The 461,373-nt window shown below is 53.8% G+C and carries 416 protein-coding genes, 5 tRNA genes and 1 other annotated feature (2 of these 422 running past the window's edge); of the genes, 202 read left to right on the top strand and 219 right to left on the bottom strand.

Going from position 1 to position 461,373, the window contains the following annotated elements; genetic code table 11:
* From M2407_RS04455 to M2407_RS04415, 9 genes are all read left to right on the top strand, one after another.
* Positions 1–958, top strand: the 3' portion of a protein-coding gene (locus M2407_RS04455; RefSeq protein WP_259216820.1) for an NACHT domain-containing NTPase. 914 nt of this gene lie to the left of the window's left edge; the window shows 958 of its 1,872 coding nt (coding positions 915–1,872); the start codon falls outside the window, past its left edge; its stop codon occupies positions 956–958.
* A 442-nt stretch (positions 959–1,400) separates the two neighbouring features.
* Positions 1,401–2,573, top strand: a complete 1,173-nt coding sequence (locus M2407_RS04450) for a phage tail sheath protein (RefSeq protein ID WP_259216819.1) — start codon at positions 1,401–1,403, stop codon at positions 2,571–2,573.
* 10 nt (positions 2,574–2,583) lie between these two features.
* Positions 2,584–3,099 carry a phage major tail tube protein gene (locus tag M2407_RS04445; RefSeq protein WP_006322489.1) on the top strand — a complete coding sequence of 172 codons (516 nt, stop codon included), beginning with the start codon at positions 2,584–2,586 and terminating at the stop codon, positions 3,097–3,099.
* Between the two features lie 77 nt (positions 3,100–3,176).
* Entirely contained in the window at positions 3,177–3,530 is a 354-nt protein-coding gene (locus tag M2407_RS04440) for a phage tail assembly protein (protein WP_259216818.1), read from the top strand.
* Positions 3,531–3,541: 11 nt separating this feature from the next.
* Positions 3,542–3,664 carry a GpE family phage tail protein gene (locus M2407_RS04435; RefSeq protein ID WP_075205621.1) on the top strand — a complete coding sequence of 41 codons (123 nt, stop codon included), beginning with the start codon at positions 3,542–3,544 and terminating at the stop codon, positions 3,662–3,664.
* The gene (locus M2407_RS04430) at positions 3,657–6,578 is read left to right on the top strand and encodes a phage tail tape measure protein (RefSeq protein WP_259216817.1); all 2,922 of its coding nucleotides are present in this window, start codon (positions 3,657–3,659) and stop codon (positions 6,576–6,578) included. The genes M2407_RS04435 and M2407_RS04430 overlap by 8 nt, the downstream gene beginning before the upstream one ends.
* A gap of 11 nt (positions 6,579–6,589) precedes the next feature.
* Positions 6,590–7,054: a phage tail protein gene (locus tag M2407_RS04425; protein WP_259216816.1), complete on the top strand. Its 465-nt coding sequence runs from the start codon at positions 6,590–6,592 to the stop codon at positions 7,052–7,054.
* Complete coding sequence (locus M2407_RS04420) at positions 7,051–8,142, top strand: phage late control D family protein (protein WP_259216815.1); 1,092 nt, start codon at positions 7,051–7,053, stop codon at positions 8,140–8,142. Before M2407_RS04425 ends, M2407_RS04420 begins: the two co-directional genes overlap by 4 nt.
* Positions 8,143–8,215: 73 nt before the next feature.
* Positions 8,216–8,437 carry an ogr/Delta-like zinc finger family protein gene (locus M2407_RS04415; RefSeq protein ID WP_259216814.1) on the top strand — a complete coding sequence of 74 codons (222 nt, stop codon included), beginning with the start codon at positions 8,216–8,218 and terminating at the stop codon, positions 8,435–8,437.
* Positions 8,438–8,591: 154 nt separating this feature from the next.
* Here M2407_RS04415 and ptsG read toward each other — a convergent pair whose 3' ends face one another.
* The 14 genes from ptsG to yceD form a co-directional block, all read right to left on the bottom strand.
* Positions 8,592–10,025, bottom strand: coding sequence for a PTS glucose transporter subunit IIBC (gene ptsG / locus M2407_RS04410; protein WP_020826345.1), 1,434 nt, complete (start codon positions 10,023–10,025; stop codon positions 8,592–8,594).
* A 338-nt stretch (positions 10,026–10,363) separates the two neighbouring features.
* Positions 10,364–11,140 (bottom strand): metal-dependent hydrolase, encoded by a 777-nt coding sequence (locus tag M2407_RS04405; RefSeq protein WP_020826344.1) that lies wholly within the window; start codon positions 11,138–11,140, stop codon positions 10,364–10,366.
* A gap of 14 nt (positions 11,141–11,154) precedes the next feature.
* Positions 11,155–12,162, bottom strand: a complete 1,008-nt coding sequence (gene holB, locus M2407_RS04400; protein ID WP_142815513.1) for a DNA polymerase III subunit delta' — start codon at positions 12,160–12,162, stop codon at positions 11,155–11,157.
* Positions 12,162–12,797 carry a dTMP kinase gene (tmk, locus tag M2407_RS04395; protein ID WP_130015538.1) on the bottom strand — a complete coding sequence of 212 codons (636 nt, stop codon included), beginning with the start codon at positions 12,795–12,797 and terminating at the stop codon, positions 12,162–12,164. The genes holB and tmk overlap by 1 nt, the downstream gene beginning before the upstream one ends.
* Entirely contained in the window at positions 12,787–13,812 is a 1,026-nt protein-coding gene (mltG, locus tag M2407_RS04390) for an endolytic transglycosylase MltG (RefSeq protein ID WP_259216811.1), read from the bottom strand. The genes tmk and mltG overlap by 11 nt, the downstream gene beginning before the upstream one ends.
* Before the next feature lie 13 nt (positions 13,813–13,825).
* Positions 13,826–14,623 carry an aminodeoxychorismate lyase gene (gene pabC / locus M2407_RS04385; protein ID WP_259216810.1) on the bottom strand — a complete coding sequence of 266 codons (798 nt, stop codon included), beginning with the start codon at positions 14,621–14,623 and terminating at the stop codon, positions 13,826–13,828.
* Between the two features lie 171 nt (positions 14,624–14,794).
* The gene (gene fabF / locus M2407_RS04380) at positions 14,795–16,036 is read right to left on the bottom strand and encodes a beta-ketoacyl-ACP synthase II (protein WP_041414447.1); all 1,242 of its coding nucleotides are present in this window, start codon (positions 16,034–16,036) and stop codon (positions 14,795–14,797) included.
* 82 nt (positions 16,037–16,118) lie between these two features.
* The gene (acpP, locus tag M2407_RS04375) at positions 16,119–16,355 is read right to left on the bottom strand and encodes an acyl carrier protein (RefSeq protein WP_004719003.1); all 237 of its coding nucleotides are present in this window, start codon (positions 16,353–16,355) and stop codon (positions 16,119–16,121) included.
* A gap of 154 nt (positions 16,356–16,509) precedes the next feature.
* On the bottom strand, positions 16,510–17,244 hold the full coding sequence (gene fabG / locus M2407_RS04370; protein ID WP_020826338.1) for a 3-oxoacyl-ACP reductase FabG: 735 nt from the start codon (positions 17,242–17,244) through the stop codon (positions 16,510–16,512).
* Between the two features lie 11 nt (positions 17,245–17,255).
* Positions 17,256–18,185, bottom strand: a complete 930-nt coding sequence (gene fabD / locus M2407_RS04365) for an ACP S-malonyltransferase (RefSeq protein WP_187962702.1) — start codon at positions 18,183–18,185, stop codon at positions 17,256–17,258.
* 16 nt (positions 18,186–18,201) lie between these two features.
* Positions 18,202–19,155, bottom strand: coding sequence for a beta-ketoacyl-ACP synthase III (locus tag M2407_RS04360; RefSeq protein ID WP_041414443.1), 954 nt, complete (start codon positions 19,153–19,155; stop codon positions 18,202–18,204).
* Between the two features lie 6 nt (positions 19,156–19,161).
* The gene (gene plsX, locus M2407_RS04355; protein ID WP_071827011.1) at positions 19,162–20,196 is read right to left on the bottom strand and encodes a phosphate acyltransferase PlsX; all 1,035 of its coding nucleotides are present in this window, start codon (positions 20,194–20,196) and stop codon (positions 19,162–19,164) included.
* An 11-nt stretch (positions 20,197–20,207) separates the two neighbouring features.
* Complete coding sequence (gene rpmF, locus M2407_RS04350) at positions 20,208–20,375, bottom strand: 50S ribosomal protein L32 (protein ID WP_004943042.1); 168 nt, start codon at positions 20,373–20,375, stop codon at positions 20,208–20,210.
* A 16-nt stretch (positions 20,376–20,391) separates the two neighbouring features.
* Positions 20,392–20,913 carry a 23S rRNA accumulation protein YceD gene (yceD, locus tag M2407_RS04345; protein WP_020826334.1) on the bottom strand — a complete coding sequence of 174 codons (522 nt, stop codon included), beginning with the start codon at positions 20,911–20,913 and terminating at the stop codon, positions 20,392–20,394.
* Positions 20,914–21,054: 141 nt separating this feature from the next.
* Between yceD and M2407_RS04340 the strand changes: the two genes are divergently transcribed.
* Positions 21,055–21,636, top strand: coding sequence for a nucleoside triphosphate pyrophosphatase (locus tag M2407_RS04340; RefSeq protein WP_259216808.1), 582 nt, complete (start codon positions 21,055–21,057; stop codon positions 21,634–21,636).
* 11 nt (positions 21,637–21,647) lie between these two features.
* Here M2407_RS04340 and rluC read toward each other — a convergent pair whose 3' ends face one another.
* Entirely contained in the window at positions 21,648–22,610 is a 963-nt protein-coding gene (rluC, locus tag M2407_RS04335; RefSeq protein WP_020826332.1) for a 23S rRNA pseudouridine(955/2504/2580) synthase RluC, read from the bottom strand.
* Between the two features lie 552 nt (positions 22,611–23,162).
* Here rluC and rne point away from each other — a divergent pair.
* Complete coding sequence (rne, locus tag M2407_RS04330) at positions 23,163–26,579, top strand: ribonuclease E (protein ID WP_259216807.1); 3,417 nt, start codon at positions 23,163–23,165, stop codon at positions 26,577–26,579.
* 60 nt (positions 26,580–26,639) lie between these two features.
* Here rne and M2407_RS04325 read toward each other — a convergent pair whose 3' ends face one another.
* On the bottom strand, positions 26,640–26,927 hold the full coding sequence (locus M2407_RS04325) for a putative quinol monooxygenase (RefSeq protein WP_020826330.1): 288 nt from the start codon (positions 26,925–26,927) through the stop codon (positions 26,640–26,642).
* A 225-nt stretch (positions 26,928–27,152) separates the two neighbouring features.
* Between M2407_RS04325 and pyrC the strand changes: the two genes are divergently transcribed.
* The 8 genes from pyrC to M2407_RS04285 all read left to right on the top strand — a co-directional run bounded on the left by pyrC (position 27,153) and on the right by M2407_RS04285 (position 32,732).
* Positions 27,153–28,199 (top strand): dihydroorotase, encoded by a 1,047-nt coding sequence (gene pyrC, locus M2407_RS04320; RefSeq protein WP_176983845.1) that lies wholly within the window; start codon positions 27,153–27,155, stop codon positions 28,197–28,199.
* A gap of 80 nt (positions 28,200–28,279) precedes the next feature.
* Positions 28,280–28,519: a DNA damage-inducible protein I gene (dinI, locus tag M2407_RS04315; RefSeq protein WP_020826328.1), complete on the top strand. Its 240-nt coding sequence runs from the start codon at positions 28,280–28,282 to the stop codon at positions 28,517–28,519.
* Positions 28,520–28,656: 137 nt separating this feature from the next.
* Complete coding sequence (locus M2407_RS04310; RefSeq protein ID WP_130015534.1) at positions 28,657–28,935, top strand: hypothetical protein; 279 nt, start codon at positions 28,657–28,659, stop codon at positions 28,933–28,935.
* Positions 28,936–29,134: 199 nt separating this feature from the next.
* Positions 29,135–29,389, top strand: a complete 255-nt coding sequence (gene bssS / locus M2407_RS04305) for a biofilm formation regulator BssS (RefSeq protein ID WP_020826326.1) — start codon at positions 29,135–29,137, stop codon at positions 29,387–29,389.
* 143 nt (positions 29,390–29,532) lie between these two features.
* On the top strand, positions 29,533–30,648 hold the full coding sequence (gene solA / locus M2407_RS04300; RefSeq protein WP_020826325.1) for an N-methyl-L-tryptophan oxidase: 1,116 nt from the start codon (positions 29,533–29,535) through the stop codon (positions 30,646–30,648).
* Between the two features lie 225 nt (positions 30,649–30,873).
* On the top strand, positions 30,874–31,500 hold the full coding sequence (locus M2407_RS04295; protein WP_259216805.1) for a LuxR C-terminal-related transcriptional regulator: 627 nt from the start codon (positions 30,874–30,876) through the stop codon (positions 31,498–31,500).
* A 133-nt stretch (positions 31,501–31,633) separates the two neighbouring features.
* Entirely contained in the window at positions 31,634–31,750 is a 117-nt protein-coding gene (locus tag M2407_RS04290) for a DUF2770 family protein (protein WP_012006315.1), read from the top strand.
* Positions 31,725–32,732, top strand: a complete 1,008-nt coding sequence (locus M2407_RS04285) for a zinc-dependent alcohol dehydrogenase family protein (RefSeq protein ID WP_259216804.1) — start codon at positions 31,725–31,727, stop codon at positions 32,730–32,732. Before M2407_RS04290 ends, M2407_RS04285 begins: the two co-directional genes overlap by 26 nt.
* On the opposite strand, the gene M2407_RS04280 is transcribed toward M2407_RS04285, so the two are convergent.
* The gene (locus M2407_RS04280; protein WP_259216803.1) at positions 32,719–33,771 is read right to left on the bottom strand and encodes an AI-2E family transporter; all 1,053 of its coding nucleotides are present in this window, start codon (positions 33,769–33,771) and stop codon (positions 32,719–32,721) included. The genes M2407_RS04285 and M2407_RS04280 overlap by 14 nt on opposite strands.
* Before the next feature lie 426 nt (positions 33,772–34,197).
* Between M2407_RS04280 and M2407_RS04275 the strand changes: the two genes are divergently transcribed.
* Entirely contained in the window at positions 34,198–34,752 is a 555-nt protein-coding gene (locus tag M2407_RS04275) for a cytochrome b (protein ID WP_046373919.1), read from the top strand.
* A gap of 23 nt (positions 34,753–34,775) precedes the next feature.
* A complete protein-coding gene (locus M2407_RS04270; protein ID WP_020826320.1) occupies positions 34,776–35,354 on the top strand; it encodes a YceI family protein in 579 nt (192 codons plus the stop codon).
* A 38-nt stretch (positions 35,355–35,392) separates the two neighbouring features.
* On the opposite strand, the gene M2407_RS04265 is transcribed toward M2407_RS04270, so the two are convergent.
* Positions 35,393–36,463, bottom strand: coding sequence for a rhodanese-related sulfurtransferase (locus M2407_RS04265; protein ID WP_259216800.1), 1,071 nt, complete (start codon positions 36,461–36,463; stop codon positions 35,393–35,395).
* 207 nt (positions 36,464–36,670) lie between these two features.
* On the opposite strand from M2407_RS04265, the gene M2407_RS04260 reads away from it, so the two are divergent.
* A complete protein-coding gene (locus tag M2407_RS04260) occupies positions 36,671–37,768 on the top strand; it encodes an NADH:flavin oxidoreductase/NADH oxidase (RefSeq protein WP_201895397.1) in 1,098 nt (365 codons plus the stop codon).
* Between the two features lie 18 nt (positions 37,769–37,786).
* Here the strand turns inward: M2407_RS04260 and M2407_RS04255 are convergent, their stop codons facing one another.
* Complete coding sequence (locus M2407_RS04255; protein WP_122078576.1) at positions 37,787–37,948, bottom strand: histidine kinase; 162 nt, start codon at positions 37,946–37,948, stop codon at positions 37,787–37,789.
* A gap of 274 nt (positions 37,949–38,222) precedes the next feature.
* On the opposite strand from M2407_RS04255, the gene M2407_RS04250 reads away from it, so the two are divergent.
* The 4 genes from M2407_RS04250 to M2407_RS04235 all read left to right on the top strand — a co-directional run bounded on the left by M2407_RS04250 (position 38,223) and on the right by M2407_RS04235 (position 43,144).
* Complete coding sequence (locus tag M2407_RS04250) at positions 38,223–39,143, top strand: Kdo(2)-lipid IV(A) acyltransferase (protein ID WP_044549768.1); 921 nt, start codon at positions 38,223–38,225, stop codon at positions 39,141–39,143.
* A 251-nt stretch (positions 39,144–39,394) separates the two neighbouring features.
* Positions 39,395–39,679 carry a YciI family protein gene (locus M2407_RS04245; protein ID WP_020826315.1) on the top strand — a complete coding sequence of 95 codons (285 nt, stop codon included), beginning with the start codon at positions 39,395–39,397 and terminating at the stop codon, positions 39,677–39,679.
* A gap of 199 nt (positions 39,680–39,878) precedes the next feature.
* A complete protein-coding gene (gene mdtG, locus M2407_RS04240) occupies positions 39,879–41,117 on the top strand; it encodes a multidrug efflux MFS transporter MdtG (RefSeq protein ID WP_046373921.1) in 1,239 nt (412 codons plus the stop codon).
* 473 nt (positions 41,118–41,590) lie between these two features.
* Entirely contained in the window at positions 41,591–43,144 is a 1,554-nt protein-coding gene (locus M2407_RS04235; protein ID WP_128864208.1) for a peptide MFS transporter, read from the top strand.
* Between the two features lie 49 nt (positions 43,145–43,193).
* Here the strand turns inward: M2407_RS04235 and M2407_RS04230 are convergent, their stop codons facing one another.
* Genes M2407_RS04230 through M2407_RS04215 form a run of 4 tightly spaced genes read right to left on the bottom strand, consistent with a single transcriptional unit; the run spans position 43,194 to position 44,758 of the window.
* Entirely contained in the window at positions 43,194–43,592 is a 399-nt protein-coding gene (locus M2407_RS04230) for a VOC family protein (protein WP_122078570.1), read from the bottom strand.
* A complete protein-coding gene (locus tag M2407_RS04225) occupies positions 43,592–44,011 on the bottom strand; it encodes a YeeE/YedE family protein (RefSeq protein WP_259217311.1) in 420 nt (139 codons plus the stop codon). Before M2407_RS04225 ends, M2407_RS04230 begins: the two co-directional genes overlap by 1 nt.
* Before the next feature lie 4 nt (positions 44,012–44,015).
* Positions 44,016–44,450 carry a YeeE/YedE family protein gene (locus tag M2407_RS04220; protein ID WP_128864207.1) on the bottom strand — a complete coding sequence of 145 codons (435 nt, stop codon included), beginning with the start codon at positions 44,448–44,450 and terminating at the stop codon, positions 44,016–44,018.
* Positions 44,447–44,758: a helix-turn-helix transcriptional regulator gene (locus M2407_RS04215; RefSeq protein WP_128864206.1), complete on the bottom strand. Its 312-nt coding sequence runs from the start codon at positions 44,756–44,758 to the stop codon at positions 44,447–44,449. Before M2407_RS04215 ends, M2407_RS04220 begins: the two co-directional genes overlap by 4 nt.
* A gap of 140 nt (positions 44,759–44,898) precedes the next feature.
* Here M2407_RS04215 and M2407_RS04210 point away from each other — a divergent pair, with 140 nt between their 5' ends.
* Entirely contained in the window at positions 44,899–45,660 is a 762-nt protein-coding gene (locus M2407_RS04210; protein WP_046373925.1) for a helix-turn-helix transcriptional regulator, read from the top strand.
* Here the strand turns inward: M2407_RS04210 and leuA are convergent.
* Positions 45,645–47,315 carry a 2-isopropylmalate synthase gene (leuA, locus tag M2407_RS04205; protein WP_048762066.1) on the bottom strand — a complete coding sequence of 557 codons (1,671 nt, stop codon included), beginning with the start codon at positions 47,313–47,315 and terminating at the stop codon, positions 45,645–45,647. The two genes, M2407_RS04210 and leuA, sit on opposite strands and share 16 nt — an antisense overlap.
* A 206-nt stretch (positions 47,316–47,521) precedes the next feature.
* Between leuA and M2407_RS04200 the strand changes: the two genes are divergently transcribed.
* Both M2407_RS04200 and M2407_RS04195 read left to right on the top strand, forming a co-directional pair.
* Positions 47,522–47,899 (top strand): MysB family protein, encoded by a 378-nt coding sequence (locus tag M2407_RS04200; RefSeq protein WP_020826306.1) that lies wholly within the window; start codon positions 47,522–47,524, stop codon positions 47,897–47,899.
* Positions 47,900–47,961: 62 nt separating this feature from the next.
* Positions 47,962–48,510 carry a GNAT family N-acetyltransferase gene (locus M2407_RS04195; RefSeq protein WP_115059163.1) on the top strand — a complete coding sequence of 183 codons (549 nt, stop codon included), beginning with the start codon at positions 47,962–47,964 and terminating at the stop codon, positions 48,508–48,510.
* Between the two features lies 1 nt (position 48,511).
* Here M2407_RS04195 and M2407_RS04190 read toward each other — a convergent pair whose 3' ends face one another.
* From M2407_RS04190 to M2407_RS04180, 3 genes are all read right to left on the bottom strand, one after another.
* A complete protein-coding gene (locus M2407_RS04190) occupies positions 48,512–48,757 on the bottom strand; it encodes a YceK/YidQ family lipoprotein (protein ID WP_104410961.1) in 246 nt (81 codons plus the stop codon).
* 163 nt (positions 48,758–48,920) lie between these two features.
* A complete protein-coding gene (mdoH, locus tag M2407_RS04185) occupies positions 48,921–51,482 on the bottom strand; it encodes a glucans biosynthesis glucosyltransferase MdoH (RefSeq protein ID WP_217331025.1) in 2,562 nt (853 codons plus the stop codon).
* Positions 51,475–53,043, bottom strand: coding sequence for a glucan biosynthesis protein G (locus tag M2407_RS04180; RefSeq protein ID WP_020826302.1), 1,569 nt, complete (start codon positions 53,041–53,043; stop codon positions 51,475–51,477). Before M2407_RS04180 ends, mdoH begins: the two co-directional genes overlap by 8 nt.
* A 258-nt stretch (positions 53,044–53,301) precedes the next feature.
* Between M2407_RS04180 and mdoC the strand changes: the two genes are divergently transcribed.
* From mdoC to M2407_RS04160, 4 genes are all read left to right on the top strand, one after another.
* The gene (gene mdoC, locus M2407_RS04175) at positions 53,302–54,432 is read left to right on the top strand and encodes a glucans biosynthesis protein MdoC (protein WP_020826301.1); all 1,131 of its coding nucleotides are present in this window, start codon (positions 53,302–53,304) and stop codon (positions 54,430–54,432) included.
* 327 nt (positions 54,433–54,759) lie between these two features.
* Positions 54,760–54,987 (top strand): hypothetical protein, encoded by a 228-nt coding sequence (locus M2407_RS04170; protein WP_020826300.1) that lies wholly within the window; start codon positions 54,760–54,762, stop codon positions 54,985–54,987.
* Positions 54,988–55,288: 301 nt separating this feature from the next.
* Entirely contained in the window at positions 55,289–57,010 is a 1,722-nt protein-coding gene (locus M2407_RS04165) for a potassium/proton antiporter (protein WP_128864202.1), read from the top strand.
* Positions 57,011–57,284: 274 nt separating this feature from the next.
* The gene (locus M2407_RS04160; protein ID WP_255417459.1) at positions 57,285–57,410 is read left to right on the top strand and encodes a hypothetical protein; all 126 of its coding nucleotides are present in this window, start codon (positions 57,285–57,287) and stop codon (positions 57,408–57,410) included.
* Positions 57,411–57,637: 227 nt separating this feature from the next.
* Here M2407_RS04160 and M2407_RS04155 read toward each other — a convergent pair whose 3' ends face one another.
* From M2407_RS04155 to M2407_RS04140, 4 genes are all read right to left on the bottom strand, one after another.
* The gene (locus tag M2407_RS04155; protein WP_012006291.1) at positions 57,638–57,769 is read right to left on the bottom strand and encodes a hypothetical protein; all 132 of its coding nucleotides are present in this window, start codon (positions 57,767–57,769) and stop codon (positions 57,638–57,640) included.
* A gap of 68 nt (positions 57,770–57,837) precedes the next feature.
* Positions 57,838–58,341 carry a YlaC family protein gene (locus M2407_RS04150; protein ID WP_142815520.1) on the bottom strand — a complete coding sequence of 168 codons (504 nt, stop codon included), beginning with the start codon at positions 58,339–58,341 and terminating at the stop codon, positions 57,838–57,840.
* Positions 58,342–58,470: 129 nt separating this feature from the next.
* Entirely contained in the window at positions 58,471–58,770 is a 300-nt protein-coding gene (locus M2407_RS04145) for a hypothetical protein (RefSeq protein ID WP_128864201.1), read from the bottom strand.
* Positions 58,771–58,951: 181 nt separating this feature from the next.
* Positions 58,952–59,046 (bottom strand) — tRNA-OTHER (locus M2407_RS04140).
* Between the two features lie 253 nt (positions 59,047–59,299).
* Here M2407_RS04140 and M2407_RS04135 point away from each other — a divergent pair.
* The 5 genes from M2407_RS04135 to M2407_RS04115 all read left to right on the top strand — a co-directional run bounded on the left by M2407_RS04135 (position 59,300) and on the right by M2407_RS04115 (position 66,094).
* Positions 59,300–60,484, top strand: coding sequence for an efflux RND transporter periplasmic adaptor subunit (locus tag M2407_RS04135; protein WP_128864200.1), 1,185 nt, complete (start codon positions 59,300–59,302; stop codon positions 60,482–60,484).
* The gene (locus M2407_RS04130) at positions 60,481–62,421 is read left to right on the top strand and encodes a MacB family efflux pump subunit (RefSeq protein WP_259216795.1); all 1,941 of its coding nucleotides are present in this window, start codon (positions 60,481–60,483) and stop codon (positions 62,419–62,421) included. Before M2407_RS04135 ends, M2407_RS04130 begins: the two co-directional genes overlap by 4 nt.
* A gap of 3 nt (positions 62,422–62,424) precedes the next feature.
* Positions 62,425–63,789, top strand: a complete 1,365-nt coding sequence (locus tag M2407_RS04125; protein ID WP_259216792.1) for a TolC family protein — start codon at positions 62,425–62,427, stop codon at positions 63,787–63,789.
* Positions 63,790–64,196: 407 nt separating this feature from the next.
* Positions 64,197–65,699 carry a glycine betaine/L-proline transporter ProP gene (proP, locus tag M2407_RS04120; protein ID WP_020826248.1) on the top strand — a complete coding sequence of 501 codons (1,503 nt, stop codon included), beginning with the start codon at positions 64,197–64,199 and terminating at the stop codon, positions 65,697–65,699.
* Between the two features lie 260 nt (positions 65,700–65,959).
* Entirely contained in the window at positions 65,960–66,094 is a 135-nt protein-coding gene (locus tag M2407_RS04115) for a hypothetical protein (protein WP_020826247.1), read from the top strand.
* Between the two features lie 66 nt (positions 66,095–66,160).
* Here M2407_RS04115 and eptB read toward each other — a convergent pair whose 3' ends face one another.
* From eptB to M2407_RS04090, 5 genes are all read right to left on the bottom strand, one after another.
* Positions 66,161–67,813, bottom strand: coding sequence for a kdo(2)-lipid A phosphoethanolamine 7''-transferase (eptB, locus tag M2407_RS04110; RefSeq protein WP_259216790.1), 1,653 nt, complete (start codon positions 67,811–67,813; stop codon positions 66,161–66,163).
* A gap of 232 nt (positions 67,814–68,045) precedes the next feature.
* Positions 68,046–69,407, bottom strand: a complete 1,362-nt coding sequence (gene celB / locus M2407_RS04105; protein ID WP_130015523.1) for a PTS cellobiose transporter subunit IIC — start codon at positions 69,405–69,407, stop codon at positions 68,046–68,048.
* A 54-nt stretch (positions 69,408–69,461) separates the two neighbouring features.
* Positions 69,462–70,763, bottom strand: a complete 1,302-nt coding sequence (locus M2407_RS04100; protein WP_217331022.1) for a 6-phospho-beta-glucosidase — start codon at positions 70,761–70,763, stop codon at positions 69,462–69,464.
* Positions 70,756–71,082 (bottom strand): PTS lactose/cellobiose transporter subunit IIA, encoded by a 327-nt coding sequence (locus tag M2407_RS04095; RefSeq protein ID WP_115059177.1) that lies wholly within the window; start codon positions 71,080–71,082, stop codon positions 70,756–70,758. Before M2407_RS04095 ends, M2407_RS04100 begins: the two co-directional genes overlap by 8 nt.
* 109 nt (positions 71,083–71,191) lie before the next feature.
* A complete protein-coding gene (locus M2407_RS04090; protein WP_020826242.1) occupies positions 71,192–71,497 on the bottom strand; it encodes a PTS sugar transporter subunit IIB in 306 nt (101 codons plus the stop codon).
* A gap of 402 nt (positions 71,498–71,899) precedes the next feature.
* Between M2407_RS04090 and M2407_RS04085 the strand changes: the two genes are divergently transcribed.
* A complete protein-coding gene (locus M2407_RS04085) occupies positions 71,900–73,042 on the top strand; it encodes a MurR/RpiR family transcriptional regulator (protein WP_198639803.1) in 1,143 nt (380 codons plus the stop codon).
* Positions 73,043–73,287: 245 nt separating this feature from the next.
* Entirely contained in the window at positions 73,288–73,518 is a 231-nt protein-coding gene (locus M2407_RS04080; protein WP_020826240.1) for a biofilm development regulator YmgB/AriR family protein, read from the top strand.
* Positions 73,519–74,126: 608 nt separating this feature from the next.
* Here M2407_RS04080 and M2407_RS04075 read toward each other — a convergent pair.
* The 6 genes from M2407_RS04075 to uvrY form a co-directional block, all read right to left on the bottom strand.
* Positions 74,127–74,212: transfer RNA gene (locus M2407_RS04075), tRNA-Leu, on the bottom strand.
* 10 nt (positions 74,213–74,222) lie between these two features.
* Positions 74,223–74,296: transfer RNA gene (locus M2407_RS04070), tRNA-Cys, on the bottom strand.
* Between the two features lie 58 nt (positions 74,297–74,354).
* Positions 74,355–74,430 (bottom strand) — tRNA-Gly (locus M2407_RS04065).
* Positions 74,431–74,575: 145 nt separating this feature from the next.
* Entirely contained in the window at positions 74,576–75,124 is a 549-nt protein-coding gene (pgsA, locus tag M2407_RS04060; RefSeq protein ID WP_020826238.1) for a CDP-diacylglycerol--glycerol-3-phosphate 3-phosphatidyltransferase, read from the bottom strand.
* A gap of 58 nt (positions 75,125–75,182) precedes the next feature.
* Complete coding sequence (gene uvrC, locus M2407_RS04055; protein WP_187962638.1) at positions 75,183–77,015, bottom strand: excinuclease ABC subunit UvrC; 1,833 nt, start codon at positions 77,013–77,015, stop codon at positions 75,183–75,185.
* Positions 77,008–77,664: a UvrY/SirA/GacA family response regulator transcription factor gene (gene uvrY, locus M2407_RS04050; protein ID WP_041414407.1), complete on the bottom strand. Its 657-nt coding sequence runs from the start codon at positions 77,662–77,664 to the stop codon at positions 77,008–77,010. The genes uvrC and uvrY overlap by 8 nt, the downstream gene beginning before the upstream one ends.
* 778 nt (positions 77,665–78,442) lie before the next feature.
* Between uvrY and M2407_RS04045 the strand changes: the two genes are divergently transcribed.
* Positions 78,443–78,667: a DUF2594 family protein gene (locus M2407_RS04045; protein ID WP_020826235.1), complete on the top strand. Its 225-nt coding sequence runs from the start codon at positions 78,443–78,445 to the stop codon at positions 78,665–78,667.
* 110 nt (positions 78,668–78,777) lie between these two features.
* Positions 78,778–79,119 carry a GlpM family protein gene (locus M2407_RS04040; protein WP_044549716.1) on the top strand — a complete coding sequence of 114 codons (342 nt, stop codon included), beginning with the start codon at positions 78,778–78,780 and terminating at the stop codon, positions 79,117–79,119.
* A gap of 14 nt (positions 79,120–79,133) precedes the next feature.
* Here the strand turns inward: M2407_RS04040 and M2407_RS04035 are convergent, their stop codons facing one another.
* Together M2407_RS04035 and M2407_RS04030 are read right to left on the bottom strand one after the other, a co-directional pair.
* Positions 79,134–79,565 carry a hypothetical protein gene (locus M2407_RS04035; RefSeq protein WP_046373938.1) on the bottom strand — a complete coding sequence of 144 codons (432 nt, stop codon included), beginning with the start codon at positions 79,563–79,565 and terminating at the stop codon, positions 79,134–79,136.
* A gap of 230 nt (positions 79,566–79,795) precedes the next feature.
* Positions 79,796–80,110, bottom strand: coding sequence for a hypothetical protein (locus M2407_RS04030; protein WP_071844565.1), 315 nt, complete (start codon positions 80,108–80,110; stop codon positions 79,796–79,798).
* Positions 80,111–80,572: 462 nt separating this feature from the next.
* Between M2407_RS04030 and M2407_RS04025 the strand changes: the two genes are divergently transcribed.
* Positions 80,573–80,929 (top strand): hypothetical protein, encoded by a 357-nt coding sequence (locus M2407_RS04025; protein ID WP_020826230.1) that lies wholly within the window; start codon positions 80,573–80,575, stop codon positions 80,927–80,929.
* A 253-nt stretch (positions 80,930–81,182) separates the two neighbouring features.
* Here the strand turns inward: M2407_RS04025 and M2407_RS04020 are convergent, their stop codons facing one another.
* Genes M2407_RS04020 through M2407_RS04005 form a run of 4 tightly spaced genes read right to left on the bottom strand, consistent with a single transcriptional unit; the run spans position 81,183 to position 84,766 of the window.
* Positions 81,183–82,445, bottom strand: coding sequence for an FAD/NAD(P)-binding oxidoreductase (locus M2407_RS04020; protein WP_142815527.1), 1,263 nt, complete (start codon positions 82,443–82,445; stop codon positions 81,183–81,185).
* Entirely contained in the window at positions 82,438–82,698 is a 261-nt protein-coding gene (locus M2407_RS04015; protein WP_046373940.1) for a 2Fe-2S iron-sulfur cluster-binding protein, read from the bottom strand. Before M2407_RS04015 ends, M2407_RS04020 begins: the two co-directional genes overlap by 8 nt.
* Positions 82,695–83,819: an FAD-binding oxidoreductase gene (locus M2407_RS04010; protein ID WP_259216786.1), complete on the bottom strand. Its 1,125-nt coding sequence runs from the start codon at positions 83,817–83,819 to the stop codon at positions 82,695–82,697. Before M2407_RS04010 ends, M2407_RS04015 begins: the two co-directional genes overlap by 4 nt.
* Entirely contained in the window at positions 83,819–84,766 is a 948-nt protein-coding gene (locus M2407_RS04005; RefSeq protein WP_259216785.1) for a 4-hydroxyproline epimerase, read from the bottom strand. Before M2407_RS04005 ends, M2407_RS04010 begins: the two co-directional genes overlap by 1 nt.
* Positions 84,767–85,154: 388 nt before the next feature.
* On the opposite strand from M2407_RS04005, the gene M2407_RS04000 reads away from it, so the two are divergent.
* From M2407_RS04000 to M2407_RS03980, 5 genes are all read left to right on the top strand, one after another.
* On the top strand, positions 85,155–86,000 hold the full coding sequence (locus M2407_RS04000) for an AraC family transcriptional regulator (protein WP_020826224.1): 846 nt from the start codon (positions 85,155–85,157) through the stop codon (positions 85,998–86,000).
* A gap of 207 nt (positions 86,001–86,207) precedes the next feature.
* Positions 86,208–87,128 (top strand): dihydrodipicolinate synthase family protein, encoded by a 921-nt coding sequence (locus tag M2407_RS03995; RefSeq protein ID WP_020826223.1) that lies wholly within the window; start codon positions 86,208–86,210, stop codon positions 87,126–87,128.
* Between the two features lie 57 nt (positions 87,129–87,185).
* A complete protein-coding gene (locus M2407_RS03990) occupies positions 87,186–88,796 on the top strand; it encodes an aldehyde dehydrogenase (NADP(+)) (RefSeq protein WP_197820513.1) in 1,611 nt (536 codons plus the stop codon).
* A 44-nt stretch (positions 88,797–88,840) separates the two neighbouring features.
* Complete coding sequence (locus M2407_RS03985) at positions 88,841–90,406, top strand: APC family permease (protein ID WP_122078409.1); 1,566 nt, start codon at positions 88,841–88,843, stop codon at positions 90,404–90,406.
* A gap of 18 nt (positions 90,407–90,424) precedes the next feature.
* Positions 90,425–91,438 (top strand): Ldh family oxidoreductase, encoded by a 1,014-nt coding sequence (locus M2407_RS03980; RefSeq protein WP_198639811.1) that lies wholly within the window; start codon positions 90,425–90,427, stop codon positions 91,436–91,438.
* A 55-nt stretch (positions 91,439–91,493) separates the two neighbouring features.
* On the opposite strand, the gene M2407_RS03975 is transcribed toward M2407_RS03980, so the two are convergent.
* Positions 91,494–91,922: a universal stress protein gene (locus tag M2407_RS03975; RefSeq protein ID WP_020826219.1), complete on the bottom strand. Its 429-nt coding sequence runs from the start codon at positions 91,920–91,922 to the stop codon at positions 91,494–91,496.
* Positions 91,923–92,099: 177 nt separating this feature from the next.
* On the bottom strand, positions 92,100–92,816 hold the full coding sequence (locus M2407_RS03970; RefSeq protein ID WP_020826218.1) for an autoinducer binding domain-containing protein: 717 nt from the start codon (positions 92,814–92,816) through the stop codon (positions 92,100–92,102).
* A gap of 345 nt (positions 92,817–93,161) precedes the next feature.
* On the opposite strand from M2407_RS03970, the gene M2407_RS03965 reads away from it, so the two are divergent.
* Genes M2407_RS03965 through M2407_RS03945 form a run of 5 tightly spaced genes read left to right on the top strand, consistent with a single transcriptional unit; the run spans position 93,162 to position 99,020 of the window.
* The gene (locus M2407_RS03965; RefSeq protein ID WP_142815531.1) at positions 93,162–94,691 is read left to right on the top strand and encodes a 3-hydroxyacyl-CoA dehydrogenase NAD-binding domain-containing protein; all 1,530 of its coding nucleotides are present in this window, start codon (positions 93,162–93,164) and stop codon (positions 94,689–94,691) included.
* 9 nt (positions 94,692–94,700) lie between these two features.
* On the top strand, positions 94,701–95,912 hold the full coding sequence (locus M2407_RS03960; protein ID WP_259216783.1) for an acetyl-CoA C-acyltransferase: 1,212 nt from the start codon (positions 94,701–94,703) through the stop codon (positions 95,910–95,912).
* 15 nt (positions 95,913–95,927) lie between these two features.
* Positions 95,928–97,139 carry a 5-aminolevulinate synthase gene (hemA, locus tag M2407_RS03955; protein WP_122078401.1) on the top strand — a complete coding sequence of 404 codons (1,212 nt, stop codon included), beginning with the start codon at positions 95,928–95,930 and terminating at the stop codon, positions 97,137–97,139.
* The gene (locus M2407_RS03950) at positions 97,136–98,308 is read left to right on the top strand and encodes an MFS transporter (protein WP_048762016.1); all 1,173 of its coding nucleotides are present in this window, start codon (positions 97,136–97,138) and stop codon (positions 98,306–98,308) included. Before hemA ends, M2407_RS03950 begins: the two co-directional genes overlap by 4 nt.
* Complete coding sequence (locus M2407_RS03945) at positions 98,301–99,020, top strand: enoyl-CoA hydratase-related protein (RefSeq protein ID WP_259216782.1); 720 nt, start codon at positions 98,301–98,303, stop codon at positions 99,018–99,020. Before M2407_RS03950 ends, M2407_RS03945 begins: the two co-directional genes overlap by 8 nt.
* A 105-nt stretch (positions 99,021–99,125) precedes the next feature.
* On the opposite strand, the gene M2407_RS03940 is transcribed toward M2407_RS03945, so the two are convergent.
* Entirely contained in the window at positions 99,126–99,425 is a 300-nt protein-coding gene (locus tag M2407_RS03940; protein WP_046373950.1) for a putative quinol monooxygenase, read from the bottom strand.
* A gap of 480 nt (positions 99,426–99,905) precedes the next feature.
* On the opposite strand from M2407_RS03940, the gene M2407_RS03935 reads away from it, so the two are divergent.
* Together M2407_RS03935 and M2407_RS03930 are read left to right on the top strand one after the other, a co-directional pair.
* A complete protein-coding gene (locus M2407_RS03935; protein WP_310445438.1) occupies positions 99,906–101,144 on the top strand; it encodes an MFS transporter in 1,239 nt (412 codons plus the stop codon).
* An 81-nt stretch (positions 101,145–101,225) separates the two neighbouring features.
* Complete coding sequence (locus M2407_RS03930) at positions 101,226–101,720, top strand: DedA family protein (RefSeq protein WP_122078397.1); 495 nt, start codon at positions 101,226–101,228, stop codon at positions 101,718–101,720.
* A 13-nt stretch (positions 101,721–101,733) separates the two neighbouring features.
* Here the strand turns inward: M2407_RS03930 and tolA are convergent, their stop codons facing one another.
* The gene (tolA, locus tag M2407_RS03925; protein WP_259216779.1) at positions 101,734–102,177 is read right to left on the bottom strand and encodes a cell envelope integrity protein TolA; all 444 of its coding nucleotides are present in this window, start codon (positions 102,175–102,177) and stop codon (positions 101,734–101,736) included.
* A 90-nt stretch (positions 102,178–102,267) separates the two neighbouring features.
* A complete protein-coding gene (locus M2407_RS03920; RefSeq protein WP_259216778.1) occupies positions 102,268–102,468 on the bottom strand; it encodes a hypothetical protein in 201 nt (66 codons plus the stop codon).
* A gap of 149 nt (positions 102,469–102,617) precedes the next feature.
* Between M2407_RS03920 and M2407_RS03915 the strand changes: the two genes are divergently transcribed.
* From M2407_RS03915 to cycA, 3 genes are all read left to right on the top strand, one after another.
* Complete coding sequence (locus M2407_RS03915; RefSeq protein ID WP_122078391.1) at positions 102,618–103,442, top strand: endonuclease; 825 nt, start codon at positions 102,618–102,620, stop codon at positions 103,440–103,442.
* A gap of 516 nt (positions 103,443–103,958) precedes the next feature.
* Positions 103,959–105,494 carry a CDP-glycerol glycerophosphotransferase family protein gene (locus M2407_RS03910; RefSeq protein WP_259216777.1) on the top strand — a complete coding sequence of 512 codons (1,536 nt, stop codon included), beginning with the start codon at positions 103,959–103,961 and terminating at the stop codon, positions 105,492–105,494.
* Positions 105,495–106,846: 1,352 nt separating this feature from the next.
* Positions 106,847–108,247: a D-serine/D-alanine/glycine transporter gene (cycA, locus tag M2407_RS03905; RefSeq protein WP_259216776.1), complete on the top strand. Its 1,401-nt coding sequence runs from the start codon at positions 106,847–106,849 to the stop codon at positions 108,245–108,247.
* Between the two features lie 51 nt (positions 108,248–108,298).
* On the opposite strand, the gene rutR is transcribed toward cycA, so the two are convergent.
* Positions 108,299–108,973: an HTH-type transcriptional regulator RutR gene (gene rutR, locus M2407_RS03900; protein WP_259216775.1), complete on the bottom strand. Its 675-nt coding sequence runs from the start codon at positions 108,971–108,973 to the stop codon at positions 108,299–108,301.
* Positions 108,974–109,232: 259 nt separating this feature from the next.
* Between rutR and rutA the strand changes: the two genes are divergently transcribed.
* From rutA to rutG, 6 genes are all read left to right on the top strand, one after another.
* Complete coding sequence (gene rutA, locus M2407_RS03895; RefSeq protein WP_116690786.1) at positions 109,233–110,333, top strand: pyrimidine utilization protein A; 1,101 nt, start codon at positions 109,233–109,235, stop codon at positions 110,331–110,333.
* On the top strand, positions 110,333–111,079 hold the full coding sequence (rutB, locus tag M2407_RS03890; RefSeq protein WP_020826203.1) for a pyrimidine utilization protein B: 747 nt from the start codon (positions 110,333–110,335) through the stop codon (positions 111,077–111,079). The genes rutA and rutB overlap by 1 nt, the downstream gene beginning before the upstream one ends.
* Positions 111,080–111,125: 46 nt before the next feature.
* Positions 111,126–111,512, top strand: a complete 387-nt coding sequence (gene rutC, locus M2407_RS03885; RefSeq protein WP_020826202.1) for a pyrimidine utilization protein C — start codon at positions 111,126–111,128, stop codon at positions 111,510–111,512.
* Between the two features lie 17 nt (positions 111,513–111,529).
* Complete coding sequence (rutD, locus tag M2407_RS03880) at positions 111,530–112,333, top strand: pyrimidine utilization protein D (protein WP_115059216.1); 804 nt, start codon at positions 111,530–111,532, stop codon at positions 112,331–112,333.
* A 14-nt stretch (positions 112,334–112,347) separates the two neighbouring features.
* A complete protein-coding gene (gene rutF, locus M2407_RS03875; RefSeq protein WP_020826200.1) occupies positions 112,348–112,875 on the top strand; it encodes an NADH-dependent FMN reductase RutF in 528 nt (175 codons plus the stop codon).
* Between the two features lie 66 nt (positions 112,876–112,941).
* Entirely contained in the window at positions 112,942–114,261 is a 1,320-nt protein-coding gene (gene rutG, locus M2407_RS03870; protein ID WP_130015507.1) for a pyrimidine utilization transport protein G, read from the top strand.
* 24 nt (positions 114,262–114,285) lie between these two features.
* On the opposite strand, the gene M2407_RS03865 is transcribed toward rutG, so the two are convergent.
* Complete coding sequence (locus M2407_RS03865; RefSeq protein WP_046373961.1) at positions 114,286–115,200, bottom strand: DMT family transporter; 915 nt, start codon at positions 115,198–115,200, stop codon at positions 114,286–114,288.
* Between the two features lie 67 nt (positions 115,201–115,267).
* Between M2407_RS03865 and M2407_RS03860 the strand changes: the two genes are divergently transcribed.
* Both M2407_RS03860 and M2407_RS03855 read left to right on the top strand, forming a co-directional pair.
* Positions 115,268–115,843, top strand: coding sequence for a helix-turn-helix domain-containing protein (locus M2407_RS03860; RefSeq protein WP_020826197.1), 576 nt, complete (start codon positions 115,268–115,270; stop codon positions 115,841–115,843).
* A 119-nt stretch (positions 115,844–115,962) separates the two neighbouring features.
* A complete protein-coding gene (locus M2407_RS03855; RefSeq protein ID WP_020826196.1) occupies positions 115,963–116,433 on the top strand; it encodes a helix-turn-helix domain-containing protein in 471 nt (156 codons plus the stop codon).
* Here the strand turns inward: M2407_RS03855 and M2407_RS03850 are convergent.
* Positions 116,417–117,340, bottom strand: coding sequence for a LysR family transcriptional regulator (locus M2407_RS03850; protein ID WP_130015506.1), 924 nt, complete (start codon positions 117,338–117,340; stop codon positions 116,417–116,419). The genes M2407_RS03855 and M2407_RS03850 overlap by 17 nt on opposite strands.
* 68 nt (positions 117,341–117,408) lie before the next feature.
* Between M2407_RS03850 and M2407_RS03845 the strand changes: the two genes are divergently transcribed.
* From M2407_RS03845 to M2407_RS03810, 8 genes are all read left to right on the top strand, one after another.
* Positions 117,409–118,026 (top strand): LysE family transporter, encoded by a 618-nt coding sequence (locus M2407_RS03845; RefSeq protein ID WP_259216774.1) that lies wholly within the window; start codon positions 117,409–117,411, stop codon positions 118,024–118,026.
* Between the two features lie 77 nt (positions 118,027–118,103).
* Complete coding sequence (gene wrbA / locus M2407_RS03840) at positions 118,104–118,703, top strand: NAD(P)H:quinone oxidoreductase (protein WP_259216773.1); 600 nt, start codon at positions 118,104–118,106, stop codon at positions 118,701–118,703.
* Between the two features lie 229 nt (positions 118,704–118,932).
* On the top strand, positions 118,933–119,244 hold the full coding sequence (locus tag M2407_RS03835) for a hypothetical protein (protein WP_020826192.1): 312 nt from the start codon (positions 118,933–118,935) through the stop codon (positions 119,242–119,244).
* Positions 119,245–119,383: 139 nt separating this feature from the next.
* Complete coding sequence (locus M2407_RS03830; RefSeq protein ID WP_020826191.1) at positions 119,384–120,844, top strand: TrkH family potassium uptake protein; 1,461 nt, start codon at positions 119,384–119,386, stop codon at positions 120,842–120,844.
* Positions 120,845–121,009: 165 nt separating this feature from the next.
* Entirely contained in the window at positions 121,010–121,807 is a 798-nt protein-coding gene (locus M2407_RS03825; protein ID WP_020826190.1) for a DNA/RNA non-specific endonuclease, read from the top strand.
* A gap of 409 nt (positions 121,808–122,216) precedes the next feature.
* Entirely contained in the window at positions 122,217–122,777 is a 561-nt protein-coding gene (locus tag M2407_RS03820) for a sorbitol dehydrogenase family protein (protein ID WP_048761961.1), read from the top strand.
* 15 nt (positions 122,778–122,792) lie between these two features.
* Complete coding sequence (locus M2407_RS03815; protein ID WP_046373969.1) at positions 122,793–124,448, top strand: GMC family oxidoreductase; 1,656 nt, start codon at positions 122,793–122,795, stop codon at positions 124,446–124,448.
* Positions 124,445–125,854 carry a cytochrome c gene (locus M2407_RS03810; protein ID WP_259216769.1) on the top strand — a complete coding sequence of 470 codons (1,410 nt, stop codon included), beginning with the start codon at positions 124,445–124,447 and terminating at the stop codon, positions 125,852–125,854. The genes M2407_RS03815 and M2407_RS03810 overlap by 4 nt, the downstream gene beginning before the upstream one ends.
* Before the next feature lie 96 nt (positions 125,855–125,950).
* On the opposite strand, the gene M2407_RS03805 is transcribed toward M2407_RS03810, so the two are convergent.
* Positions 125,951–126,166, bottom strand: coding sequence for a hypothetical protein (locus tag M2407_RS03805; RefSeq protein ID WP_020826186.1), 216 nt, complete (start codon positions 126,164–126,166; stop codon positions 125,951–125,953).
* A gap of 477 nt (positions 126,167–126,643) precedes the next feature.
* Here M2407_RS03805 and M2407_RS03800 point away from each other — a divergent pair, with 477 nt between their 5' ends.
* Complete coding sequence (locus tag M2407_RS03800; protein WP_259216768.1) at positions 126,644–128,638, top strand: choline BCCT transporter BetT; 1,995 nt, start codon at positions 126,644–126,646, stop codon at positions 128,636–128,638.
* A gap of 124 nt (positions 128,639–128,762) precedes the next feature.
* On the opposite strand, the gene M2407_RS03795 is transcribed toward M2407_RS03800, so the two are convergent.
* Positions 128,763–128,850: transfer RNA gene (locus M2407_RS03795), tRNA-Ser, on the bottom strand.
* A gap of 229 nt (positions 128,851–129,079) precedes the next feature.
* On the opposite strand from M2407_RS03795, the gene yccA reads away from it, so the two are divergent.
* Together yccA and tusE are read left to right on the top strand one after the other, a co-directional pair.
* The gene (yccA, locus tag M2407_RS03790) at positions 129,080–129,739 is read left to right on the top strand and encodes an FtsH protease modulator YccA (RefSeq protein WP_004942825.1); all 660 of its coding nucleotides are present in this window, start codon (positions 129,080–129,082) and stop codon (positions 129,737–129,739) included.
* 111 nt (positions 129,740–129,850) lie between these two features.
* Positions 129,851–130,180 (top strand): sulfurtransferase TusE, encoded by a 330-nt coding sequence (gene tusE / locus M2407_RS03785; RefSeq protein ID WP_020826184.1) that lies wholly within the window; start codon positions 129,851–129,853, stop codon positions 130,178–130,180.
* Between the two features lie 4 nt (positions 130,181–130,184).
* On the opposite strand, the gene yccX is transcribed toward tusE, so the two are convergent.
* Positions 130,185–130,463 carry an acylphosphatase gene (gene yccX, locus M2407_RS03780; protein WP_020826183.1) on the bottom strand — a complete coding sequence of 93 codons (279 nt, stop codon included), beginning with the start codon at positions 130,461–130,463 and terminating at the stop codon, positions 130,185–130,187.
* A 92-nt stretch (positions 130,464–130,555) separates the two neighbouring features.
* Here yccX and rlmI point away from each other — a divergent pair, with 92 nt between their 5' ends.
* The gene (gene rlmI, locus M2407_RS03775) at positions 130,556–131,746 is read left to right on the top strand and encodes a 23S rRNA (cytosine(1962)-C(5))-methyltransferase RlmI (protein WP_044549619.1); all 1,191 of its coding nucleotides are present in this window, start codon (positions 130,556–130,558) and stop codon (positions 131,744–131,746) included.
* Positions 131,747–131,807: 61 nt separating this feature from the next.
* Complete coding sequence (gene hspQ / locus M2407_RS03770) at positions 131,808–132,125, top strand: heat shock protein HspQ (protein ID WP_020826181.1); 318 nt, start codon at positions 131,808–131,810, stop codon at positions 132,123–132,125.
* A 66-nt stretch (positions 132,126–132,191) separates the two neighbouring features.
* Here the strand turns inward: hspQ and M2407_RS03765 are convergent, their stop codons facing one another.
* Positions 132,192–132,605: a CoA-binding protein gene (locus tag M2407_RS03765; protein ID WP_046373973.1), complete on the bottom strand. Its 414-nt coding sequence runs from the start codon at positions 132,603–132,605 to the stop codon at positions 132,192–132,194.
* A gap of 260 nt (positions 132,606–132,865) precedes the next feature.
* Between M2407_RS03765 and M2407_RS03760 the strand changes: the two genes are divergently transcribed.
* Positions 132,866–133,537, top strand: a complete 672-nt coding sequence (locus M2407_RS03760) for a DUF2057 family protein (RefSeq protein ID WP_122078283.1) — start codon at positions 132,866–132,868, stop codon at positions 133,535–133,537.
* 120 nt (positions 133,538–133,657) lie between these two features.
* Positions 133,658–134,116 (top strand): methylglyoxal synthase, encoded by a 459-nt coding sequence (locus tag M2407_RS03755; protein ID WP_020826178.1) that lies wholly within the window; start codon positions 133,658–133,660, stop codon positions 134,114–134,116.
* Positions 134,117–134,149: 33 nt separating this feature from the next.
* Here the strand turns inward: M2407_RS03755 and helD are convergent, their stop codons facing one another.
* Positions 134,150–136,204, bottom strand: a complete 2,055-nt coding sequence (gene helD, locus M2407_RS03750) for a DNA helicase IV (protein ID WP_259216766.1) — start codon at positions 136,202–136,204, stop codon at positions 134,150–134,152.
* 166 nt (positions 136,205–136,370) lie between these two features.
* On the opposite strand from helD, the gene M2407_RS03745 reads away from it, so the two are divergent.
* On the top strand, positions 136,371–136,823 hold the full coding sequence (locus tag M2407_RS03745) for a YccF domain-containing protein (protein WP_020826176.1): 453 nt from the start codon (positions 136,371–136,373) through the stop codon (positions 136,821–136,823).
* A gap of 26 nt (positions 136,824–136,849) precedes the next feature.
* Complete coding sequence (gene yccS / locus M2407_RS03740; RefSeq protein ID WP_259216765.1) at positions 136,850–138,985, top strand: YccS family putative transporter; 2,136 nt, start codon at positions 136,850–136,852, stop codon at positions 138,983–138,985.
* On the opposite strand, the gene M2407_RS03735 is transcribed toward yccS, so the two are convergent.
* Entirely contained in the window at positions 138,986–139,645 is a 660-nt protein-coding gene (locus tag M2407_RS03735; RefSeq protein ID WP_122078274.1) for a TfoX/Sxy family DNA transformation protein, read from the bottom strand. It lies immediately after the preceding gene.
* Positions 139,646–139,877: 232 nt separating this feature from the next.
* Between M2407_RS03735 and sulA the strand changes: the two genes are divergently transcribed.
* On the top strand, positions 139,878–140,384 hold the full coding sequence (gene sulA, locus M2407_RS03730) for an SOS-induced cell division inhibitor SulA (protein ID WP_044549608.1): 507 nt from the start codon (positions 139,878–139,880) through the stop codon (positions 140,382–140,384).
* Between the two features lie 358 nt (positions 140,385–140,742).
* Positions 140,743–141,819, top strand: a complete 1,077-nt coding sequence (gene ompA / locus M2407_RS03725) for a porin OmpA (RefSeq protein WP_020826172.1) — start codon at positions 140,743–140,745, stop codon at positions 141,817–141,819.
* A gap of 102 nt (positions 141,820–141,921) precedes the next feature.
* Here the strand turns inward: ompA and matP are convergent, their stop codons facing one another.
* Positions 141,922–142,380 (bottom strand): macrodomain Ter protein MatP, encoded by a 459-nt coding sequence (gene matP / locus M2407_RS03720; RefSeq protein WP_122080598.1) that lies wholly within the window; start codon positions 142,378–142,380, stop codon positions 141,922–141,924.
* 209 nt (positions 142,381–142,589) lie between these two features.
* Here matP and M2407_RS03715 point away from each other — a divergent pair, with 209 nt between their 5' ends.
* The 4 genes from M2407_RS03715 (at position 142,590) to fabF (M2407_RS03700) (ending at position 146,850) form a co-directional block, all read left to right on the top strand.
* A complete protein-coding gene (locus M2407_RS03715) occupies positions 142,590–144,341 on the top strand; it encodes a Lon protease family protein (protein WP_259216764.1) in 1,752 nt (583 codons plus the stop codon).
* Positions 144,342–144,409: 68 nt separating this feature from the next.
* Positions 144,410–144,928, top strand: coding sequence for a bifunctional 3-hydroxydecanoyl-ACP dehydratase/trans-2-decenoyl-ACP isomerase (fabA, locus tag M2407_RS03710; protein WP_012006178.1), 519 nt, complete (start codon positions 144,410–144,412; stop codon positions 144,926–144,928).
* A gap of 129 nt (positions 144,929–145,057) precedes the next feature.
* A complete protein-coding gene (locus tag M2407_RS03705; RefSeq protein ID WP_048761943.1) occupies positions 145,058–145,585 on the top strand; it encodes a helix-turn-helix domain-containing protein in 528 nt (175 codons plus the stop codon).
* The gene (fabF, locus tag M2407_RS03700; protein ID WP_259216762.1) at positions 145,582–146,850 is read left to right on the top strand and encodes a beta-ketoacyl-ACP synthase II; all 1,269 of its coding nucleotides are present in this window, start codon (positions 145,582–145,584) and stop codon (positions 146,848–146,850) included. Before M2407_RS03705 ends, fabF (M2407_RS03700) begins: the two co-directional genes overlap by 4 nt.
* Positions 146,851–146,920: 70 nt before the next feature.
* On the opposite strand, the gene rmf is transcribed toward fabF (M2407_RS03700), so the two are convergent.
* The 6 genes from rmf to rlmKL form a co-directional block, all read right to left on the bottom strand.
* Positions 146,921–147,091 (bottom strand): ribosome modulation factor, encoded by a 171-nt coding sequence (gene rmf, locus M2407_RS03695; protein ID WP_071827009.1) that lies wholly within the window; start codon positions 147,089–147,091, stop codon positions 146,921–146,923.
* Between the two features lie 271 nt (positions 147,092–147,362).
* A complete protein-coding gene (gene pqiC / locus M2407_RS03690) occupies positions 147,363–147,920 on the bottom strand; it encodes a membrane integrity-associated transporter subunit PqiC (protein WP_044549599.1) in 558 nt (185 codons plus the stop codon).
* A complete protein-coding gene (gene pqiB, locus M2407_RS03685; protein ID WP_020826166.1) occupies positions 147,917–149,560 on the bottom strand; it encodes an intermembrane transport protein PqiB in 1,644 nt (547 codons plus the stop codon). The genes pqiC and pqiB overlap by 4 nt, the downstream gene beginning before the upstream one ends.
* Positions 149,547–150,863 (bottom strand): membrane integrity-associated transporter subunit PqiA, encoded by a 1,317-nt coding sequence (gene pqiA, locus M2407_RS03680; RefSeq protein ID WP_020826165.1) that lies wholly within the window; start codon positions 150,861–150,863, stop codon positions 149,547–149,549. The genes pqiB and pqiA overlap by 14 nt, the downstream gene beginning before the upstream one ends.
* A gap of 74 nt (positions 150,864–150,937) precedes the next feature.
* Positions 150,938–152,842: an ABC transporter ATP-binding protein gene (locus M2407_RS03675; protein ID WP_046373980.1), complete on the bottom strand. Its 1,905-nt coding sequence runs from the start codon at positions 152,840–152,842 to the stop codon at positions 150,938–150,940.
* Positions 152,843–152,847: 5 nt separating this feature from the next.
* The gene (gene rlmKL / locus M2407_RS03670; protein WP_104410963.1) at positions 152,848–154,968 is read right to left on the bottom strand and encodes a bifunctional 23S rRNA (guanine(2069)-N(7))-methyltransferase RlmK/23S rRNA (guanine(2445)-N(2))-methyltransferase RlmL; all 2,121 of its coding nucleotides are present in this window, start codon (positions 154,966–154,968) and stop codon (positions 152,848–152,850) included.
* 103 nt (positions 154,969–155,071) lie between these two features.
* On the opposite strand from rlmKL, the gene M2407_RS03665 reads away from it, so the two are divergent.
* Entirely contained in the window at positions 155,072–156,175 is a 1,104-nt protein-coding gene (locus M2407_RS03665) for a YcbX family protein (protein ID WP_198639825.1), read from the top strand.
* A gap of 6 nt (positions 156,176–156,181) precedes the next feature.
* Here M2407_RS03665 and M2407_RS03660 read toward each other — a convergent pair whose 3' ends face one another.
* Positions 156,182–156,730, bottom strand: a complete 549-nt coding sequence (locus tag M2407_RS03660) for a cell division protein ZapC (RefSeq protein WP_020826161.1) — start codon at positions 156,728–156,730, stop codon at positions 156,182–156,184.
* Positions 156,731–156,905: 175 nt separating this feature from the next.
* A complete protein-coding gene (gene pyrD, locus M2407_RS03655; RefSeq protein ID WP_020826160.1) occupies positions 156,906–157,916 on the bottom strand; it encodes a quinone-dependent dihydroorotate dehydrogenase in 1,011 nt (336 codons plus the stop codon).
* Between the two features lie 259 nt (positions 157,917–158,175).
* Here pyrD and ssuE point away from each other — a divergent pair, with 259 nt between their 5' ends.
* From ssuE to ssuB, 5 genes are read left to right on the top strand one after another with little or no spacing between them, the layout of a single operon-like run.
* Positions 158,176–158,754 (top strand): NADPH-dependent FMN reductase, encoded by a 579-nt coding sequence (gene ssuE, locus M2407_RS03650; RefSeq protein ID WP_128864126.1) that lies wholly within the window; start codon positions 158,176–158,178, stop codon positions 158,752–158,754.
* 26 nt (positions 158,755–158,780) lie between these two features.
* Complete coding sequence (locus M2407_RS03645) at positions 158,781–159,746, top strand: sulfonate ABC transporter substrate-binding protein (protein WP_020826158.1); 966 nt, start codon at positions 158,781–158,783, stop codon at positions 159,744–159,746.
* Positions 159,747–159,762: 16 nt separating this feature from the next.
* A complete protein-coding gene (gene ssuD, locus M2407_RS03640; protein ID WP_020826157.1) occupies positions 159,763–160,911 on the top strand; it encodes an FMNH2-dependent alkanesulfonate monooxygenase in 1,149 nt (382 codons plus the stop codon).
* Positions 160,912–160,922: 11 nt separating this feature from the next.
* The gene (ssuC, locus tag M2407_RS03635; RefSeq protein ID WP_020826156.1) at positions 160,923–161,717 is read left to right on the top strand and encodes an aliphatic sulfonate ABC transporter permease SsuC; all 795 of its coding nucleotides are present in this window, start codon (positions 160,923–160,925) and stop codon (positions 161,715–161,717) included.
* Positions 161,714–162,490 (top strand): aliphatic sulfonates ABC transporter ATP-binding protein, encoded by a 777-nt coding sequence (gene ssuB, locus M2407_RS03630; RefSeq protein WP_020826155.1) that lies wholly within the window; start codon positions 161,714–161,716, stop codon positions 162,488–162,490. The genes ssuC and ssuB overlap by 4 nt, the downstream gene beginning before the upstream one ends.
* Positions 162,491–162,521: 31 nt before the next feature.
* Here ssuB and pepN read toward each other — a convergent pair whose 3' ends face one another.
* Entirely contained in the window at positions 162,522–165,137 is a 2,616-nt protein-coding gene (pepN, locus tag M2407_RS03625) for an aminopeptidase N (RefSeq protein ID WP_259216758.1), read from the bottom strand.
* Between the two features lie 447 nt (positions 165,138–165,584).
* On the opposite strand from pepN, the gene M2407_RS03620 reads away from it, so the two are divergent.
* From M2407_RS03620 to M2407_RS03600, 5 genes are all read left to right on the top strand, one after another.
* Positions 165,585–167,285, top strand: coding sequence for a GGDEF domain-containing protein (locus M2407_RS03620; RefSeq protein ID WP_128864124.1), 1,701 nt, complete (start codon positions 165,585–165,587; stop codon positions 167,283–167,285).
* A gap of 255 nt (positions 167,286–167,540) precedes the next feature.
* Entirely contained in the window at positions 167,541–168,746 is a 1,206-nt protein-coding gene (gene pncB / locus M2407_RS03615) for a nicotinate phosphoribosyltransferase (RefSeq protein WP_020826152.1), read from the top strand.
* Between the two features lie 226 nt (positions 168,747–168,972).
* Positions 168,973–170,373: an asparagine--tRNA ligase gene (gene asnS, locus M2407_RS03610; RefSeq protein ID WP_020826151.1), complete on the top strand. Its 1,401-nt coding sequence runs from the start codon at positions 168,973–168,975 to the stop codon at positions 170,371–170,373.
* A 303-nt stretch (positions 170,374–170,676) separates the two neighbouring features.
* Positions 170,677–171,801, top strand: a complete 1,125-nt coding sequence (ompC, locus tag M2407_RS03605) for a porin OmpC (protein WP_044549566.1) — start codon at positions 170,677–170,679, stop codon at positions 171,799–171,801.
* A 245-nt stretch (positions 171,802–172,046) separates the two neighbouring features.
* Complete coding sequence (locus M2407_RS03600) at positions 172,047–173,237, top strand: amino acid aminotransferase (RefSeq protein ID WP_259216754.1); 1,191 nt, start codon at positions 172,047–172,049, stop codon at positions 173,235–173,237.
* Positions 173,238–173,307: 70 nt separating this feature from the next.
* Here the strand turns inward: M2407_RS03600 and M2407_RS03595 are convergent, their stop codons facing one another.
* From M2407_RS03595 to cmoM, 7 genes are all read right to left on the bottom strand, one after another.
* Positions 173,308–173,955 carry an MBL fold metallo-hydrolase gene (locus M2407_RS03595; protein ID WP_048761915.1) on the bottom strand — a complete coding sequence of 216 codons (648 nt, stop codon included), beginning with the start codon at positions 173,953–173,955 and terminating at the stop codon, positions 173,308–173,310.
* A 66-nt stretch (positions 173,956–174,021) separates the two neighbouring features.
* Positions 174,022–174,570 (bottom strand): YcbK family protein, encoded by a 549-nt coding sequence (locus M2407_RS03590; RefSeq protein ID WP_020826147.1) that lies wholly within the window; start codon positions 174,568–174,570, stop codon positions 174,022–174,024.
* A 181-nt stretch (positions 174,571–174,751) separates the two neighbouring features.
* A complete protein-coding gene (ldtD, locus tag M2407_RS03585; RefSeq protein ID WP_142815550.1) occupies positions 174,752–176,593 on the bottom strand; it encodes a L,D-transpeptidase in 1,842 nt (613 codons plus the stop codon).
* A 222-nt stretch (positions 176,594–176,815) separates the two neighbouring features.
* Positions 176,816–181,267 carry a chromosome partition protein MukB gene (gene mukB, locus M2407_RS03580; RefSeq protein WP_020826145.1) on the bottom strand — a complete coding sequence of 1,484 codons (4,452 nt, stop codon included), beginning with the start codon at positions 181,265–181,267 and terminating at the stop codon, positions 176,816–176,818.
* Positions 181,264–181,992: a chromosome partition protein MukE gene (mukE, locus tag M2407_RS03575; RefSeq protein ID WP_041414390.1), complete on the bottom strand. Its 729-nt coding sequence runs from the start codon at positions 181,990–181,992 to the stop codon at positions 181,264–181,266. Before mukE ends, mukB begins: the two co-directional genes overlap by 4 nt.
* Positions 181,973–183,295, bottom strand: a complete 1,323-nt coding sequence (gene mukF / locus M2407_RS03570; protein WP_020826143.1) for a chromosome partition protein MukF — start codon at positions 183,293–183,295, stop codon at positions 181,973–181,975. The genes mukE and mukF overlap by 20 nt, the downstream gene beginning before the upstream one ends.
* Positions 183,292–184,077 carry a tRNA uridine 5-oxyacetic acid(34) methyltransferase CmoM gene (gene cmoM, locus M2407_RS03565; RefSeq protein ID WP_020826142.1) on the bottom strand — a complete coding sequence of 262 codons (786 nt, stop codon included), beginning with the start codon at positions 184,075–184,077 and terminating at the stop codon, positions 183,292–183,294. Before cmoM ends, mukF begins: the two co-directional genes overlap by 4 nt.
* A 151-nt stretch (positions 184,078–184,228) precedes the next feature.
* On the opposite strand from cmoM, the gene elyC reads away from it, so the two are divergent.
* Positions 184,229–185,002 (top strand): envelope biogenesis factor ElyC, encoded by a 774-nt coding sequence (gene elyC / locus M2407_RS03560; RefSeq protein ID WP_046373991.1) that lies wholly within the window; start codon positions 184,229–184,231, stop codon positions 185,000–185,002.
* A gap of 6 nt (positions 185,003–185,008) precedes the next feature.
* Here elyC and M2407_RS03555 read toward each other — a convergent pair whose 3' ends face one another.
* The 7 genes from M2407_RS03555 to M2407_RS03525 form a co-directional block, all read right to left on the bottom strand.
* Positions 185,009–185,905 carry a YcbJ family phosphotransferase gene (locus M2407_RS03555; protein ID WP_130015492.1) on the bottom strand — a complete coding sequence of 299 codons (897 nt, stop codon included), beginning with the start codon at positions 185,903–185,905 and terminating at the stop codon, positions 185,009–185,011.
* 149 nt (positions 185,906–186,054) lie between these two features.
* The gene (kdsB, locus tag M2407_RS03550; protein ID WP_259216753.1) at positions 186,055–186,804 is read right to left on the bottom strand and encodes a 3-deoxy-manno-octulosonate cytidylyltransferase; all 750 of its coding nucleotides are present in this window, start codon (positions 186,802–186,804) and stop codon (positions 186,055–186,057) included.
* A complete protein-coding gene (locus tag M2407_RS03545; protein WP_006320791.1) occupies positions 186,801–186,983 on the bottom strand; it encodes a Trm112 family protein in 183 nt (60 codons plus the stop codon). Before M2407_RS03545 ends, kdsB begins: the two co-directional genes overlap by 4 nt.
* A 96-nt stretch (positions 186,984–187,079) precedes the next feature.
* The gene (locus tag M2407_RS03540; protein ID WP_259216752.1) at positions 187,080–187,301 is read right to left on the bottom strand and encodes a hypothetical protein; all 222 of its coding nucleotides are present in this window, start codon (positions 187,299–187,301) and stop codon (positions 187,080–187,082) included.
* Positions 187,274–188,500, bottom strand: coding sequence for a winged helix-turn-helix domain-containing protein (locus M2407_RS03535; RefSeq protein ID WP_259216751.1), 1,227 nt, complete (start codon positions 188,498–188,500; stop codon positions 187,274–187,276). The genes M2407_RS03540 and M2407_RS03535 overlap by 28 nt, the downstream gene beginning before the upstream one ends.
* A gap of 109 nt (positions 188,501–188,609) precedes the next feature.
* Positions 188,610–188,831 carry a cold-shock protein gene (locus tag M2407_RS03530; RefSeq protein ID WP_006320799.1) on the bottom strand — a complete coding sequence of 74 codons (222 nt, stop codon included), beginning with the start codon at positions 188,829–188,831 and terminating at the stop codon, positions 188,610–188,612.
* Between the two features lie 221 nt (positions 188,832–189,052).
* On the bottom strand, positions 189,053–189,262 hold the full coding sequence (locus M2407_RS03525) for a cold shock domain-containing protein (protein ID WP_259216750.1): 210 nt from the start codon (positions 189,260–189,262) through the stop codon (positions 189,053–189,055).
* Positions 189,263–189,789: 527 nt separating this feature from the next.
* On the opposite strand from M2407_RS03525, the gene M2407_RS03520 reads away from it, so the two are divergent.
* The gene (locus M2407_RS03520; RefSeq protein ID WP_020826135.1) at positions 189,790–191,196 is read left to right on the top strand and encodes a VOC family protein; all 1,407 of its coding nucleotides are present in this window, start codon (positions 189,790–189,792) and stop codon (positions 191,194–191,196) included.
* Between the two features lies 1 nt (position 191,197).
* On the opposite strand, the gene lpxK is transcribed toward M2407_RS03520, so the two are convergent.
* From lpxK to ansB, 9 genes are all read right to left on the bottom strand, one after another.
* Entirely contained in the window at positions 191,198–192,178 is a 981-nt protein-coding gene (gene lpxK, locus M2407_RS03515; RefSeq protein WP_128864119.1) for a tetraacyldisaccharide 4'-kinase, read from the bottom strand.
* Positions 192,178–193,926, bottom strand: a complete 1,749-nt coding sequence (gene msbA / locus M2407_RS03510) for a lipid A ABC transporter ATP-binding protein/permease MsbA (RefSeq protein ID WP_128864118.1) — start codon at positions 193,924–193,926, stop codon at positions 192,178–192,180. Before msbA ends, lpxK begins: the two co-directional genes overlap by 1 nt.
* A gap of 35 nt (positions 193,927–193,961) precedes the next feature.
* Positions 193,962–196,262: a ComEC family protein gene (locus M2407_RS03505; protein ID WP_409049647.1), complete on the bottom strand. Its 2,301-nt coding sequence runs from the start codon at positions 196,260–196,262 to the stop codon at positions 193,962–193,964.
* A 251-nt stretch (positions 196,263–196,513) separates the two neighbouring features.
* The gene (ihfB, locus tag M2407_RS03500) at positions 196,514–196,798 is read right to left on the bottom strand and encodes an integration host factor subunit beta (RefSeq protein ID WP_004942652.1); all 285 of its coding nucleotides are present in this window, start codon (positions 196,796–196,798) and stop codon (positions 196,514–196,516) included.
* A gap of 63 nt (positions 196,799–196,861) precedes the next feature.
* The gene (rpsA, locus tag M2407_RS03495; protein WP_020826130.1) at positions 196,862–198,535 is read right to left on the bottom strand and encodes a 30S ribosomal protein S1; all 1,674 of its coding nucleotides are present in this window, start codon (positions 198,533–198,535) and stop codon (positions 196,862–196,864) included.
* 181 nt (positions 198,536–198,716) lie between these two features.
* Positions 198,717–199,406 (bottom strand): (d)CMP kinase, encoded by a 690-nt coding sequence (cmk, locus tag M2407_RS03490; protein ID WP_020826129.1) that lies wholly within the window; start codon positions 199,404–199,406, stop codon positions 198,717–198,719.
* Positions 199,407–199,683: 277 nt separating this feature from the next.
* On the bottom strand, positions 199,684–200,970 hold the full coding sequence (gene aroA, locus M2407_RS03485; protein ID WP_128864116.1) for a 3-phosphoshikimate 1-carboxyvinyltransferase: 1,287 nt from the start codon (positions 200,968–200,970) through the stop codon (positions 199,684–199,686).
* Positions 200,971–201,083: 113 nt separating this feature from the next.
* A complete protein-coding gene (serC, locus tag M2407_RS03480; protein ID WP_044549527.1) occupies positions 201,084–202,169 on the bottom strand; it encodes a 3-phosphoserine/phosphohydroxythreonine transaminase in 1,086 nt (361 codons plus the stop codon).
* 282 nt (positions 202,170–202,451) lie between these two features.
* Positions 202,452–203,498 carry an L-asparaginase 2 gene (ansB, locus tag M2407_RS03475; protein WP_020826125.1) on the bottom strand — a complete coding sequence of 349 codons (1,047 nt, stop codon included), beginning with the start codon at positions 203,496–203,498 and terminating at the stop codon, positions 202,452–202,454.
* A gap of 148 nt (positions 203,499–203,646) precedes the next feature.
* Between ansB and ycaO the strand changes: the two genes are divergently transcribed.
* The 4 genes from ycaO to pflA all read left to right on the top strand — a co-directional run bounded on the left by ycaO (position 203,647) and on the right by pflA (position 210,105).
* Positions 203,647–205,410, top strand: a complete 1,764-nt coding sequence (ycaO, locus tag M2407_RS03470; RefSeq protein ID WP_128864115.1) for a 30S ribosomal protein S12 methylthiotransferase accessory factor YcaO — start codon at positions 203,647–203,649, stop codon at positions 205,408–205,410.
* Positions 205,411–205,862: 452 nt separating this feature from the next.
* A complete protein-coding gene (focA, locus tag M2407_RS03465; RefSeq protein ID WP_020826123.1) occupies positions 205,863–206,723 on the top strand; it encodes a formate transporter FocA in 861 nt (286 codons plus the stop codon).
* Positions 206,724–206,777: 54 nt separating this feature from the next.
* On the top strand, positions 206,778–209,060 hold the full coding sequence (gene pflB, locus M2407_RS03460) for a formate C-acetyltransferase (RefSeq protein WP_020826122.1): 2,283 nt from the start codon (positions 206,778–206,780) through the stop codon (positions 209,058–209,060).
* A gap of 304 nt (positions 209,061–209,364) precedes the next feature.
* Complete coding sequence (gene pflA / locus M2407_RS03455) at positions 209,365–210,105, top strand: pyruvate formate lyase 1-activating protein (RefSeq protein ID WP_020826121.1); 741 nt, start codon at positions 209,365–209,367, stop codon at positions 210,103–210,105.
* Positions 210,106–210,158: 53 nt separating this feature from the next.
* Here the strand turns inward: pflA and M2407_RS03450 are convergent, their stop codons facing one another.
* The 10 genes from M2407_RS03450 to lrp form a co-directional block, all read right to left on the bottom strand.
* The gene (locus M2407_RS03450; RefSeq protein WP_122078121.1) at positions 210,159–211,304 is read right to left on the bottom strand and encodes an MFS transporter; all 1,146 of its coding nucleotides are present in this window, start codon (positions 211,302–211,304) and stop codon (positions 210,159–210,161) included.
* Between the two features lie 173 nt (positions 211,305–211,477).
* On the bottom strand, positions 211,478–212,095 hold the full coding sequence (gene dmsD / locus M2407_RS03445; RefSeq protein ID WP_259216746.1) for a Tat proofreading chaperone DmsD: 618 nt from the start codon (positions 212,093–212,095) through the stop codon (positions 211,478–211,480).
* 52 nt (positions 212,096–212,147) lie between these two features.
* Positions 212,148–213,008, bottom strand: coding sequence for a dimethyl sulfoxide reductase anchor subunit family protein (locus M2407_RS03440; protein ID WP_259216744.1), 861 nt, complete (start codon positions 213,006–213,008; stop codon positions 212,148–212,150).
* A 1-nt stretch (position 213,009) separates the two neighbouring features.
* Positions 213,010–213,627, bottom strand: a complete 618-nt coding sequence (locus M2407_RS03435) for a DMSO/selenate family reductase complex B subunit (protein WP_259216743.1) — start codon at positions 213,625–213,627, stop codon at positions 213,010–213,012.
* 137 nt (positions 213,628–213,764) lie between these two features.
* On the bottom strand, positions 213,765–216,218 hold the full coding sequence (gene ynfE / locus M2407_RS03430) for a selenate/tellurate reductase subunit YnfE (protein ID WP_198639828.1): 2,454 nt from the start codon (positions 216,216–216,218) through the stop codon (positions 213,765–213,767).
* 270 nt (positions 216,219–216,488) lie between these two features.
* Positions 216,489–217,781, bottom strand: a complete 1,293-nt coding sequence (serS, locus tag M2407_RS03425) for a serine--tRNA ligase (RefSeq protein ID WP_020826116.1) — start codon at positions 217,779–217,781, stop codon at positions 216,489–216,491.
* Positions 217,782–217,890: 109 nt separating this feature from the next.
* Positions 217,891–219,234 carry a replication-associated recombination protein A gene (locus M2407_RS03420; RefSeq protein WP_046374002.1) on the bottom strand — a complete coding sequence of 448 codons (1,344 nt, stop codon included), beginning with the start codon at positions 219,232–219,234 and terminating at the stop codon, positions 217,891–217,893.
* Between the two features lie 7 nt (positions 219,235–219,241).
* Positions 219,242–219,853 carry an outer membrane lipoprotein chaperone LolA gene (gene lolA, locus M2407_RS03415; protein ID WP_020826114.1) on the bottom strand — a complete coding sequence of 204 codons (612 nt, stop codon included), beginning with the start codon at positions 219,851–219,853 and terminating at the stop codon, positions 219,242–219,244.
* 197 nt (positions 219,854–220,050) lie between these two features.
* On the bottom strand, positions 220,051–223,626 hold the full coding sequence (locus tag M2407_RS03410; protein ID WP_122078108.1) for a DNA translocase FtsK 4TM domain-containing protein: 3,576 nt from the start codon (positions 223,624–223,626) through the stop codon (positions 220,051–220,053).
* A gap of 120 nt (positions 223,627–223,746) precedes the next feature.
* Positions 223,747–224,241 carry a leucine-responsive transcriptional regulator Lrp gene (gene lrp, locus M2407_RS03405; RefSeq protein ID WP_004928318.1) on the bottom strand — a complete coding sequence of 165 codons (495 nt, stop codon included), beginning with the start codon at positions 224,239–224,241 and terminating at the stop codon, positions 223,747–223,749.
* A 660-nt stretch (positions 224,242–224,901) separates the two neighbouring features.
* On the opposite strand from lrp, the gene trxB reads away from it, so the two are divergent.
* From trxB to infA, 7 genes are all read left to right on the top strand, one after another.
* Positions 224,902–225,873, top strand: coding sequence for a thioredoxin-disulfide reductase (trxB, locus tag M2407_RS03400; RefSeq protein ID WP_259216741.1), 972 nt, complete (start codon positions 224,902–224,904; stop codon positions 225,871–225,873).
* 80 nt (positions 225,874–225,953) lie between these two features.
* Positions 225,954–226,841: a LysR family transcriptional regulator gene (locus M2407_RS03395; RefSeq protein WP_259216740.1), complete on the top strand. Its 888-nt coding sequence runs from the start codon at positions 225,954–225,956 to the stop codon at positions 226,839–226,841.
* Positions 226,842–226,938: 97 nt separating this feature from the next.
* Entirely contained in the window at positions 226,939–227,556 is a 618-nt protein-coding gene (gstA, locus tag M2407_RS03390; RefSeq protein ID WP_187962600.1) for a glutathione transferase GstA, read from the top strand.
* Positions 227,557–227,732: 176 nt separating this feature from the next.
* Complete coding sequence (gene cydD / locus M2407_RS03385; protein ID WP_259216739.1) at positions 227,733–229,499, top strand: heme ABC transporter permease/ATP-binding protein CydD; 1,767 nt, start codon at positions 227,733–227,735, stop codon at positions 229,497–229,499.
* 2 nt (positions 229,500–229,501) lie between these two features.
* The gene (gene cydC, locus M2407_RS03380) at positions 229,502–231,238 is read left to right on the top strand and encodes a heme ABC transporter ATP-binding protein/permease CydC (protein WP_128864110.1); all 1,737 of its coding nucleotides are present in this window, start codon (positions 229,502–229,504) and stop codon (positions 231,236–231,238) included.
* A 30-nt stretch (positions 231,239–231,268) separates the two neighbouring features.
* Positions 231,269–231,994 carry a leucyl/phenylalanyl-tRNA--protein transferase gene (gene aat, locus M2407_RS03375; protein WP_046374008.1) on the top strand — a complete coding sequence of 242 codons (726 nt, stop codon included), beginning with the start codon at positions 231,269–231,271 and terminating at the stop codon, positions 231,992–231,994.
* Positions 231,995–232,100: 106 nt separating this feature from the next.
* Positions 232,101–232,319 carry a translation initiation factor IF-1 gene (infA, locus tag M2407_RS03370; protein WP_002211347.1) on the top strand — a complete coding sequence of 73 codons (219 nt, stop codon included), beginning with the start codon at positions 232,101–232,103 and terminating at the stop codon, positions 232,317–232,319.
* Between the two features lie 202 nt (positions 232,320–232,521).
* On the opposite strand, the gene clpA is transcribed toward infA, so the two are convergent.
* Complete coding sequence (gene clpA / locus M2407_RS03365) at positions 232,522–234,801, bottom strand: ATP-dependent Clp protease ATP-binding subunit ClpA (protein WP_020826106.1); 2,280 nt, start codon at positions 234,799–234,801, stop codon at positions 232,522–232,524.
* 27 nt (positions 234,802–234,828) lie between these two features.
* Positions 234,829–235,149, bottom strand: coding sequence for an ATP-dependent Clp protease adapter ClpS (gene clpS / locus M2407_RS03360; protein WP_020826105.1), 321 nt, complete (start codon positions 235,147–235,149; stop codon positions 234,829–234,831).
* A 359-nt stretch (positions 235,150–235,508) separates the two neighbouring features.
* On the opposite strand from clpS, the gene cspD reads away from it, so the two are divergent.
* Positions 235,509–235,730: a cold shock-like protein CspD gene (gene cspD / locus M2407_RS03355; protein WP_004942590.1), complete on the top strand. Its 222-nt coding sequence runs from the start codon at positions 235,509–235,511 to the stop codon at positions 235,728–235,730.
* A 79-nt stretch (positions 235,731–235,809) separates the two neighbouring features.
* On the opposite strand, the gene macB is transcribed toward cspD, so the two are convergent.
* Both macB and macA read right to left on the bottom strand, forming a co-directional pair.
* Positions 235,810–237,756, bottom strand: a complete 1,947-nt coding sequence (macB, locus tag M2407_RS03350) for a macrolide ABC transporter ATP-binding protein/permease MacB (RefSeq protein ID WP_130015481.1) — start codon at positions 237,754–237,756, stop codon at positions 235,810–235,812.
* On the bottom strand, positions 237,756–238,871 hold the full coding sequence (macA, locus tag M2407_RS03345; protein WP_232807774.1) for a macrolide transporter subunit MacA: 1,116 nt from the start codon (positions 238,869–238,871) through the stop codon (positions 237,756–237,758). Before macA ends, macB begins: the two co-directional genes overlap by 1 nt.
* Positions 238,872–239,063: 192 nt before the next feature.
* Between macA and M2407_RS03340 the strand changes: the two genes are divergently transcribed.
* Positions 239,064–240,032 (top strand): VirK/YbjX family protein, encoded by a 969-nt coding sequence (locus M2407_RS03340; RefSeq protein ID WP_217331000.1) that lies wholly within the window; start codon positions 239,064–239,066, stop codon positions 240,030–240,032.
* Here the strand turns inward: M2407_RS03340 and M2407_RS03335 are convergent.
* Positions 240,029–241,693 (bottom strand): ATP-dependent endonuclease, encoded by a 1,665-nt coding sequence (locus tag M2407_RS03335; RefSeq protein WP_020826101.1) that lies wholly within the window; start codon positions 241,691–241,693, stop codon positions 240,029–240,031. The two genes, M2407_RS03340 and M2407_RS03335, sit on opposite strands and share 4 nt — an antisense overlap.
* Before the next feature lie 192 nt (positions 241,694–241,885).
* On the opposite strand from M2407_RS03335, the gene M2407_RS03330 reads away from it, so the two are divergent.
* From M2407_RS03330 to ltaE, 5 genes are all read left to right on the top strand, one after another.
* A complete protein-coding gene (locus M2407_RS03330; RefSeq protein ID WP_130015479.1) occupies positions 241,886–242,782 on the top strand; it encodes a lysine exporter LysO family protein in 897 nt (298 codons plus the stop codon).
* A gap of 174 nt (positions 242,783–242,956) precedes the next feature.
* Positions 242,957–244,606: a hydroxylamine reductase gene (gene hcp / locus M2407_RS03325; protein ID WP_259216736.1), complete on the top strand. Its 1,650-nt coding sequence runs from the start codon at positions 242,957–242,959 to the stop codon at positions 244,604–244,606.
* A gap of 51 nt (positions 244,607–244,657) precedes the next feature.
* Positions 244,658–245,662 (top strand): NADH oxidoreductase, encoded by a 1,005-nt coding sequence (hcr, locus tag M2407_RS03320; RefSeq protein WP_130015477.1) that lies wholly within the window; start codon positions 244,658–244,660, stop codon positions 245,660–245,662.
* A 180-nt stretch (positions 245,663–245,842) separates the two neighbouring features.
* Entirely contained in the window at positions 245,843–247,564 is a 1,722-nt protein-coding gene (gene poxB / locus M2407_RS03315; RefSeq protein WP_020826097.1) for a ubiquinone-dependent pyruvate dehydrogenase, read from the top strand.
* Positions 247,565–247,736: 172 nt separating this feature from the next.
* The gene (ltaE, locus tag M2407_RS03310) at positions 247,737–248,753 is read left to right on the top strand and encodes a low-specificity L-threonine aldolase (RefSeq protein ID WP_130015476.1); all 1,017 of its coding nucleotides are present in this window, start codon (positions 247,737–247,739) and stop codon (positions 248,751–248,753) included.
* 36 nt (positions 248,754–248,789) lie between these two features.
* Here ltaE and M2407_RS03305 read toward each other — a convergent pair whose 3' ends face one another.
* The gene (locus M2407_RS03305) at positions 248,790–249,137 is read right to left on the bottom strand and encodes a DUF1294 domain-containing protein (RefSeq protein ID WP_048761815.1); all 348 of its coding nucleotides are present in this window, start codon (positions 249,135–249,137) and stop codon (positions 248,790–248,792) included.
* A gap of 145 nt (positions 249,138–249,282) precedes the next feature.
* Here M2407_RS03305 and M2407_RS03300 point away from each other — a divergent pair, with 145 nt between their 5' ends.
* Together M2407_RS03300 and M2407_RS03295 are read left to right on the top strand one after the other, a co-directional pair.
* The gene (locus tag M2407_RS03300; protein ID WP_020826094.1) at positions 249,283–250,722 is read left to right on the top strand and encodes a DUF2867 domain-containing protein; all 1,440 of its coding nucleotides are present in this window, start codon (positions 249,283–249,285) and stop codon (positions 250,720–250,722) included.
* 157 nt (positions 250,723–250,879) lie between these two features.
* Positions 250,880–251,890 carry an NAD(P)-dependent oxidoreductase gene (locus M2407_RS03295; protein ID WP_020826093.1) on the top strand — a complete coding sequence of 337 codons (1,011 nt, stop codon included), beginning with the start codon at positions 250,880–250,882 and terminating at the stop codon, positions 251,888–251,890.
* Here the strand turns inward: M2407_RS03295 and M2407_RS03290 are convergent, their stop codons facing one another.
* Positions 251,891–252,727, bottom strand: coding sequence for an N-acetylmuramoyl-L-alanine amidase (locus tag M2407_RS03290; protein ID WP_259216733.1), 837 nt, complete (start codon positions 252,725–252,727; stop codon positions 251,891–251,893).
* 189 nt (positions 252,728–252,916) lie between these two features.
* Here M2407_RS03290 and M2407_RS03285 point away from each other — a divergent pair, with 189 nt between their 5' ends.
* The gene (locus tag M2407_RS03285) at positions 252,917–254,434 is read left to right on the top strand and encodes a DUF3300 domain-containing protein (protein ID WP_201895546.1); all 1,518 of its coding nucleotides are present in this window, start codon (positions 252,917–252,919) and stop codon (positions 254,432–254,434) included.
* Between the two features lie 38 nt (positions 254,435–254,472).
* Here M2407_RS03285 and M2407_RS03280 read toward each other — a convergent pair whose 3' ends face one another.
* A complete protein-coding gene (locus tag M2407_RS03280) occupies positions 254,473–254,796 on the bottom strand; it encodes a heavy metal-binding domain-containing protein (protein WP_020826090.1) in 324 nt (107 codons plus the stop codon).
* Between the two features lie 161 nt (positions 254,797–254,957).
* On the opposite strand from M2407_RS03280, the gene M2407_RS03275 reads away from it, so the two are divergent.
* From M2407_RS03275 to artJ (M2407_RS03250), 6 genes are all read left to right on the top strand, one after another.
* Positions 254,958–255,506, top strand: coding sequence for a lipoprotein (locus M2407_RS03275; protein WP_020826089.1), 549 nt, complete (start codon positions 254,958–254,960; stop codon positions 255,504–255,506).
* A 263-nt stretch (positions 255,507–255,769) separates the two neighbouring features.
* A complete protein-coding gene (gene artP, locus M2407_RS03270; RefSeq protein ID WP_259216731.1) occupies positions 255,770–256,498 on the top strand; it encodes an arginine ABC transporter ATP-binding protein ArtP in 729 nt (242 codons plus the stop codon).
* Between the two features lie 33 nt (positions 256,499–256,531).
* On the top strand, positions 256,532–257,263 hold the full coding sequence (artJ, locus tag M2407_RS03265; protein ID WP_020826087.1) for an arginine ABC transporter substrate-binding protein: 732 nt from the start codon (positions 256,532–256,534) through the stop codon (positions 257,261–257,263).
* Between the two features lie 9 nt (positions 257,264–257,272).
* Positions 257,273–257,989 (top strand): arginine ABC transporter permease ArtQ, encoded by a 717-nt coding sequence (gene artQ, locus M2407_RS03260; protein ID WP_041414381.1) that lies wholly within the window; start codon positions 257,273–257,275, stop codon positions 257,987–257,989.
* Positions 257,989–258,657 (top strand): arginine ABC transporter permease ArtM, encoded by a 669-nt coding sequence (artM, locus tag M2407_RS03255; RefSeq protein ID WP_129940212.1) that lies wholly within the window; start codon positions 257,989–257,991, stop codon positions 258,655–258,657. Before artQ ends, artM begins: the two co-directional genes overlap by 1 nt.
* Positions 258,658–258,864: 207 nt before the next feature.
* Positions 258,865–259,599 (top strand): arginine ABC transporter substrate-binding protein, encoded by a 735-nt coding sequence (gene artJ / locus M2407_RS03250; RefSeq protein ID WP_116690833.1) that lies wholly within the window; start codon positions 258,865–258,867, stop codon positions 259,597–259,599.
* Between the two features lie 64 nt (positions 259,600–259,663).
* Here the strand turns inward: artJ (M2407_RS03250) and rlmC are convergent, their stop codons facing one another.
* The 9 genes from rlmC to M2407_RS03205 all read right to left on the bottom strand — a co-directional run bounded on the left by rlmC (position 259,664) and on the right by M2407_RS03205 (position 268,089).
* Positions 259,664–260,791: a 23S rRNA (uracil(747)-C(5))-methyltransferase RlmC gene (gene rlmC, locus M2407_RS03245; RefSeq protein ID WP_130015472.1), complete on the bottom strand. Its 1,128-nt coding sequence runs from the start codon at positions 260,789–260,791 to the stop codon at positions 259,664–259,666.
* A gap of 68 nt (positions 260,792–260,859) precedes the next feature.
* Positions 260,860–261,339 carry a YbjO family protein gene (locus M2407_RS03240; protein WP_259216730.1) on the bottom strand — a complete coding sequence of 160 codons (480 nt, stop codon included), beginning with the start codon at positions 261,337–261,339 and terminating at the stop codon, positions 260,860–260,862.
* A gap of 222 nt (positions 261,340–261,561) precedes the next feature.
* Positions 261,562–262,407 (bottom strand): putrescine ABC transporter permease PotI, encoded by an 846-nt coding sequence (potI, locus tag M2407_RS03235; RefSeq protein ID WP_020826081.1) that lies wholly within the window; start codon positions 262,405–262,407, stop codon positions 261,562–261,564.
* Positions 262,404–263,369 (bottom strand): putrescine ABC transporter permease PotH, encoded by a 966-nt coding sequence (gene potH / locus M2407_RS03230; RefSeq protein ID WP_020826080.1) that lies wholly within the window; start codon positions 263,367–263,369, stop codon positions 262,404–262,406. Before potH ends, potI begins: the two co-directional genes overlap by 4 nt.
* Positions 263,370–263,394: 25 nt before the next feature.
* The gene (potG, locus tag M2407_RS03225; protein ID WP_020826079.1) at positions 263,395–264,528 is read right to left on the bottom strand and encodes a putrescine ABC transporter ATP-binding subunit PotG; all 1,134 of its coding nucleotides are present in this window, start codon (positions 264,526–264,528) and stop codon (positions 263,395–263,397) included.
* A gap of 137 nt (positions 264,529–264,665) precedes the next feature.
* Positions 264,666–265,775 (bottom strand): spermidine/putrescine ABC transporter substrate-binding protein PotF, encoded by a 1,110-nt coding sequence (gene potF / locus M2407_RS03220; RefSeq protein ID WP_020826078.1) that lies wholly within the window; start codon positions 265,773–265,775, stop codon positions 264,666–264,668.
* 408 nt (positions 265,776–266,183) lie between these two features.
* Entirely contained in the window at positions 266,184–266,663 is a 480-nt protein-coding gene (locus M2407_RS03215) for a YbjN domain-containing protein (protein WP_020826077.1), read from the bottom strand.
* Between the two features lie 161 nt (positions 266,664–266,824).
* A complete protein-coding gene (rimK, locus tag M2407_RS03210) occupies positions 266,825–267,727 on the bottom strand; it encodes a 30S ribosomal protein S6--L-glutamate ligase (protein WP_259216728.1) in 903 nt (300 codons plus the stop codon).
* A gap of 56 nt (positions 267,728–267,783) precedes the next feature.
* Positions 267,784–268,089, bottom strand: a complete 306-nt coding sequence (locus M2407_RS03205; protein WP_020826075.1) for a YbjC family protein — start codon at positions 268,087–268,089, stop codon at positions 267,784–267,786.
* Positions 268,090–268,331: 242 nt separating this feature from the next.
* Here M2407_RS03205 and M2407_RS03200 point away from each other — a divergent pair, with 242 nt between their 5' ends.
* Positions 268,332–268,595: a GrxA family glutaredoxin gene (locus M2407_RS03200; RefSeq protein WP_012006074.1), complete on the top strand. Its 264-nt coding sequence runs from the start codon at positions 268,332–268,334 to the stop codon at positions 268,593–268,595.
* Positions 268,596–268,638: 43 nt separating this feature from the next.
* Here the strand turns inward: M2407_RS03200 and M2407_RS03195 are convergent, their stop codons facing one another.
* Positions 268,639–269,028: an inner membrane protein YbjM gene (locus M2407_RS03195; protein WP_048761796.1), complete on the bottom strand. Its 390-nt coding sequence runs from the start codon at positions 269,026–269,028 to the stop codon at positions 268,639–268,641.
* Between the two features lie 427 nt (positions 269,029–269,455).
* Here M2407_RS03195 and M2407_RS03190 point away from each other — a divergent pair, with 427 nt between their 5' ends.
* A complete protein-coding gene (locus M2407_RS03190; RefSeq protein ID WP_041414378.1) occupies positions 269,456–271,144 on the top strand; it encodes an aspartate:alanine antiporter in 1,689 nt (562 codons plus the stop codon).
* 283 nt (positions 271,145–271,427) lie between these two features.
* Here M2407_RS03190 and M2407_RS03185 read toward each other — a convergent pair whose 3' ends face one another.
* The 3 genes from M2407_RS03185 to M2407_RS03175 form a co-directional block, all read right to left on the bottom strand.
* Positions 271,428–272,396, bottom strand: a complete 969-nt coding sequence (locus M2407_RS03185) for a threonine/serine dehydratase (RefSeq protein ID WP_259216727.1) — start codon at positions 272,394–272,396, stop codon at positions 271,428–271,430.
* Between the two features lie 204 nt (positions 272,397–272,600).
* Positions 272,601–273,113 (bottom strand): serine protease inhibitor ecotin, encoded by a 513-nt coding sequence (eco, locus tag M2407_RS03180; protein ID WP_020826071.1) that lies wholly within the window; start codon positions 273,111–273,113, stop codon positions 272,601–272,603.
* 140 nt (positions 273,114–273,253) lie between these two features.
* Positions 273,254–274,102 (bottom strand): 5'-methylthioadenosine/S-adenosylhomocysteine nucleosidase, encoded by an 849-nt coding sequence (locus tag M2407_RS03175; protein WP_259216725.1) that lies wholly within the window; start codon positions 274,100–274,102, stop codon positions 273,254–273,256.
* Between the two features lie 160 nt (positions 274,103–274,262).
* Here M2407_RS03175 and M2407_RS03170 point away from each other — a divergent pair, with 160 nt between their 5' ends.
* Together M2407_RS03170 and ybjG are read left to right on the top strand one after the other, a co-directional pair.
* Positions 274,263–274,997 (top strand): phosphatase PAP2 family protein, encoded by a 735-nt coding sequence (locus M2407_RS03170; protein WP_217330995.1) that lies wholly within the window; start codon positions 274,263–274,265, stop codon positions 274,995–274,997.
* Positions 274,998–275,002: 5 nt separating this feature from the next.
* On the top strand, positions 275,003–275,608 hold the full coding sequence (gene ybjG / locus M2407_RS03165; RefSeq protein ID WP_041415284.1) for an undecaprenyl-diphosphate phosphatase: 606 nt from the start codon (positions 275,003–275,005) through the stop codon (positions 275,606–275,608).
* A gap of 34 nt (positions 275,609–275,642) precedes the next feature.
* Here ybjG and M2407_RS03160 read toward each other — a convergent pair whose 3' ends face one another.
* Positions 275,643–276,482: a hypothetical protein gene (locus tag M2407_RS03160; RefSeq protein WP_198639836.1), complete on the bottom strand. Its 840-nt coding sequence runs from the start codon at positions 276,480–276,482 to the stop codon at positions 275,643–275,645.
* 219 nt (positions 276,483–276,701) lie between these two features.
* Here M2407_RS03160 and deoC point away from each other — a divergent pair, with 219 nt between their 5' ends.
* From deoC to M2407_RS03140, 4 genes are all read left to right on the top strand, one after another.
* Positions 276,702–277,382 carry a deoxyribose-phosphate aldolase gene (gene deoC, locus M2407_RS03155; protein WP_020826066.1) on the top strand — a complete coding sequence of 227 codons (681 nt, stop codon included), beginning with the start codon at positions 276,702–276,704 and terminating at the stop codon, positions 277,380–277,382.
* A 141-nt stretch (positions 277,383–277,523) separates the two neighbouring features.
* Positions 277,524–278,288 (top strand): DNA-binding transcriptional repressor DeoR, encoded by a 765-nt coding sequence (deoR, locus tag M2407_RS03150; RefSeq protein WP_046374028.1) that lies wholly within the window; start codon positions 277,524–277,526, stop codon positions 278,286–278,288.
* Between the two features lie 968 nt (positions 278,289–279,256).
* Entirely contained in the window at positions 279,257–280,552 is a 1,296-nt protein-coding gene (locus M2407_RS03145; RefSeq protein ID WP_020826064.1) for an HAAAP family serine/threonine permease, read from the top strand.
* A 90-nt stretch (positions 280,553–280,642) separates the two neighbouring features.
* Positions 280,643–282,010 (top strand): L-serine ammonia-lyase, encoded by a 1,368-nt coding sequence (locus M2407_RS03140; RefSeq protein WP_020826063.1) that lies wholly within the window; start codon positions 280,643–280,645, stop codon positions 282,008–282,010.
* A 68-nt stretch (positions 282,011–282,078) separates the two neighbouring features.
* Here the strand turns inward: M2407_RS03140 and M2407_RS03135 are convergent, their stop codons facing one another.
* Entirely contained in the window at positions 282,079–283,284 is a 1,206-nt protein-coding gene (locus M2407_RS03135; protein ID WP_020826062.1) for a serine hydrolase, read from the bottom strand.
* Between the two features lie 464 nt (positions 283,285–283,748).
* Here M2407_RS03135 and M2407_RS03130 point away from each other — a divergent pair, with 464 nt between their 5' ends.
* Together M2407_RS03130 and M2407_RS03125 are read left to right on the top strand one after the other, a co-directional pair.
* Positions 283,749–285,116: a cystathionine beta-synthase gene (locus M2407_RS03130; protein ID WP_122077983.1), complete on the top strand. Its 1,368-nt coding sequence runs from the start codon at positions 283,749–283,751 to the stop codon at positions 285,114–285,116.
* A 14-nt stretch (positions 285,117–285,130) separates the two neighbouring features.
* On the top strand, positions 285,131–286,276 hold the full coding sequence (locus M2407_RS03125) for a PLP-dependent aspartate aminotransferase family protein (RefSeq protein WP_046374031.1): 1,146 nt from the start codon (positions 285,131–285,133) through the stop codon (positions 286,274–286,276).
* A 69-nt stretch (positions 286,277–286,345) separates the two neighbouring features.
* Here the strand turns inward: M2407_RS03125 and M2407_RS03120 are convergent, their stop codons facing one another.
* Positions 286,346–287,365, bottom strand: coding sequence for an isopenicillin N synthase family oxygenase (locus tag M2407_RS03120; RefSeq protein ID WP_217331441.1), 1,020 nt, complete (start codon positions 287,363–287,365; stop codon positions 286,346–286,348).
* 294 nt (positions 287,366–287,659) lie between these two features.
* Here M2407_RS03120 and M2407_RS03115 point away from each other — a divergent pair, with 294 nt between their 5' ends.
* A complete protein-coding gene (locus tag M2407_RS03115; RefSeq protein WP_048761769.1) occupies positions 287,660–288,316 on the top strand; it encodes an HAD family phosphatase in 657 nt (218 codons plus the stop codon).
* Positions 288,317–288,422: 106 nt separating this feature from the next.
* Positions 288,423–289,043 (top strand): glutathione S-transferase family protein, encoded by a 621-nt coding sequence (locus M2407_RS03110; protein ID WP_020826056.1) that lies wholly within the window; start codon positions 288,423–288,425, stop codon positions 289,041–289,043.
* Here the strand turns inward: M2407_RS03110 and M2407_RS03105 are convergent.
* The gene (locus M2407_RS03105; protein ID WP_217330991.1) at positions 289,035–290,180 is read right to left on the bottom strand and encodes a PQQ-dependent sugar dehydrogenase; all 1,146 of its coding nucleotides are present in this window, start codon (positions 290,178–290,180) and stop codon (positions 289,035–289,037) included. The two genes, M2407_RS03110 and M2407_RS03105, sit on opposite strands and share 9 nt — an antisense overlap.
* 131 nt (positions 290,181–290,311) lie before the next feature.
* On the opposite strand from M2407_RS03105, the gene M2407_RS03100 reads away from it, so the two are divergent.
* Entirely contained in the window at positions 290,312–290,731 is a 420-nt protein-coding gene (locus M2407_RS03100; protein ID WP_115059333.1) for an N-acetyltransferase, read from the top strand.
* Positions 290,732–290,742: 11 nt separating this feature from the next.
* Positions 290,743–291,723, top strand: a complete 981-nt coding sequence (gene corA / locus M2407_RS03095) for a magnesium/cobalt transporter CorA (RefSeq protein ID WP_122077970.1) — start codon at positions 290,743–290,745, stop codon at positions 291,721–291,723.
* Between the two features lie 39 nt (positions 291,724–291,762).
* On the opposite strand, the gene M2407_RS03090 is transcribed toward corA, so the two are convergent.
* On the bottom strand, positions 291,763–293,145 hold the full coding sequence (locus M2407_RS03090) for a sodium:solute symporter (RefSeq protein WP_201895553.1): 1,383 nt from the start codon (positions 293,143–293,145) through the stop codon (positions 291,763–291,765).
* A 73-nt stretch (positions 293,146–293,218) separates the two neighbouring features.
* Complete coding sequence (gene speB / locus M2407_RS03085) at positions 293,219–294,151, bottom strand: agmatinase (protein ID WP_259216722.1); 933 nt, start codon at positions 294,149–294,151, stop codon at positions 293,219–293,221.
* Between the two features lie 246 nt (positions 294,152–294,397).
* On the opposite strand from speB, the gene M2407_RS03080 reads away from it, so the two are divergent.
* Entirely contained in the window at positions 294,398–295,339 is a 942-nt protein-coding gene (locus M2407_RS03080; RefSeq protein WP_020826050.1) for a LysR family transcriptional regulator, read from the top strand.
* Here the strand turns inward: M2407_RS03080 and M2407_RS03075 are convergent.
* Positions 295,332–296,156, bottom strand: a complete 825-nt coding sequence (locus M2407_RS03075) for an SDR family oxidoreductase (protein WP_020826049.1) — start codon at positions 296,154–296,156, stop codon at positions 295,332–295,334. The two genes, M2407_RS03080 and M2407_RS03075, sit on opposite strands and share 8 nt — an antisense overlap.
* Positions 296,157–296,385: 229 nt before the next feature.
* Between M2407_RS03075 and hisL the strand changes: the two genes are divergently transcribed.
* The 9 genes from hisL (at position 296,386) to hisIE (ending at position 303,791) form a co-directional block, all read left to right on the top strand.
* The gene (gene hisL / locus M2407_RS03070; protein ID WP_101495319.1) at positions 296,386–296,433 is read left to right on the top strand and encodes a his operon leader peptide; all 48 of its coding nucleotides are present in this window, start codon (positions 296,386–296,388) and stop codon (positions 296,431–296,433) included.
* Positions 296,409–296,535, top strand: a sequence feature (His leader region). It overlaps the preceding gene by 25 nt.
* A gap of 196 nt (positions 296,536–296,731) precedes the next feature.
* The gene (gene hisG / locus M2407_RS03065; RefSeq protein ID WP_041414374.1) at positions 296,732–297,631 is read left to right on the top strand and encodes an ATP phosphoribosyltransferase; all 900 of its coding nucleotides are present in this window, start codon (positions 296,732–296,734) and stop codon (positions 297,629–297,631) included.
* Positions 297,632–297,635: 4 nt separating this feature from the next.
* Positions 297,636–298,943: a histidinol dehydrogenase gene (hisD, locus tag M2407_RS03060; RefSeq protein WP_217330990.1), complete on the top strand. Its 1,308-nt coding sequence runs from the start codon at positions 297,636–297,638 to the stop codon at positions 298,941–298,943.
* Positions 298,940–300,028: a histidinol-phosphate transaminase gene (gene hisC / locus M2407_RS03055; RefSeq protein ID WP_187962584.1), complete on the top strand. Its 1,089-nt coding sequence runs from the start codon at positions 298,940–298,942 to the stop codon at positions 300,026–300,028. Before hisD ends, hisC begins: the two co-directional genes overlap by 4 nt.
* The gene (gene hisB, locus M2407_RS03050; protein WP_129940200.1) at positions 300,025–301,092 is read left to right on the top strand and encodes a bifunctional histidinol-phosphatase/imidazoleglycerol-phosphate dehydratase HisB; all 1,068 of its coding nucleotides are present in this window, start codon (positions 300,025–300,027) and stop codon (positions 301,090–301,092) included. The genes hisC and hisB overlap by 4 nt, the downstream gene beginning before the upstream one ends.
* Positions 301,092–301,682 carry an imidazole glycerol phosphate synthase subunit HisH gene (gene hisH, locus M2407_RS03045; protein WP_046374040.1) on the top strand — a complete coding sequence of 197 codons (591 nt, stop codon included), beginning with the start codon at positions 301,092–301,094 and terminating at the stop codon, positions 301,680–301,682. Before hisB ends, hisH begins: the two co-directional genes overlap by 1 nt.
* Positions 301,683–301,687: 5 nt before the next feature.
* A complete protein-coding gene (gene hisA / locus M2407_RS03040; protein WP_020826043.1) occupies positions 301,688–302,425 on the top strand; it encodes a 1-(5-phosphoribosyl)-5-[(5-phosphoribosylamino)methylideneamino]imidazole-4-carboxamide isomerase in 738 nt (245 codons plus the stop codon).
* Positions 302,407–303,183: an imidazole glycerol phosphate synthase subunit HisF gene (gene hisF, locus M2407_RS03035; protein ID WP_046374042.1), complete on the top strand. Its 777-nt coding sequence runs from the start codon at positions 302,407–302,409 to the stop codon at positions 303,181–303,183. The genes hisA and hisF overlap by 19 nt, the downstream gene beginning before the upstream one ends.
* Positions 303,177–303,791 carry a bifunctional phosphoribosyl-AMP cyclohydrolase/phosphoribosyl-ATP diphosphatase HisIE gene (gene hisIE / locus M2407_RS03030; RefSeq protein ID WP_128864052.1) on the top strand — a complete coding sequence of 205 codons (615 nt, stop codon included), beginning with the start codon at positions 303,177–303,179 and terminating at the stop codon, positions 303,789–303,791. Before hisF ends, hisIE begins: the two co-directional genes overlap by 7 nt.
* 106 nt (positions 303,792–303,897) lie before the next feature.
* Here the strand turns inward: hisIE and M2407_RS03025 are convergent, their stop codons facing one another.
* The 18 genes from M2407_RS03025 to M2407_RS02940 form a co-directional block, all read right to left on the bottom strand.
* Positions 303,898–305,841, bottom strand: a complete 1,944-nt coding sequence (locus tag M2407_RS03025; protein ID WP_259216719.1) for an HAD-IA family hydrolase — start codon at positions 305,839–305,841, stop codon at positions 303,898–303,900.
* A gap of 28 nt (positions 305,842–305,869) precedes the next feature.
* Positions 305,870–306,715: a glycosyltransferase family A protein gene (locus M2407_RS03020; RefSeq protein ID WP_122077953.1), complete on the bottom strand. Its 846-nt coding sequence runs from the start codon at positions 306,713–306,715 to the stop codon at positions 305,870–305,872.
* A 174-nt stretch (positions 306,716–306,889) separates the two neighbouring features.
* Entirely contained in the window at positions 306,890–308,296 is a 1,407-nt protein-coding gene (gene gndA / locus M2407_RS03015) for an NADP-dependent phosphogluconate dehydrogenase (RefSeq protein ID WP_020826040.1), read from the bottom strand.
* Positions 308,297–308,433: 137 nt separating this feature from the next.
* Positions 308,434–309,624, bottom strand: a complete 1,191-nt coding sequence (locus M2407_RS03010) for a polysaccharide pyruvyl transferase family protein (protein ID WP_259216717.1) — start codon at positions 309,622–309,624, stop codon at positions 308,434–308,436.
* A gap of 16 nt (positions 309,625–309,640) precedes the next feature.
* Complete coding sequence (locus M2407_RS03005) at positions 309,641–310,783, bottom strand: glycosyltransferase family 4 protein (protein WP_122077945.1); 1,143 nt, start codon at positions 310,781–310,783, stop codon at positions 309,641–309,643.
* 14 nt (positions 310,784–310,797) lie between these two features.
* Complete coding sequence (locus M2407_RS03000) at positions 310,798–311,694, bottom strand: glycosyltransferase (RefSeq protein ID WP_259216716.1); 897 nt, start codon at positions 311,692–311,694, stop codon at positions 310,798–310,800.
* Complete coding sequence (gene glf, locus M2407_RS02995) at positions 311,691–312,845, bottom strand: UDP-galactopyranose mutase (RefSeq protein WP_122080595.1); 1,155 nt, start codon at positions 312,843–312,845, stop codon at positions 311,691–311,693. The genes M2407_RS03000 and glf overlap by 4 nt, the downstream gene beginning before the upstream one ends.
* A gap of 7 nt (positions 312,846–312,852) precedes the next feature.
* On the bottom strand, positions 312,853–314,751 hold the full coding sequence (locus M2407_RS02990; RefSeq protein WP_259216715.1) for a DUF4422 domain-containing protein: 1,899 nt from the start codon (positions 314,749–314,751) through the stop codon (positions 312,853–312,855).
* Between the two features lie 31 nt (positions 314,752–314,782).
* Positions 314,783–315,523: an ABC transporter ATP-binding protein gene (locus M2407_RS02985; RefSeq protein WP_122077940.1), complete on the bottom strand. Its 741-nt coding sequence runs from the start codon at positions 315,521–315,523 to the stop codon at positions 314,783–314,785.
* Positions 315,523–316,290, bottom strand: coding sequence for an ABC transporter permease (locus M2407_RS02980; protein WP_122077938.1), 768 nt, complete (start codon positions 316,288–316,290; stop codon positions 315,523–315,525). The genes M2407_RS02985 and M2407_RS02980 overlap by 1 nt, the downstream gene beginning before the upstream one ends.
* 343 nt (positions 316,291–316,633) lie before the next feature.
* Complete coding sequence (galU, locus tag M2407_RS02975) at positions 316,634–317,521, bottom strand: UTP--glucose-1-phosphate uridylyltransferase GalU (RefSeq protein ID WP_128864335.1); 888 nt, start codon at positions 317,519–317,521, stop codon at positions 316,634–316,636.
* A gap of 482 nt (positions 317,522–318,003) precedes the next feature.
* Entirely contained in the window at positions 318,004–319,026 is a 1,023-nt protein-coding gene (gene galE / locus M2407_RS02970; protein ID WP_259216714.1) for a UDP-glucose 4-epimerase GalE, read from the bottom strand.
* A gap of 281 nt (positions 319,027–319,307) precedes the next feature.
* Positions 319,308–320,675: a phosphomannomutase CpsG gene (gene cpsG, locus M2407_RS02965; protein ID WP_259216713.1), complete on the bottom strand. Its 1,368-nt coding sequence runs from the start codon at positions 320,673–320,675 to the stop codon at positions 319,308–319,310.
* Positions 320,676–320,690: 15 nt separating this feature from the next.
* Positions 320,691–322,115 carry a mannose-1-phosphate guanylyltransferase/mannose-6-phosphate isomerase gene (locus M2407_RS02960; protein WP_128864046.1) on the bottom strand — a complete coding sequence of 475 codons (1,425 nt, stop codon included), beginning with the start codon at positions 322,113–322,115 and terminating at the stop codon, positions 320,691–320,693.
* A 305-nt stretch (positions 322,116–322,420) separates the two neighbouring features.
* The gene (locus M2407_RS02955) at positions 322,421–323,800 is read right to left on the bottom strand and encodes a TolC family outer membrane protein (protein ID WP_044549370.1); all 1,380 of its coding nucleotides are present in this window, start codon (positions 323,798–323,800) and stop codon (positions 322,421–322,423) included.
* A gap of 2 nt (positions 323,801–323,802) precedes the next feature.
* Positions 323,803–325,134 carry an HlyD family type I secretion periplasmic adaptor subunit gene (locus tag M2407_RS02950; protein WP_020826026.1) on the bottom strand — a complete coding sequence of 444 codons (1,332 nt, stop codon included), beginning with the start codon at positions 325,132–325,134 and terminating at the stop codon, positions 323,803–323,805.
* Between the two features lie 54 nt (positions 325,135–325,188).
* Positions 325,189–326,955 carry a type I secretion system permease/ATPase gene (locus M2407_RS02945; protein ID WP_259216712.1) on the bottom strand — a complete coding sequence of 589 codons (1,767 nt, stop codon included), beginning with the start codon at positions 326,953–326,955 and terminating at the stop codon, positions 325,189–325,191.
* A 385-nt stretch (positions 326,956–327,340) separates the two neighbouring features.
* The gene (locus M2407_RS02940) at positions 327,341–330,349 is read right to left on the bottom strand and encodes a DUF4214 domain-containing protein (protein ID WP_128864045.1); all 3,009 of its coding nucleotides are present in this window, start codon (positions 330,347–330,349) and stop codon (positions 327,341–327,343) included.
* 407 nt (positions 330,350–330,756) lie between these two features.
* On the opposite strand from M2407_RS02940, the gene M2407_RS02935 reads away from it, so the two are divergent.
* Entirely contained in the window at positions 330,757–332,037 is a 1,281-nt protein-coding gene (locus tag M2407_RS02935; RefSeq protein ID WP_048823785.1) for a cellulase family glycosylhydrolase, read from the top strand.
* Between the two features lie 99 nt (positions 332,038–332,136).
* Here M2407_RS02935 and wbaP read toward each other — a convergent pair whose 3' ends face one another.
* From wbaP to galU (M2407_RS02865), 14 genes are all read right to left on the bottom strand, one after another.
* Positions 332,137–333,570 carry an undecaprenyl-phosphate galactose phosphotransferase WbaP gene (gene wbaP, locus M2407_RS02930; protein WP_044552857.1) on the bottom strand — a complete coding sequence of 478 codons (1,434 nt, stop codon included), beginning with the start codon at positions 333,568–333,570 and terminating at the stop codon, positions 332,137–332,139.
* Between the two features lie 172 nt (positions 333,571–333,742).
* On the bottom strand, positions 333,743–334,822 hold the full coding sequence (locus tag M2407_RS02925; RefSeq protein ID WP_128864044.1) for a glycosyltransferase: 1,080 nt from the start codon (positions 334,820–334,822) through the stop codon (positions 333,743–333,745).
* 6 nt (positions 334,823–334,828) lie between these two features.
* Positions 334,829–335,899, bottom strand: coding sequence for a glycosyltransferase family 1 protein (locus tag M2407_RS02920; protein ID WP_259216711.1), 1,071 nt, complete (start codon positions 335,897–335,899; stop codon positions 334,829–334,831).
* A gap of 28 nt (positions 335,900–335,927) precedes the next feature.
* On the bottom strand, positions 335,928–337,256 hold the full coding sequence (locus M2407_RS02915) for a hypothetical protein (protein WP_259216710.1): 1,329 nt from the start codon (positions 337,254–337,256) through the stop codon (positions 335,928–335,930).
* Between the two features lie 21 nt (positions 337,257–337,277).
* Positions 337,278–338,450, bottom strand: a complete 1,173-nt coding sequence (locus M2407_RS02910) for an acyltransferase (protein ID WP_259216709.1) — start codon at positions 338,448–338,450, stop codon at positions 337,278–337,280.
* Positions 338,451–338,537: 87 nt separating this feature from the next.
* Positions 338,538–339,596, bottom strand: a complete 1,059-nt coding sequence (locus M2407_RS02905; protein ID WP_240504838.1) for a glycosyltransferase — start codon at positions 339,594–339,596, stop codon at positions 338,538–338,540.
* Positions 339,597–339,615: 19 nt separating this feature from the next.
* On the bottom strand, positions 339,616–340,830 hold the full coding sequence (locus M2407_RS02900; protein ID WP_259216708.1) for a glycosyltransferase: 1,215 nt from the start codon (positions 340,828–340,830) through the stop codon (positions 339,616–339,618).
* Positions 340,796–341,872, bottom strand: a complete 1,077-nt coding sequence (locus M2407_RS02895) for a polysaccharide pyruvyl transferase family protein (protein ID WP_259216707.1) — start codon at positions 341,870–341,872, stop codon at positions 340,796–340,798. The genes M2407_RS02900 and M2407_RS02895 overlap by 35 nt, the downstream gene beginning before the upstream one ends.
* Before the next feature lie 35 nt (positions 341,873–341,907).
* Positions 341,908–343,353 (bottom strand): lipopolysaccharide biosynthesis protein, encoded by a 1,446-nt coding sequence (locus M2407_RS02890; RefSeq protein ID WP_044549356.1) that lies wholly within the window; start codon positions 343,351–343,353, stop codon positions 341,908–341,910.
* A 77-nt stretch (positions 343,354–343,430) separates the two neighbouring features.
* Entirely contained in the window at positions 343,431–345,608 is a 2,178-nt protein-coding gene (gene wzc, locus M2407_RS02885; RefSeq protein WP_259216706.1) for a tyrosine-protein kinase Wzc, read from the bottom strand.
* 12 nt (positions 345,609–345,620) lie between these two features.
* Positions 345,621–346,055: a protein tyrosine phosphatase gene (locus M2407_RS02880; RefSeq protein ID WP_128864039.1), complete on the bottom strand. Its 435-nt coding sequence runs from the start codon at positions 346,053–346,055 to the stop codon at positions 345,621–345,623.
* 8 nt (positions 346,056–346,063) lie between these two features.
* Positions 346,064–347,200 (bottom strand): polysaccharide export protein, encoded by a 1,137-nt coding sequence (locus tag M2407_RS02875; protein WP_044549349.1) that lies wholly within the window; start codon positions 347,198–347,200, stop codon positions 346,064–346,066.
* Between the two features lie 450 nt (positions 347,201–347,650).
* Positions 347,651–348,544: a sugar phosphate nucleotidyltransferase gene (locus tag M2407_RS02870; protein WP_259216705.1), complete on the bottom strand. Its 894-nt coding sequence runs from the start codon at positions 348,542–348,544 to the stop codon at positions 347,651–347,653.
* A gap of 44 nt (positions 348,545–348,588) precedes the next feature.
* Positions 348,589–349,488: a UTP--glucose-1-phosphate uridylyltransferase GalU gene (galU, locus tag M2407_RS02865; RefSeq protein ID WP_259216703.1), complete on the bottom strand. Its 900-nt coding sequence runs from the start codon at positions 349,486–349,488 to the stop codon at positions 348,589–348,591.
* 681 nt (positions 349,489–350,169) lie between these two features.
* On the opposite strand from galU (M2407_RS02865), the gene M2407_RS02860 reads away from it, so the two are divergent.
* Positions 350,170–351,756, top strand: a complete 1,587-nt coding sequence (locus M2407_RS02860; RefSeq protein WP_198640149.1) for a TerC family protein — start codon at positions 350,170–350,172, stop codon at positions 351,754–351,756.
* Between the two features lie 28 nt (positions 351,757–351,784).
* On the opposite strand, the gene dcuC is transcribed toward M2407_RS02860, so the two are convergent.
* The 4 genes from dcuC to udk form a co-directional block, all read right to left on the bottom strand.
* Positions 351,785–353,143: an anaerobic C4-dicarboxylate transporter DcuC gene (gene dcuC / locus M2407_RS02855; protein WP_128864036.1), complete on the bottom strand. Its 1,359-nt coding sequence runs from the start codon at positions 353,141–353,143 to the stop codon at positions 351,785–351,787.
* 193 nt (positions 353,144–353,336) lie between these two features.
* The gene (asmA, locus tag M2407_RS02850; protein ID WP_259216702.1) at positions 353,337–355,172 is read right to left on the bottom strand and encodes an outer membrane assembly protein AsmA; all 1,836 of its coding nucleotides are present in this window, start codon (positions 355,170–355,172) and stop codon (positions 353,337–353,339) included.
* A 44-nt stretch (positions 355,173–355,216) separates the two neighbouring features.
* Positions 355,217–355,798, bottom strand: a complete 582-nt coding sequence (dcd, locus tag M2407_RS02845; RefSeq protein ID WP_012006010.1) for a dCTP deaminase — start codon at positions 355,796–355,798, stop codon at positions 355,217–355,219.
* Between the two features lie 125 nt (positions 355,799–355,923).
* Complete coding sequence (gene udk / locus M2407_RS02840) at positions 355,924–356,565, bottom strand: uridine kinase (RefSeq protein ID WP_020826003.1); 642 nt, start codon at positions 356,563–356,565, stop codon at positions 355,924–355,926.
* A gap of 243 nt (positions 356,566–356,808) precedes the next feature.
* Between udk and M2407_RS02835 the strand changes: the two genes are divergently transcribed.
* The gene (locus tag M2407_RS02835; RefSeq protein ID WP_217330983.1) at positions 356,809–357,438 is read left to right on the top strand and encodes a phosphatase PAP2 family protein; all 630 of its coding nucleotides are present in this window, start codon (positions 356,809–356,811) and stop codon (positions 357,436–357,438) included.
* Between the two features lie 48 nt (positions 357,439–357,486).
* Here the strand turns inward: M2407_RS02835 and apbC are convergent, their stop codons facing one another.
* Positions 357,487–358,599, bottom strand: coding sequence for an iron-sulfur cluster carrier protein ApbC (apbC, locus tag M2407_RS02830; RefSeq protein WP_259216701.1), 1,113 nt, complete (start codon positions 358,597–358,599; stop codon positions 357,487–357,489).
* Between the two features lie 160 nt (positions 358,600–358,759).
* Here apbC and metG point away from each other — a divergent pair, with 160 nt between their 5' ends.
* From metG to sanA, 7 genes are all read left to right on the top strand, one after another.
* The gene (gene metG, locus M2407_RS02825; RefSeq protein WP_020826000.1) at positions 358,760–360,787 is read left to right on the top strand and encodes a methionine--tRNA ligase; all 2,028 of its coding nucleotides are present in this window, start codon (positions 358,760–358,762) and stop codon (positions 360,785–360,787) included.
* Between the two features lie 219 nt (positions 360,788–361,006).
* Positions 361,007–362,230: an MFS transporter gene (locus M2407_RS02820; protein ID WP_259216700.1), complete on the top strand. Its 1,224-nt coding sequence runs from the start codon at positions 361,007–361,009 to the stop codon at positions 362,228–362,230.
* 136 nt (positions 362,231–362,366) lie between these two features.
* Positions 362,367–362,774: a CidA/LrgA family protein gene (locus M2407_RS02815; protein ID WP_259216698.1), complete on the top strand. Its 408-nt coding sequence runs from the start codon at positions 362,367–362,369 to the stop codon at positions 362,772–362,774.
* On the top strand, positions 362,771–363,466 hold the full coding sequence (locus M2407_RS02810; protein WP_020825997.1) for a CidB/LrgB family autolysis modulator: 696 nt from the start codon (positions 362,771–362,773) through the stop codon (positions 363,464–363,466). The genes M2407_RS02815 and M2407_RS02810 overlap by 4 nt, the downstream gene beginning before the upstream one ends.
* Positions 363,467–363,601: 135 nt before the next feature.
* Entirely contained in the window at positions 363,602–364,486 is an 885-nt protein-coding gene (gene cdd, locus M2407_RS02805) for a cytidine deaminase (RefSeq protein WP_048761681.1), read from the top strand.
* 222 nt (positions 364,487–364,708) lie between these two features.
* Entirely contained in the window at positions 364,709–366,406 is a 1,698-nt protein-coding gene (locus M2407_RS02800) for an NAD-dependent malic enzyme (RefSeq protein ID WP_020825995.1), read from the top strand.
* Positions 366,407–366,574: 168 nt separating this feature from the next.
* Positions 366,575–367,312 (top strand): outer membrane permeability protein SanA, encoded by a 738-nt coding sequence (sanA, locus tag M2407_RS02795; protein WP_020825994.1) that lies wholly within the window; start codon positions 366,575–366,577, stop codon positions 367,310–367,312.
* 66 nt (positions 367,313–367,378) lie between these two features.
* Here sanA and mglC read toward each other — a convergent pair whose 3' ends face one another.
* From mglC to M2407_RS02760, 7 genes are all read right to left on the bottom strand, one after another.
* The gene (gene mglC, locus M2407_RS02790; RefSeq protein ID WP_012005998.1) at positions 367,379–368,389 is read right to left on the bottom strand and encodes a galactose/methyl galactoside ABC transporter permease MglC; all 1,011 of its coding nucleotides are present in this window, start codon (positions 368,387–368,389) and stop codon (positions 367,379–367,381) included.
* A gap of 11 nt (positions 368,390–368,400) precedes the next feature.
* Positions 368,401–369,909, bottom strand: coding sequence for a galactose/methyl galactoside ABC transporter ATP-binding protein MglA (gene mglA / locus M2407_RS02785; RefSeq protein ID WP_020825993.1), 1,509 nt, complete (start codon positions 369,907–369,909; stop codon positions 368,401–368,403).
* A 164-nt stretch (positions 369,910–370,073) separates the two neighbouring features.
* The gene (gene mglB / locus M2407_RS02780) at positions 370,074–371,066 is read right to left on the bottom strand and encodes a galactose/glucose ABC transporter substrate-binding protein MglB (protein WP_259216697.1); all 993 of its coding nucleotides are present in this window, start codon (positions 371,064–371,066) and stop codon (positions 370,074–370,076) included.
* Positions 371,067–371,320: 254 nt separating this feature from the next.
* The gene (gene galS / locus M2407_RS02775; RefSeq protein WP_048761671.1) at positions 371,321–372,358 is read right to left on the bottom strand and encodes an HTH-type transcriptional regulator GalS; all 1,038 of its coding nucleotides are present in this window, start codon (positions 372,356–372,358) and stop codon (positions 371,321–371,323) included.
* A 129-nt stretch (positions 372,359–372,487) separates the two neighbouring features.
* On the bottom strand, positions 372,488–373,669 hold the full coding sequence (gene yeiB / locus M2407_RS02770) for a DUF418 domain-containing protein YeiB (RefSeq protein WP_269813955.1): 1,182 nt from the start codon (positions 373,667–373,669) through the stop codon (positions 372,488–372,490).
* 68 nt (positions 373,670–373,737) lie between these two features.
* Entirely contained in the window at positions 373,738–374,406 is a 669-nt protein-coding gene (folE, locus tag M2407_RS02765) for a GTP cyclohydrolase I FolE (RefSeq protein ID WP_041414357.1), read from the bottom strand.
* 247 nt (positions 374,407–374,653) lie between these two features.
* Positions 374,654–375,811, bottom strand: a complete 1,158-nt coding sequence (locus M2407_RS02760; protein ID WP_259216695.1) for an MFS transporter — start codon at positions 375,809–375,811, stop codon at positions 374,654–374,656.
* Between the two features lie 107 nt (positions 375,812–375,918).
* Here M2407_RS02760 and ptrR point away from each other — a divergent pair, with 107 nt between their 5' ends.
* From ptrR to fghA, 3 genes are read left to right on the top strand one after another with little or no spacing between them, the layout of a single operon-like run.
* Positions 375,919–376,836 carry a putrescine utilization regulator PtrR gene (ptrR, locus tag M2407_RS02755; RefSeq protein WP_046374078.1) on the top strand — a complete coding sequence of 306 codons (918 nt, stop codon included), beginning with the start codon at positions 375,919–375,921 and terminating at the stop codon, positions 376,834–376,836.
* Positions 376,837–376,864: 28 nt separating this feature from the next.
* The gene (locus tag M2407_RS02750) at positions 376,865–377,992 is read left to right on the top strand and encodes an S-(hydroxymethyl)glutathione dehydrogenase/class III alcohol dehydrogenase (RefSeq protein ID WP_020825986.1); all 1,128 of its coding nucleotides are present in this window, start codon (positions 376,865–376,867) and stop codon (positions 377,990–377,992) included.
* A 14-nt stretch (positions 377,993–378,006) separates the two neighbouring features.
* Positions 378,007–378,849: an S-formylglutathione hydrolase gene (gene fghA, locus M2407_RS02745; protein ID WP_020825985.1), complete on the top strand. Its 843-nt coding sequence runs from the start codon at positions 378,007–378,009 to the stop codon at positions 378,847–378,849.
* A gap of 61 nt (positions 378,850–378,910) precedes the next feature.
* Here the strand turns inward: fghA and M2407_RS02740 are convergent, their stop codons facing one another.
* From M2407_RS02740 to M2407_RS02700, 9 genes are all read right to left on the bottom strand, one after another.
* Positions 378,911–379,102 carry a hypothetical protein gene (locus M2407_RS02740; protein ID WP_128864031.1) on the bottom strand — a complete coding sequence of 64 codons (192 nt, stop codon included), beginning with the start codon at positions 379,100–379,102 and terminating at the stop codon, positions 378,911–378,913.
* A gap of 26 nt (positions 379,103–379,128) precedes the next feature.
* Positions 379,129–379,473 carry a hypothetical protein gene (locus tag M2407_RS02735; protein WP_259216693.1) on the bottom strand — a complete coding sequence of 115 codons (345 nt, stop codon included), beginning with the start codon at positions 379,471–379,473 and terminating at the stop codon, positions 379,129–379,131.
* 262 nt (positions 379,474–379,735) lie between these two features.
* Positions 379,736–379,963, bottom strand: a complete 228-nt coding sequence (locus M2407_RS02730) for a hypothetical protein (protein WP_259216692.1) — start codon at positions 379,961–379,963, stop codon at positions 379,736–379,738.
* A 27-nt stretch (positions 379,964–379,990) separates the two neighbouring features.
* Positions 379,991–380,899: a glutathione ABC transporter permease GsiD gene (gene gsiD / locus M2407_RS02725; RefSeq protein WP_020825982.1), complete on the bottom strand. Its 909-nt coding sequence runs from the start codon at positions 380,897–380,899 to the stop codon at positions 379,991–379,993.
* Positions 380,900–380,908: 9 nt separating this feature from the next.
* Complete coding sequence (gene gsiC / locus M2407_RS02720; protein ID WP_046374081.1) at positions 380,909–381,829, bottom strand: glutathione ABC transporter permease GsiC; 921 nt, start codon at positions 381,827–381,829, stop codon at positions 380,909–380,911.
* 50 nt (positions 381,830–381,879) lie between these two features.
* Complete coding sequence (gene gsiB / locus M2407_RS02715; RefSeq protein ID WP_020825980.1) at positions 381,880–383,418, bottom strand: glutathione ABC transporter substrate-binding protein GsiB; 1,539 nt, start codon at positions 383,416–383,418, stop codon at positions 381,880–381,882.
* A gap of 23 nt (positions 383,419–383,441) precedes the next feature.
* The gene (locus tag M2407_RS02710; protein ID WP_259216691.1) at positions 383,442–385,319 is read right to left on the bottom strand and encodes a dipeptide ABC transporter ATP-binding protein; all 1,878 of its coding nucleotides are present in this window, start codon (positions 385,317–385,319) and stop codon (positions 383,442–383,444) included.
* Positions 385,320–385,338: 19 nt separating this feature from the next.
* Positions 385,339–386,295 carry an isoaspartyl peptidase/L-asparaginase family protein gene (locus M2407_RS02705; protein ID WP_020825978.1) on the bottom strand — a complete coding sequence of 319 codons (957 nt, stop codon included), beginning with the start codon at positions 386,293–386,295 and terminating at the stop codon, positions 385,339–385,341.
* 409 nt (positions 386,296–386,704) lie between these two features.
* On the bottom strand, positions 386,705–387,241 hold the full coding sequence (locus M2407_RS02700) for a DUF924 family protein (RefSeq protein ID WP_128864029.1): 537 nt from the start codon (positions 387,239–387,241) through the stop codon (positions 386,705–386,707).
* A 92-nt stretch (positions 387,242–387,333) separates the two neighbouring features.
* Between M2407_RS02700 and moeA the strand changes: the two genes are divergently transcribed.
* Both moeA and moeB read left to right on the top strand, forming a co-directional pair.
* The gene (gene moeA, locus M2407_RS02695) at positions 387,334–388,572 is read left to right on the top strand and encodes a molybdopterin molybdotransferase MoeA (RefSeq protein WP_259216690.1); all 1,239 of its coding nucleotides are present in this window, start codon (positions 387,334–387,336) and stop codon (positions 388,570–388,572) included.
* A gap of 2 nt (positions 388,573–388,574) precedes the next feature.
* Positions 388,575–389,330, top strand: a complete 756-nt coding sequence (moeB, locus tag M2407_RS02690; RefSeq protein ID WP_020825975.1) for a molybdopterin-synthase adenylyltransferase MoeB — start codon at positions 388,575–388,577, stop codon at positions 389,328–389,330.
* A gap of 261 nt (positions 389,331–389,591) precedes the next feature.
* Here the strand turns inward: moeB and M2407_RS02685 are convergent, their stop codons facing one another.
* The 3 genes from M2407_RS02685 to cynR form a co-directional block, all read right to left on the bottom strand.
* Positions 389,592–391,184, bottom strand: a complete 1,593-nt coding sequence (locus M2407_RS02685) for an ABC-F family ATPase (RefSeq protein ID WP_071827008.1) — start codon at positions 391,182–391,184, stop codon at positions 389,592–389,594.
* Between the two features lie 159 nt (positions 391,185–391,343).
* Positions 391,344–391,760: an MchS3 family protein gene (gene mchS3, locus M2407_RS02680; RefSeq protein WP_128864025.1), complete on the bottom strand. Its 417-nt coding sequence runs from the start codon at positions 391,758–391,760 to the stop codon at positions 391,344–391,346.
* An 82-nt stretch (positions 391,761–391,842) separates the two neighbouring features.
* Complete coding sequence (cynR, locus tag M2407_RS02675) at positions 391,843–392,745, bottom strand: transcriptional regulator CynR (RefSeq protein ID WP_128864024.1); 903 nt, start codon at positions 392,743–392,745, stop codon at positions 391,843–391,845.
* A 114-nt stretch (positions 392,746–392,859) separates the two neighbouring features.
* Here cynR and M2407_RS02670 point away from each other — a divergent pair, with 114 nt between their 5' ends.
* Both M2407_RS02670 and cynS read left to right on the top strand, forming a co-directional pair.
* Positions 392,860–393,513, top strand: a complete 654-nt coding sequence (locus M2407_RS02670) for a carbonic anhydrase (RefSeq protein WP_046374088.1) — start codon at positions 392,860–392,862, stop codon at positions 393,511–393,513.
* A gap of 18 nt (positions 393,514–393,531) precedes the next feature.
* Positions 393,532–394,002: a cyanase gene (gene cynS / locus M2407_RS02665; protein WP_046374089.1), complete on the top strand. Its 471-nt coding sequence runs from the start codon at positions 393,532–393,534 to the stop codon at positions 394,000–394,002.
* Positions 394,003–394,073: 71 nt separating this feature from the next.
* Here cynS and M2407_RS02660 read toward each other — a convergent pair whose 3' ends face one another.
* Positions 394,074–394,568 carry an ATP-binding protein gene (locus M2407_RS02660; RefSeq protein ID WP_259216686.1) on the bottom strand — a complete coding sequence of 165 codons (495 nt, stop codon included), beginning with the start codon at positions 394,566–394,568 and terminating at the stop codon, positions 394,074–394,076.
* 224 nt (positions 394,569–394,792) lie between these two features.
* On the bottom strand, positions 394,793–395,140 hold the full coding sequence (locus tag M2407_RS02655; protein WP_020825969.1) for an antibiotic biosynthesis monooxygenase: 348 nt from the start codon (positions 395,138–395,140) through the stop codon (positions 394,793–394,795).
* A 97-nt stretch (positions 395,141–395,237) separates the two neighbouring features.
* On the opposite strand from M2407_RS02655, the gene M2407_RS02650 reads away from it, so the two are divergent.
* The 6 genes from M2407_RS02650 to M2407_RS02625 all read left to right on the top strand — a co-directional run bounded on the left by M2407_RS02650 (position 395,238) and on the right by M2407_RS02625 (position 401,837).
* Positions 395,238–395,921, top strand: a complete 684-nt coding sequence (locus tag M2407_RS02650) for a helix-turn-helix transcriptional regulator (RefSeq protein WP_128864021.1) — start codon at positions 395,238–395,240, stop codon at positions 395,919–395,921.
* 63 nt (positions 395,922–395,984) lie between these two features.
* A complete protein-coding gene (locus M2407_RS02645) occupies positions 395,985–396,692 on the top strand; it encodes a glutathione S-transferase N-terminal domain-containing protein (protein WP_259216685.1) in 708 nt (235 codons plus the stop codon).
* Between the two features lie 267 nt (positions 396,693–396,959).
* Positions 396,960–398,387 (top strand): alkaline phosphatase, encoded by a 1,428-nt coding sequence (gene phoA, locus M2407_RS02640; RefSeq protein ID WP_201895572.1) that lies wholly within the window; start codon positions 396,960–396,962, stop codon positions 398,385–398,387.
* A gap of 188 nt (positions 398,388–398,575) precedes the next feature.
* Positions 398,576–399,148 (top strand): GNAT family N-acetyltransferase, encoded by a 573-nt coding sequence (locus tag M2407_RS02635; protein WP_259216683.1) that lies wholly within the window; start codon positions 398,576–398,578, stop codon positions 399,146–399,148.
* 447 nt (positions 399,149–399,595) lie between these two features.
* Entirely contained in the window at positions 399,596–401,173 is a 1,578-nt protein-coding gene (locus tag M2407_RS02630) for a malate:quinone oxidoreductase (protein WP_020825962.1), read from the top strand.
* A 205-nt stretch (positions 401,174–401,378) separates the two neighbouring features.
* On the top strand, positions 401,379–401,837 hold the full coding sequence (locus M2407_RS02625; RefSeq protein WP_044549267.1) for a helix-turn-helix domain-containing protein: 459 nt from the start codon (positions 401,379–401,381) through the stop codon (positions 401,835–401,837).
* Positions 401,838–401,898: 61 nt separating this feature from the next.
* Here the strand turns inward: M2407_RS02625 and M2407_RS02620 are convergent, their stop codons facing one another.
* The 4 genes from M2407_RS02620 to M2407_RS02605 form a co-directional block, all read right to left on the bottom strand.
* On the bottom strand, positions 401,899–402,942 hold the full coding sequence (locus M2407_RS02620) for a fimbrial protein (protein WP_259216681.1): 1,044 nt from the start codon (positions 402,940–402,942) through the stop codon (positions 401,899–401,901).
* Positions 402,943–402,953: 11 nt separating this feature from the next.
* A complete protein-coding gene (locus M2407_RS02615; protein WP_020825959.1) occupies positions 402,954–405,569 on the bottom strand; it encodes a fimbria/pilus outer membrane usher protein in 2,616 nt (871 codons plus the stop codon).
* Positions 405,570–405,597: 28 nt separating this feature from the next.
* Positions 405,598–406,281, bottom strand: coding sequence for a molecular chaperone (locus M2407_RS02610; protein ID WP_020825958.1), 684 nt, complete (start codon positions 406,279–406,281; stop codon positions 405,598–405,600).
* Between the two features lie 71 nt (positions 406,282–406,352).
* Entirely contained in the window at positions 406,353–406,880 is a 528-nt protein-coding gene (locus tag M2407_RS02605) for a fimbrial protein (protein WP_012005952.1), read from the bottom strand.
* Positions 406,881–407,396: 516 nt separating this feature from the next.
* Here M2407_RS02605 and M2407_RS02600 point away from each other — a divergent pair.
* The 3 genes from M2407_RS02600 to M2407_RS02590 all read left to right on the top strand — a co-directional run bounded on the left by M2407_RS02600 (position 407,397) and on the right by M2407_RS02590 (position 410,532).
* Entirely contained in the window at positions 407,397–408,113 is a 717-nt protein-coding gene (locus tag M2407_RS02600) for an EAL domain-containing protein (RefSeq protein ID WP_217330978.1), read from the top strand.
* A 22-nt stretch (positions 408,114–408,135) separates the two neighbouring features.
* Complete coding sequence (locus tag M2407_RS02595) at positions 408,136–408,726, top strand: LuxR family transcriptional regulator (RefSeq protein WP_020825955.1); 591 nt, start codon at positions 408,136–408,138, stop codon at positions 408,724–408,726.
* 183 nt (positions 408,727–408,909) lie between these two features.
* Positions 408,910–410,532: an FMN-binding glutamate synthase family protein gene (locus tag M2407_RS02590; RefSeq protein WP_020825954.1), complete on the top strand. Its 1,623-nt coding sequence runs from the start codon at positions 408,910–408,912 to the stop codon at positions 410,530–410,532.
* 130 nt (positions 410,533–410,662) lie between these two features.
* Here the strand turns inward: M2407_RS02590 and betA are convergent, their stop codons facing one another.
* The 3 genes from betA to betI all read right to left on the bottom strand — a co-directional run bounded on the left by betA (position 410,663) and on the right by betI (position 414,639).
* On the bottom strand, positions 410,663–412,330 hold the full coding sequence (gene betA, locus M2407_RS02585; RefSeq protein WP_142815639.1) for a choline dehydrogenase: 1,668 nt from the start codon (positions 412,328–412,330) through the stop codon (positions 410,663–410,665).
* 219 nt (positions 412,331–412,549) lie between these two features.
* Positions 412,550–414,022 (bottom strand): betaine-aldehyde dehydrogenase, encoded by a 1,473-nt coding sequence (gene betB / locus M2407_RS02580; RefSeq protein ID WP_259216679.1) that lies wholly within the window; start codon positions 414,020–414,022, stop codon positions 412,550–412,552.
* A gap of 20 nt (positions 414,023–414,042) precedes the next feature.
* Positions 414,043–414,639 (bottom strand): transcriptional regulator BetI, encoded by a 597-nt coding sequence (gene betI, locus M2407_RS02575; protein WP_259216678.1) that lies wholly within the window; start codon positions 414,637–414,639, stop codon positions 414,043–414,045.
* Positions 414,640–415,052: 413 nt separating this feature from the next.
* On the opposite strand from betI, the gene M2407_RS02570 reads away from it, so the two are divergent.
* Positions 415,053–417,092 (top strand): choline transporter, encoded by a 2,040-nt coding sequence (locus M2407_RS02570; RefSeq protein ID WP_020825950.1) that lies wholly within the window; start codon positions 415,053–415,055, stop codon positions 417,090–417,092.
* Positions 417,093–417,139: 47 nt separating this feature from the next.
* On the opposite strand, the gene M2407_RS02565 is transcribed toward M2407_RS02570, so the two are convergent.
* From M2407_RS02565 to M2407_RS02550, 4 genes are all read right to left on the bottom strand, one after another.
* Positions 417,140–417,610: a YkgB family protein gene (locus tag M2407_RS02565; RefSeq protein ID WP_259216677.1), complete on the bottom strand. Its 471-nt coding sequence runs from the start codon at positions 417,608–417,610 to the stop codon at positions 417,140–417,142.
* A gap of 70 nt (positions 417,611–417,680) precedes the next feature.
* The gene (locus M2407_RS02560; protein WP_142815641.1) at positions 417,681–418,001 is read right to left on the bottom strand and encodes a pentapeptide MXKDX repeat protein; all 321 of its coding nucleotides are present in this window, start codon (positions 417,999–418,001) and stop codon (positions 417,681–417,683) included.
* A 58-nt stretch (positions 418,002–418,059) separates the two neighbouring features.
* Positions 418,060–418,848 carry a molybdopterin-dependent oxidoreductase gene (locus M2407_RS02555; protein ID WP_020825947.1) on the bottom strand — a complete coding sequence of 263 codons (789 nt, stop codon included), beginning with the start codon at positions 418,846–418,848 and terminating at the stop codon, positions 418,060–418,062.
* Between the two features lie 10 nt (positions 418,849–418,858).
* Positions 418,859–419,470, bottom strand: a complete 612-nt coding sequence (locus M2407_RS02550; RefSeq protein ID WP_259216676.1) for a cytochrome b/b6 domain-containing protein — start codon at positions 419,468–419,470, stop codon at positions 418,859–418,861.
* A 150-nt stretch (positions 419,471–419,620) separates the two neighbouring features.
* On the opposite strand from M2407_RS02550, the gene M2407_RS02545 reads away from it, so the two are divergent.
* Positions 419,621–420,334, top strand: coding sequence for a response regulator transcription factor (locus M2407_RS02545; RefSeq protein WP_020825945.1), 714 nt, complete (start codon positions 419,621–419,623; stop codon positions 420,332–420,334).
* A gap of 3 nt (positions 420,335–420,337) precedes the next feature.
* Positions 420,338–421,804 (top strand): HAMP domain-containing sensor histidine kinase, encoded by a 1,467-nt coding sequence (locus tag M2407_RS02540; protein ID WP_115059432.1) that lies wholly within the window; start codon positions 420,338–420,340, stop codon positions 421,802–421,804.
* A 7-nt stretch (positions 421,805–421,811) separates the two neighbouring features.
* On the opposite strand, the gene M2407_RS02535 is transcribed toward M2407_RS02540, so the two are convergent.
* The 9 genes from M2407_RS02535 to M2407_RS02495 all read right to left on the bottom strand — a co-directional run bounded on the left by M2407_RS02535 (position 421,812) and on the right by M2407_RS02495 (position 432,815).
* Positions 421,812–422,519, bottom strand: a complete 708-nt coding sequence (locus tag M2407_RS02535; RefSeq protein WP_048761595.1) for a fimbria/pilus periplasmic chaperone — start codon at positions 422,517–422,519, stop codon at positions 421,812–421,814.
* Complete coding sequence (locus M2407_RS02530; protein ID WP_115059434.1) at positions 422,488–424,122, bottom strand: hypothetical protein; 1,635 nt, start codon at positions 424,120–424,122, stop codon at positions 422,488–422,490. Before M2407_RS02530 ends, M2407_RS02535 begins: the two co-directional genes overlap by 32 nt.
* Positions 424,112–426,637, bottom strand: a complete 2,526-nt coding sequence (locus tag M2407_RS02525) for a CS1-pili formation C-terminal domain-containing protein (RefSeq protein WP_273854815.1) — start codon at positions 426,635–426,637, stop codon at positions 424,112–424,114. The genes M2407_RS02530 and M2407_RS02525 overlap by 11 nt, the downstream gene beginning before the upstream one ends.
* A gap of 79 nt (positions 426,638–426,716) precedes the next feature.
* Complete coding sequence (locus tag M2407_RS02520; protein WP_259216675.1) at positions 426,717–427,385, bottom strand: hypothetical protein; 669 nt, start codon at positions 427,383–427,385, stop codon at positions 426,717–426,719.
* Positions 427,386–427,464: 79 nt separating this feature from the next.
* Complete coding sequence (locus M2407_RS02515) at positions 427,465–428,052, bottom strand: common pilus major fimbrillin subunit EcpA (RefSeq protein WP_020825939.1); 588 nt, start codon at positions 428,050–428,052, stop codon at positions 427,465–427,467.
* Between the two features lie 464 nt (positions 428,053–428,516).
* Positions 428,517–429,146 carry a LuxR C-terminal-related transcriptional regulator gene (locus M2407_RS02510; RefSeq protein WP_116690886.1) on the bottom strand — a complete coding sequence of 210 codons (630 nt, stop codon included), beginning with the start codon at positions 429,144–429,146 and terminating at the stop codon, positions 428,517–428,519.
* Between the two features lie 205 nt (positions 429,147–429,351).
* Positions 429,352–430,191 (bottom strand): winged helix-turn-helix domain-containing protein, encoded by an 840-nt coding sequence (locus tag M2407_RS02505; protein WP_142815646.1) that lies wholly within the window; start codon positions 430,189–430,191, stop codon positions 429,352–429,354.
* Positions 430,192–430,722: 531 nt separating this feature from the next.
* On the bottom strand, positions 430,723–432,147 hold the full coding sequence (locus M2407_RS02500) for a heavy metal sensor histidine kinase (RefSeq protein ID WP_259216674.1): 1,425 nt from the start codon (positions 432,145–432,147) through the stop codon (positions 430,723–430,725).
* Entirely contained in the window at positions 432,144–432,815 is a 672-nt protein-coding gene (locus M2407_RS02495; RefSeq protein WP_259216673.1) for a heavy metal response regulator transcription factor, read from the bottom strand. The genes M2407_RS02500 and M2407_RS02495 overlap by 4 nt, the downstream gene beginning before the upstream one ends.
* 140 nt (positions 432,816–432,955) lie before the next feature.
* Between M2407_RS02495 and M2407_RS02490 the strand changes: the two genes are divergently transcribed.
* From M2407_RS02490 to M2407_RS02480, 3 genes are read left to right on the top strand one after another with little or no spacing between them, the layout of a single operon-like run.
* On the top strand, positions 432,956–433,582 hold the full coding sequence (locus M2407_RS02490; RefSeq protein ID WP_116690887.1) for a hypothetical protein: 627 nt from the start codon (positions 432,956–432,958) through the stop codon (positions 433,580–433,582).
* A 14-nt stretch (positions 433,583–433,596) separates the two neighbouring features.
* Positions 433,597–434,205 (top strand): cytochrome b/b6 domain-containing protein, encoded by a 609-nt coding sequence (locus M2407_RS02485; RefSeq protein WP_259216672.1) that lies wholly within the window; start codon positions 433,597–433,599, stop codon positions 434,203–434,205.
* Positions 434,195–434,962, top strand: a complete 768-nt coding sequence (locus M2407_RS02480; RefSeq protein ID WP_020825932.1) for a molybdopterin-dependent oxidoreductase — start codon at positions 434,195–434,197, stop codon at positions 434,960–434,962. Before M2407_RS02485 ends, M2407_RS02480 begins: the two co-directional genes overlap by 11 nt.
* A gap of 76 nt (positions 434,963–435,038) precedes the next feature.
* On the opposite strand, the gene ygbI is transcribed toward M2407_RS02480, so the two are convergent.
* Positions 435,039–435,809, bottom strand: coding sequence for a DNA-binding transcriptional repressor YgbI (ygbI, locus tag M2407_RS02475; protein ID WP_116690890.1), 771 nt, complete (start codon positions 435,807–435,809; stop codon positions 435,039–435,041).
* A 285-nt stretch (positions 435,810–436,094) separates the two neighbouring features.
* Between ygbI and ltnD the strand changes: the two genes are divergently transcribed.
* The 6 genes from ltnD to M2407_RS02445 all read left to right on the top strand — a co-directional run bounded on the left by ltnD (position 436,095) and on the right by M2407_RS02445 (position 441,740).
* On the top strand, positions 436,095–437,009 hold the full coding sequence (gene ltnD / locus M2407_RS02470) for an L-threonate dehydrogenase (RefSeq protein ID WP_041414346.1): 915 nt from the start codon (positions 436,095–436,097) through the stop codon (positions 437,007–437,009).
* Positions 437,009–438,271 (top strand): 3-oxo-tetronate kinase, encoded by a 1,263-nt coding sequence (gene otnK / locus M2407_RS02465; RefSeq protein ID WP_273854770.1) that lies wholly within the window; start codon positions 437,009–437,011, stop codon positions 438,269–438,271. Before ltnD ends, otnK begins: the two co-directional genes overlap by 1 nt.
* Positions 438,268–438,900: an aldolase gene (locus tag M2407_RS02460; RefSeq protein ID WP_122077830.1), complete on the top strand. Its 633-nt coding sequence runs from the start codon at positions 438,268–438,270 to the stop codon at positions 438,898–438,900. The genes otnK and M2407_RS02460 overlap by 4 nt, the downstream gene beginning before the upstream one ends.
* 3 nt (positions 438,901–438,903) lie before the next feature.
* Complete coding sequence (locus tag M2407_RS02455) at positions 438,904–439,680, top strand: HPr family phosphocarrier protein (RefSeq protein ID WP_259216670.1); 777 nt, start codon at positions 438,904–438,906, stop codon at positions 439,678–439,680.
* A 105-nt stretch (positions 439,681–439,785) separates the two neighbouring features.
* Positions 439,786–441,156 carry a GntP family transporter gene (locus tag M2407_RS02450; protein WP_122077826.1) on the top strand — a complete coding sequence of 457 codons (1,371 nt, stop codon included), beginning with the start codon at positions 439,786–439,788 and terminating at the stop codon, positions 441,154–441,156.
* Between the two features lie 53 nt (positions 441,157–441,209).
* A complete protein-coding gene (locus tag M2407_RS02445) occupies positions 441,210–441,740 on the top strand; it encodes a GNAT family N-acetyltransferase (protein WP_020825925.1) in 531 nt (176 codons plus the stop codon).
* Here M2407_RS02445 and M2407_RS02440 read toward each other — a convergent pair.
* The gene (locus tag M2407_RS02440; RefSeq protein WP_128864010.1) at positions 441,735–442,622 is read right to left on the bottom strand and encodes a LysR family transcriptional regulator; all 888 of its coding nucleotides are present in this window, start codon (positions 442,620–442,622) and stop codon (positions 441,735–441,737) included. The two genes, M2407_RS02445 and M2407_RS02440, sit on opposite strands and share 6 nt — an antisense overlap.
* A gap of 94 nt (positions 442,623–442,716) precedes the next feature.
* Between M2407_RS02440 and M2407_RS02435 the strand changes: the two genes are divergently transcribed.
* Positions 442,717–443,700: a nitrilase family protein gene (locus tag M2407_RS02435; RefSeq protein WP_020825923.1), complete on the top strand. Its 984-nt coding sequence runs from the start codon at positions 442,717–442,719 to the stop codon at positions 443,698–443,700.
* A gap of 101 nt (positions 443,701–443,801) precedes the next feature.
* Here the strand turns inward: M2407_RS02435 and ompX are convergent, their stop codons facing one another.
* Complete coding sequence (ompX, locus tag M2407_RS02430; RefSeq protein ID WP_020825922.1) at positions 443,802–444,320, bottom strand: outer membrane protein OmpX; 519 nt, start codon at positions 444,318–444,320, stop codon at positions 443,802–443,804.
* 396 nt (positions 444,321–444,716) lie between these two features.
* Between ompX and rhtA the strand changes: the two genes are divergently transcribed.
* Positions 444,717–445,604, top strand: coding sequence for a threonine/homoserine exporter RhtA (rhtA, locus tag M2407_RS02425; RefSeq protein ID WP_142815651.1), 888 nt, complete (start codon positions 444,717–444,719; stop codon positions 445,602–445,604).
* Positions 445,605–445,749: 145 nt separating this feature from the next.
* The gene (nanQ, locus tag M2407_RS02420; protein WP_128864009.1) at positions 445,750–446,217 is read left to right on the top strand and encodes an N-acetylneuraminate anomerase; all 468 of its coding nucleotides are present in this window, start codon (positions 445,750–445,752) and stop codon (positions 446,215–446,217) included.
* Positions 446,218–446,278: 61 nt separating this feature from the next.
* Here nanQ and M2407_RS02415 read toward each other — a convergent pair whose 3' ends face one another.
* Positions 446,279–446,818 (bottom strand): adenylate kinase, encoded by a 540-nt coding sequence (locus tag M2407_RS02415; RefSeq protein ID WP_122077820.1) that lies wholly within the window; start codon positions 446,816–446,818, stop codon positions 446,279–446,281.
* Positions 446,819–447,211: 393 nt separating this feature from the next.
* Here M2407_RS02415 and dps point away from each other — a divergent pair, with 393 nt between their 5' ends.
* From dps to ybiO, 6 genes are all read left to right on the top strand, one after another.
* Complete coding sequence (dps, locus tag M2407_RS02410; RefSeq protein ID WP_259216669.1) at positions 447,212–447,715, top strand: DNA starvation/stationary phase protection protein Dps; 504 nt, start codon at positions 447,212–447,214, stop codon at positions 447,713–447,715.
* A gap of 170 nt (positions 447,716–447,885) precedes the next feature.
* Positions 447,886–448,152 carry a DksA/TraR family C4-type zinc finger protein gene (locus tag M2407_RS02405; RefSeq protein WP_020825917.1) on the top strand — a complete coding sequence of 89 codons (267 nt, stop codon included), beginning with the start codon at positions 447,886–447,888 and terminating at the stop codon, positions 448,150–448,152.
* A gap of 359 nt (positions 448,153–448,511) precedes the next feature.
* Complete coding sequence (gene glnH / locus M2407_RS02400) at positions 448,512–449,255, top strand: glutamine ABC transporter substrate-binding protein GlnH (RefSeq protein WP_046374121.1); 744 nt, start codon at positions 448,512–448,514, stop codon at positions 449,253–449,255.
* A gap of 105 nt (positions 449,256–449,360) precedes the next feature.
* Entirely contained in the window at positions 449,361–450,020 is a 660-nt protein-coding gene (gene glnP / locus M2407_RS02395; protein WP_020825914.1) for a glutamine ABC transporter permease GlnP, read from the top strand.
* The gene (gene glnQ, locus M2407_RS02390; RefSeq protein ID WP_020825913.1) at positions 450,017–450,739 is read left to right on the top strand and encodes a glutamine ABC transporter ATP-binding protein GlnQ; all 723 of its coding nucleotides are present in this window, start codon (positions 450,017–450,019) and stop codon (positions 450,737–450,739) included. Before glnP ends, glnQ begins: the two co-directional genes overlap by 4 nt.
* A gap of 159 nt (positions 450,740–450,898) precedes the next feature.
* A complete protein-coding gene (gene ybiO, locus M2407_RS02385) occupies positions 450,899–453,118 on the top strand; it encodes a mechanosensitive channel protein (RefSeq protein WP_259216668.1) in 2,220 nt (739 codons plus the stop codon).
* 40 nt (positions 453,119–453,158) lie between these two features.
* Here the strand turns inward: ybiO and M2407_RS02380 are convergent, their stop codons facing one another.
* The 3 genes from M2407_RS02380 to rlmF all read right to left on the bottom strand — a co-directional run bounded on the left by M2407_RS02380 (position 453,159) and on the right by rlmF (position 458,980).
* On the bottom strand, positions 453,159–454,463 hold the full coding sequence (locus tag M2407_RS02380; protein WP_259216667.1) for a PAS domain-containing methyl-accepting chemotaxis protein: 1,305 nt from the start codon (positions 454,461–454,463) through the stop codon (positions 453,159–453,161).
* A gap of 322 nt (positions 454,464–454,785) precedes the next feature.
* Positions 454,786–457,794, bottom strand: a complete 3,009-nt coding sequence (locus M2407_RS02375; RefSeq protein WP_259216666.1) for a DUF4214 domain-containing protein — start codon at positions 457,792–457,794, stop codon at positions 454,786–454,788.
* 220 nt (positions 457,795–458,014) lie between these two features.
* The gene (gene rlmF, locus M2407_RS02370; protein WP_259216665.1) at positions 458,015–458,980 is read right to left on the bottom strand and encodes a 23S rRNA (adenine(1618)-N(6))-methyltransferase RlmF; all 966 of its coding nucleotides are present in this window, start codon (positions 458,978–458,980) and stop codon (positions 458,015–458,017) included.
* 119 nt (positions 458,981–459,099) lie between these two features.
* Here rlmF and M2407_RS02365 point away from each other — a divergent pair, with 119 nt between their 5' ends.
* Together M2407_RS02365 and bhsA are read left to right on the top strand one after the other, a co-directional pair.
* On the top strand, positions 459,100–459,738 hold the full coding sequence (locus M2407_RS02365; protein WP_122077806.1) for a flavin reductase family protein: 639 nt from the start codon (positions 459,100–459,102) through the stop codon (positions 459,736–459,738).
* A 164-nt stretch (positions 459,739–459,902) separates the two neighbouring features.
* Positions 459,903–460,163, top strand: coding sequence for a multiple stress resistance protein BhsA (gene bhsA, locus M2407_RS02360; RefSeq protein WP_020825899.1), 261 nt, complete (start codon positions 459,903–459,905; stop codon positions 460,161–460,163).
* Positions 460,164–460,225: 62 nt separating this feature from the next.
* Here the strand turns inward: bhsA and M2407_RS02355 are convergent, their stop codons facing one another.
* A protein-coding gene (locus M2407_RS02355; protein WP_259216664.1) for a M3 family metallopeptidase crosses the window boundary here: on the bottom strand, positions 460,226–461,373 show its 3' portion. 709 nt of this gene lie beyond the right edge of the window; 1,148 of the gene's 1,857 nt are visible here — the last part of the coding sequence; its start codon lies beyond the right edge, outside the window; the stop codon is at positions 460,226–460,228.

Raw genomic sequence — 461,373 nt, 5'->3', positions numbered from 1 at the left:
TCTATATCTTAAGCATGATAGGATGAAATCTTGGGCTCGTGAACGTAAATCAACACTTAACACAGATGATTCACTATGGTGTTTTTCTGCCTTGTGCTATTTTTCGATGAAAGATGAAGTTTTTGAATTCGATACAATATCGCTTACAAAATATGCAAGGAAAGCCCTCAACGCTGCGAATATTAATACAAAAGAATGCGAGCTTTTTGTAGATGATATCATCAATATTACTTGTTTGATTCAGCAAGATGGTTTAGATCGGTATGTCTTCCTCCATAAATCAGTACAGGAATACCATGCCGCTTATACTATAAGTAATCTTCCAAAAGAAATAAAGATACAATTTTACGATTCGATTACAGAAAACTTATCATCAAATGACAAGTTCGATAACGTGCTAACTTTTTTACATTACATAGATAAAGATGCATTCCAAGAGCATATCTCTATAAAATACTTCGAAAAGTTAGGGTTAGCTGCCATTGCAAACGATGATATAAATGATGTTTGCAATTTTTTAATTAATAAAGTCGAAAAATTGAACATATATGCTGAAATCACCGAAAATGAACAAGTGTCATGGCAAGAGTTTGACATAATTTCTTCAGCTGTTGGGCTTGACGTCTTGCATCTTATGAAGGGTGGGCAGCGACTTTTTGATGATGTTCTAGATGATTCTATATTAGATACGGCAAATAACGAATTTCATATTTCCGAACTCGAAAAGTATGATTATTCCTTTGTTGCTAACCCACTAACGAAAAAAACTTCCGTAACGAGATTTAGAGTTAATATTGCCAACTTCATGATTGTAAATAATTTACTTTTAGATGCTGCAGAAATATTAAAAAAAATTTCCTTTGACTACTATCATTGCGTTTACATCCCATTAATCAAGGAAAAGAAAGAAAAGACAAAAGCATTATACAAAGAGTTTGAAATAAAGCGAGAGATCTGAAATAAATCATACTCTTGAATTTTGAAGCAGGACTATTTGATACAATCAATTAGCCCTGCCTCTAGTTTAAATAAAAATACACTCTCATTAAATCCTACCTTTTTTTCTTGTAAGTATCCCCGTAATCGTACAATTCACATTTATAGCGGCCACCTTCCATTGGTAAGTACAGATTAGTTTTGGCAACATCCGCTCAGGCACAAAGCTGCCTGTCAGATTGGATTTGGCTCTGTGATGTAGCTGCGTCAGTTCAAGTCTGAGCTCATGCACGCAAGCCTCGCACGGGGCTTTCATTTTTCGTTAAACGCAGTCATTGTTATGCATTCCCTCCACTTAAGCGCCCATCGCGCACCTTGTGCCATCCCTCACACAAAGCCCACCACATGCATTAACCGCCTGCCGCAGACACCATAGGGGAACACCGTTACAGGAGATCCACCTAATGGCTCAAGACTACCACCACGGCGTGCGCGTGCAGGAAATCAACGAAGGCACCCGCAGCATCACCACCGTCAGCACGGCTATTGTTGGGCTGGTCTGTACCGGTGATGACGCCGACGCAAAAACATTCCCGTTAAACACGCCCGTATTACTTACCGACATATTGACCGCCAGCGGTAAAGCCGGCGAATCAGGCACATTGGCCCGTTCCCTGGACGCCATCGGCGATCAGACAAAGCCCGTTATCATCGTTGTGCGTGTCGCCCAGGGTGAAACCGAAGCGGAAACCACCACCAATATCATCGGCGGCGTGACCACCGAAGGCAAAAAAACCGGCATGAAAGCCCTGTTGGCCGCGCAAAGCCAGCTTGGTGTAAAACCCCGCATTCTGGGTGTGCCTGGTCATGATAATGAGGCTGTAGCCTCTGAATTACTGGCTATCGCGCAAAGCCTGCGCGGCTTCGCTTACCTGAGCGCCTACGGCTGTAAAACCGTAGCAGAAGCCATCGACTACCGTAAAAATTTCAGCCAGCGTGAAGCTATGCTGATTTGGCCGGACTTCCTGAGCTGGGATAGCGTGACCAACGTATCGGCAACCGCCTACGCGACTGCCCGCGCATTGGGGCTGCGCGCCAAGATTGATGAGCAAACCGGCTGGCACAAAACCCTGTCAAACGTCGGCGTCAATGGCGTGACCGGCATCAACGCTGACGTGTATTGGGATTTGCAGGATACGGCCACCGACGCCAATCTGCTTAACCAAAACGACGTCACCACGTTGATCCGCAAAGATGGATTCCGTTTCTGGGGCTCCCGCACCTGCTCAGATGATCCGCTATTCCAGTTTGAAAACTACACCCGCACCGCGCAGGTGTTGGCTGACACCATGGCCGAAGCGCAAATGTGGGCCGTTGATCAGCCGATGCACCCTTCCCTGGCCAAAGACATTATCGAAGGCATCAAGGCCAAATTCCGTGAGCTGAAATCCGGCGGCTACATTATCGACGGCGACTGCTGGATGGATGATGCCGCCAACGATAAAGACACGTTGAAAGCAGGCAAGCTGCTCCTGGACTACAACTACACGCCAGTGCCGCCGCTTGAAAATCTGCTGCTGCGCCAGCGTATCACCGACCAATATCTGATGAATTTTCCTCAGAACGTGAACAGCTAAGGGGGACGCGATGGCCTTACCACGCAAACTGAAATTCCTGAACTTGTTCAACGACGCCAACAACTATCAGGGCGTCGTTGAAGAAATCACCCTACCGAAGCTGACGCGAAAGCTTGAACAGTATCGCGGCGGCGGCATGAACGGCAGCGCCGGTGTTGATCTGGGGATCGATGATGGCGCACTGGATGCTGAAATCACCCTCGGCGGCATTGAGGCCCAGCTTTATAAACAGTGGGGGATCGCCAAGGTTGATGGCGTACTGCTGCGTTTTGTAGGCTCTTTCCAGCGCGATGACACCGGTGAGATTGTCGCCGTAGAAGTGGTCATGCGTGGTCGTTTTTCTGAGTTCGATTTTGGCAACTACAAGCAGGGTGACAACACGCAAACCAAACTCAGCGCCAAGAATACCTATTACAAGCTGACGATGGACGGCGCTGTCCTGCTTGAAATCGACGTGGTGAACATGATCGAAATCGTGGATGGCGTCGACCGCCTGGCAGAACATCGCCGCGCTATCGGCTTGTAACTGCCCTGCCCACTTGCACAGGTGTTTTCGTGGCCCCGGCCTGGGGCCGGTAAACCAGACAAAATGAAGGTTAAACAATGAAAAACGATAAATCTGTAAACGTTGAAGTCAATGATGGCCAGGGCGATGCCGTTACTGATTTGCTGAACAAACCGGTGATCCTGGACATTCCAGTCCTGCGCGGCACCACGCAGATCACCGAAGTGACCGTGAACAAACCAAACGCCGGTGCGTTACGTGGCACCCGTTTGCAGGAGCTGATTGAAACTGACGTCAATTCACTGATTACCGTCCTGCCACGTATAACCTTCCCTGCCCTGACGGCTAACGAAGTCGCCAGCCTGGATCCGGCAGACCTGTATCAGTTGTCCCAAGCGCTGGCACTTTTTTTCTTACCGAGTTCGGTCAGAGCCGATTTCCTAAACAGCTAACCGTTGAAGATCTGACGGCAGACATTGCCGCCGTCTTCCACTGGCCGCCAACCGTGACCGACCTGATGCCGCTGGCCGAGCTGTTGGAATGGCGGCACAAAGCCATTATCCGCAGCGGGGCAAGTGATGAGTGACAAAAACCTCCGGTTGCAGGTTTTACTGAGTGCGGTCGATAAAATCACCCGCCCGTTCAAATCCATGCAGGCCAGCAATAAAGCGCTGGCCGCGTCTGTTAAAGCTACAAAAGACCAGTTAAAACAGCTTGATACCCAAGCCGGGAAAATTGACGGTTTCCGCAAGACAAAAACCCAGGTTGCTGCCGCCGCGCAAGCGCTAAGCACAGCCCGTGAAAAAGCGCGCGATCTGGCTGTAGCATTGAAATCCACAGACGGCCCGACCGCCAAGCAGGCCCGCCAATTTCAGAAGGCCAGGGAAGAAGCGGCCAAACTGCAACAGAAACTCGCGGATTTACGGCTTTCACTGCAAAACCAGCGTACCGCCCTGCAAAACAGCGGCGTGGCAACAAATCGATTGGGCGAGGCTCAGCGTTCTCTGCGGTCAAACATCACCGGGGTAACGGGCGCATTAGCTGCACAGCAAAAACGGCTAGACCAACAGGCCCAGCAACAAAAGCGGCTGAATGCCGCACGCCACCAGTTTGATGAAAGCAATCAGCGCAAAGTGATGGCCGCAGGGGTGGGCTATACGTCAATGGCCACCGGGCGCGCCATGGGCCGTGGACTGGTTGACGCCCTGCATGTGGGCTATGACTTCGATGCGATGATGAGTAAAACCCAGGCAGTGACGCGCATCCCAACCAAAGCCGATCCGCAAATGCAGTCATTACGGCACCAGGCGCGAACCCTGCCGCTATCGTCAAAATTCACCGATCTCCAGGTGGCTGAGGGGCAATATTTCCTTGGCAGAACGGGCTATTCACCCCAGCAAGTTTTAAAGGCGATGCCGGGGATGTTGAATCTGGCCGCTGCCGGCGACATTGACCTTGGCACCACTGCCGATATTGCGTCAAATATCCAAACCGCCATGGGGATCCCTGCGGAAAAGATGGACAGGGTGGCCGACGTGCTAACCGCCCTGTTTACCCGTAATAACGTTGATATTCCCATGCTGGGCGAATCACTGAAATATTCCGCCGGTGTGGGCCGCGAGTACGGGCAAAGCCTGGAAACCGTATCCGCTGCCACGGCCATTATGGGTAATGCCGGTATTCAGGGGAGCCAGGCGGGTACAGCGATGCGTGCCATTCTAAGCCGTATCGGTAACAGCGCCACGGTTAAAAAGCTGGGCGTAACAACCAAAGATAGAGACGGCAACATGCGTGATTTGGTCGATATTCTAAAAGATATCGACAAAAAAACGTCAAAAATGGGGAACGTCGATCGCGGCAAGATTTTTAAAGACATTGCCGGCATGTACGCGGTCACCGGATTTGGTGAACTGATGCGGGCGGTGTCAGACGGCAAGCTGCAACAGATGCGCGGCGCACCAGGTGAATACGACGGGGAGGCCCGGCGAGTTTCCAATACCATGCTGGATAACATGAAAGGCGACATGACGATGTTACATGCCGCCCTGGAAAATATCAGCGTCGAATTATTTGAGAAAAATGACGCCTGGCTGCGCAAAACGGCAAAAGGCATCAGCAACTTTTTACATGGCGTTGCTGAGTTCCTGAAAGCGCATCCGAAAGTCAGCGCCGCCCTCGTCAAGATTGGTGCGGCGGCGGCCATTTCAACCACCGTTTTTGGCACGCTGGCCATCGCCGTTGTCGGTCTGTTGGGGCCGTTCGCCCTGCTCCGATTTAGCACACGCATGTTGGGGATCCGCCTGCTGCCCAACCTGTCACTCAGCATGCTGAAATTTGCCAGCACCACCCCGATCACCACCAGGCAGGTTGGTAGTTTCAGCCGTTCACTGCTGGAAGCGGGAAAGAATGCACTGACCTTTTCTAAACAGCACCTTGGCAGCGCCGGACGCGCCGTCGCGTCTTTCGCATCATCACCGCTACAGACTGTAACCAAAGGGATTAAGGGCATTGGCCGCGTGTTTACCTGGCTGGCTACATCCCCGTTGCGCTTTTTGCGTTTTGCCCTGGGCGGCTTGGGAAGCATGTTCGGTATTTTGGTTAGCCCGCTTGGGTTGATTGCTGCTGCGGTCGTCGGCGCGGGCCTGCTGATTTATAAATATTGGAAACCCATCAAAGCATTCCTGGGCGGCGTGGTTGACGGTTTCAAAGCTGCGGCGGCCCCCATCAAAGACGCCTTTGCGCCGTTGATGCCGGTATTCACCTGGATTGGTGACAAGATTAAGGCCCTGTGGGGCTGGTTTACCGATCTGCTAACCCCGGTGAAGTCGACAAAAGACAACCTGGACAGTGCCGCATCGGCGGGGAAAAAGTTCGGCGAGTTTCTGGCATCAGGCATTGAATTAGCGCTTACACCGCTAAAGCTACTCACAGATTCAATTAAGTGGGTTTTAGACAAGCTAGATGAAGTTAAAGCCAAATCGGATAAAACCCGTCTATTAGCACAGACGAACCCCGGCGTTGCCGATGCGGCCCGCCGGGCCGGTGTGGTCATGACGCCAGGCCCGCAAGGCAATTCATCGGCAGCAATACGCAATAGGTATACCGGCGAGCACGACAGCGGCGGCAGGATCCCGCTGGGGAAATTTGGCGTAGTGGGCGAGTATGGCCCAGAAATTGTCAACGGGCCGGCGAATGTCACCAGTCGCAAGAATACCGCCGCCATGGCGGCAGTAGCCGCGTTATTTATGGGTGGCCCTGCTACCGCTGCGGACGCCCCCTTGCATCCCTACAGCCTGCCGGGGAGCCAATACCCGCGCGGGACTACTTCATCGCATCACCAGGGCGGTGATACCTACATCGACATTCACGCCCCTATTCAGATTGTCGCTCAGGCCCACCACAACCCGCAGGACATTGCGCGGGAAGTTGCTCGGCAACTGGATGCACGGGAACGGCAGGCAAGATCCAGGGCGAACAGCAATTTTAACGATATCGAGTGAGGACGATCATTATGATGATGGCATTAGGCATGTTCGTGTTCATGCTGCAAACCGTTCCATACCAGGAGTTTCAACACCAGATGGCCTGGCGGCATCCGACCAATAGCCGCATCGGGCTTCGCCCACAAAGCCAATTCTTGGGGCCGGATGATGAAACCATCACGCTAAGCGGCGTTTTACTGCCGGCATTAACCGGGGGCCGGGTTTCCCTGATGGCTATCCAATTAATGGCTGAAACCGGCAAGGCCTGGTCATTGATTGAGGGGAGCGGTGCAATACATGGCATGTTCGTGATCGAGAGCCTGAGTCGCACCAAAACTGTATTCTTTGCGGATGGCTCCGCCCGTCGTATTGAGTTCACGATCACACTCAAGCGCACGGATGAAGGACTAAAAGACATGTTCGGCGATTTGTCTCAGCAATTTGAAGACCTGGCCGAGCAGGTTTCCAATACCGTCGGTGGGTTCCTGTCATGAGCCTGATCGATACGTTAGACAAACTCGGCGGCGACAATACCCCGGCGTACTCACTTAGCATTGATGGCGTTGATATCACCGGGAAGGTGAAAGAAAAATTAATCAACCTGACACTAACGGATAACCGGGGCTTTGAAGCTGACCAGATCAACATTGAGCTTGACGATAGCGAAGGCAATTTGAAGCTGCCACGCCGTGGCGTCAGCCTGGCTGTTGCACTTGGTTGGAAAGATACCGGGGTGATCGATAAAGGGACGTTTGTCGTTGATGAAATTGGCCATGCTGGCGCACCTGACGTATTGACCATAACAGCCCGTAGTGCGGATTTTCGGCAAACATTGAACGTGAAGCGTGATGCCTCTTATCATAAAAAAACCATAGGAGACATTGTCAAAACCATTGCCGGCCGCAATAAGCTGGCGGCGGTCATCAATAAGAATGTGGCAGACATTCAGATCGGACATATCGACCAGACTACCGAATCGGACGGGAGTTTTATCACCCGGCTGGCAAAAGAGAATGGCGCAGTGGCAGCAATAAAAAATGGCAATCTGCTGTTTTTTAAACAGGGCCAAAATATGACCGCCGGGGGAAAGCAGATTCCGGCAATCCTCATTAATCGTCAGTCAGGTGATAGCCATCAATTCACGTTAACCGATCGGGGAGCTTATACCGGCGTTGTGGCCAACTGGCTGAATACCCGCACGGCAAAAAGCGAACAGGTTAAGGTTAAACGCCGTCGGGTAAAGAAACCTGCGGTTGTCGATGAGAAACAGGGGGAATACCTGATCGGCAGTGATGAAAATGTGTTGGTACTGCGTCACACCTACGCATCAAAATATAATGCACAACGAGCAACAAAGGCTAATTGGGAACGTATTCAACGTGGTGTTGCAACCTTCTCTGTTCAGCTTGCGCACGGACGCGCAGACATTTACCCGGAAGCACCGGTCACAGTTTCAGGTTTCAAAAAAGAGATCGATGAGGCCAACTGGACGTTGGTTAAAGTGACCCACTCACTGAATAACAGCGGTTTTACTACCGCCCTCGATTTGGAGGTCAAGATTGACGATCTGGAAATGGAATGATGCAAAACAGCAATAATTGTGCATAATTATTAGCAATACTGACCATAGTCAGGGCATCTCGGAGAATCCCCCCATGATGCATTGCCCGCTTTGCGGCCAGGCCGCACACACCCGATCATCAAGCTATATCACCACAACCACCAAAGAACGTTACAACCAGTGCACCAACATCAATTGTGGGGGCACATTCGTGAGTCATGAAACCTTTACCCGCATGATTTCCCAACCGCAAACCGTGGATCCTGTTCAGCCTCACCCCAAAAGCAGCGGACAAACCTCACTGATCTTCGGCTAATTAGGCTGCCCGCAGATGTGGGCAGTTGTACGGACTCGCTTATCATGCGGTCCTAATGTGGACACTGAAAATAAAAAACACTTATAAATCAATATAAAAACAAATAAAAAAGGGAGGCTTTCGCCTCCCTTAAAACTCCCCTGCCTGACCTGAATTAATGGTTACGGATGTACTCGTCCATATCCGTTTTCAGGTTGTCAGATTTGGTGCCAAAGATAGCCTGAACACCCGAGCCTGCGACGACAACGCCGGCAGCACCCAGTTTTTTCAAGCCAGCCTGGTCAACCTTGCTCACGTCCGCCACGCTAACGCGCAGTCGGGTGATACAGGCATCCAGGTTGGTGATGTTCTCTTTACCACCGAAAGCCTGAACCAGTGCTGCAGACATTTCAGAACCGCCCTGGGCAACCTGCTCAGAAGCCGTGTCTTCGCGACCTGGTGTTTTCAGATCCAGTTTGGCAATCAGCACGCGGAAGATGGTGTAGTACACCAGACCGTAGATGATACCGACCACTGGGAACAGCCAGATTTTGCTGCTGTTACCGCTCAGTACGATAAAGTCGATCAGACCGTGCGAGAAGCTGGTGCCGTCACGCATCCCCAACAGGATACAGATCGGGAACGCCAGGCCAGCCAGAATGGCGTGGATTGCGTACAGGATCGGCGCAACGAACATGAAGGAGAACTCGATCGGTTCGGTGATACCGGTCAGGAACGAGGTCAGCGCAGCGGAGATCATGATACCGCCGACTTTTGCGCGGTTTTCCGGCTTGGCCGAGTGCCAGATGGCAATCGCAGCAGCAGGCAGACCGTACATTTTGAACAGGAAGCCACCGGACAGTTTACCCGCAGTTGGGTCACCCGCCATATAACGTGGGATGTCGCCGTGGAATACCTGGCCCGCCGCGTTGGTGTATTCACCAATCTGCATCTGGAAAGGTACGTTCCAGATGTGGTGCAGACCAAACGGCACCAGCGCACGTTCAACCACGCCGTAGATACCAAATGCCACTACCGGGTTCTGATACGCAGCCCACTGTGAGAAGGTCTGGATAGCCGTACCGATAGGAGGCCAGATGAAGGACAGCACTACGCCCAGAACGATTGCCGCCAGGCCGGAGATAATCGGCACAAAGCGCTTACCGGCAAAGAAGCCCAGGTATTCCGGCAATTGAATGCGGAAGAAGCGGTTAAACATATAGGCCGCGATGGAGCCGGAGATAATCCCCCCGAGCACACCGGTATCCGCCAGGTGTTTGGCCGCGATCTCTTCAGCCGGCAGGTGCAGCACCAAAGGCGCTACTACCGCCATGGTTTTCACCATGATGCCGTAAGCCACTACTGCGGCTAACGCGGAGACACCGTCGTTATTGGTGAAGCCCAGGGCAACACCGATGGCGAAGATCAGCGGCATGTTGGCGAAAACGGAACCGCCGGCTTCCGCCATCACGTGGGAGACTACCGCAGGTAGCCAGCTAAAGTTGGCGGAACCGACGCCCAGCAGGATACCTGCGATAGGCAATACGGACACCGGCAGCATTAGCGACTTACCTACTTTTTGCAGGTTTGCAAATGCGTTCTTGAACATAGTTGAGTGTGCTCCTGAGTAATAGTGCTTTGCTACTTTCCGCGATTCTTCGCGTTGCAAGGGGGGGAGAAAAAACCCCTGCAATTCAGGGTGTCTGAGCACCCCTTGAATTTTTACGCAGAGTAAAATAAATAGGCTGCGCAATGTTTGATGGCAGTCACGTTTCAATGAACAAAACCGGGTATTTTTCTTAAATCGCCTATTTTTTGTCAAAAAAGAGGAAAAAACGCCCGCACCTCGCCCTAAAACGGGTGGGAACATTACCCGTTTCGGCGATTAATTACGAGCTTAAAAAAAATTCCAGAATCGATGACTACAGCTATAGCCTAGGCCAAAGATCAGAGTTCGATGTGAAATAACCGTGAAAAGTTGGCGGTGGTGGCTTCGGCCAGCGTTTCCAGGCTCACGCCCTTCAATACTGCCATGTATTCAGCCACATCGCGCACGTAGGCAGGTTGGTTTTCTTTGCCGCGGTGCGGCACCGGAGCCAGATACGGCGAGTCGGTTTCCACCAGAATGCGGTCCAGCGGCACATAACGCGCCACATCACGCAGCTGCTCGGCATTGCGGAAGGTCAGGATGCCGGAAAAGGAAATGTAGAACCCCAAGTCCAACAGGGCTTCGGCCGTGGCGCGATCTTCGGTGAAGCAATGCAGTACGCCGCCACAGTCCTGGGCATTTTCTTCCCGCAAGATCGCCAGCGTGTCTTCACGCGCATCACGGGTATGCACAATCACCGGTTTGTTCAGATCGCGACCGATGCGGATATGCTCACGAAACGAGGCTTGCTGCAGTTCAAGATTGTCTTTTTGATAGAAATAATCAAGACCGGTTTCCCCCAGTGCCACCACCTGCTCTGCCGCCGCTAAACGGCGCAGTTCGGCATAGTCGTAGCCGCCTTCCAGATTGAGCGGATGCACACCGCAGGAGAAAGCCACATCGTCGCGTTGGCCAATCAACTGCGTCATAGCCTGATAGCCCGGCAAGGTGGTAGCGACCGCCAGCACGTAACCGACATCGCGCGCCTTGGCTTTGGCCAGTGCGTCATCCACGTTTTGGTGCAGGGTTTGGTAATCCAGGCCATCGAGGTGGCAATGAGAATCTACTAACAACATAATATTTAACTCTTTTACAGCGAATGAGGGTGAGAATAGCCGGTAGCGCCGAGCATCTGCTCCCAGCCAAGTAACTGTTCTGTCAGCAGCAGTTCACGGTTAACGCCGACCACGCTGAGCAACTGGTGGCGGCAATTAAGCCATTGTTGCACCACTTGCTGCAGCGAGTTGCTGCTCAAACGGCTGGCCAGTTGGTGCACCAAGGGTTGCTGATCCTGGTTGAGGGCAAAACTCGCCGCCCCCTGCTGCCATTTCATGGCGTCGACCAGCAACGCGCATAACCAGTGTAGCCGCTCGGCGACGTCTTCGTGATTCAACACCGGCAGCAAGGACAGCATGTCATGCTGCGACAAAGCGGCGCTCAGGGCGGCACACAGTGCGCTACGCTGCTGCCAACGTTCCGGCTGCAACAACTGCTCGGCGGCCAGAGGAGCGCCATCATGCAGACGCAATGCGGTCAGCAGATCGACCTGATTACCCGACGTCTGTCGGTTTAACCACTGCAGGCTGAGCTGTTCGTCCGGGCTGGCGAGGTGCCAGTACAAACAGCGGCTGCGCAACGTCGCCAACAGGCGGGAAGGCTCACGGCAGCTCAGCAGGAAATAGGTTTTTTCCGGCGGCTCTTCCAATGTTTTCAACAACGCATTGGCGGCCGCCTCGGTCAGCAGCTCCGCCTGCGGCAACCAGATCACCTTGGCTCCGCCCTGCTGGGCATGGGAGTAAAGGATCTCAATCACCTGACGAATGGGCTCCACGCCCAGACTGCTTTTGCCCTTTTCCGGCGTCAGCACATGATAATCCGGGTGATTGCCCGCCAGCATTAACCGGCAGCTATGACATTCACCGCAGCTTTTCTCTCCGTTACGGCGCTGGCAAATCAGCCAACGGCTTAGCCCGTAGGCCAGCGCTTCTTCGCCATTGCCCGCCGCCGCGTGCAGCAGCAAGGCATGATGACCGCGATCGGCAGCATATTGCCCGACCAACTGCCGGTAAGGGGTATTCAGCCACGGGTACCAGTTCATTACGCGCCTTCCTGCTGCAGCCATTGGCTGACGCTGTGACGAATCGCTGCCGTCACCTGCTCCAGCGATTGGGCCGCGTCAACGGTGACAATGGACTCGTCCTGCGCCGCCAGTTCCAGATAGCGCGCGCGGGTGCGTTCAAAGAACGGCAGCGCCTCTTGTTCGATGCGATCCAATTCGCCGCGTGCGCGGGCACGTTGCAGCCCCACTAACGGCGGCAAATCCAGATACAGCGTCAGGTCCGGGTAAAAATCGCCCAGCACGGTGTCACGCAGCGAGGCCATCAGTTGCTGATCGACTCCGCGACCGCCGCCCTGATAGGCCTGCGAAGACAAATCGTGACGATCGCCAACCACCCAGGCACCACGCGCCAACGCCGGTTTGATCACCGTTTCCACCAATTGCACGCGGGCTGCATACAGCATCAGCACCTCGGCTTTGATGGTCGGCAACTCACCGTCCACGCCGCGCTTGAACAGGTCGCGCAGCTTTTCTGCCAACGGCGTGCCACCGGGTTCACGGGTAAAGACAATATCGTTGATGCCGTGCTGGCGCAGTACGTCAACCACGGTATCGCGAGCGGTAGTTTTGCCCGCGCCCTCGAGCCCTTCGATAACCACAAATTTACTTTTCATTCTTTTCCTTCAACGCCTGGCGATAGGCGCGCACCGCCTGATTATGGCTGGCCAGGTTAGTGGTAAATTGATGCCCGCCTTTGCCGTCGGCAACAAAGTACAGATAAGGGGTTTTCGCCGGATTGGCGGCGGCGGCCAGCGAAGCCTTGCCAGGCATGGCAATCGGCGTTGGCGGCAGGCCGTTGATCACATAGGTGTTGTACGCCGTCGGCGTTTCCAAATCTTTGCGGGTGATATCGCCATTATAACTATCGCCCATGCCGTAAATCACCGTTGGGTCGGTCTGCAAACGCATGCCAATGCGCAGGCGGTTAATAAAGACGGAAGCCACCTTGGTGCGTTCTTCCGGCACGGCGGTCTCTTTCTCAATGATCGAGGCCATGGTCAGCAGCTCTTCGGGCGTTTTGTATGGCAGGCTGGTGTCGCGACCTTGCCAGGCATCTTCCAGCGCCTTGGTCATTCGCAAATGAGCTCGCTTTAACAACGCAATGTCGCTCATGCCCGCCGTGTACAGGTAGGTATCGGGGTACAGGCGCCCTTCAGGATGAGTCCCCTCCGGCAAGCCCAACGCCACGGCAATTTCCGTTTCGCTTTTGCCCGCCAGCGTATGTTTGAGGTATTTGGACTGTTGCAGCACCGTCAGCCAGTCACGCAGGCGAGAGCCTTCGATAAAGCGCGCGCTGAACTGGGCTTCTTTGCCGCTGGCCAGCAGTTTGAGCATCTCGCGCACCGTCATGCCAGGCGTAAAGCGATAGGTACCGGCCTTAAACTCAGCCAGCTGCGGCTCCACACGCAACAGCCACGGGAACCACATGCCGTTGCGGATCAGCTTGTCACGAACCAGCAGCCCTTCCAGCGCTACCCGCCCGGTACCCGCCGGCAGTTTAAAAATGGCTTCCTGCTGGATCGCCAGAGGCGTATCCGCGAAGCGTTCAACCTTCTGATATCCCCACAACAGCAGGCCCAATACCAGAACAACAATAATAGAAACGAACTTCAGCTTTCTTTTCTTCATCAATCAGCCATCGTTAACAGTGTGGGCGCAAAAAATCATAGAGTTGGCGCGAAGAGTAATGCCAGGATTGCGCGATGTTCACCGGCAGCAATGGCATTAGCGCATTGCTCACCAGCACTTCTTCGGCGTCGGCCAGCGTCTCCAGTGGCTCACTGACGTAATGTAATGAGTACCGGCTGCCCGCGAGCAGCTCAATCACCCGGCGCCGCATCAGTCCAGCCACGCCCGCCTGGCTCAGATCCGGCGTGAAGACCGCTTTTCCCTTTCGCCAGAACAAATTAGCCGCACAGCATTCCACCAGCATACCGGCAGTGTCAAGCACCAGCGCCTCGTCGGCGGCCGTCTGGTCAAGATGCGCGCGGATCAACACCTGCTCCAAACGATTCAGGTGTTTCAACCCCGCCAGCAGCGGATGACGAGCCAGCGTTACCGGGCTAAGCGCCAGGCTGATGCCCTGCTCGCGCCATTGCAAATAGTGCATCGGGTAGGCGCTGCGAGAAACAATCCGCGTAGGATGCTCACATCCTTTTGGACTGTAACCTCGCCCACCGCTGCCGCGCGTCAGTATCGCTTTGACCACGCCCTGCGGGATAGATTCTGCCGCGCGCATCATTTCATATTCCAACGCATCCCAGTCACAGGCAGGCAGCATCAGCCGCTGTGCCGACTGCTGCAGACGTTCGATATGCCAGGGCAGCAGATCAATCTTGCCCTCAACCACTCGTGCGGTAGTGAAACAGCCGTCGCCAAACTGCAAGCCGCGATCGCTTGGCGCCAGCGCATCGTGTTGCTGCCCGTTTATCCAGTACATAGACTTCCCCTGACCGCTTTGGTTTCCACTACAGAATAACAGGCGCCGACGCCATTAGCAGCAGTTGGCCGCTCGACAAAAGCATCGCCTAGCCGGGCCCCGGCGGGTCAGCGCCATAAAAAAAGCCCGGTTTAAAAAACCGGGCTTTTTACCGTCCGCCAGCAGAGGTTATTACACCTTGCGGAAGATCAGAGAACCGTTGGTGCCGCCGAAACCGAAGGAGTTACACAGCGTGTACTGCATATCGCTTACCTGGCGTGCTTCGTGCGGAACGAAGTCCAGATCGCAACCTTCATCCGGGTTATCCAGGTTGATGGTTGGCGGAACGGCCTGGTCACGCAATGCCAGTACGGTGAAGATCGACTCAATTGCACCCGCCGCACCCAACAGGTGGCCGGTCATCGATTTGGTCGAGCTGACCATCACGCGCTGCGCATCGCTGCCAAATACCGACTTCACCGCCTGCGTTTCGGCTTTGTCGCCGGCCGGCGTTGAGGTGCCGTGCGCATTGATATAGCCGATTTGTGACGTGGTCACACCGGCATCTAGCAACGCATTTTCCATCGCCAGCGCAGCGCCCGCACCGTTTTCCGGTGGAGACGTCATGTGATAAGCATCACTGCTCATCCCAAAGCCAACAACTTCAGCATAAATCTTGGCGCCGCGTTTTTTGGCGTGCTCGTACTCTTCCAGCACCATCATGCCGGCACCGTCACCCAGAACAAAACCATCACGGTCCTTGTCCCAAGGGCGGCTGGCTGCCTGCGGATCTTCGTTGCGGGTCGACAACGCGCGTGCTGCGCCAAAGCCGCCGACGCCCAACGGGGTACTGGCTTTTTCTGCCCCACCGGCCAGCATGACGTCAGCATCATTGTAAGCAATGATACGCGCGGCGTGGCCGATGTTGTGCACACCTGAGGTACAGGCGGTGGCGATCGAAATGCTCGGGCCACGCATGCCGTACATGATAGTCAGGTGGCCTGCAATCATGTTTACTATGGTTGACGGCACAAAGAACGGACTGATTTTCCGTGGGCCACCGTTAACCAGTGAACTGTGGTTCTCTTCAATCAAACCCAGGCCGCCAATACCGGAGCCGATAGCGGCGCCAATGCGGCTGGCGTTAGCCTCGGTGATATCCAGTTGTGCGTCCTGCATGGCTTGCATGCCGGCTGCGATACCGTACTGGATGAAGGCGTCCATCTTGCGCGCATCTTTGCGGGAGATGAAATCTTCTGAATTAAAATTCTTTACCAGGCCTGCAAACTTGGTCGCATAGGCAGAGGTATCGAAATGGTCGATCAGGCTGATGCCACTCTGACCGGCAAGAAGAGCGTTCCATGTGGACTCTACCGTATTGCCGACAGGAGACAACATGCCCAGTCCGGTCACAACTACTCGACGCTTAGACACGTTTGTCCTCCAAGGAGGGAAAAATATGACACTAGGGATAGAAAAAACTTAGGCGGTCGAGTGACCGCCTAGATATGTTCTCTTACTGCTGGCTGGCGTTGATGAAATCAATAGCTGCCTGAACAGTAGTGATTTTCTCAGCTTCTTCGTCTGGAATCTCGGTGTCGAACTCTTCTTCCAGAGCCATTACCAGCTCAACGGTGTCAAGAGAATCAGCACCCAGATCTTCAACGAAAGAAGCGTTATTTAAAACTTCTTCCTGTTTAACACCCAACTGCTCAACAATGATTTTCTTAACGCGTTCTTCGATAGTGCTCATACTCTTAAATTTCCTATCAAAACTCGCTTTCGCGATGGTTTTCGTAGTGTATAAAATGTTGAAAAAGATGCAACTAAATCCCGGCTGGTCAAACCACGATTTTACGCTATTTTGCGGTTTTTACCCCAAATAACGCAAATAGTTTTCGCATTTTTTAAATCATGTACATGCCGCCATTGACATGTAACGTTTCACCGGTGATGTAGCCAGCCTCATCAGAGGCTAAAAATGCAACAGCGCTGGCGATTTCTTTAGCATCCCCCAGCCGATTGGCTGGAACTGATGACAAAATGCCTGCGCGTTGATCATCTGTCAACGCCCGTGTCATGTCCGTCTCAATAAAGCCAGGTGCCACGACGTTGACCGTAATGCCACGCGAAGCAACTTCACGTGCCAAAGACTTACTAAAGCCAATCAGACCGGCTTTAGCCGCCGCGTAATTAGCCTGCCCTGCGTTCCCCATGGTACCGACAACGGAACCGATGGTGATGATCCGGCCAAACCGCTTTTTCATCATAGCTCGCATTACCGCTTTTGACAGACGGAATACGGAAGTCAGATTGGTGTTCAGGATATCCTGCCACTCGTCGTCCTTCATACGCATCAGGAGGTTATCACGCGTAATGCCGGCATTATTCACTAAAATGTCGATTTCGCCAAATTCAGCACGAATAGATGCCAGAACGCTGTCGATAGATTGAGCATCGACCACGTTCAATGCAAACCCTTTGCCGTTCGCGCCCAGGTAGCTGCTGATAGCTTCAGCGCCGCTTTCACTGGTGGCGGTGCCGATCACTTTAGCGCCGCGTGCCACAAACGTTTCTGCAATAGCCCGGCCAATACCCCGGCTCGCGCCGGTGACCAGAACAACTTTACCTTCGAAGCTCATTGTTTTCCTCTTTATTGTTCAAGCGCCGCTGTCAGGCTGGCAGCGTCATTCACCGCCGCCGCCGTCAGGGTATCAACAATACGTTTAGTCAGACCGGTCAGAACCTTGCCCGGACCAACCTCTAGCAGCGACGTAACGCCCTGTGCTGCCATAAACTCAACGCTCTCGGTCCAACGTACCGGGCTGTACAACTGACGCACCAGGGCGCTGCGGATCGCTTCTGGATCGCTTTCAGCACGCACGTCGACGTTATTTACCACCGGCACCTGCGGAGCGCTGAAGGTGATGTCCTGCAACGCCACGGCCAGTTTGTCTGCAGCCGGCTTCATCAGTGCACAGTGCGAAGGCACGCTCACCGGCAACGGCAGCGCACGCTTGGCGCCAGCCGCTTTACAGGCTGAGCCTGCACGTTCAACCGCCTCTTTATTGCCGGCGATCACCACCTGGCCCGGGGAATTGAAGTTCACCGGCGAAACAACCTGCCCTTGGGCAGACTCTTCACAAGCCTTGGCGATAGCCGCGTTGTCCAGACCAATGATGGCGGACATCGCGCCAGTACCTTCCGGCACCGCTTCCTGCATCAGTTTGCCGCGCAGCTCAACCAGGCGGATTGCCGCCTGGAAATCCAGCACGCCCGCACAAACCAGCGCCGAGTATTCACCCAGGCTGTGGCCGGCCATGATGGCTGGCATTTTGCCGCCCTGCTGCTGCCAAACGCGGAAAATCGCCACTGAGGCGGCCAGCAATGCCGGCTGCGTTTGCCAGGTTTTGTTCAGTTCTTCCGCCGGCCCTTGCTGCACCAGTTGCCACAGGTCGTAACCCAGAACAGAAGAGGCTTCGCTGAAAGTCGCTTCAACGATCGGATATTGAGCGGCCAAATCGGCCAGCATGCCCAGGGACTGTGAGCCCTGGCCTGGGAAAACAAAAGCAAATTGCGTCATTTTTTCTTCCTGTTAATCAGAAACGAACCAGCGCCGAGCCCCAGGTAAAGCCGCCGCCGAAGGCTTCCAGCAGCACCAGTTGCCCGCGCTGGATCCGCCCATCGCGCACCGCTTCATCGAGCGCTGCGGGGACCGAGGCGGCAGAGGTGTTACCGTGACGATCAAGCGTCACCACCACTTTATCCATCCCCATACCCAGTTTTTTTGCCGTTGCGCTGATAATGCGCAGGTTGGCCTGGTGCGGCACCAGCCAATCCAGCTGGCTGCGGTCCAGATCATTGGCCTGCAGCGTTTCGTCAACGATGTGAGCCAGTTCGGTAACCGCAACCTTGAAGACTTCATTGCCTGCCATGGTGACATAGGCTGGCTTTTCCTGATCCTGACGATCCTTGAATGGCAACGTCAGCAGGCCGCCGTAGGTGCCGTCCGCATGCAGGTGAGTCGACAGAATGCCCGGCTCTTCAGAAGCGCCCAGCACCACTGCGCCAGCGCCATCACCAAACAGGATGATGGTACCGCGATCGTCAGGATCCAGCGTGCGAGAAAGCACGTCTGCACCAATCACCAGTGCACGCTTCACCGCGCCGTTCTTAACGTACTGATCGGCAACGCTCAACGCGTAGGTGAAACCGGCGCAGGCTGCAGCCAGATCGAAAGCCGCACAATCTTTAATCCCGAGCATCTGCTGCACTTGGCAGGCAGAACTTGGGAATGCGTGGCTCGAAGTGGTGGTCGCCACAACGATCAGCCCGATATCTTCTTTAGCCACACCTGCCATTTCCAGCGCTTTTTCAGCAGCATGGAAGCCCATCGTCGCCACGGTTTCATCAGCGGCGGCAATGCGGCGTTCACGGATACCGGTGCGAGTGACGATCCACTCGTCAGAGGTATCCACCATTTTTTCAAGGTCAGCGTTGGTGCGCACTTGTACGGGTAAATAACTCCCCGTACCGAGAATCTTTGTATACATGTACGATCAGTCACTCTTAGGTAATACAGCTTCAAGGCGCGCAGCAATCCTGTCAGGGACTTGCCGCTGCACCGCCTGCACAGCCTGTTCGATTGCAACTGCAAACGCGTGCGGGTTCGCAGCGCCGTGGCTCTTGATTACGGTGCTGCGCAATCCTAACAGACATGCGCCATTATACTGGTCGGGGTTCAGGTGGCCGAACCGCTTTACCACCCGTTTTTGCAACCAACGGCCCAACAATTTTAACCACCACGCCTGCTTGCCACCGTCTCCGGATGATTTCAGCAGCGATAAAAATACTCTTACCACCCCTTCCATGGTTTTCAGGGTGACGTTACCCACAAAGCCGTCGCAGACCATCACATCGGTTTTCCCGGTGAGAAGATCGTTGCCTTCCAGGTAACCAATATAGTTGATTGCCGGAGTATTTTTTAGCACGGCGGCCGCTTCGCGGATATTATCCAGACCTTTGGTTTCTTCTTCACCAATATTCAGCAGCGCCACGCGTGGTTGCGCAATCCCCACCACCTCTTCGGCCATCACCGCGCCCATCACCGCAAACTGCACCAGCATGGTGCTGTCGCATTCGACGTTGGCGCCCAGATCCAGCACCACGGTTTTACCGCCCAGCTGATTCGGGATCACCGTCATCAGCGCCGGACGTTCAATACCGTCCAACGGCTTAATCAGCATCTTCGCCAACCCCATCAGCGCACCGGTATTACCCGCGCTGACACAGCCCTGTGCATCACCGTTTTTGGTCAGTTCCAGCGCAATGCGCATGGAAGTGCCACGGCTGGCACGAATCGCTTGTGAGGGTTTGGCGTCGCCGGCAATCACAGATTCAGCGGGCACGACTTGCAAACGTTCCAGAAGAACCGGATCGGCTTTGGCAAGTAAAGGAGAGAGGGTGTCGGGATTGCCGACCAGCAGAAGATGAAGCTGTAAATTAGAGGCCAGTGCCTGCAATGAAGCAGGCACTGTGACGCAGGGACCGAAGTCCCCGCCCATTGCATCTAACGCCAGGGTTAGACGAGTCAAGGTACCGCTACTTAGCCGATAACCTTGCGACCGCGGTAGAAACCGTCGGCAGTGATGTGGTGACGACGATGAGTTTCACCAGAAGTCGCATCAACAGACAAAGTGGTGGTGGTCAGAGCATCGTGTGAACGACGCATGCCACGTTTGGAACGGGTTGGTTTATTTTGTTGTACGGCCATGGACCTTACTCCTTAATTACTTACGCTTTAAACTGGCTAATACGGCAAATGGGTTTGGTTTCTCCGCCTCTGGAGGCAGTTTGCCAAAGACCATGTCCGCTTCGGACACTTCACAGTGTTCAGATTCATGTACCGGGACGACAGGCAGTGAAAGAATAATTTCGTCTTCAATCATTGCCAGCAGATCAACTTCGCCAAACTCATCGACTTCGATCGGCTCGTACGCCCCCGGTAATGCCTCAGCCTGCTCATCATTGACGACCGGGCTAAAACAATATGTTGTGTGAACATGGTGTTCGAACGGGACTCCGCAGCGTTGGCACATCAGCATTACCTGGACGTCCGCATGCCCTGTTATCACCGCGAGGCGCTGGTTATCAATATCGAAAGATAACGAGACCTCAACATCACTGTCCACACTGACCACAGAGGCAGCAACACGTGTAACCTGCTCAGGCGCATAGGAACCAACATAGTCCAGGCGTTTCTGAGCGGTACGTACCGCATCAATGGTCAAGGGTAATTTTACCTTTTGCATAGGGCGCGCATATTAACTTTGTAACGACTTAGAGTCAAAGAAAAAGGCCGTAAAACGGCACCTTTCACCAATATTCGCTTCCTCAGCGGCGGACAGTTTAAAATGACCTCTCCATTTACGCTATGGTTTACGAAAAAAATTATGCAGAGACTACTCCTCGCCTCCACCTCGACCTACCGCAAGATGCTGTTGGAAAAACTGCATCTGCCTTTTACCTGTGACGCGCCGCAGGTCGATGAAACCCCATTGGCCGGGGAAACCGCCGAAGCGCTGGTCTTACGGCTGGCGACGGCGAAAGCCCAGGCATTGGCCATCGCCTATCCTGACCATTTGATTATCGGTTCCGACCAGGTCTGCGTGATCGACGGTAAAATAACCGGGAAACCGCATACCGAAGAGAACGCCTGCGCGCAATTGCGCCAGGCCAGCGGCCAAAGGGTGACGTTTTATACCGGTCTGGCGCTGTACAACAGCCGCAGCCATCACCTGCAGGCGCTTTGCGAGCCCTTCCATGTGCATTTCCGTGCGCTGAGCGACGCAGAAATCAGCGCTTATGTGCGCCTTGAACAGCCGCTCAACTGTGCGGGCAGTTTTAAAAGTGAAGGTCTGGGTATTGCGTTGTTCGAAAAACTGGAGGGGCGAGATCCGAATGGGTTGATCGGTCTGCCGCTGATAGCCCTGCTGGAGATGCTGCGGGCTGAAGGCATCAACCCGCTGGTATAAAATACTTTTACTTACTGGCCTTTGGCCTGCTTGCGCAATACCTGCAGGCAGTGGCGCAACTCCTGGTCCATCGGCGCTTCGATACGCATCGTTTCGCCAGTGCCCGGATGTTCGAACCGCAGTGCCGCGGCATGCAAGAACAGGCGTTTTAGCCCGGTACCGGCCAACTGGCGATCGAATTCACGATCGCCATAGCGGTCATCGAAGGCTATCGGGTGCCCTGCGTGCAAGGTGTGAACGCGGATCTGGTGGGTGCGCCCGGTAATCGGGCTCGCCTTGACCAGCGTGGCATGCTCAAAACGTTCCTCTACCTTGAAGCGGGTTTCCGACGGTTTGCCTTCGCTATTGACGCGCACGATACGTTCGCCGCTTTGCAGAATGTTTTTCAGCAACGGTGCCTGCACGGCCTTGCAATGCGACTGCCATTGGCCGCGCACCAGCGCCAGATAATCCTTCTGCATGCCTTTCAGCCGCAATTGCTCATGCAGCGAGCGCAGTGCAGAACGTTTTTTCGCCACCAGCAACACGCCGGAAGTATCGCGATCCAGCCGGTGCACCAGCTCCAGGAAACGGGCTTCCGGGCGCAGCGCGCGCAGGCCCTCAATCACGCCAAAGCTCAGGCCGCTGCCACCGTGCACCGCGGTGCCCGAAGGCTTGTTCAGCAGCAGCAAATGATCGTCTTCATACAAAATGCAATCGGCCAGTGCCGCCACTTTGTCCAGCTTGGCGGAAACCGGCGCGTCTTCACGTTCGGCAACGCGGACCGGCGGTACTCGCACCACGTCACCAGCCGCCAGCTTGTATTCAGCCTTGATGCGTCCTTTATTAACCCGTACCTCGCCTTTGCGTACGATGCGGTAAATCATGCTCTTCGGCACGCCTTTCAGGCGAGCAAGCAGAAAGTTGTCGATTCGCTGACCGGCTTCGTCGTCAGAAATCGTGATTAATTGTACTGCAGGAATGTTCGTTTTCATGGAGCGGGATTCTAAATAGAGCGCGTAAATAGCGCCACTTCTTTTTCTGTGCTTAACTGTCTCTCTGACTGCAGGAGAAACCCTGACGGACAATAAGGCAGCAAGCCGGTTTGAACGTTTGCGATTTCTTCCGCAGTTAAGGAAAAGTCACCTTGCTATAACAGTATCAGCAGTGGAATAATGCGTTTACTTTCCACGTTGATTCTCGTTAAACAGGGAAAACGGTGGAATTATAAAATTTGTCTGATGGCGCAAAAACGCAGCAATGGCGTAAGACGTAATGTGAAATCAAACAATTAGCGGGCTGCGGGTTGCAGCTTGGCCGGCAAATGGAATCAGATCTGTCGACGTAAATCAGAGGCTATTCCCCTAGTAAAAGTGCTGTTTTTCACAAAGAAATACAGGCTTACCGAGATAATGCGCCCCTATGCAGGCGACAACCGTGAGGTTGACGGCTTTGCGAGAAGACACGGGGTTTTCGGTTTTAATCCGGCCATGAGGTTATTTTGCCCGCAGCTTTGTCGATAATGTAAAAATAACGAGTAAGTTAAGATGAAAAGAATGTTGATTAACGCAACTCAGCAGGAAGAGTTGCGTGTTGCCCTCGTAGATGGACAGCGGCTGTATGATTTGGATATTGAAAGTCCGGGTCATGAACAGAAAAAAGCGAATATTTACAAAGGCAAAATCACTCGTATAGAACCAAGTCTTGAAGCAGCGTTCGTAGATTACGGCGCCGAACGACATGGTTTCCTCCCTCTTAAAGAAATCGCTCGCGAATACTTCCCAAGTAACTACTCCTCCCATGGTCGCCCGAACATCAAAGATGTGCTGCGCGAAGGCCAGGAAGTGATCGTTCAGGTTGATAAAGAAGAACGTGGCAACAAAGGCGCCGCCTTGACCACCTTCATCAGCCTGGCCGGCAGTTATTTGGTTCTGATGCCGAACAACCCACGTGCCGGTGGTATTTCACGCCGCATCGAAGGTGACGACCGCACTGAATTGAAAGAAGCGCTTTCTTCTCTGCAACTCCCGGATGGCATGGGCCTGATTGTTCGTACCGCAGGCGTTGGCAAATCGGCCGATGCATTGCAGTGGGATCTCTCTTTCCGCCTGAAGCACTGGGAAGCGATTAAAAAAGCCGCTGAAGGCCGCGCTGCGCCCTTCCTGATCCATCAGGAAAGCAACGTCATCGTACGTGCATTCCGCGACTATCTGCGCCCGGACATCGGCGAAATCCTGATCGACAATCCAAAAGTTCTCGATCTGGCCAAAGAGCACATCGCTGCCCTGGGCCGTCCGGATTTCAGCAGCAAAATCAAACTGTACAGCGGTGAAATCCCTCTGTTCAGCCACTACCAAATCGAATCTCAAATCGAATCCGCCTTCCAGCGTGAAGTTCGCCTGCCTTCCGGCGGTTCGATCGTTATCGACTCTACCGAAGCGCTGACCGCTATCGACATCAACTCCGCGCGTGCAACCCGCGGCGGCGATATCGAAGAAACCGCGTTCAACACCAACCTGGAAGCGGCAGACGAGATCGCTCGCCAGCTGCGCCTGCGTGACCTCGGCGGTCTGATCGTTATCGACTTTATCGATATGACCCCGGTTCGCCACCAGCGTGAAGTTGAAAACCGCCTGCGCGATGCCGTGCGTCAAGACCGTGCGCGTATCCAAATCGGCCGCATTTCCCGTTTCGGTCTGCTTGAGATGTCGCGTCAGCGCCTCAGCCCGTCACTGGGTGAATCCAGCCATCACGTTTGCCCGCGCTGTAACGGCACCGGCACCATCCGTGATAACGAATCTCTGGCGCTGTCCATCCTTCGTTTGATCGAAGAAGAAGCGCTGAAAGAAAACACCAAAGAAGTTCACGCTATCGTGCCAGTTCAGGTGGCTTCTTACCTGCTGAACGAAAAACGTGAATCGGTGAGCGCGATCGAAAAACGTCAGGGTGGCGTGAAAGCGATCATCGTGCCAAATGATCAGATGCAAACCCCACACTACTCTGTGCTGCGCGTACGTAAGGGTGAAGAAACACCAACCCTGAGCTACCTGTTGCCGAAACTGCACGAAGAAGAGATGGCTCAGCCGTTGGAAGATGCGCCGATGGAGCGCAAACGCCCGGAACAGCCGGCTCTGGCCTCGTTCTCGCTGGCCGCCGATGCACCACCACCGGCTGAAGAAGCCGTTGCTACTCAGCCCGCCGTTGCGGCAACAGCAACCAAACAAGCTGCACCAGCCGCTGCCAAACCTGGCCTGTTGGGCCGTCTGTTTGGTGGTCTGAAAGCGCTGTTTGCCGGTGAAGAACAGCCGGTTGTCGAAGCCAAACCTGTGGTTGAAGCGCCTAAGACCGAAAGCAACGGTGAAAACCGTCGCCAGGATCGTCGTGGTCAACGTCGTCAGGGTACCGGTCGTAAAGACCGTGGTGAGCGCGGTGAACGAAGCGATCGTCCAGAACGTGGTGAACGCAAAGAGCGCGGTGAAGGCCGTGATAACCGCGATCGTGATAATCGTGAGCCGCGTGAAAATCGCGAACCGCGCGATAACCGCGAAGGCCGTGAAACACGTGAAGTGCGTGACGAGCAGCGCCGCAACCGTCGCAATGCGCAGCAAACCACTGCCACGGTTACCGATGAGCCGCAGTCTGAAGAAGCCGCCAAGGCACAGCGCGAAGAGCAGCAACAGCGCCGTGAGCAGCGTGCCGAGCGTCAACGCCGTCGTCAGGAAGAAAAGCGTCAGGCTCAGCAAGAAGTGGCCGCACTGGAAAGTACAGAAGCTGCCACTGCCACCACCGCCAGCGATGAAGATCACGAAGAACGTCAGATGCAGAATATGCAGCGTCGTCAACGTCGTCCTCTGTCGCAGAAGGTTCGTGTGCTGTCCGCGGAAGAAGAGCTGCATCGCGCAGCGGAAGAGCTGCTGGCACCTAAAACGCCGGTAGCGAAAGCTCAGGACGCAAAACCTGCTCAGGCCGAAGACAGCGTTAAACTGCTGCCGGAAACCGTTGAAGCGCAGGCCGAAGACGATGCACAGGGTGACAACCGCGCTAATGGCGAAAACGGCATGCCACGCCGCTCACGTCGTTCACCGCGCCACCTGCGCGTTAGCGGTCAGCGTCGTCGTCGTTACCGTGACGAGCGTTACCCAACTCAGTCGCCAATGCCACTGGCGGGGGCTTTTGCCTCACCAGAAATGGCGTCAGGCAAGGTCTGGGTGAGTTACCCTGTCACACAAGCTGCGCAAGTGGTTGAAGAGGCTGAAGTTCAGGCTGAAGCTAGCCAAATCGCTGCCGACAACGTCATGGCGCCAGAAGCCGTCAGCGTGGCCGCTCCGGTGGTTGCCGTGGTCGCAGAGCAGGAAATCGCCCCGGTTAACCAGCAGGAAGCTGTGGCAGATGCGGTTGAAGCAGTTGTTGAAGAAGCCCAACCGGTTGTTGAAACCGCCGAGCCAATCATCGCTGCTCAGGCTGAAGACACTCCGGTAGCAGCTGAAACACCAGCGGTTGAAGCAGCCGCTGCGGTCGAAAAAGCCCCAGCCGTTGAAGCGGCACCAGCGGTTGAAACTGCTCCTGAGGTTGAAGAAACCCCAGTAGCAGAGGCAACACCAGTCTTGGTGGTGGAAGAAACGGCAACAGTGGCAGAAGTCGTCACCGAGCCGGCTGCCGAGCCTGCTGAACCTGTCGTTGAAACTGCCCCGGTTCAGGAAACTGTAGCTCCGGCCGTTGTTGAAAAACCAGCGCCGGCAGTGCAACAGCAACCCGCACCGGTACAGGCTGGTACGCTGTACAAGCATATCGCTACGGCGCCAATGACCAAGGCCCCTGCTCCGGACTATGTGCCTGAGCAGCAGCAGCACAGCGATTGGCAGCGTCCTTCCTTCGCCTTCGAAGGTAAAGGCTCAGCCGGTGGCCATGCGGCGGTAAATCAAGCTACCGCACCGGCAACCAAACCGCAGCCGGTTAACGAATAAGGTAATCTGCTTCGATAAAAAAACCCGCCTGATGGCGGGTTTTTTATTGCCGAAATAAACTCAGGCAATTTTTTTCAATTGTTTGATATCCAGCAAATCCAGCTTGCCGTCAATGCTGGCGACAAACCGCTTAAAATGCTCGGTGGCGTTGTGTTTCTCCAGCGCCTCCGCGCTTGCCCAGCGTTCAAAGAACACGAAAGTTCCTGGCTTCTCGAGATCGCGGTGCAGGTCATATTGCAGGTTGCCCAATTCCTGGCGGCTTGGATCGATAATCTCATGCACCGCATCGCTGACGGCCGAAACAAACTCGGGTTTAGCCTGCAGGGTGGCAATAACTCGCACTTCCATTTTATTCTCCCATTCCAATGTGATTAATGTTGATAACCCGAAAGTTTTGGCTCGGGGATCATTAGAATCCTTGTCACTATGCACCCGATAACCAATTGATTTCAACTTGCCGTGAACAAACAGATGCATCGCAGGCACTTTCCGCTTATCCTTATGCCCCGGCGTGAATAAGCCCCATTATTCGCTTTTACTTAGACCCGAATCTAACCGCCGGAGCCTTGTAACATGACCGCACAGCCTCAAGCCCTGAAAATCCGCCGCCCTGACGACTGGCATATCCATTTGCGTGACGACGATATGCTGAAAACGGTTTTGCCCTATACCAGTCAGGTATTTGGCCGGGCGATTGTGATGCCCAACCTGGCTCCGCCAATTACTACCGTAGAAGCCGCCCGAGCGTATCGCGATCGCATTCTGGCAGCAGTCCCTCAGGGGCACAACTTTACCCCGCTGATGACCTGCTACCTGACTAATTCACTGGCCGCGGCAGAACTGGTTAATGGGTTTGAGCAAGGCGTTTTCACTGCGGCTAAGCTCTACCCTGCCAATGCCACGACCAACTCCAGCCATGGCGTCAGCGATGTAAAGGCCATCTACCCGCTGTTTGAGCAAATGCAAAAAATCGGCATGCCACTGCTGATTCACGGTGAAGTGACCGATGCCGCCGTCGATATTTTCGATCGCGAGGCTCGCTTTATTGAACAGGTTATGGAGCCGATTCGTCGCCAGTTCCCGGAGTTGAAAATTGTCTTCGAGCACATCACTACTAAAGAAGCGGCGCAGTACGTGCAAGAAGGCAATCGATTCCTTGGCGCGACTATCACCCCGCAGCATCTGATGTTTAACCGTAACCACATGCTGGTGGGTGGCATTCGTCCGCACCTGTTCTGCCTGCCGATCCTCAAGCGTAATATTCACCAGGATGCGCTGCGCAAAGCCGTTGCCAGCGGTTCGGATCGTTTCTTCCTCGGTACCGACTCCGCCCCTCATGCCAAACACCGTAAGGAATCGAGCTGCGGTTGTGCAGGCGTATTCAACGCGCCTAACGCTATTCCGGCCTATGCCAGCGTGTTCGAGGAACTGGGCGCATTAGAGCACCTGGAAGCTTTCTGTTCCCTGAACGGGCCAGGCTTCTATGGTCTGCCGGTCAATGCCGACTTCATCGAACTGCAGCGCGTGCCAACCACTCAAGCAGAAGAGATCGCCATGGGCAGCGAAACGGTGGTGCCCTTCCTTGCCGGAGAGACGCTGAAGTGGTCAGTGAAAGCATAATCTTCTTTTTTTAACGCAGCCTATTGCCCCCACGCACGGTTAACTGTATAAATATCCAGTAAATCGCTTCGGGGGCAATTATGCGTGTTGAAGTCACTATAGATAAAACCAAACCGCTACCGGCAGGCGCCATTGAAGCGCTGACCGGCGAGCTGGGCAAACGGGTAAACCGCCAATTTCCAGATGCTGTGGTTCAGGTGCGTTATGCCGGTTCCAACGGGCTCTCAGTACTGGGCGGCCTGAAAACAGATAAAGACCTGATCGAGGAAATTCTCCAGGAAACCTGGGAAAGTGCCGACGATTGGTTTAGCGCAGAATAATACTGCAAGGTAGTTTTTTGCCGGGGGTCGCTCTCCGGCTTTTTTGTATTTGAAGCCTGGCAACGCGCGGTTAAATTTCTGCTGGAAGAAAAGCCTTATCTGGTCTGTACTGAATGCTTTAACAGGAGATCTTTGACATGGCCCCGGACAAGGTTAAAACCGAAGAAACGATGACCTTTGGCGAACTGCTGGCGCTGATTGCCGATCAAAAACGCCGGCTGAGCGTACTTGAAGTGGCATTTTCCTACCTGGCCTTTGGTTTGGATGACAAAGCCAATCAACTATTGATTCACAGCCTGAAGCTGGAGTCGCAGAATCAAAATCGTGATGCGGAAACGCAGAATCACTTTGCCCATCTGGCCGCAGAACTGGAAAAACGGTTACATGCCGCCCCGCCCCCTCCTACTATTGAATGACGGCGACGTCCCCATGCTGTATGTATTCTCATGGCGTGCTGCAGAATAATCACTCAAATAAATATTTATTTTACAAAATAAGCAGGGAAAAGCTCCACCCGCGAAATCAGATGCGTATACTGTAAAGGCCCACATGATGATGGGCCGCATTGATCCTCGTTAGTCACTCACGGTAGTTACTACTCAATAAGGGGTCTTTATGGACAGAAATGATGAAGTAATTCAGACGCACCCGCTTGTTGGTTGGGATATCAGTACTGTCGACGTTTATGACGCCATGATGATACGCCTTCATTACCTGTCTTCACTAGACCAGACGCCCGAAGACGCCCAAGTAGACAGAACGCTTTGGCTCACCACAGATGTCGCACGTCAATTAATCAATATCTTAGAAGCCGGCATCGCCAAGATTGAAGCAACGGATTACCAGGACCTTGATCGTAGAAAACACTAATTCACCGCACCAAAAAACCTAAGGCGCCAGCGATTTTCTCTGGCGCCTTTTTCTTTGCCGACAGGCAGCGCAACGGGTGCATTGCGGCGCTCAACCTTTTATCATAACGAAATAAGAAACGTATAACAGAGAGGTTACGGCACGTGGAATATGACTTAATTGTTGTGGGCAGCGGTTCGGTAGGTGCGGCGGCAGGCTACTATGCGACTCGAGCCGGCTTGAAAGTGTTAATGATAGACAGCGCCATGCCTCCACACCGTAACGGCAGCCACCACGGTGACACCCGCATCATCCGCCATGCCTATGGCGAAGGCGAAAAATATGTCCCGCTCATTCTCCGCGCCCAGGCCTTATGGAATGCGTTGATAAAACAAACCGGCGAAGAACTGTTTCAGGACTGCGGCGTACTGAATATGGGTCCAGAGCCGTCTGAATTCATCCACAACGCGCAAAACAGCGCGAAGAAATTCCGCCTTAACACACAATTTCTGAGCGCAGAACAGATTAACCAACGCTGGCCGGAATTCAATGCACCGGAAGGTTACGTCGGCGTGTTTGAACCTGATGCCGGGTTCCTGCGTTCTGAAAAGGCGGTTGCCAGCCTGATCAAGCTTGCCAAAGAAGCCGGTTGCAGCCAGCTGTTCAATTGTCCGGTCACGGGGGTGCAACCTGTCGAGGGCGGTGTCGAAGTGGTCACCTCCGAAGGTCGCTTTCAGGGCCGTAAGGCCGTGGTCACCACCGGTACCTGGGTCAAGGCTTTGCTGCCGCAATTGCCGATTTCGCCGCTGCGCAAAGTATTTTCCTGGCATCAGGCCGACGGCCGCTACAGCATAAACAACCGTTTCCCGGCGTTCACCGTCGAAGCGCAAGACGGCAGCCATTATTACGGCTTCCCTGCCGATAACGACGGGCTGAAAATCGGCAAGCACGATGGCGGGCAACCGATGGAAACGCCGGATCAGCGCAAGCCCTTTGGCAGTTTCACCAGTGACGGAACCGAGGTATTCCACTTCCTTCGTCAATTCTTGCCGGGTGTAGGGGTATGTTTACACGGTGAAGCATGCAGCTATGATATGAGTCCGGATGAAGATTTCATTATTGATACCCTGCCGGACTGCGATCGCTTGATGGTTATCAGCGGCCTGAGCGGCCACGGCTTCAAATTTGCCAGCGTGCTAGGCGAGATTGCCGCCCTGTTTGCCGAGGACAAAACCTTACCGATAGATATCTCTGCCTTTACGCTCAAACGCTTTAAATAACCCTCCTCAATGGACACAACCGCCCCCGTCAACACGTTCGGAGGCGGTTATGCCCCGCAGTTACACGCTGAATTTAGCGTATCAATTTGAAATATAGTGGGAATAATATTTCAACGGAAATTTCTGGCGCAAGTATCCGGATTTCCGAATTGATCCCCCGTGGTGTAAGTTCTATTTTACAGCTGATATGCCCCTGGTAATTTCTCGCTCAACAAGGACGTCACCATGAAACTGCTTGTCGTGGACGAATGCTGCTTCACCCGGGTCGGTATCGATAACTATTTTACGGACAATGTTTTCAGCCAGGTAAAATGTTGCCACAGCCTGGAACAAGCAACTCCGCTGCTGGATCACTACCGCCCAAGCCATATCCTGGTCAACCTTACCAAACACTGTCGTTACAGTGAGGATGATGCTCAATTGCAGGCTTTTATCGAGGCCACCCCATCCGCGCTGTTGTTTATTTATCTGGACACGCCGTACCCATACAGCGAAACACCGATGCGCATCGCTGACCACGCTTTCCTGTTCAACAAAGCCACATTACCCGTCACCCTGCGCATGATGCGGGAAAAGCCGGTCTCACTGATGGATTGCAGCGTGGAACACTCTCTGTTCAGCCCGCAGGAGCTGACGGTGATGAAACACTGGATGGCGGAAATGCCCAATTACCGCATCGCAAAAAAGCTGCAAATCAGCTCGCACACCGTTTATGTGCACAAACGCCACATCACAGAGAAAATCAACGCCCGTAATCGGCTAGAATTTTATTCGCTGTATAACGTGCTGCGCTATTTTTATCCGCCGAGCGTTCCCGTCAGCGCTATGTCACCTTCGTTGATCGCGGTATAACCGAAGCCTGCTGCAAAGCAGGCTGTTTTCACACGAAGATTCACCCCGATACCCGACTTTACCTTCTCGGCAGTATTAACGCTGGCTGCAAAAATACTATAATCAGCCCGTCCTTATCTTTTGGCTGCTGAGAATGCTAAACAAAATACTGTCGGCGATCGTCAACAACGTCCGCGAACATCTGGTGCTGTATATCTGCCTGTGGCTGGTGCTGTTGGCGCTGGATGTCTATTTCTTCTTTATGCCTTAACCCCATGCAGCAGACTTTTCCCCGTTTGCGCTTTAGCCGATTCGGTTCACCGGAACAGGTGATTGCCCTTGAAGATGCCGTCATTCCTGCACTGCAGCCCAATCAACTACTACTGCAGATGCGCTACGCACCAATAAATCCATCCGATTTGATTCCCATCTATGGTCAGTATGCACACCGTACTCTCCTGCCTCAGGTTCCTGGCTACGAAGGGGTTGGGGTCGCGGTTGATCCTCGCGGTCAACCTACCGACAGACGCGCGCTCACCGTCATGGGCAATGGCAGTTGGCAAAGCTTTGTCACGATCGATAGCGCCAAAGCCATTTGGGTACCGGACGACATCGACGACGCCACTGCGGCACAAATCTACATTAATCCACTGACCTGCTGGGTATTACTGACACAATGGTTGCAGCTAAACGCGGGGGACATCCTGATGATTAACGGCGGCGGTTCGGCGATCGGCCTGCTGTTTTGCCAGTTGGCGGCTTTGCGCGGTATCAGATTGGTGGTTGTGGTGCGTAATCCCACCCACCGCCAGGCGCTGCTGAATGCCGGTGCCTGGCGGGTTGTAGAAGGACAATTACTGCAACAATATCGTTTGCAACAGCTCACGGGCCATGCGGCGCGTGCCGCGATCGACTGCGTCGGCGGTGAAGATGGCTTGCATCTGGCACTTTCGGTCAGCGTGACCGGCGATTTTGTCGCCCTGGGGTTGCTCGGCAACCGGCAGGTGGACTGGCAGTATATTTCTCGCCAACTCCGGCTTCGCACTTCCCTGTTTCACCTGCGCAAATGGAACACACAGGCAACTGCGGTGCAGTGGCAGGCGGCATTCCAACAGCTGTTCAATCTGGTGAGACGCGGCCAATTGGTGTTGCAAAGTCCGGCGGCTATTTATCCGTTGCGGCATTATAAACTGGCACTGCAACACGCCGCCGACAGCAAAACCCAGGGGAAAGTCTTCTTTACTCCGGAGTAACCGGTTTGCCTGGCTGACCATCGCCGAGAATAACCGCCAATTTATGTCCCCCTTCGGTGGTCTCCAGGGCAATGCGGGTAATAATGGTCAGCGGCACCGACAGTAACATCCCTACCGGCCCCATCAGCCAGCCCCAGAAGATCAACGACAGGAAAACCACCAGCGTCGATAACCCAAGTCCTCGCCCCATGACGCGCGGCTCCAGCATATTGCCAATCACCAGATTGATCGCGATAAAACCTGCGACTACCACCAGCGCATCACCAAAGCCGTTAAACAGCAACGCCTGGATCAGTGGCGGAACCGCGGCGATCACCGAGCCGATGTTGGGAATATAATTCAGCAAAAACGCCAGCAGCCCCCAAATAAAGGCAAAGCGCACGTCGACCGCAGCCAAAAATCCCCAGACGATGACGCCGGTTGCCAGACTGATCGCCGTTTTGATCACCAGATAGCGCGTGACGCCGTCTAACGCACGCCGAATATTGGCGATGCCTTCGCTAGGTTTATCCAGCGCCTGCTGCAGTTTGTAAGGCAACAGCTGCACTTCAAACAGCATAAATACCACGGTCATCAGTAGCAGGAAAATATTGGTCATGGCCCCCGAGAAACGGCTTAACAGGCGGGTGATCAAATTCATCGCCGAGCTGGGGTCAACATACTGCAGCATCGCTTCGGGGGATATGGTGATGTTGAGGCGATCGGCGTAATGCTGCAGCTCACTCAGTTTTTCCATCATCATGCCGCGGTACTGGGGGAGCGAACGGGCAAATTCGTTCAGCGATGCGCCCAATATGCCGATGAACAACATCAACGCCACCACGACCAGCACCACCAGTAAAGTCACACCGAGCACGCGCGGTATACGCCAGCGTTCTAGCTGCGTTACCAGCGGATTCAGTACCATAGCGAGAAACACCGCCAGTAAGAATGGCACCACGATATCCGCAGCCGCTTTGACGCCGGCGAGAATAATGACCAACATTGCCAGCAAGATAGCCAGACGCAGGCTTCGATCGGTCAACAGGGTTCGGCCCATGACATTTCCTTTGTGTTAATGGTGTGACCCTGCGGGCCATCCGATGTGTCTTATGTTAGCAAACTCTGTTGTCCTGCCGCAGAGGTATTGCTGTATGAATAAACGTCCCGCTTTTGCAGTACATTGACTGGAAATAATCGACAAACTTGACTAGCGATTTATTCGCCAGAACAATCCACGCTATTTACGTAAAATGACAAAAGCTGACAATAATAAATAAAACCATTATTTTTCAATCAATAACAATCCAACAATACACAATCACAATTATTACCTTCAACGATTTCACTGATTAACCTGACGCTATCTCAGCCAAATTCACTGATTAATATTTTAAAGAAGTAACATAGTTAAATTTATTATTGATTTTATGTTTCTTAAAGTTTAATTATTGCAGCCAGAAAATGTTGAAAGTAGGGAAACACCATGCTTTGGAAAAATACCGCCAACCGCTTTGGTCATATTTCAGTGTTGATCCACTGGTTGGTTGCGCTGACGGTGTACGGCATGTTCGCCCTGGGCCTATGGATGGTCACGTTGGGCTATTACGATGTCTGGTATCACCAGGCACCGGAAATTCATAAAAGTATCGGCACGCTGCTGTTCATCGTGATGGTGGTCCGGGTGATCTGGCGTTTTGTTTCGCCGCCGCCCAAACCGCTGGCCAGCTACGGTCGTTTTACGCGCGTCAGTGCGATTCTGGCCCATCTGGCGCTGTATGTGGTGCTGTTCAGTATCCTGATTAGCGGCTATCTGATTTCGACCGCCGACGGTCAACCAATCAGCGTATTCGGCTGGTTCGATATCCCCGCGACCGCCACAGGCATGGCGGAGCAGGCCGATACCGCCGGTACCATTCATCTTTACCTGGCTTGGGCCGTCGTGGTGCTGTCAGTACTGCACGCTCTGGCTGCGCTTAAACATCACTTCGTTGATCGTGATGTTACTTTGAAACGGATGCTGGGTAGCAGCGCCGATTAACCTTTGGACTTATGGAGATTGCTATGTTGAAGAAAACCGTACTGGGCTTGACCGCAGGTGCCCTGCTGCTGAGCGCTGGTTCCGCGCTGGCTGCCGACTACAAAATTGACAAACAGGGCCAGCACGCCTTTATCGAATTCCGCATCCAGCACCTGGGCTACAGCTGGCTGTACGGCACCTTTAAGGACTTTGACGGCGGCTTCACCTTCGACGAAAAAGATCCGTCCAAGGACAAGGTTAGCGTCACCATCAACACCGCCAGCGTCGACACCAACCACGCTGAGCGTGACAAGCACCTGCGCAGCGCAGAATTCCTGAACGTCGAAAAGAACAAACAAGCCAAGTTTGAATCCACCGAAGTGAAAAAGAACGGCGAAGGTTATGCGGTTGTCGGTAATCTGACGCTGAACGGCGTGACCAAGCCGGTAACGCTGGACGCTAAACTGATCGGTCAAGGCAATGACCCTTGGGGCGGCTACCGTGCCGGCTTCGAAGCCAACGGTAAAATCAAGCTGAAAGACTTCGGCATCACTACCGATCTCGGCCCGGCGTCTCAAGACGTTGAACTGATTATTTCCGTGGAAGGCGTTCGCGCGAAGTAATGCAAAAGCGCGGCAAAACTGCCGCGCTTCTTTCAGGCTCAGTTGGCTGAGCCTTTATCTTCTTCCGGTGCCGGAATATGCATCGTGGTCTGCAATAACCCTTTCGACTTATTGAAAATCTTGATGCCATTCTCACGGCCGGCGCGGCGTGCACGCTGCTCTTCACGCGGCAGCTTCAGCTCTTCGCGGCAGATCTCGCTGCAGCAACCTTCAAATTTGGCGGCACAGCTCGGGCACTGAATAAACAGCAGGTGACAGCCGTCATTCTTGCAGTTGGTATGGGTATCGCAGGGTGCACCACACTGGTGGCAATTGGCGATCACATCGTCAGAAATCCGCTCGCCCATGCGCTCGTCAAACACAAAGTTTTTGCCGACGAACTTCAGCGGTAACCCCTGCTCTTTCGCCTTGCGCGCGTACTCAATAATGCCGCCTTCCACGTGATAGACGTTTTTGAAGCCGTTATGCAGCATATACGCACTGGCTTTTTCACAGCGAATACCGCCGGTGCAATACATGACAATATTTTTGTCTTTATTGTCCTGCAGCATCTCGACCGCCATCGGCAACTGGTCGCGGAAAGTATCTGAAGGCACTTCGATGGCGTTCTCGAAGTGGCCGACTTCATATTCGTAGTGGTTACGCATATCGACAAACAGCGTATCCGGATCGTCAATCATCTGGTTTACGCGATCGGCCTGTAAATACTTACCGACATTCGCTGGGTTGAAGCTTTCATCATCGATGCCATCGGCGACGATGCGATCGCGCACCTTCAGGCGCAACACCCAGAAGGATTTGCCGTCGTCTTCCAGTGCGATATTCAGACGCACCTGATCCAGAGCCGGATGCGAGGCAAACAACGCGGCTTTAAACGCTTCGAACTTGTTCTGCGGTACGCTGATTTGCGCGTTGATGCCCTCTTTCGCCACATAAATGCGGCCAAACACCTTCAGCTTGTCGAACTGAACGTAGAGGTTGTCGCGAAACGCTTTGGGATCGTCGAGGGTGAAGTATTTATAAAAAGAAACTGTGGTGCGCGGCTCGGTTTCCGCCAGCATGCGCGCCTTCAGTTCCTCGTTAGAAATTCGGTTATGTAACACTGGCATGGTGTACTTTCCTGTCTTTCGGAGGTGACTGATTTTGATGCGCGCCAGCCGCCGGCCCACGCGCGGCGCACATAATACCCGAAAATGTAGCTCAAAACAGCATTAACGCACCGGTGATAACAAAGGCTGGAAGCTTGACGTCGCTCACAAATCTCGATAAGCCTTAAGGGAGCTTATCCCATTTTTACCACGGACCTGGAGGACGTCATGAGTCAGCTATTTACCCCGATTACGCTGGGGAAACTGAGTTTGCCCAACCGTATAGTTATCGCACCGATGTGCCAATACTCCGCCGATAACGGCAAGGCCACCGAATGGCATACGATGCATCTCGGTCATCTGGCATTGTCCGGCGCAGGCCTGTTGATTGTCGAGGCCACGTCGGTCGCCCCCGAAGGACGCATCACCCCCAACGATCTCGGCCTGTGGGACGACGCGACGGAACAGGCGCTTGCAGAAGTGGTACAAGCGGTAAGAAAACACGCCACTTTGCCACTGGGCATTCAGCTCGGCCACGCCGGGCGCAAAGCATCCTGTGCCGTTCCCTGGGCCGGTGGGGGCCAACTGAACAGGGCAGACGGCGGCTGGCAGACGCTGTCCGCCTCGGACATCCCCTTCACCCAGCATGATGCCTCTCCGGCAGCAATGAGCCTGGAACAAATTGAACAATTGAAAGCGCAGTTCGTTACTGCGGCGAAACGCGCCGATCGTCTGGGTTTTGAACTGATTGAACTGCATGGCGCACACGGTTATCTGCTACACCAGTTCCTGTCACCGCTGTCTAACCAACGTAACGACCAGTACGGCGGTTCATTGCAAAACCGCATGCGTCTGCTGCTGGAGATTTACAATGAAGTGCGCGCCGTATTCCCGGCACCAAAAGCGGTTGGCGTGCGTATTTCCGCTAGCGACTGGGTCGAGGGCGGCTGGGATGAACAGCAGTCGGTAGCCTTGGCAAAAGCACTGAAGGAGCTGGGTTGCGACTACATCCATGTTTCCAGCGGTGGCCTTTCGCCATTGCAGAAAATCCCGGTGGGGCCGAATTACCAGGTGCCGTTCGCCGAGACCATCAAGCGGGAAAGCGGGCTGCCGACCATTGCCGTGGGGTTAATCACCGAGCCGGAACAGGCGGAAGCGATTGTCGCCACCGGGCAGGCGGATATGGTGGCGCTGGCGCGCGGTATCCTTTACAACCCACGTTGGCCATGGCACGCCGCCGCCAAATTGGGCGAGAAGGTCAGCGCGCCACCGCAATATTGGCGTTCTGAACCGCACGTATTGAAAGGGTTGTTCAAAAACGACTGATGATTCTGGGGTAGATGCTCAGCCTCTGCCCCGACATTCGGTAAAACCGGAAATCACGATACCTGCCAGCAATGCGACACCTGCCACCAGCAGTAACGGATTTAACTGCAGGTGTGCGCCAACGCTGCCCAACAGTGCTCCTGAGACTAATAAACCCGCACTTAACCATGAAGCCAACATACATCCCCCTAAAAATTTGGGCAAAATTATACGCCGCCCACGACTGCCAACCTTATCCTTTTGAGCGCATCAGCCCAATTAATCGCCAAATCATGTCCATTCATCACTAAAAATTATGTTTTAATGCGGTGTTTTTTCACGTTGCGTGATAAAAGTGCCACAATACTCGGTTATAAACGGCAGAAAATGGATAGACGGCCAAATCTCTTCTGGATGTCAGCCATACTATCACTCTGTTATTATCATTAAATGACTGCTTCTAAGCTGAGAACACATGACTCAAGTTCCCTCTTTTAATCGTTCTTTACTGCATCCGCGTTATTGGCTTACCTGGTTCGGTATCGGTTTGCTCTACTTATTGGTCTTGCTGCCTTATCCGATTATTTATCGTCTTGGCACTCGACTTGGCCGTTTTTCCATGCGTTTTCTCAAGCGCCGCGTGGCGATTGCCCAACGTAACCTGGTGTTGTGCTTCCCGGATATGCCACAGGCCGAGCGCGATGCGCTGGTGGTACAGAATTTTGAATCCGTCGGCATGGGGCTGTTTGAAACCGGCATGGCGTGGTTTTGGCCGAACTGGCGTATCGAGCGTTGGTTCAAAGTCAGCGGACTGGAGCATATCCAAAAAGCGCGCGACAACCATCAGGGCGTTTTGTTGATCGGTCTGCACTTTCTGACGCTGGAACTGGGCGCCCGCATCTTTGGCATTCACAATCCGGGCATCGGCGTTTATCGGCCGCACGACAACAAGCTGATGGACTGGCTGCAAACCTGGGGCCGCATGCGCTCCAACAAATCCATGCTGGACCGCAAAGACGTGAAAGGCATGATCCGGGCTCTGAAACAGGGTGATATTATCTGGTACGCTCCGGACCACGACTACGGCCCGCGCAGCAGCGTGTTCGCCCCGTTGTTCGCCGTTGAAAAAGCCGCCACCACCACCGGCAGCTACGTGCTGGTACGAATGGGCAAACCGGCCATTATTCCCTTTACCCCACGCCGCTTGCCGGACGCTAAAGGGTATGAGCTGATTATGCAGCCGGCGGTGGAAAACTTCCCGCTGGATAATGAGCTCGAGGCCGCTGCGTTTATGAATAAAGTGGTCGAAAAAGAGATCCTGATGGCACCGGATCAATACATGTGGCTACACCGTCGCTTCAAGACCCGCCCAGAAGGCGAGCCTTCACTCTACTGACTTCTGACCCGCCGTTTGGCGGGTTAGTTTAATGACAAACACCCGAAAAACGTGGTTTTCGGATGTTTGGGGTAAAGCTGAAGACATAATCCTTCGTTTTTACCAGCAAACAAAACATAACGTTTAAGTACACAGAACTTTATCAACATCCTGACCCGCCGTTTGGCGGGTTAGTTTTTTATGCCGCAGATCTTGAGAAACGACGGCAACGGTGGGATGGTAAAGCCTTCGTCGTTCATCCTGGAGCCGTTATGTACATCGTTAGCCTGACCTACCATCGCCCGATAGAAGAAGTCGACAGCCACCTCGAGGGGCACATCGCCTGGTTGAAAAAATACTTCCAGGACGGCACCTTTATCGCCTCCGGTCGCAAAAACCCGCGCACTGGCGGTGTGATCCTGGTGAAAGGGATAGATCGTTCACAGCTGGATACCATCGTGGCGCAAGATCCCTTCAATGCCGTGGCTCACTATGAGATAACCGACGTAGCCCTCTCGACAACCTCCAGCGGTTTTGAACTGCTCGCCGGGCTTTAAGTAAGCTTTTTTCCGCGCGCACAGCGCGGAATACTGTCTATATTCAATTTTTAAAACTTTATTTCATTTTCAGAATATCCCCTGCCACATCGATTGATGCCGCCTATAATTAAGCGCATACTTACCAGGCTAACTTTTTTGCTTTGCCCCATTGCCTGTGCACACGCGCAAAGCGCTCCTCCTTTTGCAGCAGGAATTTATGGCTTCGGCACCAGAACCCATCAACTGGAAACGCAACCTTTTCGTCACCTGGCTGGGGTGCTTCCTGACCGGTGCCGCGTTCAGCCTGATCATGCCCTTCCTGCCACTCTATGTAGAAACCCTCGGTGTTACCGGTCACGAAGCCTTGAACATGTGGTCCGGTCTGGTATTCAGCATCACCTTCCTGTTTTCAGCAATTGCTTCCCCTTTCTGGGGCGGTCTGGCCGACCGCCGCGGGCGTAAGTTGATGCTGTTGCGATCGGCGCTGGGCATGTCGATTGTGATGCTTTTAATGGGTATGGCGCAGAATATCTGGCAGTTCTTGGCGTTGCGCGCGGTGTTGGGCCTGCTCGGCGGTTTTATTCCCAACGCCAACGCGCTGATTGCCACCCAGGTACCGCGCAATCGCAGCGGCTGGGCGCTGGGCACCCTGTCCACCGGCGGCGTCAGCGGGGCATTGATTGGCCCGTTGATCGGCGGTTTACTGGCCGACCAGTACGGCCTGCGACCGGTGTTCTACATCACCGCCGGCGTGCTGTTGGCCTGCTTTGTTTTAACGCTGCTGTACGTTAAAGAACAATTCACCCCGGTACAGAAGAAAGACATGCTGCATGCTCGCCAGGTTTTCGCGGCACTGAAAAGCCCCAAGCTTATCCTCAGCCTGTTTGTGACCACCATGATTATTCAGATTGCCACAGGATCCATTGCGCCGATTCTGACGCTGTACGTGCGCGATTTGGCCGGCAATATCCATAACCTGGCCTTCGTCAGCGGCCTGATCGCTTCTGTCCCCGGCGTCGCCGCGCTGATGAGCGCACCGCGGTTAGGCAAGCTGGGCGACCGGATAGGTCCGGAGCGCATTCTGGTGTTTATGCTAATCGTATCGGTGCTGTTGCTGATCCCCATGGCCTTTGTGCAAACCCCATGGCAGCTCGGCGTGTTGCGCTTCCTGCTTGGCGCCGCCGATGGCGCACTGCTGCCGGCCGTACAAACACTGTTGATTTATAACTGCACCAATCAGGTGGCCGGCCGGATCTTTAGCTATAACCAGTCATTCCGGGATATAGGCAACGTCAGCGGCCCGCTGATGGGCGCAGCGGTTTCTGCCAGTTACGGCTTCCGGGCGGTGTTCTGCGTGACCGCAATGGTGGTGCTGTTCAATGCAATTTATTCCTGGTGGTGTTTGCAACGACGCCCGACGCGAATGCGTGAAGACACCCTGCAAGAAGAGCAATAGCCGTATTTATCACCAGTTCTGTGCTCAAACAGAGCCGAGTCCCTGTTTACCTTACTTTTAGTATTGATACCCTCTGCGCCTCTCCACGCTATTCCCATAAGAATAATCTCAATGTAATTCCATGTTTTTGAACAGATAATTAACTTTTAGCGCAATAAACCAGCTGTCAATAACAATCCCGCCTTAACCAACATAAAAACCAGGAAAGTAGATGTTTGTCGACTTTTCATCTAAAAAATGGGATACAGGGACTAGACAAAACCATCATCCAGTTATCAAATGGTTAAATAATATCACGCCAGTTGTAAATCATTGGCCAAGTGAAAAAAGGCTAACGCGCTTTCCACGGTTAACGGGCGCTGCAGCAACGGTTTTGTCGGGTAATCCACATTGGGTGGATCACCTTCCTTAAATACACATACATACCACAGTATAAGCTGCATCATTGCAGCGCATTTTATTGGGAAGACGTTATGCAATCCTCTGTTAATAAACAAGAAAGCCGGACCTTCTTCGGCCATCCTTATCCGCTCGGATCCCTGTTCTTTACCGAAATGTGGGAGCGGTTCTCGTTTTACGGCATTCGCCCATTACTGATCCTGTTCATGGCCGCCACCGTTTACGACGGCGGTATGGGGTTGGCACGTGAAAACGCCTCGGCGATTGTCGGCATTTTCGCCGGCAGCATGTACCTGGCTGCCCTGCCGGGCGGCTGGTTGGCGGATAACTGGCTTGGCCAGCAAAAAGCGGTGTGGTACGGCTCGATTCTGATCGCGCTGGGCCACCTGTCGATCGCCCTGTCTGCAGTCATGGGCAATAACCTGTTCTTCATCGGCCTGATGTTTATCGTGCTGGGATCTGGCCTGTTCAAGACCTGTATCTCGGTGATGGTCGGCACGCTGTATAAGAAAGGCGACAACCGCCGCGACGGTGGCTTCTCGCTGTTTTATATGGGTATCAACATGGGCTCGTTCATCGCCCCACTGATCTCCGGTTGGTTGATCCGTTCCCACGGTTGGCACTGGGGCTTCGGCATCGGCGGGATCGGGATGTTGGTGGCACTGGTGATCTTCCGCGTCTTTGCGGTACCGGCGATGAAACGCTATGACAGCGAAGTCGGCCTGGACTCCACCTGGAACAGCCCGGTCGCCAAGAAAAACGGTGTCGGTCGCTGGCTCCTGGCGTTAGCCGTCGGCGTGGCGGTGATTATCACCCTGATTGCCCAAGGCATCATCGTGATTAACCCGGTAGCGGTAGCCAGCATGCTGGTTTACGTGATTGCCGCCTCGGTGACCCTGTACTTTATTTATCTGTTCGTGTTTGCCGGCCTGAGCCGCAAAGAGCGTGCCCGCCTGCTGGTCTGCTTTATCCTGCTGGTGTCAGCCGCCTTCTTCTGGTCCGCATTCGAACAGAAACCGACCTCGTTCAACCTGTTCGCTAACGACTACACCAACCGTATGATCGGCGATTTCGAGATCCCGGCGGTGTGGTTCCAGTCAATCAACGCCCTGTTTATTATCCTGCTGGCACCGGTATTTAGCTGGGCATGGCCTGCACTGGCACGTAACAAGGTACGCCTGAGCAGCATCACCAAGTTCGTTATCGGTATTCTGTTCGCCGCAGCAGGCTTTGGCCTGATGATGCTGGCCGCGCAGAACGTGCTGAGCAACGGCGGTGCCGGTGTGTCGCCGATGTGGCTGGTGGGCAGTATCCTGATGCTGACGCTGGGCGAACTCTGCCTTAGCCCAATCGGGTTGGCGACCATGACTCTGCTGGCCCCGGAAAGAATGCGCGGCCAGATGATGGGCCTGTGGTTCTGTGCCAGCGCGCTGGGTAACCTAGCTGCCGGCCTGATCGGTGGCCATGTTAAGGCCGACCAACTGGAAATGCTGCCTAACCTGTTCGCACGCTGCTCGATTGCGCTGCTGATTTGTGCCGCGGTATTGACCCTGTTGATCGTCCCTATCCGTCGCATGATGGAAAATACTCAGGGTAAAAGCGCGCAGAAACCGGCGACCAACGCCTGATAGCCTTTTCGCTTGACCCTTTCAGCCAGCGCCCGGTGCGCTGGCTTTTTTATTGCCCCCACACCTGCTGTTGCAACACTACCCGGTAACCGTCCGGATCTTCAAACGTCTGCCCATGGGAATCCCAGTAGGGATTGTAGGCCGCAACGCGCCGAAAACCGGCGGTCAGCATGCGTTTGCATCCTGTAACCCACTCCTGTTCATCCGGCAGATAAAACACCAGCAGATGATCCTGCGTCGGCGCCTGCCCCACCTCCACTCCCCGATGATGAGTAAACTCAAGGTGATAACCCCGTTGCGGGTGCCCGACCATTACGCCATCAAAACCCTGATGATCGCGGAACTCACCCAGCCGTTCGAAGCCCAAGCCCTGGCAGTACAGGGTCGCAATCTCCTGTAACCTGTCGGTCGGGCGGGCAATGCGCAACACCGCGTTAGCTATCGGCATTATTTTCTCCAAAACAGAATAACTTCATACAACGCCACTCCTGCCAGCATTGCCGCAACGAACTGCCAGCTGGCTGACGAGCCCGCACCAGCCAGCACCCAGGCCGGGCCGGGACAGATGCCCGCCATTCCCCACCCGATGCCAAACAGCGCGCTGCCTGCCAATAAGCGGCGGTCGATGCGGCGGGAAGATGGGAGTTGTACTGTTTCACCCAACAAGGTACGTGGTCGGCGGCGAACCCAAAAGAACGCCGGTGCCGCCACCGCAATCGCTCCCACCATCACCAGGGCCAGTGACGGATCCCAGTGGCCGGTGACATCGAGAAAAGCCAGCACCTTGGCGGGATTGGCCATTCCGGCGACGATCAGACCAAGGCCAAAGATGGCGCCACTCAGTAAGGCAAACACGGATCGGTACATCACGTTAAACTCCCCCCCACTGGCGGACGGCCCATACCGTAATAAACCCCAACAGCATAAATACCGCCGTGGCCACTAACGAACGCGGAGACAATCTCGCCACGCCGCAAACACCGTGACCGCTGGTACAACCGCCGCCCAGGCGAGTACCCAGCCCGACCAATATCCCGGCGGCGATCAGCCATAAACTGCTGCCGTTAACCGGCATGTCCGGTAAAGGCCTGGCGATACGATACAGCCAGGGCGAAATCAGCAACCCGACAAGAAATGCGGCCCGCCAGCCTTTCTCTTTACCCTGCGGCGTCAGCAAGCCACCGGTAATGCCACTGATGCCGGCGACGCGGCCGTTAAACAGCAACAACAGCGCCACCGCACTGCCGATTATCCCCCCGCCGACCAGCGCGGACAGCGGGGTAAAATGCAACCAGTCGACGGTCATGGCCTCTCCTCCCGTGCCGGGCAAAAGAGTTGATATAAAGTATTAAGCAGCGCCAACGCCTTCCGATCGCAAACGGCATAGTAGATTTGTTTACCGTCGCGCCGCGTTGATACCAGCCCTTCCTGACGCAATACCCCAAGCTGTTGCGAAAGCGTCGGCTGGCGGATCTCCAGCGCCTGTGACAACTCCCCCACCGACATCTCGCCCTGGCTGAGTTGGCACAGCAGCAGTAAACGATCTTCATTGCCCAGCGCCCGCAGCAATGCCCCGGCCTGCGTTGCCGCCTGCCGCATACTGTCGATATCCATCTTCCCTCCAAACAATTTACTAAATTATATATTGTTTATTTATAGACTATAACGCCTCACCGTACCAGAGGCTGGTATGAAAGGTATCGGCGTGGCATGCTGCCATTATGATTTTCCGTGGACCGGGGATGCCCCAAGAAATGCTGCTTTTTCATGATGCTGTGCCCGCGAACCGCTCGATTGTGCCGGTCGCCAAAGATTATCAGCACGGCGAGTTCGAACCGCTCCATTACCACGACTGTGCACAGTTGATTCATAGCCTGAGCGGCGTAGTGCAGGTGAATACTCGTCTGGGCAGTTGGGTGGTCCCCCCTGGGCGTGGCGTTTGGCTGCCTGCGCGCGTAGAACACAGTCTGCAGATCACCGGCAAAGTGGCGGCAAGAGCGCTGTTAGTCGATCCGCTGGCACGAGCCGACCTGCCGGCAAGCTGCGAAGTGGTGCAAATATCCCCGTTGCTGCGTGAGCTGATTATCTGTGCGATGGACATTACGGCGGATTATCCGGCGGGAGGTCGTGAAGAGCGAATTATGGAGCTGATCCTGGATGAATTGCGTGTGCTGCCAATCCTGCCGCTGAATTTGCCCGAACCGCGCAGCGATGCCCTATTAAGATTGTGCCGGCATATTCAGCAATCGCTGGCACACCCCTGGGAGTTAGAACAGGCCGCCGGTTACATCAACGTCAGCGGCCGCACGCTGTCACGACGTTTTCAACGAGAAACCGGGCTGCGTTTTGGCGACTGGGTGCGCCGCGCCCGTTTGCTGGCGGCATTGAATGCCCTGGCCGCCGGGCATTCGGTGCTGGAAGTGGCGCTGGACTTGGGCTATGACAGCCCCAGTGCTTTCAGCGCCATGTTCCGCCGCCAGCTGGGCGTTGCGCCCAGCACTTATTTCGCTAAATAACGCGCAGCCACGTTGAACAACGCCTGCAGGGAAGCGCTGGCAGAATCGACGTCGATGCCGACCCCGTAAGCCGCCTCACCGTGCGCCAGCGTACAGCGAATATAGGCCACGGCACGGCTTTGGCTCTGATGCCCCAGCGTGTGTTCATGGTAGTCCTCTATCGCCAAATTCAAGCCAAAGCGCTGGCGCAGCGCATCCACCGCGCTGGACAACAAACCGTTCCCTACCCCCAGCAGCCGTTGCTGTTGCCCTTCGAACAACACCCTGGCACTGAAACTATAAGCCTCGATGCTGTGGCTTTCGGTCTGATAGCTCAGCAACTGCAGCCGCGGTTGTTCCACCAATCCATAGCTGATTCTAAACAGCCGCCACAGCTCGGCGGTGGTCATCTCTTTGCCGCTGCCGTCGGTCGCCTGCTGCACCACCTTGCTGAAATCAATTTGCAATCCACGCGGCAACGACAGCCCATGGTTCTGCTCCAGCAACCAGGCAGCGCCGCTTTTGCCCGACTGGCTGTTAACCCGGATCACCGCCTCATAGCTGCAGCCGACGTCCGCCGGATCGAGCGGTAAATAAGGCACCTGCCACAGACCGTCCTGCCTCTGCTGTTGGGCGGCAAAGCCTTTTTTAATCGCATCCTGATGAGAGCCGGAAAAGGCGGTGAACACCAACTCACCGGCGTAAGGATGGCGCGGATGAACCGGCAGTTGGTTACACTGCTCAACCACCTCCACCACTTGCTTCAGTTGGCTGAAATCCAGCCCCGGCGCAACGCCCTGGGTATACAGGTTGAGCGCCAGCGTCACCAGATCGACATTGCCGGTGCGTTCACCGTTGCCGAACAGACAACCTTCGACCCGATCGGCACCGGCCAGCATTGCCAGCTCGGCGCAGGCCACTCCGGTGCCACGATCGTTATGCGGATGCACGCTGATGGTCACCCGGTTGCGCTGACTGAAACGCCGGCAGAACCACTCAATCTGGTCGGCGTAGACGTTCGGCGTACTGACCTCCACCGTGGCCGGCAGGTTGATGATCATCGGCCGCCCCGGCCCAGGCTGCCAGACATCGGCAACGGCCTCACAGATTTCCAGCGCAAACTCCAGCTCGGTAAAGCAGAAAGTCTCCGGTGAATATTCGAAGGTCCATGCCGTTTCCGGCTGCTGCTCGCACTGCTGCCGAATGCGCAGCGCGCCGTTAACCGCCAGCGCTACCGTTGCCGCCTTGTCCTGTTTGAAGACGATTTCACGAAACATCGGTGCGGTAGCGTTATACAGGTGCACGATGGCGCGTGGTGCACCACGCAACGCGTCGAAGGTACGGTCGATCAAATCGTCTCGCGATTGGGTCAGCACCTGAATACTGACGTCATCCGGGATCAACTGCTCATCAATCAGCGAGCGGACAAAATCGAAGTCCGTTTGCGAGGCAGAAGGAAACGCCACCTCAATCTCTTTGAACCCGCACGCCAGGAGCATCTGGTAGAACTGGTGTTTGCGGGCGTTATCCATAGGTTCCGCCAGCGCCTGATTGCCGTCACGCAGATCGCTGGAGCACCAGCGCGGTGCCTGCTGCAAAGTGCGGCCCGGCCACTGGCGATCCGGCAAGGTCACGGGCGGGAACGGACGGTATTTGATTGAAGGGTCGGTTAACATGGCACTCTCCTGGCGGTAATAAGCAATGCCCTATTATTTCCTGCCGTGATCCCTCCTGCTCCCGCTTAGCGGACAACTATCGTCGCGAAACGGACAACAAAAAAATTTGCATCCTGCGCCAGTGCGGCAACAATTACTTCTGACGTTTGTCATGGCGCTTCGGCGCACCCAGCCCTGAGCAATGCTTACCCTGACTGGAGAAAAATATGAGCCTGTATGCAACCCTGGAAGAAGCCGTTGAAGCGGCGCGCGAGGAGTTTATCGAGTCTGCCGAAGGCGGTAACGACGACGAACCGCCGGTGCCGCAACAGTTCAATCTGCAAAAATACGTGATGCTGGATGGTGATATCATGTGGCAGGCCGAATTCTTTGAACAAGAAGGCGAATCGGTCGAATGCCTGACGTTACGCAGCGGCGCTGCCGCTCAGGCTATTTTCGACGGGGATTATGACGAAGTCGAAATCAGCGCCGAATGGATTGAGGAAAATACGCTGCACGAGTGGGAAGAAGGAGACTTCCAGCTCGATCCGCCGTTGGATACCGAAGAGGGCCAAACAGCCGCCGACGAGTGGGATGAGCGTTGAATGATCACGGGCGGGAGCAGACAATCCCCCGCCCTTCACCCTATGATTTTCTGAGAGGCTGCATGATTATCCGCCAGGCGCGTCCCGAAGATTTCCCCGCGATTTTGCAACTGCAAACACAAAACACCCCGGCAAACTTGAGCGACAGCCAAAAACGCCAGGGATTTATCGTCTCGCGCATGAATGAAGCGCAGCTCACAAGCATTAACCAGGGGCTGGGTATTCTGGTGGCGGTCGAAGGTGAAGCCCTGGCCGGATTTGTCTGCCTGATGCCGACGAATGCGCAACCGCACCCGCCGGTGGTGGATGCGATGCTGGACACGCTGGCCGGCCAATCATTCAAGGGACGGCCACTGAGTGAGCAGCGGGTGTTTCTGTATGGTCCGGTGTGCCTTGACAGCGCCTGGCGTGGCAAAGGCGTGCTGAAGCAGCTCTACGCCGCCGTCAAGGCGCGTACCCGCAAGGAGTTCGACGTTGGCGCGCTCTTTATTGACGACAGTAACCCGCATTCGTTGGCGGCCCATGTACAGGGCTTGCAGATGACGGCGCTGGCTCCGTTCCGCTGTGGTGATCAGGGTTACCAACTGGTGGTATTTGCCACCGGGGATTAGCTTATTCGTAGGGGCCGTGTTGGGCGTCAAACGGCAGCATAAAGGTATCTACCACCATCGACAGCGGCACATCAATGACCGTGATATACCGCCAGGGGCTATCGCGCAGATCCCACTGAACGCCCGGATAATATTGATGGCCGTGCCCGGCCCCCGGCACTGTGCGACTGATAATACTGCCGCAGCCGGTTAACGCCGTGACTCCTGCCACCAGCAATACCAGACGAAGAAGAGAAGAGAGATTCACCAAAATGATTTTTGCCCCGGGTTTGTTTTGTGGGGCCACAACGCCCGGCGCGAATTTTAACACAGTTTTTCACGTGAGTTTGTCGGCGTTGCGTAAGCCAAATACCAAAAAAAAACGGGGAACACGCTATGCGTATTCCCCGTACAGGTCACCCGATCAGCCTTTAACGCTGACCCATCGGATGAGCCCGCTCATTGTGCGGCAGTTGCTGATAAAACTCGCGCCAGGCGGCGCCCTGCGGCAGTAGCCAAACCCGCTGATGCAAACGCGACAGCGCGACAGGATCGCTCAGCAGCTCAAGACGTTTGCCTTTCACCAGCTTCTCCGGCCCCAGCTCCAACGCCTCGTTCACTCGCTCTTCACGATTACGCTCGATGGCACCGCGCAGATGGTGACGCGCAGTAGCCAGCGCCGTCGCCAATGCGTTGAATGACGGATTGACCACCGCGTGCATAAAGCCATTGCTCAGTGCGCGTTCACGGTTAAGTTGCAAATATTCTTCCGTTGCCACCAGTTCGCGAGGAGGAGAGTACTCTTCCGGGATCAGGAACAGTTTGGCGCGCTTGCTCTTGATACCTAACGTCGCACGGCTCGACAAGACCGAAACGAACGGCGACAGGATCAGCGAGAAGACGATTGGCGACAGCCACCACAGGAAGCGCAGATCCAGCCAGGCCATACCGCCAGCCCAGACCAGACCGAGCAGCATCTGTGAACCGTGGCGTTTAAAGGCTTCGCCCCAAGGGGTGTCATCATCGTCACGCTGTGGCGAGTTCCATACCACTTCCCAACCCAGGAAGGCACTGACCACGAATACCGTGTGGAACAGCATGCGCACCGGCGCCAGCAGCACCGAGAACAGCATTTCCATCAGCATCGACAGGAACAGGCGTATACCGCCGCCGTACTCCTTAGCACCCTTCGCCCAGATCAGCACAATGCTCAACAGTTTAGGCAAGAACAGCAGCACCAGCGTGGTAGAGAACAGCGCTATCGCCAGTTCAGGACGCCACTGCGGCCACACCGGGAACAGCTGGCGCGGTTGCAGGAAGTACTGCGGCTCCATCAGGGTATGCACCACCTGCAGTGCGGTAGACAGCGCCAGGAACATAAACCACAGCGGTGCCGACAGGTAGGACATCACACCGGTCAGGAACACCGCACGGTGTACCGGGTGCATGCCCTTGACCAGGAACAGGCGGAAGTTCATCAGGTTACCGTGGCACCAGCGACGGTCACGCTTCAACTCATCCAGCAGGTTCGGCGGCAGTTCTTCATAGCTGCCCGGCAGATCGTAAGCAATCCACACGCCCCAACCGGCACGGCGCATCAACGCGGCTTCCACAAAGTCATGTGACAAGATGGAGCCGGCAAAAGAGCCTTCGCCAGGCAGTGGTGCCAGCGCACAGTGTTCGATAAACGGCTTCACGCGGATAATGGCGTTATGGCCCCAATAGTGCGATTCACCCAACTGCCAGAAATGCAGACCGGCAGTAAACAGCGGCCCGTAAACCCGGGTGGCAAACTGCTGCACGCGGGCATACAGCGTATCCATGCCTGATGCTTTCGGCGCAGACTGAATGATACCGGCGTTCGGGTTGGCTTCCATCAGGCGCACCAGACCGGTGAGACACTCACCGCTCATCACGCTGTCGGCATCCAGGATCACCATGTAGCTGTATTCGCCACCCCAGCGACGGCAGAAGTCGTCGATGTTGCCGCTTTTGCGTTTCACGCGGCGACGGCGACGGCGATAGAAGATACGGCCATGGCCATCTACGTCGCGGCACAGTTCCATCCAGGCTTTCTGTTCCGCCATGCAGATATCCGGGTCGTAGCTGTCGCTCAGCACGTAGATATCGAAATGCTCGAGCTGGCCGGTGGCCGCGACGGACTCATAGGTCGCGCGCAGGCCAGCGAACACGCGTTCGACGTCTTCGTTACAGATTGGCATGATCAACGCGGTGCGATGCGCCGGGTCGATCGGCTCATCGCCTTTGATGGTGGAAGAAATACTGTATTTGTCTTTGCCGATCAGTAACTGCAGGAAGCCCATCAGCGCAGTCCAGAAACCGGCCGAGACCCAACAGAACAGGATCGCGAACAGGATCAAAATGCCGGTTTGCAACACATAAGGCAGCAGTTGCAGCACCGACTGCATCAGATCCTGATCCCACATGGCCATCGGGTCGATCAGCGCCCAGCCCTGATACGGCAGAATCGTTTTCATGTACCAGGTGGCGATGCCGGTCTGCACCAGCATCAGCACCAACAGCACATAACGACGCATCGAGCCGACCACGCGCCAGCGGTTTTCCGCCGCGGCTTCCTCTTTGGAGGCGTGACGGTTGTGTGGCGTGCGTCCCAGCAGAGAATCCCAGAAGCGCGCTACCGGGTTGGTTCGCCAGGCTTCCGGGAACATGCTGGTGCGTTTGATTGGCGGCGTAGCCTTGAGAATGCTGCGCCCTTCCACGTCGGTATCGAAATCTTTGTCGCTAACCGCATCCGGCCAGGCGTCTTCGATTCGTGTTTTGACCGAGGCCAGCGTGACGTCATCGGCAGACAGCGTATTGACGTTGGCATCATCAGCGCCCATCTTGCGATGCAGCGCCTCAAAAGCCTGGGCGTCATCCGCCCCCGGCTGTGGTTTAAGCGCCTCTGACCGCTCAGCGGTCAGAGGCATTGCCGCAAGATAATCCTGGGCAAGTTGAGTAGGCTTATTCATTGGCAGGTAGCTGATAGCTCCAGGTTTCCGACAGGGTCTTATCACCATTGACCAGCGCTGCGCGCATTTCTACCGGCTTCTTGTCGTCTTTCACTTTCAGACGCAGCGTCAGGCGCCAGCCTTTGGTCACTGGATTATAGCGGACATTGTTTTCTACCATTTCACCGTTGTCACCGATGCTCACCTGAGAGGCAACCGGCGTAGCGCCGTCCAAGCCTTTCAGTACCGGGCCAACGAAGTCAACCAGGAATGCCACGCTGCCGTCTGGCTCGCGGATCAGGTTGGACTGCTTCACGTCACCGGTTGAACGCATGGTCTGGCTGACGTAGGCAATGTCCTGCGAATGCAGTTTGTCTTCGTCACGGGTGAAATGCAGGCGATAGCTCAACGCCAGCGGAGTTTTGGCGTCCGGCAGAACGTCTGGCGTCCAGAAAGCAACGATGTTGTCATTGGTTTCATCCGCTGTCGGGATCTCCACCAGCTCAACCTTGCCCTTGCCCCAGTCGCCGCGTGGCTCGATCCAAGCGCTTGGGCGCAGATCGTAGCGATCGTCCAGATCTTCGTAATCCTTGAAGTTACGGCCACGCTGTAGCAGACCGAAACCTTTCGGGTTTTCGACCTGGTAAGTGCTGACGGACAGATGCTTCGGATTATTCAACGGACGCCAGATCCACTCGCCGTTACCGGCATGGATAGACAGACCGTTGGAGTCATGCAGCGCCGGACGGTAGTTCAGGGTTGGCGACGGCTGGCTCGGCCCGAACAGGTACATGCTGGTCAACGGTGCCATGCCCAGTTTGCCGACTTTGTCGCGCAGGAACACTTTGGACTCAACGTCCACGGTGGTGTCGCGGCCCGGATAAACCACAAAACGGTAAGCCCCGGTAGCACGCGGTGAATCCAGCAGCGCGTAAATCACCAGATGCTTGTCGCCCTGCTTCGGACGTTCAACCCAGAATTCGCGGAAACGCGGGAATTCTTCGCCGGATGGCAACGCAGTATCAATCGCCAGGCCACGTGCGGAAAGCCCGTAAACCTGCCCTTTACCTACCACGCGGAAGTAGCTCGCGCCCAGCAGGCTCATAATTTCGTCGTTCTTATCCGCACTGTTGATCGGATAAATCACCTTGAAACCGGCAAAACCGAGGTTTTTTACCGACTCCGGATCGTGTTTTACCGAACCGAAGTTGAAGTAGTCCGGGCTGTACTTGATCTGTTTTACGCTGGTCGCGGTGACTTCATTGATTTTCACCGGCGTATCGAAGTACATCCCCTGATGATAAAACTCAAGCTTGAAAGGGGTTTTCAGTTTGCTCCAATAGGCTTTATCGTGATTGAACTGAATCTGCTGATAGTCCGCGAATTTCATCTCACGGAATTGAGAAGGAAGGTTGCTCTTCGGGGCTTCGAAGCCTTTTCCTGCCAGATCCTGCGCCTGCTTGGCCACATCATCTATAGAAAAAGCCCATGCCGGCGAAGTAAACAGCGTGAACAATACGGTCGCACCTAACCAACGTACGCTCGCGGCGCGTGGTTTTTTGGATAATATATTAACTAGCACATCCCCCCCTATTCGTGTGCTCAAATCATTTAAATCCATATTAATGGATTATTCAGCTTTCCGACAACATGATAAATGGATGGTTCATGTTTATGGCTCATAGTTTAAGCAGCTGACTAAACACCAGCGTAGCAAGCCGCGCATCAAGACGCTATGGAAAAATGTGAAACGGTATAGTAGGGTTTGTGATTCGATTTAACCATTGCCGACTTATTAAGCGTGTTAATGACCACTCGATAAAATCACCAGCGGTAACCTATGACTAAAGGCAGCAACCAACGCGAGTTTTTCCTCGATTCGATCCGGGCTTATTTGATGTTGCTCGGCATCCCTTTTCATCTTTCTCTGATTTATTCCAGCCATACCTGGGCGGTGAACAGCGCCAGCCCCTCCTTCTCGCTGACGGTGCTGAACGACTTCATCCATGCTTTCCGCATGCAGGTGTTCTTCGTGATTTCCGGCTACTTCTCTTACATGCTCTATGAGCGCTACGAGCGCCACCAGTGGCTGAAGGTCAGGCTTGAGCGAGTGGCGATCCCCCTGCTGAGTTCGATTCCGTTAATAACGGTGCCGCAGTTTTTCATGCTGAAATACTTCACGGACAAATTAAACGGTTGGGAAAATTTTTCGCTCTATCAGAAAATAAATGTAACAGTTTGGGAGCTGGTTTCTCACCTGTGGTTTTTATTAACCCTGTCATTGCTGACCACCCTATGTTTTTATCTGTTCAAAAAAATCAAGGCACTTAAAAATAATACCGTTCCCTACCCGATAAATAAAATGACCGGATTAGGAAACATCTCACTGCTCTTTCTTATTTATGCTTTATGCTATTCGGCCGCGCACCGTATTATTTTAATTTTTGCGCCAGCTTTACTCTCCAATGGTCTGTTCAATTTTGTGGTGATGGAGACGATGTTCTACCTGCCGTTCTTCATCCTGGGCGCCTATGCCTTTAAGTACGTGTGGCTGAAAGAGATTTTCCTCAAACCGTCCCTCGGCGCGCTGCTGGGTTCGCTGTTGCTGTTCATTGCCTATATGTTAAATCAGAAGTTTCTGGCTCACAGCAGCTATATGTTTGAGCTGGAAGTGCTGATCAAAACCCTGTTGGGGATCCTGATGGCCAACGTGATTTTCTCATTCGGACATAATCTGCTGAACTATCACTCACCGCGTATCACTTATCTGGTGAATGCATCGCTGTTTATATATCTGGTGCACCATCCGCTAACCCTGATATATGGCGCTTTTGTGACGCCACATATCAACAATAACCTGCTGGGTTTTCTGGCCGGATTGGTGTTTGTCTTCTCTTGCGCCTTCCTGTTATATGAACTGCACAAGCGTATCCCGCTGTTCCGTTTTCTGTTCTCTGGTAAACCGCAATAATCCTACTGCCCGGCAGCCGTTTCGGCTTGCCGGGTAGCTCACTGTCATCGCTTCGTCTACCAGTACCTTTATCATTTACCTTCGCACCGGCAACGCGCCTGGTGATTCAAGCACTGAGCACAGATTGCTCACCCCTATGGCGAAAGTTAAGGCAAAGTTATGCTGGAGCATATTGCCGCGAGTTGTTATAACGGCAATGCATAAGTGGAAATCCACATCCCTGCCTTACGGTAGCGATTGGGCTCAATGAACCCTAAGGGACGGCCTTGTCACCATCGCGACAAGGCTTGCAGCATCTCCCTTCCGTCACGACAGAGAGGATTTTTAATGACTGATAAAGACACTTCGGCTCAGGAAGCCGTACCAGAGAACGCCACCCTACTGAAAATTCTTGGCCGGTTGCTTTCCGCACTGGATTCGTCGATCAGCGGCAAGGATCGCAGCATTCTGGTCGCCGAACTTTCCAGCCTTAACCTTGACGGTATTTCAGAGTCAGAAAGAAAACTGGCTGCCGAGCTGATCAGACGGGCCCTGCAGTCACTCGACCATTTATAACGCCTCGCCTGCAAACCATTAAGCCTCCTGGAGGGGGTTTAATGGTTTTTCCTTCTCCAGGCACGGCAACACCCACCATTTATTGCCTAAGCACGATCACAGCAAGCTGATAAATATAGATAAAAGAAAGAAGTTCACCGGTTTCTCCCCGCTTCCATATGGTTCTCCGCTTAAATGACAATAAAGGTCAAACTGTTTTATGAATCAGGCTTGGCGTTTTACCTGAAAAACAGGCTATCATCAGGGAGTATCTGCGCTAGCGCGCAACGCCCTTCCCCCCAGCCTGCAGGAGAACGTCATTTTGGATGCCAGCACCATTAACAGTTTGTTCATCATCGGTGCCGTGTTGGTGGGAGCAAGTATTCTTCTCAGTTCATTTTCGTCACGCCTGGGTATTCCTATTCTGGTGATCTTCCTGGCCATTGGCATGTTGGCGGGGGTCGATGGTCCGGGCGGTATCGTTTTCAGCAACTATCCGGTGGCCTATCTGGTCAGTAACCTGGCGCTGGCGGTGATCCTGCTGGACGGCGGGATGCGTACCCGAGTCAGCTCATTCCGCGTCGCGCTATGGCCGGCACTTTCGCTGGCAACTATCGGCGTGGTGATCACCGCCGGGCTGACCGGGCTGGCCGCCGCCTGGCTGTTCAACCTCGATCTGCTGCAGGGCATGCTGATTGGCGCCATTATCGGCTCCACCGACGCCGCGGCAGTCTTCTCGTTATTAGGCGGCAAAGGACTGAACGAACGCGTCAGCGCCACGCTGGAAATCGAATCCGGCAGCAACGATCCCATGGCGGTGTTCCTTACCATTACGCTGATTGCGATGATCTCCGCAGGCGAAACCACGCTGAGCTGGATGTTCCCTCTCCATCTGCTGCAGCAGTTCGGCATGGGGGTTGTCTTTGGTCTTGGCGGCGGTTGGCTGCTGCTGACGTTAATCAACCACATTAAACTGGCAGAAGGGCTGTATCCACTGCTGGCCGTCAGCGGCGGCATTCTGATTTTTGCCCTGACCACCGCACTGGACGGCAGCGGCATTCTGGCGGTATACCTGTGCGGCCTGATGCTGGGTAATCGCCCGATCCGCAACCGGCACGGCATCGTGCAAACCTTCGACGGCCTGGCATGGCTGAGCCAGATCGGCATGTTCTTGGTGCTGGGATTATTGCTGAATCCGCATGAGCTGCTGCCGATCGCCATCCCTGCCCTACTGCTTTCGCTGTGGATGATCTTATTTGCCCGACCGCTGTCGGTATTTATCGGGCTGTTGCCGTTCCGCAGTTTTACCTTACGCGAACGCAGCTTTATCTCCTGGGTCGGCCTGCGCGGGGCCGTACCGGTGATTCTGGCCGTCTTCCCGATGATGGCCGGCCTGCCCAATGCTCAGTTGTTCTTCAACGTGGCTTTCTTTGTGGTGTTGGTTTCCCTGTTGCTGCAGGGCACCACCCTGTCGTTCGCCGCGAAGAAAGCCAAGGTGATCGTTCCGCCGGCGCTGGCGCCGATTTCACGGGTTGGGCTGGATGTTCATCCTGAAAACCAGTGGGAGCAGTTTGTTTATCAGCTGTCGTCCGAAAACTGGTGCGTCGGTGCCGCGCTGCGTGAGCTGAAAATGCCACCGGGTACGCGCATTGCGGCATTGTTCCGAGGCAAAGAGCTGTTGCACCCCAGCGGCAGCACACGACTACGCGAAGATGACATTCTGTGCGTTATCGGTCACGAGCACGACCTGCCGGTACTGGGTAAGTTATTTAGCCAGGCGCCGGTGGTTACGCTGGATGAACGCTTCTTCGGTGATTTTATCCTGCAGTCGGACGCGCGCCTGAGCGATATTTCACAGGTTTATGGCCTGAATCTGCACGAAGGCGTGGATGAACAGCAAACGCTCGGCCAATTCGTCATTCAACTGATTGGCGGCGAACCGGTAGTGGGCGATCAGATCGAATGGGATGGCCTGACCTGGACCATCGCCGAAATGGATGGCAATGCGATCAGTAAAGTCGGCGTAAGAATTGTTACTGACTGATCCCTCCGCATAACCGGTCTGCTGCGCGGCCATGCCCGCAGCGGACCTTTCAAACAGACGGAACTTATAAGCCTGGGAAGGTTCTTAACCTCTGGAATAACCCAAACCGGGCATTCAGCTCCGGCGTTTTAACCTTTACTCTGGGAACATCGCATCGCGGTGATGGGTATCGATTTGAACAGTAAAATTCGATTTCTATCGGCCATGTTGGGGCTCGCACTGACTGTTATAGTGCTGGACCTGGGCGTCGCCGATTTGGTCCATAGACTCTTAATTGGATAACGTTAACGTGGCACAGCAGCAAGAAAAAGACATTCTGGGAAAGATACTGGTTACCGTCTCCGCACTCTGCGTGATTATTGTGGCGGTATTGCTGATATGGGGATTTGTACTGGATTAATCCCCAGCCAGGCGCAGTAACATAGCAACACTACAACTACCGTTTTGTTACAAAACACCGAAATCACTTACCGGCCATTGCGCGTAAGCTAGACGCAGAGAGTTATAAAAATAATCCCTCATACGACTTAAGTGTTGGCCCGCCTGAAACGGGCTTTTTTTTTGCCCGCAACCCCAAATTTGGAGCATAAAAAAACCGCCGAAGCGGTTCTTTAAAGGCGATGGCGATCAGATTTTACAGCCTTCGCAGTCCGCCTCGTCCTCAAGGATCTCGGGGAGTTCTTTCACTTTCTGCGCCGCTTTTTCTTCTGCTTGCGCCAATTCGGCATCGATATCAAAATCGAAAATATCATCACTCATCGTAACTTCCTCAGGCTTATCTGACTTCAATGCGTGAGTATAATCGACAACCGCGCGAGCGGAAACCCTCAGTTAAGCACGGCCACCTGCGGCTGTTCATCCTGCGACTTCTTTGAGTACGCCAGATCGTAGACGTCGTAGAAATCGATCTCGCCTTTATTGGCGATGATTTCCTGCATGCGATTTTTCGTCGCGGCACCGATCGTCGGTTCATCCAGCAATGCCTTCACCGACTGCGGCGACAGCGCCCGGGTGAAATACCACTCGCCGTTATAACAAACGCGCAGATCCAGCACGCCAATATCTTCAAAGCGATAGACCGGTTTGATTTCAATCAACAGCATGGCGAACATGAACAGAACGAAGGCGGTGAAAGCCAAAAACGCGATGAAGCCCATGTAAGGAACCTGATACATCACGGCGATCACGGCAAAATAACCGGCAAACATGGCGAGACACAGATAGCGGTGATCGCGCGCAAATTCGCTATTGAAGCGCAACTTGCCGTCACGTCCTTCCTGTCGATTGATCCGTTCGATTTCTTTTACCAAGATGCTTTTAATCGCGTCCATAGCTACAACCTTATGCCTTGGGGGGACATTATTGCTATCAATAATCATTCCTCAAACTAACACAGGTACAGTTTGCCCAGGTAGATCAGTTATGCAATTTAATATCGGTAACTGTTATACCCTCTGCGGCTAGCGCTGCAGCGAGTTTTTGCCTTGCGCAAACATAAACATCCGCTGGGCGATATCGTCGGCCTGTTTGATTTTTTGCTTTTGCGGTTCGTTACAGCGCTGAATAGCGCGCGCATAAGCCAGTTCATGCGCCTGATCGATCATCGCAATAATCTTGTCGCGCTCCTGTTGAGCCAGGTTGCCCAGCATGGTGGTGATAATTGCCTGATAGGCGTTGGAGGCGGCGGTAAGCGACTTCTCTCTGGCTTCGAGCGCCACCACACGTTGCAATAACTCCTGCAGTTGATCGGACTCAGACATGGCGATCTCCTGTTGCCGGGCAGCGAACCTGCCTGATTAGAGTCTAGCAAAGATCGATTGCAACAGAGGAAGATTAAGAAAAGAACCGGTTAGGGTAAAGCACACCCGAAAATCCCAACAAGGAGCCGATAGTGCAAATCAACCCGGGTGCGCTTTATGATAACGGGTCCGTAAAGGAAGCTGGCGCGCTATGCAGGACTCGAACCCGCGTCTATCAATTTTGTAGCCAAAAAAGCATCATAAAACCAACCACTCTGCCAACTGAGTTAATAGCGCATTCCTTTGCTTCGGGGCGTTATTATCCATATTAATGCTATGGATTCAACACAAGTAACTATGAACAACTGAATTTTAAGAGAAATCTTGTTTTTTTCGCCTATTCCTCCCTCAGCCGCCAATTACTTTCATTCCGCGATAGTTAATCAGTGGCACTTTTCCCTCGCCGTCTGCGGCATGTTTATTGTTAGTTAAAGCGCTGGATGCCACTATAGCGGCTTCTGGGATCAACGTTGCTGTTACGGATAACATTATGAAAGTCACTCCGCGCCGTTTGGCGTTTACTCTGGTCGGCGTCCTGCTGGTCATTACTGCCGTCGTTACACTGATCTCACTGCGAAGCCCCTCACCGGCCCCCTATGTCACGGCGCCGGTTCGGCTTGGCGATATCGAAAACGCGGTATTGGCCACCGGTAAGCTGGATGCTTTCGAACGGGTCAACGTCGGCGCTCAAGTTTCAGGCCAGGTGAAGTCCCTGAAGGTCAAACTTGGCGACCGGGTGACCAAAGGCCAGCCGATTGCCGACATCGACGACCTGCCACAACGTAACGATCTGCGTAATGCCGAAGCGGCGCTGAACGTGGCAAAAGCGGATTTACAGGCCAAACAGGCGCTGTTGAAGCAGGCGGAGTCCCGTTTTAAACGCCAGAAACGCATGTTGAAAGACGAAGCCGGCTCGCGCGAGGATTTTGAAGCGGCCGAGGCCACGCTTGCCGCTACCCGCGCCGAACTGATTGCGCTGAATGCACGTATTGTGCAGGCGCAAATTGAGGTGGACAAGAAGAAGGTCGATCTGAGCTACACCCGCATCCTGGCACCGATGGACGGCATTGTCATTGCCGTCATTACCCAGCAAGGCCAAACGGTAAACGCCAATCAGAGCGCCCCTACCATCGTCAAACTGGCGCAGTTGGATGTGATGACCATCAAGGCGCAGATTTCCGAAGCCGACATTACCCGCGTTACCCAAGGGCAAAAAGCCTACTTCACCATTTTCTCCGAACCGGACAAAAAGTACGATGCCACGCTGCGCACCGTCGAATTGGCGCCTGAGTCCATCATGAAAGACGATTCGCTCAGCGGCGGCGGTTCCGCCTCAGGCTCCGGCAGCGCCAACGCTTCGGTGTATTACAACGCGCTGCTCGACGTGCCCAATCCGCAAAACCGGCTGCGCATTGCCATGACGGCTCAGGTTTCATTGCTACTAGGTGAGGCAAAAAACACGCTGTTGGTTCCGATTCAGGCAGTGCATAAAAACGCGGACAAAAAACAGCAGGTACAAGTGCTGACCGGGGATAACCGGGTGGAAATACGTGAGGTGACAACCGGTATTACCAATAACGTCGATATACAAATCCTCTCTGGATTAAAGGTGGGTGAACACGTAGTGCTGGTGCAAGAAAGCGCCAAGCCGGGCGAAGAAGGCCTGTTACTGTGAACACCATTATTGAACTGAAAGGGATTGGCCGCACCTATACCAACAGCAGCGAGCCGTTAACCGTACTGAAAAACATCAACCTCAAGATCGCCGCCGGTGAGTTGGTTGCCATTATCGGTGCCTCAGGCTCGGGCAAATCAACGCTGATGAACATCATCGGTTGTCTGGACGTGCCTGATCAGGGGAATTATCACATCGGCGGGCATAACGCCGCGCACCTGTCGCCGGACGAGTTGGCCAGGCTTCGTCGGGAACACATAGGTTTTATCTTCCAGCGTTATCATCTGATGCCGGACATCAGCGCGTTGGGCAATGTCGAGATCCCGGCGATCTACGCCAACAGTAAACGCGACCAACGTCGCCTGCGCGCGGCACAATTGTTGGCGCGCCTGGGGTTGGAGGGCCGTGAGCATCACAAGCCCGGTCAACTGTCCGGCGGCCAACAGCAACGCGTCAGCATTGCTCGTTCGTTAATCAACGGCGGTGAAATCATCCTTGCGGACGAACCGACCGGCGCGTTGGACTCCAAATCCGGGCAGGAAGTGCTGGAGATCCTCAGCGAACTGAACCAGCGTGGTCACACGGTGGTGATCGTCACCCACGACATGAAAGTCGCCCAGCACGCGCAGCGTATTATCGAACTGCAGGATGGCGAGATCGTCGCCGACAGCGGGTGTCAATCGCCGGTGCCTCCCCCGGTGATGAAAAAGAGCCCGCCAGTTGCACAAGGCTATTGGCAAAGCTTGCTCGACCGCACCCGGGAGTCACTGCAGATGGCGCTGAAAGCGATGAACGCCCACCGCTTGCGCACAGCGCTGACTATGACCGGCATCATTTTCGGCATCGCCGCCGTGGTTACGGTGGTCGCCCTGGGCGAAGGTGCAAAACAGCGCACGCTGGAGAGCATTAAAGATCTGGGCACTAACGTCGTCAGCATTTATCCCGGGCGTGATTTCTTTGACGACAGCATCGACAGCATCCGCACCCTGGTACCGGCGGACGCCGACGCGCTGGCCAGCCAGAGCTTTGTCGACAGCGTCAGCCCTGAAGTCAGCGCCTCAGAGAACATTCGCTTTCGCAGCAAATCGGCCAACGCATCGATCAGCGGCGTGGGCCGCGATAACCTGCGCGTTAGCGGCCTCAAGCTGATACAGGGTCGAAACTTCCTCGATGACCGCAATGCGCTGCAGGAAGTGATCATTGACGAAAACGCGCGGCAGGCTTTGTTCGGCGATTTCGGCGTTGAGCCTCTGGGCCAGATCGTGTTCCTCGATGCGGTACCGGCCCGGGTGGTCGGCATAGTCCAAAGTAACCAGGATTCGGCCCCCAACCGCATCAGAGTATGGATGCCCTACTCCACCGTGATGTATCGCATGGTGGGCAAATCGACGCTGAGCAGCATTAATGTCCGGTTGAAAGAGGACGTCTCCAACGAAGCCGCCGTCGCCGCGATTAAACAGTTGCTGACTCAACGTCATGGCGTGAAGGATTTTATGCTGTTCAATCTCGACAAATACCGAAAATCGATTGAACACACCTCGATGACGCTGACCTTGCTGATCCTGATGGTCGCCTCGATCTCCCTGATTATTGGCAGCCTGGGCGTGATGAATATCATGCTGGTGTCAGTGACCGAACGCACGCACGAAATCGGCGTGCGCATGGCCGTCGGTGCCCGGCGTAGCGATATCATGCAGCAATTTATGATAGAAGCCGTGCTGGTTTGCCTGATCGGCGGTGTATTGGGCATATTGCTGTCATTCGCCGCTGGTTCGCTGTTTACCCTGTTAGCGGGGGGCATGCTCACCGCCATCTATTCCTGGCAGGCCGCCGCCGTGGCCTTCTGCTGCTCCACCCTGATTGGCATGATCTTCGGTTATCTCCCTGCCCGCAAAGCGGCGCGGATGGATCCGGTCATTTCTCTGGCCAGCGAGTAACTTATGAAAACCTTATCCCCTCTCGCGTTATGCCTCGCGGCCTTGCTCAGTACCGGCTGCGGGAATGCGCTGAAAAGCGAGTATCAGTCTCCAAAGGTGCAGTATCCGGCCGACTGGCAGCAAAACGCCGAAGCCGACACGTCAGAACCATTCAACTGGCGTGATTTCCGCGATCCCCAGTTGGACCGATGGCTGCAGCAGGTGATGGCGGCCAATAACGATTTGGCCGCCGCCGCACTGCGCGTCTACCGTGCCCAACTGGCGGCGCAGCGGGCTGATATCGGCACCGCGCCAAGTGTGAACGCAACGCTCAACAGCGGAGCCAATACCGCCCTTTCCGACTCCTCGCCTTGGAACAAAAGCAGCAGCGCCAATCTCGGCGTCAACTATGAGGTCGATCTGTGGGGCAAACTGGCGCGGCAACGTGACGCCGCGGAATGGGCCAGCCAGGCCACGCAACAGGATTTGCAAAGTGCGCGTCTGGCTTTGCTCGCCAGCGCCAGCAAGAATTACTGGCGTATCGGCTTTATCAATCAGCGAATCCGCGTCAGTCAGCAAAGCATCGACTATTCCCAACAAACCCTGGGGCTGGTCAAGGCACGCTACCGCGCGGGCAGCGTCTCTTCATTGGACGTGGTGGATGCCGAACAGAACCTGATTAATCAGCAAAGCAGCCATCTGACACTGCTGCGTGAGCGTCAACAGGCGCTGAACGAACAGACGGTACTGCTGGGTGCGCCGCCGGGAAACACGTTGGTTGAGCCCGAGAGCCTGCCGACCGGTCCATTGCCGCAAATCAATGCCGGCATCCCGGCCAGCGTGCTGCGCCATCGCCCGGATATCAGTGCCAAAGAGTGGCGACTGCGTGAAACTCTGGCTAACGTGGACATCAAACGCACCCAGTACTACCCGGCCTTCAGCCTGACGGGCTCATTAGGTGCCAGCAGCACCGCATTGCTGGAGTTTTTGCGTAATCCGCTGGCAACGGTAGGTGCCGGACTGTCGCTGCCGTTCCTCGAATGGCGGCAAATGGACGTCGATATCAAAATCGCCCGCAGCGACTATGAACTGCAGGTGCTGGAATTCAAGCAGGCGCTGTATAAAGCCATGGCCGACATTGATGATGCCCTGTCGTTACGTACGCAACTGATGGCACAGGAGAAACACCTGCAAGCGGCATTGGCGCTGGCGCGTAAATCTGAACGATTGAATGAAAGCCGCTACCGGCAAGGCTCGGTGCCGATCAATTTCTGGCTGGATGCGCAAAATCGCCGTCGGTTGGCGGAGCTAGCCGTGGATGAAAACCGGTTCGCTCAATACCAAAACCTGGCGCAACTCTATCTGGAGTTTGGTGGATCTGCGCAGTAAGGCTGAGCCTGGCGATCGCGCCAGGCTTTTTCATCTGGAATGCATTAATTTTGCCCGTTTTTACTGCAGTTCTTTCTATACTTGTTTCATCCCTTCCCAGACAAAAAACCACCATTATGAACAATAATTAATCTATTTATGCGCTAAATCGGTGCAAATTGATAAGATAAACTGCTAAATTTGATCGCCGCAAGATATAACGCTAAGCTATAGATGCAAAATAATTAGTCACCTAAATGACATATTCCCGGTGAAAATTGACTTATTACGTGACTCGCATCACACAAAAAAGGCAGTGGCGAATCTGGCAACATCGCAATAAGATTAGCCACGCTGATAACTGGGCAGAAGAAGTGAACGAGGATTGCGAATTCACGTACGACTAAAATTGATTAAGGGATGATTATATGAAGTTAAGAAAAAAACGACATAAACCGATGCATATTAATGACATCACCATCATCGATGACAGCAAGCTGAAAAAAGCCATTACCGCGGCCGCATTAGGTAACGCAATGGAATGGTTTGACTTCGGTGTATATGGCTTTGTAGCCTACGCCCTTGGGCAAGTCTTTTTCCCTGGCGCCACCCCTGGCGTACAGATGATTGCCGCACTGGCGACCTTTTCCGTTCCCTTCCTGGTACGTCCATTAGGCGGTATCTTCTTTGGCGCGATGGGCGATAAATTCGGTCGCCAGAAAGTACTCTCCATCACCATTATTATCATGGCGGTCAGTACCTTCTGTATCGGCCTGATCCCTTCCTATGCCTCTATCGGCATCTGGGCACCGGTTCTGCTGTTGCTGGCCAAATTGGCACAGGGCTTCTCGGTAGGTGGCGAATACTCCGGCGCGGCTATCTTCGTAGCCGAATATTCACCGGACAGAAAACGCGGCTTTATGGGCAGCTGGCTTGATTTTGGCTCCATTGCCGGTTTCGTCCTGGGTGCTGGCGTGGTGGTACTGATCTCCAGCATTGTCGGTGAAACCAACTTCCTCGACTGGGGCTGGCGTATTCCGTTCTTTATCGCAGCGCCTTTGGGTCTGATCGGTTTGTACCTGCGCCATGCGCTGGAAGAAACACCGGCCTTCCAGCAGCACGTGGAAAAGATGGAGAAAGACGACCGCAACGCCATCGAAAACCCGCCGAAGACCTCTTTCAAAGAGATCGCGGCCAAGCACTGGAGAAGCCTGCTGGTCTGCGTCGGTATCGTGATTTCAACCAACGTGACCTATTACATGTTGCTGACTTACATGCCGAGCTACCTGTCGCATAACCTGCACTACTCGGAAGATCACGGCGTACTGATCATTATCGCCATCATGATCGGTATGTTGTTCGTGCAGCCGGTCATAGGCCTGGCCAGTGACCGCATCGGCCGTAAGCCGTTTATTATCGGCGGCAGCGTCGGTCTGTTGGCTCTGTCTATCCCCTGCTTTATTCTGATCAACAGTAACGTGATTGGTCTGATCTTCGTCGGTCTGTTGGTGCTGGCGGTGCTGCTGAACTCCTTCACCGGTGTGATGGCCTCCACCCTGCCGGCGATGTTCCCGACGCATATTCGTTACAGCGCGTTGGCGATTTCATTCAACATCTCGGTACTGGTTGCCGGTGCGACGCCGACGGTAGCCGCCTGGCTGGTCGAAGCGACCGGGAACCTGTATATGCCGGCTTATTATCTGATGGTCGTCGCCGTCATCGGTCTGATCACCGGCCTGTACATGAAAGAAACCGCCAATAAACCGCTGCGCGGTGCCACCCCGGCGGCTTCGGATCGTTCGGAAGCCAAAGAGCTGCTGCAAGAAAACTACGACAACATCGAACAGAAAGTCGAAGACATCAATGAGCAGATTGCCGAGTTGGAAAAGAAAAAACAGACGTTGATCGACCAGCATCCAAAACTGGACTAAACAGCGTTCTAACGACAAGCCACCTTCGGGTGGCTTTTTTATTGCCGTAATCCGGTCAACGTCCGAACGTAAATTTGCACAACCTTCCTTCTGCGCCCCATGCGCGACCGCCGTTTTTCACCGGCAGTAATCATCGGGGTATAAGCGGCCACAGTGCGATTTCGGCAAACCGGATTTTGGCACTATTAGCCTGATATTTTATCCCGGCGAGGTTTGATGCTAGGCTTGAAATCAAGTTAACCCATTGAAGAAGATAGCCAATGAGTAGAATGGATATGCCGATCGTTATTGCCGTAGCCATCATGATTGCGATATGGATAGGCGCGTTATTTAACATTGGCGATATCACGCACGCCCTGGCGCGGATCTTCCACTGGATTGAGAGTCTTCGTTAACGGGCTTTCCGCCAGCTTAATGCATAAAAAAACCGCCTTTCGGCGGTTAGTCATACGGCTGGCAACTCAGTTGACCTGGCACCAGTTACGCTGCTTCACAATCCCGCCGTCCGGCGAGGTATAGCCGATACACCCCAGCACGCTGTCGAACAGCTTTTCATGAAACACCGGCGTTTTTGCCTTTTGCAGCGCCTTTAACTGATTAAATGCCGCCTGGTGATCGGGCTGACTGAGAAACTTGTCGGATGCCCAGACCATAATTGGCACGGTACGCTGTTCTTTCGGCGCGTGATCGCGCGGCGTGCCGTGGAAATGCATATTTTCCGAGATCGACTCACCGTGATCAGAGGCGTAAAACACGATAGCGTTACGGTTGCGCAACTGATTGAACACCTGCTCAAGAACATAGTCGGTGTACAACAGGCTGTTGTCGTAAGAGTTGATCATCGATTCCGTTGAACACGTATCGTCAATACCCTGGCATTCCGGCTGATAGCGAGCAAAAGCCCGCGGATAGCGTTCGGTGTACATATAGTGTGAGCCTTTGGTATGCAAAATCACCAAGTGTTTTCCCTGAGGATGGCGGTCCAGCGAATCCTGCAGTTCATCGATCAACGCAATATCATCCACGGGTTTACCGGCATTGCGTTTTTCCGCCTGAATGCTTTCTCGAAGAGCATAGCTGTCCGCCTGGGTCTTATTATAAAACCAGGCTTCGCTTTGCATAGAGAATAGCTCGGAGGAAAACCCCTGCTTCTTCAGCACCGAGAAGACGTTCATTTCCTTCAGTGTGCGCTGCGGCTCTTCCGATGCCCCGCCTTCTCTGACGAACATGCAACGCAGAGAGAGCTTGGTTGACGTATCGCAAGAATAGCCTTGCAGCACCGCCAGGTTGGCTTCCTTATCTAGATTCGGCGTATTGTCGCGCTGGTAACCGTAAACCCCCATATGATCGCGTCTGGCACTTTCACCAATCACGAATACCACATAAAGATCATTCACGTCTTTTGGCGGCTGGTAGGTGAAATGCGCCGCCGGATCAAACAGATTCCGGCTGTCCTCCGCCTGGCTGTAGGAACTGTAAGTCAGCAGCCCCAGGGCCGAAAGCCAGTTAGACGGTGAATAGCTGCCGGCAACGACCCCGCCATAGCTGGCCATCATCTGATTATTTTCACGGTCGTGTTGATCCTGCACCTGGCCCATCAACTGAAGCGGTAGCCAGCAGAACAGGCCAGAGGCCAGCATAATCCCGCCTTTTTTGACCAATGCCAGCTGATTGCCGCGTTTGAATGCGGCTTCGTGCATCGGGGCCAGCCAAATCAACAGCAGCGGCAACAGGCTCACCAGCACCATCCATACGCCAAAATGCCAGCCTACCGACTCTTTGGATAAATCAACGTCGGTGGTCATCACCGCCGCCAGAATGCCGTAGCCGATATCGACGTGGAACAACACCATGTAATAGCTGGCAGCAACCGAGCTCAGGACCAGCAGCGTGGCCAAAACACGAAACAACCGGCGCCCCAAAAAGGAGATAAGCAGCGTGATAAAGCATACGAGGCAAAAGGCCGCGACAATTTCAATGCCAATCGACAACAGGTTATCGTTATGAAGCTGTTGATAACGACGATAAAAAATAGGGATATTGAGTAATATACCGAGATAGAAAGCGATAAAAAAAGAGACCTGCAACTGGGTCCAACGTCGGAACTTCTGCATTATTGATACCATTCCTGCCAATGTGAGTTCATAGCCATCTGCCAGATACAGGTTGTTGTGAGAGTTTCTCTCCCCCTGCTACTGGGTGGTTATCTGACAGGTAATTTAGGCGGGCGTTGCCAGCGCGGAGAAAAATAACGTTGTTATGATGTAACAATTCGTGTGCAAAACGGCTTTTATCCTTCCTGCGGTAGCGGTTAGGTGCGCTGCCGCAGGAAGATGGTTTATCCCGCTATGGCGTCAGGGATTGTTCACCAACCGCAGCGCTGGGTGCCGATGCCGCGGCCTGATTTTCTTCGCGGTACTTCTGCTTATCCCAGGCACGGAAGAACGGGTAGTAAATTGCCATTGAAATCAGCAGATTGACCACCTGGATCACCGTTCCCGAAATATGGCCACCGGTCGCCAGATAGCCGCTAATGAAAATCGGCGTGGTAAACGGTAAGGCTATACCAACCGGCGGCGTCACCAAACCGGTTGCCATCGCACTGTAGGTCACGATCACCAGCACCACTGGTGTCAGGATAAACGGCAGGAAGAAGTAGGGGTTCATCACCAACGGGATGCCAAACACCATGGGCTCACTGATATTAAACAGGCAACCCGGCGCGGCGATTTTCCCCAACTGCTTCATCTGCGCGCTACGGCTGCGCACCAGCATGAAGATCACCAACCCCAACAGGGCACCGGTTCCGCCGGGTGCTATCCATAAATCGTAAAATTGCTGGGTAATAATGTGCGGGATAGGCTGGTTGTTCTGAAACGCCACCAGGTTTTCCGACATATTCGCCAACCACACCGGCTGAATGAACACCAATACGATGGCATCACCGTGCAGCCCCAACGTCCACAACAGGCCAATCAGGATCACTGAGAAAATCATTCCCGGCAGCGTTCCGCCCACGTGATGCATCGGGATACCAATCAGCGTAGCGATCATGGTGTTGATATCGCCAAACGGCGTGGCTTCGACGATCAGGCGCAGCAGAAGGATCACTGCCAGTACGCAAAATCCCGGAATCAACGCCAGGAAGGATTTCGCCACCGCTGGCGGCACCCCTTCAGGCATATTGATCACCAGATTGCGGTTATGCACGAACCGGTAGATTTCCGTCGACAACAGCGCCACCACGATTGCCACAAACAATCCCTGGCTGCCGATAAAGTTCATCGGCAGCACGCCTTTGACAATCTGCTCCGCGGCACCTTTCACCGGGGCAAAAAGGGTGTGTTGAGGAATGGTCATGATAAACGCCACTAACGAAACCGCACCGGTACTGAGCGGGTCCATACCACGGTATTTTTCCGCCAGCCGGTAGGCAATGCCAAAGCTGGAGATAATCGCCATGATGTCGTAGGTCGCTTTGACCGGATACAACAGCTTGTCGCGCCAGGCCGCACCGAATACCTCCCCCATCAGGTTGGCATAGCTCGGGATCGGCAAGTAGGCGAAGATCAGGAAAAATGACCCGATCAACATAAACGGCATATTGAGAATTATGCCGTCGCGTACCGATAAAATGTGTTTTTGCCCGGCGATTTTTAACGCCGCCGGCAATACGTAACGTTCCAGAATGCTATTTAAACCCGCCATCATTCCCCCTGCCCGGCCCAGCCGGCATCGTGATTATTATTATGGAATATCGACTTAGTTGAACTGCGGCAAATAGGCTTGATTCAGGTTCAGCACCTCATCCAGCAAAGGTTCTGCGATACCGACGCCGCCAATCAGCGGATTCACCACCAGCGCCAACAGTGCACTGTGACGATCGCCATGCACTGCGGCCTCAATGGTCAAACGTTCGAAATCTTTCACCTGCTGAGTCAGCCCGTTCATGGCCAGCGGCAGCGGCCCGAAGCTCAGCGGGTGAGCGCCCTGTGCGTCGATCACGCAGTTGGTTTCAATCACTGCGTCATCCGGCAGGCCCTGAATCGCACCATTATTGCGGGTGTTCACCACCAGCACCTTGCCGCTGTTATTGTGAATGGCACGGATCAGCTCGACCGCCACTTCTGAATAGAAAGCACCGCCACGGAAGCTCAACTGCTCGGGTTTTTTATCCAGCGTTGGGTCGGCGTACAGTGCAAATAGCTCTGCCTCTACCTTCATCACCTGTTCAGCACGGGTTCCCTGGGCCGCAGCGGCTTCAAGCTCTTCTTCCAGCATGCCGGCGGTTTGGTAGAAATAGCGATGATATGGGCAAGGGATCGCACCCAGCGCCTGCAAAAACGCCGGCGGCCAAGGCAGATCCTTGATGTTGTTCATCGACAGCGTTTCGCCATTGCTCAGCATCTCCAACACCTGGGCGGTCACATCCCTGCCGCTTTGCGTTACCTGATGTACCCACACCATATGGTTCAGTCCAGCAAAACGGAGATCGACCTGATCATGAGGTGCCTTCAGCATGTCGGCGATCATGTGGTGCATGGTGATCGGTACGTTGCACAAGCCGATAATCTTCGCCTTGCTGTAACGGGAGACCGCTTCGGTGACAATACCGGCCGGATTGGTAAAATTGATGATCCAGGCGTCCGGCGCTACCGCTTCTACGGTACGCGCCACCTCCAGCATGACAGGAATGGTGCGCAATGCCTTGGCGAAACCGCCGACACCGGTGGTCTCTTGACCCAGGCGCTGGTATTTCAAACCCAGGCGTTCATCGGCAGCACGGGCGGCCAGTTGCCCGACCCGCAGTTGAGTCAGTACAAAGCTGGCACCGCGAATGGCCGGTTCCAGCTCGAAATGTACCGACACCACCACCTGCTCCAGCCCGTTGCGCTTGAGCATTCTTTTGGTCAGTTCGGCAATGATGCCCACTTTCTCGCGGCCGGACTCTACATCTACCAACGCCAGTTCGATTAACGGGACGTCCTGATAGTGGGCGATCAGCCCCTCGACCAACTCCGGCGTGTAGCTGCTGCCCCCGCCAATTACGGTTATCTTAGTCATTGCTTTGCCCCTGCGGTAAACGGCGATAAAGCTCGATCATGTCGGTGGCCAGATCTTGAATCAGCATGGCATTCATCAAATGATCCTGCGCATGCACCAGAATCAGACTGACCGGTATTTTCCCAACTCCCTCATCCATGCCAATCAGCTCCGTCTGCATGCCGTGCGCCCTCCCGATGCCGGCCTTCGCCTCTTCCAACTTAACCTCTGCGGCTGCGAACTGACCGCGACGTGCCAGTTGCAGCGCCGAAAGCAGCGAACTGCGAGCGCTGCCGGCATGAACCAGCAACTCCATAACGCTAGTTTCCAAATCCACCATCACCTCCCCGGCCTTATTTCAGGCGCAGCGATCCCGCCGAGAGTCATGAAATAACCCGCGGTCGATGAATAAATAAAGGATAAATGGGGCCAAGCCCCTCAGAGTGTTATCAGGCTAACAAGCCCAGCGCCTTATCCAGCACCTTGTCTCCACGCATAGTGCCGTAATCCATCATGTCGATCACCGCAACAGTTTTCCCCAAGGGCGCAGCAAGTTCGGAAAGACGTGCGTGTTCATATTTCACCTGCGGCCCCAGCAGTACAATGTCCGCACGCTCGACGATGCGCTCGAAATCCGCCACCGGCACGGCTTCAATCACGATATCCAGCGCCCGTTTTTGCGCCTCAGCTTTCATTTTTTGTACCAGCATGCTGGTCGACATGCCTGCTGCGCAACATAAGACGATGGTTTGCATTTTTAGTATCCCGGTTGTTAGCCACTTGGCGATGCAAATATAAAACAGTTCCGTAACACGCTTGTAAATACCTTGATTCCATACGATTTGATTATGACTTTTGGCTAATCGTTTAAAAACAATGCATTAAAGAATTTTCGTCGTGAAAATTTTTTTCAACACTGTGATCGGCGATCTAATTTTTCATAACCACAAAATTTAAAACCTGTCTTTAACGTTTAAAAACAAAGTGATAAATCACTGACCGATAAACAATGCGAAGAGCATCTCGTTTCAAATCTGTCCTGATTGAAAATTATTTTCATTAGCTTATTCTTCTGGTTATCGCTTTATGCCGTGTGAAAAACAGGCTAATTTGAAGCACAGATCGCCGGTTGGCATTACAGAAGGGACACTGCAGTCATGGATCTCGTTTACCACATTCAGTTTCGCCAGGATCCGTTCAGCCGCCAGGAAGCAAAAGTTGCCCGAGCCATACTGGACAACCCGGGGTTTACATCAACAGCAACCATTGAGCAATTGGCAGAGCGAGCAGGTGTCAGCACTGAGATCGTCGCTCATTTTGCCCAATCCCTTGGCTGTCAGGATCTTAACGACTTTATCGCGCTAATGCGCTCCCCGTCGACGGCAACACCCCCTCCTACAGAGGTAGCCCAACCCGTGCTCGGCGGCATGGATATCGCCTTTGCCTCCGCGGCCGGCATCGGCAAACTGCCTGGCGTCAGCTCCACCACCCTCAGCCGTTTTGCTAAATCCATCGGTTGTGAAGATATTGGCGACATCGTCTATCAGATCCGCGCACGACAAAATCAGTTCAGTCAGCAGGAGGCCAAAGTCGCACAGACCATTTTGGACGATATTGCCTTCGCCTCCTCCGCCACCATCGAATTGCTGGCCAGCCAAGCGGGGGTCAGCCCGGCCACCATTACCCGATTTGCCAAAACCATTGGCTGCGACGATATTCGCGATCTGCGCATGAAACTGGCTCAGGCCAGCGTGAGCGGCTCACGCTATTTGACCGCCCAAGCCACGCCTAATGGCCCACCGCGGCTGTGGCTACAGCGCGTCAACGACGTGGAAACCACCTTGCATCAACAGCTGCAGCAAGTAGAACATGCAGCGCTGATCGATGCTTGCCAGCAGTTGAGCCAATCCAAGAGCGTGCATATTTTTGGCGTAAACAGCATGGCGCTTTATGCCAATGAGCTGCAACAGCGCCTGGTGGGCCTGGGTTACCCTGCATTTATCTGCCAGGACGCGGCGCTGATGCGCATGACGGCCTCCACGCTCAGCACGCAACAGTGCGTGATCCTGCTGTCTATGAGTGGGGAAAACAGCGATTTGCTGAACGCGGCCAAACTGGCCGGCGCGACCGGTGCTTATCGCATCGCCCTAACCCCTGCGGGCACTACGCTGGCCGGGCTGGCGGATAAGGTGTTGCCGCTCAGCGGCGGCAGTACGGCACGCTATGGACTGATGCTGACTCTCGACCTGCTGCTGGCGCAGTTATTGCCCGAAAGCCTGGGGTCACAGACAGAAGATTGAGTCTCTGCCACAGCGCCGTTTGCCGGGCCTTCAACGGTAAATATCACCGCTGCGGCGCTGGCCTGAGGTTTTTCCTAATTAGCGGTTTGGGTTACAACTGCCTATTGATGGGAATATTCTTACTACGTTATCGTTAACATTCCACTTAGATATCACCCTAAGTGAAATTTGCACGACTTTATTTTTTTAATGGCTTCTCTGCCAGCTTCGGCTGGCACTTTAAATTTCACCAGCGGTAAAATTCTATGATCGATTACTCCCTTTACGGTCTCCACGATAGAGATATTGAGACATACCGTGAACAAATATACAGCCTGCTCGGCAAAGGCGTTATTCAGGTGCTTTCCGCGAACAAACCCATCAGCAAGCAAAACATTCTCGCCTATCTCATCGCTGAAATCGAAAGACAACCCGACGAGTACTGTCAGAAACTGCACAGAGCGGCAATTGAGGTTATTGGGATCAACGCTCGCTAAGGAGAAACATGCGCAAATCGGATCTGTGCGCGATCATTTCCATCGCCGTCGTCATGGCCGTGATGTGGGTGGCAAACTGCAGTGCGGATAGGCTTCCGCTACTGGGAAGTGGAGGCTAGGTTCTAACGCCCGTAACAGGCAGTATCCGGCGATCGGCACAACGATCAAACAGCCGGATATGGCTTGATTAGCTTGCCAGCCATAGTTTTAGGCTGGCCGCAGGGTTTAGGCCGACAAAAAGCCGATAATGCGAGCTAACGGCATTCGCCGGTAATCGCATTTTTCCCTTGTGGGCAAACATCGGAGCTTTGCGGGATCACGCCCAGAATCGATCCAAAAGACCCTGAACAGCCAGATAGCATGACAATCGCCAATAAAAATAATCCCCCTTTCATCCAACACTCCTTATCTATTGCACTCTCTGGTTATAGATCACTTCTTACCAAGCGTCTTGAAAAATGGTCCTTGCCCGACAACAAGATAACAGTGATAGCAGAAGAATATTATGATGTGATATGACGAAATGGAATTTCAGGCACAAAAAAACCGCCTTCCGGCGGTCACGACATTACTACTTATTGCTTTGATTATTCTGGAATTTATTTTCCTGGTACCCGGGGCGGGACTTGAACCCGCACAGCCATAAGCCGAGGGATTTTAAATCCCTTGTGTCTACCGATTTCACCACCCGGGCTCGGGAAAATTGGAGGCGCGTTCCGGAGTCGAACCGGACTAGACGGATTTGCAATCCGCTACATAACCGCTTTGTTAACGCGCCTAAATTCTTGTTTGCCTTTATCAGGCTAAAGCTCGTGAAACACCAGCTTCATCAAATTTGGAGCGGGAAACGAGACTCGAACTCGCGACCCCGACCTTGGCAAGGTCGTGCTCTACCAACTGAGCTATTCCCGCATTAATCAGAACTTACTGATTTTTTTGCTATCTTTCGGCAAATCACTGCTGCCGTCTGATGCGATGCATTCTACTTACCTGACGTAATGAGTCAATAAAATTGTTGTCTCATTACGTTCGTTTGACGATTTTTGCATCGCTTTGATCAGGGTTCCAGCAAATCTTTCCGCGCAGCGTTCAAATATTGGAACATTGACCAGAAAGTCAGCACCGCCGCGATGTACAGCAAACCAAAAGACACATACTCGACGGTGCGATCGGGACGCCACAGCAACCCGACCAGCGACATCATTTGCGCCATGGTTTTGACTTTGCCAATCCAGGACACCGCCACGCTGCTGCGCTTGCCGATCTCCGCCATCCACTCACGCAGCGACGAGATGATAATTTCACGGGCAATCATGGTTGCCGCAGGCAGGGTAATCCACCAGGTGTGATAGTGTTCCGCCACCAGCACCAGCGCTACCGCCACCATCACTTTGTCCGCCACCGGGTCAAGGAACGCCCCGAAACGGGTCGTTTGCTTCCAGCGACGGGCCAGGAAACCGTCAAACCAGTCGGTTATGGCAGCAAACACAAAGATGACGGCGCAAACCATCGGAGCCCAAGTGAACGGCAGGTAAAATGCCAGAACAAAGAATGGGATCAGAACTACGCGAAACAGAGTAAGCCAAGTCGGTATATTCAATTGCATAATGCTACGGTAACTATCTGGCTGGAGTGGGAATTAAGAGTATGTTGCTACATTGCCCTCAGTGTTTCAATGCATTGTAGATCTTTTCTGCCAATGCTTGTGAAATACCCGGCACTTTTGCAATTTCCTCAACGCTGGCGTTCAATAATGGTTGAAGTCCGCCCATATACTTCAACAGCACCTGTCGCCGTTTTGGCCCAACGCCGTCGATCAATTCCAACGCGCTGGTGTTTCTTACTTTTGCCCTTCTCTGCCGATGCCCGGTGATCGCATGGTTATGCGAATCATCGCGGATATGCTGGATCACATGCAGCGCCGGTGAATCCGACGGCAAGGCAATACCCTCGCCTTCCGGTACAAAGAACAGCGTTTCCAACCCGGCTTTGCGGTCGGCCCCTTTGGCGATGCCAATCAGCAAGGGTTTGTTTTTATCCCAGGTCACGTTCAGCGAGTTAAATACGTCAATCGCCATACCTAGCTGCCCCTTGCCGCCGTCGATAAAAATAACGTCGGGGATTTTTTTCTCTTCCAGGGCTTTGCCATAGCGGCGCTTCAACACCTGCGCCATCGCGGCATAATCATCCCCTGGCGTTATGCCGGTGATATTATAGCGCCGATATTCCGAACGTAGCGGACCATTCGAGTCAAATACCACACAGGAAGCCACGGTTTGCTCCCCCATGGTGTGGCTGATGTCGAAACATTCCATGCGGTTAATTTCGGCAAGGTTGAGCACCTTCGCCAATTCGGCCAACCTCTGATGGATAGTCGACTGCTGTGAAAGCTTGGTGGTTAGCGCCGTCGCCGCGTTGGTACGAGCCAATTTAAGGTAGCGTGCGCGATCCCCTCGCGGTTTGCTCTGAATCTGAATTTTTCGCCCGGCAAGTTCTGAAAGCGACTCAGCCAGCAGCTCTTTCTCCGGCAGAGTAAAGTCCAATAGAATTTCCGCCGGCAAGGTGCGCATCTGGCTGCCCTGTAAATAGAACTGGCCGACAAAGGTTTGCACCACTTCGCTCATGTCGGTGCCGCCCGGTACTTTCGGGAAGTAACTGCGGCTACCCAATACCTTACCCTGACGGATAAACAGCACGTGCAGGCAAGCCATACCGGATTCGAAAGCCACGCCGATGACGTCCAGATCGTCGCTGTTGCCGGAAACGAACTGACGTTCGGTCACCCTTCGCACCGCCTGGATCTGGTCGCGAATGCGTGCCGCTTCTTCAAAGTTCAGTGTCTTGCTGGCGTTTTCCATCCTTTCGATCAACTGGTGTAATACCTGCTGATCTTTACCGGACAGGAACAGGCGCACGTAATCCACCTGCTGCCGGTACTCTTCCTCACTCACCAATCCGGCGACGCAAGGCCCCAGGCAACGCCCAATCTGATATTGCAGGCAGGGACGCGAACGGTTGCGATACACGCTGTTCTCGCACTGGCGTATCGGGAACAATTTCTGCAGCAGCGCCAGCGTTTCACGCACGGCATAAGAATTGGGGAACGGCCCGAAATATTCCCCTTTGGCGTGTTTAGCGCCGCGATGAACCGCCAGGCGTGGGTGGCTGTCCGCGCTGAGGAAGATCAACGGGTAAGATTTATCGTCTCGCAAAAGAACATTATATCGCGGTTGGTATAACTTTATGTAGTTATGTTCCAGTAGTAGCGCTTCTGTTTCGGTATGAGTAACAGTTACGTCTATTTGAGCGATATTTTTAACCAACGTCTCCGTTTTCCTGCTGCCAACCTGTTGGCGGAAGTAACTGGCGAGGCGTTTTTTCAGGTCTTTGGCTTTACCGACGTAGATAACCGTGCCAGTAGCGTCATACATACGGTAGACGCCAGGCTGGCTGGTTACGGTGCTGAGAAATGCTTTGGCATCAAAACGGTCACTCACTGCTTAACAACGTCTCCGCATTGAACAATCCGTGTCGGATAGCCAGGTGTGTCAGTTCGACATCACCGCTGATATTCAGCTTGCTGAACATACGGTAACGGTAACTGTTCACCGTTTTCGGGCTGAGACTCAACTGTTCCGAGATCTCATTAACTTTTTTGCCTTTGGTGATCATCAGCATAATCTGCAGCTCGCGCTCAGACAGGCAGCTGAACGGGGTTTCCGTCTGCGGCTCCAACTGGCTCAATGCCATCTGTTGTGCGATATCGGACGCGATATAACGCTGCCCGGCCTGCACCGTACGAATGGCATTCACCACATCCTGCGGTGCCGCACCTTTGCTCAGATAACCCGCGGCTCCGGCCTGCATCACTTTTGCCGGCAAGGGATTTTCAGTGTGAATAGTCAGCATGATGACTTTAACGTCGGGCGCATAGCGTACAATTTTGCGCGTGGCTTCCAGCCCGCCAATACCCGGCATGTTCATATCCATAAGAACGATATCTACAGCATTGCCACGGCACCATTTCACGGCGTCTTCACCGCACTGGGCCTCCCCGACAACTTTTATACCTTTGATATCTTCAAGAATGCGTCGTATCCCTGCGCGCACCAGTTCGTGGTCATCAACAAGAAGAACGCTAATCAAGGAAAAATCTCCAAAAAGAAGGGAGTAACGCAATCAGCCTCTGTTATAGCCTGAGATATTACTTGTTTTTTAGCCAAGAATGAACACAGATTAATACTTACTTCCGATTAACTTTGCGCAGTGGGCCTGATTTTCGAATTTTAGTCACTCAGGCTGCCCGATAAAACCCTTGTCTGCAGATAAAAAGCCGTCGATGTAAATATTACCCTGAGTGAACCGGGCCCCATGATACTGCGATAATCCAGAAGCGAAGGTAAAATCAGTGTAAGAAATCGCAACACGGATAATATTAACACCAATGCAACAAGATTGTAATCCATTGAAATAAAACAATATGACAGATTGCTTTTTATCTTCCCTCGCAAGAGTCATTGCGTAAAGAAATTACTCACCCCAGACGTCAGCTCGCAGCCAGGGTTGATGATTTAAATAACCCTAACAAGTTAACAATAACCCGACGGACAAATACTTATTAACTCGAAAAAAATAACTTGGCTATTATTCCCCGGCGGCTCCGCTACCAAACTACCAACACTCCATTCAATAATCACTAGTGACTATGCACTATAAAGTGGAAGTTGATAAAACCACGATCGATGCCGCATTAGCCGCACCGACACGGATATCGCGCTATCGGTGCAGATGGATATCTGCATGCTATGCTATACTCCGCGCCCAGTTAAATACGCATCTGCACGTCTGATTGAATGAAATCGGTGCGGGTGTGCACCACAAAGCACATTGTTTCAGGCTTCGGCCTCAAAAATCAGGAGAGAAAATGAGCAACGTTGACTTCACTACGTCTGCAAACCCGGAAACGCTGGCAACGGAAGTCGCCTGCCTTAAAGCCACGCTAACGCTGATCCTGAAATCGATCGGCCAGGCCGACGCCGGGAAAGTCATTATCAACATGGAACGCTTTATCGCACAGATTGAAGATCCCACCCAGGCCGAGATCTTTAAAAACAGCATTCAGCAGATTAAGCACGCCTACCGCCAATAAGCTATCCCCTTCCGGCCTGCCGTAACCGCGGGCCCGTTTTCCCCCTGCCCCTGTGATTGATCACCCTGACACTTTCAGGCAATGTGTTTTTATTTACGTCAGAGAAACCTATGGGCATCGTGGTAAAAGCACTGATTGGCGCACTGGTGGTGGTACTCATTGGCCTGCTTGCCAAAAGTCGCAGCTACTATATCGCCGGTCTGGTACCGTTGTTCCCTACCTTCGCACTGATTGCCCATTACATCGTCGGCAGCGAACGCTCAATCGAAGCGTTGAGAACCACGCTGATATTCGGCATGTGGGCCGTTTTACCCTATCTGGTGTATCTGATCTCGCTGTATTTCTTTATCAACAGCATGAGATTGTCTTGGGCGCTGGCCGCTGCGGTATTATGTTGGATCGCGGCGGCCTGGCTTTTGATTACCCTGTGGGGATGGTGGCAGGGGCGTTGACTGCCCCGCCAGAATTACGGCCTGCCGGCCTGCAGAACAAATCCGCGTTGCATATCTCCTGCCACGCGGAAATAGCGACTTTCACCGGCACGCAACGTCATCGGTAGCCGGCCGCTGGTATCGCGCCAGATACACAGACTGTTTTCGATCATATCCTGCCCAATGCTGATTTCATTATTGCCGACCGGAACCCGGAACTCAGCCTTTTCTTTCGCCGCCAGCGACGCAGCAAACTCCCCGTTGATATAAACCCCGGTTCGGCAACTGCCTGCCAACATTCCGCTGTCACGTACTACCACCAGGGTCGCATAAGGCGTCTGCGGCATATTTTGATAAAGCAACAGTCGGCTAGGAGGCGGTAATTCGGCCTGCTGCAGCGGAACGGACTGCGTAGCGCAGCCAGACAACAGCAAGGTAGTAACAAATAACGCGGCGTAATGCTTCATCCTGAGCTCCTGGGAAAAACCAGTCTTTATAGTAGCAACAGAATAGGCTGCGGCTGTAGCGCTGGGGTAACATCAATACAAAAATAAGATAATTTCCAGTGATCTGAAGAACATCGGGAGCACAACGGATCGGTCCTCGCCAACCGCGATGTTTGTTAGACAACGCGGTCGATAGCATAAGAAAATTCCGTAGTTAGTATATTGAAATGAATAAGATTTTTATAATTCCCTTAAAGCTTGACCATACGTTTTTGAATGTCTTCGCGAAAGGCGTCACCCACAAAATTAAAACCATCCTCAGTCACATAAACGCGTGAGTAACCATTATCTGATAACGTCGTCACCATGTAACCCGCGCTTATCATCTCTGCTGAAGGCGCATTCATCAGCGTGAGAAAACCGCGTCCCCGGCACCATTGATAAAAACGAGTACGACCGTAACCCAATGAATCCCCAACATCGGAAAGGTTTCTTAACCTGTCACAATCTTCTGATAATGAAGGTAAATCAGCACTGTCTTTAGGTACTTCAGATTTATTCGCCAAAATAAAACTCCCTTTAACGTCTTCATCATCATGACAATCACTTCTCGATCCTGAATCTAAAAAATTTGCGCATGAATTGCAATCGTATTACCGGCAAATTTAATAATAGTTTTAATTTCGATAATTTATAAAAAGCAATAAAAAAGTCCCTATTCTAATTCACGGTTCTTCAAATACCTTTGTGTAACCAATAATAAGAATTAATCTTTAGGTAAATATCTTAAAAAATCACTTCCCATATATATCCAATAAAAGTTAGCAGGTACATTATAACAAGCGGGACTATTTCATGATTGGGAATAACGTTCTTAGCCCTGCACTGTCGGTATTACATCAACCTCGCCTAAACAATAACTATTATCATTTCCAATTTTAACATCAGTTTATTACACTCATGCCCTATCTCGCTTAGGAAGATTCTTAGCGTGTGAATACAGGACGAAAGGAAGAGTTAGGGATACCATGAAGACGTTTAGCTTTTTGATTATTTTGCCATTAATGACATTAACCGCCTGCACCCAGTGGGAGAAACCCGGTGCCGGCAATGCCACCCGCGACATGGAATATGCTGAATGCAAAGCTCGCGGTTACGAACGTTTCCCTCCCGATGTGGTGAGAGATTTTGAGTTTAGCTACGAAAACCAATACCAAAGCTGTAAGAAAGACAAAAAAGACTGCCCGGCAGGTTACCGCTACGAAAAACAGCCCTCGTTCAAGACAGTGCAGAACGATCGTAACGAAGATGCTCGCTCGGCGACCATAGAAGCCTGCATGTATGGTAAAGGCTGGCATGAGAAAACCTATTACTGGCCACAGTGAAGGTAATACCAACGGCGCGGTCGGCACACTGCCCCACGCGCCCGTAAGGATCACTCATCATCACCGTGCGGCATGCCGGTCCTGGGTTTAGGTTTACCCCCTTGCGGCTTTTTATCTTTTGCGGCCGATAGCGCCCGGCTAATCAACCACAACAAAAGCGGTATTAACAGCAGGCACAGCCCCAGCGTAATCAGTGCATTCGTCATCCGTTTTCCGCCCGATTTTTCCGGTCATCTGCCTGAGTGTAGCAGGCTTATTCGTCAGCCTCGATGTCGTTCAATCGGGCCAAGGTTTCGACCCTTACCGGCGTCAATGGTATCCGCGGTGCCGGTAGCGGCCAGCCAAGCAAATGACGCGCCGCCGTCGCGCAAATCTTCCCCTGACAAGCCCCCATGCCACAGCGGCTGCTCAGCTTGGCCGCCGTCCAGTCAGGAAAGCCGTTTAGCTGGCCTAAGGAAACATCTTCACAACGGCACACCAAAGTTTGCGGTTCTGCCAACGCTTTCAGCGCGGGATTCAAGGCAAAAGTCTGTGCCACAGCATCGGCGAATCGCCTCCATTTATCACGTTGCCGCATCAATCCCTTCGCCCGTTGTTGATTGCCGGTGGCGACATACCCGGCAATGGCTCCTTCCGTCAGCGCCAGTTCGCTGCCCCCTATTCCGGTACATTCACCGGCGGCATAAATTTTCGGCTGGCTGGTTTGCTGGTTCTCGTCCACGGCAACGGCGTCATCACGAAGGCGGCAGCCCAGCAGCATCGCCAATTCGACGTTCGCCACCAGGCCAAAACCGCAGGCCAAGCGTTCGCAGGCCAGCGTCGTCACGCGAGTGCCCGTCTGCAGCCGTATCGCCGTCAGCCGTTGCTCACCTATTGCCTCCAGCACAAAGCTGTCAGGACGATAATGGCGGTTGAACAGGGTAAATGACTGGCGTAATTTGACTGGCCAACGCCACAACCCGCCAGCAAATGCCGTCAGGCGCATGGCTGACGCCTGTTCTGCCACCCTCACCACTTCTCCCCCTGCTTTGATCACGCTGTCGGCCACCGCCATCAGTAACGGGCCACTGCCGGCAATCGCCACCCGCTCCCCTTTGATCGGCATTCCCTGTTTAATCTGCGCCTGCAACCCACCGGCACCGGTGACGCCAGGCAACGTCCAACCGGGAAACGGCAATAGCAACTCACGTGCGCCACAGCACAAGATCAATGTTTGATAGTCCACCACTCCGCTGCCAGTCGCAGCTTCGTAGAGGATTTTCTGCGGCCCACAACAAGCGATGATTTTCACCCCGTTCAGCAGGGTCACGTTGCTCAGCGCTTCCACCGCCCGCCGATACTGCTGCGCCAGCGCCGGTAGCGCCACGTTGGGTCCGTCACGCCAGATCTGCCCGCCCGGGCGCAGGTTATCATCAAGCACCAGCACCGACTGGTCACTTTCTGCCGCCGCCCGGGCCGCCGCAAGCCCGGCCGGGCCCGCACCGATAACCAACACATCGCACACGAGGTCACTCATTCTCCGTCCTCTCAATCTGCATTCCCGGCTGGCAGAGGGTCTGACACGCCAGCCGCCGCAGGCCATTTACGGTCACGCGGCACTCCTGGCAAACCCCCATGCCACAAAACGGCGTGCGCACTTGCCCGCTGACCGAAACGCGACAACTGTCCTCGCCACTCAGACTGAACGCCGCCGCCACGCTAACCCCTTCCGGAACCCAGAGGCTTTCACCGTTAAGGATCACATTCAGTTGATTCTGTTTTTGACTCATATCGCTAACACCTGCGTACTGAACATGCGCGCAGCCAGATAAGGCGTGTCGTCAATCGCCGGGCGATGATGATGGATCTGGGCGGAAATCAGCTCAGCACTGCCCAAAGCGGTGGTGACGCCTAACCCTTCGTGCCCTAGCGCCAGCCACAGCCAACGGTGTTGCGGATGCGGGCCCAACAGCGGCAAACCGTCGGCGGAGGCGGCACGCTGGCCGGTCCAACAGCGAATGACGTTCATCTGTGCCAGCGTAGGCAGAAAAGCGTTGGCGCGCGCCAACATTGCGGCCAGCAACGGAAAATCGATGTCATTGCCTGGGGCGTCAAACTGGCGAGATGAGCCGATCAACAACTGGCCCGTTGGGCGCGCCTGAACGTTAAACGCCACCGAAGTACCGTCGTTGGCATGGGCGCTGGCGCCATACCCCAATTCAACCAACTGATGATGGATCCTGTGCGGATAGCGATCGGTAATCGCCAACTGCCCTTTTTTGGCCCGCAGTATGGGCTGTTCCAGCAGCCTGTTGGCCTGCAGACCGCAGGCCAGCACCACTGCCGGTGCCGTGAGACGCTCACCACTCGCCAGCACGATGGCCCGTTCTTCCAACGCGTAAGCCTCCCCGATAATGACTCTGATTGCCGCTCCGGCGTCGTTCACGAGCCAGCGGGCCACGTTAGGTGCATAGACGATGCCATCGCCCGGCACTCGCAGCCCGCCCGCCAAACCGGGGCGTAGCATAGGTTCCAGGCCTGCCACCTGTGCGACACTTTGTATTTCGCTGGCCACGCCATACTCCGCCATACGTTGGCACTTGGCTTCGGCAATCGCCATTTCATCGTCCCGCTCTGCCAGCCACAGCGTACCGCAACCACGCCAGGCGCAGTTTTCCGGCAGTCGTTCCACCAGGCTGCGCCACAGCTGCAGTGAGTAGGCGCTTAAGGCCAGCTCGGCAGGGTTGTCGTCCATACACACCAGGTGCCCCATGCCTGCGGCGGTCGCACCGGCGCGCTGATTATCCACCAGCAGCACCTGCAGCCCTTGTTGCGCCAGGCGCCAGGCGCAGGCGGCACCAATAATGCCGGCCCCCACCACGATCGCTTCAGCACGCCTGTCGGCAGCCATCAGCGGATACCCCAAACGAAAGGATCGCGCTCATCCAACAGCAGTTGGCTGTCAGCGCACACATAGGCTTGCCCACGGATAAACGGCGTTACGCGATCGCCGTTGCGTTGGTAATACCCGCTGAACTGGCTGCCGATCACGCTCGCCTGGCGCCAGATCTCACCCGGTTGCAGTTTGCCGTCGGCCGCCAGACAGGCCAGTTTGGCGCTGGTGCCGGTCCCGCAGGGTGAGCGGTCATAGGCTTTACCCGGGCAAAGCACGAAGTTACGGCTGTCCACCTGCGGATCGGCGGCAAACAGTTCGATATGATCGATAACCCCACCGTCTTCGCCATAAATCCCCGCAGACTCCAGTGCCACCCGCACCGCCCAACAAAAAGCGGTGAGCGCGTCCAGGTTTTGCGTATCGATCGCCAGGTGATGTTCACCGATAAGGAAAAACCAATTCCCGCCCCAGGCAATGTCACCCACCACCGGGCCATAGCCGCTCACCTCCACCCTTACCTGGCGGCGGTAGCGATAGGCCGGTACGTTTTCCACCGTCACGCTGCCATCCTCATGTAGCCTGGCATTTACCGTGCCGACAGGCGTTTCAATCAGGTGATCTCCCACGCCAATTCGCCCCAAATAGGCCAATGAGGCCACCAGACCAATGGTGCCGTGGCCGCACATGCCCAAATAGCCGGCGTTGTTGAAGAAAATCACCCCGGCAGCGGCCTGCGGCGAACAGGGCTGGCAGAGCAAAGCCCCGACCAGGACATCATTGCCGCGCGGCTCCAGAATGATGGCGCTGCGCCAATCATCATAATCTTGGGCAAATCGGGCTTTGCGCTCCGCCATACTGCCGCTACCCAAATCGGGAAACCCTTCGATGATCAACCGGGTAGGTTCACCGGCAGTATGGGAATCGATCGCCCGCAGCGCGGTGAAATGCGAAGAATGTGCCATCGGAGCCTCCTGAGTTAATGAAATGTTACCGTTGGCGTTAGACTGACCGAATATGTCAGCGGCGGCTTGATACATTTCGGCTCGGCACATGCAGAAATCAGCACAATCCTTAATTGGATATCCGGTTAACGCCGAACAGAGAAAAGCGATGAGCCATAAGAATGAGTTATTTATCAAATCGTTACTTTTATGTTATTTCCAGGATTGTGCGAAGGAGGCCATTTTTTTCTGCGTGGAATGTGTCACGGAGGGAAAAAGTTTGCGGTGATCCGCATAATTGACGGCTGCGCTTGAAAAGTTACAAGAAAGTTAATATTGATGAGGCGCGTCAACATGGCCGGCCCGGCCACTCCAGATTCTGTGCCATTCAGCGGGAAAAGGTATTGCCATGCGATTAACTCAACGCCACCAGGTTATCACTGACACCAGGCCCGCTTTCGATGAACAGGAAGATGACGTTTTCGCCGTTGAGCAACTGTCCCGCTGGTGCGACGGCCTGGCACAGCAACGGCCGAATACTCTGCGCGACCTGCTTAATTCCCTGGCGTTGATCGCCCCGCTGTTCAATGCCATGCCCAACGTGGTGTTCTTCATCAAAGACGTGCAAGCCCGTTATCTGTTCGCCAATCTGACGCTGGCCAAACGCTGTGGGTTTAAAACCGTCGCGCCGCTGCTGGGCAAAACCTCGGCGGACGTTTTCCCCGCCCAGCTCGGATCGGGGTATACCGAGCAGGATCTCCGCGTGCTGCGTCACGGGGAGCTGATCCAGGATCAGCTGGAAATGCACTTGTATAACGGACGTGAGACCGGTTGGTGCCTGACGCAAAAGCTGGCGCTGTACGATGCGCAGGGCAAAATCATCGGCATGGCCGGCATTTCGCACGATCTGCAGGAAGCCAAGGCCAATCACCCAGCCTATCAGCGGCTGGCGGCCATCGATGTCTACATTCGCCAGCATTACGCCCGGCCGATCGCACTTGAGGAACTGACGACGCTCACTGCACTTTCCGTGGCGCAGATTGAACGTTACTGCAAACGCATTTTTCATCTCACGCCGCGCCAGATGATCCACAAGGTGCGGCTGGAAAAAGCCACCGAACTGCTGGCCGGCGATATGCCGATTACCGACATCGCCTTGCAGTGCGGCTACACCGATCACAGCGCATTCAGCCGTCAATTCAAAGCCATGACCGGTTCAACGCCGCGCGACTTCCGCACCACCATAACCCTTTAATACACTGATTTATATTAGTAAAAAAATCGCTATGGTGCCTTGTGCATCAGGTTCCTTCTCGTCTGAAACCCCGCCTCACTGTGCCAATTTCGTCATGGCATTCGGCGAAAACCGTCAAGCCCCTGCGAACAATACAGGTCAATCTGTGATTGGATTTCACCAATAATTCACCATTGATTAACAAACTTGGACAACAGGAAAAACACTATGAGCCATAAAGCCATTAGCTGGAGCGGCGTATTCCCGGCGGTCAGCACCCAGTTCCGCAGCGATTTTTCTCTGGATCTCGACGCCACCCACACGGTGATCAAAAACCTGGTCAAAGACGGCGTTTCGGGCCTGGTGGTGTGTGGCACCGTGGGTGAGAACACCTCGCTGACCGTTCAGGAAAAACTGTCGGTGATTGAAGTGGCACGCGACGCAGCTCAGGGTCAGGTCCCGGTGATTGCCGGTATCGCCGAGTTCACCACCGCCTTTGCGCGCAATATGGCGCGCGAAGCCCAGAAGGTCGGCGTCGACGGCATTATGGTAATGCCGGCGTTAGTCTATTCAGCCAAACCCCATGAAACCGCAACGCATTTTCGCAGCGTCGCTACCGCCACCGATCTGCCGATCATGGTCTACAACAACCCGCCGATTTATAAAAACGACGTGACGCCGGACATCCTGACGTCACTGGTCGATTGCGAGAATATCGTCTGCTTCAAGGATTCCTCTGGCGACACCCGTCGCTTTATCGATCTGCGCAACGAAGTGGGCGATCGCTTTGTGCTGTTCGCCGGGTTGGATGACGTGGTGCTGGAAAGCATCGCCGTCGGCGCCGAAGGCTGGATCTCCGGCATGTCTAACGCCTTCCCGCGTGAAGGCGAAACCTTGTTCCGTCTGGCGAAGCAAAAACGCTTCGAGGAAGCGCTGGCGCTGTACAGCTGGTTTATGCCGCTGCTGCATTTGGATGCGCGTCCCGATCTGGTGCAGTGCATCAAGCTATGTGAAGAGTTGGTGGGTCGCGGCAGCGCTATTACCCGTCCGCCACGTCTGGCATTGCAGGGCGATACCCTGGCCGAGGTCACCGCAGTGGTCAAAAAAGCGCTGGCCAACCGCCCTGCGCTGCCGGATGTCGGCCTCTGATCGCCTCCCACGCCCGGCGGCCTGCCGGGCTCTGTCACTGACCCAACGGGGGAACCCATGTCCAACGCCCATACCATCAGCGGCCAACAGTTTATCGGCGGTCAACGCCGTGCCAGCGGCGAGGCCCAGCTTGTCAGCCTGCGCGCCGACAACGGCCTGCCGACCGGCCACGTTTTTTTCTCGGCCAGTCACGAAGAAGCCGCCGCCGCCGCCGATGCCGCCGCACAAGCATTCACGGCCTATTCTCAGCTCAGCGCCGAGCGTCGAGCCGACTTTCTTGAGGCCATTGCCGACCAATTAGACGCTCTGGATGAGGATTTCTTCGGCTTCGCCATGCAGGAAACCGCCCTGCCATTAGCCCGACTGAGCGGCGAACGGGCCAGAACCAGCGGCCAAATGCGACTGTTTGCCACCCTGCTGCGCCGTGGGGATGTGCATGGCGTGCGCATAGACAGCGCATTGCCTCAACGAACGCCGGTGCCCCGCCCGGATCTGCGGCAGTATCGCACCGCCCTCGGGCCAGTGGCGGTGTTTGGTGCCAGCAATTTCCCATTGGCATTCTCCACCGCAGGCGGAGACACCGCGGCCGCGTTGGCCGCAGGCTGTCCGGTGGTGTTCAAGGCGCACAGCGGCCATATGATCACCGCAGAACTGACCGCGCTGGCCATCGAACGGGCAAGAGAACAACAGCAGATCCCGGCCGGAGTTTTCAACATGATTTACGGGGACCACATTGGCGCGGAACTGGTGCAGCATCCGGCCATTCAGGCGGTGGGTTTCACCGGATCGCTACGGGGCGGGCGGGCCTTGTTCGATTTGGCCCAGCGGCGCGCCCAACCGATCCCGGTATTTGCCGAGATGTCGAGCATCAACCCGCTGATCATTATGCCGCAGGCTTTAGCCCGCCGTGGGCAGCAGATCGCCCGCGAGCTGGTCGCATCCTTCACCCTCGGCTGCGGCCAGTTCTGCACCAAGCCTGGGCTGATCATCGGGCAACGCGGCGAAGCATTCAGCGAATTTGTGCGCGAACTGTCCGCACAGGTCAACGCCGCGCCTGCGCAAGCCATGCTCAATGCCGGCACGCTGGCCAATTACCGCCGCGGATTGGCTGCTCTTGATGAGCAAAACGGCATCCGTCACCTGGCCGGTCATCGCGAAGAGCGCCCGCATTTAGCAACGGCACAGCTCTATCAGGCCGATTTCGATTTGCTGCTCAGCGGAAACCCGCTGCTGCAAGAGGAAGTGTTTGGCCCGGCAGCCATTCTGGTGGAAGTGGAAGATCGTCGACAGCTGACCGCCGCACTGGACAGCCTGCAGGGGCAACTGACCGCCACGCTGCTGACAGAAAACGAGGATCTGGCCGACGCAGAACCGCTGGCCCAACGGCTGGCCCAAAAAGCGGGGCGGGTATTGTTTAACGGTTATCCGACCGGGGTAGAAGTCTGCGATGCCATGGTGCATGGCGGCCCTTATCCGGCCACCAGCGACGCACGCGGTACGTCGGTGGGTACGCTGGCTATTGAACGTTTTCTGCGCCCGGTCTGCCTGCAGAATTACCCCCCTGCGTTGCTGCCCCCGCAGCTGCAAGACAGCAATCCACTGGGCCTGCTGCGGCTGGTTAACGGGATTTACACCCGTGAATCTCTCCGCTCACCAGCCAACGACTAACCAAATCGCATCTGTCTGCCACCTAATAACAAAAGGGTCATTCCATGACAACCCAAGGCAAATTCAAGAAGCAGCTTACGCTCACCGATCTGACGTTTATCGGCCTGGGCGCAATCTTTGGTTCCGGCTGGCTGTTCGCCGCCAGCCACGTCTCTTCCATTGCCGGCCCGGCCGGTATTTACTCCTGGCTGATCGGCGGCCTGGCGGTGTTGCTGCTCGGCATTGTCTATTGTGAGCTGGGCGCAGCGCTGCCGCGCGCCGGCGGTATTATCCGCTATCCGGTGTTTTCCCACGGTGAACTGATGGGCTATCTGCTGGGCTTTATCACCCTGATAGCGTTCTCCAGCCTGATCTCCATTGAGATCGTGGCCGCCCGTCAGTACGCCGCCGCCTGGTTTCCTTTTTTGAGCCAACCGGGCTCCGGCGATCCAACGCTGATCGGCTGGCTGGTCCAACTGTTGCTGCTGTGTTTTTTCTTCGCGCTGAACTACTACAGCGTCAAGACCTTTGCCAAATCCAACAACCTGATCAGCGTGATTAAATTTGTGGTGCCGCTGTTGGTGATCGTCGTGTTGTTCAGTTTCTTCAAACCCGAAAACCTGCACAGCCAGGGGTTTGCCCCCTTTGGCTCCGCCGGCGTCGAAGCCGCCATATCCGCCGGGGGGATTATTTTCGCCTACCTGGGCCTGACGCCGATTATCTCGGTTGCCAGCGAGGTGCAAAACCCGCAGCGCACCATTCCTATCGCGCTGATCCTGTCGGTGGTGTTGTCCACGCTCATTTACGTGCTGCTGCAGGTGGCTTTCCTCGGCAGTATTCCCAGCGAGATGCTGAGCGGCGGCTGGGCCGGGATCAGCCAGCAATTTTCGCTGCCCTACCGTGATATCGCCATCACCCTGGGCATGGGCTGGCTGGCTTTTCTGGTGGTGAGCGATGCGATTATCTCACCGAGCGGCACCGGCAACATTTATATGAACGCCACACCACGCGTGGTATACGGTTGGGCGCGCGCCGGCACCTTCTTTAAAATATTCACTCGCGTCGACGGCGAGTCCGGCATTCCGCGTCCTGCTCTCTGGCTGACTTTCGCCTTGTCGATTTTCTGGACGCTGCCCTTCCCTTCATGGGAGAAGCTGATCGGCGTGGTTTCCGCCGCGCTGGTCCTGAGTTACGCGATTGCGCCCGTCACCGCCGCCGGCCTGCGCCGCAATGCCCCTGAGCTGCCGCGACCATTTTTCGTGCGCGGCTTCTGCGTGCTCGGTCCGGTGTCATTTATCATCTCGGCGCTGATCGTCTACTGGTCCGGTTGGAATACCGTCTCCTGGCTGCTCGGCCTGCAAATCCTGATGTTTGTGGTCTATATCCTGTTCAAAAATAAGGTGCCGACCCACGCCGTCAGCCTCAAGCAGCAGATTTGGTCCTCGCTGTGGCTGATCGCCTTCTATGCGCTGATTATCATCGCTTCTTATCTCGGCAGTTTTGGCGGCATCAACGCTATCGGTCACCCATGGGACACCATCACCGTCGCAGTCATTGCGCTGGCGATCTACTACTGGGGCGCCTATACCTGTTTACCTCGGGCGAATTTTGCCGGTGATGAAGAAGAGTAAATCCAGAGGAGATATCTGATGACGCAAACCCAGAGGCTGACGTTGGAGCAAGCCTATGAGCTGGCGCTGAAGGCATTGCGCAGTAACGGATTCAGCGCCGAACACGCCGATGCCGTCGCCCAAAATGTGACGGCCGGTGAACGCGACGGCTGCGCTTCGCACGGTTTGTACCGAGTGCTTGGCTGCGTGCGTTCGCTATTGGCGGGCAAAGTTTCCGCCGATGCCCGTCCGACGCTGCTTGATCAGGCCCCGGCGATCTTGCGGGTCGACGCCCACGATGCTTTTTCGCTGCTGGCCTATCGCACGGCGCTGCCGGTTTTTGTCGAAAAGGTACGCACCAACGGCATTGCCGCGCTGGCCATTAACCACTGTGTGCATTACTCGGCATTATGGGCCGATATCGAACCTTTAACCGATCAAGGCCTGGTGGCGTTGGCCTGCACGCCCAGCCATGCCTGGGTTACGCCAGCAGGGGGAAGCCGGCCGTTGTTCGGTACCAACCCTATCGCCTTCGGCTGGCCGCGGCCGCAGCGGCCCCCCTTTATTTTTGATATGGCCACCAGCGCCGCCGCACGCGGCGAGATTGAACTGCATCGTCGTGCCGGTACCCCGTTGCCGCCAGGCTGGGGCATAGATCAACAGGGGAAACCCTCTACCGATGCCCAAAGCGTGTTGCAAGGTGCGATGCTGACCTTTGGCGGTCATAAAGGCTCGGCGCTGGCGGCGATGGTTGAACTGCTTGCCGGGCCGTTGATTGGCGATATGACCAGTAAGGAATCGCTGGCCTACGATCGCCAGACCGGCTCCTCCCCTTACGGCGGCGAGCTGATCATCGCCATGGATCCCGATCGTTTTCTGGGGCCGGATAAAGTGGCGCATTTGGCCAGGGCGGAAGCCTTGTTTGCTGATATGAGCGAGCAAGGGGCGCGCATTCCGGGAGAACGGCGCTTTCAACAACGGCAATACAGCGAACAGCACGGCGTCACCATCCCGCAGGCGTTGTATGAGGAGATTGCGGCTCTCTGTCGCTAACGTTTAATAATGAGGCAGGCCCACAGCGTTAAACTGCGGGCCTGATTTGAAAGGATTACCGGACAACCATCACCGAAATATTGGCATGGCGAACAATGGCCGCCGCATTGGAACCCAGCAGATAGGTTTTCACGCTCGGTCGGCGCGAGCCGATGATGATCAGATCGGCTTCGATTTCCTCCGCCAGTTCCAGTACCTGATCGCGCGGCGAACCGAAGCTGACGGTGTAATCCAGCCGCTCCAGCGGAAGGTCGATTTCCGCCATGATCTGCTTGAGCTTATCCACCGCCTTCACTTCCGCCTTGTTCTCAAACTCTTTGATGCCGAACGAGTAAGCGGTAACGAATGCCGAGGCGTCCGGCAGCGCATGGAAAAAGTGCACTTTGGCACCGGACATTTTCGCCAGGTACACCACATGCTCCAGCGCATGCTCGGTCAACAGATCTTCTTCAATATCGATCGGCACTAATATGGTCTTATACATATCACATCCCTTCTATGTAACCGTGGTGCCCACAGGGTACTGCCGGGGAGGATAAGGGTGAACCGCTTTGTCGCGCTTTTGTGATCGGCGGTAAATACTGAGTGGGATATTTCCTTATTTAACAAAATATAAACACAACCCGTCTAACGGCTAGCCGAATAATTATTTCAAAGGCGGCTAAATCAGCTGTAAATACACCGCTTTTGCGGTAGCGGCGGTTTTATTGGCCACCGACAGTTTTTTAATCGAGTTACCGATGTGGAAATTTACGGTGCGCTCACTCAAGCCCATTAACAGCGCCGTTTCTTCCGAGGTTTTGCCTTCGCTGCACCAGCGTAAAATATCTTTCTCACGCAGCGTCAGCACATCCTTTATTGCCTCGTCGTTTACCGATATTAATGCTTCGCGCAGCGTTTTGTGGGCGGTCTGCGCCAGCCACAGAAAGAAAGTTTCGTTACGTGCCCCGGCCTGCGGGGACTGAGTGGGGATACTCTTACCGGCAAAAGTGAGGATGCCCAACCGGCCGTAGCAATCCTTGACGGACTGCGACCAGCCTTCACGAATGCCGTACTGCGCCATGCGCCACCACAGCTCCGGTTTATCCCGGTAGAACGGCTCGTCCCAATAGAATTGCAGCGTAGAGTGATGGGCCTGCTCGATCATCGGATCCTGCAGATAGATCCGCAATTTGCGATAGTCCTCAAGATATTGCGCAGGATAATTACCCTCTATCAGCATCTTGGGCCGGCTGGCCGGGTAGCAGGAAAAGACCGTATAAGAGAAGTACTCGAAGCCCAGCGCCTGAGCGCAAGGTGCCAGACGGTTTAAAAAAAGGTCGCGGTCAGACAGGCTGCCAAGCAGATCATCCATCAAAGGCTGAAAGTGAGTGTCCATAACACGGGTTCTCCAGAGCACAGCGCCGCAATCATTAAGTGAGGTTAACTATAGTGGAGGGCTCAGGGCGACAACAGCCGTTTCATATAATAAAAAATACCATGGCTATAACAAAAACAGCTATTCCCCTGCCATTATTAATAAATAACGACTTTATATTGCACCGGCGCTAAGAATTTCGCGAATAACATAAAGCCTATTTATTGTAAACCTGTCACTTCTACCGTTAGACAGTCACTTCGCCGCCAATTACCTTCGCCATAGGCACCTGGTGCTTTTTAAATTCAAATAAAATATAAGCATTTGCGAATTTTGCAAAGCAGAAGAATACTCACGGGGATTTTTATGGCAGAGAATAATACGGTAATAAATTCGGTCGCCGTGATTGGCGCCGGAACCATGGGCAGAGGTATTGCCTATCTTTTGGCACTGAACGGCATACGAACCCTGCTTTATAATCGCAGCGCTCATTCTTTGAATCAGGCACGTGATTATATTGTCGGTGACCTGAATAAAAAAATCGATAACGGAAAAATAAGCCAACAGAAAAAAGGCGAGATCTTGGCCAACCTGGTTTTCTCGCCTGTTTTCGACGCTATCGCCGACAGTGACCTAGTGATTGAAACCATTGCGGAACATGAACCCACCAAGCATGAGATCCTCGCGGCCATTGCCGCCACGGTAAAAAAAGAGGCGATTATCGCCACCAATACCTCTTCGCTGTCGCTGAATAAACTGGCCGCGGGCATAGAAAATAACTCGCGCTTTATCGGCCTGCATTTCTTCAACCCGGCACCGCTGATGAAGCTGATCGAAATTATCCCGTCCTATTTTACCGCCCGGGTCACAACCTTACGCTGCCAGCAGTTGGTCACGGCGATAGGCAAACAGTTTGTGGTCTGCAAAGCCACGCCGGGTTTTATCGTCAATCGCATGGCGCGGCCTTTTTATCTGGAAGGTTTTCGCCTGCTGGAAGAAAACGTGGCGCTGGCACCGCAAATCGACCGTGCGCTCAAGGCCGGAGGCCACTTTCGCATGGGGCCTTTGGAACTGACTGATTTTATCGGTCAGGACATTAATTATCAGGTCAGCAGCCAGATTTGGCAGGACATGCAGTATGACCCCCGCTACACCCCCGGCCATTTGCAACGTTCGCTGGTGGATGCCGGGCTGTTGGGGAAGAAAAACGGCCGCTCCTTTTTTTCTCCCTCGGCTGACACAGCCCCCCCACCGGCTGCCGGCGGCGGTACGCTGAGCTCGCTGCATTTTTTTGGCGAACATCCGCTGTTCGATCTGCTGCAACAGCATGCCCTCGCGACCTGGGCGCCCCTCCCAATAACACGTCAGCCGGAACACCCGGTGCTGGGACGGTTTATCCAGGTGAATGACAGTCTGGCAGTCAAAATCACCGATGGGCGAACGGCCAATCAGCTTGCCGACTTAGCGGGCCTCGATACCTTCGTGATCGACGTTGCACTGAACTACGCCAACACCGCTTTTCTGGTGGCGGCCCACAGCCAACAGGCTACCGAGACGAATAAAGCGCTGTTCCTCACGCTGCTGCAAGCGGTGATCCCGCAGGTGGAGTTTGTTAAAGATTCCCCAGGCCTGATCGTCGCGCGGGTTCTGAGCAGCCTGATCAATGAGTCGGTGATCATGGTGGAGAGCGGGGTTTGTAGCCGAGAAGACATCGATATCGCCGCCGTGGCCGGCGTCAACTATGCCGACGGTATTTTTGCCTGGCTGGCTCAGCTCGGGCAGAAAAACGTGAAATCGACGCTGGATAATATGGCGCAACTGCTGCATTCCGCCCGCTATTACCCGCATTACTCGTTGCTGCACACCACAAGGCCCGAGCTGGCCGTCGCGCCCTAAGGAAAAATGATGACGATTAAAGACGATGGGGTCTATTTGATTGACGGTACGCGCACGGCGATCGGCGCCTACGGCGGTAGTCTGGCATTAACCCGCCCGGACGATATGGCGGCCTCGATTATTCGGGCGTTGCTGCAACGACACCCGGAAAGCGAGGCGGATGTCGATGAGGTGGTGCTGGGCTGTGCCAATCAGGCCGGTGAAGACAACCGTAACGTTGCGCGCATGGCGGCGTTGTTGTCCGGTCTGGATCAGGGAGTACCGGCGATTACCCTTAACCGGCTGTGCGCCTCCGGGCTGGACGCCGTGATTTATGCCGGCGCAAAAATCAAAAGCGGCCTTAGCGATCTGGTGTTGGCCGGCGGTGTCGAAAGCATGAGCCGCGCGCCCTATGTGATGAGCAAAGGCGAAATGCCATTCGATAAGGGGATCAAACTGTTCGACACCACGCTGGGCTGGCGCTTTGTCAACCCTCAGCTGGCGCAACGCTATGGCAGCGAACCGTTGGGCATCACGGCCGAAAACGTCGCGCAGCAATACCGCATATCCCGCGAGGATCAGGATAATTTTGCCCTGGCGTCGCAGCAAAAGGCCTGGCGGGCTATCGAAAATGGCCGATTGGCCAGGGAGATCACCGCGCTGGATGTTCAGGTCGATCGCAAAAGCCGCCAATCCTTCGCGCAGGACGAGTTCCCGCGCCAGACTACGCTGCAAAAACTGCAGGCGCTGAAGCCGGCCTTCACCCCCGAAGGCTCGGTCACCGCCGGGAATGCCTCAGGTATCAATGACGGTGCCGCCGTGCTGTTGCTGGCCAGCGGTCGCTATGTCAAGCGCAAGTCACTCCAGCCGCTGGCGGAAATTGGCGACAGCGCCAGCGCCGGCGTTGCCCCCGCGTTGATGGGCATTGGGCCGATCGCCGCGACCGAGCGTCTGTTAACACGTACCGGTTTTACGCTGAATGATTTCGACGTCATTGAAATTAATGAGGCATTTGCCGCGCAGGTGTTGGCGACGCTGCAAAGTTGGCGCATCGACTTCGACGATACGCGAGTCAATCCGAACGGTGGTGCCATCGCCCTCGGGCATCCGCTGGGCATGTCCGGCGCGCGTCTGGTGCTTTCCAGCGCGCTGGAGCTGCATACCCGGCAATTAAGCAATGCGCTGGTGACGATGTGTGTCGGTGTCGGCCAGGGTGTTTCATTGGTGATTAAAGCCCTCTAATGTAAGGAATTCCGTATGAGCGTATTGAACATTCTTGAAGAAAAACTGGCCGAAACCAAAAAACAGGGCCGGTTCCGCGAGTTCCTCAACCTGGAACGCAGCGTGCTGGATAAACCCTGGGCCACCAGCCACGGGCAACAGGGTGAGCGCCGTCTGAACGTCTGGTGCTCCAATGACTATCTGGCGATGAGCCATCACCCCAAGGTGATTCTGGCCACCACCGAGGCGGTAAACCGTGTCGGGCTGGGTACCTGCGGGGCACGCAGTATTTCCGGCACTTCGATCTACCACAGCGAGTTGGAAAGCTTGCTGGCCAAAGCCTACGGCAAGGAGTCCGCGCTGTTGTTCACCACCGGCTTTGGGGCCAATGACGCCACGCTCTCGACGCTGTGCGACGCCATTCCCAATCTGATCGTCTTTTCTGATGAGCTGAACCATGCTTCGATGATTTACGGCATTCGCTACAGCAAGGCGGAGAAGAAAATCTTTCGCCACAATGACGTTGCGCACCTGGCCGAGCTGCTGCAGGAAGCCGATCCGCAACGTCCCAAGCTGATCGCCTTCGAGTCGCTCTATTCGATGGACGGCGACTTTGCCCCGCTGGCACAGATTGTCGCGCTGGCGGAGAAACATCAGGCGCTGACCTATCTGGACGAAATCCACTCCGCCGGCGTTTACGGCCAGCGGGGCTTGGGTTATGCCGAGCAATTGGGCCTGCTGGACAAGATCACCATTATTCAGGGGGGCTTTGGTAAGTCCTACGGCGCTGCCGGTGGCTATATCGCCGCACCGCGCGCGGTGGTAGAAGCCGTACGCAGCTGGGCACCGGCGTTCGTCTTCAGCACCTCCTCCCCCGCGCCGGTGGTGGCGGCGGCGCTGGCCAGCTTCAAATACAACCTGGAACATGACAACCAACGCAAACATCTGCTGGCGATAATCGATCACCTGAAATCCGGCCTGCGCGCCGCCGGTATTCCTCTGGTCTCGGAGGACAGCCATATTCTGCCGGTGCTGGTCGGCGATCCACACCGCAACAAGCACATCAGCAAACAACTGCTCGATGAGTACGATATTTACGTGCAACCGGTCAATGCCCCGACGGTGCCGGTCGGCAGCGAACGTTTGCGGGTTACGCCGACCTCGGCCCATACTCATGAGGACGTGGAATATTTCCTGGCGGCGCTGAGCAAAATCTGGGCCGCCAATGCGTTACGGAGAGCGGGATGAAGTTGACGGACTACAACGGCCATTTTCTTACGCTGTGTCTGATGGCGACCGGCACCTTTGCCATCGGTACCGATGCGTTTATCGTCGCCGGCATACTTGACGAGATTTCCGGCACCTTTGCCGTCAGCCCTGCGCAAGCGGGGCAGTTAATCTCGGTCTTCGCCCTGGCCTATATGGTGTTCGCTCCGCTGACCGCCTGGCTGCTGGGCAACCTCAACCGCAAACATATCTTGCAGCTGGCTCTGGTGTTGTTTATCGCCGGTAATCTGGTTTGCGCCTATGCCGACAGCTTTTTGCAAATCTCCGCGGGCCGCGTACTGGCGGCGCTGGGGGCGGCTTGCTACACGCCGCAGGCCGCCGCCGCCGCAGTCGGGCTGGTGGCGGAAAAACGCCGCGGGCTGGCGATATCGATTGTGTATGGCGGCATGACGCTGGCTATCGCGCTGGGCATTCCCTTTGGCACCTTCCTGGCCAAGCTGATCGGCTGGCGGGAGATCTTCCTGCTGATCGCCCTGTTAGGTGCCGTTGCGCTGCTGGGGCTTTCGCTGGCGCTGAACGCCATCGCCGCGCCGGGGAAACATTCGCTGAAAGAACGGTTGGCCCCACTGCGACAAAAGGCAGTGCTGACCACGCTGCTGATCACCTTCTTCGCCGTCTGCTCCGAACACATTGTTTACAGCTATGTGAGCGTATTGCTGAAGAATACTCAGTTGGGCCCGGAGGCGATTTTGCCCATCGCGTTACTGGTGTTCGGCATCGGGGCCGTCATCGGCAATTTCGTTTCCGGTTTATTGACCGATACCTTCGGCAGTAAATTTGTCCTGCTGTTTTCCGTGTCGATTCAAACCCTTTCATTGTTCCTGCTGGCCTTTTACGTCACCTCACCCTGGTGGGTGCTGGCAATATTTCTGGTATGGGGGATTACCGGCTGGATGTATCTGGTGCCTATTCAGCACCACTTGCTGTCGCTGTCCAAACGTTTTGGCGCGCTGACCGTGTCGCTGAACAGCTCGGTACTGTATGCCGGCATTGCGGCAGGCGGCATGCTCGGCGGCCTGACGCTGTATACCTTGCCTGCTTATTACCTGCCGCTGTTTTCGTTGCCGTTGGGCGCCATCGCCCTGCTGCTGACGCTGCTGTTCTTCCAGGGAGAAAAAAGCCATGACTGACCTGCCACCACCGGTGCTGTATGAACAACAGGACGGCATCGCCGTGATTACCCTGAACCGGCCGGAAAAAAAGAACGCCATCAATTTGGCGATGGCTCGCCTGATCCAACGCTACCTGCAACAGGCCGAGCAGGATGAAAAGGTTCGGGTGATCCTGTTGACCGGTCAGCCACAGGTGTTCTCGGCCGGGATGGACGTCAAAGCCTTTCAGCAGGGCGAACTTCCGGTGATCGATCCGAATGGCTTTGCCGGCCTGGTGCATGCGCGACTCACCAAGGTGATTATCGCCGCCGTGGAGGGTATCGCCTTCGGCGGAGGGTTCGAGATAGCGCTGGCCTGTGACCTGATCGTCGCCGGGCGGGATACGCAATTCAGTTTCCCGGAGACCGGGCTGGGGCTGATTGCGGCACAAGGCGGATGTTCGCGCCTGCCGGCGCGCATCTCCCCCTATATCGCCCTCGACTGGTTACTGACCGGTCGCGTCATAGGCGTGGAGGAAGCCTGGCGGCACGGTGTTATTTCACGGATCAGCGAGGGAAGCGCTCTGGAAGAGGCACGGCTGATCGCCGGGCAAATCGCCCAGAAGCACCCGCTGGCTACCCAGGCGGTAAAAGCCATCGTTCGTCATGGGATGACGCAACATGAGGCCCCCAGCTTTGATTACCAACAAAGCTGGGTAGATCAGGTGCGGTTGGCAGCAAAAGTCTTTTAAGAGCATTCTGAGGGAATGGCAATCATTCGCAGTCTAATTTTTAATCACTACAAGACCGCAATTGAGAAGCCATTGACCCCGCTCTGCGGGGATTTTTTTGCCTGGTTAACCCTCGTCTGAGGGAAAAGGCTGCATAAACAAAAAGGTACAAGGCTTGCTCTGGTGCTGATTGATTAAAGGCACCAGGCGCTTGAAATGCTCGGTTTGGCAATGCGTGTCCAACGCTGCCCGATCGGGCCACTCCTCGACGAAAATAAAATGCCCCGGATCCTGATGGTCAATCAACAACTCATAGGAGAGGCACAGCGCCTCCTGACGGGTTTTCTCTACCAATTCGCGATACAGCGGCAACACCGTTTCAATACGGTCGTGCTTGATAAAATCTTCAGCAATCACCTTTAGCATGGCGTCTTTTCTCTTTCAGTTTATCTGTCATGGGTGGCCACTCTACCCTCGAAGACCAGACTTTGCCTTCATTAATCGTGGTGATAATTCAAAGCTTGTCATTCAGTGATTACGCGCACAGATATTCATCAGCAGGCTTGAATCACGACCAGCCATGTGTGAATTTCAGGTTAACCAATTGTCAATTTTTGGTTTCTACCAACAGATTTTCCGTGGCTGCACAGGCCAGGATAGCGTTCATTGCTGCTTTTTTTTGCCCACAAAGGCCTGACCATTAGTCCTTTAGACCTTTGAGTGAAAACTGAAAACCGACGGTGAATGTTCCGCAGTGGCAATAGGTGCAGGCAAGCTGCCGGCGTTACACCGCCGGCCCCAGTCATTCAACCTGTTTGAGAGGGTAGCCCCGTGAGTAATACGACCAACACCAGTTCCGCGCTCAATTCAGCAATTAAAAAAACGTGGCGCAGATTAATCCCCCTGATGTTCTCTCTGTATTTCGTCGCCTTTATCGATCGGGTAAACGTAGGCTTTGCCAAGGAGGCAATGTCGGTGGATATTGGCCTGTCGCAAACCGCCTTCGCATTGGGTGCAGGGATTTTCTTCGCGGCTTACGCCATCTTCGGCATTCCAGCCAACCTGATGATGAACAAACTAGGGGCAAAAGTCTGGCTTAGCGCCACCACGGCAGTGTGGGGGGCCTTGTCCGCCTGCACCGGTTTCGTCAGCAACGAATATCAATTTATCGCCTTGCGCTTCCTGTTGGGGTTGGCCGAGGCTGGCTTCTACCCGGGTATCCTGTTGCTGGCTTCCCTTTATTTTCCCAATAAGGTTCGAGCCTCCGTGATAGGTATCTTTGTCCTCGGGGTTCCCGCGGCCTTGACCCTTGGCTCGCCCATTTCTGGCGCGTTGCTCGAAATGCACGGCGTGCTGGGGCAGCCAGGTTGGTTCTGGATGTTTGTTCTGGAAGGTTTACCGGCCGTCGTGTTGGGGATCTTCGCCTATTTCTATCTTGACGACAGCCCGGCCAAGGCGCGATTTCTTAACCCGGAAGAGAAGCAGGCGTTGGTGGCACAGTTGGCCCTGGAGCAAACAAATACCGAGGCCAGCAGCGTGAAAGAGGCGTTGAAAAATTCCAAGGTTTGGCACCTGGCGTTTATTTACGGCACCATTCAGGTCGGCGTGTATGGCCTGTTGTTTTTCCTGCCCTCGCAGGTGGCCTCGCTGATGGGCACCAATATCGGGTTTAAGGCATCGCTGGTAGCGGCAATTCCCTGGGCCGTTTCTGCATTTGGGGTCTATTACATCCCGCGTTATGCCGACCGCAAAACCGCCCGCCGCTTGCCCATCGCCATCGGCTGCATGGTGATTGCCGCACTGGGATTGGTTGTTTCGTCCTATGCCGGGCCGACTGTTGCCATTATTGCGTTGTGCTTTTGCGCCGTCAGCTTCCTGGCGGTGCAGCCGATATTCTGGACCTTACCGGCGCAGATACTTTCAGGCCCGGCGCTGGCGGCCGGCATCGGTTTTTGCACCACGCTGGGCGCACTGTTCAGTTTCCTGGCGCCGCTAATCCGTACCGAGGCAGAACTGCGCTTCGATAGCCCGCATGCCGGCCTGATCGTACTGGCAATTTTCTCTTTGCTGTGCGCCGCGCTGATTTTTGCACTCAAAGGGTGGGCTACGCAGAGCACCGAGCGTCAGGCTCAGGTGAGTGGGTAAGCCTGGGCTGAAGCCCATTCGATTTAGCTTATATTGAAGCGGTGAATGAGACACTGACCCTACATTTTCTGGGGGTCATCCATGGAGACATTAACCGCTATTATCACCAAATACGGCCCGGAGCCCGGTCTCCTGTTGCTGCTTATTTTTCTGTTTGCATTGGGCAAGTCAGTCATTTTCATTTCTTCGGTTCTGCCGCCCGCATCGGTGACGTTGATGTTAGGCATTGTCGCCGGCAAGCCGGTGCTGGCCGATGCTCATGTCTGGGCGGCGATAACCCTGGGTGCCCTGCTCGGCTCCGTTTTGTCTTTCCATTGCGGCGCATGGCTTCAAAAGCGCCAAAGCGGGAACTGGCTGCCGGTCAGATACCGTGGCGCATTGAACAAGGCGCAATCCGCGTTACAGAACAACGGGATCCCGTTGCTGTTTGTATCGCGCTTTCTGGCCGTGATGCGCTATACCGTGCCATTGGTTGCCGGCATGATTGCCCTGCCGCGCAAGCAGGTCTATTGCGCCAGTGCGCTGTCTGCCGGGGTGTGGGCCGTGGCTCTGATGTCTGTCGGTCAGCTGTTTTAATGGCCGCTCTCGATTATTGAGGACGGAATTCCAACGCGGCATTCTTAACCACAGCGTAAACCGCCGGTGTCGGGGGTTTGGGAAAGCTGGCATTTGCGGTTGCCACTACAGCCGCACGGCAAAGTGCGGGATCACCGCCTTCAGCCCGGACATCTAACAGCATGCCATCCGGAGCCAACTTGAGTCGTAATGAGCATTCCTTGCCGGCGTAGACGCTGTCATATTGAAAATGACGTTGAATAGCCGCTGCGATCTGCGAGATATATCGGTTGATCTCTCGCCCAGGTGCTGGCGCCGTTTTACCTTCCAATCCTGCGAAAAGGTCATCGACTTCGCCTCCAGATACCTCAGGTTTAGCCGCAGTGCCCGTCCCCGAGCAGCCTGCTAACAACAGCGTTGCGATAACGAGCAATACTGCCGACAGGCGAGTTTCCGATCCTGAATTAACTTTTCTCATGATTCCCTTCCTTTTAAAACCGCCCTATCCGCTGTTGACGGGGGCCTGTTCAGAATGCAAAAAGCCCACGCAAGTGGGCTTTATCGTAAATCAGTTCTGCCGGGTTACGCGCTTCATTTCTCGCTCGCCCGGCGATTGTGTTTTGACGGATAAAGGCGCGACGAACGCTTTCCACTCTTTGCCACCGGCCTGGTCTGCAGAGGCCTTGTTACGCGACTCGTAGTCGTCCTGTTGCCCCGCACAGCCTGACAGTACCATCACACCCAGAGCCATTATTAGCGCTTTACGCATCTCTATCTCCCTATAGAAAAAATTTTCGCAAATGATAACAAATCTCAACTCTTAGCGTTAGCTGAAAGCCGGCTGTGAATTATAATAAGAAAATATTATCATTGGCGTGATGCCCCACTTCCCTATAAGCAGTGAGTTTCTGATAGCCCATGTATCAATACCCTGAACATCTGACCGGTGAGGTCGCCAACCTGCCGCAGAGATGCGGGGTTTATTTTTTTCACGGCGACAACGGCACCTATCCCCTCTACATAGGCAAGAGCGTCAACATCCGCCGCCGCGTTCAGTCTCATCTACGCAATCCGCGCGAAGCTCGGTTGCTTGCCGCCACCCGCCGCATAACCTGCATCGAAACCGTGGGGGAGATTGGTGCGCTGCTGCTTGAATCCTCCCTGGTGAAACAGCAAAGCCCGCTCTACAACAAGCGGCTGCGTAAAATCCGCCGGCTATGCGCGCTGCAGGTACAGGACTCCCAAACGCGAATCGTATACAGCGATGCGCTAGACTTTTCCCGGACGCCTAACTTGTACGGCCTGTTTCTGCGGCGTGCGGCGGCCGTCGATTTTCTGATCGACATTGCCGATCGGGAGCAGCTCTGTCTGACGTACCTGGATATTGAAAAAGGACGCCCCGGACAACCCTGCTTTCGCCATCAATTAGGCAAATGCGCGGGAGTATGCTGCGGCAAAGAGACCCCGCAAGCGCACCAGAGCAGGCTGCTTGGTGCCCTGGAGCAGGCCCAGGTGCGGCACTGGCCATTCCCCGGCAGGATCGCCATTGAGGAACGACAAGGGCCACTTAAAGCTTTTCATGTCATCAGCAACTGGTTCTACCTCGGTACGGCACCGTCGCTGGATGCAGCCGAAAAACTCAGTTTCCCGGCCGATGAGTTCGACCGAGACTGTTACCGTATTCTTTGTCGGCGGTTATTCCATGAAAGCCGTGAGCACATTCACTTGATTGATACGCCCTGACCCCTGCGTAAGCGGGTTCAACCCGTCACAATTTCACTATCAATATCGATTTTGCAGGGAATGGGTGGTAAGAGATCGAGGTAAATAATGAGGGAAAACTAAACGTGTACTACATTATTCAACTGAACATTCACGCTAAATTGAGGCGTTTTTTAAGAAACACGGCTCAAAATCGGCCTGACTACTGGCGCTAATGCCAGCCCCTTGCCTTCACGAGGTAATCATGAATACAGCATCTGCTGTAATGCTGAACTGTCTGCCGACAAGCTGCTTTATGCCACGTCATTGGCTCACTTTGTATTCCACTGCCCAAGCTAAAAAGAGACGCACCTAAGTTATCAGCGGGCTCCTCCGCAGATAAGGAAGATATTTCTACGATATATTTTAAAACTAATAATTGATTATGGACATGCATTAATATTTACGCTTACATTTACATTTTTTCCGTATTTTTATTGCTGAATTTATGCTAATTTTGCAAGCTTTTGGATAGTGATATTATGGAAAGGATGAATAATGAATAAAATAGCGACCTATCTACTGGCTCCTTTTTTTAAAAGGTTTGACGCGGCTCTCCATCACAGCAACGATATGATAGTGGATTTAGATGAGAAAATTCACACTTTAAAAAATGATATACTTGGCGAAAACAAAAAAAACAGAGAACTGCTTTCACAGTTGCTTGATGAAGCAAAAAATTCAAGTAATGAGTCAAAAAACACCGCAGATAACTTAAACAAAACAAATGAATTATTAATTGGGTTATCAGAAAAACTAGAAAGCGCGATCCCAGAGAATAATCATTCATTACTTGAAATGAAAGATAACATCAACAAAAAAATACTACACATTAATAAAACTTTAAATATAATATCAAAAAAACAAAATCATAGAAATAAAACGCCAACTGTTTTATTTTTAATTCACAACATGAATACATGGTATTCTGTAGCGAACATATACTATGCCTTGTCTGCTGATCCAGATCTAAATGTGATAATAGCCAGCATTCCTCGTTCATTTCCTGGGGTCGATGGCTATACCGGAGAAACCGAAACAAGTAACTCGTTAGCGAAAATTGGCGTTAACCACATGAGAGTAAGCACCAGTAATGACAAAGATATAGCTACAATACTAACGACGCTAGCCCCCGACGTTATCTTTAGACAATCACCATGGGATAATGATATCCCTGATGGATTTAGCGCCGAAAAAATAAATTTCGCAAAAATATGCTATATTCCTTACTATGCTATAAATATAGTAAAAAACATGTCGTCAGGTACTGATTTTGATTTTCAATCAAACCAAGCGCTTCACAATAACAGTTGGAGAATTTATTGTGATACCGAGTATGCGTATCAAGAGCTGTGCCGAAACTCGCTCCTAAAAGGGATTAACGCAAGATATTTCGGTCACCCAAAACTAGACTTCATTCACACACAAATGATTGAATACTCTAAAGAAAAAACAAATCATAAAGAAGTAAATATTCTTTGGGCCCCACATCATAGTATTGATGATGGATGGCTATCTTTTGGGACGTTCGATGTTAACTATTTTGACTTTTTAACATTTGCAGAAGAAAACCCAAAAATAAACATTATGTTGAGGCCCCATCCCGCGCTTTTTGACTATATGAAAGCAAAATCAGAAGAGACAAAAAACAAGGTTGAAGAATTCATTGCTCGCTGGAATTCATTAGACAATACTAGCATTGACTACAATCATGATTACATAGACTCATTCAAATGGTCTGATATTATGGTAACTGATGGCATATCATTCTTGGTTGAGTATCCACTCTTCCATAAGCCAATTATTTTTCTGGAAAACAAAAATCACGCTGAATTTAATGAAATCGGTATAATTGCTGTTAATTGCAGTCATATCGCCAAGGATTTTATCGACGTTAAAAATATAGTTAATAAATTTGAAAGTGGAACTTTAGAAAAAAAACAAACTGCCATCGACAGCCTGGAGGAAATAACCCTTCCGAATAAAGGCAATGTGCATAATCTGATTGCAACAGATATAAAAACGAATTTGTAAAAAATCAACCTTTGTCGCGCCCATAGTTAGGGCGCGTAATTAGCAAGAGGGCGATGGGTATACGACTATTTCTAATGTCGCCATTTTCATTACCCTATTTTCTTGTAGTAAATTACCTTTTCCCTCACCTCAATACCAATATCTCATCAGAAATTCGTTCAGCTTTAAATTAAATATTTAGCAAAAAAACAATTATCCTTTTACATTAAAAATATATTCGCACATATTAAATTATCGAAAATTCCACTATCAAATTTTTTTATTAGGAATAGGCATGTAGTTTTTACACATCATGAAAACTTCGCGAAAATCACCAGACCCTTTTCCTACTCCATACGGTGAGATCCCAGAGCTTCCCCGGTACCTCTATTCGGCCACTGGGTAGCAAAATGCCCAAGAGCGTCAAAGGAAATGATTGTGGCACCACCTTGATCATCTAGCCGACTCCTTGTTAAGACTTGCTATCCATGTATCCATTGGATGCCGTACTCGCCACAGGCAGTAGAGTCATCCCGCAAAAGCCAGGGACGACCTCCATTCCTCCGTTCCTTCCTGGGCAACATCCCGAAATATGAGGCGCCGCCATCTTCCTCCAAGCATCGATACGTACTATGACTAGGGTCCTACCATCACGATTATTACGGTTATCATTGGTACAAACGGTAGTGTCTATACTAAGAATTTCTGTTTTTATGACTACTGACACACATGGGCAGCGGATTAATTCAAGCAAGAGTCCCATTATCAATTTTGCGAGAAATCGACGGGATGACGCTGAAAAAAATAGGCGGGGACGGACCCAGTTTGCGCCAGATCACTCAACTGAACATTCACGCTAAATTGATACGTATTTTGCGAAGCGCGTCTCAAATCTGCGCGTTTGAGAAAAACCGAAAAATAAAAATCCTCGCTAACCGCATGATTTGTTGGCAGGTCGTACAGGCTTCGAACCTGTGCCCCATTGCTTAAGAGTCAACTGCTCTACCGACGGAGCTCATCACCCAACGGCGTAAATTATTCTCCCTTGCCCCCTCGACATCAAACGCTTACACCCATTAGTTTTTCTCATGCGATATTTTCAAGACCCTGTTATATCAACAAGATAAGTCAGATCAGGGCTGTTAATCTGCTACGACGAGGAGTAATCTTCCGCCCCCAAGACGTCCGATTTGCCTCCTCGGTGTAAAGAACAATCGACTTTTATCCCTCGCATAAATGTTGTAAACATGTTGCACAAAGGTGGCGTTATTGCACTACCTTACTAAAGCCGGGCCAACCGGATAATCGTATAAAAAAGAGCCACTTCAGAGCTCGCTATTTCACTCATGACAGGTAAAACAGGACATCATCAGATGGTAGATCACTCTAAAATAGCCACAGACGCCGCGCCTGCGTCAGAAGATCATCTACGGCGAAACCTAACTAACCGACATATTCAACTGATCGCCATCGGTGGCGCTATCGGTACGGGTCTGTTTATGGGTTCCGGCAAAACCATCAGTCTGGCCGGCCCCTCCATCATCTTCGTGTACATGATCATCGGCTTTATGCTGTTCTTCGTGATGCGCGCGATGGGCGAGCTGCTGCTCTCCAATCTGGAATACAAATCTTTCAGTGATTTCGCCGCCGACCTGCTCGGCCCCTGGGCCGGTTTCTTTACCGGCTGGACCTACTGGTTTTGCTGGGTGGTCACAGGCATTGCCGACGTGGTGGCGATCACCGCCTATGCCCAGTTCTGGTTCCCGGGATTGTCGCAATGGATCGCCTCGTTGCTGTGCGTCTTGCTGTTGCTGGGCCTTAACCTGGCGACGGTGAAGATGTTTGGCGAAATGGAGTTCTGGTTTGCGATGATCAAAATCGTTGCCATTGTCGGGCTGATCGTCGCCGGGCTGGTCATGATCGCCATGCAGTTCCAGTCGCCTACCGGTACCGTCGCGTCGTTCTCACACCTGTGGAATGACGGTGGCATGTTCCCGAAAGGCATCAGCGGTTTCTTCGCCGGTTTCCAGATTGCGGTGTTCGCCTTTGTCGGTATCGAACTGGTTGGTACCACCGCGGCTGAAACCAAAGATCCGGAAAAAGTGCTGCCCCGCGCCATCAACTCCATTCCGATCCGCATCATCATGTTCTACGTGTTCGCCCTGATCGTTATCATGTCGGTCACGCCATGGAGTTCTGTGGTTGCCGACAAGAGCCCGTTCGTGGAACTGTTCGTGCTGATTGGCCTGCCGGCGGCAGCCAGCGTGATTAACTTTGTGGTGCTGACCTCCGCCGCCTCTTCCGCCAACAGCGGGGTGTTTTCCACCAGCCGCATGCTGTTCGGTCTGGCGCAGGAAGGCGATGCGCCCAAGTCGTTCGCCAATCTGTCCAAGCGGGCAGTGCCGGCTAACGGGCTGACCTTCTCCTGTATCTGCCTGCTGGGCGGTGTGGTGTTGATTTACCTGATCCCGAACGTCATGACCGTGTTCACGCTGGTGACCACCGCCTCGGCGATCCTGTTCATGTTTGTCTGGACCATCATCCTGTGTTCGTACCTGGTTTATCGCAAGAAGCGTCCGGCACTGCACCAGAAATCGATTTACAAGATGCCGGCCGGCAAACTGATGTGCTGGGTCTGTATGGCATTCTTCGTGTTTGTGTTGGTGCTGCTGACGCTGCGCGATGACACCCGCCAGGCGCTGATCGTCACGCCGTTATGGTTTGTGATCCTGGGTCTGTCTTACGTATTCCTGCGTAAGAAGAAAGCCGCCTAACGCCACAGGGGGATAGTTCGCTATCCCCCTGAATATCCCCTCTTTTGGCGCCTAGCGCGGCCGTATTCCGTCGATAATCACCCTCTGCACGTTCTCTACCGTCTGCTGAAAAAACGCCTCATCTTCTAACGTTTTACCGGTTACCGCTTCTATCTGGACCCAAAAATCGGCGTAGTGCTGAGTGGTCGCCCACAGCATAAAAATCAGGTGATACGGCTCTGTCGGCGCGATATGACCTTCGTCAATCCAACGCTCGATCATGGCGGACTTCTCGTCCACCAGCATCTTCAACCCACCCTGCAACTCCTGTTTCAGCAACGGCGCTCCCTGGATCATCTCCAGGCAAAACAGCCGTGAAGCCTGCGGATGATGGCGCGAAACCTCAAGCTTCAGCCGTATATATTCACGAATGGCCTGCAACGGCTCCTGATCGGCGCGCAGCGCTTTCAGCGGCGCCAGCCAAACATCGAGAATGCCTTTCAGCACCGCTACGTAGAGTTCTTCTTTGGAGGGGAAGTAGTACAACAGGTTGGTTTTGGAAACGTCGGCGCGCTCCGCCACCTGATCCAGACTGGTGCCGTGAATACCGTACAGCGAGAAGAACTCCAGCGCCGCATCCATGATGGTACTGCGTTTTGCAGCTACCGCACGCGAGCGGCGCGTGGGCGGTTTAACGGCTTGTGGCTTCACTGCGGCTCCTTGGCACAATCTGACTCCGGCCAGCATAGCAAAGCCCTGGTATGAAACCCACGCTTTTACCTACCCCTTCCGGGGGATCTTTTGCACCTTTAATGAGCATGCGCGCCTGTTTTTTGTGCAGATAATTTTGACCAAATGGTCTGTTTTGGACCATCCACTCAATAACTGGGCGCCAAATAAACCATAAAAATTTGATAAATAAACAATTTTAAAACATGGCATCGGGTTTGCTTTGGTTCAGGCAAGCAGCCTGAGATTGTCCCCTTCACTGACCCGAGGTATTCAAATGAAAATTGGCGTATTTATTCCGATCGGCAACAACGGCTGGCTGATTTCCAGCAATGCCCCACAGTACAAACCAACGTTTGAACTCAATAAAACCATCGTGCAGAAGGCCGAGCACTACAACTTTGATTTCGCCCTGTCGATGATCAAACTGCGCGGCTTCGGCGGCAAAACCGAATTCTGGGATCATAACCTGGAGTCCTTCACCCTGATGGCCGGGCTGGCTGCCGTAACCTCACGCATCAAGATCTACGCCACCGCCGCCACCCTTACCATGCCGCCGGCCATCGTCGCGCGTATGGCTTCCACCATTGATTCTATTTCCGGTGGGCGCTTTGGCCTGAACGTGGTGACCGGCTGGCAAAAACCGGAGTACGAGCAGATGGGCATGTGGCCGGGTGACGAGTACTTTGGTCGTCGCTACGACTATCTGGCGGAATACGTCAGGGTGCTGCGCGATCTGTGGGGCACCGGAAAATCCGATTTCAAGGGCGAGTTTTTCCAGATGGACGACTGTCGCGTCAGCCCGCAACCCCAAGCGGACATCAAGGTGATTTGCGCTGGTCAAAGCGATGCGGGCATGGCTTTCTCGGCCAAATACGCCGACTACAACTTCTGCTTCGGCAAAGGCGTCAACACCCCCACCGCTTTCGCACCGACGGCTGCCCGGTTGAAAACTGCCGCCGACGCCGAAGGCCGCAGCGTGGCCTGCTACGTGCTGTTTATGATCATTGCGGATGAAACCGACGAGGCTGCCCGCGCCAAATGGGAAAGCTATAAAGCCGGGGCCGATACCGAAGCCCTGGCCTGGCTCACCGAGCAGAGCGGCAAAGACACTAAATCCGGCGCCGACACCAATGTGCGCCAAATGGCCGACCCCACTTCCGCCGTCAACATCAACATGGGCACGCTGGTCGGCTCCTACGCCAACGTGGCGCGAATGATGGATGAAATCGCCACCGTACCCGGCACCGAAGGCGTGCTGCTGACTTTCGACGACTTCGTGCAAGGCGTAGAAGACTTCGGCGAACGCATTCAACCCCTGATGAAAAGCCGGGCAGACGTTTGCCCACAAACTGCAGCAAGCCGTGAGGTGGCATGATGAAAATTGTTGAAACCCAACCGGTGGTACGCCGCCAGTCACCGCAAGGCGGAGCGACGGTCACCCTGCCCGCCCGTCCTGAGGCCATCGCCTTTGCGCCGCAGGAAACCGCATTAATCGTGGTCGATATGCAAAATGCCTACGCCTCGCAGGGGGGATATTTGGATCTGGCCGGGTTCGACGTTTCGACCACCGCGCCGGTGATCGCCAACATCAAGCGTGCCATCACTGCCGCGCGCGCCGCGGGCATTAAGGTGATTTTTTTCCAGAACGGCTGGGACAATCAGTACGTCGAAGCCGGCGGCGAAGGCTCGCCTAACTGGCACAAGTCCAACGCGCTGAAAACCATGCGCCAGCGCCCGGAACTGATGGGCAAGCTGCTGGCCAAAGGCGATTGGGACTACGACCTGGTGGATGAACTGCAACCACAGCCGGGCGATATCGTGCTGCCGAAACCGCGCTACAGCGGCTTTTTCAACACCCAGCTCGACAGCCTGCTGCGCTCTTACGGCATTCACCATCTGGTGTTTACCGGCATCGCCACCAACGTTTGTGTGGAATCCACGCTGCGCGACGGCTTTTTCCTCGAGTATTTCGGCATTGTGCTGGCCGACGCCACCCACCAGGCCGGCCCGGCGTTCGCCCAACAGGCGGCGCTGTACAACATCGAAACCTTTTTCGGCTGGGTGTCGGACGTCGACAGTTTCTGTGACGTTCTCGCCGCTCCGCTTAGCCAGACGGCATGAATGTTGCCTGTTTAACCCCAAAAAAACCTTCACCAGGAGCGCGACAATGCCAAAAACAGTGATCACTCCACCGGGCAGCGGCAAACCGCTGGCTCCCTTTGTTCCGGGCACCCTGGCCGACGGCGTGGTGTATGTCTCGGGTACGCTGGCCTTCGATAAAGACAATAACGTCGTCCACGTCGGTGACGCCGCGGCACAAACACGCCACGTGCTGGAGACCATCAAAAGGGTGATCGAAACCGCCGGTGGAAGCATGGACGACGTGACCTTTAACTCGATCTTTCTCACCGACTGGCAAAACTATGCTGCCATCAATCAGGTATATGCCGAGTATTTTCCCGGCGATAAACCGGCCCGCTACTGCATTCAGTGCGGGCTGGTGAAGCCGGACGCATTGATTGAAATCGCCACAGTGGCCCATATCGGCCGCTGAGCCATTGAGGATCGAGCATGTACTTTGAGATTTTGGGAAAAGATACGCCACTGGCGCCGACGCTGGTGCTGTCCGCAGGCCTCGGTGGCTCGGGTAGCTTCTGGCAACCGCAGATTGACGCGCTAACCCGGCATTTCCGGGTGGTCATTTACGATCACTATGGCACCGGCCGCAGCAAAGGCGTGGTACCGGACGGCTATAGCATGGCCGATATGGCGGATGAAGTAGCGCAACTGCTGCGTTCGTTCAGTATCGAACGCTGTTATTTCGTCGGCCACGCACTGGGCGGCATGATTGGCCTGCAACTGGCGCTCACCCAGCCGCAGTTGCTGGAAAAACTGGTGGTGGTCAACGGCTGGCCGGCGCTGGACAGCCAGACCCGGCGCTGCTTCCACGTCCGACAGGATCTGCTGCTTAACAGCGGCGTTGAAGCCTATGTGCGCGCCCAGCCGCTGTTTCTGTTCCCCGCCGACTGGCTATCGCAGCACGAAGCCTTGCTAGGTGAAGAGTTGCAGCACCAAACCGCGCATTTTCAGGGCACAGAAAACCTGCTGCGCCGCCTGAATGCATTGATCAATACCGATTTCCGCCCTCACCTGGCGGACATCACCACACCAACCCTGGCCTTGTGCGCTCGCGACGATCTGCTGGTGCCCTATCTCTGTTCGCATCAGTTGGCGGAAAGCCTGCCCAACGGCGAGCTGGCGCAGATGACCTACGGCGGCCACGCGATGAGCGTGACCGACAGCGAAACTTTCAACCGCACCCTGCTGGACTGGCTATTGAAAACGCCGAACGCCAGCAGCAGCCTCGCCCTCTAGCCCGGAGATACCTTATGCAAAGCCAAACAGGGTTTGCCGATGCACCGCTGCAACCAGCGTACGTAGAAAAACAAGACTTCCGCGATGCCATGGCCCGCCTGGGATCGGCGGTGAATATCATTACCACCGACGGTCCCGCAGGCCGCGCCGGTTTTACCGCCTCTGCGGTATGCAGCGTCACCGACACGCCCCCCACGTTGCTGGTGTGCCTGAACCGCTCGGCGTCGGTGTATGCGGTGTTCAAGCAAAACCAAACGCTGTGCGTCAATACGCTGGCGGCAGAGCACGAATCGCTGTCGAATCTGTTCGGCGGCAAAACGCCGATGGACATGCGATTCTCCGCCGCTCGCTGGTCTACGCTGGTGACCGGCGCCCCCATTTTGCACGGCGCGCTGGCTTCTTTCGATTGCCAAATCAGCCAGATTGTCAGCGTCGGCACCCACGACATTCTGTTCTGTCAGGCGGTGGCATTGGCGCGTAATGACCACAGCCACGGCCTGGCCTATTTTGACCGGCGTTATCACTCGCTGTTGAAACAATGATCGGCGCGTAGCCGCAACGCTCGCATCTGTAACCCTAACCTGCACCTCAATATTTTGGAGATGACGATGGCGAATACCTGGTTTCCCCAATGGCGGCTGAAGCAAGGCAATCTGGACGGTGCGGTTGTTGCGCCCGATGAACGGCTGCCAGTGACCCAGACGTTGGTGATGGGTTTGCAGCATGCGGTGGCGATGTTTGGTGCTACGGTGCTGATGCCTTTGCTGATGGGCTTTGACGCCAATCTGGCCATTCTGATGTCCGGTATCGGCACGCTGCTGTTTTTTCTGGTGGTCGGCGGTCGGGTACCGAGCTATCTCGGCTCGAGCGCGGCATTTGTCGGGCTGGTCATCACCCTGACCGGTTACAGCGGCCAGGGCGCCAACCCCAATATTGCCCTGGCGCTCGGTGGCATCATCGCCTGCGGGCTGGTGTATCTGCTGATCGGTTTCGTGGTGATGAGCGTTGGCACCCGTTGGATAGAGCGGCTGATGCCGCCGGTAGTGACAGGGGCGGTGGTCATGGCTATCGGCCTCAACCTGGCGCCCATTGCGGTGCGCAGCGTTTCAGCCTCCCATTTTGACAGTTGGATGGCGGTGGTCACTATCTTGTGTATCGGTTCGGTGGCGGTTTTTACCCGCGGGCTTATGCAGCGGTTGCTGATCCTGGTTGGCCTGATCGCCGCCTATTTGATTTACGTCGTGGCGACCAACGGTTTCGGCCTCGGCAAACCGGTAGATTACAGCGCACTGAGCCAGGCCCCTTGGTTCGGTCTGCCGCAATTCACCGCCCCGGTATTTAACCTGCATGCCATGCTGCTGATTGCCCCGGTGGCGATCATTTTGGTGGCGGAAAACCTCGGGCATGTGAAAGCGGTAGCGGGCATGACCGGCCGGGATCTTGACCCTTATATCGGTCGCGCCTTCGTCGGCGACGGGTTGGCGACAATGCTTTCCGGCTCGGTCGGGGGCACCGGAGTGACGACCTATGCCGAAAATATCGGGGTGATGGCGGTCACCAAAATCTACTCCACGCTGGTGTTTGTCGCCGCCGCAGCGGTAGCGATTGTGCTGGGGTTTTCACCCAAGTTCGGTGCATTGATCCACACTATTCCCGGGCCGGTGCTGGGTGGTGCTTCGATCGTGGTGTTCGGCTTGATTGCCGTCGCCGGCGCGCGCATCTGGGTGCAGAACAAGGTTGATCTGGGGGATAACGGCAACCTGATTATGGTGGCGGTAACGCTGGTGTTGGGTGCAGGGGACTTTGCGTTAACCCTCGGCAACTTCACCATGGGGGGCATTGGCACCGCCACTTTCGGTGCCATTATCCTCAATGCGCTATTGCGCAACCGTAAAATCTTGCCACTGGCGGACAGCGCTACCCGTTAGCACCGCGGCCCGGCTTGCCGGGCCTTATTCAACCAACGCCGCCTTTGCTTTACGTCGAATACGCATTTCGCTGACCAGCACGCCCAATACGATCAGCGCACAGCCCAATAGCGCTACGCCCGGCAAACGCTCGCCTGCAATGCGCCCCACCAGCCCGGCCCACACCGGCTCGCCGGCATAAATGACCGTGGCACGGGTCGGCGAAACGCTTCGTTGCGCCCAGTTCATCGTCACTTGAATGATGGCGCTGGCCAGCCCCAGACCGACTGCGCTGTAGAGCAGGTAATTGCTGTAAGGCGGTACCGACTCGCCGGTCGGTACCATCATCAGAAACGCAGCCAGCGAGGCCGTTGCCAATTGCACCACCGTCACCCGCTTAACGTTAACCTTGCCCGCATAGGCACCAATCAAAATGATCTCGGCAGCCATGCCCAGCGTGCCAATCAACGTCAGGATCTCGCCGATGCTAAGCGCCATATCGGCACTGCTTGGCGCGGCCAAGAGCATCAGGCCACTGAAGGCCAATAACACGCCGACCCAGGCCATAACGCCGGGGAAACGCCCGAGCACCAACCACTGCAATAACGGCACCATCGGCACATACATGGCGGTGATGAACGCCGACTGACTGCTGCTGATGGTTTGCAGCCCCACGGTTTGCAGGCCGTAACCGAACATGATGGCGATACCGATAAACACGCCCGCTTTCAGCTCATACCAGGTCAATCCGCGTAAGCTGCGCAGGGAGAATAACGTCAGCACCAGCGTAGCCGCAGCGAAGCGCAAACCCACGAAGAAGAACGGCCCGCTGACCTGCATCGCAAGATGGACCGCCAGAAAGGTTCCGCCCCAGATCATGGTGATGAAAATCAGCACCGCTTCCTGCCGCTTTATCGTGGGAATGAAAGTGAAAATAGAGGATTTTTTTACTGCAGACACCGGCTTGCCCTTCCTGCTGGGTGCAATATAATGCACAGATCCTGCCAGTATGAGGTAAAGCCCTGGGATGAGCAATACGGTGAACAGCGGTAAACATGAAGCGCCCAAGGTGTTGCAATACCTGAGCAGCAACCTGCGTGGCTATCGCCAGCAGGCGGGGCTAAGCCAGGTGATGCTGGCGGAAAAATCCGGCGTCAGCCGCCGCATGCTGGCCGGCATCGAGGCCGGTGACCGCAACGTCAGCCTGGCGGTGTTGGACAAATTGGCCGAAGCATTAAATATCGCCTTCACCGATCTGATCCAGGCTCCCGAAGCGCGCGGCAGCCATTTGGTCGGCGAATTGGCATGGCAAGGCGTACAGCCGGCAAGTCAGGCTTTGTTTGCCGCCAGCGTGCCTGCTCGTCAGCGGGTTGAGCTTTGGGAATGGACGCTGATGCCCGGCGAGCACTACGATTCTGTGCCGGATGCCGAAGGCTGGAGTGAAATAATCTACGTGATTACCGGCAGCCTGACGCTGGTGCTGGAACAGCAAACCCTGACGCTGGACGCCGGCCAAACCCAGGTGTTCAACAGCGATCAGCACTATGCCTACGCCAACCGCACCGATTTTCCGCTGCGCTTTATCCGTAACGTCACCTTCTAACCCGCATACTCAGCGGGTTGTCACCTGGCTGTCGTACAGATGTCATGCGCCTGTCGTGGCGGTCAACGGCCTCAACTCCTACACTTGGCCTCAATGAAGGTTCATTTTTGGAGCGTGCAATGCAAACTTACCGCATCCGGCAATTACGGCTGGAAAAAGGCTGGTCTCAGGAACAATTGGCCAGCATTGCCGGGCTTAGCACCCGTACCGTTCAGCGCCTTGAAAATGGCGAGCAGGCCAGCCTGGAAACCCTGACCGCGATAGCTGCGGCGCTGGAGTTACAGATTGGCGATCTCAACCAGCCGCCGCAACAGGAAAACAGCGACAGCAGCCAGGCCGAGCAGGCGATTCGCCGACAGGTGGAGGAAGAAGGCAGGCTGCTGCGCATGATAGTGAGGTTCGCATTTATCGCAGTGCTGTTGTTCGCCATTAACTGGTTTACTCATCCGCAATATCTGTGGTCGCTTTGGGCCATGGCCGGCATGAGTATCGCGGTGATTATGCGCGCGACGCGCACCCTGCTGTTACGCGACTTCTTCAGCCGTTGGCAACGCCAGCGCCTGGAGCAAAAGCTCAAGCGTCTGCACTGAGTTTCAGCCAGTCAGCTAGCCGGGCCAGCGCGCTGCCCGGCCTGATTTCTTGCGGTGTCAGCAGACAATAACCGCTACCGTCCGACGTAAAACCAAAGGGGGCGCTCAGTAGCCCACCGGCCACATCATCCCGCACCTGCTGCCAAGGGCCAATAGCGACGCCTATCCCCGCCACCGCCGCCTGCAAGCTGAAGTAAAAGTGATCGAAACGCTGCTCTGGACAGCCTTCCAGCGACACACTCTGCTGCTGAGCCCAATGCCGCCAGGCATCAGGCCGGGTGGCCGAATGTAACAGCACCGCATCGCGGCTCAACTGCGGCTGACCGGCGTGGAGAGCGATAAAACGCGGCAGCATTTCAGGCTTGCATACCGGCCCGACTTGCTCGTTGAACAGCCACTGGCTGTGCAGCTTATCGCCCCAGTCAAAATCGTTGCGCCGTAGGGCGGCGCTGATGCCGTCGTGAAACGAAAATGGCCCGCCGCCCGCGACCAACTGCAGATGGATGTCCGGATGCGCCAACTGAAACGCAGGCAGGCGGGGTATCAGCCAACGCATCAATAGCGTCGGCTCACAGGACAATACCAGCGGTGCGTCCTGTGCCTGCTGCCGCAGTTGTTGCGCAGTCTGCTCCAGGATGCCGAATGCCTGCTGCGACGCCTGAAACAACGTCCGCCCGGCGGCCGTCAGATACACCCGCCGATGACGACGTTCAAACAACGCAATACCCAGCTCATCCTCCAGCGCCCTGACCGCACGACTCACCGCCCCGTGCGTCAGGTTTAAACTGTTCGCCGCCTGGGTGAAACTTTCCAGCCTGGCCGCCGCTTCAAAGCATCGCAATCCGCCCAATGACAGTGGCCGGCTTATTTTGCGTGAGTTTTTCTCACCGAAATCGTCAGTTTTCATCGTTTGTCACCGTTGGCTATTCCCTTTATAAATCAGCCACTCTTTTCTGATTCATCTACAGGATTACTATGACCGAACTCATCGCTGTCGTCACCATCACTTTACTTGCCGTCATTAGCCCAGGGCCTGATTTCGCCATGGTGTCGCGCAACAGCCTGTTGCTTTCCCGTCGTGCCGGCGTGGTGACCGCTTGCGGCATTGGCGCCGGGGTGTTGATCCACGTGAGCTACACCCTGATCGGCGTCGGCGTGGTGATCCAGCAATCGCTGTGGCTATTCACCCTGTTGAAGATGATTGGCGCTGCCTACCTGATTTACCTGGGTGTCAGCATGCTGCGTAATGCCGGTGCTGCCAGGGTTTCTGGCGGCACGCCCCCCACCGCTGCCAGCGATTTCGCCGCGCTGAAAACCGGCTTTTTAACCAATGCGCTGAACCCGAAAACCACCATTTTTGTCGTCAGCCTGTTTATGCAGGTGGTTAATCCACAGACATCGTTGGCGGTGCAAATCGGCTACGGCTTGTTTATCGCCCTGGCCCATATCCTGTGGTTCAGCGCCGTTGCGCTGCTGTTTTCCGCGCCGGGCATCAATGCGCGACTGCTGCGCCTGCGCAAAGGCATAGACAGGGTATTCGGTGGCCTGCTGATTGCCTTCGGGGCGCTGCTGGCGATAGCCGGGATGAGATAAGGCCACAAGGCCAAGTTCCGCATTCACTCCTATGCTTAGGAAGCATCTCTTTCATCCACCACAGCGGAGAACGGAACATGGCGAAAATTTTGGTGCTGTATTACTCAATGTACGGACATATTGAAACCCTGGCGAACGCGGTAGCGGAAGGCGCACGCAAGGTCAGTGGCGTAGAAGTTACCCTGAAACGCGTGCCGGAAACCATGCCGGCAGAAGCCTTTGCCAAAGCCGGCGGCAAGCAAGATCAACAGGCTCCTGTCGCCAGCCCGCAGGAACTGGCCGATTACGACGGCATCATCTTCGGTACCCCAACCCGCTTTGGCAACATGGCGGGCCAAATGCGGACCTTCCTCGATCAAACCGGCGGGCTCTGGGCTTCCGGCGCGCTGTACGGCAAGGTAGGCAGCGTATTTTCTTCCACCGGTACCGGCGGTGGCCAGGAGCACACCATCAGCTCCACCTGGACCACGCTGGCGCACCACGGTTTCATTATTGTGCCTATCGGTTACGGAGCACCCGAGCTGTTTGACGTATCACAAATCCGCGGCGGCACCCCTTACGGAGCAACCACCATTGCCGGTGGCGACGGTTCGCGCCAGCCCAGTGCGGAAGAGCTGGCCATTGCCCGCTTCCAGGGCGAACACGTAGCGAAAATCACCGCCAAGCTGAAAAGTTAAGCTATCACCTGCCCGATGGGGCCGCGGATTCCTGCGGCCCCATCTTGTTGCCAACCCCCGGCAAGGTTAAAATGCCGCTCAGCCTGCCATTCACTACCTGAACGTCACGGTCGAAATTCGTTCTGCCCGCCAATCACCGGCCTTTGCCCTGATGACGGGCGTTCTGTTTTTGCGCATAGCGAAGGGAAATAAGTCAGTGTCTAAAGATTTTGATGAACTAATAAGAGACATGGATCTTATTATTGAAAATGTAGACAGTTTCAAGGCTATGGCCCCGCGCGCACCCGAGCCCCCCGCAGCACCGCCTGCGGTTCATCACTACGATTCGTTCTGCGAGAATGTGGCGCTGAAAGTGGTGTTGAAGGTGCTGCTCTCGTCGGTGGATAAGATCGTCAAGGTACAGATTGCCAATAAGGTCGAGCAGGAAATTGCTCAAATAGAACAGCAGGTGGTACGTGCCGGCGGTGGGCCGGTGTCCCCCGAGGATCTGGCGCAAATGACGCAATACGTGCGTCGCACCGTAAACACCCTGTTGGAATAATCGCCATTGCGATTAAAAAACGTGCCAACCCTTTCAGGCGATATGAATTTTTACGTTATTTTTATATCGCCTGCCTTATTCTTTCAGGCTTAAAGAATAAATTGACTCATTGCCGTCAGGCAACTCGGGCGCAAGTATTATGGTCAAGAATAAGCAGATATTGGTCGTTATTCATCTTTGCAGTTTTTTAGTTTTCCTTTACAGCCTGTCAATGATCCCGCCCCTGCTGGTGGCGCTGCTCTATAAAGAAAAAAGTGTTTTCTCCTTTTTCTATACCCTGGTGATTGCCGGATCGCTCGGTGGGTTAGGCTGGTTCAGCACCCGTCAGGCCAAAGTACAATTGCGTACCCAGGACGGTTTTCTGATTATCGTCATGTTTTGGCTGCTGTTTTCGATGATCAGCGCCCTGCCGTTGTGGCTGGATGACACGCTGAACGTCAGCCTGACGGACGCGATGTTCGAAGGCGTGTCCGGCATCACCACCACCGGCGCTTCGGTACTTAACGATGTCTCGGGCATACCTAAATCCTTTCTCTACTACCGTTCCCAGCTCAACTTTATCGGCGGCCTCGGCGTCATTGTGTTAGCCGTGGCCGTGCTGCCGCTGCTGGGTATCGGTGGCGCCAAGCTTTATCAGTCGGAAATGCCCGGACCATTCAAAGAAGAACGACTGACGCCACGGCTGGCCGATACCTCGAAAAACCTGTGGCTGATCTATCTCGGTCTGGGGCTGGCCTGTACGGTGGCTTTCCGCATTGCCGGCATGCCGTGGTTCGATGCCCTTTGCCATGGGATTTCCACCGTATCGCTCGGGGGATTTTCCACCCGCAACGAGAGTCTGGGCTATTACGACAGCTCGGCGGTCGAAATGGTCGGCGGTATTTTCTCCATTCTGGCGGCGGTAAACTTCACCCTGTATTTCGTTGCCGTAGGCCGCCGCAGCCTGAAACCATTGTATAAAAACCCGGAGCTGCGCTTCTTCCTGCTGGTGCTGTCGATTATCGTGGCGATTGTTTGCCTCGAGCTTTACCGTTCCGGCATGTACGGCGCCAAGGACTCCTTCGTGCATGGCTTCTTTCTCACCAGTTCGATGATGACCGATAACGGTTTGGCCACCGCCGACTATGCCAAAATGCCCTCTCACACCATTATGTTGTTATTGGCGGCGAGCTTTTTCGGTGGCTGCGTGGGCTCCACCTGCGGCGGCATCAAGGCGCTGCGTTTTCTGATCATGTACAAACAAAGCCGGCATGAGATCAACCAGTTGGTGCATCCCAATGCCGTTTACACCATCAAGGTCGGCAACGCGCCGATTCACGATCGGGTGTTACGGTCGGTCTGGAGCTTTTTCTTTCTGTACGTTTTTTTCAGCTGCTTCTTCATCTGGCTGCTGAACCTGATGGGCTATGATCTGGTGACCTCTTTCGCCACCGTGGCCGCCTGCATCAATAACATGGGGTTGGGCTTCGGCGAAACTGCCGCGGGGTTTGGTACGCTTAGCGATGCGGCGAAATGGTTGATGTGCGCGGCGATGCTGCTCGGCCGCCTTGAGATCTACCCCATGCTGATATTGTGCTCGCGTGCCTTTTGGCGTTTTTAAGGCTTTGTAGCCCGCCATTTACAGGCTGTTTTAATCCACCTTGCTGTACCAATGCTGACACATTCGTAACGTGAATGTGTTGCATTGTTGTATTCGTTTCACTGCGATAAGTTAAAAACACTGTAAATACATACAGTATTATTGTAACTTATTGAGGATATGAATATGCGTTTTAACAAGATGTTAGCTCTGGTAACCGTCCTGTTTACCGCCCAGGCTTCCGCCGAGGCATTGGAATCTATCGACAACTGCGCGGTCGGTTGCCCCACCGGTGGCAGCAGTAACGTGTCCATCGTCCGCCATGCTTATACGCTGAACAACAACAGCACCACCAAGTTCGCCAACTGGGTGGCTTATCACATCACCAAAGACACGCCGGCCAGCGGGAAAACCCGTAACTGGAAGACCGATCCGGCACTGAACCCGGCAGATACATTGGTACCGGCAGATTACACCGGTGCCAACGCGGCACTGAAAGTTGACCGCGGGCATCAGGCGCCGCTGGCCTCACTGGCGGGCGTCTCTGACTGGGAATCACTGAACTACCTTTCCAATATCACCCCGCAGATGGCCGATCTTAACCAGGGCTCCTGGGCACGGCTGGAAGATCAGGAACGCAAGCTGATTGACCGGGCGGACATCAGTTCGGTGTATACCGTGACTGGCCCACTGTACGAACGCAATATGGGAAAATTGCCGGGCACCCAGAAAGCGCACACCATTCCCAGCGCTTACTGGAAGGTCATCTTTATCAATAACAGCCCGGAAGTGAACCACTATGCGGCGTTTCTGTTTGACCAAAACACCCCGAAAAATGCCGATTTCTGCCAATATCGCGTCACGGTGAATGAAATCGAGAAACGCACCGGGCTGATTATTTGGGCTGGTCTGCCCGACGACGTACAGGCTTCGCTGAAAGCCAAACCGGGCGTGCTGCCAGAACTGATGGGTTGCAAGAGCTAAAATAATGACCAATAACCCGCTACGGCGGGTTTTTATTGGTCAATATAATGACGGCGTCTGTGATTTAAATATAAACATTACTTATTAATACCCCGTTTTAAACCCGTCCTAATAGCGGAAATAATGTTATTTACCGTCATTAATTATCTTTAAATACCCGCCACGGCACCGTTCACTCTCCCGCCAAGCGGCCACACCTCGGGTCTTTTTTATTCTTTCTGTGCTTTTTTATCAGGGCGTTTGAGCAAGTTTATTGCCGAAAAGTTATCGGCAAGTTAATATCCCGCCAAATTATTAGATACAGAACCGTAAACAATGCATTTATCCCATTGTTGATTATTTTTTATCTCTCTTTACCCCTTCTCTTTTGCCTGCTTTGGCAATAACACCTGTTTTGTGAGAAAAACACATGGAAAATTTGTTATCAGACGATGGTGAGTTACCGACCAAAAATGGAACCGGTTTCAGTCGACGGGAAGTGCTGCTGGGGCTGGCCTCAACCCTGCTGGCAACGTCATTGCTCAGTTACCCGTTCCTCAGCCTGGCAGAACAACATACCGCGGCGGCCAACCCGCTGCAGTTTGCTCGTTTCTTCAAAATATCCCAGACATTGAGCGAACATGAGGACATCGATCAGGGAATGTCGGCGCGTATTTTTACAGCCTTACATAATCAGAATGATCAGTTCGCCACGCAGGTTGAGCAGCTTGGTGGGCTGTTACAGTCGGGTCAAAGCGCAAAACAGCTGCAACAACTAGCCATTCAGGCCGGCTTGCAGGCCCTGGTGACCGCCATTATCACCGCCTGGTATACCGGCACCGTCGGCCACGGCCAAACGGCTGAGCTGATTGCCTATAAAGACGCGTTGATGTACCGCCCCGCCAGCGACGCACTGATCGTTCCCACCTACTGCGGCAATGGCCCGTTGTGGTGGACCGCTCCCCCTCCAGCGGTCAACGCTTCCCTGTGATCTGAGAGTCTTCTGATGAAAAAACCTGAATTTACTGCCGATGGCAACGCCTCGGCCGATATCGTGATCGTGGGCTCCGGCATTGTGGGCGGCATGATGGCCGATCAATTAGTCAGCCAGGGTTATTCTGTGCTGGTGCTGGAAGCAGGCCTGCGTATTGAACGCGCCCAGGCCGTAGAAAACTGGCGCAATATGCCTTTTGATAACCGCGCCGGCTCCGATTATCAAGGGTTGTACCCGCAATCAGAGTTTGCCACCGCTCCGCTCTATTTTCCTGAAAACAACTATGTCGCCCTGAGCGGCCCGAGCGCAGGCAGCTTCAAGCAAGGGTATCTGCGTACCGTCGGCGGCACCACCTGGCACTGGGCCGCGTCCTGCTGGCGCCACCTGCCCAGCGATTTCCAAATGAAAACCCTGTACGGCGTTGGCCGCGACTGGCCGATTTCCTATGATGAACTTGAGCCGTACTATTGCCGGGCCGAAGAGGAAATTGGCGTGGCGGGCCCTAACGATCCGCAGCAGCAGTCGCCGGTTGAACGCAGCAAACCCTACCCGATGGATATGGTGCCCTGGGCGCATGGCGATATTCGTTTTGCCGAAGTGGTTAACCCGCACGGCTACCGTTCAGTCCCGATCCCACAGGGGCGCAGTACCCACCCGTGGAAGGGCCGTCCAACCTGCTGCGGCAACAACAACTGTCAGCCCATTTGCCCCATCGGCGCCATGTACAACGGCATTCATCATGTTGAACGTGCTGAAATGAAAGGTGCGGTGGTGCTGGCGGAAGCGGTGGTCTACAAGATAGATACCGATGAACAAAATCGGGTCACTGCGGTGCATTGGCTTGACAACAAAAAGCAGTCTCACCAGGCCACGGCCAAGGCTTTCGCACTGGCCTGTAACGGCATAGAAACGCCGCGCCTGCTGCTGATGGCGGCCAACGATCGCAACCCGAACGGCATCGCCAACGCTTCCGACCAGGTCGGTCGCAACATGATGGATCACTCCGGTTTTCACTGTACTTTCCTGGCGAAAGAGCCGCTGTGGCTCGGGCGTGGCCCGGCGCAGAGCAGTTGCCTGGTCGGCCCACGTGACGGTGAGTTCCGCAAAGACTACTCGGCCAATAAGATGATCCTCAACAACATCAACCGGGTCGTGCCTGCCACCCAGAAGGCGCTGGAACAAGGCTTGGTCGGTAAAGAATTGGATGCCGAAATACGCCGCCGCGCCGCTTACGGCGTCGATTTATCCATCAGCCTGGAACCGTTACCAGACCCCAATAACCGCCTGACGCTGAGTAAAACCCGCAAGGATGCCCACGGTTTGCCTTGCCCGGACATCCACTACGATGTCGGCGATTACGTGCGTAAAGGCGCAGAGGCCGCACATAAGCAATTGGAACATATCGGCCAACTGTTCGACGCCGAAGAGTTCAACATCACCACCAGCCTGAATGCCAATAACCACATCATGGGCGGCACCATCATGGGCGATAACCCAGCAGACTCGGTGGTCGATGGCAACTGCCGCACCCATGACCATGCCAACCTTTGGTTGCCGGGCGGCGGCGCAATTCCTTCCGCCAGCGTGGTGAACAGCACCTTGACTATGGCGGCTCTGGGCATCAAGGCCGCCGATGACATTGCGCGGGCACTGGCGGTGAAACCATGAAAAAACAGGCGAAATTGACGCTATTATCCCTGCTGTTGCTCGGCGGCAGCGCCGTGCAGGCGGCGGATAACGGAGAGTTAAGCGGTGCGGCGTTGATTAAAAAAGGCGAACAGATTGCTATCTCCTCAGACTGCCAGGCCTGCCATACCAAACCCGAAGGCGGTACTCCCTTTGCCGGCGGATATGGTATCAGTTCCCCCATGGGCGTGATTTACGCAACCAACATCACCCCATCAAACGCGGAGGGCATTGGCAGTTATAGCGAAGAGCAGTTTGCTCGTGCCGTCAGGGACGGGATCCGTGCCGATGGTACCCACCTCTATCCCGCCATGCCCTATACCTCTTATACCAGGTTGAGCGATGAGGACATCAAGGCGCTGTATGCCTACTTTATGCACGGCGTGAAGCCGGTCGATCAGAAAAATACGCTGACCGACCTGCCCTTCCCGTTCAACCTGCGCTTTAGCATGGCCGCCTGGAATCTGCTGTTTCTCAAAGACGGCCGATTTGCACCCGATGCGGCCAAAAGCGAGCAATGGAACCGGGGGGCTTATCTGGTTAACGGGCCTGGGCACTGCGACACCTGCCATACCCCGCGCAACCTGCTGATGGCTGAAGACAGCAGTCAGGCTCTTGCGGGTGGCATGGTCGGCAGCTGGTACGCTCCCAATATCACGTCAGACCCGATCAGCGGTATCGGCGGCTGGAGCAACCAGCAACTGGTGCAGTACCTGAAAACCGGTCGGGTGGTCGGCAAAAACCAGGCCGCCGGTGGCATGGCGGAAGCCATCGAAAACAGCCTGCAATATTTTTCCGATGACGATCTGGCGGCTATTGCCGTTTACCTGAAAAGCACCGCGCCTGTCAGAGATGCCAAGGATAGCCAGCCGGCCGACAGTTACGGCAAGCCGTTGAACGTTGAGCCTCAGCTGCGCGGGTTGCAGCCTGCCAATGCCAACAACACCGTTACCGACGGCGCAGCGTTATTCAGCGGCAACTGCGCCAGTTGCCACCAACCGGACGGCAGCGGCAGCAAAAACCAGGCTTATCCTTCGCTGTTCAATAATACCGCCACCGGTTCAAGCAATCCGGCCAACCTGATCTCGGCCATACTGTTCGGGGTCGAGCGAAAGGTGGGCGATCAGCACGTGCTGATGCCGAACTTTGGCCCGCTGTCGTACGTCAATCCGTTGAACGACCAGCAGATCGCCGCTATCAGCAATTATGTGCTGCAGCAGTACGGCAATCCCGCAGTGAAGGTCAGCGCTGCGGACGTGACCGTATTGCGCCTGGGTGGCCCGGTGCCGCTGCTGGCGATGCTGCAGCCTTATATGGCCCCGGCAATCGGCATTGCTGTGGTGGCGTTGATCTTTATGGCATGGCTGTTGGGGAGAAAACGGCGCTGAATTGATGACTGCAGGCTGGGGAGCTATCCCCGGCTTGCAGGCATTGCCGCATTTCCACAGGGATAGTTCGCAGACCGAATCTGAAAAGAACGGGGGTTATTGCGTTTGATTTTCCACACGGGTAATACCGTGTTTCTTCATCACTTCTTCCATGGTCAGATTGTCATCATCCGGCGTTTCGTCAATCACAACATCCTGCGGGCGGACATAAGGCTTGGTTGCGCGTTTGAACATCCACCACCAAACGAACACCAGAAAGGCACCGGACTTCAGAAAGATCATGGTCCATAACGCTATTTGATACCAGCTCATCTTTATCTCCATGAAAACGTTAAACGCGAGCGAATGGATCTATTTTAACCCTTGGCTTGATCGGATCAATAGTAAACGGCAGATCCCTCCGGGTTCAGGCCACTGTTATAGGGATTTCTATCATGATCTGCTCTACCTGCCGCTAAAACCCCCTTGAACTACCTCAGAAACCCTGCCCGCAGCCTGATCCTGTTTTTGCCCGCATTTTGTCATAGTGAAAGCCATGCAAGATCCTCTGCACCGGTTTTTCCCTGCAAAAAGAGTGAATTACCCTTTCTCATCGCAATGTTTTTATATAGCTAAAACGTCTAACCAAACCACTTAAAACAGCCTTTTTGACCATAAAAATGTAAATTGCCCCGATTTTTCTATATACTCGCGGAGTTTAATTTCTTGGGCAGCCTGTTTGCCCCTCTTTTTATGGAGTTGTTTTAACGGACTATCCCATTCCCTAACGGACTAGCAAGAAGGTATTCTATGAGCCAAAACGACACTGAAATTGTGGCACGTCGTAGCCATATCAATCCTCCGGTATTTTTTATATCTGCCGCTTTAATCATCGTCCTGGTGGCCTTTGCCGCCTTCTATCCTGAGTTAGCCGATCGTAAGTTCAAGGTGCTGCAACAGGGTATTTTCACTAACGCCAGCTGGTTTTACATTCTGGCGGTTGCCCTGATCCTGCTGAGCGTGACCTATCTGGGTTTATCGCGTTACGGCAATATCAAGCTCGGGCCGGATCACGCCCAGCCGGACTTCAGCTATGTTTCCTGGTTTGCCATGCTGTTTTCTGCCGGTATGGGCATTGGTCTGATGTTCTTTGGCGTTGCCGAACCGGTGATGCACTACCTTTCTCCCCCGACCGGGACACCGGAAACAGTGGAAGCGGCTAAACAGGCCATGCGCCTAACCTTCTTCCACTGGGGCCTGCATGCCTGGGCGATTTATGCCATCGTGGCGCTGATCCTGGCGTTCTTCAGCTACCGTCATGGCCTGCCCTTGACGCTGCGTTCCGCGCTTTATCCCATCATCGGCGATCGCATATACGGGCCAATTGGCCACGCAGTCGATATTTTTGCGGTAATAGGTACCGTATTCGGCGTCGCGACCTCCCTGGGCTACGGCGTGTTGCAGGTTAACGCCGGGCTTAATCACCTGTTCGGCTTGCCGATCAATGCAACGGTGCAGGTGGTGCTGATCGTGGTGATCACCGGGCTGGCAACGTTGTCGGTGGTTTCCGGGTTGGATAAGGGCATCCGCATTCTTTCCGAACTGAACCTCGGCCTGGCGGTGCTGCTGCTGGTCCTGGTGGGTACGCTCGGCCCGACCGTGCTGTTGCTGAAATCCTTTGTTGAAAATACCGGCGGCTATCTTTCCGATATCGTCAATAAAACCTTTAACCTTTACGCTTACGAGCCGAAATCCAGCAACTGGCTGGGAGGCTGGACACTGCTGTATTGGGGCTGGTGGCTATCCTGGTCACCGTTCGTCGGCATGTTTATCGCCCGCGTTTCACGCGGACGTACCATCCGTGAATTCGTTACCGGCGTGTTGTTCGTTCCGGCGGGCTTTACGTTGCTGTGGATGACGGTTTTCGGCAACAGCGCCATTAATTTGATCATGAACGAAGGGGCGCGCGATCTGGCCAATACGGTGCAAAACGACGTAGCCCTGGCGTTGTTCAACTTCCTGGAGCACTTCCCGTTCTCTAATATTCTGTCGTTTATCGCCATGGCGATGGTCGTGGTGTTCTTCGTCACGTCGGCAGACTCTGGGGCAATGGTGGTTGATACGCTGGCTTCGGGCGGTTCGGATCAAACACCCATATGGCAGCGGATCTTTTGGGCTTCCCTGATGGGTCTGGTGGCGATTGCGTTGTTGATTGCCGGCGGTTTAAGCGCATTGCAAACCGTTACTATTGCCAGCGCCCTGCCGTTTTCGATGATCCTGCTGGTCTCAATCTACGGGTTGTTAAAAGCCTTACGTATCGACGCCTACAAACGCGACAGCCAGATGATGACCACGATTGCGCCGACCGCCGCGCGCAACCCGATCTCATGGCAGCGGCGTTTGCGTAATATTGCCTATTTCCCGAAACGTTCTCAGGTAAAACGCTTTGTCGGTGAAGTGGTTCAACCGGCGATGGCGCTGGTGGAAGCCGAACTGGCCAAGCAAAATACCACCTCCTCGATTGACGATTCGCAAGACGATCGCATCCGTTTCGAAGTCGATTTAGGGGAAGATCTGAACTTTGTCTATGAAGTGCGCCTGCGCGCTTACATTCAACCGGCCTTTGCTCTGGCGGGGTTGAAAGATGAGGAACGCGACGAGGAACATAAATACTATCGCGGTGAGGTTCATCTGAAGGAAGGGGGCCAGGATTACGATGTGATGGGCTGGACGCAAGAACAGATCATTCACGATATTCTCGACCAGTACGAGAAGCACCTGCACTTCCTGCATTTGGTGCGTTAGCGGTTGCTTTGCCAGACAAACCGTCCCAGCCGGGGCGGTTTTTTTATGGGTCCACGACGGCGATTGCCGTTTTTTAAACCCAATAAAAAAACCCCGCGCTCAGAGAGCACGGGGTCATAATTTATGGCGGAGGAGCAGAGATTCGAACTCTGGAACGGTTTCCCGTCGACGGTTTTCAAGACCGTTGCCTTCAGCCACTCGGCCACCCCTCCGCAACGAGGCGAACTATAAACAGAGCTGATCCGCTTGTAAAGCCCAAGGCCGTTCAACCGAACGAAAAACCAGCACCTCACGCTTGAGCGTTGAAGAAACCGCCAACTCCGGCTCAAGGTTGCAGCAATGATAACTAAGGGTAAAGATTGGTAAACAAACTTTAATCAAACGCTTGCGCTGCCTATCATCGTCACTAATTTTGTGATGACCTGACTAAGAGAGATCATTATGGACCGTATTGTCGTCTCATCCTCCTCGCGCGACTCATTGCTGAGTACGCATAAGGTTCTGCGTAACACCTATTTTCTGCTTTCACTGACGCTGGCCTTCTCGGCGCTCACCGCAACCGCCAGCACCATGCTGGGGCTGCCGGCACCGGGCCTGCTGCTGATGCTGGTCGGCTTCTACGGGCTGATGTTCCTGACCCACAAGCTGGCTAACAGCCCTGCGGGGATCCTGGCGGCATTCGCCCTGACCGGTTTTATGGGTTATGCCCTGGGCCCCATCCTCAGTTCATTTATTAATACCGGAGCCGGCGACCTGATCATGCTGGCGCTGGGAGGCACCGCAGTGGTGTTCTTCTGCTGTTCAGCCTACGTGCTGACCACCCGCAAGGATATGTCGTTCCTGTCCGGAATGATGATGGCCGGTTTTGTAGTACTGCTGGTGGCGGTGATCGCCAATCTGTTCCTGCAGATCCCGGCCCTGCACCTGGCGATTAGCGCACTGTTTATCCTGTTCTCCGCCGGCGCCATCCTGTGGGAAACCAGCAACATTATTCACGGCGGCGAGACTAACTACATTCGCGCCACCGTCAGCCTGTACGTATCGTTGTACAACATGTTCATCAGCCTGTTGAGCATTCTGGGCTTCGCGCGCAGCAACTGATTCGGCGTCTGAGTCATACCCAAAGCCCCGCTCCGGCGGGGCTTTATTTTTTGCGGCGGTAAAAGTTTGCTAAACTGGCGGCCGTTCTGAATTACCCGTTACCGAGGCAGTATGTTGGAGTATCAAGGTCAGGTTATTGAAACTGACGCACAGGGTTACCTGAAAAACAGCGCCGACTGGCACGAGGCCCTGGCGCCGCTGCTGGCCGAGCAGGAAGAAATCACGCTAACCGAGGCGCATTGGGAAGTGGTGCGCTTCGTGCGCGGCTTTTACCTGGAATTTAATACCTCACCGGCGATCCGCATGCTGGTCAAAGCTATGGCGCAGAAGTACGGAGAGGAGAAAGGCAACAGCCGCTACCTCTATCGCCTGTTCCCCAAAGGCCCGGCCAAACAGGCAACAAAAATCGCCGGTTTGCCGAAGCCGGTAAAATGCATCTGAGACGCTAATAGCGAATGCTGAAGCCTTGATAATCTGCCGTACCGCGCGGTTCCACCAGCACGCGATCGACACGTGCGCTACGCGGACCGCCGCTTTTCAGCCATTCCACCAGTTTATCCACCTGCGGTTGCTCGCCGCAGGCCACCACCTCGACGCTGCCGTCATCAAGATTGCGCGCATATCCGCTTAATCCCAACGCCGTCGCCTGGTGCTGGGTGTTGTAGCGAAACCCTACCCCTTGCACCACGCCATAGACATACGCAGCAATACAAACTTGTGTCATAATCGGCCCCTTATCGAATTTCGTTTATGGCATTTTCTGTGCGTACGCACGGCAATGTCACTCTTTTTACCTAGCTGGCAGCATTCTTAATTATGACCGTACGCCTGTTTCTCGCCAAAGGACGTGAAAAGTCCTTACTCCGTCGCCACCCATGGGTCTTCTCCGGTGCCGTTCAACGTATTGAAGGTAAAGCCCTGTCCGGCGAAACCATCGATATTCACGACGCGCAGGGAAAATGGCTGGCGCGCGGCGCCTACTCGCCTGAATCGCAAATCCGTGCCCGTGTCTGGACTTTCCAGCAGGATGAAGACGTTAACATCGAATTCTTCATCCGCCGTTTACAGCAGGCACAAAGCTGGCGTGATTGGGTTGCGAAGCGCGACGGGTTGGACGGATACCGTCTGATCGCCGGTGAATCCGACGGCATGCCGGGCATCACCATCGATCGCTTCCAGAATTTCCTGGTGTTGCAATTGCTGTCTGCCGGCGCCGAGTATCAGCGTGCTGCGCTGATTACCGCCTTGCAGCATTGCTACCCGGAATGCGCCATTTACGATCGCTCAGACGTCGCGGTGCGTAAGAAAGAAGGCCTGCCGTTGGCGCAAGGACCGGTATTAGGTGACCTGCCCCCTGCTCTGTTGCCAATCACCGAGCATGGCATGAAGCTGCTGGTGGACATTCAGCAGGGCCATAAGACCGGTTTTTACCTCGACCAGCGCGACAGCCGCCTGGCTGCCCGTAACTATTCCGCCGGCCGCCGCGTGCTTAACTGCTTCTCTTATACCGGCGCATTCGCGGTATCTGCATTGATGGGCGGTTGCTCACAGGTGATCAGCGTAGATACATCGCAAGCGGCGTTGGATATCGCCAAACAGAACGTTGAACTGAACCGGTTGGATCTGAGCAAGGCCGAGTTTGTGCGCGATGACGTGTTCCAACTGCTGCGCAACTACCGCACGCAGGGTGAAAAATTCGATCTGATCATTATGGATCCGCCGAAGTTCGTCGAGAATAAAAACCAGCTGGCCAGTGCCTGCCGCGGCTATAAAGATATCAACATGTTAGCGCTTCAGTTGTTGAATCCAGGCGGTATTTTGCTGAGCTTCTCCTGCTCCGGTCTGATGCCTACCGATTTGTTCCAGAAAATTTTGGCCGATGCCGCTGTAGATGCCGGGCGTGATGTACAATTTATAGAGCAGTATCGTCAGGCTGCCGATCACCCGGTAATTGCGACTTACCCTGAAGGGCTGTATTTGAAAGGGTTTGCGTGTCGGGTGATGTAACTTGAAATACGCTGTTTTGCCCTCATATAGAGAGCAAGGCACTGTTTCTCAGGAGGTCATCATGATTGCCAGCAAATTCGGTATCGGACAACAGGTTCGGCATAAGCTGCTGGGGTACTTGGGGGTGGTAATTGATATCGACCCTGAATACTCTATGGAACAGCCTAAAGCTGATGAAATAGCGGCGAATACCGATCTACGTTTCGCCCCTTGGTACCACGTGGTGATGGAGGACGAAGAAGGCCAACCGGTGCATACCTATCTGGCGGAAGCACAGCTGGATGGCGAAGCCCAGGATGCCCATCCTGAACAACCTTCACTGGACGAGTTGGCGGAATCTATCCGTCACCAGCTCCAAGCCCCGCGCCTGCGCAACTGATCGGCCAGGCCTGAGAAACACCCAATAAGGGCCTGGCATTTGTCAGGCCTTTTCTTTTACCGGCTTTCAGCGCTCCAGACCCAGGCGAGGAAGCTCGATTTTAGGACAACGGTCCATTACCACCTTCAATCCTGCCTCACGCGCCAACGCCTCGGCCTGTTCATTAATAACGCCAATTTGCAGCCATAACGCTTTGGCACCAATCGCAATCGCCTCTTGCGCTACGCCATACGCCGCCTCCGAATTACGGAACACATCAACCATGTCCACCGGGTGCGGAATATCTTTCAGCGTGGCATAGGCCTGCTGGCCAAGCAACGTTTGCCCTGACAGCTTGGGGCTGACCGGCGTTACCTGATATCCCTGTGACAGCAAATAAGCCATGACACCAAAGCTGGGCCGGGATGGATTATCACTGGCACCCACCAGCGCAATGGTTTTCACCTGCTTGAGCAGGTCGGCAATCTCGTGGTCTTGCATCTTCAGCTCCAATCATCAACGGGCGACTTCCCTATTTCGAGTGTACTCTATCGGCTTTAAATCGGCTAAACGCAACCATGCGGAAACTCCCGGCCACTTTTGCGGTCTGATGCTGTCACTGCCAGCATATCCGGTTCAAATAAATGTCCAAATGAAAATAAATGTGTACATTTGTAAACTAAACCGTAATGTTGAAAAACTTTGACACAATCTATGGCGTATTCAACACTAATAGCGATGCCACTTATAAGGAGATAACCATGAAATTTGGTCTGATGGTTGCGGGGCTGCTCAGCATCAGTATCAGCATGCCTGCCGTGGCTACGACCCTGAAACTCTCCCCGGACATCGATCTGCTGGTGGTCGACGGCAAGAAAATGACAGGAGCGTTGTTAAAAGGTGCCGACAGCCTGGAGCTGGATGGCGGGCAACATCAGTTGCTGTTTAAAGTGGCCAAGTCTGTACGTTCAGGACAGCACGAACAAACTGCCTATACCTCCCCTCCGCTGATCGCGACCTTCAGTACGCAGAATGTCAGCTCCGTTGCCATTGAGCTGCCGCGTATTGAAAATGTACGTGATGGCCAAAGATTCGATAAAACGCTCAACTATCAAGTGATTGATAAGAACGGTAACGCGCTGGCGATGAAACACGACGTGCTGCATGCCGATGGCGCCACGCTCAGCGTCGATTTGGAAAAAGTCATGGCGGACTACAACAGTCAAAACCGCCCGGCCTCGGTGCCGGCTTTCACCCAGGTGCGCGCGACTACGCCTTCCTCTCCGCTCGCCAGTGCCGCTCTGAACTCCCCCACGGTCACTTTGAAGGGTGAAAACGTTTCCGAACAGATGCTGCAATACTGGTTCCAGCAGGCGGACAAAGAGACGCAAAAGCGTTTCCTCCATTGGGCGAATAAACAGCCCGTGCGTTAAGATTACCGGCGCCTTTATTTAAAGGCGCGCTTTCTTCGCATTTTCAGGTGTAAACGCTAGGCAGTGAAAAACAGTTTCAGTAATCTGTCGCACATCCCCTGATTAGCGAAGGACATCGAGATGGAATTTACTACCCGCACTATCGCCGCGCGTAAACACATTGCGCTGGTGGCACACGATCACCGCAAACAAGCCCTGCTTGCCTGGGTTGAAGAAAACAAATCCGTCCTTGAGCATCATCAACTGTACGCCACCGGCACTACCGGTAACCTGATCCAGCGTGCCAGCGGCATTCCGGTGCAAAGCATGTTAAGCGGCCCGATGGGAGGCGATCAGCAGGTCGGCGCGCTGATTGCCGAAGGCAAAATAGATATGCTGATCTTCTTCTGGGATCCCCTCAATGCGGTTCCCCACGATCCGGATGTGAAAGCGCTGCTGCGTCTGGCGACGGTATGGAACATTCCCGTCGCCACCAACCGCTCAACGGCGGATTTCCTGATCGATTCTTCACTCTTCAAACGTGAAGTGGAAATTGCCATTCCTGATTATCAGCGCTATTTGCAGGATCGCCTGAAGTAACGCTCGCGGCCTGGTTTCCGCCAGGCCTTAATTTTAAGGCTTCTTCTGAGCAGGAACGCCGAGATCCTGCAGTTGTTCAACGAAGACCGACGGACGTTCACGATCCTGCAGTAACCAGACCTGGTGCTTGGCGCGAGTCAGCGCTACATACAGCAGTCGCCGCTCTTCGGCATCCGGGAAATCTTCCGGCTGCGGCAACAAAACATCCTCCAATACCGACTCACGCGCGACCGCCGGAAAACCGTCGCTGCCTTGGTGCAAACCGGCGATGATCACGTACTCCGCCTGCTGCCCTTTACTGGCGTGAATGGTCATAAACTCGAGGGTCAGTTTTGGCCAACGGGTCGCCGCTTTTGCCAGCGCCTGCGGTTTCAAATGGTGATAGCGTGCCAGCACCAGAATTCGCTCATCCGGCTTGGCATAACCGCTCAGCTTGTCCAACAGATTTTCAAGTTGCTCATTCGGTAATAAAATCACCGATTTCTTATTGCCCTTGCTCAGGCTGTTCAACGGTTTTTTCAACTGATGTGGGTTCTGTTGCACAAAACGGTTCGCGATCTCGCCGATACGATCATTGAAACGGTAAGTGGTATCGAGCGCACACTGGGCACCTTCGCCAAAGTTCTCGGCAAAGGCGGTGGTCAACGTCAGCTCGGCCCCGCTGAAGCGGTAAATGGCCTGCCAGTCGTCACCTACCGCAAACAGGCAGGTTTGTTTATTTTGTTTACGCAACGCTGCCAGTAATTGCGCACGCTGGGGTGAAATGTCCTGGAACTCGTCCACCAGGATGTGTTTCCACGGGCTGACGAACCGACCTTTCTCCAAGATATTGACCGCCTGGTGGATCAGGCCTGAGAAGTCCACCGCCCCTTCCTCTTTCAACGCCCCTTTCCAGGCCTTGAGCAAAGGGGCCATTAAGCGAATGCGTTTTGAGAACAGGTCACGGATTTCTTCATCCGCCTGTTCGATCATTTCTGCCTGGCTACCGCCGTGCATGCGCATCAGGCCCAACCAGCGTTCGAGTCTGCCGGCCAACCGCTCCGCCAGGCGCTTGTCCTGCCAAAAATCGCCTTCGGGCACTTCCCATTCCAACTCTTCAATCAACCATTGGCGCCAGCCTTTAGCCTGGGCTTTTTTCTCTGCGCACTGCTGCTGCCAATGAGTAATCAGCAAAGCCCTCCGGGCCTTGCTGTCGGTTTCCAGCTTACTGATCGCCGGCACCTTGCGGTTGCCCTGTTGGATAATCTGTAGTGCCAGTGCATGGAAGGTTTTGGCCTGGATAGCCACGCCGCCCAGCCGTTCCTGAATGCGTTCGTTCATCTCTTCCGCCGCCTGGCGACCGAATGCCAGCAGCAGTATTTGCCCGGGTTCGGCCTCCTGACGGCGCAATAGCCAGCCCGCGCGCGCCACCAATACCGAGGTTTTTCCGCTGCCTGCTCCGGCCAATACCAATACCGAGTCTTCACCGTTAACTACGGCGCGACTTTGCGAGTCGTTCAGCGGTGAGCTTTCTATGCTCTGGAAGAAATCCTGGTGCGTCTCCAGCATCCGTTCGGTCCACTGCCGGTTACGCTGCTCCACGCTGTGCAACCCGTGCTGCAGCCATTGGCGGCAGATTTGATAATCTTCCCGACAGTTGTCAAATTCCTCCAGCCGTGCAACCGGCATGGGCAAAGCACCGAAAGACTGGCGAATCTGTTGCTGCAACTTGCCCAGTTCGGATTTCTTAAACCACTTATCCTGCTGCTCAATTCGCTGAATATGTTCGACCTGTTGCTGCAAAACGCCGGCGCTGACCTCGCTCATCTCAGCGCTCCACTGCTGCCAGGCCTGCTGGAGGTAATGATAGAAACGCTGAGTTTCCTGCCATTCAGTCCCGTGCAGGCGCACCACTTTTTCATCCGGCAGCTCAAACTCCAGCTCGCCCCAGACGATGCCGCGCTTGCATCTAACCTGAATCAACTGATTGAAAGGAATAAGGTATTCATGCTTTTCACCGCTCACCTCGACCCCGGCGTGCAGCAACCGCACGCGGTTATAAGGATGCTGAGCCAGGTGTTTCCCCAGCGATGTCGCTTTAAGTTCCATATCTTCGCGCCATGACTATGTTGAGATTAAATAACGGATATCTGCCAGTTTACCTGCGATAAGCAGTGGCACTCTAGCGCTAAAAAAAGGGTAGAATAGATTTTGCGTTTTGATAGCAAACGCAACCGCATCGCGGTTTGGCCATCATTAGAGCAGAATGACGACTATGCGTACTGTACTGAATATTCTTAATTTTGTGTTGGGCGGTTTTGTCACTACCCTGGGCTGGCTGATCGCCACGGTATTTAGCGTGCTGTTGATCATCACCCTGCCACTGACTCGCTCCTGCTGGGAGATCACCAAGCTGTCGTTACTGCCGTTCGGTAATGAAGCTATTCACGTTAATGAGCTTTACCCGGAAAAAAGTAATGCGCTGCTTTCCGCTAGCGGCTCGCTGCTGAATATTGTCTGGCTGATCCTGTTCGGCTGGTGGCTCTGCCTGTCGCATATCGCTGCCGGTATTGTGCAGTGCGTAACTATTATTGGCATTCCGGTGGGCATTGCCAATTTCAAAATCGCCGCCATTGCCCTGTGGCCGGTTGGACGTCGCGTGGTCTCAGTAGAAATGGCGCAACAGGCCAGAACTGAAAATGCCCGTCGTCAGTATCAGCAGCGTTAATTTTTTCTCCGCCCGAGGAGTTTTTTGTGCTCTCTTTTGCACCAGCAATACGCCGTTATGCCTACAACAGCAACCTGCTTTATGACCTGCGTATTTTTATTGCGCTGGCCGGCGCAGCCGCCGTCCCCTGGTGGCTCGGTATTCCGAAACTCACTATTCCCCTGACTCTGGGGGTGGTGGCGGCGGCGTTGACCGATTTGGACGACCGCCTGACCGGCAGACTACGCAACTTGCTGATTACGCTGGTGTGTTTCTTTGTTGCCTCCGCCTCCATTGAACTGCTGTTTCCCTACCCCTGGCTGTTCGCGCTTGGCCTGACGACCTCCACCTGCGGCTTTATTCTGTTAGGTGCTCTGGGGCAACGTTACGCCACCATTGCATTTGGTGCCTTGTTGATTGCGGTTTACACCATGCTCGGCACTTCGATGTATGACGCCTGGTATCAACAGCCTATGCTGCTGATCATTGGTGCTCTGTGGTACAACCTGCTGACGCTGATAGGTCATCTGATCTTCCCTATCCGTCCTCTACAGGAAAATCTGGCGCGTTGTTACGACCAGTTGGCGAATTATCTGGACGCCAAAGCCAACCTGTTTGATCCCGACGCCGAACAGGATGCAGACCTGCCCTGGATGGACGTTGCCATGGCCAACAGCACGCTGGTGACTATCCTCAACCAAACCAAGGCTTCATTGCTGACGCGGTTAAAAGGCGATCGCGGCCAACGAGGCACCCGCCGCACACTGCATTACTACTTCGTTGCGCAGGACATCCATGAACGCGCCAGCTCCGCGCACGTTCAATACCAGGCGCTAAGCCGACAATTCCGTCATAGCGATATCCTGTTCCGCTTTCAGCGCTTGCTCAGCATGCAGGCTCGTGCCTGCCAGCAGTTGGCCCAGTCGATTTTGATGCGGCAAAAGTATCAGCATAACGTTCGCTTCGAACCGGCCTTTGCCCGCATTGATGAAGCTTTGGCTCGCGTTACCCTGACCCCGGAAAATCGCGAGTTGACCAAGGCGCTGTCGCACCTGTTGAAAAATTTGCGCGCGATTGACGCACAGCTGGCAAATATTGAATCCGAACAGGCATTGGCCAACGGCCAGGTGGAAGAGAACAGCCTGTCGGATGACCGGCTCACCGGCTGGAGCGATATTCGCTTGCGCATCAGCCGCCATCTGACGCCGCAATCGGCCTTGTTCCGCCATGCCATTCGCATGTCTGTGGTGCTGTGTATTGGTTATGCCTTTATTCAATTTACTGGGATGCAGCATGGCTATTGGATCCTGTTAACCAGCCTGTTTGTCTGCCAACCCAACTACAACGCCACTCGCCGCAGGCTGGCATTGAGGATAATCGGCACACTGGCAGGTATTCTTGTCGGGCTGCCAATCCTCTATTTTGTGCCCTCGGTGGAAGGCCAACTCGTGCTGATTGTGATTAGCGGCGTTTTGTTTTTTGCTTTTCGCACCGTGCAGTACGCACATGCCACCATGTTTATCACCCTGTTGGTATTGCTGTGCTTTAACCTGCTGGGCGAAGGTTTCGAAGTCGCCGCGCCGCGCGTTTACGACACGCTGCTGGGTTGCGCCATCGCTTGGGCCGCAGTCAGCTTTATCTGGCCTGACTGGAAGTTCCGGCAATTACCCACGGTGGTCAGTAAGACGCTGAACGCCAACTGCCGTTATCTGGATGCCATTTTGGTGCAATACCATCAGGGAAAAGACAACGGCCTGTCCTACCGTATCGCTCGGCGGGATGCGCACAACAGTGACGCGGAGCTGGCATCGGTGATTTCAAATATGTCTGCCGATCCCAAAGCCAATAAAGACGTTCAGGATGCGGCCTTCCGTCTGCTGTGTTTGAACCACACCTTATTGAGTTATATCTCGGCGTTGGGGGCACACCGTGAACGCCTGAATAATCCTGCGACCCTGGATCTGCTGAATGATGCTGTCTGTTATGTCGATGGCGCCCTGCATCAAGAAGAGCAGGACAGTGGGCGCATCACTCAGGCGTTGGAAAGCCTGGCTGAACGAATTCAACACGCGGCGCCGGAACCGGAAAGCAAAGATCAATTGGTGTTGCAGCAGATTGGGCTGGTGATTGAGCTCTTGCCGGAACTCACGATGCTGAATGCGCAAATAGGTAAATCGGTATAATCATTCAGGGCCTTTCATAAGGCCCTGGACTCTTGGGTTATGGCCGTGGCTAAGCAACATCATGGTGCGGTCAAACCAGTGCGTCAGCTCGCTGCGTAATTCCGAAGGCAAAGCGGCGTGATGATAGCCGGCGATGGCCCCGCCTAATGAAAGCAGCACCCGCAACCCCAAATTTTTTTGCTGCTGCAGTAGCCGAAGATAACTGCGCTTGGCCCCGTTTAACCGCAAATCATAAACATTACGAATACCGGCTCGCCACAGCAAACGTTCCATATTGATGTCGATATTCGGTAAGGTTTTTAACCGACTCTGGTTGTCCGCTTTAATCTCTTGCTCCCGACGCGCTTCGCGAATGGCCTGCCAGGCTAACCCAACCAGTTCATCCCTATCACGCCACAAGGTCTCATCTACCCAGTAATAGCGCATAGTGATAGGCACACCGCGTTTGGAGTAAACCATATTGACCATACCGCGTGAGCGAAAGACCGATTCCAGCCCCTCCGTAGCGCGAAGATAAAGCTCTCCTTCAGCGATAACCGCGAACATGATGCCGTCGGCCAGTACCCCGTAGCCCCCGAACTGCGAGCGAGTAGTGATAGTGCCCAATGCGCAAAAACAGGCCTTGGCCTGTGCGATCCTTCCCGTTGATTTCCCTTTCATAACGTCCTCCTGGTGTGGGTTAGCGTTCTATCATTTCCCGTATCAATGAAATAAAACTAACGTGAACAAGTAATTAGAAAAATACGCACTATCCATGGGCATGCCAATCACAAAACTCTGCCGTATAAAAAATGATCGCAATTATGCGAGGTGCTACGAAGATTTGGGTTGATCTTACTGACAACTGGATGTACTGTATAAATATACAGTGACACTACGGGCGGGATACTTTATGCGTACTCAATCACTCTACAAAACCCATTTCAGCCACACCTCTTTTGCGGTGAACAATGCTGCAGAAAACACAGATGCCGGCAACAAAAATGGCCTTATCAGTGAACTTGTTTACAACGAGCATCAGCCCGCAGTGGCGCAATTGTTGCTGCCTTTGCTACAGCAGTTGGGCATGCAGTCGCGCTGGTTGTTATGGCTGACTCCACAGCAAAAGCTGAGTAAAAGGTGGCTACAGCAGTCCGGCCTGCCGGTTGGGAAAGTGGTGCAGCTGAGCCAAATCAGTCCGCTGGACACGGTCGAAGCGATGGAAAAAGCGTTACTGACGGGAAATTACAGTGTCGTACTCGGCTGGTTACCCGATCTTACGGAAGAAGATCGTCTAAAATTAAGACGCGCGGCAGAATTAGGTAACGCTTATGGGTTCATTATGCGTCCTCAACGTGACATAAACCCGATTCACGGACAGTGTTCCACCCTAAAAATTCACTCTTCTTTGTATCATTAAGTAAATTTAGGATTTTTCCCATCATTTTCATCGTTCTTCAAGGGAACCTTTATGGGATCAGGGGAAAAGCGAGTGCGGCTGCGGTTCCGCGGCCCAAAACGAAGGCTGAATTGCTCGTTTTTTTGCCGGTTAATGTTAGTAAATATGTACGATTCCGCGTTTTTTTTTAGAGCTTTATCACATCACACTTGTAACTTTCGCGCCACGTTGTAGACTTTACATCGCCAAGGTTGCTCTATAACGCCAGATAAACTGGCCGAGTAACAAACGAGGGCTCAAACCTTGGCGAAGGAATTTAACCAAGGGCTTAAAACAGCTTTAAAGCTCATTGCCTATTTGGATGATAACGAGGCGCAAAATGAAAAAGACAGCTATCGCATTAGCAGTGGCACTGGCTGGTTTCGCTACCGTAGCGCAAGCCGCCCCAAAAGATAATACCTGGTACACCGGTGCTAAACTGGGCTGGTCCCAGTACCATGACACTGGTTTCTACGGCAACGGTTACCAGAATGGTATCGGCAATGGTCCGACCCATAAAGATCAACTGGGTGCTGGCGCGTTCCTGGGTTACCAGGCGAACCAATACCTGGGCTTCGAGCTGGGCTATGACTGGCTTGGCCGTATGCCTTACAAAGGCAGCGTGAACAACGGTGCTTTCAAAGCACAGGGCGTTCAACTGGCAGCTAAACTGAGCTACCCAATCATCGACGATCTGGACATCTACACTCGTCTGGGTGGTATGGTATGGCGTGCTGATTCCAAAGCTAACTACGGCAATGGCACTCGTCTGAGCGACCACGACACTGGCGTTTCTCCGCTGGCTGCAGTGGGTGTTGAGTACGCACTGACCAAAAACTGGGCTACTCGCCTGGACTACCAATTCGTTAGCAACATCGGTGATGCAGGTACTGTCGGCGCACGTCCAGACAACACCATGCTGAGCCTGGGTGTTTCTTACCGTTTCGGTCAGGATGATGTTGTTGCTCCAGCACCAGCTCCGGCTCCAGCTCCAGTTGTTGAAACCAAGCGTTTCACTCTGAAGTCTGACGTGCTGTTCAACTTCAACAAATCCACTCTGAAAGCAGAAGGCCAACAGGCTCTGGACCAGCTGTACACTCAGCTGAGCTCCATGGATCCTAAAGATGGTTCTGTTGTAGTTCTGGGTTACACCGACGCCGTTGGTTCTGACCAGTACAACCAGAAACTGTCTGAAAAACGCGCTCAAAGCGTTGTTGACTACCTGGTATCTAAAGGTATTCCTTCAGACAAAATCTCTGCACGTGGTATGGGCGAAGCTGATTCCGTCACTGGTAACACCTGTGGCTACAAAGCTGGTCGTGCTACCAAAGCACAGATCGATTGCCTGGCACCAGATCGTCGCGTAGAGATCGAAGTTAAAGGTATCAAAGACGTTGTAACTCAGCCACAAGGCTAAGCTACCACTCTTAGTAAAAAACCCCGCTATGCGGGGTTTTTTTTCGCTCAAAATCAGCGGAACTGGCTACGTGCCCCCTTTCAAGGAATCACGGAACGGGACTTACTGTTCGTCTTTACCGAGAATGGCTTTTAAATCCTGTTTCAGCGATGACATCTGACTGGCATACTTCTCTTTACGTTCCGCATCTTCAATCAGCTGGACCACGGTTTCTGACAAAGTCACGCCGCGGCGACGAGCCAGGCCGGCCAAACGCTGCCAAACCAAAAACTCCAGATCGATAGATTTTTTACGCGTATGTTGGTGTTCTGCGTTAAAATGACGTTTACGCCGTGCGCGGATCGTCTGCTTCATCCGGTTATCCAGTTCCGGATTCATATGGTGGCTAATCCACGTCAGCACTTTTACCGGCTCATTTTCCAGCTTCAGCAGCTCTTCAATGGCTTCCTGAGCAAGGCTGTTTTCAATGTGGCGGGTAATAGCTTCCCCTTCCCGATGCTTCTTCACCAGGTACTTCCATTTCCAACCGCTCTCCAGATTTTCCAGTTGCTGATATTTCATCATGAGCTCTTCAGTGACCGCGTAACTTTAATTAAGCATAACAGCTTTGCGCCGAATTTCCCCGGCAATTACCCCTCTTTTAGACTGTTTTTTGCACAGTCATCGCGCGATGTCAAACTCCCTGACACCAACTACGACTCTGCATGTATCAAGCTGTCGTTATTCTTGTATAATCGCCCTTTCCCTTTTTGACGATTGCATCTAACACTTTGACCAATAACCGACTTGAATGGCAATCACTGTTGCCGGACGTTACGCCTTATCAAGCGATATTTGATACCGCCGCGCAGTTGGCGCCCGTGTCCTTTGCTTCCATTCAGCCTCGGCTGGAAAATGCACTGACGCTGTTTTGCCATCCACAGTCGCCACCGCGTTTCATGCTGTTGAAAGCGCAGGAAACGCGTGAGTATCTGGCATTGATAGCCCAGGCAGTTGAGCAACTGCAACCGCAGAATACCGCGTTTAAGGGCAGTCACTATGTGATCCAAGGCAGCAAAGTCAGCGTTGAACCCGCAAGCCAGGGTGATGAAGCCTTTGCGGCCGGTGGCGCCTGTGTGTTTCAGGAGTGGATTGAGCCGGAGCAGCTGTTTGGCTGCGTCAGGATCCACAACAATGAAATCAGCTTGCAACCCGGTCTGGTACATAAAGCCAACGGTGGCGTGCTGATCCTGTCGGCACGTTCCCTGCTGGCTCAGCCGTTACTGTGGCTGCGCTTGAAGCAAATGATCACCCAGCGCCAATTCCATTGGGTTTCCCCGGATGAAACGCGACCGCTGCCGATTGCCATTCCCCCGATGCCGTTGGAATTACGGCTAATCGTTGTGGGCGATCGCCACGGCCTGGCCGATTTCCATGATATCGAGCCGGAGCTGAGCGAGCAGGCGGTCTACGGCGAATACGAAGAAGATCTGCAACTCACCGAAATCGATGACATGGTGCAATGGTGTGGCTACGTCAATGCCCTTATCGACGAGAAGCAGCTACCACCGCTGGCCGCCGATGCCTGGTATCCGTTAATGGTTCAAGCCGTGCGTCACAGCGGCGATCAGGGCAATCTGCCGCTCTCCCCGCAGTGGATCAGCCAACAACTTTCTGAAGCGGCGCTGTATGCCGAGGAAGAGAGCATCACCGCCAAAGCATTCGAAGCCGCATTGAATGCCCGCGAGTGGCGTGAAAGCTACCTCGCAGAGCGGATGCAGGATGAAATTGAGCTGGGCCAAATCCTGATTGAAACCGAGGGGGAAGTCGTCGGCCAGATCAACGGCCTGTCGGTGTTGGAATATCCTGGCCACCCACGCAGCTTTGGCGAACCATCTCGCATCAGCTGTGTGGTGCATCTTGGCGATGGTGAATTTACCGACGTCGAGCGCAAAGCCGAACTTGGCGGTAATCTGCATGCTAAAGGCATGATGATTATGCAGGCGTTCCTGATTTCCGAACTGGAACTGGACCAGCCGCTGCCCTTCTCGGCTTCAATCGTGTTTGAGCAATCTTACGGCGAAGTGGATGGCGACAGCGCCTCACTGGCCGAGTTATGTGCGCTTATCAGTGCACTCTCGTCGCAGCCAATTACCCAGCAGATTGCGGTAACCGGCTCCGTCGACCAATTCGGCAATGTTCAGCCTATTGGCGGCGTCAACGAGAAGATCGAAGGCTTTTTCGAAGTTTGCCAACGTCGCGGTTTGACAGGCAAGCAGGGCATCATCATGCCCGCTACCAACGTGCGCCACCTGTGTCTACGCCAGGACGTAGTCGATGCGGTGCGCGAGGGGCAATTCCATCTGTGGGCCGTCGACAGCGCCGCAGAGGCCTTGCCATTACTCACCGGTTATCCTTACTCTGATGAACAGCAACCTAATCTGTTGGCTGCGATTCAGGAACGGATTGCACAGGTGAATCCGCAGGAACGCCGGCGCTGGCCGTGGCCACTTCGTTGGCTCAACTGGTTCAACCACGGCTGATCGGACTTGTTCAGCGTACACGTGTAAGCTAATCTGCGCCCTTCATTAAAATAAGGTTTACTGAGAACATGGTAGAAAAACGCGACTCCTATACGAAAGAAGACCTCGAAGCATCCGGCCGTGGCGAGCTGTTTGGCGCCGGCGGCCCGCCGTTGCCGGCAGGTAACATGTTGATGATGGACCGCGTGGTCAAGATGACCGAAGACGGTGGTACCCACAACAAAGGCTATGTGGAAGCGGAACTGGATATCAATCCTGACCTGTGGTTCTTCGGTTGCCACTTTATCGGCGATCCAGTGATGCCAGGCTGCCTGGGTCTGGATGCCATGTGGCAGTTGGTAGGCTTCTACCTCGGCTGGCTGGGTGGCGAAGGCAAAGGTCGTGCGCTGGGCGTGGGTGAAGTTAAATTCACCGGCCAGGTATTGCCGACCGCGAAGAAAGTCACCTACCGCATCAACTTCAAACGCGTGATCATCCGTAAGCTAATTATGGGTGTGGCAGATGGTGAAGTTCTGGTCGACGGCCAGGTGATTTACACCGCCAGCGATCTTAAAGTGGGCCTGTTCAAGGACACTGCTGCGTTCTAATCGCAGTCACGGCGGCCCTTCCCGGTCGCCGTTTTATTTCCCCGCCGCTATTATGCCCTGTGCTTTAAAACTCAGGTTCATGGCGGCTAAATAGTAACTACAATTATTGTAGTTACCAGGAGGTATGCCATGCAGAAAACCCGTTTTGACAACATGCCATGCCCAGTAGCCCGCTCACTGGACCGCGTGGGAGAATGGTGGAGCATCCTGATACTTCGCGATGCGTTCCATGGCCTATCGCGGTTTGATGAATTCCAGCAAAGCCTGGGGCTTTCGCCCACCATATTGACCCGCCGCCTGAGATACCTGGTGGAAAGCGGTATCCTGCATAAGCAGCGATATCAAACCCGGCCAGTACGGTATGAGTATCTGCTCACCGAACGCGGTAAAGATTTCTTCCCAGTGCTCGCGGCCCTGTTCCATTGGGGAAATACCCATCTGGCCGATGACGGCATTAGCGCGGAATTGGTCGACCGCCGTACCGGGCAGCCAATACGCGTAGAACTGATCGACAGCATTACCCGGCAGCCTATCGCGCTGCATAATATTACCTTAGCGCCAGGGCCGGCAGCGACCGACGGTATGCGCCAACGCGCGGCCCTGATGCAGCAGAACCTTTCTGCATTCCCCCCCGAATCATCCAAGGAGTCACTATGAACAGTCGTCGTATAGTCATTACCGGCATGGGCGCCGTTTCGCCACTGGGATGCGGCGTAGAGGCTATCTGGCAGCGTCTGCTGGATGGCCAGTCCGGTATTCGTCCGCTACCGGAAGAGATCGTTGCCGACCTGCAGGTTAAAATCGGCGGGCAGGTGCCTTCACTGGAGCAGGATGCCGAGGCAGGTTTTGATCCCGACAGCTCCGTAGCGCCAAAAGACCAAAAGAAAATGGACCGCTTTATTCTGCTGGCGATGGCGGCGGCCGATGAGGCCATTCGTCAGGCAGGCTGGACAGCGGATACGGAAGATAAGCAGGAGCGCACCGCAACCGTGATTGCCTCCGGTATCGGTGGCTTTCCGGCGATTGCTCACGCGGTGCGTACCACCGACAGCCGGGGTGCCAAACGCCTTTCGCCATTTACCATTCCTTCGTTCCTGGTCAATCTGGCGGCCGGTCATGTGTCGATTAAACACCAGTTCAAGGGCCCGATCGGCGCCCCCGTTACCGCTTGTGCAGCAGGCGTACAGGCTATTGGTGACGCGGTACGCATGATTCGTAACGATGAGGCCGATATCGCGCTGTGTGGCGGTACAGAAGCCGCAATCGACACCGTCAGCCTCGGGGGCTTTGCCGCAGCGCGCGCCATGTCCACAACGTCACCTGAAGAGGCAGAAAAAGCCTCCCGGCCATTCGACAGTGCCCGCAACGGTTTTGTCATGGGGGAAGGTGCCGGCATGTTGGTTATTGAAACGCTGGAACATGCGCTGGCGCGTGGTGCCACACCACTGGCAGAAATTGTCGGCTACGGTACCAGTGCCGATGCCTACCACATGACCTCCGGTGCTGAAGACGGTGACGGCGCCTATCGCGCAATGAAAATTGCGCTGAAACAGGCCGGTGTCACACCGGAGCAAATTCAGCACCTGAATGCCCACGCGACCTCAACACCCGTCGGTGATTTGGGTGAGATCAACGCCATTAAACACCTGTTCGGTACCGGGGGCAGCATAGCCATCACGTCGACCAAATCTGCTACGGGACATTTACTCGGGGCTGCAGGCGGGCTGGAAACCATATTTACGGCGCTGGCACTGCGCGATCAGATCGCACCAGCCACGCTGAATCTGGATAATCCAGACCCGGCGGCCGAGGGATTGCATTTGGTGGCCAATAAAGCGCAACCAATGACCATCAACTACGCGCTGTCGAACGGCTTTGGCTTTGGCGGCGTGAATGCGAGTATCTTGCTGAAACGCTGGTAGGAATAAGACGGTTTAAACAAAAACCTCCGCCCGGAGCGGAGGTTATTCCTTTTTTTTGACAGAGAGCCGCTTAAGCGGTCACAGCCCTGTCTTCCATGGCTTCTCGCCAACCTCCCAGCCATTGAGACCGGGCGTCCACAGATGATTGGTAGGGACAATATTCCCTAGAACGCCCTAAGATACCTGCCTGATAACCTCGTGAATGCGCCCTTTCCAGACGATCGCGTTTCTGTCTCTTCATGCCTCGTTTCCCTCATATTTGGTCTGGTGGAAAGAAAACAATGGCTGCTTTTTGTGCAGCCACGTATAAGCAATAGCGCTAAATGAAGGGAAGATCAATGCGCAAAATTCACGCCAATGTCATATTTGTGAGCTACACACGCAGAATTGGCTAAGTGGCTGATATGCCGAGGAAGAGGTTAACTGATTGAAATAAAATAAAAATCCCTCCCGACGAAAAGTTTTAATATTTTTCATCGGAAGGGATTAGACCTTTTTAGTCCAAATTATGACTAAAAACGACCGGCCTGCGAGGCGATGGACTGCGCCTCTTGCTGCCAGCCTTGCGCCAGGGTACGGACTAACGCATCGTAACCATCCTCGCCCTGTTTCAGCTCCAGGCTGAATGGCCGTTTAGTCAGCTTGCCTTGATGACTCAGCACCCATTCGCCACGAATAATCGCCTTGCCATCAAAACGACCATGGAAACCGCTGACCGTCACGTTCAACACATCCTGATCGCTGCTCATCGGCTGGGAGGAGACCACCCAGCCCGGCAATGCGCTGCTCAGGTTAGTGACCAGCGTTTGCTGCAACTGCTGGTCGAGCGGGCTGGCCCACAGGTTATTCTGAGCAATAACGTACTGCACATCATTGGTTTGATAAACCACGCCGTTCTGCGCCAGATAATCCGCCACGGTGACGTGTTCCAACCACAGTTGGCGAGAAGTCTCACCGCCGCTCACCTGTGTCGGCGCACCCAGCGCCGGCAGTTGGTAGTAGGTTTTCTGTGGTGTGCTGCTACAGGCGCTGAGTACCAGCGCCAGGGCTACAGGAATCCATTTCATCATTTATTGGCCTTCTTCGGCTGAGGATCGTTACTGCCCGCGGCTTCAAATACCAGCGCGTTGCTCTTTTCGTTCAGGGTGCGCAGCACTGGCTGCAACTCACGCAGCACCTGATCGAGACGTTGCATATCGCCGACCATCTTGTTGTAGGCCGGTGAACCTGGCTGGAAGCCTTTCATGCTGCGATTCAGCTCCTGCAGCGTTTTCTGCATATCCTGCGGCAGTGCCTTCATCTCTTTACTGGCGATGATGTCGTTCAACGATTTCATGGTCTGTTGCGTCGACTTCATGGTTTTCTGACTTTCCGCCAGGGTCTTGGTCGCTTCGTTGATCATCGGATTCAATGGCATCGCGTTGATCTTATCCAAGGTCTGCATCAGTTTCTGTTGGATCTGCGCCAGACCGCCGCTGGTGGTCGGCATCAACGGATAGCCAAACAGCTCACGCGGCCCTTTCCACGGTTTCTCCTGCGGATAGAAATCCAGATCGATATACAGTGAACCGGTTAACAGGTTGGCAGATTTCAGCGCAGCACGCATACCGCGAGATTCAGCATCTTTCAGATGGCCTTCAATATCGAAATTGCCGCCCAACTGTTTTTGGAAACGATCGGGTTCGATGCGGATCAGCACCGGGATCCGGTAGTCGTTATCCAGACGCTGCATCATACCTTCTTTATAGAATGGTACTTGCGCCACGGTCCCCAAACGGATACCGCGGAACTCAACTGGCGCACCCGGCTGCAGGCCACGGATCGAGTCGGAGAAGAACATCAGGTAATCTTTGTGTACGGTGTACAACGAATCCTGGATGCTGCGTTGGTTATCGAACAGCTGATATTCGGTTTTCTCTTTTACCTGCTCACCGCGATCCCAACCGTCCGGCACGTCAAAGCTGACGCCACCGCTGAACAGCGTAGCCAGGGATCCCATTTCTACCCGCATCCCCTGCGCGGACATGTCGAAGGCCACGCCGCTGTCTTTCCAGAAGCGAACGTTGCTGGTCACCAGTTGGTCGTAAGGAGCGGAGACGAACAGCTGATAACGCATGGCGCGCATTTTCGGATCAAAATAGCTGGTCTCTACCGAGCCAACGCGGTAGCCACGGAACAATACCGGATCGCCGGCATTCAACTGACCCGATTTCTCACTGTCCAGTATGATGCGCAAACCTTTGGCGTCCGGAGAAGCCAACGGTGGTGCATCCAGCAGTTGGTAATCGTTTTTCTCTTTACCTTTTTTGCCCGGCTGCAGCTCGATGTAAGCACCAGACAGCAACGTACCCAGACCGGAAATGCCTTCACGGCCAATCTGCGGTTTCACCACCCAGAAGGCGGTATCCTCGCGCAGCAATTTCTCCATGCCGGAGTTTAACCGAGCCTGCACCACCACCTTGCTCAGGTCATCGCTCAGGGTCACGGTTTCCACTACACCGACGTCAACGCTACGGCTGGTGATTTTGGTTTTACCCGCCTCCAAACCTTCAGCGGTTGTGGTGACCAGCGTCACCTGAGGCCCCTGGTGGCTGAAATGGTAAAACAGGATCCAGGCGCCGATCAGCGCAGTGACGATGGGGATAATCCACACCGGCGACCAGCGCTTGATCTTTTCAACGTCCGCGACGCTATGATTATTTTCCGTCACCTTGCGGCTCCTTTTTTATTGTTTCATTTACGCGATCCCAGGTCAGCCGGGGGTCAAACGTCATGGCAGCAAACATAGTGAGGATCACCACCATGGCGAACAGCAGTGCACCAGTAGCAGGATAAATACTCATCAATTGTCCCATCCGTACCAATGCCGAAAGCACGGCAATCACAAACACGTCGATCATTGACCAGCGGCCAACGAATTCAACCACTTCATAAATCAGGTGCATCCGTTCGCTATCAGCCCGGGGTTTATGCCTGCCGTTAGCATCCCAGCACAACCAGCCAATCGCCAACATTTTCAACGACGGCACCATGATGCTGGCGATGAAGATCACCATCGCCACCGGATAAGATCCCTCGCCCCACAGCAGGATCACCCCGGCCATGATGGTAGAGGTGATTTTGTTGCCCAGGGCTTCGGTAACCATAATAGGCAGCAGATTAGCCGGAATATACAGCATGATAGAGGTGACAAGCAGTGCCAATGTCCATTGCAAACTGTGGCGGCGACGGACATAACCTTTGGTGTGGCAGCGTGGGCAACGGGTCATCTCGGCCGGCAGAATCGCCGTACAGCATTGGCAAGAGCGCAGGCCCTGGCGCAACCCGATGTGCCCAACCTGCATTGGACGATCGAGCCGCGGTGCAGGTTCAATGTCATTCCATAACCAGCGGCGATCGACACATTGGAAGGCGCGCACCTGCAGCAGGCAGAACAGGCAATAAGGCACAAAGCTGCTGCCGATACCGATATCGCCATAGGCCATCAGCTTGACGAAACTGACCAACACCCCTGCGAGGAAAATCTCCACCATGCACCAGGTTTTAAACTGGAACAGCATCTTGGCCATCCACTCTTTCAGGCCAAGGGGGATACGCACTCGGGCACACAGCACAATGATCGCCACCATGCAGAATGCAGGGATCAACTGTACGAACACCATAAACAACGTGGCCATGCTGGCGTAGTCTTCCGCCACCATCACCTGCGGGATCTGGATCAGTTTGATTTCGTTACCGAGGCCGGCAACGCGCATATTGATAAACGGGAAAATATTCGCCAGCAGCAGCATGAACAATGCGCTGAGTGCATAGCCGATTGGCCGCTTGCGCGGTTCCTGCCAGCGGGAGCTGAGGGTCGTTTTACAACGCGGGCATACCGCTTTTGAACCATATGCCAGCGGCGGCAAGGCCACCAACATGTCGCATTGTGGACACAGCATCAGATTGTCCTGTTGCTGTTTTGCGTGTGTTGCATGACTGTGCTGCTCGTGATTCTCGTGGGAACACACCATAATCCTCCTTAACAACGTCGCTCACCGGTACGGCAATACCGTCCGCAGCAGCGCGCGGACGGTATTCTCAACGGTTAGCCGTTTTTCATCGCTTCCAACTCTTCCCAACGGGCGAAGGCTTCTTCCAACGCTCCTTCGGCGGCGGCCAGCGCCGTCAACACCTGTTGTGTTTCGCTGTGAGGGCGCGTGAAGAAATCAGCATCGCTCATTTGCGCCTGCAGTGCTTCAATTTCCGCTTCCAGCTGTTCAAGGCGTTGCGGCAACTGTTCCAGTTCGCGTAACAAGTTATAGCTCAGTTTAGCCGCCGGTTTCTTGGGCTGTTCAGCCTTTTTCTCCGCCGCCGGTTTATTCTGTTCAGCCGCGACCTGGCGAATAGGTTTTGCCGTTGCGCGCTGGTGGTGCGCATCGTAATAACCGCCGACAAAGGTGCTGATCTCGCCGTTGCCTTCAAAGATCCAGCACTCGGTCACGGAGTTGTCGACGAATTGACGATCGTGGCTCACCAGCAGCACGGTGCCCTGATAGCCATCGATCAACTCTTCCAGCAGCTCCAGCGTTTCGACGTCAAGATCGTTGGTTGGTTCATCGAGAATCAATAAGTTGCTTGGCTTCAGGAACAGCTTGGCCAGCAACAGACGGTTACGCTCGCCGCCTGACAATGCTTTCACCGGCGTCATGGCGCGTTTCGGATGGAACAGGAAGTCCTGCAGATAGCCCAGTACGTGACGGGAACGGCCATTGACCATCACTTCCTGCTTGCCTTCTGCCAGGTTGTCCATCACCGTACGTTCCGGATCCAGTTCGGCGCGGTGCTGGTCGAAGTAGGCCACTTCAAGCTTGGTGCCGCAATGTACGCGACCGCTGTCGGCCTTCAACTGGCCAAGCATCAGCTTCAGCAAGGTCGTCTTGCCGCAGCCGTTCGGACCGACCAGGGCAATCTTGTCGCCGCGCTGCACCTGAGCGGAGAAATTGCGCACCAGCACTTTGCCGCCGACCTGATAGTTGACATCTTCCATCTCGAACACGATCTTGCCGGAGCGTACCGCTTCTTCAACCTGCATTTTGGCGGTGCCCATCACTTCACGACGTTCTGAACGCTCGTTACGTAATGCCTTCAGCGCACGTACGCGGCCTTCGTTACGGGTACGACGCGCCTTGATGCCCTGACGGATCCACACTTCTTCCTGCGCCAGCTTGCGGTCGAATTCGGCGTTTTGCAGCTCTTCTACCCGCAGCGCTTCTTCTTTGCTCAGCAGATACAGATCATAATTGCCCGGCCAGGACACCAGCTTGCCACGGTCGAGATCGACAATGCGCGTCGCCATGTTGCGGATAAAGGAACGGTCGTGAGAAATGAACACGATGCTGCCCTGGAACTCTTTCAGGAAGCCTTCCAGCCAGTCGATGGTGGTAATGTCCAGGTGGTTGGTCGGTTCGTCCAGCAGCAATACGCGTGGAGAGCTGACCAGCGCACGCCCCAGCGCCGCTTTACGCAGCCAACCGCCGGACAGCGAGGAAAGCTCCGCGTCCCCGTTCAGGCCCAGCTGCAACAGCACTTCGCTGATGCGGCTGTCGAGCTGCCAAAGCCCCTGGTGATCGAGGATTTCCATAATCTGCGCCATACGCGTCAGGTTTTTTTCGCTCGGATCGGTTTCCACCAGGTGCGAAATCGCGTGATAGGCCTTCAGGTGTTCCGCCTGCTCGGCCACGCCTTCGGCCACGAAATCGAATACTGTCCCGCCGATATTGCGCGGGGGATCCTGTTGCAGACGCGCAACGATCAGATCTTGCTCGTAAATCACCCGGCCATCGTCCAGCGGAATTTCTTTACCGAGGATCTTCAACAGCGTGGATTTACCTGCGCCGTTGCGCCCAACCAGACAAACGCGTTCGTTGTCTTCAATATGAATTTCGGTGTTATCTAAAAGCGGCGCATCGCTGAAGGACAGCCAGGCACCGGACATGCTGATTAACGACATAGTAATTATTTTCCTTCGCCGGCGTGGGTAACCAGCCAGCAGTTATGAATTTGACGGTTACGGGCAAAGTCCTGCGACTGCGTCTGGGCGGTAATTTCTTTCGCCTCCAGACCCAGGGCGCTCAGGCCGGCCATATCCATCTGGAAACCGCGCTTGTTGTTCGAGAACATGATGGTCCCGTTACGACGCAGTAACCGTTTCAAATCTTGCATCAGCACCAGGTGATCACGCTGAACGTCAAAAGTGTTCTCCATCCGCTTGGAGTTGGAGAAGGTCGGCGGATCGATAAAGATCACATCGAATTGTTCGTCGGCATTTTGCAGCCATGACAGGCAATCCGCATGGATCAATCTGTGCTGTTTGCCGGTCAGGCCGTTAACGCGCAGGTTTTTCTCTGCCCATTCGAGATAGGTACGCGACATATCCACCGTGGTGGTACTGCGCGCGCCACCCAACCCGGCGTGTACGCTGGCGGTGCCGGTATAGGCGAACAGGTTGAGGAAGTCTTTGCCCTTGCTCATCTCACCCAGCATACGGCGAGCAATGCGGTGGTCGAGGAACAGGCCGGTATCGAGATAGTCAGTCAGGTTAACCCACAGCTTGGCGTTAAACTCTTCCACCAGCAGGAACTCGCCCTTCTGTGCCAGTTTTTCATACTGGTTTTTGCCTTTCTGGCGCTCACGGGTTTTCAGGATCAGCTGATTGGACGGCAATTCCAGCACCGCCAGCGTGGCATTGATCACATCGAACAGACGTTGACGCGCTTTCTGCGCATCGATGGTTTTCGGCGGCGCGTACTCTTGTACCACCACCTTGCTGCCGTAGCGGTCTACCGCCACGTTGTATTCCGGCAGGTCAGCATCATACAGGCGATAACATTCAATGCCCTGCTGTTTGGCCCACTTGTCGAGCTTCTTCAGGTTCTTGCGCAGGCGGTTGGCAAAATCTTCCGCGACCTGAATACCGCCGGAGCCCTGTGGGTTCTCCGCCAGTTGGTAATTTTTCTGCACGCAGTCCAGCGGACCATTTTTGGCCTTGAACTGGCGTTCGGCACGCAGCTGCAGGCAGCTCAGCAGTTCCGGCGATGCGCTGAACAATGACAACTGCCAGCCGCCGAATGCGCTCTTCATGATACGGCCCAGCATATTATGCAGGGCGATCAGCGCCGGTTCACTTTCCAGACGCTCGCCGTACGGCGGGTTGCACACTACGGTGCCCGTCGGGCCTTCCGGCAGTGGATTGGTCAGTTTAGCGACGTCGTTGACGTTAAAGGTTATCAGTTCGGCAACGCCTGCACGACGGGCATTGCCGCGCGCCATTTCAATCACCCGACGATCGATATCAGAACCGAAGAAACGTGAGGTGGTTTCTTGCAAGCCACGGCGTGCACGCACCTGTGCTTCGGTGATCACTTCGCGCCACAGATCGACGTTATGGCCATTCCAGGCGGTAAAGCCCCAATGTTGACGGTGCAGACCCGGAGCGCGATCGGAAGCTATCATCGCCGCCTCGATCAATAGCGTCCCCGAGCCACACATAGGATCGAGCATCGGAGTCCCCGGTTGCCAGCCGGAGCGTTGCACAATCGCCGCCGCCAGGCTCTCTTTCAGCGGTGCCTGGCCGGTCAGATCACGGTAGCCGCGTTGATGAAGGCCTTCACCGCTCAGATCGAGCGCTACGCTGGCCATATCGCGCTGCAGGAACACATTGACGCGAATATCCGGCTGCTGCTTCGCAACCGTCGGACGCTGGTCGAGTTTGCGAGTAAAGCTGTCGACGATGGCGTCCTTAACCTTCAACGCACCATATTGGCTGTTGCGGATCTCTTCGTTCACGCCGCTGAAATGCACGGCGAAGGTTTTATCCACGCCGAAAATGTTGGTCCAGTCGATCGCCTGCACGCCCAGATACAGATCCAGATCGCTGTGCACGCGGAATTCATTCAGCGGCAGCAAAATACGTGAGGCCAGACGGCTCCACAGCAAGCTTTGGTACAGAAGACGATCGTCACCCTGAAAATGTACCCCACCCTGCACTACTTTACAGGCGTGAGCGCCCAGCGCTTCCAGTTCGCTTTTTAACAGTTCTTCCAGTCCACGCGCCGTGCTGGCAAACAGAGAGTTCATATCGTACTTATCACCAAAAAGAAAATTGTTGCGCATTATAGCTAATCCAGACCGCTTGTCATAAAGTTGCTCCCTTCTATTTAATAATCGCACGGGGATAAGGGTGATTACGCTTTCGAAAATTTACGTTCATCCGGTGAAATCGCTTCGTGGTTTGCAGCTTTCGCACGCGCAGGCTTCCAGCAGTGGATTGGCTTTCGACCGTACCTTTATGATCACCGAACCGGATGGCACCTTTATTACCGCGCGCCAATATCCGCAAATGGTGATGTTCACCCCGGCTCTGCTGCCCGATGGGCTATTCCTGACCGCGCCGGACGGAGAAAGCGCCGCCATCCGCTTCAGCGATTTCGCCCCTAAGGCGCAACCGACCGAAGTTTGGGGCAATCATTTCACCGCCCTGATTGCGCCGGCAGCGATTAACAGCTGGCTGAGCGGTTATTTCCAGCGTGAAGTGCAGCTGCGTTGGCTTGGCCCCGAGCTGACCCGCCGCGTGAAAAAACACCCGGAAATCCCCCTTTCTTTCGCCGACGGCTATCCTTATTTGCTGATCAACGAAGCCTCATTCAACGATTTGCAGCAGCGTTGCCCCGGCAGCATCAAGCTTGAGCAGTTCCGCCCCAATCTGGTGGTCACCGGCGCGAATGCCTGGGCCGAGGATGGTTGGCAGGTGATCCGCGTCGGTGACGTGATGTTTGATCTGGTCAAACCCTGTAGCCGCTGCGTGTTGACCACCGTCAGCACCGAACGTGGGCGCAAGCACCCAAGCGGCGAACCACTGAGCACTCTGCAGAAATTCCGCACGGCTGATAACGGCGATATCGATTTTGGCCAGAATATGGTGGCGCGCAGCAGCGGTATTATCCGCGTCGGCGATAGAGTAGAAGTGTTATCCACCAAGCCGCCACGCCCGTATGGCGCTGGAAAAGTGGTTGAGAGCGTGCAGGCACCGCAGGACAGTGAACATAGCGTCACTATCGAATACGCGGGAACGGTGTTTACCGGCAATAATCAGCAGATCTTACTGGAGCAGTTGGAACAGCAAGGGCTCCGCGTGCCTTATTCATGCCGTGCGGGAATTTGCGGAAGTTGTCGCATCACCTTGGTCAGTGGCGAAGTGGCGCCGCTGAAGAAAAGTGCGGTAGCCAACAATGGCACCATCCTTTGCTGCAGCTGTATTCCAAAAAGCGATTTGACGCTGGCGTAATCGCCGTTATACCGCCCTGTCGTAAGCCGGGGCGGAGGTTTCATCTTGCGCGCAGGGTTTAAGGCGATCGTGCATCACTTTGATGGCGTCACCCAGAACCATAGTGCGACCAGCGACGGAGAGTTGGTTTTGCGCCAGCAGGCATAGGCTGGCGTTATCACCGGCTTCCACCACCAGCAGACGCGCTTCAACGCCGCTCTCCATCACCTTCACCGCCGCTAATTCGCCATTTTTCGGCTGCAACGGGTAATGCTGCTGCGAGAAATGCCAGCTTTTCGGCATCAGCGGTTTCAGGAAGCGATAGGCCACCAGGGCATTTAATACCAGTTCGGCGCGTTGTTCATGGCTGAGCTTTATCTGTTTGCACTGCTCTTCATAATTAAAATAAAGCGCCGCGTCATCCACACAGAAAGAACACTCATCAAAGGCATCCGGCGTTAACATTTTGGCAGGAAAACGCGAGCGGAAGATCATCCCATTGGCTAAATCCAGCATTAGCCGATCGTGTTCGGCGTCAAAATACCAACGCCAATTATCGTCAGGTTTTATCTTCATGTCTTATCCTTCTCGCTGCCCATGCCACGCCGTATTTACCCTAAAAGGTGATTTTATCACCACTCAAGTCGCTTAAACATCGGATAATTCCGCGAACGATATTTATGCTAGTGGACAAAATATAGACGAGCCGGGGGAAGAAATAAACCCCCGGCTGAAAATGAAAGGAAAAATATTAGATGTAGTTAACGATATCTTTAATCAGGCGCGGACCTTTGAAGATAAATCCGGAATAAATTTGTACCAGCGAAGCACCGGCCGCCATTTTTTCCCGTGCGGCCATCAGGGAATCAATTCCGCCAACGCCGATAATCGGTAAACGCCCTTGCAGCTCTAGCGACAAACGACGGATCACTTCGGTGCTGCTCGCCTGCAGCGGACGACCACTCAGGCCCCCCATTTGCTCGCAATAATTCAGCCCCTGGATCAATTTACGATCCAGCGTGGTATTGGTCGCGATCACACCATCAATATTATGGCGCACCAAACTGTCGGCTATTTGGATCAATTCTTCTTCTGAAAGATCCGGTGCGATCTTTACCGCCACCGGCACATATTTGTGATGGCGCGCATGCAATTCCTGCTGCTTATTTTTAATGGCGGCCAAAAGATCGTCTAACGCTTCGCCGTACTGTAAGGATCGTAACCCCGGCGTATTGGGTGACGAAATGTTAATCGCGATATAACCGGCATACGGATAAACTTTATCCATACAGATCAGATAATCGTCTTTTCCTTGCTCGACCGGGGTATCTTTATTCTTACCGATATTAATCCCCAGAATACCGCCGAAATGGGATTTCTTAACGTTTTCAACCAGATTATCCACGCCCTGGTTATTAAAGCCCATTCGGTTGATCAGGCCTTCCGCTTCCACGATGCGGAACAGACGCGGTTTATCATTGCCCGACTGCGGGCGTGGCGTCACGGTGCCAACTTCGACAAAGCCAAAGCCCATGGCACCAAATGCGTCGATGCACTCGCCGTCTTTATCCAGGCCGGCGGCCAAACCCAAAGGATTTTTAAAAGAGAGCCCCATGCAGCTTACTGGCTTGGTCGGCACAGACTGGCGAATAACAAATTCTAACGGGGTGCCGGTGACGCGGCGGAGCTGATGAAAAGTCAATTCATGCGCACGCTCGGGATCGAGCTGGAACAACGCTTTTCTGATGAGGGGGTAGTACATGTACTCTCCTGATTTCCCGGTTGCAAACCGGGGGCGTATTATCCGGTATCCCTTGGCCAATTGGAATTGATTAAAAGCAAAAAAAGCGTTTTTAACGCAATCGTTTCCCCTGACGGGGAGCCAATGCCCCGCCAATCCGCATTTACGCATATCAAAATCAAAAAATGAGATTTAAGTAACCCGCCCCTTTGCTGATAGGTTTAAAACACTTCTCGACGATTTTTTAATTAAACCTAACTTTTAGTTATAAGGAGTGGTAATGCGCGTTATATCACTGTCCGGCAGCCCTCGCATCCCATCACGTTCAGCGGCCCTGCTTTCCTTGAGTAAGAATTGGTTGCAGCAGCAAGGCGTAGAAGTGATCTCCTACACCCTGCACGACTTTGACGCAGAAGACTTGCTGTACGCCAATTTCAATAGCCCGGCGATAAAAGCCTTTACCGAGCAACTGGCTTTGGCCGACGGCCTGTTGGTCTCTACGCCGGTGTATAAGGCCTCGTTTTCCGGTGCGCTGAAAACCCTGCTGGATCTGCTGCCTGAGCGAGCGCTTGACCATAAGGTGGTGTTACCCCTGGCTACCGGCGGTTCTATTGGTCATATGTTGGCAGTGGACTATGCCCTCAAACCGGTGTTGGCGGCATTGAAAGCTCAGGAAGTGCTGCACGGGGTGTTCGCCGACGACAGCCAGGTGGTGTTGAGCGGTGAAGATATCACGCTGTCCGACGGGCTGGCATCGCGGTTGGAAGAAGCTCTGGAAAGCTTCTACCTGGCACTCGGTCGCCGTAAACCGCCCCAGGTAAAACTCTCCCCGTCTCTGTTTGCACGTCAAACTGCCTGACAGCACGCTCTATATAAGGAAAGAGAATGACGCGACTTTCATCACTTGGCCGTTGGCTTGGCACTGGCGCTTTGGCCGGCATCATCTCACTGGCGTGGATCAATTCCGCCAGCGCACAGGATCCGGCGCAGTTTCGTATCGGTTATCAAAAAGGATCGGTCAGTCTGGTATTGGCAAAATCCCACCGCCTGCTGGAACAGCGTTTCCCCACTACCAAAATCAGTTGGATCGAATTCCCTGCAGGCCCGCAGATGCTTGAGGCGTTGAACGTCGGCAGTATCGATCTGGGCAGCACCGGCGATATTCCGCCGATCTTTGCCCAGGCCGCCGGGGCGGATCTGCTGTATGTCGGCGTAGAGCCACCTAAACCCAAGGCGGAAGTGATCCTGGTGCCGGAAAATAGCCCGATCAAAACCGTCGCTGATTTGAAAGGCCACAAAGTCGCCTTCCAGAAAGGCTCCAGTTCCCACAACCTGCTGCTGCGTTCGCTGCAAAAAGCCGGACTGAAATTCACCGATATCCAACCGGTATACCTGACGCCGGCAGATGCCCGCGCCGCATTCCAGCAGGGCAACGTCGATGCCTGGACCATCTGGGACCCGTACTATTCCGCAGCCTTGTTGCAGGGCGGCGTGCGGGTGCTGGGTGATGGCACCGATTTGAATCAAACCGGCTCCTTCTATCTGGCGGTGCGCACTTATACCGAAGCTAACGGGCCGTTTATTCAGCAGGTGCTCGATGAGTTGACCAAAGCGGATGCACTGACCCAAAGCGACCGGGCGCAAAGCGTCACGCTGCTGGCGAACGCCATGGGGCTGCCGGAAAAAGTGATCTCGTCTTATTTGGATCACCGCCCACCGACCGCCATCAAACCGCTGGACGCACGCACCATTGCCGCCCAGCAGCAAACCGCCGATCTGTTTTACGCCAACCGTCTGGTGCCCGTGAAGGTCGATATCTCGCAACGCATCTGGCGCCCTAGCGCACAATAATTTTGGAGAATAGACGATGAGCCTGAACGTATTCTGGTTTTTACCAACCCATGGCGACGGCCACTATCTCGGCAGCACCGAAGGCGCGCGCAGCGTCGATTACGGCTATTTGCAGCAAATTGCCCAAGCGGCCGATCGGCTGGGGTTCGGCGGCGTGTTGATCCCCACCGGCCGTTCTTGTGAAGACTCCTGGCTCGTGGCCGCATCGCTGATCCCGGTCACTCAGCGGCTGAAGTTCCTGGTGGCTTTGCGCCCCGGCATAATTTCGCCCACCCTGGCGGCTCGCCAGGCGGCGACGCTGGATCGTCTTTCCAATGGTCGAGCGTTGTTCAACCTGGTTACCGGCGGCGATCCCGAGGAGCTGGCGGCGGAAGGGCTGCATCTGAATCACGAAGAACGTTACGAGGCTTCGGCAGAGTTCACCCACGTTTGGCGAAAGGTGCTGGAAGGGGAAACCGTCGATTTCGATGGCAAGCATATTCAGGTAAAGGGGGCAAAGCTGCTGTACCCGCCGGTGCAACAACCACGTCCGCCGCTGTATTTCGGCGGATCCTCTGCCGCTGCGCAGGATCTGGCCGCCGAACAGGTTGAAATGTACCTCACCTGGGGAGAACCCCCGGCGCAGGTGAAAGAAAAAATTGCCGAGGTCCGCGCCAAAGCAGCGGCCAAAGGTCGCAAGGTGCGCTTCGGCATTCGCCTGCACGTGATCGTGCGTGAAACTACCGAAGAAGCCTGGCGTGCAGCAGACCGACTGATTGCCAATCTGGATGAAAAAACCATCGCCGATGCACAAAAGGCATTTGCCCGCTTTGACTCTGTAGGGCAACGACGCATGGCAGCGCTGCACGGCGGCAAAAAAGACAATCTGGAGATCAGCCCCAATCTGTGGGCCGGGGTGGGTTTGGTCCGTGGCGGGGCCGGTACTGCCCTGGTCGGCGACGGACCGACGGTGGCGGCGCGCATGCAGGAATATGCCGATCTGGGCATCGATACCTTTATCCTGTCCGGCTACCCGCATCTGGAAGAGGCCTATCGCGTCGGCGAACTGCTGTTCCCTCATCTTGACCTGGTGGAAAACCAAATCCCCACGCAGCGCAAACCGGTCAAGGCCCAGGGAGAAGTGGTGGCCAATATCTATATTCCGCAAAAAGCGTCGCAAAGCTGAGGAGCCCCCTTATGGCTAAGGGTACACAACGCATATTGCACCGGCTGGCCCCCTGGGCATTGCCGGTAGCGCTGGTGGTTATCTGGCAAATCTCCGTCGAGGCGGGGTGGCTGTCGAACCGTATTCTGCCGGCACCTAGCGCGGTCGTCACCGCCTTCTGGACGCTAACTAAAAGCGGCGAGTTGTGGCAACACCTGACGATCAGCAGTTGGCGCGCACTGATCGGTTTTAGCATCGGCGGCAGCATTGGGCTGGTGCTGGGCTTTATCACCGGTCTGTCGCGTTGGGGCGAGCGCCTGTTGGACAGCTCCGTGCAGATGATCCGCAACGTGCCGCATCTGGCGCTGATCCCGCTGGTGATCCTGTGGTTCGGCATCGATGAATCCGCCAAGATTTTTCTGGTGGCGTTAGGCACGCTGTTCCCCATTTATTTGAATACCTATCACGGTATCAAGAATATCGATCACGGCCTGCTTGAAATGGCGCGCAGCTACGGCCTGAGCGGTTTCCAGCTCTTTGCCCAGGTGGTTTTGCCGGGCGCTCTGCCGTCGATTATGGTCGGCGTGCGTTTCGCCTTGGGCTTTATGTGGCTGACGCTGATCGTGGCCGAAACCATTTCCGCCAATTCGGGTATCGGTTATCTGGCGATGAACGCACGTGAATTCTTGCAGACCGACGTGGTGGTGGTGGCGATTGTGCTTTATGCCCTGCTCGGCAAGCTGGCGGACGTCAGCGCACAGTTGCTGGAACGCGTCTGGTTGCGCTGGCACCCGGCCTATCAACTGAAACAAGGAGAGGCGCTATGACGACTCCCGCTCGAATTCCCCAAGGGACGCCGGTCACGCTGGAGTCCATTGCCAAGCGCTACGGTAACCGCACCGTGCTGGACAATATTCAATTGCGCATCAGCGCGGGACAGTTTGTCGCCGTGGTCGGCCGCAGTGGCTGCGGTAAAAGCACGCTGCTGCGTCTGATGGCAGGACTGGAAAAAGCCACCAGCGGCGCTTTGCTGAGCGGGAATGCGCCCCTTGCCAGCGCCAGAGACGATACCCGCTTAATGTTTCAGGACGCCCGCCTGCTACCGTGGAAAAAGGTGATCGACAATGTGGGCCTTGGCCTGCGCGGTAACTGGCGTGCCGATGCGTTGCAAGCGCTGGAAGCCGTCGGGCTGGCCGACCGCGCCAACGAGTGGCCAGCGGCCTTGTCCGGAGGACAAAAACAACGAGTGGCTCTGGCACGTGCGCTGATCCACCGTCCACGCCTGTTGCTGTTGGACGAACCTTTGGGGGCGCTCGACGCCTTGACGCGGATTGAAATGCAGGGATTGATTGAAGGGTTGTGGCAACAGCACGGTTTCACCGTATTGCTGGTGACGCATGACGTCAGTGAAGCCATTGCGCTGGCGGATCGCGTGATTTTGATTGAAGAAGGCCGTATCGGTTTGGATCTGACCGTCGACCTGCCGCGCCCACGGCGCAAAGGGTCGGTCAAACTGGCAGAGCTGGAAGCCGAGGTGCTGGACAGAGTATTGTCTCCGCCCTCCCCCTTAAGTCAGGCCACACGCCGCGCAGCAAATTAAAAAAGGGACGGCATGCCGTCCCTTCTTAGACTTACGCGTCGAGCGCCTTGGTGATTTTCTCGAACAGGTCGCCGGACAAATTCTCCAGTCCTTTCAACTGTTCAAGCGCTTTGCGCATTAATGCCTGACGTGAAGCATCGTAGCGTTTCAAGCGGATCAAAGGTTCGATCAGGCGAGCAGCAATCTGCGGGTTGCGCTGATTCAAATCGCTGAGGATTTCCACCAGGAACTGATAGCCACTGCCGTCCGCCGCATGGAACGCCGCCGGGTTGGCAGAAGCAAAGCCTCCAATCAATGAGCGTGTGCGGTTTGGATTGCTCAGGCTGAATGAACGGTGTTTCAGCAACCCACGCACTTTGGTCAGCACGTCCGCCGCCGGGCTGGTCGCCTGCAGCACAAACCACTTGTCCATCACCAGACCATCCTGGTGCCAGCGTTCGTCAAAGGCCGCCAGCAGCGCGTCGCGGCAAGGCAATTGCGCCGCCACCGCAGCGGCCAGTGCCGCTAGCGAATCGGTCATATTATCCGCCTGGCGATACTGCTCCGTCACCAATCGGTCGGCCAGCGCTTCATCGCCAAAGGCCAGGTAACCCAGGCACACGTTGCGCAGCGCACGTTTCGCGATGTCAGCATGTTCAACCCGGTAGCCGTCGGTCTTGTTAGCGTGATAAACCGCCAGCCACTCATCGGCCATTTCCTTCGCCAGACAGCGGACGATCGCTTCGTGCACCACGGCGATCGCTTCAGGATCGATAGTGGCAAACAGCTCGGCAATTTCACTTTCTGAAGGCAACGTCAGGATCTGTGCAGCCAACGCCGGATCCAACTTCTCGTCCAACAATACGGCGCGGAACGCATCAACAACGTGCAGCGGCAGCGACAACGGCTGTTGTTGCTGATGTTTGGCCACGTTCAGTTTGATGTAGGTCGCCAGCAGGCTCTGTGCCGCATCCCAACGGGCAAACTCATTGCGAGCATGCTGCATCAGGAAGGTCAATTGCTGATCGCTGTACGGATAATCCAGTTTAACCGGTGCAGAGAACTCACGTAGCAGGGACGGTACCGGCTTGTGCGCCACGCCATCAAACACGAAGGTCTGTTCCGCTTCGGTGACGTTAAGCACGTTATTGATCGGCGAGCCGTTTCTCTGCAGGGCAATCACGTTACCTTGTGCATCGTACAGTTCAATATCCAGCGGGATGTGCAGCGGCAGTTTTTCCGGCTGATCGGCGGTCGGCGCGGTTTTCTGGCTGACGTGCAGACGGTACTGGTGGTGCTCGGCGTCGTATTCATCACGAACCGTCAGTAACGGCGTACCAGACTGGCTGTACCAGCGGCGGAACAGCGACAGGTCAACGTTGGACGCATCTTCCATCGCCTGAACGAAATCGTCACAGGTCGCCGCACTGCCGTCATGACGCTCGAAGTACAGCTGAATCCCCTTCTGGAACTGTTCTTCTCCCAGCAGCGTATGCATCATGCGGATCACTTCAGAACCTTTCTCGTACACCGTCAGGGTGTAAAAGTTGTTCATTTCGATCACTTTGTCCGGACGAATAGCATGCGCCATTGGGCTGGCATCTTCGGCGAACTGCGCACCGCGCATAACGCGCACGTTATCGATACGGTTGACCGGACGTGAGCCCAAATCGGAGCTGAACTCCTGATCGCGGAATACCGTCAGCCCTTCCTTCAGGCTGAGCTGGAACCAGTCACGACAGGTCACGCGGTTGCCGGTCCAGTTGTGGAAATATTCGTGGCCGATCACCGCCTCGATATTCAGGTAATCCTTGTCGGTGGCGGTTTCGGCTTTCGCCAGCACGTATTTGGAGTTAAAAATATTTAACCCTTTGTTCTCCATCGCGCCCATGTTGAAGAAGTCGACCGCGACGATCATATAAATGTCGAGATCGTACTCCAGGCCAAAACGGGTTTCGTCCCATTTCATCGAGTTCTTCAGCGAGGTCATTGCCCAATCGGCGCGATCCAGGTTGCCGCGGTCAACGAACAGCTCCAGCGCCACTTCGCGACCGGAACGGGTGGTAAAGCTGTCGCGCAGCACGTCGAAATCACCCGCCACCAGCGCAAACAGATAACAGGGTTTTGGGAAAGGATCTTGCCATTGCACCCAGTGACGCCCATCTTCCAGTTCGCCCTGCCCCACGCGGTTGCCGTTTGACAACAGAAACGGGTAACGCGCCTTGTCGGCCACGATGCGAGTGGTAAACCGCGCCAGCACGTCCGGGCGGTCGAGATAATAAGTAATGTGGCGGAAGCCTTCAGCTTCACATTGGGTACACAGCGCTTCGCCGGACAGATACAGTCCTTCCAGCGCGGTGTTTTTGGCCGGGTGGATATCATTGACAATAGTCATGGTAAATTGTGCTGGCAATTGCTCGATAACCAGTTTGTTATCCTGCAACTGATAGGCTGTCCACGGCTGACCGTCGATCTCAATACTCACCAGCGTCAGGTCTTCACCGTTCAGCATCAGCGCCGCATCGGCAGCGCCCTGGCGTTTGATTTTGCTGACGGCAGTGACGCGAGTGCTCTCTGCATCCAACTCAAAATTCAGGTCAATATCAGTGATGGTGTAATCTGGCGCGCGATAATCGTGGCGATACTTCGCCTGTGGCTGTTGTGTCATAAAAACCCTTTGACGTCTCAGTGAGTTACAGGTGCCAGGCTTTCATCATTCGCCTATTTCGCCGTCGGAAAAGAGCAGAAATTTCGATGAGCCTGATTGTAAATAAACTGTATCACAGCTACAAAAAAAACCCAGAGAGACCAGGCCACAGGAGCGGAGAAATCGGAGGTGGATCGTAATCCTGTCGAAGAATTGCCCACGCCATCAGGTTCCTTCACCTGATGCGGCATCAAAATCAGCATTAAATGCTAAAGATACCCTGCGAGGCTGCGCGTTTTCCAGATGAGAACATCGGCGTCAAAAGTGCGAACTTACCCTATCTCACGGGGTAGCCTTCCCTGCTAAACGGCACTTTGCAGGCAATCTTCCCTTATTGGGTATAGCCAAGACAGGCCGGGAGACTCAGTGATATAATTAGCGGATCGGGCTCAAGGACGCGTAGTGCATATGAAAGTAAAATATCTGATCTATTTTTTTACCTTTGCCCTGATGTCCTCATTTGCCCTGTTTATTTCCGATGAGTTGTCGGAAGCTGACACCGAGTATCGCGACAACCAACTCAATCTATACAAAATTACCCGAGCCAAAGAGATTTCAGAGGCTTTTCAGGCCACACTATTGGCACATCGCCTTAAACGTTTAAGCCTGATCGACCCACGTATCACTCCACATCAGTGGCAAGACGCCGATCGCGTAGCGCGGGAGAAAATCGCCCACTTTCGACCGCACATCGACAGCGAAATCTCGCAACGGCTCGGCATCAGGCAAAAAATTGCCGCGCTTTCCATGCTCAGTCTGATGGAACAATTGCTCAATAATGACAACCTGCAGCTTTCGCAGGTGACCGAAGCCAATGCCAATCTGTTCAATATCAATAGCGCTTACTATATTTCCCAGGCCAGTAAAAGTTACTACCGCTATAGCTACGATAACCGCATGGTCGATGGCGATTCATTTATGTTTCTTGAGGCAGTGCGATTAAATAACCGGCTGAACATGTCGGTGACCGAACTCATCGATCAGATTATTGACGTCAATACTAATCGACTGGCGCGCAAAGACGCTTATCTGAAAGCAATTCAGCTCACCGGCGTATTGAATGCGTTGAGCACTCGGCTGATTTTTATGAAACTTACCTATAACGACGTGAAAACTACTGCACTGGTGAATGAGATCCTGGGGCAGCTGTCAGCTCAGCAGATCAAGATCATTACCGAGGGATTATATACCGCCGTAAACACGCATACCGCCTACCCTACAGACGCTATTTATCCCTATGTTAAAAACCTGAGTGAGCTGTCACAACGGCTCTATCAGCGCAGTTTCGAAATGGAGACCGCCGCCTCGCAGAGCAAGATTTATGACAGCCAAACCGCCATTGACGGCATGATTTCGCTGGCGGGTCTGATTGCGCTATTTATCTTCCTGCCTACGCTGGTTTACTGTTCAAATATCAGCCGCTGGCTGACGAAAACGCATAATAATATTTTGCGCTTGTCCCACGGCGATATGAATATCGCTCGCAACGAAGTGTTCTACGGCCAGGAGTTGATAGCCATCAGCGACGCTATCAAACAGCTTAAACAGTACCAGTTGGAAAAGGTAACGCTGGAAAATGAGAAACACCTGCTGATTAAAGAGCTGGAAGCCTCCTCCTATCTCGATCCTCTCACCAATATCTATAACCGGCGCAAATTCTTCCTGGAGTGCGAATCGCTGGCTGCCGGCAGCTACCCACTCGCTTTTTGTCTGATCGACATTGATAATTTCAAAAGCCTCAATGACACCTACGGCCATCACGTAGGCGACCTGGTGCTGGTGGCATTTGGCAAGCTGCTGCAAAGCACCTTCCGCTCCAGCGACATTTTCTGTCGCTACGGTGGTGAAGAATTTGCCGTGATCCTCGGTAACTGTACGCTGGAAAATGCGCAGGAAGTGATGTCCAAGCTACGCGAGCGTACGCACCAGTTCAGCCTGACACTAACCGATGGGCAAAACGTCCGCTTCACCACCAGTTGCGGCATTGCCCAGGTTCGCGATATCCGCTTGTTGCCGGCAGCAATCAAACAGGCGGATGAAGCGCTCTATTTTTGCAAGAAAAACGGCAAAGACCGGATAGGCATTCATACCCAGAACGGTTTTATCTGAATTGTTGTTTAAAATAATTAACATTATAATTTTTATGACTAATTAGGCTAAGTCATTCACCTTACAGACTTATCTGACTTTTCTGTCGGTATCCTGATGGCAAGCAGAGATAAAGGCACGTTTAATCCTCGACCGGCTCCGATGAATTGTGGTGTGATGCAGCTTCAATAACAGGATAATCCGGGTATACTCCCCCCACTTTTTTATGATTATCCGGATTTGGACACGCGCCTGACGAGGATGCAGTAACGCGATATGACTCAATACGCCTCCCCGATTTTGACATCACTGCTTGATACTGATGCTTATAAGCTTCATATGCAGCAAGCAGTGTTCCATCGCTATCCTGCTATCAGCGTGGCGGCGGAATTCCGCTGCCGCGGTGACGAGCTGCTTGGCGAATATGCCGACGAGATCCGTGCCCAGATCGCACTGATGAGCCAATTGGCGCTAACAGACGCTGAGTTCAACTATCTTTCCGGGCTGCCTTTCTTCCGCGAGGATTACCTGAACTGGCTGCGCGAGTTTCGTTACGATCCGCAACAGGTTCAGATCGAAGATCATGCGGGCAAATTGCACATCCGCATTGCCGGTCCCTGGCGTGAAGTGATCATGTGGGAAGTCCCACTGCTGGCAGTGATCAGTGAGGTGGTGCACCGTCACCGCTCCCCTGAAGTCACGCCTGAGATGGCCGTCGCTCATCTGCGCAGCAAACTCGAGCATTTTAAAGCCATGAGCGCTGACGTGGACATTTCTCGCTTCAAACTGATGGACTTCGGCACCCGCCGTCGTTTCTCGCAGAGTGTGCAGCAGGCGATTGTCAGCACCTTGAAAGACGAATTTCCTTATCTGGTCGGCACCAGCAACTACGATCTGGCCCACCAGCTTGCTCTGGCGCCCGTGGGTACTCAGGCTCATGAATGGTTCCAGGCGCACCAGCAAATCAGCCCGGTGTTGGCCAACAGTCAACGTGCAGCTTTGCAAGCCTGGCTGGATGAATATCCGGACCAGCTCGGCATCGCGCTGACCGACTGCATCACCATGGACGCCTTCCTGCGTGATTTCGGTCCGCAGTTCGCCCAGCGTTATCAGGGCCTGCGCCATGATTCGGGAGATCCGTTCGAATGGGGCGAGAAAGCCATTGCGCATTATCAGAAGCTGGGCATCGACCCGATGAGCAAAACGCTGGTGTTCTCCGACAATCTGGATCTGGATAAGGCGATGGCGCTGTATCGCCGTTTCTACCAACGCGTCAATCTGGTGTTCGGCATAGGTACGCGTCTGACCTGCGATATCCCGGGGGTTAAACCGCTGAACATCGTGATCAAGCTGGTCGAATGCAAAGGCAAGCCGGTGGCTAAACTGTCCGACAGCCCGGGCAAGACCATCTGCCAGGATCAGGCCTTTGTGAAAGCGTTACGCAAGGCCTTCGATTTACCGCTGGTGAAGAAAGCCAGCTAAGCCACACCGCCCTGCCAACGCCAAAAAGCCGGCTGAAGGCCTCACGCCGGCTTTTTTCTTCTTTATAAGAGACTTCGCCGTGCTCCCTTTTCGCCCAGAGCCAAGAAATGTTGCACCAATCCGGCGATTTCTGCTTGTGCTCTGCACCGCGGCAAGTAACATAGCAACATCCCCATATTCTTGGGTTGTAAGCTATTTCTAAACCAAATTATTAAGAGAGAAATCTATGAGCGTAGTGCCTGTAGTCGACGTACTGCAAGGCCGTGCTGCGGTTGACAGTGAAGTCACCGTGCGCGGTTGGGTGCGTACCCGGAGAGATTCTAAAGCTGGTATCTCCTTCCTGGCCGTCTATGACGGTTCCTGCTTTGATCCGTTACAGGCCGTCGTTAATAATTCTCTGCCGAATTATCAGGATGAAGTGCTGCATCTGACCACCGGCTGCTCGATTGAAGTGACCGGCAAAGTGGTCGCCTCTCCAGGCGAAGGTCAGAGTTTCGAACTGCAAGCGACTGAGATTAAAGTAGTCGGTTGGGTTGACGATCCGGACACGTACCCGATGGCGGCCAAACGCCACAGTATCGAATACCTGCGCGAAGTGGCGCACCTGCGCCCACGTACCAACCTGATCGGTGCCGTTGCCCGTGTTCGCCATACCCTGGCGCAGGCTATTCACCGCTTCTATCACGAGAATGGTTTCTTCTGGGTTTCCACCCCGCTGATCACCGCTTCCGATACCGAAGGCGCCGGCGAAATGTTCCGCGTTTCCACGCTGGATCTGGAAAACCTGCCGCGCACCGATAAAGGCGCTGTCGATTTCAGCCAGGACTTTTTCGGTAAAGAAGCGTTCCTGACCGTTTCCGGCCAGTTGAACGGCGAAACCTATGCCTGTGCGTTGTCGAAAATTTACACCTTCGGCCCGACTTTCCGCGCCGAAAACTCCAACACCAGCCGTCACCTGGCCGAGTTTTGGATGATCGAACCGGAAGTCGCCTTTGCTGACCTCGAGGATATCGCGGAACTGGCAGAGAAAATGCTGAAGTATGTGTTCCAGGCCGTCTTGAACGAGCGTATGGATGACATGCAGTTCTTCGCAGAACGCGTAGACAAAGATGCGATTGACCGCCTGAAGCGTTTTGTTTCTTCCGACTTCGCTCAGGTTGATTACACCGAAGCGGTGGAAATTCTGATCGCCTCTGGCCAGACTTTCGAGAACCCGGTTTCCTGGGGTATCGATCTGTCTTCCGAGCATGAGCGTTATCTGGCCGAGAAACACTTCAAAGCGCCGGTGGTGGTGAAAAACTACCCGAAAGACATCAAAGCTTTCTATATGCGTATGAACGACGACGGCAAAACCGTTGCGGCGATGGACGTGTTGGCTCCGGGCATCGGCGAGATCATCGGCGGTGCTCAGCGTGAAGAACGTCTGGACGTGCTGGATCAGCGTCTGGATGCCATGGGCCTGAATAAAGAAGATTATTGGTGGTATCGTGACCTGCGTCGTTACGGCACCGTGCCACACGCCGGCTTCGGTTTAGGTTTTGAGCGTTTAATCGCCTATGTCACCGGTGTGCAAAACGTGCGCGACGTAATTCCGTTCCCTCGCACACCACGTAATGCAACCTTTTAATTAATCAGATAATACATTTTCTAATTAATTTAGTTACAAAACCAAGGCCAGCTTAGCTGGCCTTTCGCATTTTTTAATATTGACGAGCGTCACAAAGTTCCGTGAATATTACATTTAGTTACAAATACTTTCTTTTTGAAACCTCATTAGGACATTGGTAGCATTTTCGTTCTAGATTAACCTGCCCGTGAATGGAACACTGCGTGCAGACACAGGACGACACCAATCTATCAACAATAGTTCCAAAAGAATTATTGGCGGCAGTGGCAAAGGTGTCCGAATAACACCAATGAGGGTAATATAATGATGAAGCGCAATATTCTTGCAGTGGTAATCCCAGCTCTGTTAGCCGCTGGTGCAGCTAACGCTGCTGAAATCTACAACAAAGACGGCAACAAACTGGATCTGTACGGTAAAGTTGACGGTCTGCACTACTTCTCAGACGACAAAGGCAATGATGGCGATCAGACCTATGTTCGTTTCGGCTTCAAAGGTGAAACCCAGATTACTGACCAACTGACCGGTTACGGCCAGTGGGAATACAACGTTCAGGCTAACCACTCTGAATCTCAAGGCACCGAAGGCACCAAGACTCGTCTGGGCTTCGCTGGTCTGAAATTTGCTGACTACGGTTCATTCGATTACGGCCGTAACTACGGCGTACTGTACGACGTAGAAGGCTGGACAGATATGCTGCCAGAGTTCGGTGGCGATACTTATACCTACACCGACAACTTCATGACTGGCCGTACCAACGGCGTTGCGACTTACCGTAACAACAACTTCTTCGGTCTGGTTGACGGTCTGAACTTCGCTGTTCAGTACCAAGGTAAAAACCAGAACGACGGCCGTGACGTTAAGAAACAAAACGGCGACGGCTGGGGCCTGTCTTCTACTTATGACATCGGCGAAGGCATCAGCGTAGGTGCAGCATACGCTTCTTCCAACCGTACCGATGATCAAAAACTGCGTTCTAACGAACGTGGCGACAAAGCTGATGCATGGACCGTTGGCGCGAAATACGACGCTAACAACGTTTACCTGGCAGCTATGTACGCAGAAACTCGTAACATGACTCCATTCGGCGGCGGCAACTTCAGCTCAACCTGTAATGCTTCTACCGATTGCGGCGGCTTCGCCAGCAAAACTCAGAACTTCGAAGTGACTGCACAGTACCAGTTCGACTTCGGTCTGCGTCCAGAAGTGTCTTACCTGCAGTCTAAAGGTAAAAACCTGAACGTCCCAGGCGTGGGTTCTGACCAGGATCTGGTTAAATATGTTTCTGTTGGTACCACTTACTACTTCAACAAAAACATGTCTACCTACGTTGATTACAAAATCAACCTGCTGGACGACAACGAGTTCACTAAAGCCACTGGCACCGCTACCGATGATATCGTAGGTGTTGGTCTGGTTTACCAGTTCTAAGTTGTCTCACTAGACGGCGGTTCACCGTCGGCTAAGTTAAAAAACAGGGCTTCGGCCCTGTTTTTGTTTTTGCGCTACGCGTAAATTTTTATCCTGCCAATGTCCCCTTCTTCCTCATTTTTTATGCTGAATCTGCGCCCTTCACAAGATCGCTGTGTTTTTCTCGCAAACGGTTGGCAAAGCGCATTACTGGCGCTACCCTGATGCTTCTGTCTGCTTAACTCCGAGCCATGGAAGCACCTGACATGTTTGAAAAAATCACTGCTGCACCTGCCGATCCGATTCTGGGTCTGACTGACATTTTCCGTGCCGACGCGCGCCCGAACAAAATCAATTTGGGCATTGGCGTCTACAAAGACGAAACCGGCAAAACGCCGGTGCTGACCAGCGTGAAAAAAGCTGAGCAGTATCTGCTGGAAAATGAAACCACCAAAAACTATCTCGGCATTGAGGGCATCCCCGCTTTCGCCAACTGCACGCAAGAGCTGCTGTTCGGCAAACAAAGCCCAATCATTGCCGACAAGCGTGCGCGCACCGCGCAAACGCCTGGTGGCACCGGCGGCCTGCGTGTGGCAGCTGACTTCATCGCCAACCAGACCAACGCTAAACGCATCTGGATCAGCAACCCAAGCTGGCCGAACCATAAAAACGTGTTTGGCGCCGTCGGCCTGGAAGTGCTGGAATATGCCTACTACGATGCGGCCAATCATGCGCTGGACTTCGATGGCCTGCTGAACAGCCTGAAACAGGCTCAGGCAGGCGATGTGGTCCTGTTCCATGGTTGCTGCCATAACCCAACCGGCATTGACCCTACGCCTGAGCAGTGGGCTCAGTTAGCCGAGCTGTCTGTGGCTAACGGCTGGCTGCCGCTGTTCGACTTTGCTTATCAGGGCTTCGCGAAAGGTCTGGAAGAAGATGCGCAGGGCCTGCGTATTTTCGCCGCCAAGCATCAGGAACTGATCGTAGCCAGCTCGTACTCGAAGAATTTCGGCCTATACAACGAACGCGTCGGCGCCTGTACTCTGGTGGCTGCAGATGCGGATACCGCTGACCGCGCCTTCAGCCAGGTGAAAGCCGCCATTCGCGCCAACTACTCCAACCCGCCGTCCCACGGTGCTGCGGTGGTTGCGACCATCCTGGGTGATAATGCGCTGCGCGCCCTGTGGGAGCAGGAGCTGACCGATATGCGTCAACGCATTCACCGCATGCGTCAGCTGTTCGTGAATACTCTGCAGGAGAAAGGCGCAGAGCAGGACTTCAGCTTTATCATTAATCAGAACGGCATGTTCTCGTTCAGCGGATTGACCAAAGAACAGGTGCTGCGCCTGCGTGACGAATTTGGCGTTTACGCCGTTAACTCCGGCCGGGTTAACGTCGCCGGCATGACGCCAGACAATATGGCGCCTCTGTGTGAAGCCATCGTCGCCGTGCTGTAAAGGTTGCGGTTTCAAATAAGCAAAAGGGGCGCTCAATGCGCCCCTTAGTTATTTCTGCCGGGAAATAACCTTACCAGATGGCCGGTTCTTCTCGCAGGAACGGATTGGTTTCACGCTCTTGACCGAAGGTAGACATCGGTCCGTGCCCCGGGATAAACGCCATGTCATCCCCCTGTGGCAGGAGCTTGGTGCGGATCGAGTTGATTAATGCCTGGTGATCGCCGCGTGGGAAGTCGCTGCGACCCACGCCACCGTTAAACAATACGTCACCCACCAGCGCCAACCGCGCCTGCTCATTAATAAACACGATATGGCCAGGAGTATGACCCGGGCAATGCAGCACCTTGAGCGTCATTTCACCCACCTGCACGCTGTCCCCTTCTTCCAGCCAGCGAGTTGGCGTCAGAGGCGCACACTCTTCCAGACCAAACATCCGGCTCTGTGCAGGCAAACCATCCAACCAGAAAGCATCTTCCTTGTCCGGACCGTAGATCGGTACCTGATAGTGTTCCGCCAGCTCAGCCGCTGCCCCTACGTGATCGAGATGGCCGTGCGTCAGCAGGATCTGCGTGACCGTCACGCCCTGCCTGGCAATTTCGGCCTTTAATTTCTCCGCTTCGCCGCCGGGATCGACCAACGCCGCCTGTTGGGTACTCTCACACCAGATCAGGCTGCAATTCTGACTAAAAGCGGTAACGGGAATAATTTGGTATTTCATAAGGCTCCAACGACAACAGCGCCATACCCTGACGGGCTGGCGCTACTCACTTATGGTGCACAGCGATTACCAGGTCCGCACCGGGCCGGTATCGATGTGTACAAAGTTGCTACGTGGGTAATATCCTACACCACCGGCGCTCATTTTTAACGCCGCTTTGCGGATATTGCTCAACTGGATGCCTTCGATATGGAAGTCCATCGCCTGGCCCTTGGTATGATAGCTGTGCTTGGCCACACCGCGGCTGCGCTCACGCAGCTCATTGTTGGTATCCAGGGAACGATAACCTGAAACCAACTGTACCGGTTTGTTGGTGCCCAACAGACCCTGCAGGCGATAGAGGTGATCAAATAGACGAGGATCGATCGACTTGACTTTATTGGCTCGATAATCACGGAAGAGATGATTAAGACGAACTAATTCGTCTTTATTATATCCCTTGCCGTCGAAGAATTCGGCTTTCAAGGATTCGCCCGTATGCATATTATTAACGACAAGAATACGCGGGCGCGAAGTAGAAAGACTGGCAAAGGCTTGCCCAGGGAGCAGCGCTATGCCCACAGCGGCGCTACCTAACGCCAGCCACTTACGGCGATGATGATCAATTTTGTCCATGTTTCTGTTAAACCCGGCAAGAATATCAAAATATATGCACAAAACAGCGCACTGCCTGAACCATAACCGCCCACACTGATTGAGTCAACCCGTGATATCCCGCGGTTTGCAGGCACTCACGGAATGAGTGCCTGCACCATGGCCCGATATTCTGACCGTTATTTATTTATAATTACTGCATTTATTGCATTAATTTTTCAGCCTGAGCCAAAATTTGTGCACCCGATCTCACCGTATCATCGTAATTGTAAATATCTGTACGGAATTGTGGCTTTCCATCATCAGAGACCCAGGCGGTTAAATAATACAATTTAACCGGAATATGCTGGCGGATATTTACGTAGGTGGTATTTCCCTGTTTTAGGGTGGAGGAAACACGGGTATTGTTCCAGCCCGCATCCTGCAACAGCATATTCGCCAAATCCGAAGCCTTGTTGACCCGCACGCAACCCGAGCTCAGGGCACGAATGTCTTTCTGGAACAGGTTATGGTTCGGCGTGTCGTGCAAATAGATGGCGTCCGAACTCGGCATGTTGAATTTAAAACGCCCCAGCGAGTTGGTCGCTCCCGGAGCCTGGCGGATCCGGTACGGGAAGTTACGGGCCGACACCATATTCCAGTCGATCATTGCCGGGTTGATCACCTCAGCATCGTTGCTCCAGCCGGAAAGCACGGTATAACCGTGTTTTTGGAAGTAGCTGCCGTCACGCATCGCCTTCGGCACAATGTCTTCGCGCACCAGCGTGGTCGGCACGTTCCACGGCGGGTTAACTACCACATTGTTCAGCGCACTGTTCATCAACGGCGTCTTGCGGCTGGGCCGCCCTACGATCACCCGTGACGAAAGCACCTCATTGCCGTTCAGGTAATAGGTCAACGAGTAGTTAGGAATGTTGACCATAATTCCGGTGTCAACGCGGCCGGGAAGAATGCGTAAACGCTGGATGTTCAGTGCCAACAGCGAAGCACGCATTTGCGGCGTCACGTTAAGCCATTCGCGGGTGCGTACGCCAATCACGCCATCAGCGCTCAACCCTTGCCATTTCTGGAAGCGTTTAACGCCCTCAACCAAATCGGCAGTATAGCGATTGTCCGTGACCGTGACCGGACTCTCCTGCTGCTGACTGAACGGCGATTGCGGTGACGGCGCCAAGTCTTTTACCGGCGCGGCGGCCGGGCTGACTACCGCACTCTGGACCTCACGATTTTTCTCTTCATCTACCGATAAGCCACCATCGTCTGGCTCATTGCGCGAACCGGTCAATACCGCAGGCGGCTCCTGCGCCTCTGCCGGCGCGGCAGAAGTGGTCAGCATACCGTTGCGCGCCAGGATCTCGCGCAAGGCAGGAATATCATCGCTCAGTTGATCGGGGCGCAAACTCGGGCCATTGGCCATCTGCGGCCATGGGCGTCCATCAGCCAGCATGTCGCGTAATGCCTGATGCATCTTGGCGTATTGCGGGTGCTGCGGTGCCAGCGAGTTGACATACGGCACCGTTTTACCCTGACGCACCGCCAACTGCCACTGGTTAATCACCGTATTCGGCGGCAAACCGAGCTTGTAGGGAATGTTGCTATACAGCCAGCTGTTGCCATTGGCACCGATCGACGAAACGAACTGCAAATAGCCCAACATCGCATCAGACAGTACGACATCGCGCGCTACACCGGTAATGGCTGGATTGGTCAGCAATTTCACCCATTGGGTGAACTGCGGCTGAACGCCAGACATCGCCAACTCGGCCAACTGCTGCTGAAATTGCTGTACCGCTTCGCGATCCTGCCACATCAGTTGCATCCGGTTCGCTGCGTACAAAGGAGCAAGCGTTGAAAGATAATGTGGCGTAATGCCCTTCGGCAACGCTGCGAGCAATTCCGAACGACTTTGCGCAACTGACATGCCGGAAGACGCCACCGGGAATGCAGGAACGGTTGCCCATACGGGTAGCGACGACGCAAGACCACATGCCATTGCACAACTCAACGCCAAACGTCGTACCTTGTTTCCATTTCTAAGCAACATCCATTGCCCCCTGTATGCTCACAAAAAATACAACCAAGACAGCTTATTAGTTTCAGTATACGAACAGAAAAGCCATTTTGCCCTTTGGCACTAATGAATAACTGTAATTCATTAAGCTACCCGTTTAAAAGCGGATAAAAAAGCAGGACTATCATCCATGCGTACAAAAAAATAGCCACCCCAGGGCGGCTATTTTCAGATTATTAGCGGGCTTTTTTGCGCTTACGGCGTTTCAGCCGCGGTGACACCCAGTGCCGCAGGCGGTTCGTTAGCGAAACCGCGCAGCCCCACAACGTGTACGTGTTCATGGTTCTGGAACACCTTACGCACCAGCTTATACGTGGTCCCTTTTTCTGGGCTGATGTTTTCCGGTGCGGCGATGATCAGCTGCATTTCCAGGCGATCGCACAGCTCAAACAGGGTCGCGATGGATTTGGCATCCAGTCGAGCCGCTTCATCGAGGAACAGCAGACGGCATGGGGAGATATCTTTACCGCGCAGGCGGCGAGATTCTTCTTCCCAACTCTGTACCACCATCACCAGAATCGACATCCCGGTACCGATCGCTTCACCGGTAGACAACGCGCCGCTCTCGGCACGCAACCAGCCGTCGGAGCCACGGAACACTTCCACTTCCAGCTCGAGGTAGTTACGGTAATCGAGCAGCTCTTCACCAATGGTCTGCGGCGTGCGCTGGCCCATATCAATCTGCGGATTCAGGCGCTGGTACAGCTTGGCCAGCGCTTCTGAGAAGGTCAGGCGGTTGCTGTTAAACAGATCCTGATGCTGTTCCTGCTGCTCAGAGAGCACGTCCAACAGGGTCGCATGCGCTTCACGCACGTTGACGTTCAATCGCACGCTTTTCACCTGGCCGAAGGAAACCGCCTGCAAGCCCTGGTTGAGCATACGGATACGGTTCTGTTCGCGCTGGATGGTTTTGCGAATGATGTTCGCCACGCTCTTAGAACTGATCGCCAGCTTCTGCTCACGAGCGGTCAGCTCTTCGGTCAGACGGCCCAGTTCGATTTCCATCTGCTCAATAGCCTCGACCGGGTCATCAGTACGAATGATGTCCTGACGAATACGCTCGCGCAGATGCTGGTACACCGCGATATAGAACTGGATCTTGCGTTCAGGACGCTTAGGATCTTCCGACAGACGCAGCACGTCGCGCAGGTGTTCGTTATCCGATACTGCCAGACGCAGCGCACCGAGCGCCTTATCCGACATCGAGCGCAGTTCGTCGCCGTCCATATAAGCCAGTTCGCGACGGTGCAGACGACGTTCAACTCCGTTGTCTTTCACCATGCGCATCACTGCGCACCAGCCCGCCTTGGCGGTCACCACCTGCTCACGCAACTGATGGTAATCACGCTCAAGCTTACGCAGTTTCTTCTGCAGACCGTCCATTTCCGCTTCGCAGAAGGTCAGCTGTTTTTCCAACTGGTTGCGGCGCGCGCGGTTGTTGCTCAGGCCGGCGTGCAGTTCATCACGACGTGCGCGGGCACGGGCTTCAGCATTGGCATCCGCCTGTACGCCAATGTCGACCAGCTCCTGGCTCAGTTCTTTCAGCATGTCGCGCTTGGCGTCATACGAGCTTTTCAGCGACGCCAACACTTGGCTGTACTGAGTAAACTGGGTCTGGTACTGACGTAACTGCTCGCGGGCACGGGTACGTTCCGCTTCCGCGTGTTCAAGACGTTGGCGCAGCTTGTCGTTCAAATCGTTGTTGGCGTTTTGCATACCGGCAGAGTCGGTATAACCGAAGTGCGCGCGGCGCTGCACCACTTCGATCAAGGCAAACGCCTGCTGTTTAGCCTGACGCTGTACGCTTTGCGCCTGGATGTAATCCTGCTGTAACTGCTCATGTTGCTGCGGATCGCTCTGCAGCACCGACAGCAACGGCTCCAGCTTGGTCAGGGAAACGCCGTGCTGCTGAATATGACGCGCGGCATCCTGCGCCTCTTCCAGCTCTTCACGGATTTCTTCTACGCGATCCTGCAGGGTTTCATCGTTTAACAATGAGACCAACGGCATCAGGCGGTTCAGCGCGGAGATGCCTTCTTTCGCCTGCTCATATTGCTGGCGTTGCTGCTGGTTCTGCGCTTCATGGTTGTTCAGCGCACGCTCTACTTCACCGCGACGGGATGTGAGGCTGCGGATTTCCGCTTCCGGATCGGCGTCAAACGCCACCGCCAGATGAGAGCCGATGAAGCGGCTGAAGGCCTGATGCGAACGCTGGGTCTTTTGCACGTCGAATGACAACGTGGCGTAACGCTCGGCCAGCGTTTCACGCTCGGCGTGCAGCACTTCAAGGCGGTTTTCGCGGGCAGCGCGACCAAACAGCGGCACTTCCGGATAACGGGAGTAACGCCATTGACGATCGGCGGTTTTCACCAACACCGCGCGGTCCTGCTCTTCAACGGCGAACACGCTGTCATCGAATGACTGCGGATCCCCTTCGATCAGATAGAGATCTTCCGGGCAATCTTCCAACCCTTCCAGCATTTCGCGAACCAGCGACAGATCCGGCACCACGATCGCGTGACGCGACGGGCCATACAATGCGGAGAAGTAAGGCGCATCGTCGATAGTGACATCGTCGTAAATTTCGGAGAGCAGCACGCCGCCAAAACGTTCGGCCAGCGTAACCAGGCGTTGGTCTTCGGCCCCGCCCGGCTGGCTGAGACGTTCGATCTGCGCTTCAACCGCACGCTTGCTGGCAGCCACTTCGTCACGCTCAACGGTGGTTTCACGTTCGCGCTCCAGCAGTTGCTGCATGTACTCAGTCACCTGCTGGCTGCTTTCCAGCGGTTCGCCGCTCTGCTCGCTGAGCTGGCTCAGGGCATCCTGCGCCGCTAACCAGACAGGGGCGCGGGTGGTGAGCTCACGAATGCGTTGCTGAATTTGCTCCAGTTCCTGGCGCATTTCCATCCGGCGTTCGCCGGCCTCGCTGACGCTTTGCGACAGCGACTCCAGACGCTCTTCCAGCTCTTGTTGCAGAGCATCGAGTTCATCCGGCTGATACTGCTGACCATGGCGCTTGCAGAATTCCTGCAGCAGGCGTTCGGCATCCTGCTGGGAGCGCAGACGTTGTTCCAGCTCGCTCAGGCGCATGCGCAATGGCTGTACGCGTTCGGCAAGGTGTTGTTGCGATGGCCAGTCGCGCAGCAATTCGCGCGCGCACTGCCAGGCTTCGCTGCGGCTGACCTGACCGGCGATTTTCCCCACCAGCTGATAAGCCTGTTCAAACTGACCGTGCGCGGCATCGGCCACGCTCAGTTTCTGCTCGAGCATCAGCAAGGCTTCCGTCGCCTCTTGCTCGCGCGCCTGGAAGGTATCCAGCCACTGTTCGGCATTTTCGGCGGTCAGCTCCGGCAGTTGGCACAGTGCTCGCGCACGTTCCAACGCCTGCAACGCTTGCTGATATTGAATGGCGCGGGTCTGCTGCACGTCCAGCGCCTGCTGGTAGTCGGCGAGTTGGCTTTTCAGCTCATCCACTTCCAGTTCGGCCGCCTCGGCGCGCGCTTCGTTTTCGGCCTGCTGTTCGCTGGCCTCCGCCACCACTTCGTTCTGTTCTTCCAGACGGTAGGTCAGCTCTTCCAGATCGCCTTCATAACGCTCGATCTTTTCCTGCTGACGCATCGCCGTCTGCACCAGGTTAAGGTGATCGCTGGCGGCCTGATAATCCGTTTCCAGATCGGATTCTGCGCCACTCTGCTCCGCCAGTTCGCGCGCCATTTCGACATGGCGATACTGCTCAGCAGCCAGCTGTTTGCGGCTGCCCAACAGATCGCTGCGCAATGCCAGCGCGCCGTCCAGATGAATACGCCGCTCATTGGCATGGCGCATATAGTCCGCCGCCACGTAGGAGGTGGCTTCTGAAATCAGGTGCTTGAACAGATCGCGATCGCTTTGGGTCACGCGGATCGCTTCCAGCGTCATGCGGTTTTCACGCAGCGCCGCTTCCATGTCCTGGAAGGCCTTGCGCACGCCGCTGTTTTCCGGCAACAGATAGTCGCGCAATGAGCGGGTGATGGCGCTGGAAATACCGCCGTACAGTGAAGCTTCGATCAGGCGATAGAACTTGCTGCGATCGGACGATGAACGCAAGCGTTTCGGGATCACGCCCAGATCGAACATTAATGAGTGGTAGTCGGTGATGGAGTTGAATTGCTTGAACTGCACGCCTTCCATCTCTTCAACGCGCTCTTTCAACTCCTGCAGTGTCAGCACGCGCGCCTGGCGCTCGCCCACCGTTTGGGTCAAAAGTTCGGTCGGCTGTACTGCCGTTGGCAGGCCCTGAATGGTGAATGGCTTGATGTCCACTTTACGGTCACGGCCGGCCACCTGTTGCAGGCGCACGCCCACCACCACACGCTGGTGGCGTGAGTTGATCACATCAAGAGTGGAATAACACACCCCAGCACGCAGCTTACCGTGAAGACCTTTGTCGCGCGAGCCGCTGGTGGCGCCGGCTTCGGTGGTGTTACGAAAGTGCAACAGCGTCAAGTCGGGGATAAGCGCAGTGACGAAAGCCGCCATGGTGGTGGATTTCCCTGCCCCGTTACCGCCGGACAGCGTGGTCACCAACTCATCGAGATCAAAGGTGCGGGCGAAGAAGCCGTTCCAGTTGACCAGCGTCAGCGAGCGAAATTTACCGCGTTCAATCATTCCTGTTCATCCTCTGCACTGTCCGGTGTGGTATCAAGCTGCGAATCTTCAGCATCGCTTTCATCAGTCAGCGACAGGCTGTTTTCAACCGGCATCGCTTCGCCGTCACGGATCATACGTAACTGCGCTTCACGCGGATCGTCTCCGCTGCGCACATCGGCGCCAAAGCGGAACACCGCTTCGGTGATGCGGAACTTGCTGCTGTCATTGCCCATGAAGTAGATCATGCCCAGACGACGCAGGCGGTTCAGTGAAGTGCGCACTTTTTCGTGCAGCTTCTGGCGATCGAGATCCGAACCGGTAGAGCGCTGATTAACGAACTTCAGCAATTTGGTTTCGTCCGCCAGGCTCAGCAACTCGTCGTACAGCTCCTGATGGCTGAAGATCCCCTCATGCGCCAGACGCTCCGGGCTGAGGTAGAGATAGCACAGGATTTTCCCCACCATCATGTCCAGTTCGGATAAAACCGAACGCGGGATCAGGGTAGTGGACCGCGGACGCAGATAGAAGAACCCTTCCGGCGCGCGGATCAACTCCACGCTGTAGCGGGCGTAAAACTCTTCCAGTTCATCCTGGAAATCCATTAAGAAGGCGTGGTTGTCCAGCTCATCGATACCGATGTGACGACCTGCGCGCAGATGGCTGTCCAGCGCAGGGAACAGCGCGTTAGACAATGCCTTGGCCAGCTTGACTGGCATTACTTGTTCAATATTTGTCGATGACATGGGCCTGGACCTTGGCTCCGTAATCATTGATTGCCTGCCATTGTGCCGGCAACCCTGAAAAATCTGCTTCAGCCACACCAAGGCGCACTGCCTGGTCGACCACTATACGTGCCACATCGAAATGACGGGCACGCGGATATTGCGCCAGATAATCGCGCATCACCGCCCCTAAATTGAGCGGCATCTGTTGTTCCTGATAAATCTTCAACGCCTGTTCGATCATGGCCGCCAGTTGCTCGCGAATTTCGCTGAACTCCTCGAATTCCAGATCCGGCGGCAATTCCCCGGTCACTTCCTCGCTGCGCAAGGCCAGCTCTTCGTCACGCATATCCAGCAGGCGATCGGCGTTGGCATGGGTCAGTGTCCATGGATTGTCGAAATAGTTCTGCACCGACTGGCGCAAACGCTGGGCGAACACCCGGTTCTTGTCCATGTCGATCGCGGTACGGATAAATTTGTGCACGTGGCGGTCGTAGCCAATCCACAGGTCGATCGCCTGCTGGCCCCAACTGATGATGCGGTCGAGCTTGCTTTGCAAGTCGAACACCAGCTTATCGACGAAGCCCAGCTCCGCGCCACCCAGTGTAGCATCCTGAATGCGCAGCAGGTTGGCCTGCAGCTTGTCGCCTGCCGCTTCCAGAGTATCCTGCAGTTCACGCAGGGTGCCTGAGGTTTCGGACAGCAGCATCTCACAGCTGGAAATGGCCGCCCGCCAGTCCTGGTTCAGCAGCGCAGCGATATCATCTTTTACGCCCTGCTGCTGTTCATCCATCACCCGTTGGGTCATGTCGATGCTGTCGAAGATTTCCGCTACCGAATATTTCAGCGGGGCAAATACGTTGCGGTGCCAGTGGAAATCGTCACCGCCCTCTTCGGCGGCGTCGGCGGCGCGTTTCAGCTCTTGCGCCACGATCGACAGCTGCATCGACAGACGCAGCGTGGAGAATTCGCGCTGACGAATATAGTAATCGGTAATGCCGATCCCCAGCGGCGTCAAACGGTAAATTGCGTTACCGTCCGCCAGTTCGCTGGTGAAGCGGTTTAACAGGCGCTGGCGCACCATGTCGTTAATCGCATTGTTGGCGCGGACCGCCACCGTTTCATGCGTCTGTTCGAAACCCTTGCTGACATGGCGAAATGCATCAACCAGCTCACCTTCGCTCATCTCGCCGTCCAGCCGCTCGCCGTTCAATGTGGCGATAGCAAGCAAAAACGCGAGACGCTCCGTAGGGAGCGAAATAGAGAAATCATTTTTCCGTGCCCAGGCGACCAGTTCGGGTACTGTCTGGGAAAATTCACTCATAGTTCGTCCTTCAGGTTTGGTTTATGCGCCATGACGTGAATATAGCGCCCCAAACTCACGTACGGCTCCTGCCGGCAATAGTGCTGTTCAAGCGCCAGTAACTCTTCAAATTTTTGCGTCTGTAACTGCCTGCTTTGCAGGTAATCGTGGAACACCCGCACGCCGGTTTTCCCGCTGATGCGCATGCCCAATTGTTCCAGCCAGCCGTATACCTGCGGCGGACTATGTGGATATTGCGGTGACAACGAACGCTTTCTGCGCCTTCTGACCTCGGGGTTCACCAGTTGGAAATTACCCAACACCACGTTACGCATCAAGAGGCCATTGGCATTAAAGAACATCAATGACAGTGCGCCACCTGGCAGCAGGCAGTCGAACAACGCCCGCAGTGCCGCTTCAGGTTCGGCAATCCATTCAAGCACAGCATGAAACAATACCAGATCAACCGGCTGTTCCAAATGTTGGCCAATATCCTGTGCTGAACTTTGTATGAATTGCATGTTCTGGCTCACACCTTTCTGCTCAGCCAGTAATGCGGCGCGTTGGATCATCTCACCAGAAAGATCGCACAACAACACCTGATGTCCTAATTCTGCCAATTGGCAGGCCATATGGCCTTCGCCGCCGCCGGCATCCAGAATGCGCAGCGGCCGCTGCGGCAACTGGGCCAACAGCGTGGTCAGATCCTGCCAGACTACCGCCTGACGGATTTTCCCTTTGGTGGTGCCGTAAATATTACGCGCAAACTTTTCAGCAATATCGTCAAAATTGCGATCCTGCATGGACAACGGCTCCGCTGATCTTATTCTGTTGGGGGCAAAGCGCCAGCCCATTCAAACCTGCTATTTTGGCACAGACTGGCTTAGAATGAATCTTCTTGCGGCCTGAATGTGCCCGGATGTCGTTTTTTCGCCCAAAAGGACCTGATTTTTGATGCTGTTTAACCTGAAAAAGTTCATTGGCGCCATTTTAATGCCGTTACCTGCACTGCTGCTGTTGATGGGACTGGCGCTGTTGCTGCTGTGGTTCACCCGTTGGCAAAAAAGCGGCAGGGTCATTTTGACGTTGAGCTGGCTGTTTTTACTGCTTTTCAGCCTGCAGCCGGTGGCCGACAGGCTGCTACGCCCAATCGAATCGGAGTATGTCACCTATCGCGGCACTGACCCGGTAAAGTATATCGTGGTGCTGGGAGGCGGTTATACCTTTAATCCCGATTGGGCCCCCAGTTCCAACCTGATCGGTAACAGCCTGCCACGCGTCACGGAAGGCGTGCGCCTGTATCTCGCGCATCCCGGGGCAAAAATGGTATTCACCGGAGCCGGGGGGCCCAATACTCTGAGTAACGCGGCGACGGCGGCGAAGGTAGCGGAAAGCCTGGGAGTGCCAGGCAGCGACATGGTGCTGTTGGATCGCCCGATGGATACCGAGCAAGAGGCGTTGCAGGTGTCGAAGCTGGTCGGGCAACAGCCCTTTATTCTGGTGACCTCGGCTAACCATTTGCCAAGGGCGATGCGCTTCTTTGAAGCCAAGGGGCTGCACCCTATCCCGGCACCGGCCAACCAATTGGCCATCAGCTCACGTTTGAATATCTGGGATCGCGTGGTGCCATCGGCTATGTTCCTTGGCCACAGCGAACGCGCCTGGTATGAAACGCTCGGCAGCCTGTGGCAATGGCTTAAAGGGGCCGATGAGGTTTCTGTCGACTAAACAAGCTTAACCGGCAAGCCAGGGCAGCAGCTGTTTGGAAGCATAATCAAACGGTTGCCGATCCAGCTTGCCGGTATGAATCAACCGCCCCACCGCCTCCCACACCACATACAACCAGCGCCGCACCAGGAAAGATTCCGCCACCGGCGCACGTTGCAAATAATAAAACAGCAACTGACTGGGCATTCCTGCCTCACACAGCCTGAAAAGCTCATATTCCCGTGGCGCCCACAGCATCATTCCAGGGTTCAACATCGCCAGTAATTGATCGCTTTTGGGGTCTTTTAACATACTGCGTAGAGACAAGTTGCCGTGCACCAGCACGCAGGGATCGTCGAATCCGACAAAAAAATGGGTCAATGCTTCACGTGTGCGATACAGCAAGCGACGGTCTGCCATCGTCAGCTGCGGCGAATTAAGGTTGCTGACCGTTGACCACAGCACTTCCACCCGCTGTTGATACCAGCAGAACCAGTCGTTTTCCTGAGTGCTGTCGACCGTGCCGACGCAGCCGTGGCTGTCGATGCGGTGCCAGGCTAATATGCCGTCGACCACCTGTTCCATCAACGAATTCCAGCGATCCGGTGTGCGCGTCGGCGCTTCTGCGGATACGCCCCGCAAACGTTCTATCAGCAAGATCTCTTTATAGGGTGATTGCTGGGTATAGACCACGCCATACACCGTCGGCAAACGAATATCGCCTTCGCGCGCCAGCATCGACAGCTTATAGGCCTCCTGCTGGGCAATCCCTTGGCAGACAAAGCTTTTCGCCATCAGCGGAATAGCGTACCCCTGTTGGTCGTACAGTGAATACATGTGTGCATAAGGCTGCTCGCTGACGCGTTCCAGTCGGCTGATAGACTCACCCAGCACAATACTCAGTTCAGCGCGTAACTGCTCCATAAGGAAATAGCCTCAAGAGATAGGAAGAGACGCAGCTATCATCGAACGCTAAGCAGATAAATTCTTCAACGCAGATCAACAAAATGGGGATATAAGAAGGGAAATGATAATGCCGCCGGTGCGCCGTGTGGCGCACCGGCGTTCAATGATCAGCTTTTCATGCTGTCACGGACACGCTGCAAGTCTTCCGGCGTATCAACCCCCACGCTCGGCATTGCCTTGGCAACCGCCACGTGGATTTTTTCGCCGTACCACAGCACCCGCAACTGCTCCAGCAGCTCAATTTGTTCCAGTTGGCTTGGCGCCCAGGTGACATAACGGCGCACAAAGCCGGCGCGATAGGCGTAAATGCCGATATGCCGCAACAGGCTGTCGCCGATGCTCTCTTTGGATTGGGCGAAACGTTCACGATCCCACGGAATGGTGGCGCGTGAAAAGTAGAGCGCATAGCCCTTCGCATCCATAACCACCTTAACTGCATTGGGGTTGAAGGCTTCTTCCGCACTGTCGATCGGCACTGCCAAGGTAGCCATACCAGCCTGGCTGCCCGCCAGGTTTTCAGCCACCTGCCGTACTATGACCGGAGGGATAAGAGGTTCGTCACCCTGAACGTTAACGATGATTTCGTCATCATTAAAGCCATAATGCTCGATCACTTCAGCCAAACGTTCGGTGCCCGAATTGTGATCGGCCCGGGTCATGCAAACTTCACCACCGGCCGCTTTCACCGCTTCGGCGACGGCTGGGTGGTCGGTCGCCACAATGACGCGGCTGGCACCGGACTCGCGCGCACGTTCCATGACGTGCACCACCATCGGCTTACCGTGAATATCGGCCAGTGGTTTTCCAGGCAAACGGGTTGAAGCATAACGAGCTGGAATAATAGCGACGAAACTCATGCGTGTTTCTCATCCAATGAAAGCGCCCGCGCCTCATTTTCCAGCAGAACCGGAATGCCATCACGCAGCGGGTAGGCCAGGCCATCCACTTTACACACCAGTTCCTGGTTTTCTTTGTTGAAATAGAGCTTACCGTTGCAGACCGGACAGGCAACGATTTCGAGTAAACGATGGTCCATGCATCCTCCAGGGTGGAGATCTTACGTAAGGAAAGTGGATGAGGATAGCACAACGCTATGCGCCAGGTTAATCACCGGCTGCCTTGCTGTTGCGTTTTAATCTGCTGCAGGGATTGAACTGGCAATGGCGCAGGCGTAGAATTTTGTGATCCATATCACAAAAAGATATTTCTCATGATCAAACGTATTCATAAGATCATCGCCATGTTTGCCAACTTCAGCAACTGAGGCCACCTCCTTGTAACGAGCGGCGCTGGAATTCGTTTTACCCACGCCGACAACGCCGTTCGTTATTCCACTTCCCAACCCTCGCGCCATTCGGTCGCCAGCGGTGCCGGAATATCACCCAAAATAACCTGATTTGCACCGTGCCATTTTGCACTACGGGTGATGGCTTGCCGAATGTCCTGCATACGCTGTTTACCAAAGCGAACCTTGGTCTGCGGATGGAAACTGATGATTTCAAATATACCCTGCCGACGATGCATTTTTGCATCAATGCGACCAATCAGTTCTCCACGTTGCAACACGGGAAGGGTGAAATAGCCATACTGCCGTTTTTCTTTTGGCGTGTAACACTCCAACCGGTAATCGAAATCGAACAACTCCAGGGCGCGGCGGCGATCCCAAACCACTGGATCGAAGGGAGAAAGCAGAGTGGTTACGCTTGATTTCAGCTTTCCTTGCTCCGCCAGGTGCAGTTCTGCGGCCAGCGAATGGTGTACGTAAAATTCCCCGTCCAATCCGTCGATCAACACCGGCAGCACTTCCCCCTGCTGCTGTAACCCGGCCAGGAGTGCCTTCGGCGCCACTCGCTTCAGTCGGTAGTAATCTGCCAGCCATTCAGCCTTGAATATCCCCAGGAAGCGACAGGTACGCGTCAACATCTCATGCCGCGCATGATCGGCCGCCAATACGTGCCTTTTATCATCCCAATGGGGCATTAACCTTTCAGTAAGATCATAAACGCGGTGGAAGTTGCGTCGCTCAGCCACCATAAGTTTGCCGGCGGTGAACAGGATCTCGAGATGTCGCTTTTCCGGCTTCCAATCCCACCAACCGCTGTTGCCTTTCTTCTCGGCGCTAAAATCCGCCGAACGTACGGGGCCAGTGGCTTCAATATGTTGCAGCAGTGCATCAATTGCGGTGCGATGGTCCTGCATCCACTCTTCGGAATACTTCCAGCCCATCTCCTGAGGCTGCAGCATACGATGTCGCAGCAGGCCAAAATCTTCAATGGGTAAAAAGCAGGCTTCATGTGCCCAGTACTCGAACAACTGTCTACCGGCCAGCGCCTGTTCCAGCCATTCGGGCTGATAATCACCCAAGCGGCTGAACAGCACCAAATAGGGGCTGCGAGCGACAACGCTGATGGTATCGATTTGCAGGAGGCCCATACGCTGAATGGCGGCAACCACATCGTCGGGCTTGGCTTTACGTTTTATCGGGGTTAACAACCCCTGTGCGGCAAGGTGGAGCGCACGGGCGGCAGTAAGAGAAATAACGGGGGTGTTCATCCTGATATCCGAAGTGATTGAGCAATCGCTTGATAATAGTGGATATCGGGGAATTTATCTTCGCCAGTGCTTGGGGTGGCGGCACCGGCACTGGCGAGGAAGGGATGGGTCAGAACGCGATAACGTCTGCCGCTGACAGCCCATGAGAGCTGCGATAGATCGAGAACTCAACGTTCTGACCTTCGTTCAATGATTTATTTTTAGTATTGGCGATAGAACGACGGCTTACATAAATTTCGTCGCTACCGTCTACCGGTGAAATAAAACCATAGCCTGCGGCCTGATCAAACCATTTCACACGGCCCATTTGTAACACAGTATTTTTAAACATAACTTATATCCTTTTACTTGAGCATCCATAACAACGTCTTTTTTATTATTGTTGGACGCTACCAGCCCATCCTAAAGTTTTTCGTAACAAACCTCTCGTGAGCAAAAAATAAAAAACCCGCACTATGGCGGGCTTGTTGAACTTAATATCTTCCGCAATGAATCAGCATTAACGCATCATCATGGTTGTATTAAGATCGTTTTACGCTATTCCCTGTTTTCTTACAGAGCAACAACGTTGGCGGCAGCCGGCCCGCGCGGGCTGTCCTGGATGGTATACTCAACACGCTGGCCTTCAGCCAGGGTTTTGAAAACGTCGGTCGCGATTGCAGAGAAATGTACGAATACATCTTTTCCACCGTCGTTCTGTTCAATAAAACCAAAACCTTTGCTTTCGTTGAACCACTTCACCTGACCAGTCTTCTTAGACATTACACATTTACCTTTTAAATATATATACAAAACCTGCCACAAGGCAATTTAGGCCGTTTTTAGAAACATTACTTATGGGAGGTACTTAGAAGGTTCGTCTTTGAAGCGGAATCAGATGATAACGTTTTTGGAGGAACTGCTTAACTCTATACTCGAACATAAATAGGTCTGTATCACAGGCCGACTTGCATTTACTCATAAATCTATTCTTTGCACAAGAGGTTTATTGCCTTATTTTTATCATTACTTCGAATTTGTTTTTATGTCTATGATTGTGCATGAGTTAATTTATCTTTTTTTATGTAAAAATCTTGGCGTTATTGCCTTCTGGACGGCCAATGTTACCGCCCTGTGCTGTTCAAATGAGAGCTAACGCATAAAAATCTAATATGCTTGCCCAAGCTATAACAAAACCCAATCGACATGGCTAAACTTGAGGTGAAAACAAGGCAGATGGCCTTTCAGCCAGCACTTATGCCGTCAAAAATATAATTTTTCAGATTATACTGAATCAAGGAGCTATGCGCATGACCGCCCAGCAGTTCGTCTCACCGAATGAAATCCGCGCCAGATTCTCCCACGCCATGTCAGAGATGTACCAAAAAGAGGTACCTCTGTACGGCGATTTGCTCGAACTGGTAGCGGAAACTAACAGACAGGTCCTGCGCGAAGATGCCGCATTGGCTCATCAATTACAAATTACCGGCGAAATCGAACGGCTGGCCATGGAGCGTCACGGCGCTATCCGGGTGGGAACTGAGCAAGAACTGGCGACCCTGCGACGGCTGTTTAACGTTATGGGCATGTCCCCGGTCGGTTATTACGATCTGGCCGTGGCAGGCGTTCCGGTCCACTCCACCGCATTTCGTGCGGTGCATGAAGACGCGCTGCAAATCAGCCCCTTTCGCGTGTTCACTTCGCTTTTGCGACTAGAGCTGATTGATAATCCGGAACTACGTCAACTGGCGCAACAACTGTTGGCGCGTCGTAGAATATTTACCGAGCGCGCACTGGAGCTGATCGCCTTGCAGGAAGCCCAGGGTGGGTTGGACGAGAACCAGGCCGACGAATTTGTCGAGCAAGCGCTGGAAACCTTCCGTTGGCACAGCAGGGCGACGGTCAGCGCAGCCGAATATCAGCAGTTGCACGACCAACACCGTTTGATTGCTGACGTGGTCGCGTTCAAAGGCCCGCACATTAACCACCTGACGCCGCGCACCCTTAATATCGATCTGGTTCAACAGGCAATGCCTGGCCGGGGCATCACTCCCAAAGCGGTGATTGAAGGGCCACCGCCGCGTCGACGCCCTATCCTGCTGCGCCAAACCAGCTTTAAAGCGCTGGAGGAAAACGTCGATTTCGTTGAGCATGACGGCAGCGCCGTTCACGGGCACCATACTGCCCGCTTCGGTGAAATAGAACAGCGCGGCGTTGCGTTGACGACGAAAGGCCGCGCACTCTACGATCGTCTGCTGCAGGCTACCAACGATGCACTGCAGGCACCGCCCAACGAGAAAAACGCAGACCGCTACAATCAACTGCTGGCGCAAAATTTTCAGGCGTTTCCGGATGATTATGCCACCCTGCGAGAGCAGCAGTTGGCCTGGTTCCGCTATTTCCCGACCGAATGCGGGCTGGCAGCCAAAGACTCATTGGATCAGCACAGCACGCTGGAACAGTTGATTGCCAAGGAATATATCCGCTTCCAGCCATTGGTGTATGAAGATTTCTTGCCGGTCAGCGCCGCGGGTATTTTCCAGTCGAATCTCGGCGATACCAGCCATGCGCAATACAACGCAACGTCCAGCAAAGCGGCGTTTGAACTGGCTTTGGGAGCCGAGGTGATCGATGAGCTATCGCTGTATCAGCAAACACAGCAACGCTCGATAGATGCCTGCGCGCAAGCCTTGGGGCTGCACGCGCTAGCGGTTTGAATTATTGCTTCAGCAGGGCTTCGATGTTTTGCAGCAGTTGCTCAGCCTGATCGGGGGGAAGTACCGCATCAACCGGTAAATACCACCAGTTAGACTGGGCAAAGGCACGGCATTTGACCGCATCTTTTTCAGTCATCAGCAGCGTTTGTCCAGGGGTTACCAGCGCCGCCAGCGGGTCATGTTGGTATTCCTGATGATCGGCAAACGCCACTTCTCTTTCAACATCCACACCCAGCTTTTCCAGCGTGGCGAAGAAGCGCGGCGGATGGCCAATGCCGGCCATCGCCACCACATGCGGCAATTCAACCGCGGGCCGGCGTTCGCCAGTGGCAACATTCACCGCTTCGCGCGCCTGCAATCGCATGGCAATTTCACCCGGTTGCGCCACGCCACCGTTGGTAATCAATGCATCAACGCTGTTCAAACGCGAAACGCGTTCGCGCATCGGGCCCGCAGGCAACCACCAACCGTTCCCGAAGCGGCGTACACCATCGATCACGACCAATTCAAAATCGCGCTGTAAGGCGTAATGCTGCAAACCGTCATCGGTAATCACAATATCAAGTCGGTGCTGCTTAAGCAGCGCCTGAACCGCTTCGGCACGGTTCGGCGAGATGGCAACCGGCGCGGCGGTACGTTGATATATCAGAACCGGCTCATCCCCGGCCTGCCGGGTAGTAGTACTCGCATTGAGTAACAGCGGATACGCCTCAGCTTTACCGCCATAACCGCGCGAAACGACACCCACCCGGTAACCACGCTGCTGCAACTGCTCAACCAGCCAGATCACCATCGGGGTTTTGCCATTGCCGCCAGCGGTGAGATTTCCCACCACCACTACCGGTACCGGCGCACGCCAGCTTTTACGCAGGCCGCAACGGTAGCTGAGCCGAATCAGTCCGCTGACCAGGCCATACAGCCAGGACAGCGGTAACAACAGCAAATAAACCAGCGAACTGCCTGACCAGATGCGTTCGATCATTATTGACCAAACTGCATACGGTGCAGCTGGGCATAGGCGCCCTGCTTTTCGATCAATACGGCATGCTCGCCACGCTCGACGATACGGCCATCCTCAACCACCAGGATTTCATCGGCTTTCTCAATCGTCGACAGACGGTGCGCAATCACTAATGAAGTACGGTTTTTCTGCAATTCATCCAACGCGGCCTGAATAGCACGCTCTGATTCGGTGTCCAGTGCCGAGGTGGCTTCATCGAGGATCAGAATCGGGCAATCGCGCAGCAAGGCACGGGCGATGGCGATACGCTGGCGCTGACCACCGGAAAGCATTACGCCATTCTCGCCAATTACCGTATCCAGACCATTTTCCATTTTCTCAATGAAATCCATGGCGTAAGCCATGCGCGCGGCCTTCTCTATCTCTTCGCGGGTATAGCGTTCCTCACGCGCGTAAGCGATGTTGTTGGCGATGGTGTCATTGAACAAATGCACATTTTGCGAAACCAGGGCTACCTGATCGCGCAACGACGCAAGCGTGTATTCGCGCAGATCGTGACCATCCATCAGGATCTCGCCTTCCTGAACGTCATAGAACCGGGTCAGCAAATTGGCGATGGTCGACTTGCCCGATCCTGAACGGCCCACCAACGCCACCGTTTTACCTTCTGAAATGCTCAGATTGATATCACGCAGCGCTGGGGTTTCTTTGCCTGGATAGTAGAAAGTAACATTGCGGAATTCGATGTCGCCTTTCGCACGAGTCACTTCGCGGGTACCGGTGTCTTTTTCCTGCTCCATGTCCAGAATCGAGAACAGGGTCTGGCACGCGGCCATCCCACGCTGGAACTGCGCGTTGACGTTAGTCAGTGACTTCAGCGGACGCATCAGAGCGATCATCGAAGAGAACACCACGGTGATGGTACCGGCAGTCAGGGTTTCCATCACGCTTGGGAAGCTGGCGGCATACAGCACAAAGGCCAGAGCCAGTGAAGCGATCAACTGAATGATAGGGTCAGAGATAGAGGAAGCGGAAACTAACTTCATGCCCTGTTGACGCATGCGGTTGCTGACCGAATTGAAGCGATCGGTTTCAACCTGCTGGCCGCCGAAAATCAGAACTTCCTTGTGGCCTTTCAGCATCTGCTCGGCGCTGGTAGTCACCTGCCCCATGGTGTTCTGCATGTTTTTACTGATATTACGGAAGCGCTTGGAAACGATGCGGATCGCAATAGAGACAATCGGGGCCAGGACGATCAGGATCACCGAAAGCTGCCAGCTGTAATAGAACATCATGGTGAACAGCGCGATGATCGACGCCCCTTCACGCACCACGGTCACCAGTGCACTGGACGAGGATGAAGCGACCTGCTCGGAATCATAAGTGATGCGAGACAGTAATGTACCGGTAGATTGCTGGTCGAAGAAGGACACCGGCATTCTCATCATGTGGCCAAACAGACGACGACGCATGTGCATCACCACCATGCCGGAAACCCATGAAATGCAATAGCTGGAAACAAAGCCCGTCGCCCCGCGCACCACCATCAGGCCAATAACGGCCAATGGCATCCACAGCAGGATAGTGCTTTCCGTTTTCCCAAAACCGTCATCCAATAAAGGTTTAAGCAAAGACAGCATAAAGGCGTCGCTGGCTGCGTTCATTACCAACGCAATGGCGGCCACGATCAGCCCGGTCTTAAAAGGTGTGATCATCGGCCAGAGGCGACGGAAAGTCTGCCAGGTGGAGAGATCTTTATCATTCATCATGCAAATACCAGCATCGGAAGAAATAGCGGCCCATTTTACTCATTATCACCCTCTACGCCAAACCGCTGATGGTACCAACGGGGCATTATTTGTTCACGAAAGCCTTTAATTTGCCAATCGTTGTCGAAAAAAAGTACGGATAACTGACCGGAGCGCGATGTATCGTGCCATATGATGCCATTTTCCCGATATCTGGCGACGACTTTAACCGCAGGTAATCGCCATTTATTGTAACGCGATGCGGAAGCTATTGCCGCCTCCGGCGCTACAGCACGTAAAAATGGCGGAGTGGATGAGGTTTTACTGCCATGATGGGGAACCTGTAATATCGTCGCGCGCAACAAATGGCGCTGATGCCGTACCAGCTGTGCTTCCGACCTTTTCTCTGCATCACCGGTCAGCAACAGGCTGTATTTGCCATCATCGATACGGATGACGCACGAGTCGTCATTTCCCGCGGTCTTTACTGCTTTCGGTGGCCACAGCACCTGGAATTGCAGCGATTGCCATTGCCAACTTTCCCCCGCGACGCAGGGTAAGTGGCCAGCGCCAAGCCGCGGACTTCTCACCGTCGCCAGCGGGAATGCCTGCTGCAATTCCTCAAGACCACCGATATGGTCCAAATGATCGTGGCTAATGACGATTTGATCCACCGGCAGCCCACGCCAGTTAAGAAAGGGGACGATATTGCGCGTGGCCGCGCTGCCCGTCCCCCAACGGGGTCCAGTATCGTACAATATCGCGCGGCCATTCTTTTCAACCACCATGGCCAAGCCATGACCAATATCGAGCATATCTACGCGCCAGCGATATGACGGGGCTTTCTCCCGCCACAGCAGGCAGCACACTGCCAGCGTTACCAGCACCGAGGCATAGCGCAGCCACCAATGAAAGCGCCAGAAAATCACCATCAACCAGCCCATAATACTGACAACCAGCGATGCTGCGCCAAGGTCAAGCCACCCATTCTGCAGGTAGTGTAATGGGGTGAAGACCCACGCCAGCGTGAGGTCTGCTGCCCACCACAACCCGGTACTCAACGGAGGGAAAATCCCCAGTACCACGGCGAGAAGGATCAGCGGAACCGTCACCAGGGAAACCAAGGGTACGGCCCAAAGATTGGCCGGTATTGAGGTCATACTGAGGCCAAGAAACAAACCTGCTTGCATCGGCACCAGCAACAATGTGATACCAAACTGGATATGCAGCCAACGCAGCGGTGCCCAATACCATCCCACGCGAAAACGGGGACTAAGGGGGACCCATTCAAACCAAAATATCAGGCACAACACCGCCGTCGCCGAGAGCCAAAAGCTGTCGGACAACACCGCCAGCGGATCGCAAATCAGTATCAAGCCGATACACCACAACCAAACTTGCCAAGAAGAACAATGAATACCCCGTATGCGCAACAGCATCCAGAGCGTCAACGCCAGGCCGGTTCTTACCGCCGGTGGGTGTGCGCCAGCCAACCAGATATAACCTAGCGCCCCGAGCCAACTGGCAATCAGAGGGAAACGGTAGCCTATTCGGTGGGCAGGTAACCAAAACTGGATTACCCGCAGCAAAGACCAAATCAAAATGGCCACCATCGCCACATGCAGCCCTGAAATGGCCATCAGGTGAGCAATACCGGTTTTTAACATTAGCGAACGCAGTGAAGGCTCTAGTGCCCCGCGTTCACCAAATGCCAAAGCCAGTAAAACGGCCTGATAACGAACCGTACCAATATTGTTTTCGGCATGGCGGATAATACGCTGTCGCCAGCTACAGGCGGGATCCAAAAGTGTGGCGCTCTTTACCTGCGCCGTTAATGGTTGACGCTGCGAGATAGCCCAACGTTGGCTGTCGAAGCCCCCTTCATTTAAATTGCCATGCATCGGTCGCAGGCGCAGTTGCATCTGCCAACGCTGTCCGGCGCACAAAGGTTGCTCTTTGGGTTGCCACAGTGTGGAAAACGCAATGGATGGCACCAACCACCTGCCATTAATCTGTTCTATATGCATTACCGTCTGCTTGCGTGCCGTAGCCGCAAGCGCAATGCTGCTAACTTCGACCACGGCATGCACTACAGGCCCCTGGCTCAGGCGGTTGATTTGGTCGACCAGGTTTCCGGCAGTGAATACCGCCCACAGAAAACCCAACGCCCCCCATGCCATAAATCGGCATAGGGAGCCCCTGCGCCACAGGTAACAACAGATGGGCAGAGTGACGCATAGCATTATTCGTGCGTCAGGCAGATGCGGCATGAAAAGCAGGGGCAGAGTGCCGCAGATAATCGCGATGATCGCCAAATCCAGCGAGGTCTTGATAGGGTTTCTCCCGGTTTGGGGCAGCTATTCAAGCCGCCAACATCACGGGATTGTTCACATCAAGACCAGGTTCCACCAGCCATAATCTAAAGACGTGCGCGAGGCGCCGCACAATAACAATGACCGTTACCTTCAGGGGCAACATGTTGCGACGTGGTAAGCAGAAAAGTGCAGAATCAACCGGTCAATCTCAGCGTTCAGGCCAAAAAAAAACGGCGCCCTGGGGGCGCCGTTTTATATTTCAGTACAAGCAACAACTCTATGGAAGTCAGTGACTAACCATAGATATTGGCGCGGTCACGCAGCTCTTTGCCTGGCTTGAAGTGAGGAACGTACTTGCCGTCCAACTCAACTTTATCACCAGTTTTCGGGTTGCGACCCACACGCGGAGCACGGTAGTGAAGAGAAAAACTGCCGAATCCGCGGATCTCAATGCGTTCACCATCGGCTAACGTAGCAGCCATATGTTCTAGCATCTCTTTCACTGCATCCTCAACGGCTTTCGCCGGTACATGAGATTGCTGGCCAGCAAGTCTTTCAATAAGTTCAGACTTGGTCATAGTTCCTCCAAGCTTTGCAGCTAAACTACCGTATCGGGGCGATTAAAAAACCGCCCCCCGTCATTACTCGCCTTTAGCCGCTTTGAAAGCTTCAGCCATAGCGTTAGAGAAGTTGCTCTCTTCCTGTTTGTTGTTAACAGTAGCGATTGCGTCTTTCTCGTCAGCTTCGTCCTTAGCACGTACGGACAGGCTTACTACGCGGTTCTTACGGTCAACGCCGGTGAATTTAGCTTCAACGTCGTCACCCACATTCAGAACCAGAGTTGCATCTTCAATGCGGTCGCGAGAGGCTTCAGATGCACGCAGGTAACCTTCTACGCCGCCTGCTAATTCAACTGTAGCACCTTTGGCGTCAACTGCAGTGACTTTACCAGTAACAATAGTACCTTTCTTGTTCATAGACAGGTAGTTATTGAACGGGTCTTCAGCCAGTTGCTTCACGCCCAGGGAGATACGCTCGCGCTCTGCATCAACTTGCAGAACAACCGCTGCGATTTCGTCGCCTTTCTTGTATTCACGAACTGCTTCTTCACCTGCAACGTTCCAGGAGATGTCAGACAGGTGAACCAGGCCGTCGATGCCGCCGTCCAGGCCGATGAAGATACCGAAGTCAGTGATAGACTTGATTTTACCTTCAACGCGGTCGCCCTTGTTGTGGGTTTCTGCAAACTGCTGCCATGGGTTGTTTTTGCACTGCTTCAGACCCAGGGAGATACGACGACGCTCTTCATCGATGTCCAGAACCATAACTTCCACTACATCGCCCACGTTAACAACTTTGGACGGATGGATGTTTTTGTTGGTCCAATCCATTTCAGAAACGTGTACCAGGCCTTCAACGCCTTCTTCGATTTCTACGAAGCAGCCGTAATCAGTCAGGTTGGTTACACGACCAGTCAGCTTGGTGCCTTCTGGGTAACGTTTCGCGATAGCGACCCATGGATCTTCGCCCAGTTGCTTCAGGCCCAGGGAAACACGAGTACGCTCGCGGTCGAACTTCAGCACTTTAACAGTGATTTCGTCGCCAACGTTGACGATTTCGCTCGGATGCTTAACGCGTTTCCAAGCCATATCAGTGATGTGCAGCAGGCCGTCTACGCCGCCCAGATCAACGAATGCACCGTAGTCAGTGAGGTTCTTAACGATACCTTTAACTTCCATGCCTTCCTGCAGGTTTTCCAGCAGTTGATCACGTTCTGCGCTGTTCTCTGATTCGATAACCGCACGGCGAGAAACTACAACGTTGTTGCGTTTCTGGTCCAGCTTGATGACTTTGAACTCAAGCTCTTTGCCTTCCAGGTGCAGAGTGTCACGTACTGGACGCACGTCAACCAGGGAACCTGGCAGGAACGCACGAATACCGTTCAGCTCTACAGTGAAGCCACCCTTAACTTTGCCGTTGATAACACCGACGACAGTTTCAGCTTCTTCGTAAGCTTTTTCCAGCGTGATCCAAGCTTCGTGACGCTTAGCTTTCTCACGGGACAGCAGAGTTTCACCGAAGCCATCTTCAACAGCGTCCAGCGCAACATCAACTTCGTCGCCTACCTGGATTTCCAGCTCGCCCTGTGCGTTTTTGAATTGCTCAGCCGGGATGGCAGACTCAGATTTCAGACCGGCGTCAACCAGTACTACGTCTTTGTCGATAGCAACTACAACGCCACGAACGATGGAACCCGGACGGGTTTCGATTGTTTTCAGGGATTCTTCAAAGAGTTGAGCGAAAGATTCAGTCATGTTTAATCTTCAGGGTTCTATAGTTTAACGTCCATTTAGCATCCCGCCGAATGGGGTTGTTTCACATACCCCGCCATTGGCTCCATGCCGACAGGGTTTAGGTTACAGGGGTAAAATTTTACCCGATATAGTTCGATACTGCCATGACAAATATGACAAAAAGCCAATAACGCCGCCGCGCTTACTGCTGCGGCAACGCTAAAACTTCATGTGCATATGTCAGCGCACGCTGGATGACTTCGTCGATCGACATGCTGGTTGAATCCAGCACGAGGGCGTCGGAGGCCGGCACCAGTGGCGCGATAGGCCGATTACGGTCACGGTCATCCCGTTCCTTTATCTCGGCTAAAAGACGTTCAAAGTTAACATTAAAGCCCTTTTCCTGCAACTGTAGCATGCGGCGGTGCGCACGCTCTTCAGAACTGGCATCCAGGAAAATTTTTACCGGCGCATCGGGGAATACCACGGTGCCCATGTCGCGCCCATCGGCAATCAGGCCCGGGGCCTCGCGGAATGCACGCTGGCGCCGCAACAAGGCTTCACGCACGCGCGGAAAAGCCGCTGCCTGCGAAGCGGTATTGCCGACGGTTTCAGTGCGGATTTCATTGCTGACATCCTCACCTTCCAAAATCACCTGCAGTTTGCCACCTTCGGCAACAAAGCGAACATCGAGATGTGCGGCCAGGGGAACCAGCGCCTCCTCAGAAGTGATATCAACCTGATGATGCAGTGCCGCCAGTGCCAGTACGCGATAGATCGCACCGGAATCCAGCAAACGCCAACCAAGGGATTCGGCCAGCGCCTTACACAAAGTACCTTTGCCTGCGCCACTTGGTCCATCAACGGTTATCACCGGAGCTGTAGCCGTCATTTCTCTCTCCTTCAGGTAGAAAACCTCACAGGGACATAACCTGCCGTCAGCACAATGCGAAAGCATAATTAAAAGCGTCCCTGCCGCCTGCCCAGTCGGGGCAGTCACGGTGGCGTATTATACGCTGCCAAACGACTAACTGTTACCCTGGAACTGTCTGGTTGTTGAAAATAAGCGTACGTCCGCGCAAAAGTATAGTGGACGCCCGCAGCCTGCGGGCGTTAAAAACGATAAAGGCCCAATTAAGGGCCTTAAAAAAAAGCATCTGACTGTGGAATTATGCCAATTGACTGATGCGCGCCAGCTGTTCGAAGTAATCCGGGAAGGTTTTCGCGGTACATTTCGGATCGAGAATGGTCACTGGGGTGTCCGATAACGCCACCAGCGAGAAGCACATCGCCATACGGTGGTCATTATAGGTGCCGATATCGGCAAATTTCAGCTTGGCCGGTGGCACTACGTGAATGTAGTCTTCCCCTTCATCCACCTCAGCCCCCACTTTACGCAGCTCCGTCGCCATCGCCGCCAGGCGATCGGTCTCTTTGACCCGCCAGTTGTAGATATTGCGGATGGTGGTCGGGCCTTCGGCAAACAGGGCTGCGGTTGCGATGGTCATTGCCGCATCAGGAATATGGTTCATGTCCATGTCGATACCACGCAGTTCACCGCGGCTGCATTCAATATAGTCATCGCCCCAGGTAATACGTGCACCCATTTTTTCCAGCACGTCGGCAAACTTGGTGTCGCCCTGAACGCTTTTTCTACCAATGCCGGTAACGCGGACAGTACCGCCTTTAATCGCCGCCGCCGCCAGGAAATAAGACGCGGAAGAGGCATCCCCTTCCACCAGATAATCACCCGGTGAGCGATAGGTTTGGCCACCGCTAATGTGGAACACGCGATAGTTGTCGTGGCTGACTTCAACGCCGAAAGTGCGCATCAGATGCAGGGTGATATCAATGTACGGCTTGGAAACCAGCTCGCCCTTGATATGGATATGGGTGTCCTGTTTGGCCAGCGGTGCCGTCATCAGCAATGCGGTCAGAAACTGACTGGATACGCTGCCGTCCACGGTCACATCACCGCCCTGGAAGCCACCGCGCAGGCGCAATGGCGGGTAATCGGTCTGCTCCAGATAATCAATCTGCGCGCCACCCTGACGCAGGGCATCCACCAGATGACCGATTGGGCGCTCTTTCATCCGTGGTTCGCCGGTCAACACCACATCATTGCTGCCCAGGCACAGCGCAGCCGCCAAAGGGCGCATCGCGGTGCCGGCATTGCCGAGGAACAGCTCAAGCGGTTGATTAGCCACCAGCGGGCCGGCAACACCTTCGACTGTACAGGTGGTACGATCGTCTGACAGTTGGTAACTCACCCCTAATGCCTGTAGCGCATTCAGCATATGGCGCACGTCATCGCTGTCCAGCAGATTGGTCAGCGTCGTCGTCCCCTCCGCCAGCGCAGCCAGCAGCAGAGCACGGTTGGACACGCTCTTGGAGCCAGGTAAGTTGACGGTGCCATTGACCAAGGCAACCGGTTGTAACGTCAGGGAATCCACCATGTGAACAAAAATCTCCAAAATCTGATAAACGAAACGGCCCCGGGATAATGCCGGAGCCGCTTTAACGCAAAAGGACAACAGCGAAGGCTACCTGCTCACGGCAGGCGCCGGACTTAACCGTGACGACGTTCGAAGTCGACCATAAAGTCGGTTAAGGTCTTCACCCCGGCCAACGGCATTGCATTGTAAATAGAAGCACGCATGCCGCCAACCACCCGGTGACCTTTTAACGCCTGCAGGCCAATGGCTTCTGCTTCGCTGAGGAAGACTTTATCCAGCGCAGAATCCGCCAGTTGGAACGGCACGTTCATCCAGGAGCGGTTGGCATGCGCAACCCGGCTACGGTAGAAGTCAGAGCCATCGATGGTCGCGTACAGCAATTCGGCCTTGGCCTGATTGCGTTTGTGCATCTCTACCAGGCCGCCCTGCTCTTTCAGCCATTTGAACACCAGGCCGGACAGGTACCAGGCAAAGGTCGGCGGCGTGTTGAACATGGAATCGTTTTCGGCCAGCACGGTGTAATCGAGGATGGACGGGACTTCGCGACGCGCTTTGCCCAGCAGATCTTCACGTACAATCACCAGGGTCAGGCCGGCCGGCCCAATGTTTTTCTGCGCACCGGCGTAAATTACGCCGAAACGGCTGACGTCCAGCGGACCCGACAGAATGGTGGAGGAGTAATCGCCAATCACCACTTTATCGCCAAAGTCAGGTAACTCATCGATAGCTACGCCGTCGATGGTTTCATTCGGGCAATAGTGGACATAGGCCGCGTCATCGCTTAACTGCCACTCTTTCATCGGTTTGATGCCGAGCAGGCCGTCGACGTTGGTTTTCACGTCAATAGTGTTTGGCGAGCAGTATTTTTGCGCTTCGGTGATGGCGCTGTGCGCCCAGTAACCGCCGTCGATATAGTCCGCGGTGGTTTTGTCACCCAGCAGGTTCAACGGCAACGCAGCAAACTGTGCACGAGCGCCACCGTGGCAGAACAGCACTTTATAATTGGAGGGGATCTTCAGCAGATCGCGCAGATCCTGCTCGGACTGCTGGGCAACTTCGATAAACTCTTTACTGCGATGGCTAATTTCCATCACCGAGGTACCGAGGCCGTGCCAGTTGCACAGCTCCTGTTCTGCACGACGCAACACTTCAACCGGCAGCATTGCCGGGCCAGAGCTAAAATTATAAACCTGAGTCATTTCCCCTCACCACATTCACTATTCGCCAATGATACTGGCCTACCGAAATACGCCCGAAGTAACCCATCGGTTTTATCACTCACGCCCCCCGCCTGCAATGGTTATTCGCCCGATGCCGGGAAAGCCTTGAACGTGACGATAACAGGCTCTGCCAAATCACCGGTATTTTCTGCAATAAAACGCTGTGAAGGTGGCCAATTCAGTGGGTTAACGCGGTTTTTTATGCTGTATTCAGCCAACATGGCTAGGGGGCCCCAGGGCCCCCGAATGAGGAAAATGCACTCAGTATTGATTGAACATCTGCTGGATCTGTTTGGCGTCCTTGGTCTGCGTCAACGCCAGTTGAAGCAGGATCCGCGCCTTCTGCGGGTTCAGCGTACCGGAGGCGACAAAGCCGAACTTCGCGTCATCCACTTCAGCGTCTTCGGTGGTGGAGCCAGTGGGCACTCTGGAAGAACGCACCACGGCGACACCGTTATGTGCGGCCGTCGCCAGCGTATCGAACACCGTTTTATAAAGGTTGCCGTTACCGACCCCGGCACTGACGATGCCTTGATACCCTTCGGCGATCAAAGCCTTCGCAGGGGCATCGGAAGCATTGGCGTAATTGTAGATAATGCCTACCTTCGGCAACGCTGTCAGGTTAGACACGTCAAACGGGGTCTCGGTGGTGTGCTTGCGCTGCGGCGCACGCTGGTAATCAACCTTGCCGTTGTGGATGTAACCAAGCGGGCCGAAGTTTGGCGACTGGAAAGTCTGCACCGACGTAGTATTGGTTTTTGTCACATCGCGTGCATCCAACACGCTGTCGTTCATCGCCACCAACACCCCGCGTTTCGCCGATTGCGGATCTGCCGCCGTCACCACTGCGTTATACAGATTGAACGGACCATCAGCGCTCATCGCCGTTGCCGGGCGCATTGCCCCGACGATCACCACCGGTTTGTCACATTTGACCGTGAGATCCAGAAAATAGGCGGTCTCTTCCAGCGTATCTGTGCCGTGGGTAACGACAAAGCCGTCAGTTTTGGCGCAGTCGGCGTTGATTTTCTTCGCCAGCTTCAGCCACACCTCATCGTTCATGTCCTGCGACCCGATGTTCACCACCTGCTCGCCCTGCACGTTGGCGAGGTTTTTTAGCTCAGGCACAGCACTCACTAAAGCGTCAACGCCCAGTTTCCCCGCCGTATAGTTGGATTTCGTCGCCGATTCGCCACCGCCGGCAATGGTGCCGCCGGTCGCCAACAAGGTAATGGTAGGCAAAGCCAACGCCGAACCGCTCGCCCCCGCCAACAGTAGCGCCACGGCGCTGAGTTTCACTGATTTCATTGAGTTTCTCCATGATAGATAACCCGCTGAATTATGGCCCTTATCCCTAAAAAAACTGTGACTTTGCCACCGCTTTAGGAATACATGGAGCTTGAGCGTAAAACCCCGTATCATTGCGCGTTTTTAGTACGCTCAAAAAGTGAAGACAATGACGCAAACTTTTATCCCTGGCAAAGACGCCGCGCTGGAAGACTCTATCGCCCGTTTCCAACAGAAATTAAGCGACCTGGGTTTTAATATCGAAGAGGCCTCCTGGCTGAATCCGGTACCTCATGTATGGTCGGTTCATATCCGCGATCGCGATTGCCCGCTGTGCTTCACCAACGGCAAAGGCGCCAGCAAAAAAGCTGCTCTGGCCTCCGCTTTGGGCGAATACTTCGAACGCCTTTCCACCAACTACTTCTTTGCCGACTTCTATCTGGGGAAACAGATTGCCGAAGGTGACTTCGTGCATTACCCGAACGAGAAGTGGTTCCCGATCCCAGCCGATGACTCGCTGCCGGCCGGTATTCTCGATGAGCGTCTGCATGCTTTCTACAATCCGGATCAGGAAGTCAACGCAAGCGATCTGATCGATCTGCAGTCCGGTAATGGCGATCGCGGCATTTGCGCCCTGCCGTTCTCTCGCCAGTCAGACCAGCAGACCGTTTACATTCCGATGAACATCATCGGTAACCTGTACGTGTCCAACGGCATGTCCGCGGGTAATACCGCCAACGAAGCGCGCGTACAAGGCCTGTCCGAAGTGTTTGAGCGTTATGTGAAAAATCGCATCATCGCCGAATCCATCAGCCTGCCAGAGATCCCGGCCGAGGTACTGAACCGCTATCCTGGCGTGGTAGAAGCTATCGCCAAGCTTGAAGAAGAAGGCTTCCCGATCCTGTCTTACGACGCGTCGCTGGGCGGTAATTATCCGGTGATCTGCGTGGTGCTGTTTAACCCGGCTAACGGCACCTGTTTTGCCTCGTTCGGTGCCCATCCTGATTTCGGCGTGGCGCTTGAGCGTACCGTCACTGAGCTGCTGCAGGGCCGTAGCCTGAAAGATCTGGACGTGTTCACCGCACCGACCTTCGACGACGAAGAAGTGGCGGAGCACACTAACCTGGAAACCCACTTTATCGACTCCAGCGGTTTGATCTCCTGGGATATGTTCAAACAGGACGCAGATTACCCGTTTGTCGACTGGAGCTTCAGCGGCAGCACGCAGGAAGAATTCGCGACGCTGATGAGCATCTTCGACAAAGAAGGCGCTGAAGTGTATATCGCCGACTATGAACATTTGGATGTCTACGCCTGCCGCATCATCGTACCGGGCATGTCCGACATCTACCCGGCGGAAGACCTGCTGCTGGCCAACAACAGCATGGGGGCGCACCTGCGCGATACGCTGCTGGCGCTGCCGGGCAGCGAGTGGGAGCCGCAAGAGTATCTGGCGCTGTTAGAACGCCTAGACGACGAAGGCCTGGACGACTTCACCCGCGTGCGCGAGCTGCTGGGAATTGCTTCCGGCAAAGACAACGCCTGGTCTACCCTGCGTATCGGCGAGTTGAAGTCAATGCTGGCCCTGGCCGGCGGCGATCTGGATCAGGCGCTGATCTGGGCCGAATGGACGCAGGACTTCAACTCTTCCGTGTTGAGCCCGGCGCGCAGCAACTACTACCGTTGTTTGCAAACCCTGCTGCTGCTGACGCAGGAGCCTGAACGCGATCCGGCGCAATACTATTCCGCCTTCGTGAAAATGTACGGCCAGGAAACGGTGGATGCCGCCTCTGCGGCCATCAGCGGTGAAGAACGCTTTAACGGCCTGTTCGCTGTCGATAGCGATCTGAAAGCCTTACCGGCGCATCAGGCGCTGCTAGCGGCCTATGAAAAACTGCAGACCGCCAAGCGTCGCCATTGGGCGCAGGCATAATCTCAGTATCTGTGCGCCGGCGGCCTTCTGCCGGCGCAACACCAAGATAGAAAAAATAACAAAGAATTATTTGACGGTTAAATAGCCGTTTTTTTGTTTTATTTTTTTGCCTAATTACGCACTTAACGGTAAACAAGATAAATAAAACAGCAGTTGTTACGGACCGGTAAAATAATAATTAACCGATAATTAAACCTTGCCGCTCTGAAAGTGACAAAATGCGCTAAAATTTAACCTATTCAAGGTTGACGCGGTCGCAAATTCAAAATTATTTGCAAACATTAAAAAATTGTTTTTATTTAAAAATCAATAAATTAACCAAATAAACCTTGCGATTTATCTGGTTTTTGGCCGTTTTAGTTTCCCGCCTTATGATCCAAATCAATTTTTACCCTATACTGCTTTGCTAGTATCTCATTGCGTTGTTTTAACCCTTAAAAGCGAGAGTTAGTGTGAAAGCTGACAACCCCTTCGATCTGATATTACCTGCAGCAACGGCGAAAATCGCTGAAGATGCAGGTGTGTATAAAGCCACCAAGCACCCGCTGAAAACGTTTTATTTGGCGATCACTGCCGGCGTCTTTATTTCAATCGCATTCGTATTTTATATCACTGCGACTACCGGCACTGCCGGTGTGCCTTTCGGCCTGGCAAAACTGGTCGGCGGCATCTGCTTCTCTCTGGGGTTAATGCTGGTCGTGGTTTCAGGCGCCGACCTGTTCACTTCCACCGTGCTGATTGTCATCGCCAAGGCCAGCGGCCGCATCAGCTGGTACCAGTTGGCTGCCAACTGGCTAAATGTCTATATCGGCAACCTGATCGGCGCCCTGTTCTTCGTCGCGCTCATCTGGTTCTCCGGCGAACACATGGTGGCCAACGGCCAATGGGGACTGAACGTCCTGCAAACCGCTGACCACAAGCTGCATCACACCTTTGTTGAGGCCGTCTGCCTCGGCATCCTGGCTAACCTGATGGTTTGCCTGGCCGTGTGGATGAGTTACTCAGGCCGCAGCCTGATGGACAAAATGTTCGCCATGATCCTGCCGGTCGGCATGTTCGTCGCCAGCGGTTTCGAACACAGCATCGCCAACATGTTTATGATCCCTATGGGTATCGTGGTTAAAAACTTCGCCACGCCGGAATTCTGGCAAGCCATAGGGGCAGCACCCGAGCAGTTTGCTCATCTGACCGTAAGCAACTTTATCATCGACAATCTGATCCCAGTCACCATTGGCAACATCATTGGCGGCGGTTTACTGGTTGGGTTGACTTACTGGGTAATTTATCTGCGCGGTGGTGAACAACAGCACTAAGCTGTTAGTTATCGCGCGCCGAGTTAGAACTCCACAATTAAAGGTAGGTGTATAATGACCGAACTTAACGAAAAGTTAGCCAAAGCTTGGGAAGGTTTCAGCAAAGGTGACTGGCAGAACGAAGTCAACGTTCGTGACTTCATCCAGAAAAACTACACTCCTTACGAGGGTGATGAATCCTTCCTGGCTGGCGCAACTCAGGCCACCTCCACCCTGTGGGAAAAGGTTATGGAAGGGATCAAACTGGAAAACCGCACCCATGCGCCAGTTGATTTCGACACCAACGTTGCCGCGACCATCACTTCCCATGACGCTGGCTACATCGCTAAAGAGCTGGAAACCATCGTAGGTCTGCAGACTGACGCCCCTCTGAAACGCGCGCTGATCCCATTCGGCGGCATCAAAATGGTCGAAGGTTCTTGTAAGGTCTATGGCCGCGAACTGGATCCACAGCTGAAAAAAGTGTTCACCGAATACCGCAAAACCCACAACCAGGGCGTATTCGATGTTTACACCAAAGACATCCTGAACTGCCGTAAATCCGGCGTGCTGACTGGTCTGCCAGATGCATACGGCCGTGGTCGTATCATCGGTGACTACCGCCGCGTAGCCCTGTACGGCATCGATTTCCTGATGGCCGACAAACTGAACCAGTTCAAGTCACTGCAGACCAAGCTGGAAAACGGCGAAGATCTGGAAATGACCATCCAGCTGCGTGAAGAAATTGCTGAACAGCATCGCGCTCTGGGTCAGATCAAAGAAATGGCTGCCAAATACGGCTGCGATATCTCTGGTCCTGCTACCACCGCACAAGAAGCTGTACAGTGGACTTACTTCGGCTACCTGGCCGCGGTGAAATCTCAGAACGGCGCAGCAATGTCCTTCGGCCGCGTGTCTACCTTCCTTGACGTGTTCATTCAACGCGACATCGATGCAGGCAAACTGACTGAAGAACAAGCGCAGGAACTGATTGACCACCTGGTAATGAAACTGCGTATGGTGCGCTTCCTGCGTACCCCTGAGTATGATGAGCTGTTCTCCGGTGACCCAATCTGGGCGACCGAGTCCCTGGCAGGTATGGGCGTTGACGGCCGTACTCTGGTAACCAAAAACAGCTTCCGCTTCCTGAACACCCTGTACACCATGGGGCCGTCTCCGGAACCGAACATGACCATCCTGTGGTCTGAAAAACTGCCTCTGAACTTCAAAAAATACGCGGCGAAAGTGTCTATCGACACCTCTTCCGTACAGTATGAAAATGACGACCTGATGCGCCCAGACTTCAACAACGATGACTATGCCATCGCCTGTTGCGTCAGCCCGATGATTGTCGGTAAACAAATGCAGTTCTTCGGTGCCCGTGCCAACCTGGCGAAAACCATGTTGTACGCAATCAACGGCGGCGTTGATGAAAAACTGAAAATGCAGGTAGGCCCGAAAGAAGCGCCAATGATGGACACCGTGCTGGACTATGACAAAGTCATGGAACGCATGGACCACTTTATGGATTGGCTGGCCAAACAGTACGTGACCGCGCTGAACATCATTCACTACATGCACGACAAGTACAGCTATGAAGCTGCGCTGATGGCACTGCACGACCGTGACGTTTATCGCACCATGGCCTGCGGCATCGCCGGTCTGTCGGTTGCGGCTGACTCCCTGTCCGCCATCAAGTACGCTAAAGTCTCCACCATCCGTGACGAAGACGGTCTGGCTATCGACTTCAAAATCGAAGGTGAATATCCGCAGTTCGGTAACAACGATGCTCGCGTTGATGACATCGCCTGTGACCTGGTAGAACGTTTCATGAAGAAAATTCAGAAACTGCGTACCTACCGTAATGCGGTACCGACTCAGTCCGTACTGACCATCACTTCTAACGTGGTCTACGGCAAGAAAACCGGTAACACTCCAGACGGTCGCCGCGCTGGTGCGCCATTCGGTCCAGGTGCTAACCCAATGCACGGTCGCGACCAGAAAGGTGCTGTAGCCTCCCTGACCTCCGTAGCCAAACTGCCGTTTGCTTACGCGAAAGACGGGATCTCCTACACCTTCTCCATCGTGCCAAACGCGCTGGGTAAAGACGACGACGTGCGTAAAGCCAACCTGGCGGGTCTGATGGACGGTTACTTCCACCACGAAGCGTCTATCGAAGGTGGTCAACACCTGAACGTTAACGTGATGAACCGTGAAATGCTGCTGGACGCGATGGAAAACCCTGAGAAATACCCTCAGCTGACCATCCGCGTATCTGGTTATGCCGTTCGCTTCAACTCGCTGACCAAAGAACAACAGCAAGACGTCATTACTCGTACTTTCACTCAGTCGATGTAATTGCCCCATCCGGGCGGGGTTTCCCGCCCGGTAGTCAAGCTGAAATTCGGGGCCGGATCTTTCCGGCCTTTTTAGCAAATGCACTACCCTGACTCACTCAGAGTCTGTTTTGCCAGATAGCTATACTGAATGGAATTGGTGGATATCCGGCAAAACAGTTATCCGGCGTAATAACCGGCCAACAGGCATCGTTTCACCCCAGTCGTCGGGCCTAGCCCGGTTGCTGCATCGCTGATCCCTGGCTGGCGGTTATGAGCCTACTTTTAGACTGCGTTTGACAGTCAATATTGGAGAAAACCCCGCAATGTCAGTGAAAGGTCGCATCCACTCCTTCGAATCCTGTGGCACCGTAGACGGTCCGGGGATCCGCTTTATCGTCTTCTTCCAGGGCTGCCTGATGCGCTGCCTGTATTGCCATAACCGTGACACCTGGGATACCCACGGCGGGAAAGAAGTGACCGTTGAAGAGTTGATGAAAGATGCCGTCTCTTATCGTCACTTTATGAATGCCTCCGGCGGTGGCGTAACGGCCTCCGGTGGTGAAGCCATACTGCAGGCAGAATTCGTCCGCGATTGGTTCCGCGCCTGCCATGAAGAAGGGATCAATACCTGTCTGGACACCAACGGTTTTGTGCGCCGCTACGATCCGGTGATCGATGAGCTGCTGGATGCCACCGATTTGGTGATGCTGGATCTCAAACAGATGAACGACGACATTCACCAGAACCTGGTCGGCGTTTCCAACCACCGCACGCTGGATTTCGCCCGCTATCTGGCGAAACGTAATCAACGCACCTGGATCCGTTATGTGGTAGTGCCGGGCTGGTCAGACGATGACAAGTCGACGCATATGCTGGGTGAGTTCACCAAAGACATGACCAACATCGAGAAAATCGAACTGCTGCCCTATCACGAACTGGGTAAGCACAAATGGGTGGCGATGGGTGAAGAGTACAAGCTGGACGGCGTCCATCCGCCGAAAGCGGAAACCATGGATCGCGTGAAAAGCATTCTGGAAAGCTACGGCCACAAAGTCATTTACTGAGCCCGTTAGCTACAACAAAAAAACCCGGCACACGATGGCCGGGTTTTTTATGCTCAGGCGGCAGCCAACGGAGTGTGGTGACGATCCGGCTTTCTCAGCAGCATCATCAGATAGACCAGGGCAACGGCGGCAATCATCACAAACAACAGGCGGTCGGAATAATTTTGCATCAGCAGCGCCGTCATCGACGGGCCAAGCAGACTGCCGATGGTATAGCTCATCAACAATGCCTGGTTCATCGCCACCAGCTCATGCGGCAACGCCTTTTCACAAGCCCAGGACATCGCCACCGGATATAAGGTGAACCCGGCACAACCGAGAATAAACAACGCCGGTGCCATCGCATAGTTACCAAGCATGGCGATGCTGGCAAGGATCACCACAAACACCTGAATGCGCAGCACCAGCAAACGACCATAGCGGTCTGCCAGACGCCCAACCGGCCATTGCCCGACAATGCCTGAGCTGACCAGCAATGCCATCCAGTAACCCACGTTGGCATCACTCATGCCCTGATGGGACAGGTACAGCGGCATCAGGCCGTATAGCGAGCCGAGTACAATGCCGGAAATGACACAGCCATTAATCCCCAACCGCGCGCTACGGCGCTTCAACATTGGCCAAACCGCAGCCTGTTGGGGTTCGTCGTGCCGACTGTTAACCCGGGCAAACAGCATCGGCAGCGTGGCACTGAGCACGATGGCCGTGACCCATGGCACCACATTCAACAGTTCGGTCGATACCATGCTCAACAACAGTTGGCCGACAACCGTACCCAGGTAATAAACCATCATATAAGCCGCCAGCAATTGCCCACGGTTAGACAGATTACCGCTCCGCAGCAAGGCGCTTTCGACGATCACCCAGATCCAGGCGCAGCCGATGCCAGCAAAGAAACGCCAGCCCATCCAACTCCAAAAATCGAGCGACAATGCCATACCGGCAGTCGCCACGGCGAATACCACACAGGCAAGATGATAGCTGCGGGTAAAACCAATGCGCTGGATGAGTTTGCCCGCAATCAGCGTGCCGACCAGATTGCCGGTAAAGTAAGAGGAACTTACCATTCCTACCTGCCAGGTTGACAACTGAGCATGAGTCAACCAAAGAGGGACTAGCGTATTCAATACGGCGATAGAGACCGTGAGCAGCAACAAGCCACAGAGCAGCAGGAGCACTGGGCGGGAGTATGCGGACATAGTGAGATTGAAACCGAACGCGCAATGAGAGTGCGCGCATCATGCCACTGGCGATAAAAAAGTCAATCAGCTCTTATATGTATACCGCACAATTTGTATTACGCGGCCTATTTAACGGCGGAGTGGCCGCCGGCGCCTGCAATTTTAGGCACCTGACGGCCATTCATTTTTTATCAGAAATACAGTTCTAAAGATTCAACTTCAGTCGTACATTCCGCGCCCCAGGCACCCAGGGTGATTTGCGCTAATTGCGCCAGTCCCTGATAGAAAGGATGCTGAGCATTGGCTTCCAGCAGTTCCAGATAGCGTGGTGCCCATGGCAACAAATGTTTCGTCAGTAGTTGCTCGACCAACCCGCCCTGACGTTCTTCGGCCAGCCACGCCACCATCATCAGCAAAGTGCCAATATGATCTTCCGGCTCATTGCGATCGTGCTGAGCTTCAATGCCGTTGGCCCGTAACCACTTGCGCAACCGCAGGGTCGAATGACCAAACAGCACGTTCTCTTTGTCCAGATACACCGAACCCCATAATGGCGCCGGTAAGGTATCAGGCCCCACAAACAGACGTTGGTAAGCTTCCGCCAGGGATTCATCCTGTTGATCTTCAATACCGGTCGCAATCAGCGCAGCCGCCTTCTGTAACCGATCAGCATCGCCGTACGGCCACTCTTTGACCCACTCAGATTCAGACAGGGTTGCCAACAGCTGTTGGCCGTCTTCACTTTCTGGCGGCGCGTACAGCAACACACCCAGCACCCGCCCCGTTAAAGCGATATTTTCAAGCGTCATAAATCAAGGATCCTTTTAAGGGCGCAGTTTATCACTGCGCCTCACTACAATATTAACCGGCCACCGCCATGCCGACGGTCATATGCAGGCCGTAGAACACGCCCCGCCCGACCAGCTCACCGGCGATAACCAGAATCAAACCTAAAGCCATTCCCATCACGCTAGCGTTACCACGGCGCAACAGCGGGCAGATCCAGCAGCCTAACCCCAGCACCACCAGCACCAAACGCCCAACCATTAATTGGCCGTACTGTGGGATCAGCGCTGATGCCTGCTGTACCGAACTGCTGATGCTGGCCAGTTCGTAGCCTTGCATCATAACGGTCCCCAGACTGACCAACAGCGCCACCACGCTCAGAGTAGCCAGTGAATGCCGGGTTGTAACATCCAGCCCCGCAAAACGCAGCAACAAAACGCCCAGCATCGGCCCCCCGATCGGTACCGTCAGGAAAAAGCTCAGCGTAGTGTAACCGTTATGCCAGGTTGGCACCGTATCGATTTGATATACCCGCGTCATCATGTAAACAAAGACCAGGCCCAGTGCCATGGTCACCCACAACCACACGCGCCCCAATAACGGCGGTATTTTGCCCAATACCGCCAACAGCCAATAACAACCGCCGACGGCGAAGAACAAGGCGCCAGCGGCTATTTCGTTACTCAATGCCGAAGCGCCAATGCGGTTCAACGAGTTGAACGCCCGCCACGGCGAACCGAGGTGCAGCGTGGAAGCCATGAAAGCGATGCCCATCAACAACCACAGGAAGAACATCGCGCGGTGAACTGCCCTGCGCTGCTGTTCGTTCAGGTTACCGCCAATTATGGTGAGCCCCATGACGATAACCCCCCCTACCACACATTGTCCCAATACGGTAAACAACATCAGCGGCCATTCTTGCCATCCCATGCCCATATCAAACCTCCCTTGGATTGGCCAAATAGCCAGTGGTGTCGCCACTTGGGCGGCTGTTGGCATTGGGTTTTACCACCAGGCACGGTCGGGTAAAATGCGCCGCCGGCAAGGGGGCCACCTGCGCCAGAGAACCATGCTGCTGCCGCAGTTGCTCAATCGGGCCAAAATCCAGGGCCCGCAGTGGACAAGATTCCACGCAGATAGGTTTATGGCCTTCGGCTACCCGCTTATAACAGCCATCGCACTTGGTCATGTGGCCCTTGGTCGAATTGTACTGCGGTGCGCCGTATGGGCAGGCCATATGGCAGTAGCGACAGCCGATACACACCTCTTCATTCACCACCACAAAGCCGTCTTCCCGCTTGTGCATCGCGCCGGTCGGACACACTTTGGTGCAGGCGGGATCTTCACAGTGGTTGCAGGCAATCGACAAATAATAAGCGAATACATTTTGTTGCCAGCCGTCGCCATCCTGGAACCAATCTCCTCCGGCATATTCATAGATGCGGCGGAAACTGACGTCCGGCGTCAAATTTTTATAGTCTTTGCAGGCCAGTTCGCAGGTTTTGCAGCCAGTGCAACGACTTGAATCGATAAAGAATCCATATTGCTGAGTCATTTGGTCCTCCCTTACACCCGAGGTAGTTGGAGTTGCATCGCGGCGGCAACTAAGCGCATCCCCAGGATGCGTACAGGTAGTACGTGACTGGGGTAAGCGCAGGCGGCCAACAAAGATGCGGCTTCAAGTACGCAGGGTTATACCTTTTCGATTTGAATCAGGTTGGTATGCTGCGGATTACCCTTGGCCAACGGCGAAGGCCGGTGGGTGGTCAGGGTATTCATACAGGCACCATGGTCGACACGGTCACCGCGCATATCGGCCTGATGCCAGGCTCCCTGCCCCATCGCGACAACGCCAGGCATGATCCGCGGCGTCACTTTGGCTTCGACACGCACTTCGCCACGCCCATTAAATACCCGCACCTTGTCGCCGCCGATAATGCCGCGCGACTGGGCGTCCAGTGGGTTGATCCACACCTCCTGACGACAGGCCGCCTGCAACACATCGATGTTGCCGTAGGTCGAGTGGGTACGGGCCTTGTAATGGAAGCCAAACATTTGCAATGGGTAAGTGTTGCGCAGAGGATCGTCCCAACCTTCAAAAGTAGAGGCGTAAATTGGCAACGGGCTGATGGTTTCATCTTTTTCCAACTGCCAGCTGTCGGCGATCTCAGCCAGCCTGGAGGAATAGATTTCTATTTTGCCGGAAGGCGTTTTTAATGGATTCGCTTCGGGATCCTGACGGAATTTTTTGTAGGCGACAAAATGCCCATTGGGATCTTTGCGCTTATAAATCCCCATACTGCGCAACTCTTCATAACCCGGCAGCAGCGGATCCCTGTCTTGCATTTTGGCGTACAAATGTTGCAACCATTGTGCCTGGGTACGCCCTTCGGTGAACTTCTGATGCACCTCAGGCCCCAGCCGACGCGCCACTTCACTCAGCACCTCATAGATGCCCTTGCGTTCAAATTTGGCGGGGGTTGCAGGCTGGATAAAGATCAGGTACCCCATGTTGCCGGCATAGTCGTTGGGAATAATGTCTTCCTGTTCGACGGTCATCAGATCCGGCAGTAAAATGTCGGCATATTTGGCCGACGAGGTCATAAAGTTTTCGAGCACCACGATCATTTCGCACTGGGATTCGTCCTGCAAAATATCGTGGGTTTTATTGATGTCGGAATGCTGGTTGGTGATGGTGTTACCGGCATAGTTCCAGATGAACTTGATCGGCACATTCAGTTTGTCCTGCCCACGTACCCCGTCGCGTTTGGCGGTCATCTCCGGACCGCGCACTATGGCATCGGTCCAGCTAAAACAGGAGATTTGCGCTTTGACCGGGTTTGCCAATACCGGCATCCGCTCAATAGTAATGGTGTAGGTTGATTCACGCGCCCCGCTGTTGCCGCCATTGATGCCAACATTGCCGGTCAGGATAGGCAGCATGGCGATTGCACGCGAGGTCAGTTCGCCATTGGCCTGTCGCTGTGGCCCCCAGCCCTGGCAGATGTAGGCTGGTTTCGCCGTGCCTATTTCCCGCGCCAGTTTGATAATACGTTCGGCCGGAATGCCGGTAATTTTCGCCGCCCACTGCGGCGTTTTTTCAACGCCGTCTTCACCTTGCCCAAGAATGTAAGCCTTATAATGCCCATTTACCGGCGCATCGGCTGGCAAGGTTTTTTCGTCATAGCCGATGCAATACCGATCCAGAAACGGTTGGTCGACCAACTGTTCGCTGATCAATACATGCGCCAGCCCGGCAACCAATGCCGCATCCGTGCCGGGACGAATAGGGATCCATTCGTCCTCACGTCCGGCGGCCGTATCGGTGTAACGCGGATCGATAACGATCATGCGCGCATGGGAACGTTCACGCGCCTGCTCCAGATAATAGGTAATGCCGCCGCCGCTCATCCGCGTTTCCGCCGGGTTGTTACCGAACATCACCACCAGCTTGCTGTTTTCGATGTCAGACGTGCTGTTGCCTTCGTTGCTGCCATAGGTATAGGGCATGGCGCAGGCGATTTGCGCTGTGCTGTAGGTGCCATACTGGCTGAGGTAACCGCCATAGCAGTTCATCAGCCGAGCGACCAGCGACGCATTCGGTGACGAACGGGTAATGTTGCCGCCGACGATGCCCGAGGTGTAATTGATATATACTGCTTCGTTACCGTACTGTTCGACGATGCGTTTTAGGTTGTCGGCAATGCTATCAAAAGCTTCTTCCCAACTGATGCGCTTGAACTTGCCTTCACCCCGCTTGCCAACGCGTTTCATCGGGTAATTCAGACGATCGGGATGATTCATGCGGCGGCGAATAGAACGGCCACGCAAACAGGCCCGAACCTGGTGGTCGCCATATGCGTCCAGTCCGGTGTTATCGGTTTCGACCCAATAGACTTCGTTATCACGCACGTGCAAACGCAAGGCGCAGCGGCTGCCGCAGTTGACCGAGCAAGCCCCCCAAACCACTTTATCCTGCGCGGTTTTTTGCACACTTTCGCTGATTGAATCCGCCAATGCGCGGCGACTAAACGGTAAGGCTATACCCCCCACGGCCATAGCCAGCCCGACGATACCGCCGGACTTTACCAAGGCGCGACGGCTGACGCCTGCAGACACTTGGCTGTTTTCTTTGTTTTCCGACATAACTCACTCCACGTTTTACCCTGGTATTGATAAACGTCATGCCTTTGACTCAAGGCGGCGAGCAGAGGAGACAGAACTGATGTCTGCTGATGAGCTTGAGTAAAAACCCTCCTCTATACAGGGATATTACTCAGAAGTGGGTAGTGAACTTTGTCTGCTATCAATAAAGCGGGGGAAGGAGATGAAAGAAAAAGTCCTTTCGAACAAAAGGATAATAATTTTCTTATAAAAAAAGCGCCCGCAGGCGCTTTTCATAGAACTGGCAATAAGTTAGCCGATATATTCCAGGCCGCCCATATACGGACGTAATACTTCCGGCACCTGAACACGGCCATCGGCCAGCTGGTAGTTTTCCAGCACGGCAACCAGCGTACGACCGACTGCCAGACCAGAACCGTTCAGCGTATGCACCAGGCGCGGCTTCTTCTCGGTTTTGCTACGGCAGCGAGCCTGCATGCGGCGTGCCTGGTAATCCCACATGTTGGAACAAGATGAGATTTCACGGTAAGTGTTCTGCGCCGGCAGCCACACTTCCAGATCGTAGGTTTTGCATGAGCCTGCCCCCATGTCGCCGGTACACAGCAACATTTTACGGTACGGCAGGTTCAGCAGCTGCAGCACTTTCTCCGCATGACCGGTCAGCTCTTCCAGCGTAGCCATGGAGTCTTCCGGACGGACGATTTGCACCATCTCGACCTTGTCGAACTGGTGCATGCGGATCAGACCGCGGGTATCGCGACCATAAGAACCGGCTTCGGCACGGAAACATGGCGTATGCGCGGTCATCTTCAGCGGCAGTGATTCTTCTTCCAGGATCTCGTCGCGTACCAGGTTGGTCAACGGCACTTCTGCAGTTGGGATCAGCGCGTAGTTGCTGCTGTCGGATTCCTCTTCCAGCGGTTTGGTGTGGAACAGATCTTCACCAAACTTCGGCAACTGGCCGGTACCGTACAACGTGGCGTGGTTAACCAGGTAAGGCACGTAGGTTTCCTGGTAGCCGTGCTGTTCGGTATGCAGATCCAGCATGAACTGGGATAACGCACGGTGCATGCGGGCGATTTGCCCTTTCATCACCACAAAGCGTGAACCGGTCAGTTTTACGGCGGCGGCGAAGTCCAGACCACCGGCCATTTCGCCCAGATCCACATGATCGCGTACCTGAAAATCATACTGGCGCGGCTCGCCCCAGCGGCTGACTTCCTGGTTATCGCTGTCGTCTTTGCCATCCGGCACTGCATCATCCGGCAGGTTCGGGATCGCCAACGCATAATCGCGGATTTCAGTCTGCAACTGATCCAGAGCGGCCTTGGCAATATCCAGCTTGTCACCCAGCTCGTTGACTTCGCGACGCAGCGGCTCAATGTCTTCCCCGCGCGCTTTAGCCGCGCCGATGGATTTCGATCGGGAGTTACGTTCTGCCTGCAGCATTTCAGTTTCTACCTGCAGAACTTTGCGACGCTCTTCTTGAGAACGCAGCAGATCCAGATCGAGTTTAAAGCCTCGGCGAGCCAGTTTGACGGCGACTGCGTCTAGCTCATTACGCAGCAGATTGGGATCGAGCATGCTAATCCTGTGCTTATTGTTATTGAAAGAAAATTTGTTGTTTTATGCGGCTGTTTAAAAGCCGCATAAAGGAAGAGTGGTACCCGCTAACCTTACCGCAACGGCAACGCTAGCGGTAGCGTTTTGTCTGGCTATTTTGATCCTGCTCAGCCAGCCATGCCAGCTTTTCGCCGATTTTACCTTCCAGCCCGCGTGAGGTTGGATGATAGTAACGCGTCTTGGCCATTTCGGCCGGGAAATAGTCCTCGCCGGCGGCATAGGCATTGGGTTCGTCGTGAGCGTAACGATACTCTGCACCCAGCCCCATTTCCTTCATCAGCTTGGTTGGCGCATTGCGCAGATGTTCGGGCACATCATAATCCGCCCGCTCTTTAGCATCGCGCATCGCCGCTTTGAAGGCGGTATAAACGGCATTACTTTTTGGCGCGCAGGCCAGGTAAACGATCGCTTGAGCAATCGCACGTTCACCTTCGGCCGGACCAACGCGGGTAAAGCAGTCCCAGGCAGCGATCGCCACCTGCATACCGCGCGGATCGGCATTGCCGACATCTTCCGAAGCAATGGCCAGCAGCCGGCGCGCCACATACAGCGGATCGCCTCCGGCGGTAATAATGCGCGCATACCAGTACAGCGCAGCATCCGGGGCGGAACCTCGCACCGATTTATGCAGCGCCGAAATAAGATCGTAAAAACGGTCGCCTTTATTGTCGAAGCGCGCGCTGCGTTCGCCGGAGACTTCTTTCAGTAATTCCGGCGTCAGCACGCGAATGCCTTTGGCGTCGATCTCCGCCATGTCCGCCATCATCTCCAGGCTGTTCAACGCCCGGCGCGCATCGCCGCCCACCAGTTCCGACAGCATGCGGCGGGTCTCTTCCGGCAGCTCGATATTCTGGCCGCCAAACCCCCGGCTGTTGTCCTGCATCGCCTGATCAAGCACCTGGCTGATATCTTCTGCCGTCAACGCTTTCAGCAAATACACGCGGGCGCGGGACAACAGCGCCGAGTTAAGCTCAAAGGACGGGTTTTCGGTTGTCGCGCCAATAAAGGTAATGGTGCCGTCTTCAATGTGCGGCAGAAAGGCATCCTGCTGGCTTTTGTTGAAACGGTGTACCTCATCGACAAACAAAATGGTGCGACGACCGGCGTCACGATTCTGTCGTGCCCTCTCAATCGCCTCACGGATTTCTTTGATGCCCGATGTCACGGCGGAAATTCGCTCGACGTCCGCCTGGCCGTAGCGGCCGATCAGCTCCGCCAGCGTCGTTTTCCCGGTGCCCGGCGGCCCCCATAGAATCATCGAATGCAGTTGCCCCGCCTCGATGGCGCGCGGCAAAGGCTTACCGGCAGCCAGCAGGTGTTGCTGGCCGATGTATTGCGCCAGCGTGGTTGGCCGCATCCGCGCGGCCAATGGCTGGAATTCATTCTGGGAAAAATCGAGCGACATGTTACTCACGCAGACCTCACTGGCGCTGGTCGTCCAGCGTCACCCCCTTCGGCGGGGTAAATTTGAATTTGCTGGCATCAGCAGCAACGTTCTGCTGACTTTTCAGCGCGTAAGAACTGCGCTGACCATCCTGCTCAACCGCAGCAAAACTGCGGATGGTGCCGCTGTTGGTCACGGTAATGGCGAACTGCTTCAGGTTGCCGCTGCTGGATTTTGGCGTCAGCTCAAAATCATCGCCTTTCTGCTTAACGTTGTACTGTTTCCAGTCGTTGGCGTTATTGCGGGTAATCAGCATAAATGGCGTATTGCCGGTCGCATTTTTCAACCAGGTCGCGGTGACTTGCTCAACAAAAGGATTGTAGAACCATAAGGTTTGGCCATCCGACACCAGCACGCTCTCGTCCGGCGAGGTCATATGCCAATTAAACAGGTTCGGACGTTTCACCCAGAGTTCACCTTCCCCCTGCTGTACCGCAGCACCATCGCTGCTGGTCACGGTCTGGGCGAAGCTGGCGTGGAAACTGTTCACTTTCGCCAGGCGACTTTGCAAATCCTGCGCAGCGTCGGCCAGCACAGAGGTGGAAGCGAATCCCGAAAGCAGACAACAGGCAACTAACAGTTTTTTCATTATTCCAGATACCTTATGAAATGCGTTTACCGCAAGGCGGTGCCGTGCGGGGCAAATTAACCCTTAACACCCTTACTCTACCCGAAGCTATCCGCAGGCAGATAGGCCAATGTTCTGAGAAGCCGAGGGTTTACGCTTCTTTGCACAAGGGCCGCTAAGCGGCCCTTTATTATTAAATAACAACGACTAAAGCTTCATCAGTCATGCCGTGGCGGTGCCAGCACCTCGCGGTTGCCGTTGTGCCCCTGCTCGCTGACAATGCCCTGCGCTTCCATCTGTTCGATGATGCGCGCGGCACGGTTATAGCCGATACGGAACTGACGCTGTACGCCGGAAATGGAGGCGCGGCGTTTATCCACCACAAACTCCACCGCCTGGTCAAACAGCGGATCCAGCTCTTCATCACCTTCCAGACCGCCGCCAGCACCACCCTCACCGTCGTCACCACCGTTGAGGATACCCTCTTTATATTGAGGTCGCTCACGCGCTTTCCAATCCTTAACTACCGCATGCACTTCCTGATCGCGCACAAATGCACCATGTACACGGACCGGAATGGAGGAGTTAGGAGCCAGATACAACATGTCGCCCATCCCCAGCAGCGATTCAGCACCGCCCTGATCGAGGATAGTGCGCGAGTCAATCTTGCTCGACACGGTAAAGGCGATACGGGTCGGGATGTTGGCCTTGATCAGGCCGGTGATCACATCCACCGAAGGACGCTGTGTTGCCAGCACCAGGTGGATACCCGCCGCACGCGCTTTCTGCGCCAGACGAGCAATCAGCTCCTCAACCTTTTTACCAACCGTCATGATCAGGTCAGCGAACTCGTCGACCATCACCACGATGTAAGGCTCTTTCTCCAGAACCGGCGGCGTGATGTCCATGCTGTCGGTCGGTTTCCAGAACGGATCCGGGATTGGACGTCCCATCGCCTCGGCCTGATCGACACGTTCGTTGTAACCTGCCAGGTTACGCACGCCGAGCGCAGACATCAGCTTGTAGCGACGCTCCATCTCGGCGACGCACCAACGCAAGGCATTGGCGGCGTCTTTCATGTCGGTAACCACGTCCGTCAGCAGGTGCGGAATACCTTCATAGACCGACAGCTCCAGCATTTTCGGGTCAATCATGATAAAGCGCACTTCTTTCGGCGTGGCCTTATACAGAATGCTCAGGATCATGGCATTGACCCCAACCGATTTACCGGAACCGGTGGTCCCCGCCACCAGCAGGTGTGGCATTTTCGCCAAGTCGGCCACCACCGGCTCGCCGGAGATGTCTTTACCCAGAACGATCGCCAACGGCGATGGATTATCTCGGAATGCCGGGCAATCCAGCACTTCTCGGAGATAGACCGTCTGACGTTTAACGTTAGGCAATTCCAGGCCGACGTAGGGCTTGCCGGGGATCACTTCAACCACACGCACCGCGGAAGTTGACAGTGAACGCGCCAGGTCACGCGACAGGTTGGAAATACGCGCTGCTTTAACGCCCGGCGCCAGATCCAGTTCGAAACGGGTAATGACCGGGCCTGGCAAAATGTCTACTACGTCGGCTTTCACCCGATAATCGGCCAGGCTGGCCTCCACCAAACGCGCCTTCTGTTCCAACGCGAAGGAATCCACCGGCTCAACCTCTTTCGGCGCTTCGGTCAGCAGATCAAGCGTCGGTAGAGGCGTGGTCGGTTTTTGCAACGGCATATCGTTGCGCATCAGGAACGGGTGGATCAGGCTGTCCATTGCCGGCTGCTGCGGGGCCGTCGGCGCAGGTTGCGCTACAGGCTGCTGATAGGCCGGTGGTTGCTGTTGCGCTGCCGGTTGCTGATAAGCAGGTTGAGCAGGCTGATATGCTTGTGCCGGCGGAGTCTGAGGTTGCGTTGGCGGCACATAAGCCGGCGCGGCTGGCTCAAACTGGCCGAAAGGCACATCATCCTCGCGTTCGCTTTGTTGCTCAATGCGATCTTCAAGCTGTGGCGACAGAGTGAACAATGGCTCAACCGGGCCATCGTCAACCAAATCATCCATCGGCGAGAAGCCGAACGCATTACGAGTATCTACTGGCGTAGTTGGCTGTACCGAAGGCGCAGCCTCTTGCTGCCCATAGCGCTGATTCTGCTGTTCGGCAAACGCCTGACGCAGTTCGGCCTCTTGCAGAGCAGCCTCATCATCCTGGTTATCCTGCGCGTACTCCTCGCCATAACGTTGGTTTTGCTGTTCGGCAAACGCCTGACGCAGCGCTGCTTCCTGCAAAGCTTCATCGTCTTGATCTGACGGAAGAGCATTGGCATTCGGCAATGGCTCGTCGTCCCCACGGTTACGCTGTTCCTGTTCGGCCATTCGCTGCGAAGGCAGCTTGATGCCGTAAGAAGCCAGTTCGCGCCGGGTTGGGATGCGCACCGGATTCGGACGCGGCAACTCAGGCCCCAAGCCTTGTTTGACCTGCGAGTTAGCGTCGCTGGTGGCCGTAAAGGCCGGCATAAAGGTATTGGCGGCAACAGCGCCGGCAACTGCCGTTGCTGCAGCCTGCGCCTGAGGTTTCACGCTGCCGAACGATGGCACTGCAGGCTCACCGGCACTGAAACCGGCCGGAGCAGTGATGTCAGCGCTATCGCGTTGAGCGGCGGAGAAATCAAACGGAGAACGATCGTGCGACGGTGATGCTGCTGGCGCGTCCCAGTTCCCCATACGCGGTTCGTCATCATCCTGGTAAGGATCGGCCGGACGCGTTACCTTCGGCGTCGGCGTCTCTTCAGGAATTTCAAATGAATACAGCGGTGGAGCACTGTTTTCCGCTGGCGTACTCATCGGACTCTGGTTCACCGAGGCCGGAGCCGTTGGAGCTACAGTAACCGACGGCGCCTGTGCCACAACCGGGGCTGCGGTAACAGGTTCACGAGCCACCGCTGGCGCGACAGGCGCGACATCGGCATCTTCGTCGTCATTCGCCCGCAGGCCGCTGAGCAACGGATCCTCAGCCTCTTCCGCCGCAATTTTGGCGGTTTCCGTCACCGAAGGCGCTGAGAACAAGACGTCGTCTTCCGCCGCGTTGGCCACAGCCGCCGTCGAGGCCGCAGCAAGCGCTGCCCCTTTCTCTGCCGATTCTGGCTGATCTTCGACATAACGGTCGTCATCGTCGTGATAACGATCGTCACGGCGCGAACGGTTGGTCATAAAGGTGGCCGTCCCCAGCACCACGCCGCCGATCCTCTCGGCAATTACCAGCCATGACCAGCCGGTAAACAGCGTAAGGCCCGCCGCCCAAACGCAAAGCAGCGCCAAGGTTGCGCCGATGCCGTTGAACCAGGGGAGCATGGCGTTGCTCAGCAAACTGCCGATAACGCCGCCGGAGGCAAAGTAATAGAGATCGTCGACGTTCAGTGCCGCCAGGCCACACGAAGTGAGCACCAGCGCCAATGTGCCGATCAGGCGCAGTGAAAGCGCAAAGTAATCGATGTATTCGCCGCTGCCGCGCTGACGATAAGCCGCCCAGCACAACACCAGCATGATCGGCGGTATCGCATAGGCGAGTACCCCGAAGGTGAAGAACAGCGTGTCGGCCAACCAGGCCCCGACGCCACCGCCCAGATTATGAATAGGCTCATGCCACGCGGTCTGCGACCAGCTTGGGTCAGAGGGATTGAAACTGACCAAGGCAGCCATGAGGTAAATGGCAAATATGGCTACCACAATCAACACAGCTTCGAGCAAACGGCGACCGCTGCTGAGTTTTCTCAAGGTAACTTCTTTATCTTCTGTATATTCCTGGCTCAAGAAAGGCTCTCCAGGTTCCTGTTAGCTGACATAGCAACAGCGCCGAGAAGCTTCCCCGGCGCTGAAACTGTATGGATAAACAGGAGTGTAACCAATTTAATCAGGTTTTGCACCTGCACCCTACCGTGTTTTGATAACCAGACGGTTGCTCTGTTTCACTTCTTCCATTACCACGTACGTACGGGTGTCGTTAACCCCCGGCAGACGCAGCAAGGTTTCGCCAAGCAACTTACGGTAAGCGGACATATCCGGCACGCGGGTTTTCAACAGATAGTCGAAATCACCGGACACCAGATGACACTCCTGAATTTCTTCAAGCTTCTGAACTGCTGAGTTGAATTGCTCAAACACATCCGGCGCACCGCGGTTCAGCGTGATTTCCACGAAGACCAACAGGGACGCATCCAGATAATGCGGGTTGAGCAACGCGGTATAACCATGAATAAAACCCTGGCGCTCGAGGCGGCGCACGCGTTCTAAACATGGGGTTGGGGATAACCCCACGCGCTTCGAAAGTTCAACGTTCGAAATACGCCCATCCTTTTGCAGTTCGTTGAGGATGTTGCGGTCGATACGATCGAGATCTTTACCCGGGCGTTTCTTATTGTCTGCCATTATTATTGTCTCTCTTATTTTCTTCCCTGCACTTGCCACACCCTAGCCAACGTCAATGTGTAAGGGCTCGTTCCAAGCGAAGACCCGATGCCTGTCATATGCTTCACTACCATCATTCACCGCTGCGCAGCCTGTCTGTCAAACTCTGCACAAGGTGTTTTAAGCAAGAAGAAAGGTGCCATTCGCTTGCGCGATGTTCCTCCCCTGCCGTACGCAGATCCGGCAACGGCGCAAAATCCTGCGCCAACGCCGCAAATACGTACGATTTACTGCAGGTGGGAGGATAATTTCTTCTTCCTATGATGTTTTCGCAAATGCGCAGCGGATTGTCAAAGTAAAAGAAGCAAAATCAGAAGAACGTACCGTCATGAAAAGTTAGCACCCCGTTTTTAGTTATGAATCGCTGGCTTAAAAACGCCGTGGGCAAGGCACTTAAACCCGCTTAATGTGCTGTTTCCGGCCGTTTGAGTGCCAAACGCCCGCAAGCGGCTTCCATAAGTTAAATTGCTACGTTTTGCGCTCGCTTAAGCAGCAAAACAATAATTAATAGGCAATGACTATCAAACAAATCGTTAACAACATCCCCTGACGCTTTTTTTAATGCCGCATTTTCCCTACAATCGAATCCATTGTCCGCCATTGTGGGAAAAGAGGTTATTCATGGGCACGGCTAAACACAGCAAATTATTGATTCTGGGCTCCGGCCCGGCTGGCTACACCGCCGCGGTTTACGCAGCGCGCGCCAACCTGAGCCCGGTGCTGATTACCGGTATGGAACAAGGGGGTCAGCTGACCACCACCACCGAAGTGGAGAACTGGCCGGGTGATGCCGAAGACCTGACCGGTCCGGCGCTGATGGAGCGTATGCGTGAGCATGCAGAAAAATTCCAGACCGAGATCGTGTTTGACCATATCACCAGCGTTGATCTGCAGAACCGTCCATTCCGTCTGTTTGGCGACAGTGGCGAATACACCTGTGATGCGCTGATTATCGCCACCGGTGCATCAGCCCGCTATCTTGGCCTGCCGACAGAAGAAGCCTTCAAAGGCAAAGGCGTTTCCGCCTGCGCTACCTGCGACGGTTTCTTCTACCGTAATCAGAAAGTCGCCGTTGTAGGTGGTGGCAATACGGCGGTAGAAGAAGCGCTGTATCTGTCCAACATCACTGCCGAAGTTCACCTGATCCACCGTCGCGACAGCTTCCGTTCAGAGAAGATCCTGATCAACCGGCTGATGGAGAAAGTGAAAAACGGCAATATCGTGCTGCACACCGACCACACTCTGGACGAAGTGCTGGGTGACGAAATGGGCGTTACCGGCGTACGCATTCGCAGCACTAAAGCGGAAAATGAAACGCGTGAACTGGCGCTGGCCGGCGTGTTTATCGCCATCGGCCACAGCCCGAACACCAGCATTTTCGGTGGCCAGCTGGAGCTGGAAAACGGCTATATCAAGGTGCAGTCCGGCATTCACGGCAATGCCACCCAAACCACCATTCCGGGCGTATTCGCCGCTGGCGACGTGATGGACCATATCTACCGCCAGGCGATCACTTCCGCCGGGACCGGTTGTATGGCTGCGCTGGACGCAGAACGTTATCTGGACGGTATTGCCGACGCAGAAGTTCTGTAACGGCACAGACTGTCATCCTGAAAAGCGGCTATTTATTAGCCGCTTTTTTTGTATCTCAAACATCATCAGGCGGGTCTTCGATGCAGAATCTTCTCCACTGGCGTCTGTTGGTTGCCGTAGCCGACAGCGGCAAGATCACCCTGGCGGCAAGTCAATGCGGCATGACACAGTCTGGCGCCAGTCAGGCTATCGCTCAGTTGGAAGAGGCGTTGAACACTCCGTTGTTGGTTCGGCTACCGCACAGCGTTACGCTAACGCAAAGTGGTGAACAGATTGTCAGCCATGCCCGCGCCATGCTGGCCGAACTCAATGCAATCCAACACTGCGCGCAGCAGGCGCAAAGTTCACACGCCGGCAAAATACGCCTGGCCAGTTTCCCTTCAGCATTTGCGCTGTTGTTACCCCCGTTGCTACGCAAATTTCACCGCCGCTTTCCCGCCATTGAACTGGTGCAGTTGGAAGGCACCGATCTGGAGGTCGAAAACTGGCTGGCATTAGAAGCTGCCGACGTGGGCATAGTGTTGAATCCGAAACCGGAACGGCAAAGCCACCCGCTGGGAAAAGACCTATGGCTTGCCGTGACGGCCACTGCTCATAAGCTTGCCAGAAACCGCCAGCCGATAGATTTCAATGAACTGGTCAAACAGCCGTTTGTCTTGGCTACCGGAGGTTGCCAGCTCAATGCTCAGTTGCTGGCGCAGCAGGCAGGTTTGGCGCTGACGGATGTCCGCGTCACCGTCAGTGACTGGAACACCGCGCTGACGCTGGTACGTGAAGGGATCGGCGTATCGCTGGTGCCCGCATCGGTGATACCGGCCGATACGCCAGGCATTTGCGCCCTGCCGCTGAGCGCGCCACTTTATCGCCATTTTGGCCTGGTTTGTTCATTCGCCGGTGCAAGCTCCGCGCCAGTGCAAACTCTGTTGCACTTTCTACAGGATCATTTGCCGTTGCCCGTCAGTAGCTGAGCTGATACCGGGTTTCTGAGATTCTAATTTTTCTGCCGGCGGCGCCGACGGCATTCTGACGGCCAAGCGATGTCGCTTTTGCCTCAGGAATATGCCGATGAAACTCTATTTTGCGCCCGATACCTGCTCCCTCTCGCCACATATCGTGCTGCGGGAATTGGATTTGCCGTTCGAACTGATCCGCGTCAATAACCGCACCAAGCGCAGCGCCGACGGCGGAGACTTTTATCGGGTTAATCCCAAAGGTTACGTCGCCGCGCTGATGCTGGACGACGGGCAGGTGATCACCGAAGGCACTGCCATCGTGCAGTATCTGGCGGATTTGCGCCCTGAGGCCGGGCTGGCCCCACCAAACTCGACCTTCGAACGGGTGCGCTTGCAGGAGTGGCTGAACTTCATTACCAGCGAGATCCACGCGGGATCCAGCCCGCTGTTCAACTCAACCCTGCCGGAAGAGGTCAAAACGCTGTTTCGCGACAAGCTGCGACCCCGCCTCGATTTTGTTGCTCAGACGCTGGACGAACCGGCGTTTCTATTGGGAGAAACTTTCAGCGTCGCGGATGCCTATCTGTTTACCGTACTGCGCTGGATGGATCAGTTTTCCATCGACCTAAAATACTGGCCATCGATAACCCGTTATATGTCGCTGATTAGCCAGCGCAGATCCGTGCAAACCGCCCTGGCGGCGGAAGCAGCCAGTCAAGCGGTGCCCTAATCCTGCTATCGCGGTCTGTTATAGCGATATTTGACCGCTTTATTATTTTCAGTCTGCCGGGTGAAGAGGTAACATTGGCCTTCACTTGTTCGCTTCAGGTTGGGGCAAACACTTTTTTTAACAGTACGTTAACCTTGCCTGTAACAATAGGCACCGGCGACGCAGACTCATATCTGATGAAAAAAACCAGACAGCAGCAATTAACCCGTTGGCTCAAAACTCAGAGCACCCTGGCGCAGCGTTGGTTGCGCCTTTCCATGTTGTTGGGGCTAATCAGCGGCATGCTTATTGTCGCTCAAGCATGGCTGTTGGCCGCCCTGCTCCACGCCCTGATTATCGAACAGGCGCCACGTGAACAGTTGATTGCGTCGTTTATCTGGTTGGCTGCCACCTTCGCGCTGCGGGCCGTGCTGAGTTGGCTGCGTGAACGCGTCGGCTTTATCTGCGGACAAGTGATCCGCCAGCGCATGCGCCAGCAGGTGCTGGATAAACTGCAACAACTCGGCCCCGCCTGGATCCAGGGAAAACCGGCCGGCAGTTGGGCCAGCATCATCGTCGAACAGATCGAGGATATGCAGGACTACTATTCCCGTTATTTACCGCAGATGTATCTGGCGGTGTTTATCCCGCTGCTGATCCTGATCACCGTATTCCCGATCAACTGGGCCGCCGGTCTGATTCTGTTGACCACCGCGCCGCTGATCCCCATGTTTATGGCGCTGGTCGGCATGGGTGCCGCCGATGCCAACCGACGCAACTTCGTGGCGCTGGCACGCCTGAGTGGTAACTTCCTCGACCGCCTGCGTGGGTTAGACACGCTGCGCTTATTCAATCGGGCGCAGGCGGAAACCGAGCAGATTGCCAAATCGTCTGAAGACTTCCGTAGCCGCACCATGGAGGTGCTCCGTCTGGCTTTCCTGTCATCGGCGGTGCTGGAGTTCTTTGCCTCCATTTCTATCGCCGTGGTGGCGGTCTATTTTGGCTTCTCGTTCCTTGGCGAACTTAATTTCGGCAGTTATGGCACCGGCGTCACGCTGTTTGCCGGCTTCCTGGTGCTGATCCTGTCACCGGAGTTCTTCCAGCCGTTGCGCGATCTGGGGACTTTCTACCACGCCAAGGCGCAAGCCGTGGGTGCCGCCGAAGCGCTGGAAACCTTTCTCAGCGCCGAGGGCGAACAAATGGGCAATGGCACACAAATCCTCGACGCCAATGCGCCGCTGGAGCTGCAAGCGCAGGATCTGGAGATCCTGTCGCCCAATGGCGTGCTGCTGGCCGGGCCGCTGAGCTTCACTCTGCCCGCCAACCAGCGCATTGCCTTGGTCGGGTTAAGTGGTGCCGGGAAAAGTTCGTTGCTGAACCTGCTGCTCGGGTTTTTACCCTATCGCGGTTCTCTGCGGATTAATGGTATCGAACTGCGCGAACTGGCCGCCGAAGGCTGGCGCCAGCAACTCGGCTGGGTAGGACAAAATCCGCACCTACCGGCGCAAACGCTGCGCGCCAACATACTGTTGGGCAATCCGCAGGCCAGCGAAGCCCAACTGCAACAGGCCGTGGAGGACGCCTATGTCGGCGAGATCCTGCCGTATCTGCCGCTGGGTCTGGATACCGAAGTCGGCGATAACGCCGCGCGCCTGTCCGTCGGGCAAGCGCAACGTGTGGCAGTCGCCCGGGCGTTGATCAGCCCGCGCCGTTTGCTGCTGTTGGATGAACCGGCCGCAAGTCTCGACGCCCACAGCGAGCGGCAAGTCATGCAGGCGCTGAATGCGGCTTCGCATCAACAAACCACGCTGCTGGTGACTCACCAGTTGGAAGATACCGAAGATTACGACCAGATTTGGGTAATGGAAGGCGGACACATCGTCCAGCAAGGTGATTACGTCACGCTGAGCGCCCAACCGGGCCTGTTTGCCAACCTGATCGCTCACCGCCGCGGGGATCTATAATCATGCGCGTTTTGCTGCCGTTCCTGGCGCTGTACCGTCGTCACAGCCTGCTGATTTGTCTGGGCATTCTGCTGGCCATCATCACGCTGCTGGCCAGTATCGGCCTGCTGGCTCTGTCCGGTTGGTTCCTCGCCGCCTCCGCCCTGGCCGGGCTGGCGGGCCTGTTTACCTTCAACTACATGCTGCCGGCGGCCGGCGTGCGTGGTGCCGCCATTTTCCGCACCGCCGGGCGCTATGCCGAACGGGTCGTCAGCCACGACGCCACCTTCCGTGTGCTGTCTCATCTGCGGGTCTTCACCTTTAAAAAGATCCTGCCGCTGTCGCCGGGAGGCATTGCCCGCTTCCGACAGGCCGATTTGCTGAATCGACTGGTGGCGGATGTCGATACGCTGGATCATCTGTATCTGCGGGTAATTTCACCGCTGGTCAGCGCCGCCGTGGTGATTGTCGTGGTGACTTACGGCCTGAGCTGGCTGGACGTTTCACTGGCCCTGACGCTGGGCGGCATCCTGCTGTTGCTGTTGCTGCTGGTGCCGCCGGTATTTTACGGTGCCGGCAAGCCGATTGGCGGCCAGTTGACCGCCCTGCGCGGCCAGTACCGTACCGATCTGACTGCCTGGCTTCAGGGCCAGGCTGAGCTGGTGGTATTCGGTGCCGTGGATCAGTTCCGCGCGGCTCTGGATGCCACTGAAAAACAGTGGCAGCGCCGTCAGTGGCAGCAAGCTTCGTTGGGCGGCATGGCACAGGCTTTGATGATCCTGGCCAGCGGCCTGACCGTGACGTTGATGTTGTGGCTCACCGCTGCCGGTATCGGTGGCGACAGCCAACCCGGCGCGCTGATTGCGTTGTTCGTGTTTGCCGCCCTGGCTTCGTTTGAAGCCTTGATGCCGGTAGCCGGCGCCTTCCAGCACCTGGGACAGGTGATAGCTTCCGCCACGCGGGTGAAGCAGGTCATCGATCGACAACCGGAAGTGACCTTCCCTGCCGATGGTCCAACTGCCGAAAACGGTGCCATGCTAAGTCTGCAACAGGTTACCTTTACCTATCCCGGCCAGCCGCAGCCGGTGTTGCAGGACGTCACGCTGGAGATTACCGCCGGTGAACATATTGCATTGCTCGGCCGCACCGGGTGCGGTAAATCGACCCTGCTGCAGTTGCTCACCCGCGCCTGGAACGCCGACAGCGGGCAGATGCTGCTCAACGGCCATCCCTTGGCCGCTTACGATGAAACCACGCTGCGTCAGATGACCACCGTCGTCAGTCAGCGAGTACACATCTTTAGCGATACGCTGCGCGAAAACTTGCGCATCGCCGCCCCAACGGCGACCGACGAACAGTTGCGCGAAGTGTTGCAGCAGGTCGGGTTGGACAAGCTGCTGGAAAACGAGGGGCTCAACGCCTGGCTGGGAGACGGTGGCCGACAGCTTTCCGGCGGCGAGCAGCGCCGTCTGGGCATTGCTCGCGCATTGCTGCATCAGGCGCCGCTGTTGTTGCTCGATGAGCCGACCGAAGGTCTGGATGCCGAAACCGAACAGCAGATCCTGGCGCTGCTGCGCCGACATTGCCAGGGAAAAACGCTGATCCTGGTGACCCACCGCCTGTATGGATTGGAACACCTTGACCGAATTTGCGTGATGGACGGTGGGCGCATCGTTGAGCAAGGCGATCACCTCAGCCTGATGCGTCAGCAGGGGCGTTATGCCCAGTTCCGTCAACGTATCAGCGGTATACCGCTGTAAAAGGGCCTGTAGAGGACGCTGAGACCTTATATGCGCATTGTTAAGCTGTCATCGCAGTCGCTGGTGTTCCCCTCTCCTGAGGGCGCACTGCGCGATCCTAACGGTTTGCTGGCTATCGGCGGTGATTTGACAGCGCCTCGTCTATTGGCTGCCTATGAGCGCGGCATTTTTCCTTGGTTTTCCCCCGGGGAGGCCATTTTGTGGTGGTCGCCCGACCCACGGGCGGTGCTGTTTCCTGCCGAACGCCATATCAGCCGCAGTCTGAAACGCTTTTTGCGCAGCAACCCCTTCCGCGTCACGCTAAATCACGACTTTGCGGCGGTGATCGCCGCCTGTGCCGATCGGCCGGAGGAAGGCACCTGGATTGGCCCGGAGGTGCAGCGCGCTTATCTGCACCTGCACCGCCTCGGTTTCGCCCATTCGATAGAGGTGTGGCAGGATGACAAGCTGGTGGGGGGCATGTACGGCGTGGCCCAGGGCGCCCTGTTCTGCGGCGAATCCATGTTTAGCCGTACCCCCAACGCGTCCAAATGCGCTTTGATGGCTTTTTGCCGTCATTTTGCCGCTTATGGCGGAGAATTGATTGACTGTCAGGTGCTTAACGCTCACACTGCCACGCTGGGAGCGAAAGAGATCCCCCGAAGACAATTTTTGCAGCAGCTCAGCCAACTTCAGCGCAAGCCATTAGCGCCAGAGTGTTGGGCACCGCAAGTGTTACCCCCACAGCAGGTTGAACCACCCTCCCCAACAAACTAATTTTGCGGAAACGGTGCAATGTTCGCCGACACTTCTTTACATAATGTGGGTTTTTCGGCATTATCTTGCCGGTTAAAAACTAAGGTAGTTAGACCTAGAGGATTCGATGGCCAAAGAAGACAATATTGAAATGCAGGGCACCGTTCTTGATACGCTGCCGAACACCATGTTCCGCGTTGAATTGGAAAACGGGCACGTGGTAACCGCACATATCTCCGGTAAAATGCGTAAGAACTACATCCGCATCCTGACGGGCGACAAAGTCACTGTAGAGCTGACCCCGTACGACCTGAGCAAAGGCCGCATTGTCTTCCGTAGCCGTTAATCGGCTCACTCGTCGCCAGCCGATGGCGGCACCGAGGATGTAATGCCTCCGGAGCCCTTTCCGTTTACCCCCGTAGCAACGTTCAACATCGAGTTGCGAGAGCGCAGGTAAACTGAGAGGGCTCAATCATTTCTGTTGTGGTGAAATTCACCCATAAAAAAAGCGATGCCGAAGCATCGCTTTTTCTTTATCTGACCCGGCCTTAGTGCACCGCACCTTCATCCGCTTTACGCATCGAGGCGCTGAGGAAGTGGTAAGTCAGTTTCTGATTGTCCTTGTCCAGCTCGACTTTCACCGAACCGCCGTCCACCAGTGAACCAAACAGCAATTCGTTGGCCAGCGGTTTCTTCAGGTTTTCCTGCATCACACGCGCCATCGGACGAGCGCCCATTGCACGGTCATAGCCTTTCACCGACAGCCAGTCACGCGCTTCATCGCTCACTTCCAACGACACGCCCTTCGCATCCAGCTGCGCCTGCAGTTCGACGATAAACTTATCGACAACCTGCTGGATCACCTCGGTCGACAGATGGTTGAACCAAAGAATGTTGTCCAGACGGTTACGGAATTCCGGCGTGAACACTTTCTTGATCTCTTCCATCGCATCGGTGCTGTTGTCCTGCTGCACCAGACCAATCGATTTACGTTCGGTTTCACGTACCCCGGCGTTAGTAGTCATCACCAGGATCACGTTGCGGAAGTCCGCTTTGCGGCCGTTGTTATCGGTCAGGGTACCGTTGTCCATAACCTGCAACAACAGGTTGAACACGTCCGGATGCGCCTTCTCGATTTCATCCAGCAGCACCACCGAGTGCGGATGCTTGAGCACCGCGTCGGTCAGCAGACCGCCCTGATCGTAACCGACGTAGCCCGGAGGCGCGCCAATCAGACGGCTGACGGTATGACGTTCCATATACTCGGACATATCAAAACGCAGCAGCTGAATATCCATCGCCTTCGCCAGCTGCACCGTCACCTCGGTTTTCCCGACGCCGGTTGGCCCGGCAAACAGGAAGGAACCGACCGGCTTGCGATCGTGCCCCAAACCAGCACGGCTCATCTTGATCGCTTCAGTCAGCGCTTCAATCGCCTGATCCTGCCCGAATACCAGCATTTTCAGACGATCGCCCAGACTTCTCAGTACGTCGCGATCGCTCGCCGACACGGTTTTCTCCGGGATACGCGCAATACGCGCCACCACAGATTCGATGTCGGCCACGTTGACGGTTTTCTTGCGTTTGCTTACCGGCATTAACCGGCTGCGGGCGCCCGCCTCGTCAATCACGTCGATAGCCTTGTCCGGCAAATGACGGTCGTTGATGTATTTCACCGACAGCTCGACCGCCGCACGCACCGCTTTGGCGGTATAACGCACGTCGTGGTGCGCTTCGTACTTGGTCTTCAGGCCGTTGATGATCTGAATGGTCTCTTCCGGCGTCGGCTCGGTAATGTCGATTTTCTGGAAGCGACGAGCCAGCGCGCGGTCTTTTTCAAAAATGTTGCTGAATTCCTGGTAAGTAGTGGAACCGATAACCCGGATCTTGCCGCTGGAGAGCAGCGGTTTAATCAGGTTGGCGGCGTCTACCTGCCCACCGGAAGCCGCACCGGCGCCGATGATGGTGTGGATCTCATCGATAAACAGAATGCTGTTCTTATCCTGTTCCAACTGTTTCAGCAGCGCTTTAAAACGTTTTTCGAAGTCGCCACGGTATTTGGTACCGGCCAGCAATGAACCGATATCCAATGAATACAGCGTGCAGTCCGCCATCACTTCCGGAACGTCGCCCTGCACAATGCGCCAGGCCAGGCCTTCGGCAATCGCCGTTTTACCGACGCCAGACTCCCCCACCAGCAGCGGGTTGTTTTTGCGACGACGGCACAGTACCTGAATAGCACGCTCCAGTTCAGGGTCACGGCCAATCAAAGGATCGATGCCGCCTACCCGTGCCAACTGGTTGAGGTTGGTGGTGAAGTTTTCCATACGGTCTTCCCCTCCGGACTGCTCTTCATTCACCGGGTTTTCCGCATTCGGCGCTTGGCCCGGCTCGTCTTTACGTGTGCCATGTGAAATGAAGTTCACTACGTCGAGACGGCTGACGTCGTGTTTGCGCAGCAGGTAAGCCGCCTGCGACTCCTGCTCGCTGAAAATCGCCACCAGTACGTTGGCGCCGCTGACTTCGCTGCGGCCGGAAGATTGCACATGGAATACCGCACGCTGCAGTACGCGCTGGAAGCTGAGCGTCGGCTGAGTGTCGCGCTCTTCTTCGCTGGCGGGCAGCGTCGGCGTGGTTTGTTCAATAAAGGCTTCCAGCTCCTGGCGTAACGCGGCCAGATCCACCGTACATGCCTCTAGCGCTTCTCGCGCGGCAGGGTTGCTGAGTAACGCCAGCAACAGGTGCTCCACGGTCATAAACTCGTGTCTGTGCTCACGCGCTCTGGCGAAAGCCATGTTGAGACTGAGTTCCAGTTCTTGATTGAGCATAAGCACCTCCCCAATAGTTGCCTAAATCTAGGCTTTTTCTAGCGTACAAAGCAACGGATGCTCGTTCTCCCTCGCATAACGGTTCACATGGACGACCTTGGTTTCCGCCACCTCGGCGGTAAAGACACCGCAGATCGCCTTGCCTTGATAGTGGACCGTGAGCATCAGTTGCGTTGCGCGTTCAATATCATAAGAAAAGAACTTTTGCAGAACGTCAATCACAAATTCCATCGGTGTGTAATCGTCGTTGTTAAGTATAACTTTATACATAGACGGCGGTTTTACCGCATCGATTTGTTTTTCCTCGGCCAAATGTTCGAAATTTAGCCAACCGTTGTTATTGCCCATCGCTGCTCATCTTCTCTGCTCTGTCCTTTAATATGGGGACAGGTTCCGGTTATTCAAAGTGGGGTATCATTACTATTTTATCATCTTCGCCATCATCCCGCCGCACTGGAACGTGCGCAAAAATCTCTGACGAATTGTTACCAAACAATGTCAAGATCGTTACCTGCTTCAAACTTTGATGAACTGCTCCCTGCCGACAAAAGCCGATCCCTTGACGTGATGATCATTTGCTCTAGAGTGTAAATTCGTGAGCTGGTGGTGTTTTAACCACTTTCAGGCTCATCTGCTACCTGCTTCTGGCGGGTGCGAATTCAGTTATTCATCTCACCTAAAAATAGCGTTGCGAGGGATGTAAAAGCATGGAGACGGGTACTGTTAAATGGTTCAACAACGCCAAAGGGTTTGGGTTTATCTGTCCTGAAGGCGGCGGCGAAGACATATTCGCCCATTATTCTACGATTAAGATGGATGGGTACCGGACACTCAAAGCCGGCCAGCAGGTCAGTTTTGATGTGCACCAAGGGCCAAAAGGGAACCATGCGAGTCTTATTGTGCCACTGGAAAGCGAGGCCCTGGCCTAACGCGCATCCACAGAGTCAGTTTGAAACACCCCGCTAAAAAATGCCAGCCGCCGTGTGACTGGCATTTTTTATTCGCTGATTATTCGCGTGCCAGCGCGTCAATCGGGTTAAGCCGCGCCGCGCTGCGGGCCGGAAGATAACCGAACACCACGCCGATAGCGGTGGAACAGACAAACGCACTCAACAGGGCCGCCGGAGGGAAGCTGATTTGCCAACCCGGCAACACCAACTGCACCAACAGGCCGATGGCAAAGGACAGCGTAATCCCCAAAGCACCGCCGACCAGACACACCAGCACCGCTTCAATCAGAAACTGCTGTAGTACGTCGCCGGAGCGTGCCCCCACCGCCATGCGGATGCCTATCTCACGCGTGCGCTCCGTCACCGATACCAACATGATGTTCATCACGCCGATACCGCCGACCACCAGTGATATCACCGCCACCAGCGTCAAAAACAGCTGCAGCGTACGCGTAGTTTTTTCTGCGGTCTGCACCAGGCTGTCCATATTATAGGTGAAGACGTCTTTCTTGCCGTGGAGCAGCGTCAGCAAGCGCGTCAGCTGTTGCTCCGCCTCCTGGCTGTTGTAACCATCACGAATGCGCACGGTAATCGAATCAAAATAGGCGTTCCCCATCAGCCGATTGGCCATGGTGCTGTAGGGCACCCAGACGTTCAGCGTCTTGCTGCTGCCGAACATAGATTGCTTTTCCTTCGCTACCCCCACTACCGTCGCCGGCATATTGCCCACCAGGATCACCCGGCCTACCACCTCTTTCTGATTCGGGAACAGGCGGCGCTGGGTATTGGCGTCGATCACCACCGTCTGCGACTGTGATTGCACCTGCAGTTGATCAATGCCGACGCCCTCAGTAAAGGTCATGCCGTACACGCGGAAAAACTGTTCGCTGACGCCGTTAACGTTGGCTGCAACATCAACGTTACCCAGCCGCAGCCGCATACTGCTGGCGATGCTGGGCGACAATGCGCTGACGTAAGGCTGCTCGCGCAACGCGGCAAGATCGTCGTACTTCAATGCCTGGCGGAAAGTCGGATCGTCGTCACCAAAGTCCTTGCCGGGATAGATATCTACCGTATTGGTGCCGATGGATTTGATATCTGCCAGCACCATCTGTTTGGCTGCGTCGCCGATCACCAGGATCGAAACCACCGAGGCGATGCCGATAATAATACCGAGCATGGTCAGCGCAGTGCGCATCTTACTTGCCGCCATTGCCCGCCAGGCCATCACCAAGGCTTCGCGGAAACGTCCGATAGTTTGCTGCCAGGACGGCGCCGGCGTAACCATCTCCAACGGTTTGGCGTTCGGGTTGCTCTGCCCATCAGGGCGTGAATCGGCAATGATTTCGCCGTCGCGGATTTCAATGATCCGCTCAGCCTGCTGGGCCACGGCCGGATCGTGGGTCACGATAATCACCGTATGCCCCTGCTCGCGCAGCTGCTTGAGGATGGTCATCACCTCTTCACCGGAATGGCTGTCGAGGGCACCTGTCGGTTCATCCGCCAGGATCACCTGACCGCCATTCATCAGCGCACGAGCGATACTGACCCGCTGCTGCTGACCGCCGGAAAGCTGGCTAGGTCGGTAACTGACGCGCTCACTTAGCCCCAGGCGCTGTAACAGCGCCACCGCACGCTCACGTCGTGCTGCCTTGCCCAGCCCGGCATATACCGCAGGCACTTCGACGTTATGCGCCGCGCTCAAATGCGGCAACAAATGATACCGCTGGAAAATAAAGCCGAAATGTTCACGCCGCAGCCGTGCCAACGCGTCGCTATCGAGCGTCGCCACGTCCTGCCCGGCCACCCGATACACGCCGGCGCTGGGCTTATCCAGGCAGCCGAGAATATTCATCAGCGTCGATTTACCGGAGCCAGAGGCGCCCATAATGGCCACCATCTCACCGGCCTCGATGCTCAGGCTCACGTTCTTCAGCACTGCCACCGTCTGATCGCCCGACTGATAGCTACGGCTGATGCCTCTCAGTTCCAACAATGCGGCCATTAGAGAGGCTCCGCGCCGCCGCGGCTGACGATCACTTCGTCGCCGATATTCAGTCCGCTGAGGATTTGCACGTCAATATTATTACGCAGGCCAATCGCCACTTCGCGCTTTTCCTCCTTGCCCTGCTTGAGGATCGAAACCTGATAGCGGTTATCCGCGATTTGATCGCCCAGGGCCGCCAAAGGGATAATTTGCGCCTGATTGACCCCCGCCAGTTGAATATGCACCTGCGCCGTCATTTGCAAACGCAGTAACCCCTCGGGGTTCGGCACTTCAAAGCGCGCGTAGTAGAAGATAGCGTTATTGACCTTTTCCGGCGTTGGTTGGATATCTTTCAGCACGCCATCAAAGCGTCGATTAGGATCGCCCAGTACGGTAAACCAGGCTTTTTGCCCCGGCTTCAGGCTGATAACGTCCGCTTCCGACACCTGGGCTTTTACCAACATGGTGCTGAGATCTGCCAGCGTCAAAATATTCGGCGCCTGTTGCGCCGCGATCACCGTCTGGCCTTGCAGCGTGGTGATTTGCACCACGTCGCCATCCATCGGCGCTTCAATGCGGGTAAAAGCCAGATTGATTTTTGCCGTGTCCAGGCTGGCCTGGTTTTTGGCGATTTGCGCATGAATGGTGCCTACCTGCGCCTTCTTCACTGCCAGCTGTGTGGCGGCCTGATCCAGATCCTGACGCGAGACGGCTTGCAGTTTGGCCAAAGCCTGATTGCGCTGCAGCGTAACCGCCGCCAGCTGTTGTTCCGCTTGCGCCTGCTGTAACTGGGCATGGAGCTCACGCAGCGTCGCTTCGCCCTCGCGGATGCTGTTTTTCGCCTGTTGCGGATCAATCACGCCGAGCAACTGGCCTTTCTTCACCCGGTCGCCAATTTCGACGTACAGGCTTTCCAACTGCCCGCTGACCTGCGCACCTACGTCCACCTTGCGAACCGCGTCGAGCTGACCGGTCGCCAGTACGTTTTGCTGCAGACTGCCCAGGGTGACCTTCACCGTTTTAAACTGGGTTGGCGTCGGGTGCCCAAAGTGCCAGACCGCCGGCACAGCGATTACCGCCGCTACGATCAGCGCGATTATCCAGCGTCGTTTGTGTCCTTTAAACCACGTCAAAATAGGTTCCTGCCTGTTGCAATTCATACTGCCAATAGCGGCAGCGGGGCTAAATTATCACGCACGGTGCGGAATAACTAAACCTTAGCTCAACACAATGTGGAGACACGCTTGGTTACAGTTGGGCATTGACCTCTCGTTTAGTGAAGCCTTGATGAAATAGCACCATTCAATACAGTCAAGGATTTCATCATGTCACAGCTCAGCTACCCACTCGTATCTGCACGTCCGCTTAACAGCTGGCAACTGATGACGGCGCTGATCAATGGCGAAAAGACGCCGAGTAAAGCCTGGAAAAAAACGTCATTCCGCTTGAAGTTTATCGGCCGTTCGTTATTTTGCTGGCGCACCACCAGCGGCCTGCTCAGCACGCTGGCGTCCAATCCCCTGCTGGATGAGATCCTGAACGCGCAACCCAATCTGCCGTGCAAACTGCATCGTCCGTATCTGGCAGCCAACATGAGTAAAATCGAGTGCTTATTTGCCCTGCGCGACCACTACGATCTCAGCACCCAACGCATGCCAATGAAAATGCTGCTCGGTCATCTGAAAAAGCCTTTTGTGCTCGCCAGCGCCGAAGGCAAGAGTGGCGCCGCGGTGTCACTCGAACTGGCGGCCATCGACAACCTGAACAAGGAAGGCGAAGCCACCCTGCTGCTGCGTAACGCCAACGGTATTATGTTGGCGGAAATCACTTTTTCGCTGATGCACTATCAGCAGAAACCGACGCTGTTTATCGGCGGGTTACAGGGAGCTAATCATCAGGTACCGCATGCTGAAATCCAGCAGGCCACCAAGGAGTGTCACGGATTGTTCCCCAAACGCCTGGCACTGGAAGGAATTTGCGCTCTGGCCCACCATTTGGGCATTCAGCAAATCGTGGCGGTCGGCAACGCCACCCATATCTACCAGAACTGGCGTTATCACAGTAAAAAGAAAGACAAGCTGCATGCCGACTACGATCAGTTTTGGGTATCCATGGGCGGCCAGATGCTTGAAAGCGGCTATTTTTTATTGCCGAAGAGCATCACCCGCAAACCGATAGAAGAAGTGGCCAGCAAGAAACGCGCTGAATACCGCCGTCGCTATCAACTGCTGGACCAGTTGGAACTGGGAATGGCAGAGCACTTTCGTGCCCAGTCCCGTTTTACTTCGGTCTAATCGGCGCGGCCACGCGCCAGCCAGGTCACACGCGAAAACATTTTCTTCAGCAGTGGCGGCACCGAGTCCGTGCCCCACTGGCCGGCTTGCATCGCTACTTCGATCGCCAAATCGGGTTTCGAGGAGTGATGCACCGCCTTGAGGATCACCTTACGCACCGGCATCTGCGTATTCTTCGGCACCGAGGCCACCCGGTAGTAGACCGGGCTGAAGCCTTCGCGGAACATAAAATGCTCCATATCCGGTGCCGGTAACGCGGTCAGTCGGTCACGCTCGTTATCGTCGTGGTTATCCAACATGCTGCGTACGGTATTGGCGTACTTTTTCCCCGCTTCATCACCGTCCACCAAAGCATGCCATTCAATGCCCATGCGACGGGCGAACTTCAGCAAAGGTTTTAATCCGCATTGGGCGAACTCGATCACGCGTACGCCCTCTGCCTCAAAGTGATATCCGCACTGGCGCGCCAGCTCGCTCAACAGCCAGACCTCGGTCTCGCCTTCCACCAGCAACCAGCAGCGGGCAAACAGCGAAGATGGCCGATTAAAACGAATATGAAAAGCAATGCGGCGCCCATCCTCCGGGCTCAGCCCACGCGGTCCCAGGCGGTAAGTGGCGACGCGCCCGGACTCACGCACCAACCGACAAACATGCTCTACCGGCACCAGCGACACCAGTTCACTGGAGTTGGTGGTGGTGATCCGTTGCAACGGCAACTGGTTAAGCAGCCCCCAGGCCACCGACAGCATAATCGGATGCAGACGGGTTTCCGGGTCTTCCACCAGCAGCAGCGGCCGGGCGTGCGGATCCAGCTTGATGCTGCCCTTGGCCTGCAGCAGCGTAGAAAACATTCCCAGCAAGATAAGCCGCATGCTACGGCTGTTAGGTTCTGCCACCATACGGTTGATGCTGTCCAGGGAGCGCCATGCCTGCTGATCCTGATCTTGATCCAACCGTTGCCGACGCGGCCGGGAGACCTGCGAACCCTGCTCGGCAAAGTAATGCTCCAGCAGTTGCTGCATTGCTGCCAACCCCTGCCGCAGCTCGGCGTTAGTCAGCTTTTGCGGGTTGCGTACCAACTCTCGCGTCAACTGATCCAACTGCTGGGACAGGGCCTTATTGTCAGCCGGGTTTTCATCGTTCAACGTGCTGGGCCGCAGACGGCGGATGAAACGCGCATCGCGCAGGCGCAATACCGGATGGATGCGAATAATGGCATGTGCCAGTTGCTCAATATGATGCAACTGCATCGCGTTACCGTCGGCATCCAGGAAGCCGCGCCAGGTACAAACCGTGCCGTCATCGGCCAGTTCGCCTTCACAGCGGTAATAAATTCGGTTGAGGTTATCTTCGCCTTTGACCCACAGCGGCGAAAGGTGGCGGTAACGGGGGAGATGAGCATGGCCGATGTCTTTCTCACAGAAGGTAAAGACCACCTGTAAATGCCGTTCTTTGGCCTCTTCCTCGCCAGGAGGGAAATGAAAGTCATGCCCTTCAAAACGGTACAGCTTTTGCTCCGGCGCCAGCAGCAGGGTCAAGGCGTCCAACAAGCTGGATTTACCCCAGGCGTTTTCACCCAGCAGCAGCGTGTTGTCGTCCAACATCAGCGACAGCCGGTTAATGCCGCGAAAACCTGCAATCTCGATACGCTCTAAGAACATCTGTCGCCTCCCGTGCGCGCTGCCACCGTCCTTAATGGGGTGACCTTCTCTGAGCATGGTCAAAAAACCCCTTGCAGGTCAAGAGGACGACGTCAAATCTGCCGCTTTACTCCAGTCGCCGTTTTGGTTAGCGTGTGGGGCCTCGCCGGTCATCTTGGCGCCATCTGCCGAACAAAGGACGTAAGCTTCACCATGTATTCAGGACTGCTGATTATTCTCTTACCGCTGATTGCCGGTTACCTGGTTCCATTACGCAGCAGAACGTTACTGCAAACCATTAACCGTCTGCTGAGCTGGATGGTTTACGTGATCCTGTTTTTCATGGGTATCAGCCTGGCGTTTTTGGAGGATCTGAGCAGTAATCTGGTGCTGATTTTCCAGTATGCCTCGGTGTTCTTCCTGTGCATTCTCGCTGCCAGCCTGCTGATGCTGGCGCTGCTGGAACATAAAATGCCGTGGCGGAACAGCCATAAACAGGAAAAGCTGCCCTCGCGCCTGCATATGGCGCTGGAATCGCTCAAACTCTGCGGTGTGGTACTCGGCGGCTTCCTGCTCGGCCTGACCCAGTGGCAATGGTTGCAGTTTGCCAATAAAGGCAGCGAATACGCGTTAATTTTCCTGCTGTTGCTGGTCGGCATCCAATTGCGCAACAGCGGCATGACCCTGCGCCAAATCGTGCTTAACCGACGCGGCATGATGGTGGCCGTGGTGGTGACGGTCAGTGCGCTGGCCGGCGGTGCGCTGGCAGCGCAGCTGCTGGGGTTGCCGATCAAAGCCGGGCTGGCCATGGCCTCCGGTTTTGGCTGGTATTCGCTCTCTGGCATTCTGATCACCGATGCCTACGGTCCGGTATTGGGCAGCGCAGCCTTCTTTAACGATCTGACACGCGAGCTGGTGGCGATTATGCTGATCCCAAGCCTGGTACGACGCAGCCGTTCCTCTGCGCTGGGCCTGTGCGGTGCCACCTCCATGGACTTTACCCTGCCGGTATTGCAACGCAGCGGCGGGTTGGAAATGGTGCCACCGGCGATTGTGCATGGCTTCCTGCTAAGCCTGCTGGCACCGGTACTGATCGCCCTGTTCTCCTGACCTCTTTTCCGGGGGCACCGCCCCCGGAAAGCGTAATAATTCCCATCCGCACAGCGAAATTGCGCTAAATCAAACTTCCCTTTGGTTACGCCATAAAAACCTTTTTAAGCCTCGGTTGCCGATCTATGCTCTTAAACAAGCATTTTAAATGCAACTTTAAAAAAGGAAGCGATTATGTTCTGTGTGCAATGTGAACAAACCATTCGTACCCCGGCAGGCAACGGCTGCTCTTATGCCCAGGGCATGTGTGGTAAAACGGCGGAAACTTCGGACCTGCAGGATCTGCTGGTAGCGGCATTACAAGGGCTGTCAGCCTGGGCTCTGCAGGCACGGGCTCTCGGGATCGTCGATCATGATATCGACAGTTTTGCCCCGCGCGCCTTCTTCTCCACCCTGACCAACGTCAACTTCGATTCTGACCGCATCATCGGTTATGCACGCGAAACTATCACCCTGCGCGAATCACTGGCGGCACGTTGCCGCCTGCTGGATGCCGGCGTAAGCGTCGATCATCCACTAGCCACGTTGCAGTTGGCCGGTGACGATATGCCTACACTGCTGCAACAGGCGGCTCAGTTCGCTCTGAATACCGATAAAGCCGAGGTCGGCGACGACGTGCACGGCCTGCGCATGCTCTGCCTGTACGGCCTGAAAGGCGCGGCGGCCTATATGGAGCACGCCCACGTATTGGGTCAATATGACGACCAGATTTACGCCGACTATCACGCCTTTATGGCCTGGCTCGGCACCCAGCCGCGTGATGTGGATACCCTGCTCAACAACGCGATGGGCATCGGCAAGATGAACTTCAACGTGATGGCCATTCTCGACCACGGTGAAACGCAGGCCTATGGCGATCCGCTGCCCAGCGCGGTAAATGTCCGTCCGGTGGCGGGTAAAGCCATTTTGATCTCCGGTCACGATCTGAAAGATCTGCGCATGTTGCTCGAGCAAACAGAAGGGCAGGACGTGAATGTCTATACCCACGGCGAAATGTTGCCGGCACACGGCTACCCGGAGCTGAAAAAATTCAAACATCTGGTGGGGAACTACGGCAGCGGCTGGCAGAACCAGCTGACCGAGTTTGCCAAATTCCCCGGTCCTATCGTGATGACCTCCAACTGCATTATCGATCCTAACGTCGGCAACTACGGCGATCGCATCTGGACGCGCAGCATCGTCGGCTGGCCGGGCGTCAACCATCTGGAAGGAGATGACTTCACCCAGGTGATCGACCAGGCACAAGGCATGAAGGGGTTCCCGTATACCGAAATCGAACATATGATCACCGTCGGCTTTGGCCGCCAGACGCTGCTCAACGCTGCCGATACGGTGATCGATTTGGTGGCGCAAAAGAAACTGCGTCACGTCTTCCTGGTGGGTGGCTGTGACGGCAGCCGCGATGAACGCAGCTATTTCACCGATTTTGCCCGCAGCGTCCCGCAAGACTGCCTGATCATGACGTTGGCCTGCGGCAAATACCGCTTCAACAAGCTGGATTTCGGCACCCTGGAAGGCTTGCCGCGCCTGCTGGATGTCGGCCAGTGCAACGACGCCTATTCTGCCATCATGCTGGCGGTCAAACTCGCCGATACGCTCGGTTGTACCGTCAACGAACTGCCACTCAGCCTGGTCCTGTCTTGGTTTGAACAGAAAGCGATCGTCATCCTGCTGACGCTGCTGTCGTTAGGGGTGAAAAATATTGTCACCGGCCCGACGGCACCGGGTTTCCTGACCGAGAACCTGATGGCGATCCTCAACGACAAGTTCGGCATGCGTCCGATTACTACCGTTGAGCAGGACCTGCACGCCCTGCTTGGTTGATCCCGTTTTTTGGGGCCGCAGATGCCGGCCCCTTTGCTTTTGAGGTGCCCTATGACCCAGCCCAGCCCACTTTGTCCTAACCGTATGCAGGTCCATTCGATCCAACAGGAAACCGCCGACGTCTGGACGTTAAACCTGATCTGCGACGTTTTTTACCCTTATCAAGCCGGCCAGTTTGCGCTGGTCAGCATTCGCAATAGCGAAGAGACGCTGCGCGCCTATACCTTGTCCTCTTCCCCCGGCCAAAGCCGTTTTCTCAGCATCAGCGTACGTTGCCTGCCGGACGGCATCGGCTCCCGTTGGCTGACGCGTGAGGTTAAACCCGGCAACACCCTGTGGCTGTCTGACGCCCAAGGCGAGTTCAGCTGTGAACAACACCCGGCCGACAGCTACCTGATGTTGGCTGCCGGCTGTGGCGTCACGCCAATCATCTCCATGTGTCGCTGGCTGGTGGCCAATCGTCCGGCCTGTGATGTCGCCGTAATCTTTAACGTACGCACCCCTGCCGATACCATTTTCGCCGAGCAGTGGCGCGAGCTTTGTGCCGCTCATCCGCAACTGCGGCTGACGCTGGTGGCCGAACAAGATATCCAGCCAGGGTATCTCAGCGGGCGGATCAGTGCCGAAGTGCTGCGCCAGGTCGCGCCGGATATCACCGAACGCAGGGTGATGACCTGCGGTCCTGCGCCTTATATGACCCAGGCGGAGCAACTGTGCCTGCAGCTTGGCGTGCCGGCTTCCCGCTTTCACAAAGAACAGTTTCATACCCCGGCGGAAACCGATAGCGGGCAAGGTGCAACTTTAATGCTGCGCTCCGCCCGGCCGTTGGGTGAATACCACGTCCCGGTAGGCAGCACGCTGCTGGCAGCGATGGAAGCCAACGCATTGCCGGTCAATGCGGCCTGTCGCGCCGGGGTATGCGGCTCGTGCAAAACGCGCATTCTCGAAGGCGACTACACCACCACCAGCAGCATGACGCTCACACCGGCTGAAATCGCCCAGGGCTATGTGCTGGCCTGCAGTTGCCAACTGCAGGGCGACGTTACCCTCGCCTGACGCTTACCGCCCCATCGCCAATGATGGGGCATTTATCGGCAAGCAGGCTTGGCACTCCCCTTCTACACTTTCCCGGTTGCGCGCTTTTATTACGTTCATCTGCTCAATAATCAATAAGCCATACCCGAGGAATTCAGACGATTGAAAATCAAGGGTATTTCTATCATGTTTGGGGGAAGTATGAAGCAAACCGTAGCCACGCTGATCGCCAAAACTCTGGAACAGGCCGGTGTGAAACGCATTTGGGGCGTCACCGGCGATTCACTTAACGGCCTCAGCGACAGCCTGCACCGTATGGGCACCATCGAATGGCTGGGTACGCGCCACGAAGAAGTCGCTGCCTTTGCCGCCGGTGCGGAAGCCCAGCTTACCGGCCAACTGGCGGTCTGCGCCGGATCTTGTGGGCCAGGTAACCTGCATCTGATCAACGGTCTGTTCGATTGTCACCGCAACCACGTACCGGTACTGGCCATTGCCGCCCATATTCCCTCCAGCGAGATTGGCAGCGGTTATTTCCAGGAAACTCACCCACAAGAACTGTTCCGCGAATGCAGCCACTACTGCGAGCTGGTTTCCAACCCGGAACAGCTGCCGCGGGTGCTGGAGATTGCCATGCGCAAAGCGATCCTCAATCGCGGGGTCTCGGTGATTGTGCTGCCGGGGGACGTGGCGCTGCGCATGGCACCGGAAGACGCCAGCATGGTGTGGCACACTCCGGCATTGCCGCTGGTGCAGCCCCCCATGAGCGAGTTGAACAAGCTGGCCGCAACCCTTAACAAGGCAAAAAATATTACGCTGATGTGCGGCAGCGGCTGTGCCGGTTCTCATGATGAAGTGGTCAAGCTGGCCGAACTGTTGCAGGCACCGGTGGTGCATGCTTTGCGCGGTAAAGAGCATATCGAGTGGGACAACCCCTATAGCGTCGGCATGACCGGTCTGATCGGTTTCTCTTCCGGCTATCACGCCATGATGAACGCCGATACCCTGGTGCTGCTCGGTACCCAGTTCCCGTACCGCGCCTTCTATCCTACCAACGCCAATATCATTCAGATCGACATCAACCCAGGCAGTATCGGGGCGCACTGCCCGGTCAATATGGCGCTGGTGGGCGACATCAACACCACCCTGACCGCCCTGCTGCCGCAGTTGGAACCCAAGAGCGACAGTGCCTTTCTCGACAAGGCCCTGGAGCACTACCGCAACGCGCGCAAAGATCTGGACGGCCTGGCCACCGCCAATGACGATCAGCCTATTCACCCGCAGTATCTGGCGCAACAGCTCAGCCAGTACGCCAGCGACGACGCCATCTTCACCTGCGACGTCGGCACGCCGACGGTATGGGCGGCCCGCTATCTGAAAATGAACGGCAAGCGCCGCCTGCTCGGTTCGTTCAACCACGGTTCGATGGCCAACGCCATGCCGCAGGCGATTGGCGCACAGGCAACCGAACCGAACAAGCAGGTGATAGCCATGTGCGGCGACGGCGGTTTCACTATGCTGATGGGCGACTTCCTGTCGTTGGCCCAGCTAAAACTGCCGGTCAAGATTGTGATCTTCAACAACAGCGTTTTGGGCTTCGTGGCCATGGAAATGAAGGCCGGGGGCTACCTGACCGACGGCACTGACCTGCATAACCCTGACTTTGCGGCGATAGCCAATGCCGCCGGCATCAAGGGCATTCGCGTGGAGAAAGCGTCGGATCTGGACGGCGCACTGCAGGAAATGCTGGCGCACCCCGGCCCGGCATTGCTCGATGTCGTCACCGCCAAGCAGGAACTGGCGATGCCGCCGCAGATCAAATTCGAGCAGGCCAAGGGCTTTAGCCTGTATATGCTGCGGGCGATCATCAACGGCCGCGGCGACGAAGTGGTCGAACTGGCAAAAACCAACTGGTTGCGTTAATGACCCACCCCGGGAACAACGATCGCTGTTCCCGGTATTTTTTCTCTTTTGTCATCAGAAAATCTGGCTATGATGAAAACCGCATTCTCTTTCACATTAGCTATCCCCAATAGATTTTAAGTTGCAGCCAACAACGCTGCGGCTTGAAAGATCAAGGGGATAAGGAATTTTTATGCTTATTGATCTACGCAGCGACACAGTAACCCGCCCCAGCGCCGCTATGCGTGAAGCCATGGCCCAGGCCGAAGTCGGTGATGACGTTTATGGCGATGACCCCACGGTCAACGCACTGGAAGCGGAAGCGGTTCGCCTGTCCGGTAAAGAGGCGGCGCTGTTCTTGCCAAGCGGCACCCAGGCAAACCTGGTAGCGCTGCTGAGCCATTGCCAGCGCGGTGACGAATACATCGTCGGCCAGCAGGCGCATAACTATAAATACGAAGCCGGCGGTGCCGCGGTACTGGGTAGCATCCAACCGCAGCCGATTGAAGCCAACCCGGACGGTACCCTGCCGCTGGACAAGGTCGCGGCGGCAATTAAACCCGATGATATTCACTTTGCCAGAACCCGTCTGCTGAGCCTGGAAAACACCATCAGCGGCCGCGTGTTACCGCTGGGGTACCTGCAACAGGCCTGGCAATTCAGCCGTGAACACAAGCTGGCACTGCATATCGACGGGGCGCGCATCTTCAACGCCGCAGTTGCGCTGAATGTGCCGCTGAAAGAGATCGTGCAGTATTGCGACACCTTCACCATTTGCCTGTCGAAAGGGCTGGGCGCACCGGTAGGCTCGTTGTTGTGCGGCAGCGAAGCCTTTATTCAGCAGGCGATACGCTGGCGCAAAATGACCGGCGGCGGCCTGCGTCAGGCCGGTATTCTGGCCGCCGCGGGACTCTATGCGCTGGAGCATAATGTCGAACGATTGCGGGAAGATCACGATAACGCCAAGTGGCTGGAGCAGCAGTTGCAAAACATTGGCGTGGAGATCGCCGAGCCGGGCGCGCAAACCAACGTGCTGTACCTGCGTCAGTCCCCTGAATTGGCGGCAAAACTGGGCCCCTGGATGCGCGAGCGCGGCGTGCTGATCAGCAGCGGGCCGCTGACGCGCATTTTGACCCACCTCGACGTCAGCCGTCAGGATTTACAGCACGTGGTCGATTTGTGGCAACAATTCCTCAAGCAGCACGCCTGATGCATGCCTCAACGGGGCGCTAACACGCCCCGTGTTTTAGAGGATCCAGCGGCCGTAAACCCAGTACCAGATCGCCAACGTCGCCACGACGTTCAACACCACGCTGAAGATAAACCAACTTTTGAACGGCTGTTTTTGAGTTTTGTGACGGAACAATTGCTGCGCAACGATCGCCCCAATCCAGCCACCCACCAGCCCGAACACCCATAGCGTGATTTCAGGCACCCGACGCCAACCCTTGCGCGCGGCCAGTTTATCGACACCGTACACCAATAACGTCAGCAGGTTAGCCAACAGCCACCACATCCAAATCGGATGCAGGAAAAATAAACTGGCGATCAGCGCCAGACCTAACAGGGCATAACAAACGGCATTGAGTTTCATATTTTTTCGGCTTAGCACAGACAAACGGTGCGTAGTGTGACGCTGCCTTAAGGTGGATGCAATGCCCGCATAACCACACAAAAAGTGCATTTAAACCCTGAGTTTGGCATGCTGTCATCGACTTCCACTGCATAAGGCAGCGCTAATGACACCTCAACGCGTATTGGTTCTTGGAGCCAGCGGCTATATTGGCCAGAACCTGATCCCCCACCTGATCGAACAGGGACACAGCATTACCGCCGCCGCGCGCCGCCTTGAATGGCTTCAGGAGCAGCATTGGCCGCAGGTCAACTGCCAGTACGTGGATGTCTACCAACCAGAAACCCTGACCGCCGCGCTGTGGGAGATCGACGCCGTTTATTATCTGATCCACGGTATGGGCGACGGTGATGACTTTATCGAAAAAGAACGCCAGGCGGCGGAGAATCTGCGCGATGCGCTACGCAACGCCAGCGTAAAACAGGTCATTTTTCTCGGTGCACTGCAGCCGGAAGGCGAGAGTTCACCGCACCTGGTGGCACGCAAGCTGACCGGGGAGATCTTGCGCCAGAGCGGCGTACCGGTCACCGAGCTGCGCGCCAGCATCATTGTCGGTCCCGGTTCGGCGGCCTTCGAAATTATGCGCGATATGGTCTACAACCTGCCGGTGCTAACCCCGCCGCGCTGGGTGCGTTCCAAATCTTCGCCGGTCGCGTTGGAAAATCTGCTGGTGTATCTGGCCGATCTGCTGGCGCACCCGGCGGAAGAAAACCGCATTTTTGACGTCGCCGGCCCGGAGTACATCAGTTATCAAACAATGTTTGAACGCTTCATTGCCATCAGCGGCAAAAAACGCTGGCTGATCCCCATACCCTTGCCCACCCGGTTTATCTCGGTATGGTTCATCAGCATGATCACCTCGGTGCCCACCTCGATCGCCAATGCGTTGATCCAGGGGTTGAACCACGATCTTCCCGCCGACGGTAAACCGCTACAGGCTCTGATCCCGCAGACGCTGCAAACCTTCGATCAGGCGGTGACAGCTACCCTGCGGCGCGAGGAAGAAGTGGTCGACTCCGCCGACTGGGGCTACGATCCGGAAGCACGAGCCCGCTGGCGACCAGGCTATGGCTTCTACCCGAAACAGGCGGGCTGTTCGCTGGAAACCCAGGCCTCCAGCCAGGCGCTGTGGCATACGGTGCAGCAACTGGGCGGGAAAGAGGGCTATTTTTACGCCAATATCCTGTGGAAAATCCGTGCCCGCATGGACGATATGATCGGCAATCGCGTGGTTTATGGCCGCCCCCAGCGTGAGACGTTGGCCATTGGCGACCTGGTCGATGGCTGGAAGGTCATCACCATTAAACCGCTGCGGCAGTTGGCGTTGCTGTTCGGCATGAAAGCGCCGGGGCTGGGCCGGCTGGTATTCACCATCAAAGATCATGGCGACCACCGCACCCTGGATGTGCGTGCCTGGTGGCACCCTGCCGGTTTTAGCGGACTGCTGTATTGGTTCGCCATGATGCCCGCTCACCTGTTCATTTTTCGCGGTATGGCGCGCCGTATCGCCAGGCTGGCCGAAGAGAACCCGCGCAATATGTCCTGACCATCGCTTATTTGTCGATCAACCGCACAGTTTACTGCTGCGGTTAGGGCCTTTCCGATTGCATAGCGCACGAAATAACGGAAGAATGGCATCTTATTTGCTGGAACGCCGCTGAAGGCAGTCAGCATTCTGATTTTTGGTGAGAATAGAGTTCGTTATGAAGGTATTGGTCACCGGTGCAACCAGTGGGTTAGGCCGTAACGCCGTTGAATATCTCCGCCGCCAGGGCATTAAAGTGCGTGCCACCGGCCGCAACCAGGCCATGGGCAGTCTGCTGGAAAAAATGGGCGCGGAATTCATTCATGCCGATCTCACCAACCTGATCTCATCGCAGGCCAAAGCCATGCTGGCCGACGTGGACGTGCTGTGGCACTGTTCCAGCTTCACCTCGCCATGGGGCACCGAAGAAGCCTTCGAACTGGCCAATGTGCGCGCTACCCGTCGTTTGGGCGAGTGGGCAGCGGCCTACGGCGTTTCGCAGTTTATCCATATCTCTTCGCCGGCGATCTACTTCGATTACCATCACCATCGCAACATTACCGAAGACTTCCGCCCCGCGCGCTATGCCAACGAGTTTGCGCGCAGCAAAGCCGCCGGTGAACAGGTGATCCAGCAGTTGGCGATGTCCAACCCGCAAACCCACTTCACCATCCTGCGCCCTCAGGGGTTGTTCGGGCCGCATGACAAAGTGATGCTGCCGCGCCTGTTGCAGATGATCAAACGCTACGGCAACCTGCTGCTGCCACGCGGCGGCGCGGCACTGGTGGACATGACCTATCTGGAAAACGCGGTGCACGCCATGTGGCTGGCCACCCAGAAAGAAAATACCCCATCCGGCCGCGCTTATAACATCACCAATCAGCAGCCACGTCAGTTGCACAGCGTGGTGCAGCAGTTAATTGACGAGTTGGGGATGAAGTGCCGGATCCGCTCTGTGCCCTATCCCATGCTCGATATGATGGCGCGCGGTATGGAGAAACTCGGCAGCAAAAGCGAGAAAGAGCCGGTACTGACCCACTATGGGGTCGCCAAGCTCAATTTTGATCTGACGCTGGACACCACTCGTGCCCAGCAGGAGTTGGATTACCGGCCGATAGTTTCGCTCGATGAAGGCATTTCCCGCACCGCTCGCTGGCTAAAAGAACACGGTAAACTGCACGGCCTTTAATTAGCGAGCTGCCCCGTACTTCAACAGCAAGGCATCAACGATCGCCTCCGTCTCCGCATCCGGCTCACCGCGATAATCGCTGGGCCGGAAATGCATCTGAAACGCCGCCAGCACGTTCTTCTGCTGCCTGACATCCCACCGAGCGTCAATACCATAACCGTAACGCGCCAGCTTTTCGATCAAGGGGGCCAGGGGCACGGCCGCCTGCTTGTCGCGGCCGGCCAGTAGCTTCTGCACCTGCTGCTCGTCCGGCCAGGCGCCAATACCGGCCTGCGCCAGTTGCCGCCAGGGGAATAACGGACCCGGGTCCTGTTTGCGTTGGGGCGCTATATCGCTGTGCCCCACTACGTCTGTCGGCTGAATGCCATAGCGTTGGATGATATCGCGGCTCAGCGGGATCAACAGGGCTATTTGCTGTGGCGTATAGGGCTGCCAATGGGTAAACAACAGGGTCCGGTTGAACCCGCGATTGACTATTTCAATCCCTATCGAGGTATCGTTCAGGTTGGTTCTGGCGCGCCAGGTGCTGGCCCCGGCATGCCATGCGCGCAGGGCTTCAGGCACCAGTTGAAACGCCACCGGTTTGCCCTGAACCAATGGCGGGTGCGCGGGCAGCAGATAGTGCGCGCTGACGTGTTCATCCGTCAGGGTTTTAAGCGAGGAATGGAAATCTTCTGCGGTGTAATGCATCACCAGAAAACGAATGCGCTGGTCTGCTCCCTGCGCCTGATGCAGGGTTTCCAACTGATAGTCGCCCCGGTCTATGGTGGTGCTTTGCGGTGCGCTTTGGCAGCCGGCAAGCAATGCGGCAACAAATATCCCTGGCCAAATTTTCACGAATCCCTCCTGCCGTCGAGCGGCTCAAATTTGTAACTCAAATTGATTAATCTGTATCCAATAATCAAGTTAATCAATAAATGATGACAGAGAGGCCAGATGTGCAAGTGAGTGTTGCGCCGCGCTGGCGGACTCCATGGCAGATGATAGCTTCATAGTATTACCTGCGCTGATAAAAGTGAGTCGCTCATGTTCAAGCTCAACCCTGTCGCCTGGCTGATCTGCATCGCCATGCTGCCGCTCAGCGGCTGTGACCAAAAAACGGTAGCTAATACCATGGGGGGAAGCGCGCCTGCTGTGGCCACGCCCGCGGCAGCATCAACCTATACGCCACTGAGTGCCGATCAATTGTATCAACTGGTCAGCCCGGTGGCGCTTTTTCCTGACAAACTGTTGGCGCAGGTGCTGGCCGGTGCGGGTTATCCCGATCAAATCAGCGCGGCGGATAACTGGCTGGCGCAAAACCGGGGGCTGCAACCGGCCGCGCTCACCGCAGCCGCTGGCGCTCAACCCTGGGACCCCAGCGTACGCGGTTTGGTACAATTTCCTGACGTGCTGGATCAGATGGCTAAAAATATTCCCTGGACCACCGCGCTGGGCAGCGCTTATCTCAACGACCCTACCGACGTGATGAACGCCATTCAGGTCATGCGCCAACGTGCCGCCGCCAAAGGCACGCTGAAAACGTCGCCGCAACAAAGGGTGGTCATCACGCCTGCAACCCGTTACGTGGAACCGCAACCCTATCCGCAAAGCGTCGTGGTTGCGCCAGCGCAAACCATTGTCATCGAACCCAGCCAACCGGATGTGGTTTACGTGCCGCGTTACGATCCCTGGGTGGCCTATGGCGAACCTGTCCCGGCCTACCCGAGCTATCACTATCAGAGTGCCTCAGGCTATAGCAGTGGCGATATGCTGGCGGCAGGCGTGATCAGTTTTGGCGTGGGCGTCGCGGTCGGGGCATTGATCAATCAGCATCATGACAACTGGCATAGCTGGGACGTGCGCTGGAATGATCGGCGTCAACCGGTGGTCTATAACAATGCGCCTTATATCTCGCACTCCACCACGGTGATTAACCGTGTCACCAATATCAACCAATACAATAATGTGAATCGCAGCACCACGGTGAATAACTATCACAATGCGCCAGTCAATCAGGTGCCGCATTTTGCCGCACCAACGCCTTATGCAGCCCCTAAGGTTGCCAACCTGCAACAGCCACATTTTACGCCGCCCGTCGCAGCCAATGAACGCCAGCCGATGACGGCGCCGAACTTTGCCCATGCAGCTACGCCAGCGCCCCATGCGATGACACCGGTCGCCCATGTTCAGCAGCCAATGACCCTGCCGAGTTTCGCTCATTCAACACCGGCAGCCGTGCGCCCGCACCCAGCGACAGTCACGGCCCCCGTTCATCAGGCCGAGATGCGACCGGCTCGTACGCCTGAACAACATCTACCGACACCTGTCAGCGTACAGCAAAGGGCGCAGTTGCCGGCCGTTAAACCTGTCGAACACGTCGCGCCCAAGGCTAACGTTATTCGCCCACAGCCGGTTCAACCACGGCCAAATGCCATGATGTCGCATAGCGCACCAACGCCGTTCCATCAGCCACAGATTCAACAGGCACAGCATCACCCTGCCCCAGCGGCCAAACCGCAGGAACATCGCCCGCTAAAAGTGGAAGAACACAAAGTAGGATAAACGAATGCCCCCGGCCTTGGCCGGGGGCAAAGAAAGGATTAGCGGCTGACTTTCACCGCGGTACCGCTGACGGTCACCATTAACATGCTGCTGTCTTTACCCACGGTTTCGTAATCGATATCAATGCCTACCACCGCATTGGCGCCCAATTCTTTCGCTTGCTCCTCCAACTCCCGGAAGGCAATCAGGCGCGCTTTACGCAGCTCTTTCTCATAAGCGCCCGAACGGCCGCCCACGATGTCGCGCACGCCGGCAAAAAAATCGCGGAAAATATTCGCGCCCAAAATGGCCTCGCCGGTGACAACGCCGCAGTACTCGGTAATAGTAAACCCTTCCAGGGTCGGGGTAGTGGAAAGCTGCATGAAAACTCCTTGCTTGATTGATTCATCGCACTTATCTGACCATTGATTTGGCATTATGTTCTGTATTGAAATGGCACGCAGTACGAATGCAAGGCCAGAAATCGCATTTATACTGTAGGCTAATGGTCTTCATGGTAGAGACTTTCACATAAGGTAATGAGATGAAAACAAAAACGATTGCGGCTGTTTTGCCCTTAGCGCTGTTACTGAGTGCCTGCACCACCGTCGAACCGGCATTCAAGGATATCGGCTCCCGTACCGGCGGTTGTGTGGAAGGCGGCCCGGATACGGTCGCACAGAAATTTTACGATCTGCGCCTGCAACAGGGCGCCGCTACCACCCTGCCCGACAGCAACCGTCTGGCGCAGTTGCAACCTTACCTGAGTAAAGTGCTGTATCAGGATCTGGTTACCGCCAACCAGAACCCGGGCAAACATCAGGTCACTGGCGATCTGTTTACCGGCAACGCGCAGGGACCGACCAGCGCCACCGTCGCCAGCGCTTCTACCATCCCGAATACCGACGCAAAAAATATTCCATTGCGCGTACAGCTCAGCTACCAGAAGGACGGCGGCAGCGCGGTCAACTGGCAGGATGAGGTGCTGATGGTGCGTGAAGGCACCTGTTGGGTGGTGGATGATATCCGCTATCTGAACGTGCCGCCGCATGCCGCCAGCGGGACGCTGCGTCAGGTATTGGAAAACCAGTAAGCTCACACGCCCCACCGTCATCTGCTTGATGCCGGTGGGTAAAAAAATGCCTTGATTCCGCTCAACATTCGTTCACTTTGAGAATTTTCGCTACATACCTCACAGCGTGCACGACAAATCCCCCCTTCGAACCTGACTCGCGGTATCTTGTGCTATTCTTTTACTATCCTGCCGCGCAGTAATAAATTTTAACGCACAAAGATTGCATAAGTATTCTGTGGAAGTTAACATTCGCGGCATCAATATCTATTCAATTCTGGCGCATGAGCATTCAACTTAACGGTATCAACTGCTATTACGGCGCACATCAGGCGCTGTTTGACATCACGCTGGATTGCCCAGCAGGGGAAACTTTAGTGCTGCTGGGTCCAAGCGGCGCGGGGAAAAGTTCATTGCTGCGGGTGCTGAACCTGCTGGAAATGCCGCGCTCGGGTCAGTTGCAGATCGCCGGCAATCAATTCGACTTCAAGCAGGCCCCTGGCGAGAAAGCCATTCGTGAGCTGCGTCAGAACGTCGGCATGGTATTCCAGCAATATAATCTCTGGCCTCACCTTACCGTGGTGCAAAACCTGATCGAAGCGCCGTGTCGCGTGCTTGGCCTGACCAAGGCTCAGGCGATGGAGCGTGCCGACAAGTTGCTGAAGCGTTTGCGCCTGACCGATTTTGCCGACCGTTTCCCGCTGCACCTTTCCGGCGGCCAGCAGCAACGCGTGGCCATTGCCCGTGCGCTGATGATGGAGCCGCAGGTACTGCTGTTCGACGAACCGACCGCCGCGCTGGATCCTGAAATCACCGCCCAAATCGTCAGCATCATTCGCGAGCTGGCCGGCACCGGGATCACCCAGGTGATCGTCACCCACGAAGTGGAAGTGGCGCGCAAAACCGCCAGCCGCGTGGTCTACATGGAAAACGGCCGCGTAGTGGAACAAGGCGATGCCAGCCACTTTGCGCAGCCGCAGACCACCGAGTTTGCCAATTACTTATCACACTAACAATTTTACTTGCTGTAATTTGGGGAGTTTGCGATGAAAAAACTAATAATCGCCGCCGTTCTGGCTGGCATCAGCGTTTCCGCCTCTGCAGCCGAAACGATCCGTTTCGCTACCGAAGCTTCTTATCCTCCGTTTGAATTTATTGACGCCGGCAACAAGATCCAGGGGTTTGACGTCGATCTGGCCAATGCCCTGTGTAAAGAGATGCAGGCCGAGTGCAGCTTCACCAATCAGGCTTTTGACAGCCTGATCCCAAGCCTGAAGTTCAAGCGTTTTGACGCGGTCATGGCCGGTATGGACATCACGCCTGAACGTGAAAAACAGGTGCTGTTTACCAAACCGTATTACGACAACTCCGCGCTGTTTGTCGCCCAGAAGGGCAAAGTTGCCGACGTAGCGGCGCTGAAAGGCAAAAAAGTGGGCGTGCAGAACGGTACGACACACCAGAAATACCTGACCGATAAGCACCCTGAAATCACCACCGTGCCTTACGACAGCTATCAGAACGCCATTTTGGATCTGAAGAATGGTCGCGTTGACGCGGTATTTGGTGACACCGCAGTGGTCAACGAATGGCTGAAACAGAATGCCGCTCTGGCCGCGGTAGGCGATAAGGTGACCGACAAAGACTACTTCGGTACCGGGCTCGGCATTGCCGTTCGCCAGAAAAATACCGATCTGCAGGGCAAGTTCAATGCCGCCCTCGACAAGATCAAACAGGATGGGACTTACGAAACCATCTACAAAAAATGGTTCCAGCAGTAATCTATCCCCATGAATGAAATTCAACCTCTAGCAAGCGCCGCCGGGATGACCGTCGGCCTTGCCGTTTGTGCCCTTATCCTCGGGTTGATCCTGGCGATGCTGTTTGCCGTCTGGGAGTCATCGCGCTGGAAAGTGGTCAGCTGGCTCGGCACCGCCTGGGTTACGCTGTTGCGCGGCCTGCCGGAAATTCTGGTGGTGCTGTTCATCTATTTCGGCTCATCACAGCTGCTTTTGATGCTGTCCGACGGCTTCACCCTGAACTTTGGCCTGTTCCAGCTGCCCGTCCAGCTGGCGATTGATAATTTTGAAGTCAGCCCGTTCCTGTGTGGCGTAATTGCCCTCGCCCTGCTCTATTCCGCCTATGCGTCACAAACATTGCGCGGGGCACTCAAAGCGGTGCCACAGGGGCAATGGGAATCCGGCCAGGCACTGGGGATGAGCACTGCAGCGATTTTCTTTCGCCTGATCATGCCGCAGATGTGGCGCCACGCCCTGCCAGGGCTGGGCAACCAGTGGCTGGTTTTACTGAAGGATACCGCGCTGGTGTCGCTGATCAGCGTTAACGATCTGATGCTGCAGACCAAGAGCATCGCCACTCGCACCCAGGAGCCTTTTACCTGGTATGTGATCGCGGCGGCCATCTATTTGGTGGTGACCCTGTTTAGCCAGTACATCATCAAACGCATTGAACTGCGCACCACGCGTTTTGAGCGGGGGCCAGCCTGATGTTTGAGTTCTTGCCGGAAATTATCAAAGGGCTGCACACCAGTCTGACGCTGACCGTTACCGCGCTGATCGTGGCACTGCTGCTGTCATTGGTGCTGACGGTGATCCTGACGCTGAAAACGCCGATCCTGACGCCGCTGGTGAAAATCTATATCACCCTGTTCACCGGTACGCCGCTGCTGGTGCAGATCTTCCTGATCTACTACGGCCCCGGCCAGTTCCCGGCGATCCGCGAATATCCGTGGTTGTGGGATCTGCTGTCGCAGCCGTGGCTGTGTGCGATGATCGCATTGGCGCTGAACAGCGCGGCCTACACTACCCAGCTGTTTTACGGTGCGGTGCGGGCGATCCCCGCCGGTCAGTGGCAATCTTGCGAAGCGCTTGGCATGTCGCGTGCCCAGTCGTTGCGTATCCTGCTGCCCTTTGCCTTCAAGCGTGCGCTGTCGTCTTACTCCAACGAAGTGGTGTTGGTGTTCAAGAGCACCTCGCTGGCCTACACCATTACCCTGATGGAAGTGATGGGATACAGCCAGCTGATGTATGGCCGTACCTATGACGTGATGGTGTTTGGTGCTGCCGGGTTGGTCTATCTGTGCGTCAACGGCCTGCTGACGTTGTTGATGCGCATGGTCGAGCGTCGGGCGCTGGCATTCGAGCGCCGCAACTGAGCCCGCTCCCTCAGGTCTCGGAGCCCTGCCATCGTGCAGGGCTTTTTTATTTTCGTTGTAATTTTTTAATCATTTATATTGCATATTAATGCATTAAATGTCAGGGTAAACGTCGATAAACAGCCGCCAAAACCTTTGGGTTATTGTCAGTAAAATCAAGCGGTGAAGAGATAAAAACACGCAGACTTGCAGACAGGAGCTTTACGCATGAAAAAACTATTACTTGCCGCTACGGTATTGGCGGGCATCGCCTTCAACGCCAGTGCAGCTGAGACCATTCGCTTCGCCTCTTCCGCCACCTATCCCCCCTTCGAATCGCTGGATGCCAGCAACAAGATTGTCGGGTTTGATATCGATCTGGCTACCGCGCTGTGCAAGCAAATGAAAGCCGAATGCACCTTTACCAACCAGGCGTTCGACAGCCTGATCGCCGCCCTGAAATTCAAAAAATACGACGCGGTGATTTCCGGTATGGACATCACGCCAGAGCGCAGCAAGCAGGTTTCCTTTACCCAGCCTTACTACGCCAACTCGGCGATCGTCATCGCGCAGAAAGGCAAATTCAGCTCGCTGGCGGATCTGAAAGGCAAAAAGATTGGCATGGAGAACGGCACCACCCATCAAAAATACATGCAGGATAAGCACCCGGAGATTAACACCGTTTCATACGACAGCTACCAGAACGCCATTCTCGAACTGAAAAATGGCCGTATTGACGGCGTGTTCGGTGATACCGCAGTGGTCAACGAGTGGCTGAAGAATAGCCCGCAATTGGCGCCGGTCGGCGAGCACGTTACCGATGCCCAATACTTCGGCACCGGCCTGGGCATTGCCGTGCGTCCGGACAACCAGGCGCTGCTGGCCAAGCTGAATGCCGCTCTGGACGCCATCAAGGCCGACGGCACCTACAAAGCCATCAACGACAAGTGGTTCCCGCAGTAAGATCTCTCCAGGGCGTGGTATGCACGCCCTATTTCAAACTGTATGCTTATTGCCCAAAACGCCTTTAGTGGCGTACCAGCAGAGTCAGCACTTCGTAGTGGGCGGTATGAGGGAACATATCGAACAGTTGCACGCGTTCAATGCGGTAATCCGGCAACATCTCAATGTCTTTCGCCATCGTCTCGGCGTTACAACTCGAATAGAGAATATAGCCGGGCGCCATCTGATTCAGATAGTCGCACAAATCCTTGCCGATGCCGCGCCGTGGCGGATTGACCAGCACTAATTGGGGGACGCTACCCTCAGCGGTGGCAAATTTCGTGGAATCCAGCGCCTGGAAGTTAACCTGTTGCAGACCGAGCGTTTTCGCTGACTGACGCGCACAGGCAATCGCCTCGGCGCTGATCTCAATACCGGTCAGGCGGGTATCCGTCTGCGCACAGTGCAGGCCAAATCCCCCCACACCGCAGAACAGATCCCACATGCTTTCAATACCCAATGCACGAACCCAGTCACGAGCGGTAGCGTACAGTTCAGCCGCCACCTTTGGGTTGGTCTGGAAAAAACTTTGTGGGCGGATATACAACGGCACCTGATTAAATTGCTCTTCCAGCGCCTGCTGTTCGGTCAGTGGGATCTCCAGCTCTCCTTCCATAATCGCCATATGCACCGGCTGAATATTGGCGGAGATCACCCTGAGTTGTGGCAATTGCTGCTGTAACCACGGCAACGCCGCTCGCAGCTGTGCCAATTTACTCTCCGAGCGCAGTACAAAGCGCAGCATCACGCCGCCGCTGTGGGTGCTTTCGGTCAACAGCAGATACTTCAGTTCCCCGCGCTTACGCGCCACGTTATAGGGCGTCAAACCGGCGCGGGCGATAAAACTTTTCAACACCGCGAACATGGGCGCAAAACTGGCGGGGTACAGTGGACAGCCACTCAGATCAACCGGCGTGCCATCGCGGTGCAGCATGCCCAGCAACGGGCGCTCTACGCTGCCGCTGACCACCATTTTGGCCTTATTGCGAAATGCGCCCTGCTCGCCAGCAATCGGCGCCAGCCAATGCGCGACGTCGCGTTCGGCCAGCAGGGATTGCAGGTGATGCTGTTTGTCTGTCAGCTGCTGCGGGTAAGGCTTTTCCAACCACTGACAAGAACGGCAGGTGCCCGCCGTATACAAGGCGCAATGCATTAAGTTGACTCTGAGTTCGGGGTGAATAATTAAGGGCGCAGAGTTTATCACTCTACGCCCTTAAAATCTCAATTGCGCGCGGCGAAATAGCGGCGGCTAGTGGCAGGAACGAACAATAAGGCCAGGATGACGACATCGGGGATTTTCTGCAGGATCAACACGTGCAGAATTTGGCCGCTGGTTTCGCCCTCCACGGTAAAGACTTCGGGCAAAAAGCTGTCGATGGTCGCCAACAGCAAATAACCGACCACCGCACACTGACAGGCAACATAGACCCAACGCCCCCAATTGCGACCGCGCATTACCGCAAAACCGCAGCTGATTTGCAGGCACAGCAGCACCAGACCAGCCAAAAATATCAGGGTGGAATCCCAGGCCTGGGCGCTGGTGCTGACAAACTCCTGAGCGCCATCGACGCCCAGTTCACCCAACAGCAACAGCACGCTGATGCATTTGATAGCCACCATCGCCGTACCGGCCACCATCACCGGTACTGGCGCATCTGAAGTCGTTCTCATTCCCTGCCTGCTGTTCAGCATGTCTGCCATGTCCATGTTCCGCAACGAAAACGCCGTCTATACCCTCATCTTTCAAGTTGCAGCGTGGTTACCTGCGCTCACACCCCAGTTACTTAAGTAAGCGCCTGGGGAAGAGCGAGCTGGCCGCCTGGCTGTAACTCTAAAGCTGTAGGGTATATTCAAACGAGATATATAAAGTCAGGTAATCAATTGCAATACCAATAATTGCAAAAATAGCAGGTTTAATCAGACTCAGCTACGGGCGGCCTTTTGTAATTCGCGCGATCGCTGTTTTTCCGAGCGAGCCATAAACCACCAGGCGATCAGACCGATAATCCCCACCACCAGCAGGATCAAACTGGCCAGGGCGTTGATTTCCGGATTAACCCCCATACGCACGCTGGAGAACACCAGCATCGGCAAGGTGGTCGCGCCCGGCCCGGCGACAAAGCTGGCAATCACCAGGTCATCCAGCGACAGTGTGAATGCCAGCATCCAGCCGGCAACCAGCGCCGGTGCAATCATTGGCAGCGTGATCACGAAAAACACCTTCAACGGCGTCGCGCCCAAATCCATCGCGGCCTCTTCGATCGAGCGATCCAATTCACGCAGGCGCGAACTGATCACCACTGAAACGTAGGCCGTACAGAAGGTGACATGCGCCAGCCAGATGGTGAACATGCCGCGTTCCGACGGCCAACCCAAGGTATGCCCCATCGCCACAAACAACAGCAGCAGCGACAAACCGGTAATCACATCCGGCATAACCAGCGGTGCAGTCAGCATAAAGGCAAAGCCGGTTGAACCACGAAAACGGCCAAAACGCACCATCACCACCGCAGCAATCGCGCCAAGCACTACGGCGGCGGTCGCTGAAGCGGCAGCAATGGTCAGGCTGAGCCCGACGGCGCTGATCATCGCCGAGTCGTGGAATAACGCGGTATACCAACGCGTCGACCAGCCCGCCCACACCGTCACCAGTTTTGAACTGTTGAACGAGTAAATCACCAGCATCAGCATCGGCGCATACAGGAAAGTGAAACCAAGCACCAAAATAGCGATACGCCACGGTGAGCGCACTACCGGCAAGTTGTTCATCCCTGCCCCCCCATTTCCTTGTTCTGGTGCTTGTGGAACCAGATAATCGGCAAAATCAACAGCAGCAGCATCACGGTGGCAACCGCCGAAGCTACCGGCCAATCGCGGTTATTAAAGAATTCCTGCCACAGTACCCGGCCAATCATAATACTGTCAGGCCCGCCCAGCAGTTCCGGGATCACGAACTCGCCGACCGCTGGAATAAACACCAGCATCGAACCGGCAATGATACCGCCGCGGGTCAGCGGCACAATCACGCTGAAGAAGGTTTTCAGCGGTTTGGCGCCCAGATCCAGCGAGGCCTCCACCAGCGAATAATCCAGCCGCGTCAAGGCGGTATAAATCGGCAGCACCATAAACGGCAGGTAGGAGTAAACCACGCCGATATAGACCGCCAGATTGGTATGCAGGATCACCAGCGGCTGATCGATAACCCCAAGCCACAGCAAGAAATTGTTAAGGATACCGTTGTTTTTCAATATGCCCATCCAGGCATAAACGCGGATCAAAAATGAGGTCCACGACGGCAGGATCACCAACAGCAGCAAAATATTGCGGGTTGATGCTTTGCTGTGCGCCACTGCCCAGGCCAACGGATAACCAATGATCAGGCAACATACTGTTGACACCGCCGCCACCTGCAGCGACTGCAGATAGGCGTCCAGATACAGCGGATCGTCGGTCAGTTGCAGGTAATTGGCGAAGTTGAGCGCGATGTCCAACTTGCCGTCAGCCCAACTCATCAGGTCAGTGTAGGGCGGGACCGCCAGCGCCAGCTCCGCCAGGCTGATCTTGAACACAATCAGGAACGGTAGCAGGAACAGCAACGTCAGCCACAGCAGCGGCACCGCAATCACCAGTTTGCGGCCGTGGGCCATTTGCAGGCGCTGGAAAAAGGCTTTCAGCGGGCCGGGTCCGTTGGCCGGCGGTTCCGGCGGCGTGCGTTCAGCAAGCATTGTCATAATGATTATTCCTCACCTTCGCCATTCACACCGTTAACACGACACAGCTGTCGGCTTCCCAACACAGCCGCACTTCGTCGCCCCAGGTCGGCATCCCTTTGCGGAAACGGTGACCGTTTTGCAATTGGGCGCTGAGCATCTGGCCGCTGAGCAGCTTCACGTGGTAGATCGACAAATCGCCAAGGTAGGCAATGTGCACCACCTCCCCCACGGCAAAGTTGCAGCCATCTTCCGGGATCTCTTCGCACAGCATGATTTTTTCCGGTCGCAACGCAACCTGGATCGGCACCCCGTCCACCACCGAGGCGTCGGAGTCTACCTTGATCGCATGACGCAAACCGGGGCTTTGCAGGATCAGGGCATCGTCCTGACGCTCTTGCAGCACGCAGTCAAATACGTTCACCGAACCGATAAACTCGGCGCTGAAACGGCTGTTTGGGTGTTCGTAGATCTCTTCCGGCTCGCCGATCTGCACAAACTTGCCGCGATTCATGATGGCGATACGGCCTGCCATGGTCATCGCCTCTTCCTGATCGTGGGTGACCATCACGCAGGTCACGCCGACGCGCTCAAGAATGTCCGTCACTTCCAGTTGCATACGGTCACGCAGTTTTTTATCCAGCGCACCCATTGGTTCATCCAGCAGCAGCAGCTTTGGCCGCTTGGCAAGGCTGCGCGCCAGCGCCACACGCTGGCGTTGACCGCCGGAAAGCTGGTGCGGCTTGCGTTTGGCAAACTCCTGCATATGGACCAGCGACAGCATTTCCGCGACCCGCTCGGTGATTTCCCCACGCGGCATTTTGTCCTGTTTCAGGCCGAAAGCGATGTTTTGCTCCACCGTCATGTGCGGGAACAGGGCGTAGGACTGGAACATCATGTTAATCGGCCGCTGGTATGGCGGCACGTGCGACATATCTTGCCCATCGAGCACGATTTGCCCTTCCGTCGGCTGTTCAAAACCGGCCAGCATGCGCAACAGCGTCGACTTACCGCAGCCGGAGGGGCCCAGCAGGGCAAATATTTCGCCTTTGTAGATGGTCAGGCTAACGTCTTCGACCGCATTTTGGCCGTCAAAGGTTTTGGTGAGGTTACGGATTTCCAGCAGAGGGGTGAAGACCTTCTGCGACTTGGCTTGAGGACGAGGGATAGCGTCGTTCAATCGGGGTGCTCTCCGGTGCAAACAGTACAAAAAACCACGGCGATTGCCATGGCCCAAAATGGCAATGCAGGCGGGTAGCCCCGCCTGCTGGTCAAGACAACACTGAAAGCCGGGCCCGGCATTTTGGGCCCTGAGTACTAGCGTCCGCTTTTAACTTTAGTCCAGGCGCGGGTAATCACACGATCCAACTTCGGCGATTGCACGTTCAGCGTGAACAGCTTGGCACGCAGATCGGCCGGCGGGTAGACGTTCGGATTATCACGCACTTCCGCTTTCACCAGCGGAGTGGAGTCCTTCACCGCGTTGGCGTAATAGACGTAGTTGCTGATGCCGGCCATCACATCAGGCTTCATCAGGAAGTTCAGGAACTGGTAGGCGGCGTCCTTGTTTTTGGCATCTGCCGGCATGGCAAACATGTCAAAATAGGTCAGCGCCCCTTCTTTAGGAATGGCATAGGCCACGTTCACGCCGTTCTTCGCCTCTTTGGCGCGGTTGGCCGCCTGCATCACATCACCGGACCAGCCTATCGCTACGCAGATATCGCCGTTCGCCAGGTCATTGATGTATTGGGAAGAGTGGAAGTAACGGATGTTCGGCCGCAGCTTAAGCAGCAGATCGTTGGCCGCACCGGTGTAATCCGCTGCGTTGGTGCTGTTGGGATCCTTGCCCAGGTAGTGCAATACGGTAGCGTAAACCTCGCTCGGCGCATCCAGGAAGGAAACACCACAGCTTTTAAGCTTCTCGAGGTTCTCTGGCTTGAGGATCAGATCCCAGCTGTCGACCGGCGCATCTTTGCCCAGTACCGCCTTCACCTTGTCGACGTTATAGCCGATGCCGGTGGTCACCATCAGGTAAGGGATACCGTACTTGTTGTCCTTGTCATTGTGTGCCACCAACTGCAGCATTTCGGGATCAAGGTTTTTGTAGTTCGGCATCTTGCTCTTGTCGAGGGGCTCGAAAATACCGGCCTTCGACTGGCGCTCAAGGAAGTTGGATGAAGGCACTACCAGATCATAACCGGTGCTGCCCGCCATCAGTTTGCCTTCCAACACTTCATTGGAGTCAAAGACGTCGTACACCACTTTAATGCCGGTTTCTTTCTGGAATTTGGCTAAGGTGTCCGGCGCAATATAGTCGGACCAGTTATAGACGTGCAGCGTTTTTTCCTCGGCTGACGCCGTGACGGACGCGGCCATCAGCAGGCCGGCAACAACACCCGATAACCACTTTTTACGTTGGGTGACCATCCGTAACTTCCTCCAAAACAGGGGTGAATCATAGAATTGAACTTGTATCGCAAACTGATACAAAACCTTTCCTGATCGAGCGCAATCGTTGCAACCGCGGATTGAATAGCTATGCAGTTGATTGCAGACACCTTTTTCAACTGCCCAGCCCGCATGGTCACCTGGGGAATCGCAAGCCCTTAGCAGAATCAGCAGCATAACCGCTGTTGCCAAAACGCACCAGCCTCCGGGGGCAAAAACGGCTTTTATCGATTTTTTATGCAGTTTCTCTCTATGTGATACGCCATTAATGGCATAAACGGCGAGAAATATCGGGCAAAAGAGGGTAAAACGCAGAATATATTATCGTGGAAGGGAATAACGGCAGCATGCCGCCAGAAGGGCGACATGCATAATCTACAGCGGGGATCAGTGCAACATTGGCAGGCGTTCGGCGCTAGCCGGGTTCTCTTCTTCGTCACCCATAAACAGCAGATCGTTCGCCCGCGCCTCGAGGATCACCATGGAGATCTGCTCTTCGCCCTGCTGCATAAAGTGCGTGAACTGTTCCAGCGTGACGCCCACGGCGATACTTAGCGACTGACAGACGATCAGCTTCGGCAGGTTATCATCCTGGATATCGACAAAGGCTTTGATGGTCAGCGAACTGGCGTTGATCTGGCTGAGATCGGCCACCAGAGGGATCAGCGCGGTCGGCTTCACCTCGGCCAGGGCGGAAAACAGAATAACGTTGTCCACCAGATCGAGTTTGGCGTCAAATACGCCGTCGAAGTTTTGCATGTGCGGCAGGTGCAGCGCCTGACAGGAATCGCACTCAAAGAATGAAATGCCCGATTGATCCAGCCAGCGTCGCAACAACGCCAAATCAGGGACAATGAGTGAATCCATAATACCAGCCTCACAATATTCAAAACGCGAAAAGGCGCATAGCTTACGGAATATTCCCCCGCGATGCCACGATCAATGCGGCTTAATTCGCTATTTGGGCAAATATCGCCGGGAAAAAACCGCAAAGCTGGCGATTGCAAAGCCGATTTTGGTCGGCGACATCAGCCGCCCGACTTGAGACGAAATCTCGCTCTGGCGCGCGGCTCGATATACTCGATCATCATGCCGGCAATATCCAATCCCGTGGTGGTTTCCACCCCTTCAAGCCCCGGTGAGGCGTTCACTTCCATCACCAGCGGGCCGCGAGTCGCTCGCAAAATATCTACCCCGGCGACGTCCAGTCCCAGCGTGGTGGCCGCCTTAACCGCAACAGCTCGCTCTTTGGCAGTGATGCTTACTTTGCGGGCGGTACCGCCACGGTGCAGATTGGACCGGAACTCTCCGGGCTTGGCCTGACGCTCAATCGCGGCCACTACCTTGCCGCCGACCACCAGACAACGCACGTCACTGCCCTGTGCCTCGCGAATATATTCCTGCACCAGGATATGGGCGTTAAGGCCGCGAAAGGCGTCAATCACGCTTTCCGCCGCCTGGCGGGTTTCCGCCAGCACCACGCCGATACCCTGCGTCCCCTCCACCAGTTTGACCACCAGTGGCGCACCGCCGACCAGCTCAATCAAATCACCGGTATCGTCCGGCGAATGGGCGAAACCGGTGATTGGCAGATCGATCCCCTGGCGTGCCAGCAACTGCAGCGAACGCAGTTTGTCACGTGCACGGGTGATCGCCACCGACTCATTCAGCGGGTAACTGCCCAGCAGCTCGAACTGGCGCAGTACGGCGGTACCATAAAAGGTGATGGCGGAGCCGATACGCGGGATCACCGCATCGTAGCGTTCCAACTGACGGCCGCGATAATGAATGGTCGGCGCGGCCGGGTTAATGTTCATATAGCAAGAAAGCGGATCGATAATATCCACGCTGTGGCCGCGCTGCTCTGCCGCCTCCACCAAACGCTTGCATGAGTACAGCGTTCCATCGCGCGAAAGAATGGCAATTTTCACTCGTCACCCCAAAAAGGCAATCACCTGCCAGGCAGGCCTGCACCGACGGCCGTCACTCAGGCGCGCGGCTCACTGTCGTTTTTATCGACCGGCGAATGAGGCTTATGCCGATCGTTCTGCGGCGGCTGACCGCCGCGCATTAGCGGGCCGAATCCTTGCACCACGCGCCAAACCAAAAAAGCCGCCGCCGGGACCATCAGCGCCACGCCGAGGAAAATCATGCCCACCGCTGCCTGCTGGGAAGCCAACCAGCCTGGCAATTGAACGTGACCGTGAATGCTCAGATAAGCCAGCACTAATGACAGCATGCCCAGGCCTTCCAAAACCAACACCGTACGGGGTAAGTCACCGAATGAACGCATATTTTTCTTCTCCAGAAGCTCTGCCTCCAGTGTAGTGAATTCCCCCCGATGGCGACAGCCCCGGCGGCTTAATCGGTTAGATGAATCAGATTAACAGGTAATTCCTGCTTTTTTTTCGCTGACCCAACGGGCATAGTAGGCGCCATCAATGCGGGTAATGCTCAACCTTAAGTCTTTTTTGACTGACAGAATGTCATTGCAGTTGCGATTAAATTATTGAATATCAATCTAAGGAGTGTTGCATGTTTGCAGTTATCTTCGGGCGCCCAGGCTGTCCTTATTGTGTCCGTGCGAAAGAGTTGGCGGAAAAACTGACTGAAGAACGTGACGATTTCAACTTCCGTTATGTTGATATCCACGCTGAAGGCATCACCAAAGCCGATCTGGAAAAAACCGTTGGCAAACCGGTAGAAACCGTTCCGCAGATCTTCCTCGATGAGAAACACATCGGCGGCTGCACCGATTTCGAAGCTTATGCCAAAGAAAACCTGAACCTGTTCCAGTAAGTTTCAGGCAAGAACGACAAAAAGGCGCTCAGAGCGCCTTTTTTTATTGCCGTTCGCGGCGGTGACATTGCAGATAAGCCTGCAACAAGCCGCCGATAAACAGCGCCAGCAGCGCGCCAAACATGCACCAGAATACCGCGCTGGTGGCGTAAGCCAATTCCTGCCAGAACGAATAAGAGGGTGTTAACCAAAAGTGGCGGATGATCAGGCACAGCGGCAGTGCATAGAGCGCGCCCAGTAACGGGCAGAGAATGCGTTTTTTACTCGACAGATAACTGGCAACCACGCCGGGTATCACGAACAGCAACAGGCCGGTCTCCCCCCGATGCTCATGATCGGTACTGCCAAAGACTCCGCTCTGCTGGCCGAGATACACCAGGCTGAACAGCAGGAAACAGCTCAAAATACCCCACCAATACCGTTCGCTCGCCATACCCTACTCCCCCTTAATCTGTTACCACACCGTAGAAATCAGCCGTGTCACAAAGCCGGTGACGCCTTGCCGAAGAACGGCAACGCTGAACTGAACTTTTTCCTTGGCTACTAAAAGAGAGCTATCCCGCTAAATTTCAGGCTGCGCATCCTCGGCCCCGGCGGCTATGCCGTTGGGCAGAGCACGTCTCTGGCTGCAGACGACGGCGTTGCGGCTTGAAATACAACGAGTAAAAATGCGTTCGGCGGCGCAGGAACTCAGCTTTATGCTGGCTGTCATGCGCCATAGCGACTAGAATAAACGCCGCCGATCGATGGTTCGAATCGCCTTCCGCTGGTTAGTTATTTATGACGTCGATTTTTGACTGAATTTATATCTTATAGTTATCTATATCAAGCACTTACTGGTAAACAATAAGTTATCCTCCGTGAACATAAACGTCGCTAGTTTGTTAAACGGTAACTACATCCTGTTACTGTTCGTGGTACTCGCACTGGGGCTGTGCCTCGGTAAAGTCCGTCTGGGCTCCGTTCAACTCGGTAATTCCATTGGCGTTTTGGTGGTTTCGCTGCTGCTTGGCCAACAACATTTCGCCATTAACACCGAAGCGCTAAATCTCGGCTTTATGCTGTTTATTTTCTGCGTTGGCGTGGAAGCCGGGCCCAACTTTTTCTCGATATTTTTCCGCGACGGTAAAAATTACCTGATGCTGGCGCTGGTAATGGTCGGTTCCGCGATGGTAATCGCCATCGGTCTCGGCAAACTTTTCCATTGGGATATTGGCCTGACCGCCGGCATGCTCGCCGGATCCATGACCTCAACCCCAGTCCTGGTAGGCGCTGGCGATACGCTGCGCAATACCATCACCAACGGCCCGGCGCTGCTGGCGGCACAGGATCATCTGAGCCTCGGCTATGCCCTGACCTATCTGATTGGCCTGGTGAGTCTGATTTTCGGCGCACGTTACCTGCCTAAGCTGCAACACCAGGACCTTTCCACCTCCGCTCAGCAAATTGCCCGCGAACGTGGCCTGGACACGGACAGCCAACGCAAGGTTTATTTGCCGGTTATCCGCGCTTACCGCGTGGGACCGGAGCTGGTGGCCTGGGCCGATGGCAAAAACCTGCGCGAACTGGGCATCTATCGCCAGACCGGCTGCTATATCGAACGCATTCGTCGTAACGGTATTTTGGCAAACCCGGACGGTGACGCGGTGCTACAGGTAGGCGATGAAATCTCGCTGGTTGGCTACCCCGATGCCCATGCACGGCTGGATCCCAGCTTCCGCAACGGCAAAGAGGTCTTCGACCGCGATCTGCTGGACATGCGCATCGTAACCGAAGAGATTGTGGTCAAGAACAGCAATGCGGTGAACAAGCGCCTGAGCCAGCTGAAGCTGACCGATCATGGCTGCTTCCTCAACCGGGTGATCCGTAGCCAGATTGAAATGCCTATCGACGACAGTATCGTGCTCAACAAAGGCGATGTACTGCAGGTCAGCGGCGACGCTCGCCGGGTGAAAAGCGTCGCGGAGAAGATTGGCTTTATCTCGATCCACAGTCAGGTCACCGATCTGTTGGCATTCTGCGCCTTCTTTATCATCGGGCTTTTGATTGGCCAGATCACCATCCAGTTCAGCAACTTCTCGTTCGGCATCGGTAACGCCGCCGGCTTGCTGATGTCCGGCATCATGCTCGGCTTCCTGCGTGCCAACCACCCGACCTTTGGCTACATTCCGCAGGGCGCGTTGAATATGGTGAAAGAGTTCGGTCTGATGGTGTTTATGGCCGGTGTTGGCCTGAGCGCCGGTGCGGGTATTGGCCACAGCCTGGGTGCCGTTGGCGGCCAGATGCTGATCGCCGGACTGATCGTCAGCCTGGTGCCGGTGGTGATCTGCTTCTTGTTTGGCGCTTATGTGCTGCGTATGAACCGTGCCCTGCTGTTTGGCGCCATTATGGGGGCCCGCACCTGTGCGCCGGCGATGGAGATTATCAGCGACACCGCACGCAGCAATATCCCTGCCCTGGGCTATGCCGGTACCTATGCTATCGCTAACGTATTGTTAACCCTGGCCGGTTCGCTGATTGTAGTGTTGTGGCCGGGGATCCTCGGCTAAACGATAAGCAATGAAGATGAATCAGTGGCAAAAATATTTTGAAATTTTTATCCCCGGTGAGAACTTTCCTTGCCGGGGGTAGTCTGAATTAGTGCCACTGCTTTTCTTTGATGTCCCCATTTTGTGGAGCCCGTTAGTCCCGCCTTTTTAGGTTCAAGACTATCGGGTTTTTTGTTGCCCAAATAAAGTGAGCCGGTGGTTCGGCCCAACAAAACCATTAAATTCATTGATGCTCAGACGTGACTTATAAGCAGGCGTAACTCATCCGAAAATTGCGGTGAATTCAAAGATTGCGCGAATAACTCACCCATTTCGCCATGTCTTGATGGGATATATTCCCACCGCACACCACCATCCCGATCACCGCATTGGCGGGCAGCTTGGGCGCAATGGCCAGCACAGCGGGAATGAGCGTTCCGGAAGCCAATTCAACCCACTGCTTAGCCTCTTCGCCAAAAGCGATCATCCCTTCGATGGCAGCCTTATCTGAAACAACCACTATGTCTTCGACATAAGCTTGAGCATGCGCAAGCATCATTTCGTCAATGACGGGCACCCCCAGCGTGGAAATAATGGACGTGACCTCAATCCCGACAGGTTTCCCGGCGCCAAGCGCCTGATGCATTGAATTGGCGCCCGCAGTTTCAACACCCCAAATTCTGATCTCCGGCTTGATGGTTTTCAGCGCCGTCGCCACACCGGCCAGCATGCCACCGCCACCTACAGCAACAAAAACATCGGTTAAATCAGGACAATCGGCGATAAACTCAAGTGCCAGAGTGCCATGCCCTTCGGCTATCAGCGAATCGTTACAGTCATCGATAACTATATAACCTTCGGCTGCCAAGGCCTTCGCTCGCTCAAACGCCGCATGAACATCCGTTTCTATCATGATGCTACTGCCCAACTGACGGACCCGGTCGATAGCGGTTGAGGGTGCGCTGGGTGGCATAATAATGGTGACGTCAGCGCCAAAGATTTTCGCAGCCTCGGCGATCGCAATACCAAAATTACCGCCGCTCACCGCAACAAACCGGTTATCTTTGAGATCATCCGCCAGTTTCAAAAATTTGTTAAGCACCCCTCGGGCTTTAAAAGAACCGCCAAGCTGGGTGTTTTCCAGCTTCAGGAAGACGGGCCGCTGGATCTTTTCAGCCAGTTTCGAACCGGGAATGGCCGGCGTGCGAATCACTTTCCCAGATAAACGCTCTGCTGCTTCAATGATGGCGTTAAATTCAATTAATTTTGTCATGTTGGCCCAGTTAGGTAGATTGCGTTGCTGTGTATCGACACCAAACTACATACTTTTACTGCCGTTTTCTATTGCTACACCCCACTGTGCGACACACAAAAAAAGCCCGTTTGGGGGGCTATGGCCAACGGCCCAATGCACTCCCCCAAACGGGCTTTTATTCGGTAATGACTTAGCCGTGCTAATGGTTAGCACGCATCGATATTATTTCTGCTCGGCCTTGCTCACCGTCTCTTCGGCTTTCCACACGCGGTATTTCACTTCCACGTCTTTCGGCACGTAGACCACAATCGGCAAGCGGCTGTTGTAACGCTGCATGGACGCGTCACCCAAATTGGCAGCGATAAATTTCTGCTGTTTGCTATTGTCTGGGCACCCCATCAAGGTGGAGGCCGGATCGGACAGTTTTTCCAACACCAGATAGTCATAGCCCCAGCCGGAAAGGGTTTTGCTTTCCAGCGTGCCGCCGATCATGTGGTGGTTGCAGTCCACTTCCAGCGTTTTGCCGATCAGCAGTTCCACCTTGAAGTTCTCTTCGTGTTCCTGTTTAGGCAGGTAAATCACCTGACGGCTCATGCCTTTTTCCGCTTTAGGGTATGGCGCGACCTTTTCCAGCGGCTGTTTGCTGATATCGGTGTCTTCGGCAGAGGTGGCAGCAATGGCGCTGGCGGAAACGGCCATCAGCAGGCCGGAAAATACGACGGATGCCTTGTTCATGTTTTATCCCTACAATGATTAAATGCTTCGCCCATAAGCTAATACACTCCTGACAAGCTCGCCAGCAGTTTAATCTTCTTTACAATGGACAATGGTCAGCAACAACAACCAGAATGCCGACCAAAAATCAGGATAAGCAATCAGCGAGATGCGTTTTCAGCGATATAAGCCTTCACCACCTGGTAGACATAATCCTGACACGCAAGCCCGGTCTGCGGATCGTATTTACCCTGGTTGGTAATATTGTTGGACAGGACGCGAATGCCAACAAAAGGAATATTGAAAGCCGCGGCTATCTGAGCGGCCGAAGCCGTTTCCATCTCTTCTACCGAGGTATGATATTTTTCGCGGAAGTCACGAATGCGATCCAGTTCGCTGTTCCAGACGTCGGCGGAGCCAATCACTCCTTCAACGACCTTGCCCTGCGCGTAGCTGCCCTTAACGCTCTCCGCTATCGCCAACAGTTTAGCGTCTGCCGGGAATTGACGGATCGTATGGGGATTTTTATCCTCACCGGCGCTGCCTTTCGAAGCCAGCAAATCCATAGGTTGCCACTGCCGTGAATCACTGCCTTCGCCCTGTGCTTTTTTCGGCGTTTTAAACGCGCCCAGGCTAACCGAATATTTTCCCAGCACGATGTCATACACTTTCAGCGCAGGATCGTGGCCGCCGGCAGTGCCCTGATTGATGATCGCCACCGGACGGAACTCGGTCGCGGCGATCGCCGTAGCCGCCGCCGCGTTAGACATGCCTTTCAGCGTTTCCGACACCACTACCGGATAACCGTCCACGGTGCCGCGCCAGAAGCGCCAGCCGCCAATTTGTTCTTCACGCGGGTTGTCCAGACGTTGGGCGAAACGTTCCGCCTCCACCGGCATTGCGCCCTGAACCACAATCGGCCCGGGGACAATGCCCTGCTGCGCCAACGTCAGAGGAGAAATCAGCGCGCCACAGACCGCCAACAGCACAAGATTCAATTTTTTTGTCATCGCCACATCTTCCCAATAAAAAGCAAACGATTACCTTAACTGAAAGCCGATAGCTCGCCTATCCCTTTCTCGCAGCAGGCTTGCCCTGGCATTAAGGTTTTCTTAAGACAGAATTATTACAGTGGGGCTCTCTATCACTCTGATTGAATCTGAGCCCTGCGTGAATCCAAAACCTTCACTAAATCAATCCTCAACAACACCCCAAATTCAGACTAACGCCCTTTACTCGCTGCCGGCATCCTTTTACCGTTGGCAGGTTTTTGGGTTGATAGCCAGTGGGTTGCTGTTCCTTTGGCTGTCGCGCAATGAACAGCTGGACTGGGCCATCAGCAATTACTGGTTCGACGCCGCCAGCGGGCATTTTCCGTGGCAGAACAATCACTGGCTGGACTTGATTAACCACCGACTGCTGAAAATCGGCGTGATTACCGGTGCGGTGCTGGCGCTGTTCTGGGGCATTTATCGCCGTAACCCGCGCATGATTGTCACTATGCTGCTGATCGGCATTGGTCCCTTGGTGGTCGGGATTCTTAAAGCCACCAGCGCACATTCCTGCCCTTGGGATTTAATCGAATACGGCGGTAAAGCGATGTCCTACCCTCTGTTCGGCGCAATACCGGCAGTACCTGGACCGGGGCGCTGCTTCCCCGGCGGCCATGCCTCCAGCGGCTTTGCCGTGATGGCGCTGTTTTTCCTGTTTTATCCGCAACGCCCACGCCTGGCTTACTGGTGTTGGTTCGGCGGCATTGTGCTCGGCATGCTGATGGGTTTTGGTCAGGTCATCCGCGGCGCACATTTTCTTACCCATAACCTGTGGGCGGGTTGGTGGGTCTGGCTCAGCCAACTGGCTGTTTATTGCATGGCGAGCGGGTTTGTCCGCCGCAAGACGAGGTAACTATGATAGAGCAGTTGAATTATCTTCTTTTCGCCTGGATCAACGCGACCCCGGCGTCCCCCGAAGGATCGATCGATGTCGCCACCTTTCTGGCGCGCGATCTGATCGCTATCGTGCCGATGCTGATTATCGGACTATGGCTGTGGGGGCCGCAGAACCAATTGGTGTCGCAACGTGAAGTGGTGGCCAAGACGACAATTGCTCTGCTGTTTGCCATGCTTTCTGCCGCCACTATCGGCATGCTGCTGCCACATGAACGGCCATTCGTCGCCGGTGTGGGGTATACCTTCCTGGCGCATGCGCCGGACAGTTCCTTCCCCAGCGATCACGGTACCGCCATCTTTACTTTCGCACTGGCTTTCCTGTTCTGGCACCGTGTCTGGTCGGGGATTTTATTGTTAATCGTGGCGGCTGGCATCGCCTGGTCCCGTGTCTATCTGGGTGTGCACTGGCCGTTGGACATGGTGGGTGGCTTCCTGCTCGGTCTGGTAGGCTGCCTGTTTGCCCAACTGGTGTGGAACCTGTTCGGCGACATCATTGCCGCCAAACTGACGCGCCTGTACCGTTTCCTGTTCGCCTTCCCGATCCGTAAAGGGTGGGTTAAAGAGTAATCTCTCTTCAGACAGGGGCGGCTCAGCCCCTGTTTCACACCACCCCGGTGGTGACACTGAAGGCTCTCATTTTCCCCGCCTCTATCACCATTGCAGGCAGTTTGTCGCCCTTACCGGTGGCCGGTTGGATAAACCTGAACAAACGCTGGCTGCCCTGTTGTGTGACGGGGCGCAGACCATAGTTAAATTGTGCGGTGGAAAAACGCGTGACGTATCGTCTGCCCTTTGAGGCCAACATAAAAAACTCGGCCTGATCGACATACAACGACAAATCGTCCGAACACAGCACGCCCCGATCGGCGATGCTCCCCGTTGGCATCAAGGCCGGTGCCGGTAAATTCTGCCGGAAAATGGCTGCTGGGATGCAGCCATAATTTAATTGGCAGACATAATTCAGCGGTAAAGGCGCTTCGGCGAGATTAGTGATTTGCATATCAATGGAAAATTGTGCGCTGTCCGCCGTCAAGCTCACCGCCGGGCGCAACCTGCACTGCCGATCGGCAAGTTCGCCACTGCCGTACAGCGTCAGGGTATTCCCCTCTAGCTGCAACGCTACACGCTGCATGTTTAATTCTGATGATGAACCATCCTCATACGGCCAGGGTGAATGGAAAGCAATGCCGCTATGAGGATGGCAACGGGCCGCCTTGACGCTACGACGGCCCGACTTCAGCGAGTAGCCATCAAAATCGGCATCCCAAATCGTCATCCCACTGTAGGGCAATACCCGCAGTGAGCCGCGGCTATTTTCCAACGTCAGCATCGGTCCTGCCTGAGCACAATCAACAGCGGTAACCACAAAATCCGCATTGCGGAAAACTTCATCTGGTTGTGTCCCAAACCGCTGTGGCACCAGATTTATTAGCATATCCATAGTTTTTCCCCTGGGTGTTCTCGCAGGTCAAACCTGCATTCAGCACCAAAATGTTATTTAAATAACATATCATCACTGCCAATGTTATACACCACACAGCCTAAAAACGATGATCTGTGCTTCATTTTTTAAAATCACGCTATCCTAACCGTCAGATGAATGTTATTATTCTAACATTATTCACATTGTGCTTTGATCAAACCTCAACAAGGAATCGAAATGACGACTGAAAACATTGATTACGCCCGCTATGTCGACCACACCCTGCTGGCGATGGATGCCACCGAAGAGCAAATCGCCAAACTCTGTGAAGAAGCGCAGCAGCACAACTTCTACGCCGTTTGCGTTAACTCCGGCTATGTGCCGCTGGCTGCGCATCTGCTGCAGGAAAGCGAAGTGAAAATCTGTTCGGTGATCGGCTTCCCTCTGGGTGCCGGCCTGACCGTAGCCAAAGCTTTCGAAGCCAAAGCGGCGATTGCAGCCGGCGCGCAGGAAATTGACATGGTGATCAACGTAGGCTGGCTGAAAAGCGGCCTGCTGGATGAAGTCAAAGCCGACATCGCCGCCGTGCGCGAGGTTTGCGCGGCGATCCCGTTGAAGGTAATATTGGAAACCTGCCTGCTCAGCGATGCGCAGATCGTTCAGGTTTGTGAAATGTGTCGCGAACTTGATGTGGCCTTCGTTAAAACCTCTACCGGCTTCAGCACCGGCGGTGCTCGTGAAGAGCACGTCAAGCTGATGCGTGCGACGGTAGGCAGTGAGATGGGGGTTAAAGCATCCGGCGCCGTGCGCGATCGCGCAACCGCCGAGAAGATGATCAAAGCAGGCGCTACTCGTATCGGCACCAGCTCTGGCGTAGCAATCGTTTCCGGTGATCAGGCTGCCGCCGGCAGCTACTGATAAACTGAGGCGCCTCAGTACCGGGCGCGCGCCGTGATAATCTGATGCGGGGTAATGTGTCCAGCCTTAGGCTGGTCAACTATTACCCCGCATTTGTGTGTTCGGCCCTGGAGAATGGCTCTTAACCCTGTGGGAAGACAGATGGAAACTCGGCGCGAAGAACGAATCAATCGGTTAGTCCAGGCGTTAAAGCGCTCTGACAAGATCCATTTAAAAGAAGCCGCCGTGCTGTTGGGCGTTTCAGAAATGACCATCCGCCGCGATCTCAGCGCGGAGCCGGCCGCCGTGGTGCTGTTGGGTGGCTATGTGGTCGCCGATCCCCGCAGCAATGGCGTCACCAACTATTTTGTCTCCGATCAAAAGGCCAAACAGGTCACGGAAAAGCGTCGTATCGGCCTGCTGGCCGCAGCGTTGATCAACGAAAACGACACCGTATTTTTCGACTGCGGCACCACCACCCCGGCGATCATCGATGCCATTGCCGACGATCTGGTGTTCACCGCAGTATGCCACTCGCTAAATACCTTTCTGGCGCTCCAGGACAAACCGAACTGCAAAGTGATCCTGTGCGGCGGTGAATTCAAGCCGAACAACTACATTTTCACCGCCGTCGGCCAGCACAACGAGCTGGATCATATCTGCCCGAATATCGCCTTTATCTCCGCCGCCGGTCTGAGCCTGCAGCATGGCGCCACCTGCTTTAATTTTGACGAGCTGGAAATGAAACACCGGGCAATGGCCATGGCACAGCAAAAAATCCTGGTGGCCGATCACAGCAAGTTCGGTAAAACCAAGCCCGCCTGCATTGGTCCGCTGACGCAGTTCGACCGAGTGATAACCGATCGTCAGCCCGAGCCGCAGTTTGCGGACTTTTTCAGTGAAAACGCGATCGCCATTCGTTTTTAAGCTGAATTTTACCGTCGGTTCCAGCCGACGGTGCCCTTCCCTGGTTCCCTTCTCTCTGCAAAAATTGAACAAATAATCTTCGATTGATGCGCAAATCTCTTTATCCACAGCCAATCTCAGGTTAATAAATTGCAACAGTTCTTCCTGCTTATTCCTTTAGCACGGATAAATCCCACACAATATTACTTTCACGCCCGGTATCTACGGGGTTTTATATGATAAATCGCAATAACATCTACAAGATAAATATCAACAATTGCGCAACCAATTCGGTTTAAATATAACCAATTTGGTTTATTTATATGATGAATGGTTAAGCATTTTTATCCGCTATCCAGTTAAGTAGTTTACCTTCGTTATTAGCGGGATATTTTAAATAAAACCATATAAAACAATTAATTAAAAGTTAATTCACTTAAAATCACAATGTGATCTACGTCACTAAAACCGCTTATTCCGGGTTTTTAGCTAGATCCAAACCCACGCTTAAAATATATTGCTCGGCTTGCTGACAACGGCAGCGTTTTATCTGGTTACAGATCGTCCACACCGGATAAATCCTGAAACATCCATGAGAGCGTTTTCAGCATGAAATCTTACACAAGTGCGCAACATATGCATGAAAAACCAATAAAAAAGCAATTAACCGCACATATTACGCATTTGAGAGCATGATCACGGTTGTTTCTACTGTAAATCGTTATCTTGCCGCCAACGAAAATCGGCAGGCCATGACCTTCCGGCAGCAGTATCGATGTGAGGCCCTTCGGGAGCGGAATATCATTTGATTAATTATCCGCCACACTGGCCAACGGTAATTAGCATAATAAACAACCAGGGGGACGCCAATTATCCCCGCAAGCAACACCTGATTCTTACCGATGCCGCCATCTGCTCTTGCGACATTCGGTTTTAACCTTAAGTTTTGCCTTTAATTTTAAATTAACGTGTTCACTTCGGAGATATTTATGGACACTACACAGACCGGCACCATTGCCTCTGCGGCTTCTGGCTCTACCAGTACCTGGCGTAAAACCGACACCATGTGGATGTTGGGCCTGTACGGCACCGCGATCGGCGCAGGCGTTTTGTTCCTGCCAATCAACGCCGGTATCGGTGGTTTGATTCCCCTGATCATCATGGCCATCATCGCTTTCCCGATGACCTTCTTCGCCCACCGTGGCCTGTGCCGTTTCGTGCTCTCCGGTAAAAATGCCGGTGAAGACATCACCGAAGTAGTTGAAGAACACTTTGGTATCGGCGCCGGTAAGCTGATCACCCTGCTCTACTTCTTCGCCATCTACCCAATCCTGCTGGTTTACAGCGTGGCGATCACCAACACCGTCGACAGCTTCATTACTCACCAGTTGGGTATGACGTCACCACCGCGCGCCATTCTGTCGCTGATCCTGATCGTGGGCCTGATGACCATCGTTCGTTTCGGTGAGCAAGCTATCGTGAAGACCATGAGCATCCTGGTGTTCCCGTTTGTTGGCGTGCTGATGCTGCTGGCCCTGTACCTGATCCCTAACTGGTCCACCGCCATCTTCGACAACGTTTCCCTGTCCGGCGCCGGTACCGGTATGGGCCACGGCCTGATCATCACCCTGTGGCTGGCGATCCCGGTCATGGTGTTCTCCTTCAACCATTCGCCGATCATCTCCGCCTTTGCGGTAGCCAAACGTGAAGAATACGGCCAGGAAGAAGCCGAGAAGAAATGCTCTCGCATTCTGGGCTTCGCTCACATCATGATGGTGTTGACCGTTATGTTCTTCGTGTTCAGCTGCGTGCTGAGCCTGTCGCCGGAAAACCTGGCGGAAGCCAAGGCACAGAACATCTCCATTCTGTCCTACCTGGCCAACCACTTTAACAACCCGATGATCGCCTACATCGCGCCGGTTATCGCCTTTATCGCCATCACCAAATCGTTCCTGGGCCACTACCTGGGCGCACGTGAAGGTTTTAACGGTCTGATCGCCAAATCGATGAAGAGCCGCGGTAAAACCATCAGTACCAACAAGCTGAACCGCATCACCGCCATCTTCATGCTGGTGACTACCTGGATTGTTGCGACCCTGAACCCAAGCATCCTCGGCATGATCGAGAACCTGGGTGGTCCAATCATCGCCATGCTGCTGTTCCTGATGCCGATGTACGCTATCCGTAAAGTGCCTGCCATGCGCAAGTACAGCGGCCACATCAGTAACGTGTTCGTGGTAGTGATGGGCCTGATCGCCATCTCCGCAATCCTGTACAGCCTCTAATCCAGCCCGGCCGGCGCCCTGTGCGCCGGCTTCTCTGCACGGCCCCCTTTCCTGCATTAACGCCTAACACCTGAAGAAGGAGGCGAAACTATGGTCAGCGTTTTCGATATTTTTAAAATTGGTATTGGCCCATCCAGCTCCCACACCGTCGGTCCGATGAAAGCCGGCAAGCTGTTCGCCGATGAGTTGATCGCCAGCCAGCAGTTGATGGATACCACCCGCGTCGTGGTGGACGTCTACGGTTCGCTGTCTCTGACCGGCAAAGGACACCACACCGATATCGCCATTATTATGGGCCTGGCGGGTAACCTGCCGCACGACGTGGATATCGACGGTATCGCCGGTTTTATCCGTGACGTTGAGCAACGCGGTCGCCTGCTGATGGCCAAGGGTCATCACGAAGTGGATTTTCCGCTGCAAACCAGCATGAACTTCCACAGCAATAATCTGCCGCTGCATGAAAACGGCATGCGCATCAGCGCCTTCGCCGACGAACGTCTGCTGCACAGCAAAACCTATTACTCTACCGGCGGCGGTTTTATCGTCGATGAGGAACATTTTGGCCTGTCGGAGGCGAATCCGGTTCAGGTGCCCTTCCCGTTCAATTCGGCGCGTGACTTACAACAGCACTGCAAGGACGCCGGTCTTTCGCTGTCCGGTCTGGTGATGCAAAACGAGCTGGCGTTGCACAGCAAGGCCGAGATCGACGCGCACTTCGCCGAAGTCTGGCAAGTGATGCGTGCCGGTATTGAACGCGGCATGAATACCGAAGGCCTGCTGCCCGGCCCAATGAAGGTTCAGCGCCGCGCCGCAGCTCTGCGCCGTATTCTGGTGACCGGCGACAAGAACAACATCGATCCGATGAACGTCGTTGATTGGATTAATATGTTCGCCTTCGCCGTGAATGAAGAAAACGCCGCCGGTGGCCGCGTGGTGACCGCCCCAACCAACGGTGCCTGCGGCATCATCCCGGCGGTACTGGCCTATTACGACCAGTTTATTCGCCCGGTGAACCCTAATTCCTATAGCCGTTACTTCCTGACCTCCGGCGTCATTGGCGCGCTGTACAAAATGAATGCCTCTATTTCGGGTGCAGAAGTGGGCTGTCAGGGGGAAGTGGGCGTCGCCTGCTCCATGGCGGCGGCCGGTCTGGCGGAATTGATGGGCGGCAGCCCAGCTCAGGTTTGCATCGCGGCGGAGATCGCCATGGAGCACCATCTGGGGCTGACCTGCGATCCATTGGCTGGCCAGGTTCAGGTGCCCTGTATCGAACGTAACGCGATTTCCGCAGTGAAAGCGGTCAATGCAGCACGTATGGCGCTGCGTCGTACCAGCGAGCCGCGGGTGTGCCTGGATAAGGTGATTGAAACCATGTATGAGACGGGCAAGGACATGAACGCCAAATACCGTGAGACGTCGCAGGGCGGTCTGGCGATCAAGGTGGTCGCCTGTAACTGATAAAAGCAGAGGGCGCCATCATGCGCCCTCTGTTTGATAACAACGTGGTCTTTGAACCCTCGTGATAACTAGCCGAACACGCTGCCGAACCACTGGGTCAGTTTCATCATCACCATATCCCAGATACGGCTGAAGAAGTTCCCTTCTTTCACCTCTTGCATCGCCACCAGCGGATATTGCTCGATGGTTTTGCCGTCAAGCTGGAAATCGATGGTGCCAACCACCTGATTTTTTGCCAATGGCGCTTCCAGCGTCGGCTGGTTCAGCTTGTAACTGGCCTTCAGGTTTTTCATCTGCCCTTTCGGGATAGTGACCGCCGCATCTTTCGCTACGCCCAACGGCACCTCGCCAACATCGCCAAACCACACTTTCTGGGTAACAAACGGCTTGTCGGTTTTGATAGGGGTGGCGGTTTCGTAGAAGCGGAAGCCCCAGGTCAGCAGCTTTTCACTTTCGCTAAAGCGGACGCGATCGCTCGGCGCGCCCAGCACTACCGAGATCAAACGCATCGGGCCGTCGGTGGCCGAGGCCACCAGGTTATGACCGGCGCCACCGGTGTAGCCGGTTTTAATGCCGTCAACGTTCAGGTTGGAGCTCCACAAAAGACGGTTGCGGTTAACCTGGCGGATCTTGTTGAAGGTGAACTCTTTTTCTTTATGCAGCGCATATTCATCCGGCACGTCGCGGATCAGTGCCTGACTCAGCAGCGCCATATCACGCGCAGTGCTGTACTGCCCTTCCGCATCCAGACCGTGCACCGTCAGGAAATGGGTGTTCTGCAGGCCCAGCGATTTGGCGTAGTTGTTCATCAGGCCGACAAACGAATCCTGGCTACCCGCGACATAATCGGCCAGCGCGATGCTGGCGTCGTTACCCGACTGAATGACGATGCCTTTGTTGAGCTCCATCACCGGCACCTGGTCGCCCGGCTTGATAAACATCAGCGAGGAGCCACGCAACGCCGGGTTACCGGTTGCCCAGGCATCTTTACCTACGGTGACCATGTCTTCCGGCTTGATCTTGCCGGCCTTGATCGCCTGGCCAATCACGTAGCTGGACATGATCTTGGTCAGGCTGGCGGGATCGAGCCGGGTATCGGCATTGCCCTCCGTCAGAATTTTGCCGCTGTTGTAATCCATCAGCACAAAAGCTTTGGCATCGACCTGCGGGGCAGCCGGCGCTTCCGCCGCCTGTACGACAGGCGCAGCCAACAACAGGATGCTGACGCTAAAGGTTAATTTTTTCAGGGTAGTGGAAAAGTTTTTTTTCATCATGACGTCGCCAGAGTATCCATTCAAATCATTGAAATAGCGTTAACTTTCAAACATATTCACGTTTTCAGCCAACCAGCGAGAGTGGCCCGATACGCGTTTTCCAACCGCAAACTCCCTGCGGCCCCATGACGGGTTGAGCGGCGTACCGAAAATGCCCTTGCTGTGAGTTTATTAGATTCATCTTATTTTTGCAGGGTTTAGCGCGAATTTTCAGCATTTTTACATAACTGTACGCTGTTACGCGTAAATTGGATGAAAAGCCGACGGCGCGTCGTTTTTTTAAACGGCCCACGGCCATACGGCTGAACATCTGCACCGCTGAACATCCATGCCTCCATACGTCCAAATTGAATTAATATATTCCAAAAAAGCATATTGAGTGGTTATTTGTTCTTTTTAATGGGCTTATTGACAGCGCTATCATCCAGATAACGGCTTTAAACCGAATTATTCTGGAGATCCTCATGGCAATACCGCATTCCGTCATCGATATGATCGGTAACACCCCGATGCTGGAACTGACTCAGTTCGATACCGGCCCCTGCCGCCTGTTCGTCAAGCTTGAGAATCAAAACCCCGGCGGCTCCATCAAAGACCGCGTAGCGCTGTCGATGATCGAGCAAGCGGAACGCGACGGCAGCCTGCAGCCCGGCGGCACCATCATTGAAGCCACCGCCGGCAACACCGGCTTGGGCCTGGCGCTGGTGGCGGCCCTGAAGGGGTATAAGCTGTTGTTGGTGGTGCCGGACAAGATGAGCCGCGAGAAGATTTTCCATCTGCGCGCCCTGGGAGTAGAAGTGGTGCTGACCCGCTCCGACGTGGGCAAGGGGCACCCGGCTTACTATCAGGATTATGCCAAACGGCTGGCCGACGAAATCCCCGGTGCGTTTTATATCGATCAGTTTAACAACCCGGCCAACCCGGCGGCCCATACCCGCACCACCGCGCCGGAACTGTGGCAGCAGATGGAGCATCAGGTCGATGCCATCGTGGTTGGCGTCGGTTCCGGCGGCACACTCGGCGGCCTGAGCCACTATTTTGCCGAAGTCTCGCCACAAACCGAGTTCGTGTTGGCGGATCCGGCCGGCTCGATCCTGGCGGACTATCTTGATAACGGCCAGATCGGCGAGGCCGGCAGTTGGCTGGTGGAAGGGATCGGCGAAGATTTCATTCCGCCGCTGAGCGACTTTAACCAGGTGCGCAATGCCTATCGTATCGGCGATGCCGAAGCCTTCACCACCGCGCGCGATCTGCTGCGCAAAGAAGGCGTGTTGGCAGGCTCATCCACCGGCACCCTGTTGGCGGCAGCGCTGCGCTATTGCCAGGCACAAACAGAGCCGAAACGCGTGGTCACCTTCGTCTGCGACAGCGGCAACAAATACCTGTCTAAAATGTATAACGACCACTGGATGCTGGAACAAGGCCTGCTGAGCAAGCCGCAGCATCAGGATTTACGCGATTTGATCGCCTACCGTCATGACGAAGGGGCCGCCGTTTCGGTCGCACCGGAAGACACGCTGGCTATCGTTCATGCCCGTATGCGGCTGTATGACATCTCGCAGCTGCCGGTGCTGGAAGGCGATCGGGTTGTCGGCCTGATCGACGAGTGGGATCTGCTCAATGCCGTGCAGGCGGACGCCAGCCACTTCAGTCTGCCGGCCGCCCGCGCCATGACCCATTCGGTCAAGACGCTGCAAAAAGAAGCCAGCTATCAGGATTTACTGGCCACCTTCAATCACGGCCACGTAGCGGTCGTCCTCGACGGTGAGCGTTTCCTCGGTTTGATTACCCGCACAGACGTGCTTAACGCCTGGCGCCAAAAATTACGTTAATAAGGAATGATTGTATGGCCAAGTTTGATACGTTGACGGTTCATGCCGGTTACACGCCAGATGCCACCGGTGCGGTAATGCCGGCCATTTATGCGACCTCCACCTACGCCCAACCGGCGCCGGGGGAGCATACCGGTTATGAATATTCACGCAGCGCCAACCCAACGCGCACCGCATTGGAGAGCGCCATTGCCGAACTGGAAGGCGGCAGCCGTGGGTATGCCTTTGCCTCTGGCCTGGCCGCCTGTTCAACGGTGCTGGAGCTGCTCGATCAGGGTAGCCATCTGGTGGCGGTCGACGATCTGTACGGCGGCACCTATCGCCTGCTGGAGAAGGTCCGCAGCCGTACCGCAGGCCTGCGCGTCACCTATGTTTCCCCGGCGGACCTTGCCGGGCTGGAACAGGCAATCGAACCGGATACCAAAATGATCTGGGTTGAAACGCCGACCAACCCACTGCTGAAATTGGCTGATCTGAGCGCAATCGCCACCATCGCTAAAAAACACGGTTTGATCAGCGTAGCGGACAACACCTTTGCCTCGCCTTATATCCAGCGTCCGCTGGATCTCGGCTTTGATGTGGTAGTGCATTCCGCCACCAAATACCTCAACGGCCATTCCGACGTGGTCGCCGGTGTCGCTGCGGTGGGGAATAACCCAGAGTTGGCCGAGCAGCTCGGCTTCCTGCAAAACGCGGTGGGCGGCATTCTCGATCCGTTCAGCAGCTTCCTGACGCTGCGCGGCATCCGCACCCTGGCATTGCGTATGGAGCGTCACAGCAATAGCGCCTTGCGTATTGCCCAGTGGCTGGAAGGCCAACCTCAGGTAGAAGAAGTCTACTACCCTGGTCTGCCGAGCCACCCGCAGCACGCGTTGGCGGCCAGGCAGATGAGCAGCTTTGGCGGCATGATTTCCGTACGGCTGAAAGGCGATGATGCCTATGCGCGCCGGGTGATCAAACGTTCACAGCTGTTTACCCTGGCAGAGAGCCTCGGCGGCGTGGAAAGCCTGATCAGTCAGCCGTTCAGCATGACTCACGCTTCTATCCCGCTGGAACAGCGGATGAAAACCGGTATTACGCCGCAATTGCTGCGCCTGTCGGTAGGGATTGAGGATGCGGAAGATTTGATCGCCGATCTGCAGCAGGCACTGGCAGAGTAATTCAAAACAATCGGGTCGAACATGTTCGACCCGACTCACCCGGTTGGGCGCGGTATGCGGCCTCCTCCCTTAAGCAACCACATCCTGGTAATAACGCTGCGCCACATCCGGATGGGAACGGATGCGTCCTTTCAGGTAGTTAAAGCCTACGTCGCGCAACAGCGGATTATGCGGATCACTGGCTGGGCCATGGGCTTCCGCGGCCAGATATTCAGGCAGCTGATACACAGGCACCACCGCGTCCAGTCGCGCCCCGAGGAAGAAAGCAATCGACAGTCGATCGCTCCCCGCCGGCGGCGTCTCCACCCGATGTACCGTGGCGCGCAGGTAGCCGTTGGTTGCCAGCTCCAGCAATTCGCCAATGTTGACCACAAAGGTATCCTCAAGCGGTTCGGCGTCAACCCAGCGCCCTTCATCCACTTCAACCTGCAGACCTTTCTGCCGGTCCTGCAGCAGGAAGCTGAGAAAACCGGAGTCTTTATGGGCGCCAACCCCCTGCCCGCTCGCGGTCGCTTCACGCCCTGGATAACGGATCAGTTTGATATGTTCATTGGGTTTGTCGCCGTAGAGCGAATCAAATGCTTGTTCCGGCAGTGAAAGCGACAGGGCAAAGGCGCGCAACAGCCGCAGCGACATGGCGGTCATCGCCTGCTGCCATTGCAATAACAGCGGTTTCAGTTCGGGCAATGCCTCCGGCCATTGGTTCGGCCCTTGCAAACGCGCCCAGCGTGGGGTTGCTTCAGCCAACGGCAGCGCCGCTCGCTCTGCACCGATATCAAACTGTTCGCGCCAGTCCGGCTGGCCGCGGGTCAATTCAGCCGCCGCACGGTTATAGCCGCGAAAATGCGGCGAATGCACCATCTGCACCGCCAGTTTGTCGGCTTCCGGCAGGGCGAAAAACTGTCTCGCCAACCGTTGCAGCTGTGCATTCAGGGCACTATCAACGCCGTGGCCACGCAAATAGAAAAAGCCGACGTCACGCGCCGCAATACGCAAACCGTCAAGAAACGCCTGCCGCTGCCCGGCGTCGCCATCAAGCTGCGAAAGATCCAGCAGCGGCAGCTTCTTCAGCGTCAGTGGGGGTGTCATCATCCTGTTCCTCTTCATCCCCGACAAAAATCGGGCCGGTATAAAGGCGAATTATCAGCATCTTCAACTCCTGGATAGCCAGCGTATTACCCCTATAGTTACCACCGCGGCTCAAGCGTCAGCCAATATTGTTGCGTTCTAAGTTATGCAAACCTTCAACAAAGCGTCGCAAAACTGTCATCAATGCGACTTATGCTCTGCGCAATTTCGTTGTCGCCACTGGCTGGCGACTAACGCTATCCGCTATTCTATAAACAGCCCCATTCCCCCTCCCTGCCTGCCGGAGAAATACTGATGGATTTAGCCTTATTCGACCTGGATGAAACCCTGATTGATGAAGACAGCGCCAGCCTGTGGATGCGTTGGTTGGTCACTGAAGGGTTTGCACCGGCGGAACTGGAACAGCAGGAACAGCAACTGATGCAGCACTATTATCAGGGCAAGCTGTCCATGGAGGACTACATGCAGGCCACGCTGGCGCCGCTGGCCGGCCTGAGTACCGAAACGGTGGCCGGCTGGGTGCAGCGCTATATTCGCCGCGATATCCTGCCGCGAGTCTACCCTGCCGCCCGCGAGCGGCTGCTGTGGCACCGCGAGCGTGGTGATTGCATTCTGGTCATTTCCGCCACGGGCGAGCACCTGGTGGCCCCCATTGCCGCCCAGCTTGGCGCCGACGGCGCGCTGGCCATCGGCGTCGAAGTGCAAGACGGCCGCTTCACCGGCAACACCTACGGCACCATGACCTACCAACAGGGCAAGGTTATCCGCCTGAAAAAGTGGTTGGCTGAACATCCGGAACTGAGCTTCGAGCACAGCCACGGCTACAGCGACTCCCTCAACGACAAGGCGATGCTGGAATACGTCGACAGCGCCACGGTAATCAACCCCGACAGCGAACTCAACGCGTTGGCGCTGGAGCAAGGCTGGGAGATCTGCCGCTGGGAGCGCTGAATGTGTCGCCCACGTCGGCAAAAAATGCCTTCCAGTGTGACAAGCGCTGAATTGTGGAGTAGGAATAATTAGTTAGGTTGATTAACCCACGTAAAAGAGGCGTTCTATGCTGACCATTTGGGGTCGTGAAAATTCGAACAACGTCAGGAAAGTGCTGTGGTGCGCCGCAGAGCTGGAGCTGAGTTACAGCCATATCAACGCCGGAGGCGCTTTCGGCAAGGTGAACGACGAACTCTACCGTTCATTGAACCCGAATGGCCTGGTGCCGCTGCTGCAAGACGATGACTTTGTGCTGTGGGAGTCCAACACCATAGTGCGCTATCTGGCCGCGAAGTTTGGTAGCGAACCTTTCTACCCGCAGGATCTGCAGGCGCGTGCCAGTGCCGAAAAATGGATGGACTGGACCACGGCCACCATTGTCAGTCACTTTAGCGTGGTGTTCTGGGGTTTGGTGCGTACCAAGCCGGAACTGCGCGATATGGCGAAGATCGAAGCGGCGATTGCCACACTGGAAAAGCATTTCGACATTGTGGAAGACACCCTGGGTCGTCAGCCTTACCTGTCCGGTGAAGACTTCGGTATCGGCGATATCCCGCTGGGCAGTTTCGCCTACGCCTGGTTCTCCATGCCGATCAAGCGCCAAGCTCGTCCGAACATGGAGCGCTGGTATAAGCAACTGACCGAGCGGCCAGCCTATCAGCGCGGTGTGATGAGTGAGTTAACCTGAGTTTCCTGCGCCCCGCATCCGCTGGGGCGCAATCCTCTCCTGGAGCCCTACCCGCAGCAGCTTGCCGTTGCTTGCATCGGTTAACAGGTAAAGATAGCCGTCAGGCCCGACCCGCACTTCGCGAATGCGTTCACCGCGATCCTCCAGCAGCCTTTCTTCAGAAACCACGTTGTCTCCCTGCAGCGTCAGACGGATCAGCGCTTCCTGGGCCAGCGCACCAATAAACAGCGAATGCTTCCAGGCAGGGAAACGCGGCGAATCATAGAATGCCATGCCGCTGATGCCCGGCGACACCGGCCAATAATGCAGGGGTTGTTCGGTGCCCGCGACCTTCTGCCCTTTCGCCTCCGGGATCGCCAGCCCGGAGTAATTGATGCCATAGGTGGCTATCGGCCAGCCGTAGTTTTTCCCTGCCTGCGGAATATTGACCTCATCGCCACCGCGTGGACCGTGTTCGTTCTCCCACATCACCCCGCTCCACGGATTCAACGCCAGCCCCTGAGGATTACGGTGGCCGTAGGACCAAATTTCCGGCCGCTTGCCGGCCTGGCCGACAAAAGGATTATCCGGCGGTACCGCGCCGTCGGCGGTTAAGCGCACCATTTTGCCCTGTAACTTGTCCAGATCCTGCGCCGTCGGCCGCTGATTATTCTCCCCGAGCGCGATAAACAGATTCCCCTGACGATCAAACGCCAGCTTGCCCCCAAAATGATTGCCGACCGACAGCTTGGGTTGCTGGCGGAAAATCACCTTGAAATTCTCCAGCCGTCGGTTGTCGGTGCTAAGTTGCCCGTAGCCTACCGCCGTCCCCGCTTTACCCTCATCGCCCGCTTCGGCGAAGCTGAGGTAAACTCGTCGGCTGGTGGAAAAATCGGGCGCCAGCAACACTTCCAGCAAACCGCCCTGGCCTTCTGCATATACCTGCGGCACACCGGCGATAGGCGCCGAAAGGCCCTGGCCCGGCAGCCAGAGCCGTAAACGCCCCGGCCGTTCGGTGATTAACATTCCCTGTTCGCCGGGCAGAAATGCCAGCGACCACGGGTGTTCCAACTTGTCCTGCAATTGCGTTACCGTCGGCGCGGCGTGCAGCAAGCCGCTGAACAACAGCAAAGCGGCTATCATAGTCAATCGGTGCATAGCGTCCTCCTGGACAAAAAACAACCTACTCAGTGTAGTCCAGCAGGCTGATTTTGACGTTTGTTTTAAATTTCAACGTGTTGCCTTTTAGTCAGACTGTGCTTAAGTTAAGGGTTCACCAAGGAGGAAAGATGAACATCACCGTAACCGAGACGCTCAATGAAGACACCCTCGACGTTATTCGTCAGGGGCTTAGAGCCCACAACAGCCCCTATGTGGATCCCAGCTTGCGTAAGCCGCTTGGCATTTACGCCCGGGACACCGCCGGCCAGGTGGTCGCCGGCCTGACCGGCGAGACCTGGGGCAACTGGCTGAGCGTTGAATGGCTATGGGTAGCGGACTCGCAACGCGGCAGCGGCCTGGGGCGTAAAGTATTGCTGGCGGCGGAACGGGAGGCGAAAGCACGCGGCTGCCGCTATGTTCGTTTGGATACCTTTAGTTTTCAGGCGCGGCCGTTCTACGAAAAACTCGGTTATCAACTGCAGATGACGCTGCAGAATTACCCGGTGGAACATGAATGTTACTTTCTCACCAAAACCCTAATTGAATAGCAGGTGACCTGATGGAAACCGCAACCATGGTTGTGAATTGCGTGGCATACAAGGCCGGTGAACGGCTGGGCGAAGTGACCATTGATGATATCAGCGAGGTGGTCAAACAGCCGGATACCTTCGTCTGGCTCGGGCTGTGGCAGCCGGAAGACGCCTTTATGCGCAAAGTGCAGGAGGAGTTCGGGCTGCACGATCTGGCGATTGAAGATGCGCTGTGCGCCCACCAGCGACCGAAGCTTGAAGCTTACGGTGACTCGCTGTTTATCGTGGTCAAAACCGCGCAATGGGGCAATGACGAAATTGAGTACGGCGAAACACACTTCTTCGTGGGCAAGAACTTCCTGATCACGGTACGCCACGGCGAATCACCGAGCTACGCCCCAATCCGCGCCAAGGCCGAAGAGAACCATAAGCAAATGTGCCGCGGCCCGGGCTTTGCCTTGTATTCGGTGTTGGACTTTGTAGTAGATAACTACCGTAGCGTGGTGGCGAAGTTCGAGGCGACCATTGAAGGAATTGAAGCCAACATGTTCAAATCGGAATTTGATCAGGCCGCCATCGAGAACGTCTACACCCTGCGGCGGCACCTGCTGGCGCTGCGCAATGCCGCGATGCCGATGGACGAAATCTGCAATCAGTTGATCCGCCTGCATGAAGAAGTGATCCCGAAAGAGCTGCGCGCCTACGTACGCGACGTGCAAGACCATGCGCATCAGGTGGTCAGCAATATCGACGATATGCGCGAAATGCTGACCAACGCGATGCACGTCAATCTGGCGCTGGTCACCGTAAAACAGAACGAAGTGGTGAAACGCCTGGCCGGTTGGGGGGCGATCCTGGCGATCCCTACGGTGATTTTCAGCCTGTACGGCATGAACTTCGCCGACATGCCAGAGCTGAAGTTCCCCTGGGCCTACCACGCCACGCTGGGGGTCACCGTCGTCGGCTGCTTCTTCCTCTACCAGAAGCTGAAGCGCTCCGGCTGGCTTTAAACGAGGATGGGGCTGCGCATGGCAGCCCCTGATTACCGGTTACTCGGGCTGTACCTGCGGCTGTGGGCTTGGCCGGGTCAGTAAGCTGCCAATCAAGAAGGCCGCGCCGCCCGCCAGCAAGCCGCCGTAGATAGGGCTGTTGGCTTCAATACCCTGATAATACATCAGCCCCAAAACGCTCAGGCTGCCGGTCAGCATGCTGGCGATAGCGCCGGTGCTGGTGGCCCGTTGCCAGAAAATCGCACCAATCAGCGGGATCAGCATGCCGCCCACCAGCAGGTTATAAGCCAGCGTCAGCGCCGCCATCACGTCCCGCACCACAAACGCCAACCCCAGCATGATGCAGCCCATGATCAGCGTAGTAAATCGCCCGGCGGTCAGTCCGCCCGAGGGGCGCTTGCGAATCGCCGGCAATACGTCCTCCAGCGCGATGGTCGATGACGCCAGCAGGCAGGCGCTGGCGGTCGACATCAGCGCAGCCAGTGCGGCGGCGGCCACCAATCCGCTGACGCCCGGCGGCAGTACCGCCTGCGCAATGGCGGCAAAAGCCCCGTCGGTATTAGCCAACTGCGGCAGCACCAGCTTGCCGGCCATGCCGATCAACGCACCGGCTACGCCATACAGCACGCAATACACGCCGGCCCCTAACCCGGCATAACGAGCAATAGTGTTGCTGCGGGCGGTAAATACCCGCTGCCAGATATCCTGACCAATCAAAATGCCGAAGAAGTAGATCAGGAAGAACACCGCGATAGTATCCAGCCCGATGGATGATAGCCGGTAGTAGCTATCCGGCAGTTGGCTACTGAACGCCGTCCAACCCCCGGCTTTGACGATGCTCATCGGCATCAGCACCAACATCATGCCAACGGTCATGATGATAAACTGGATAATGTCGGTCAGCGTCAGTGACCACATGCCGCCCAACGTTGAATACAGCACCACCAAACCGCCACCGAGCAAAATCGACGTGATAAACGACAGATCGAACATCACCTGCATCACGCTGCCGATGGCAATGATCGACGTCACCGCCACCATCAGATCGTAGGCCAACATAATGGCGCCGCTGGTGACTCTGGCCGCTGGGTGATAACGGCGCGACAGCACCTGGCTGACGGTGTAGAGCTTTAGCTTAAGCAGCGGCTTTGCCAACACCATGCTCAGCACCACGATGCCCGCCCCCAGCGCACCGCACAGCCACACGCCAGAGATGCCGTAGGTATAACCCAGTTTGACGCTGCCGATGGTTGACGCCCCGCCCAGCACCACCGCAGACAGGGTGCCCAGATACAAACAGGGCCCCAGATTACGTCCGGCAACCAGATAATCCTCTTTGGTCGTCGCCCGGCGAACGCCTAACCAACCCACCGCTCCTATCACCAAAAAGTAAAACACCACTACCAGCAGATCGAGATTCATGAGTCACTCCGCATGTTTATTATTGTTATTGGATCCAGGCGCAACGGCTCCGCCGGTCAGGTATGGCGACGTCTTATCGCCCAGGCAGCACGCATAACATTTCAAACAGCAGGTTGGCCGCCAGCAGCGCGGTATTACCGGAACGATCGTAAGGCGGTGAGACCTCCACCACGTCGGCGCCGATCAGATTCAGCCCCCGGCATCCTCGGACAATTTCCAGGCCCTGCCATACCGACAACCCGCCAACTTCCGGCGTGCCGGTACCCGGAGCAAACGCCGGATCCAGCCCATCGATATCGAAGCTGAGATAAACCGGCCCACTGCCCATCTGCTCGCGCACTTCGGCCATCAGCGGCGCTAAAGAGCGATACCAACACTCTTCCGCCTGCACCACGCGAAACCCCTGCCGGCGCGACCAGTCGAAATCGGCAGCTTCATAGCCGCTGCCCCGTAGCCCAATCTGCACAACCCGTTGCGGTGCCAACAGCCCCTCTTCAAAAGCGCGACGGAAAGTGGTGCCGTGCGCCAGTTGCTCGCCAAACATCTCCTCATTGGTGTCTGAATGCGCATCCACGTGAATTAGACCGACCAGGCCATGACGGCCGGCGGCGGCACGCAGGATCGGCAACGTCAGCGTGTGATCGCCTCCCAGCGTCAGCGGGATGCAGCCATGGGCCAGAATGTCGCTATAGGCCAGTTCGATACGCCGAACGCTGTCCGCCAGACTGTAGGGATTGATGGCGACATCCCCCAGATCGGCAACCTGCAACCGTTCGAAAGGGGCAGCGCCGCTACCCATGTTGTACGGGCGGATCATCACCGACTCCTGACGGATCTGCCGAGGCCCATAGCGCGTGCCGCTGCGGTTTGAAGTGCCAATATCAAGAGGAATGCCAACGAAGGCCGCATCCAGACCGCGCGCATTTTCGGCAACGGGCAGGCGCATCATGGTAGGGATACCGGCAAACCGCGGCATGTCGTTGCCACTTTGGGGTTGATTAAGCATGTGTTTTCCTCGTTCTGGCATGATTTAATTTCAACATTTAGATAACAAATACAGGCTACCCCGATGGCCGACAGGGCTACCATTCCATCTTTGTGATGTAAGCATTGAAAATACCGATGTTTTGTAACGCTTTGAACTATTGGTTTTATTTGTAATCTGTGACATAAAAAGAGTGATTTTGGCCCGTCAGGGTGACGCCATGGATGTTACCAATCGGTTAACAAGGGAAGTTTTGCGGAGGAAAAGATGCTCACTAATCTAAGCGACATCGATCTGCGGCTGCTGCGGGTGTTCGTCGCCGTCGCGGAGGCCCATGGCGTCAGCGCCGCCCAGGAGCCGCTGTTGATGAATCAGTCGACCATCAGCACCCATCTTGCGACGCTGGAGACCCGGCTGGGGTTTCGTCTGTGCCAGCGAGGGCGCTCCGGTTTTATGTTGACACCCAAAGGGGAGCGCATATTGATCGCCTGCCGCACGCTGTTTAACGCCGCACGCGACTTCACCCGGGTCAGCCAGTCGCTGAACGGTCTGCTGACCGGCGATCTGCAAATCGGGCTGGTGGATAATCTGGTGTCGCTGCCGGGCAACCCCTTCAGCCGTGCTATCAAACAGTTTCAACGCCGCCATCAGGACGTGCAGTTGCAGTGCCGAATTTGCGCCCCCGGCGAAATTGAACAGGGGTTGCTGAATCAGCAGCTCGATTTGGGCATCGGTTATTTCGGCCAGCAGTTGGAAGCATTGCAGTATCAACCCTGGATAAGCGAAACGCAGGCGGTCTACTGCAGCAGCGATCATCCGCTGTTTACCGCAGAGCAACCGGGTCGCGAACAAATTGAGAATGCGCGTTGGGTCAAGCGAGGTTATCTGTTGGCGCAGCAGCTCTGCCCGTTGGCGCCGTTAAACCTTGGTGCCGTCGCCCACCATATGGAGGGGGTCGCCCATCTGGTGCTCAGCGGCGAATATCTCGGGTACCTGCCGACCCATTATGCCGCGCGCTGGGTTGAACAGGGAGCACTGCGGCAGTTAGGCGGGCAGGCGCTCTCCTACCAGGCAACCCTGAGCCTGGTGACCCGACCCGGAGCGCCAAAGGAGGCCTTGTTGGCGCTGATAGAGGATTTGAGCGGATTGGCGCGAGCGCCACAGACAAAAAACCCCGCAGGCGCGGGGTCAGATACTGATATTAATTGACCGGCATGCGCGCCGGATCCGGATACTGATATTCGAACCCCAGCTCATTGCAGATGCGGCTACCGTCCACCAGGCGCCCACCCTGCTCTGCCTCAATGGCGAACTGCGGCGGGGCCAGATGCAGCTGTTCGGCCAGCGCCGGGTAAAATTCACGCTTGGTGGGATGGGCCGGGGCGCAAAGGTTATAAACGTGACCGCCTTTCGGCAGTTTCAGCAACAGTTGAATCGCGGCGATCACATCGTCCTGATGCACCAGATTCACCCCTTGCGAACCGCCTTTGACGTCGACTTTGCCGGCCAGGAAACGACCGGGGTGACGATCCACACCCACCAGTCCCGCCAACCGCAAGATATCCACCGACGTGTTCGGCAGTTCATGCAGCCAACGCTCCAGTTCCACCAGCACTCGCCCCGAAGGCGAAACCGGCTGCAGCGGCGAATCCTCGCGTACCGTGCCGGTAGTTTCACCGTATACCGAAGTCGAACTGGTAAACAGAATACGCGGTACGCCAAAAGCCATCGCGCTGTCCACCAGCATGCGTACCGCATTGAAGTAGTTCTCGCTGCCCTCGACAGTGCGGCGCGCAGGCAATGTCACCACCAGCGCATCGACGCGCAGCAAAGACTCCAGATCCTCGGGTTCGCAAATCAGCTCCGGCGTCATTTCCAACTGATAACATTCAATGCCGCTCATCCGCGCGGCCTCAACGCCATCCGGCGTCGTTTTACTGCCAACGACGTCAAACCCACGGCTCATCAGCGACAGGGCCAACGGCATGCCCAGCCAGCCCAGACCAATAATGGCTACCTTTTTCATCACCTTCCTCTCCTGAAGATCGCAGCGCTTTACCCATTAAGGCTACGCCACTGCGTGAAGTGATACAATCCACCCAGTTTAAGCTTAGGTAAAGTCGCGTCCAGCTAATAACTCAACCTGTTTCAATAAATTAAATTTATGACCGTAAAAAAGGGTTGCGTGACAGACGGCGGATAGTTTAGGTTAATTAGCAATTGAGTTTGTAGCGACTTTATACAGAGAAAACACCATGACACGCATTCAGTTCAGCCACCATCATCACCATCATCCTGACTAGTCTTTCAGGCGATGTGTGCTGGAAGACGGTTTTTTAATCTTCCAGTGGCGCGCAGAATGCAAGAGAGAGCCCTCGGAAGATTTCTTCCGAGGGTTTTTTTTTTGGCTCCGGACAGACAGAAAAAATAATTTTTAAAATAAATTCAAATACCCCAAATAATTCGAGTTGCTTGTAGGCGGCAACTGAGTGAATCCCCAGGAGCTTACTCAAGTAAGTGACTGGGGTGAATGAAGGCAGCCAACACCCAAGCCACTTGAAGTATGACGGGTATAAAATTACAGATTAAACAGAGGTTACCATGCTGGACAAAACACGTTTACGGATAGCAATGCAGAAGTCAGGCCGCCTGAGTGATGAATCCCAGGAGTTACTGGCGCGCTGCGGCATTAAAATCAACCTGCAGCAACAGCGCCTGATTGCCTTCGCGGAGAATATGCCGATTGATATCCTGCGCGTCCGTGATGACGATATCCCAGGGCTGGTGATGGACGGCGTGGTCGATCTGGGGATTATCGGTGAGAACGTGCTGGAAGAAGAGCTGCTCACCCGCCGCGCTCAGGGCGAAGATCCCCGTTACTTCACCCTGCGTCGCCTGGACTTCGGCGGTTGCCGTCTGTCGCTGGCTACCTCGCTCGACACGGAATACACCGGCCCGCAAAGCCTGCAAGACGCCCGCATCGCCACCTCTTATCCGCACCTGCTGAAACAATACCTCGATAAACAAGGCGTGCGCTTCAAATCCTGCCTGTTGAACGGTTCGGTGGAAGTGGCACCGCGTGCCGGTCTGGCTGACGCCATCTGTGACCTGGTCTCCACCGGAGCCACGCTGGAAGCCAACGGCCTGCGCGAAGTGGAAGTGATTTACCGCTCGAAAGCCTGCCTGATCCAACGTGACGGCGAAATGCCGGAAGCCAAACAGCAATTGATCGACCGCCTGATGACCCGTATTCAGGGCGTGATCCAGGCACGCGAATCCAAGTACATCATGCTGCACGCGCCGAGCGAGCGCCTCGACGAAATCGTTGCGCTGCTGCCGGGCGCGGAACGCCCAACCATTCTGCCACTGGCCGGTGCGCAAAATCGCGTGGCAATGCACATGGTCAGCAGTGAAACCCTGTTCTGGGAAACCATGGAAAAGCTGAAAGCGCTGGGTGCCAGTTCGATTCTGGTGTTGCCAATTGAGAAGATGATGGAGTAACGCCATGTCGACTTTCAATACTCCGGTCAATTGGGCAGGCTGCAACGCCGAACAGCGCGCGGCACTGTTGATGCGCCCGGCGATCGCAGCCGAAGACAGCATCACCCGCACGGTGAACGAGATTCTCGACAACGTGAAGGCCAACGGTGACCAGGCGCTGCGCGATTACAGCGCCAAATTTGATAAAACCGAGGTTGGTGCGCTGCGCATCACCGCCGACCAGATCGCCGCCGCCAGCGCTCGTCTGGGTGATGATATAAAACAGGCGATGGCAGTCGCGGTCGCTAACGTCGAAACCTTCCACAATGCGCAAAAGCTGCCGCCGGTGGATGTGGAAACCCAGCCGGGCGTGCGTTGCCAACAGGTCACCCGCCCGATCGACTCGGTCGGGCTGTATATTCCCGGTGGCTCCGCGCCGCTGTTTTCTACCGTACTGATGCTGGCGACGCCGGCACGTATCGCCGGTTGCCGCCGCGTGGTGTTGTGCTCACCGCCACCGATTGCCGATGAAATTCTCTATGCCGCGCAGCTGTGCGGGGTAAAGGAAGTGTTTCAGGTTGGCGGCGCACAGGCGATTGCCGCTATGGCATTCGGCACCGACTCCGTACCGCGCGTGGCGAAGATCTTCGGGCCGGGCAATGCCTTTGTCACCGAAGCCAAGCGCCAAATCAACCAACGGTTGGACGGCGCAGCGATCGATATGCCGGCCGGTCCTTCCGAGGTGTTGGTGATTGCCGATGCCGGTGCGACGCCGGCGTTTGTCGCCTCTGATTTGTTGTCGCAGGCGGAGCACGGCCCAGACTCGCAGGTGATTCTGCTGACGCCGGACGCCGTTATGGCACAGGCGGTAGCCGAAGCGGTCGAACAGCAACTGGCGCAACTGCCTCGCGCCGAAACCGCTCGTCAGGCGCTGGCCAGTAGCCGACTGATCGTCGCCAAAGATCTGGCCGAGTGCGTGGCGATCAGCAATCAGTATGGCCCGGAACACCTGATCATTCAGACCCGCGATGCCCGCGCCCTGGTCGACAGCATCACCAGCGCCGGTTCGGTATTTCTCGGTGACTGGTCGCCAGAGTCCGCCGGTGACTATGCGTCCGGCACCAACCACGTATTGCCGACCTACGGGTATACCGCGACCTGTTCCAGCCTGGGCCTGGCGGATTTCCAAAAACGCATGACGGTGCAGGAACTGACGCCGCAAGGCTTTATGAACCTGGCCGCCACCATTGAAACCCTGGCTGCCGCCGAGCAGTTGATTGCCCACAAAAACGCCGTCACCCTGCGCGTTGCCGCACTGAAGGAGCAAGCATGAGCATTGAAAACCTGGCGCGCGCCAACGTTCGCGAGCTGACCCCGTATCAATCGGCTCGCCGCCTGGGGGGCAATGGCGATGTGTGGCTGAACGCCAACGAATACCCGATCGCCCCGGAATTCCAACTGACCGCTCAAACCTTTAACCGCTATCCGGAGTGCCAGCCGGCACGGGTGATCGAGCGCTACGCCGATTACGCCGGGGTTAAAAAGGAACAGGTGCTGGTCAGTCGTGGGGCGGACGAAGGCATTGAACTGCTGATCCGCGCCTTCTGCGAGCCGGGCAAAGACGCCATCCTGTTCTGCCCGCCGACTTACGGCATGTACGCCGTCAGCGCTGAAACCTTTGGCGTGGAGCGTCGCACCGTGGCGGCCAAAAAGGACTGGCAATTGGATTTAGCTGCCATCGCCGACAGCCTGGATAACGTGAAACTGATTTACGTCTGCAGCCCAAACAACCCAACCGGTAATCTGATCGATCCCAACGATCTGCGCACCCTGCTGGAAATGGCCAAAGGCAAGGCAATCGTCGCGGTTGATGAGGCCTATATCGAATTCTGCCCGCAGGCCAGCGTGGCCGCCTGGTTGAGCGACTACCCACACCTGGCTGTCCTGCGCACTCTGTCAAAAGCCTTCGCGCTGGCTGGCTTGCGCTGTGGTTTTACTCTGGCCAACGAGGACTTGATCGCCCTGCTGCTGAAGGTGATCGCACCTTATCCGCTGTCTACTCCGGTCGCCGATATCGCTGCACAGGCGCTCAGCACCGAGGGGATCCGCGTGATGCGTCAGCGCGTTACCGAGATTGCCGCCAACCGCAGTTGGCTGCAGCAGGCGCTGCAAAACTGCGCTTGCGTTGAGCAGGTTTTCGCCAGCGACAGCAATTACCTGCTGGCTCGTTTCACTGCATCCAGTAATGTGTTTAAAACCTTATGGGATCAGGGCATTATCTTAAGAGACCAAAATAAACAACCTGGGTTGTCCGGCTGCCTGCGCATCACCATCGGCACCCGTGACGAATGCCAGCGCGTGGTTGACGCGCTGTCTGCCCTGCCCGGTGCAACCGAGACTCGCCAGGAGCCAATGTGAGCCAGAAATTCCTCTTTATTGACCGTGACGGCACGCTGATTGCTGAACCCCCAGAAGACTTCCAGGTTGATCGCCTGGACAAGCTGGCGCTGGAGCCGGACGTCATTCCTTGCCTGCTTGAATTGCAGCAGGCAGGTTACCAACTGGTGATGATCACCAATCAGGATGGCCTGGGTACCGCCAGTTTTCCGCAGGAAACCTTCGATCCGCCGCACGGCCTGATGATGCAGATCCTCAGCTCCCAGGGCATTCACTTCGAAGATATCCTGATCTGCCCACACCTGCCGGCGGACAACTGCGATTGCCGCAAACCCAAAACCGCGCTGGTCAAAGGCTATCTGGAGCCCGGCGTGATGGATACCGCTCACAGCTACGTGATCGGCGATCGCCCCACCGACGTTCAACTGGCGGAAAACATGGGCATTCAGGGCTTGCGCTATCAGCGCGATACCCTGGGCTGGAAAGAGATCACCCGCCAACTGACCCAGCGCGATCGTCATGCGCAGGTTAACCGCGCCACCAAAGAAACCCAGATCGACGTCAACGTCTGGCTGGATCGCGAAGGCGGCAGCAAGATCAAAACCGGCGTGGGTTTCTTCGATCACATGCTGGATCAGATCGCCACCCACGGCGGCTTCCGCATGGACATCAATGTTAAAGGCGATCTGTATATCGACGATCACCACACGGTAGAAGACACCGGTCTGGCGCTGGGCGAAGCCCTGAACAAGGCATTGGGCGACAAACGCGGCATCGCACGTTTCGGCTTTGTGCTGCCAATGGACGAGTGCCTGGCGCGCTGCGCGCTGGATATCTCCGGCCGTCCGCACCTGGAATACAAGGCTGAGTTTAACTATCAGCGCGTCGGCGATCTGAGCACCGAAATGGTCGAACACTTCTTCCGCTCGCTGTCTTACACCATGGGTTGCACGCTTCACCTGAAAACCAAAGGCAAAAACGACCATCACCGCGTCGAAAGCCTGTTCAAAGTGTTTGGCCGTACGCTACGCCAGGCGATCCGCGTTGAGGGCAATACCCTCCCGAGCTCGAAAGGAGTGCTGTGATGAACGTGGTGATTTTAGACACCGGCTGCGCCAACCTGTCTTCTGTCACCTACGCGGTGCAGCGACTGGGTTATCAGCCGCAGGTAAGCCGTGACCCGGAGATCGTGTTGCGCGCCGATAAGCTTTTCCTGCCGGGCGTCGGCACAGCACAGGCGGCCATGGATCAGTTGAAGCAACGCGAGTTGATCGATTTGATCAAAGCCTGCACTCAGCCGGTGCTGGGTATTTGCCTCGGTATGCAGTTGCTGGCAAAAAGCAGCGAAGAGAATGGCGGTATCGACACGCTGGGCATTATCGAGACGCCGGTCACCCAGATGACCGACTTCGGTCTGCCGCTGCCGCACATGGGCTGGAACCAGGTGTCGGCACAGGCCGGCCACCATCTGTTCCGCGGCATTGAAGACGGTGCCTACTTCTACTTCGTTCACAGCTATGCGATGCCGATATGCCCAAGCACCATCGCCCAGGCGAACTACGGCGAGCCCTTCACCGCCGCCGTGCAAAAAGACAACTTCTTCGGCGTGCAGTTTCATCCAGAACGTTCTGGAGCAGCCGGTGCGCAACTGTTGAAAAACTTTCTGGAGATGTAGGCAGCATGATTATTCCAGCTTTGGATTTGATCGACGGCAACGTGGTGCGTTTGCATCAGGGTGATTACGGCCAACAGCGCGACTACGGTAACGATCCGCGCTCACGCCTGCAGGACTATCAACAACAGGGTGCGCAGGTATTGCATCTGGTCGATCTGACCGGGGCCAAAGATCCTGCTGCACGCCAGATCCCGCTGCTGCGCCAACTGCTCGCCGGGGTTAACGTGCCGGTACAGGTTGGTGGCGGCATTCGCAATGAGCAGGACGTTTCGGCACTGCTGGAAGCCGGTGCGACCCGCGTGGTCATCGGCTCCACAGCAGTGAAACAACCGCAGTTGGTGCAAGGCTGGTTTGAGCGCTATGGCGCAGAGGCCATGGTATTGGCGCTGGACGTGCGTATCGACGCCGACGGCACCAAGCGCGTGGCGATCAGCGGCTGGCAAGAAAACTCAGACGCCACTTTGGAACAGGTGGTGGAGCAGTTCCTGCCCTACGGCCTCAAGCACGTGCTGTGCACCGATATTTCCCGCGATGGCACGCTGGCTGGCTCCAACGTGGCGCTGTACCAGGAAATCAGCCAACGCTATCCGCAGATTGACTTCCAGGCATCCGGTGGCATCGGCAACCTGGACGATATCGCCCAACTGCGTGGCAGTGGCGTTAAAGGTGTGATTGTGGGGCGTGCCCTGTTGGAAGGTAAGTTTAGCGTTGAGGAGGCAATCGCATGCTGGCAAAACGGATAATCCCGTGCCTGGATGTCAAAGACGGGCAAGTAGTGAAAGGCGTGCAGTTCCGCAACCATGAGATCATCGGTGACATCGTGCCGCTGGCGCAACGCTATGCGCAGGAAGGTGCGGACGAATTGGTATTTTACGATATCACCGCCTCAAGCGATGGTCGTGTAGTGGACAAAAGCTGGGTGTCGCGAGTGGCGGAAGTGATTGATATCCCCTTCTGCGTCGCCGGCGGGATCAAAAGCCCGGAAGATGCCAGCCAGATCCTCTCTTTCGGCGCCGATAAGATTTCCATCAACTCTCCGGCGCTGGCCGACCCCGATCTAATTAGCCGTCTGGCAGATCGCTTTGGCGTACAGTGCATCGTGGTGGGTATTGATACCTGGTTCGAAGCCTCAACCGGCAAGTATCACGTTAACCAATACACCGGCGACGAAAGCCGCACCCGCGTCACCCAATGGGAAACCTTGGATTGGGTTAAAGAAGTGCAAAAACGCGGTGCCGGCGAGATTGTGTTGAACATGATGAACCAGGATGGCGTACGCAACGGTTACGATTTGGAACAGCTGCGGAAGGTCCGTGAGGTATGCAAAGTGCCCCTGATCGCCTCCGGCGGCGCGGGCACCATGGAACACTTTCTGGAAGCGTTCCGTGATGCGGACGTTGACGGCGCCCTGGCCGCGTCGGTGTTCCACAAGCAAATCATTAATATCGGCGAACTGAAAAAGTTCCTGGCCGCCCAAGGTGTGGAGATCCGCCTGTGTTAACAGAACAACAAAGAAGCCAGCTCGACTGGGAAAAAACTGACCACCTGCTGCCGGCGATTGTGCAGCATGCCGTCTCCGGCGAAGTGCTGATGCTCGGCTACATGAACCAGGAAGCGCTGACAGCTACCGAGCAAAGCGGCAAGGTCACCTTCTTCTCTCGTACCAAGCAGCGCCTGTGGACCAAGGGCGAAAGCTCTGGCAACTTCCTCAACGTAGTGAGCATCACCCCAGACTGTGATAACGACACGCTGTTGATTTTGGTCAATCCGATCGGCCCGACCTGCCATCTGGGCAATACCAGCTGCTTCCACCCGGCCGCCAGCGATTGGGGTTTTCTGTATCAGTTGGAGCAACTGCTGGCGGAGCGTAAAAACGCCAGCCCCGACAGCTCTTACACCGCCAGCCTGTACGCCAGCGGCACCAAGCGTATCGCACAGAAAGTCGGTGAAGAAGGCGTGGAAACCGCATTGGCCGCGACGGTGAACGATCGCGAAGAGCTAACCAACGAAGCCTCCGATCTGATTTATCACCTGCTGGTGCTGCTGCAGGATCAGGATCTGGATTTGAGCAAGGTGATTGGTCGGCTGCGTGAGCGGCATAAAAGATAAAATTACGTCATGAATGCCACAATTTTTTGGCATAAAAAAACCGGCATTAAATATCATCGGACGATATTTTAATGCCGGTTATTGACTAGAATCTTATATCAATAATTTAGATATATTTCTTCCAGAATTTCTTCCTGTTTATACGCTTATAGCCTTCTTTCCAGTAGCTCTGCTCAAACATTTCAGAATACTTATGCCCCTGAAGCAAGCGTTCTTTTAGGCTTAATTTCTCCGCCAAGGCAATGCGGCCATTATTGGCCCCCGCAGCCTCCGAATGAGTGATGCCAACCAACGCATCCAGCTCGTAGCTGCTTGGATTTGACACAAGCTCAAAGAAAGGTTCGGATAGCAACCGGCTACTCATGGCCTCTGACGGTACAACCGCAAGAATAGAAGAAATGTATTCAAAGAATGACCGAATACCTTTTTGCAAAAGCTGTGCTTTTTTAAGATATTCCAACTCCTCCTCACTCACATTTTCTTTCACTGGCTGAGTTTTACCATCAATCTTTTGGTAACCTTTGGTCGACCCGGTATTGTCCGCCATTGCAAACTCCAACAGCTCGACCCCACCAGAGAGGATCAAATCATGTTGATTTCTAGGCTCCCCAAAATTAGTCAACCAACCTTTCATGTCATTATAATAGGATTTGTTATCCTTAGCCCCTTCAAAGGTTGCCAAGTATAGCCCGCTTATTTTCTTATCTGCCCAGATATCTCCTAAAGCACGGCTGAAGACTGATTGAATGTTTCCCATCCAACCAATATCGACTAACGCCACTGAAGAATAATTCCCTACTGCTTCTTTGAAATAATCTGAGAATTCATCCCGATATTTCTTGTTTTGCAGCAAAGCATGCATGAACAGCTTATTAATCAGCCAATGGACTTTATCACGCTCGCCGTGGCTTGGAACATAGTTGACGTCAGGGAAGCCAACGTCGTGAATATCGGAAAGATGCTCTTCAGCATTTAGTCCAATAACAGACAGAATGTTTTTTATGCTTTTTCTATTCTTACCACCAAACAGATGCCAGATACGATGCATTGGCCAATCAGTCATTCCCATTTTGTAAGTAGATGCACGGGAAAGATAAACATACTGATAGTCGAACTGGCGATCTTTATTATAGAAATCAAGGAAAATATCGCGAATCAAATGCGCATCTCGCGCCAAAAACAATAGCTTCTCAACGTTAAGTTTTTTGGCCGTAGCATGGATCCAGGATGTGTAACCCAGCATCAATGGACCAAAGATCTTGAAACCAATCTCAGTGAGCGGGTCATCAGAAAAAAACTGTCTCGCCTGAATATTCGTTACCGAGATATTAATAGACTCGCCAATAACATCTTTAATCTGCCAATGACGTGAAACACCGCCATCATATTCAGACCAATCAGCATGTAGCCCATCTATCGAATGATGCTTTGCCATTTCAACGTCAGAATGCTTATTATCGCCAATATGCAACCAACGTTTTCCAGTAAGGTTAAGTTTATTCCTAACCTTAGGATATAACTCTCCGGTGTGTTTAGACACCCCTTCTTCACCTGAAGAAAAAATGGCAACATCATCAAGATTTTTGTAGCCAGCATTTTCCAGTAACTCGCGTAGCACTTTCGAAGGTAAATACATATCGCTGATAACGATAATCTTACATCCTGCGGCCCTGGCCTTATTAAAAAGATCTTCTGCCGCTATACTTTTAAAAAGAACAGCCTTCTCCATCTCTATTTCTAGAGAAATAAGCATGTTAATAACATGCTTAGGCAATGTCGGGATCCTTTGGCTGACCTGATCATAGATGTCGGATATCAGAATTTCAGGCTCGCCTCCGTGCAAACTTACCTTATGTTGCCTGGCTTTTTCTTCCGCCTTTTCCCTGATAACAGAAAAATTATCGACCAAATCGGGCCATGCGATATATTGACTATCATACGATAAATTGGCTTGAATCAGTGAAAACAAGTCCTTGGGCCGCGCAATTTTTCGACTCAAAAGTGTATCAAATATGTCGAAACTCACGAAGTCGTAATTATTAAAATCCATAGTTCCTTCTACTCCTGAGCATAATTATTCAATGGCCGAAGTGATGACAAATTTTATTCTCAATCGAAGCTATTCGATGAAACATAGTTTCGTTAAAGATAAAATTAGAAATAAACCGACAGGTATAATCGTCAGAGGTATTTCTAGCTATACTATTGAGAATGACTTTTGATGAAAAACCATACTCTTCGGCATGAATAATGCTATAGTTGCCCAGGTTAAAGTCATCTTCCCGGCGGAAATGATAAAAAGACAAAGATTCGGGAACGATCCACACATCATTCTTGCTCATAAATGAAATCAAGAACACCCAGAAAAACGCTGGCTCCATGATATTATGAGACACGACAGTGCGTATAAATGCAGAAAAGTCAAAAATGCATGACGATGCTGGGATACTATTTCTATAATACAACGCATCGATATTCACCGGGCCAACCGAGAAATAATGATTCCACGGTTCGGTTCTGTCGATCTTTATCCTGTTGCCTTCAGCTATTTCATAAACTTTATTAACATGGCTGGCAACAGCACCAACAGATGGGTATCTGACTTTACTCTTTTCAAAAACGGAGATACAACGGGATAAATACTCTGGCGCCCAAGTATCGTCGTCATCAAGAAAACATGCATACTCAAATGGGAAGCTGTGTAGTGTTTTAATAAGTTCTTCCTGAGAAGAGACAGCATGAATTTTGTCGCTTTCAGAAATAAAAACCAACTCTTCAATATCTGACGGTATACCAGAACCGTTAGTCATGATAAAAACTTTATAATTTTGATATGATTGATTCTTCACGGACTCAAGAGCTCGCAAAAGCAAGCGCTTCCTAGTCTCATGATGTCTCAAAATAATAGCAACTGAGCCTTTCATAATTCCTCTATGAATACTATCTAGGCAAATTAATTAACATGGAAACATATTAAATAATTATAGTAACCTCTGATTCACTACCGATATAACAATTCAAGACCGATATAACAATCAAAGATCAAATCTTATAATAGCAAAAGCCGGGCATAGCCCGGCTATCTTATATTAATTAACTTATTCCATCCATTCGGTATGGAATACGCCTTCTTTGTCGATACGTTTGTAAGTGTGAGCACCGAAGTAGTCACGCTGCGCCTGGATCAGGTTGGCAGGCAGAACCGCTGAACGGTAGCTGTCGTAGTAGGAGATTGCCGCAGAGAAGGTCGGCGTAGGGATGCCGTTTTGCACCGCGTAAGACACCACGTCACGCAGCGCCTGCTGATATTCGTCAGCAATCTGCTTGAAGTAAGGTGCCAGCAACAGGTTAGCGATATCCGCGTCCTGTGCATAAGCGTCGGTGATTTTCTGCAGGAACTGTGCACGGATGATGCAGCCGGCGCGGAAGATCTTGGCAATGTCGCCGTAGTGCAGATCCCAGTTGTTTTCTTTGGAAGCCGCTTTCAGCTGAGAGAAGCCCTGCGCATAGGAAACGATTTTGCCCAGGTACAGCGCGCGGCGCACTTTCTCGACGAATTCGGCTTTGTCACCGCTGACTGGCGTCACTTTAGGACCGGTCAACACTTTAGATGCGGCAACGCGCTGGTCTTTCAGTGAGGACAGGTAACGTGCGAATACCGACTCGGTGATCAGCGACAGCGGCTCGCCCAGATCCAGAGAGCTCTGGCTGGTCCATTTGCCGGTACCTTTGTTGGCAGCTTCGTCCAGGATCACATCAACCAGGTATTTACCTTCTTCATCTTTCTTGGTGAAGATATCTTTGGTGATGTCGATCAGGTAGCTGTTCAGTTCGCCTTTGTTCCACTCGGCAAAGGTGTCAGCCAGTTCTTCATTGCTCAGGTTCAGCGCCTGCTTCAACAGGGAATAGGCTTCTGCAATCAGCTGCATGTCGCCGTATTCGATGCCGTTGTGCACCATCTTCACATAGTGACCGGCGCCATCAGCACCGATGTAGGTCACGCAAGGCTCGCCTTCCGCTACCGCAGCGATTTTCTCCAGGATTGGCGCCACCAGCTCGTAAGCTTCTTTCTGGCCGCCAGGCATGATTGAAGGCCCTTTCAGCGCGCCCTCTTCACCACCGGAAACACCGGTACCGATGAAGTTGAAGCCTTGATCAGACAGTTCGCGGTTACGACGGATGGTGTCCTGATAGTAGGTGTTGCCACCGTCGATCAGAATGTCACCTTTATCCAGGTGCGGAGTCAGGGAAGCAATGGTCTTGTCAGTCGCTTCACCTGCTTTCACCATCAGCAAGATGCGGCGTGGTTTTTCCAGCGATTCAACGAACTCTTCGACGGTGTAGTGCGGCACCAGGTTTTTACCTGGATTCTCGGCAATAACTTCATCAGTTTTATCGCCTGAACGGTTAAAGATCGAAACGGTGTAACCACGGCTTTCGATGTTCAGTGCCAGATTGCGGCCCATTACCGCCATGCCGACAACGCCGATTTGTTGCTTGGACATTGAAGAACTCCTGTCTGAGGATGACCCTGTTAACAACTGTGGCCAACAGGTTTTGTGATGTGGCACACATGTTAACTCAGGATTGAGCCGCGTGGGTAGTGATTGGTGCGATAGGCTTTATAACAGATAATAAACCATCAGAAATTATACAGTTGTGCCAATAAACGTTGTTTGGCTTGCTGAATCAGAACCCTTCCCGGCTGGCGGTCAATGCGTACTACAGGTGACAGCAGGGGTACCAATGCGTCCGCACTGATATCCGGCCTGACCATAGGCCAGTCAGACATGGGTTGTAAGCTGGCGAATTTGTTGTCGTAATAATCTGACCACGATAACGCAATACCATCGATACCCAGACTTGCAGCAATGACCTGAAAGTGGAAGCGTGAACTGATGCAAAAATCGTTAGTGGCAAATGCTAAACCATCTTGCCAAATCTGTTCGAACGGCACGAAACTTGCGTGAGGAAAACGCTCCTGCACCTGGTGAAAAAACGTACCATCTGTTCCTGGACGAAACTCATAAAAATTGATCGCGGCCGCAGGATAAATCTGACAAAACCTGGCTACGACCGTCTGCAACAGCGTCAACAGATTCTCGGCTAGAATACCATCTTCAGACAGTTCGGTATGGATACACAGATGAAGAGTGGGTTGTTCACGCTCCACAAGACGTCCGGTTGGAGAATCGGGGAAAGCAAAATAATCGTCCCCGGAGAAACCCAGTACAGGAATTCCAAAAGATTCCAATACTTTATAGCTGGCTTCGTCTCGTACATCAAAGTGATTAAACTGACGGATGAACGGTGCTAATTTAGCAGCATTTTCAGGCGAGAGCGGCTGCAATCCAAGCCCGGTTGCGTAACAGGCCAACTGATGCTTTTCAGCAAAATAAGCCGCAAGTTCTATCAATCGCGCATTGGCCCCCCAGAGTTCATTGATGTATCCCCCCCCCAACAGATGGATACTTTCCGCAGAGATAAAGACCTCGGACATTAAGCGCTCACGAATCGGTAGCGCATGAGGATCGGCAAATTTGTCCTGAACGGACCCCTTGTCACCCAGCGCTTGGGCCAAACGCCATAGATAATCTACACATTTAACCCCCGGAAATAGCTCCGACGCCACCACAGCATCAACCGCATCAAGATAGATAACGCTATCAGGAAACTGCCGTTGCAATTCATTTATCCAGTATCGCGTTAGCATGTCATCACCAAAATTTGGCATACCTGCGGCTGAAACTAAATACAATGTTTTCTTCTGTACTGATGGAGCTTGAACATCCCTATCCTGCCTTTTCGTCCATAATTTCGCGAAAAAAGCCAAAATAGTGCCCCTCAAATTAATAGTTCCCGGTGGCAATTGCGCGCTGATAAAGTTTCAGAGTGTCATCAATAATCAATGATGATGCAAATTTGCTTTCAATTCGCTCACGACTACGAACCCCCATCTCTACACGCTTGTTTGGACTGGTAAGCAACTTTTCTAACTTTTCTGCCAAAAGCTTGATGTTACGTTTCTCCACTAAACTGCCCGTGTATTCATCGATGATAAGACTTTGGCAACCACCAACATCGTAAGCGATACAAGCACGCCCTACGGACGAGGCTTCAAGCAAGATACGGGGAACACCTTCAGAATATGTGGTAGGCAGTGCCACAACATTAGAAGCCTCGATAAGACTGTAGACATCCGTACAGCGGCCAAGCCAGTTTATCAGCCCCTGCTGATGCCACTCTTCGATTTGTGACAAGGGTATAGCGTCAGGATCATCAACAATCGAAATCCCTGCTACATTGAGAACAAAGTCCACGCCTTTAAGCGCCAGTCGCTTTTTCACCTCAACCAAGTCACCCAGCCCCTTGCTCCACAATAGGCGACTCGCAAACAACACAATCGGTTTTTCGCGGTTGATTTCCAGTGAATAATGATAAATATCCGGATTGATACCGGCACCATCGATCACCACTGTTTGGCTTTTTTTGGCTTCAGTAATGGCAATGAGTCGATCGCGATCGTGCTCATGTTCAAAAGCCAACAGACACTTTTTATTCTTAACTATATGATTATAGGAGTGTAGCGTCAGAAATCGAATAACGTTCATTGACAGCTTATCTTCCATAAACACGCGCCCCAGCCCAACGAAGCCAAGAATGATAGGCTTGTTATAAAAGCGGGCAAAAAATCCCCCCATCAAGCAAGGCTTGATGGTGATGCAGTGTAGAACATCCGGATTAATTCTTCTGAGCAGTTGCCATACCTTGACCAACGAACTGAAAAAATTTATCGGATTAACAGACTGTTCCGAGATAGAAGAGTCATGGCAAATGAAACCTTTTTCTGTCAGCGTTTGCTGAATGTCGCCCCCCACAAAATGGCTGACAACATGAATTTCATAGCCTGCAGCCTTAGCTGCCAAGGCTCTTTCAACCCAGTGAAGTTCAAAGTACCAATCCGAGTTGATAAAATAACAAATCTTTTTCATTAAACTCTTACCGGCTAATGTCGTTTACCATTTTTAAGTGATATACCGTCAACAATACCGCGTATTACATATCTAATATATTCGATTTTATTACCTTGAGAGGTAAAAGAAAGTAAATATTTAGCAATACGTAACACGATGGCTCCAAATGAGTAAGGCCTCTCATTTTTTTTAAACAACATTCTAGAAAGAAGCAAATTCCTGACCAGGTAATACACCTTCCATGGTGGATTTATTCCCCCACCGGTTGGTGCCACATCATGCAAGAACAGCAACTCTGGTGAGTATCGAAAGCGATACCCCTGTTGACTCAACCTGTAAGAGAAGTAAAGATCATCATAATAAATAAAAAGCTCCGAGCGGATAGACTCTGTGTTGGCAGCTAAAACGTCTTTGCGAATTATTGCACCAACGAATGAAAGCGTAATCACCTCTGACGCCTCCAGCCCTGTCGGAGTGTAGCGATCAGGTCTTGCAATATAATCGAGCGTGCGCATCAGTGATGTTGGCATCTTACTGAAGGGCACGTTCATTTTACAAAGCATGCCTTGCTTATCTATCACACGGCAACAGTATGCAGCATGATTGGTTTGTTCCAACTTAGCAAAACGCGCCAACAACTCAGCTTGCGGGTAAGCATCATCATCAAACATAAATACCCAATCGGTATCTATTTTTTCAGCAATGAATTCCGCTCCGAGTTTAAACCCACCGGCACCGCCATCATTTTGACCGGCGCGGAGCACGTGCAGGCGCGTATCCTCAATACCTTCCAACCAGGCCTGAGTATCATCGGTTGAAGCATTATCAACAATAACAATGTGCTCAAATGACAACGCAGCAGTTGCCATCCAGCACTGTTTCAATTTTTCCAGGCGATTAAAAGTAACAATTAACGCCGTGGCTTTCATCTGATGCTGACCGTAAAGACTGGCATAGTCGTTTTTTGCTCCAGACTGCTCAGATAAATCTCAGCGGTTTTCAACGCTTCGGCAATAGTCACGTCCATATCCAGATAGCGGTAAGTCCCTAAACGGCCGATGAAGGTCATACCGTTTTCTTTTTCCGCCAAATCGACATATTTTTCCAGAAGGCTCATTTCACCAACTTGTCGAATTGGGTAGTAAGGAATGTCGTTTTCCTCGCATGCACGGCTGTATTCTTTGTAACAAACCGAGCCTTCATGCTGCTCCCAAGGCGAAAAATATTTGTGTTCAGTGATACGAGTGTAAGGCACTGATTGTTCACAATAGTTCATAACCGCACACCCCTGATAATCACCCTCCACCGAGAATTTTTCAAAGTCTAACGTACGGTAACCTAAACGCCCAAACTGGAAGTCATAAAAAGCATCCAGTGGCCCGCTGTAGAAAACATGATCATACTGCTCGCGATCTTGCGGCTGGAACTGTACGCCTAGCGATACGGTAATGTTTGCATGGTTTAAAATACCTTCAACCATTTTGGTATAGCCATCTTTCGGCATCCCCTGAAACTTATGATTAAAATAGTTATCATCATAATTAAAGCGGATAGGCAAACGTTTAAGGATCGATGCTGGCAGTTGCGCCGGAGACATCCCCCACTGCTTAATGGTATAGCCTTTAAAGAAGGCTTCATAAAGCTCTTTGCCGACAAAACGCAGAGCCTGCTCTTCAAACGATTGTGGCTCAGTAATGCTGCGGTCACCCTTTTCAGCAATTAGCGCTTTGGCTTCCGCTGGCGAACAGGTTTGTCTAAAGAATTGGTTAATCGTATGAAGATTTATCGGCAACGAGAAAACCTGACCACCAACAGTCGCTTTAACCCGATTCACGTAGGGCATCATGGTGGAGTAACGATTAACAAAATTCCATACCTGCTCGTTGTCAGTGTGGAAGATATGGGGGCCATAGGTATGCACCATAACGTCCGTCTTCACATCGCGGGCATCGTAACAGTTTCCTGCAATATGATCCCGGCTGTCGATGATTTGGATCAAATGCCCCTGCTCTGCCAGTTGACGGCCGATTACCGCACCAGAGAAACCAGCACCCACAATTAGTATTTTTTTACTGTTTATCATTAAGTTACCCAAGAATTGCGCGTCTAACTTTGTAGTAGTATTTCGTCATAAAATTGCGTCGCGACGTGCCTATTGGTGCCCATTTGTTAAGCATGGGCATCAGAGCGCGTTTTAATTTAGTCTGCAGCAAAACCGGCGTATTACTCACAAGTTGCACTGTAGGAACATGTGATACTGCGGTGCCAATCAGACGTTCATAAGCTTCATACGCCCATGGCGTATTCACGATATTTTTATGATAGTTATCAAAAAAGTCAACGCGACGCGTGTTCCACGGTTTATTCTCACCCGCAAAATGAATCATCTTCGGATCTCTACGCGCCTCAAGAAAATTCATATAAGTTTTGAAGGGTAGATTGGGAAAGAAATCTTCCGTATTGCCGTTACCATGATAAACATTCCACTCCATTGGCAAATAGTGCACGCGGCCATGGAATACCTTATTCATAATATCCTGATCCAAGAACCAATAGGTTTTGCTTTTCATCGCATCCATCAGGCTGGAAAATGTATTTTCTTGGTTCATCTGCGCGATATTAAATACTAAAATCCCAGCTTGGAAATAGCCATCTGGGTTATCCATTCCCAATGAACTTTCCAAATACTCTTTGGCTGGCATTACACCATCACTGGACTGGGACATCGCGCCGAACAAAACGAAGCCCTCCATAACAATGTCTTTTACCGCAGCGATCAAGTTATTCCCAAGAGGGATACTCATCAACTCAGCCAAGTCACTTTCAACTACCGTGTCCGCATCAATAAATATTACTTTATCAAATTCGTAAAATAGATTTGGGATAAACAAACGCGCATAGGTTGCAGCACTAAAATGAGCACGAGTAAAGACGTCTTTTATCTCAGTGAAAGCATTCACATCAAAAAAACGAAGGCTAACATTCTTAAAACCGGCAACAAGCGATAAGAAGCGGTGCTTGTTTTTTAAATAAACCCCATTCTCCAGAACAACCAGATCATAATTTAGCTCTGGATTTGCATGAGCAAGAATAGAATTAATTAACGCTGCACCACTAATAGCATAATTATCATCAAAACAAATCACTACAGGAACATTTCTTGTCGAAAATGCAGGTTTTAGAGTAGCATTGAAAGTTTCTTTTTCGATAAAGGTTCGTTGTAACTCCTTAACTTTAAAAGAGCGCTGCTCGATTTGGTACGCCAGATAAATATTTAACAATCGTTCAGATATATGACCAACAACGCGTTTCTCTTGCGCATTATAATTTTTAAAGCGGAGTTTATCCTCAAGCCTTTCCAAAATCGCGAATAGCCACTCAGAATAATCATTGAAGATATCCTTCCGCATAACAAACATATTAGTATAATAACCATCTGATGAGTTATTAAATATATCTGCAGCAGACTTATACTCCGGATAAATATCTGAAAGAATTTCTAATGCGGCATCGTAATCTTCAATATGCAGGTAGTTAGAAACTTTATAATGTTGATAGTTGTTCTTACTACCTGCAGCACTAACATCCCATTTTTTCGGCAAGATAATATCAACACCTGCCAGACAATCAGATATATTCTTATCGTTTAAACCAAATTTCTCATGATATAACGCATCAATCTTCTCATAATTAATTACGCCCCAGTTATCTTCCGGGACTTGTTGATCTTCAGAAAAGTTAAAATGACGTCGATAATGCATAAACCCAACATAGTCTGCTGGTTGCGCATTCTTCCATACCCAATAATGAGCGGTCAATTCACAGTAAAATGGGTTTTTGAAAGAGATATTATCGCCAGAATCGTCACCAGGACAACCAATCTCATTTAAATTATTTGCCTTACCAACATGTATCGGCTGAATCAGTGTGGAATCAAGAAATGCACTGGGTTTATGATGGCAAGTGTAAATTTTAATAGAATTCATTTTAATTACCTAATAGTCATAATCATAAATTTCAGGCCATTGCTATTTTATATTGAGAGATAACGGAATGGGCTTCTCCCATGTCTCTCATTTTATGGTTTTCAATCCAAATGACTTTATCACAAATTTTTTCAACATCTTCAAGATTATGACTAACAAAAAGAATGGTAACGCCCTTTTTCTTAAATTCATTAATAGTATTCAGACATTTTCGCTGAAAAGCAATATCACCTACAGCCAGAACCTCATCGATGATTAATATGTCCGGATCTACCTGTGTTATCACGGAGAATCCTAACTTCGCCAACATACCACTTGAATAGACACGGATGGGTTCATCGATAAACTCACCCAATTCAGAGAACTCTATAATTTTATCCAGACGTTGTTTTAATTCTTTACGACGTAGCCCCAATAAGGTGGCATTAAGCCGTATATTTTCACGCCCAGTGAGTTCAGGGTGGAATCCCCCGCCCAACTCCAGCATCGATGCAACACGCCCAACGACGCTAACCGTACCCGACGATGGTTTCATTACTCCAGCGACCAAACCAAGTGAAGTACTTTTTCCTGCACCGTTACGACCAATAAGTGCGACGGACTCTCCTTTCTGTACCTGAAAGCTGATGTCTTCTATCGCTAAATAACTTCGGCCACTTAGCAAGCTCAACGCACGGCGTGGATTAAAAATCAATTCTTTAATGCCAGATCCAATATGATGATATAATGGATAGCGCTTAGTGACATTTTTAAATTCTATAGCCAAGCTCATTATAGTATCTCTGCAAATCTGTACTTTAATTTATTAAATATGCTAGTGCCAATGATGACGAATAAAAGAGCATATCCATAAAGCATACCAACTTGATGGTAATCAATAACCCCATTCATGAAGAGATCCCGCCAACTCAGTATCATATTTGCCAGCGGGTTATAATCAATCAAGAATTTGTACTCTTTTGGAATCATGTCACCAGAATAAAGAATCGGCGTGCAATAAAACATAAGCATAATGCCTAGCGTCACGAACCTTTCTAAATCACGGAAAAAAAGATTTAATGTCGACAACATCATAGCAATACCAAAAGTCATCAACATTTGGGCTATACCAATTAATGGAACACCCCAAATCCAGTCAACCGAAGGGCGCATGTCGTACACATAGAGGAAAACAATGATCACAGGAATGGTGCATAAAAAATGCAAACACTCCATGAGCACATTACTGAAAGGGATAACTGAGCGTGGGAATACTGTTTTCTTTATTATTTGCGCATTTGCTATAAAAGAATATAGAGAATTTGTCGTTGAACTAGCAAACCATTGCCATGGGAAAAGACCAGTAATAATGAATATTGTATAGTTTGGAATCTGAACACGCATGACCAACTTAAAGATAAAGTAATAGATCATGGCAAAGAGCAATGGATTGGCAATTGACCATAAATAACCGAAAAAACTACTTTTATATCTTACTTTCAATTCTTTCTCTGTGATGACTGCAGCCAAATCCCAGAGGTAACCTAAGCTATACTTCATATGAAAACTCGATTTAAGATTAAAATTCCCTAGCAATTGAAACCTAATGTTATTTCAACTGGCATCGATAATAATTAGTAACACTTCCAAGTCGCAGAATCGACCGAGTGAACTTCAGGATATTTTTCAAGAGCATTTGTAACCACGCTACCGCCCCTGGCATTGCGGCAACCAGAGCACTCTCATCATAACCGATTGATTTTAATATAACATTCAGCAATGCATATCCCTTAACACTCACCATGGCACAGTGTCTTTTCATGGCGAGTGATGAGGATCCACGTTACATCCAGCCGTTTCATTTTACTTTAGGAATCGGCTGGATTCATCAGATCACTCTAATTCAAGCTAAGAGTTGGTCTCTCAGCCATGCAGTAAAGTCCTTACCTTGCGTAGAATGACGAAGTCCATATTCAACGAAAGCCTTCATGTATCCCAATTTATCGCCACAGTCATGGGAACGCCCTACCATGGCAAAAGCATCTACGGGATGTTGTTCCATTAACATTGCGATAGCATCTGTTAACTGAATCTCACCACCTGCGCCATAGGGTGTTTTCTCAAGCAATGGCCAAATATCCGCAGCCAGCACATAGCGACCAACCACTGCCAGGTTCGAAGGCGCTTCATCAACTGAAGGTTTCTCGACAATGGCGTGCATCGGCACACTCTGCCCCGGAGCTACTGGAGCACCACTGCAATCAACTACGCCATATTTAGAAACGTCTTTTTCAGGCACGGGCTCAACCATAACCTGGCTGCGGCCACTCTCGCCAAATATGGCGATCATGTTTGCTAAATTATCTTTTGCCAAATCACTTGCCACATCATCCATTAAAACATCTGGCAGCAGCACGGCAAAAGGCTCATCGCCGATCAGTGGACGAGCACAGAGAATCGCGTGGCCTAATCCCTTGGATTGGCCCTGCCGCACATGCATCAGCGTGACCCCTTTGGGACAGATCGATTGTACCTCTTCCAGCAGTTGGCGCTTGACCCGTGATTCCAGCATGCTTTCCAGTTCAAACGACGTATCAAAGTGATTCTCAATGGCGTTTTTTGATGAGTGCGTAACAAGAATAATCTCTTTAATACCCGCTGCGACACATTCATTCACGATGTATTGGATGAGAGGTTTGTCAACGACCGGCAACATTTCCTTCGGGATAGCCTTTGTCGCCGGTAACATGCGGGTACCGAGACCAGCAACTGGAATGACAGCTTTTAGCATTTCTGTGGGGACTCCCAACAACTTCAGGTTCATTAATGCAACACGTCAAAAATCATCATAATGGCGTTTCATGGTCATTAACTGTTCTTAAGCGCGCTGCCAAAACGATATCAGTTTTCTTCGGCCTGAAGTATACACCGATGTTAGGCGTTAATACATTAACACGACATAGACAAAACGTTATCTGTCTAACGGTTAGTCGCCCATCGGCAGAAAAACAGGTAATACACTGAAAAACAACAACAAAAAACCAATTCACATCCACTTGACACATTAACGAAATGAGCAATTGTGTATAATATACCGCTACCAATGCATCAAGACTTATTAGATAGCATAATTATAATACCTAACGTAATCATAATAATCCTTATTGAGAATGCTTATTAATTCTTTATTTTGATTGTCAATGAAAGCCTCTAACCAAACCAACAAAAAAGCCCATATCATATGGGCTTTTGAGAATTGTACTTAGATTTTCGCTAACTCTTGCTGCGGTAACCCTGTGGGTTATTTTTCTGCCAGTTCCAGGTATCGCGCATCATATCGTCAATACCGCGACGCACTTCCCACCCCAGTTCCTTGCGCGCTAAATTGGCATCAGCCCAGAAAGCGGGCAGATCTCCGTCGCGCCGCGGTAAGATTTGATAAGGTATCTTCACGCCTGACGCCCTCTCAAAGCTCTGCACCATATTCAATACCGAGTGACCCACGCCTGCCCCGAGATTGTAAGCTTTAAAACCATCAACGTTCTTAAGATGGTCCATAGCCATCAGGTGCCCCTCAGCCAGATCCATCACATGGATGTAATCACGCTCGCCAGTGCCATCTTTAGTCGGATAATCTCCGCCGAATATACCCAGCTTTTCCAGCTTTCCAATGGCCACCTGAGAGATATAAGGCAACAGGTTGTTTGGAATGCCATTTGGATCTTCACCAATCAAACCAGATTCGTGCGCACCTACCGGATTGAAGTAACGCAAAGCGATAATGGAAAATTGCGGTTCCGCTTTAGCGAAATCCTGCAGAATTTGCTCAACCATCAACTTTGACGTGCCGTAAGGACTGGTGGTACCACCAATCGGCGTGGTTTCTACATAAGGAACCGGGGAGTTCGCACCATATACCGTAGCTGAAGAGCTGAAGATAAATTGAGCCACACCGGCACGACGCATTTCCTCTAGCAGCACCAACGTACCGGCAACGTTGTTTTGATAGTATTCCAGTGGCTTACGGGTCGATTCCCCCACCGCCTTCAATCCAGCGAAATGGATGACGGCAGAGATATCATGCGCATCGAATATGCTACGCAGGGAGTCGCCATTTTGGATATCCCCCTGATAAAAGGTAGCCGCTCTGCCCGTTAACTGTTCGACACGATGCAGTGATTCTTCTGACGAGTTCGACAGATTATCCAGCACAATCACTTCTTCACCGCGTTCCAGCAAGGCTAATACCGTATGAGAACCGATATAACCGGCACCACCGGTAACTAAAATTGCCATTCACCACTCCTTATGCGCGCCTGAAGCGCCAACGACACAAATTCTATTACTTTCTCAATCCGATAGCCTTTGGGAGTTACAGCCTAAAAATGGACAAGACAGCAAAGTGCTGACAGTAACCTCCATCGACGTCATTGTCTTTAGGATAAATCATATGTGCTCGATGGCAACGCCCATGATTGAGTCCGTTTTTATTGATCACAGCCCCGCTTATCGAACTCATTCAACAAACAGGGCTGCAAAACGCAGCCCTGTTCTGATACAACACCATCACGGCGAATTTAGCGAGACAGTATCGCTAAAATCTCATCTGTCATTTCTTTCATGAGGGCCACGTCTGCACGTGACTCAACATTGAGACGAACTACCGGCTCGGTGTTGGACGAGCGCAGGTTAAAACGCCAGTTACCAAACTCCATGCTGATACCATCGGTGTAGTCAACCTCGACTGCCCGCGACAGATAATGTTGTTTGACGCTTTCAATTGAAGCTGCCGGCTGTGCCAGTTTGATATTGATTTCCCCTGAAGATGGGTACGCCGCAATACGGTCCTGCACCAATTCCCCCAGAGTTTGTCCTTTAACACACACCAATTCAGCCACCAGCAACCATGGGATCATGCCGCTGTCGCAATAGGCGAAATCGCGGAAATAATGGTGCGCACTCATTTCGCCGCCATAAATCGCGTCTTCCGCACGCATGCGTTCCTTAATAAATGCATGCCCGGTTTTCGACATTACTGGTACCCCGCCCGCTTCGCTCACCACATCGATGGTGTTCCAGCTCAGGCGTGGATCATGAATGATTTTTGCACCGGGTTGTTTTTGCAGGAAAGCTTCTGCCAGAAGGCCAACAATATAATATCCTTCAATAAAGTCGCCTTTTTCGTCAAACAGGAAGCAACGGTCAAAATCGCCGTCGAATGCAATCCCCATATCTGCGCCATGTTCACGCACCGCATTGGCGGTATCTGCACGACATTCTGGCAATAACGGGTTGGGGATACCATTCGGGAAGGTACCGTCCGGCTGATGGTGAACCTTGATAAATTCCAACGGGACGTTCAAAGCTTTAAGGGAGGCTTCAATCGCATCGATCACATGACCGGCGGCACCATTACCAGAGTTGATCACCAACTTTAGTGGCTTAAAGTTATCGACGTTCACATAGGACAGCACATGTTGCACATAATCTGCCAACACATCCTGACGAACATAGCTGCCACGAGTCGCGGCCGGCTCAGGGAATTGGTTTTTCTCCGCCAGCTCCTGAATTGCGCGCAAGCCTGTATCACCGCTGATAGGACGTGAGCCTTCACGCACCAGCTTCATTCCGTTGTAGTCAATCGGGTTATGGCTGGCTGTCACTTCCACACCGCCATCCGCTTTCAGATGAGAGGTGGCAAAATAGACTTCCTCGGTGCCGGTCATACCAATGTCGATCACGTCGGTGCCGGCGTCCTGCAGACCCTTTGCCAACGACAGCTTCAAGCTTTCGCTGGTCAGGCGTACATCGCTACCGAGAACGATGGTCTTCGGTTTTAGGAATTCGCCATAAGCGCGCCCAATGCGGTAGGCGATATCATCATTCAGTTCCTCACCCAACTTACCGCGCACATCATAAGCTTTAAAACAGGCTAACTTTTCCATCACCAAATCCTTTAATTAAACTCGGCCGTACCGATCATGTAAACGTTCAATGTCATCTTCTTCCAGGTAAAATCCTGATCGAACCTCAATAATTTCAAGGTCGATTTTCCCAGGGTTCTCCAGGGTATGGACACTGCCGGCAGGGATGAATGTAGATTGATTCTCAGATAAGAAGAATTCTTTGTCTTCAACATTCACTTTCGCCGTACCGCTAACGACGACCCAGTGCTCTGCTCGATGAAGGTGGCGCTGTACTGACAATCCCTCACCAGGACGAACAATGATCTTTTTGACCTGGAAATGCTCGCCGTTGTCGATATCACAGATCTTGCCCCATGGGCGATAAGAAGAGGAGTGCTGACGGAAGTGATGAAGATTGCGTTTTTTGAGCTCATCGACCACTTTCTTAACGTCCTGAACGCGATCTTTTGTCGAAATCAACAATGCATCATTGGTATTGATCACGATAAGGTCGTCCAACCCAATAGTCGCAACTAGCGCAGCGTCAGATGATATATAGTTATTATTCGAATCGATGGAGATAATCTCGCCGACGTTAACATTTCCGCGAGCATCTTTTTCGGAAACCTCCCACAGCGATGACCATGACCCCACATCGCTCCAACCTGCATCGATAGGGATCACCACCGCATCCTGTGTTTTCTCCATGACAGCATAATCAATGGAGTCGCTAGGGCAGTGCTTGAAGATTTCCTGATCAACGCGAATAAAGTTCATATCGCGCTGACTGGCTGCCACGGACTGTTGCGTAGTGCTGAAAATTTCTGGGCTAAACTGTTGTAGTTCTTGCAAAAATTTGGCAGTTTTAAACATAAACATGCCACTATTCCAACTAAACTCACCACTTGCCAAATATTCAACGGCTTTTTCAAGGCAAGGTTTTTCTACAAAAGCGTCAACTTTAAAACATTCGCCAGAAAGTGCATTGCCACGCTTGATATAGCCGTAGCCCGTTTCTGGATGTCCAGGAATAATACCGAAAGTCACCAAGTTATTTTCAGTAGCATGTTGAATAGCCGCTTTTATTGCCGCGTGAAAGTTTTCCACTTTCGTAATCAAATGATCTGCGGCCAACACCAAGAGCATGCTGTCATCATCTTCTTCTGCGGCCAGATGTGCTGCCAATGCAACAGCTGGCGCAGTATTGCGTCCAACCGGTTCTAAGATAATGTTTGTCGCAAGCTGCCCGATTTCACGCAGTTGTTCCGCGACCAGAAAACGATGATTTTCATTGCAGATGACCAACGGTGCGGCGACTTCGACGCCCTCCAGTCCAGATAAGCGCTGTAAAGTTTGCTGCAGCAAACTAAATCCACTGTCATCAATGGAAAGGAACTGTTTGGGGAATGATTCGCGCGACAGTGGCCACAACCGGCTGCCGGTACCACCGGCCATAACCACAGGAATTAGTTTTGACATTATTAACCCTTAACTCAGTCGTCTGTCTTATAAACGAGAGTGCGGCGTAGCGCCAGCCAACCCAGCATTATAAAAGTCATACAATTACATACAGAAGTTACATGTATGTTAAAAACCCCTGCCTATGCCAATATCTTCCCATAGATCTATACGCAATGATTTATAGCGAAAAGTACAGTTTTACAGGCGAGGCAGGAGCACCACCGGTTGCTAACATAACGTATTGAGACAAAAAAGAGCAGCTTGAGGCTGCTCTTTCAGACAAATACTCATGGTGAGTATTTGAACCATTTATCCCTACCCGGTCAGCGATTCATAGAGAAATACTGCGCCACTCGTTTCACGTCCTTTTCGTCAAGCGTTCCAGAGTCGCTCAACAGGGTGATCCAGGACTTTATGTAGGTGTACTTAGCCGAAGCCAGGTCTCGCTGCGCGCTGTAAAGTTGTTGCTCGGCATTCAGCACATCGACGTTGACGCGCTGCCCTGCCAACACGCTCTGGCGGGTGGCCGTTACCTGCGTTGTCGCCGATTTTACCGCCAGTTCATACGCCGCTAATTTTGCACGACTACTGATGCAAAGATTGAACTGCTTACGCAGATCGTTCAGCGTGGTACCGACTTGTGCATCCATTTCATACATCGCCTGCCCATAGCGTGAAGCCGCCTGGCGAGTCGATGCTGATACCCCACCGCCGGCATAGATCGGCACGCTCACCTGCACGCCGATACTGTCGGTGCGGTATTTTTGGTTAACCGTGTTATCACTGCTGGAGTCATTTTCCGAATGGGAAGCATAGAGCTGAACCTGCGGCATGAAGCCCGCGCGGTTTCTCTCTACCTCATACTTGGCAGCATCAACGCCATGGCGAGAGGCAGCCAACATCGGGTTATTCTCCAGGGCAATTTTTTGCCACTCTTCAAATTTGGAAGGGATTAACGGTGCCACCTGGAATTTACCGGGGCGCAGTACCTGTAGCTCATCCAGTTGATCGAGCGGTACGCCAATAATCACCTCCAGCTCGCGTTGTGCCGCATCCAGGGCATCACGTGCCTCAATTTCCTGCGCCTCTGCCAGACTGTAGCGCGCCTGGGTCTCTGAAACGTCGGTAATGGTGCCTTCACCCGCGCTCATTAAGCGATCGTTCAGCGCCAATTGCTCTTTGTAAGCCGCCTTTTGCGCTGAGGCCAGCGCAATCTGGTCTTTGGAGTAAGCCACTTCAACATAGGCGGAGATCACCCGCACAGCCAGATCGAGATACTTACTGCGGTAACGCTCATCTGACATCAGCGTTTGCGCCACGCCGGCCTTGTAACGCGCATAGGCTTCGTAATCAAACAACGGTTGCGTCAGCGTTATCGAACTGGAATGGCTGCGATACTGCTGTCGTTTGGTCGCCTCACCAAGGCTGTTGCCAAAAATGTCACTCGCCGGATACTTTTGCGTCTGCCAGTTACGCGGTGAATTCTGGTAATTGGCCGACACCTTCGGCAGCAGCCCCGCCCTGCCGATATTTTCGTTTTCATCCCCCGCTTCTTTTTCTTTTATAGCCGCCCGAAAGGTCGGATCTTTTTCAAGTGCCAGCGAATATGCGTCTAGAATCCCTATCGAATGAACCGGCGCAGATATCGCAAACAAGAGGGTACTGATAGCAAGGCCAGCAACCTGTCGTTTAAATTGAATCAAAATTATTCCTCGGTTAATGAAGTATGAGCGCGATCCAAAATAGGTTTAAACAAATAGCTCAGCAGTGAGCGTGACCCTGTCTTCACGAACACCTCAACAGGCATACCCGGCTTAACATCCTCCCCACCCAGCATTTTCATGCCTTCTGGAGATACCGTGACCTGCATTTGGTAGTAGGGTTCGCCATTGGCCTTGTCAACCAAGCGGTCGGCAGAAACCAACGTCACCGTCCCCGGAATTTTCGGGGTTTTATTCTGGTTGAAAGCGGTAAACATCAAATCCACCGGCAACCCGTTGTACACCTTGTCAATCAGCTCTACCTTCAGGCGGGAATCCACCACCAGCGTAGCCTGACTGGGTACAACGTCCATCAGGTGGTCACCCGCTCCCACGACGCCCCCCTGAGTAAAGATATTCAATCCGACTACGGTGCCATCCACCGGCGAGGTGATAGCGGTGTTGCCGAGATCAAAATTCGCCATTTCCAGCTTGTTTCTGAATTCGCTGGCGTCCATCTGCGTTTGCGCCAGTTGAGTTCTGACCTCGCGCTGGTAGTCGGCAAAACGCTGATCGATCCGCTGCTGAGATTCCTGCAGCTGTTTTTGTACTTGGCCGATCCGCCCGACGGTTTCATCGATGCTGCTGTTAACTTCCGCAAACTGGCGCTGTACTTCAAGATAACGGTTACGCGGTAAATAGCCGTCGGCAGCCAGTTGTTTCATGCTGTTCATCTGCTCACGCAGGCTGGAAAGCTGGATCTGTTTATTGACCCTGGAATCCTGCAGGCCTTTTAACTGGAAGCGCATACCGTCCATCGACTGTTTATAACCGTCGACTTCGCTTTGCAGCCCCTGACGGCGCGAGGAGAAGAGCTGGGTTTGCAGCGCGATGATCTCGGCAACCCGCGGCTGAGCCTGAAGTTGTTCGAAGACCGGCGAGAAAGTCACTTTGCTTAAACCATCACGTTCAGCCAGCAGGCGGCCTTCGGTGGCCAGGGTGGTGTAGTATTGATCGCGCAGAGAATCAACCTGCGCCTGCGCCTGTACCTGACTGAGTTGCACCAATACTTCACCGGCTTTAACCCTGTCGCCTTCTTTTACGGTGATGCTTTTAATGATGCCGCTAGCCGGCGCCTGCACGGTCTTGCGGTTGCCGGAAACAATCACCGAGCCTGGCGAAGCAACCCCTTTATCCAAAGGTGCAAATGCAGCCCAGGCGAAAAAACCAAACAGGCCAAGCCCCACCACCAACCATCCCATGCGGGTAAAACGCCGCTCGTCTTGTGGGATCTCTTCTGAATACGAGTCTTGCGGCTCGCCAATGTGCGTAGACATACCAACTCCTTCGACTGCAGGCGGCGCTGTGGCCCCGCCCGGCAAGTTCACGGCTTAATTAATTTGAGTTTTTGGGATATTGCCTTCGTCCGGCTCGGAATTGACCGCACGCACGGCTTGCTGTGGAGTCTGCGCTTTTTGCGCATTGGCCAGGGCTTGCAGAACCTGCTGCGTTGGGCCAAACGCATTGACGCTACCGTTGACTAACAGTAGCAGCTTGGTGGTCATCGACAGCAGGTTGGTGCGATGGGTAATCAGAATCACCGTTTTATTACGCTGCTTGAGGAACAAAATGGCCTGATTCAGCGCTTTCTCACCGGCGTCATCCAAATTGGAGTTAGGCTCGTCCAACACGATCAGAGATGGATCGCCATACAGCGCACGCGCCAGGCCAATTCGCTGCTTCTGTCCGCCGGATAACCCTGCCCCGCCGTTACCGATGATCGAGTCGTAACCATTAGAGAAGCGCAGGATCAGTTCATGCACCCCGGCCAGCTTGGCGGCTTCAATAACTTTCTCGGAGTCGATATCGTTAAAGCGAGCGATGTTTTCAGCGATGGTGCCGGCAAAGAGTTCGATATCCTGCGGCAGGTAGCCAATGTACGGCCCCAGCTCATCTTTATTCCACTGGTAGATATCAGCATTATCAAGACGCACAATGCCTTCACTGACTGGCCAGATACCGACCAGTAAACGCGCCAGCGTAGACTTACCGGAAGCGCTTGGCCCGATAATCCCCAGCACGTCGCCCGGTTGAATAGCAAAGCTGACATTGTGCAACACCGCATCGGCTTTTGATCCCGGTGGGGTGGCGGTGACGCCTTCGACCGAGATGATCCCTTCAGGACGGGGAAGCGACATCCCCATTCCGCGCGGAGGATGCTTATCAAGCAGTTTGACCAAACGCTGATAGGACAGTTTGGCTGAGCTCCAGCTTTTCCAGACGTTAATCACCTGCTCGATGGGCGCCAGAGTACGCCCCATCAAAATAGAGCCCGCGATCATCATGCCGGGGGTGATATGCCCATCAATCGCCAACCATCCCCCTAACCCCAAGACCAATGACTGCAGAGAGAGACGAACAAATTTGGTGATGGAACTGACGGTAGTCGCGCGCTCGCTGGCAACACGCTGGCTATTGAGAAATCTCTGATGCAATCCAAACCAACGTCGTTTTAGATTAGGCAGCATGCCCAATGCTTCGATCACTTCAGCATTGCGCAAATTGGTACTTGCCAGGCTGCTGGACATGATCGATAACTTGCTCGCTTCGCCCAAGGGTTGCTTGGAAACCATTTCGTTGACCACCGCCAACGCAACCAGCAGCAATGAGCCAACCAGAGCAAACAAACCCAACCACGGGTTGAACAGGAAAATCACCAGCAGGTAAATCGGGAACCAGGGCGCATCGAAGAAAGCAAACAGTGCGCTGCCGGTCAGGAACTGCCGTACGGTAGTCAAATCACCCAGCATCTGCCCTGCATCGGAAGAACCATTCTTAAGGTTAGATTCGTACGCTGCCGTATAAACCCGCGTATTCAAACGCATATCCAATTGGCTACCGATACGGATCACCACCATGCTGCGCACATACTCCAGCAGCGCCATCATGCCGAACATTCCCAGCATAATCAGCGTCAGCATCAGTAAGGTGATTTCATTGCGCGAAGGAAGCACCCGGTCATAAACCTGGAGCATATAGATTGAAGGAACAAGCATTAACAAGTTAATAAATGCGGTGAATATGCCAACGGTCCAAAAAACTTTACTGCGTGTCCGTATAACATCCGCAATTTCATTGCGCGGTATAAATTGATTCACATTCTGCCCTTACATCATGTGCACTGTCAGTCCAATCCGCATTGATTTCTTCTAAGGAAATTCCTAAAAAAAACAAAAATAAAGAAAATCCGAAAGAAGCCTCCCCAAACATGCTCGAGACTGCAGATACTTTTTTTAACTATAGATAGGGAACGGCCATATCAGCAAGGTAATACGCAAAAAAAAGCCTGGAGGTCACTTCCTCGAAACGCAAGGAAAACAACAAGATGAAAGACATGGTGAAATATGAGGGAATTATGCAGAAAGGAATAAGCTAGAGATAATGACGCCGATCACAAAATAAAAAAATACGGGAAGTTTGACCTCCCCGTATTATTTAACCAATAACAGTTTCAATGGAAACTATTAACCTACAGAGCTTACCTTATGCGTAATGCAGAGTATCCAGCAGTTGCTGATGGTTTTGCCCTGTCAGGTAAACAACGCTGTCGCTAGTATCCAGCGTGTGGTTATTGTTGTTATCAATAATCACATAAGAGCTGGCATTATCGCCAGTACCGCCAAACACCACTGACGCCACACCCACTTTAGCCGTCAGTGCGTTGCTGCTACCGAGACCGAGGATACCGCCCAACAGGCCAATAACGCCGTTGGTCAGCCCGCCAACCAGAGTACCCAGCAGCGCATCCAGAGTATCAGAAGCACGAGTGCCGTAATCCGCCACCGCGGTGCCGCTGGTATTACCGGAGATGGTCAAAGCAGAGGCTGCATCAACGATCTTGTCTTTGGTGCTGTCAAAGTCGGTAATGGTAACACCGGCCTGAGTGGTACTGGACTTCAGCTCATAGGTATTCACACCGTTGCCACCGGCCAGGGTTGTGTTACCCAGGACGTTGAAGCTGTCAGCCGCGCCGGTCCCTTCGACAGTCAGTTGATAACCGTTCAGACCCAGAGCGGTAAGTACCGGAGCCAACAGCCCAGTAGTCACGACACTCAACGGCAGGATATTCAGCAGTTGAACGATAATACCGTCACCGGTACCGGCATGGTTTGAATCCAGGTTCAAGCCAGCAGTATTGGTGGATGCATTAACATCACGCACATTACTGAAGCCGTTGCCCAGCGTTAAATCCAGAACATGATCACCTGTAACGTTTATGTTCTGAACCTGCGCGTTGGTACCAGCCAATGAGACGATATTGCTAAACGACCCCGTACCACCAGAGGCAATATTCACCGTACCCAGTGCCGTACCCAACAAAGCACTGCTGCTACTGGTCAGGCTGATAGCGCCAGCATTAACGTTTGAAGAACTTACAGCATCAAAATTGATATTGAAGTGGTCGGTAGCATTTTGAACGAAAGTGAAGCCCAAGGTGCTGGCAGATGTTGCATCGCCCTTCACTTCCAGTTGTGCAGCGTTGCCGCCCGCAGCGTTAATGACACTGGCATTGGTTAAGCCAGAGATCACAAAACCTTGAGAGCCCAGGTTAGTTGCTGCTGCGCCTTGAGTTACCGTGCCCCCAGTAGTCCCTTCAACTGTCGCCGTCCCGTTGGTTAAACCAAAATCAAAGACGTGCGTCGGTGTGGTTACGCTGGTAGTGGTCGGTGAACCGATCAATGGCGTGGTAATCAGGGTGCCAACAGATTTGCCGATAAATCCAGTCAGATCAATCTTCTCGAAATTCGAGAAGTTATTAGCATTACTGGTGACAACGCTGCTACGAATGCCCAGGGCGTTTTGGTTAGTCACAACAGACTTGGTGATAAAGTTGGCGGAGATCGAGTCAATACCTGCCCCGCCATCGGCTTTAATGGTGGTCGCTACCGTGTTAGCGCCGTTTGATACCCCATTACCCGCCCACGCCAGGCTGTCGTTACCTGCACCAAGGTTAAACTGACCGGTGCCGGTGGCAATATTAGCCGTTGAAGTAACAACCACTGCATCCGCACCCGAGCTGGCGTTCAAAATGACATTGCCGTTGTTGACGGTAATGCCTACGCCCGGGTTAACGCCATTGTCAGACAGGTTAACCGTTGCTGCACTGGTGCCGTTAATGGTCAGGTTCGCCAGGTGATCGGCGAACTTCAGGTTAACGACACTGGCCGCGTTGGCGTTTAACAACACGTTTTGCAGTACGGCGGTTTCAGCATTACTGATCTGGTGTGAAGAACCGGTGTTAACCGTGCCGGTGGCATTGCCGCCAGCGGCGGTTGCTGTGAGTGAAGCTGCTGTTTTGTACAGCAAGCTGGTGCCGATATCGAATTCAAACCCGTGCTGTTGAGTAACAGTAGCGGCATCGGTTGCGATTGAAGTGCGCAGATCGTTGATAATTGCCTGAGTAATAACTGACTTATCACTGCCTAGAGCGCTATAGGCAGCTAATTGTGCCGTAGTCGCTGCAACACCATGTACCAGAGTGTAAACATGTTGAATAAAAGCATCGCCTGACAGCTGGCCACCTTTTTGCTGGAATTCAGTTGACCCCAGCAGTTTTGCAGTCAGTGCTGTAGAGGTTAGGCTGCCTGAGGCAAAAATCTTACCCCAAGTATCCAACGCCTGGGCATCAATGCCACGTCCAGGAACACCCAGATAAATTGCAGCAACTTGTTCTTGTATATTCAGCGCAGGTAATTGACCTGGCGTATAAACACTGGTGATAGCATTAAAGTGAGACTGGGCTGTAGCATCTGTTGGCGCCACGCCTCCGCGCAATGCTTCAATGATATCAACCACAACACTTCCGCGGGTCGCACCACCGTTAAGCAAGGCTAAATAGCTGGAAGCTTCCGCAGAGCTTGGCGCACGTTCAAATCCATACTGGAAAATACGTGCAACAAAATCCTCATTACTTAAAGAAGTGAGGTAGGAACGATCGTTAACGAATGCTTGAGCAACCTTATCGATGGTCGTGGTGCCGGCATTCAGCGCGCCCCCCCAATAGTTGAGGCCTGAAGTTGATAGGCCTGCACCAAGAACATGATAAATAGCTGCAACATCTGAAGCTCCGGTACCGGCAGAACCCGCACTAGACGAAGGGAATAAAGCTGATTTGATTTTGGCATCAAAGTAACTCTGCTGCGTCAAGGTTGCGCTGTCTGAGCCTAAATATCCCGTCAAATCATCAATCAAACCATGGACTATTGTCCCTATGCTATCCCCGGTCCCCAGCAGGTCAGCAATAACGCCGGAGGAAGCTGCAACACCATGAATGTTTGTATAAATTGTTTGTAGAATTTCTGTTGGCGTTTTTGTCCCAAAACGGGCGATCCCATCAGCGGATGCTAGTAATCCATTGATAAATTGCAAATCGGTTTTATTTCCCAACTGCAATTGCTGTGCAAAGTAATCAATAGCGGATGTAGATGCGTTCTTGCCCAGAACAGCATAATAGATTGCTGCGGATTCATATTGCGAAACTAGAGAAGCCATAACATCCCCCTTGGATGCATGATTTTTACAATCAAAATATTACGTCGCAAACCGACATAACGTAGATGCCAGACTTAGCGGTAATAAAGAATAAGAAACTTTACTGCACTTAAATAAAAGGAAATGAAACGAGTTTTGTCAAGGCAAGGGGGCTGAAGAAAATGGATGGGAATTGAATTAAAAAATAGTAAACAACGTAATGATTTCACACAAAACTTAATGATTATGACAAAAAAAACAAAGAGATAAGATATAAAATTACCATTAATCCTATATACATAAAGAGAGAAAGTCGCCACTATTACCTAAGTCACTGAATTTACCTACAAAAATGATTGATATAAAAAACCATAAACCACTAAATTTACAGTTTAAAACTCCGATAAATTAGTCAAAAAGGGTACATTATGAAAAATTTCAACTGCCGAAATGCAATTCTAAAAATGCTTTCTGCCGCGATTATTTTCATGCCAATCACCTATTCCCATGCATTTGAAGTGGGTATAAACATGCATGTGCGGCATTATCCAAATTCTGGGGATTATTATTTAAAATTGGCAAAAGAATATGGTTTTACCTCCATACGTGAAGATTATCCATGGGCGCAGGTAGAAGGCCCTGTAGGAAAGTATTCATTGATTGGCAATTTAGGGAAAGTTGATTCAGTGTTTGCTACAAGCGAACAGAGCTTCGGCCTAAGTTCTATGTTGGTATTGGCTTATACCAATCCTTTGTATGATAAAAATGGGTATCCTTCCAGTGAGGCCGCGATCGATGCGTTTGCTAATTACGCTTACTGGACGGCAAAAAGATTTAAAGGCAAAGTGAAATATTACGAAGTATGGAATGAATGGTTGGTTGGAACGGGGGTCAGAGGTAATAAAAAACCCCCTTCTGAAGAAGTTTTTTTTGAGTTGGTCAAGAAAACCGCATTGGCTGTAAAAAAAGCAGATCCAGAAGCAATCGTGATGACCGGCTCGCTTAATCCATTAAAGGATAAGGATAATGCCTGGCTGGATAAGTTGCTTGACATGGGAATGATGCAATATGTTGATGGTATATCTGTCCATCCATATTCCTATCGTAACCCTGATAAGGAAATGCGAAAACCTGAGGGTAATCTTGCGGGTATCGATGTCTTCGAAAATAAACTAAAGGCTAAGGTCGGGCGTACTGTGCCTATTTACATTACTGAAATGGGTTTTCCAACACATATCGGCGATGGTGGAATATCTGGTGATTTGGCTGCACAGAATGTTATAAAATATACCCTATTGGCGAAATCCAGGGACTATATTAAAGGGATCTGGTGGTATGATCTGATTGATGATGGCGCAAATCCAAACAATCGCGAACACCGCTTTGGATTTATAGCACAAAATTTGGTTGCAAAACCTGCTGCCGATAACTTAAAGAAAATAGCCGCAATTGCCAATAACTACCAGGTAGTTAACTATAAACAATCAGAGAACGGTGACAACATAGTCGTGCTGAAAAAAGGCACTGAGAGAGCAACCATTACCTGGAGCAATAAACCGTCTCAAGCTGAGAGCGGAGTTATGAATAAGCTAAAAAGTTTCTCATTATCACAACAGCCCACTAAAGTGACGCCATTACTGATTCAAGGTAATACTCCTATCAACGCTGACAGTAGCACTCCTGTCTTGAAAATGAGCAATCAACCCTAAACATCCCGTTTTGCTCTTCTCGTTCCTGGAATAAAAAAACCTGCTTGCTAACGAAAGCAAGCAGGTTTTTAAAGGCCATTTGGATATCAGAAAATAACGTTAATAGGCCCCATCTCTTTTTAGCACTACAGATATTGTTTTAAACAGAATAGCGATGTCATTCCATAAAGCCCAGTTTTTGACATACCAGGCATCGAAATAAACACGAGTGTCGTAATCAATATCATTTCGGCCACTAACCTGCCAGAGACCTGTCATTCCCGGTTTTGCCATATAGTAATAGTCAACATCACCTGCATAACGCTCTAGCTCATCCTCAATTACCGGACGCGGCCCAACCAGACTCATTTCACCAATAAAAACATTCCATAGCTGTGGGAGTTCATCCAGGCTAGTCTTACGAATAAAAGCGCCGATTTTTGTGATGCGAGGATCGTTCTTGAGCTTAAAATCGCGGTTCCACTCGGCCAGAGCCTCCGGATCATTTTTCAATAACTCTTCAAGAACTTCTTTAGAATTCATCACCATAGATCGGAACTTTAGACATTTAAACTTCTTGCCATTGTGACCTACCCTTTCATGGCCATAAATTGGCTTTCCTCCATCTCTGGAAACCATAAAGGCCAGGAACATTAATACTGGCGAAAGCATTAACATGATCGATAAAGAGCCAAAAATATCGAATGTGCGTTTGATAATACGTGATGACCGTTTTGCCAAGTTATTACTTACACGCAGTATCATGACCTCATGGCTGAAGATAAACGACATGTCAGTGCCATAGAGCGGCACACCACGAAGTGTCGGTATAACTGATACTGAACGACAATTGTGTTTGGCAAGATCCTTTAACCAACGATCACGCAACGCATGCTGCTCAAACTCTAATGCCACGATAAACTGCGTTGTCTCTATATCAACAGCAGCCCAAAGCTCTTCTTCAGAGTTGATTACAGGAACCCCAAAGTAGTTTGTTTCACACGGGTCATCGGTGCATACAAAAGCGCAGACTTCAAACCCAAGTATTGCCTCACTTTGTAGAGCAGCATAGGCTTCGAACGCATTTTTTCGAGAACCAATAATGATTGTATGCTTTTTCCAATAACCAAACTTATCAAGTAATCTCTTTGTTAACGATCGGCCTAATGGGATTAAAAAGATAATTAACATCCATGAAATCAACCATACATAACGTGAGAAATTCCATTTTGAAAAAGCAACCAGTGCAAGATCAAGAAGTGCAAAAATCAATAATGTTCGTACCACTTCTTTCAGTTCAAACCAAAAAGGTTTCCGGTAGGTATAATGGCGTAGACGCACCCAAAACCATACCATACAAATCACTGATAAAATAAATTGGACTAACAATCTGATATTAAATTGGTCTTCCGGTACAAACTTTTCCAAACCGCCAAAAAAATTATCTAATAATAAATAAGTTATATATACCGCTAGATTGAAAAAAAACACATCGGAGAACGCAAGAGCTAGTTTTGCTACTCCACTACTACGGTACTTTTGTTCTTTTGCCATAATTTTTACCATGCCAAATAAATGACGAAACCATCCAACCCCATTCAATATCCAATGAAATTGAATTCAATAGAGTCCTGTATTAGCTAATATCCATAATATAAACATAAGAACTCATGCAACTAAATAACGTTACAAATGTTGCAATGCAGCACATCCGTAAGCTGTCAGCTTAAGCTTTCTTATAGACATTAAACGTTCCATCTACCATTCGCTCAGAGATGAATTTATCCATAAAAATAGATCTGGCATTTTCCCCCATCAATGCCCAACCTTCTTTTGATACACCGTCAACAATTTCTGGCAATGTTTCAGGTGACGATAACTCGAACATATAGCCATTTACACCAGGGAAAATCATTTCAGGAAACGACGTGCAATTACTGGAAACGATGGGTATGCCATAGCTCATGGCTTCAAGTGAAACCATCGCAAAACCTTCCCAGCGACTAGGAACAATCAAAACGTCAGCATGAGAAAAATAGGGGGCAATCTCAGTGGATGATAACCATCCCGTATAAGTAGTTTGTGGCAAATCTGGATAAACTTCCGCGCCATGGACAGCACCACCAACCACCGTCAGGTGATAGGGTTTTCCCTTTAATGTCTCAATCATCGAAGATAAAATATCGAACCCTTTCTGATAGTCGAAGCGACCTACGAACAATAAATTAATAACATTATTATCATAAGGATTTGTAAACGTCTCATTCACATCAACGACAGGAACACCGTTATATACAACGCTGAGTTTTTTTTCGTTTAAACCATTTTCTATTGCAGCATTTCGTTCAAACTCACTGACGCAGATTACGGCATCCGTTATAGGGAGTAGCGCACGCTCAATGGTTTTATAGACCATTTTCTTTAATTTATTACCCTCCATTAGAAAAGAAAAGGCATGAGGGCAATAAATAATCTTGGGACGATAAATTGGATAAAGTAAAATTAAGACTATACGTCCTAAGACACCGGCAAAAGTACTGTGAAGATGAATTAATTCAGGCTTATATTTGATAATATTGGAGATAAACTGAAGCGTAAACGATAAAAAAGAACCCAGGTTTCTTCCTGTCCTTTTGAAGGTGACTACATTTTCAGTCGGTAAAGCGCTAATTTCATTCTTTTGATTTTCAGGGACAAGGCAATGAAGTTCGGTTATCTCAGAACTAGCAACACTCGCCAAGGCTATCTGTCGCATAACAGTTGCAACTCCCCCCTTAATCGTTTCTGCTGCATGAAGAACCTTCATAATATTTTAGGTCCTCGATGCAGTAGTAGTTTCAATGATGGAGTTAACTTTCTGTGCCGAAACCTTCCATGAGTAATCTTTCACATTTTCAAGGCCCGCAATCACCAGAGTATCTCTCAGAGATGAATCAGATATAATCTTCTCCATCATACTTGCCATTTCGGAAACATTATATGGATCGAAATAAAGAACACTATTACGCAATACCTCAGGCATTGAGGCTTTATTGGAAGAAATCACCGGACATCCACATGCCTGTGCTTCAAGGGGCGGTATCCCAAACCCTTCATAGAAAGAGGGGAATACGAATGCGGTCGCATTCTGATAAAGTGATATTAACTGATTGTCATCAACTCTACCTAAGAAAGTCACATCTTCATCCTGCGTGTTTTTAGAAAAATCCTGGGTCGCAAAACTGGATGCCGACTTACCAATAACTTTCAATTTCACATCACTTCCAGTCCTGCTTTTCAATAGATTATACGCATCAAGCATACCATGAAAATTCTTATGGAAATTTGGTGATGAGACAGCGAGAAAATATTTCTCCGAGTTATTATTGTTTTTAGGATAATTAACGAACTCACTTCCTACGGCATTGTAAATAATATGGATATTTTCAGGATTATAATTAAAATACTGTAATATTTCTGATTTCGAGAACTCACTAACTGTGATCAATGCTTTACTACTCTTCAACATCATAGGGATAAGTAGTGAATAGAGCATCCTGAATTTCAATGAGAAGCTTTTTTTATATCGCTTATAGGTGACATCATGGTGTGTAACTATTTGGTTTTTATAAAAAACAGGAGCAGTGCTACACAAATTCACTAACAATGGCGAATCTATGGATTTTAAATACTTCGGTAACTCAACTTGCTCCCAGTAATGACCGCTTTTCTCGCCGATAGTTTGAATATTAAAACTGGCCGGTAGTGAAGATCGTTTTATATCCTTAGGGGCCAAGAGAATAACGTCATCTCTCAATCGCACTAATTCGATGCAGATTTGTTCAGCAAATCGTTGCACACCTGTCACATCTTGCGTAAGAAATCTTGCGTTGATATAAATCATAACCTCTCTCTATATTTTATAAAAACTATTATCTATAGCTATAAGCGGCAATATCTTCCCTTGTACAACCTTTTTTCTTTAGCACAAAAGGTATCGCAACAAAAACCACCAAAAATATATTATTGGGGAAATTTCCTAATCCCAGGTTGTAAAATAACTCAATTGACAACGTAAAGAATATCAAATGCCTAGCACCAAAAACGTCACAGTCCTTTATCACAAATAGCTTTATCTGAATGTAAATAAGAAGGAATAAATAAGTGAAGAACCCTACATATCCATAGTTACTAACCAAATAAATATACGCACTATCTGTGGCAATTGCATTTATACCATATTCTGATTTATCCAAACCAAAAGTACCATTGATACCTAATCCAGCACCGAAGAGAACCTTCTCTAGTGAATCCAGTGAGGCTATTATTTTATGGTGCTCTAGTACCCTAAGGTAAATGGAGTTATAGGCTGCCGTTTGGTTGTAGACACGAACGCTGTCATAAACTGAATAATCATGTGTTGAGTAAACAAAAAACAAAACCAGAATGGTACCAATAATAAATATAGATACCTTTGAGATTGAAGGAAGGAATTTCTCAAAAAATTTAACCAAGAAATACACAACCACACCAATGATAGCTGTTTTATAAGTAGTGCAAAAAATCGCGACCAGGAATAAAGCAAAAAGAAATATTTTTATAGTTTTACTTTTAATGAAATGACTGCACTCAACAGACAAAATCATACAGAACAACATCAAGACACCAGACATCGTAAATGAAAGCTGCAAACCAATTGCACGAATGTTCCCCTCCGTTGAGTTAAGGCGAACACCAGCATCACTTCCCCATTGGCCAGCGTCCAGGCCCAATAACCCCATAAATGAATCGGGGAATAACTGCTGAAGAATAACAGCGATGGCATTTAGCGCACCTAAAAACAGGGTCATTTTTACAAATTTGATGCTAAAAGCCAGTAGTTCTTCTTTGCTCATCTTAGAAAAAATTATAAGAACTGCGACAATAAACATCACAGGTATAATATCGAATTTAAGCTGATACAGTATTATGAAGGTATGTGATGCAAGAATATCCAGCATGGAGTAAATAGAAAAAGCCCCAATCAACAGAAGAATCGTCGTTGGGATAATTATCTTGCTACTTACTTTTCCTTTTGAAAAAAACAATGCTATAAAGAAAAGAATAACGATCAGAGCTTCCTTCCACACCTTTAAAACAGGCATGCCCAGCATTGCCGAGGCAATGCCAATAACACCAGAAAAGAAACAAAGTGTGAGAAAAAACAAAAGAAAACTTACAGGTATATTCTTAAGTTGAAATAATCTCATTGTATAAGCCATAAGGTGTAGTCCATACGAAGGCTAAAGTTTACCATCGGGTTTAGATTTTAAAATGTAATCATTAGTTTCTTTCTTGGAAAATCTTTTCCCCGCAGAGATTGATCTTACCTCTATTACCCTATAGGTGAAATAGGAAACAGCAATAACAATGGATACAATTATCAGCGCCAGTGCATTATTATAAAATCCTGAACCAAGATCCATATATCTTAGTGTGCTCTGTGATTTTGTTGTAATGGAGTAAGTCAACTCTTTACCGAAAAATTTCTCATACGCCATCGCGATACTTATCGCTATAAAAATAACTGCTGCATGAGTCATATAAATAGAGAAAGAAATTTTCCCGAAAAATTCAAAGAAGGCTTTAGCCAGCAACGAAGAAACTATACCTGCCTCAAAAGAAAAGACATAAATAGTCATACAAAATATCATACTGGTTGCAACGTTCTTAAAATCATATTGCATAGTTACTGAAAAATAACAGAGCAGCAACATTACAATTTCAAGGAGAGAAAAGAGTAATGGATTCAATTTTGTGGGTTGGAATCGTTTATAAATAAAGTAAGTAACCGCACCACCAAAAAAACATGATAGTCCGTTAAGTGCTTCAACCTTTACTGATGTCGTAATGGGGAAAACTAATGCAAGAAAAGCAATGGTTGAAATAGCGAAAAATGCCAGCACTATAGTTTTACTAGCCTTACGCAGTGAAAACATTAGAAGTGCAAATATAACATATAGGTAATATTCAATGCTAATACTCCAGGATGGGTAATTAAACGACAGCGTTGCCGCTGACGGTAGCCATGCTTGAAGTAAAAGTAAATTTGGAAGTATTTGTATTGGTGCGTTGACACCGGTAAATGCAGGCTTATTAAAGTCTACCCCTTTTGATTGTGCTATAAGTTTTATTAATTCAAGTAAAATAAACACTATCAGCATAAAAACATGCAAAGGGAAAAGCCGGAATGTACGAGAGACTGCAAACGACCTCATTTTATTCCAGTCAAATTCACGCTTGCTATATGCATGAGTTAGAACAAAGCCACTCAAGACAAAGAAAAACTCCACCATATAAGTCGCATTACGGAACAAGCTCCATTCCGTCATACTTCCAGTAATATTAAAGTGGTGAAATACAACACACAGTGCGCATATGCCACGAAAACTATCAAGAACAGTAAATCGTTTCATACATAACTCCGCACACAAAGGAAATAAAAGACATAGCGTACTTTCCTGAGTTAACTATACTTCTCACAATGCTGAAAAATAAGTGCCTTATAGAATGGTTTCATATTTCCGCAAAATGCCATCAATAACACTTTGATCAATGAAAACATTCTCAATTTTAAGAACTTTATTTAAGCTTGTCTCTATATCGCCGGTAATATCACAGATTATACCGTTATTATCATTAATAATTTCGTTAATCCCCCCTGGATAAGCATTCGCCAGAACAGGGGTACCACATGTAATTGCCTCAATGACCACATTGGGATATCCTTCCCAACGTGAGCTGGATATAAACACATCACATTTTTTTAGCAGTGCATAAGGATTATCTGTTGCAGGAATGAAAGTTACGCTATTCTCAAGTCCTAATTCAGAACAGGTAGTTTTCAGTATTGCCTCATCTTCTCCTTCACCTACAATTGTTAAATGATACTTGTCTTTTGAAAGTGAACTAAATGACTTTAACAGTTGATCGTACCCTTTCTGATAAGTTAACCGCCCAATAGTGAGCAAGTTAACTCGGTCAGAGGGGAAATTATGCTCTGATGGCAGTACACTCATTGACTTAATACGTTTGTAATCAAGTGGGTTATTGATTTTTACTATTTTACCCTCAGGCACATTCATTTTTGTCACTAAATCATTAACCATATCATCACTCTGTGCAATGATAACATCATAACTTTTATAGCATGTTTTATATAAAAATTTTGCGATAAAGTTTTTTTCAAATAGACTGGGTAAGTTTGACTCTCGAGCAATCTTTTTTATATGCTTCCCGAAGTACGAAAGGAAAGGAGACAATGTTGCGTTCGAGGTTCCCGAACTAATAAATATAGTGTCTATATCATGCCTTTTACAGGTTTTTTTAATTCCAAAAACAATTTTAGGTAATGCATAGCGCGCCCTGCCTGTAATGTTCAAATATTCAACAACAACATCACTTTCCAATTCCTTAACCAGGACATTTTTTTCATTGTCATTTTTATAAAGAAGAAGATGTGGCTGGAACCGTGATCTGTCTATATTATTTAACAATGTAAAAATAACTCTATCTGCGCCAGACCGCCCAAGAATAGGCATAATAAAAAGAATTTTTTTCACGATTCCCTCAGCTAATCAATCAATTTTCATTACTGTTAAAAATTACATCCAGGAGTTTATCCCATTTTTCATTCTGGACATTACTTACTTCAAATGCATTCTTTTGGCCAGATGATGAAAGCCTATTATACAGGGCTTCATTATGAAAAATTTGAGATATTCTATTTTCAATTTCATTTATATTAGTAGGGTTAAAATAGATAACATTATCTTTGCATACTTCAGGAATACTTGATACTGCTGCCGCTATCACTGGAGTTCCATAATGCATCGCTTGCAATGGCGGATAGCCATAACCTTCATTGAGACTAGGGTAAATGAACGCATAAGCATTTTTATAGAACCAGTCTAATGACTCATAATCCACATAGTCGATAAAAATAAACTTCTCAATATTCTTAATTCCTGGATGCGGATCTTTTTTACCCAACACTATCGTTTTTAATTCACATCCTGGGTTCTTATTGTAAAAGTTATCTAGCGCCTTTATTGCACGATAGTTATTTTTCATCCAACGGTTAGCACTAACCAATAAGAAAAACTGACGGCTGTACTGTGCTAAATTTGCGTATTCTTTCGCTAACTCCGGGTTCTCCTTGCCAAAAGGACAAGGCGCTGGCGAGACATATATGTCCTCTTTGTTCAGTGCCGGATAAAAACATAACATTGAATACTTGCTGTGTTCAGATACAGTAATTATTTTTATTTTATTCTTATTTAGCAGACGACCAAAGCGATTATAATAGGTATCCCATTCTTTATTCCTAAATAATGCTCGTTTTATCAGCAGCTTTAATTTTGACGATAATCCACTTCGATAATGCCACTGAACAGGATCATAGCTACATTCAATTTCACGCAAACCATGTACTGTCATTATAAACTGAACATTGCTTGTATCGATATCGTAGAGATGATAAGGCAAAGCCGAGTAAAATTTAGAAAAGCGATTCGAATTAACTAGCGAAATTAATGCAGTATCATTTTCAACCGCAATCATTTCGATATTACTTTCTTCGCAAACTTTCTTTATTTTGTTATCAAGATCTTTACTCTTATCATAAACGCAGACAAAGTCTTTATGACCCCTTTCAATACTTGAAAAGAATATTTGCTTAGCATACTCAGAACCACCATGAAATTTAGACTCTGGTGATGGCTGTGTTGCCGTCAGATCAAATAAAAGCAAAATTCTCTCCTTAATTAAATCGCTTGATGATTTTTGAGAAAACATCTACAAGCTCATTGTTGATGTCTGCAACACTACGCGAACCATATTCATCCATGAAATATTCAATTTTCTTTGAAATTAACCATGGCTCAAGTTCATTATCCAGTATTTTTCCAAGAATAAGCGAATGCATTCGTCCTGAATAGACCTTATGTGAGGCATTCAAGTAGTTCAGATAAACCGGTAATGGCGGTACTGCTTCACAAATTTCAACGTTAGCACCTGGGTTTTTCTTCATAACTTCACGGTAAATCAACTTATTAAGCTCGGCATCTTCTACGGTAGTCGAAATAAGCACTATTCTATTTTCTGATTCTTTTATTTCTTTTTCAACTACCTCACGCCAATCACTGATGTACTCTTCCTGACTTTTAAAGTCAGTTTGCTGTAACTCTTTCACATTTTTCAAATAAACATAATAGGCAGTCGCACCAACTATGACACTATTTTTTTCTACACTTTCTTTCTTACCATAAAGCGCAAATGCAAGATCAGGAATGTAATCTGGAGTGATATCAAAAAACGTCTTCAATTTATCAATTGATCGTTTTTCCCGTACATATACACCATCAGCCTTACCCAGTGCATATTTATAGAGAAGCTTATCGATATAGCTAAATTTCTCAGCACAACCGATTCCTAAAATAACATAAGGTTTCTTTGAAGCCTTGGCATATTTAGCCCAAGTATACATGGCAATAGGAAAAGTGCCCCCACTCTGGATCAGTTGCCCGCCCCCAATCATCATCAACGCAGCATCGCTTTGTGAGGTTTCTTTTATTCTTTTTCTATTATGTAAGTACCACCGAAGATATTTTAGAATTTGTATCCGGTTGAAAAGGAAGTTTTTAGCCCTTCTTAGAAACACTTTTGGTGTTAACTTTTCGTTTTTAATATTAGGTTTGACCGTTTTTTTCTCAGCATCAAATCCGTAACTTTTTGCTTCATATCCTGTGATTCTGGCCAGTTCAGTCAAACCTTCATTGATCGCATGATCGCCTATATTGTCTGAACAAACTTCATTTATAATTATAACCGTCTTCATTATCCTTCCTTAAATATTTTTCAGGCGATACTTCATCATGCTTTCTTTTTCTTTATCTTAGAAAGAATAATTTTGTTAACTTCATAACAAGATTCAATCTTTAGCAGCATACTGGCCAAATAATAAACGATGGCACCAACAGCAACCTTTACCATTATTTCATAAATGCCGTTATCAATCCGTATGAACCACAGTGCTGCCGACATGATCAGAGTCGCTGCCATCATTGGAAGCATACTTTTAATCTGTTGCCACGCACCATGCCCATACCATTTTCCTGGGTAGTAAGCATTGATGAAGAAACAAATCAGAGAAACAATAAAGTTACCGACGACTACAGCAGTCAACCCAAAAGGAGCTGTAATCAATAAAGCACCTACGGTAATAGGTAACTTGCTTAAATCAACCTTCAAATAAGTATCGGAACGCCCTACTGCATTAATCAAGCTACAATTAAGAGCGCTTATAGGAATTATCATTCGTGATAAGCAAATCCACTGGATCACCACCACTGCTGGTAACCATTTATCCGTTAGGAAAAAATGTACGAATGGCTCGGCCAAAAAAGTAAACCCTACCATCGCAGGCATAACGATGAATGCCGTCATATCGAGACTTTTTTTGTAGATACGTATAAGACGTTCAGTGTCATCTTGGGTAGAGGATAATATTGGGAACAACACACCCTGCAATATATTAAACAAATTTACCGAGATAAGATCAGGAATATTTCTGCCTTGCGTATAATAACCGACTTCTTTACTGGAGAAGAAACGTCCGATTAAAATCGCATAACAATTATCTACAATTGTCCGTACAAAGCTCGCAAGCAGAAGTTTAGAACCAAATCCGAAAAGTCTGCTTAATGAATCAAATGAGAACTCAAAATTTGGGCGCCATCTTAATAGGATAGCCATGAAAATAGTAACACATATGGAGTTTATTAAAGTTTGATATACAAGTGCCATCGCTCCATAATCGTGATTGGCAAGATACAGTGCAATTGAACCACTAATAATTACAGATAAAAAATTTATCTTCGTTCTTAACTTAAAATTCAGGTCTATTGCCAATTTTGTCGTTTGAACTAAGCATAATGATTTTATTATTATACTAATGCCCAAAACTCGAATTATATGAACCAATGGAGGTGCGCTATAGAAATCAGCAACAAGGGGAGCTATAAAGTAGATGACAGCGTATAATAAGATGCTTATAAGTAAATTAAAGTAGAATACCGTTGAGTAATCAGTTTGAGTTCTATCTTTTTTCTGAATTAGAGCCTGAGTGAACCCACTATTAATTATTATATCAGATAAAACGATAAATACTGCAACCATGCCAATTAGGCCAAAGTCTGAAGGGGATATGATACGGGCTAAAACTATACTGATTCCGAACTGAACTCCCTGTACTAGAAAACGTTCGATAATGCTCCATATCATCCCCGATACGGCTCGCTCTTTTAATGTATGGCTCATTGTATACTACTTTTATTTAGTATCTGAAAGTAGAGCTACCAGGCAGTGCCTGGTAGCTTTCACCCCGAACTTTGCGCTTACTGCTTCTTATCACTCGTATAACTATATTGGTAGTAACCGTAGCCACCATAGTAATTGCTGGCTCGTTTTTCTACAGCATTCAAAATAACACCCTTGATATTGATGCCATTCTGGTCAAAACGACGAATACTGAAATCAACTTCTTTAACGGTATTCACACCAAAGCGCGCTACCATAAGCGAAGTACCTGCCAATCGCCCAATGATAGATGCGTCTGTAACAGCCAATACTGGTGGGGTATCGATAAGAATCAAGTCGTATTTTCCACCGGCCCAGTTGAGTAGATCTGCCAGACGCGAATGCATCAACAGCTCAGAAGGGTTTGGCGGTAATTGCCCACGAGGAATAAAGTCCATCCCTTCAACTTTCGTTTGATGAATAGCCTGCTCTTGAGTAATTTTTCCTGAAAGGAAATCAGACAGGCCATTATTCCACTCAGTTCCTACTAAAATATGGGAGTAACCTTTACGCATATCTGCATCGATAACTAATACGCGCTGTCCGGTCTGAGCAATTACGGCCGCCAGGTTAATACTTACAAACGTTTTACCAATGTTTGGACTCGCGCCCGAGATCATTAACACATTGTTATTCGCTTCCATCATGGCGAAATGCAAGCTTGTACGCAGGCTACGAATGGCTTCGATAGCAAGATCCGCTGGATTACCTATGGCAAGCAAGGAGACCGAGTCCGTAGAAGATATTTTTCTTCCACGTTTATTTGCCATCTCAATGTCTTTCTTCTGTTGCCATTCGGAAAGAGGAATGCTGGCATAAACATTTATACCATGCTCTTCCAGAGCTTCAGGATTATCAATCCCCTTATGCAACATGGTTTTCAGCAGGACAAAACCAACAGAAAGCAGTCCCCCCACGAAGACCGCTAACAGTACTATCAGTGTCTTACGAGGCTGTACAGGATTGATTTGGGTCAACGCCGGGTCAATAATACGTACGTTGCCAACCGTGCTCGCTTTGGTCACGCTTAACTCTTGCTCTTTATTCAACAACTGCATGAAAATTTCTTGCTCAACCTGAACATCTCGGGTCAAACGTAAAATTTCCTGCTGAGTCTTCGGCATTGTCGCAATGCGCTTATTTAATTTGTTTCTTTCGTCTTCTAATGTCTGTCTTTTCTCAAGCAACGCACGATAGGCTGGATGCTGTTTGGTATAAAGCTTTGAAACTTCAGCCTCTTTAAACGTTGACTCATTCAGTTGCGTTTCAACAGAAACAATAGAATCCAATACCGCTTTTGTTTCTAGTGAAAGATCCACCGAATCATTCTTTTGACGATACTTATTCAGTAAATCTTCTGATGCATCTAACTTCGCACGAACATCTGGAATTTGTTCTTTAAGGAACGTTAAACTTTTCCCCGCTTCTTCAGACTTACGTTCGACGTTTTGCAACAGGTAATTTTTAGTGATGCTGTCTAAAACCTCACGAATTCGCGTTTGGTTTTCCCCTGTCAAACTCAGGGCCAGTACGCCAGTATCCTTGCCTTTATCTTCTGCTGTTAAATTTCTTAGTAAATCATTGATAACATTAAGCTTTAGTCGCTTAACCACCTGAAAGGTGCTACCTGGTTCTGCTTTTATATCAGAAACAAATATCTGGATATCTTTACCGGCCGCTAAAACGCCGGCAGTTCCTTTCAATATCTCGTTACCGTCATAGCTTAGAGAATATTGTTTTCCACCCAAGGCTTTCAATTCCAGTGGTTTCTCAACCATATACTCTGGAACCTTTAAGCGATTGATTGAAATTTCACTTGGCTCTTTGCCACTTAATCTTTCCCAACCTCGGCCAAACATAGGGAAATAATCCTGATTAACAGCAATATCAAGATTCAGATCATCTACCGTTTTGCCTATCACCATTCGTGAGGAGATAAGTTCAATTTCAGTGGCCGAACCAGGTTGGCTTGACGGCAACATTTGAGAAAAATCGCTAAGAATTGAATTACCGGCATTTTGCTCTACTTGCACCATGGCATCAGCCTGATAAACAGGGGTGGAAAAAATAGAATAAATAATTCCTACCACTGCAAACAGTGTGATCACACCGGTTATTAACCATCGGTGGTCAAGTAAAACGCCTAAAAGACGATTTAAATCAATCTCATCATTATCGTTGGCCGTAGATAAGCCTGCTTTAGTATTATCAGTCATTATGATCTCTGGTTAACGATTTAGTGCCTGTGCCCATTTCTGAGCAGCTTCATCAATAAGGCGGTAGACAAATTCAAATGCCTCAGTACTTTTCCGATAAGGATCCGGGATCTCTTTCTGCCCTAACCAATGTCCCAGAAGCATAGTCTTTCCACGAACCTCGGGTACTAATTGGCAAACAGCATCAATATGTCCTTTTTCCATGACCAAAATAAGAGAGTACTCCCGACACATTTCCTTGGTCAGCTGTCTGCCGACATGCCCATCCAGACTTAAAAGATTCTTCTCTGCTATGGCGCAAGCACTACTATCCGCTTCATGCCCTGCTAATGCGGAAATCCCTGCAGACGCTATTTTTTTTTCTGGCAAATATTTAATCAACAATCTTTCTGCTGTTGGTGAGCGACAAATATTGCCGACGCAGACAACCAGAATTGAGTCAAACATATTCATTCCTATGGCCAGTTACGAACACGCAGTGAACCTTCAGTCAAATCATTGAAGCTAGCAATCGTCGGTGCCAGTTGTGAAATCAAACGGTTCCAACGTGCAATCGGCGCTGCTGTTACATAGACAATATCATAAGGCTGCAACTTGAATTCGGCACCCATCACCAATGCTGTCGCATCAGCCATATTTAACTGATATATATTCGCCAGCTTATTCCCTTCTGTGCCGTGCAGTGGTCGAATAACAAATACTCCTGTTGCATCGGCTGTACTTTGAGTCAATCCTTGGGCGTTGCCCAACGCTTCAGTCAATGTCATACCACTGCGATCCATTTTGAGGGTCGCTGGTGCTTTCACCTCGCCCATGACAAAGATCTTCAGTTCATCATTCCGCGGGATATAGAGAATATCGCCGGGATACAGCAGACGGTTTTGAGTCAAATCACCGTTTTGCATTAACTTTTGCAGCGAAATGAGCTGTTCTTTTCCGTTGTGAGTCAGGACAATATTACGCCAATCAGCCTGCTCGGTTAAACCACCGGCAGCATTGATTGCATCCATCACCGTTAATGGTACGTTGGTGATCGCTTGCTGACCAGACTTGCTCACTTCCCCTGTAACATAAGCTTTTTGCGAACGGAAGGCCGCTATGCTCACATCAACCTGCGGGCTTTCAATATATTGCGCTAAACGGTTGGATATCTGATCGCGGATCTGCGTCACTGTTTTACCAACTACATTCACTTTGCCTATGTAGGGATAAAAGATACTGCCATCAGAGTGGACCCAGTTGCCCGTATCGCTTGCACTGCGATATTGCCCAGCCGGCGTAGTCAACTCAGGATGATCCCAGACCGTCACATTGAGCACATCGCCTACGCCAATACGATACTCATAGGAGCGTAATGAAGCATCGAGCAGATGATTGGGCTGAGCGACAACCTTAGCTGTACGTAACGAATCCAGCAGTTTAGGCGTCATCGGGTACACATTAACCAAAGAATCAATATCGAAGTCGCTATCTTCTTGTTTAACAACATCTTTTCCTGATGTTGATAGATGTGTACCTGGAATAACCGTACAGCCACTGATTATACTAATTGATACCAATACCGATATCATTTTCAATTGTCGTTTTGCCATCGAGTTATCATCACTTTCAAAGTAAATGTATCCGCAAAGCTACCAAGCTAGCCTCTATGGCTGCATGTTTGTAACCTTACCAAATTGCGTTGTTATGTTCCTGCATTGAGCTGCCCACTCGCAAATAGGTACCTTTCACAGATCGCTAAAATGTCAGAACGTTAAGCCACTGTTGAAGTTAAAAGAGTTAATATGGCCTATTGAAAAATTGCGACTTTCTTGTTATCAGCCGTATCATTTTCGCCATCAGTGACTGCTATATCTGCTGAATCACAACGAGTAGGTGCTTACAAAATTTTGCCGTGCCGTAATGGGATTGCGACCTATCACTTGAACGCCGCATTATTCCACAAGCTATCAGATACTAATATAAAAACATTTATGTGAAATGAGGCGGCTAACGTAATAAACAAGACATGTTTATGCCAGCCGCCCAAGATTTGAGGGATATCACAACTTCAGCGTTTCAGCCCATTCGCGAAACGCTTTGCCTTGGGTAGGATGGCGTAAGCCGTAAGTGACAAACGCTCTCAGATAGCCCATTTTTTCGCCACAGTTAAACGACTCACCCACCAACTCCATAGCCTCGACCGGCTTGTGTTTTAACAGTTCAGCAATGGCATCTGTGAGCTGAATTCTTCCCCAAGCGCCTGGCTCTGTTTTCTCCAACAGTGGCCAGATATCCGCGGACAAAACGTAGCGCCCTACTGCAGAATAATTCGATTTCAACTGAACCTCACGGCCCGGTTTCTCGATAATAGAGGTCATCCTCGAACTCTCACCGGGTTGCAAACTGTTAGTTTCACATTCCACAACGGAGTAATCATGCAGGACATGTTCATCAGCAGCCTGTACCAGCACCTGACTCAAGCCCGTTTGTTCAAAGCGAGCAATCATATGCGGTAAGTTGTCTTTCTTCAGATCGGCTTTCGCATCGTCAAGCAAGACATCCGGTAACAGAACCACAAAAGGTGAATTCCCTACCAGAGGTTTGGCACACAGTACAGCATGCCCTAAACCTTTAGGCTGCCCCTGACGAATATGCATCAGGGTTACCCCTTTAGGGCAAATAGACTGCACCTCATCCAGCAACTGGCGCTTTACGCGCGCTTCGAGCATCGCTTCCAATTCGAACGAGGTATCGAAATGGTTTTCTATCGCATTTTTTGATGAATGCGTCACCAAGATGATCTCTTTAATCCCGGCAGCGACGCACTCATTGACAATGTATTGAATCAACGGCTTATCAACGATCGGCAACATTTCCTTCGGAATAGCCTTGGTTGCAGGCAGCATACGCATACCCAGACCTGCAACAGGAATGACAGCTTTCAACTTAGTCATGATAATCCTCTATCGATCTTGTGATCGTATTTTAGCCGTAACTCTTACTTGCTGTTCAACGTCTGCTTCAACCATTGGGTAAAGCCTTCGCCTTCCGAGCTGTGACGCAGACCATACTGCACGAATGCCTTCATATAACCCAACTTATCACCACAGTCGTGTGATTTGCCGCTCATGTGAAAAGCCTCAACGGTTTCCTGCCCCATCAATGCCGCAATGGCATCGGTAAGCTGAATTTCATCACCGGCGCCCGGCAAGGTTTTTTCCAGCAGTGGCCAGATATCGGCAGACAGAACATAACGTCCCACTACCGCCAGATTAGAAGGCGCATCTTCAAGCGCTGGCTTTTCAACGACCGCCGTCATCGGGGTACTCTTACCTGCAGATAAGGTTGCACCACCGCAATCGACAACCCCGTATTTAGAGACGTCTTGCTCCGGTACCGGTTCCACCATGATCTGGCTAAAGCCAGTCTCCGTAAAACGTTCGATCATCTTGGCCAGGTTTTCTTTACGCAGATCTGCCGTGGAATCATCCAGCAATACGTCAGGCAGCAAAACGACGAAAGGCTCATCGCCTACCATAGGTTTGGCGCACAACACCGCGTGCCCCAAACCTTTAGCCTGACCCTGACGCACTTGCATCACCGTCACATCTGCCGGGCAGATAGTCTGTACTTCTTCCAGTAACTGGCGCTTAACGCGCGATTCCAAAACCGCCTCAAGCTCAAACGAGGTATCGAAGTGGTTTTCAATCGCATTTTTGGAGGAGTGGGTGACCAACACAATATCTTTGATCCCGGCGGCCACACACTCATTCACAATGTACTGAATCAGTGGTTTATCGACCACCGGCAGCATTTCTTTAGGAATAGCTTTTGTCGCCGGCAACATACGGGTTCCCAGGCCAGCTACAGGGATCACAGCCTTCAGTCTCTTTTGCATTTTTTTATCCACAATCTAATAACTATAACGTAGCCGACTTAAGCCTGTTTCCAGATATTTACGAAACCGGGGCCGTATGATTTGGACACGCTACCGCCCCTGGCTTTCAGCTACCAGTGCACTGTCATCGTTCTCTATGGGTTGATTGGGGGTTCCAATCTCACTTTGATGTAAATTAGGGGCCGTATTCGTTTGTTAAGCGATAGATAGATCACAGAAAAAACAAAATAAATACGCCCTTATAACCAAACGATGATACTTGTAAATGTTTATGTGGCTAAGATTCTTATACTATTACCTTATCGATACAAGCCTAAGATACCCGTTGGATGCCCTTTTCAGAATAAGACTACCCACTGGAGCAGACTGAACAAAGTGTAGCAGCCAGCCAAACCTATAACGGATTGATTTTTAAAATTTATACTAACGCTGATTTTATCATCAGGCGTCTGATGCCATGCTCCGGCCAGGGACTCTCTTTTCCGAAAACCACCTATTTCTCGCCACAGTTCATTCCGAATGCCCTTCAACGGGGTGATTTTTTATGCATTATTTTAGTGATTTCCGTCATGTTGCATCCTTAGCCTTCCAGGCCATGGTTTTAAAGTTGAATTTTCCCGGTGCAACACCCATCATTCACTGGCGGCATAAGCCGTCGAACTTACAGGTGAAATTGGGCGTATGGAATGGATCGCGGATCCAACAATTTGGGCCGGCCTGGCCACTCTGGTCGTGCTGGAAATCGTTCTGGGTATAGACAACCTTATCTTTATCGCCATTCTGGCGGAAAAATTACCTAAACATCAGAGAGATAAGGCTCGCGTCGTAGGCCTGTTACTGGCATTGCTGATGCGTTTGGCCCTGTTGGCCTCCATCTCATGGTTGGCTACGCTGACCCAACCGCTGTTTTTTGCCGCCGGACATCCGTTTAGCGGTCGCGACCTTATCATGCTGATTGGGGGGATCTTCCTGCTGTTCAAAGCCACGATGGAGCTTAACGAACGGCTGGAGGGTAAAGATGAAGAGCAACATGGCTCGCGCAAGGGTGCCCGTTTCTGGCCGGTGGTGGCGCAAATCGTGGTGTTGGATGCCGTATTCTCGCTCGACTCGGTGATCACTGCCGTCGGTATGGTTGATCACCTCGCCGTCATGATGATTGCGGTTTGTATCGCTATCGGCTTGATGTTGCTGGCCAGCAAGCCCTTAACACGCTTCGTCAACGCCCACCCGACAATCGTTATCCTGTGCCTGAGCTTCCTGCTGATGATCGGCTTTAGCCTGGTCGCCGAGGGCTTCGGCTACCATATTCCAAAAGGCTATTTGTACGCTGCAATTGGCTTCTCGGTGATGATCGAAGCGTTGAACCAGCTGTCGCAGTTCAATCGGCGCCGCTTTCTTTCCAAAGTGCGACCATTGCGCGAACGGACGGCAGAGGCCGTGCTGCGCATGCTGAGCGGCAAACATGAAGAAGCGGAAGTCGACAGCCACTCAGCCAACCTGCTGGCCGACAGCGACAGTGAGAGCGGCGAGATTTTCAATCAGCAAGAACGCCATATGATCGAACGCGTGTTGGGCATGGCCCAGCGTACGGTAAGCAGCATTATGACTTCCCGCCATGATGTGGAATACCTTGAGCTGAATGACCCACAGGAAAAGCTGACCCAACTGCTGGAAAAAAATCAGCATACACGCATCGTGGTGGTGGAAAACAGCGCCAGTGATGAACCGCTCGGCGTTATTCACACCATTGACGTGTTGAAACAACAGCTTACCCAGGCCCCGCTAGATTTACGCGCGCTGGTGCTGCAACCGCTGATCTTCCCCGAGCAGTTAACCCTGCTGAGCGCGCTGGAACAATTCCGTCAGGCGCAGACGCATTTTGCCTTTGTGGTCGATGAGTTCGGCTCGGTGGAAGGGATCGTCACGCTGACCGATGTGATGGAAACCATCGCCGGTAACCTGCCGGAAGCCGGTGAGGAAGTGGATGCCCGGCATGATATCCAGCAAAATGAGGATGGCAGTTGGACCGCCAACGGCTATATGCCACTGGAAGATTTGGTGTTGTATCTGCCGTTGCCGTTGGAAGAAAAGCGTGAGTATCACACGCTGGCCGGCCTGTTGATGGAGCACAGCCAGCGTATTCCTCAGGAAGGCGAGCAGTTGCGGATCGGTGACTACCTGTTCGAACCGCTGGAAGTCAGCAGCCACCGTATCTTGAAAGTGAAAATCACCCCGCTGTCGGTGCCCGAGCCGGACTACGAGGTGTAAAGCCTGGCCGGGTATGACCCGGCCCCTTTTATAAATGCTGGGGAACCAGCAGCTCCGTCGCCACAATCACCACGATTAACCCGACGATCACCGGCACCGAAGTGCGTTTTACCACCTCGAAAGGCGAGATCTTAGCCATGCCGGCCACCGCAACCACCACGCCAGATACCGGCGACAGGGTGCGCCCCAGATTTGAAGCCTGCAGCATCGGGATCACCAGATAAGCCGGATTAACCCCCATCTGCGCCGCCAACTTGGGAATGAGCTCAACGAAAGCATAGAAAGGTGCGTTCCCCGAACCGGTCGTCATGGCTGCCAGCATGGTAATCACCACCAGTACCAGCATCATGATAATGCCACCGGTACCGAACGACTGCGCCAGGCTGATCAGCCCACTGATAAATCCGACGGTGCTAAGCCCCTGTGCGAAAACGCCGGCTGCCACCAACAGCATCACGACGCTGGCAAAAGCATCCGCCATACCGCGATAAGCAACCTCCAATCCCGTGAACACCTGTTTGGCGCTAAAACTGCGCAGGAATTCGATTACCGCTGCCAGTAACATGCACCCGACCAACACGGTGATGATATGCAGTTCCGGCCCCCATTTACCGTCAAATACCAACACCCCGAGGATAGGGGTGAAAGGCAGCACGGCGTAGAACCCCGGTGCGTGAGTAGTGATTTCACTCACATCCATAATGTGATGCTGTTCGTTGCCCTTTTTGTCCAGATAGCGTTGCCAGAAGAAATGCGCGATGGCCATGCAGACAATGGCCGCAATGGAAATGGGCAAAGTGGTTTTAAAAGCAAAATCGACCAGCGGCATTTCCGCTGCCTTGGCGGCCAATACCACATCACCGGAGGTTGGCGCCAGGATAATCGCCGCAGGCGAAGCGCAGATAGCCGCCGCTGCACCGCGGCTGATGCCGACATTAACCATCAACGGGAATAGCGTTGCCATCAGCAATACGCCCAGGCCGGTAGCGGATGATACCGCCAGTGACATCAGGCAAGCGACAAAGTAGGCTGCCACCATTAAAAGATAAGGAGAGTTGATCATCTGCAATGGACGTGAGGCCAGCTTTACGACCACATCATTAGCACCAATGTGCGTCATATAAGCTGCAAAGCCACACAGCATCATAATCATCATGCCAAGATCGCCACCGCGACTCATCAGCAAGATTTTGACGTATTCGATGATGTCAGTCGCACGCCACCCGGTAGTGGCAGCACTGGCAGGCAACAGGCTTTTGCCCATCAGGGCGCTGATTGCCAACAGCAATAAGCCCCCCACCATCAACACTCCGGTAGCGGAGTAACCCTTGATGATGTAGCGGCCAACGCCCGCCGCGACGACCGCCCCAATCAGAAGCTCTATCATATTCCCTCAACTTATCATTATCGTTATTGACCATGCCAAAGCGTATAAATCGCCTTACTGCGCACACTCTGCACAAACTCAGCCAAATGCATCATGATGTTCGTCAATGTTACGGGAGGAAATTATTGGAGGGAGAAACACTTTACGGGGTTTATCAAAAATGCGGGCCGAGAACCGACCCGCATCGTTAAGATTAGAGTTTATCGAGCAGCTTTTTCAGATCCTGCCCTTCGCGTGAATCCTGGTTCTTTTCTGCCCATTTGTTCAACGCGTCCTTCGCCCGGTCCTGCAGCGTTTTACGCAATATCTGATCGACCTGCAATTGGTAGTTAAGCTGGTTCCACGGGCCATAAACCCGCAGTGGGATCGGCGTTTTCTGCAGTTGTTGGATCAGATCGTCGCGTCCCTGCCAACCGCCGGTTACCCGGACATTAAGCGCCATATCGCACTGTTTGCCCGGCATATCCACGGTACCGCCGCCACTCAGGCTCAACAATGGGGAATCTGCGCCCAGCTCGGTAATTTTTACCGTGCCCCGATTAAGGCTGGCTTTCGCCGACAGTTGTTTCACTTCGGTATAACGTTGATATTCGTCTTGCCCGCGTACGCTGCTGTCGTTACGCGCCACCGCTTGCTGAATCAACTGTTGAATATTCAGACCATGCAACTGCGCGTCCTGCATCGTCATCTGAGCCGTGCCCTGCCAGCGTCGTTCAAATGACTGTGAGGTAAAGCGATCGCCGGTTAAATCCCCCTGCATGCTGAATTTGCCGGTCAACACCTGTGGCATCTCGAACGCTTTCAAAACGGTGCCAAGTTCAACCTGTTTCACAACCGGCTGCACCGTGATGACCGGGCGGCTCCCCCGTGCGTCCAACGTCCCTGGCAACGCAAAATCACCGCCAGCCAACTGTCCAGAGAGCGAATGAGATGTCAACAACCCCTGCCGGTTATCCGCTTGCAGCACCAAATGGGCAATGTTCATGCCGCGATAAGTCAGTTGATCCACGCTTAAATTGAGTTGAGCATTAAAATCTCGCAGCACCTCAAGATTGTGCTGAGGATCGTCCATTTGGCTGGCTATGACCGGCGCTGAGGTCACAACCTGTGATGGCTGAGCTTGTGAACTGCTGGCTTGCCAACCGGTAAATGTATCCAAATTAAGCACAGTGGACGCCAGGCTAAGCGTGTAGGCCGGGATTTCACCGAACTTAATGTCGGCGTCACCGGTGAACGTGCTGTCATTTGCGCTAACGCTAAGCTGGCTTAGTGCGACTTGCTGTGGCGTTTGCTGATATACCACCTGAGCGCTGCCTTCGCCCTTAATACCGCCGGCCAGAATGTCAGCACCTTCCAGTTGATAACTGAACTGGCTCACATTGGCGGCAATGCGTCGTGGAAATTGCTGCAGATCGATATCCGCCGCCATACTGAAACTCAGATCGCGCTGATTGCGGTTCACCCGGCTGGAAAGTTCCATTTGCGCCTGGCGTTTGGCATTTTGCTGCAGGGTGAGATTGATATCGCGAACGTTAATCTGCTCGTTGTTGGCACGCTGCCAGATCAGCAGACTGTCCACCACGCGAAGATTATCGATATCAAATTTCCACGGCGCCTCTGCCGACTCTTCGGAATGGCCCGCGGGGGCGATCGGTGCGTCAGGTTGGGTCTGCTCTTCACTGTCGGGCGTCAGGCGGATAACGGCGTTTTTCAACATCACCTGTTTCACAAACAGCTGATGCGATAACAACGGCAGCAGTTTGACATCCAGCCGCATGTTGTCGGCGCTCACCACCGGCGCAGTGGCTCCGGGGGCTGTCAGCGTCATGCGCCCTGCAAGGATACTGAGCTGTGGCCAGATGTGCCAGCGCAGCTCACCGTCCAACGTCAGATGATAACCGCTCTTTTGTTCGACCTTCGTGACCATATAGGCGCGAAAATCATTCGGATTAACCAACAGCACCAGCGCAGACATTCCCGCCACCAGCACCACCAGCAAAATCACCAAAGTCGTCAGTAATCTTCTCATGCCATCCTCTTGTCAACGCCCCACCGACAGTGCTTCCAGCGCTGTTAGTCCTTGTCGATTCGACTGGCTACCGCACCCTGCTGATCGCGGTATTTTGCATCCTGCCGGCTGTTGTAAGGACGTGCCGCCGGCCCAGAAAGCGGTTCAAAACTCAGCGCGCCAATCAGCATGCCCGGGCGTAATGCCAATGGCAGCTTACCTGAATTATAGAACTCCAGAACAATTCGGCCCTGCCAGCCTGGGTCGATACGGTGTGCGGTAACGTGCACCATTAATCCCAGGCGCGCCAGAGAAGAACGCCCGTCCAGCCACCCCACCAGATCGTTTGGCAGCGTTACCGACTCCAGCGTCACCGCCAGCGCCAGTTCGCCCGGATGCAGGAAGAAGGCTTCGCCTTCTGGCAGAACGATTTCATCACTCATCACGCGATCCAATGCGGCACTGACTTCGTCTTTCGGCCCACTGAGATCGATAAACGCGGCGGTGTGGCCGCGAAACACGCGGAACTGATTGCCTAAACGGACATCCACTGTGGCCCCGTTAATACGCTCAATCGGCGGACGCGGTGAAATCACCAGCTTTTCGCAATCCAGCCAGGCTTCTATATCACGGTCGCACAGTCTCATTTCTTTATCTCCATCAGGCGTGTCACTAAAACAAAAATTGCCACACAACGGGCGAAAGGTCTACGCCGCAGCGCAAATAGTTGCCCGCTGACCGGAAACAAAGGTTTTCCGGCCATTGAACGGCATTATTCAAAGAATTGGCTGATTTTGGCTTTCAGAATATCGATCGCAATGCGGTTTTTGCCGCCACGAGGGACAATAATGTCGGCATATTGTTTGGAAGGTTCGATAAACTGCAGGAACATCGGACGAACGGTTTTCTGGTATTGCGCCATTACCGAATCCATTGAACGACCACGCTCATTCACGTCGCGCTTCATACGACGCATCAAGCAAATATCCAGCGGCGTATCGACAAAGATCGAGAAGTTCATTTCCTGACGTAAACGGATGTCCGTTAACAGCAGGATCCCTTCCAAAATAATCACCTTTTTCGGTTCCAGGTGAACAGTCTCTTTTTTGCGCGTGTGTTCGGTGTAGCTATACAAAGGTAACTCTATCGCCCTGCCCGATTTCAGCATTTGCAGATGCTGGAACAGCAGATTGTGATCCATGGCGCTCGGGTGGTCATAGTTTGTTTTGACCCGTTCTTCCATGGTCAGGTGTGTCTGGTCTTTGTAGTAACTGTCTTCAGGAATAACGCCGATATGTTCATCGCCAACCTGATCGCGAAGCTCACGATACAACGTACTGGCGATAAGGCTTTTTCCGGAGGCAGATGCGCCGGCGATACCAATAATGACGCACTGATGCGGCTTGTCAGTCATAAAATTAAAGACCTGATTTCGTAGTGTGAAGGGGGGGACTAAAACGCGACAATTATAGGGAGTTAGCGGGCATTGCGCCAGACTATATTGGCGCTGGTGGTTGCTATCTGCAGTTATTTCGCCACAACGGTGCTTGCAACGTTTTAAGATTATTGCGTCTAGGGCAATTGGGCGTCACGAGATAAACTCCCCTGCTTGCTCATCATCCTACCCATGGGGTGCTGTATTTTATCGGAGTCTGACGTGCTGGATTGGTATTTTCTGACATTTTTTGGCGACAGCATGTTGCTGTTGCCATGTGCATTAATTCTCTTTGTCGCATTGGTCGTCCCGCGCGCCACCAGAACCGCCGGCTGGCAATGGGCGTTGATCTTCGGCAGCGCCGGCGCTGTGGTATGCGTGTCCAAGCTGGCCTTTATGGGCTGGGGGATTGGCATCGAAAGTTATGACTTTACCGGTTTTAGCGGTCATTCAGCCCTGGCCGCCAGCATCTGGCCAGTATTCCTCTGGACGCTGACCGGACGTTTTTCCCATGCCGTACGCAGCATGGCGTTAGTGTTCGGCTTGGTCCTGCCACTCACCATAGGGCTATCGCGGTTGGCCATTCAGGTGCATTCACCTTCGGAAGTGGTTAGCGGGCTAGTGCTTGGTTATCTGGCCAGTACCTTATTTCTGTTGCTGCAACGCGGTAAGGTGCGGCCACAGCTTTCATGGCCGAGAATTATCGCCGCTCTGGCCTTACCACTGGCGCTGATGGGCAATCGACAACCGGCGCCCACGCAAGGCCTGCTGGAACATATTGCTGTAACCCTCGCGCACATCGAACACCCTTATACCCGCGCCGATTTGCACAAACACGTCACAGCACCATAAGAAAAACCCCGGAGATAGCCGGGGTTTTTATTTTCCTGCCTGCGGCGATTACAGCGCGCGGAAAGAGATTTCCGTCGGGATCGCCTCGCCCTGCCAGTACATTTGCGCAGCAACCCGTCCGGCAAGTTGGCGATACAGTTCGGCAAACTCGCTGTCCGGTCGGCTTATCACCGTTGGCGCACCGCGATCCAAATCCTCGCGCAGAGAAATGTGCAGCGGCAGTTGCCCCAACAGGCGGCTGTGGTATTTCTTCACCAGCTTCTCCGCCCCGCCGGTACCGAAGATCGGCTCGTGATGTCCGCAGTTGCTGCAAATATGCACGCTCATGTTTTCCACGATACCCAAGACCGGCACATGCACTTTTTCAAACATCACAATGCCCTTGGCGGCATCGAGCAGCGCAATATCCTGCGGCGTTGTAACAACCAGAGCGCCAGTGACCGGAATATTTTGCGACAGCGTCAACTGGATGTCGCCGGTGCCCGGCGGCATATCCAGCACCAAATAGTCCAGATCCGGCCACAGCGTGTCCTGCAGCAGTTGCATCAGCGCCTTGCTGGCCATTGGGCCACGCCAAACCATGGCGTTGTCATCGGTCACCAGATAACCGATCGAGTTGGTCGCTAACCCGTGGGCCACGATCGGCGCCATGTGCTGACCATCCGGCGAGGTTGGTCGCTCGTTTTCGGTCCCCAGCATGTTCGGAATTGACGGGCCATAGATGTCGGCGTCCAAAATGCCGACCTTGGCGCCTTCTGCCGCCAGCGCTAACGCCAGGTTAACCGCTGTGGTGGATTTGCCCACCCCGCCCTTGCCGGAACTGATGGCGATAATATTGCGCACGCCCTTGATGCCGGCCTGATCGTTGGCGCGTTTCAGCGTGGTGATATCATGCTTCAGTTTCCAGTCAATCGCCTCGGCGCCGGTCACGCGCAGCAGTTCTGCGCTGACGCTGTCTTTGAGCACCTCAAAACCACTTTGCCAGGCAAAGGGCATGGTCAATTCAATATGCAGCACATTATCCAGCAGCGCGCAGTGGTGAATTGCCTTCAGCGCAGTCAGATTGTTTTTTAACGTCGGGTGTTCAAAGGCGGCCAGTACACCGGTCACCAGGGCACGCAGAACTTCGGGGTTGGTCTGCTCGGGGGATTTTGCGTTCATCCCGGCTCCTTGATTTTGAATGGATAGCTTCCCGCTAAGCATATCAGAAGTGAGCGCCGGTCGGCGCATGTCCGCACAAAGAAACCGCCCTAGCCGTAGCGGGCGCGATCGGGTAACATCGAAGACCCTTTTTATTCATTACAGAAACCAAGTTCTCACTATGGCTCAAGTCGCGAAAAAATTATTGGTGACGTGCGCGCTACCGTACGCAAATGGTTCCATCCATCTCGGCCACATGCTCGAGCATATCCAGGCAGATATCTGGGTTCGTTACCAACGAATGCGCGGCAACGAGGTTCATTTCATCTGTGCGGACGACGCGCACGGCACGCCAATCATGCTGAAAGCTCAGCAGTTGGGCATCAAGCCGGAAGAAATGATTGCGGAGATGAGCCAGGAGCACCAACAGGATTTCGCCGGTTTTGGCATCAGCTATGATAACTATCATTCCACCCATAGCGATGAAAACCGTGAACTGTCGAGCCTGATTTACGGCCGCCTGAAAGAAAACGGCTTTATCAAGAACCGCACCATTTCCCAGCTGTACGATCCGGAGAAAGGCATGTTCCTGCCCGACCGTTTCGTCAAAGGCACCTGCCCGAAATGTAAATCACCGGATCAATACGGCGACAACTGCGAAGTCTGCGGCGCGACCTACAGCCCGACCGAGTTGATCGAGCCGAAATCCGTAGTTTCCGGGGCAACGCCGGTATTGCGTGATTCAGAGCACTTCTTCTTTGATCTGCCGTCGTTCAGCGAAATGCTGCAGGCCTGGACCCGTTCCGGCGCGCTGCAAGAACAGGTGGCAAACAAGATGCAGGAGTGGTTCGAATCCGGCCTGCAACAGTGGGATATCTCCCGCGATGCGCCGTATTTCGGCTTTGAAATCCCGGACGCGCCGGGCAAATACTTCTACGTCTGGCTAGATGCGCCTATCGGTTACATGGGTTCATTCAAAAACCTGTGCGACAAGCGCGGCGATCTGGATTTCGACGAGTTCTGGCGTAAGGACTCCACGACCGAGCTGTATCACTTTATCGGTAAAGACATCGTTTATTTCCACAGCCTGTTCTGGCCGGCGATGCTGGAAGGCAGTAACTTCCGCAAACCGACCAATCTGTTCGTGCACGGCTATGTGACGGTGAACGGCGCCAAGATGTCCAAATCTCGCGGCACTTTCATCAAGGCCGGCACCTACCTGCAACACCTGGATGCCGACTGCCTGCGTTATTACTACGCCGCCAAGCTGTCTTCACGCATTGACGATATCGACCTGAATCTGGAAGATTTCGTGCAGCGGGTGAACGCCGACATCGTCAATAAAGTGGTCAACCTGGCTTCGCGCAACGCCGGCTTTATCAGCAAGCGTTTCGGTGGCCAACTGGCCGACAAGCTGGCCGATCCGGCGCTGTACCAGACCTTCGTTGACGCAGCGCAAAGCATCGCCGATGCCTACGCCAGCCGTGAGTCGGGCCGTGCAATCCGTGAAATCATGGCGCTGGCAGATTTGGCTAACCGCTATGTGGACGAACAGGCTCCTTGGGTGGTGGCGAAGCAAGAAGGCCGCGATGCCGATCTGCAGGCCATCTGTTCCATGGGTATCAACCTGTTCCGCGTGCTGATGACCTATCTGAAACCGGTGCTGCCGTCACTGACCGAACGTACCGAAGCCTTCCTCAACTGCGAGCTTACCTGGGACAGCATCCAGCAACCGCTGTTGGGGCATCAGGTCAACGCATTCAAGGCGCTGTTCAACCGTATCGACCTGGATAAGGTCAATGAAATGGTTAGCGCCTCGAAAGAAGACATGGCGGCAACGAAAGTGGTCAGCGGGCCGTTGGCGGACGATCCTATTCAGGAAACCATCACCTTTGACGATTTCGCCAAGGTTGATATGCGCATTGCGCTGATCAAGAGCGCCGACTTTGTTGAAGGTTCAGACAAGTTGCTGAAGCTGCAGCTGGATCTGGGCGGCGAATCACGTCAGATCTTCTCTGGCATTCGCTCCGCTTACCCGGATCCGAAAGCGCTTGAAGGCCGTCTGACCATCATGGTCGCCAACCTGGCACCGCGTAAGATGCGCTTCGGGATTTCTGAAGGCATGGTGATGGCTGCCGGCCCAGGAGGGAAAGAGATCTTCCTGCTGAGCCCGGACAGCGGTGCACAGCCAGGTATGCAGGTGAAATAACACCGGTTTTCCAAAGTCTTAAGGGTCGAGCTTGCTCGGCCCTTTTTATGCGCTTAGTCCAGCAGTGGTTCGTCAGGCTACAGGCTAAAACCGGCGAGTAATCCCTCTTCAGGAGGTTACCGAAGTAACCTCTTTTTTTACATCGCCTCTTCCCAGACGGCCAAAATGAGCTATGTTATCCATACTGGTTTTATCACTGTATGCATAAACAGGTCTGATATGAAGGGATTCCCACCGCTGATTAACGCCTTGCTGGTCAGTTCGCTGGTACTGACCATTGGCCGCGGCGTAACGCTGCCGTTCATTACTATCTATCTGACCGGGCATTTTCATCTGCTGCCCAAAAGCGTCGGCATCATTCTGGGTATCAGCCTGGCGATCGGCATTTTCGCCAGCCTGTATGGCGGCTACCTGGTAGACAAATTCAACAAAAACACGCTGATCCTGATTTCCATTCTTTTGTTCGCCCTGAGTTTTTTCGCTATCCCGTGGATCCCGCGGCCGGGGGGTATCGTTGTGGTTTTGGCTATTTTACATACCGCCTATTCCGTATTGGGCATCACCATTAAAGCGTGCTTTGCCGACTGGCTGCCGGTCGCGCAGCGCATCAAAGCCTTTTCAATAAACTATACGCTGGTCAACGTCGGCTGGGCGGTTGGATCATCGTTGGGGGTACTGGTGGCAGGTCTGGATCCTCTGTTGCCGTTTTACCTTTCCGGTGGATTGGCTTTATTCACGGTGGCGACGCTGAACGTCATCCTGCGCAGGCAGCCCGCTACGGCCCCGGTCGCGCTGGATGCAACGCCCACCGCGCGCCTTAATTTTCGCCAGACGCTGACCATCCTGCGTAACGATCGCCGGCTGATTTACTTTACCCTTGGCAGTACGCTGGGTGCGGTGGTTTTTGGCCAGTTCTCCGGCTATTTATCGCAATACCTGATCACCGTTTCTAATGCAGAGTTCGCTTATCAGGTCATTGGGGCGGTGATGATCGTCAATGCCTGTATCGTCATCGCCCTGCAGTATCTGCTCAGCCGCGGCATGCGTCAGGAAAATATGCTGCGCTGGCTGGCGCTGGGCACGCTATTTTTCATTCTCGGGCTGATCGGTTTTTGGCTGGCCGGGCAATCGCTCTGGCTCTGGATCCTTGCCATGGCGATATTCACCCTGGGCGAAATCATAGTGATCCCGGTGGAATATATGTTTATCGACTTCATCGCGCCACAGCACCTGAAAGGCAGCTATTACGGCGTACAAAACCTGAGCGCTCTGGGCGGCGCCATTAATCCGGTACTGTGCGGTTTTATTCTCAGCTACGCCGCGCCGCAAATGATGTTTCTGATGTTGATTGCTGCTGCGCTGCTCAGCCTGCTATTCTTTTTTCTCGGGCATCGCCTGGCGCAGAGGCAACAACAGAATGCCAACTTCGCCAGTGCAGAATAAACCTGCGTCCCTTTTCATCGCGGTTGTCAACCAGCCCCATCGGCATGGTAGCCATAGAGAGAATTCATGGTGTGATTTGTGGCGAAGATCACAGTTTAATTGTATGATGAATGCATCGGTTAAACGGGATTAAGTTATGGCCAAGCTACTCACTCTGTGCTGGAAATACCTGAGGGCATTCGTCCTTATCTACCTTTGTCTGTTCACCGGCAATGCCATCGCGGCTCTGCTGCCGATCGCCATTCCGGGCAGCATTATCGGCATGCTGTTGCTGTTCGCCCTGCTCTCCACCCAAATTCTGCCGGCCAAATGGGTCAAACCCGGTTGCCACCTGCTGATCCGCTATATGGTGCTGTTGTTCGTGCCTATCGGCGTGGGAGTGATGAAATACTATGACCAAATTATCGAGCATCTGGGGCCGCTGGTGGTGTCCTGCATCGTCAGCACCCTGATGGTGTTGGTGGTGGTCGGCTACACCTCACATTATTTCCACCGGGAGCGCAGCATCATCGGCAAGCCTGATGCCGCGGAGGGCGAAAAATGATCCATGAAATCTGGTGGTCATTACCGCTGACGCTGGCCATCTATTTTGCAGCGCGCAAACTGGCGCAATGGCTGAACATGCCGTTGCTGAACCCACTGCTGGTGTCGATGGCGGTGATCATCCCCCTGCTGTTGCTGACCGGCATTCCTTATGAGCGTTATTTTCAGGGCAGTAAAATCCTCAATGACTTGCTGCAACCGGCCGTAGTGGCATTGGCTTATCCGCTGTATGAACAGCTGCATCAGATCCGCGCCCGCTGGAAGTCCATTATCGCCGTCTGCTTTATCGGCAGCCTCACCGCGATGATCAGCGGCGGCGCCATCGCTTTATGGATGGGGGCTACGCCGGAAATTGCCGCTTCCATCATGCCAAAATCGGTCACCACGCCCATCGCCATGGCGGTCGCAGAGTCGCTCGGCGGCATTCCGGCAATCAGCGCCGTTTGCGTGATTTTCGTCGGTATTCTCGGCGCGGTTTTCGGGCATACGCTGTTCAAAGTATTGAAAATCACCACCCGCTCGGCACGCGGGTTGGCTATGGGGACCGCGTCACATGCGCTCGGCACGGCACGCTGTGCAGAAATGGACTATCAGGAAGGGGCATTTGGTTCACTGGCCCTGGTGATCTGCGGCATCATCACCTCGCTGCTGGCGCCGTTTCTGTTTCCGGTACTGTTGCACCTGTTTGCCTAAGGCCTAAAACTTGCGATACATCTCGCATTTATGGTTTTCATTGCATTGATTTCATCAATAAAGAGATTTACATCACACTTTATTCGCGCCGGGCTGCCTAGAATGTTATCCCGTTAACCTGTAGAGAGAGTTTCTATGCACCCGCGTTTTCAAACCGCTTTTGCTGAACTGCCCGCCACATTGCAATCCGCCCTGCTGCCTTATTTTGATGCGCCTGATTTTCCGGCCATGCTCAAGGCGGAACAAGTGGATGCTATCAAGCAGCGCTGCGGGCTGGATGATGATGCTCTGGCATTCGCTCTGCTGCCGCTGGCGGCGGCCTGCTCGTTAGCGCCGATTTCGCAGTTTTATGTTGGCGCCATTGCTCGCGGGCAGAGCGGCAACCTGTATTTTGGCGCCAACATGGAGTTCAGCGGCGCGCCGATGCAACAAACCATTCATGCAGAGCAGTGTGCCGTGACTCATGCCTGGCTACGCGGCGAATCAGCGTTAGCCTCCATCACCGTTAACTACACGCCTTGTGGCCACTGCCGTCAGTTTATGAACGAACTCAACAGTGGTACCACGCTGAAAATTCGTCTGCCCGGTCGCGAACCGGCCACCCTGGGCGACTATCTGCCGGATGCCTTCGGCCCGAAAGACCTGAATATCGCCACGTTGCTGATGGACCGCGTCGATCATGGTTTCCAACTGACGCTGACCGACGAACTGGAGATGGCCGCGCTGGCTGCCGCCAATCAGAGTCACGCGCCCTACAGCAATGCTCACAGCGGCGTCGCACTGGAAGCCGAAGACGGGACGATTTATAGCGGTCGTTATGCGGAAAACGCAGCCTTCAACCCCAGCCTGCCGCCGCTGCAGGCCGCGCTGATTCTGATGAACGTCTCCGGCGGCGACTGCCAAAAAGTGGTTCGAGCGGTGCTGGCCGAGCCCGACAGTGCCATCCTCACCCAATGGGATGCCACCCGCGCCACGTTGGCCGCGCTGGGTTGCCAAAATGTCAGTCGTATCACTTTCTAAATCTGCCCCCTGGCGGTGCTGCCCGGCACCGCTGTTACCAGCCCCGCCAGCCGATTACAATGGCATTCACGTCTTAAAACACTTTCTTTAGTTAAATTAGGACTTGATCGTCGATAATTACGCCAATTTACCTCATGATCCGATAACAATTGCTGTACATATTTCCCCGATCTTTTAGGATCTAGCCCATAAAGTTATCCGATACGTTGAAGAGCAAAAGCCATGGAACTTGAATACGAAAGCAAACGCCCTCTCTACATCCCTTATGCCGGCCCTATTCTGCTGGAATTTCCGCTGCTCAATAAAGGCAGCGCTTTCACCGAGGATGAACGCAGCCATTTCAACCTGCACGGGTTGCTGCCAGAAGCGGTAGAAACCATCGAAGAGCAGGCGGAACGTGCCTACCGCCAGTACCAGGATTTCAAAAACGACAGCGATAAACACATTTATCTGCGTAATATCCAGGACACCAACGAAACCCTGTTCTATCGCCTGCTGGAAGCGCACCTGAGCGAGATGATGCCGATCATCTACACGCCGACGGTGGGTGAGGCCTGTGAGCACTTCTCCGATATTTACCGTCGGGCGCGTGGGCTGTTTATCTCCTACCCTAATCGCGACCGCATTGACGACATGCTGCAAAACGCCACCAAGCAAAACGTTAAGGTGATCGTCGTCACCGACGGTGAGCGCATTCTCGGTCTGGGCGACCAGGGTATCGGCGGCATGGGCATTCCAATCGGTAAACTATCGCTGTACACCGCCTGCGGCGGCATCAGCCCGGCCTATACCCTGCCGGTGGTGCTGGACGTCGGCACCAACAACCCGCAGCGCCTGAACGATCCGCTGTACATGGGCTGGCGTCACCCGCGTATTTCAGGCGACGAATACCACGCCTTTGTTGAAGAGTTTATCCAGGCGGTCAAGCGCCGCTGGCCGAACGTGCTGCTGCAGTTCGAAGATTTTGCGCAGAATAACGCCACCCCGCTGCTGAACCGCTACCGTGACGAAATCTGCTGCTTCAACGACGACATTCAGGGCACCGCAGCCGTCACGCTGGGCAGCCTGATCGCCGCCAGCCGCGCCGCCGGCAGCCAACTGCGCGATCAGACCGTCACCTTCCTGGGCGCCGGCTCTGCAGGTTGCGGTATTGCCGAGCAAATTATCGCGCAGATGAAATCCGAAGGCCTGAGCGAAGACGAAGCCCGCGCGCGCGTCTTTATGGTCGACCGTTTCGGCCTGCTGACCGACAAACTGCCAAATCTGCTCGATTTCCAGAGCAAGCTGGTGCAAAAGAGCGAGAATCTGACCGCATGGCAAACAGAAAGCGACGCCATTTCCCTGCTGGACGTGGTGCGTAATGCCAAGCCAACCATTTTGATCGGCGTTTCGGGCCAGCCAGGCCTGTTTACCGAAGAACTGATCCGCGAAATGCACAAGCACTGCCCGCGCCCGATCGTCATGCCGCTGTCCAACCCAACCTCCCGCGTGGAAGCCCGCCCGGAAGACATCATTAACTGGACCGAAGGCGCTGCATTAGTAGCAACCGGCAGCCCGTTTGCGCCGGTGAGCTACAAAGATCAGGTCTTCCCGATTGCCCAGTGCAACAACTCCTATATCTTCCCGGGGATTGGATTGGGCGTACTGGCCTCCGGCGCCACCCGCGTCACCGACGCGATGCTGATGGCCGCCAGCCGTGCGCTGGCCGACTGTTCGCCGCTGGCGACCGACGGGCATGGCGCACTGCTGCCGAATATCGACGATATTCAGGGCGTGTCCAAGTGCATTGCCATGGAAGTGGGTAAAGCGGCGCAGCTGCAAGGCGTGGCAGTGGTCACCTCAGAAGAAGCGCTGTCGAAAGGCATCGAACACAACTTCTGGCGCCCGCAATACCGCAGCTATAAGCGCACTTCATTCTGATTTGCGCAGTTAAACATCAGGCCCGGCTCGCCGGGCTTTTTTTATGCTCAAAACCGCCTAAAAATGCGGTGCAATGCTTGCTTGATAGGGCGTCAAGCTTGCGTCGGCCTGTCAGGTAAAGTAGCCTTGAGCCATCTTTTTTGGCCCCTGTGCGCGTAAGGCAATAACATGTGGAAACGCCTGATAATCAGCCTGTTCATCATCACTGCGCTGCTGATGCTTTCGGCTCTCGCGCTCGATCGTTGGATCAGCTGGAAAACCGCGCCTTACGTCTATGACGAACTGCAAGGCCTGCCTCATCGCCAGGTCGGCGTGGTACTGGGCACGGCCAAATATTACCGCACCGGCGTGATCAACCAATATTATCGCTACCGCATTCAGGGCGCGATTAATGCCTATAACAGCGGCAAAGTGAAATACCTGCTGCTGAGCGGCGACAATGCCCAGCAAAGCTACAACGAGCCGATGACCATGCGCCGCGATTTGATCGCCGCCGGCGTGGCGCCCAGCGATATCGTGCTGGATTATGCCGGTTTCCGTACTCTTGACTCTATCGTCCGCACCCGCAAAGTGTTCGACACCAACGACTTTATCATTATCACCCAGCGCTTCCATTGCGAGCGCGCGCTGTTTATCGCGCTGCATATGGGGATCCAGGCTCAGTGCTACGCAGTTCCTTCGCCAAAAGACATGATGACGGTACGGGCACGCGAGATCTTCGCTCGCCTTGGTGCGCTGACCGATTTGTACATACTAAAACGCGAGCCGCGCTTCCTCGGGCCACTGATCCCCATTTCCGCCATGCATACCGTACCGGAAGATGCCCAAGGCTACCCGGCAGTTTCGCCAGAGCAATTGGTTGAGCTGGAACACAAGCTGGCTGCGGAAAAACAAAAGGCCAAATAAGCTTTATCCCGCCCTGGAAACAGCAACGGCCAGCATTTGCTGGCCGTTTTCATAGCTGAGACACAACTATTTTTTCTTGGCGTATTTTAAGGAGTCCAACGCCACGGCGAAGATAATGATGCCGCCTTTGATGATGTACTGCCAGTAAGGGTTAACGCCAATGTAGGTCAGGCCGTAGTTGATAACCGTAAAGATGATGACCCCGGTCACGACCCCCAGCACCGTCCCGACGCCGCCGGCAAAGGACACCCCGCCCACCACGCACGCCGCAATGGCGTCCAATTCATACATAAAGCCCAGGTTATTGGTGGCGCTGCCGATACGGCCCGCTTCCAGTAAGCCGCCGAAGGCGTAGAACACCCCGGACAGCGCATAAATCATGATCAGGTTCAGCGGCACGTTCACGCCGGAAACCTTGGCTGCCTCAGGGTTGCCGCCGATGGCGAAAATATTTTTGCCGAAGCGGGTTTTATTCCACAGGATCCAGACAAAAATAATCGCAATGATGGCGTAGAAGGTGATGTACGACAGCTTAAAGTCGCCAAAACGCAGGAACCCCTGGGCAAAGGTGGAAAACTTGGGATCAAACCCCGCCACTGGCGAGGCGCCAACGGAGTCGTAATACAGCGAGTTGATGCCGTAAACGATGATCATGGTGCCCAGCGTGGTAATAAACGGCGTCACATTGAGGTAAGCGATGATCAAACCGTTCACCAGACCGATCACCGCACCCACGGCGCACACCAGCAGGATCACCAGCGGGATCGACCAGGTTTCCATATGCGGGAATACCTTGTTCACGTTATCCATCGACTGCAACAACGTCGCCGCGATCACCGCCGCCAGGCCAACCTGGCGCCCGGCGGACAGGTCAGTCCCCTGGGTAACAATCAGCCCCGCCACGCCCAGTGCAATAATGATGCGCACCGAAGACTGGGTCAGGATATTGCTCAGGTTCATTAGACTGAGGAAGGTCGGGTCCTGGATAATAATAATTGCCAGCAGCACCAGCAACACTACGTAAATGCCACCTTCCTTGAAATAGGTGAACAAAGTTTTTTTATTCAGCGCGTTCATAATTCTGATCCTTAAAGGTGCAGGGATGCGAGACGTAAAATTTCATTTTGCGAGGTCTGTTTGGTGTTGACGATGCCCGCAACCTGACCATTACTCATCACCAGTATTCTGTCGGTAATTCCCAAAAGCTCCGGCATTTCAGACGAGACAATAATGATCCCCTTGCCCTTCTTCGCCAGTTCGGTCATCAGCTGATAAATTTCGAATTTGGCGCCGACGTCAATGCCGCGCGTCGGCTCATCCAGCATTAATATTTCCGGCTGAGTCAGCAGCCAACGGCCGATGATCACCTTCTGCTGATTACCGCCCGACAGCGAACCTATGTGGGTATGGTGGCCCGGGGTTTTGACCCGCATGGCATCGATCACCCACTGGGTATCGCTTTTCATGCGGGCGTTATCCAACAGGCCGATTTTATTTTTGTAGTTGCGAATATTGGAGATCAGCGAGTTGAACCCCACGTCCAGATAGGCATAAATCCCGGTGGAACGACGTTCTTCGGTGACCAGTGCGAAACCGTGGTTTATCGCCTCATTGGCGCTGTGGTTGTTGATGGTTTTACCGTGCAGCTTGATGGTACCCGCAATTTTTTCGCGGATGCCAAACAGGGTTTCGACGATGTCGGTACGTTTGGCCCCCACCAGCCCGGCGATGCCGAGGATCTCACCCTGATGCAGATCGAAAGAGACGTCGCGAATCGAAGGCTGGCGCAAGGAGGTCAGGTTCTTCACCTCCAGGATCACCTCGCCCGGCGTATTCTGTCGATCGGGGAAACGCTGGCTGAGCGAACGCCCCACCATCATCGAGATGATCTTGTCCATATCCAGCCCTTCCAGCGGCTGGGTGGCGATCCACTGGCCATCACGCAGAATGGTGATTTCGTCGCACAGCTGGAAGATCTCTTCCATCTTATGCGAGATATAGACGATGCCGCAGCCGCGTTCCTTCAGCTTGCGGATAATGGTGAATAGGTGGTTCACCTCTTTTTCCGTCAGCGATGAAGTGGGCTCATCCATAATGACAATCTTGGCGTCATAGGAGAAAGCCTTGGCGATTTCGATCATCTGCATTTGCGATACCGATAGCGTGCCCACTTTATCCCGCGGGTTAATATCAATATCCAGCTCGTCGAATATCGCCTGGGTATCTTTCAGCATCTTGTCCTGATCGACAAACATGCCCTTGGTCGGGTAGCGCCCCAACCACATGTTGTCCATCACGGTGCGCTGCAAGACCAGGTTTAATTCCTGATGCACCATGGACACGCCGTGTTCCAGCGCCTCTTTAGAGCTTTTGAAATCTATTTCCTGGCCCTGAAAAATAATACTGCCGGCATCCTTTTTATAAATGCCGAACAGGCATTTTAATAATGTCGACTTCCCCGCGCCGTTCTCTCCCATTAATGCATGAATGGAGTGCGGACGAACGCGCAGATTCACATTATCCAATGCCTTGACGCCGGGAAATGATTTACTGATATCAGTCATTTCCAGCAAAAATTCGCGTGGGCTGTCGGCCATAAATACACCTGGCTATGTGATTCGACACCTTCCAAACCACCGCCTAATTAGCTGCAGCTTGAAACTCATCGGATCTGGGCTGTGATTTTAAGAAAAATTACCCCGCCGGCGGCTTTCCTGGTGTTGGCGCTGGGCAGCGCACCGCAGGCGGGGCCATTCAGAACTTACTTAACAAATTTGGACAAATTGTCCTTATCTACGCCAACGTAAGGAATGCGCACCACTTTATTGTCGATTTTATATTGGGTGCCGTCGGCAGCAGGTTTGCCCGCCGCCAGGTTTTTCGCCAGCTCGAAGGTGGCTTTGGCCTGGTTGTCGGCATCGTTCAGCACCGTCCCCGCCATCGCGCCGGATTTCACCATCGCCAGAGCCTCTGGCAAGGCATCGACACCGAATACCGGAATGCTGGATTTGTTGTGCGCTTTCAGCGCTTCTACCGCCCCCATCGCCATGGCATCGTTGTTGGCGATAACCACTTCGATTTTGTTGGCGTTAGGGCCGGACAGCCAGGCATCCATCTTGTCTTTTGCCTGTGCGGTGTCCCACATCGCGGTGTCCATCTGCAGTTGCTGAGTTTTAATACCGTCGTCATTCAGCGTTTTCACCACGTAAGTGGTACGTGCTTCTGCATCCGGATGGCCCGGTTCACCTTTCAGCAACACGTACTGGATCTGGCCGTCTTTATTCAAATCCCAGTTCGGGTTGGCCTTCCAGTGTTTCTCAATCAGTTGGCCCTGGATCACGCCGGACTCTTTAGAGTCGGTGCCCACGTAATAGGCTTTTTCATAGCTGTCCAGCGCTTTGCGGGAAGGCTCTTTGTTGTAGAACACGATAGGGATATCGTTTGCGCGTGCCTTATCAATCACCACCGGGGCAGCCGCTGGATCCACCAGGTTAATCGCCAGCGCTTTTACGCCCTTGGCGATCAGCACGTCGATCTGGTCGTTTTGTTTGGATTGGTCGTTCTGCGAGTCATTCATCAGCAGGGTGACATCCGGAGAGGCCTTGGCGTCTTTCTCGATTGCCTTGCGCACCACCGACATAAAGTTGTCGTCATATTTATAAATCGTGACGCCAATACGGGTATCTGCGTGAGCTGCGGCGCCAAACATCATGGCTGCGGCCGTCGCGGCCAGGGTGAAAACCTTCTTATTCATTGTGTGTCTCCGGTTTATGTAGGGTCTTGCTCGGTATTAGGCCAAGGGCAACCGGCGGTGTCAGCACGACCGGGCCTGGCAGTTTCCCTGTCATCCGTGAATCATGTTATTCCTGAAAAATGTGGCGCCAGCGTGAGTTAAAACAGCAGCGGCAAGTGCCTTTACGCTGGAAAACGCCTAGAGCATAGACGGCGTGATGTTAATAATCTGTGAATTTTCTCACAGATTGAAAACGGTTACACAAGATTAAATGTTCAGAGAGTGACCGCCGCCTCACTTTGCCAAGGGGCCACAGAATGGCGTCGGACCAGGGTCGGCATAAACAAATGGCGGGCCTGCGGCTCCAGCTTGCCTGCCGCGCCCAGCAAGGCCAGTTCGGTGGCCAGCGTCGCCATGGTGACAATCGGGTAACGCACCGTGGTGAGCTTGGGGCTGGTGTAGCGAGCGATGGGGATGTCGTCGAACCCAACCAGCGAGAAGTTTTGCGGTACTGTGATACCGTTTTCTTTCAGCACCGCCATCGCCCCGGCGGCCATGGCGTCGTTGTAGGCGAATACCGCACTAAGATGCAGGTTGCGGCCAAGCAGTTCGATCATCGCCTCTTCCCCGCCCTGCAAATCTGGCGAACCATAGGCGCGCCAGCTGTCGGGCGTTGCCAGCCCGGCCGCCGCCATCGCCTGCGTGTAGCCTTGCTGGCGCAGCGGCCCGTCTTCGATTGGATGATTCGAGCCCAGATAACCAATACGCTGGTGGCCCTGCGACAGCAGCAAACGCATCGCCATCTCTGCACCACTGACGTTATCGAGCCCGACGCAGCGATGTTCATAGCCGGGTATGATTCTGTTGATCAGCACCATACCCGGCACCTGATCGAGAAAGGCGATCAGCTCGGCATCACACAGAGTTTTAGCATGAACAATCAAGGCGTTGCAGCGTTGGCGAATCAGCACCTCGATGGCGTGGCGCTCTTTATCCGCCTGGTGATAGCTGTTACCGATCAACAGGTATTTGTGGTGCTGTTGCGCCACGGTGTCTACCGCTTTCACCAGTGCGCCGAAGAAGGGATCGGAGACGTCCATCACCACCACCCCAAGGGTATCGCTGCTCTGGGTGGCCAGGGCTTGCGCATTGGCATTGGGTCGGTAGCCCAGTTCAGCCACCGCCTTCAATACCTGCTCGCGCGTCTCTTTGCTGGTCAGGGCGCTATGATTCAGCACGCGGGAGACGGTCGCCACAGACACGCCCGCACGCTTCGCCACGTCGCGAATGGTGGTTGGGTGAACAGAGGTCATGAAGGATCCTGAGGTCGGGGTAGTTGACAGTGGCGCTATCCTACCCCGTTTGTCATCCTCCTCTGCGTGAATTACGTCACAGGAAAGAAAACGTTTACATACATTTTTTTAACCTACCTGCGCCAGATCTCAATTCACCGCCTTGGGCTCTACCTTGCCGGTAGCCAGGGCGGTGAGTTTGCGCCACAGCCACTCCACCGGTCCCTGCTCGAAATAGCGCAGCCACAGGTTTGAAAACAACAGGTTAGCCAGCCAGACCAACGGAACGAAAGCCAAAAGTTGCAGGCGATCAAACTGTTGATACAGGCCAAAGCGATAAAACAGCGTGGTACAGAGCAGCGTTTGAAGCAGGTAATTGCTCAGCGCCATGCGCCCGACCTGCGTCAACCAGTGCCCAATGCGCAAACGCGACAACGTCGGCCAAAAACCGTAGCACAGCGCCAGATAGCCCATCGCCTGCAGGGGCGCCCCCAGCTCACGTGGCACCTGCAATAAAAAACCGCTCCAACGGTAGTCCCAGTGAAGATGCCATTGCAGCACCACGGCCGGCAGTTGGATCAGCAATGAAAGCGGTATCAGCCATGCTGCCTGCCGGCGGTAGTAACCCGGTGAATAAGTGCCGCGTAGCCAGCCACTGCGCATTAAACCGGCGCCGAACAGCATCAGCCCCGCCAACTCCCAACCGTATTGCGCGCCAATCGCCAGCAGGCTGGAGGAAAGAAGATCGGTGCGGCTGCGCCAGGCTTCCATCCCGCCCTGCAGCTTCCAAAACTTCTCATACTGCAGCTCTGCCACGCCGGGTTGCCAGAAACTGCCAGGCTCACCGTGCGAAATGAAGCCCAACAGCAACAGCACCCCGACGCCAATCAGGTACAGCACCACGCCGGTTTTCAACAGTTGATAGGTTTCTTTCGCATCGCGGATCATCCGCCAGCACACCAGCCCGATCAGCCCATAGGCCAGCAGGATATCGCCGTCCCAAAGGAAAATGGCATGTCCCAGGCCAAACAGCACCAGCCACGACAGCCGTGCACGTATCCAGCCTTTGCCGCGGCGCAGCAGCATCTGCAGCCCGGCGCCAAACAACAGGGCGAACATCGCCAGGAATTTAGCCTGCGCGAAAATGTCCAGCAGCGCCCAGGTCCAGGCATCGCGCGTTGTAGGCAAGCCCAGATAGGCCGGATTGAGATAGGCCGCCTTCGGCAGGCCAAAGGCGCTGATATTCAGCAGCAAAATGCCAAGGATGGCGATACCGCGCACGCAGTCCAGCGTGGCGATGCGCGGCAAAGGAGCCGTTGGGCTAGTGTTCATTATTTTATCGCTGTATTCCGCTCATTAAAAAGGCGCCCGCAGGCGCCTGTTACCATTCTAGCGACCCATCACGACTGGTGATGGCGCACCGCGCGCAGGAATTCCTGACGGGTGTTCTGGCTGGACTTGAACAGCCCGCCCAGAGAGGTCGTGGTGGTGGCGCTGGTCGCGTCACGGATACCGCGCGCCTTAACACAATAATGGACCGCATCAATTGATACCGCCACATTATTGGTGCCCAGCAAGGTTTGCAATGCCACCAGGATCTGCTGAGTTAAGCGCTCCTGCACCTGTGGGCGCTGGGAGAAGAACTGCACGATACGGTTGATTTTCGACAGCCCAATCACCGCATCCTTGGGAATGTAGGCAACGGTCGCCTTGCCATCGATGGTGACAAAATGGTGTTCGCAGGTGCTGGTCAGCGTGATATCACGGACCGTCACCATTTCATCCACTTTCATCTTGTTTTCAATGACGGTGATTTTTGGGAAGTTGGCGTAGTCCAGGCCGGAGAAAATCTCATCGACATACATTTTGGCGATGCGGTGCGGGGTTTCCGCCAGGCTGTCGTCGGACAGATCGAGATTAAGCAGCTGCATGATTTCGGTCATGTGCTCTTTAATACGACGTTTACGCGTTTCGCGATCCAGCACTTCGCCGCGCAACGGAGTTTCCAGACCGCGCTCTTCGAGCGCCGCGTGAACCAATGCAGCTTCTTTACTTAATGATGATGTCATTTCTTCTCTCCAACGGACTTGAACTCACCCATCCGGCTGTTTTACCGAGCAGAGGGATGAATTGCATACTCTCCTGACGACAGACGTTTCCGCAGTTAATAACGTGAACCCAGTCAAGATTTTGCCCCCACTCTAGATGAGAGCGAGGGGATTATCCAGTGATTGTGTTTCATCCGCAGGTGAAATATTCGCATTTAGCACAATCAGGCCGGCTGCGGCTATTCCACGTTTTTTGTACGGAATTTAATCACTGCGGCATCGGTTTTCGCGCCAGCTCGCGCGCCGACGTATTGACCACCAGCAGACCGGCCACAATCAGCGCCGCCACGGCCACGTACAATGCCGGTTCCAGCCGGTGGGTCAATGCGGTAGACAACGCCGACAGCGTCGGACCAACCAGTTGGCCAATCGCATAACCGGTGGTCAGCAGTCCCGCCATATAACGGGCATGGTTGGGGGCCAGCTCACGGCCATGCTGGATCGACAGCTGCACCACGCTGAGGAAACCGCCACCGGTCAGCAACGCGCCCAGTGCCAAGCCGGCAACTCCCGGTACGATTTCCGCGCTTAACACCCCCAATGCCTGTACCCACAGGGTGATAGCCAGCCGGGTTTGAGTAGTCAGCCGGTGACGGGTCAGAATACCGATGACAATCCCCAGCACCGCCGCCCCACCAAAGATCGGCCAGACAAATTGCGCGAACAGGCTGCCGGGAAAACGCGCCGCGGCCATTTGCGACAAAAAAGTGGCCGGCAGAATATAACCAAAGCCTGCGAGACTGTAGCTCCACACCAGACGTTTCAGCGCCGGGGTCAACAACAATGGCTCAGGCGCCACGTCAGGACGATGCAATTCGCCGGGCTTCGGCAGATTAATGCTGATCGCGCCAATCAATACCAGCGCCAGTACGCCGTAGACCAGCCAGGCCTGTGACGCGGTCAACGCCAGGCTGTGGATCCCCACCGCCAGCATGCCGCTGATAAAAATTCCGGCTCCCGGGCCGGCAAATACCGCCGCGCTGAGCGCGGGTCGGCCGTAGTGCGCCAACCGTTCGTTGGTCCAGGCCGCTACCAGTACCATCGACCAACCGCTGGCCCACCCGATGAAGAAACGCACCGCTCCATGCCACCACTCCCCCTGCACCCAGGCGGAAAGCAGCGTCAAGATCACCGCCCCCCACACGCCCAACCACAGCCGACGTTCAACGTGTCGGCTGGCACGCATGGCATCGTAAGCGCCGCACAGGTAGCCCAGGTAGTTGATGGCCGCCACCAACCCGGCGCCGGTCAGAGTAAACTGATGCTCAGCAATCATCAGCGGCACCTGCGGGGTAAAGGCGAAGCGGCCGATCCCCATGGCTACGATCAACGCGATAAAACCGCTCAGGGCAATTCTTAAGGCCATGTAGAGTTATCCATACTGTTAAAAGAAAGTTGCCAGTATCATGCAGCAGTATTACACTCACAAAAACTGAATAATACTCATCAAGTTCATCACGAAAAGAGAAGATAATGGATCTGACCCAGCTCCGCATGTTTTGCAGCGTCGCCGAAACCGGCTCCGTCGCCCGTGCCGCAGAGCAATTGCACCGCGTCCCCTCGAACCTGACCACACGCCTGCGTCAGCTCGAACAGGAACTGGGCACCGATCTGTTTATCCGTGAAAAACAGCGACTGCGCCTTTCGCCGATGGGCCATAACTTTCTCTGTTATGCCAACCGTATCCTGGCACTGAGCGAAGAAGCCATGAGCATTACCCATGCCGGTGAGCCGGCGGGTAACTTCGCCATCGGCTCGATGGAAAGCACCGCCGCCACCCGGTTGCCCACCCTGTTGGCGGCGTATCATCAGCGTTTTTCGCAGGTGTCGCTGTCGCTGACCACCGGCACCTCCGGCGAGATCACCGAGCGAGTCCGCGCCGGTACGCTGGCGGCCGCGCTGGTCGACGGGCCGGTACAGTATGACGAACTCAATGGCTGTATTGCCTTCCCCGAACATATGGTGGTGATCTCCTGTCTCGACCACCTGCCGATCCATAACGCCAAAGATGCCAAGGGCGAAACCCTATTTGCCTTCCGCGCAAGCTGTTCTTACCGTCTGCGGTTGGAGTCCTGGTTCAAGCGCGAAGGTGCACTGCCAGGCCAGATTATGGAAATCCAGTCCTACCACGCCATGCTGGCCTGCGTCGCCAGCGGCGCCGGGCTGGCGATGATCCCGCATTCGGTACTCAGCCTGCTGCCCGGCCATGAACGGGTGAAAGTACACACCCTGCCGGACGACATTGCCCAAACTGCCACCTGGCTACTGTGGCGACGCGACGCCTTTGGCCCGAACGTTCGCGCCCTGAAAGAACTGATTATTGAACAGGCAGAAACCGTTGCGGTTGAAAATACTGCCCATGACTTACCCGATGCTATCGACATAGCCTGATTTAAAAAATAGACCACTGGAGACTATGATGGAAATGATCAAAACCCGTGCCGCCGTTGCCTGGGGACCGAACCAGCCGCTGAAGATCGAAGAAGTCGATCTGATGCCACCGCAAAAAGGCGAAGTGCTGGTGCGGATCGTCGCCACCGGTGTCTGCCACACCGACGCCTACACCCTGTCCGGTGCCGATCCCGAAGGCGTGTTCCCGGCAATCCTCGGCCATGAAGGCGGCGGCGTGGTGGAAGCCATCGGCGAAGGCGTGACCAGCGTGGCGGTAGGCGATCACGTGATCCCGCTGTACACCCCGGAATGCGGCGAGTGCAAATTCTGTAAATCCGGCAAAACCAACCTGTGCCAGGCGATCCGCGCCACCCAAGGCAAGGGCCTGATGCCGGACGGCACTACCCGCTTCTTTAAGGACGGCAAGCCTATTTTCCACTACATGGGCACTTCAACCTTCTCCGAATACACCGTGGTACCGGAAATCTCACTGGCCAAAATCAGTAAAGAAGCACCGCTGGAAGAAGTCTGCCTGCTCGGCTGCGGCGTCACCACCGGCATGGGTGCGGTTATTAACACCGCCAAAGTGCAAAAAGGCGATACCGTTGCCATCTTCGGCCTTGGCGGCATCGGTCTGTCGGCCATTATCGGCGCACAGATGGCCGGTGCAGGTCGCATCATCGGCATCGACATCAACACCAGCAAGTTCGATCTGGCGCGCAAGCTGGGCGCTACCGATCTGATCAACCCGAAAGACTACGATAAGCCGATCCAGGACGTGATCGTTGAACTGACCGACGGCGGCGTAGATTTCTCCTTCGAGTGTATCGGCAACGTCAACGTAATGCGTTCAGCGCTGGAATGCTGTCATAAAGGCTGGGGCGAATCCGTAATCATCGGCGTCGCCGGTGCAGGTCAGGAAATCTCCACCCGTCCGTTCCAACTGGTGACCGGTCGCGTCTGGCGCGGCTCTGCCTTTGGTGGGGTGAAAGGCCGTTCGCAATTGCCAGGTATCGTTGAGCGTTATATGAACGGCGAATTCGCGCTGAATGACTTTATTACCCACACCATGGGCCTGGAGCAGATTAACGAGGCGTTCGATTTGATGCACGAAGGCAAATCCATTCGTTCCGTTATTCACTTCGACAAAAAATAAGCCAGGAGGCAGAGATGACCTTGTCATTAGAACTTCTCGAAGAGCACCGCATGTTTGGCGGCTGGCAACAGCGTTACCGCCATGCGGCGCAGAGCCTGAATTGCAACATGACTTTCAGCATCTATCTGCCGCCACCGCGCGATGATAACCCGCCGCCGGTGCTGTACTGGCTGTCGGGGCTGACCTGCAATGACGAAAACTTCACGCTGAAGGCCGGTGCGCAGCGTATCGCTGCCGAGCTGGGACTGGTATTGGTGATGGCCGACACCAGCCCGCGCGGCGACGATGTGCCGAATGATGAAGGCTACGATTTGGGCCAGGGCGCAGGCTTCTATCTGAATGCCACCCAAGCGCCGTGGGACAAGCACTTTCGCATGTACGACTACATCAGCGATGAGCTACCGGCGTTGATCAACCAGCATTTCAGCGTCAGCGAGCGCCAGTCGATTTTCGGCCATTCGATGGGCGGCCACGGCGCACTGATGATGGCGTTCCGCAATCCCCAGCGCTTCCGGTCGGTATCGGCGTTTGCGCCGATCGTTAACCCTTGTCAGGTGCCCTGGGGACGTAAAGCCTTTGCCGCCTATTTGGGCGACGACGAAAGCCAGTGGCTGCAGTATGACAGTTGCCACCTGCTGGCCAACGGCGCGGAAAAAATGCCGGTATTGGTGGATCAAGGTGACGACGATCAGTTCCTGGCAGATCAACTGCAGCCGGCAAAACTGGCCGAGCTGGCACGCCAGCGTGACTGGCCGCTGATCCTGCGCATTCAGCCGGGCTACGATCACAGCTACTTTACCATCGCCAGCTTTATCGAAGACCATCTGCGCTTCCACGCCGAACATCTGTTCCGCTGATCATAAAACCGTAACAGTGCTTGCGATAATCGCTATCGCAAGCACTTATTACGGCGACTGCTTATTCCCGGCCATTAAACCAATAATAAAAATTCTCAACTGAAGTCATTACCGCCTTCACGCCAAAAAAGGCGAAAACCGCCACGGCAATATCCACATAGCTATTATCCGGTTTCATAATGGCCAGTGATGAGTGATTAATCAAAGGGTAAAATATTGATGTCCATAGTGCGATAATAATGCAAGCTTTCATCTTATATTCCATTGATGAAATATGAATTACCAGCGACATTGGCCATTCACACTATTACGGCTATTATTACCTCCCAGCGCATCCTGTCGTCCCCCTCTGCTAGGTCCCTCATCCGCACATGATATTCCCGCTTGTATTCCCCCAAACACAGCACCAGCAATCATAGCTGCCGGATGACCAGCTCTAAGAATAGCACCGATAACCACGCCTTCAATCACACCGGCAATGAGACTGGCACCCACTTTATTCGCACAGGTATTCGGTGCTCCACCATAGTGACCACGGCCATCCCCACGGCCTTCATAACCGGAGTCAGCGTTTCCGCCAGAAATTAAATCAAGATCCTGTGATGTTAACTCACGAATAGCCATATTATTCACTCCATGAATTAAAGTTATTAAATCCTCACAAACAAACATACTGGGCAACCATAGTGATAATATAATTGCGAAAGTAAAATACAAACTTTATTTAGTGAAAACGTGACGAGAGCAATAGGTTAATCATGTATTCTTCGGTTATTAACCGACAACACTAAAAGACTCAATTTAATTAGAACACTAAAAGCTTAGCGTATTAATCTTGAGATAAATTTATCTTATCCGGTACGTTAGCCTTCTCTCACGCTAAAGATCATGAAACATTCTCGATGCCGTTATACCAACGGTAGAAGGCTTGCATCAGGTTACAGGCCTTCCAGATACCAAAAAATGCCAGCAAACCAACAACCACATCGACATAGCTAATATTGGGGTAGGCTACCAGAAGCGACGAATTGCACACCAGATAGGATCCTCCCCAATAGGTGATGATGGTAATCAGCATGCTTGTTTTAATTCCCTTTTTACTGATATGGCTCATAGCCAGCTCCTTTGGACTAAAAAACGGTTATCCCTTCAACTTCGGATCCAACGCATCGCGCAAGCCATCCCCCAACAGGTTAAACGCCAGCACGGTGATAAATATCGCCAGGCTGGGGAAAATCGCCACGTGCGGCGCAATCACCATATCCGCCCGCGCCTCGTTGAGCATTGCGCCCCATTCCGGCGTTGGCGGCTGGGCACCCAGCCCGAGGAACGACAGGCTGGCGGCGGTGATGATTGAAGTACCGATGCGCAGGGTAAAATACACCACAATCGACGAAATTGTCCCCGGCAAAATATGCCGCATGATGATGGTCCAGTCTGACGCGCCAATGCTGCGTGCCGACTCGATGTAGGTCAGATGTTTCAACACCAGGGTGTTGCCCCGCACCAACCGGGCAAATGCCGGAATGCTGAAAATGGCCACGGCAATAATCACGTTGGCCATGCCGCTGCCCATAATCGCCACCACGCCGATCGCCAGCAGAATGCCAGGAAAGGCGAACAGCACATCGCAGATACGCATGGTAATGCGATCCCACCAGCCTTCGTAATAGCCCGCCAGCAGACCCAGCAGCGTACCGATCAGCCCGCCCACCAGCACCGAGAACACTCCGGCGGCCAGCGAAATACGGGTCCCCATCAGAATGCGACTGAAAATGTCCCGCCCCAACGAGTCCACCCCCAGCCAATGCATCAGCGAAGGCCCTTCGTTCAGGCGGTCGTAATCAAAATAATTTTCCGCGTCAAAGGGAACCAGATAGGGTGCCAGCAGCGCAGCAACCACCAACAGTAACACCAATAGCGCAGCGACCAGCGCCACGCGTTGCTGACGGAACCGCCGCCAGAATTCATGCCACGGCGTTCGTACCGCGTTAGGATCGATTGTCGGCATCGCCTTCAGTGCGGCGTCGCGTCGCCAATGCTTAATCATGCAGCGCCCTCATTTGTATCGTATTGCCGGGTTAATTGCCGCATACAGCAGGTCCACCAACAAGTTAATCAGAATAAACTCCAGCGAGAACAGCAAGACTTCGGCCTGGATCACCGGGTAATCACGCATCTCCACCGAATCGACCAGCAGCCTGCCCAACCCCGGCCAGTTGAAGACCTTCTCCACGACGATCGAGCCGCCGAGCAGGAAGCCAAACTGCAATCCCATCATGGTGACGACCGGGATCATCGCGTTGCGCAGCCCGTGTTTCACTACCACCATGGTTTCCCGTACCCCTTTGGCGCGCGCGGTACGCATGTAGTCTTCCTGCAGCACCTCAACAAACGAAGCGCGGGTAAAACGCGCCATCACCGCCGCTACCGCAGCCCCAAGGGTGATGGAAGGCAAAATATAGTGCCGCCAACTGTCGGCGCCCACCGTCGGCAACCAACCGAGATTGACGGAAAACACCTGCATCAGCAGCATACCCAGCGCAAAGGCGGGGAACGAAATCCCGGAGACCGCCAGGGTCATGCCGAGACGATCGGGCCAGCGGTTACGCCACACGGCAGACACCATGCCGATGCCCATACCGAAAATCACCGCCCACAGCATGCTGCTCAGCGTCAGCCACAGGGTCGGTAAAAAGCGCGAGCCGATCTCTTCGCTCACCGGGCGCTTGGAAACCATCGAGGTTCCGAAATCCCCCCGCAGCGCATTGACAAAAAAGTGCACGAACTGTTGCGGCAGCGGCTTGTCCAGCCCCAGATCCTTACGCACCAGCTGTACTACCGCTTCGTCGGCTTCCGGTCCTGCCGCCAGCCGCGCCGGATCGCCGGGCAGCATATGGACGAACAAAAACACCAACACCGCGACAATCAGCAGCGTCGGGATCAGGCCCAGCAGTCGTTTAAGAAAATAATTAAGCATCTTGGGTGCGTCCCTTCACCCCGCCCTCCAGGAGAGCGGGGATCGGTGCCTTATTTAAGATCGGCATTATCAAAGTTGAACGAGGTATCCGGCATCACGTAAAAGCCGCTCAGCTGTTTATTGTTAGCCGACAGCAAGCGCTCGGTGGCCAGGAAAATCCATGGCGCATCTGCCCAGATACGATCCTGCGCGTCCTTGTACAGTTTCTGCTTCTCGGCACGGTCGGTGGTCGCCAGCGCGCCGGTCAGATCCTGATCTACCTGCGGATTACTGTAGAACGCCGTGTTGAACTGCTTTGGCGGCGCAGCCTGGGTTGAGAACAGCGGTGACAAGGCCCAGTCCGCTTCACCGGTTGATGCTGACCAGCCGGTATAGAACATACGCACGCCGGTGTCTTTCACCCCAACGCTTTCCACCTGGGCCGCGCGCTGACCGGCATCCATCGCCGTCACCGTCACTTTCACGCCAACCTGCGCCAACTGCTGCTGGGCAAACTGCAGCACTTTCTGCGCGGTGCTGTGGTTATGAGACGACCACAGGGTGGTGGTAAAACCGTTAGGGTAACCGGCCTCTTTAAGCAGTTCGCGCGCCTTGGCAGGATCATAAGGCCAAGGCTGGTAACGGGTGGCAAAATCGATCGCCGGCGGCACCGGGCCTTCCGCCGGAACGGCGTAGCCGGAGAACGCGACCTTGATCAGCGCGTCTTTATTGATGGCGTAGTTCAACGCCTGACGCACTTTCAGGTTATCGAATGGCTTTTGAGTCACGTTCAGGCTGATATAACGCTGCAGGATCGACGGCGCGGCCACCAAATCGAGCTTGGCATTGCCTTCCAGCACCTTGGCCTGCTCATACGGGATCGGGAAGGCAAAGGTCGCTTCACCGGTCTGCAGCATGGCAGCGCGGGTATTGTTATCCACGACCGGGCGCCAGGTGATGCTGTCGAGCTTCGGCAGCCCCTGTTTCCAGTAACCGTCAAACTTTTTCACCTTGACGAAATCGGTCTGGTTCCAGGTCACGAACTGATAAGGGCCGGTCCCCACCGGGTGGAAACCAATCTCTTTGCCGTACTGCTTCAGCGCGGCCGGCGAAATGATCACCGCCGCCGGGTGCGCCAGGTTGTTGATAAAGGCCGAGAATGGCGCTTTCAGCACGATCTTCACCGTATTGGCGTCCACCACTTCGGTTTTGTCGATCATTTTGAACAGGTTGTAGCGCTTGAGGTGATTGTCCGGGTTGCTGGCGCGATCCAGGTTCACCTTCACCGCTTCGGCGTTAAACTCGGTGCCGTCATGGAATTTCACCCCCGGATGCAGCTTGAGGGTGTAAGTCAGGCCGTCCTTGCTCACCTCATAGCTGTCCGCCAGCACGTTCACCAGTTTCATGTCTTTATCGAAACCGAACAGGCCCTGATAGAAGGATTTGGCCACCGCCTGCGACAGCGTATCGTTGGCGTCATACGGATCAAGCGTGGTGAAATTGGACGCGACGGCGATCACCGCATCTTTCGCAGCCCAGGCTGGGCCGGCGACCGCGGCCGCCAGCAGCACGGCGCCCGCTAATGCCTTACGTTTGAATGAGTGCTTCATGGTGCTTGTCTCTCCTGAGGTCACTAAAAGGCACCGGCGATCGGATGGCGGGCGACAAAATGCCCCGGTCCAACCTGCACTAGCGGTGCGGTAACGGGTTCATCGCCCAGCGCGCGGATCGGGCTGGGGATTTCATCGACCAGCAGCGGCTGGCGTTTATAAGCATGGTTAGGATCGGCCACCGGCACCGCCGCCATCAGCTTGCGGGTGTAAGCGTGCTGCGGGTTCTCAAACACCGCCCGACGCGGGCCAATCTCGACAATCTGCCCGAGATACATCACCGCTACGCGGTGGCTGATGCGCTCTACTACCGCCATATCGTGCGAGATAAACAAAAAGGCGATGCCGAACTCACGCTGCAGATCGAGCAGCAGATTGACGATTTGCGCCTGAATCGACACGTCGAGCGCCGACACCGATTCGTCAGCGATCACTACCTTGGGATTAAGCGCCAACGCGCGCGCAATGCAGATTCGCTGCCGCTGGCCACCGGAAAACTCATGCGGATAACGACGCGCATGCTCTGGTTTAAGCCCGACGCGTTCCAGCAGCCAGGCCACGCGCTCTTGTGCCGCCTTGCCACGTGCCACGTTATGTACCAGCAGCGGTTCCATGATCGAGAACCCGACGGTCAGACGCGGATCGAGCGAGGCGTAAGGATCCTGGAAGATAAACTGGATGTCCCGCCGCAGGTGCTGCAGCGCCGGGCCTTTCAACTGATTGATCTGACGACCGTCAAAGGTAATGGTGCCGCGCTGGCTGTCCACCAGCTTCAACAACGAGCGGCCAGTCGTGGATTTGCCGCAGCCGGACTCTCCCACCAGCCCCAGCGTTTCGCCGGGGTAGAGATCAAAACTGACGTTTTCCACCGCATGCACTCGCCGGGTGACGCGATTTAAAATACCGCTGCGTAGGTCAAAGCGCGTCACCAGATTTTCTACCCGCAGGATCGGCGTCACCCCCGGCGGTACGGTATCCTGCGGCCCGCCATTGTCTGCGCCGTTTGGCAACGGGAATTTCGCCGGGAAGTCCAACTCCGCCATTGATCCCAGCCTGGGTACCGCCGCCAGCAGCGCTTGGGTGTAGGGCTGTTGCGGCGCGGCAAACAGTTCGCGCACCGGCCCCTGCTCCACCTGTTCCCCCTGACGCATGACCAGTACCCGATCGGCTATCTCCGCCACTACGCCCATATCGTGGGTAATAAAAATCACCCCCATCTGCATTTCCTGCTGCAGTACGCGGATAAGCTGCAGGATTTGCGCCTGAATGGTGACGTCCAGCGCTGTGGTAGGTTCATCGGCAATCAATAAGGCCGGCTTGCAGGACAGCGCCATGGCGATCATCACCCGCTGGCGCATACCGCCGGAGAGCTGATGTGGGTAACGGTTAAGTACGTCTTTGGCTTCGGGAATGCGCACCAAATCGAGCATCTGCAAGGCGGCTTGTCTGGCGGCGCGGTGATCCATCGCCTGATGCAGGCGCAGAGATTCGGCGATCTGTTCCCCTACCGGGAATACCGGGTTCAGCGAGGTCATCGGTTCCTGAAAGATCATCGCCATATCGGCACCGCGCACCGTGCGTAATGTACCCTGACGTGCGTGGGCCAGATCGAGCACCTCGCCGTTACGCCGACGAAAGGGCATCGTCCCGCTGACGATGTTGCCACCCCCCTGTTCGACCAGGCGCATCAATGCCAGAGAGGTGACAGATTTACCCGAACCGGATTCACCGACGATCGCCAGCGTCTCGCCGCGATCGAGATCGAATGACAGGTTGCGCACCGCTTCTACGGTATCGCCCTGTTGTTGAAATTGGACGCTCAGATCGCGCACCGACAGCACGCGCTGCGGCGGCAATAATAGCCCGGCGTCGGCCGCAAGCGGCATTAAGGCATCGGTCATGCACCCTCCTGGCGATCGGTTAGCGGTAAATCCCTACGGACGGCGCATCGCCGACATAACCGAAACCGCGGTACATGCCTTCACTGTTGAAAGGCAGCGCCACGTTGCCGTGACTGTCGATGGCAATCATGCCGCCGCTGCCACCCATCGCCAGCAGTTTTTCCATCACCACCCGGTCAGTGGCCTGCTGCAGACTGAGCCCGGCGTACTCCATCAACGCGGAAACGTCATAAGCCGACACGCCGCGCATGAAGGTTTCCCCGGTACCGGTGCTGGAGACCGCCACCGTGGCATTGTTGGCGTAACAACCGGCACCGATGATCGGCGTATCCCCCACCCGGCCGGCCTGTTTGTTGGTCATGCCGCCCGTCGACGTTGCGGCCGCCAGGTTGCCCAGGGCATCCAGCGCCACCGCGCCAACGGTACCGAATTTACGATCGGGGTCGATCGGCTCACCGCTTTGCGCAGCGCCATCGTGATCGAGCAACACACGCCCAAGCTCTGCCTGAGCACGGTGCAGTTGGTCAAAACGTGGTTGGGTAAAGAAGAAATCGGGTGCGACCATTTCAAGATCGTGGGCGGCGGCAAATTTCTCCGCACCCTCCCCAGCGAACAGCACGTGCTGGCTGTTTTCCAATACCGCGCGCGCAGCCAGCACCGGATTGCGTATCCGGCTGACGCAGGCCACGGCACCGGCATCGCAGGTGCTCCCATCCATCACACAGGCATCCAACTCGTGGGTGCCCTGATGGGTGAATACCGAGCCTTTACCAGCATTAAACAATGGGCACTCTTCCAGCAGCCTTACCGCCTCGGTGACCGCATCCAGGGCGCTGCCACCCTGGGCCAGGATCTGCTGGCCGGCGGCGACGATGTCGGACAACGCCTGAATATACTCCTGTTCCTTTTCAGCACTCAGCGCCGCACGGGTAATTGCGCCCGCGCCGCCATGAATGGCAATCACTGGTTTGCTCATTTGCCTGTCACCCTGTGTTAATCCTGCCAATCCCGCCCCTTATTGAAGGGGAAATAGATTCACCTCGGCGGCAGCCCACAACGCGGCGGCCGGCAAGGCGACGGGTATAATTATTATTCGGCCTTTTCCCGACTATATTTAGCCGCGCTATCGAAGTAAAGCATAAAGTCTTCGCCCAGCTTTTAGCGTAGCCCGCTTAGATTATTTCGCACATTGAAATAGCTTAATGGAATAAAAACAGAGAGTTATAAATTGGAAAAACCGTTCTGAATAACGATTGGGATTTTTGGTAGAAACCCGTGAGGGGCACACAGTAATTACCGGCAAAAATAATCGATATCTCTAAATATCCGGCCGTTGTGCGTTCAACCTGCTGTTTTTTAGCCGGCTGAACGCAGATGATCAATATTTAGAATCCTGACCCCGGTAACAGCAGAAATGCTTCCTCCTCCGGGGTAGAGACTCGGCCTAATATCGCATTACGGTGTGGGTAACGGCCAAAGCGGTCAATAATGGCTTTGTGCCGCACTTCAAACTCCAACTGATTGGCATTGCCCAGCTCGGTATACAACGCCAAAGCCTGTTGATGAATCAACGCCGACTCTGAATGCATAAAGGGCAAATAGAGAAAGCCCCGTTGCTCTGGCGTAAGTCGTTCACATTGCCCACTACGGACCGCTTCCTGTGCCAGCACCAACGCCATGCAGTCGCTGGCAAATGAACGCGGCGTGCCGCGGAACAGGTTGCGACTGAACTGATCGAGCACGATCACCTCCGCCAACCGCCCCTCAATGCTGTCTCGCCAGTGCGCCAGCTCGCCGGCGGCGGCGGCCTGCCAGATCTGACCAAAGCGCGTATGCAACAGGCGATCGAAATCATCGTCCTTTTTGAACCACATTGCCGGTTCGATCTCGTCAAACCAAAAGTCTAATACCTGTCTGTGCATCACTGCCTCCCGTTGTTTACTTCAGCATAGCATCCTTCATAATACCCCCACTTTGCCGCCATTTGTCGCGCACCCTGATTACGGAGTTCCTTATGGATCATTGCCATACTTCCGATCTTATTTCCCTGGAGCAGGCGCTGGAGAAGATGCTCAGCCAGATCTCCCCCCTTCAGCAGACCGAATCCATTGCCCTGACCGCCGCCGCCGGCCGCATTACCGCCGCGCCGGTCATTTCGCCGATTGATGTACCGTCCTTCGCCAATTCGGCCATGGACGGCTATGCCGTGCGCCTCGCCGATCTGCAAGCCAACGCGCCGCTGCCAGTCGCGGGCAAAGCTTTTGCCGGTGCTCCGTTCGACGGCAACTGGCCAACCGGTACCTGCGTACGCATCATGACAGGCGCGCCTGTCCCAGCAGGGGCCGAGGCGGTGATCATGCAGGAGCAGGCCGAGATCAGCGATGCCGGCGTGCGCTTCACGGCCGAAGTGCAAGCCGGGCAAAATATTCGCCTGGCGGGGGAAGATATTCGCCAGGGTGCCGGGGTTTTACCTGCGGGTATCAGACTGGGCGCTGCGCAGTTGCCGCTGTTGGCCTCGCTCGGTGTCGCCGAGGTGCAGGTGGTACGTAAGCTGAAGGTGGCGGTATTCTCCACCGGCGACGAGTTACAGCCGGTCGGGCAGCCGCTGCAGGCGGGCCAAATCTATGATACCAACCGTTTTGCCGTACGCCTGATGCTGGAACAGTTAGGGTGCGAAACGCTGGATCTGGGCATTATCCGTGATGACCAAAACGCGCTGCGCGCCGCCTTCGAGCAGGCAGACCGCCAGGCCGATGTGGTGATCAGCAGCGGTGGCGTCTCGGTCGGTGAAGCCGACTACACCAAGCAGATGCTCGACGAGCTGGGCGAAGTCGGCTTCTGGAAGCTGGCGATCAAACCCGGTAAACCCTTTGCCTTCGGCAAGCTCAAGCAGGCCTGGTTCTGTGGCCTGCCGGGCAACCCGGTTTCCGCAGCGCTGACCTTCTACCAATTGGTGCAGCCGCTGTTGGCGAAGCTGGCGGGCCACAGCGACTGGCATTTGCCACCGCGTTTGCAGGCTCGCGCCCTGACCCCCCTGAAGAAAGCGCCGGGACGCCTTGATTTTCAGCGCGGCGTGTTTAGCAGCAACGCTCAGGGCGAGCTGGAAGTGAGCACCACCGGCCATCAAGGGTCACACGTGTTCAGTTCTTTCAGCCAGGGTAACTGCTTTATCGTGCTGGAGCGCGAACGCGGCTCCGTGGCAGTGGGCGAAAAAGTGGACATTGAGCCCTTCAACGCCTTGCTGAGGAGCTGAGCATGCTGCCGGAATTAACCGATGCCGAAGCGCTGCGCTATAACCGCCAGATTATCCTGCGTGGCTTTGACTTCGACGGTCAGGAAAAACTGAAGGCCGCCCGGGTACTGATTGTCGGCCTCGGCGGGTTAGGCTGTGCCGCCGCCCCCTATCTGGTCGCGGCGGGCGTCGGCCACCTGACGCTGGTTGATTTCGACACCGTTTCACTCTCTAACCTGCAGCGCCAAATCCTGCACCGCGACGCGCGCATCGGTATGGCGAAAGTTGAATCGGCCCGTCTCGAACTCAGTGCCATCAACCCACATGCTCAGATTGAAACTGTTGATGCACAGCTGGACGACGACCAGATGGCGGCGCAAATTGCCGCCTGCGATTTGGTGCTGGACTGCACTGACAACGTAGCGACGCGTAATCTGCTAAATCGCCTCTGTCATGCTCAGCGTAAACCTCTGGTGTCCGGCGCGGCGATCCGCATGGAAGGGCAGCTCAGCGTCTTCACCTATCAGCCCGGAGAACCCTGCTATCGCTGCCTGAGTCGGTTATTCGGCGACAACGCCCTTACCTGCGTCGAGGCCGGTGTCATGGCACCGCTGGTCGGTACCATCGGCACGCTGCAAGCGATGGAGGCCATCAAACTGCTGACGCAGTACGGCCAACCGCTCACCGGAAAACTGCTGATGTTTGATGCCATGACGATGCAGTTCCGCGAGATGAAGCTGCCGAAGGATCCGCAGTGCGACGTTTGCGGCGGGGAATAGCAGAAACAAAAAAGGCGGGAATGCTCCCGCCTGAGATTTTTTGACAAAGGGGGATAAAAGCGTGGTTTTTCCCCCTTTGTGTTATCAGCCGAAAATCAATAAATTGATTTTCCTGATTTGTTTTCAAAACCTTTAGCGCCTGCCGCCAAACATTATATGTTTGTCAGCAGTCTCTGGCGGGAATGCTCCCGCCCGAGTTTGATGACAAATTCGTCACCGGTTATAGCTTCGGGCGCAGCATGCCGCGCCTCTGCCGCTGGGTTACACGATACCCTGGCTACGCAGATAATCTTCGTAGTTGCCGGTAAAGTCGATCACTTTGGTCGGCGTCATTTCCAGTACGCGGGTCGCCAACGAGCTAACGAACTCACGGTCGTGGGAAACGAAGATCAAGGTGCCTTCGTACATTTCCAGCGCCATGTTCAGCGACTCGATGGATTCCATATCCAGGTGGTTGGTCGGTTCATCCATAACCAGGATATTAGGGCGCTGCATCATCAGCTTGCCAAACAGCATGCGGCCCTTCTCACCCCCGGACAACACCTTCACTTTCTTCTTGATGTCGTCCTGGCTGAACAGCAAACGGCCCAGCACGCTGCGCACCGCCTGCTCGTCGTCTTTTTCCTGCTTCCACTGGCTCATCCAGTCGAACACCGTCAGGGTGTCATCGAATTCGTATTCGTGATCCTGAGCGTAGTAACCGATCTTGGCATTTTCAGACCATTTCACGGTACCGCTGTCCGGCAACGTATCGCCCACCAGCGTTTTCAGCAGGGTAGATTTACCGATACCGTTCGGGCCCAACACCGCCACTTTCTCGCCCACTTCAACCATCAGGTTGAACTTGCTGAACAGAGGACCGTTGTCGAAACCTTTGGCCAGCGCTTCCACTTCCAGCGCGTTACGGAACAGTTTTTTGTCCTGTTCGAAACGGATGAAGGGGTTCTGACGGCTTGAAGCCTTAATTTCTTCCAGCTGGATCTTGTCGATCTGGCGGGCACGTGAGGTTGCCTGCTTGGATTTGGAGGCGTTGGCACTGAAGCGGCTCACGAACGATTGCAGTTCGTTAATCTGCGCCTTCTTCTTGGCGTTATCCGCAACCAGACGTTCACGCGCCTGAGTGGCCGCCGTCATATATTCGTCGTAGTTACCCGGATACACGCGCAGTTCGCCGTAGTCCAGATCCGCCATGTGAGTACAAACCATATTCAGGAAGTGACGGTCGTGCGAAATGATAACCATGGTGCTGTTACGTTCGTTCAGCACCTGCTCCAGCCAACGGATGGTGTCGATATCCAGGTTGTTGGTCGGTTCGTCGAGCAACAGAATTTCCGGATCGGAGAACAGCGCCTGCGCCAGCAATACGCGCAGTTTGAAGCCCGGTGCGATTTCGCTCATCGGGCCATAATGTTGTTCAACCGGGATGCCGACGCCGAGCAGCAGTTCGCCGGCGCGCGCTTCGGCGGTATAACCGTCCATCTCGCCGTAGGCCACTTCCAGATCGGCCACTTTATAGCCGTCTTCTTCGCTCATTTCAGCCAGCGCATAAATGCGATCGCGTTCTTCCTTCACCGCCCACAGTTCATTGTGGCCCATGATGACGGTGTCCAGCACGCTGTATTGCTCGAAAGCGAACTGATCCTGACGCAGTTTACCCAGGCGCTCGTTCGGATCGAGGAACACGTTGCCGCCGCTCGGCACCAGATCGCCGCCCAGGATTTTCATAAATGTGGATTTGCCGCAGCCGTTGGCGCCGATCAAACCATAGCGGTTACCGCCGCCAAACTTAACGGAGATGTTTTCAAACAGCGGCTTACTGCCAAACTGCATAGTGATGTTGTTAGTGCTTAACACAGCGCTCGCTCTTCATATCATTGGGAATGTGATTTGGCGCGCATTATGCCATAACGGGCAACAGAGATCGCGGGAAGTTTCGGTGACAATTTGAGCAAAGGTGCGGCGGCAGGCCAAGTGGAAAGAACGTCTCGGCCTGTGGGAGGTGAATGCAGAGGTTTACCAACACCCCTGTTTTAGAATACTGAAATAAACATCGCTGAATTTCTCTTTCCTTAAAACATCCCCTTTCAATACCGAAACCGGTTGATCCCACACTTGGGTGAAATTGGGTTCTCCGGTTTTGTTATTGAGCTTTTTTAAGCCGCAGGCAGCATAAAGTTTCGCTTCTGGGGTTGCCTGCGGGTTATTGGCAATACGCAAGAAAACGGCCCCCGCGTCCTGGTAGGTTAGGATTTCTATTACATCGGTTTCTCCGGCACTGCCAATGCCAACAAACCCGTTCATTCCCAAAGAGAAATGAGTCACCTTGGATAAATTATTTTCTGTTGCTTCACGGTGTTGCTCAGCGGCGTAACCGTTGAGGGAACATAAAGAAACAAAAACCAAAATAATAACGCTCAAGATCCTTTTCACAAAAACCTCCCTATTCAGCCAAGAGTGAAAGTGACGATCGGACCAGCTCTGTGCCCCACACTACCACGGTATTCAGCCGGTTTTATAGCGGGCCGGAATGTCCCTGGCTAAATTTCTGCCGGTGCAAGACCTCGATAAACGCCCGTGACGCCGCGCTACGGTAGGCGTCTTTACGTTGCAGCAACACCGCCCGGCGAGCGGGCATGACGTCGGTAAGCCGTACCGGGTGCAACTGCGGGTTTTCCTGCGCAACCGCTGCCGGTAGCAGGGTAGCCAGTTGGCCACGGCGCACAATTTCAATGATGGCACCAATTGCGTTGGCCTCCATTGCTACCCGGGGGCGGATCCCCTGTCGACGACAATAATCGTCGATAAACTGACGGGTAGCGAAGTCCTCGCTTAATAACACTAGCGGTTGCTGTTCGAACACCTGCGCACTCAAAGGCTCACGCTGTTGAACCAGCGGGTGCTGAGCCCCAACCATCATATTCAGTGACTCGGTAAACAGCTCCTCGGCCACGATGTCCACCGATTGCGCCTGACTGAACGCGATCCCCACATCCAGCCGATCTTCCGCCAGAAGCGCCTCGATCCTGTCCTGCGTCATTTCATGAATACTCACCGAAACGCCCGGATATTGCCGATAAAAAGCATCGATAACAGGCCCCACCAGATAGGCGGTAAAGGTTGGCGTCATCGCCAGCCGCAAATTACCGCGTTCCAGCGTCGCCACGTCGTGGATCGCCCGAGTGCCGGCTTCAAGATCCTGCAGCGCCAGCCGGGCATAGCGCATCCAGGCCATACCGGCGTCGGTCAGGCGCACCGTTCGGCCGGAACGATCAAACAGAGGCGTTCCCAGGTTTTCTTCCAACTGCTTGATTTGTTGCGACAGCGTCGGTTGCGAGACGTGTAGCGCTTCGGCGGCGCGGGTGAAGTTGCCCTGTTCGGCAACGGCAAGAAAATAACGGATGTGTCGCAGCAGCATAACGCCTCAACTATTAGTAATTTCTATGGAGACCATTATAAATGGGTCTTAGACCCTATAGCCAGAGCGGCGCATCATGCCCCCATCGCTTAACAGCATCCTGATGGAGAAAGCATGAAAGAGGTTATTGAGGGTTTTTTGAAGTTCCAACGCGAGGCGTTTGTCGAACGGTCCGAACTGTTCCGGCAGTTGGCCACGCGCCAGAACCCACGCACCCTGTTTATCTCATGTTCCGACAGCCGCCTGGTGCCGGAACTGATCACCCAGCGTGAGCCGGGTGACCTGTTCGTGATCCGCAATGCCGGCAATATCGTGCCTTCGTTCGGCCCGGAGCCGGGTGGCGTAACAGCTTCTGTGGAATATGCCGTCGCCGCACTCGGCGTGGAAGATATCGTGATCTGCGGACACTCCGACTGCGGCGCAATGACCGCCATCGCCACCTGTCAGTGCCTGGATCATATGCCAACCGTAGCGAATTGGCTGCGTTACGCCGATTCAGCCAAGGCGGTGAATCAGGCCCATCCGCATACCTCTGAAAGTGAACGCGTCAGTTCGATGGTACGTGAGAACGTCATCGCACAACTGACCAATATTAAAACCCATCCTTCAGTGGCGCTGGCGCTTGAGCAGGGCCGGTTGAAGCTGCACGGTTGGGTCTATGACATTGCCAGCGGCTGTATTGAAGCGCTGGATGGCGAAACCCGCCGCTTTATTCCACTGGCCACCAATCCAAATGTCACGGCTACCCCTGCCGTATCCCGTTTTTGATCTCAATAAGGAGATAACATGACACAGTCCCTGCATTATTCATCCCCACGCGAAACCTTGACCGACACCATTATGGCCGCCAAGATCCGTAAAAACCTGACTTTCGAAGCGATCAACCAGGGTACCGGGCTGAGTCTGGCCTTCGTCACCGCCGCTCTGCTGGGTCAGCATCCGCTACCAGAACAGGCGGCGCGTGTGGTGGCCGCCAAGCTCGATCTGGACGAAGACGCCATCCGTCTGCTGCAAACCATTCCGCTGCGCGGCAGCATCCCTGGCGGTGTGCCGACCGATCCAACCATTTATCGCTTTTATGAAATGGTGCAAATTTACGGCTCCACGCTGAAAGCGCTGGTGCATGAGCAGTTTGGCGACGGCATTATCAGTGCGATAAACTTCAAACTGGACATCAAGAAAGTGCCGGATCCGGACGGTGGCGAACGCGCGGTGATCACCCTGGACGGTAAATACCTGCCAACCAAGCCTTTCTGATCCTGACGATGCCGGCGATAGCGTCGCCGGCATCGGATGCTTTTCTCCGCAGTCTCTGCGCTTCACCCCATCTATTCACCGTATCTGATAAGGCTCAGGCGTTCTTCCTCGGTAGGGGCGACAAAATATTGCGTGAGCAGATCGAAGGTCTCTTCACTGAGCACAAAGGGATGTTCACCTTGCTCATTTCTGTGTTTTATTCTGCTCTTGCACTGCGCATTGCTGACATCCAGAAAATGCAGGCAGTGCGCTACACCGGCCTCCTCCGCCAGTTGTCTGCCCCATAAGCGCCGATCCGGCGTATTCATCGGAAAATCCAGCACCACCGACAGACCATGCCGCAGCAGTTGCACCAAATGCTCGCTCAGCACCTGCCGCAGGTTGGCGGAATAACGAACGTAGTCCTTTAGGGTTTTCATCTGCTGGTCATATAACGTTGCCAACCAGCTATCTTCAACGATCAGCAGCGTATGGGGCTGCTGCGCCAGTCGATTTGCCAGAGTTGATTTGCCGGAGCCGGCTTTGCCGCACATCAAATGTAAAACGGCGTGGGAAGAATTATTCATGGCGTTCTCCTGAAGGTGAGTACCGGCAGGAGGAAAAGATGGCCCGCCTTACCGGCGGGTTTTAGCATGACAGAGACGCGCTATCCCACCACTCCGAGAATGGTGATAATAATCTGCGCGAATGAAACCTTGTTTATGCTCATACATTATCAATAAGGCAAATCCCCACATATTGTCAACAACGCTGTGCCTCACAGAGTCATAACTGATAATGGCCGCGCACTTTACCCCGCGTGATAGCCGCGGCTGTCATGCGGGGTCTGTTCTCGCTGATCCAGACCATAGTCCCGCACCACCTCAGCCACCCGCAGGCGATACTGTGCCAGCACGCCATGGCGGCCCCGTTTCTGTGCGGCTCGGTGCTGCTCGACATTTCGCCACTGCTGTACCGCCGCCTCATCACGCCAAAAGGACAGTGACAGCAGCCGCTGTGGATCGGCCAGGCTTTGAAAACGCTCAATGGAAATAAAACCGTCAATTTCTGCCAGTAGCGGCTTCAGATCGGCGGCCAAATCAAGGTAGGTCTCACGCTGGCCGTCAGCGGCCTGCAGCTCAAAAATAACGGCAATCATAAGGCGCTCCTGTCAGAGGTAAAACTCAGGCACACATGCATTTTGTGAACTCATCCTAACGGTGGACGCACAGCCATACTTCGCCTAATCTCGAAGTATGAATAACATCGATATTGAAGATCGTCTGGCGGCACTGAGCGGTGCCATTGCCGACCGCACCCGGGCGCGCATGCTGTGCCTGCTGATGGATGGTCGCGCTTATACCGCCACCGAACTCAGCGCCGCGGTGGACGTTGCCGCCTCTACCGCCAGCGGCCATCTGGCACGCCTGCAGGAACAGCGACTGATCGCCTGCGTCAAGCAAGGGCGTTACCGCTATTTCCGTCTGACAGGGCCGGAAGTCGCCGCCGCGCTGGAAACGCTAATGGCACTGGCCGGCGTCGAAAAGCCCGTGGTGAAAAGCACTACTCCGACGTCATTGCAATTCGCTCGTACCTGTTATGACCATCTCGCCGGTGAAGTGGCGGTAAAACTGCACCAACGCCTGCATCAGCTAACCTGGTTAGAGGGTGAGGAAGACTATCGGTTAAGCGAGGCCGGCCACGCTGCACTCACTCGGTTGGGCGTCGACTGTTCCCCTGCGCCCTCACGAAGGCGCTTCGCCTGCGGCTGCCTGGACTGGAGCGAGCGCAAGGCCCATCTGGGTGGTGCATTAGGTGCGGCGATGCTTACCGCATTTATCCGTCGTGGCTGGATAAAACGCCAGTTGGAGAGTCGTGAACTGCAGCTCACCGCCAGCGGGAAAAAAGCGCTTAAAGCACATTTTGACCTCACTGTTTAACCTCACAACAGGTTAGTTTTGGTGCAATACTCAATAAGCAAACCGTCAACCCGAGGACTCCCCATGCTCGATCAAACCCAATTCCCAATCACCAAACTGTGGCCGGCGCAGCATCCGGAGCGGCTGCAGCTCTATTCGCTGCCCACGCCGAACGGGGTAAAAGTTTCTATCATGCTGGAGGAGATCGGCCTGCCGTATGAAGCGCACCTGATCGACATCGGCAAAAACGAGACCTGGACGCCCGAGTTTTTGTCGCTGAACCCGAACGGCAAGATCCCGGCAATCATCGATCCCGATGGCCCTGGCGGCCAGCCATTACCCCTGTTCGAATCCGGTGCCATTCTGCTGTATCTGGCGGAAAAAAGTGGCAAGTTCCTGCCGCAGGATCCGGCTCTGCGTTATGAAACCATTCAGTGGGTATTTTTCCAAATGGCGGCCGTTGGCCCCATGTTCGGTCAGCTCGGCTTCTTCCACCGTTTCGCCGGTCGTGAATACGAAGATAAGCGCCCGCTTGAGCGTTATAAGAATGAGTCGAAACGCCTGCTGGGCGTACTGGAAAGCCGGCTTGAAGGCCGCGACTGGATCATGGGCCAGGATTACACCATTGCCGACATTTCACTGTTGGGCTGGGTGCGTAATCTGATCGGCTTCTACGAAGCCCGCGAGATAGTCGATTTCGACAGTTTCCCACGTGTAGGGCAATGGCTGGAGCGCGGTCTGGCACGACCGGCGGTGCAACGCGGCGTCAACATTCCCGCCCGCAGCGAATAATGGCTTGCCTGGGATAGCCGCCCGGCTATCCCTTTTGCGTCTTCTTTACCGTCATAAAAGTGTCACACCCCTGCATTACCCTCCCTGCTTAACAAGTTCGTGTTATACCCCTATGATTTTTAAGCCACAGTCAGGCATCCTGCTCGCTCATCCCCAGGCGCTTACTCCAGTAAGTAACCTGGGGTTAGCGAGTGCTGGTAACCACGCTGTAGCTTGAAAGGCGACCGGGTATTTATGTTTTTTTATTACGACAAGGAGCTTTCCCCGATGTTGCAGCCTGTTTCCCTGATCGCCAGTGCCGTGTTATCCGCCTTATTATGCTCAAGCGCCTTCGCCGATGAGACGCAGGCCAACGCTGCCGGACTTTCTGAGCGTGCGGCTCGCGGCAATATCGTTGAACCCGGCGGAGCACGTCGCCTGAGTGGCGATCAAACCGCGGCATTGAAAGCTTCGTTGTCTGATAAAACGGTCAAGAATGTGATTTTGCTGATTGGCGACGGCATGGGCGATTCGGAAATCACTTCGGCACGCAACTATGCCGAAGGCGCAGGCGGCTATTTCAAAGGCATCGATGCCCTGCCGTTAACCGGCCAATACACCCATTATTCGCTGGACAAGAAAACCCACAAGCCGGATTACGTCACTGACTCCGCCGCCTCGGCGACTGCCTGGTCCAGCGGCGTCAAAACCTATAACGGCGCGCTGGGCGTTGACGTTAATGGCAAAGACCAACCGACCTTATTGGAAATTGCCAAAGCGGCGGGTAAAGCCACCGGCAACGTTTCCACCGCAGAGTTGCAAGACGCCACACCTGCGGCGCAGATTTCCCACGTCACCTCGCGTAAATGTTACGGCCCGGAAGAGACCAGTGAAAAATGCGCAACCAACGCGCTGGAAAATGGCGGCCGCGGTTCGATCAGTGAACAGTTACTCAAAGCCCGCGCCGACGTCACCTTAGGCGGCGGAGCAAAATCCTTTAATCAGTTAGCCAAAAGTGGCGAATGGCAGGGAAAATCACTGAAAGAGCAGGCAACTGCATTAGGTTATCAGTGGGTGGAAAACCTCGATGCCCTGAACGCCGTTAACGTCGCCAATCAGCAAAAGCCGCTGTTGGGGCTGTTTGCCGCCGGCAATATGCCGGTGCGCTGGCAGGGGCCGAAGGCCAGCTATCACGGTAATCTCGACCAACCGGCGGTGACCTGTCAGAACAACCCGGCACGTACGGCGGATATCCCGACGCTGGCGGTTATGACCGAGAAAGCCATCGACCTGCTGAAAACCAACAAAAATGGTTTCTTCCTGCAGGTTGAAGGCGCATCGATCGACAAACAGGATCATGCCGCCAACCCGTGCGGCCAGTTCGGGGAAACTGTCGATCTGGATGAAGCCGTGCAGAAAGCATTGGAATTCGCCCGTGCCGACGGCAACACTCTGGTGATCGTCACCGCTGACCATGCTCACTCCAGCCAGATTATCGCCGCCGACGCCAAAGCGCCGGGCCTGACGCAAATGCTGACCACCAAAGATGGCGCACCAATGACCATCAGCTACGGCAACTCGGAAGAGGATTCGCAGGGCCACACCGGCACCCAGCTGCGTGTTGCCGCCTACGGCCCGCATGCCGCCAACGTCGTCGGGCTGACCGATCAGACAGATTTGTTCTATACCATGCGTGACGCCATGGCGATCAAGTAAGCTAACGACCCCGTCCACTGATTAATTAAACCCTGTTCATCGTTGCTCACGCCGGCGATGAACAGGGTTTTCGCCGTTTGAAACCTCCAGGCTACTGCTATATTGTGGGACCTGTATTCCTCGCAAAAATGTTCTGCCCTGTCCGTAAACAAACCAATGTGATCCCACCCGACAATAAGGATGAGCTCTTGCATTTGATTACCCTGCCCTTCACCACCGAACGCCTGCAACTGCGCCGCTTCACGCTCGACGATCTCGAAGCCTACTCGACTTACCACCGTTTGCCGGAGGTCTATCGTTATCTGTATGCCCCCACCCCGGACAACGCGCAACTGGCCGATCAGCTTGCTCAGGCGATAGCTTCGCGCTTCAGTCAGGACGGCGATATTTTTTATTGCGCCGTCACCCTGAAGGACAGCGGAGAGCTGATCGGTGAAGTGTTGTTGAAACTGGCTAACCGCGCAGCATTACAAGCCGAGATCGGTTATATCTTCAGCCCGGCCTATGCCGGTAAAGGTTATGCCAGCGAAGCCGTGCAAGCGGTGTTGGATCGGGGGTTTAACCAAGTGGGCTGCCACCGCATTTTTGCCCGGCTCGATGCTGCCAATCAGGGGTCTATCGGGGTCGTCGAACGTCTGGGGATGCGCAAAGAGGCGCACCTGCGACAAAACGATCGTTTCAATGGCCAATGGGGTGATGAACTGATTTATGCACTGCTGAAAGAAGAGTGGCCGTCGGCAGCAATGAAGGCCCGCCGCTAAGCGTCAACCAGCATCTTGGCCGCACTGAAATGCCCGGCGGCCATTTTCATTTTGTTACCTGCTGCTATTTGCCATTATTCCATAAATATTGTGTGATAATGGCATATCGTTTAAATCAGCGGCAATTAGACCTTATTAATTTAGCGGTTATATTTAAATAAAAATAATAAATGAATGATTCCTGCCTTTAATGGGCTTTTTTTAGTTACAAAAGTAGTTTTTAACAATATTGCAAACAATAATATCCCCGCAGTAACCAGAGTTGAACAACCTGTCCCCAGACAGCCTGTAATAATCCACTTTTCGTTAAGAAAACGATTAACAAAAAGACATTATCACTGTCACTCGGCTTAGCCGGGCGGGTTAGTTTTACTTATTTCCAGGGTAACTCCCGATAAATTCTTTCACCTGCAATGAGTAGAATTTACACACAAGAGATTTGATTCAATGAGAAAATTACTCGTCCTGATCTTCTGTCTGAACCTGTTTGGCGTTACGCAACAGGCGACGGCGGAAGAGAATAAGTCCGTTGATGTGGTACTGATCGGCGGTGGCATCATGAGCGCCACGCTGGGGACCTACCTGCATGAGCTGGAGCCAAACTGGTCCATCGACATGTATGAGCGCATGAACGGCGTGGCTGAAGAAAGCTCCAACGGCTGGAACAACGCCGGTACCGGTCACTCCGCCTTCGCTGAAATGAACTATACCCCGGAAAAAAAAGACGGCACCATCGACATCAGCAAAGCCGTGGTGGTTAACGAGTCTTTTGAAATCTCGCGTCAATTCTGGTCTTATCAGGTGAAAAATAACGTCCTGAAAGATCCAAAATCCTTTATTAACAGCGTGCCGCACATGAGCTTTGTCTGGGGTGACGACAACGTCAACTTCCTGCGCAAACGCTATGCCGCACTGCAACACAGCACCCTGTTCCGTGGTATGGAGTACTCAGAAGACCCTAACCAGATTAAACAGTGGGCTCCGCTGGTGATGAACGGCCGCGATCCGGCGCAGAAAATTGCTGCGACCCGCATGCCGCTGGGTACCGACGTTAACTTTGGCGTGATCACCCACCAACTGGTGGACACGCTGACCAAAAACCCGAACTTCAAGCTGAACCTGAGCCATGAAGTCCGCGACATCAAGCGCAACGCCGACAACACCTGGCGCGTCACCGTGGCCGATCTGAACCGTGACGGCAAAGAAACCACCGTGAATGCCAAATTCGTGTTTATCGGTGCAGGCGGTGCTTCTCTGACGCTGCTGCAAAAAACCGGCATTCCCGAAGCCGAAGGCTACGGTGCCTTCCCGGTCGGCGGTCAGTTCCTGGTCACCACCAACCCAGAAATCGCTGACCAACACCTGGCCAAGGTTTATGGCCTGGCCAGCGTAGGTTCACCGCCGATGTCGGTTCCGCACCTGGATACCCGCATGCTGGACGGCAAGCGTGTCTTGCTGTTCGGACCGTTCGCCACCTTCTCCGGCAAGTTCCTGAAAAACGGTTCGCTGTTCGACCTGCTGCACTCCCTGAGCACTTCGAACCTGATGCCAATGACCCACGTCGGGCTGGACAACTTCGACCTGGTGAAATACCTGGTGGGTCAGTTGATGATGAACGACGACGATCGTTTCGCTGCGCTGAAAGAGTACTTCCCTGAAGCCAAACAGGCAGACTGGAAACTGTGGACTGCCGGCCAACGCGTGCAGATCATCAAAAAAGATGCAGATAAAGGTGGCGTACTGCAGTTCGGTACCGAAGTGGTCAGCTCCGAAGATGGCAGCATTGCCGCTCTGCTGGGTGCATCACCGGGCGCATCAACTGCCGCACCGATCATGCTGCACCTGATGGAGAAAGTGTTCAAAGATAAAGTGGCTACGCCGGAATGGCAGAGCAAACTGAAAGAGATCATTCCGTCTTACGGCCACAAGCTGAACGGCGATATTGAAATGACCAACAAGATCCGCGGCTACACCAGCAGCGTCTTGCAGTTGGACTATATCGAAGTGAAGCCGGAAACTAACTGATCCCCGCCTTTCCCCTCTTTGCTCAAGGCCGCCACGTGCGGCCTTTTTCATTTCCCTGCGACCCAAAGAGCACGTTTAGCCACCTTTTTCCTCCGGGTTAACACTTGCGTAACCCGTCTCCGCGGCCTATTATCAAAGTACTAGCTTGGATAATTACTGTTACCTACTGTGACCTGAATGTCGTACCCGCAGGAGAACTAAAACAATGGATCGCGTTAATATCATTCACGATTTGCTGGACTGGATTGAAACCCATCTGGATCAGCCGTTACTGTTAGACAACGTAGCGGCGAAGTCAGGCTACTCCAAGTGGCACCTGCAAAGGATGTTCCGCAGCACTACCGGGCATGCTTTAGGCAGTTACATCCGCGAGCGTCGACTGTCGCAAGCCGCGCAAGCACTGCGTTCGACACCGCGCCCTATTCTCGACATTGCCCTGCAGTTCCACTTTGATTCTCAGCCGTCTTTTTCACGCGCATTTAAAAAACAGTTCGGCAAAACGCCGGCGGTTTATCGTCGTACAACCCGCTGGGACGTCGCAGAGATGCACCCGCAACCGATAGAACCGCTGAACGGGCATCGCCACGAGTCCCCTGGCGTGCATCTGTGGTATGCCGGTAAATGCCTGGACAGTGTCTGTACCAACTGGGTTGGTCAACACTGAGAGAAATTGCATTAAAAAAGGGGTTCAGCCTGCGCTGAACCCCTTTTTTTATTGAGAAATCTTACTTGAAGGTGACGTCGATATTGGCCGACGCGGTGAATGGCCCCACCTTCGGGTTGGTATTCAGCCATTTCAGGCTAGCCAAAAAGTTCTTCTCAACGATGGTACCGTTGACCAGGCCCAGATCAACCGGGGAGTTCATCATGATCGGCGTGTTCGGCGTTGCGGCCTGCGAAATTAAAATACCGAAGCCGCTGTTGCTGGTTGGCATAATCAGACTGTTATCCTGCAAGGGATAAGTGGTGCTGAAACTGGCCTGCAAGGTTTCCCCTTTGCAATCCTGCCCGGTTGTCGGGTCAGACATGTTAGCCGCAACGGAGAAAGGAACCTGCTTCTCGATTTTGCCGGCCACCGCATTTTGACGCGGAATGGTGCCAAAGTTTACGGTTGAACCGTTGTTAGCCACCACGGTAATTTTCGGGTTACAAGAGATAAACTGAATGTTGCCCAACCCGGAAATATAGGCGTTAAAGTTACTGTCTGGCGTGCCGTTCAGACCACCAACCCCATCCACCTGGAATACGGAATACGCGTTATTGTCATTGATCTTGCCGCCCGCAGGTGGCGCCTTACCCGTCGCCTTGATGTAAATGGCATAGGAAACCGTCACGGTCAACGACCTGGCTGGTGAAAGACATCGTGAGCCGGAACGACGACACTCGGTACCCGGCCCCACGTCTTGCTTGGCACCTTTAGTTGGCTTGATATCAAGGCCGTTGTAGGTTACACCGACTTCAATCGAGTTATGGATCTGGCTCATGCGAGCCTTAGGATCCCAGTACAGGAAGGCATTTTCCCCTTTTGGGTTATTCCAGTCATCCACACACTGGAAGGTCGAAGTGAAGGTCTGTGAACGCCACAGTAATGCCCCAGGGGCAGTATTGGCCGTTGACACCTTGATCGCCTTATCCAACACGATATCCTGACGAATGTTGCCATTCTGCTTACAAGCCAGCGCAAAGCTGCTCTGCGAGAACGTCCCCAGCGTGACCAGCAGCCCTGCCGCCAGCCCGAGGTTTTTATGTTTTAACAACAAAGAAGACATATTCATTCCTTTTACGGTTTTCCGCAGGTCAGCGAAAGTTCCTGATAGCCCATCAGCTGTTCGGTCGCCGATTTCAGTTCCGGCACCACCAGTGAACAGCTGTCGCCGGCATCGCTGCCCCATTTAACCAACAGGCGATCCCCTGCGGATGCGCCGGAGATATAAATATCCCCATTGGTACCCACGGTACCGTTGTTCTTGCCGTCGGCGCTAAACACGTTGGCGCCGATTGGCGGTACGCTGCCGTCCAACAGTTTACTGTGTACCAGCAGGCTTTGGCCGGTATGCGTTTCAAATTTCACGCGGGTAATGGCGCCATATGTCGGTACCACGTCGCGGGCCGCCATCGGGATATCCAGGCCGTTGCCGATATCCTCAGTGCGCAACGCCACGCGGTTATGACGATAAGGTGAGGCCGAGGTCATTACCGCGTAACCGAAGCGGTCGATAGCCACACCCGGCTGGTTTTCCAGACGGACGCCCTTGGCATCTTTGGCCTCAACCAGCACAAAGGTATTTTGCAGCGGCTGGGTCAGCGTCACGCCGCCGGAGTGCGCCACGATACCGCCCGACACGCCCAGGGTAGACTGCTGGTAATCATTGCTGTAGCTGTAACCGGCATTGACGGTACCCATGCTGCCCTGGTAGCCGACGTTAGCCGAGCTGGTTTGGCCGGAGTAACGATCGTGACCACTTTGCACCGCGTAGTTCAGGCGGTTATCGTCCAGCGCGGTACCACTCAGGCCAGCGCTGTATGTATTACCGCTCTGCTTGCTGTGACCGGCGTTGAAGCTGGCCGTCATATCAGACGAATCGCGGCTGAAGAAGCTGAACGGAATAGAGACGCTCATGTTGATGCTGCGATCTTTATAACCGTAGTTGCTGCGGCTGTCCTGATAGAACACGCCGTAGCTGATATTTTTGTAGCTGCTGTTAAAGCCGGTTTGAACCGTGCGATCCTGGCCGGAGCCGCCCCAATATGACTGGTTGCTGATATTGGTATACAGCGTTGAGTTACCGGCAATACGCTGGTTGATCGACAACTCTACACGCTGGCGTTTGTTATTGAAACGGCTGGTGTAATAGGTACGACGACGTGATTCTGCCCAATCCGGCACGCCCAGATTGCGGTCATTCTCATCGTAGTAATCGTTACGGTAGACGCCGTTTTCATAGCGATCGCGTTCCGCAACCGCATCAGAGAAATCATAGTAACCAGAGGTCGAGTAACGGTAACCGGCGATCTGGAATTCGGTGCCCCAGTCGTTGAGCGATTTGGAGTACAGGAAGCGGAAGCTCTCCCCCTGTTTGTCGTCACCGTTGACCAGGTTGGTGTCGGAATAGGACATATCGAAGGAAACTGCCCCCCAGACACCCATGTTTTTACCCATACCCACTACCGCCGAACGGTAATTTTCCGCGACCAGCACCCCACCATAAGGCGTGATGTCATACGCCATGCCGTGGGACAAGGTGCCTTGCACAAACTTCGGCTGGTATTTGGTGGTGCCGTCATGGTATTTACCGGCGGTCATCTGGTAGTCCCAGATCCCTTCGCGCAGCATGTTCGGCACGGAAGAGAACGGCACCACGAAAGAGGTTCTTGAACCGTTGGCCTCAATGACCGTGACGTTCAGGTTACCGCTCAAGGTGCTTGGGAAGATGTCGGTCAGCGCAAACGGACCCGGCGGCACGTTGGTGCTGTAAATGGTGTAGCCGTTTTGGCGGATCTCAACGCGGGCGTTGGTCGACGCCACGCCACGGACCACGGGCGCGTAACCGCGCTGGCTTTCCGGCAGCATATCGTTGGCGCTGGAAATCTGCACACCGCGGAACTGAATGCTGTCGAATACGTTGTTATTGGTGTTGGTCTGGCCAATCACCAGACGGCTGCGCAGGGAAACGATGTCGGTTTCCGCCCAGCTTGAAACGGTATTCCAGTGCGTGCCGGCACCCGACTGCTGATTCAGCGTCGAGTTGTTACGCAGGCGCCAATTACCGACATTGATGCCGTTGTTCAGGCTCAGGAAGTAGTAGTCGGATGTTTTATCGTTGGCGTTATTACGGTAATTATTATGGTTGCCGCTGAAGTTATAGTTAACGAAACCGGCGTTAATCCCGCGATCGTAAACCTTCGGCGAGATAGCACCCTGTGGACGCGGCTCCAGGAATATCTGCGGCACTTCCAAATCCATACGCTGTATGGCTGCGTCGTAGCTCAGCTTGGCACCCGAAATTTGCTGTGACAGAGCGTAGCACTGTGCGGCACCTTCGGTTTTCATATCGCCCGGCAGTTTTACACCGTAGTCCTGGTAATCCTGCGCAGTCAGGCAAGGCGTTACCGGCGTGTCTTTGGCGTCTTTTTTGAATTCGATGTCACGGTGATCGATACGCTGTCCGTTCAGGTAAATATCGAACGGATATTTACCTGGCAGGATATCATCGCCGCTGGACAACGCTGCCACCTGGGCAATGTTGTCATCGCCATGGATGAAGGAGGTGTTGAACTGCTCCTCCGCCATGGCCATATGAGAGAATGAAAATGGCACCGCAGAAAAATAAATTACACCATTAATCAGCCTGACCAAACGTTTTGGCGTGAGGGTTGTTATTCTTTTATGTGCCATTTTTTGTTCATTCCTTGAAGGGCTTAAATCAATTTAATGCAACGTTCTTAATCTCGGTGTGGCCGCCGTAATCGTTGATATAGGTGAACGACATACTGTTGGCCGACTGCGCGCCCTGTGGCAGAGCAATCCGCAGGCTATCTTGCGGTTTCACCATGTCGGCATTCACTTTCCAGCTTTTGCCACCGCTTTTCAGCGTCAGTACACCCAGCGTCACAAACAGTGGACCATTGTTGGTCACCACCAGATTGCTGCCCTGACGCTGCCATTTCAGTGCCTCTGCCTGCTGTTGCAGGTTGGCCTTCAAGGCTTCTGGGCGGTAGAACAGTTTGATACGGGTACGGATCGCCACCTGCAGCACGTTGTCTTGCTTAGGCGTTGGCGGAATTTCCTGTACGTTTACCCAGAGCAGACTTTCTCTGTCCTGCGGTAACCCGCTGCCGGAATAAATAAAGCGCAGAATTGCGTCTTTTTTGGCAGCCAGTTTTAAAATAGGTGGAGTGACCACGATCGGTAAATTCTTCGGCATCTGGCTTGAATCGCCAGTATCCAACCAGGTTTGCACCATATAGGTGTCGTCGCTGTCATTGCTGATTGAGAGCGATGCGGATTTACTTCCGCTGTTATAAATTACGCGCGTCGAATCAACCTGAATTCCGGCAAAAGCATTTACGGAAAACGCGAATAAAATACAAGAAAGCACTTTTTTCATCGGAATATCTCAACTCTCAGAATTTAGCCGTCCGTGGCCAATAGCTCTATCTATCCTGCCAGCGAATTAAATTACTTGTATTCGATGGTGAAGGTAGCGTTAGAGTTTGCCTGACCCGCAGTTACCAGATCCTGGTAAGATTTATAACGAGCGCGCAGGTTGAAAGTCGCAGAACCTGGGTTGTCGCCATCAGCAGCAACAGAAACGGTCGCTGGGGTAGCAACTTCCTGAGAGATTGGCAGAGTTGCGCCGTTGTTATCCAGGATTTCAACGCCAACGCCGTTAGCGCCGCCAGTTACAGCCAACAGCTCTGGGTGGCCAGCTGGGGTGTTACCGTCGAAACGCAGGGTGTAGTTACCCGCTTCACATTTCTCCAGGCTAATATCGAAAGCTTTAGCACCGCTGGTAGAACCAGAAGTTGGGAATGCGGTAGTAGGGTATTTACCCAGGTAAACTTCTTTATTCTGGTCTTTATCAACAACTTTACAGGTGGACTGTACGATTTCACCGGTGAATTTAACGTTGCCGCTTGCAGCAGTAGCGTTATAAGCAGTAGCAGACAATACCAGCGCGGCCAAAGGCAATAATACTTTTTTCATTTCCAGCTCCATAGAAAAACAATAAAATAATCGATTCAGTGACAGACGAATATATAGTTCCCCGGCACTGAGCATACACTCAGCGATAGCACTCCTTGCTTAAAAGGAGTGTTGCCTCGATGAACCCATTGCCGGACGAAATATAGACTAAGCGCATTCTTATTGTTAAATCGTTTAAAACATTCATAACCCCCCTCTTGATAGGAATAAACTATCAACAAATACCTATCGATCGATGTTGACGATTCAATCGAATAGGAATAATCTGTGTTTTGGAAAGTCATGCAGTCAGACATTTTTCTTTAAGGCCTGATTAACAGCATATTATTCCGTATATTTACATTTTGTTACCTTTAGAGCCCTTTGGACTTCACGACTAAATGCGCGTTAAATGGTCTGCAAGCGACATTTCACAATCACGTCGCACCAAATAAGACATTTACCTATAAACAGCCTGATATTGAATTAATTTTAGTTAAAAAACAGGCAGTTACATATCAATCAAGGGATTGAGGAATGCGCAGTTCTTTTAGAGAGAAAAATAACGGAATTAATTATGTTTTCCAGCCAATGTTCGCAAAATCCGGACAATTGCTGGCCGTTGAGTGCCTATCTCGATTCACTTTTAATAGTGAATATGCGCATTTTTCTCCTGAACAGTTCTTTCGTACTGCCGATAGCGAGACCCGAATTGAGATTCTGTTAGACCAGGTCAGTCTGATAGAGAAATATAATCACTGGTTTCGTGAAAATCAGGTTATAGCCACGCTGAATGTAGATGACCATTCTCTACGCTCGTTGGCCAATAGCCATTTTGCAGAAAGAATTAGCGCCACTCGCTGTATACATTTCGAAATCAGTGAGAACTCAACCCGTTTGGTTAAAGATCGCGTTCATGGCGATCCTTCACTAAAGAGCTATTCATTTTGGCTCGATGATTTTGGTTCTGGCTATGCGGGTTTTTCCGCGCTGTATAACAGCCAGTTCCGCTTCGTTAAACTCGACCGCTTTTTGTTATGGGACTTTATGAAAAAGTCGGGCGGCGACGGTTTAATGCGCGCTTTATTGCGCTTTTTTTACCTTAATCATTACAAGGTAATTATTGAAGGGGTTGAAACCCCCGAGCATAAAAAATGGCTGGACGAAATGCCATATTACGCACTGCAGGGAAAGCTGTGGAAGGAATCCGACATCAAGGATTTGAACTCGCTTCTTACAGCTGAATACTTTTAACTCATTATGGGTGTTTGCCATTATGTCTAAAAACAATGTCCTTGTTATTAGTGAGTGTAAGTACAGCTATGTCGGCCTTTCGGTGTTACTGAAAAAACATTACGGCAAGTACGATATCAGACTGTTTTCAGATTTTATGCACGGTGGCGCCAAGGCGGAGAAAATAATTAAGCACGACATCGCCCTGATCTTCACCTCACAAAATCTGGAGCAAAGCGTTAACGTCATTGAAAGCCTGGTGTCTTTGCATCAGCAATACAACTCCAAAACGCGTCTGTTGGTGTTTTATGACGATGAACGCGTGGTGAAACTATTGTCGATCCTGGGCATCTCCGTTGAATTGGTGTCTACACGCATTCCACTTTATTCGCTGCAGGAAAAAATACAGAACCTGCTGGAAAGCAAAGAGCCCGGGGGGATAAAAATGCAGAAAACCCGCGAGCTTAGCCCGGCGGAAAGCGACGTTATCTTCAACCTGTTGCGCGGTGACAGCCTGCTGCATATTGCCCAAAAGCGCGGCACCCACCCCAAAACGATTTTCTCTCAGAAATACAGTGCGATGAAAAAGCTGCGTCTGCGCAGCATGAGCAGTATTTTCGTTGCCAGCAAGTAACTCCCTCCTCCCCTTCAGGCTGCCACCCGGCGGCCTGAAGGGCGGACTCAACGTTAAATTAATGTAACAATCAACGATAAAGCAGTAACAGCCACATAACACTCCTGTCTATTGGTTAGGATCCGCTCAGCAAACTTTCTGTGAGCCATGTCGTCTGGACTAATAAAAACATCAGGAGATGTTATGAAGTCATCATTATTCAGCCGTTATACCTGCCTTGTGTTGAGTCTTTTGCTGACGTTGGCGTCTTTGGCGCTGTTGTCCCATAGCCCCTGGTTTTGGCTACCGACGATCATTTTTGGTGGTCTGAGCGCTCTGGGCATTTATGATCTGACCCAACAACGCCACGCCATCTGCCGAAACTATCCGATCATCGGCCGACTGCGCTTTTTCTTCGAGTTTATTCGCCCGGAAATACGCCAGTACTTACTGGAAGAAGATAACGCGCAGATCCCGTTTTCACGTACCCAACGCACGCTGGTTTACCGACGCGCCAAAAATGAAATGGGCGACAAGCCGTTCGGTACCCAGTTGGACGTTTATCAAACCGGCTACGAATGTATCGGGCACTCCATGCGTCCGGTCGAGGTATCTGACCCCACCAGCTTCCGCGTGACGATCGGCGGTCCAGATTGCAGCCAACCCTACTCCGCGTCGATCTTTAACATCTCCGCCATGAGCTTCGGCGCCCTGTCGGCCAACGCCATTCGCGCCCTCAACCTCGGCGCGGCAAAGGGCAATTTCTACCACGACACCGGCGAAGGCAGTATCAGCCGTTATCATCGCGAAAATGGCGGCGACCTGGTCTGGGAATTGGGCAGCGGCTACTTCGGTTGCCGCACCGCCGACGGCCATTTTGATCCGCAACGCTTCACCGAGCAGGCTAAAAAACCGCAGGTGAGAATGATTGAAATCAAGCTCAGCCAGGGTGCTAAACCCGGACATGGCGGCATACTGCCGGCGAAAAAAGTGGATGCGGAAATCGCCGCAACGCGCGGCGTACCTGAAGGGGTCGACTGTATTTCTCCGGCTTCGCACAGCGCCTTCAGCACGCCAATTGAAATGATGCATTTCATCCAGCAGCTACGTGAATTGTCCGGTGGCAAACCCGTGGGCTTCAAACTCTGTATCGGCCACCCGTGGGAATTTGTCGCCATCGCCAAAGCCATGTTGCAAACCCAGATCTTGCCGGACTTTATCGTGGTGGACGGCAAAGAAGGCGGAACCGGCGCAGCACCGCTCGAACTGTCCAACTATATGGGCATGCCGCTGCGCGAAGGGTTGCTATTCGTCCATAACACCCTGGTGGGCTGCGGACTGCGCGACAAAATCAAGATTGGTGCCAGCGGTAAAATCATCAGCGCCTTCGACATCGCCAGCGTGCTGGTGTTGGGCGCCGACTGGGTGAACTCAGCCCGTGGTTTTATGTTCGCCGTCGGCTGCATTCAGTCGCAAAGCTGCCATACCAATCACTGCCCTACCGGGGTCGCCACCCAGGATCCACTGCGACAGAAAGCCCTGGTGGTGCCAAACAAGGCCGAACGCGTTTATCACTTCCACCAGAATACGGTGAAAGCGCTGGCAGAAATGCTTGCGGCGGCGGGCGTCAGCCGCCCTGAGCAGTTGACTTCGCATCATATGCTGCGCCGTATTACTTCAACCGAAATCAAGGTCTACGCCGACATCTATTACTACCTGGAGCCTGGTGCACTGCTGCAAAAAGAGATCGAAAGCGATTTTTATGCGCGCATGTGGCGCATGGCGACGCCAAACAGTTTCGATCAGGCGATCGCCCTGCCGGCTTAAGGGGTACGTTTGTACCTGCTGAGGTGAGAGATAACGGGAATGAATTGCCCCCTCGCCTCGGGGAAGGACATTGGAGAGGGGGTTGCTTGCTACAGCGGCCCTCCCCCTCAACGGCGAGAGGGCATGTGGGTTATGGCTTACGCGCCGGGGCGTCGCCGGCCACGTAATAGTCGGCAGTGCTACGCGACAACGGCGTGCGCTGGCGAATACGATCGGCAATCTTCTCGGCGATCATGATGGTGGTGGCGTTCAGGTTACCGGTGATGATCAGCGGCATAATGGACGCATCCACCACCCGCAGGCCTTCCATACCGTGCACTCGCCCTTGCCCATCCACCACCGCCATCTCGTCTTCGCCCATTTTGCATGAGCAGGAAGGATGGAAGGCGGTTTCGGCATGCTCACGCACAAAAGCGTCCAGCTGTTCGTCGGTCTGCACTTCTGGCCCCGGGCTTATCTCGCGGCCGCGGTATTCGTCCAATGCAGGCTGCGCCATGATTTCGCGCGTGATGCGAATGGCATCGCGGAACTCCTGCCAGTCCTGTTCGGTCGCCATATAGTTGAACAAGATGCTCGGATGTTGGCGCGGATCCTTCGATTTCACCTGCACCCGGCCACGGCTTGGGGAGCGCATTGAACCGACGTGCGCCTGAAAACCGTGCTCTTTCACCGCGTTGCTGCCGTTGTAGTTAATCGCCACCGGCAAGAAATGGTACTGAATGTTCGGCCAGGCGAACTCTTCGCGGCTGCGGATAAAGCCACCGGCTTCAAACTGGTTGCTGGCGCCCACGCCGGTGCCGTTGAACAGCCACTCTGCGCCGATCTTCGGCTGGTTGAACCATTGCAATGCCGGATACAACGACACCGGCTTTTTACAGGCGTATTGCAGGTACATTTCCAGATGGTCCTGCAAGTTCTCGCCCACGCCGGGCAGATCGTGCACCAGATCGATGTCCAGGCGGTTCAGCAGCGCCGCTGGACCAACGCCGGAACGCTGCAAAATCTGCGGCGAGGCAATCGCGCCGGCACACAGCAACACTTCACGACGCGCACGGGCACTGTTGATTTGGTTACTTTCGCCCTGCAAGTAGTCAACGCCCACAGCACGCTTACCCTCGAAGCGGATGCGGTCGGTCAACGCGTGAGTGACAATCTTCAGGTTTGAACGGGAACGAGCCTGATCCAGATAACCCCGAGCGGTGCTGGCGCGACGGCCTTTCGGCGTGACCGTGCGATCCATCGGGCCAAAGCCTTCCTGCTGGTAGCCGTTCAGGTCATCAGTACGCGGATAACCCGCCTGCACGCCGGCCTCCACCATTGCGTGGAACAATTCGTTATTACCGGCTTTCGGCGTGGTCACGCTGACCGGGCCGTCGCCACCGTGATAATCATTAGGCCCGATATCGCGGGTTTCCGCCTTGCGGAAATATGGCAGGCAGTCCAGATAACTCCAGTCCTCCAACCCCGGTGCTTTTGCCCAGTTGTCGAAGTCCATCGCGTTGCCGCGGATGTAGCACATGCCGTTAATCAGTGATGAGCCGCCCAGCCCTTTACCCCGGCCACACTCCATGCGGCGATTGTTCATGTGCGGCTCAGGATCGGTTTCATACGCCCAGTTGTAACGACGGCCCTGCAGCGGGAATGCCAGCGCGGCCGGCATCTGGGTGCGAAAATCCATCCGATAATCCGGGCCGCCAGCTTCCAGCAGCAATACGCTAACGTCAGCGTCTTCGGTTAAACGGGTGGCTAAAACGTTACCGGCTGAGCCGGCACCGATAATGATGTAATCGTATTCCATACATTATCTCCTAAATATTCGTATGCCTGAATGATGCGAATGGCTTGAATATCGCATGCTGAATATATCCAGGCAGTTTTGGATGCAAGAAAGGATTATCCCCTATGGATTTCGCGTTACAGCTAGGCGGCAAGGGCGTGGAACCCCAGGAGTCAAGTAAGTGACTGGGGTCCGCGTTCGCAGCCAACAACGCTGTAGCTTGAAAGACGACGGGGATATTTAAAAGATGGAAATATATTCGCCCAGCTCGACTTGTACCGATTTGACCTGGGTGTAATGTTCCAGCGTACTGAGGCCATTTTCACGGCCGACGCCAGACTGCTTGTACCCGCCGACCGGCATTTCCGGCGCCGATTCACCCCAGGTGTTGATCCAGCAAATGCCGGCCTCCAACTGGTGGATCACCCGATGCGCCAGGGTCAGATCGTTCGTCACCAAACCGGCAGCCAGGCCGAAGGTGGTGTCGTTCGCACGGCGTACCACTTCTTCTTCGCTGTGGTAAGTGAGAATGCTCATGACCGGCCCAAAGATCTCTTCGCGCACGATCTCCATCTCGTCACCGCAGTCGGTAAATACCGTCGGCGCCACATAAGCCCCTTTGGCGTATTCACCCTCAGTCACACGTTCGCCGCCGCACAACAGGCGAGCGCCGCTTTTCTTGCCGCTTTCGATGAAGCGTAATACCGACTCCATATGCGCGAAGCTGACCAGCGGGCCGAAGTTGGTTTGTGGATCGGTAGGATCCCCCAGGCGGATGCGCTTAACGCGTTCGAGGATTTTGGCTTCGAACTCGGCCTGCAACGCTGCGGGGACAAATACTCGAGTCCCGTTGGTGCACACCTGGCCGGAGCTGTAGAAGTTGGCCATCATGGCGATATCGGCGGCGCGATCCAGGCAGGCGTCGTCAAAAATAATCAGCGGGGATTTGCCACCCAGCTCCATGGTGACTTCTTTCAGCGTCGAACCTGAGGCGTTAGCCATCACTTTCTTGCCGGTTTTTACACCGCCGGTGAAGGACACCTTGGCAATGCCAGGATGATCGGTCAGGTACTGGCCGACTTCTGCGCCGCTGCCGGTGACCACGTTGAATACGCCGTCCGGCAAACCGGCTTCGGTATAGATTTCCGCCAGCTTCAGCGCCGTCAGGGAAGTGACTTCACTGGGTTTGAAGATCATCGCGTTGCCTGCCGCCAGTGCCGGTGCGGATTTCCACAGGGCAATCTGGATCGGGTAGTTCCAGGCGCCAATACCGGCCACCACGCCCAGGGGCTCACGACGGGTATAAACAAAGGCGCTGTCACGCAGTGGGATCTGCTGGCCTTCGATCGCCGGGATCAGACCCGCGTAATATTCCAATACGTCGGCACCGGTAACGATATCCACCGCCGTGGTTTCCGACATGGCCTTGCCGGTATCCAACGTTTCCAGCGCGGCCAGTTCGTCGTTGCGTTCGCGCAGAATATCCACCGCTCGGCGCAGAATACGAGAACGTTCCATCGCCGTCATCGCCGCCCACACTTTCTGTCCGCTGGCTGCACTGGCCACCGCACGGTTGACGTCTTCAGCGCTGGCAGACTGGATCTCGGCAAGCACTTCACCGTTCGCCGGGTTAACCGCGTTGAAAGTTTTTCCATCGGTACTGTCTACATAGGCACCATTAATATAGAGCTTCTGTAAGCCAAAACGGGACATAGGTTCTCCTTGGGTTATCCTCAGGGTGGCGTTTGCCCCCGGAGTTGAAACGTAATGTATTCGGTCGTGAGCGCGATCGCCTGCGTCTGGTTGAACGCCGCGCCGCGCAACGCACTGCGCAGCCACAGGCCGTCAATCAGTGCTGCCAATCCTTTGGCTGCCAGTCGCGCATGCGCCTTGGGCAGTTGGCGACTAAATTCGGCACACAGGTTGGAATACAGCCGACGGCCGTTCACCTGTTGCAGCCGATTAAGCTGCGGCTGGTGCAAGCTGCTGGCCCAAAACGCCAGCCAGGTTTTCATCGCCGCACTGTTGATCTGGCTGTCGTCGAAGTTACCGGCGACGATCGCCTGCAGCCGTGATGCCGGGCTCTGGTCGCTTAATGCCTGTAGCCGCAGCTTCACCGCCTCGCCCAAATGGCTAATCAAATAGCGCATTGTGGCTTCCAGCAGGCCGTTCTTATCCTTGAAATAATGGCTGATGATGCCGTTGGAAACTCCGGCCCGCCGCGCTATTTGCGCGATGGTGGCGTCATGCATTCCCACTTCGTTCACCGCGGCCAGCGTGGCATCTATCAACTGCTGCCTTCTGATTGGCTGCATTCCTACCTTTGGCATAATTCGACTCTCACAAAACCGACTTCGGCCTCGTCTCAGCGGCGGGATTTCACGCCCTTTTCACCTGCTGAACTTGGTCTTCATGCTCACTATTAAACTTTTTTTTGATTGAACGTTCAATAAAAATTGCATATATTTTATTACCGCTTGGTTACAAATATGTACTTTTCGGTTGTGGAACTGGCTGATTTTTGTGAGGTATTTAACGAATCTGACCAAAATCAGTGTCTGTAAGCGGTTCCCACCACGAAACGATTTTCTGTTTCGTTAACAAGCAAAGCGGCAATCTTTGGCAAGCAGAATAGCGATTGCCGCGGCTTTATATCCGCACTTTTCCGGACGGCGCCGATGCGTCCGTTCAGGCTGGTGTGTGGGCACGATTTTACTCAGTTGTTAAAAAACAGAGGAAGACGATGACAACACGCGAAACCTCCTCAAAACCACAAAAGGATGGCCTTAATCCGGTGGTTTTCTTTACCTCGGCGGGGCTGATTCTGGCCTTCTCGCTGATGACCATCTTTTTTACCGATTTCTCCGGGCGATGGATCACCCGCACCCTGAATTGGGTTTCAACCACCTTCGGCTGGTATTACCTGCTGGCCGCTACTCTGTACATCGTATTTGTGGTGTTTATCGCCGCGTCGCGCTTCGGTTCGATCAAGCTCGGGCCAGAACAGTCGAAACCCGAATTCAGCCTGATGAGTTGGGCAGCGATGCTGTTCGCCGCCGGCATCGGCATTGATCTGATGTTCTTCTCGGTCGCCGAACCGGTGACGCAATATATGATGCCACCGGAAGGCCAGGGCCAGACGATGGAAGCCGCCCGCCAGGCCATGGTGTGGACACTGTTCCACTACGGGCTGACCGGCTGGTCGATGTATGCGCTGATGGGCATCGCCCTCGGCTACTTCAGCTACCGCTATAACCTGCCGTTGACCATCCGTTCGGCGCTCTACCCGATATTCGGTAAACGCATCAACGGCCCGATCGGCCACAGCGTAGACATTGCGGCCGTGCTGGGCACTATCTTCGGCATCGCCACCACGCTGGGTATTGGCGTAGTGCAGTTGAACTACGGGCTGAAAGTTCTGTTCCACATTCCGGAAAACCTGACGGTTCAGGCCGCGCTGATCCTGCTTTCGGTGATCATGGCGACCATTTCGGTGACCTCAGGTGTTAACAAGGGCATCCGCATTCTGTCCGAACTCAACGTGCTGTTGGCGTTGGGGCTGATCATGTTCGTGCTGTTCTTCGGGGATACCGAATTCCTGCTCAATGCGCTGGTGCTCAACGTTGGCGACTACGTTAACCGCTTTATGGGGATGACCCTTAACAGCTTCGCCTTCGATCGTCCGGTAGAATGGATGAACAACTGGACCCTGTTCTTCTGGGCCTGGTGGGTTGCCTGGGCGCCGTTTGTCGGCCTGTTCCTGGCGCGTATTTCGCGTGGGCGCACCATCCGCCAATTTGTAGTCGGTACGCTGATTATTCCATTCGTGTTCACCCTGCTGTGGCTGTCGATTTTCGGCAACAGCGCGCTGTATCAGATCATTCACGGTAACGCCGCTTTCGCGCAGGAAGTAATGCAGTATCCGGAACGCGGTTTCTACAGCCTGCTGGCTCAGTATCCGGGCTTCACCTTCAGCGCCTCAGTGGCTACCATCACTGGCCTGCTGTTCTACGTCACCTCGGCGGATTCAGGTTCACTGGTTTTGGGTAACTTCACCTCGCGCCTGAGCGACATCAACAACGATGCGCCCAACTGGCTACGTATTTTTTGGTCGATAACCATTGGCCTGCTGACCATCGGCATGCTGATGACAGACGGCGTGCCCGCGTTGCAAAAAACCACGGTGATCATGGGCCTGCCGTTCAGCTTTGTGATCTTCTTCGTGATGGCCGGATTGTATAAGTCATTGCGGGTAGAGGATTACCGCAAAGCCAGCGCGTTGAACACCAGTGCGCCAATGCCGGTGTCCAGCAATGACGTGCTCAACTGGAAACAGCGCCTGTCGCGCGTAATGAATTATCCTGGCACGCAGTACACGCAGAAAATGCTGGATACCCGTTGCCGACCGGCGATGCAAGAAGTGGCGCGTGAGCTGGAACTGCGCGGTGCCAAAGTGGAATTCAGTGAGGTACCGCCGACCGAAGATGAACGTTTGAGCCATCTGGAGCTGCTGGTGCATCTGGGCGAAGAACAGAACTTCATCTACCAGATCTGGCCACAGCGTTATTCGGTGCCGGGCTTTACCTATCGTGCTCGCTCCGGCAAGTCGCACTACTACCGGTTGGAAACCTTCCTGATGGAAGGCACCCAGGGCAATGACCTGATGGATTACAGCAAAGAGCAGGTGATCGGCGATATTCTCGATCAGTATGAGAAACACCTGAACTTTGTGCATATCCACCGTGAGGCGCCGGGCAATACCCTGACCTTCCCGGATATGTGATCCGTTCATCATGGCCAAAAGGCGCAGTTTAAAAACTGCGCCTTTTTTTACGGTATATCGTCAGGCAAGTCGGCTTTTAGCAGCAGTATCGAACCCGCCAATAACACCAGATCCTTTAGCAGAAAGCTGGTGGCCCCCCCCATCGCCGGAAAGCCACCGGCCGAAGCTTCCCAGGCACCCGGTGTGGAGAAGATCAGCGTCAGGGTCGTCAGATAAGTCAGCGTCGATCCCACCGCCCCCAATAACCCCAAACGTCGCGACCAAAAACCGGCCAGCAGCAAAAGACCAAAGCTCCACTCGGCAACCCCTAACGCATAACTGGCACCGCGAATGCCAAACACATCGTGCATCCAGGCCAGCAGCGAGCTATTACCAATCAGAGGCACCAGCCCCTGCGCTTCATAATCAAACCACTTGGCATAGCCGAAAGCGGCGAAGATCACCACCAGCGCCAGCCGCATAAAGGCCACGTCCCAGTTCGAGCGCTTAAAGCGCTGCAGCCACATTGTCTGAACCATCGTCCCTCCCGTTGTACTTGCCCGCAGCCGGGATTAAACCAGCGTCCATCCGGCTGCGGGACGCGGCGGCTTACTGCCCCATAGCGTCTTTTTGCATAGCGTCTTTACTCATACTGTCTTTCTTCATGCCGTCATGCTTCATGGCATCTTTACCCATGCTGTCTTTCTTCATGCCATCATGTTTCATGGCATCTTTGCCCATGCCGTCTTTCTTCATGCAATCCTTGCCCATACACTCTTTTTTCATGCCGTCTTTGGCCATACCCTCGTGCGACATCTGGCTCATGCCGTCTTTTTTCATCGCGTCTTTGCCCATGCTGTCGGCGGCATTGGCACCGAGGGAACCTAACATCAACGCGCTACACATCATTACTGCGAATAACTTTTTCATGGTATTTCCTTTTCTCATTTAAAAAGCACCTGTGTGCCGGGGATAGTTGGGGCCGTCGTTAGCTGCCGCCAAACCAGTTGTAACCTTGATCTTCCCAGTAGCCGCCGGGAAAGCGGTTGGTGATCTCTATGACCTGAATATGTTTCGGGTTCTTGTAGCCGAGCTTGGTCGGCATGCGCAGCTTCATTGGATAGCCGTATTTACGCGGCAGGATCTGGCCATCGTAAGTCAGCGCCATAATGGTTTGCGGATGCAGCGCCGTGGCCATATCGATGCTGGTGTAGTAGTCGTCGGCGCATTTGAAGCTGACATAGTTGGCGCTCAGGTCCGCGCCAATCGCCTGCAGAAATTGCGCAAAGGGTACGCCCCCCCACTTACCGATGGCGCTCCAACCTTCAACGCAGATATGGCGCGTCACCTGGCTGATTTGCGTCATGCTGTGCAATTGCGGCAAGGTCCACGGCTGCTTATTCAGCACTAACCCACTGACCTCCAGCCGATAATCCTCGCCATTGATATCCGGCGCCTCTTCTTCGGCGTAAAACGCGTTGAACGGGAACGGACGAGTAATCTGCGACTCGGCATACACCGGTGCCAAATGGTCGGCGTTAAACAGCCACCCCTGCACCCGATCGTTAAAGCGCGAGATACGGCTCAACGCCTGTTCCACATGGGTGTTGTCGCTAAGGTCACAGCCGGTGAGCATCGCAATGCCACCCAGCGTCAACCCGTTACGCAGAAAACGGCGGCGTGAAGAGGAGGTCAACTGACGCGCCAACAACTGCTGTGCTTCCCTGACAATCTCCCGGCCTTCACTCAGGCTGATAAGGGGTTTATCTGTTTTCATCGGGTTCTCCTTAACGTCCACGCAGCATGGCCAACAGCGTGCGTGGTACCAGCGCCACCATGACCAGGTGCACTACTACAAACCCCACCAGCGCCGACATGGCGTAAAAGTGGATATAACGTGCCGCTTCATAGCCGCCGAGCAATTCGCGCAGCAGCGGAAATTGCACCGACTTCCACAACACCAGGCCAGATATCACCATCACTACGCCTGCCACCATCACAAACAGATAAGCAGCTCGCTGCACCATGTTGTAATGACGCAAATCGCTATGACCGAGTTTGCCCCGCAGCACCGCCAGCAGATCGCTCAACAAGGCTTTTGGGCTGAGCGGCCAAAATTTGCGTTTCAAACGGCCGCTGAACAGATTGATCAGCAGATAACACAACCCGTTGATCCCAAACAGCCACATGCCGGCGAAGTGCCATTGGAGCGCCCCACCCAACCAACCGCCTAGCGTCAGCTCATTGATAAAACTGAAGTTGAACAGCGGGGAAGCATTGTAGATGCGCCACCCGCTGGTGACCATGATCAGCATCGCCAACGCATTCAGCCAATGCGTCAGGCGCAGCCACAGCGGGTGGATCAGTACGGGTTTCTCCGGCGTAATGGACATGGCCATGACGTATCTCCTGACGGTGGCGGTTTCGATGGGCTGAGTATCCGTCCGATTTGTTCCCCAAGACCTCACGCAAAGTTAAATAAAATGTGATAACTCAGGCTCCGGTGGTTGTGTAGACTTCACTAAGGCCTGGCAATCAGCGGTGAGAGAATGGAAAAGCCAAAGAAAATTTTAATCGTCGAGGATGACGGCAATATCGCGGAGCTGCTGCAGTTACATCTTCGCGACGAAGGTTATGACATCAGCCATGCCGCCGATGGCAATCTGGGGATGGCGATGCTGGAACAGGGCGGCTGGGACGCATTGATCCTCGATTTGATGCTACCGGGGATCGATGGGTTGGAGATCTGCCGCCGCGCGCGCAACATGACGCGCTACACGCCGATCATCATCACCAGCGCGCGATCCAGCGAGGTACATCGCGTGCTGGGGTTGGAACTCGGTGCCGACGACTACCTCGCCAAACCCTTTTCGATGCTGGAACTGGTGGCCAGGGTTAAGGCACTGTTTCGCCGTCAGGAAGCCATGAGCCGCAACCTGAAAATGGACGCCGGCACCTTGAGCTTTGACGGCTTGACCATCGATCCGATTGCGCGTGAAGTACTGTTGAATCATCAAGCCATCGACCTGACGCCGCGTGAATTCGACCTGCTGTATTTTTTTGCCAAACACCCCGGCAAGGTCTTTTCCCGCTTGAGCCTGCTCAACCAGGTGTGGGGATATCAGCACGAAGGCTATGAGCACACCGTGAATACCCACATCAACCGGCTGCGCATCAAGATTGAAAGCAACCCGGCGGAACCCGAGCGCATCCTCACCGTGTGGGGTATGGGCTACAAATTCGCGGCAGCGCCGCAAGAGTGAATCATGAAAAACCTTACGTTAACGCAACGTCTGACCCTGATCTTCGCACTGCTGATGGTGGTCAGCTGCGCCATATCCGGCTGGATGCAGGTGCGCAGCAGTACCCAGTACAGCCAGGCGGTGATCCAGCGGTTGTCCGGTAATCTGGCGCAGCACATTGCCGACAGTAACCCGCTGTTGGGGCAAAACGGGCTGAACGCCCCCTCGGTTCACAGCCTGTTCGATCAGCTGATGGCGGTAAACCCCAGCGTTGAGGTCTACCTGCTCGACAAACAGGGCAATATCATTGGCAACGCCGCGCCGGCCGGCCACCTGAAACGCCAGAAAGTGGATCTGCTGCCGTTGCAGGCCTTGTTCGATGGCGCCAGCATGCCGGTTTACGGCGATGACCCGCGCAACCCGAATGCCAGAAAAGTGTTCAGCGCCGCACCGCTGAAGGTCAATGGTCAGGTTGAAGGCTATTTGTACGTGGTGCTGCTGGGCGAAGACTACGACGCGCTGGCCAGCAACGCGCTGTTTAGCTCTGCGGTTTCCATGGCGCTGTGGTCATCGGGCCTGATGGTGCTGTTCAGCCTGTTGGCCGGCGGATTCGCGTTCTATTGGGTCACCCGGCCAATCCGTCGTCTTACGCGTCAGGTCAGCGAGCTGGACAGCGGCGGCATCGCTGCGGTACAGGCCTATGCCGCGCTGCCGGTCGACGCCGCCGGACGCGACGAGGTCAGCCGACTGCAGCAAGCCTTCAACAGCATGGCGCAACGCATCGCCATACAGTGGCAGTCGCTTTCACAGCAGGACCAACAGCGCCGCGAGTTTATCGCCAATATCTCGCACGACCTGCGTACCCCGCTGACTTCGCTGCACGGCTACCTGGAAACGCTGTCGGTAAAATCCGCCAGCCTGAGTGAAAACGATCGCCAACGCTATCTGGAGATCGCGCTGGCGCAGAGCCGCAAGGTCGGTCGGCTGGCGCAGGAGCTGTTCGAGCTGGCACGGCTGGAGTATGGCGTGGTGAAACCGCAGAAAGAGCCGTTCTCGCTCAGTGAGCTGGTGCAGGATGTATTCCAGAAGTTCGAGCTGGCAGCCGAGGCTCGCCAGCAACGGCTGCTGGCTGATATCGCCCCGGGCATTCCATTGGTGTTCGCCGATGTCAGCATGATTGAACGCGTGTTGACCAACCTGCTGGACAACGCTATTCGCCACACGCCACAGGGGGGCGAGATTGAAGTGCGTCTCTGGCAGCAGGCAGGCAAGGTGCTGGTTCAACTTAACGACAGTGGCCCCGGTATCCCACAGGAGCTGCGCGCCGATCTGTTCGTTCGCCCTTCTATTCTGAGCAGCGCGCGTCGCCACGCCAGCGGGCTGGGATTGATGATCGTGCGGCGCATTTTGTTGCTGCACGACAGCGATATCCAACTGATCGAACAACCGCAACGCGGTGCCTGCTTCCGCTTCTCAATCCCGCTGCGTTAGCGCGTTATTATTCGTTGAGGCAGCTTTTATCGATGCTGATAAATTTGTCGTTATAGATAATAAATTTCTGCCCTTTCTGGCGAATACCGGCATGAGTCAAAGTATCGCCAGGACGCAGGTATTCGGTTACCCCTTCTTCATCGGTACTGTCGCAACCGGGCTTGATCAACAGCTTGAAGTAGGTGTTGCCGGTATTGGTGACGGTGCCGCGCTGTGAATCAAGCCGATAGGCAAAATTGGTCTGACGTGGCCGCACCACCAAAATGGTGTCCATTACCACGATTGGCTCCAGCGTCACGCCAGTTGCCTTTTGCCCTGCGGGATCGAATAAGCGGGTCGGAATTTCTCGGAACGATACCCGGTAATAGCGTTCGCGGTTATCCTGCGGCCCGCGGTAAAAGAACTTGTAATATTCGCTCTGTCCCGCCTGCAGCTGGAGTTGACGAGGGGCAAACAGCAGTTCGCCATCGGCCGGTTTGCTCCGCGTTTCGCTATCACCCGGTCGATCAATGGCCCGCAGCGTCACCTGATAAATACGCGCGCTGCGGTTATTGTTCAGCACCCGCTTGGCGGTGAAGGATTGGTCCTGATCCATGGCGAACGTCAGGGTGCCAACGTTAATCGCGCTGGCATAAAATGGCAGGCACAATAGCCCGAGCAGCAAGCTTCTCACAGCCTTTCCCCTAGTTAATGTTGCGCCAGGTGGCTTCAACATGGATCTCACCAGCGGCGCTAACGTCGCCGTACCAACCATTACCTTCAATCGTCCTCAGTGAAATCGGGTTATTCATCGGAATACTGAATTTCACCCGTGTTTTGTTTAACACCCCTACCTCGCCGGAAATGTCATTCCACGGCGTACTGCTCCATAACGCATTCGTCATGTCATGCCACTGCCCATCGCAACCGGCGTCATAATCCTGCTGCCCGTTGGTGCTGGTAGTGATGCTCAGCGTCGCCGGGAACGGTACTTTGGTGCTGTTATCCGCCGAGGAAAAAATGCAGTAGCTTCTGCCGCTGAGGGCCTGTGTCGGGCCGGTGGCCATGACTCTCACCTCATCAGCAGCGGTTTTACCACTGGTGGTAACAATATAAGTAAACTCCAGTGGTGGCTCACCCGGTCCAACGTAACCTTCACGATGAGGGGTATTGTCATAGTCGTCAGAAATAATGCTAATGCTGAAATCGCGCGGTTTAATAATCAGCTGGTTTGAGGTGGAAAACTCATACCAGCCGGACTCCGGCGACGTGGTGTTCTGGAAGCGGAAGTTAATCAGGTCGCGAGTGCCACTGTCGGAGATCCCCAGCTTCACCATCTGCTTAAAGAAGTTGCTGGCGAAAAAGACGTAGATGGCATTGCTGCTTTTCAGCTCGTTAAAGGTGTAATAGCTGCCGGTACCGGAAGTGTTTTTCCAGGTGTTGCCGTTCAGACTGAACTGCAGGTCGGCGGCGTTAACCGCCGAGGACAGCGCCGCATGGTTAATGGCCGGGAACACGTGAATCGAGGTATTGCTGACGCTGCCATCGGTCTGCAGATCGTAGCTGACCATTTTGCACATGATGCCGGCGCGCGCACCGATAGTCTGGTTTTTACAGTCGGCATTCCCCTCACCGATGATCGGCACGCCGTCGCTGTTAACAAACACTTCCGATACCGCGTTGGTGTTGATAAAGCGCAGATGCGCGGCCTTGCTGTGGGTCACGGTGCGTTTATACCAATTACCGCTGGCCTGGTTCTGGCACCGTCCCCCAGCGCCGGCATCATAAGTGGCCGAGGTCTGGCAGCTGTTAATCTGCATACTGAATGCATCGCCGGGGGCCATCTGCTGCAAATATTGGTAGAAACTCGGCGACATCATGCCGTGCATCCATTTTGCGCCGCCCGGCGTCACCACCGCACCATAAAACCCTTTTTCATCGGTGCTTTGCGGCAGGATCAGGCTGGTGTCCATATTACAGCCCGCATACCAGTTAATGCAGCGCAGGCCGAGGAACGGATTTTTTATCGGGGCATTTTCCAGCCACATGTCAAAGCGGTTGTTCGCCGACAGGCCGGTGTTATAACCATTGTCCACATAGCCCAGGCTCTGCTGATAAATGGTGCCGGAGCCGCCGTATTTCAGGCCGGTCCATTTATTCGCACCGGTCATGCGCGGATCCAGCACCCCGGACGGCGTAACGAAAAAGTTGTCGTCGGCGTTGTTTTCAACGAACACGAACTTCACGGTCGCGGCGTTTGGCCAGTTGGTAACGGTAACCGCCGCACGCAACGGCAGGGCCACCCACAGCATAAGCAGCAGCGCAATTTTAGCCTTCATTGATCGTTTCTCCTGCCTGCATATTGTTGCCGGCATAGGTTTTCAGCCCGGTACAGACCACGTCACCGACCCACACGGCGCCCTGAGCCTTGCTCAGATCCAGATCCACTTCGCAGCTCTGGTTACCGCTATGCGTAAAGTCGATAACCGGGAATTTCTTATCGACGTCCATAATGAATTCGCCTTTGTCATCGGTGCGGGTGCGCCCGATATGGTTTTTGATATAGGCGTTGGCCAGCAGCGTGCCGTCTTCAGCCTTGATGCGACCAAACACCGTCACCATCTGTTTGATTTCTGGCGTGATCACCGCCACGTTACCCGGATACAGCGTCAGCTTGCTCTTGCGTTTGGTGACGATATCGAAGCTTTCCGCCGAGTTTTTATTGTTCATCAACTCCACTTCGTACTGACCGTACGGCGACAACGGCACATAGTTTTTATTGCCGGTCAGCTTGACCGTCCGTCCGTCGACCCGGGCGGTCAGCATGCCGTCGTTTTCAATACCGGTATTAAAGATGATGCCCGCATTCCCTTCGCTTCGGCCGCTGACCGCAATATCACGCCCCTGCCAACCCACGCTGCCGCTGGCGGACAGGCTTGAGTTGACGTAACCGTCGGCGGAGCTGCTGACGTTGACCGTACCGGCGGAATATTTGGTATCAAAGCGCGCGTATGCGCCGCCGTTAAGGCTGTTATCGCCGTTAGTGTCGCCGGATATCGCCCGCGACAGGTTGGCGCCGAGGGTGCGGATCGGCCCGTTTTGAATATCCTTGCGCGCCGCCAGGTTAGCCGTGGTATAGCCGTTTTGATTGGAAACTCCAGCGCTGAGCCAATTGCCCATCGGCAAAGAGAAGTCCAGCGCAATATATTTACCGGTATTTGCGCTGTAGCCACCGTTGTTATAGCGCTGTATGCCGGCGCGTACGCCCAGCGTGCCAAAACGGCCAGTAAACACATTTTGATAATAATCGGCGTTGTAGTAATGACTGTTGTTCTTCTTATCGTCGTTGTAACTGAGACTCAGACTGCCCAACGGCGACCATAGCGCACCAAAATTCATCGTGCCGCCGATGGCACGGTTATATGCATCGTTTTGCAGCAGTTTGTCGCCAATCGAGGTTTTTTCCTGATTGATCCACAAACTGCTGAAACCGCCAGGCAGTGCTGCGCTGACGCTGTTAACCAGGCTCCATGAGCTGTCGGAGGCCGCCATGTTCTGCAGGTTGAACTGAATCGACTCGGTGAGCGGTACGCTGATGCGGCTTTCACCGACCGCGTTGCTGTCAAACGAATAGCCGGACAGCGCCCAGTTGAGCCTGTTTACGTTGCCGGTAGCAGAGGCACCCAGCAGATAAGAATCTTTCGCCGGTCGCTGACGTTGGTTATCGCCGCGCCAGTCGTCCATACGGATCATTCCGCCCCAAAACTGCCAGGCCAGAGGCGCATTGGCACCACGATTGGGGCTGAACAGTTTGTTCACCCGCTGCATGCGCTTATCTACCACCTTGCCGTTGACCACCACTTCGACTTCGACGTCATAAATGCCGTAAGGCAAGTTACCGGTATCCACTTCATGGTTACCCATGGCAAAACTTTGTACGCTGAGCAGCCGCCCTTCACGCGACAAGTGCACTTCCCCCGCCGATGGGAAAAATGCCACGATCGGCGTCAGCGACTGGCTGTTATCAAAAACGGTAGAGTTGGCACGGTTACCGTAGGACAGGCCGTAGATCTTGCTGGAGTTGATGGTGGTGACCGGTCCCAGCGACTGCAGGTTCCAGCTGTCGAGCATACCGGCGGCAAAGCGGCGGCCGGCAAAATCGCGCTCGTACATCGCCTTATACAGCGTAGCGTTTTCGTCGCCGCTGCCGATGCCGTAAATCGAACCGTTCACTTCCACGTGGTGCTCGCGCAGAGCGGTAACGCTGTTGAGTGACAGGTAACTGGAAGTGTTGCCCTCGCTGGCACGGGTGCGGTTATCGTAAATACCAAGGTTATAGTCCAGCGTGCTGCTGACGGCATTGACGCTCGACGCGCCAATGTCGCTGGAGCGCGCGCGGAGCAGGGTTCCCATCGCGGACGCTTTCACCACCAGCTGTAAATTGAGCTGGCGGAAATCCAGCGCCAGCCAGGCGTCGGGCGTCAGCGCAATACGCTGCTGCCGATCAAATGCGGTCTCCTGCAGCGCCTGCAGCTGTTTGATGGTTTCCGCAGTCAGCGGTGTCCCCTCGTCGCCATCTTCCAGGGTAATTTGGCGAATTTTTAGTTGGTCGTTTTCGAGGTACAAAAAGGCATGGCCAATACGGCGGTCGTCTTTTACACCGCTGTTTTTTTCAAAGTGCAACAGCAGGGGGATGCTCATGCCTTCGCGCAACGCCAGGCTGAAGGTCTGGGGGATCAAAACGCCATCAATCTGGGTCAGTCCGGCAGCCATCGTCGTCTGACCCGGCAACAGCACGGCAGGAAGCACAAGCGCGCCGGCGGCAAGCAGGGTTTTCAACAACACATCATCCAGCGCACCTTTCACATCCACTCCTTGAATTCTTGTTATGAGTTCCATTCCGTATAGGCTTTGCCGTGGGTTACGCAGTCCGTTATTTCACCGGGATAAACTGGTCGCCATGCCACAGCGCAACGCGACCCTTCTTGTCGCTAACATCCACCTTGCTGAAAGCTCGAGCCTTGCCTGGCATGACGAAATAGTTTTCCTTGCAGTCATTCCCCTCTTTCTTGTCGCGGCAATTACCGTAGGCCACCACCTTAAAGGTGGCGTTGCCGGTGTTTTTGATCTGGCCGTCGGCAAACTGATAGTCGAATTGGTCCTGCCGTGGCGCCACTACCAAAATGGTGCCGATACGTGCCGATGTGGTGGCAACCGCGTTGCGTTTAGCCGAGTTTTTCCCCACATCGCTCAACGCCTGATCGAACCAGACAATGCGGTAATACCGTTCCTGGTTGTCGCTGGGGCCTTTGTAATAGAAACGGATCACGTCGCTGGCATTGGCCGGTAATATCAGGCTGGCCGGCGACAGCAACATTTCATCTTTACTGCCCATCGGGAGCACCGTGCCGGACTCCAGCGGGCTGGAAATTCGCTCGATCTTGATATTCACCAGACGACCGCTGTCGGTGGTGTTCTTGATTTCTTTACTCAGACGCGCGCTATCGCTGTGCATGAACGAGCTGATCTCACCGACGTCGAGCGCGAAAACAGGTTGAGACAGCGATAGCAACAGGCAGGTGGCGAGAGAGAGTCGTTTCATAACGGTATTCCAGTGACGTTCTTCAGCGGGGTGGAATAAGCAGGGGATTGTCCCCTGCTCTAAACCAGCAACTCGGGGATTACGCAGTCCAGGTGGCGTTGAATTCCACGCTCACGTCACCGCTCCAGATACCTTCCGGCAGGGTGCTGAAATCGGTGACCGCAGTGGTACCGTCAGAGGTGGCGCCAATAATGGTGAAAGTGAACTGATCTTGTGCGCTGGTGCGGACAGCCTGATTGTAAGCGTTGGATAACGCGCTCAGGTTGCCACCCAAAATGCCGGCAGAGGTGTCGATCATGGTGGTTTCCGCCGTTTTCTCTACCGCTGCGCCGTTGTAGTTCACGCCGACATTCAGGGTTGAGCCAGAGGTATCCAGCTGAGTCAGGGTGTTTGAAACCAGTTTAGAAGTCAGTTTGAAGGCAGTTGCAGTGGCATCCCCTTCTACGGTCACGTCAAACAGACCTTTCTGGCTGTTGAAACCCTTGATACCTTCCGCATAGTTGAAAGACAGGCTGCCGATTGGGGTAACAACCAGTTTGCTGGTGGTGTCTTTCTTCGCGGTAGCAGACCAGGTAGCCAGCGCCTGAGCGGTAACGTCGGCGGCTTGAGCAGTGCTGACCGCAGCGAAGGCGGAAATGATTGCCAGAGCCAGTGTAATTTTCTTCATGGTAAAACTCCCTTCAACTTTAAATATGATTGTGCGTCCATTAGCCTGACGTGCCTTAATCAGTCACTTGCATGAGTGCTTTTAGCCAGTCTGCTTGACGGAGAAAAGAGTAACCGCATCAAATCAAAAAAGAACCATTAACTACCAATGGTCAAATATTTAGATTTTTATTCTTACTTTAATGTTTATTTTGCTTCCAGTAAGTTAAAAGGGCCATGTAATGATGCTGCAGGGAACAAAACACCTATTGTTTTCATCCCCTCTAAAACCACGTTAACGGTATATAAAACGCACTATTGCGTCAGCGCATAAATAAGGGCGACAGGTTTATTTTTGTAGGATGTTTAATTTGATGCAGATCAATTCATCTGGGTGGCTGGCAGGAAATAAAGGGATAAGCGCTTGGAACGAGAAAGTATTAAACCGCCGGCGCGGCGTGTGCCATTACAACCGACGGCGAATTTTTAGGCTGGGTGTTGAGTCCTGAAGGCCAAAATCAGGCGCATAAACCCTGCTTGATTAAGCCTCAGCTTACGCATGATATTCAGCTTATGGCTACTGACCGTTTTACAACTGCGATGGGTAATACTGGCGATATGTCGCGGATTGGCGCCGGCGATCATCATCGCCAATATTTGCCATTCGCTACGGGACAAGGGTTCTACCGCGGATATCAACGCTTCCTGAATCGCCGGACTACGGTAACTTACCCCTGTGCCGACAGCGTCAATGGCCTGATACAGGCAATCCAAGGGATCGTCTTTGGCCACCAGGGATAAATGCGTTTGAGCAGCCAGAATGGTCAATATGCTGGCATTGGTCACTTCAGTAAATATGATCAGTGGCGTCTTGGGCCAAATATCCTTTATCGTCAGGATGAAATGTAATACATCATACAAACTCTCACTTTCATTATACAGCTCCATTATGAGGATTTGTTTCTCATTCTCCTTTAACCCTGCCTCCACTGCCCTGATGCTGTGCACAAATTGGTAGTGTATGGGTTCGGTTCCAATAAGTGCCCGTAATCCTTTTCTCACCCAGGGGTTGGGTTCGAAAAAGAGAATGTCCTCCCTGAAAGAGATATTTTTCATAATCTATTACCATAATTAGGTATTACAAAAGCGGTTGGCGCAGAAATGCAAGGCAGCGCCGGCGAGCAAAATATAAGGCTTGCATCGAATAAATGCTGCATTATTAACCAGGTGGTGAAAATTAAGTATTTAATATCAAGACAATAAAGATTGGTGGCATATTCCTTTCCCCCGGGGTGGCGTTCATCCTGACACCGATTGATGATTAATTAAGAATTGCGGCGTTGTCGCTTTCGAGCCCAGAGCAAATCTCTACCCGATGTTCGCGTAAAATGCGACAGCGCAGAAAAAACAGTCGAGAAATGCCCGAAATGTAAGAACGTACCTGATTGCTGCGTACTACCAACAGGAATTCGTCACCGCTGCACTCTGCCGTTTGCGGGCCCGCATAGGCCAGAATGTCGCGACTTAGAGCAGCACTGACGGCAGCTGAGGCGCCCGGCATCGACATAAACACCTTACAACTGCTGACTTTGCCCAGATAGATTTCTTGCCGGGAAACCGAACCGGTGAGATAGGTGGTAATGCCAACCGCCAGCATAATTACCCCCAATGCCACTACGCTGACTATCGCCCACCAGCGCCGGGAATACCCGGTATAAACCGCTTCGGCTGCGGCTGAAGAGCCTGACGAAGGCGCGATTTCCGCTTGAACCGGCGCCGGTGGAGGGGAATTTATATCTCCATTTACGAAACGATCTTCCGGCCCTTCGCAAGACTCCACCCTAATTTCATATCGCAGCATAAAACCGACCTTGGGGACGGTGACAATCACCTCGTCCTCAATGCCCAGATTTTTAATAACCCGACGTAATTTACTCACACATTGGTTAAGATTATTGTTGCCTGACACCATGCCATAATCATCCCAAACCTTCTTGAATATTACCTCCCGCCCCACTGGCTCGCCATGATGCGTAATCAATAGCAGCAGTAACCGCTTCGACGGATTGGAAATAGAGATGGGATCGTCAGGAAACTCTGTCAGGCTCATGGTTCCCGTATCCACGTCAAAAATGATGTGGTCATTAATTCTATATTTCATTTTTCACAGGTTTCACTCTAGGATTATTTATAGCCGGCGTTAAATGTTAATAGAATATTAAGCAATATTTAATCAGGTTAATTAGCCAACCTTAGCCACTGACCCTTCTGAAAATCAATTAACGCCACAAAGTAAATATTTCTCACCTTATCATTTTTGATATAAGAATTTTCTCATATGCCATAACCAAAGATTATACAAACATCCACATCATTGATATATTTATATGTAAAAGATCTTAAAGTTAGTTTTTTGTTTTGTAAATTACCGCCTTTAAGCTGAAAATTCTCGTCATTCCTTTAATGCAAGCAATTTTAATAACAACATAATGATGAGTGAATTTTGCCAAAAGGGGTCGCCGCCAAAAAACCGGGCCTAGGCCGCAACATTGCCCTAATTCTGGTCAGAATTAATCTTTTGATCCGGAGGTGATTGGGTTAGCCCAGCGGTAAATGAAAGTAAATAGTTTCGACCAGGCCGGATAAACGGATTTGGCCGCCCCAGCCAATCAAATCCGGCGTGGGAAATAGGCTATTCTTGCGCGGGGAATATCAGGCTGAAGGTGATGCGAGCAGTATTTTCTTCGACAACACAATGGGCGTGCGCTGTGCCGCCATGCAGTGTCATTATCGCACGGACGATCGCCAGCCCCAGTCCGCTGGCATGGCTGCCGGAACTGCGGGCGGCATCGGCACGATAGAAGCGGTCGAACAATTTGTTCAGATGCGCCGGGGAGATCGGCGGGCCCTGATTGATAACCAGTATCGCCAGCCCACCATCGGCCTGACTGACAGCCTGCAGCTGTACCTGACTGTTTTCATCGGCATAGCGTACCGCGTTGGAGACCAGGTTACTCAATGCGCGCTGAAACAGCATGGCATCCGCCATCCATTGCCCTTCTCCCTGGCAGACCAACGTAATGCCGCGTTCTTCCGCCAAACCTTCGAAGTAGTCAGCCACCCGTTGCAGCTCTTGCGCCACATCAAGCCGCTGAGGGTTCAACACCGCTTGCCCTTCGCCGGCGCGCGCCAGAAATAGAATATTTTCCACCATACGGGAAATACGCTCCAGCTCCTCCATGTTGTTCGACAACAAGGTTTCATACTCTTCCACACTGCGCGCCTGATACAGCGCTACCTGACAGTGCCCCATCAGTGCCCCTACCGGCGTGCGGATTTCATGGGCCAAATCGGCGGAGAATTGCGTCAGGCGCAGATAACCTTCATTCAGGCGATCCAACATGGCGTTGAACGAACGGGTCAGTTGCTGCAATTCCTTCGGTACCCCGTGCTCGCTCAGGCGAGTCGACAGCGTGTTCGGGGTGATCACCGCCGCCTGCGCCGCCATTCGCCACAGTGGCTGCAGCCCGCGGCGCATCACCCAGTACCCCAGCAATGCAATCAGAATAAATGCCACCGCGACGGCGGCGACGATCCGCCAGAGATAACGCGCCAGCATCTTCTGCTCATTGACCATCACATGGGCAGCCGAGATTTGCAGCAGGTTACCGTCCTCCAGCCTGACCAGTGCCGATGCGGCACGCAATGGCACTCCTTGAGCGGTCATTCCGCCTTTAACCGCGCTCAAGCGCTGCGGCGTGCCGACCGGCGTCGGGATCACCGGTGGCAGGATCAACCTCGCCGGATTCACGTTGATTAACGGTTTTTTCCCCGGCTGCTGAAAAATCAGCACGTCCTGTTCGTTACCCAGCATATTTTCGAACAGGCCGGTATTCGCCGTCAGACGCTCCAACGGAAAACGCTGACTCAGCAAATTGCGGTAATACTCCACCCGGCCGATAACCTGCAAATCGCTACGGGTAGTCATCTCCTGACGCATTGCACCGTACAGGTAGCCGCCCGCGCCGCTAACCACCAGAGCCGCCACCAGCGCAAACAACATGGCGCTGCGCAACGTCAGTGACAAGACGCGCCAACGCTGGATCACGGCCTTCATGAACGCGGTTCGCAAACGTAGCCGATACCACGCACGCTGTGGATCAGCTTGACCTCGAACGGCCGGTCAATCTTGGCACGCAGCCGCTTGATGGCGACATCCACCACGTTGGTATCGCTGTCAAAGTTCATGTCCCAAACCTGGGAGGCGATCATGGTGCGTGACAACACCTCCCCCTCACGTCGTACCAGAAGATGCAACAACATAAATTCTTTATTGGTCAGCGCGATCACCAGCTCCTGCCGCACCGCTTTACGGCGCAGTACGTCGAGCTGCAAGTCGGCTATCACATAGTGATCGGCTTCACGTACCGTGCCACGCCGCAGCAAAGTGCGCAGACGCAACACCAGTTCCGTAAAGGAGAAGGGCTTAATCAGGTAATCATCGGCACCCAGTTCAAGGCCATGAATGCGATCCTGCACCCCATCTCGCGCGGTCAGAAATAGAATGGGCACATCACTTTTCTTGCGAAGTACCTCAATAATCTGCCAGCCGTCCAGCCCCGGCAACATTACGTCCAGCACGATAGCGTCATAGCCGTGTTCCAGTGCCCGAAACAGGCCGTCGGTGCCGTTACGTGCCAAATCGACGCTGTACCCCGCCTCTCCCAGCCCCTTTTTCAGGTAATCACCCGTGCTGATGTCGTCTTCAACCACCAGTATTCGCATTATCGCCACCTCATGACTCTTGCGGAAATACTAGCAGTTCTGGCGGACATTCTTGATGACATTAATGTCATCAAACGGACATGGTGCTGTCCCCGGTGTTCAACCATGCTTAACCGGCAACCTAAACAAAGGAGAACTTTATGATTACCCGTCATCGTTTTGCCGGTTTACTGCTTTCCACTCTCATGCTGTGCAGCGGTGTGGCCGCCGCAGCGCAAACCCCAGGCAAGGTGATTGCCCCGCTGCGTGGCGTTATCGATCAGGTGAGCGACACCAGCCTGCAGGTCACCGATCGCAAAGGGGAAAAGGTCAGCGTCAAGCTCAATGACCAGACCCGAGTGCTGAGCGTGTCGAAGGGCACGCTGGATGATATCAAGCCGGACAGCTTTATCGGCACCGCTGCCGTACCGCAGCCGGACGGCTCTTTGAAAGCGTTGGAAGTGCACGTGTTCGCAGCCAGCCTGCGTGGCACCGGCGAAGGCCACTCGGCCTGGGAATCCGCCGACGGTAAGGTCGACACCATGACCAACGGCACCGTGGGCAAACTGGTGAAGTCCAACGGCCGCACCCTGACCGTGACCTACGGTAACCAGCAGAAAACCGTTAACGTGCCGGAAGATGTGCCGATCGTCACTTTGGATCCCGGTGACCGCAGCCTGTTGAAACCGGGCGCGCATATCGTGTTGTTCTCCGCCACGGACGATAAGGGCGAACGCGTTGCTACCCGCATTTCTGCCGGCAAAGACGGTACCGTTCCACCGATGTAATTCAGGAGTGCATGATGAAAAGCAACGCGCCGCGGCCGGTGCATCGCTGGCCGGTCCGCCTGACCCATTGGATTAACCTGTTCGCCATGGTCTGCATGTTCATGAGCGGCTGGGAAATCTATAACGCTTCGCCGCTGTTCGGCTTCCGCTTTCCGCCGCAAGTCACGCTCGGCGGCTGGCTGGGCGGCGCGATCGGCTGGCATCTGGCGGTGATGTGGCTGCTGGCCTGCAACGCGCTGTGTTATGTCTTGTGGAGCCTGTTCAGCGGCCACTTGCGGCGCGATCTGCTGCCGCTTGGCCTCGGCGCGCTGCGGCGCGATATCTGGCAAGCCGTAACGCTGCGGCTCAAACATCAGCATGGTCATTACAACGCCATTCAAAAACTGATGTACCTCGGCGTACTGCTTCTGGGGCTGCTGCTGGTGCTCTCCGGGCTAGCCATTTGGAAACCGGTGCAGTTACAAGGTTTGGTTAGCCTGTTCGGCGGCTTTGACATTGCGCGTTACGTACATTTTTTCGCCATGGCAGGCATTGGCTTATTTGTGGTGATTCACCTGCTGATGGTGATTATCGTGCCGCGCACGCTGTGGGCAATGATAATGGGTGGCAAACATGACGGATAAAAAACAACGCCCCATGGCACCGGGGCTGGAACCGGCACAAAAGAAACAGCTGGTTAATTTGCAGCGCCGCCTGATGCTTCGCTCCGGCCTGACGCTGGGTGGCGTCGCCATGCTGACCGGCTGCAACCTGCAGGACGGTGACCAGGTGGATAAAGTGCTGTGGGCAATGTCCCGCTGGAACGATCGGGTGCAAGCCTGGCTGTTCAACGGCCAAAAGCTGGCGCAGACCTACCGTTCGGATCAGATTACCCATCCGTTCCCGTTCAACGCGTATTACCCGGAATACAACGTTCCGGAAGTGGATCTCGCCAGCTACCGGCTGGAAGTCTCCGGTAAAGTAGAAAAAAAGGCCCCCTGGACGCTGGAGCAACTGCAACGCCTGCCGCAGCAAAGCCAGATAACCCGGTTAATCTGCATCGAGGGCTGGAGTGCCATTGGCCAATGGGGTGGCGTGCCGCTGCGCAATTTCCTGCAGCACATCGGGGCGGATCTGAACGCCCGTTACGTCGGATTCAAATGCGCGGATCGTTACTATTCCAGCATCGATATGGCCACCGCACTGCATCCACAAACCATTCTGGCGCTGGATTTCGGCGGCAAGGCGCTGCCGGCCGATTACGGTTACCCGCTACGGCTGCGGGTGCCGACCAAGCTGGGCTTCAAGAACGCCAAACATATCGCCGCCATTTTCGTCAGCGATACCAATCCCGGCGGTTACTGGGAAGATCAGGGCTATAACTGGTTCAGCGGCATTTAATTTCTGCGTAGCGCTGCGCAGAGAGCTCACCGCCCGCTGGTGCATTTATTCCGACGCTGTCAATACGAGGCTATGTTCAGTTTTTCTCCCCGGTCGTCATCAGCGTGATATCCGCCTGCAGGATCGCCTCTCGCGCTGCGGCGGGCAGATTATCATCGGTAATAATCGCGTCAAATACCGCAATCGGCAACGCCAGATAGGTGGCTATTTTACCGTATTTTGAGGTATCGCTGAGCAGGATACAGCGGCGACTGGCGTCAACGATGGCTTTCTTCACCATCACCTTATCTTCATTGGGCGTCGACAGGCCGCGCATGCTCCATGATGAGGCGGAAATAAACGCCAGGTCGATAAACAACCCACGTAGCGCCTGAGCCGCCGCTTCACCAACGCAGGAACGGTTCTCGCGACAGACGGTGCCGCCGGTGTGAATGATCTTGCACTGGCTGTGTTCTATCAGGTAGCCCGCAATCACAAAATCATTGGTGACCACCGTCAGATCTTCGCGCTCACTGAGGTGCTTTGCCAATGCCAGCGTAGTGGTGCCCGCATCCAGATAAATGCAGCTGTTGGGCGGGACCTGCCGGGCAGCCAACTGACCGATGGCCGCTTTCTGTTGGCTGTACATCCCTTCCTTATCCTGATGAGAAGGTTCAATCGCCACCCGTTCAGCAGATTGCACCCCGCCTGACACTGCCAGTACCGCGCCCTGCTCCTCCAGTTTTTGCAGATCGCGGCGAATCGTCATATGCGACACTCCCAGCCGCTCGGTCAATTCGGCAATACTGACCACCCCGCGTTCTGATACCAGCGCTAAAATTTGCTGATGGCGTTCTACAGGTATCACGGTTCCCTCTCTTTTAACCGCAGTGATAATAATTGTGATTTTACGTCAATTTTCGTTCGATGAAAGCAGCCATTTTGCAGGTCGTGAGATCGCTCATGGTATCGATGACTTATTTTAAATATTTTTAAAACAGTGAGATAACGCGATATCAACCTTTTTAAGCGCATCAATTAAGGCTCCACTTAATGTTAATAATTGTGATATCGATCGCTGACTCAGCGTATCAATGCGCTTACATTTAACACAACAAAACAAATTATCACTAAAATTAACACGAGGTGCCAAATGACACAGCCAGGGGATTTTGCAGTTTGCATCGTAGGGTTAGGTTCCATGGGAATGGGGGCGGCGAAGTCGTGCATTAATGCCGGGCTGACGACTTATGGTGTCGATCTTAACCCACTGGCGCTGGCCACATTGCAGCAGGCCGGGGCCAAACAGGCTGCCACCAGCGCAGATGGATTCGCCTCTGAGTTGGATGCGTTATTGCTGCTGGTGGTTAACGCTGCTCAGGTCAAGCAGATCCTGTTCGGCGAAAACGGCCTGGCGGCGAAGCTGAAGCCCAATACGCCAGTCATGGTCTCTTCCACCATCTCCGCTGCCGATGCCAGGCAGATAGAACAACAACTGCTGGCGCTTGGCCTGAACATGCTTGACGCTCCGGTTTCAGGTGGCGCAGCCAAGGCGGCTGAAGGCCAAATGACGGTGATGGCATCCGGCGCAGAATCTACATTCCAACAATTGCAGCCGGTGCTGGACGCCATTGCCGGCAAGGTCTATCGCATTGGTGAAGAGATTGGCCTGGGTGCCACGGTGAAAATCATCCACCAATTGCTGGCCGGGGTGCACATCGCCGCCGGAGCCGAGGCCATGGCGCTGGCTGCCCGCGCCGGTATTCCTCTGGATGTCATGTACGACGTCGTCACCCACGCGGCCGGCAATTCCTGGATGTTCGAGAACCGTATGCGTCACGTGGTTGACGGCGACTATGCGCCCAAATCGGCGGTGGATATCTTCGTGAAGGATCTGGGGCTGGTGGCGGATACCGCCAAAGCACTGCATTTCCCGCTGCCGCTGGCATCTACCGCTTTTAATATGTTTACCGCCGCCAGCAATGCCGGTTTCGGCAAAGAGGATGACAGCGCAGTGATCAAAATCTTCTCCGGCATCGACCTGCCGCAAAAGAAGGAGAACGCATAATGCTGCTCGGCGTAATTGCAGATGATTTTACCGGCGCGACCGACATTGCCAGCTTTCTGGTGGAAAACGGCCTGTCGACGGTGCAGTTAAATGGCGTACCGCATGATGAAATGCCGATTGAAGCGCAAGCGGTCGTTATCAGCCTGAAATCAAGATCCTGCCCAGCTTCGCAGGCAGTTGAACAATCTTTGCAGGCGCTGGCCTGGCTGCAGCGCCAGGGCTGCCGGCAATTTTACTTCAAATATTGCTCAACCTTCGACAGCACTGCGCAGGGTAACATCGGCCCGGTGACCGATGCGCTGCTTGATGCACTGGGCGAAAACCAAACGGTGATTTCCCCGGCGCTGCCGGTCAACGGCCGGACGGTGTATCAGGGCTATCTGTTTGTGTTGGATCAACTGCTGTCGGAGTCCGGCATGCGCCATCACCCGGTGACGCCGATGACCGACAGCAATCTGCTGCGGTTGATGGAAGCACAGGCTCAGGGACGCTGCGGACTGGTAACGGCCGCAGAGATGGATTGCGGTGCCGGCGCGGTGGTGGAAAAGCTGCAACAGCTGGCGCAGCAAGGCGTGCGATATGCGGTGCTGGATACGCTCAATGAGCAGCACTTGCTGACCCAGGGCGAAGCGCTGAAAAATATGAAGCTGGTGACCGGCGGATCGGGCCTGGCCATCGGCCTCGCACGGCAATGGGCTCAGCCGGGACAAGATCGTCCGCAGGCCGCGGGAGCCCCACAGGGGGAGAAAGCGGTGGTCCTGTCCGGCTCCTGCTCCGTCATGACCAATCGACAGGTCGCCCGATATCGTCAACAGGCCCCGGCCATGGCTATCGACGTGGCGCGTTGCCTTAGCGAAGCTGACCACGCGGCCTATGTCACAGAACTGGCCGACTGGGTACAGCGGCAGGAAAATGCCCCGCTGGCCCCGCTGCTGTATGCCACCGCCGAACCGGAGAAACTGCAGCAGGTTCAGCAACAATATGGCATGGCTGCAGCCAGTCAGGCAGTGGAGTCACTGTTTGCCGGAGTGGTTAAACAGCTCCAACAATCAGGGTACCGTCGCTTTATCGTTGCCGGCGGCGAAACCTCTGGCGTAGTGACGCAGGCGCTGGGCATTCGCGGCTTCCACATAGGCCCCTGCATCTCTCCCGGCGTACCCTGGGTTCGCGCCATCGAACAACCGGTTTCACTGGCCCTTAAATCGGGCAATTTTGGCGATGATAACTTTTTCGCCCGGGCACAAACGGAATTCCCATTATGACAATGACGACCGAACAACAGGCACGCGAAGAGATGGTGCGCCTCGGAGCCTCGTTCTTCCAACGCGGCTACGCCACGGGCTCCGCCGGTAACCTTTCGCTGTTGCTGGCGGACGGCACGCTGCTGGCAACCCCGACAGGATCCTGCCTGGGCGAACTGCAGGCCGAGCGGCTGTCGAAAGTCAGCCTGAACGGCGAATGGCTGTCCGGCGACAAACCCTCGAAAGAGATCAGCTTTCATCGTGCGCTGTATCTGAATAACCCAGAGTGCAAAGCGGTGGTGCACCTGCACTGTACCTACCTCACCGCGTTATCGTGCCTGCAAGGGTTGGACGTGGAGAATGCCATAAAACCCTTCACCCCTTATGTGGTGATGCGGGTCGGCAAGGTGCCGGTGGTGCCGTACTACCGCCCAGGTGATTTACGGCTGGCGGAAGACCTGGCCAAACTGGCACCGACCCACCGCGCCTTTTTGCTGGCCAATCACGGCCCGGTGGTTACGGGCAAGGATCTGCGGGCGGCAGCGGATAATACCGAAGAGATGGAAGATGCCGCCAGGCTGATTTTCACCCTCGGCGACCGCCCAATACGCTATTTGACCGATGATGAAATTACCGAGCTACGGAGCTGAACCATGCCTAAGTTTGCCGCCAATTTATCGATGATGTTTAACGAACTGCCATTCCTGGAAAGGTTCGAGGCTGCCGCAGCCGAAGGTTTCACGGCAGTCGAGTTCCTGTTTCCCTATGACTATCCGGCCGAATTGCTGGCGGAACAACTGCGCAGCAACGGTTTGCAGCAGGTGCTGTTTAATACCGCGCCGGGCAATGCCGAAGCCGGCGAATGGGGGCTGGCGGCGGTGCCGGGCCGCGAGCAAGATGCGCGTGCAGATATCGATCGCGCCCTGGCTTACGCCATTGCGCTGAACTGCCCCAACGTGCACGTGATGGCCGGCGTCGTTCCCCCGGGGGCGGACTGGCAGCGCTATCGCGATACCTTTATCGATAATATTCGCTATGCCGCAGACCGCTTCGCCCAGCACGGCATCAAGGTGCTGATTGAAGCGCTCAGCCCACAGGTTAAGCCGCATTATCTGTTTTCCAGCCAGCACCAGGCAGCCGAACTGGTCCAGGCCATCGATCGCTCGAACGTCTTCGTACAGTTCGACTTTTTCCATGCTCAGTTGGTGGACGGCAACATCAGCGGGCTGATGCATTCGCTGGCCGGCCGCTACGCCCATATTCAGATTGCCTCGGTGCCGGATCGTCATGAACCGGACGACGGCGAACTGAATTATCCGTGGCTGTTCGACCAACTGGACGCCATCGGCTATCAAGGTTGGATCGGTTGTGAATACCGGCCGCGTGGCGATACCACCGTCGGGCTTGATTGGCTAAGACCTTACCAGTAAGGCACTGCGCCAACCCAGGGATTTCCAAAACATAAAAATTAAACGCACCCGTATCGCCAACCGGCGATCGCGGTGCCTGACTCTTACCCGATTAAAGGCTATTTCATGTCTACCTCTATGCTTTTGATGATTGCCGTATTAGGTGTGGTACTGCTCTTGCTGATGGTCATCAAGGCCAAGATCCAGCCCTTTGTCGCCTTGCTGGTGGTCAGTCTGTTGGTGGCGTTGGCCAGCGGCATTCCTACCGGCGAAGTGATGAAAGTGATGACCGCAGGTATGGGCGGCGTACTGGGTTCGGTGACCATTATCATCGGCCTGGGCGCGATGCTCGGCCGTATGATCGAACATTCTGGCGGTGCCGAATCGCTGGCCCAGCGCTTCAGCAAAGCTTTGGGGCCGAAACATACCGTGGCCGCCCTGACCATCGCCGCATTTATTCTCGGCATTCCGGTCTTTTTCGACGTCGGCTTTATCATCCTGGCGCCGATCATCTACGGTTTTGCCAAGGTCGCTAAAGTTTCGCCGCTGAAGTTCGGCCTGCCGATGGCCGGCGTAATGCTGACGGTTCACGTCGCCCTGCCACCACATCCAGGCCCGGTCGCCGCAGCCGGGCTGCTGAACGCCGATATTGGCTGGCTGACCATTATCGGTCTCGCGATTTGTATTCCGGTAGGCGTGATCGGTTATTTCACAGCCAAGCATTTGAATCGTAAAACTTATCCACTGTCGATTGAGGTACTGGAACAGCTGCAGCTGGCAGCGCCCGAACCGGCGCCGGAAGGCAAAGCACCATTGAGCGACCGCATCAATCCGCCTGGCGCCGGGTTGGTGGCCGCGCTGATCGTCATTCCTATCGCGATTATCATGCTGGGCACCGTTTCGGCCACGCTGCTCGAGCCGGGTTCAGCACTGCGCGACACGCTTTCGTTGCTCGGCTCACCGGCAGTAGCGCTGATGATTGCCCTCTTGCTGGCATTCTACTTCCTGGCCATTCGTCGCGGCTGGAGCCTGCAACACACCAGCGACGTCATGGGGGGCGCTCTGCCGACCGCCGCGGTGGTGATCCTGGTTACCGGTGCCGGTGGCGTATTCGGCAAAGTCCTGGTGGAGTCAGGCGTGGGCAAGGCATTGGCAGACGTGCTGACCACCATCGGCCTGCCGTTGATCCCGGCAGCTTTTATCATTTCGCTGGCGCTGCGCGCCTCTCAGGGGTCCGCTACTGTAGCGATACTCACGACCGGTGGCCTGTTATCGGAAGCGGTTAGCGGGCTTAATCAGCTGCAATTGGTACTGGTCACTCTCGCCACCTGCTTCGGCGGGCTGGGCTTATCGCACGTAAATGACTCCGGCTTTTGGATCGTCACCAAATACCTCGGGCTTTCGGTCGCCGATGGCCTGAAAACCTGGACGGTACTGACGACGATCCTTGGCCTGAGCGGTTTCCTGTTCACCTGGTTACTGTGGCTGGCGGTGTAATTTCTCTGGCATACTGCACAGACCGCCTCTGGCTCTGTGCAGGAAAAAAAATAATGCCTCTTATCACTACCGCACCGCTGTTGCTTACCGAACGTTTACGCCTTGATGCACATACGCTGGACGACTTTGACTCGCTGGCCGCCATGTGGGCCGATCCTGAAGTGGTTCGTTATATCGGCGGCACGCCGAGGGATCGTGAAGATTCCTGGGGCCGTCTGATGCGCTACGTCGGCCACTGGGCGTTGCTGGGTTATGGCTACTGGGCCGTGCGCGATAAAGTCAGCGGCGCTTACCTTGGCGGCATCGGTTTTTCCGACTTCCAGCGCAATATCCATCCGGCGCTTGATGCCCCCGAAATGGGCTGGACGCTGGTGACCTCGGCACAGGGTAAAGGCTATGCCACCGAAGCGCTGCGCGCGGCTTTGGCCTGGGGAAAAGACCATTTACCGGGCGATAAGGCGGTATGCATTATCTCACCGGAAAATCAGCCCTCATTGGCATTGGCGAAGAAGGTCGGTTTCAGCGAAAGTCATCGCAGCGAGTACCACCAAAGCCCAATTCTGGTGATGCACTGCCCGCTATAAGCCGGCAACCTGACCCGACGCGGTAGCCAAAGCGACCTGGACAAAGTTATCCCGTAGCGCATCAGGCTGCTGCGGGTTCCAGGCGATACCGACTTGCCATTGGGTCTGTTCGCCGCTCAGCGGCAGAATATCGATGCCCGCCGGCGCAATATGCGTGACGCTATGCGGCAGCAGAGCAACGCCAATGCCGGCGGCAACCAGTGCCAGCAAGGTTTGAATATCACCGGCCTGCTGTACCACGTTAGGTGCCAGTTGATGGGCGGCAATAAAACGCAGCGACTGGTCGCTCAGCCCGCGCCCACGCTTGGGCGTCAACTGTAACAACGGTAAGGTGTTGAATTGCTCCATCAGGGTGTCCGCCCGCAGCGCCAGCGCCGAAGGCGCCGCCAGCACCAATCGGTCACTCAGCAACGCACTGGCGCGCAACGGCGTACTGACAGGTAATCGCACAAATCCCACCTGCAGCTCCCCCTGCAATAGCAACTGATATTGCCGTTCTGAAGGCAAGTCTTCCAACCCCACGGCAACCTCGGGAAAGCGATGACGGAAAGCGGCCACCAACTGCGGCGCCAGATGAAAGCTGGACAGGCCAAAGCCGATTGCCAACCGCCCCGCCTCCCCCCGTACCACCTGCACGGCTCGCTGCTGAAACTGCAGATGCTGAGCGACTAACGTTTGAGCTTCAGGATAGAGCCGTTGGCCGCTGGCGGTCAGTTGCGCCCCCTGACGGCCACGGTTAAACAAGCGGGCACCCAGCAGCGTTTCCAACGCCTGGATCTGTTTGCTCAGCGCCGGCTGGGTGATGCACAGCCGCTCTGCCGCCAAGCGATAATTGCCCTGTTCGGCCAGCACCACGAAGGCGCGGAGTTGTCGTATATCCATTCCGTTAGGTTATCAAAAAAGGAATTTAATTGATTATACAGTAATCAATGGCTTTGCTGTAATCAACGCCAGATAACAGCCAAAAGGTAATCCTATGACAAACTCTTTACGCGCCGCGACGGTGCAGTTTCAGCATCGCGCCAATGATAAAAACTACAACCTGTCGGTGATCGAGGGCTTTATCACCCGCGCCGCCGCCGAACAGATCCAGCTGCTGACCTTCCCGGAAATGTGCATCACCGGCTATTGGCACGTACGCCACCTCAGCGCCGGTGAAATTGGTGCACTGGCGGAGCCCATCGCCGACAGCCCTTCGCTGGCGCGCATTCGCCCGCTGGCCGAACGCTATAACATGGCGATCGGCGTCGGACTGATTGAACTGGGCGATGATGGCAAATATTACAATGCCTACGCCGTCTGCCTGCCCGACGGCAAGCTTCACGTTCACCGTAAACTGCATGCCTTTGAACACCCGGCAATCGCCAGCGGCGACAGTTTCACCGTGTTCGACACCCCATGGGGTATCCGAATGGGGGTGCTGATCTGTTGGGACAATAACCTGGTTGAGAATGTCCGCGCGACCGCATTGCTGGGGGCAGAGGTACTGTTGGCACCGCATCAGACCGGCGGCACTCATTCGCGTAGCCCACACGGCATGAAGCCGATCCCACTGGAAATTTGGCAACGGCGGCAGGAGGATCCGGCGGCGATAGAGGCGGCGTTTCGTGGCGAACACGGGCGTGGCTGGCTGATGCGCTGGCTCCCGGCACGTGCCCATGACAATGGTTTGTTTGTGTTATTCAGCAACGGAGTGGGACGTGACGATGACGAAGTGCGTACCGGCAATGCGATGATCCTCGACCCTTATGGCCGCATTCTGGCGGAAACCTGGGCGGCAGAAGATCAGATGGTCACGGCCAACCTTGATCTGTCCCTGATCCCGCTCAGCACGGGCCGCCGCTGGATCCACGGTCGTCGACCGGCACTGTACGACATTCTTACGCAGCCGCAAGGCTATGAGCGAGATGCCCGCAGCGCGCGGTTTTCAACGGAACCGGCGCAAAAATTGGGCAAGTGACCGACACCGAATAACAGGCAAAAAAAATCCGCCCGAAGGCGGATTTTTATCTGATGCGGCCAACTGCGCCACATGCTCATGCCCGCAGGCATGGAGAAATCTTAGAAACGGTAGCCTACGCCAACGCTCCAGATACCAACGTCAACACTGCGGATACGGCTCTGCTCGTAACCAACGTCCAGTGCTACGTCCTGGATTGGGTTGAACTGCAGGCCAGCACCGTAGGTGAAGCCGTAGTCGCTGCTGCCGTTACGGTCAGTACCGTTTTGAGCGTTGTCGATGTTTTTACCGTAACCAACACCCACTACACCGTAGATGCTTGCCCAGTCGTTGAAGCGGTAAGCTGGACCGGCAGTGATAGAGTTGTACTGAGCTTTACCGTAGTAACCGTTCTCAGAACCGTTCTTCTCTACGTGGGTAAAGGAACCGATAACACCCAGTGGGTTGTTGTCGAACTCGTAACGGTATTTCAGGTTGAAACCGTCGGCTTTGTTAGCAACGCCTTGGAGATCACCCTGCGCATAGCCAGCGGATACGGTGCTCTGACCAGCGAATGCGGTACCTGCGGTTACTGCTAATACACAGGCTGCTACTGCGGAAAGACATGCAATTTTTTTCATAACCACCTCAAACGCGTTATATTTTTAAGTAAATCCATTTGTTCATGCATTGAAAATATAACAAAAATTAGCGTGAAACTCTGCCTTAAAATGAGTGTCTAATGCTTTATATCGTGTAACATTAGATTTCAAGAACAGTGTATCTACTTCATTTCGCTCTATTTTCGAGCCGCATTCTACGCGTTTCTGTGATAAGAATCACCTATTTAATATCCAGACAATTCTTAAAAAAAGAGCACTTTTTGACCATAAAAGCTGTTCTGGCGCCGGGAGCCAGCGCTTTTTTTCGTTGAAAATGCTTTTCTCAGACACATTTACCGCAATTCATTTACACTGCCGTCATCCAAACATCGACCTCTTCCCAGATCGTGGGAAATGCATAAAAGGCTCTAAAGGATGTCTTCGTCTGCAACCGCAAAAGCGTCTTCTACGCTGCTGCCAATCTGCCTGTTGATCATCGCTATGGTCTCTATCCAAAGCGGTGCCTCCCTGGCCAAAAGCCTGTTCCCGCTGGTCGGCGCAGAAGGCATCACCACGCTGCGTTTGAGTATCGGCACGCTGATCCTCTTTATTATCTTCCGCCCGTGGCGCATGCGATTTGCCGCCGGTAGCCGACTACCGTTGTTCATTTACGGTCTGGCGCTGGGCGCGATGAATTACCTGTTCTATCTTTCCCTGCGCACTCTGCCGCTCGGTATCGCCGTGGCATTGGAGTTCACCGGCCCGCTGGCGGTCGCCATGTTCTCTTCACGCCGTGCGATTGACTTTTTGTGGGTGGCACTGGCGATCGCCGGACTCTGGTTCCTGCTGCCGTTGGGCCATGACATGGGCAGCATCGATCCCTTCGGCGCCGCCTGTGCGCTGGGTGCCGGCGCCTGCTGGGCGGTCTACATTATCTGCGGCCAGAAAGCCGGTGGCGACCACGGGCCGGGAACCGTTGCGGTGGGCTCACTGATTGCCGCCGTGGTGTTTTGCCCGATTGGCGCCTGGCAAGCCGGCAGCGCACTGCTGAACATTGATATCCTGCCGGTCGCCCTGGCCGTAGCTATTCTCTCTACCGCGCTGCCCTATTCGCTGGAAATTATTGCGTTGCCAAAAATACCGGCGCGGACTTTCGGCACATTGATGAGCCTGGAACCGGCACTGGCTGCGCTTTCGGGCATGCTGTTCCTGAATGAACACCTGACGACGGTGCAATGGCTGGCGCTGGCTGCGATCATTACCGCCTCCATGGGGGCGACCCTGACCATCAAACCCAAACCGCAAATCGAAAACCTGTCCTGAGTGTTGGCTACGCCTGCATTTGCCCAAAGCGGAATGCAGGCGGGTTAACTGTTTTCACGCTGGCAAACAGGCATACTTTTCCCCGCAGTCCCCCCAGGTAGTTATGGAAATAAACCCGATAGGGTTAACCACATGGAGAATCAAAGTGATTTATAACACGCTGTTTAACCCACGCTATGGCCGTGGGCTGTCACCGACACTGGTCGAAACCCTCACCGCTGTGCGTCAATACGATCTCGCCGAGCTGGCTCAGGGGCGGCATGAGATAAAGGGTGAGAAGATCTTTATGGACGTGATGACGCTAACCACCGGGCTAGCGGAAACCCGACGTGCAGAGCTGCATCAGGAATATGCCGCCATTCATCTGCTCCTCGGCGGTGAAGAACGCATTGATTACGGTTTGCCGGGGGATTGGCAAAGTGAGTTGCCTTATGACGATGCACGAGATGTACAACTGCTGGATATCATACGCCACCGCCAGACGCTGGCGATGTTTCCCGGTATGTACGCCATATTTTTACCTCATGAGCCGCACAAAGTCGCTTGCCAACTTAATGTATCGATGCCAATCAAAAAAGCGGTGATAAAGGTGCATTACACCCTGCTGCTGTAATTGGCCAGCCGGTCTATCTGGATGACCGACCTCCCATCACGCTGAGCGAAAGCCACCCTGATCAATACTGGGGCAAAGCGCGTATAAACCTCGCCGTCTGCGCCGGAGAGCGCAGTTGGATAAAGCGGATATGGCGATACCGGGCATCGTTCATATCCGCAAGGTAGCCGGCCCGGTTTTTACGGTAGGTCTTGATGGTCCATAAAACGATGGAATCACGGCTGAAAAAGGAACGGCGGAAGCTCTCGCGGTTACCGGTGCCGGGCCACAACTCGGTACCTTGCCATGCGCGTGTAGCGGCACGACGCACCGCCTGAAACAGCGTACGACAAAAGCCATAATCTACCCATACCACCCAATCAACGCTTTCCCATTTAATCGTTTTGGTCCGGCTGTAATTGCCGTCAAGCACCCAGCCGGACTCCGCCTTGGCCAGCGCCTGCGCGACCTGCGCCAAAAACTCGTCATCGGGTGTACCCTGCCATTGCGGACGCCAAAACAGCTTGTCCAGCTCGATATGAGGCAGCGCAAACTTTTCCGCTAGCTGGCGCGCCACCGTGCTTTTGCCACTGCCACTGGTTCCAACGACGTTAATTTTCATGGGAGCGAATTCTGAGATGGAGGGAAATAGCTTAGCGGGATGTTATTCGTCTATCAATATGAATTAACAGGCAATTAATAAAATGAAATAAAAATGATTTAGAATGACGAATTTTGATGAAAATATAAATGAAAATGGTTATTAAACGCCTTCCTGAAATTATTACCCTGCGGAACCACCCTCACGAGAGAGGACGAAATAATATCATTACAATTCAAACCATTAGTAAAAAAATAAATATATCCCTATAACCTTACCCTTACTGGAGTTAATTTTCAATTCGTTAGAACCTATTTATCCAATAGCCATTTTCGGCCTGCAAAATGCTATATCGCTGCTATAATTACTCCCGTGACAAAAATAGGACAACGAACTAACGAGAGGATATCTGATATGAGTACCGCTAAACTGGTGAAAACGAAATCTTCTGAGCTGCTTTACACTCGTAATGACATGGACGAAAAAACCAAACTGGAAGCCATCAAGGCGTTGAACCATCAGGTGGTGCAGTTTACCGACCTGTCGTTGCTCACCAAGCAGGCGCACTGGAACATGCGTGGCGCCAACTTCATTGCCGTGCATGAAATGCTGGACGGGTTCCGTACCGCCATCATCGATCACCTGGACACTTTTGCCGAGCGCGTGGTGCAGTTGGGCGGCGTAGCATTGGGTACCGTGCAGGTCGTGAATGACAAGACCCCGCTGAAAAGCTATCCGACCAACATCCACAGCGTGCAGGAACACCTGAAAGCGCTGGCCGATCGCTACGGTGTGGCTGCGAACGACATTCGCAAGGCCATCACAGAAGTCGCTGATGAAGATACCGCGGATATGTTTACCGCTGCGTCACGCGATCTGGACAAGTTCCTGTGGTTTATCGAGTCCAACATCGAATAAATCTGCGCGACAAACAATCAAAGCGTTCCGCATTGCGGGATTGAACAGGCTGCGGGCTTTGCCCCGGCCTGTTTTTCTTTTACGCCGCTTGAATTGCTCAAAAAACAGCCCATAGTAGATAAATAGTAGATAAAACGAACTGATGAAGACTCAGCACTAGCGAGGTGATCATGGCAAGCGGATGGGCGGCAGACGGTGCCGTACAAGATCAAATCGACTCTACCGTCGATGATGCCGTACAGCGTGCCAGACAGGCGCTGGGACAGGGCGAAAGCGAACATTACTGTCAGGAATGCGGAGAGGAAATCCCTCTGGCGCGTCGGCAGGCACTGAAAGGCGTGCGTTATTGCCTGGCCTGCCAAACCGAGTTGGATAAAAAGCAGGCGGCAAGCAGTTTATATAACCGTCGCGGCAGTAAAGACAGCCAGTTGCGTTGAGCTTATCAACGCAAAATATCCCCCATGGACCTCTCTGACAGAACACTCCTGCACCAAATGCAACAAGCTTGCGGCATAAAAGTTAGAGTTAGTTATCAATATTGAAGCGAAACCGTTAACTATCGGTTGTTTCAACCCCATTATTTGGTTAATGATAGACCCATGCACCACCAGGTCGCCAAAAGCACCATTTTGGGGCCTCAATTTGGTGCATAAAAATAATAATTCGACCTTCAGAGCCAACATCACACCGCAACTCTTTGTTTTTATAGTAGTTGAAAACATGGCACGATTTTTTCATGGCACCAACTGCAATATAAAAAATGGGTAATCCGCAACCTGTACAGGAAATTCCTCTCATGAAGTCAATTTTTAAAGTCTCCCTGGCCGCACTTTCGCTGGCCTTTGCCGTAAGCTCCCACGCAGCAGACAAACTGGTCGTCGCCACCGATACCGCGTTCGTTCCTTTTGAATTCAAACAAGGCGATAAATACGTTGGTTTCGATATCGACCTGTGGGCCGCTATCGCCAAAGAACTGAAACTGGATTACACCCTGAAGCCTATGGATTTCAGCGGCATCATCCCGGCACTGCAAACCAAAAATATCGATCTGGCGCTGGCTGGCATCACCATTACCGAAGAACGTAAAAAAGCCATCGAATTCTCTGACGGCTACTACAAAAGCGGCCTGCTGGTGATGGTTAACGCCAACGATAACAGCATCAAGGGCATTGACGATCTGAACGGCAAAGTGGTGGCGGTGAAGAGTGGCACCGGCTCCGTGGATTACGCCAAGCAGCACATCAAAACCAAAGACCTGCGTCAGTTCCCGAACATCGATAACGCCTATATGGAACTGGGCACCAAACGCGCTGACGCGGTGCTGCACGACACACCAAACATTCTGTACTTCATTAAAACCGCCGGCGCCGGCAAGTTCAAAACCGTTGGCGACTCGCTGGAAGCACAGCAATACGGCATCGCCTTCCCTAAAGGCAGTGACGAACTGCGCGTGAAGGTGAATGGCGCGCTGAAAACGCTGCGCGACAACGGCACCTACAACGAAATCTACAAAAAATGGTTCGGTACCGAACCTAAATAACGGATGAAGTCAGTCACTGATTCACTTAAGCACAGGGGTGGTGCCTTAGCCCCTGCGCTTTGTTGTATCTGATTCCCACGTTTGGGATCACCGGGAGAAAACACCATGCAGTTCGACTGGAGCGCCATCTGGCCCGCCATCCCTATCCTGTTAGAAGGCGCCAAAATGACCCTGTGGATTTCGGTCCTCGGTCTGATTGGCGGCCTGATCATCGGCCTCGTTGCCGGTTTTGCCCGTACCTACGGCGGTTGGATTGCCAACCACATCGCCCTGGTATTCATCGAAGTTATTCGCGGCACGCCTATCGTGGTGCAGGTGATGTTTATCTACTTCGCCTTGCCGATGGCGTTCAGCGATTTGCGCATCGATCCCTTTAGCGCGGCGGTGGTCACCATCATGATCAACTCCGGCGCCTACATTGCGGAAATCACTCGCGGCGCCGTATTGTCGATCCACAGCGGCTTCCGTGAAGCAGGTCTGGCGTTGGGTCTGTCGCGCCGCGAAACCATCCGTTATGTCATTATGCCACTGGCGCTGCGCCGCATGCTGCCGCCGCTGGGTAACCAGTGGATCATCAGCATTAAAGACACCTCGCTGTTTATCGTGATCGGCGTGGCGGAACTGACCCGTCAGGGCCAGGAAATTATTGCCGGCAACTTCCGCGCGCTGGAAATCTGGAGCGCCGTGGCGGTTATTTATCTGATTATTACCCTGGTGCTGAGCTTCGTGCTGCGTCGTCTGGAAAGAAGGATGAAAATCCTGTGATTGAATTTAAAAACGTCTCCAAGCACTTTGGGCAAACCCAGGTGCTGCACAATATCGACCTGAAAATTAATCAGGGTGAAGTGGTGGTGATTATCGGGCCTTCCGGCTCCGGCAAATCCACGCTGCTGCGCTGCATCAACAAATTGGAAGAGATCACCAGTGGCGATCTGATCGTCGACGGTCTGAAAGCCAACGATCCCAAGGTTGACGATCGTCTGATCCGTCAGGAAGCCGGCATGGTATTCCAACAGTTTTACCTGTTCCCACACCTGACCGCACTGGAAAACGTTGCCTTCGGCCCGATCCGCGTACGCGGTTTGAAAAAGTCGGACGCGGAAAAACTGGCGCGCGAACTGCTGGCCAAAGTCGGCCTGGCGGAGCGTGCACATCACTACCCTTCCGAGCTTTCCGGCGGCCAACAGCAGCGCGTGGCTATCGCCCGTGCGCTGGCGGTAAAACCGAAAATGATGCTGTTTGATGAACCGACCTCCGCACTTGATCCGGAACTGCGCCATGAAGTGCTGAAGGTTATGCAGGATCTGGCGGAAGAAGGCATGACCATGGTCATCGTCACCCACGAAGTCGGCTTTGCCGAAAAAGTGGCTTCGCGACTGATCTTTATTGATAAAGGCCGGATTGCAGAAGACGGCAACCCGCATGACCTGATCAACCACCCGCCAAGCCCGCGCTTGCAGGAGTTCTTGCAGCACGTATCCTGATTTACCCTCCCAGCGGTGGGCCTGTTCCGGGCCCGCCGTTTCTATATGGCAATAGCACGCGTTATCACTCCCTGCGCCTCTTCATTTTCTACTATATTCTTTGTTTTTCTTAACATTTGTAATTAATCCGCCGATTTACAGAGCCCCAAGAGAGGATACATGCCCGCAACCGCATACTCCCGATTCGGTTCTCATCTGCGAGAACAGCTGTTTCCCCTGTTGCTGCTGCTGATCACTTATGCAGTTTCTCCACTGGCAACGGCGCAGCCCGCACAGGATCCCGCGCCCAGTGGCCAAACCGAGCAACAAAAAGCCTCCTACGCGGCGCTCGCAGATATTCTGCAAGACGACAAAGCCCGTGCCGAACTGATTAACCATCTGAGACAGGCGGCGGATCAACCAGCCGCAGCGCAGCCCAAGTCAGCAACGCCGGAGCCATCAGACTCGCTGAGCGGAAGCCTGACCAGTTTGGCGCAAGACAGCCTTAGCACCCTCGACAAGAAGTTAAACTCGAGGCAAAAACTGATCGACTCTGGGCCAAAACGCACTTTCCATCCGGACGTTTTCTTTCGGGCTTTGGGTTATTTTCTGCTGACGGTTGCGCTGACCTTTGCCCTCTTCCATCTGATCCGCCGGATAATCCGCCCGCTATACAAACGCATCGGCAACTGGGGACACAACGCCAAACTTCAGCATGATTCGTGGTACAAACTGCCAACGGCGATCCTCGGCGCCTTCGCTATCGATTTGCTGGTGTTGTTGCTGGCACTGACTGCCGGTAATCTGTTTGCCCGTCATGTCCACGCCGACAACGCCACCATATTGCGGCTGCAAACCCTGTTTCTTAGCGCCTTCGCGGTGATCGAGTTCTTCAAGGCGGTGCTGCGGCTGATTTTTGCACCCAATTTCGATTACCTGCGTCCTTTTGCTTTCTCCGATGCCGTCGCCCATTACTGGAATACGCGTCTTGCCTGGCTTAGTGGCCTGATCGGCTACGGCCTGATGGTGGTGGTACCGGTAGTGGCGACACAGATCAGTTACCCCGCAGCCGCCGCAGCCAATCTGGTCATCATGCTGGCACTGACGCTATACGCACTGGCGTTGATCCTGCGTAACCGCAAGCCGATACAGCTCCAGATTAACCTGTTGGCCGAACGATCGATGGCGTTCTTCAGCATCATTCTGCGCGGTTTGGGCCATGTCTGGCACCTGCTGGCGATCGCTTATTTCCTGGTGCTGTTTGTCCTGTCGCAATTTGATATTGGCAACAGCCTGAACTTTATGATGACCGCAACGGTAAAAAGCCTGGTGGTTATCGGCGTCGGGGCGTTGATCTCCGGCCAACTGACCCGCTGGATTTTCCGCCGTATTTCGCTGCCGGATGATGTCAACCGACGCTATCCGATGCTGGAACGTCGTATTAATTCCTATATTCCCAATGGGTTGAAAATATTGCGGGTGATGGTGGTACTGACGGTCACGCTGCTGCTGTTTGACGCCTGGCATCTGATCAACCTTTACCAGTGGGCAAGCAGCGAAAACGGGGAAAAAATCGTCGGCGGACTGGTACATATCCTGCTGATTCTGGTGATTGCGGTTATCAGCTGGACGCTGATGGCCAGCGTTATCGAACATCGACTGGCGCTGGAGTTGAGCAACGGCATCCGTCCCAGCGCGCGCGAACGCACGCTGCTGACGCTGTTTCGTAACGTGCTGGCCATCGTTATCAGCACCATTACCATTATGATTGTTCTGTCACAGGTGGGGATTAATATTGCCCCGCTGCTGGCCGGGGCCGGGGCGTTGGGGCTGGCCATCAGTTTTGGCGCGCAAACGCTGGTAAAGGACGTGATCACCGGCGTATTCATCCAGTTTGAGAACGGCATGAATACCGGCGAGTACGTCACCGTCAGCGGCATTACCGGTACGGTTGAGCGCATGACCATCCGGTCGATTGGCCTGCGGGACGATTACGGCGTGTATCATATCGTCCCCTTTTCTTCGATCACGACGCTGGCGAATTACGCCCGTGAATTTGGCGTGTACCGCGCCAACTACAGCGTTAGCCGTGACGAAGATATCGATCATGTCCATGAGGTGCTGCATCAAGCCGTCGCCGCGTTGAAACAAGACGAACAGGTGAAGAGCTTTTTGGTGGGCGAACCGGTGTTCAACGGCGTAGTGGCGCTGGGCGATCGCTCCTTCACCACCCGGGTGACCGTACGCACCCAGGCATTAAAGCAGTGGGTGGTGCAGTATGCCCTCGACCGTCTGGTCAAAATACACTTTGATCAAGCCGGTATCGCTATGCCGCAACAGGCAATGCAACTTTCTTATGCGCCAGGTACGCAACAGTCGGCAACAAAACAAGTTGAGTGAAGAATGACGCTAACCCCGGCAGGGGTTAGCGTCACCGACCTCAGTGCAACGACTCTCCCTGCTTGACCGTGGTAAACGTCTGCATCAGTTTGACCACATCCTGCATACCTATATTCACCCGATTAATCACTTCACCGGCATCGTGCGTCAACGCCACGCCACCGCCAGCCTGTTCCACACAGACCGCCATGCCGGCTATGGCCGCCGCCACTCCCTGCTGAATAGATTTGGTGATACGTTCAATTTCAGTCGCCGCCTGGCGAGACTGTTCCGCCAGAGTACGTACTTCATTAGCGACAACGGCAAATCCGCGCCCATGCTCACCCGCATGCGCTGCCTCAATCGAGGCATTAATCGCCAACAGGTTGGTTTGAGAGGCGATTTTACGGATTGCCTCCACCATAGTGCCTATCTGCTGTGAACCAATGCCCAGCTCACTGACCACCGCGGAAGTATCGCGCGCGGCCGCTTCAACCTGTTGCATGCCTGCGACCGCCTGCTGGACGATCACGGCCCCTTGTGCAGCGGTCCGGTCAGTATCCAGTGATAAATGGTGGGCATTACGCACCATTTCTTCTTCGTGCTGCTGTTGGATCATCTGCCGGGTGATGTCTTGAGCAATTTTCACCACTTTGACCACTTGCCCATCATCATCAAGAATCGGGTTGTAGCTGGCCTCCAGCCATACCCGCTCTCCGCGCCGGTTCACCCGTTCAAAACGCCCGGTGATAAACTCGCCGCGTGCGAGACGCCGCCAATGCTGGCGGTAATCGTCAGAATGGGCAAATTCAGGTGGGCAGAGCACCGCATGCGCCTGTCCCCGCGCCTCCTCAATTCGGTAGCCCATCAATTTCAGCATATTGTCGTTGGCGGCAAGGATCTTGCCCTGCGCGTCAAAGGTGATCATTGCCATCGAACGGTTTAGCGCCGACAGCAGGCTCTGATGCTCCTGCGCTTGGATGATGCGCTCCGTCACAACGCTGGCGATCTTGACGATCTCCACCACCCGCCCCTGTTTATTCATCACCGGGGTATAGGTGCCCTGCAGCCACACGGCCTCGCCGTCTTTGCGAATGCGTTTTATATTATCGGTAATGGGCTTGCCGTTATTTAACATATCCCAGTGTTTGCGATATGCCGGGCTGACGACATATTCCGGGGAACAAAAGAGGCGGTGATGCTGGCCGATAACTTCCTGTCGTTGAAATCCCATCGTTTTTAGAAATAAATCGTTAGCGCGCAGCACGGTGCCATCGGGTTTAAATACGATCATGGCAACGGCATTTTCTATCGCGCTCAACTCGGCACGGCTGTGGGTGTTTAACTGACTGAATCGTAACAGCATAGGGTTAAAATCCTTCTGGCAGATGATTTAGCAGACAAGTGCTTTTCATTTTATTTTTCTGCACGCTGCGCCCACACGCAGACGTGCATCACCCTGAGAAACAGGCAGGCCTAATTCTCCTGGCAGATAAAGCTCACCGGATTAAAATATCAATTAAGTAAGGTAACTATTGTGTTTTGAATAAATAACTTATTTAAGATTTTTAGTATTGGACGACGTATTGAGAATAACGCAACATGCGGAAATTGAAAGGGAAACGCGAAGATTTATAGGTGCCGGTCAAATAACCGGCACCAGAGTACATTAATCCAACAACCAAGATTCAGGCAACCAATAATTCCTCCGTTGATGCCGAACCGGTGACAATGACCTCCGGTGGGACATAGCGCAGTTCGCTAAGTAACAGCTGGTGATCCTGGCCCAAAAGTAAGATCACGCTGTCTGCAGCATCCAGCCGGTGATCGTCGTTATTGTCGACAATAATATAACTGCTGTTTTGATCGGCCAATACACTGCTCACCCCCACCTTAGCGCTGAGCGCCCCCGGTCTGTCCAGATCCAACAGTGCCGCCAGCAGTTGGCTGGGGCTCCCCATCTGTTCATCTGTCAGCGCACCGATCCGGCCTTCAATATTTTGACCGTCGCTGGTACCGTAATCTGCCAATGAGCTCCCCCCGGCATTATGGAATAAGCGTACGCCAGACAAAACGTCAGTAACGCTGTCTTGCTGTAGTGAAAATCCCTTGAGAGTGACGCCGGAAGCTGCCGTACTTGATTGCAGAGTTATACTGTTTTTCCCTGCACCTGCGATTAGCGTGGTATCGCCCATGATATTGAACTGGTCATTGCCGCCCCCACCTTTGACTAACAATTGCTCACCCACCAGCCCCAATTCGACCAATAACGGATCCAATTTCGCCTGGCTAGCGCCGCTGAGGGGCAGTAAATCCAGCATCTGAATCAGCGTACCGTTTCCGCTGCCGCCATGGGCCGAATTGAGAGTGAACGCGTTGCTGGCAAAGGCTGAAGCATCAATCAGGCCCACATTGTGATACCCCTCTTCTAAAGTCAGGTTGAAGCTCGCTCGACCCGAAAGCACGATGTCATGCACCTGGTCATTGCTGCCGGTCAAAGTCAATGTGCTGGGGCTCCAACCCGTGGCATTGATGGCAATCAGCTCCAGCGGATTTTCACTGCCGTGGGAATCCAGCGCCAAAAATCCGACGTTTCCACTGCCGGAAAATAACAGATCGACGCGGTGAGTAGCATTTTCCAGAAAATCGATTTCGATCCGGCTGTCAAACTGATTGCCCACACTGCTGAATTCAAGCCGTGCGGCTTGCGCATTGGCGTTAATCACTTTAACGTTATCTGCCCGGCCGGAAAGCAACAGTCCACCACTACCAAGATCGTTTGCCACCCGATCCTGAATGACATACCCACCTAGGGTTCCCTCAACCGTTGCGTTACCGCTTATCACGCCGTAGTCAAAAACGTGTGCTTCAGTGGCCAGTTTTACCGTCTGAATCCCACTCCAACTGACCTTATTCAGGGTCGCTTCGGCCTGGCCAATATAACCAGCCAGATCAAGCTGCTCAAAATGGCTGAAATTTGCAGCGTTGCTGCTAACCGTGCTGACACGCATTCCCCAAAGGTCTAGCGTGGACGTGAGTTTGACGATCAGATTAGCGGACAGAATGTCCATGCCTGCGCCACCGTCAGCCTTCAGCGACCAACCTACATGATTGGCGCCTCCGGTAGAGTTCCCGGCCCACAGCAGGCTGTCATTGCCCTCACTCAGATTAAAATTCCCGGTTGCGGCAGCGACATCGGCCAGCCCGGTTAACTGTACCCGATCGCTACCGTAGGTACCGTCGAGGGTGACGTTAGCGTTATTTACGGTCACCGCCACGCCATATTTGACGTTCGGATTGTTGTGCAACTGAATGGCTGCAGCCCCATCCCCATTGATAATCAGATAGGAAAGTTGGGCAGCGTAGCTCAGATCCACTGCGGCATCCGTATCTGCATTAAGGAAAACCCGGAACAGTACCGCAGTTTCGGCGTTGCTCAACGAGTGTCCGACATGAGTGTTTACCGTCCCGTAGGCATTTCCGCCCTCTTCGCTGGTGCTTAGCGAAGCCGTGGTTTTATAGCCCAGACTTTGGCCAATTTCGCGGGCAAACGCCCATTGCTCACTCTGAGTGATACCGCCGATGATGTCGCCAGTCACCAGATCCTCAACCACTGCCTGCGTGATTAGCCCCTTGTCGCCACCCAACGTCCGGTAATGCGCCAACTGTTGCTCATCTGCTGCCCTGCCATGAACGGCTTGATACACGTGCTGAATAAAAGCATCCCCCTGCAGGTTGCCAATTTGTTCCTGAAACTCGGGAGTTGCCAACAGGGCAGCCACCAACTCAGCATAGCTCAGGGTGCCAGAGGCCAGGGTTTTGCTCCAGGTATCCAATGAACCGGCATCGATACTCCGTTCAGGAATAGCGCGGAACAGTGCTGCCACCTGTTCCAAATAAACCGTTGCGGGCAACTCCCCCGAAGGATATTCATAACCGGCATCATTAAAATGCTGTTGCGCAGTTTGATCTGCCGGTGCCACTTCGCCACGTAATTGCTCAATCATGGCAACCAGCAGCTCACCACGTGTCGCCCCTTCCGCCAGTTGATGCTGATAATCGGCCAGCTCAGCCGCCGTTGGCGAACGTTCGAAACCCTGTTCAAACAACTGTTGAATAAAATCACCGTCGGAAAGGTTATTGATTGGCAAGGTCTCTATTTTTTCCTGCGCCAAAACGGCCAGGTCGGCACCCTGATTGAGCTGACTGCCATACGAATTGATTTCGTCGGCCAGCCAAGGGGCTTTCAGCAGGTAGAACACGGCGATGGCATCGCCTGCCCCTCCGACAGCATCCGCGGCGACGGAAGGAAAGAGTCCCTCGGCAATCCGTTGGTCCAATGCATCACGCTGCGCCAGAATGACAGGATCGTCACCAAGATAATTAAAAAGACTGATGACTACACTGGCGATCGCGCTGTTGAAATGGCCCTGCATAAGCAGCTCGTTGATATAATCCGGATCGGGGTAGGCGTTATAAACTGAAAGGTAGACTGAGGTTAGAATATCGTATTCGCTCTGGCCGCTCATCCAGTCGGCATCAGGCTGACTCATTAAGATACTGGTCATATAAGCCGGCGGCTGACTGCTGATATCAAATTGACTATCGTAATAGTCGATTTCTGAGACCGTTGGCAAACGCCCAAAAATACCGATAATCAGGGCGCCGACCTCTTGCTGCGTAGATAAAGGAATCATAATAAATCCCACTAATGTGTCGAATGAAAGAGACGGCACATCAGTGCCGCAACCTGTCTCCTGCAACATGGAGAGAGACGATGCACACTGCTGGGATAGCTATTATTGGTATGGCTACAGTTAAGGAACCTTAATAGGATATGTCAAGAAAGGGAGTCAAACCTAAAGCCGGTATGGGAGTTATCTCCCATACCGACAAAAATCTATGCAAACCCCGAAATTAACGCCAGCGTTCTGCCGCCCAAGCAGCCTGCTGTTCCGCGTCGTGGAAGGTCCAGGCTACAAAACGGCTGATCTTTTGCCCTTGCGCCATCTCAATGGTGCGCACTTCGGCGGCGCCGGCTAGCTTCAACGCGTGGTAAATCGATGGCAAAGTGGTGTTTTTGGAGATAAGCGAGGTGAACCACAGGCAGTTTTGCGCCTTACTCACGCTTTCCTCTACCATTTTACGCACGAAGGCTTCTTCGCCGCCTTCGCACCACAGCTCGTTATTTTTGCCGCCAAAGTTCTGTACCGGCTTATCCGCCACCTCACCCTTGCCCAGCTTATGCAGTTTGCGGCGGGTACTGGCCTGCGCTTCCTGCTCTGAACCGTGGAACGGTGGGTTACACAACGTGGCGTCGAACTTCTCCGCCACGCCAATGATGCCGTTAAAGATAAACTCAGGCTGTTTTTGCAAACGTAAACGTACGCTGTTTCTCAGTGTCGGGTTCATCTCGACAATCATTTTGGCCGAATTGAGCGACACCGGGTCGATCTCTGAACCGGTAAAGCGCCAGCCGTATTCACGCAGGCCGACGACCGGGTAAATGCAGTTGGCGCCAATGCCTACGTCGAGGATCGCCACGCCTTTACCACGCGGTATCTCGCCGCCGTTGCTGGTCGCCAACAAGTCGGCCAGGTGGTGCAAATAGTCGGCGCGCCCTGGGATCGGCGGACACAGATAATCGGCGGGAATATCCCAATGTTCGATACCATAAAAATGTTGCAGCAACGCACGGTTGAGCATTTTAACCGCCGCCGGATCGGCAAAATCTACCGAAATATCGCCCCAGGCATTCGGCTTGACGAACGGCTCCAGCGCAGGGCAGCTGGCGATCAGCGCCGGGAAATCATAGCGCGAGCGATGACGGTTACGCGGGTGCAGGCCGCTTTTCTGCTGCGGGAAGGTTTTCTTTTTTTCCACCGTGACGGGCTCTCTTAAAGGTATTTCTGGCGCGTAAGATACCATAAAGCAGCGGCAAACTTGCAGCCGACGGGAAACCCGTCAGAATAAAAGTTCTGTTTAGCCACCCCAGGTCACTTATGAGCAGTCAGTCCCGATATTACTACGAACCCGCGACAGGCCATGGTCTGCCGCACGATCCCCTGAACGCCATCATCGGCCCACGCCCCATCGGGTGGATCTCATCGATCAGCGCGAGCGGCCAGCGCAATCTGGCCCCCTACAGCTTTTTCAACTGCTTCAACTACCGCCCGCCGATCATCGGTTTCGCCAGCAGCGGTTGGAAAGACAGCGTGGCAAACATCGTCGAAACCGGGGAGTTTGTCTGGAATCTGGCGACGCGCCCGCTGGCCGATGCCATGAACAACAGCTCGGCCAGCCTGGCCCGCGGTGAAGATGAATTTGCCTTTGCCGGCGTGACACCGCTGCCCAGCCGTCGGGTGAAAGCGGAAAGGGTGGCGGAAAGCCCGGTGAACTTTGAATGCCGCCTGTCACAGTGCATTCAGTTGCAAAGCGCCGCCGGGGAAAAGGTGGATACCTGGCTGGTACTGGGAGAAGTGGTCGCGGTACATATCGATTCGTCACTGCTGGACCAACACGGCGTTTATCAGACCGCTGCTGCCGAGCCTATCCTGCGCGCCGGCGGGCCGACGGCCTACTATGGCATCTCGGAGCAACACCGTTTCGATCTGGTTCGCCCGGATGCGCAAAAACGATAATAACGGCCCTTTCCTCCTCTGGAGGGAGGGCTCAATTAATAATCAAATAAATTGAACGATATTATCAATACTCTCCGATTTCATCCTTCCTGTCGCTGCGCAATAATCACTCCATCGAAAGACAAGCGCCTTTCTCCCTTAAAAACCAGACAGGAATAACTATCATGAAAAACATCAAAACTTTTGCTGCTGCTATCGCTCTGAGCGCCGTCTCTTTCACTTCTTTTGCTGCCGACTACGTCAGCGCACAAGATGCCACACAGTTTGAGAAGGCCGGTGTGATCTCTGCCAGTGGCGCGACCGACCTGAGCAGCCTGAAAGCGCAACTGTCCGCCAAAGCCGATGCGGCCGGTGCCAAAGCGTTCACCATTACCTCCGCTGGCGGCAACAACCTGATGCACGGCACCGCGGTAATCTACAAGTAATTAACGGATTACAATGAAAAAGCCCGCCGATACGCGCTATCGGCGGGCTTTTTTATGGCTATTTAATTCAGGCGGGCATTAATCGCCGCGGCGAAATCACGGCACATCTTTTCATCGCCTTCGGCGTTATCAGCCAGCACGCGATCGCCATCCACCACGCGGATATGTGCCGCCAAATCGAAGTCTGCCGCCGGCTGTGGCCGGGCAACCGCAGCCGCTATGGTTTGCTGCGCAGCCTGCCAGGCCTGCGCCACCGTCTGATTACAGGCCTGCGCCAGATAGTCCGGATTGAAACCTTCACCGGTCAAACTACGCAGCGTGTCGTCGTGGCTGACACCGTTACCCGGCAGCCAGTAATGACGCGCCAGATCCGGACCAATTGCCGGGTTATCGGTAAGGTAACCGTCGCGCTGCAAGAAGAAGTGTCGCGTCTGCTCAACCGCCATCAGCGCCAGCAGATAGCCCTGATATGAGCAGGCCGATTCCAGCGACAACAAATGCGGGATCGCCAGCGTCGGCCGCGGGCTGCCGCTGATGCCCAATATTTTTTGCTCAACTTCACGTGCCAGTGCGGTTATCGCTTCCGGGGTGCGCTGTTCGTCATCCCACTGATACAACGCCCACTCAAAGTAAGGCACCAGTAAAATATGACGTTCGTTGAACGCACGCATCGGCTGACGCGCAGCGATGCTGGCCTCAATCAACGTATCCGGCACGGCCTCACCCGCCGCGTTTTTCGCATAGCGTTTCAACCAATCGGCGTCGTCCAGCAGGCTGTCACAGAACATCGACTGGGTTTCGGCGTAGGCCATCGAGGTCGGGGGGAATTCCTGCGAAAAACAGGGCGCATTCTGGCAGATATTGGCAAAGTGCGCGGCGTGACCGCCTTCGTGGAACAAGGTATTTAAACCATGAGCCCCGCTGCCGACCTGATCCGGCTGCGCCAGGCTGGTAAAGTTAATGCGTGCCGGTAGCCATTTTCCCTGCTGGATAAACGGCGGCACGGGCCCATGCATAAACCCGTTTTCATACTTGCCCTCACGCACCAGCAGATCGAGATCCATCTGCGCACCGCGAAACCCGATATGCAGCCGTTTAAAGCTGTTGATCCAACGCTCCAGCGACTGGGCAAACGGGAAGTATGGATCCAGTTGGCGGGTCACATCACCGGCGCTGGCAAAACGTACGTTCCAGGGTTCCAGCGCCTGTT

This window comes from Serratia sp. BIGb0234 (assembly GCF_024809915.1).
Taxonomy (GTDB): domain Bacteria; phylum Pseudomonadota; class Gammaproteobacteria; order Enterobacterales; family Enterobacteriaceae; genus Serratia; species Serratia liquefaciens.
The sequence above is the reverse complement of the archived record's forward strand: the minus strand, read 5'-3'. Positions and strand labels throughout refer to the sequence as shown.

Excerpts from the sequence above, each read along its gene's own strand:
- M2407_RS04450 (WP_259216819.1), top strand. The coding sequence starts at position 1,401 with ATGGCTCAAGACTACCACCACGGCGTGCGCGTGCAGGAAATCAACGAA.
- M2407_RS04445 (WP_006322489.1), top strand. The coding sequence starts at position 2,584 with ATGGCCTTACCACGCAAACTGAAATTCCTGAACTTGTTCAACGACGCC.
- M2407_RS04440 (WP_259216818.1), top strand. The coding sequence starts at position 3,177 with ATGAAAAACGATAAATCTGTAAACGTTGAAGTCAATGATGGCCAGGGC.
- M2407_RS04430 (WP_259216817.1), top strand. The coding sequence starts at position 3,657 with ATGAGTGACAAAAACCTCCGGTTGCAGGTTTTACTGAGTGCGGTCGAT.
- M2407_RS04425 (WP_259216816.1), top strand. The coding sequence starts at position 6,590 with ATGATGATGGCATTAGGCATGTTCGTGTTCATGCTGCAAACCGTTCCA.
- M2407_RS04420 (WP_259216815.1), top strand. The coding sequence starts at position 7,051 with ATGAGCCTGATCGATACGTTAGACAAACTCGGCGGCGACAATACCCCG.
- M2407_RS04415 (WP_259216814.1), top strand. The coding sequence starts at position 8,216 with ATGATGCATTGCCCGCTTTGCGGCCAGGCCGCACACACCCGATCATCA.
- ptsG (WP_020826345.1), bottom strand. The coding sequence starts at position 10,025 with ATGTTCAAGAACGCATTTGCAAACCTGCAAAAAGTAGGTAAGTCGCTA.
- M2407_RS04405 (WP_020826344.1), bottom strand. The coding sequence starts at position 11,140 with ATGTTGTTAGTAGATTCTCATTGCCACCTCGATGGCCTGGATTACCAA.
- holB (WP_142815513.1), bottom strand. The coding sequence starts at position 12,162 with ATGAACTGGTACCCGTGGCTGAATACCCCTTACCGGCAGTTGGTCGGG.
- tmk (WP_130015538.1), bottom strand. The coding sequence starts at position 12,797 with ATGAAAAGTAAATTTGTGGTTATCGAAGGGCTCGAGGGCGCGGGCAAA.
- mltG (WP_259216811.1), bottom strand. The coding sequence starts at position 13,812 with ATGAAGAAAAGAAAGCTGAAGTTCGTTTCTATTATTGTTGTTCTGGTA.
- pabC (WP_259216810.1), bottom strand. The coding sequence starts at position 14,623 with ATGTACTGGATAAACGGGCAGCAACACGATGCGCTGGCGCCAAGCGAT.
- acpP (WP_004719003.1), bottom strand. The coding sequence starts at position 16,355 with ATGAGCACTATCGAAGAACGCGTTAAGAAAATCATTGTTGAGCAGTTG.
- fabG (WP_020826338.1), bottom strand. The coding sequence starts at position 17,244 with ATGAGCTTCGAAGGTAAAGTTGTTCTGGTCACCGGCGCGAGCCGGGGT.
- fabD (WP_187962702.1), bottom strand. The coding sequence starts at position 18,185 with ATGACGCAATTTGCTTTTGTTTTCCCAGGCCAGGGCTCACAGTCCCTG.
- M2407_RS04360 (WP_041414443.1), bottom strand. The coding sequence starts at position 19,155 with ATGTATACAAAGATTCTCGGTACGGGGAGTTATTTACCCGTACAAGTG.
- rpmF (WP_004943042.1), bottom strand. The coding sequence starts at position 20,375 with ATGGCCGTACAACAAAATAAACCAACCCGTTCCAAACGTGGCATGCGT.
- yceD (WP_020826334.1), bottom strand. The coding sequence starts at position 20,913 with ATGCAAAAGGTAAAATTACCCTTGACCATTGATGCGGTACGTACCGCT.
- M2407_RS04340 (WP_259216808.1), top strand. The coding sequence starts at position 21,055 with ATGCAGAGACTACTCCTCGCCTCCACCTCGACCTACCGCAAGATGCTG.
- rluC (WP_020826332.1), bottom strand. The coding sequence starts at position 22,610 with ATGAAAACGAACATTCCTGCAGTACAATTAATCACGATTTCTGACGAC.
- rne (WP_259216807.1), top strand. The coding sequence starts at position 23,163 with ATGAAAAGAATGTTGATTAACGCAACTCAGCAGGAAGAGTTGCGTGTT.
- M2407_RS04325 (WP_020826330.1), bottom strand. The coding sequence starts at position 26,927 with ATGGAAGTGCGAGTTATTGCCACCCTGCAGGCTAAACCCGAGTTTGTT.
- pyrC (WP_176983845.1), top strand. The coding sequence starts at position 27,153 with ATGACCGCACAGCCTCAAGCCCTGAAAATCCGCCGCCCTGACGACTGG.
- dinI (WP_020826328.1), top strand. The coding sequence starts at position 28,280 with ATGCGTGTTGAAGTCACTATAGATAAAACCAAACCGCTACCGGCAGGC.
- M2407_RS04310 (WP_130015534.1), top strand. The coding sequence starts at position 28,657 with ATGGCCCCGGACAAGGTTAAAACCGAAGAAACGATGACCTTTGGCGAA.
- bssS (WP_020826326.1), top strand. The coding sequence starts at position 29,135 with ATGGACAGAAATGATGAAGTAATTCAGACGCACCCGCTTGTTGGTTGG.
- M2407_RS04295 (WP_259216805.1), top strand. The coding sequence starts at position 30,874 with ATGAAACTGCTTGTCGTGGACGAATGCTGCTTCACCCGGGTCGGTATC.
- M2407_RS04290 (WP_012006315.1), top strand. The coding sequence starts at position 31,634 with ATGCTAAACAAAATACTGTCGGCGATCGTCAACAACGTCCGCGAACAT.
- M2407_RS04285 (WP_259216804.1), top strand. The coding sequence starts at position 31,725 with ATGTCTATTTCTTCTTTATGCCTTAACCCCATGCAGCAGACTTTTCCC.
- M2407_RS04280 (WP_259216803.1), bottom strand. The coding sequence starts at position 33,771 with ATGGGCCGAACCCTGTTGACCGATCGAAGCCTGCGTCTGGCTATCTTG.
- M2407_RS04275 (WP_046373919.1), top strand. The coding sequence starts at position 34,198 with ATGCTTTGGAAAAATACCGCCAACCGCTTTGGTCATATTTCAGTGTTG.
- M2407_RS04270 (WP_020826320.1), top strand. The coding sequence starts at position 34,776 with ATGTTGAAGAAAACCGTACTGGGCTTGACCGCAGGTGCCCTGCTGCTG.
- M2407_RS04265 (WP_259216800.1), bottom strand. The coding sequence starts at position 36,463 with ATGCCAGTGTTACATAACCGAATTTCTAACGAGGAACTGAAGGCGCGC.
- M2407_RS04260 (WP_201895397.1), top strand. The coding sequence starts at position 36,671 with ATGAGTCAGCTATTTACCCCGATTACGCTGGGGAAACTGAGTTTGCCC.
- M2407_RS04255 (WP_122078576.1), bottom strand. The coding sequence starts at position 37,948 with ATGTTGGCTTCATGGTTAAGTGCGGGTTTATTAGTCTCAGGAGCACTG.
- M2407_RS04250 (WP_044549768.1), top strand. The coding sequence starts at position 38,223 with ATGACTCAAGTTCCCTCTTTTAATCGTTCTTTACTGCATCCGCGTTAT.
- M2407_RS04245 (WP_020826315.1), top strand. The coding sequence starts at position 39,395 with ATGTACATCGTTAGCCTGACCTACCATCGCCCGATAGAAGAAGTCGAC.
- mdtG (WP_046373921.1), top strand. The coding sequence starts at position 39,879 with ATGGCTTCGGCACCAGAACCCATCAACTGGAAACGCAACCTTTTCGTC.
- M2407_RS04235 (WP_128864208.1), top strand. The coding sequence starts at position 41,591 with ATGCAATCCTCTGTTAATAAACAAGAAAGCCGGACCTTCTTCGGCCAT.
- M2407_RS04230 (WP_122078570.1), bottom strand. The coding sequence starts at position 43,592 with ATGCCGATAGCTAACGCGGTGTTGCGCATTGCCCGCCCGACCGACAGG.
- M2407_RS04225 (WP_259217311.1), bottom strand. The coding sequence starts at position 44,011 with ATGTACCGATCCGTGTTTGCCTTACTGAGTGGCGCCATCTTTGGCCTT.
- M2407_RS04220 (WP_128864207.1), bottom strand. The coding sequence starts at position 44,450 with ATGACCGTCGACTGGTTGCATTTTACCCCGCTGTCCGCGCTGGTCGGC.
- M2407_RS04215 (WP_128864206.1), bottom strand. The coding sequence starts at position 44,758 with ATGGATATCGACAGTATGCGGCAGGCGGCAACGCAGGCCGGGGCATTG.
- M2407_RS04210 (WP_046373925.1), top strand. The coding sequence starts at position 44,899 with ATGCTGCTTTTTCATGATGCTGTGCCCGCGAACCGCTCGATTGTGCCG.
- leuA (WP_048762066.1), bottom strand. The coding sequence starts at position 47,315 with ATGTTAACCGACCCTTCAATCAAATACCGTCCGTTCCCGCCCGTGACC.
- M2407_RS04200 (WP_020826306.1), top strand. The coding sequence starts at position 47,522 with ATGAGCCTGTATGCAACCCTGGAAGAAGCCGTTGAAGCGGCGCGCGAG.
- M2407_RS04195 (WP_115059163.1), top strand. The coding sequence starts at position 47,962 with ATGATTATCCGCCAGGCGCGTCCCGAAGATTTCCCCGCGATTTTGCAA.
- mdoH (WP_217331025.1), bottom strand. The coding sequence starts at position 51,482 with ATGAATAAGCCTACTCAACTTGCCCAGGATTATCTTGCGGCAATGCCT.
- mdoC (WP_020826301.1), top strand. The coding sequence starts at position 53,302 with ATGACTAAAGGCAGCAACCAACGCGAGTTTTTCCTCGATTCGATCCGG.
- M2407_RS04170 (WP_020826300.1), top strand. The coding sequence starts at position 54,760 with ATGACTGATAAAGACACTTCGGCTCAGGAAGCCGTACCAGAGAACGCC.
- M2407_RS04155 (WP_012006291.1), bottom strand. The coding sequence starts at position 57,769 with ATGAGTGATGATATTTTCGATTTTGATATCGATGCCGAATTGGCGCAA.
- M2407_RS04150 (WP_142815520.1), bottom strand. The coding sequence starts at position 58,341 with ATGGACGCGATTAAAAGCATCTTGGTAAAAGAAATCGAACGGATCAAT.
- M2407_RS04145 (WP_128864201.1), bottom strand. The coding sequence starts at position 58,770 with ATGTCTGAGTCCGATCAACTGCAGGAGTTATTGCAACGTGTGGTGGCG.
- M2407_RS04135 (WP_128864200.1), top strand. The coding sequence starts at position 59,300 with ATGAAAGTCACTCCGCGCCGTTTGGCGTTTACTCTGGTCGGCGTCCTG.
- M2407_RS04125 (WP_259216792.1), top strand. The coding sequence starts at position 62,425 with ATGAAAACCTTATCCCCTCTCGCGTTATGCCTCGCGGCCTTGCTCAGT.
- proP (WP_020826248.1), top strand. The coding sequence starts at position 64,197 with ATGAAGTTAAGAAAAAAACGACATAAACCGATGCATATTAATGACATC.
- M2407_RS04115 (WP_020826247.1), top strand. The coding sequence starts at position 65,960 with ATGAGTAGAATGGATATGCCGATCGTTATTGCCGTAGCCATCATGATT.
- eptB (WP_259216790.1), bottom strand. The coding sequence starts at position 67,813 with ATGCAGAAGTTCCGACGTTGGACCCAGTTGCAGGTCTCTTTTTTTATC.
- celB (WP_130015523.1), bottom strand. The coding sequence starts at position 69,407 with ATGGCGGGTTTAAATAGCATTCTGGAACGTTACGTATTGCCGGCGGCG.
- M2407_RS04100 (WP_217331022.1), bottom strand. The coding sequence starts at position 70,763 with ATGACTAAGATAACCGTAATTGGCGGGGGCAGCAGCTACACGCCGGAG.
- M2407_RS04095 (WP_115059177.1), bottom strand. The coding sequence starts at position 71,082 with ATGGTGGATTTGGAAACTAGCGTTATGGAGTTGCTGGTTCATGCCGGC.
- M2407_RS04090 (WP_020826242.1), bottom strand. The coding sequence starts at position 71,497 with ATGCAAACCATCGTCTTATGTTGCGCAGCAGGCATGTCGACCAGCATG.
- M2407_RS04085 (WP_198639803.1), top strand. The coding sequence starts at position 71,900 with ATGGATCTCGTTTACCACATTCAGTTTCGCCAGGATCCGTTCAGCCGC.
- M2407_RS04080 (WP_020826240.1), top strand. The coding sequence starts at position 73,288 with ATGATCGATTACTCCCTTTACGGTCTCCACGATAGAGATATTGAGACA.
- pgsA (WP_020826238.1), bottom strand. The coding sequence starts at position 75,124 with ATGCAATTGAATATACCGACTTGGCTTACTCTGTTTCGCGTAGTTCTG.
- M2407_RS04045 (WP_020826235.1), top strand. The coding sequence starts at position 78,443 with ATGAGCAACGTTGACTTCACTACGTCTGCAAACCCGGAAACGCTGGCA.
- M2407_RS04040 (WP_044549716.1), top strand. The coding sequence starts at position 78,778 with ATGGGCATCGTGGTAAAAGCACTGATTGGCGCACTGGTGGTGGTACTC.
- M2407_RS04035 (WP_046373938.1), bottom strand. The coding sequence starts at position 79,565 with ATGAAGCATTACGCCGCGTTATTTGTTACTACCTTGCTGTTGTCTGGC.
- M2407_RS04025 (WP_020826230.1), top strand. The coding sequence starts at position 80,573 with ATGAAGACGTTTAGCTTTTTGATTATTTTGCCATTAATGACATTAACC.
- M2407_RS04020 (WP_142815527.1), bottom strand. The coding sequence starts at position 82,445 with ATGAGTGACCTCGTGTGCGATGTGTTGGTTATCGGTGCGGGCCCGGCC.
- M2407_RS04015 (WP_046373940.1), bottom strand. The coding sequence starts at position 82,698 with ATGAGTCAAAAACAGAATCAACTGAATGTGATCCTTAACGGTGAAAGC.
- M2407_RS04010 (WP_259216786.1), bottom strand. The coding sequence starts at position 83,819 with ATGGCTGCCGACAGGCGTGCTGAAGCGATCGTGGTGGGGGCCGGCATT.
- M2407_RS04005 (WP_259216785.1), bottom strand. The coding sequence starts at position 84,766 with ATGGCACATTCTTCGCATTTCACCGCGCTGCGGGCGATCGATTCCCAT.
- M2407_RS04000 (WP_020826224.1), top strand. The coding sequence starts at position 85,155 with ATGCGATTAACTCAACGCCACCAGGTTATCACTGACACCAGGCCCGCT.
- M2407_RS03995 (WP_020826223.1), top strand. The coding sequence starts at position 86,208 with ATGAGCCATAAAGCCATTAGCTGGAGCGGCGTATTCCCGGCGGTCAGC.
- M2407_RS03990 (WP_197820513.1), top strand. The coding sequence starts at position 87,186 with ATGTCCAACGCCCATACCATCAGCGGCCAACAGTTTATCGGCGGTCAA.
- M2407_RS03985 (WP_122078409.1), top strand. The coding sequence starts at position 88,841 with ATGACAACCCAAGGCAAATTCAAGAAGCAGCTTACGCTCACCGATCTG.
- M2407_RS03980 (WP_198639811.1), top strand. The coding sequence starts at position 90,425 with ATGACGCAAACCCAGAGGCTGACGTTGGAGCAAGCCTATGAGCTGGCG.
- M2407_RS03975 (WP_020826219.1), bottom strand. The coding sequence starts at position 91,922 with ATGTATAAGACCATATTAGTGCCGATCGATATTGAAGAAGATCTGTTG.
- M2407_RS03970 (WP_020826218.1), bottom strand. The coding sequence starts at position 92,816 with ATGGACACTCACTTTCAGCCTTTGATGGATGATCTGCTTGGCAGCCTG.
- M2407_RS03965 (WP_142815531.1), top strand. The coding sequence starts at position 93,162 with ATGGCAGAGAATAATACGGTAATAAATTCGGTCGCCGTGATTGGCGCC.
- M2407_RS03960 (WP_259216783.1), top strand. The coding sequence starts at position 94,701 with ATGACGATTAAAGACGATGGGGTCTATTTGATTGACGGTACGCGCACG.
- hemA (WP_122078401.1), top strand. The coding sequence starts at position 95,928 with ATGAGCGTATTGAACATTCTTGAAGAAAAACTGGCCGAAACCAAAAAA.
- M2407_RS03950 (WP_048762016.1), top strand. The coding sequence starts at position 97,136 with ATGAAGTTGACGGACTACAACGGCCATTTTCTTACGCTGTGTCTGATG.
- M2407_RS03945 (WP_259216782.1), top strand. The coding sequence starts at position 98,301 with ATGACTGACCTGCCACCACCGGTGCTGTATGAACAACAGGACGGCATC.
- M2407_RS03940 (WP_046373950.1), bottom strand. The coding sequence starts at position 99,425 with ATGCTAAAGGTGATTGCTGAAGATTTTATCAAGCACGACCGTATTGAA.
- M2407_RS03935 (WP_310445438.1), top strand. The coding sequence starts at position 99,906 with ATGTTCTCTCTGTATTTCGTCGCCTTTATCGATCGGGTAAACGTAGGC.
- M2407_RS03930 (WP_122078397.1), top strand. The coding sequence starts at position 101,226 with ATGGAGACATTAACCGCTATTATCACCAAATACGGCCCGGAGCCCGGT.
- tolA (WP_259216779.1), bottom strand. The coding sequence starts at position 102,177 with ATGAGAAAAGTTAATTCAGGATCGGAAACTCGCCTGTCGGCAGTATTG.
- M2407_RS03920 (WP_259216778.1), bottom strand. The coding sequence starts at position 102,468 with ATGCGTAAAGCGCTAATAATGGCTCTGGGTGTGATGGTACTGTCAGGC.
- M2407_RS03915 (WP_122078391.1), top strand. The coding sequence starts at position 102,618 with ATGTATCAATACCCTGAACATCTGACCGGTGAGGTCGCCAACCTGCCG.
- M2407_RS03910 (WP_259216777.1), top strand. The coding sequence starts at position 103,959 with ATGAATAAAATAGCGACCTATCTACTGGCTCCTTTTTTTAAAAGGTTT.
- cycA (WP_259216776.1), top strand. The coding sequence starts at position 106,847 with ATGGTAGATCACTCTAAAATAGCCACAGACGCCGCGCCTGCGTCAGAA.
- rutR (WP_259216775.1), bottom strand. The coding sequence starts at position 108,973 with ATGCTGGCCGGAGTCAGATTGTGCCAAGGAGCCGCAGTGAAGCCACAA.
- rutA (WP_116690786.1), top strand. The coding sequence starts at position 109,233 with ATGAAAATTGGCGTATTTATTCCGATCGGCAACAACGGCTGGCTGATT.
- rutB (WP_020826203.1), top strand. The coding sequence starts at position 110,333 with ATGAAAATTGTTGAAACCCAACCGGTGGTACGCCGCCAGTCACCGCAA.
- rutC (WP_020826202.1), top strand. The coding sequence starts at position 111,126 with ATGCCAAAAACAGTGATCACTCCACCGGGCAGCGGCAAACCGCTGGCT.
- rutD (WP_115059216.1), top strand. The coding sequence starts at position 111,530 with ATGTACTTTGAGATTTTGGGAAAAGATACGCCACTGGCGCCGACGCTG.
- rutF (WP_020826200.1), top strand. The coding sequence starts at position 112,348 with ATGCAAAGCCAAACAGGGTTTGCCGATGCACCGCTGCAACCAGCGTAC.
- rutG (WP_130015507.1), top strand. The coding sequence starts at position 112,942 with ATGGCGAATACCTGGTTTCCCCAATGGCGGCTGAAGCAAGGCAATCTG.
- M2407_RS03860 (WP_020826197.1), top strand. The coding sequence starts at position 115,268 with ATGAGCAATACGGTGAACAGCGGTAAACATGAAGCGCCCAAGGTGTTG.
- M2407_RS03855 (WP_020826196.1), top strand. The coding sequence starts at position 115,963 with ATGCAAACTTACCGCATCCGGCAATTACGGCTGGAAAAAGGCTGGTCT.
- M2407_RS03850 (WP_130015506.1), bottom strand. The coding sequence starts at position 117,340 with ATGAAAACTGACGATTTCGGTGAGAAAAACTCACGCAAAATAAGCCGG.
- M2407_RS03845 (WP_259216774.1), top strand. The coding sequence starts at position 117,409 with ATGACCGAACTCATCGCTGTCGTCACCATCACTTTACTTGCCGTCATT.
- wrbA (WP_259216773.1), top strand. The coding sequence starts at position 118,104 with ATGGCGAAAATTTTGGTGCTGTATTACTCAATGTACGGACATATTGAA.
- M2407_RS03835 (WP_020826192.1), top strand. The coding sequence starts at position 118,933 with ATGGATCTTATTATTGAAAATGTAGACAGTTTCAAGGCTATGGCCCCG.
- M2407_RS03830 (WP_020826191.1), top strand. The coding sequence starts at position 119,384 with ATGGTCAAGAATAAGCAGATATTGGTCGTTATTCATCTTTGCAGTTTT.
- M2407_RS03825 (WP_020826190.1), top strand. The coding sequence starts at position 121,010 with ATGCGTTTTAACAAGATGTTAGCTCTGGTAACCGTCCTGTTTACCGCC.
- M2407_RS03820 (WP_048761961.1), top strand. The coding sequence starts at position 122,217 with ATGGAAAATTTGTTATCAGACGATGGTGAGTTACCGACCAAAAATGGA.
- M2407_RS03815 (WP_046373969.1), top strand. The coding sequence starts at position 122,793 with ATGAAAAAACCTGAATTTACTGCCGATGGCAACGCCTCGGCCGATATC.
- M2407_RS03810 (WP_259216769.1), top strand. The coding sequence starts at position 124,445 with ATGAAAAAACAGGCGAAATTGACGCTATTATCCCTGCTGTTGCTCGGC.
- M2407_RS03805 (WP_020826186.1), bottom strand. The coding sequence starts at position 126,166 with ATGAGCTGGTATCAAATAGCGTTATGGACCATGATCTTTCTGAAGTCC.
- M2407_RS03800 (WP_259216768.1), top strand. The coding sequence starts at position 126,644 with ATGAGCCAAAACGACACTGAAATTGTGGCACGTCGTAGCCATATCAAT.
- yccA (WP_004942825.1), top strand. The coding sequence starts at position 129,080 with ATGGACCGTATTGTCGTCTCATCCTCCTCGCGCGACTCATTGCTGAGT.
- tusE (WP_020826184.1), top strand. The coding sequence starts at position 129,851 with ATGTTGGAGTATCAAGGTCAGGTTATTGAAACTGACGCACAGGGTTAC.
- yccX (WP_020826183.1), bottom strand. The coding sequence starts at position 130,463 with ATGACACAAGTTTGTATTGCTGCGTATGTCTATGGCGTGGTGCAAGGG.
- rlmI (WP_044549619.1), top strand. The coding sequence starts at position 130,556 with ATGACCGTACGCCTGTTTCTCGCCAAAGGACGTGAAAAGTCCTTACTC.
- hspQ (WP_020826181.1), top strand. The coding sequence starts at position 131,808 with ATGATTGCCAGCAAATTCGGTATCGGACAACAGGTTCGGCATAAGCTG.
- M2407_RS03765 (WP_046373973.1), bottom strand. The coding sequence starts at position 132,605 with ATGCAAGACCACGAGATTGCCGACCTGCTCAAGCAGGTGAAAACCATT.
- M2407_RS03760 (WP_122078283.1), top strand. The coding sequence starts at position 132,866 with ATGAAATTTGGTCTGATGGTTGCGGGGCTGCTCAGCATCAGTATCAGC.
- M2407_RS03755 (WP_020826178.1), top strand. The coding sequence starts at position 133,658 with ATGGAATTTACTACCCGCACTATCGCCGCGCGTAAACACATTGCGCTG.
- helD (WP_259216766.1), bottom strand. The coding sequence starts at position 136,204 with ATGGAACTTAAAGCGACATCGCTGGGGAAACACCTGGCTCAGCATCCT.
- M2407_RS03745 (WP_020826176.1), top strand. The coding sequence starts at position 136,371 with ATGCGTACTGTACTGAATATTCTTAATTTTGTGTTGGGCGGTTTTGTC.
- M2407_RS03735 (WP_122078274.1), bottom strand. The coding sequence starts at position 139,645 with ATGAAAGGGAAATCAACGGGAAGGATCGCACAGGCCAAGGCCTGTTTT.
- sulA (WP_044549608.1), top strand. The coding sequence starts at position 139,878 with ATGCGTACTCAATCACTCTACAAAACCCATTTCAGCCACACCTCTTTT.
- ompA (WP_020826172.1), top strand. The coding sequence starts at position 140,743 with ATGAAAAAGACAGCTATCGCATTAGCAGTGGCACTGGCTGGTTTCGCT.
- matP (WP_122080598.1), bottom strand. The coding sequence starts at position 142,380 with ATGAAATATCAGCAACTGGAAAATCTGGAGAGCGGTTGGAAATGGAAG.
- fabA (WP_012006178.1), top strand. The coding sequence starts at position 144,410 with ATGGTAGAAAAACGCGACTCCTATACGAAAGAAGACCTCGAAGCATCC.
- M2407_RS03705 (WP_048761943.1), top strand. The coding sequence starts at position 145,058 with ATGCAGAAAACCCGTTTTGACAACATGCCATGCCCAGTAGCCCGCTCA.
- fabF (WP_259216762.1), top strand. The coding sequence starts at position 145,582 with ATGAACAGTCGTCGTATAGTCATTACCGGCATGGGCGCCGTTTCGCCA.
- rmf (WP_071827009.1), bottom strand. The coding sequence starts at position 147,091 with ATGAAGAGACAGAAACGCGATCGTCTGGAAAGGGCGCATTCACGAGGT.
- pqiC (WP_044549599.1), bottom strand. The coding sequence starts at position 147,920 with ATGATGAAATGGATTCCTGTAGCCCTGGCGCTGGTACTCAGCGCCTGT.
- pqiA (WP_020826165.1), bottom strand. The coding sequence starts at position 150,863 with ATGGTGTGTTCCCACGAGAATCACGAGCAGCACAGTCATGCAACACAC.
- M2407_RS03675 (WP_046373980.1), bottom strand. The coding sequence starts at position 152,842 with ATGTCGTTAATCAGCATGTCCGGTGCCTGGCTGTCCTTCAGCGATGCG.
- rlmKL (WP_104410963.1), bottom strand. The coding sequence starts at position 154,968 with ATGAACTCTCTGTTTGCCAGCACGGCGCGTGGACTGGAAGAACTGTTA.
- M2407_RS03660 (WP_020826161.1), bottom strand. The coding sequence starts at position 156,730 with ATGAAGATAAAACCTGACGATAATTGGCGTTGGTATTTTGACGCCGAA.
- pyrD (WP_020826160.1), bottom strand. The coding sequence starts at position 157,916 with ATGTACTACCCCCTCATCAGAAAAGCGTTGTTCCAGCTCGATCCCGAG.
- ssuE (WP_128864126.1), top strand. The coding sequence starts at position 158,176 with ATGCGCGTTATATCACTGTCCGGCAGCCCTCGCATCCCATCACGTTCA.
- M2407_RS03645 (WP_020826158.1), top strand. The coding sequence starts at position 158,781 with ATGACGCGACTTTCATCACTTGGCCGTTGGCTTGGCACTGGCGCTTTG.
- ssuD (WP_020826157.1), top strand. The coding sequence starts at position 159,763 with ATGAGCCTGAACGTATTCTGGTTTTTACCAACCCATGGCGACGGCCAC.
- ssuC (WP_020826156.1), top strand. The coding sequence starts at position 160,923 with ATGGCTAAGGGTACACAACGCATATTGCACCGGCTGGCCCCCTGGGCA.
- ssuB (WP_020826155.1), top strand. The coding sequence starts at position 161,714 with ATGACGACTCCCGCTCGAATTCCCCAAGGGACGCCGGTCACGCTGGAG.
- pepN (WP_259216758.1), bottom strand. The coding sequence starts at position 165,137 with ATGACACAACAGCCACAGGCGAAGTATCGCCACGATTATCGCGCGCCA.
- M2407_RS03620 (WP_128864124.1), top strand. The coding sequence starts at position 165,585 with ATGAAAGTAAAATATCTGATCTATTTTTTTACCTTTGCCCTGATGTCC.
- pncB (WP_020826152.1), top strand. The coding sequence starts at position 167,541 with ATGACTCAATACGCCTCCCCGATTTTGACATCACTGCTTGATACTGAT.
- asnS (WP_020826151.1), top strand. The coding sequence starts at position 168,973 with ATGAGCGTAGTGCCTGTAGTCGACGTACTGCAAGGCCGTGCTGCGGTT.
- ompC (WP_044549566.1), top strand. The coding sequence starts at position 170,677 with ATGATGAAGCGCAATATTCTTGCAGTGGTAATCCCAGCTCTGTTAGCC.
- M2407_RS03600 (WP_259216754.1), top strand. The coding sequence starts at position 172,047 with ATGTTTGAAAAAATCACTGCTGCACCTGCCGATCCGATTCTGGGTCTG.
- M2407_RS03595 (WP_048761915.1), bottom strand. The coding sequence starts at position 173,955 with ATGAAATACCAAATTATTCCCGTTACCGCTTTTAGTCAGAATTGCAGC.
- M2407_RS03590 (WP_020826147.1), bottom strand. The coding sequence starts at position 174,570 with ATGGACAAAATTGATCATCATCGCCGTAAGTGGCTGGCGTTAGGTAGC.
- ldtD (WP_142815550.1), bottom strand. The coding sequence starts at position 176,593 with ATGTTGCTTAGAAATGGAAACAAGGTACGACGTTTGGCGTTGAGTTGT.
- mukB (WP_020826145.1), bottom strand. The coding sequence starts at position 181,267 with ATGATTGAACGCGGTAAATTTCGCTCGCTGACGCTGGTCAACTGGAAC.
- mukE (WP_041414390.1), bottom strand. The coding sequence starts at position 181,992 with ATGTCATCGACAAATATTGAACAAGTAATGCCAGTCAAGCTGGCCAAG.
- mukF (WP_020826143.1), bottom strand. The coding sequence starts at position 183,295 with ATGAGTGAATTTTCCCAGACAGTACCCGAACTGGTCGCCTGGGCACGG.
- cmoM (WP_020826142.1), bottom strand. The coding sequence starts at position 184,077 with ATGCAGGATCGCAATTTTGACGATATTGCTGAAAAGTTTGCGCGTAAT.
- elyC (WP_046373991.1), top strand. The coding sequence starts at position 184,229 with ATGCTGTTTAACCTGAAAAAGTTCATTGGCGCCATTTTAATGCCGTTA.
- M2407_RS03555 (WP_130015492.1), bottom strand. The coding sequence starts at position 185,905 with ATGGAGCAGTTACGCGCTGAACTGAGTATTGTGCTGGGTGAGTCTATC.
- kdsB (WP_259216753.1), bottom strand. The coding sequence starts at position 186,804 with ATGAGTTTCGTCGCTATTATTCCAGCTCGTTATGCTTCAACCCGTTTG.
- M2407_RS03545 (WP_006320791.1), bottom strand. The coding sequence starts at position 186,983 with ATGGACCATCGTTTACTCGAAATCGTTGCCTGTCCGGTCTGCAACGGT.
- M2407_RS03540 (WP_259216752.1), bottom strand. The coding sequence starts at position 187,301 with ATGGCGCGAGGGTTGGGAAGTGGAATAACGAACGGCGTTGTCGGCGTG.
- M2407_RS03535 (WP_259216751.1), bottom strand. The coding sequence starts at position 188,500 with ATGAACACCCCCGTTATTTCTCTTACTGCCGCCCGTGCGCTCCACCTT.
- M2407_RS03530 (WP_006320799.1), bottom strand. The coding sequence starts at position 188,831 with ATGTTTAAAAATACTGTGTTACAAATGGGCCGTGTGAAATGGTTTGAT.
- M2407_RS03525 (WP_259216750.1), bottom strand. The coding sequence starts at position 189,262 with ATGTCTAAGAAGACTGGTCAGGTGAAGTGGTTCAACGAAAGCAAAGGT.
- M2407_RS03520 (WP_020826135.1), top strand. The coding sequence starts at position 189,790 with ATGACCGCCCAGCAGTTCGTCTCACCGAATGAAATCCGCGCCAGATTC.
- lpxK (WP_128864119.1), bottom strand. The coding sequence starts at position 192,178 with ATGATCGAACGCATCTGGTCAGGCAGTTCGCTGGTTTATTTGCTGTTG.
- msbA (WP_128864118.1), bottom strand. The coding sequence starts at position 193,926 with ATGATGAATGATAAAGATCTCTCCACCTGGCAGACTTTCCGTCGCCTC.
- ihfB (WP_004942652.1), bottom strand. The coding sequence starts at position 196,798 with ATGACCAAGTCTGAACTTATTGAAAGACTTGCTGGCCAGCAATCTCAT.
- rpsA (WP_020826130.1), bottom strand. The coding sequence starts at position 198,535 with ATGACTGAATCTTTCGCTCAACTCTTTGAAGAATCCCTGAAAACAATC.
- cmk (WP_020826129.1), bottom strand. The coding sequence starts at position 199,406 with ATGACGGCTACAGCTCCGGTGATAACCGTTGATGGACCAAGTGGCGCA.
- aroA (WP_128864116.1), bottom strand. The coding sequence starts at position 200,970 with ATGGTGGATTCCCTGACGTTACAACCGGTTGCCTTGGTCAATGGCACC.
- serC (WP_044549527.1), bottom strand. The coding sequence starts at position 202,169 with ATGACTCAGGTTTATAATTTTAGCTCTGGCCCGGCAATGCTGCCGGTT.
- ansB (WP_020826125.1), bottom strand. The coding sequence starts at position 203,498 with ATGAAATCAGTGAAACTCAGCGCCGTGGCGCTACTGTTGGCGGGGGCG.
- ycaO (WP_128864115.1), top strand. The coding sequence starts at position 203,647 with ATGACGCAAACTTTTATCCCTGGCAAAGACGCCGCGCTGGAAGACTCT.
- pflB (WP_020826122.1), top strand. The coding sequence starts at position 206,778 with ATGACCGAACTTAACGAAAAGTTAGCCAAAGCTTGGGAAGGTTTCAGC.
- pflA (WP_020826121.1), top strand. The coding sequence starts at position 209,365 with ATGTCAGTGAAAGGTCGCATCCACTCCTTCGAATCCTGTGGCACCGTA.
- M2407_RS03450 (WP_122078121.1), bottom strand. The coding sequence starts at position 211,304 with ATGTCCGCATACTCCCGCCCAGTGCTCCTGCTGCTCTGTGGCTTGTTG.
- dmsD (WP_259216746.1), bottom strand. The coding sequence starts at position 212,095 with ATGACGCTTGAAAATATCGCTTTAACGGGGCGGGTGCTGGGTGTGTTG.
- M2407_RS03440 (WP_259216744.1), bottom strand. The coding sequence starts at position 213,008 with ATGGGCATGGGATGGCAAGAATGGCCGCTGATGTTGTTTACCGTATTG.
- M2407_RS03435 (WP_259216743.1), bottom strand. The coding sequence starts at position 213,627 with ATGACTCAGCAATATGGATTCTTTATCGATTCAAGTCGTTGCACTGGC.
- ynfE (WP_198639828.1), bottom strand. The coding sequence starts at position 216,218 with ATGTCGGAAAACAAAGAAAACAGCCAAGTGTCTGCAGGCGTCAGCCGT.
- serS (WP_020826116.1), bottom strand. The coding sequence starts at position 217,781 with ATGCTCGATCCCAATCTGCTGCGTAATGAGCTAGACGCAGTCGCCGTC.
- lolA (WP_020826114.1), bottom strand. The coding sequence starts at position 219,853 with ATGAAAAAACTGTTAGTTGCCTGTTGTCTGCTTTCGGGATTCGCTTCC.
- lrp (WP_004928318.1), bottom strand. The coding sequence starts at position 224,241 with ATGGCAGACAATAAGAAACGCCCGGGTAAAGATCTCGATCGTATCGAC.
- trxB (WP_259216741.1), top strand. The coding sequence starts at position 224,902 with ATGGGCACGGCTAAACACAGCAAATTATTGATTCTGGGCTCCGGCCCG.
- M2407_RS03395 (WP_259216740.1), top strand. The coding sequence starts at position 225,954 with ATGCAGAATCTTCTCCACTGGCGTCTGTTGGTTGCCGTAGCCGACAGC.
- gstA (WP_187962600.1), top strand. The coding sequence starts at position 226,939 with ATGAAACTCTATTTTGCGCCCGATACCTGCTCCCTCTCGCCACATATC.
- cydD (WP_259216739.1), top strand. The coding sequence starts at position 227,733 with ATGAAAAAAACCAGACAGCAGCAATTAACCCGTTGGCTCAAAACTCAG.
- cydC (WP_128864110.1), top strand. The coding sequence starts at position 229,502 with ATGCGCGTTTTGCTGCCGTTCCTGGCGCTGTACCGTCGTCACAGCCTG.
- aat (WP_046374008.1), top strand. The coding sequence starts at position 231,269 with ATGCGCATTGTTAAGCTGTCATCGCAGTCGCTGGTGTTCCCCTCTCCT.
- infA (WP_002211347.1), top strand. The coding sequence starts at position 232,101 with ATGGCCAAAGAAGACAATATTGAAATGCAGGGCACCGTTCTTGATACG.
- clpA (WP_020826106.1), bottom strand. The coding sequence starts at position 234,801 with ATGCTCAATCAAGAACTGGAACTCAGTCTCAACATGGCTTTCGCCAGA.
- clpS (WP_020826105.1), bottom strand. The coding sequence starts at position 235,149 with ATGGGCAATAACAACGGTTGGCTAAATTTCGAACATTTGGCCGAGGAA.
- cspD (WP_004942590.1), top strand. The coding sequence starts at position 235,509 with ATGGAGACGGGTACTGTTAAATGGTTCAACAACGCCAAAGGGTTTGGG.
- macB (WP_130015481.1), bottom strand. The coding sequence starts at position 237,756 with ATGGCCGCATTGTTGGAACTGAGAGGCATCAGCCGTAGCTATCAGTCG.
- M2407_RS03340 (WP_217331000.1), top strand. The coding sequence starts at position 239,064 with ATGTCACAGCTCAGCTACCCACTCGTATCTGCACGTCCGCTTAACAGC.
- M2407_RS03335 (WP_020826101.1), bottom strand. The coding sequence starts at position 241,693 with ATGTTCTTAGAGCGTATCGAGATTGCAGGTTTTCGCGGCATTAACCGG.
- M2407_RS03330 (WP_130015479.1), top strand. The coding sequence starts at position 241,886 with ATGTATTCAGGACTGCTGATTATTCTCTTACCGCTGATTGCCGGTTAC.
- hcp (WP_259216736.1), top strand. The coding sequence starts at position 242,957 with ATGTTCTGTGTGCAATGTGAACAAACCATTCGTACCCCGGCAGGCAAC.
- hcr (WP_130015477.1), top strand. The coding sequence starts at position 244,658 with ATGACCCAGCCCAGCCCACTTTGTCCTAACCGTATGCAGGTCCATTCG.
- poxB (WP_020826097.1), top strand. The coding sequence starts at position 245,843 with ATGAAGCAAACCGTAGCCACGCTGATCGCCAAAACTCTGGAACAGGCC.
- ltaE (WP_130015476.1), top strand. The coding sequence starts at position 247,737 with ATGCTTATTGATCTACGCAGCGACACAGTAACCCGCCCCAGCGCCGCT.
- M2407_RS03305 (WP_048761815.1), bottom strand. The coding sequence starts at position 249,137 with ATGAAACTCAATGCCGTTTGTTATGCCCTGTTAGGTCTGGCGCTGATC.
- M2407_RS03300 (WP_020826094.1), top strand. The coding sequence starts at position 249,283 with ATGACACCTCAACGCGTATTGGTTCTTGGAGCCAGCGGCTATATTGGC.
- M2407_RS03295 (WP_020826093.1), top strand. The coding sequence starts at position 250,880 with ATGAAGGTATTGGTCACCGGTGCAACCAGTGGGTTAGGCCGTAACGCC.
- M2407_RS03285 (WP_201895546.1), top strand. The coding sequence starts at position 252,917 with ATGTTCAAGCTCAACCCTGTCGCCTGGCTGATCTGCATCGCCATGCTG.
- M2407_RS03280 (WP_020826090.1), bottom strand. The coding sequence starts at position 254,796 with ATGCAGCTTTCCACTACCCCGACCCTGGAAGGGTTTACTATTACCGAG.
- M2407_RS03275 (WP_020826089.1), top strand. The coding sequence starts at position 254,958 with ATGAAAACAAAAACGATTGCGGCTGTTTTGCCCTTAGCGCTGTTACTG.
- artP (WP_259216731.1), top strand. The coding sequence starts at position 255,770 with ATGAGCATTCAACTTAACGGTATCAACTGCTATTACGGCGCACATCAG.
- artJ (WP_020826087.1), top strand. The coding sequence starts at position 256,532 with ATGAAAAAACTAATAATCGCCGCCGTTCTGGCTGGCATCAGCGTTTCC.
- artQ (WP_041414381.1), top strand. The coding sequence starts at position 257,273 with ATGAATGAAATTCAACCTCTAGCAAGCGCCGCCGGGATGACCGTCGGC.
- artM (WP_129940212.1), top strand. The coding sequence starts at position 257,989 with ATGTTTGAGTTCTTGCCGGAAATTATCAAAGGGCTGCACACCAGTCTG.
- artJ (WP_116690833.1), top strand. The coding sequence starts at position 258,865 with ATGAAAAAACTATTACTTGCCGCTACGGTATTGGCGGGCATCGCCTTC.
- rlmC (WP_130015472.1), bottom strand. The coding sequence starts at position 260,791 with ATGCATTGCGCCTTGTATACGGCGGGCACCTGCCGTTCTTGTCAGTGG.
- M2407_RS03240 (WP_259216730.1), bottom strand. The coding sequence starts at position 261,339 with ATGGCAGACATGCTGAACAGCAGGCAGGGAATGAGAACGACTTCAGAT.
- potI (WP_020826081.1), bottom strand. The coding sequence starts at position 262,407 with ATGAACAACTTGCCGGTAGTGCGCTCACCGTGGCGTATCGCTATTTTG.
- potH (WP_020826080.1), bottom strand. The coding sequence starts at position 263,369 with ATGACAATGCTTGCTGAACGCACGCCGCCGGAACCGCCGGCCAACGGA.
- potF (WP_020826078.1), bottom strand. The coding sequence starts at position 265,775 with ATGGTCACCCAACGTAAAAAGTGGTTATCGGGTGTTGTTGCCGGCCTG.
- M2407_RS03215 (WP_020826077.1), bottom strand. The coding sequence starts at position 266,663 with ATGGATTCACTCATTGTCCCTGATTTGGCGTTGTTGCGACGCTGGCTG.
- M2407_RS03205 (WP_020826075.1), bottom strand. The coding sequence starts at position 268,089 with ATGCGTTCATTCGGTGACTTACCCCGTACGGTGTTGGTTTTGGAAGGC.
- M2407_RS03200 (WP_012006074.1), top strand. The coding sequence starts at position 268,332 with ATGTTTGCAGTTATCTTCGGGCGCCCAGGCTGTCCTTATTGTGTCCGT.
- M2407_RS03195 (WP_048761796.1), bottom strand. The coding sequence starts at position 269,028 with ATGGCGAGCGAACGGTATTGGTGGGGTATTTTGAGCTGTTTCCTGCTG.
- M2407_RS03185 (WP_259216727.1), bottom strand. The coding sequence starts at position 272,396 with ATGACAAAATTAATTGAATTTAACGCCATCATTGAAGCAGCAGAGCGT.
- eco (WP_020826071.1), bottom strand. The coding sequence starts at position 273,113 with ATGAACAAGGCATCCGTCGTATTTTCCGGCCTGCTGATGGCCGTTTCC.
- M2407_RS03175 (WP_259216725.1), bottom strand. The coding sequence starts at position 274,102 with ATGACAAAAAAATTGAATCTTGTGCTGTTGGCGGTCTGTGGCGCGCTG.
- M2407_RS03160 (WP_198639836.1), bottom strand. The coding sequence starts at position 276,482 with ATGGATATGCTAATAAATCTGGTGCCACAGCGGTTTGGGACACAACCA.
- deoC (WP_020826066.1), top strand. The coding sequence starts at position 276,702 with ATGACGACTGAAAACATTGATTACGCCCGCTATGTCGACCACACCCTG.
- deoR (WP_046374028.1), top strand. The coding sequence starts at position 277,524 with ATGGAAACTCGGCGCGAAGAACGAATCAATCGGTTAGTCCAGGCGTTA.
- M2407_RS03145 (WP_020826064.1), top strand. The coding sequence starts at position 279,257 with ATGGACACTACACAGACCGGCACCATTGCCTCTGCGGCTTCTGGCTCT.
- M2407_RS03140 (WP_020826063.1), top strand. The coding sequence starts at position 280,643 with ATGGTCAGCGTTTTCGATATTTTTAAAATTGGTATTGGCCCATCCAGC.
- M2407_RS03135 (WP_020826062.1), bottom strand. The coding sequence starts at position 283,284 with ATGATGAAAAAAAACTTTTCCACTACCCTGAAAAAATTAACCTTTAGC.
- M2407_RS03130 (WP_122077983.1), top strand. The coding sequence starts at position 283,749 with ATGGCAATACCGCATTCCGTCATCGATATGATCGGTAACACCCCGATG.
- M2407_RS03125 (WP_046374031.1), top strand. The coding sequence starts at position 285,131 with ATGGCCAAGTTTGATACGTTGACGGTTCATGCCGGTTACACGCCAGAT.
- M2407_RS03120 (WP_217331441.1), bottom strand. The coding sequence starts at position 287,365 with ATGACACCCCCACTGACGCTGAAGAAGCTGCCGCTGCTGGATCTTTCG.
- M2407_RS03115 (WP_048761769.1), top strand. The coding sequence starts at position 287,660 with ATGGATTTAGCCTTATTCGACCTGGATGAAACCCTGATTGATGAAGAC.
- M2407_RS03110 (WP_020826056.1), top strand. The coding sequence starts at position 288,423 with ATGCTGACCATTTGGGGTCGTGAAAATTCGAACAACGTCAGGAAAGTG.
- M2407_RS03105 (WP_217330991.1), bottom strand. The coding sequence starts at position 290,180 with ATGCACCGATTGACTATGATAGCCGCTTTGCTGTTGTTCAGCGGCTTG.
- M2407_RS03100 (WP_115059333.1), top strand. The coding sequence starts at position 290,312 with ATGAACATCACCGTAACCGAGACGCTCAATGAAGACACCCTCGACGTT.
- corA (WP_122077970.1), top strand. The coding sequence starts at position 290,743 with ATGGAAACCGCAACCATGGTTGTGAATTGCGTGGCATACAAGGCCGGT.
- M2407_RS03090 (WP_201895553.1), bottom strand. The coding sequence starts at position 293,145 with ATGAATCTCGATCTGCTGGTAGTGGTGTTTTACTTTTTGGTGATAGGA.
- speB (WP_259216722.1), bottom strand. The coding sequence starts at position 294,151 with ATGCTTAATCAACCCCAAAGTGGCAACGACATGCCGCGGTTTGCCGGT.
- M2407_RS03080 (WP_020826050.1), top strand. The coding sequence starts at position 294,398 with ATGCTCACTAATCTAAGCGACATCGATCTGCGGCTGCTGCGGGTGTTC.
- M2407_RS03075 (WP_020826049.1), bottom strand. The coding sequence starts at position 296,156 with ATGAAAAAGGTAGCCATTATTGGTCTGGGCTGGCTGGGCATGCCGTTG.
- hisG (WP_041414374.1), top strand. The coding sequence starts at position 296,732 with ATGCTGGACAAAACACGTTTACGGATAGCAATGCAGAAGTCAGGCCGC.
- hisD (WP_217330990.1), top strand. The coding sequence starts at position 297,636 with ATGTCGACTTTCAATACTCCGGTCAATTGGGCAGGCTGCAACGCCGAA.
- hisC (WP_187962584.1), top strand. The coding sequence starts at position 298,940 with ATGAGCATTGAAAACCTGGCGCGCGCCAACGTTCGCGAGCTGACCCCG.
- hisH (WP_046374040.1), top strand. The coding sequence starts at position 301,092 with ATGAACGTGGTGATTTTAGACACCGGCTGCGCCAACCTGTCTTCTGTC.
- hisA (WP_020826043.1), top strand. The coding sequence starts at position 301,688 with ATGATTATTCCAGCTTTGGATTTGATCGACGGCAACGTGGTGCGTTTG.
- hisF (WP_046374042.1), top strand. The coding sequence starts at position 302,407 with ATGCTGGCAAAACGGATAATCCCGTGCCTGGATGTCAAAGACGGGCAA.
- M2407_RS03025 (WP_259216719.1), bottom strand. The coding sequence starts at position 305,841 with ATGGATTTTAATAATTACGACTTCGTGAGTTTCGACATATTTGATACA.
- M2407_RS03020 (WP_122077953.1), bottom strand. The coding sequence starts at position 306,715 with ATGAAAGGCTCAGTTGCTATTATTTTGAGACATCATGAGACTAGGAAG.
- gndA (WP_020826040.1), bottom strand. The coding sequence starts at position 308,296 with ATGTCCAAGCAACAAATCGGCGTTGTCGGCATGGCGGTAATGGGCCGC.
- M2407_RS03005 (WP_122077945.1), bottom strand. The coding sequence starts at position 310,783 with ATGAAAAAGATTTGTTATTTTATCAACTCGGATTGGTACTTTGAACTT.
- M2407_RS03000 (WP_259216716.1), bottom strand. The coding sequence starts at position 311,694 with ATGAAAGCCACGGCGTTAATTGTTACTTTTAATCGCCTGGAAAAATTG.
- M2407_RS02990 (WP_259216715.1), bottom strand. The coding sequence starts at position 314,751 with ATGAATTCTATTAAAATTTACACTTGCCATCATAAACCCAGTGCATTT.
- M2407_RS02985 (WP_122077940.1), bottom strand. The coding sequence starts at position 315,523 with ATGAGCTTGGCTATAGAATTTAAAAATGTCACTAAGCGCTATCCATTA.
- M2407_RS02980 (WP_122077938.1), bottom strand. The coding sequence starts at position 316,290 with ATGAAGTATAGCTTAGGTTACCTCTGGGATTTGGCTGCAGTCATCACA.
- galU (WP_128864335.1), bottom strand. The coding sequence starts at position 317,521 with ATGCTAAAAGCTGTCATTCCAGTTGCTGGTCTCGGTACCCGCATGTTA.
- galE (WP_259216714.1), bottom strand. The coding sequence starts at position 319,026 with ATGGCAATTTTAGTTACCGGTGGTGCCGGTTATATCGGTTCTCATACG.
- cpsG (WP_259216713.1), bottom strand. The coding sequence starts at position 320,675 with ATGGAAAAGTTAGCCTGTTTTAAAGCTTATGATGTGCGCGGTAAGTTG.
- M2407_RS02960 (WP_128864046.1), bottom strand. The coding sequence starts at position 322,115 with ATGTCAAAACTAATTCCTGTGGTTATGGCCGGTGGTACCGGCAGCCGG.
- M2407_RS02950 (WP_020826026.1), bottom strand. The coding sequence starts at position 325,134 with ATGTCTACGCACATTGGCGAGCCGCAAGACTCGTATTCAGAAGAGATC.
- M2407_RS02940 (WP_128864045.1), bottom strand. The coding sequence starts at position 330,349 with ATGGCTTCTCTAGTTTCGCAATATGAATCCGCAGCAATCTATTATGCT.
- M2407_RS02935 (WP_048823785.1), top strand. The coding sequence starts at position 330,757 with ATGAAAAATTTCAACTGCCGAAATGCAATTCTAAAAATGCTTTCTGCC.
- wbaP (WP_044552857.1), bottom strand. The coding sequence starts at position 333,570 with ATGGCAAAAGAACAAAAGTACCGTAGTAGTGGAGTAGCAAAACTAGCT.
- M2407_RS02925 (WP_128864044.1), bottom strand. The coding sequence starts at position 334,822 with ATGAAGGTTCTTCATGCAGCAGAAACGATTAAGGGGGGAGTTGCAACT.
- M2407_RS02920 (WP_259216711.1), bottom strand. The coding sequence starts at position 335,899 with ATGATTTATATCAACGCAAGATTTCTTACGCAAGATGTGACAGGTGTG.
- M2407_RS02915 (WP_259216710.1), bottom strand. The coding sequence starts at position 337,256 with ATGGCTTATACAATGAGATTATTTCAACTTAAGAATATACCTGTAAGT.
- M2407_RS02910 (WP_259216709.1), bottom strand. The coding sequence starts at position 338,450 with ATGAAACGATTTACTGTTCTTGATAGTTTTCGTGGCATATGCGCACTG.
- M2407_RS02900 (WP_259216708.1), bottom strand. The coding sequence starts at position 340,830 with ATGTTTTCTCAAAAATCATCAAGCGATTTAATTAAGGAGAGAATTTTG.
- M2407_RS02895 (WP_259216707.1), bottom strand. The coding sequence starts at position 341,872 with ATGAAGACGGTTATAATTATAAATGAAGTTTGTTCAGACAATATAGGC.
- M2407_RS02890 (WP_044549356.1), bottom strand. The coding sequence starts at position 343,353 with ATGAGCCATACATTAAAAGAGCGAGCCGTATCGGGGATGATATGGAGC.
- wzc (WP_259216706.1), bottom strand. The coding sequence starts at position 345,608 with ATGACTGATAATACTAAAGCAGGCTTATCTACGGCCAACGATAATGAT.
- M2407_RS02880 (WP_128864039.1), bottom strand. The coding sequence starts at position 346,055 with ATGTTTGACTCAATTCTGGTTGTCTGCGTCGGCAATATTTGTCGCTCA.
- M2407_RS02875 (WP_044549349.1), bottom strand. The coding sequence starts at position 347,200 with ATGGCAAAACGACAATTGAAAATGATATCGGTATTGGTATCAATTAGT.
- M2407_RS02870 (WP_259216705.1), bottom strand. The coding sequence starts at position 348,544 with ATGACTAAGTTGAAAGCTGTCATTCCTGTTGCAGGTCTGGGTATGCGT.
- galU (WP_259216703.1), bottom strand. The coding sequence starts at position 349,488 with ATGCAAAAGAGACTGAAGGCTGTGATCCCTGTAGCTGGCCTGGGAACC.
- M2407_RS02860 (WP_198640149.1), top strand. The coding sequence starts at position 350,170 with ATGGAATGGATCGCGGATCCAACAATTTGGGCCGGCCTGGCCACTCTG.
- dcuC (WP_128864036.1), bottom strand. The coding sequence starts at position 353,143 with ATGATAGAGCTTCTGATTGGGGCGGTCGTCGCGGCGGGCGTTGGCCGC.
- asmA (WP_259216702.1), bottom strand. The coding sequence starts at position 355,172 with ATGAGAAGATTACTGACGACTTTGGTGATTTTGCTGGTGGTGCTGGTG.
- dcd (WP_012006010.1), bottom strand. The coding sequence starts at position 355,798 with ATGAGACTGTGCGACCGTGATATAGAAGCCTGGCTGGATTGCGAAAAG.
- udk (WP_020826003.1), bottom strand. The coding sequence starts at position 356,565 with ATGACTGACAAGCCGCATCAGTGCGTCATTATTGGTATCGCCGGCGCA.
- apbC (WP_259216701.1), bottom strand. The coding sequence starts at position 358,599 with ATGAACGCAAAATCCCCCGAGCAGACCAACCCCGAAGTTCTGCGTGCC.
- metG (WP_020826000.1), top strand. The coding sequence starts at position 358,760 with ATGGCTCAAGTCGCGAAAAAATTATTGGTGACGTGCGCGCTACCGTAC.
- M2407_RS02820 (WP_259216700.1), top strand. The coding sequence starts at position 361,007 with ATGAAGGGATTCCCACCGCTGATTAACGCCTTGCTGGTCAGTTCGCTG.
- M2407_RS02815 (WP_259216698.1), top strand. The coding sequence starts at position 362,367 with ATGGCCAAGCTACTCACTCTGTGCTGGAAATACCTGAGGGCATTCGTC.
- M2407_RS02810 (WP_020825997.1), top strand. The coding sequence starts at position 362,771 with ATGATCCATGAAATCTGGTGGTCATTACCGCTGACGCTGGCCATCTAT.
- cdd (WP_048761681.1), top strand. The coding sequence starts at position 363,602 with ATGCACCCGCGTTTTCAAACCGCTTTTGCTGAACTGCCCGCCACATTG.
- M2407_RS02800 (WP_020825995.1), top strand. The coding sequence starts at position 364,709 with ATGGAACTTGAATACGAAAGCAAACGCCCTCTCTACATCCCTTATGCC.
- sanA (WP_020825994.1), top strand. The coding sequence starts at position 366,575 with ATGTGGAAACGCCTGATAATCAGCCTGTTCATCATCACTGCGCTGCTG.
- mglC (WP_012005998.1), bottom strand. The coding sequence starts at position 368,389 with ATGAACGCGCTGAATAAAAAAACTTTGTTCACCTATTTCAAGGAAGGT.
- mglA (WP_020825993.1), bottom strand. The coding sequence starts at position 369,909 with ATGGCCGACAGCCCACGCGAATTTTTGCTGGAAATGACTGATATCAGT.
- mglB (WP_259216697.1), bottom strand. The coding sequence starts at position 371,066 with ATGAATAAGAAGGTTTTCACCCTGGCCGCGACGGCCGCAGCCATGATG.
- galS (WP_048761671.1), bottom strand. The coding sequence starts at position 372,358 with ATGACCTCTGTTCACCCAACCACCATTCGCGACGTGGCGAAGCGTGCG.
- yeiB (WP_269813955.1), bottom strand. The coding sequence starts at position 373,669 with ATGAACACTAGCCCAACGGCTCCTTTGCCGCGCATCGCCACGCTGGAC.
- folE (WP_041414357.1), bottom strand. The coding sequence starts at position 374,406 with ATGACATCATCATTAAGTAAAGAAGCTGCATTGGTTCACGCGGCGCTC.
- M2407_RS02760 (WP_259216695.1), bottom strand. The coding sequence starts at position 375,811 with ATGGCCTTAAGAATTGCCCTGAGCGGTTTTATCGCGTTGATCGTAGCC.
- ptrR (WP_046374078.1), top strand. The coding sequence starts at position 375,919 with ATGGATCTGACCCAGCTCCGCATGTTTTGCAGCGTCGCCGAAACCGGC.
- M2407_RS02750 (WP_020825986.1), top strand. The coding sequence starts at position 376,865 with ATGGAAATGATCAAAACCCGTGCCGCCGTTGCCTGGGGACCGAACCAG.
- fghA (WP_020825985.1), top strand. The coding sequence starts at position 378,007 with ATGACCTTGTCATTAGAACTTCTCGAAGAGCACCGCATGTTTGGCGGC.
- M2407_RS02740 (WP_128864031.1), bottom strand. The coding sequence starts at position 379,102 with ATGAAAGCTTGCATTATTATCGCACTATGGACATCAATATTTTACCCT.
- M2407_RS02735 (WP_259216693.1), bottom strand. The coding sequence starts at position 379,473 with ATGGCTATTCGTGAGTTAACATCACAGGATCTTGATTTAATTTCTGGC.
- M2407_RS02730 (WP_259216692.1), bottom strand. The coding sequence starts at position 379,963 with ATGAGCCATATCAGTAAAAAGGGAATTAAAACAAGCATGCTGATTACC.
- gsiD (WP_020825982.1), bottom strand. The coding sequence starts at position 380,899 with ATGATTAAGCATTGGCGACGCGACGCCGCACTGAAGGCGATGCCGACA.
- gsiC (WP_046374081.1), bottom strand. The coding sequence starts at position 381,829 with ATGCTTAATTATTTTCTTAAACGACTGCTGGGCCTGATCCCGACGCTG.
- gsiB (WP_020825980.1), bottom strand. The coding sequence starts at position 383,418 with ATGAAGCACTCATTCAAACGTAAGGCATTAGCGGGCGCCGTGCTGCTG.
- M2407_RS02710 (WP_259216691.1), bottom strand. The coding sequence starts at position 385,319 with ATGACCGATGCCTTAATGCCGCTTGCGGCCGACGCCGGGCTATTATTG.
- M2407_RS02705 (WP_020825978.1), bottom strand. The coding sequence starts at position 386,295 with ATGAGCAAACCAGTGATTGCCATTCATGGCGGCGCGGGCGCAATTACC.
- M2407_RS02700 (WP_128864029.1), bottom strand. The coding sequence starts at position 387,241 with ATGCACAGACAGGTATTAGACTTTTGGTTTGACGAGATCGAACCGGCA.
- moeA (WP_259216690.1), top strand. The coding sequence starts at position 387,334 with ATGGATCATTGCCATACTTCCGATCTTATTTCCCTGGAGCAGGCGCTG.
- moeB (WP_020825975.1), top strand. The coding sequence starts at position 388,575 with ATGCTGCCGGAATTAACCGATGCCGAAGCGCTGCGCTATAACCGCCAG.
- cynR (WP_128864024.1), bottom strand. The coding sequence starts at position 392,745 with ATGCTGCTGCGACACATCCGTTATTTTCTTGCCGTTGCCGAACAGGGC.
- M2407_RS02670 (WP_046374088.1), top strand. The coding sequence starts at position 392,860 with ATGAAAGAGGTTATTGAGGGTTTTTTGAAGTTCCAACGCGAGGCGTTT.
- cynS (WP_046374089.1), top strand. The coding sequence starts at position 393,532 with ATGACACAGTCCCTGCATTATTCATCCCCACGCGAAACCTTGACCGAC.
- M2407_RS02660 (WP_259216686.1), bottom strand. The coding sequence starts at position 394,568 with ATGAATAATTCTTCCCACGCCGTTTTACATTTGATGTGCGGCAAAGCC.
- M2407_RS02655 (WP_020825969.1), bottom strand. The coding sequence starts at position 395,140 with ATGATTGCCGTTATTTTTGAGCTGCAGGCCGCTGACGGCCAGCGTGAG.
- M2407_RS02650 (WP_128864021.1), top strand. The coding sequence starts at position 395,238 with ATGAATAACATCGATATTGAAGATCGTCTGGCGGCACTGAGCGGTGCC.
- M2407_RS02645 (WP_259216685.1), top strand. The coding sequence starts at position 395,985 with ATGCTCGATCAAACCCAATTCCCAATCACCAAACTGTGGCCGGCGCAG.
- phoA (WP_201895572.1), top strand. The coding sequence starts at position 396,960 with ATGTTGCAGCCTGTTTCCCTGATCGCCAGTGCCGTGTTATCCGCCTTA.
- M2407_RS02630 (WP_020825962.1), top strand. The coding sequence starts at position 399,596 with ATGAGAAAATTACTCGTCCTGATCTTCTGTCTGAACCTGTTTGGCGTT.
- M2407_RS02625 (WP_044549267.1), top strand. The coding sequence starts at position 401,379 with ATGGATCGCGTTAATATCATTCACGATTTGCTGGACTGGATTGAAACC.
- M2407_RS02620 (WP_259216681.1), bottom strand. The coding sequence starts at position 402,942 with ATGTCTTCTTTGTTGTTAAAACATAAAAACCTCGGGCTGGCGGCAGGG.
- M2407_RS02615 (WP_020825959.1), bottom strand. The coding sequence starts at position 405,569 with ATGGCACATAAAAGAATAACAACCCTCACGCCAAAACGTTTGGTCAGG.
- M2407_RS02610 (WP_020825958.1), bottom strand. The coding sequence starts at position 406,281 with ATGAAAAAAGTGCTTTCTTGTATTTTATTCGCGTTTTCCGTAAATGCT.
- M2407_RS02605 (WP_012005952.1), bottom strand. The coding sequence starts at position 406,880 with ATGAAAAAAGTATTATTGCCTTTGGCCGCGCTGGTATTGTCTGCTACT.
- M2407_RS02600 (WP_217330978.1), top strand. The coding sequence starts at position 407,397 with ATGCGCAGTTCTTTTAGAGAGAAAAATAACGGAATTAATTATGTTTTC.
- M2407_RS02595 (WP_020825955.1), top strand. The coding sequence starts at position 408,136 with ATGTCTAAAAACAATGTCCTTGTTATTAGTGAGTGTAAGTACAGCTAT.
- M2407_RS02590 (WP_020825954.1), top strand. The coding sequence starts at position 408,910 with ATGAAGTCATCATTATTCAGCCGTTATACCTGCCTTGTGTTGAGTCTT.
- betA (WP_142815639.1), bottom strand. The coding sequence starts at position 412,330 with ATGGAATACGATTACATCATTATCGGTGCCGGCTCAGCCGGTAACGTT.
- betB (WP_259216679.1), bottom strand. The coding sequence starts at position 414,022 with ATGTCCCGTTTTGGCTTACAGAAGCTCTATATTAATGGTGCCTATGTA.
- betI (WP_259216678.1), bottom strand. The coding sequence starts at position 414,639 with ATGCCAAAGGTAGGAATGCAGCCAATCAGAAGGCAGCAGTTGATAGAT.
- M2407_RS02570 (WP_020825950.1), top strand. The coding sequence starts at position 415,053 with ATGACAACACGCGAAACCTCCTCAAAACCACAAAAGGATGGCCTTAAT.
- M2407_RS02565 (WP_259216677.1), bottom strand. The coding sequence starts at position 417,610 with ATGGTTCAGACAATGTGGCTGCAGCGCTTTAAGCGCTCGAACTGGGAC.
- M2407_RS02560 (WP_142815641.1), bottom strand. The coding sequence starts at position 418,001 with ATGAAAAAGTTATTCGCAGTAATGATGTGTAGCGCGTTGATGTTAGGT.
- M2407_RS02555 (WP_020825947.1), bottom strand. The coding sequence starts at position 418,848 with ATGAAAACAGATAAACCCCTTATCAGCCTGAGTGAAGGCCGGGAGATT.
- M2407_RS02550 (WP_259216676.1), bottom strand. The coding sequence starts at position 419,470 with ATGGCCATGTCCATTACGCCGGAGAAACCCGTACTGATCCACCCGCTG.
- M2407_RS02545 (WP_020825945.1), top strand. The coding sequence starts at position 419,621 with ATGGAAAAGCCAAAGAAAATTTTAATCGTCGAGGATGACGGCAATATC.
- M2407_RS02540 (WP_115059432.1), top strand. The coding sequence starts at position 420,338 with ATGAAAAACCTTACGTTAACGCAACGTCTGACCCTGATCTTCGCACTG.
- M2407_RS02535 (WP_048761595.1), bottom strand. The coding sequence starts at position 422,519 with ATGTTGAAGCCACCTGGCGCAACATTAACTAGGGGAAAGGCTGTGAGA.
- M2407_RS02530 (WP_115059434.1), bottom strand. The coding sequence starts at position 424,122 with ATGAAGGCTAAAATTGCGCTGCTGCTTATGCTGTGGGTGGCCCTGCCG.
- M2407_RS02520 (WP_259216675.1), bottom strand. The coding sequence starts at position 427,385 with ATGAAACGACTCTCTCTCGCCACCTGCCTGTTGCTATCGCTGTCTCAA.
- M2407_RS02515 (WP_020825939.1), bottom strand. The coding sequence starts at position 428,052 with ATGAAGAAAATTACACTGGCTCTGGCAATCATTTCCGCCTTCGCTGCG.
- M2407_RS02510 (WP_116690886.1), bottom strand. The coding sequence starts at position 429,146 with ATGAAAAATATCTCTTTCAGGGAGGACATTCTCTTTTTCGAACCCAAC.
- M2407_RS02505 (WP_142815646.1), bottom strand. The coding sequence starts at position 430,191 with ATGAAATATAGAATTAATGACCACATCATTTTTGACGTGGATACGGGA.
- M2407_RS02500 (WP_259216674.1), bottom strand. The coding sequence starts at position 432,147 with ATGAAGGCCGTGATCCAGCGTTGGCGCGTCTTGTCACTGACGTTGCGC.
- M2407_RS02495 (WP_259216673.1), bottom strand. The coding sequence starts at position 432,815 with ATGCGAATACTGGTGGTTGAAGACGACATCAGCACGGGTGATTACCTG.
- M2407_RS02490 (WP_116690887.1), top strand. The coding sequence starts at position 432,956 with ATGATTACCCGTCATCGTTTTGCCGGTTTACTGCTTTCCACTCTCATG.
- M2407_RS02485 (WP_259216672.1), top strand. The coding sequence starts at position 433,597 with ATGAAAAGCAACGCGCCGCGGCCGGTGCATCGCTGGCCGGTCCGCCTG.
- M2407_RS02480 (WP_020825932.1), top strand. The coding sequence starts at position 434,195 with ATGACGGATAAAAAACAACGCCCCATGGCACCGGGGCTGGAACCGGCA.
- ltnD (WP_041414346.1), top strand. The coding sequence starts at position 436,095 with ATGACACAGCCAGGGGATTTTGCAGTTTGCATCGTAGGGTTAGGTTCC.
- otnK (WP_273854770.1), top strand. The coding sequence starts at position 437,009 with ATGCTGCTCGGCGTAATTGCAGATGATTTTACCGGCGCGACCGACATT.
- M2407_RS02460 (WP_122077830.1), top strand. The coding sequence starts at position 438,268 with ATGACAATGACGACCGAACAACAGGCACGCGAAGAGATGGTGCGCCTC.
- M2407_RS02455 (WP_259216670.1), top strand. The coding sequence starts at position 438,904 with ATGCCTAAGTTTGCCGCCAATTTATCGATGATGTTTAACGAACTGCCA.
- M2407_RS02450 (WP_122077826.1), top strand. The coding sequence starts at position 439,786 with ATGTCTACCTCTATGCTTTTGATGATTGCCGTATTAGGTGTGGTACTG.
- M2407_RS02445 (WP_020825925.1), top strand. The coding sequence starts at position 441,210 with ATGCCTCTTATCACTACCGCACCGCTGTTGCTTACCGAACGTTTACGC.
- M2407_RS02440 (WP_128864010.1), bottom strand. The coding sequence starts at position 442,622 with ATGGATATACGACAACTCCGCGCCTTCGTGGTGCTGGCCGAACAGGGC.
- M2407_RS02435 (WP_020825923.1), top strand. The coding sequence starts at position 442,717 with ATGACAAACTCTTTACGCGCCGCGACGGTGCAGTTTCAGCATCGCGCC.
- ompX (WP_020825922.1), bottom strand. The coding sequence starts at position 444,320 with ATGAAAAAAATTGCATGTCTTTCCGCAGTAGCAGCCTGTGTATTAGCA.
- rhtA (WP_142815651.1), top strand. The coding sequence starts at position 444,717 with ATGTCTTCGTCTGCAACCGCAAAAGCGTCTTCTACGCTGCTGCCAATC.
- M2407_RS02415 (WP_122077820.1), bottom strand. The coding sequence starts at position 446,818 with ATGAAAATTAACGTCGTTGGAACCAGTGGCAGTGGCAAAAGCACGGTG.
- dps (WP_259216669.1), top strand. The coding sequence starts at position 447,212 with ATGAGTACCGCTAAACTGGTGAAAACGAAATCTTCTGAGCTGCTTTAC.
- M2407_RS02405 (WP_020825917.1), top strand. The coding sequence starts at position 447,886 with ATGGCAAGCGGATGGGCGGCAGACGGTGCCGTACAAGATCAAATCGAC.
- glnH (WP_046374121.1), top strand. The coding sequence starts at position 448,512 with ATGAAGTCAATTTTTAAAGTCTCCCTGGCCGCACTTTCGCTGGCCTTT.
- glnP (WP_020825914.1), top strand. The coding sequence starts at position 449,361 with ATGCAGTTCGACTGGAGCGCCATCTGGCCCGCCATCCCTATCCTGTTA.
- ybiO (WP_259216668.1), top strand. The coding sequence starts at position 450,899 with ATGCCCGCAACCGCATACTCCCGATTCGGTTCTCATCTGCGAGAACAG.
- M2407_RS02380 (WP_259216667.1), bottom strand. The coding sequence starts at position 454,463 with ATGCTGTTACGATTCAGTCAGTTAAACACCCACAGCCGTGCCGAGTTG.
- M2407_RS02375 (WP_259216666.1), bottom strand. The coding sequence starts at position 457,794 with ATGATTCCTTTATCTACGCAGCAAGAGGTCGGCGCCCTGATTATCGGT.
- M2407_RS02365 (WP_122077806.1), top strand. The coding sequence starts at position 459,100 with ATGAGCAGTCAGTCCCGATATTACTACGAACCCGCGACAGGCCATGGT.
- bhsA (WP_020825899.1), top strand. The coding sequence starts at position 459,903 with ATGAAAAACATCAAAACTTTTGCTGCTGCTATCGCTCTGAGCGCCGTC.